Source organism: Agromyces marinus (genome assembly GCF_021442325.1).
Lineage (GTDB): Bacteria > Actinomycetota > Actinomycetes > Actinomycetales > Microbacteriaceae > Agromyces > Agromyces marinus.
Genome location: NZ_CP087879.1, coordinates 2,504,705 through 2,949,047 on the forward strand (window position 1 = coordinate 2,504,705; position 444,343 = coordinate 2,949,047).

General features: G+C 71.5%; 454 protein-coding genes, 4 tRNA genes, 8 pseudogenes and 2 riboswitches (2 of these 468 cut by a window edge). Of the genes and pseudogenes, 182 read left to right on the forward strand and 284 right to left on the reverse strand.

Features of this window, described 5'->3' with window-relative positions; translation table 11 throughout:
* From glmM to rpsJ, 34 genes are all read right to left on the reverse strand, one after another.
* Positions 1–622 carry the 5' portion of a phosphoglucosamine mutase gene (glmM, locus tag DSM26151_RS11605; RefSeq protein ID WP_234659697.1) on the reverse strand. It extends 740 nt beyond the left edge of the window, so 622 of the gene's 1,362 nt are visible here — the first part of the coding sequence; its start codon is at positions 620–622; the stop codon falls past the left edge of the window.
* A 21-nt stretch (positions 623–643) separates the two neighbouring features.
* A complete protein-coding gene (gene rpsI, locus DSM26151_RS11610; RefSeq protein WP_234659698.1) occupies positions 644–1,126 on the reverse strand; it encodes a 30S ribosomal protein S9 in 483 nt (160 codons plus the stop codon).
* Positions 1,127–1,162: 36 nt separating this feature from the next.
* Positions 1,163–1,609, reverse strand: a complete 447-nt coding sequence (rplM, locus tag DSM26151_RS11615; RefSeq protein WP_234659699.1) for a 50S ribosomal protein L13 — start codon at positions 1,607–1,609, stop codon at positions 1,163–1,165.
* Between the two features lie 136 nt (positions 1,610–1,745).
* Positions 1,746–2,639 (reverse strand): tRNA pseudouridine(38-40) synthase TruA, encoded by an 894-nt coding sequence (truA, locus tag DSM26151_RS11620; protein ID WP_234659700.1) that lies wholly within the window; start codon positions 2,637–2,639, stop codon positions 1,746–1,748.
* Between the two features lie 105 nt (positions 2,640–2,744).
* Positions 2,745–3,293 carry a 50S ribosomal protein L17 gene (rplQ, locus tag DSM26151_RS11625; protein ID WP_234659701.1) on the reverse strand — a complete coding sequence of 183 codons (549 nt, stop codon included), beginning with the start codon at positions 3,291–3,293 and terminating at the stop codon, positions 2,745–2,747.
* A 46-nt stretch (positions 3,294–3,339) separates the two neighbouring features.
* The gene (locus DSM26151_RS11630) at positions 3,340–4,326 is read right to left on the reverse strand and encodes a DNA-directed RNA polymerase subunit alpha (protein WP_234659702.1); all 987 of its coding nucleotides are present in this window, start codon (positions 4,324–4,326) and stop codon (positions 3,340–3,342) included.
* 180 nt (positions 4,327–4,506) lie between these two features.
* Positions 4,507–4,905 (reverse strand): 30S ribosomal protein S11, encoded by a 399-nt coding sequence (gene rpsK, locus DSM26151_RS11635; RefSeq protein WP_234659703.1) that lies wholly within the window; start codon positions 4,903–4,905, stop codon positions 4,507–4,509.
* Positions 4,906–4,936: 31 nt separating this feature from the next.
* Positions 4,937–5,317, reverse strand: coding sequence for a 30S ribosomal protein S13 (rpsM, locus tag DSM26151_RS11640; protein WP_234659704.1), 381 nt, complete (start codon positions 5,315–5,317; stop codon positions 4,937–4,939).
* Positions 5,318–5,449: 132 nt separating this feature from the next.
* Complete coding sequence (gene rpmJ / locus DSM26151_RS11645; protein ID WP_056734976.1) at positions 5,450–5,563, reverse strand: 50S ribosomal protein L36; 114 nt, start codon at positions 5,561–5,563, stop codon at positions 5,450–5,452.
* A gap of 67 nt (positions 5,564–5,630) precedes the next feature.
* On the reverse strand, positions 5,631–5,852 hold the full coding sequence (gene infA, locus DSM26151_RS11650; protein ID WP_011186713.1) for a translation initiation factor IF-1: 222 nt from the start codon (positions 5,850–5,852) through the stop codon (positions 5,631–5,633).
* 223 nt (positions 5,853–6,075) lie between these two features.
* A complete protein-coding gene (gene ptsP, locus DSM26151_RS11655; protein WP_234659705.1) occupies positions 6,076–7,734 on the reverse strand; it encodes a phosphoenolpyruvate--protein phosphotransferase in 1,659 nt (552 codons plus the stop codon).
* 100 nt (positions 7,735–7,834) lie between these two features.
* Positions 7,835–8,617, reverse strand: coding sequence for a type I methionyl aminopeptidase (gene map, locus DSM26151_RS11660; RefSeq protein ID WP_234661887.1), 783 nt, complete (start codon positions 8,615–8,617; stop codon positions 7,835–7,837).
* Between the two features lie 55 nt (positions 8,618–8,672).
* A complete protein-coding gene (locus DSM26151_RS11665) occupies positions 8,673–9,302 on the reverse strand; it encodes an adenylate kinase (RefSeq protein WP_234659706.1) in 630 nt (209 codons plus the stop codon).
* Positions 9,299–10,621, reverse strand: a complete 1,323-nt coding sequence (gene secY, locus DSM26151_RS11670; RefSeq protein ID WP_234659707.1) for a preprotein translocase subunit SecY — start codon at positions 10,619–10,621, stop codon at positions 9,299–9,301. The genes DSM26151_RS11665 and secY overlap by 4 nt, the downstream gene beginning before the upstream one ends.
* Positions 10,622–10,738: 117 nt before the next feature.
* A complete protein-coding gene (gene rplO, locus DSM26151_RS11675; protein ID WP_234659708.1) occupies positions 10,739–11,413 on the reverse strand; it encodes a 50S ribosomal protein L15 in 675 nt (224 codons plus the stop codon).
* Positions 11,413–11,595, reverse strand: a complete 183-nt coding sequence (rpmD, locus tag DSM26151_RS11680) for a 50S ribosomal protein L30 (protein WP_234659709.1) — start codon at positions 11,593–11,595, stop codon at positions 11,413–11,415. Before rpmD ends, rplO begins: the two co-directional genes overlap by 1 nt.
* Positions 11,595–12,308 (reverse strand): 30S ribosomal protein S5, encoded by a 714-nt coding sequence (rpsE, locus tag DSM26151_RS11685; RefSeq protein ID WP_407650991.1) that lies wholly within the window; start codon positions 12,306–12,308, stop codon positions 11,595–11,597. The genes rpmD and rpsE overlap by 1 nt, the downstream gene beginning before the upstream one ends.
* Positions 12,305–12,664 (reverse strand): 50S ribosomal protein L18, encoded by a 360-nt coding sequence (gene rplR / locus DSM26151_RS11690; RefSeq protein ID WP_234659710.1) that lies wholly within the window; start codon positions 12,662–12,664, stop codon positions 12,305–12,307. The genes rpsE and rplR overlap by 4 nt, the downstream gene beginning before the upstream one ends.
* Positions 12,665–12,666: 2 nt before the next feature.
* Positions 12,667–13,203 (reverse strand): 50S ribosomal protein L6, encoded by a 537-nt coding sequence (gene rplF, locus DSM26151_RS11695; RefSeq protein ID WP_234659711.1) that lies wholly within the window; start codon positions 13,201–13,203, stop codon positions 12,667–12,669.
* A 4-nt stretch (positions 13,204–13,207) separates the two neighbouring features.
* Positions 13,208–13,606, reverse strand: a complete 399-nt coding sequence (rpsH, locus tag DSM26151_RS11700; RefSeq protein WP_234659712.1) for a 30S ribosomal protein S8 — start codon at positions 13,604–13,606, stop codon at positions 13,208–13,210.
* Positions 13,607–13,766: 160 nt separating this feature from the next.
* Positions 13,767–14,351: a 50S ribosomal protein L5 gene (gene rplE, locus DSM26151_RS11705; protein ID WP_234659713.1), complete on the reverse strand. Its 585-nt coding sequence runs from the start codon at positions 14,349–14,351 to the stop codon at positions 13,767–13,769.
* On the reverse strand, positions 14,351–14,710 hold the full coding sequence (gene rplX / locus DSM26151_RS11710) for a 50S ribosomal protein L24 (protein ID WP_234659714.1): 360 nt from the start codon (positions 14,708–14,710) through the stop codon (positions 14,351–14,353). Before rplX ends, rplE begins: the two co-directional genes overlap by 1 nt.
* 2 nt (positions 14,711–14,712) lie before the next feature.
* Positions 14,713–15,081 (reverse strand): 50S ribosomal protein L14, encoded by a 369-nt coding sequence (gene rplN / locus DSM26151_RS11715; protein WP_129233339.1) that lies wholly within the window; start codon positions 15,079–15,081, stop codon positions 14,713–14,715.
* A 33-nt stretch (positions 15,082–15,114) separates the two neighbouring features.
* Positions 15,115–15,417, reverse strand: coding sequence for a 30S ribosomal protein S17 (rpsQ, locus tag DSM26151_RS11720; RefSeq protein ID WP_286329060.1), 303 nt, complete (start codon positions 15,415–15,417; stop codon positions 15,115–15,117).
* Between the two features lie 2 nt (positions 15,418–15,419).
* Entirely contained in the window at positions 15,420–15,737 is a 318-nt protein-coding gene (gene rpmC / locus DSM26151_RS15165) for a 50S ribosomal protein L29 (RefSeq protein ID WP_286329059.1), read from the reverse strand.
* On the reverse strand, positions 15,737–16,156 hold the full coding sequence (gene rplP, locus DSM26151_RS11730) for a 50S ribosomal protein L16 (RefSeq protein ID WP_129233336.1): 420 nt from the start codon (positions 16,154–16,156) through the stop codon (positions 15,737–15,739). The genes rpmC and rplP overlap by 1 nt, the downstream gene beginning before the upstream one ends.
* Before the next feature lie 2 nt (positions 16,157–16,158).
* Entirely contained in the window at positions 16,159–16,905 is a 747-nt protein-coding gene (gene rpsC / locus DSM26151_RS11735; protein WP_234659715.1) for a 30S ribosomal protein S3, read from the reverse strand.
* Positions 16,905–17,270, reverse strand: a complete 366-nt coding sequence (gene rplV / locus DSM26151_RS11740; RefSeq protein WP_234659716.1) for a 50S ribosomal protein L22 — start codon at positions 17,268–17,270, stop codon at positions 16,905–16,907. Before rplV ends, rpsC begins: the two co-directional genes overlap by 1 nt.
* 25 nt (positions 17,271–17,295) lie before the next feature.
* Positions 17,296–17,577 carry a 30S ribosomal protein S19 gene (rpsS, locus tag DSM26151_RS11745; RefSeq protein ID WP_155052793.1) on the reverse strand — a complete coding sequence of 94 codons (282 nt, stop codon included), beginning with the start codon at positions 17,575–17,577 and terminating at the stop codon, positions 17,296–17,298.
* Between the two features lie 12 nt (positions 17,578–17,589).
* The gene (gene rplB / locus DSM26151_RS11750) at positions 17,590–18,429 is read right to left on the reverse strand and encodes a 50S ribosomal protein L2 (RefSeq protein ID WP_234659717.1); all 840 of its coding nucleotides are present in this window, start codon (positions 18,427–18,429) and stop codon (positions 17,590–17,592) included.
* Between the two features lie 19 nt (positions 18,430–18,448).
* The gene (gene rplW / locus DSM26151_RS11755) at positions 18,449–18,751 is read right to left on the reverse strand and encodes a 50S ribosomal protein L23 (protein ID WP_234659718.1); all 303 of its coding nucleotides are present in this window, start codon (positions 18,749–18,751) and stop codon (positions 18,449–18,451) included.
* Positions 18,748–19,419, reverse strand: a complete 672-nt coding sequence (gene rplD / locus DSM26151_RS11760) for a 50S ribosomal protein L4 (protein WP_234659719.1) — start codon at positions 19,417–19,419, stop codon at positions 18,748–18,750. Before rplD ends, rplW begins: the two co-directional genes overlap by 4 nt.
* Before the next feature lie 3 nt (positions 19,420–19,422).
* A complete protein-coding gene (gene rplC, locus DSM26151_RS11765; protein ID WP_234659720.1) occupies positions 19,423–20,079 on the reverse strand; it encodes a 50S ribosomal protein L3 in 657 nt (218 codons plus the stop codon).
* 8 nt (positions 20,080–20,087) lie between these two features.
* Complete coding sequence (rpsJ, locus tag DSM26151_RS11770) at positions 20,088–20,396, reverse strand: 30S ribosomal protein S10 (protein ID WP_017201594.1); 309 nt, start codon at positions 20,394–20,396, stop codon at positions 20,088–20,090.
* Positions 20,397–20,919: 523 nt separating this feature from the next.
* On the opposite strand from rpsJ, the gene DSM26151_RS11775 reads away from it, so the two are divergent.
* Entirely contained in the window at positions 20,920–21,369 is a 450-nt protein-coding gene (locus DSM26151_RS11775) for an OsmC family protein (protein WP_234659721.1), read from the forward strand.
* A 3-nt stretch (positions 21,370–21,372) separates the two neighbouring features.
* On the opposite strand, the gene DSM26151_RS11780 is transcribed toward DSM26151_RS11775, so the two are convergent.
* The 20 genes from DSM26151_RS11780 to rpoB all read right to left on the reverse strand — a co-directional run bounded on the left by DSM26151_RS11780 (position 21,373) and on the right by rpoB (position 48,545).
* The gene (locus DSM26151_RS11780; protein ID WP_234659722.1) at positions 21,373–22,593 is read right to left on the reverse strand and encodes an acyltransferase family protein; all 1,221 of its coding nucleotides are present in this window, start codon (positions 22,591–22,593) and stop codon (positions 21,373–21,375) included.
* A 110-nt stretch (positions 22,594–22,703) separates the two neighbouring features.
* Positions 22,704–23,897, reverse strand: a complete 1,194-nt coding sequence (gene tuf / locus DSM26151_RS11785) for an elongation factor Tu (protein WP_234659723.1) — start codon at positions 23,895–23,897, stop codon at positions 22,704–22,706.
* Between the two features lie 112 nt (positions 23,898–24,009).
* Entirely contained in the window at positions 24,010–26,124 is a 2,115-nt protein-coding gene (fusA, locus tag DSM26151_RS11790) for an elongation factor G (RefSeq protein WP_326491020.1), read from the reverse strand.
* A gap of 84 nt (positions 26,125–26,208) precedes the next feature.
* A complete protein-coding gene (rpsG, locus tag DSM26151_RS11795) occupies positions 26,209–26,679 on the reverse strand; it encodes a 30S ribosomal protein S7 (RefSeq protein ID WP_234659724.1) in 471 nt (156 codons plus the stop codon).
* On the reverse strand, positions 26,679–27,053 hold the full coding sequence (rpsL, locus tag DSM26151_RS11800) for a 30S ribosomal protein S12 (RefSeq protein WP_022889720.1): 375 nt from the start codon (positions 27,051–27,053) through the stop codon (positions 26,679–26,681). Before rpsL ends, rpsG begins: the two co-directional genes overlap by 1 nt.
* A 225-nt stretch (positions 27,054–27,278) precedes the next feature.
* Positions 27,279–27,926: a spermidine/putrescine ABC transporter substrate-binding protein gene (locus DSM26151_RS11805; protein WP_234659725.1), complete on the reverse strand. Its 648-nt coding sequence runs from the start codon at positions 27,924–27,926 to the stop codon at positions 27,279–27,281.
* A gap of 40 nt (positions 27,927–27,966) precedes the next feature.
* Positions 27,967–28,530 (reverse strand): hypothetical protein, encoded by a 564-nt coding sequence (locus DSM26151_RS11810; protein WP_234659726.1) that lies wholly within the window; start codon positions 28,528–28,530, stop codon positions 27,967–27,969.
* Positions 28,531–28,581: 51 nt separating this feature from the next.
* Positions 28,582–29,058 carry a DUF6121 family protein gene (locus tag DSM26151_RS11815; protein ID WP_234659727.1) on the reverse strand — a complete coding sequence of 159 codons (477 nt, stop codon included), beginning with the start codon at positions 29,056–29,058 and terminating at the stop codon, positions 28,582–28,584.
* 54 nt (positions 29,059–29,112) lie between these two features.
* Positions 29,113–30,021, reverse strand: coding sequence for a hypothetical protein (locus tag DSM26151_RS11820; protein WP_234659728.1), 909 nt, complete (start codon positions 30,019–30,021; stop codon positions 29,113–29,115).
* Positions 30,018–30,563 carry a hypothetical protein gene (locus tag DSM26151_RS11825; RefSeq protein WP_234659729.1) on the reverse strand — a complete coding sequence of 182 codons (546 nt, stop codon included), beginning with the start codon at positions 30,561–30,563 and terminating at the stop codon, positions 30,018–30,020. The genes DSM26151_RS11820 and DSM26151_RS11825 overlap by 4 nt, the downstream gene beginning before the upstream one ends.
* The gene (locus tag DSM26151_RS11830; RefSeq protein ID WP_234659730.1) at positions 30,563–31,177 is read right to left on the reverse strand and encodes a hypothetical protein; all 615 of its coding nucleotides are present in this window, start codon (positions 31,175–31,177) and stop codon (positions 30,563–30,565) included. The genes DSM26151_RS11825 and DSM26151_RS11830 overlap by 1 nt, the downstream gene beginning before the upstream one ends.
* On the reverse strand, positions 31,174–32,445 hold the full coding sequence (locus DSM26151_RS11835) for a hypothetical protein (protein WP_234659731.1): 1,272 nt from the start codon (positions 32,443–32,445) through the stop codon (positions 31,174–31,176). Before DSM26151_RS11835 ends, DSM26151_RS11830 begins: the two co-directional genes overlap by 4 nt.
* A 7-nt stretch (positions 32,446–32,452) precedes the next feature.
* Positions 32,453–32,752: a hypothetical protein gene (locus DSM26151_RS11840; protein ID WP_234659732.1), complete on the reverse strand. Its 300-nt coding sequence runs from the start codon at positions 32,750–32,752 to the stop codon at positions 32,453–32,455.
* A 79-nt stretch (positions 32,753–32,831) separates the two neighbouring features.
* On the reverse strand, positions 32,832–33,122 hold the full coding sequence (locus DSM26151_RS11845; protein WP_234659733.1) for a WXG100 family type VII secretion target: 291 nt from the start codon (positions 33,120–33,122) through the stop codon (positions 32,832–32,834).
* A gap of 115 nt (positions 33,123–33,237) precedes the next feature.
* Positions 33,238–37,716 carry an FtsK/SpoIIIE domain-containing protein gene (locus DSM26151_RS11850; RefSeq protein ID WP_234659734.1) on the reverse strand — a complete coding sequence of 1,493 codons (4,479 nt, stop codon included), beginning with the start codon at positions 37,714–37,716 and terminating at the stop codon, positions 33,238–33,240.
* Positions 37,713–38,963, reverse strand: coding sequence for an RDD family protein (locus DSM26151_RS11855; RefSeq protein ID WP_234659735.1), 1,251 nt, complete (start codon positions 38,961–38,963; stop codon positions 37,713–37,715). Before DSM26151_RS11855 ends, DSM26151_RS11850 begins: the two co-directional genes overlap by 4 nt.
* A gap of 120 nt (positions 38,964–39,083) precedes the next feature.
* On the reverse strand, positions 39,084–40,154 hold the full coding sequence (locus DSM26151_RS11860; protein WP_234659736.1) for a hypothetical protein: 1,071 nt from the start codon (positions 40,152–40,154) through the stop codon (positions 39,084–39,086).
* Positions 40,155–40,254: 100 nt separating this feature from the next.
* Positions 40,255–40,926, reverse strand: a complete 672-nt coding sequence (locus tag DSM26151_RS11865) for a hypothetical protein (RefSeq protein ID WP_234659737.1) — start codon at positions 40,924–40,926, stop codon at positions 40,255–40,257.
* A 180-nt stretch (positions 40,927–41,106) separates the two neighbouring features.
* Positions 41,107–45,009 carry a DNA-directed RNA polymerase subunit beta' gene (gene rpoC / locus DSM26151_RS11870; protein WP_234659738.1) on the reverse strand — a complete coding sequence of 1,301 codons (3,903 nt, stop codon included), beginning with the start codon at positions 45,007–45,009 and terminating at the stop codon, positions 41,107–41,109.
* A 44-nt stretch (positions 45,010–45,053) separates the two neighbouring features.
* Positions 45,054–48,545, reverse strand: coding sequence for a DNA-directed RNA polymerase subunit beta (gene rpoB / locus DSM26151_RS11875; protein ID WP_234659739.1), 3,492 nt, complete (start codon positions 48,543–48,545; stop codon positions 45,054–45,056).
* Positions 48,546–48,887: 342 nt separating this feature from the next.
* On the opposite strand from rpoB, the gene DSM26151_RS11880 reads away from it, so the two are divergent.
* The 7 genes from DSM26151_RS11880 (at position 48,888) to DSM26151_RS11910 (ending at position 54,170) form a co-directional block, all read left to right on the forward strand.
* Positions 48,888–49,184, forward strand: a complete 297-nt coding sequence (locus tag DSM26151_RS11880; RefSeq protein WP_234659740.1) for a hypothetical protein — start codon at positions 48,888–48,890, stop codon at positions 49,182–49,184.
* Positions 49,185–49,249: 65 nt separating this feature from the next.
* Positions 49,250–50,440 carry a hypothetical protein gene (locus tag DSM26151_RS11885; RefSeq protein ID WP_234659741.1) on the forward strand — a complete coding sequence of 397 codons (1,191 nt, stop codon included), beginning with the start codon at positions 49,250–49,252 and terminating at the stop codon, positions 50,438–50,440.
* Positions 50,441–50,449: 9 nt separating this feature from the next.
* Positions 50,450–51,076, forward strand: a complete 627-nt coding sequence (locus tag DSM26151_RS11890; RefSeq protein ID WP_234659742.1) for a hypothetical protein — start codon at positions 50,450–50,452, stop codon at positions 51,074–51,076.
* Positions 51,073–51,729 carry a hypothetical protein gene (locus DSM26151_RS11895; protein ID WP_234659743.1) on the forward strand — a complete coding sequence of 219 codons (657 nt, stop codon included), beginning with the start codon at positions 51,073–51,075 and terminating at the stop codon, positions 51,727–51,729. The genes DSM26151_RS11890 and DSM26151_RS11895 overlap by 4 nt, the downstream gene beginning before the upstream one ends.
* Positions 51,726–52,532, forward strand: a complete 807-nt coding sequence (locus DSM26151_RS11900) for a hypothetical protein (protein WP_234659744.1) — start codon at positions 51,726–51,728, stop codon at positions 52,530–52,532. Before DSM26151_RS11895 ends, DSM26151_RS11900 begins: the two co-directional genes overlap by 4 nt.
* A 20-nt stretch (positions 52,533–52,552) precedes the next feature.
* Positions 52,553–53,305, forward strand: a complete 753-nt coding sequence (locus DSM26151_RS11905) for a spermidine synthase (protein ID WP_234659745.1) — start codon at positions 52,553–52,555, stop codon at positions 53,303–53,305.
* Between the two features lies 1 nt (position 53,306).
* Positions 53,307–54,170, forward strand: a complete 864-nt coding sequence (locus DSM26151_RS11910; protein ID WP_407650992.1) for a spermidine synthase — start codon at positions 53,307–53,309, stop codon at positions 54,168–54,170.
* An 18-nt stretch (positions 54,171–54,188) separates the two neighbouring features.
* Here DSM26151_RS11910 and DSM26151_RS11915 read toward each other — a convergent pair whose 3' ends face one another.
* The 3 genes from DSM26151_RS11915 to DSM26151_RS11925 are packed head-to-tail and all read right to left on the reverse strand — an operon-like array spanning position 54,189 to position 56,478.
* On the reverse strand, positions 54,189–55,049 hold the full coding sequence (locus DSM26151_RS11915) for a 5-oxoprolinase subunit C family protein (protein ID WP_234659747.1): 861 nt from the start codon (positions 55,047–55,049) through the stop codon (positions 54,189–54,191).
* Entirely contained in the window at positions 55,046–55,720 is a 675-nt protein-coding gene (locus DSM26151_RS11920; protein WP_234659748.1) for a 5-oxoprolinase subunit B family protein, read from the reverse strand. Before DSM26151_RS11920 ends, DSM26151_RS11915 begins: the two co-directional genes overlap by 4 nt.
* Positions 55,717–56,478, reverse strand: coding sequence for a LamB/YcsF family protein (locus DSM26151_RS11925; RefSeq protein ID WP_234659749.1), 762 nt, complete (start codon positions 56,476–56,478; stop codon positions 55,717–55,719). Before DSM26151_RS11925 ends, DSM26151_RS11920 begins: the two co-directional genes overlap by 4 nt.
* A gap of 53 nt (positions 56,479–56,531) precedes the next feature.
* On the opposite strand from DSM26151_RS11925, the gene DSM26151_RS11930 reads away from it, so the two are divergent.
* The 3 genes from DSM26151_RS11930 to DSM26151_RS11940 all read left to right on the forward strand — a co-directional run bounded on the left by DSM26151_RS11930 (position 56,532) and on the right by DSM26151_RS11940 (position 58,920).
* Entirely contained in the window at positions 56,532–57,695 is a 1,164-nt protein-coding gene (locus tag DSM26151_RS11930) for a PQQ-dependent sugar dehydrogenase (RefSeq protein WP_234659750.1), read from the forward strand.
* Between the two features lie 77 nt (positions 57,696–57,772).
* Positions 57,773–58,270 carry a SprT-like domain-containing protein gene (locus tag DSM26151_RS11935; protein ID WP_234659751.1) on the forward strand — a complete coding sequence of 166 codons (498 nt, stop codon included), beginning with the start codon at positions 57,773–57,775 and terminating at the stop codon, positions 58,268–58,270.
* A gap of 17 nt (positions 58,271–58,287) precedes the next feature.
* Positions 58,288–58,920, forward strand: coding sequence for a CGNR zinc finger domain-containing protein (locus DSM26151_RS11940; RefSeq protein ID WP_234659752.1), 633 nt, complete (start codon positions 58,288–58,290; stop codon positions 58,918–58,920).
* Here DSM26151_RS11940 and DSM26151_RS11945 read toward each other — a convergent pair.
* Positions 58,907–59,461, reverse strand: coding sequence for a 2-phosphosulfolactate phosphatase (locus DSM26151_RS11945; protein WP_234659753.1), 555 nt, complete (start codon positions 59,459–59,461; stop codon positions 58,907–58,909). The two genes, DSM26151_RS11940 and DSM26151_RS11945, sit on opposite strands and share 14 nt — an antisense overlap.
* Positions 59,462–59,512: 51 nt before the next feature.
* Here DSM26151_RS11945 and DSM26151_RS11950 point away from each other — a divergent pair, with 51 nt between their 5' ends.
* Complete coding sequence (locus DSM26151_RS11950) at positions 59,513–60,277, forward strand: SDR family NAD(P)-dependent oxidoreductase (RefSeq protein ID WP_234659754.1); 765 nt, start codon at positions 59,513–59,515, stop codon at positions 60,275–60,277.
* 24 nt (positions 60,278–60,301) lie between these two features.
* On the opposite strand, the gene DSM26151_RS11955 is transcribed toward DSM26151_RS11950, so the two are convergent.
* Positions 60,302–61,573 carry a hypothetical protein gene (locus DSM26151_RS11955; RefSeq protein WP_234659755.1) on the reverse strand — a complete coding sequence of 424 codons (1,272 nt, stop codon included), beginning with the start codon at positions 61,571–61,573 and terminating at the stop codon, positions 60,302–60,304.
* An 88-nt stretch (positions 61,574–61,661) separates the two neighbouring features.
* On the opposite strand from DSM26151_RS11955, the gene DSM26151_RS11960 reads away from it, so the two are divergent.
* The 4 genes from DSM26151_RS11960 (at position 61,662) to DSM26151_RS11975 (ending at position 65,259) form a co-directional block, all read left to right on the forward strand.
* Positions 61,662–62,204, forward strand: coding sequence for a hypothetical protein (locus DSM26151_RS11960; RefSeq protein WP_234659756.1), 543 nt, complete (start codon positions 61,662–61,664; stop codon positions 62,202–62,204).
* A gap of 44 nt (positions 62,205–62,248) precedes the next feature.
* Positions 62,249–62,827 carry a DUF1684 domain-containing protein gene (locus tag DSM26151_RS11965; RefSeq protein ID WP_407651042.1) on the forward strand — a complete coding sequence of 193 codons (579 nt, stop codon included), beginning with the start codon at positions 62,249–62,251 and terminating at the stop codon, positions 62,825–62,827.
* A 276-nt stretch (positions 62,828–63,103) separates the two neighbouring features.
* On the forward strand, positions 63,104–64,657 hold the full coding sequence (locus DSM26151_RS11970) for a DEAD/DEAH box helicase (protein ID WP_234659758.1): 1,554 nt from the start codon (positions 63,104–63,106) through the stop codon (positions 64,655–64,657).
* A 98-nt stretch (positions 64,658–64,755) separates the two neighbouring features.
* Positions 64,756–65,259 (forward strand): GNAT family N-acetyltransferase, encoded by a 504-nt coding sequence (locus DSM26151_RS11975; RefSeq protein ID WP_234659759.1) that lies wholly within the window; start codon positions 64,756–64,758, stop codon positions 65,257–65,259.
* A gap of 14 nt (positions 65,260–65,273) precedes the next feature.
* Here the strand turns inward: DSM26151_RS11975 and DSM26151_RS11980 are convergent, their stop codons facing one another.
* Positions 65,274–65,855 carry an NUDIX hydrolase family protein gene (locus DSM26151_RS11980; protein ID WP_234659760.1) on the reverse strand — a complete coding sequence of 194 codons (582 nt, stop codon included), beginning with the start codon at positions 65,853–65,855 and terminating at the stop codon, positions 65,274–65,276.
* Between the two features lie 42 nt (positions 65,856–65,897).
* Between DSM26151_RS11980 and DSM26151_RS11985 the strand changes: the two genes are divergently transcribed.
* Positions 65,898–66,530 carry an alpha/beta hydrolase gene (locus tag DSM26151_RS11985; protein ID WP_234659761.1) on the forward strand — a complete coding sequence of 211 codons (633 nt, stop codon included), beginning with the start codon at positions 65,898–65,900 and terminating at the stop codon, positions 66,528–66,530.
* 10 nt (positions 66,531–66,540) lie between these two features.
* On the opposite strand, the gene DSM26151_RS11990 is transcribed toward DSM26151_RS11985, so the two are convergent.
* Positions 66,541–66,936 (reverse strand): DUF5997 family protein, encoded by a 396-nt coding sequence (locus DSM26151_RS11990; protein ID WP_234661889.1) that lies wholly within the window; start codon positions 66,934–66,936, stop codon positions 66,541–66,543.
* A 140-nt stretch (positions 66,937–67,076) separates the two neighbouring features.
* Here DSM26151_RS11990 and DSM26151_RS11995 point away from each other — a divergent pair, with 140 nt between their 5' ends.
* On the forward strand, positions 67,077–67,808 hold the full coding sequence (locus DSM26151_RS11995; RefSeq protein WP_234659762.1) for a LysR family substrate-binding domain-containing protein: 732 nt from the start codon (positions 67,077–67,079) through the stop codon (positions 67,806–67,808).
* A complete protein-coding gene (locus DSM26151_RS12000) occupies positions 67,808–68,551 on the forward strand; it encodes a glutamine amidotransferase (RefSeq protein WP_234659763.1) in 744 nt (247 codons plus the stop codon). Before DSM26151_RS11995 ends, DSM26151_RS12000 begins: the two co-directional genes overlap by 1 nt.
* A gap of 66 nt (positions 68,552–68,617) precedes the next feature.
* Here DSM26151_RS12000 and DSM26151_RS12005 read toward each other — a convergent pair whose 3' ends face one another.
* From DSM26151_RS12005 to DSM26151_RS12015, 3 genes are all read right to left on the reverse strand, one after another.
* Positions 68,618–68,884 carry a GlsB/YeaQ/YmgE family stress response membrane protein gene (locus tag DSM26151_RS12005; protein ID WP_234659764.1) on the reverse strand — a complete coding sequence of 89 codons (267 nt, stop codon included), beginning with the start codon at positions 68,882–68,884 and terminating at the stop codon, positions 68,618–68,620.
* Positions 68,885–69,004: 120 nt separating this feature from the next.
* The gene (locus DSM26151_RS12010) at positions 69,005–69,232 is read right to left on the reverse strand and encodes an RNA-binding S4 domain-containing protein (RefSeq protein WP_234659765.1); all 228 of its coding nucleotides are present in this window, start codon (positions 69,230–69,232) and stop codon (positions 69,005–69,007) included.
* Positions 69,233–69,308: 76 nt separating this feature from the next.
* Positions 69,309–69,399: transfer RNA gene (locus DSM26151_RS12015), tRNA-Ser, on the reverse strand.
* 126 nt (positions 69,400–69,525) lie between these two features.
* Here DSM26151_RS12015 and DSM26151_RS12020 point away from each other — a divergent pair.
* Together DSM26151_RS12020 and radA are read left to right on the forward strand one after the other, a co-directional pair.
* Positions 69,526–70,359 carry an SGNH/GDSL hydrolase family protein gene (locus tag DSM26151_RS12020; protein ID WP_234659766.1) on the forward strand — a complete coding sequence of 278 codons (834 nt, stop codon included), beginning with the start codon at positions 69,526–69,528 and terminating at the stop codon, positions 70,357–70,359.
* Between the two features lie 58 nt (positions 70,360–70,417).
* Entirely contained in the window at positions 70,418–71,785 is a 1,368-nt protein-coding gene (gene radA / locus DSM26151_RS12025; protein ID WP_234659767.1) for a DNA repair protein RadA, read from the forward strand.
* Between the two features lie 52 nt (positions 71,786–71,837).
* Here radA and DSM26151_RS12030 read toward each other — a convergent pair whose 3' ends face one another.
* The 4 genes from DSM26151_RS12030 to DSM26151_RS12045 all read right to left on the reverse strand — a co-directional run bounded on the left by DSM26151_RS12030 (position 71,838) and on the right by DSM26151_RS12045 (position 76,331).
* Positions 71,838–72,245, reverse strand: coding sequence for a dehydrogenase (locus tag DSM26151_RS12030; protein WP_234659768.1), 408 nt, complete (start codon positions 72,243–72,245; stop codon positions 71,838–71,840).
* Between the two features lie 228 nt (positions 72,246–72,473).
* A complete protein-coding gene (locus tag DSM26151_RS12035; RefSeq protein WP_234659769.1) occupies positions 72,474–73,136 on the reverse strand; it encodes a hypothetical protein in 663 nt (220 codons plus the stop codon).
* A 74-nt stretch (positions 73,137–73,210) separates the two neighbouring features.
* Complete coding sequence (locus DSM26151_RS12040) at positions 73,211–73,717, reverse strand: amino-acid N-acetyltransferase (protein WP_234659770.1); 507 nt, start codon at positions 73,715–73,717, stop codon at positions 73,211–73,213.
* A gap of 91 nt (positions 73,718–73,808) precedes the next feature.
* Positions 73,809–76,331, reverse strand: coding sequence for an ATP-dependent Clp protease ATP-binding subunit (locus tag DSM26151_RS12045; RefSeq protein WP_234659771.1), 2,523 nt, complete (start codon positions 76,329–76,331; stop codon positions 73,809–73,811).
* A 166-nt stretch (positions 76,332–76,497) separates the two neighbouring features.
* On the opposite strand from DSM26151_RS12045, the gene DSM26151_RS12050 reads away from it, so the two are divergent.
* Genes DSM26151_RS12050 through DSM26151_RS12060 form a run of 3 tightly spaced genes read left to right on the forward strand, consistent with a single transcriptional unit; the run spans position 76,498 to position 77,937 of the window.
* Positions 76,498–77,115 carry a hypothetical protein gene (locus DSM26151_RS12050; protein ID WP_234659772.1) on the forward strand — a complete coding sequence of 206 codons (618 nt, stop codon included), beginning with the start codon at positions 76,498–76,500 and terminating at the stop codon, positions 77,113–77,115.
* Positions 77,115–77,369 (forward strand): helix-turn-helix domain-containing protein, encoded by a 255-nt coding sequence (locus tag DSM26151_RS12055; RefSeq protein ID WP_234659773.1) that lies wholly within the window; start codon positions 77,115–77,117, stop codon positions 77,367–77,369. The genes DSM26151_RS12050 and DSM26151_RS12055 overlap by 1 nt, the downstream gene beginning before the upstream one ends.
* Before the next feature lie 49 nt (positions 77,370–77,418).
* A complete protein-coding gene (locus DSM26151_RS12060; RefSeq protein WP_234659774.1) occupies positions 77,419–77,937 on the forward strand; it encodes a glycine cleavage system protein R in 519 nt (172 codons plus the stop codon).
* A gap of 42 nt (positions 77,938–77,979) precedes the next feature.
* Here DSM26151_RS12060 and DSM26151_RS12065 read toward each other — a convergent pair whose 3' ends face one another.
* On the reverse strand, positions 77,980–78,504 hold the full coding sequence (locus DSM26151_RS12065; RefSeq protein ID WP_234659775.1) for a hypothetical protein: 525 nt from the start codon (positions 78,502–78,504) through the stop codon (positions 77,980–77,982).
* Between the two features lie 87 nt (positions 78,505–78,591).
* On the opposite strand from DSM26151_RS12065, the gene DSM26151_RS12070 reads away from it, so the two are divergent.
* The gene (locus DSM26151_RS12070; RefSeq protein ID WP_234659776.1) at positions 78,592–79,614 is read left to right on the forward strand and encodes a pirin family protein; all 1,023 of its coding nucleotides are present in this window, start codon (positions 78,592–78,594) and stop codon (positions 79,612–79,614) included.
* A 60-nt stretch (positions 79,615–79,674) separates the two neighbouring features.
* On the opposite strand, the gene DSM26151_RS12075 is transcribed toward DSM26151_RS12070, so the two are convergent.
* From DSM26151_RS12075 to tilS, 17 genes are all read right to left on the reverse strand, one after another.
* A complete protein-coding gene (locus DSM26151_RS12075) occupies positions 79,675–82,257 on the reverse strand; it encodes a M14 family zinc carboxypeptidase (RefSeq protein WP_234659777.1) in 2,583 nt (860 codons plus the stop codon).
* Positions 82,258–82,460: 203 nt separating this feature from the next.
* Complete coding sequence (cls, locus tag DSM26151_RS12080; protein ID WP_234659778.1) at positions 82,461–83,933, reverse strand: cardiolipin synthase; 1,473 nt, start codon at positions 83,931–83,933, stop codon at positions 82,461–82,463.
* A gap of 5 nt (positions 83,934–83,938) precedes the next feature.
* Positions 83,939–84,115 carry a hypothetical protein gene (locus DSM26151_RS12085; RefSeq protein WP_234659779.1) on the reverse strand — a complete coding sequence of 59 codons (177 nt, stop codon included), beginning with the start codon at positions 84,113–84,115 and terminating at the stop codon, positions 83,939–83,941.
* 95 nt (positions 84,116–84,210) lie between these two features.
* Positions 84,211–85,719, reverse strand: coding sequence for a lysine--tRNA ligase (gene lysS / locus DSM26151_RS12090; RefSeq protein ID WP_234659780.1), 1,509 nt, complete (start codon positions 85,717–85,719; stop codon positions 84,211–84,213).
* 142 nt (positions 85,720–85,861) lie between these two features.
* Positions 85,862–86,752 carry a pantoate--beta-alanine ligase gene (panC, locus tag DSM26151_RS12095; protein ID WP_407650993.1) on the reverse strand — a complete coding sequence of 297 codons (891 nt, stop codon included), beginning with the start codon at positions 86,750–86,752 and terminating at the stop codon, positions 85,862–85,864.
* Positions 86,749–87,525, reverse strand: a complete 777-nt coding sequence (locus tag DSM26151_RS12100) for a Rossmann-like and DUF2520 domain-containing protein (protein ID WP_234659781.1) — start codon at positions 87,523–87,525, stop codon at positions 86,749–86,751. The genes panC and DSM26151_RS12100 overlap by 4 nt, the downstream gene beginning before the upstream one ends.
* Positions 87,515–89,191, reverse strand: coding sequence for a PH domain-containing protein (locus DSM26151_RS12105; protein ID WP_234659782.1), 1,677 nt, complete (start codon positions 89,189–89,191; stop codon positions 87,515–87,517). Before DSM26151_RS12105 ends, DSM26151_RS12100 begins: the two co-directional genes overlap by 11 nt.
* Positions 89,188–89,805: a PH domain-containing protein gene (locus tag DSM26151_RS12110; protein ID WP_234659783.1), complete on the reverse strand. Its 618-nt coding sequence runs from the start codon at positions 89,803–89,805 to the stop codon at positions 89,188–89,190. The genes DSM26151_RS12105 and DSM26151_RS12110 overlap by 4 nt, the downstream gene beginning before the upstream one ends.
* Entirely contained in the window at positions 89,798–90,268 is a 471-nt protein-coding gene (locus DSM26151_RS12115) for a DUF3180 domain-containing protein (protein WP_234659784.1), read from the reverse strand. The genes DSM26151_RS12110 and DSM26151_RS12115 overlap by 8 nt, the downstream gene beginning before the upstream one ends.
* Complete coding sequence (gene folK, locus DSM26151_RS12120) at positions 90,265–90,750, reverse strand: 2-amino-4-hydroxy-6-hydroxymethyldihydropteridine diphosphokinase (protein ID WP_234659785.1); 486 nt, start codon at positions 90,748–90,750, stop codon at positions 90,265–90,267. The genes DSM26151_RS12115 and folK overlap by 4 nt, the downstream gene beginning before the upstream one ends.
* Positions 90,747–91,118: a dihydroneopterin aldolase gene (folB, locus tag DSM26151_RS12125; RefSeq protein ID WP_234659786.1), complete on the reverse strand. Its 372-nt coding sequence runs from the start codon at positions 91,116–91,118 to the stop codon at positions 90,747–90,749. Before folB ends, folK begins: the two co-directional genes overlap by 4 nt.
* On the reverse strand, positions 91,102–91,902 hold the full coding sequence (folP, locus tag DSM26151_RS12130) for a dihydropteroate synthase (protein ID WP_234661891.1): 801 nt from the start codon (positions 91,900–91,902) through the stop codon (positions 91,102–91,104). Before folP ends, folB begins: the two co-directional genes overlap by 17 nt.
* A 37-nt stretch (positions 91,903–91,939) precedes the next feature.
* A complete protein-coding gene (gene folE / locus DSM26151_RS12135) occupies positions 91,940–92,536 on the reverse strand; it encodes a GTP cyclohydrolase I (RefSeq protein ID WP_234659787.1) in 597 nt (198 codons plus the stop codon).
* Positions 92,537–92,571: 35 nt separating this feature from the next.
* Positions 92,572–94,587, reverse strand: coding sequence for an ATP-dependent zinc metalloprotease FtsH (gene ftsH, locus DSM26151_RS12140; RefSeq protein WP_234659788.1), 2,016 nt, complete (start codon positions 94,585–94,587; stop codon positions 92,572–92,574).
* 68 nt (positions 94,588–94,655) lie between these two features.
* A complete protein-coding gene (locus DSM26151_RS12145; protein WP_234659789.1) occupies positions 94,656–96,344 on the reverse strand; it encodes an MFS transporter in 1,689 nt (562 codons plus the stop codon).
* Between the two features lie 33 nt (positions 96,345–96,377).
* Positions 96,378–96,929: a hypoxanthine phosphoribosyltransferase gene (gene hpt, locus DSM26151_RS12150; RefSeq protein ID WP_234659790.1), complete on the reverse strand. Its 552-nt coding sequence runs from the start codon at positions 96,927–96,929 to the stop codon at positions 96,378–96,380.
* A gap of 56 nt (positions 96,930–96,985) precedes the next feature.
* A complete protein-coding gene (tilS, locus tag DSM26151_RS12155; RefSeq protein ID WP_234659791.1) occupies positions 96,986–98,017 on the reverse strand; it encodes a tRNA lysidine(34) synthetase TilS in 1,032 nt (343 codons plus the stop codon).
* Positions 98,018–98,078: 61 nt separating this feature from the next.
* On the opposite strand from tilS, the gene ppa reads away from it, so the two are divergent.
* Complete coding sequence (ppa, locus tag DSM26151_RS12160; protein WP_234659792.1) at positions 98,079–98,564, forward strand: inorganic diphosphatase; 486 nt, start codon at positions 98,079–98,081, stop codon at positions 98,562–98,564.
* 73 nt (positions 98,565–98,637) lie between these two features.
* On the opposite strand, the gene DSM26151_RS12165 is transcribed toward ppa, so the two are convergent.
* Complete coding sequence (locus DSM26151_RS12165) at positions 98,638–99,984, reverse strand: peptidoglycan DD-metalloendopeptidase family protein (RefSeq protein ID WP_234659793.1); 1,347 nt, start codon at positions 99,982–99,984, stop codon at positions 98,638–98,640.
* Positions 99,985–100,195: 211 nt separating this feature from the next.
* Between DSM26151_RS12165 and DSM26151_RS12170 the strand changes: the two genes are divergently transcribed.
* The 3 genes from DSM26151_RS12170 (at position 100,196) to DSM26151_RS12180 (ending at position 100,526) form a co-directional block, all read left to right on the forward strand.
* Positions 100,196–100,268, forward strand: a tRNA-Glu gene (locus DSM26151_RS12170).
* Between the two features lie 38 nt (positions 100,269–100,306).
* Positions 100,307–100,380, forward strand: a tRNA-Asp gene (locus DSM26151_RS12175).
* A gap of 73 nt (positions 100,381–100,453) precedes the next feature.
* Positions 100,454–100,526, forward strand: a tRNA-Phe gene (locus DSM26151_RS12180).
* A 46-nt stretch (positions 100,527–100,572) separates the two neighbouring features.
* Here the strand turns inward: DSM26151_RS12180 and DSM26151_RS12185 are convergent.
* Positions 100,573–101,637: a tyrosine-type recombinase/integrase gene (locus tag DSM26151_RS12185; protein ID WP_234659794.1), complete on the reverse strand. Its 1,065-nt coding sequence runs from the start codon at positions 101,635–101,637 to the stop codon at positions 100,573–100,575.
* Positions 101,638–101,792: 155 nt separating this feature from the next.
* The gene (locus DSM26151_RS12190) at positions 101,793–101,990 is read right to left on the reverse strand and encodes a hypothetical protein (protein ID WP_234659795.1); all 198 of its coding nucleotides are present in this window, start codon (positions 101,988–101,990) and stop codon (positions 101,793–101,795) included.
* A gap of 123 nt (positions 101,991–102,113) precedes the next feature.
* Here DSM26151_RS12190 and DSM26151_RS12195 point away from each other — a divergent pair, with 123 nt between their 5' ends.
* The gene (locus tag DSM26151_RS12195) at positions 102,114–102,803 is read left to right on the forward strand and encodes a hypothetical protein (RefSeq protein ID WP_234659796.1); all 690 of its coding nucleotides are present in this window, start codon (positions 102,114–102,116) and stop codon (positions 102,801–102,803) included.
* Positions 102,804–102,923: 120 nt separating this feature from the next.
* Here the strand turns inward: DSM26151_RS12195 and DSM26151_RS12200 are convergent, their stop codons facing one another.
* Positions 102,924–103,841 (reverse strand): hypothetical protein, encoded by a 918-nt coding sequence (locus DSM26151_RS12200; protein WP_234659797.1) that lies wholly within the window; start codon positions 103,839–103,841, stop codon positions 102,924–102,926.
* Positions 103,842–104,229: 388 nt separating this feature from the next.
* Here DSM26151_RS12200 and DSM26151_RS12205 point away from each other — a divergent pair, with 388 nt between their 5' ends.
* Positions 104,230–105,093 carry a hypothetical protein gene (locus DSM26151_RS12205; RefSeq protein WP_234659798.1) on the forward strand — a complete coding sequence of 288 codons (864 nt, stop codon included), beginning with the start codon at positions 104,230–104,232 and terminating at the stop codon, positions 105,091–105,093.
* Between the two features lie 16 nt (positions 105,094–105,109).
* On the opposite strand, the gene DSM26151_RS12210 is transcribed toward DSM26151_RS12205, so the two are convergent.
* Entirely contained in the window at positions 105,110–105,514 is a 405-nt protein-coding gene (locus tag DSM26151_RS12210) for a hypothetical protein (RefSeq protein ID WP_234659799.1), read from the reverse strand.
* Between the two features lie 66 nt (positions 105,515–105,580).
* Positions 105,581–105,871, reverse strand: coding sequence for a hypothetical protein (locus DSM26151_RS12215; protein WP_234659800.1), 291 nt, complete (start codon positions 105,869–105,871; stop codon positions 105,581–105,583).
* 164 nt (positions 105,872–106,035) lie between these two features.
* Here DSM26151_RS12215 and mobF point away from each other — a divergent pair, with 164 nt between their 5' ends.
* The 3 genes from mobF to DSM26151_RS12230 all read left to right on the forward strand — a co-directional run bounded on the left by mobF (position 106,036) and on the right by DSM26151_RS12230 (position 110,634).
* The gene (gene mobF / locus DSM26151_RS12220; RefSeq protein WP_234659801.1) at positions 106,036–108,732 is read left to right on the forward strand and encodes a MobF family relaxase; all 2,697 of its coding nucleotides are present in this window, start codon (positions 106,036–106,038) and stop codon (positions 108,730–108,732) included.
* Between the two features lie 340 nt (positions 108,733–109,072).
* A complete protein-coding gene (locus DSM26151_RS12225; RefSeq protein WP_234659802.1) occupies positions 109,073–109,342 on the forward strand; it encodes a helix-turn-helix domain-containing protein in 270 nt (89 codons plus the stop codon).
* The gene (locus DSM26151_RS12230; protein ID WP_234659803.1) at positions 109,339–110,634 is read left to right on the forward strand and encodes a type II toxin-antitoxin system HipA family toxin; all 1,296 of its coding nucleotides are present in this window, start codon (positions 109,339–109,341) and stop codon (positions 110,632–110,634) included. Before DSM26151_RS12225 ends, DSM26151_RS12230 begins: the two co-directional genes overlap by 4 nt.
* A 138-nt stretch (positions 110,635–110,772) precedes the next feature.
* On the opposite strand, the gene DSM26151_RS12235 is transcribed toward DSM26151_RS12230, so the two are convergent.
* Positions 110,773–111,852, reverse strand: coding sequence for a hypothetical protein (locus tag DSM26151_RS12235; protein ID WP_234659804.1), 1,080 nt, complete (start codon positions 111,850–111,852; stop codon positions 110,773–110,775).
* Between DSM26151_RS12235 and DSM26151_RS12240 the strand changes: the two genes are divergently transcribed.
* From DSM26151_RS12240 to DSM26151_RS12250, 3 genes and pseudogenes are all read left to right on the forward strand, one after another.
* Positions 111,827–112,288 carry a GIY-YIG nuclease family protein gene (locus tag DSM26151_RS12240; RefSeq protein WP_234659805.1) on the forward strand — a complete coding sequence of 154 codons (462 nt, stop codon included), beginning with the start codon at positions 111,827–111,829 and terminating at the stop codon, positions 112,286–112,288. The two genes, DSM26151_RS12235 and DSM26151_RS12240, sit on opposite strands and share 26 nt — an antisense overlap.
* Before the next feature lie 332 nt (positions 112,289–112,620).
* Complete coding sequence (locus DSM26151_RS12245) at positions 112,621–113,889, forward strand: integrase core domain-containing protein (RefSeq protein WP_433997120.1); 1,269 nt, start codon at positions 112,621–112,623, stop codon at positions 113,887–113,889.
* A 251-nt stretch (positions 113,890–114,140) separates the two neighbouring features.
* Positions 114,141–114,494: pseudogene (locus tag DSM26151_RS12250) on the forward strand (integrase core domain-containing protein); the annotation flags it as partial.
* Positions 114,495–115,216: 722 nt separating this feature from the next.
* Here DSM26151_RS12250 and DSM26151_RS12255 read toward each other — a convergent pair.
* Both DSM26151_RS12255 and DSM26151_RS12260 read right to left on the reverse strand, forming a co-directional pair.
* Complete coding sequence (locus DSM26151_RS12255) at positions 115,217–116,365, reverse strand: cation:proton antiporter (protein WP_234661892.1); 1,149 nt, start codon at positions 116,363–116,365, stop codon at positions 115,217–115,219.
* Complete coding sequence (locus DSM26151_RS12260; RefSeq protein ID WP_234661928.1) at positions 116,332–116,478, reverse strand: hypothetical protein; 147 nt, start codon at positions 116,476–116,478, stop codon at positions 116,332–116,334. The genes DSM26151_RS12255 and DSM26151_RS12260 overlap by 34 nt, the downstream gene beginning before the upstream one ends.
* Before the next feature lie 303 nt (positions 116,479–116,781).
* Here DSM26151_RS12260 and DSM26151_RS12265 point away from each other — a divergent pair, with 303 nt between their 5' ends.
* On the forward strand, positions 116,782–117,330 hold the full coding sequence (locus tag DSM26151_RS12265) for a YggT family protein (protein WP_234659806.1): 549 nt from the start codon (positions 116,782–116,784) through the stop codon (positions 117,328–117,330).
* An 18-nt stretch (positions 117,331–117,348) separates the two neighbouring features.
* On the opposite strand, the gene DSM26151_RS12270 is transcribed toward DSM26151_RS12265, so the two are convergent.
* From DSM26151_RS12270 to DSM26151_RS12280, 3 genes are all read right to left on the reverse strand, one after another.
* Positions 117,349–117,636, reverse strand: a complete 288-nt coding sequence (locus DSM26151_RS12270; RefSeq protein ID WP_234659807.1) for an iron-sulfur cluster assembly accessory protein — start codon at positions 117,634–117,636, stop codon at positions 117,349–117,351.
* A gap of 120 nt (positions 117,637–117,756) precedes the next feature.
* Complete coding sequence (locus DSM26151_RS12275) at positions 117,757–118,407, reverse strand: hypothetical protein (protein ID WP_234659808.1); 651 nt, start codon at positions 118,405–118,407, stop codon at positions 117,757–117,759.
* A gap of 113 nt (positions 118,408–118,520) precedes the next feature.
* Complete coding sequence (locus DSM26151_RS12280) at positions 118,521–119,564, reverse strand: alcohol dehydrogenase catalytic domain-containing protein (RefSeq protein WP_234659809.1); 1,044 nt, start codon at positions 119,562–119,564, stop codon at positions 118,521–118,523.
* Positions 119,565–119,764: 200 nt separating this feature from the next.
* Here DSM26151_RS12280 and DSM26151_RS12285 point away from each other — a divergent pair, with 200 nt between their 5' ends.
* Together DSM26151_RS12285 and DSM26151_RS12290 are read left to right on the forward strand one after the other, a co-directional pair.
* Positions 119,765–120,769: a DMT family transporter gene (locus DSM26151_RS12285; RefSeq protein WP_234659810.1), complete on the forward strand. Its 1,005-nt coding sequence runs from the start codon at positions 119,765–119,767 to the stop codon at positions 120,767–120,769.
* Entirely contained in the window at positions 120,733–121,299 is a 567-nt protein-coding gene (locus DSM26151_RS12290) for a dihydrofolate reductase family protein (RefSeq protein ID WP_234659811.1), read from the forward strand. The genes DSM26151_RS12285 and DSM26151_RS12290 overlap by 37 nt, the downstream gene beginning before the upstream one ends.
* A gap of 58 nt (positions 121,300–121,357) precedes the next feature.
* On the opposite strand, the gene ypfJ is transcribed toward DSM26151_RS12290, so the two are convergent.
* Both ypfJ and pip read right to left on the reverse strand, forming a co-directional pair.
* The gene (gene ypfJ, locus DSM26151_RS12295; protein WP_234659812.1) at positions 121,358–122,230 is read right to left on the reverse strand and encodes a KPN_02809 family neutral zinc metallopeptidase; all 873 of its coding nucleotides are present in this window, start codon (positions 122,228–122,230) and stop codon (positions 121,358–121,360) included.
* A gap of 243 nt (positions 122,231–122,473) precedes the next feature.
* A pseudogene (pip, locus tag DSM26151_RS12300) lies at positions 122,474–123,424 on the reverse strand (prolyl aminopeptidase); the annotation flags it as partial.
* Between the two features lie 129 nt (positions 123,425–123,553).
* On the opposite strand from pip, the gene DSM26151_RS12305 reads away from it, so the two are divergent.
* Positions 123,554–124,567 carry a malate dehydrogenase gene (locus DSM26151_RS12305; protein ID WP_234659813.1) on the forward strand — a complete coding sequence of 338 codons (1,014 nt, stop codon included), beginning with the start codon at positions 123,554–123,556 and terminating at the stop codon, positions 124,565–124,567.
* Between the two features lie 28 nt (positions 124,568–124,595).
* Complete coding sequence (locus DSM26151_RS12310) at positions 124,596–124,802, forward strand: HPP family protein (RefSeq protein WP_234659814.1); 207 nt, start codon at positions 124,596–124,598, stop codon at positions 124,800–124,802.
* A 60-nt stretch (positions 124,803–124,862) separates the two neighbouring features.
* On the opposite strand, the gene DSM26151_RS12315 is transcribed toward DSM26151_RS12310, so the two are convergent.
* The 7 genes from DSM26151_RS12315 to DSM26151_RS12345 all read right to left on the reverse strand — a co-directional run bounded on the left by DSM26151_RS12315 (position 124,863) and on the right by DSM26151_RS12345 (position 134,023).
* Positions 124,863–126,959, reverse strand: coding sequence for an acyl-CoA dehydrogenase family protein (locus DSM26151_RS12315; RefSeq protein WP_407651043.1), 2,097 nt, complete (start codon positions 126,957–126,959; stop codon positions 124,863–124,865).
* A 187-nt stretch (positions 126,960–127,146) separates the two neighbouring features.
* Positions 127,147–127,551 carry a DUF7144 family membrane protein gene (locus DSM26151_RS12320; protein WP_234659815.1) on the reverse strand — a complete coding sequence of 135 codons (405 nt, stop codon included), beginning with the start codon at positions 127,549–127,551 and terminating at the stop codon, positions 127,147–127,149.
* A gap of 94 nt (positions 127,552–127,645) precedes the next feature.
* Positions 127,646–129,670, reverse strand: coding sequence for a DNA helicase RecQ (gene recQ / locus DSM26151_RS12325; protein ID WP_234659816.1), 2,025 nt, complete (start codon positions 129,668–129,670; stop codon positions 127,646–127,648).
* Positions 129,671–129,750: 80 nt separating this feature from the next.
* On the reverse strand, positions 129,751–130,449 hold the full coding sequence (locus DSM26151_RS12330) for a copper resistance CopC family protein (protein WP_234659817.1): 699 nt from the start codon (positions 130,447–130,449) through the stop codon (positions 129,751–129,753).
* Between the two features lie 2 nt (positions 130,450–130,451).
* Positions 130,452–131,183, reverse strand: coding sequence for a YcnI family copper-binding membrane protein (locus DSM26151_RS12335; RefSeq protein ID WP_234659818.1), 732 nt, complete (start codon positions 131,181–131,183; stop codon positions 130,452–130,454).
* Positions 131,184–131,280: 97 nt separating this feature from the next.
* Positions 131,281–131,898, reverse strand: a complete 618-nt coding sequence (locus tag DSM26151_RS12340) for a hypothetical protein (protein ID WP_234659819.1) — start codon at positions 131,896–131,898, stop codon at positions 131,281–131,283.
* Positions 131,899–132,007: 109 nt separating this feature from the next.
* Entirely contained in the window at positions 132,008–134,023 is a 2,016-nt protein-coding gene (locus tag DSM26151_RS12345) for a bifunctional metallophosphatase/5'-nucleotidase (protein WP_234659820.1), read from the reverse strand.
* A gap of 239 nt (positions 134,024–134,262) precedes the next feature.
* Between DSM26151_RS12345 and DSM26151_RS12350 the strand changes: the two genes are divergently transcribed.
* On the forward strand, positions 134,263–135,246 hold the full coding sequence (locus tag DSM26151_RS12350; protein WP_234659821.1) for an EamA family transporter: 984 nt from the start codon (positions 134,263–134,265) through the stop codon (positions 135,244–135,246).
* Between the two features lie 18 nt (positions 135,247–135,264).
* Here DSM26151_RS12350 and DSM26151_RS12355 read toward each other — a convergent pair whose 3' ends face one another.
* The 3 genes from DSM26151_RS12355 to DSM26151_RS12365 all read right to left on the reverse strand — a co-directional run bounded on the left by DSM26151_RS12355 (position 135,265) and on the right by DSM26151_RS12365 (position 140,054).
* Positions 135,265–137,937 carry a DEAD/DEAH box helicase gene (locus tag DSM26151_RS12355; protein WP_234661894.1) on the reverse strand — a complete coding sequence of 891 codons (2,673 nt, stop codon included), beginning with the start codon at positions 137,935–137,937 and terminating at the stop codon, positions 135,265–135,267.
* Positions 137,938–138,276: 339 nt separating this feature from the next.
* Positions 138,277–139,020, reverse strand: coding sequence for a DUF1353 domain-containing protein (locus DSM26151_RS12360; protein ID WP_234659822.1), 744 nt, complete (start codon positions 139,018–139,020; stop codon positions 138,277–138,279).
* A gap of 44 nt (positions 139,021–139,064) precedes the next feature.
* Positions 139,065–140,054: an aldo/keto reductase gene (locus DSM26151_RS12365; protein ID WP_234659823.1), complete on the reverse strand. Its 990-nt coding sequence runs from the start codon at positions 140,052–140,054 to the stop codon at positions 139,065–139,067.
* 85 nt (positions 140,055–140,139) lie between these two features.
* Between DSM26151_RS12365 and DSM26151_RS12370 the strand changes: the two genes are divergently transcribed.
* On the forward strand, positions 140,140–142,137 hold the full coding sequence (locus DSM26151_RS12370) for a BCCT family transporter (protein ID WP_234659824.1): 1,998 nt from the start codon (positions 140,140–140,142) through the stop codon (positions 142,135–142,137).
* Between the two features lie 37 nt (positions 142,138–142,174).
* Here the strand turns inward: DSM26151_RS12370 and DSM26151_RS12375 are convergent, their stop codons facing one another.
* Genes DSM26151_RS12375 through DSM26151_RS12385 form a run of 3 tightly spaced genes read right to left on the reverse strand, consistent with a single transcriptional unit; the run spans position 142,175 to position 143,548 of the window.
* On the reverse strand, positions 142,175–142,642 hold the full coding sequence (locus DSM26151_RS12375; RefSeq protein WP_234659825.1) for a VOC family protein: 468 nt from the start codon (positions 142,640–142,642) through the stop codon (positions 142,175–142,177).
* Positions 142,643–142,694: 52 nt separating this feature from the next.
* A complete protein-coding gene (locus DSM26151_RS12380; RefSeq protein WP_234659826.1) occupies positions 142,695–143,180 on the reverse strand; it encodes an SRPBCC family protein in 486 nt (161 codons plus the stop codon).
* Positions 143,177–143,548 carry an ArsR/SmtB family transcription factor gene (locus DSM26151_RS12385; RefSeq protein ID WP_234659827.1) on the reverse strand — a complete coding sequence of 124 codons (372 nt, stop codon included), beginning with the start codon at positions 143,546–143,548 and terminating at the stop codon, positions 143,177–143,179. Before DSM26151_RS12385 ends, DSM26151_RS12380 begins: the two co-directional genes overlap by 4 nt.
* Before the next feature lie 176 nt (positions 143,549–143,724).
* On the opposite strand from DSM26151_RS12385, the gene DSM26151_RS12390 reads away from it, so the two are divergent.
* On the forward strand, positions 143,725–144,150 hold the full coding sequence (locus DSM26151_RS12390; protein WP_234659828.1) for a VOC family protein: 426 nt from the start codon (positions 143,725–143,727) through the stop codon (positions 144,148–144,150).
* 7 nt (positions 144,151–144,157) lie between these two features.
* On the opposite strand, the gene DSM26151_RS12395 is transcribed toward DSM26151_RS12390, so the two are convergent.
* Positions 144,158–144,583, reverse strand: a complete 426-nt coding sequence (locus tag DSM26151_RS12395; RefSeq protein WP_234659829.1) for a TFIIB-type zinc ribbon-containing protein — start codon at positions 144,581–144,583, stop codon at positions 144,158–144,160.
* A gap of 137 nt (positions 144,584–144,720) precedes the next feature.
* Between DSM26151_RS12395 and DSM26151_RS12400 the strand changes: the two genes are divergently transcribed.
* The 5 genes from DSM26151_RS12400 to DSM26151_RS12420 all read left to right on the forward strand — a co-directional run bounded on the left by DSM26151_RS12400 (position 144,721) and on the right by DSM26151_RS12420 (position 151,303).
* Positions 144,721–145,533 (forward strand): sulfite exporter TauE/SafE family protein, encoded by an 813-nt coding sequence (locus DSM26151_RS12400; protein WP_234659830.1) that lies wholly within the window; start codon positions 144,721–144,723, stop codon positions 145,531–145,533.
* A complete protein-coding gene (locus DSM26151_RS12405; RefSeq protein WP_234659831.1) occupies positions 145,530–145,877 on the forward strand; it encodes a DUF2510 domain-containing protein in 348 nt (115 codons plus the stop codon). Before DSM26151_RS12400 ends, DSM26151_RS12405 begins: the two co-directional genes overlap by 4 nt.
* A 147-nt stretch (positions 145,878–146,024) precedes the next feature.
* Positions 146,025–147,758 (forward strand): ABC transporter ATP-binding protein, encoded by a 1,734-nt coding sequence (locus tag DSM26151_RS12410; RefSeq protein ID WP_234659832.1) that lies wholly within the window; start codon positions 146,025–146,027, stop codon positions 147,756–147,758.
* Entirely contained in the window at positions 147,755–149,905 is a 2,151-nt protein-coding gene (locus DSM26151_RS12415; protein WP_234659833.1) for an ABC transporter ATP-binding protein, read from the forward strand. The genes DSM26151_RS12410 and DSM26151_RS12415 overlap by 4 nt, the downstream gene beginning before the upstream one ends.
* 48 nt (positions 149,906–149,953) lie before the next feature.
* Positions 149,954–151,303, forward strand: a complete 1,350-nt coding sequence (locus tag DSM26151_RS12420; protein ID WP_234659834.1) for an MFS transporter — start codon at positions 149,954–149,956, stop codon at positions 151,301–151,303.
* 82 nt (positions 151,304–151,385) lie between these two features.
* On the opposite strand, the gene DSM26151_RS12425 is transcribed toward DSM26151_RS12420, so the two are convergent.
* Complete coding sequence (locus DSM26151_RS12425) at positions 151,386–154,403, reverse strand: DEAD/DEAH box helicase (RefSeq protein ID WP_234659835.1); 3,018 nt, start codon at positions 154,401–154,403, stop codon at positions 151,386–151,388.
* Positions 154,404–154,452: 49 nt separating this feature from the next.
* On the opposite strand from DSM26151_RS12425, the gene DSM26151_RS12430 reads away from it, so the two are divergent.
* Genes DSM26151_RS12430 through DSM26151_RS12440 form a run of 3 tightly spaced genes read left to right on the forward strand, consistent with a single transcriptional unit; the run spans position 154,453 to position 157,978 of the window.
* Positions 154,453–155,271 (forward strand): MOSC domain-containing protein, encoded by an 819-nt coding sequence (locus tag DSM26151_RS12430; protein ID WP_234659836.1) that lies wholly within the window; start codon positions 154,453–154,455, stop codon positions 155,269–155,271.
* A gap of 50 nt (positions 155,272–155,321) precedes the next feature.
* Complete coding sequence (locus DSM26151_RS12435; protein ID WP_234659837.1) at positions 155,322–157,001, forward strand: DHA2 family efflux MFS transporter permease subunit; 1,680 nt, start codon at positions 155,322–155,324, stop codon at positions 156,999–157,001.
* Positions 156,998–157,978 (forward strand): alpha/beta hydrolase, encoded by a 981-nt coding sequence (locus DSM26151_RS12440; RefSeq protein WP_234659838.1) that lies wholly within the window; start codon positions 156,998–157,000, stop codon positions 157,976–157,978. The genes DSM26151_RS12435 and DSM26151_RS12440 overlap by 4 nt, the downstream gene beginning before the upstream one ends.
* A 10-nt stretch (positions 157,979–157,988) precedes the next feature.
* Here the strand turns inward: DSM26151_RS12440 and DSM26151_RS12445 are convergent, their stop codons facing one another.
* From DSM26151_RS12445 to DSM26151_RS12470, 6 genes are all read right to left on the reverse strand, one after another.
* Positions 157,989–159,428 (reverse strand): sulfatase family protein, encoded by a 1,440-nt coding sequence (locus tag DSM26151_RS12445; RefSeq protein ID WP_234659839.1) that lies wholly within the window; start codon positions 159,426–159,428, stop codon positions 157,989–157,991.
* Positions 159,428–160,999 (reverse strand): sulfatase-like hydrolase/transferase, encoded by a 1,572-nt coding sequence (locus DSM26151_RS12450; protein ID WP_234659840.1) that lies wholly within the window; start codon positions 160,997–160,999, stop codon positions 159,428–159,430. Before DSM26151_RS12450 ends, DSM26151_RS12445 begins: the two co-directional genes overlap by 1 nt.
* Positions 161,000–161,006: 7 nt before the next feature.
* A complete protein-coding gene (locus DSM26151_RS12455; protein ID WP_234659841.1) occupies positions 161,007–162,029 on the reverse strand; it encodes an aliphatic sulfonate ABC transporter substrate-binding protein in 1,023 nt (340 codons plus the stop codon).
* A gap of 67 nt (positions 162,030–162,096) precedes the next feature.
* Positions 162,097–162,915, reverse strand: a complete 819-nt coding sequence (locus DSM26151_RS12460) for an ABC transporter ATP-binding protein (protein WP_234659842.1) — start codon at positions 162,913–162,915, stop codon at positions 162,097–162,099.
* A complete protein-coding gene (locus tag DSM26151_RS12465) occupies positions 162,912–163,799 on the reverse strand; it encodes an ABC transporter permease (RefSeq protein ID WP_234659843.1) in 888 nt (295 codons plus the stop codon). The genes DSM26151_RS12460 and DSM26151_RS12465 overlap by 4 nt, the downstream gene beginning before the upstream one ends.
* A gap of 37 nt (positions 163,800–163,836) precedes the next feature.
* Complete coding sequence (locus DSM26151_RS12470; RefSeq protein ID WP_234659844.1) at positions 163,837–165,072, reverse strand: ROK family transcriptional regulator; 1,236 nt, start codon at positions 165,070–165,072, stop codon at positions 163,837–163,839.
* A gap of 225 nt (positions 165,073–165,297) precedes the next feature.
* Between DSM26151_RS12470 and DSM26151_RS12475 the strand changes: the two genes are divergently transcribed.
* Complete coding sequence (locus DSM26151_RS12475; protein WP_234659845.1) at positions 165,298–166,626, forward strand: family 43 glycosylhydrolase; 1,329 nt, start codon at positions 165,298–165,300, stop codon at positions 166,624–166,626.
* 24 nt (positions 166,627–166,650) lie between these two features.
* On the opposite strand, the gene DSM26151_RS12480 is transcribed toward DSM26151_RS12475, so the two are convergent.
* On the reverse strand, positions 166,651–167,562 hold the full coding sequence (locus tag DSM26151_RS12480; protein ID WP_234659846.1) for a saccharopine dehydrogenase family protein: 912 nt from the start codon (positions 167,560–167,562) through the stop codon (positions 166,651–166,653).
* A 145-nt stretch (positions 167,563–167,707) separates the two neighbouring features.
* On the opposite strand from DSM26151_RS12480, the gene DSM26151_RS12485 reads away from it, so the two are divergent.
* Positions 167,708–168,304 (forward strand): TetR/AcrR family transcriptional regulator, encoded by a 597-nt coding sequence (locus DSM26151_RS12485; protein ID WP_234659847.1) that lies wholly within the window; start codon positions 167,708–167,710, stop codon positions 168,302–168,304.
* Between the two features lie 27 nt (positions 168,305–168,331).
* Here DSM26151_RS12485 and DSM26151_RS12490 read toward each other — a convergent pair whose 3' ends face one another.
* Both DSM26151_RS12490 and DSM26151_RS12495 read right to left on the reverse strand, forming a co-directional pair.
* The gene (locus tag DSM26151_RS12490) at positions 168,332–169,555 is read right to left on the reverse strand and encodes a DUF2207 domain-containing protein (RefSeq protein ID WP_234659848.1); all 1,224 of its coding nucleotides are present in this window, start codon (positions 169,553–169,555) and stop codon (positions 168,332–168,334) included.
* 146 nt (positions 169,556–169,701) lie between these two features.
* A complete protein-coding gene (locus DSM26151_RS12495; protein ID WP_234659849.1) occupies positions 169,702–171,072 on the reverse strand; it encodes an NAD(P)/FAD-dependent oxidoreductase in 1,371 nt (456 codons plus the stop codon).
* A gap of 154 nt (positions 171,073–171,226) precedes the next feature.
* On the opposite strand from DSM26151_RS12495, the gene DSM26151_RS12500 reads away from it, so the two are divergent.
* Positions 171,227–171,820, forward strand: coding sequence for a TetR/AcrR family transcriptional regulator (locus DSM26151_RS12500; RefSeq protein WP_234659850.1), 594 nt, complete (start codon positions 171,227–171,229; stop codon positions 171,818–171,820).
* A gap of 219 nt (positions 171,821–172,039) precedes the next feature.
* Here DSM26151_RS12500 and DSM26151_RS12505 read toward each other — a convergent pair whose 3' ends face one another.
* From DSM26151_RS12505 to DSM26151_RS12515, 3 genes are all read right to left on the reverse strand, one after another.
* Positions 172,040–173,584, reverse strand: coding sequence for a hypothetical protein (locus DSM26151_RS12505; RefSeq protein ID WP_234661929.1), 1,545 nt, complete (start codon positions 173,582–173,584; stop codon positions 172,040–172,042).
* A 390-nt stretch (positions 173,585–173,974) separates the two neighbouring features.
* Positions 173,975–175,462 (reverse strand): DUF3482 domain-containing protein, encoded by a 1,488-nt coding sequence (locus DSM26151_RS12510; protein ID WP_234659851.1) that lies wholly within the window; start codon positions 175,460–175,462, stop codon positions 173,975–173,977.
* The gene (locus tag DSM26151_RS12515; protein WP_234659852.1) at positions 175,462–176,919 is read right to left on the reverse strand and encodes a DUF2868 domain-containing protein; all 1,458 of its coding nucleotides are present in this window, start codon (positions 176,917–176,919) and stop codon (positions 175,462–175,464) included. Before DSM26151_RS12515 ends, DSM26151_RS12510 begins: the two co-directional genes overlap by 1 nt.
* 503 nt (positions 176,920–177,422) lie before the next feature.
* Between DSM26151_RS12515 and DSM26151_RS12520 the strand changes: the two genes are divergently transcribed.
* Both DSM26151_RS12520 and DSM26151_RS12525 read left to right on the forward strand, forming a co-directional pair.
* Positions 177,423–178,109 carry an O-methyltransferase gene (locus tag DSM26151_RS12520; RefSeq protein WP_234659853.1) on the forward strand — a complete coding sequence of 229 codons (687 nt, stop codon included), beginning with the start codon at positions 177,423–177,425 and terminating at the stop codon, positions 178,107–178,109.
* Positions 178,110–178,230: 121 nt separating this feature from the next.
* Positions 178,231–178,500, forward strand: coding sequence for a DUF1876 domain-containing protein (locus DSM26151_RS12525; protein WP_234659854.1), 270 nt, complete (start codon positions 178,231–178,233; stop codon positions 178,498–178,500).
* A gap of 133 nt (positions 178,501–178,633) precedes the next feature.
* Here DSM26151_RS12525 and DSM26151_RS12530 read toward each other — a convergent pair whose 3' ends face one another.
* The 5 genes from DSM26151_RS12530 to DSM26151_RS12550 all read right to left on the reverse strand — a co-directional run bounded on the left by DSM26151_RS12530 (position 178,634) and on the right by DSM26151_RS12550 (position 188,124).
* The gene (locus DSM26151_RS12530) at positions 178,634–181,060 is read right to left on the reverse strand and encodes a hypothetical protein (protein ID WP_234659855.1); all 2,427 of its coding nucleotides are present in this window, start codon (positions 181,058–181,060) and stop codon (positions 178,634–178,636) included.
* 287 nt (positions 181,061–181,347) lie between these two features.
* Positions 181,348–182,586 carry a Wadjet anti-phage system protein JetD domain-containing protein gene (locus DSM26151_RS12535; protein ID WP_234659856.1) on the reverse strand — a complete coding sequence of 413 codons (1,239 nt, stop codon included), beginning with the start codon at positions 182,584–182,586 and terminating at the stop codon, positions 181,348–181,350.
* Positions 182,586–185,912, reverse strand: coding sequence for an ATP-binding protein (locus DSM26151_RS12540; RefSeq protein WP_234659857.1), 3,327 nt, complete (start codon positions 185,910–185,912; stop codon positions 182,586–182,588). The genes DSM26151_RS12535 and DSM26151_RS12540 overlap by 1 nt, the downstream gene beginning before the upstream one ends.
* Entirely contained in the window at positions 185,909–186,676 is a 768-nt protein-coding gene (locus DSM26151_RS12545; RefSeq protein ID WP_234659858.1) for a DUF4194 domain-containing protein, read from the reverse strand. The genes DSM26151_RS12540 and DSM26151_RS12545 overlap by 4 nt, the downstream gene beginning before the upstream one ends.
* Positions 186,673–188,124, reverse strand: a complete 1,452-nt coding sequence (locus tag DSM26151_RS12550) for a DUF3375 domain-containing protein (protein WP_234659859.1) — start codon at positions 188,122–188,124, stop codon at positions 186,673–186,675. Before DSM26151_RS12550 ends, DSM26151_RS12545 begins: the two co-directional genes overlap by 4 nt.
* Before the next feature lie 349 nt (positions 188,125–188,473).
* On the opposite strand from DSM26151_RS12550, the gene DSM26151_RS12555 reads away from it, so the two are divergent.
* From DSM26151_RS12555 to DSM26151_RS12580, 6 genes are all read left to right on the forward strand, one after another.
* Positions 188,474–190,528, forward strand: a complete 2,055-nt coding sequence (locus DSM26151_RS12555; RefSeq protein WP_234659860.1) for a hypothetical protein — start codon at positions 188,474–188,476, stop codon at positions 190,526–190,528.
* Positions 190,529–190,645: 117 nt separating this feature from the next.
* Positions 190,646–191,104 carry a DoxX family protein gene (locus DSM26151_RS12560; RefSeq protein WP_407650995.1) on the forward strand — a complete coding sequence of 153 codons (459 nt, stop codon included), beginning with the start codon at positions 190,646–190,648 and terminating at the stop codon, positions 191,102–191,104.
* Between the two features lie 136 nt (positions 191,105–191,240).
* Positions 191,241–191,618, forward strand: coding sequence for a YciI family protein (locus DSM26151_RS12565; protein WP_234659861.1), 378 nt, complete (start codon positions 191,241–191,243; stop codon positions 191,616–191,618).
* A gap of 146 nt (positions 191,619–191,764) precedes the next feature.
* The gene (locus DSM26151_RS12570; protein WP_234659862.1) at positions 191,765–193,012 is read left to right on the forward strand and encodes an IS256 family transposase; all 1,248 of its coding nucleotides are present in this window, start codon (positions 191,765–191,767) and stop codon (positions 193,010–193,012) included.
* A gap of 162 nt (positions 193,013–193,174) precedes the next feature.
* Entirely contained in the window at positions 193,175–193,588 is a 414-nt protein-coding gene (locus DSM26151_RS12575; protein ID WP_234659863.1) for a (deoxy)nucleoside triphosphate pyrophosphohydrolase, read from the forward strand.
* Between the two features lie 13 nt (positions 193,589–193,601).
* On the forward strand, positions 193,602–196,508 hold the full coding sequence (locus DSM26151_RS12580) for a DUF3427 domain-containing protein (RefSeq protein WP_234659864.1): 2,907 nt from the start codon (positions 193,602–193,604) through the stop codon (positions 196,506–196,508).
* On the opposite strand, the gene DSM26151_RS12585 is transcribed toward DSM26151_RS12580, so the two are convergent.
* Both DSM26151_RS12585 and DSM26151_RS12590 read right to left on the reverse strand, forming a co-directional pair.
* On the reverse strand, positions 196,505–198,289 hold the full coding sequence (locus tag DSM26151_RS12585) for a DUF2075 domain-containing protein (protein ID WP_234659865.1): 1,785 nt from the start codon (positions 198,287–198,289) through the stop codon (positions 196,505–196,507). The genes DSM26151_RS12580 and DSM26151_RS12585 overlap by 4 nt on opposite strands.
* Positions 198,276–198,617 carry a nucleotide pyrophosphohydrolase gene (locus tag DSM26151_RS12590; protein ID WP_234659866.1) on the reverse strand — a complete coding sequence of 114 codons (342 nt, stop codon included), beginning with the start codon at positions 198,615–198,617 and terminating at the stop codon, positions 198,276–198,278. The genes DSM26151_RS12585 and DSM26151_RS12590 overlap by 14 nt, the downstream gene beginning before the upstream one ends.
* A gap of 106 nt (positions 198,618–198,723) precedes the next feature.
* Between DSM26151_RS12590 and DSM26151_RS12595 the strand changes: the two are divergent.
* Positions 198,724–200,003 (forward strand): annotated as a pseudogene (locus DSM26151_RS12595) (IS256 family transposase).
* Positions 200,004–200,050: 47 nt separating this feature from the next.
* On the opposite strand, the pseudogene DSM26151_RS12600 reads toward DSM26151_RS12595, so the two are convergent.
* Positions 200,051–200,566: pseudogene (locus DSM26151_RS12600) on the reverse strand (RtcB family protein); the annotation flags it as partial.
* Positions 200,567–200,611: 45 nt separating this feature from the next.
* Between DSM26151_RS12600 and DSM26151_RS12605 the strand changes: the two are divergent.
* On the forward strand, positions 200,612–201,520 hold the full coding sequence (locus DSM26151_RS12605) for a restriction endonuclease (protein WP_234659867.1): 909 nt from the start codon (positions 200,612–200,614) through the stop codon (positions 201,518–201,520).
* Between the two features lie 131 nt (positions 201,521–201,651).
* Here the strand turns inward: DSM26151_RS12605 and DSM26151_RS12610 are convergent, their stop codons facing one another.
* From DSM26151_RS12610 to DSM26151_RS12620, 3 genes are all read right to left on the reverse strand, one after another.
* Complete coding sequence (locus DSM26151_RS12610) at positions 201,652–202,293, reverse strand: hypothetical protein (RefSeq protein ID WP_234659868.1); 642 nt, start codon at positions 202,291–202,293, stop codon at positions 201,652–201,654.
* A gap of 86 nt (positions 202,294–202,379) precedes the next feature.
* Positions 202,380–202,874, reverse strand: coding sequence for a hypothetical protein (locus DSM26151_RS12615; RefSeq protein WP_234659869.1), 495 nt, complete (start codon positions 202,872–202,874; stop codon positions 202,380–202,382).
* Between the two features lie 295 nt (positions 202,875–203,169).
* On the reverse strand, positions 203,170–204,336 hold the full coding sequence (locus DSM26151_RS12620; RefSeq protein WP_234659870.1) for an RtcB family protein: 1,167 nt from the start codon (positions 204,334–204,336) through the stop codon (positions 203,170–203,172).
* A gap of 558 nt (positions 204,337–204,894) precedes the next feature.
* Here DSM26151_RS12620 and DSM26151_RS12625 point away from each other — a divergent pair.
* Both DSM26151_RS12625 and DSM26151_RS12630 read left to right on the forward strand, forming a co-directional pair.
* On the forward strand, positions 204,895–205,395 hold the full coding sequence (locus DSM26151_RS12625; RefSeq protein ID WP_234659871.1) for a nucleotidyltransferase family protein: 501 nt from the start codon (positions 204,895–204,897) through the stop codon (positions 205,393–205,395).
* Positions 205,396–205,549: 154 nt separating this feature from the next.
* Entirely contained in the window at positions 205,550–206,356 is an 807-nt protein-coding gene (locus DSM26151_RS12630) for a nuclease-related domain-containing protein (RefSeq protein WP_234659872.1), read from the forward strand.
* A 19-nt stretch (positions 206,357–206,375) separates the two neighbouring features.
* Here the strand turns inward: DSM26151_RS12630 and DSM26151_RS12635 are convergent, their stop codons facing one another.
* The 3 genes from DSM26151_RS12635 to DSM26151_RS12645 all read right to left on the reverse strand — a co-directional run bounded on the left by DSM26151_RS12635 (position 206,376) and on the right by DSM26151_RS12645 (position 209,496).
* The gene (locus DSM26151_RS12635; protein ID WP_234659873.1) at positions 206,376–207,929 is read right to left on the reverse strand and encodes a thermonuclease family protein; all 1,554 of its coding nucleotides are present in this window, start codon (positions 207,927–207,929) and stop codon (positions 206,376–206,378) included.
* Positions 207,930–208,058: 129 nt separating this feature from the next.
* Positions 208,059–208,670 (reverse strand): hypothetical protein, encoded by a 612-nt coding sequence (locus DSM26151_RS12640; protein ID WP_234659874.1) that lies wholly within the window; start codon positions 208,668–208,670, stop codon positions 208,059–208,061.
* 337 nt (positions 208,671–209,007) lie between these two features.
* The gene (locus DSM26151_RS12645; RefSeq protein ID WP_234659875.1) at positions 209,008–209,496 is read right to left on the reverse strand and encodes a hypothetical protein; all 489 of its coding nucleotides are present in this window, start codon (positions 209,494–209,496) and stop codon (positions 209,008–209,010) included.
* Between the two features lie 36 nt (positions 209,497–209,532).
* A riboswitch (SAM riboswitch) is annotated at positions 209,533–209,645 on the reverse strand.
* A 169-nt stretch (positions 209,646–209,814) separates the two neighbouring features.
* Here DSM26151_RS12645 and DSM26151_RS12650 point away from each other — a divergent pair.
* Positions 209,815–211,209, forward strand: coding sequence for an HNH endonuclease signature motif containing protein (locus tag DSM26151_RS12650; protein WP_234659876.1), 1,395 nt, complete (start codon positions 209,815–209,817; stop codon positions 211,207–211,209).
* A 99-nt stretch (positions 211,210–211,308) separates the two neighbouring features.
* Here DSM26151_RS12650 and DSM26151_RS12655 read toward each other — a convergent pair whose 3' ends face one another.
* From DSM26151_RS12655 to DSM26151_RS12675, 5 genes are all read right to left on the reverse strand, one after another.
* Positions 211,309–211,599: a hypothetical protein gene (locus tag DSM26151_RS12655; RefSeq protein WP_234659877.1), complete on the reverse strand. Its 291-nt coding sequence runs from the start codon at positions 211,597–211,599 to the stop codon at positions 211,309–211,311.
* 98 nt (positions 211,600–211,697) lie between these two features.
* Positions 211,698–212,465, reverse strand: a complete 768-nt coding sequence (locus DSM26151_RS12660; RefSeq protein WP_234659878.1) for a hypothetical protein — start codon at positions 212,463–212,465, stop codon at positions 211,698–211,700.
* A gap of 158 nt (positions 212,466–212,623) precedes the next feature.
* The gene (locus tag DSM26151_RS12665; protein WP_234659879.1) at positions 212,624–214,006 is read right to left on the reverse strand and encodes a hypothetical protein; all 1,383 of its coding nucleotides are present in this window, start codon (positions 214,004–214,006) and stop codon (positions 212,624–212,626) included.
* A 380-nt stretch (positions 214,007–214,386) separates the two neighbouring features.
* Positions 214,387–215,502, reverse strand: coding sequence for a hypothetical protein (locus DSM26151_RS12670; RefSeq protein ID WP_234659880.1), 1,116 nt, complete (start codon positions 215,500–215,502; stop codon positions 214,387–214,389).
* A gap of 93 nt (positions 215,503–215,595) precedes the next feature.
* Positions 215,596–216,027 (reverse strand): DUF1761 domain-containing protein, encoded by a 432-nt coding sequence (locus DSM26151_RS12675; RefSeq protein ID WP_234661896.1) that lies wholly within the window; start codon positions 216,025–216,027, stop codon positions 215,596–215,598.
* Between the two features lie 295 nt (positions 216,028–216,322).
* Here DSM26151_RS12675 and DSM26151_RS12680 point away from each other — a divergent pair, with 295 nt between their 5' ends.
* Positions 216,323–216,514, forward strand: a complete 192-nt coding sequence (locus DSM26151_RS12680; RefSeq protein ID WP_234659881.1) for a hypothetical protein — start codon at positions 216,323–216,325, stop codon at positions 216,512–216,514.
* A gap of 207 nt (positions 216,515–216,721) precedes the next feature.
* On the opposite strand, the gene DSM26151_RS12685 is transcribed toward DSM26151_RS12680, so the two are convergent.
* Positions 216,722–217,351 carry a response regulator transcription factor gene (locus DSM26151_RS12685; protein WP_234659882.1) on the reverse strand — a complete coding sequence of 210 codons (630 nt, stop codon included), beginning with the start codon at positions 217,349–217,351 and terminating at the stop codon, positions 216,722–216,724.
* Positions 217,348–218,619, reverse strand: a complete 1,272-nt coding sequence (locus tag DSM26151_RS12690; protein ID WP_234659883.1) for a sensor histidine kinase — start codon at positions 218,617–218,619, stop codon at positions 217,348–217,350. Before DSM26151_RS12690 ends, DSM26151_RS12685 begins: the two co-directional genes overlap by 4 nt.
* 114 nt (positions 218,620–218,733) lie before the next feature.
* On the opposite strand from DSM26151_RS12690, the gene DSM26151_RS12695 reads away from it, so the two are divergent.
* From DSM26151_RS12695 to DSM26151_RS12715, 5 genes are all read left to right on the forward strand, one after another.
* Positions 218,734–219,207, forward strand: a complete 474-nt coding sequence (locus DSM26151_RS12695) for a hypothetical protein (protein ID WP_234659884.1) — start codon at positions 218,734–218,736, stop codon at positions 219,205–219,207.
* Positions 219,208–219,214: 7 nt separating this feature from the next.
* Positions 219,215–219,315: riboswitch (TPP riboswitch) on the forward strand.
* A complete protein-coding gene (gene thiM, locus DSM26151_RS12700; RefSeq protein WP_234659885.1) occupies positions 219,307–220,194 on the forward strand; it encodes a hydroxyethylthiazole kinase in 888 nt (295 codons plus the stop codon). (Overlaps the previous riboswitch by 9 nt.)
* On the forward strand, positions 220,191–220,880 hold the full coding sequence (thiE, locus tag DSM26151_RS12705; protein ID WP_234659886.1) for a thiamine phosphate synthase: 690 nt from the start codon (positions 220,191–220,193) through the stop codon (positions 220,878–220,880). Before thiM ends, thiE begins: the two co-directional genes overlap by 4 nt.
* Positions 220,877–222,487: a bifunctional hydroxymethylpyrimidine kinase/phosphomethylpyrimidine kinase gene (locus tag DSM26151_RS12710; protein WP_234659887.1), complete on the forward strand. Its 1,611-nt coding sequence runs from the start codon at positions 220,877–220,879 to the stop codon at positions 222,485–222,487. Before thiE ends, DSM26151_RS12710 begins: the two co-directional genes overlap by 4 nt.
* Positions 222,484–223,824, forward strand: a complete 1,341-nt coding sequence (locus tag DSM26151_RS12715) for an MFS transporter (protein WP_234659888.1) — start codon at positions 222,484–222,486, stop codon at positions 223,822–223,824. The genes DSM26151_RS12710 and DSM26151_RS12715 overlap by 4 nt, the downstream gene beginning before the upstream one ends.
* 44 nt (positions 223,825–223,868) lie before the next feature.
* Here the strand turns inward: DSM26151_RS12715 and DSM26151_RS12720 are convergent, their stop codons facing one another.
* The 3 genes from DSM26151_RS12720 to DSM26151_RS12730 form a co-directional block, all read right to left on the reverse strand.
* Positions 223,869–225,695: an aminotransferase class V-fold PLP-dependent enzyme gene (locus DSM26151_RS12720; protein WP_234659889.1), complete on the reverse strand. Its 1,827-nt coding sequence runs from the start codon at positions 225,693–225,695 to the stop codon at positions 223,869–223,871.
* Between the two features lie 40 nt (positions 225,696–225,735).
* Positions 225,736–226,290, reverse strand: coding sequence for a dihydrofolate reductase family protein (locus tag DSM26151_RS12725; RefSeq protein ID WP_234659890.1), 555 nt, complete (start codon positions 226,288–226,290; stop codon positions 225,736–225,738).
* 120 nt (positions 226,291–226,410) lie between these two features.
* Positions 226,411–227,499, reverse strand: a complete 1,089-nt coding sequence (locus DSM26151_RS12730; RefSeq protein WP_234659891.1) for a fatty acid desaturase family protein — start codon at positions 227,497–227,499, stop codon at positions 226,411–226,413.
* Positions 227,500–227,677: 178 nt separating this feature from the next.
* On the opposite strand from DSM26151_RS12730, the gene DSM26151_RS12735 reads away from it, so the two are divergent.
* Entirely contained in the window at positions 227,678–228,361 is a 684-nt protein-coding gene (locus tag DSM26151_RS12735) for a DNA alkylation repair protein (RefSeq protein ID WP_234659892.1), read from the forward strand.
* 113 nt (positions 228,362–228,474) lie between these two features.
* On the opposite strand, the gene gap is transcribed toward DSM26151_RS12735, so the two are convergent.
* Positions 228,475–229,470, reverse strand: a complete 996-nt coding sequence (gap, locus tag DSM26151_RS12740) for a type I glyceraldehyde-3-phosphate dehydrogenase (protein ID WP_234659893.1) — start codon at positions 229,468–229,470, stop codon at positions 228,475–228,477.
* Between the two features lie 161 nt (positions 229,471–229,631).
* Between gap and DSM26151_RS12745 the strand changes: the two are divergent.
* Positions 229,632–229,955 (forward strand): annotated as a pseudogene (locus DSM26151_RS12745) (VanZ family protein); the annotation flags it as partial.
* A 117-nt stretch (positions 229,956–230,072) separates the two neighbouring features.
* On the opposite strand, the gene DSM26151_RS12750 reads toward DSM26151_RS12745, so the two are convergent.
* Positions 230,073–231,017: a GlxA family transcriptional regulator gene (locus tag DSM26151_RS12750; protein ID WP_234659894.1), complete on the reverse strand. Its 945-nt coding sequence runs from the start codon at positions 231,015–231,017 to the stop codon at positions 230,073–230,075.
* 92 nt (positions 231,018–231,109) lie between these two features.
* Here DSM26151_RS12750 and DSM26151_RS12755 point away from each other — a divergent pair, with 92 nt between their 5' ends.
* From DSM26151_RS12755 to DSM26151_RS12765, 3 genes are all read left to right on the forward strand, one after another.
* Entirely contained in the window at positions 231,110–232,141 is a 1,032-nt protein-coding gene (locus tag DSM26151_RS12755; protein ID WP_234659895.1) for an SDR family oxidoreductase, read from the forward strand.
* A 178-nt stretch (positions 232,142–232,319) separates the two neighbouring features.
* Positions 232,320–232,595 carry a hypothetical protein gene (locus DSM26151_RS12760; protein ID WP_234659896.1) on the forward strand — a complete coding sequence of 92 codons (276 nt, stop codon included), beginning with the start codon at positions 232,320–232,322 and terminating at the stop codon, positions 232,593–232,595.
* A 31-nt stretch (positions 232,596–232,626) separates the two neighbouring features.
* On the forward strand, positions 232,627–233,067 hold the full coding sequence (locus DSM26151_RS12765) for a hypothetical protein (protein WP_234659897.1): 441 nt from the start codon (positions 232,627–232,629) through the stop codon (positions 233,065–233,067).
* A gap of 36 nt (positions 233,068–233,103) precedes the next feature.
* On the opposite strand, the gene DSM26151_RS12770 is transcribed toward DSM26151_RS12765, so the two are convergent.
* Both DSM26151_RS12770 and DSM26151_RS12775 read right to left on the reverse strand, forming a co-directional pair.
* Positions 233,104–233,616, reverse strand: a complete 513-nt coding sequence (locus DSM26151_RS12770; RefSeq protein ID WP_234659898.1) for a hypothetical protein — start codon at positions 233,614–233,616, stop codon at positions 233,104–233,106.
* Positions 233,617–233,669: 53 nt separating this feature from the next.
* Positions 233,670–234,635: a 5'-3' exonuclease gene (locus DSM26151_RS12775; protein WP_234659899.1), complete on the reverse strand. Its 966-nt coding sequence runs from the start codon at positions 234,633–234,635 to the stop codon at positions 233,670–233,672.
* A gap of 207 nt (positions 234,636–234,842) precedes the next feature.
* On the opposite strand from DSM26151_RS12775, the gene msrA reads away from it, so the two are divergent.
* From msrA to DSM26151_RS12790, 3 genes are read left to right on the forward strand one after another with little or no spacing between them, the layout of a single operon-like run.
* Positions 234,843–235,412, forward strand: a complete 570-nt coding sequence (gene msrA, locus DSM26151_RS12780) for a peptide-methionine (S)-S-oxide reductase MsrA (protein WP_234659900.1) — start codon at positions 234,843–234,845, stop codon at positions 235,410–235,412.
* A 36-nt stretch (positions 235,413–235,448) separates the two neighbouring features.
* On the forward strand, positions 235,449–236,504 hold the full coding sequence (locus DSM26151_RS12785) for an FUSC family protein (RefSeq protein WP_234659901.1): 1,056 nt from the start codon (positions 235,449–235,451) through the stop codon (positions 236,502–236,504).
* Positions 236,505–236,518: 14 nt separating this feature from the next.
* On the forward strand, positions 236,519–237,151 hold the full coding sequence (locus DSM26151_RS12790) for an N-acyl homoserine lactonase family protein (RefSeq protein WP_234659902.1): 633 nt from the start codon (positions 236,519–236,521) through the stop codon (positions 237,149–237,151).
* A 25-nt stretch (positions 237,152–237,176) separates the two neighbouring features.
* On the opposite strand, the gene DSM26151_RS12795 is transcribed toward DSM26151_RS12790, so the two are convergent.
* Positions 237,177–237,395 (reverse strand): hypothetical protein, encoded by a 219-nt coding sequence (locus DSM26151_RS12795; protein ID WP_234659903.1) that lies wholly within the window; start codon positions 237,393–237,395, stop codon positions 237,177–237,179.
* Between the two features lie 280 nt (positions 237,396–237,675).
* Between DSM26151_RS12795 and DSM26151_RS12800 the strand changes: the two genes are divergently transcribed.
* From DSM26151_RS12800 to DSM26151_RS12810, 3 genes are read left to right on the forward strand one after another with little or no spacing between them, the layout of a single operon-like run.
* Positions 237,676–238,905, forward strand: coding sequence for a carboxylate-amine ligase (locus DSM26151_RS12800; protein ID WP_234659904.1), 1,230 nt, complete (start codon positions 237,676–237,678; stop codon positions 238,903–238,905).
* Positions 238,902–239,747, forward strand: a complete 846-nt coding sequence (locus DSM26151_RS12805; RefSeq protein ID WP_234659905.1) for a tryptophan-rich sensory protein — start codon at positions 238,902–238,904, stop codon at positions 239,745–239,747. The genes DSM26151_RS12800 and DSM26151_RS12805 overlap by 4 nt, the downstream gene beginning before the upstream one ends.
* Entirely contained in the window at positions 239,744–240,439 is a 696-nt protein-coding gene (locus DSM26151_RS12810; protein ID WP_234659906.1) for an alpha/beta hydrolase family protein, read from the forward strand. The genes DSM26151_RS12805 and DSM26151_RS12810 overlap by 4 nt, the downstream gene beginning before the upstream one ends.
* Here DSM26151_RS12810 and DSM26151_RS12815 read toward each other — a convergent pair.
* Positions 240,424–241,179: an SDR family NAD(P)-dependent oxidoreductase gene (locus tag DSM26151_RS12815; RefSeq protein ID WP_234659907.1), complete on the reverse strand. Its 756-nt coding sequence runs from the start codon at positions 241,177–241,179 to the stop codon at positions 240,424–240,426. The genes DSM26151_RS12810 and DSM26151_RS12815 overlap by 16 nt on opposite strands.
* Positions 241,180–241,343: 164 nt before the next feature.
* Here DSM26151_RS12815 and DSM26151_RS12820 point away from each other — a divergent pair, with 164 nt between their 5' ends.
* From DSM26151_RS12820 to DSM26151_RS12830, 3 genes are all read left to right on the forward strand, one after another.
* The gene (locus DSM26151_RS12820; protein WP_234659908.1) at positions 241,344–242,882 is read left to right on the forward strand and encodes a molybdopterin-dependent oxidoreductase; all 1,539 of its coding nucleotides are present in this window, start codon (positions 241,344–241,346) and stop codon (positions 242,880–242,882) included.
* Positions 242,883–243,609: 727 nt separating this feature from the next.
* A complete protein-coding gene (locus DSM26151_RS12825) occupies positions 243,610–243,888 on the forward strand; it encodes a hypothetical protein (RefSeq protein WP_234659909.1) in 279 nt (92 codons plus the stop codon).
* Positions 243,885–244,358 carry a hypothetical protein gene (locus DSM26151_RS12830; RefSeq protein WP_234659910.1) on the forward strand — a complete coding sequence of 158 codons (474 nt, stop codon included), beginning with the start codon at positions 243,885–243,887 and terminating at the stop codon, positions 244,356–244,358. Before DSM26151_RS12825 ends, DSM26151_RS12830 begins: the two co-directional genes overlap by 4 nt.
* Positions 244,359–244,388: 30 nt before the next feature.
* Here the strand turns inward: DSM26151_RS12830 and DSM26151_RS12835 are convergent, their stop codons facing one another.
* Genes DSM26151_RS12835 through DSM26151_RS12845 form a run of 3 tightly spaced genes read right to left on the reverse strand, consistent with a single transcriptional unit; the run spans position 244,389 to position 248,664 of the window.
* Complete coding sequence (locus tag DSM26151_RS12835; protein WP_234659911.1) at positions 244,389–246,122, reverse strand: amidase; 1,734 nt, start codon at positions 246,120–246,122, stop codon at positions 244,389–244,391.
* On the reverse strand, positions 246,119–247,159 hold the full coding sequence (locus tag DSM26151_RS12840; RefSeq protein WP_234659912.1) for an agmatine deiminase family protein: 1,041 nt from the start codon (positions 247,157–247,159) through the stop codon (positions 246,119–246,121). The genes DSM26151_RS12835 and DSM26151_RS12840 overlap by 4 nt, the downstream gene beginning before the upstream one ends.
* A complete protein-coding gene (locus DSM26151_RS12845; protein WP_234659913.1) occupies positions 247,156–248,664 on the reverse strand; it encodes a purine-cytosine permease family protein in 1,509 nt (502 codons plus the stop codon). Before DSM26151_RS12845 ends, DSM26151_RS12840 begins: the two co-directional genes overlap by 4 nt.
* Before the next feature lie 102 nt (positions 248,665–248,766).
* Here DSM26151_RS12845 and DSM26151_RS12850 point away from each other — a divergent pair, with 102 nt between their 5' ends.
* The 3 genes from DSM26151_RS12850 to DSM26151_RS12860 all read left to right on the forward strand — a co-directional run bounded on the left by DSM26151_RS12850 (position 248,767) and on the right by DSM26151_RS12860 (position 253,419).
* Positions 248,767–249,396, forward strand: coding sequence for a TetR/AcrR family transcriptional regulator (locus DSM26151_RS12850; protein WP_234659914.1), 630 nt, complete (start codon positions 248,767–248,769; stop codon positions 249,394–249,396).
* 87 nt (positions 249,397–249,483) lie between these two features.
* A complete protein-coding gene (locus DSM26151_RS12855) occupies positions 249,484–253,134 on the forward strand; it encodes a TM0106 family RecB-like putative nuclease (protein ID WP_234659915.1) in 3,651 nt (1,216 codons plus the stop codon).
* Between the two features lie 9 nt (positions 253,135–253,143).
* On the forward strand, positions 253,144–253,419 hold the full coding sequence (locus DSM26151_RS12860; RefSeq protein ID WP_234659916.1) for a glutaredoxin family protein: 276 nt from the start codon (positions 253,144–253,146) through the stop codon (positions 253,417–253,419).
* A 42-nt stretch (positions 253,420–253,461) separates the two neighbouring features.
* Here the strand turns inward: DSM26151_RS12860 and DSM26151_RS12865 are convergent, their stop codons facing one another.
* The gene (locus tag DSM26151_RS12865; protein ID WP_234659917.1) at positions 253,462–254,463 is read right to left on the reverse strand and encodes an LLM class F420-dependent oxidoreductase; all 1,002 of its coding nucleotides are present in this window, start codon (positions 254,461–254,463) and stop codon (positions 253,462–253,464) included.
* A gap of 75 nt (positions 254,464–254,538) precedes the next feature.
* On the opposite strand from DSM26151_RS12865, the gene DSM26151_RS12870 reads away from it, so the two are divergent.
* Positions 254,539–254,949 (forward strand): hypothetical protein, encoded by a 411-nt coding sequence (locus DSM26151_RS12870; protein ID WP_234659918.1) that lies wholly within the window; start codon positions 254,539–254,541, stop codon positions 254,947–254,949.
* 27 nt (positions 254,950–254,976) lie between these two features.
* Here the strand turns inward: DSM26151_RS12870 and DSM26151_RS12875 are convergent, their stop codons facing one another.
* Entirely contained in the window at positions 254,977–256,161 is a 1,185-nt protein-coding gene (locus tag DSM26151_RS12875) for a hypothetical protein (protein WP_234659919.1), read from the reverse strand.
* Between the two features lie 156 nt (positions 256,162–256,317).
* Entirely contained in the window at positions 256,318–257,838 is a 1,521-nt protein-coding gene (locus DSM26151_RS12880) for an FAD-binding oxidoreductase (RefSeq protein ID WP_234659920.1), read from the reverse strand.
* A gap of 235 nt (positions 257,839–258,073) precedes the next feature.
* On the opposite strand from DSM26151_RS12880, the gene DSM26151_RS12885 reads away from it, so the two are divergent.
* Positions 258,074–259,123 carry an LLM class flavin-dependent oxidoreductase gene (locus DSM26151_RS12885; protein ID WP_234659921.1) on the forward strand — a complete coding sequence of 350 codons (1,050 nt, stop codon included), beginning with the start codon at positions 258,074–258,076 and terminating at the stop codon, positions 259,121–259,123.
* 53 nt (positions 259,124–259,176) lie between these two features.
* On the opposite strand, the gene DSM26151_RS12890 is transcribed toward DSM26151_RS12885, so the two are convergent.
* On the reverse strand, positions 259,177–259,593 hold the full coding sequence (locus DSM26151_RS12890; RefSeq protein ID WP_234659922.1) for a transferase: 417 nt from the start codon (positions 259,591–259,593) through the stop codon (positions 259,177–259,179).
* A 221-nt stretch (positions 259,594–259,814) separates the two neighbouring features.
* Here DSM26151_RS12890 and DSM26151_RS12895 point away from each other — a divergent pair, with 221 nt between their 5' ends.
* Positions 259,815–260,921 carry a cytochrome P450 gene (locus DSM26151_RS12895; RefSeq protein ID WP_234659923.1) on the forward strand — a complete coding sequence of 369 codons (1,107 nt, stop codon included), beginning with the start codon at positions 259,815–259,817 and terminating at the stop codon, positions 260,919–260,921.
* Here DSM26151_RS12895 and DSM26151_RS12900 read toward each other — a convergent pair.
* Positions 260,885–261,838 carry an FKBP-type peptidyl-prolyl cis-trans isomerase gene (locus DSM26151_RS12900; RefSeq protein WP_234659924.1) on the reverse strand — a complete coding sequence of 318 codons (954 nt, stop codon included), beginning with the start codon at positions 261,836–261,838 and terminating at the stop codon, positions 260,885–260,887. The two genes, DSM26151_RS12895 and DSM26151_RS12900, sit on opposite strands and share 37 nt — an antisense overlap.
* Positions 261,839–261,947: 109 nt before the next feature.
* Here DSM26151_RS12900 and DSM26151_RS12905 point away from each other — a divergent pair, with 109 nt between their 5' ends.
* The gene (locus DSM26151_RS12905) at positions 261,948–262,820 is read left to right on the forward strand and encodes a class I SAM-dependent methyltransferase (protein ID WP_234659925.1); all 873 of its coding nucleotides are present in this window, start codon (positions 261,948–261,950) and stop codon (positions 262,818–262,820) included.
* 3 nt (positions 262,821–262,823) lie between these two features.
* Here DSM26151_RS12905 and DSM26151_RS12910 read toward each other — a convergent pair whose 3' ends face one another.
* A complete protein-coding gene (locus DSM26151_RS12910; RefSeq protein WP_234659926.1) occupies positions 262,824–263,702 on the reverse strand; it encodes a sulfurtransferase in 879 nt (292 codons plus the stop codon).
* A 71-nt stretch (positions 263,703–263,773) separates the two neighbouring features.
* On the opposite strand from DSM26151_RS12910, the gene DSM26151_RS12915 reads away from it, so the two are divergent.
* The 6 genes from DSM26151_RS12915 to mnhG are packed head-to-tail and all read left to right on the forward strand — an operon-like array spanning position 263,774 to position 270,070.
* Positions 263,774–266,719: a Na+/H+ antiporter subunit A gene (locus DSM26151_RS12915; protein WP_234659927.1), complete on the forward strand. Its 2,946-nt coding sequence runs from the start codon at positions 263,774–263,776 to the stop codon at positions 266,717–266,719.
* Positions 266,716–267,168 carry an NADH-quinone oxidoreductase subunit K gene (locus DSM26151_RS12920; RefSeq protein ID WP_234659928.1) on the forward strand — a complete coding sequence of 151 codons (453 nt, stop codon included), beginning with the start codon at positions 266,716–266,718 and terminating at the stop codon, positions 267,166–267,168. The genes DSM26151_RS12915 and DSM26151_RS12920 overlap by 4 nt, the downstream gene beginning before the upstream one ends.
* Before the next feature lie 20 nt (positions 267,169–267,188).
* Positions 267,189–268,784 (forward strand): Na+/H+ antiporter subunit D, encoded by a 1,596-nt coding sequence (locus DSM26151_RS12925; protein ID WP_234661897.1) that lies wholly within the window; start codon positions 267,189–267,191, stop codon positions 268,782–268,784.
* Entirely contained in the window at positions 268,781–269,467 is a 687-nt protein-coding gene (locus tag DSM26151_RS12930) for a Na+/H+ antiporter subunit E (RefSeq protein WP_234659929.1), read from the forward strand. The genes DSM26151_RS12925 and DSM26151_RS12930 overlap by 4 nt, the downstream gene beginning before the upstream one ends.
* A complete protein-coding gene (locus DSM26151_RS12935) occupies positions 269,464–269,745 on the forward strand; it encodes a monovalent cation/H+ antiporter complex subunit F (RefSeq protein WP_234659930.1) in 282 nt (93 codons plus the stop codon). The genes DSM26151_RS12930 and DSM26151_RS12935 overlap by 4 nt, the downstream gene beginning before the upstream one ends.
* The gene (gene mnhG / locus DSM26151_RS12940; RefSeq protein ID WP_234659931.1) at positions 269,732–270,070 is read left to right on the forward strand and encodes a monovalent cation/H(+) antiporter subunit G; all 339 of its coding nucleotides are present in this window, start codon (positions 269,732–269,734) and stop codon (positions 270,068–270,070) included. The genes DSM26151_RS12935 and mnhG overlap by 14 nt, the downstream gene beginning before the upstream one ends.
* 10 nt (positions 270,071–270,080) lie before the next feature.
* On the opposite strand, the gene DSM26151_RS12945 is transcribed toward mnhG, so the two are convergent.
* The 6 genes from DSM26151_RS12945 to paaA form a co-directional block, all read right to left on the reverse strand.
* Entirely contained in the window at positions 270,081–270,854 is a 774-nt protein-coding gene (locus tag DSM26151_RS12945; protein ID WP_234659932.1) for an enoyl-CoA hydratase/isomerase family protein, read from the reverse strand.
* Positions 270,855–270,959: 105 nt separating this feature from the next.
* The gene (paaE, locus tag DSM26151_RS12950) at positions 270,960–272,171 is read right to left on the reverse strand and encodes a 1,2-phenylacetyl-CoA epoxidase subunit PaaE (RefSeq protein WP_234659933.1); all 1,212 of its coding nucleotides are present in this window, start codon (positions 272,169–272,171) and stop codon (positions 270,960–270,962) included.
* Positions 272,171–272,671 (reverse strand): 1,2-phenylacetyl-CoA epoxidase subunit PaaD, encoded by a 501-nt coding sequence (gene paaD / locus DSM26151_RS12955; protein ID WP_234659934.1) that lies wholly within the window; start codon positions 272,669–272,671, stop codon positions 272,171–272,173. The genes paaE and paaD overlap by 1 nt, the downstream gene beginning before the upstream one ends.
* 26 nt (positions 272,672–272,697) lie before the next feature.
* The gene (gene paaC / locus DSM26151_RS12960) at positions 272,698–273,558 is read right to left on the reverse strand and encodes a 1,2-phenylacetyl-CoA epoxidase subunit PaaC (protein ID WP_234659935.1); all 861 of its coding nucleotides are present in this window, start codon (positions 273,556–273,558) and stop codon (positions 272,698–272,700) included.
* On the reverse strand, positions 273,555–273,860 hold the full coding sequence (gene paaB / locus DSM26151_RS12965; RefSeq protein ID WP_234659936.1) for a 1,2-phenylacetyl-CoA epoxidase subunit PaaB: 306 nt from the start codon (positions 273,858–273,860) through the stop codon (positions 273,555–273,557). Before paaB ends, paaC begins: the two co-directional genes overlap by 4 nt.
* Before the next feature lie 17 nt (positions 273,861–273,877).
* Positions 273,878–274,861: a 1,2-phenylacetyl-CoA epoxidase subunit PaaA gene (gene paaA / locus DSM26151_RS12970; RefSeq protein ID WP_234659937.1), complete on the reverse strand. Its 984-nt coding sequence runs from the start codon at positions 274,859–274,861 to the stop codon at positions 273,878–273,880.
* A 143-nt stretch (positions 274,862–275,004) separates the two neighbouring features.
* Between paaA and paaI the strand changes: the two genes are divergently transcribed.
* Genes paaI through DSM26151_RS12985 form a run of 3 tightly spaced genes read left to right on the forward strand, consistent with a single transcriptional unit; the run spans position 275,005 to position 277,474 of the window.
* Positions 275,005–275,463, forward strand: a complete 459-nt coding sequence (paaI, locus tag DSM26151_RS12975; protein ID WP_326491023.1) for a hydroxyphenylacetyl-CoA thioesterase PaaI — start codon at positions 275,005–275,007, stop codon at positions 275,461–275,463.
* A gap of 14 nt (positions 275,464–275,477) precedes the next feature.
* Positions 275,478–276,821, forward strand: coding sequence for a phenylacetate--CoA ligase PaaK (paaK, locus tag DSM26151_RS12980; protein WP_407650996.1), 1,344 nt, complete (start codon positions 275,478–275,480; stop codon positions 276,819–276,821).
* Between the two features lie 32 nt (positions 276,822–276,853).
* The gene (locus DSM26151_RS12985; protein ID WP_234659938.1) at positions 276,854–277,474 is read left to right on the forward strand and encodes a TetR/AcrR family transcriptional regulator; all 621 of its coding nucleotides are present in this window, start codon (positions 276,854–276,856) and stop codon (positions 277,472–277,474) included.
* 74 nt (positions 277,475–277,548) lie between these two features.
* Here the strand turns inward: DSM26151_RS12985 and DSM26151_RS12990 are convergent, their stop codons facing one another.
* The 5 genes from DSM26151_RS12990 to DSM26151_RS13010 all read right to left on the reverse strand — a co-directional run bounded on the left by DSM26151_RS12990 (position 277,549) and on the right by DSM26151_RS13010 (position 282,991).
* A complete protein-coding gene (locus DSM26151_RS12990; RefSeq protein WP_234659939.1) occupies positions 277,549–278,238 on the reverse strand; it encodes a hypothetical protein in 690 nt (229 codons plus the stop codon).
* Positions 278,239–278,247: 9 nt separating this feature from the next.
* Entirely contained in the window at positions 278,248–279,030 is a 783-nt protein-coding gene (locus tag DSM26151_RS12995; RefSeq protein WP_234659940.1) for an ABC transporter permease, read from the reverse strand.
* Positions 279,027–279,764 (reverse strand): ABC transporter ATP-binding protein, encoded by a 738-nt coding sequence (locus DSM26151_RS13000; RefSeq protein WP_234659941.1) that lies wholly within the window; start codon positions 279,762–279,764, stop codon positions 279,027–279,029. Before DSM26151_RS13000 ends, DSM26151_RS12995 begins: the two co-directional genes overlap by 4 nt.
* The gene (locus DSM26151_RS13005; RefSeq protein WP_234659942.1) at positions 279,761–280,333 is read right to left on the reverse strand and encodes a TetR/AcrR family transcriptional regulator; all 573 of its coding nucleotides are present in this window, start codon (positions 280,331–280,333) and stop codon (positions 279,761–279,763) included. Before DSM26151_RS13005 ends, DSM26151_RS13000 begins: the two co-directional genes overlap by 4 nt.
* 111 nt (positions 280,334–280,444) lie before the next feature.
* Positions 280,445–282,991 carry an FG-GAP repeat domain-containing protein gene (locus DSM26151_RS13010; RefSeq protein WP_234659943.1) on the reverse strand — a complete coding sequence of 849 codons (2,547 nt, stop codon included), beginning with the start codon at positions 282,989–282,991 and terminating at the stop codon, positions 280,445–280,447.
* A gap of 168 nt (positions 282,992–283,159) precedes the next feature.
* Between DSM26151_RS13010 and DSM26151_RS13015 the strand changes: the two genes are divergently transcribed.
* Positions 283,160–285,256: a RecQ family ATP-dependent DNA helicase gene (locus tag DSM26151_RS13015; protein ID WP_234659944.1), complete on the forward strand. Its 2,097-nt coding sequence runs from the start codon at positions 283,160–283,162 to the stop codon at positions 285,254–285,256.
* 118 nt (positions 285,257–285,374) lie between these two features.
* Here DSM26151_RS13015 and paaZ read toward each other — a convergent pair whose 3' ends face one another.
* From paaZ to DSM26151_RS13040, 5 genes are all read right to left on the reverse strand, one after another.
* Positions 285,375–287,498, reverse strand: coding sequence for a phenylacetic acid degradation bifunctional protein PaaZ (gene paaZ, locus DSM26151_RS13020; protein ID WP_407650997.1), 2,124 nt, complete (start codon positions 287,496–287,498; stop codon positions 285,375–285,377).
* A 132-nt stretch (positions 287,499–287,630) separates the two neighbouring features.
* The gene (locus DSM26151_RS13025) at positions 287,631–288,443 is read right to left on the reverse strand and encodes a 3-hydroxyacyl-CoA dehydrogenase family protein (protein ID WP_234659946.1); all 813 of its coding nucleotides are present in this window, start codon (positions 288,441–288,443) and stop codon (positions 287,631–287,633) included.
* Between the two features lie 68 nt (positions 288,444–288,511).
* Positions 288,512–289,264 carry an enoyl-CoA hydratase/isomerase family protein gene (locus tag DSM26151_RS13030; RefSeq protein ID WP_234659947.1) on the reverse strand — a complete coding sequence of 251 codons (753 nt, stop codon included), beginning with the start codon at positions 289,262–289,264 and terminating at the stop codon, positions 288,512–288,514.
* Entirely contained in the window at positions 289,261–290,463 is a 1,203-nt protein-coding gene (locus tag DSM26151_RS13035; protein ID WP_234659948.1) for a thiolase family protein, read from the reverse strand. Before DSM26151_RS13035 ends, DSM26151_RS13030 begins: the two co-directional genes overlap by 4 nt.
* Positions 290,464–290,779: 316 nt before the next feature.
* Entirely contained in the window at positions 290,780–292,738 is a 1,959-nt protein-coding gene (locus DSM26151_RS13040) for a DEAD/DEAH box helicase (protein WP_234659949.1), read from the reverse strand.
* A gap of 285 nt (positions 292,739–293,023) precedes the next feature.
* Between DSM26151_RS13040 and DSM26151_RS13045 the strand changes: the two genes are divergently transcribed.
* Complete coding sequence (locus DSM26151_RS13045) at positions 293,024–293,551, forward strand: GNAT family N-acetyltransferase (RefSeq protein ID WP_234659950.1); 528 nt, start codon at positions 293,024–293,026, stop codon at positions 293,549–293,551.
* Between the two features lie 127 nt (positions 293,552–293,678).
* Positions 293,679–293,939 carry a hypothetical protein gene (locus DSM26151_RS13050; protein ID WP_234659951.1) on the forward strand — a complete coding sequence of 87 codons (261 nt, stop codon included), beginning with the start codon at positions 293,679–293,681 and terminating at the stop codon, positions 293,937–293,939.
* Between the two features lie 118 nt (positions 293,940–294,057).
* Here the strand turns inward: DSM26151_RS13050 and DSM26151_RS15205 are convergent.
* Positions 294,058–294,783 (reverse strand): annotated as a pseudogene (locus DSM26151_RS15205) (DNA topoisomerase IB); the annotation flags it as partial.
* A gap of 25 nt (positions 294,784–294,808) precedes the next feature.
* Positions 294,809–295,081, reverse strand: a complete 273-nt coding sequence (locus DSM26151_RS13055; protein ID WP_234659952.1) for a DUF7218 family protein — start codon at positions 295,079–295,081, stop codon at positions 294,809–294,811.
* Positions 295,082–295,276: 195 nt separating this feature from the next.
* On the opposite strand from DSM26151_RS13055, the gene DSM26151_RS13060 reads away from it, so the two are divergent.
* Complete coding sequence (locus DSM26151_RS13060; RefSeq protein WP_234659953.1) at positions 295,277–296,281, forward strand: alpha/beta hydrolase; 1,005 nt, start codon at positions 295,277–295,279, stop codon at positions 296,279–296,281.
* Positions 296,282–296,333: 52 nt separating this feature from the next.
* Entirely contained in the window at positions 296,334–296,924 is a 591-nt protein-coding gene (locus tag DSM26151_RS13065; protein WP_234659954.1) for an antibiotic biosynthesis monooxygenase, read from the forward strand.
* 51 nt (positions 296,925–296,975) lie between these two features.
* Here DSM26151_RS13065 and DSM26151_RS13070 read toward each other — a convergent pair whose 3' ends face one another.
* Entirely contained in the window at positions 296,976–297,743 is a 768-nt protein-coding gene (locus tag DSM26151_RS13070) for an IclR family transcriptional regulator (RefSeq protein ID WP_234659955.1), read from the reverse strand.
* Positions 297,744–297,824: 81 nt separating this feature from the next.
* Here DSM26151_RS13070 and hutH point away from each other — a divergent pair, with 81 nt between their 5' ends.
* The 4 genes from hutH (at position 297,825) to hutI (ending at position 304,131) form a co-directional block, all read left to right on the forward strand.
* Positions 297,825–299,408 carry a histidine ammonia-lyase gene (hutH, locus tag DSM26151_RS13075; RefSeq protein WP_234659956.1) on the forward strand — a complete coding sequence of 528 codons (1,584 nt, stop codon included), beginning with the start codon at positions 297,825–297,827 and terminating at the stop codon, positions 299,406–299,408.
* A 619-nt stretch (positions 299,409–300,027) separates the two neighbouring features.
* A complete protein-coding gene (locus DSM26151_RS13080) occupies positions 300,028–301,020 on the forward strand; it encodes a M23 family metallopeptidase (RefSeq protein WP_234659957.1) in 993 nt (330 codons plus the stop codon).
* Between the two features lie 100 nt (positions 301,021–301,120).
* Positions 301,121–302,842, forward strand: coding sequence for a urocanate hydratase (gene hutU, locus DSM26151_RS13085; RefSeq protein WP_234659958.1), 1,722 nt, complete (start codon positions 301,121–301,123; stop codon positions 302,840–302,842).
* Positions 302,839–304,131: an imidazolonepropionase gene (gene hutI, locus DSM26151_RS13090; protein ID WP_234659959.1), complete on the forward strand. Its 1,293-nt coding sequence runs from the start codon at positions 302,839–302,841 to the stop codon at positions 304,129–304,131. Before hutU ends, hutI begins: the two co-directional genes overlap by 4 nt.
* A 30-nt stretch (positions 304,132–304,161) precedes the next feature.
* On the opposite strand, the gene DSM26151_RS13095 is transcribed toward hutI, so the two are convergent.
* The 13 genes from DSM26151_RS13095 to DSM26151_RS13155 all read right to left on the reverse strand — a co-directional run bounded on the left by DSM26151_RS13095 (position 304,162) and on the right by DSM26151_RS13155 (position 313,887).
* The gene (locus DSM26151_RS13095) at positions 304,162–304,458 is read right to left on the reverse strand and encodes a DUF503 domain-containing protein (protein WP_234659960.1); all 297 of its coding nucleotides are present in this window, start codon (positions 304,456–304,458) and stop codon (positions 304,162–304,164) included.
* A gap of 37 nt (positions 304,459–304,495) precedes the next feature.
* Positions 304,496–304,933: an alternative ribosome rescue aminoacyl-tRNA hydrolase ArfB gene (arfB, locus tag DSM26151_RS13100; RefSeq protein WP_234659961.1), complete on the reverse strand. Its 438-nt coding sequence runs from the start codon at positions 304,931–304,933 to the stop codon at positions 304,496–304,498.
* A 414-nt stretch (positions 304,934–305,347) separates the two neighbouring features.
* On the reverse strand, positions 305,348–306,589 hold the full coding sequence (locus DSM26151_RS13105; RefSeq protein ID WP_234659962.1) for an IS256 family transposase: 1,242 nt from the start codon (positions 306,587–306,589) through the stop codon (positions 305,348–305,350).
* A 22-nt stretch (positions 306,590–306,611) separates the two neighbouring features.
* On the reverse strand, positions 306,612–306,962 hold the full coding sequence (locus DSM26151_RS13110) for a peptidase inhibitor family I36 protein (RefSeq protein ID WP_234659963.1): 351 nt from the start codon (positions 306,960–306,962) through the stop codon (positions 306,612–306,614).
* A 125-nt stretch (positions 306,963–307,087) separates the two neighbouring features.
* On the reverse strand, positions 307,088–308,044 hold the full coding sequence (locus tag DSM26151_RS13115) for a hypothetical protein (RefSeq protein WP_234659964.1): 957 nt from the start codon (positions 308,042–308,044) through the stop codon (positions 307,088–307,090).
* Positions 308,026–308,541 (reverse strand): RNA polymerase sigma factor, encoded by a 516-nt coding sequence (locus DSM26151_RS13120; RefSeq protein WP_234659965.1) that lies wholly within the window; start codon positions 308,539–308,541, stop codon positions 308,026–308,028. The genes DSM26151_RS13115 and DSM26151_RS13120 overlap by 19 nt, the downstream gene beginning before the upstream one ends.
* An 88-nt stretch (positions 308,542–308,629) precedes the next feature.
* Entirely contained in the window at positions 308,630–309,694 is a 1,065-nt protein-coding gene (locus tag DSM26151_RS13125) for a hypothetical protein (protein ID WP_234659966.1), read from the reverse strand.
* Positions 309,681–310,334: an ATP-binding cassette domain-containing protein gene (locus DSM26151_RS13130; protein WP_234659967.1), complete on the reverse strand. Its 654-nt coding sequence runs from the start codon at positions 310,332–310,334 to the stop codon at positions 309,681–309,683. The genes DSM26151_RS13125 and DSM26151_RS13130 overlap by 14 nt, the downstream gene beginning before the upstream one ends.
* Entirely contained in the window at positions 310,331–311,224 is an 894-nt protein-coding gene (locus DSM26151_RS13135; RefSeq protein WP_234659968.1) for a peptidoglycan-binding domain-containing protein, read from the reverse strand. The genes DSM26151_RS13130 and DSM26151_RS13135 overlap by 4 nt, the downstream gene beginning before the upstream one ends.
* Before the next feature lie 125 nt (positions 311,225–311,349).
* Positions 311,350–311,982, reverse strand: coding sequence for a hypothetical protein (locus DSM26151_RS13140; protein ID WP_234659969.1), 633 nt, complete (start codon positions 311,980–311,982; stop codon positions 311,350–311,352).
* Positions 311,983–312,014: 32 nt separating this feature from the next.
* Positions 312,015–312,353, reverse strand: coding sequence for a hypothetical protein (locus DSM26151_RS13145; RefSeq protein WP_234659970.1), 339 nt, complete (start codon positions 312,351–312,353; stop codon positions 312,015–312,017).
* A 344-nt stretch (positions 312,354–312,697) separates the two neighbouring features.
* The gene (locus DSM26151_RS13150; protein WP_234659971.1) at positions 312,698–313,117 is read right to left on the reverse strand and encodes a hypothetical protein; all 420 of its coding nucleotides are present in this window, start codon (positions 313,115–313,117) and stop codon (positions 312,698–312,700) included.
* Between the two features lie 53 nt (positions 313,118–313,170).
* Entirely contained in the window at positions 313,171–313,887 is a 717-nt protein-coding gene (locus DSM26151_RS13155; protein ID WP_234659972.1) for a DUF2071 domain-containing protein, read from the reverse strand.
* A gap of 101 nt (positions 313,888–313,988) precedes the next feature.
* Between DSM26151_RS13155 and DSM26151_RS13160 the strand changes: the two genes are divergently transcribed.
* Positions 313,989–314,501, forward strand: a complete 513-nt coding sequence (locus DSM26151_RS13160; protein ID WP_234659973.1) for a barstar family protein — start codon at positions 313,989–313,991, stop codon at positions 314,499–314,501.
* Between the two features lie 126 nt (positions 314,502–314,627).
* Complete coding sequence (locus DSM26151_RS13165; RefSeq protein WP_234659974.1) at positions 314,628–314,858, forward strand: hypothetical protein; 231 nt, start codon at positions 314,628–314,630, stop codon at positions 314,856–314,858.
* Positions 314,859–314,902: 44 nt separating this feature from the next.
* On the opposite strand, the gene DSM26151_RS13170 is transcribed toward DSM26151_RS13165, so the two are convergent.
* Positions 314,903–315,142, reverse strand: a complete 240-nt coding sequence (locus tag DSM26151_RS13170) for a BrnT family toxin (RefSeq protein WP_234659975.1) — start codon at positions 315,140–315,142, stop codon at positions 314,903–314,905.
* Positions 315,139–315,402 (reverse strand): ribbon-helix-helix protein, CopG family, encoded by a 264-nt coding sequence (locus tag DSM26151_RS13175; protein ID WP_234659976.1) that lies wholly within the window; start codon positions 315,400–315,402, stop codon positions 315,139–315,141. Before DSM26151_RS13175 ends, DSM26151_RS13170 begins: the two co-directional genes overlap by 4 nt.
* Before the next feature lie 203 nt (positions 315,403–315,605).
* On the opposite strand from DSM26151_RS13175, the gene DSM26151_RS13180 reads away from it, so the two are divergent.
* From DSM26151_RS13180 to DSM26151_RS13190, 3 genes are all read left to right on the forward strand, one after another.
* The gene (locus DSM26151_RS13180) at positions 315,606–316,175 is read left to right on the forward strand and encodes a hypothetical protein (RefSeq protein WP_234659977.1); all 570 of its coding nucleotides are present in this window, start codon (positions 315,606–315,608) and stop codon (positions 316,173–316,175) included.
* Positions 316,176–316,257: 82 nt separating this feature from the next.
* Positions 316,258–316,800, forward strand: coding sequence for a helix-turn-helix domain-containing protein (locus DSM26151_RS13185; protein ID WP_234659978.1), 543 nt, complete (start codon positions 316,258–316,260; stop codon positions 316,798–316,800).
* A gap of 3 nt (positions 316,801–316,803) precedes the next feature.
* Positions 316,804–317,382 (forward strand): PIN domain-containing protein, encoded by a 579-nt coding sequence (locus DSM26151_RS13190; RefSeq protein ID WP_234659979.1) that lies wholly within the window; start codon positions 316,804–316,806, stop codon positions 317,380–317,382.
* Positions 317,383–317,527: 145 nt separating this feature from the next.
* On the opposite strand, the gene DSM26151_RS13195 is transcribed toward DSM26151_RS13190, so the two are convergent.
* The 3 genes from DSM26151_RS13195 to DSM26151_RS13205 all read right to left on the reverse strand — a co-directional run bounded on the left by DSM26151_RS13195 (position 317,528) and on the right by DSM26151_RS13205 (position 318,550).
* Positions 317,528–317,788 carry a Txe/YoeB family addiction module toxin gene (locus tag DSM26151_RS13195; protein WP_234659980.1) on the reverse strand — a complete coding sequence of 87 codons (261 nt, stop codon included), beginning with the start codon at positions 317,786–317,788 and terminating at the stop codon, positions 317,528–317,530.
* Positions 317,785–318,036, reverse strand: coding sequence for a type II toxin-antitoxin system Phd/YefM family antitoxin (locus DSM26151_RS13200; protein WP_234659981.1), 252 nt, complete (start codon positions 318,034–318,036; stop codon positions 317,785–317,787). Before DSM26151_RS13200 ends, DSM26151_RS13195 begins: the two co-directional genes overlap by 4 nt.
* A gap of 100 nt (positions 318,037–318,136) precedes the next feature.
* Positions 318,137–318,550, reverse strand: coding sequence for a hypothetical protein (locus tag DSM26151_RS13205; protein ID WP_234659982.1), 414 nt, complete (start codon positions 318,548–318,550; stop codon positions 318,137–318,139).
* 87 nt (positions 318,551–318,637) lie between these two features.
* On the opposite strand from DSM26151_RS13205, the gene DSM26151_RS13210 reads away from it, so the two are divergent.
* Positions 318,638–319,132, forward strand: a complete 495-nt coding sequence (locus DSM26151_RS13210; RefSeq protein ID WP_234659983.1) for a hypothetical protein — start codon at positions 318,638–318,640, stop codon at positions 319,130–319,132.
* A 54-nt stretch (positions 319,133–319,186) separates the two neighbouring features.
* Positions 319,187–319,690 (forward strand): hypothetical protein, encoded by a 504-nt coding sequence (locus DSM26151_RS13215; RefSeq protein ID WP_234659984.1) that lies wholly within the window; start codon positions 319,187–319,189, stop codon positions 319,688–319,690.
* A 59-nt stretch (positions 319,691–319,749) separates the two neighbouring features.
* Here DSM26151_RS13215 and DSM26151_RS15145 read toward each other — a convergent pair whose 3' ends face one another.
* Positions 319,750–319,878: a hypothetical protein gene (locus tag DSM26151_RS15145; protein WP_267963239.1), complete on the reverse strand. Its 129-nt coding sequence runs from the start codon at positions 319,876–319,878 to the stop codon at positions 319,750–319,752.
* Between the two features lie 199 nt (positions 319,879–320,077).
* Between DSM26151_RS15145 and DSM26151_RS13220 the strand changes: the two genes are divergently transcribed.
* Positions 320,078–320,314, forward strand: a complete 237-nt coding sequence (locus DSM26151_RS13220; protein ID WP_234659985.1) for a hypothetical protein — start codon at positions 320,078–320,080, stop codon at positions 320,312–320,314.
* 50 nt (positions 320,315–320,364) lie between these two features.
* Here the strand turns inward: DSM26151_RS13220 and DSM26151_RS13225 are convergent, their stop codons facing one another.
* Together DSM26151_RS13225 and DSM26151_RS13230 are read right to left on the reverse strand one after the other, a co-directional pair.
* Positions 320,365–320,769, reverse strand: coding sequence for a PIN domain-containing protein (locus DSM26151_RS13225; protein WP_234659986.1), 405 nt, complete (start codon positions 320,767–320,769; stop codon positions 320,365–320,367).
* Positions 320,766–320,981, reverse strand: coding sequence for a type II toxin-antitoxin system VapB family antitoxin (locus DSM26151_RS13230; protein WP_234659987.1), 216 nt, complete (start codon positions 320,979–320,981; stop codon positions 320,766–320,768). The genes DSM26151_RS13225 and DSM26151_RS13230 overlap by 4 nt, the downstream gene beginning before the upstream one ends.
* A 699-nt stretch (positions 320,982–321,680) precedes the next feature.
* On the opposite strand from DSM26151_RS13230, the gene DSM26151_RS13235 reads away from it, so the two are divergent.
* On the forward strand, positions 321,681–321,926 hold the full coding sequence (locus tag DSM26151_RS13235; RefSeq protein ID WP_234659988.1) for a ribbon-helix-helix domain-containing protein: 246 nt from the start codon (positions 321,681–321,683) through the stop codon (positions 321,924–321,926).
* Positions 321,920–322,267: a type II toxin-antitoxin system PemK/MazF family toxin gene (locus DSM26151_RS13240; RefSeq protein ID WP_234659989.1), complete on the forward strand. Its 348-nt coding sequence runs from the start codon at positions 321,920–321,922 to the stop codon at positions 322,265–322,267. The genes DSM26151_RS13235 and DSM26151_RS13240 overlap by 7 nt, the downstream gene beginning before the upstream one ends.
* 53 nt (positions 322,268–322,320) lie before the next feature.
* Here the strand turns inward: DSM26151_RS13240 and DSM26151_RS13245 are convergent, their stop codons facing one another.
* The 3 genes from DSM26151_RS13245 to DSM26151_RS13255 form a co-directional block, all read right to left on the reverse strand.
* Positions 322,321–322,578 (reverse strand): type II toxin-antitoxin system RelE family toxin, encoded by a 258-nt coding sequence (locus DSM26151_RS13245; RefSeq protein WP_234659990.1) that lies wholly within the window; start codon positions 322,576–322,578, stop codon positions 322,321–322,323.
* Positions 322,575–322,823: a type II toxin-antitoxin system Phd/YefM family antitoxin gene (locus DSM26151_RS13250; RefSeq protein WP_234659991.1), complete on the reverse strand. Its 249-nt coding sequence runs from the start codon at positions 322,821–322,823 to the stop codon at positions 322,575–322,577. Before DSM26151_RS13250 ends, DSM26151_RS13245 begins: the two co-directional genes overlap by 4 nt.
* A gap of 97 nt (positions 322,824–322,920) precedes the next feature.
* Complete coding sequence (locus DSM26151_RS13255; RefSeq protein ID WP_234659992.1) at positions 322,921–323,145, reverse strand: hypothetical protein; 225 nt, start codon at positions 323,143–323,145, stop codon at positions 322,921–322,923.
* A gap of 270 nt (positions 323,146–323,415) precedes the next feature.
* Between DSM26151_RS13255 and DSM26151_RS13260 the strand changes: the two genes are divergently transcribed.
* Entirely contained in the window at positions 323,416–323,652 is a 237-nt protein-coding gene (locus DSM26151_RS13260; protein WP_234659993.1) for a hypothetical protein, read from the forward strand.
* Positions 323,649–323,993, forward strand: coding sequence for a type II toxin-antitoxin system PemK/MazF family toxin (locus DSM26151_RS13265; protein WP_234659994.1), 345 nt, complete (start codon positions 323,649–323,651; stop codon positions 323,991–323,993). Before DSM26151_RS13260 ends, DSM26151_RS13265 begins: the two co-directional genes overlap by 4 nt.
* A 179-nt stretch (positions 323,994–324,172) precedes the next feature.
* On the opposite strand, the gene DSM26151_RS13270 is transcribed toward DSM26151_RS13265, so the two are convergent.
* Complete coding sequence (locus DSM26151_RS13270; protein ID WP_234659995.1) at positions 324,173–324,748, reverse strand: recombinase family protein; 576 nt, start codon at positions 324,746–324,748, stop codon at positions 324,173–324,175.
* A 91-nt stretch (positions 324,749–324,839) separates the two neighbouring features.
* Here DSM26151_RS13270 and DSM26151_RS13275 point away from each other — a divergent pair, with 91 nt between their 5' ends.
* The 3 genes from DSM26151_RS13275 to DSM26151_RS13285 all read left to right on the forward strand — a co-directional run bounded on the left by DSM26151_RS13275 (position 324,840) and on the right by DSM26151_RS13285 (position 326,435).
* The gene (locus tag DSM26151_RS13275) at positions 324,840–325,037 is read left to right on the forward strand and encodes a hypothetical protein (protein WP_234659996.1); all 198 of its coding nucleotides are present in this window, start codon (positions 324,840–324,842) and stop codon (positions 325,035–325,037) included.
* A gap of 74 nt (positions 325,038–325,111) precedes the next feature.
* The gene (gene moaA, locus DSM26151_RS13280) at positions 325,112–326,179 is read left to right on the forward strand and encodes a GTP 3',8-cyclase MoaA (protein ID WP_234659997.1); all 1,068 of its coding nucleotides are present in this window, start codon (positions 325,112–325,114) and stop codon (positions 326,177–326,179) included.
* Positions 326,172–326,435, forward strand: coding sequence for a MoaD/ThiS family protein (locus tag DSM26151_RS13285; protein ID WP_234659998.1), 264 nt, complete (start codon positions 326,172–326,174; stop codon positions 326,433–326,435). Before moaA ends, DSM26151_RS13285 begins: the two co-directional genes overlap by 8 nt.
* Positions 326,436–326,473: 38 nt before the next feature.
* Here DSM26151_RS13285 and DSM26151_RS13290 read toward each other — a convergent pair whose 3' ends face one another.
* From DSM26151_RS13290 to DSM26151_RS13305, 4 genes are read right to left on the reverse strand one after another with little or no spacing between them, the layout of a single operon-like run.
* Complete coding sequence (locus tag DSM26151_RS13290) at positions 326,474–326,911, reverse strand: molybdenum cofactor biosynthesis protein MoaE (RefSeq protein WP_234659999.1); 438 nt, start codon at positions 326,909–326,911, stop codon at positions 326,474–326,476.
* On the reverse strand, positions 326,898–327,881 hold the full coding sequence (gene moaCB / locus DSM26151_RS13295) for a bifunctional molybdenum cofactor biosynthesis protein MoaC/MoaB (protein WP_234660000.1): 984 nt from the start codon (positions 327,879–327,881) through the stop codon (positions 326,898–326,900). Before moaCB ends, DSM26151_RS13290 begins: the two co-directional genes overlap by 14 nt.
* Positions 327,878–329,071 (reverse strand): molybdopterin molybdotransferase MoeA, encoded by a 1,194-nt coding sequence (locus DSM26151_RS13300; protein ID WP_234660001.1) that lies wholly within the window; start codon positions 329,069–329,071, stop codon positions 327,878–327,880. Before DSM26151_RS13300 ends, moaCB begins: the two co-directional genes overlap by 4 nt.
* The gene (locus tag DSM26151_RS13305; protein ID WP_234660002.1) at positions 329,071–330,198 is read right to left on the reverse strand and encodes a HesA/MoeB/ThiF family protein; all 1,128 of its coding nucleotides are present in this window, start codon (positions 330,196–330,198) and stop codon (positions 329,071–329,073) included. The genes DSM26151_RS13300 and DSM26151_RS13305 overlap by 1 nt, the downstream gene beginning before the upstream one ends.
* A gap of 80 nt (positions 330,199–330,278) precedes the next feature.
* On the opposite strand from DSM26151_RS13305, the gene DSM26151_RS13310 reads away from it, so the two are divergent.
* From DSM26151_RS13310 to DSM26151_RS13330, 5 genes are read left to right on the forward strand one after another with little or no spacing between them, the layout of a single operon-like run.
* Entirely contained in the window at positions 330,279–330,947 is a 669-nt protein-coding gene (locus DSM26151_RS13310) for a GNAT family N-acetyltransferase (RefSeq protein WP_234660003.1), read from the forward strand.
* A 59-nt stretch (positions 330,948–331,006) separates the two neighbouring features.
* Positions 331,007–331,417: a TOBE domain-containing protein gene (locus DSM26151_RS13315; RefSeq protein ID WP_234660004.1), complete on the forward strand. Its 411-nt coding sequence runs from the start codon at positions 331,007–331,009 to the stop codon at positions 331,415–331,417.
* Complete coding sequence (gene modA, locus DSM26151_RS13320) at positions 331,414–332,250, forward strand: molybdate ABC transporter substrate-binding protein (protein ID WP_234660005.1); 837 nt, start codon at positions 331,414–331,416, stop codon at positions 332,248–332,250. The genes DSM26151_RS13315 and modA overlap by 4 nt, the downstream gene beginning before the upstream one ends.
* Positions 332,247–333,068, forward strand: coding sequence for an ABC transporter permease (locus DSM26151_RS13325; protein ID WP_234660006.1), 822 nt, complete (start codon positions 332,247–332,249; stop codon positions 333,066–333,068). The genes modA and DSM26151_RS13325 overlap by 4 nt, the downstream gene beginning before the upstream one ends.
* Before the next feature lie 13 nt (positions 333,069–333,081).
* Entirely contained in the window at positions 333,082–333,825 is a 744-nt protein-coding gene (locus DSM26151_RS13330; RefSeq protein ID WP_234660007.1) for an ABC transporter ATP-binding protein, read from the forward strand.
* Positions 333,826–333,840: 15 nt separating this feature from the next.
* Here DSM26151_RS13330 and DSM26151_RS13335 read toward each other — a convergent pair whose 3' ends face one another.
* Together DSM26151_RS13335 and DSM26151_RS13340 are read right to left on the reverse strand one after the other, a co-directional pair.
* Positions 333,841–334,326, reverse strand: coding sequence for a SixA phosphatase family protein (locus tag DSM26151_RS13335; protein ID WP_234660008.1), 486 nt, complete (start codon positions 334,324–334,326; stop codon positions 333,841–333,843).
* A gap of 72 nt (positions 334,327–334,398) precedes the next feature.
* Positions 334,399–335,358: an arginase family protein gene (locus DSM26151_RS13340; protein ID WP_234660009.1), complete on the reverse strand. Its 960-nt coding sequence runs from the start codon at positions 335,356–335,358 to the stop codon at positions 334,399–334,401.
* Between the two features lie 189 nt (positions 335,359–335,547).
* Between DSM26151_RS13340 and DSM26151_RS13345 the strand changes: the two genes are divergently transcribed.
* Positions 335,548–337,740: a copper-translocating P-type ATPase gene (locus tag DSM26151_RS13345; protein ID WP_234660010.1), complete on the forward strand. Its 2,193-nt coding sequence runs from the start codon at positions 335,548–335,550 to the stop codon at positions 337,738–337,740.
* Positions 337,741–337,772: 32 nt separating this feature from the next.
* Entirely contained in the window at positions 337,773–338,144 is a 372-nt protein-coding gene (locus DSM26151_RS13350) for a nuclear transport factor 2 family protein (RefSeq protein ID WP_234660011.1), read from the forward strand.
* 22 nt (positions 338,145–338,166) lie between these two features.
* Here DSM26151_RS13350 and DSM26151_RS13355 read toward each other — a convergent pair whose 3' ends face one another.
* From DSM26151_RS13355 to yczR, 7 genes are all read right to left on the reverse strand, one after another.
* A complete protein-coding gene (locus DSM26151_RS13355) occupies positions 338,167–338,934 on the reverse strand; it encodes a GntR family transcriptional regulator (protein ID WP_234660012.1) in 768 nt (255 codons plus the stop codon).
* A 118-nt stretch (positions 338,935–339,052) separates the two neighbouring features.
* Positions 339,053–339,484 carry a DUF1801 domain-containing protein gene (locus DSM26151_RS13360; RefSeq protein ID WP_234660013.1) on the reverse strand — a complete coding sequence of 144 codons (432 nt, stop codon included), beginning with the start codon at positions 339,482–339,484 and terminating at the stop codon, positions 339,053–339,055.
* Between the two features lie 78 nt (positions 339,485–339,562).
* Positions 339,563–340,756, reverse strand: coding sequence for a molybdopterin molybdotransferase MoeA (locus DSM26151_RS13365; protein ID WP_234660014.1), 1,194 nt, complete (start codon positions 340,754–340,756; stop codon positions 339,563–339,565).
* Positions 340,757–340,770: 14 nt separating this feature from the next.
* Positions 340,771–341,037: a DUF6457 domain-containing protein gene (locus tag DSM26151_RS13370; protein WP_234660015.1), complete on the reverse strand. Its 267-nt coding sequence runs from the start codon at positions 341,035–341,037 to the stop codon at positions 340,771–340,773.
* On the reverse strand, positions 341,034–341,624 hold the full coding sequence (gene mobA / locus DSM26151_RS13375) for a molybdenum cofactor guanylyltransferase (protein ID WP_234660016.1): 591 nt from the start codon (positions 341,622–341,624) through the stop codon (positions 341,034–341,036). Before mobA ends, DSM26151_RS13370 begins: the two co-directional genes overlap by 4 nt.
* 9 nt (positions 341,625–341,633) lie before the next feature.
* Positions 341,634–345,176 (reverse strand): efflux RND transporter permease subunit, encoded by a 3,543-nt coding sequence (locus DSM26151_RS13380; RefSeq protein ID WP_234660017.1) that lies wholly within the window; start codon positions 345,174–345,176, stop codon positions 341,634–341,636.
* Between the two features lie 57 nt (positions 345,177–345,233).
* Positions 345,234–346,676, reverse strand: coding sequence for a MocR-like transcription factor YczR (gene yczR / locus DSM26151_RS13385; protein WP_234660018.1), 1,443 nt, complete (start codon positions 346,674–346,676; stop codon positions 345,234–345,236).
* Positions 346,677–346,741: 65 nt separating this feature from the next.
* On the opposite strand from yczR, the gene yczE reads away from it, so the two are divergent.
* Entirely contained in the window at positions 346,742–347,434 is a 693-nt protein-coding gene (gene yczE, locus DSM26151_RS13390) for a membrane protein YczE (RefSeq protein ID WP_234660019.1), read from the forward strand.
* Positions 347,435–347,463: 29 nt separating this feature from the next.
* On the opposite strand, the gene DSM26151_RS13395 is transcribed toward yczE, so the two are convergent.
* Positions 347,464–348,222: a MerR family transcriptional regulator gene (locus tag DSM26151_RS13395; protein ID WP_234660020.1), complete on the reverse strand. Its 759-nt coding sequence runs from the start codon at positions 348,220–348,222 to the stop codon at positions 347,464–347,466.
* Positions 348,223–348,344: 122 nt separating this feature from the next.
* On the opposite strand from DSM26151_RS13395, the gene DSM26151_RS13400 reads away from it, so the two are divergent.
* From DSM26151_RS13400 to DSM26151_RS13430, 7 genes are all read left to right on the forward strand, one after another.
* Positions 348,345–349,202, forward strand: a complete 858-nt coding sequence (locus tag DSM26151_RS13400) for a DUF4097 family beta strand repeat-containing protein (protein ID WP_234660021.1) — start codon at positions 348,345–348,347, stop codon at positions 349,200–349,202.
* Complete coding sequence (locus DSM26151_RS13405) at positions 349,199–349,810, forward strand: PadR family transcriptional regulator (protein ID WP_234660022.1); 612 nt, start codon at positions 349,199–349,201, stop codon at positions 349,808–349,810. Before DSM26151_RS13400 ends, DSM26151_RS13405 begins: the two co-directional genes overlap by 4 nt.
* A 22-nt stretch (positions 349,811–349,832) precedes the next feature.
* Positions 349,833–350,234, forward strand: a complete 402-nt coding sequence (locus tag DSM26151_RS13410; RefSeq protein ID WP_234660023.1) for a hypothetical protein — start codon at positions 349,833–349,835, stop codon at positions 350,232–350,234.
* Between the two features lie 85 nt (positions 350,235–350,319).
* Positions 350,320–350,835 carry a GNAT family N-acetyltransferase gene (locus DSM26151_RS13415; protein WP_234660024.1) on the forward strand — a complete coding sequence of 172 codons (516 nt, stop codon included), beginning with the start codon at positions 350,320–350,322 and terminating at the stop codon, positions 350,833–350,835.
* A 9-nt stretch (positions 350,836–350,844) separates the two neighbouring features.
* The gene (locus DSM26151_RS13420; RefSeq protein WP_234660025.1) at positions 350,845–351,264 is read left to right on the forward strand and encodes a FluC/FEX family fluoride channel; all 420 of its coding nucleotides are present in this window, start codon (positions 350,845–350,847) and stop codon (positions 351,262–351,264) included.
* Entirely contained in the window at positions 351,261–351,629 is a 369-nt protein-coding gene (gene crcB, locus DSM26151_RS13425; RefSeq protein ID WP_234660026.1) for a fluoride efflux transporter CrcB, read from the forward strand. Before DSM26151_RS13420 ends, crcB begins: the two co-directional genes overlap by 4 nt.
* A 27-nt stretch (positions 351,630–351,656) precedes the next feature.
* Positions 351,657–352,127, forward strand: coding sequence for a nucleotidyltransferase family protein (locus tag DSM26151_RS13430; RefSeq protein ID WP_234660027.1), 471 nt, complete (start codon positions 351,657–351,659; stop codon positions 352,125–352,127).
* Between the two features lie 225 nt (positions 352,128–352,352).
* On the opposite strand, the gene DSM26151_RS13435 is transcribed toward DSM26151_RS13430, so the two are convergent.
* A complete protein-coding gene (locus tag DSM26151_RS13435) occupies positions 352,353–353,522 on the reverse strand; it encodes an FAD-dependent oxidoreductase (RefSeq protein WP_234660028.1) in 1,170 nt (389 codons plus the stop codon).
* A gap of 188 nt (positions 353,523–353,710) precedes the next feature.
* Here DSM26151_RS13435 and DSM26151_RS13440 point away from each other — a divergent pair, with 188 nt between their 5' ends.
* On the forward strand, positions 353,711–353,908 hold the full coding sequence (locus tag DSM26151_RS13440; RefSeq protein WP_234660029.1) for a DUF3073 domain-containing protein: 198 nt from the start codon (positions 353,711–353,713) through the stop codon (positions 353,906–353,908).
* A gap of 38 nt (positions 353,909–353,946) precedes the next feature.
* Here the strand turns inward: DSM26151_RS13440 and DSM26151_RS13445 are convergent, their stop codons facing one another.
* Positions 353,947–354,729: an LLM class flavin-dependent oxidoreductase gene (locus DSM26151_RS13445; protein WP_234660030.1), complete on the reverse strand. Its 783-nt coding sequence runs from the start codon at positions 354,727–354,729 to the stop codon at positions 353,947–353,949.
* A gap of 4 nt (positions 354,730–354,733) precedes the next feature.
* Positions 354,734–355,846, reverse strand: coding sequence for a phosphoribosylformylglycinamidine cyclo-ligase (gene purM, locus DSM26151_RS13450; RefSeq protein ID WP_234660031.1), 1,113 nt, complete (start codon positions 355,844–355,846; stop codon positions 354,734–354,736).
* 80 nt (positions 355,847–355,926) lie between these two features.
* Here purM and DSM26151_RS13455 point away from each other — a divergent pair, with 80 nt between their 5' ends.
* From DSM26151_RS13455 to DSM26151_RS13475, 5 genes are all read left to right on the forward strand, one after another.
* Positions 355,927–356,541, forward strand: coding sequence for a zinc-binding alcohol dehydrogenase (locus DSM26151_RS13455; protein ID WP_234660032.1), 615 nt, complete (start codon positions 355,927–355,929; stop codon positions 356,539–356,541).
* Positions 356,538–357,269 carry a glutamine amidotransferase gene (locus DSM26151_RS13460; protein ID WP_234660033.1) on the forward strand — a complete coding sequence of 244 codons (732 nt, stop codon included), beginning with the start codon at positions 356,538–356,540 and terminating at the stop codon, positions 357,267–357,269. The genes DSM26151_RS13455 and DSM26151_RS13460 overlap by 4 nt, the downstream gene beginning before the upstream one ends.
* Before the next feature lie 54 nt (positions 357,270–357,323).
* Positions 357,324–357,764 carry a hotdog fold thioesterase gene (locus tag DSM26151_RS13465; RefSeq protein ID WP_234660034.1) on the forward strand — a complete coding sequence of 147 codons (441 nt, stop codon included), beginning with the start codon at positions 357,324–357,326 and terminating at the stop codon, positions 357,762–357,764.
* A 144-nt stretch (positions 357,765–357,908) separates the two neighbouring features.
* On the forward strand, positions 357,909–359,366 hold the full coding sequence (purF, locus tag DSM26151_RS13470; RefSeq protein WP_234660035.1) for an amidophosphoribosyltransferase: 1,458 nt from the start codon (positions 357,909–357,911) through the stop codon (positions 359,364–359,366).
* Positions 359,367–359,450: 84 nt separating this feature from the next.
* On the forward strand, positions 359,451–359,678 hold the full coding sequence (locus DSM26151_RS13475) for a hypothetical protein (RefSeq protein WP_234660036.1): 228 nt from the start codon (positions 359,451–359,453) through the stop codon (positions 359,676–359,678).
* On the opposite strand, the gene DSM26151_RS13480 is transcribed toward DSM26151_RS13475, so the two are convergent.
* Both DSM26151_RS13480 and DSM26151_RS13485 read right to left on the reverse strand, forming a co-directional pair.
* Positions 359,654–360,028, reverse strand: coding sequence for a hypothetical protein (locus DSM26151_RS13480; RefSeq protein ID WP_234660037.1), 375 nt, complete (start codon positions 360,026–360,028; stop codon positions 359,654–359,656). The genes DSM26151_RS13475 and DSM26151_RS13480 overlap by 25 nt on opposite strands.
* A 36-nt stretch (positions 360,029–360,064) precedes the next feature.
* Positions 360,065–360,439, reverse strand: a complete 375-nt coding sequence (locus DSM26151_RS13485) for a sterol carrier family protein (protein ID WP_234660038.1) — start codon at positions 360,437–360,439, stop codon at positions 360,065–360,067.
* Positions 360,440–360,473: 34 nt separating this feature from the next.
* On the opposite strand from DSM26151_RS13485, the gene purD reads away from it, so the two are divergent.
* The 3 genes from purD to DSM26151_RS13500 all read left to right on the forward strand — a co-directional run bounded on the left by purD (position 360,474) and on the right by DSM26151_RS13500 (position 363,752).
* Entirely contained in the window at positions 360,474–361,784 is a 1,311-nt protein-coding gene (gene purD, locus DSM26151_RS13490; protein ID WP_234660039.1) for a phosphoribosylamine--glycine ligase, read from the forward strand.
* 11 nt (positions 361,785–361,795) lie between these two features.
* The gene (locus DSM26151_RS13495) at positions 361,796–362,740 is read left to right on the forward strand and encodes a phosphoribosylaminoimidazolesuccinocarboxamide synthase (protein WP_234660040.1); all 945 of its coding nucleotides are present in this window, start codon (positions 361,796–361,798) and stop codon (positions 362,738–362,740) included.
* A 91-nt stretch (positions 362,741–362,831) separates the two neighbouring features.
* Positions 362,832–363,752, forward strand: coding sequence for a VOC family protein (locus tag DSM26151_RS13500; protein WP_234660041.1), 921 nt, complete (start codon positions 362,832–362,834; stop codon positions 363,750–363,752).
* Between the two features lie 9 nt (positions 363,753–363,761).
* Here DSM26151_RS13500 and DSM26151_RS13505 read toward each other — a convergent pair whose 3' ends face one another.
* Both DSM26151_RS13505 and DSM26151_RS13510 read right to left on the reverse strand, forming a co-directional pair.
* Entirely contained in the window at positions 363,762–364,406 is a 645-nt protein-coding gene (locus DSM26151_RS13505) for a TetR/AcrR family transcriptional regulator (RefSeq protein ID WP_234660042.1), read from the reverse strand.
* A gap of 45 nt (positions 364,407–364,451) precedes the next feature.
* Positions 364,452–364,748 carry a DUF1905 domain-containing protein gene (locus tag DSM26151_RS13510; RefSeq protein WP_234660043.1) on the reverse strand — a complete coding sequence of 99 codons (297 nt, stop codon included), beginning with the start codon at positions 364,746–364,748 and terminating at the stop codon, positions 364,452–364,454.
* Positions 364,749–364,928: 180 nt separating this feature from the next.
* Between DSM26151_RS13510 and kynA the strand changes: the two genes are divergently transcribed.
* From kynA to DSM26151_RS13530, 4 genes are all read left to right on the forward strand, one after another.
* Entirely contained in the window at positions 364,929–365,720 is a 792-nt protein-coding gene (kynA, locus tag DSM26151_RS13515; RefSeq protein WP_234661900.1) for a tryptophan 2,3-dioxygenase, read from the forward strand.
* Positions 365,717–366,721, forward strand: coding sequence for an amidohydrolase family protein (locus tag DSM26151_RS13520; protein ID WP_234660044.1), 1,005 nt, complete (start codon positions 365,717–365,719; stop codon positions 366,719–366,721). Before kynA ends, DSM26151_RS13520 begins: the two co-directional genes overlap by 4 nt.
* A gap of 2 nt (positions 366,722–366,723) precedes the next feature.
* Positions 366,724–367,977, forward strand: coding sequence for a kynureninase (locus tag DSM26151_RS13525; protein ID WP_234661901.1), 1,254 nt, complete (start codon positions 366,724–366,726; stop codon positions 367,975–367,977).
* Between the two features lie 137 nt (positions 367,978–368,114).
* Positions 368,115–368,513, forward strand: coding sequence for a hypothetical protein (locus tag DSM26151_RS13530; protein ID WP_234660045.1), 399 nt, complete (start codon positions 368,115–368,117; stop codon positions 368,511–368,513).
* A gap of 220 nt (positions 368,514–368,733) precedes the next feature.
* On the opposite strand, the gene DSM26151_RS13535 is transcribed toward DSM26151_RS13530, so the two are convergent.
* On the reverse strand, positions 368,734–370,245 hold the full coding sequence (locus tag DSM26151_RS13535) for a hypothetical protein (protein ID WP_234660046.1): 1,512 nt from the start codon (positions 370,243–370,245) through the stop codon (positions 368,734–368,736).
* Between the two features lie 383 nt (positions 370,246–370,628).
* Between DSM26151_RS13535 and purS the strand changes: the two genes are divergently transcribed.
* From purS to DSM26151_RS13555, 4 genes and pseudogenes are all read left to right on the forward strand, one after another.
* Entirely contained in the window at positions 370,629–370,949 is a 321-nt protein-coding gene (gene purS / locus DSM26151_RS13540; protein WP_234660047.1) for a phosphoribosylformylglycinamidine synthase subunit PurS, read from the forward strand.
* A gap of 11 nt (positions 370,950–370,960) precedes the next feature.
* Positions 370,961–371,659 carry a phosphoribosylformylglycinamidine synthase subunit PurQ gene (purQ, locus tag DSM26151_RS13545; RefSeq protein ID WP_234660048.1) on the forward strand — a complete coding sequence of 233 codons (699 nt, stop codon included), beginning with the start codon at positions 370,961–370,963 and terminating at the stop codon, positions 371,657–371,659.
* A gap of 349 nt (positions 371,660–372,008) precedes the next feature.
* Positions 372,009–372,194, forward strand: a pseudogene (locus DSM26151_RS13550) (phosphoribosylformylglycinamidine synthase subunit PurQ); the annotation flags it as partial.
* A 115-nt stretch (positions 372,195–372,309) separates the two neighbouring features.
* Positions 372,310–373,623, forward strand: coding sequence for a DUF2254 domain-containing protein (locus DSM26151_RS13555; RefSeq protein WP_234660049.1), 1,314 nt, complete (start codon positions 372,310–372,312; stop codon positions 373,621–373,623).
* 124 nt (positions 373,624–373,747) lie between these two features.
* On the opposite strand, the gene DSM26151_RS13560 is transcribed toward DSM26151_RS13555, so the two are convergent.
* From DSM26151_RS13560 to DSM26151_RS13575, 4 genes are all read right to left on the reverse strand, one after another.
* On the reverse strand, positions 373,748–375,259 hold the full coding sequence (locus tag DSM26151_RS13560) for a catalase (protein WP_234660050.1): 1,512 nt from the start codon (positions 375,257–375,259) through the stop codon (positions 373,748–373,750).
* Between the two features lie 126 nt (positions 375,260–375,385).
* Positions 375,386–375,826 carry a Fur family transcriptional regulator gene (locus DSM26151_RS13565; protein ID WP_234660051.1) on the reverse strand — a complete coding sequence of 147 codons (441 nt, stop codon included), beginning with the start codon at positions 375,824–375,826 and terminating at the stop codon, positions 375,386–375,388.
* A gap of 130 nt (positions 375,827–375,956) precedes the next feature.
* The gene (locus DSM26151_RS13570; protein ID WP_234660052.1) at positions 375,957–377,105 is read right to left on the reverse strand and encodes a M14 family zinc carboxypeptidase; all 1,149 of its coding nucleotides are present in this window, start codon (positions 377,103–377,105) and stop codon (positions 375,957–375,959) included.
* 187 nt (positions 377,106–377,292) lie between these two features.
* Positions 377,293–378,477 carry a mechanosensitive ion channel family protein gene (locus DSM26151_RS13575; RefSeq protein ID WP_234660053.1) on the reverse strand — a complete coding sequence of 395 codons (1,185 nt, stop codon included), beginning with the start codon at positions 378,475–378,477 and terminating at the stop codon, positions 377,293–377,295.
* 279 nt (positions 378,478–378,756) lie between these two features.
* Between DSM26151_RS13575 and DSM26151_RS13580 the strand changes: the two genes are divergently transcribed.
* Complete coding sequence (locus tag DSM26151_RS13580; protein ID WP_234660054.1) at positions 378,757–379,653, forward strand: formylglycine-generating enzyme family protein; 897 nt, start codon at positions 378,757–378,759, stop codon at positions 379,651–379,653.
* A 46-nt stretch (positions 379,654–379,699) separates the two neighbouring features.
* Here DSM26151_RS13580 and DSM26151_RS13585 read toward each other — a convergent pair whose 3' ends face one another.
* Positions 379,700–380,434, reverse strand: coding sequence for a flavodoxin family protein (locus tag DSM26151_RS13585; protein WP_234660055.1), 735 nt, complete (start codon positions 380,432–380,434; stop codon positions 379,700–379,702).
* A gap of 69 nt (positions 380,435–380,503) precedes the next feature.
* Positions 380,504–381,037 carry an adenine phosphoribosyltransferase gene (locus DSM26151_RS13590; RefSeq protein WP_234660056.1) on the reverse strand — a complete coding sequence of 178 codons (534 nt, stop codon included), beginning with the start codon at positions 381,035–381,037 and terminating at the stop codon, positions 380,504–380,506.
* A gap of 80 nt (positions 381,038–381,117) precedes the next feature.
* On the opposite strand from DSM26151_RS13590, the gene DSM26151_RS13595 reads away from it, so the two are divergent.
* Together DSM26151_RS13595 and purL are read left to right on the forward strand one after the other, a co-directional pair.
* Entirely contained in the window at positions 381,118–381,657 is a 540-nt protein-coding gene (locus tag DSM26151_RS13595; protein ID WP_234660057.1) for a DUF3817 domain-containing protein, read from the forward strand.
* Between the two features lie 129 nt (positions 381,658–381,786).
* Complete coding sequence (gene purL, locus DSM26151_RS13600) at positions 381,787–384,138, forward strand: phosphoribosylformylglycinamidine synthase subunit PurL (protein WP_234660058.1); 2,352 nt, start codon at positions 381,787–381,789, stop codon at positions 384,136–384,138.
* Between the two features lie 143 nt (positions 384,139–384,281).
* Here purL and erm read toward each other — a convergent pair whose 3' ends face one another.
* The 4 genes from erm to DSM26151_RS13620 form a co-directional block, all read right to left on the reverse strand.
* On the reverse strand, positions 384,282–385,172 hold the full coding sequence (gene erm / locus DSM26151_RS13605; protein WP_234660059.1) for a 23S ribosomal RNA methyltransferase Erm: 891 nt from the start codon (positions 385,170–385,172) through the stop codon (positions 384,282–384,284).
* A gap of 213 nt (positions 385,173–385,385) precedes the next feature.
* Positions 385,386–385,940: a hypothetical protein gene (locus DSM26151_RS13610; RefSeq protein WP_234660060.1), complete on the reverse strand. Its 555-nt coding sequence runs from the start codon at positions 385,938–385,940 to the stop codon at positions 385,386–385,388.
* Positions 385,937–386,134 carry a hypothetical protein gene (locus DSM26151_RS13615; RefSeq protein WP_234660061.1) on the reverse strand — a complete coding sequence of 66 codons (198 nt, stop codon included), beginning with the start codon at positions 386,132–386,134 and terminating at the stop codon, positions 385,937–385,939. Before DSM26151_RS13615 ends, DSM26151_RS13610 begins: the two co-directional genes overlap by 4 nt.
* 8 nt (positions 386,135–386,142) lie before the next feature.
* Positions 386,143–387,120, reverse strand: coding sequence for an SDR family NAD(P)-dependent oxidoreductase (locus DSM26151_RS13620; RefSeq protein ID WP_234660062.1), 978 nt, complete (start codon positions 387,118–387,120; stop codon positions 386,143–386,145).
* A 146-nt stretch (positions 387,121–387,266) separates the two neighbouring features.
* Here DSM26151_RS13620 and DSM26151_RS13625 point away from each other — a divergent pair, with 146 nt between their 5' ends.
* Positions 387,267–388,010, forward strand: a complete 744-nt coding sequence (locus DSM26151_RS13625; RefSeq protein ID WP_234660063.1) for a DUF4097 family beta strand repeat-containing protein — start codon at positions 387,267–387,269, stop codon at positions 388,008–388,010.
* Between the two features lie 2 nt (positions 388,011–388,012).
* Here the strand turns inward: DSM26151_RS13625 and DSM26151_RS13630 are convergent, their stop codons facing one another.
* The 10 genes from DSM26151_RS13630 to DSM26151_RS13675 form a co-directional block, all read right to left on the reverse strand.
* The gene (locus DSM26151_RS13630) at positions 388,013–388,372 is read right to left on the reverse strand and encodes a chorismate mutase (protein ID WP_286328982.1); all 360 of its coding nucleotides are present in this window, start codon (positions 388,370–388,372) and stop codon (positions 388,013–388,015) included.
* 77 nt (positions 388,373–388,449) lie between these two features.
* Positions 388,450–390,780, reverse strand: a complete 2,331-nt coding sequence (locus DSM26151_RS13635) for a heavy metal translocating P-type ATPase (RefSeq protein WP_234660064.1) — start codon at positions 390,778–390,780, stop codon at positions 388,450–388,452.
* A complete protein-coding gene (locus tag DSM26151_RS13640; RefSeq protein WP_234660065.1) occupies positions 390,777–390,914 on the reverse strand; it encodes a hypothetical protein in 138 nt (45 codons plus the stop codon). Before DSM26151_RS13640 ends, DSM26151_RS13635 begins: the two co-directional genes overlap by 4 nt.
* A gap of 5 nt (positions 390,915–390,919) precedes the next feature.
* Positions 390,920–391,129 carry a heavy-metal-associated domain-containing protein gene (locus DSM26151_RS13645; RefSeq protein ID WP_234660066.1) on the reverse strand — a complete coding sequence of 70 codons (210 nt, stop codon included), beginning with the start codon at positions 391,127–391,129 and terminating at the stop codon, positions 390,920–390,922.
* A gap of 223 nt (positions 391,130–391,352) precedes the next feature.
* On the reverse strand, positions 391,353–392,117 hold the full coding sequence (locus DSM26151_RS13650) for a hypothetical protein (RefSeq protein ID WP_234660067.1): 765 nt from the start codon (positions 392,115–392,117) through the stop codon (positions 391,353–391,355).
* The gene (locus DSM26151_RS13655) at positions 392,114–393,019 is read right to left on the reverse strand and encodes an ABC transporter ATP-binding protein (protein ID WP_234660068.1); all 906 of its coding nucleotides are present in this window, start codon (positions 393,017–393,019) and stop codon (positions 392,114–392,116) included. Before DSM26151_RS13655 ends, DSM26151_RS13650 begins: the two co-directional genes overlap by 4 nt.
* A complete protein-coding gene (locus DSM26151_RS13660) occupies positions 393,016–393,375 on the reverse strand; it encodes a GntR family transcriptional regulator (protein WP_234660069.1) in 360 nt (119 codons plus the stop codon). The genes DSM26151_RS13655 and DSM26151_RS13660 overlap by 4 nt, the downstream gene beginning before the upstream one ends.
* 87 nt (positions 393,376–393,462) lie before the next feature.
* The gene (locus tag DSM26151_RS13665) at positions 393,463–394,449 is read right to left on the reverse strand and encodes a DMT family transporter (protein WP_234660070.1); all 987 of its coding nucleotides are present in this window, start codon (positions 394,447–394,449) and stop codon (positions 393,463–393,465) included.
* 540 nt (positions 394,450–394,989) lie between these two features.
* Complete coding sequence (locus DSM26151_RS13670; protein ID WP_234660071.1) at positions 394,990–396,606, reverse strand: solute symporter family protein; 1,617 nt, start codon at positions 396,604–396,606, stop codon at positions 394,990–394,992.
* The gene (locus tag DSM26151_RS13675; RefSeq protein ID WP_234660072.1) at positions 396,606–396,974 is read right to left on the reverse strand and encodes a DUF485 domain-containing protein; all 369 of its coding nucleotides are present in this window, start codon (positions 396,972–396,974) and stop codon (positions 396,606–396,608) included. Before DSM26151_RS13675 ends, DSM26151_RS13670 begins: the two co-directional genes overlap by 1 nt.
* 179 nt (positions 396,975–397,153) lie before the next feature.
* On the opposite strand from DSM26151_RS13675, the gene DSM26151_RS13680 reads away from it, so the two are divergent.
* From DSM26151_RS13680 to DSM26151_RS13695, 4 genes are read left to right on the forward strand one after another with little or no spacing between them, the layout of a single operon-like run.
* Positions 397,154–398,386, forward strand: a complete 1,233-nt coding sequence (locus DSM26151_RS13680) for a sensor histidine kinase (protein ID WP_234660073.1) — start codon at positions 397,154–397,156, stop codon at positions 398,384–398,386.
* Positions 398,383–399,120, forward strand: coding sequence for a LytR/AlgR family response regulator transcription factor (locus tag DSM26151_RS13685; protein ID WP_234660074.1), 738 nt, complete (start codon positions 398,383–398,385; stop codon positions 399,118–399,120). Before DSM26151_RS13680 ends, DSM26151_RS13685 begins: the two co-directional genes overlap by 4 nt.
* The gene (locus DSM26151_RS13690) at positions 399,117–399,506 is read left to right on the forward strand and encodes a DUF485 domain-containing protein (protein ID WP_234660075.1); all 390 of its coding nucleotides are present in this window, start codon (positions 399,117–399,119) and stop codon (positions 399,504–399,506) included. The genes DSM26151_RS13685 and DSM26151_RS13690 overlap by 4 nt, the downstream gene beginning before the upstream one ends.
* Positions 399,503–400,972, forward strand: coding sequence for a sodium/solute symporter (locus DSM26151_RS13695; protein WP_234660076.1), 1,470 nt, complete (start codon positions 399,503–399,505; stop codon positions 400,970–400,972). Before DSM26151_RS13690 ends, DSM26151_RS13695 begins: the two co-directional genes overlap by 4 nt.
* 16 nt (positions 400,973–400,988) lie before the next feature.
* Here the strand turns inward: DSM26151_RS13695 and DSM26151_RS13700 are convergent.
* Positions 400,989–401,195: pseudogene (locus DSM26151_RS13700) on the reverse strand (hypothetical protein); the annotation flags it as partial.
* 174 nt (positions 401,196–401,369) lie between these two features.
* On the opposite strand from DSM26151_RS13700, the gene DSM26151_RS13705 reads away from it, so the two are divergent.
* On the forward strand, positions 401,370–401,591 hold the full coding sequence (locus tag DSM26151_RS13705) for a hypothetical protein (RefSeq protein ID WP_234660077.1): 222 nt from the start codon (positions 401,370–401,372) through the stop codon (positions 401,589–401,591).
* A 72-nt stretch (positions 401,592–401,663) separates the two neighbouring features.
* On the opposite strand, the gene DSM26151_RS13710 is transcribed toward DSM26151_RS13705, so the two are convergent.
* The 3 genes from DSM26151_RS13710 to DSM26151_RS13720 are packed head-to-tail and all read right to left on the reverse strand — an operon-like array spanning position 401,664 to position 404,354.
* Positions 401,664–402,950, reverse strand: coding sequence for an adenylosuccinate synthase (locus DSM26151_RS13710; protein ID WP_234660078.1), 1,287 nt, complete (start codon positions 402,948–402,950; stop codon positions 401,664–401,666).
* 1 nt (position 402,951) lies between these two features.
* Positions 402,952–403,494 carry a DUF3151 family protein gene (locus DSM26151_RS13715; RefSeq protein WP_234660079.1) on the reverse strand — a complete coding sequence of 181 codons (543 nt, stop codon included), beginning with the start codon at positions 403,492–403,494 and terminating at the stop codon, positions 402,952–402,954.
* 59 nt (positions 403,495–403,553) lie between these two features.
* Positions 403,554–404,354, reverse strand: a complete 801-nt coding sequence (locus tag DSM26151_RS13720; protein WP_234660080.1) for an NAD(P)H-hydrate epimerase — start codon at positions 404,352–404,354, stop codon at positions 403,554–403,556.
* Between the two features lie 116 nt (positions 404,355–404,470).
* Between DSM26151_RS13720 and argG the strand changes: the two genes are divergently transcribed.
* Positions 404,471–405,898, forward strand: coding sequence for an argininosuccinate synthase (gene argG, locus DSM26151_RS13725; RefSeq protein WP_234660081.1), 1,428 nt, complete (start codon positions 404,471–404,473; stop codon positions 405,896–405,898).
* 31 nt (positions 405,899–405,929) lie between these two features.
* Here argG and DSM26151_RS13730 read toward each other — a convergent pair whose 3' ends face one another.
* Positions 405,930–406,334, reverse strand: a complete 405-nt coding sequence (locus tag DSM26151_RS13730) for a VOC family protein (RefSeq protein ID WP_234660082.1) — start codon at positions 406,332–406,334, stop codon at positions 405,930–405,932.
* A gap of 47 nt (positions 406,335–406,381) precedes the next feature.
* Between DSM26151_RS13730 and DSM26151_RS13735 the strand changes: the two genes are divergently transcribed.
* Both DSM26151_RS13735 and cls (DSM26151_RS13740) read left to right on the forward strand, forming a co-directional pair.
* A complete protein-coding gene (locus DSM26151_RS13735; protein WP_234660083.1) occupies positions 406,382–407,140 on the forward strand; it encodes a TetR/AcrR family transcriptional regulator in 759 nt (252 codons plus the stop codon).
* 154 nt (positions 407,141–407,294) lie between these two features.
* Positions 407,295–408,770 carry a cardiolipin synthase gene (gene cls, locus DSM26151_RS13740; RefSeq protein WP_234660084.1) on the forward strand — a complete coding sequence of 492 codons (1,476 nt, stop codon included), beginning with the start codon at positions 407,295–407,297 and terminating at the stop codon, positions 408,768–408,770.
* On the opposite strand, the gene DSM26151_RS13745 is transcribed toward cls (DSM26151_RS13740), so the two are convergent.
* From DSM26151_RS13745 to DSM26151_RS13765, 5 genes are all read right to left on the reverse strand, one after another.
* Complete coding sequence (locus tag DSM26151_RS13745) at positions 408,688–410,691, reverse strand: heavy metal translocating P-type ATPase (protein ID WP_407650998.1); 2,004 nt, start codon at positions 410,689–410,691, stop codon at positions 408,688–408,690. The genes cls (DSM26151_RS13740) and DSM26151_RS13745 overlap by 83 nt on opposite strands.
* Entirely contained in the window at positions 410,688–411,047 is a 360-nt protein-coding gene (cmtR, locus tag DSM26151_RS13750) for a Cd(II)/Pb(II)-sensing metalloregulatory transcriptional regulator CmtR (RefSeq protein ID WP_234661904.1), read from the reverse strand. Before cmtR ends, DSM26151_RS13745 begins: the two co-directional genes overlap by 4 nt.
* A gap of 62 nt (positions 411,048–411,109) precedes the next feature.
* On the reverse strand, positions 411,110–411,478 hold the full coding sequence (locus DSM26151_RS13755; RefSeq protein WP_234660085.1) for a DUF4440 domain-containing protein: 369 nt from the start codon (positions 411,476–411,478) through the stop codon (positions 411,110–411,112).
* Between the two features lie 17 nt (positions 411,479–411,495).
* Positions 411,496–412,128 carry a TetR/AcrR family transcriptional regulator gene (locus tag DSM26151_RS13760; RefSeq protein ID WP_234660086.1) on the reverse strand — a complete coding sequence of 211 codons (633 nt, stop codon included), beginning with the start codon at positions 412,126–412,128 and terminating at the stop codon, positions 411,496–411,498.
* A gap of 50 nt (positions 412,129–412,178) precedes the next feature.
* Entirely contained in the window at positions 412,179–412,862 is a 684-nt protein-coding gene (locus tag DSM26151_RS13765) for a TrmH family RNA methyltransferase (RefSeq protein WP_407650999.1), read from the reverse strand.
* 118 nt (positions 412,863–412,980) lie between these two features.
* On the opposite strand from DSM26151_RS13765, the gene DSM26151_RS13770 reads away from it, so the two are divergent.
* Genes DSM26151_RS13770 through DSM26151_RS13785 form a run of 4 tightly spaced genes read left to right on the forward strand, consistent with a single transcriptional unit; the run spans position 412,981 to position 416,168 of the window.
* Positions 412,981–414,309 (forward strand): Nramp family divalent metal transporter, encoded by a 1,329-nt coding sequence (locus tag DSM26151_RS13770; protein ID WP_234660087.1) that lies wholly within the window; start codon positions 412,981–412,983, stop codon positions 414,307–414,309.
* Positions 414,310–414,343: 34 nt separating this feature from the next.
* Entirely contained in the window at positions 414,344–415,000 is a 657-nt protein-coding gene (locus tag DSM26151_RS13775; RefSeq protein ID WP_234660088.1) for a metal-dependent transcriptional regulator, read from the forward strand.
* Entirely contained in the window at positions 414,997–415,350 is a 354-nt protein-coding gene (locus DSM26151_RS13780; protein ID WP_234660089.1) for a UBP-type zinc finger domain-containing protein, read from the forward strand. The genes DSM26151_RS13775 and DSM26151_RS13780 overlap by 4 nt, the downstream gene beginning before the upstream one ends.
* A 20-nt stretch (positions 415,351–415,370) precedes the next feature.
* The gene (locus DSM26151_RS13785; RefSeq protein WP_234660090.1) at positions 415,371–416,168 is read left to right on the forward strand and encodes an HAD-IIA family hydrolase; all 798 of its coding nucleotides are present in this window, start codon (positions 415,371–415,373) and stop codon (positions 416,166–416,168) included.
* A 28-nt stretch (positions 416,169–416,196) separates the two neighbouring features.
* On the opposite strand, the gene DSM26151_RS13790 is transcribed toward DSM26151_RS13785, so the two are convergent.
* From DSM26151_RS13790 to DSM26151_RS13805, 4 genes are all read right to left on the reverse strand, one after another.
* Entirely contained in the window at positions 416,197–417,009 is an 813-nt protein-coding gene (locus DSM26151_RS13790) for an ABC transporter permease (protein ID WP_234660091.1), read from the reverse strand.
* A gap of 9 nt (positions 417,010–417,018) precedes the next feature.
* A complete protein-coding gene (locus DSM26151_RS13795; RefSeq protein WP_234660092.1) occupies positions 417,019–417,846 on the reverse strand; it encodes an ABC transporter permease in 828 nt (275 codons plus the stop codon).
* A 79-nt stretch (positions 417,847–417,925) separates the two neighbouring features.
* Positions 417,926–419,107 carry an extracellular solute-binding protein gene (locus DSM26151_RS13800; RefSeq protein ID WP_234660093.1) on the reverse strand — a complete coding sequence of 394 codons (1,182 nt, stop codon included), beginning with the start codon at positions 419,105–419,107 and terminating at the stop codon, positions 417,926–417,928.
* A 64-nt stretch (positions 419,108–419,171) separates the two neighbouring features.
* Positions 419,172–420,236, reverse strand: a complete 1,065-nt coding sequence (locus DSM26151_RS13805) for an ABC transporter ATP-binding protein (RefSeq protein ID WP_234660094.1) — start codon at positions 420,234–420,236, stop codon at positions 419,172–419,174.
* Positions 420,237–420,353: 117 nt separating this feature from the next.
* Here DSM26151_RS13805 and DSM26151_RS13810 point away from each other — a divergent pair, with 117 nt between their 5' ends.
* Together DSM26151_RS13810 and DSM26151_RS13815 are read left to right on the forward strand one after the other, a co-directional pair.
* Positions 420,354–421,139 carry a FadR/GntR family transcriptional regulator gene (locus tag DSM26151_RS13810; RefSeq protein WP_234660095.1) on the forward strand — a complete coding sequence of 262 codons (786 nt, stop codon included), beginning with the start codon at positions 420,354–420,356 and terminating at the stop codon, positions 421,137–421,139.
* Positions 421,140–421,213: 74 nt separating this feature from the next.
* Complete coding sequence (locus DSM26151_RS13815) at positions 421,214–421,927, forward strand: cache domain-containing protein (RefSeq protein ID WP_234660096.1); 714 nt, start codon at positions 421,214–421,216, stop codon at positions 421,925–421,927.
* Between the two features lie 12 nt (positions 421,928–421,939).
* Here DSM26151_RS13815 and DSM26151_RS13820 read toward each other — a convergent pair whose 3' ends face one another.
* The 8 genes from DSM26151_RS13820 to DSM26151_RS13855 all read right to left on the reverse strand — a co-directional run bounded on the left by DSM26151_RS13820 (position 421,940) and on the right by DSM26151_RS13855 (position 429,745).
* Entirely contained in the window at positions 421,940–422,650 is a 711-nt protein-coding gene (locus DSM26151_RS13820; protein WP_234660097.1) for an NUDIX hydrolase, read from the reverse strand.
* Positions 422,647–422,841: a hypothetical protein gene (locus DSM26151_RS13825; RefSeq protein ID WP_234660098.1), complete on the reverse strand. Its 195-nt coding sequence runs from the start codon at positions 422,839–422,841 to the stop codon at positions 422,647–422,649. Before DSM26151_RS13825 ends, DSM26151_RS13820 begins: the two co-directional genes overlap by 4 nt.
* Positions 422,842–422,844: 3 nt before the next feature.
* On the reverse strand, positions 422,845–423,807 hold the full coding sequence (locus DSM26151_RS13830; RefSeq protein ID WP_234660099.1) for a nucleoside hydrolase: 963 nt from the start codon (positions 423,805–423,807) through the stop codon (positions 422,845–422,847).
* Positions 423,804–424,745 (reverse strand): ribokinase, encoded by a 942-nt coding sequence (locus DSM26151_RS13835; RefSeq protein ID WP_234660100.1) that lies wholly within the window; start codon positions 424,743–424,745, stop codon positions 423,804–423,806. Before DSM26151_RS13835 ends, DSM26151_RS13830 begins: the two co-directional genes overlap by 4 nt.
* Positions 424,742–427,474: a septum formation family protein gene (locus DSM26151_RS13840; RefSeq protein ID WP_234660101.1), complete on the reverse strand. Its 2,733-nt coding sequence runs from the start codon at positions 427,472–427,474 to the stop codon at positions 424,742–424,744. The genes DSM26151_RS13835 and DSM26151_RS13840 overlap by 4 nt, the downstream gene beginning before the upstream one ends.
* Positions 427,471–428,046 carry an orotate phosphoribosyltransferase gene (gene pyrE / locus DSM26151_RS13845; protein ID WP_407651044.1) on the reverse strand — a complete coding sequence of 192 codons (576 nt, stop codon included), beginning with the start codon at positions 428,044–428,046 and terminating at the stop codon, positions 427,471–427,473. The genes DSM26151_RS13840 and pyrE overlap by 4 nt, the downstream gene beginning before the upstream one ends.
* Before the next feature lie 3 nt (positions 428,047–428,049).
* On the reverse strand, positions 428,050–429,456 hold the full coding sequence (locus DSM26151_RS13850; protein ID WP_234660103.1) for a threonine/serine exporter family protein: 1,407 nt from the start codon (positions 429,454–429,456) through the stop codon (positions 428,050–428,052).
* Between the two features lie 109 nt (positions 429,457–429,565).
* Entirely contained in the window at positions 429,566–429,745 is a 180-nt protein-coding gene (locus tag DSM26151_RS13855; RefSeq protein WP_234660104.1) for a hypothetical protein, read from the reverse strand.
* An 80-nt stretch (positions 429,746–429,825) separates the two neighbouring features.
* Between DSM26151_RS13855 and DSM26151_RS13860 the strand changes: the two genes are divergently transcribed.
* Together DSM26151_RS13860 and DSM26151_RS13865 are read left to right on the forward strand one after the other, a co-directional pair.
* Entirely contained in the window at positions 429,826–430,761 is a 936-nt protein-coding gene (locus DSM26151_RS13860; protein WP_234660105.1) for a LysR family transcriptional regulator, read from the forward strand.
* Between the two features lie 10 nt (positions 430,762–430,771).
* Positions 430,772–431,563, forward strand: coding sequence for an enoyl-CoA hydratase/isomerase family protein (locus tag DSM26151_RS13865; RefSeq protein ID WP_234660106.1), 792 nt, complete (start codon positions 430,772–430,774; stop codon positions 431,561–431,563).
* Positions 431,564–431,644: 81 nt separating this feature from the next.
* On the opposite strand, the gene DSM26151_RS13870 is transcribed toward DSM26151_RS13865, so the two are convergent.
* The 10 genes from DSM26151_RS13870 to DSM26151_RS13915 form a co-directional block, all read right to left on the reverse strand.
* Complete coding sequence (locus tag DSM26151_RS13870) at positions 431,645–433,066, reverse strand: cellulase family glycosylhydrolase (RefSeq protein ID WP_234660107.1); 1,422 nt, start codon at positions 433,064–433,066, stop codon at positions 431,645–431,647.
* A gap of 110 nt (positions 433,067–433,176) precedes the next feature.
* Positions 433,177–434,712 (reverse strand): CoA-acylating methylmalonate-semialdehyde dehydrogenase, encoded by a 1,536-nt coding sequence (locus DSM26151_RS13875; protein WP_234660108.1) that lies wholly within the window; start codon positions 434,710–434,712, stop codon positions 433,177–433,179.
* A 14-nt stretch (positions 434,713–434,726) separates the two neighbouring features.
* Complete coding sequence (locus DSM26151_RS13880) at positions 434,727–436,046, reverse strand: aspartate aminotransferase family protein (protein WP_234660109.1); 1,320 nt, start codon at positions 436,044–436,046, stop codon at positions 434,727–434,729.
* A 73-nt stretch (positions 436,047–436,119) separates the two neighbouring features.
* Positions 436,120–437,271, reverse strand: a complete 1,152-nt coding sequence (locus DSM26151_RS13885; RefSeq protein WP_234660110.1) for an ABC transporter substrate-binding protein — start codon at positions 437,269–437,271, stop codon at positions 436,120–436,122.
* Positions 437,272–437,429: 158 nt separating this feature from the next.
* Positions 437,430–438,242: an ABC transporter permease gene (locus tag DSM26151_RS13890; protein ID WP_234660111.1), complete on the reverse strand. Its 813-nt coding sequence runs from the start codon at positions 438,240–438,242 to the stop codon at positions 437,430–437,432.
* Positions 438,242–439,099 (reverse strand): ABC transporter ATP-binding protein, encoded by an 858-nt coding sequence (locus DSM26151_RS13895; RefSeq protein WP_234660112.1) that lies wholly within the window; start codon positions 439,097–439,099, stop codon positions 438,242–438,244. Before DSM26151_RS13895 ends, DSM26151_RS13890 begins: the two co-directional genes overlap by 1 nt.
* Positions 439,096–440,091 carry an ABC transporter permease gene (locus DSM26151_RS13900; protein WP_234660113.1) on the reverse strand — a complete coding sequence of 332 codons (996 nt, stop codon included), beginning with the start codon at positions 440,089–440,091 and terminating at the stop codon, positions 439,096–439,098. The genes DSM26151_RS13895 and DSM26151_RS13900 overlap by 4 nt, the downstream gene beginning before the upstream one ends.
* On the reverse strand, positions 440,088–441,104 hold the full coding sequence (locus DSM26151_RS13905; protein ID WP_234660114.1) for a TIGR03842 family LLM class F420-dependent oxidoreductase: 1,017 nt from the start codon (positions 441,102–441,104) through the stop codon (positions 440,088–440,090). The genes DSM26151_RS13900 and DSM26151_RS13905 overlap by 4 nt, the downstream gene beginning before the upstream one ends.
* A 9-nt stretch (positions 441,105–441,113) precedes the next feature.
* Positions 441,114–442,550 carry a dihydropyrimidinase gene (hydA, locus tag DSM26151_RS13910; protein ID WP_234660115.1) on the reverse strand — a complete coding sequence of 479 codons (1,437 nt, stop codon included), beginning with the start codon at positions 442,548–442,550 and terminating at the stop codon, positions 441,114–441,116.
* A 28-nt stretch (positions 442,551–442,578) separates the two neighbouring features.
* A complete protein-coding gene (locus DSM26151_RS13915) occupies positions 442,579–443,427 on the reverse strand; it encodes a nitrilase-related carbon-nitrogen hydrolase (RefSeq protein ID WP_234660116.1) in 849 nt (282 codons plus the stop codon).
* Between the two features lie 260 nt (positions 443,428–443,687).
* On the opposite strand from DSM26151_RS13915, the gene DSM26151_RS13920 reads away from it, so the two are divergent.
* Positions 443,688–444,343, forward strand: the 5' end (the start) of a protein-coding gene (locus DSM26151_RS13920; protein WP_234660117.1) for an aminotransferase-like domain-containing protein. 757 nt of this gene lie beyond the right edge of the window; the window shows 656 of its 1,413 coding nt (coding positions 1–656); its start codon is at positions 443,688–443,690; the stop codon falls past the right edge of the window.

The following is a 444,343-nucleotide window of genomic DNA, read 5'->3' on the forward strand; positions in this document are numbered from 1 at the left end:
CGATGACCTCGGCACCGGCGTCGCGGAAGGTCTCGGGCGAGACGCCCGCGGCGGCGCCGTGCGCGCAGTCGAGCACGACCGTGAGCCCCTCGAGGCGCGCGGGGAGGGTGCCGAGCAGGTGGACGACGTAGCGGTCCTCGGCATCGGCGAAGCGGCGGATGCGGCCGACGCCGTCGCCGGTCGGGGCGAGCTTCTGCCTGCCGAGGTAGGACTCGATCCGGTCCTCGACCTCGTCGGGCAGCTTGGTGCCGCCGAACGAGAAGAACTTGATCCCGTTGTCGGGAGCGGGGTTGTGCGACGCCGAGATCATCACGCCGAAGTCGGCGGCGATGCTGTCGATGAGGAACGCCGTCGCCGGAGTGGGGATGACGCCGGCGTCGAGGACGTCCACGCCCGAACTCGCGAGTCCCGCGGAGACCGCTGCGGTGAGGAACTCACCCGAGACGCGGGGGTCGCGTGCGACGATCGCGACGGGCCGGCGACCGGCGGCGCGATTCTCGTCGGCGTGCCGGCCCTGGGTGAGGACCGCGGCAGCAGCCTGGGCGAGGCCCAGGGCCAGGTCAGCCGTGAGTTCACGGTTGGCCAGGCCCCGGACCCCGTCGGTTCCGAAGAGCCGAGGCATCTGGAGTGCCGGTTCTCGCGCTTAGCGCTTCGAGAACTGGGGCGCCTTGCGGGCCTTCTTGAGCCCGGCCTTCTTGCGCTCGATGACGCGGGCGTCGCGCGTGAGGAAGCCGGCCTTCTTCAGGGTCGGACGGTTGTTCTCGCGGTCGATCTCGTTCAGCGCACGGGCGATCGCGAGGCGCAGCGCGCCGGCCTGGCCCGAGGGGCCGCCGCCGGTGATGCGCGCCACGACGTCGTACGAGCCGCTGAGCTCGAGGACCGTGAACGGGTCGGTGATCAGCTGCTGGTGGAGCTTGTTCGGGAAGTAGTCCGCGAACGCACGGCCGTTGACCGTGATGGTGCCCGCGCCCGGCACGACGCGCACGCGCGCGATGGCCTGCTTGCGGCGGCCGACGGCCGCGCCCGAGACGTTCAGCACGGGACGCGCCGCGGGGGCGGCGGCCGGAGCCGACTCGGTGGTGTAGCTCTCAGGAGCCTGGTCGATCTGGTCTGCGATCTTCGCCATGGTGGTGTCTGAGTCCTTTTTCGCTCTGCGCCGGGCTTACTGGGCGACCTGGGTGAGGGTGTACGGCTTCGGCTGCTGGGCCGAGTGCGGGTGCTCCGGGCCGGCGTAGACCTTCAGCTTCTTGATCTGGGCGCGGCCGAGCGAGTTCTTCGGCAGCATGCCGCGGATCGCCTTCTCGACGGCGCGGACGGGGTTCTTCTCGAGGAGCTCGGCGTAGCCGACGGCCTTGAGGCCGCCCGGGTAGCCGGAGTGGCGGTAGGCCTTCTTCTGCTCGAGCTTCTGGCCGGTGAGGGCCACCTTGCCCGCGTTGACGATGATGACGAAGTCACCGGTGTCGACGTGGTTGGCGAAGATCGCCTTGTGCTTGCCGCGGAGGATCGAGGCGGCGTGGCTCGCGAGGCGGCCGAGCACGATGTCGGTGGCGTCGATGACGACCCAGTCGCGCTGGATCTCGTTCGCCTTCGGAGTGTAGGTGCGCGTCACAGTAGTGCTGCTTTCTGATCGAGTGAGGGGTTCGTGAATCCCGCTCCGGTGGGGGTTCTCCCGCGATGCGGGGGAACGCTCCGGTGGAGGGCTCAACTTCGGATGCCGGCGCAGATGGCGGCACCAAAGCGATAGCTTACCCGACGACGCCGTCGACGTGCAATTCGCGCCTCGCGCGGGTCTGCTCGGAGCGGACCGCGAGCTCCGCGTCCGGCGGGTACCCGACCTCGATGAGCGTGAGCCCCTTGGCCGGAAGCACCTTGAACGCGCTCGTGCGCTCGCCCGCCCGCATCAGCTCGGCGGGGCCCTCGGTCGCGAGCCGTCCCTCCCCGACCGCGACGCACGCCCCCACGAGCGCACGCACCATCGAATGGCAGAACGCGTCCGCCTGCAGCGATGCGACGAGCACCCCGTCGGCGCCGCGGCGCCACCGGTAGGACTGCAGCGTCCGGATGGTCGTCGCCCCGTCGCGCGGCTTGCAGAATGCCGCGAAGTCGCCGAGTCCGAGCAGCCGCTGCGCCGCGGCATCCATCGCCTCGACGTCGAGGCCGCGCGGCATCCAGACCGTGCGATGCCGCTGCAGCGGGTCCCGCACGCCGGCCGCATCCGCGATGCGGTACTCGTATCGCCGCCAGACCGCCGAGAACCGGGCGTCGAACCCGTCGGGCGAACGCAGCACGGAACGGATCGCCACGTCGTCGTCGCGCGCGCCCAGGATTCCCGTGATCCGGCGTTCGAGGACCGCGAACGGGTCGGCGGCGGATGCGCCGTCGTGCTCGCCGCGCCGAGGGCGGGTGACCGCAGCGAACGACGCTTCGTCGACGTCGAAGTGCACGACCTGCCCGGTCGCGTGCACCCCCGCATCGGTGCGGCCGGCGACGACCAGCCGCGGCGCGACCTCCGCCCGACGGAACAGCGTCGCCAGTGCCGACTCGAGGACCCCCTGGACGGTGCGCAGACCCGGCTGGCGACTCCACCCCGAGAACCCCGTGCCGTCGTAGGCGACGTCGGCGCGCACCCGAATCGTCATCCGCGCTCTCCCATTCCCCCAGCCTACGGCGGCCCCCAGAGGACGCAGACGCGCGGAGCCCCTGCAGCGCGTGCTGCAGGGGCTCCGGGTGCGTGGTGCGCGGGGCTACTTCGCCTCGGCCGCCTCGGCCTCCTCGGCGGGGGCCTCGGCCGACTCCTCCGACGCCTCGGCGCCGGCGGCCTCGTCGACCGCGGCCTCGGCCTCGGTCACCTCGGCCTCGGGGGTCTCGGCGGGGGCGTCCTCGACGGGAGCCTCGTCGGCAGCGGCGGGCTTGGCGGCGCGCTGCTTCGGCTGGACCGGCTCGAGCACGAGCTCGATCACGGCCATGGGGGCGTTGTCGCCCTTGCGGTTCCCGATCTTCGTGATGCGGGTGTACCCGCCCTCACGATCGGCGACCTGCGGCGCGATGACCGCGAACAGCTCGTGGACGACCGACTTGTCGCCGATCACCCCGAGCACGCGACGACGCGCGTGCAGGTCGCCGCGCTTGGCGAAGGTCACCAGGCGCTCGGCGAACGGACGCAGGCGCTTGGCCTTGGTCTCGGTCGTGGTGATCCGCTTGTGCGTGAACAGCGCAGCGGCGAGGTTCGCGAGCAGCAGGCGCTCGTGCGCGGGTCCGCCTCCGAGGCGGGGGCCCTTCGTGGGCTTCGGCATGGTTCGTTATCTCCAGTGGTGAGGGGTGGGTGCGGCCCGTGGCCTGCTAGTTCTCGTCGTCGAAGCCCGTGTAGAAGTGGGCGCCGTCGAAGCCGGGGACCGAGTCCTTCAGCGCGAGGCCCATCTCGGTGAGCTTGTCCTTGACCTCGTCGACCGACTTCTGACCGAAGTTGCGGATGTTCATCAGCTGCGACTCGGACAGCGCCACGAGCTCGGACACCGTGTTGATGCCCTCGCGCTTGAGGCAGTTGTACGAGCGGACCGACAGGTCGAGGTCCTCGATCGGGATCGACAGCTCGCTCGAGAGCACCGCGTCGACCGGCGCGGGGCCGATCTCGATGCCCTCGGCCGCGCTGTTGAGCTCGCGCGCCAGGCCGAACAGCTCGACGAGCGTGCGGCCGGCCGACGCGATCGCGTCGCGCGGCGAGATCGCGGGCTTGGTCTCGACGTCGACCACGAGGCGGTCGAAGTCGGTGCGCTCGCCGGCACGCGTGGCCTCGACGCGGTAGGTGACCTTCAGGACCGGCGAGTAGATCGAGTCGACCGGGATCTGGCCGGCCTCGGCGTACTCGGCCCGGTTCTGGCTCGCCGAGACGTAGCCGCGGCCTCGCTCGATGGTGAGCTCGAGCTCGAACTTGGCGGCGTCGTTGAGCGTCGCGATGACCAGCTCGGGGTTGTGCACCTCGACGCCCGCCGGAGCGGAGATGTCGGCTGCGGTGACCTCACCGGCGCCCTGCTTGCGCAGGTAGGCGGTGATGGGCTCGTCGTGCTCGCTGGAGACGACCAGGTTCTTGATGTTGAGGATGATCTCGGTGACATCCTCCTTCACGCCGGGCACGGTCGAGAACTCGTGGAGCACGCCGTCGATGCGGATGCTCGTCACGGCTGCGCCGGGGATCGAGGAGAGGAGGGTGCGACGGAGCGAGTTCCCCAGGGTGTAACCGAAGCCCGGCTCGAGGGGCTCGATCACGAAACGCGAACGGAACTCCGAGATGTTCTCTTCGGTGAGCGTCGGACGCTGTGCGATCAGCACGGTGTGATTCCTTTCGGCAGGGTGTCCGCTATATGACACCTGCGAGTTCGAGGATCTTGAGTTGTTGAGAGAACGTGTCGTCGGTCGAGCAGGCCCGTCAGGGCCGCATCGAGGCCGGGCGGATGCCGCGTGGCGTCCCGCTGCGGGCGAAGGCGCCCTGCTCGACCGACGGTGACCGTGCTAGACGCGGCGACGCTTCGGCGGGCGGCAGCCGTTGTGCGCCTGGGGCGTCACGTCGGTGATGCTGCCGACCTCGAGGCCTGCGGCCTGGAGCGACCGGATCGCGGTCTCGCGGCCCGAGCCCGGGCCCTTGACGAAGACGTCGACCTTCTTCATGCCGTGCTCCTGCGCCTGGCGCGCGGCCGACTCGGCGGCGAGCTGCGCGGCGAACGGCGTCGACTTGCGCGAGCCCTTGAAGCCCACGCCGCCGGACGACGCCCAGCTGATCACGGCACCGGTCGTGTCGGTGATCGACACGATGGTGTTGTTGAACGTCGACTTGATGTGGGCCTGGCCCACGGCGATGTTCTTCTTGTCCTTCTTGCGCGGCTTGCGAGTCGCCGCCTTGGGTGCTGCCATGTTCGAAATCTCCTAGATCTGGCGCGAGCGGTTACTTGCGGCCGGGCTTCTTCTTGCCCGCGACGGTGCGCTTCGGGCCCTTGCGGGTACGAGCGTTGGTCTTGGTCCGCTGACCGCGGACGGGCAGGCCGCGGCGGTGGCGCAGGCCCTCGTAGGAGCCGATCTCGACCTTGCGGCGGATGTCGGCGGCGACCTCGCGGCGGAGGTCGCCCTCGACCTTGTAGGTGCCCTCGATGTGGTCGCGGAGCGCGACGAGCTGGTCGTCGCTGAGGTCCTTGACGCGGATGTCACCGCTGATGCCGGTGGCCTTCAGCGTCTCGAGCGCGCGGGTGCGACCGACGCCGAAGATATAGGTCAGTGCGATCTCCACGCGCTTCTCGCGCGGGATGTCGACTCCTGCCAGACGTGCCATGGTGGCTTCTCCTGTTGGATGTGTCGGAGGTGTGGAGCACTTCCGGTGCCTCGGCCTCCGTCCGAGGGTGTCCCCCGCGCCTCTCGGCGCGGGTTCTTGGAAGTGCCGGTATGAAGTTGCGTCGGCGCGGGACTAGCCCTGGCGCTGCTTGTGGCGCGGGTTCTCGCAGATGACCATCACGCGGCCGTGGCGGCGGATGACCTTGCACTTGTCGCAGATGCGCTTGACGCTGGGGTTGACCTTCACAGTCGTTGTTCCTTCTCGCTGTCCTCGTGCCCGCGGGGTGCCGCGGGCCGTTACTTTCCGAGCAGCCCTACTTGTAGCGGTAGACGATCCGGCCGCGGGTCAGGTCGTACGGGCTCAGCTCCACGATCACGCGATCCTCGGGGAGGATGCGGATGTAGTGCTGGCGCATCTTTCCGGAGATGTGGGCGAGCACCTTGTGCCCGTTGGTCAACTCCACCCTGAACATCGCGTTCGGGAGGGCTTCGATGACCGAGCCTTCGATCTCGATGACGCCGTCTTTCTTGGCCATAGACTCACTATCGCTTGGAGTGTGGGTTTTCGGTCGTGCGATGATGATGCACGAGCCCGGCACCACCCATCGGGGCAGGCCGGAACAGGCGTGCAAAACACCAAGGGTCAACTATAGGCGAACACGGTGCGGATCGCCAGTCGAGCCGCGTGTCGGCTTGCGGAGCACGACCCGCCGATGCGTCGGGGAACCCTCGCGGCGAGCGGATGCCGCCGCTCGGCGGTCACCCCGACCCGGGCGCGACGGCCTCCGCGGCGCGCCGCGCCTCATCCGCGCCCTCCGCCGCGACGGCCGCCTCCGCCATCCGCTCGGCGTCCCTCGGGCCGACCCCGGCCAGGCGCGTCCGCACGTCGCCGAGCGCGCTCGGCGACATCGACAGGCTCGTCACCCCCAGGCCGACCAGCACGACCGCGAGCAGCGGGTCTGCGGCGGCCTCGCCGCAGACGCCGACCGGGCGCCCGACGCGGCGCCCGGCCGCGCCGACCTCGCCGATGAGCCGCAGCACCGCCGGCGACCACGGATCCTGCAGCCCGGCGACCGAGGCCAGCAGCCGGTCCGCGGCCATCGTGTACTGGGTCAGGTCGTTCGTGCCGATCGAGGCGAACTCGCACGCCGCGAGCACGCGGTCCGCGATGAGCGCGGCCGACGGCGTCTCGATCATCACGCCCGCACTCTCGAGTCCGTACTCCCGGCACAGCCCGACGAACCAGCGCGTCTCCTCGACGGTCGCGATCATGGGCGCCATGACCTGCAGGTCGGCGCTCGTCGCGGCATCCGCTGCCGCCAGCGCGGCGAGCTGCTCCCGCAGGACGCCCTCGGAGCGCCTGAGGGCGCGGATGCCGCGCAGGCCGAGCGCGGGGTTCGCCTCCTCGTCGTCGTTGACGAAGGCGAGCGGCTTGTCGGCGCCCGCGTCGAGGACGCGCACCACGACCTTCCGACCCGGGAACGCCGCGAGCAGGCGCGTGTACGCCTCCCGCTGCGCGTCCGCATCCGGAGCCGCCTGCGAATCGAGGAAGAGGAACTCGGTCCGGAACAGTCCGACGCCTTCGGCTCCGAGCTCCACGGCGCGGACGGCCTCGTCCGGCGCCCCGAGGTTGGCCAGGAGCGCGACCGGGGTGCCGTCGGCGAGGCGACCGGGGGCGACCGGCGCCGCGGCCCGCTCGGCGCGTTCGGCGATCCGCTGCTCCGCCTCGGCCAGCTGTTCGGGCGTCGGCGCTCCCACCACCCGCCCTCGCGCGGCATCGACGATCACGGATTCGCCGTCGACGAGCGCCTCGGCATCCGCTGCGCCGATGACCGCGGGCAGCCCCTTCTCCCTCGCCAGGATCGCGGTGTGCGACGTCGGGCCGCCCTCGAACGTGACGAGTGCGAGGACCCGCTCGAGGTCGAGGAGCGCGGTGTCGGCCGGCGCGAGGTCTCGCGCGACGAGCACGAAGGGGTGCCCCGGCTCGGGCACACCCGGCGCGGGCGACCCGGTCAGGTGCGCGACCACGCGCTGCGACACGTCGTCGAGGTCGGCGGCACGTTCGGCCAGGTAGCCGCCGAGCGACGCGAGCAGCTCGCGGTAGGCGGCGAACGCCTCGTGCACGGCGCGCTCGGCGGTCCGGCCGCCCGCGATACGCGTGCGCACGTCCGCGAGCACCGACGGATCCCCGGCCATCAGGGCCTGGGCCTCGAGGACCTCCTGCGCCGAACCGCCCGCCCGGTCGCCGCGACTGCGGAGCTCCTCGCCGACGGCGACGAGCGCGCGCGTCGCGCGCTCGACCTCGGCGGGCTCGTCCACGGTCCGGGCGTCCTCGGGAGGGTCCGGGATGCGATCCGCCATGCGGGCGACCCGCCCCACGGCGATCCCCTCGCCGATGCCGATCCCGGTGAACTCCATCGCGCACTCCCCCGTCGGTCGACGCAGTCGCCGGGCCGGCGAACTCCGTCCGGCTCTCACCCTAGCCCGGCGGCTCCGTCGACCGGAGGGCGCGCTCGGATCAGGAGATGGGCACGGGCCGCACGCCGAACGGCTCCAGTCCCCCAACGCCGCCATCGGGGGCGGTGAGCACCCAGATGCCCGCGCCGTGGACCGCGACGCTGTGTTCGACGTGCGCCGCGTCCGAGCCGTCGACCGTCGCGACCGTCCAGCCGTCCTCCCGCACGAAGGTGTCCGGGTGGCCGGCGACGATCATGGGCTCGATCGCGACGACGAGCCCGGGTCGCACGCGCGGACCCCGTCCGCGCACGGAGTGGTTGTGGACCGAGGGCTCCTCGTGCATGCTGCGCCCGATCCCGTGCCCGCCGTAGCCCTCGACGATGCCGAACGGACCCGACGCCTCGACGGACTCCTCGATCGCCTCGCCGACCTCGTTGAGGTGACGCGCGCCGGCCAGCGCGGCGATCCCGGCCCACAGCGCGTCCTCCGCGGCGCGGACCAGCTGCGAACGAGCTGCGACGACGTCGGGGCGCTCCGGGTCGGGCAGCACGGCCGAGAACGCGGCATCGCCGTTCCATCCGTCGATCTCGACGCCGCCGTCGACCGAGACGAGCGCACCGGGCGCGAACAGCCGATCGTCCGGGATGCCGTGGACCACGTCGTCGTCGACCGAGACGCACACGGCATGCCGGTACCCGGGCACGAGGCGGAAGTTCGAGCGGCCCCCGTGCGATCGGATGACCTCGTCGGCGACCGCATCCAGCTCCAGCGGTGTCGCCCCGACCGCGAGCCGCTCGCGGACGCTCGCGAGCAACGCCGCGGTCGCCTCGCCGGCGGGCCGCATCGCGCGGAGTTCGGCCGGGGTCTTCAGCCGGAGCCGGCGGAACACGGACCCGGCGCTACGCGGCGCCCGCGGCCGCGCCGTCGCCGTTGGGCTGCAGGCCGCGTTCCGCGAGTGCGACGAAGATGCGCTCGGTGACCTCGGCGAGCGTGCCGACGCCGTCGATGCGCACGACGAGGCCCTGGGCGCGGTAGACGTCGAGGATCGGTGCGGTCTCGCGCTCGTAGATCGCGAGACGGTTCTCGATGACCTCTTCGGTGTCATCCGTCCGGCCCTGCTCGAGCGCACGCTGGCGAAGGCGCGAGATCGACTCCTCGCGAGGGACCACGAGCTCGATGACGGCGTCGAGCGACGCACCGCGGGTCGAGAGGAACCGCGCGAGATCGTCGACCTGGCCGCGGTTGCGCGGGTAGCCGTCGAGCAGGAATCCGCGCTCGGCATCCGCCTGCTCGAGACGGTCGCTGACCAGTTCGCTGGTCAGCTCGTCGGGGACCAGGTCGCCGGCCTCGATGATCGCCTGGACGCGCTTGCCGAGCTCCGTGCCGCCCTTGACGTTCGCGCGGAAGATGTCGCCGGTGGCGACCTGCGGAACGCCGAAGGCCTCGGCGACGAGCACGCCCTGGGTGCCCTTGCCCGAACCCTGCGGACCGACGATGAGGAAGCGGGCGGAGGCGTTCTGATGCGTCATCGGAGGAGTCCTTCGTAGTGGCGCTGCTGGAGCTGGGCGTCGATCTGCTTCACGGTCTCGAGGCCGACACCCACGATGATGAGGATCGAGGCGCCGCCGAACGGGAAGTTCTGGTTCGCACCGAACCACGCGAACGCGACGAGCGGCAGCAGCGCGACGAGGCCGAGGTAGAGCGATCCGGGAAGCGTGATGCGCGTCAGCACGTAGTCGAGGTACTCCGCGGTCGGCCGGCCGGCCCGGATGCCGGGGATGAAGCCGCCGTACTTCTTCATGTTCTCGGCGACCTCGTCCGGGTTGAACGTGATGGCGACGTAGAAGTACGTGAAGCCGACGATGAGCATGAAGTACAGGAGCATGTAGAGCGGGTGGTCGCCCTGCGTCAGGTAGTTGGTGATCCACACCACCCAGGCCTGAGGCTCCTCGCCCGCTGCGGGCTGGTTGAACTGCGCGATGAGCGCGGGCAGGTAGAGCAGCGACGAGGCGAAGATGACGGGCACGACGCCGGCCATGTTCACCTTGATCGGGATGTAGGTGTTGTTGCCGCCGTACGTGCGTCGCCCGACCATCCGCTTGGCGTACTGCACGGGCACACGGCGCTGGGACTGCTCGACGAAGACGACCGCCACGACCACGAGCAGCCCGATGCCGAGCACGAGGGCGAAGATGTCGAAGCCGCGCGTCATCGCGATCGCCCAGAGGGAGCTGGGGAACGTCGCCGCGATCGACGTGAAGATGAGCAGCGACATGCCGTTGCCGACGCCGCGCTCGGTCACGAGCTCGCCCATCCACATGATGAGGCCGGTGCCGGCGGTCATGGTCACGACCATGAGCAGGATCGCGTACCACGCGTCGTTCGTGATGAGCTGCGCGCACGCGGGGTCGGAGTTGGCCGGGAACAGCGCGCCCGACCGAGCGACGGTGATGAGCGTCGTCGACTGCAGGACGCCCAGGGCGATGGTGAGGTACCGCGTGTACTGCGTGAGTCGGCCCTGGCCGGCCTGGCCCTCCTTGTAGAGGGTCTCGAAGTGCGGGATCACCACGCGCAGCAGCTGCACGATGATCGCCGCGGTGATGTACGGCATGATGCCGAGCGCGAAGATCGACAACTGGAGCAGCGCGCCGCCCGAGAACACGTTGACGAGCTCGTACAGGCCCGACGCGCCCTGGTTCGACGCCAGACACTGCTGGACGTTCCCGAAGTCCACGAACGGCGCCGGGATGAACGAGCCGAGGCGGAACAGGGCGATGATGCCCAGCGTGAACCCGATCTTCCGGCGAAGGTCGGGGGTGCGGAAGATCCGCCCGATGGCGTTGAACACTCGTCCTCCTGTTACTGACGCCGCAGTCAGCGTGAATGCGGCTCGAGCCTGTCGAGACCCCCGTGAATCATACGCGAGGTCCCGACAGGCTCGAATCCCTGTGTGGGTGGATCGGTCCTAGTTGACCGATCCGCCCGCGGCGACGATCTTCTGCTCTGCGGAGCCGGAGACCTTGTCGACCGCGACATTGAGCTTGACCTGCAGGTCGCCGTCGCCGAGCACCTTGACGCGCTCGTTCTTGCGGACGGCGCCCTTGGCCACGAGGTCGGCGACGGTCACGTCGCCGCCCTTCGGGTAGAGCTCGGCGAGCTTGGCCAGGTTGACCACCTGGTACTCGACGCGGAACGGGTTCTTGAACCCGCGCAGCTTCGGCGCACGCATGTGGTACGGAAGCTGGCCACCCTCGAAGCCGGGGCGGATGTTGTTGCGGGCCTTCGAGCCCTTGGTGCCACGGCCCGCCGTCTTGCCCTTCGAGCCCTCACCGCGACCCACGCGGGTCTTGTCCTTCTTGGCACCGGGCGCGGGGCGCAGGTGGTGCACCTTCAGGACCGGCTCGCGAACGACGTCCTCGGACGCCTTCGCGGCGGGGGCCTTCTTCGCCGGGGCCTTCTTCGCGGGGGCCTTCTCGGCCTTCGCGTCGTCGGTCTTGGCGGCGGCCTTGGCCGGAGCCTTCTTCTCGGCGGCGGCCTTGGCCGGAGCCTTCTTCTCGGCTGCCGGCTTCGCGGCGGCCTTCTTCGCGGGAGCCTTCTTCGGGGTCTCCTCGGCGACGGAGTCCTTCTTCTCGTCAGCCATCAGTCGATCTCCTCAACCTTCACGAGGTGGGCGACGGTACGAACGTAGCCGCGCACCTGGGGGGTGTCCTCGCGAACGACGCTCTGGCCGATCTTCTTCAGACCGAGGCTGCGCAGCGTGTCGCGCTGGTTCTGCTTCTCGCTCACCTTGGACTTGATCTGGGTCACCTTCAGCTTGGCCATCAGGCACCTGCCTTCGCTGCTGCGGCAGCCTCGGCTGCCTGGGCCTCTGCACGCAGCAGGCGCGCCGGGGCGACCTCGTCGTAGTCGAGGCCGCGGCGGGCGGCGACGGCGCGCGGCTCTTCGAGCTGCTTGAGCGCCTCCACCGTAGCGTGCACGATGTTGATGGTGTTCGACGAACCGAGCGACTTGCTCAGCACGTCGTGGATGCCCGCGCACTCGAGGACGGCGCGAACCGGTCCACCGGCGATGACACCGGTACCGGGGCCGGCCGGGCGCAGGAGCACGACGCCGGCGGCGGCTTCGCCCTGCACCGGGTGCGGGATCGACGAACCGACGCGAGGCACACGGAAGAAGTTCTTCTTCGCCTCCTCGACGCCCTTCGAGATCGCGGTCGGCACCTCGCGGGCCTTGCCGTATCCGACGCCGACGAGCCCGTTGCCGTCGCCCACGACGACGAGCGCCGTGAAGCTGAAGCGGCGACCGCCCTTGACGACCTTCGACACGCGGTTGATCGTGACGACGCGCTCGAGGAACTGGCTCTTCTCGGCGTCGCGGTCGCGACGGTCGCGGCCCTGGCCGCGGTCGCGGCCGCCACGGCGGCCTTCGCGCTCGTTGCGCGGCGGCTCCGAGGACGCTGCGGTCTCGACGGGTGCCTCTGCGGTCACCTCGGTCTCCTTCGTGTTGCCCTGGTTCTCAGTAGGTGCGGTGCTCACAGGTTCAGCCCAGCCTCTCGCGCTCCGTCGGCGATCGCTGCGACACGACCGGCGTACTTGTTGCCGCCGCGGTCGAACACGACCGACTCGATACCCGCCTGCTTGGCGCGCTCGGCGACGAGTTCGCCGACCTTCTTCGCCTTGGCGGTCTTGTCGCCGTCGAGTGCACGGAGGTCTGCCTCCATGGTCGAAGCGGATGCCACGGTGCGGCCCTTGCTGTCGTCGACGACCTGCACGAAGACGTGTCGTGCCGAACGCGTCACCACGAGACGGGGACGCTGCTCGGTGCCGACGACCTTCTTGCGAAGCCGGGTGTGGCGGCGCGAACGCGCAGCCGACTTGCTCTTGACGGCCATGATTACTTACCAGCCTTTCCGGCCTTGCGACGCACGACCTCGCCTGCGTAGCGGATGCCCTTGCCCTTGTAGGGCTCGGGCTTCTTGATCTTGCGGATGTTGGCGGCGGTCTCGCCGACGGCCTGCTTGGAGATGCCGGCGACCGTGAGCTTGTTGTTGCCCTCGACGGTCAGCGTGATGCCGGCGGGAGGCTCGACGACGACCGGGTGGGAGAAGCCGAGTGCGAACTCGATCGAGGAGCCCTTCTGGGCGACTCGGTAGCCGGTACCGACGATCTCGAGGCCCTTGGAGTAGCCCTGGGTCACGCCGACGATGTCGTTCGCGATGAGCGTGCGGGTCAGCCCGTGGAGCGAGCGCGACTCGCGCTCGTCGTCCGGTCGGGTGACGAGGACCTGGTTGTCCTCGACCTTGACCTCGATGGGGCTCGCGACGGTGAGCGAGAGCTCGCCCTTCGGGCCCTTCACGGTGACGGCGCGGCCGTCGACCTTCACGTCCACCCCGGCGGGGATGTCGATGGGGAGTCGTCCGATTCGTGACATGGAACTACCACACGTAGGCGAGGACTTCCCCACCCACGCCCTTCTTCTCGGCCTGGCGGTCGGTGAGCAGACCGCTGGAAGTGGACAGGATCGCGACGCCGAGGCCGCCGAGCACCTTGGGGATCTCGGTCGACTTCGCGTAGACGCGGAGGCCGGGCTTCGAGACGCGCTTGATGCCGGCGATCGAACGCTCGCGGTTGGGGCCGAACTTGAGGCTCAGCGTGAGCGTCTTCCCGACGCGCGCGTCGGCGATGTCGAAGTCCGCGATGTACCCCTCGGACTTGAGGATCTCGGCGATGTGCCCCTTGAGCTTCGAGTGCGGCATCGACACGGAGTCGTGGTGCGCCGAGTTCGCGTTGCGAAGGCGCGTCAGCATGTCAGCGACCGGGTCGGTCATCGTCATGACGGTTGTTTCCTTACGTTCACCAGGTTTCAGGACCCGTTACACGGGGACTGACCTGTGGTGGTGGCCTCACGCGGTCGCGTGGGGCCGATCGTCCCGCCGGCGGGGCCCCGGATCGCTCCGGAACCCGCGCCGATCGGGCACAAACTCGTAGAGTCTACTACGCGTTGTCGACGGACTTGAACGGGAAGCCGAGCGCCTTGAGCAGCGCGCGACCCTCGTCGTCCGTCTTGGCGGTGGTCACCACGGTGATGTCCATACCGCGGACGCGGTCGATCCGGTCCTGGTCGATCTCGTGGAAGACCGACTGCTCGGTCAGACCGAACGTGTAGTTCCCGGTGCCGTCGAACTGGCGGTCCGAGAGCCCGCGGAAGTCGCGGATTCGCGGGAGCGCCAGCGAGAGCAGGCGGTCCAGGAACTCCCACATGCGGTCGCCGCGCAGCGTCACGTGGGCGCCGATGGGCTGACCCTCGCGGAGCTTGAACTGGGCGATCGACTTGCGGGCCTTGGTGACCTGCGGCTTCTGACCGGTGATCTTGGTGAGGTCGGCCACTGCGCCGTCGATGACCTTGCCATCGCGTGCAGCCTCGCCGACACCCATGTTCACGACGATCTTGACGAGCCCGGGGACCTGGTGCGGGTTGGTGTACCCGTTCGCCTCGGTGAGCGCCGTCGTGATCTCCGTGCGGTACTTGGTCTTCAGACGCGGCTGGATTTTGCCAGCCTGCGCAACCGTGTCGGTCATTACAGGTCCTTACCTGACTTCTTGGCGTAGCGAACGCGGACCGTCTTCTCGACGCCGTCCTTCACCACGGTCTCGGTGCGGAAGCCGACGCGGGTCGGCTTCTTGGTCTCGGGGTCGACGATCGCGACGTTCGACACGTGGATCGAGGCCTCGTGGGTCTCGATGCCGCCGGTCTTCGTGCCGCGCTGCGTCTGGCCGACGCGCACGTGCTTGGTGACGTAGTTCACGCCCTCGACGACGACGCGGTTCCGCTCGGGGATGACCTCGATGACACGACCCTGCTTGCCGCGGTCTCCGCCGCGGGCCTGGGTCTTGCCCGAGATCACCTGGACGAGGTCGCCCTTCTTGATCTTCGCCATGGTTACAGCACCTCCGGCGCCAGCGAGATGATCTTCATGAACTTCTTGTCGCGAAGCTCCCGGCCGACCGGCCCGAAGATGCGGGTGCCACGGGGGTCACCGTCGTTCTTGAGGATCACCGCGGCGTTCTCGTCGAACTTGATGTAGGAGCCGTCGGGACGACGGGTCTCCTTCACGGTGCGGACGATGACGGCCTTGACCACATCGCCCTTCTTCACGTTGCCGCCGGGGATCGCGTCCTTGACGGTGGCGACGATGACGTCGCCCAGGCCCGCGTAGCGACGGCTCGAGCCGCCGAGCACGCGGATGGTGAGCAGCTCCTTGGCGCCCGTGTTGTCGGCGACCTTGAGCCGGGATTCCTGCTGAATCACTTCGTACTCCTTCTGGGAAGCAAGCCCGGGGGCTTACTTGGCCTTCTCGACGATCTCGACCAGGCGCCAGCGCTTGGTGGCGCTGAGCGGGCGGGTCTCGGAGATCACGACGAGGTCGCCGATGCCGGCGGTGTTCTGCTCGTCGTGCGCCTTGACCTTCGACGTACGGCGCATGACCTTGCCGTACAGCGGGTGCTTCACGCGGTCCTCGACCTCGACGACGATGGTCTTGTCCATCTTGTCGCTGACGACGTAGCCGCGGCGGACCTTGCGGTACCCGCGGACGAGTTCGGCCGACTCGGCGACCTCGGCCGCAGCCTTCTTGGTCTCAGCCATGATCAGGCCTCCTTCGTCTCGGCCTCGGTCGCCTCAGCGGCGGCCTTGGCCTTCTTCGTCTTCTTCGCAGGCGCTGCGGGCGCCTCGACCGGCGCGGGCGTGGCACGGATGCCGAGCTCGCGCTCACGGATGACCGTGTAGATGCGGGCGATGTCGCGCTTCACGGCGCGCACGCGGCCGTGGCTCTCGAGCTGACCGGTGGCGGCCTGGAAGCGGAGGTTGAACAGCTCCTCCTTGGCCTTCTTCAGCTCGTCGACGAGACGCTCGTCCTCGAAGGTGTCGAGCTCGACGACAGCGAGCTCCTTGGAACCGACAGCCATTATGCGTCGCCCTCCTCGCGCTTGATGATGCGTGCCTTGAGGGGCAGCTTGTGGATTGCACGGGTCATGGCCTCGCGAGCGAGTTCCTCGGAGACGCCGGAGACCTCGAAGAGGACCCGACCCGGCTTGACGTTGGCGACCCACCACTCGGGCGAACCCTTACCGGAACCCATGCGGGTCTCGGCGGGCTTCTTCGTGAGCGGACGGTCGGGGTAGATGTTGATCCACACCTTGCCGCCACGCTTGATGTGACGCGTCATGGCGATACGAGCGGACTCGATCTGACGGTTGGTCACGTAGGCGGGGCTCAGGGCCTGGATGCCGTACTCGCCGAAGGAGACCTTCGTGCCGCCGGTGGCCTGGCCTGAACGGCCGGGGTGGTGCTGCTTGCGGTACTTGACTCGACGGGGAATCAACATGGTTATGCCTCAACTCCTGCTGCGGCCGGCTCCTGCGCGCGCGGCGCACGACGGCGGTCATTGCGCTCGCGCGACGGCTTCTGGGCCGCCTGCTCGCGGGCGAGCTCCTTGTTGGTGATGTCGCCCTTGTAGATCCAGACCTTCACGCCGATGCGGCCGAAGGTGGTCTTGGCCTCGTAGAAGCCGTAGTCGATGTTCGCGCGGAGCGTGTGCAGCGGCACCCGGCCCTCGCGGTAGAACTCCGAGCGGCTCATCTCGGCGCCGCCGAGACGGCCGGAGACCTGGATCCGGACGCCCTTGGCGCCGGCGCGCTGCGCGCCCTGCAGGCCCTTGCGCATCGCGCGGCGGAAGGCCACGCGGGCGGAGAGCTGCTCGGCGATGCCCTGCGCGACGAGCTGGGCGTCGGCCTCGGGGTTCTTGACCTCGAGGATGTTGAGCTGGATCTGCTTGCCGGTGAGCTTCTCGAGGTCGGCGCGGATGCGCTCGGCCTCGGCGCCGCGGCGGCCGATCACGATACCCGGACGGGCCGTGTGGATGTCCACGCGGACGCGGTCGCGGGTGCGCTCGATCTCGATGCGCGAGACTCCCGCGCGGTCGAGCGACGTCTGGAGCAGGCGACGGATCTTGACGTCCTCGGCGAGGTAGTCGGCGTAGCGCTGTCCGGGCTTGGTCGAGTCGGAGAACCACCGCGACACGTGGTCGGTGGTGATGCCGAGACGGAAGCCGTACGGGTTGACCTTCTGACCCATTACTTCGTACCCTCCTCGGGCGTGGCGAGCACGACGGTGATGTGGCTCGTTCGCTTGTTGATGCGGAAGGCACGACCCTGCGCGCGCGGCTGGAATCGCTTGAGGGTGGTGCCCTCATCGACGAATGCCGTCTTCACGTAGAGGTCCTGCTCGTCCAGGTAGGTGTTCGTGGCATCGGCCTTGACGCGAGCGTTCGCGATTGCCGAGGCGACGAGCTTGTACACCGGCTCGCTCGCACCCTGGGGTGCGAACTTCAGGATGGCCAGGGCCTCCTGTGCCTGCTTGCCGCGGATCAGGTTGACGACGCGACGGGCCTTCATGGGGGTCACGCGGATGTGACGCACGCGGGCGATCGACTCCACCATTTCTCTCCTCCTTCACACCACCGCGTCAGCGGCGGCGGCCCTTCTTGTCGTCCTTCACGTGTCCACGGAAGGTGCGGGTGGGCGCGAACTCGCCGAGCTTGTGGCCCACCATGGTCTCGGTGACGAACACCGGGATGTGCTTGCGGCCGTCGTGCACGGCGATCGTGTGGCCGAGCATGGCCGGGACGATCATCGAGCGACGCGACCACGTCTTGATGACGTTCTTCGAACCCGCTTCGTTCTGCGAGGCGACCTTGCGAAGCAGGTGCTCGTCGACGAAGGGGCCCTTCTTGAGGCTGCGAGGCATCTTCTCTTACTCCTACTTGCGCTTCTTGCCGACGGTGCGACGACGGACGATGAGCTTGTCGCTCTCCTTGTTGGGGCGACGGGTGCGTCCCTCGGCCTGACCCCACGGGCTGACCGGGTGGCGACCACCGGAGGTCTTGCCCTCACCACCACCGTGCGGGTGGTCGATCGGGTTCATCGCGACACCGCGGACGGTCGGGCGGACGCCCTTCCAGCGCATGCGGCCCGCCTTGCCCCAGTTGATGTTCGACTGCTCGGCGTTGCCGACCTCGCCGACGGTCGCGCGGCAGCGCGCGTCGACGTTGCGGATCTCGCCCGAGGGCAGTCGCAGCTGGGCGTAGGGGCCGTCCTTCGCCACGAGTCGCACCGACGCACCGGCCGAGCGGGCCATCTTCGCGCCGCCGCCGGGGCGGAGCTCGATGGCGTGCACGACGGTACCCGTCGGGATGTTGCGCAGCGGCAGGTTGTTGCCCGGCTTGATGTCGGCGCCGGGGCCCGACTCGATCAGGTCGCCCTGCGAGAGCTTCGCGGGCGCGAGGATGTACCGCTTGGTGCCGTCGGCGAAGTGCAGCAGTGCGATGCGCGCCGTGCGGTTCGGGTCGTACTCGATGTGAGCGACCTTGGCGGGCACGCCGTCCTTGTCGTTGCGACGGAAGTCGATGACGCGGTACTGGCGCTTGTGGCCGCCGCCGACGTGGCGGGTGGTGATCCGGCCCTGGTTGTTGCGGCCACCGGTCTTCGAGAGCGGCTTGAGCAGCGACTTCTCGGGCGTCGAGCGGGTGATCTCGGCGAAGTCGGCGACCGAGGAGCCGCGGCGACCCGGGGTCGTGGGCTTGTACTTGCGAATAGCCATGTTGGGGTTCCTCTGCTCCTTAGCCGACAGCCGTGAAGATGTCGATCGAGCCGGACTTGAGGGTGACGATCGCGCGCTTGGTGTCCTTGCGCTTGCCGATGCCGAAGCGCGTGCGACGCGTCTTGCCCTGACGGTTGAGGGTGTTGATGGAGGCGACCTGAACGCCGAAGATCTTCTCGATGGCGAGCTTGATCTCGGTCTTGTTCGCGCGGGGGTCCACGGTGAACGTGTACTTGCCCTCGTCGATCAGGTTGTAGCTCTTCTCCGAGACCACCGGCGCGATGATGATGTCGCGGGGGTCCTTGTTGTGGGCGGCGCTCATGCGGAAACCTCTTCCTTCACGGTGCCCTCGGCCTTGGGCGTCTTCGCTGCGATGAACGCCTCGAGCGCGGCCTTGCTGAAGACGATGTCGTCAGCGACGAGCACGTCGTAGGCGTTCAGCTGGTCGACCGGCAGCACGTGCACGGTCGCGATGTTGCGCACGGCACGCTCCGAGATCTCCTCACCGCGGGCGAGGACGACGAGCTGGTGCTTCGACGCGGCGATGCCCTGGAGGAGCGCGAGCGCGTCCTTCGTCTTGGCGGTCTCGCCGGCGAGCGCCTCGACCGCGTGGATGCGGCCGCCGCGAGCGCGGTCGGAGAGCGCGCCGAGCAGGGCCGCGGCGATCATCTTCTTGGGGGTGCGCTGCGAGTAGTTGCGCGGCTGCGGGCCGTGGACCACGCCACCGCCGGTCATGTGCGGCGCGCGGATCGAGCCCTGGCGGGCGCGGCCCGTGCCCTTCTGCTTGAAGGGCTTGCGGCCGGCACCGGAGACCTCGCCGCGGGTCTTGGTCTTGTGCGTGCCCTGACGCGCTGCGGCGAGCTGGGCGACGACGACCTGGTGGATCAGCGGCACGTTGGTCTGCACGTCGAAGAGCTCGGCGGGCAGCTCGATCGAGCCGGACTTCTTGCCGGTGACGTCGAGGACGTCGATGGAGTTTGCGGTAGCCATGGACTACGCCCCCTTCACAGCGTTGCGGACGAACACGAGACGGCCGCGCGCACCGGGGACGGCGCCCTTGACGAGCAGCAGGCCCTTCTCGGCGTCGACCGCGTGCACGCGGAGGTTCAGGACGGTGACGCGCTCGCCACCCATGCGACCGGCCATGCGCATGCCCTTGAAGACACGGCTGGGCGTCGAGGACGCACCGATCGAGCCGGGCTTGCGGTGGTTGCGGTGCGCACCGTGCGACGCGGAGACGCCCGCGAAGTTGTGGCGCTTCATGACACCGGCGAAGCCCTTGCCCTTCGACGTGCCGACGACGTCGACCAGCTGGCCGGCCTCGAAGGTGCCGTCGACGGTGAGCTCCTGGCCGAGGGCGTAGTCCGCGGCATCCGCGGTGCGCACCTCGGTCACGTGGCGGCGCGGCGTGACGCCGGCGGCCTCGAAGTGACCGGTGAGGGGCTTGGTGACCTTGCGCGGGTCGATGGCGCCCGCGGCGATCTGGATGGCCGTGTAGCCGTCCTTCTCGGGGGTGCGGAGCTGGGTGACCACGTTGGGCGCGATCTCGATGACGGTGACCGGGATGAGCTTGTTGTTCTCGTCCCACACCTGGGTCATGCCGAGCTTGGTGCCGAGCAGGCCCTTCACGTTCTTGGCAGTGGTGGACATGTCGTACCTCAGAGCTTGATCTCGATGTTGACGTCGGCCGGAAGGTCGAGACGCATGAGCGAATCGACGGCCTTGGGCGTCGGGTCCACGATGTCGATCAGGCGCTTGTGGGTGCGCATCTCGAAGTGCTCGCGGCTGTCCTTGTACTTGTGGGGCGAACGGATGACGCACACCACGTTCTTCTCGGTCGGAAGCGGCACGGGGCCGACGACCGTGGCGCCCGCGCGGGTCACCGTGTCGACGATCTTGCGCGCCGAGGTGTCGATGACCTCGTGGTCATACGACTTCAGTCGAATGCGGATCTTCTGTCCCGCCATTGCTGACTCTCTCTCTGTCAAGGCGTCTTACCCCTTCCGAGGGCATCGGACGCCGCGTAGCCACTTCGTGTGAAGCACCACTGTTCTTCTGTCAAAGGCCGGTGATCGAGCCTGTCGAAGCCACCGACGGGCGGTGACCTCGACACGCTCGACCTCGAGCCCCAACCGACCCCCGCGCTCGGGCGTGTCGCACTCACGGAAACGGGCACGGGCCGTCCGCACGCAGGCGGAAACCCATGCTCGTCGGGTGTCGGTTGTGGTGTTCTGCTGCCCGCGGCCTAGCCTGACCCGTGGCGCCCTTGCGGACTTCGGTGGCTATGCACTGCCTGGCAGTGATCCGTCCGGCGCGCAGCAGGGCACGCCGTTCGAAATGTTGAACTCCACGAGTTTGCCATATCCGCACCCCTGCGTGCAACCCGGGCGTGTCGCGCTCGCGCACCTCACCGGATCCTCACAGCGGGGCGGATGCCGCGGGGCCGCTGCGCATGGTGGAATCATGTCATCTCGAACTGGGGAGGACCCGATGACGGAGCACGCGCACGCGGTGGGACGGCGGATCGGACGGGGAAGCGTCTCGGTCTCACGGACCGGGCCGCGCACCTACGAGGGGCTGAACGAGCGCGGCTCGACCGTGCTCATCGGGCCGGCGGACGCGCCGGGGCACTTCACGCCGGGCGAACTGCTCAAGCTCGCCCTCGCGGGCTGCGCAGGGATGAGCGCCGACACGGCGGCGGCCCGGCGGCTCGGCGACGACGTCGCCATCACGGTGTGGGCGCACGGCACGGCGGACGACGAGAACCGATACCGCGACCTCGACGAGGAGATCGTGATCGACCTGACGAGCCTCGAGCCCGAGGAGCGCGAGCAGCTCGTGTCGATCATGTCCCGCGCGATCGGCAGGGCCTGCACCGTCGCCAGGAGCGTCGAGGGCGCCATCAGCCTGCACGCCACCATCGACGACGTCGAGATCTGATCCTCACTCGCTCGAACGCGACGGGCGCTCGCAGGCCTCGGCGCCCGCCGCGTTCGGCCCGACGATCCCCGCAGCGACGACCAGCGCGGCCGCGGTGGCGAGCGAACCCACCAGCAGCGCCGGGCGCGCCCGCCATCCGCTGCGGGCACCGCCGCTGAATCGCGCCGGGTCCTCGATCCACCGCTTCGACGCCGCGGCCACGGCGAACGAGAGCGCCACCAGGAGCACCATGAGCCACGGCGGACTGGCGACGCCCGTGAGGAACGGGACGAACATGAACACCGGCCAGTGCCAGAGGTACAGCGAGTACGAGATGTCGCCGGTCCACTGGACCGGGCGGAGGCCCGTGAGCCGCGCAGGCGACAGGCGCGACTCGGGCATGCCCGCCCAGATCACCGCGAGCGTCCCGGCGACGGGCACGAGCGCGACCAGACCCGGGAACACCTCGGGCGTGCGGAACGTGAGGATCGGCACGGCGATGAGCACGAGTCCGAGCCATCCGAGCACCGCACGCGCTCGTGGCCGCCCGGTTGCGGCGGACGGGGCGACGATCGCGAGGATCCCGCCCAGGCCGAACTCCCACACGCGCGCGAACGTCGAGAAGTACGCGAGGTTGTGGTCCTGCACCGTGAGCACCATGCTCCACGCGAACGAGGCGCCCGTCACCGTGCCGAGCACGACGAGCAGGCTGAGCCGCGGGTCGCCGGCGCGGCGAACGGCGAGGGCGAGCGCCCCGATCACCAGGAGCGGCCAGACGAGGTAGAACTGCTCCTCGACCGAGAGCGACCAGAAGTGCTGCACCGGAGTCGAGGCGAGGTCCCCGCGTGCCGGGTTCTGCGAATCGGCCGCGAGCAACCAGTTCTCGAAGTACAGCGCACTCGCGAGGACCTCGCGGAAGTACGAGCGCCACTCGAACCGCGGCACGACGAGGAAGGTCAGCGCCGTCACCGCGGCGAGGACCGCCACCGCGGCGGGGAGGATGCGCCGCGCCCTGCGCAGGTAGAAGCCCTTGAGCGAGATCCGGCCGGAGCGCGCATGCTCGCGAACCAGCAGCGCCGTGATCAGGAACCCCGAGACGACGAAGAACACGTCCACGCCCATGTACCCGGCCGGCGCCACCGCCGGCCACCCGTGGTGCAGCACCACCGCGCCCACCGCGATGGCGCGAAGCGCCTGGACTTCCGGACGCACCGCGGTTCGTGTTCGGATCGACGGGGGAACCATCCGCTTCAGGCTAACCCGAGCGGTCCTCGCGATGGAAACGGCGCGGCCGGGACACGACGAAGGGGGCCGGGCCCGAAGGCCCGACCCCCTGCGGGTCGCGTTCGCGAAGACTACTTGATGATCTTCGTGACGGTACCGGCGCCGACCGTGCGGCCACCCTCGCGGATGGCGAAGCCGAGGCCCTCCTCCATGGCGATCGGCTGGATGAGCTCGACCGTCATGTCGGTGGTGTCGCCGGGCATGACCATCTCGGTGCCCTCGGGCAGCGTGATGACGCCGGTGACGTCGGTGGTGCGGAAGTAGAACTGCGGACGGTAGTTCGCGTAGAACGGGTTGTGACGGCCGCCCTCGTCCTTGGAGAGGATGTAGGCGGTGCCCTCGAACTCCGTGTGCGGGGTGACCGAGCCGGGGGCCACGACGACCTGGCCGCGCTCGACGTCCTCGCGCTTGGTGCCGCGGAGGAGCAGACCGCAGTTCTCGCCGGCCCAGGCCTCGTCGAGCTGCTTGTGGAACATCTCGATACCCGTGACGGTGGTCTTCTGCGTCGGGCGGATGCCGACGATCTCGACCTCGGAGTTGATCTTCAGCGTGCCGCGCTCGGCGCGACCCGTGACGACCGTGCCACGACCGGTGATGGTGAAGACGTCCTCGACGGGCATGAGGAACGGCTTGTCCTTGTCGCGCACCGGGTCCGGGATCGACTCGTCGACGGCCTCCATGAGCTCGAGGACCGAGTTGACCCACTTGTCGTCGCCCTCGAGCGCCTTGAGGCCCGAGACGCGGATGACGGGAGCGTCGTCGCCGGGGAAGCCCTGCGACGAGAGCAGCTCGCGGACCTCGAGCTCGACGAGCTCCAGGATCTCCTCGTCGTCGACCATGTCGGCCTTGTTCAGCGCGACGAGCAGGTAGGGCACGCCGACCTGCTTGGCGAGCAGCACGTGCTCACGCGTCTGGGCCATCGGGCCGTCGGTCGCCGCGACCACGAGGATCGCGCCGTCCATCTGCGCGGCACCGGTGATCATGTTCTTGATGTAGTCGGCGTGACCCGGGGCGTCGACGTGCGCGTAGTGGCGCTTCGGCGTCTCGTACTCGACGTGCGAGATGTTGATCGTGATGCCGCGCTGGCGCTCCTCGGGAGCGGAGTCGATCGACGCGAAGTCGCGCTGCACGTTGGTGGCCGACGGGTACTTGTCGGCGAGCACCTTGGAGATCGCTGCGGTGAGCGTGGTCTTGCCGTGGTCGACGTGACCGATCGTTCCGATGTTGACGTGCGGCTTGGTCCGCTCGAACTTGGCCTTAGCCACTGTGGGTCCTCCTCAGGATCCGTGTAGCAGCACCGGGCGCCGGATTGCGACCGGTGTGCTACGGGGTTGTGTTGTTATGTTACGCGAACCTGTCGGTCCGTGCGTTCGGGCGCTATTCGCCCTTGTTCTTCTGGACGATCTCCTCGGCCACGGCCTTCGGGACCTCCGCGTAGCTCTCGAACTCCATCGAGTACACGGCGCGGCCCGAGGTCTTCGACCGCAGGTCGCCGATGTAGCCGAACATCTCCGAGAGCGGGACGTGCGCACGCACGACCTTCACGCCTGCGGCCTCCTCCATGGACTGGATCTGGCCGCGGCGCGAGTTCAGGTCGCCGATGACGTCGCCCATGTACTCCTCGGGAGTACGGACCTCGACGCTCATCAGCGGCTCGAGCAGGACGGGGTTCGCCTTCCGAGCGGCTTCCTTGAAGCCCATCGAACCGGCGATCTTGAACGCCATCTCCGAGGAGTCGACGTCGTGCGACGCACCGTCCATGAGGGTGGCCTTGACGCCCACGAGCGGGAAGCCCGCGAGGATGCCGTACTGCATGGCGTCCTGGAAGCCCGCGTCGACCGAGGGGATGTACTCGCGCGGGATGCGGCCGCCCGTGACGGCGTTCTCGAACTCGTAGATCTTGTCGCCCTCGACCTCGAGCGGTTCGAGCTTGAACTGGATCTTCGCGAACTGGCCCGACCCACCGGTCTGCTTCTTGTGGGTGTAGTCGTGACGCTCGACCGTGCGACGGATCGTCTCGCGGTAGGCGACCTGCGGCTTGCCGACGTTCGCCTCGACCTTGAACTCGCGCTTCATGCGGTCAACGAGGATGTCGAGGTGCAGCTCGCCCATGCCCTTGATGACCGTCTGGCCGGTCTCGACGTTCAGCTCGGTGCGGAACGTCGGGTCCTCTTCGGCGAGCTTCTGGATCGCCGTGCCGAGCTTCTCCTGGTCGGCCTTGGTCTTCGGCTCGATGGCGACCTCGATGACCGGGTCCGGGAAGGTCATCGACTCGAGGACGACCTGGTTGTCCGGGTCGCACAGCGTGTCGCCGGTCGTGGTGTCCTTCAGGCCGATCACGGCGTAGATGTTGCCCGCGGTGACCGAGTCGACCGGGTTCTCCTTGTTGGCGTGCATCTGGAAGATCTTCCCGATGCGCTCCTTCTTGCCCTTGGTCGAGTTGATGACCTGGGCGCCGGAGTCGAGCTTGCCCGAGTACACGCGCACGTAGGTCAGGCGACCGAAGAACGGGTGCACCGCGACCTTGAACGCGAGGGCCGAGAACGGCTCGGTCGCGTCGGCGTGGCGCTCGATGACCTTCTCTTCGTCGCGCACGTCGTGACCCTGAACGGCGGGCACGTCGAGCGGCGAGGGCAGGAAGTCGATGACCGCGTCGAGCATGGGCTGGACGCCGCGGTTCTTGAACGCCGAACCGCACAGGACGGGGTAGACCTCGGAGTTCGTCGTGAGCTTGCGGATCGCGCCCTTGATCTCCTCGACCGTGAGCTCCTCGCCGCCGAAGAACTTCTCGAGCAGCTCGTCGCTGGTCTCGGCGACGGTCTCGAGGAGCTGCTGGCGGTACTGCTCCGCCTTCTCCTGCAGGTCGGCCGGGATCTCCTGGACCTCGTACTTGGCACCCATGGTCACGTCGCCCTTGGCGTCGCCGGGCCACACGAGGGCGCGCATCTCGATCAGGTCGATGACGCCGATGAAGTCGTTCTCGGCACCGATCGGGAGCTGCAGCACGAGGGGCTTGGCACCGAGGCGGTTGATGATCGTGTCGACCGTGAAGTAGAAGTCCGCGCCGAGCTTGTCCATCTTGTTGACGAAGCAGATGCGGGGGACGTCGTACTTGTCGGCCTGGCGCCACACGGTCTCGGACTGGGGCTCGACGCCCTCCTTGCCGTCGAAGACCGCGACCGCGCCGTCGAGCACGCGCAGCGAACGCTCGACCTCGACGGTGAAGTCGACGTGGCCGGGCGTGTCGATGATGTTGATCTGGTTCTTGTTCCAGAAGCAGGTCACGGCGGCAGACGTGATCGTGATGCCGCGCTCCTTCTCCTGCTCCATCCAGTCGGTCGTCGAGGCGCCGTCGTGGGTCTCGCCGATCTTGTGGTTGACGCCCGTGTAGAACAGGATGCGCTCGGTGGTGGTGGTCTTGCCGGCATCGATGTGGGCCATGATGCCGATGTTGCGGACCTTGCTCAGGTCGGTGAGCACGTCTTGTGCCACGAGGGTTCCTCCGGAGGATTCAGGAAGGGGAAGGTGAGTGACGAGCGGATGCCGCCGCGCGAGCCGCGGCATCCGCTCTGCCCGTTACCAGCGGTAGTGGGCGAAGGCGCGGTTCGACTCGGCCATCTTGTGGGTGTCCTCGCGGCGCTTGACCGCGGCACCCAGGCTGTTCGACGCGTCGAGGATCTCGTTGGTGAGACGCTCGGTCATGGTCTTCTCGCGGCGGGCCTTGGCGTAGCTGGTGAGCCAGCGCAGCGCCAGGGTGTTCGCACGGTGCGGCTTGACCTCGACGGGGACCTGGTAGGTCGAGCCGCCGACGCGGCGCGACCGGACCTCGAGGGTCGGGCGGACGTTGTCGAGGGCCTTCTTCAGGACCGTCACGGCGTCCTGGCCGGACTTGTTCGCGACGTTCTCGAGCGCCTCGTAGACGATGCGCTGGGCGAGGTCCTTCTTGCCGTCGACGAGGATCTTGTTGACGAGCTGGCTGACGACCGGCGAGCCGTAGACGGGGTCTGCGACGACGGGGCGCTTCGGAGCGGGTCCCTTGCGAGGCATTACTTCTTCTCCATCTTCGCGCCGTAGCGGCTGCGAGCCTGCTTGCGGTTCTTCACGGCCTGCGTGTCGAGCGCACCGCGGATGATCTTGTAGCGGACACCCGGGAGGTCCTTCACACGACCGCCGCGGACGAGCACCATCGAGTGCTCCTGCAGGTTGTGGCCCTCACCGGGGATGTAGGCGGTGACCTCGGTGCCGTTGGAGAGCTTCACGCGGGCGACCTTGCGCAGCGCCGAGTTCGGCTTCTTCGGGGTGGTGGTGTACACACGCGTGCACACGCCGCGCTGCTGGGGGTTGGCCTTCAGGGCGGGAGCCTTGGTCTTGGTGACCTTCGGCGAGCGACCCTTGCGGACCAACTGCTGAATGGTTGGCACTGCTTCTCCTTGTTGTGCTGCACGGTGACAGCGTTTGATGGATTTCACATCACGACCCACCGGCACCGCCGAGCGGCGGCGCCTTCCAGTGGTGGGTATGCCGTGGGGGCGTCCCGGCCGCGGGGGCCGGTGCCCTGGATGCGCGCGGAAGCGCGCACACCCGATCAATGGTAATCGGGCGTCATCATCGAGGTCAAATGGTGCGGAGCCGCGTGCGGCGGACTCTCAGCCGGTCCACCCCGGTGCGTCGAGCTCGCGGTCGAGGTCGGCGAGCAGTTCGGCGACCTGCGGCTCGACGAGCCGCTCGACGGCGTTCGCGATGCGCTGGCGGTGCCGCGCGAGTTCGGCGCACACCCGCCGGCCGAGCTGCTTGGCGAAGTCGTCGGCCAGTCGCACCTCGCCGCGAAGCGCCTCCTTCTCGTCGGGCGTGAACGGCCTGGGAGCCGGTTCGGCGGCTTCGGCCGCGGCATCCGCTTCGAGGCCCTGCAGCGTGAACAGGAACGGCTCTCCCGGCATCGGGTCCGGGTCGAGGTCGAGGCCGCGGTACTCGGGGTCCAGCCCCTCCCCCGCCCGATACGGGCGGCGGGCCTTGCGCTCCTCGGCGAGCCGGATCTCGCGGTGCAGCATGGGGAGGTTGCGTGCGGTGTAGTCGTCGACGCCGTCGTCGATGATCGTCTTCATCCGCATCGAGAAGGCGTGCTGGACGGGGTGCGGCACGTCGACGTCGAGTCCCGCAGCGGCGAGGACGGGCGAGCCGAAGCACCGCGTGCACAGCCGCACGCGACCACGGTGCGTGCCGGGCCGCCAGCGCGGCAGCCAGGCGAGCCAGCGGTCCACCTCGTGGCTCACGCGGGCCTCGACGGATCCCTCCACGCGCTTCACCCTACTGCGCAGCGGCCGTTTCGGCCCGGAGTCACTCGACGAGACGCAGCGAGGCGACGATCTCGGCGAGCGACGCCGCGGCATGCGCGATGAGCTCCTGCTGTGCAGGGCTCGCCATGACGCGCACCGTCGCACGATCGCCCTGCAGCAGGTAGGCGAGCCCCGCGGCGGACGTACGGCCGGGCGCCGCCGCGAACACGCAGCGCACCGAGATGCCCGAGCCGACGCCCGGGACCTCCACGGGCTCGACGTTCGGGCGGCCCACGAGATCGGCGTCGCCGAGGAGCGCACGCACCAGGGAGCCCTCGATCGGCTCCGGCTCGGAGACGCCGATGCTGACCACCAGGCCGATCGGCACGGCCTCCGGCAGGTAGAGCAGTCCGGCCGCCGCCCCGGGCAGCAGGCGCAGCCGCGCCTGCATCGCGAACTCGCGCACGGTGTCGAGACGCTCGGCCTCGGCGTCCGGGCGGCGCCGGCGCAGCCCCGCGACCACCTCGTCGGCCCACGCCCCGACCGCGGCCTCGGCCTGCGGCCCGGTCGGCAGATCGGTCGGCACGTGCACCCAGGTCGCCGGCGCGTCGAGTTCGAGTCTCATGCCTCCAGCATCACACGCGCGCTGGGCCGGAACGGACGGATGGCGCAGCCGTCAGAGGTCGTCGTCGCGCTCCCACGGCCACCTCGGGCGTTCGACTCCGCCGCGCTGGGCCCGCACGGTCGCCGACGCGAGCACCGCGACGAGGGCTGCGGCGACCGGGATGATCGCGCCGAAGCCGACGGTCATGAACGCCAGCGCGAACAGGAACGCGGCGAGGACGGTTCCGGTCGAGGCCGCGTAGGCGATCGTGCCGGCGAGGATGCCACCCGCCCAGGTCGCCAGGAGTGCGAGGCCCGCGAGCGACCACGTCCTGAGCCCCCGGGTGAGCCCGGTGCCCGCGAGGAGGAGGAAGGCGCCGACCGACCCGGCGACCGTCGCCGGACCGACGAGGATGCCGGCCGCAGGATCGCCGACCGGCTCGAGGTCGGCGAGCAGGCTCAGGAACCCGAACGCGGCGACCACGATCGCGACGAGGAGCGCCGTCGCGAACCCGGCGACGGCCCAGGCTGAGGACGAGTTCGAGCCCATCATCCGAGCCTACGCCCGGCCGGCCGGCCGGCGGCCGCGCACAGCGGGTCCGCCTCAGGTCGTGGGCGCCAGCGCGGGAACCAGCCGGCCCTCGTCGGGCATCCCCGTCGAGCGCGCGGCGTTGCCGACCGGCACGTCGACCAGCAGGAGTCCGGGCCGGTGCGGTTTCGCCGCGGCACCGACGCGGCCGCGATCGCGCAGGATCTCGTAGGCGGCCCCGATCTCGGCCGCGGCCGCAGCGACCGCCTCGGGTGGGGCCGCGGCGAGCACCGACTCGATCCGGGCCACGGCGTCGGCGCGGACCCGCGCGACCTCGGCCCCGAACTCGGCCCGGATCGCCGCGACGCGATGCTCCCGGGCCGCCCGTGATGCCACGGGGGCCCGCAACCGGCGGGCGGTCGTGAGCACCGCCATCGCGAGCATCGCGAGGGCGAACGCGAGGGCGATGCCGCCCGCGACGGGCATCCCGCCGGCCGACCCGGCCTGCGCGAGGGCGGCGATCGCCGCGACGACCGCCAGCACGGTGAGGATCCACGCGACGGTCACGTCGCGCGCCGTCACCGCATTCCGCCCGGCCGTGCGGGTCGCGAGCGCGAGCCCTCCCGTCGCGACGCCGAGCGCGACAGCGGATGCCACGACCTCCGTCTGGACGCCGAGCTGGCCGCGGCTGAAGAACAGCGCGTACGCGGTCCCGGCGCCGAGCGTGGCCACGAGGTGCCCGAACGCGGCCCCTCCGCGTGGGCTGATCGCGGCCGCGATCGCGGGCTCGGAGGCCCGCAGTTCGGCCAGGCGCGCGTCCCGCCAGGTGCGCAGCTCCTGCGCCGACCTCGCGCCGAGCTCCTCGAGCGCGTCCCGCGCTCCGGGCAGTCCGGCGAGCGCGCGCCGATCGATCTCATCGGCGCGGAGGTTCTGCGCCACCGTGTCGGCCCGCCGCGCCCAGTCCGCCGCGCTGCCGTCCGTCACGCGACGAGCCTGAGCGAACCGACGATCCGGTCCGCGTGCGCCTGCATGAGCCCCGTGACGTCGGAGTGGGCCTGTTCCGAGATGACGTAGCCTGTCAGGTCGCCGAGCGGGAGCCCGTAGACCAGGCCCGTGAGCGGCGCGCCGTCGGCGCCGTCTCGATCGCTGACGTACGCGATCCGGTGCCCGCTCGCGACGTGGGGCGTCGCGAAGGTGGTGACGGCCGGGTCGATCCGCGGCGTGACCCCGGGCGGAAGCCAGGCGAGCGGCTCGCCGGAATCGGCGACCCGGGTCTCGAGCAGCCCGACGTGCAGGACGCCCGTCACCGGCACGGCGTCGGGGCGGAAGAACAGCGACGTGACCCCGCCCTCACGACGACGTCGCAGCGCCTCGCGCGCGGCGGACTCGAACGCGTCGAGATCGGCCGAGAACGGCCCGCCCGCGAATCGGAGCCGCTGCTCGGCGACCCACAGCCCGTCGGCCTCGGCATCCGGCTCGGGCATGATCGCCCAGACCGTCTCGTCGTAGCTGATCTCGAAGCGCATCACTCGCCGCTCCAGCGGAAGGTCGACAGGATCGCATCCGCGAGCAGCCCGAACTCCTCGACGGTCTCGTCGTCGAGGGTCTCCCCGCCGGCCGAGAACGGCACGACCGTCGTGAACACGACCGCCTCGCGCCTGCCGGTGCCCGGGATCGCGACGAGGTGGTTGAACGACCTGGTGCGCAGCGTGCCGCCGTCGAGGCGTGTCGACGAGGCCGACTCCCACCGCATGACGAACCGGGCGTCGTCGAGCGGCTTCGCCCCCCGGTCGCGGACCAGGGCGCTCACCTGGGCGTCCAGCGATGCCCCGCCGCGGCCGCAGACGCGGGCGGCCGTGATCGAGAGCGGCAGCATCCGCTCGCCCGGCACGTCGCGCTGGTAGACCAGCCGCACCGGGTCGCGACGCAGGAACTCGTCTGCTGCGCGCCGGAGCAGCTGCCGGTACTGGGCGTCGAGATCCGGCCGGTGCTGCGCCCGCATGCGGGCCGACACCGAGGTCGCGAGCTCTTCGAAGGCCTCTCGGGTCGGCTCGACCGAAACCCAGCCGGGGGGAAGCAGGAGCACGAACGGCGGGACCGGCGCACGCACGGTACCGGTCAGTTCATCGCGGAGGCTCATCGCCACGAGTCTACGAGCCGCTCGTCGCTCGCCTCTCCGACCTCGCCCGTGACGAAGTCCGTGATCTGGACGGCCTGCGCCCACGGCGCCTTGCTGCCGAAGACGATGTCGCCGATCCCCGTCGCGGTGCCCGAGGCCCCGGCGACGGAGTCCCCGACACCCCACAGGCGGCCGAGGAACATGTCGGCGCTGTCGGTCACCCTTGCGTTCTGGGCGACGTAGCGCCAGCCCGCCTTGCCCTCCTGGACCATCTGGCTCACGACCGAGATGTTCGCGTAGGGCACGAGGTTGTCGCCGGCGTTCCACGCGGTGCGCGCATCGGCACCGATGCGGCCGATGTGGGTGCGCAGGGCGCTCACGTCGTCGAAGCCGAGGAAGAGCCCGATCGGCTTGCCCATCCGTGCGAGTGCCGTGCCCTCCCCCGCCGCGGCGAAGACGCGCCCGAGCTTGCCGAACGGGATCACCCCGACGATCGCGAGTCCGAGGTCCATGCCGTTCTTGCGCCCCTTGGCGAAGAGCACGATGGTCGCCGCGAGGGTGATCAGCGCCGCCGCGGTGGCGAGCACCGCGACGAGCGGACCCCCGACGATGAGGGCCGCGACCAGCAGCACGACGCCGACCACCTCGAGCACCTCCACGATGAACTCCAGCACCGGGAGCGCGTCGTCCCAGAACCCGTCCTTCACGCCGTCGCGGTTCGCGTCCTCGAGGCCCTCGAGGGCGTCGTCGTAGGCCTCGTCCCACGTGTCGTAGTGGCCGTCGAACCGCTTCGCCGCCTCGAGCCACTCGGCCTCTGCCGCGTCCAGCTTCCGGTTCGCGTCGGCCTCGGCGTTCTGCCTGGCCGAGGTGCCGCCATCCGGGTCTTCGGGCGTGTCGCCGGCGTCGTCGACGCTCGATGCCCGGGTCTGCACGGCCTCCCACGCCTCCACGCAGTCGCGCACGGCCTGGTTCAGCGACCACTTCACGTTCGAGACCGCCTGGCCGTAGGTGCGCAGCGCCGTGCCGCTCGGCTCGTAGCGCAGACCCGCCGTGTAGAGGTCCTCGTGGACCTCGGCCGCCTGGTCGCGCACGGCATCGAGGGACTCGCCCTGCCCGACCTGCCCGTCGGCGAGGAGCTGGAGCGTGGTCGCGGCCTTCTGCATGCGCCGGCCGAGCCGCTCGATCTGCCGGCCGCGGCGGATGATCTCGCCGGCTTCGCCCTCGAGTTCCCGGATCTCGCGGCCCTCGGGCGAGTCGGGCATGAATCGGTAGGAGTACGACGTGCTCATCGCAGCCTCACTTCGTCTCGAGCTGGGCCGCGAGGTCGCCGTCGAGCGCGGCCCAGGCGTCCCTGACGCCCTCGACCTGCTTCTGGAGCTCGACGAGGTGGCCCTTCAGGGTCTCGCGTTTGTCGTCCCACCGGCTCTCGAACGCGTGAGCCTGCTCGCGGAGCTTCGAACGTCCCATCGGCCGGCCGATCGCCTCGACGAGGTCGTCGGTCCTGCCGCCGGCATCCTCGAACTCGACGACGATGTCCCTGAGGGCCTTGTCGAGTCGCTCCATCGAGGACAGCGGGATGCGCACTCCGTCCGCCACGGGGTTCTCCTGTTCGATCGCGGGATGAGCTGGGAACGCGACGGCGGCCGGCGATCACGCCGGCCGCCCTCGCCGCGGGTCAGCGACCGGCGAGCTGCTGGTCGAGGTCCTGGATCGCCTGCATCATGCCGCGCAGGGCCTCGCCCATCTCGCCGATGCCGTCGACGGCGTTCTTGAGCCCGGTGGTGAGCTCCTCGTAGCCCTGGCCGAACTTGCCCGAAGCGTGCTGGGTCTTGAAGTCGTTGCCGAGCAGGTTGTCGACCGAGCTCTTGAGCTGGTCGAGCTGCGACTGGATGTCGTCGCGCGCGTCCGAGAGCTTGCCCGCCATCGCTTCCATCTCACCGTACGAAGCGCCGAAGTCTGCGGCCATCATGAGTCCTTCCGTGTTCGGGAACCGCACCCGTCCGGGCCGGCCGAGTACCACCATACGAGGTGGGTCCCGCCCTGCGAATGGGGAGCACTCCCCACCGGTCGGGCGGGCGGGATCACCCCTGCGGCAACTGCACGAGCGCGACGCGCCCGTTCTGCACGAAGAAGCCCCGCCCCTCGGGGAAGTCGGCGCGCTTGACCTTCGGGAACGGGGTCTTGAACACCGAGTCGCCGTCGTACGCGTCGGGCTTGAGGGCGATGCCCCTGCGCCCGGCCTTGAAGTCGCCGACGAACCCGAATCCGCTCGAGAGGTTCGACACGTCCGCGTCGCCCACGAGGAAGTGGTCGCTGCGGTTGACCGCCTGGAACAGCTCCTTCAACGCGCGCTCGGCGTCCGAGTCGGCGAACTGCGTCACGTTCTCGACGGCGATGAGGTAGCGGCCGGGCACGGTCGCATCCCCGATGACCTCGACGAGCTCGCGCGCGAGCGCCTTGACCTCCTCGACCGTCGTCGCACTCCGCATCCACTCCGTGTGGTCGGTGAGCGCGGCGCGGCGACCGGCGAGGTGGAACAGCCGGACCTCCGGGTCGTGTCGGCGCACCGCGTCGATCACCGCGCGCATCGCCGTGGTCTTGCCGCTCTGCGGCGGACCGGTGATCGCGAACGTCCCCACGGGTTCGAACCCGATCGGCGCGAGCGTGTCGTCGGAGAGCCCGAGCACGGGTTCGCCGAGGAGGGTGCCCGGCAGCTCCGCGGCGGAGAAGGAGGCGGGCAGCGAGCGGACGGGTCCGACCTCGGCTGCGCCCGCCGCGCGCAGGCGCGCGGCCAGGCCGTCGAGCGCCTTGGTCTGCTCCGCGACGTTGGCCGTGCCGCCGAGCACGGCGACCTGCGTCTCGAATCCGTCCACGATCGCGCGGCCCGGCGCGGACCGCTCGTCGAGCACGTCCTTGGGCACCCCGAGGATCTGGTAGCCGCTCTCGTCGGAGAGTCGCAGCACGATGCGCTTGGTGACGTTCGCGCTGACCGCGGTCGGCACGGCGCCGGACCGGTCGGCCGTCGCGACGACGTGCACGCCGAGCGGACGCCCCTCGGCGAGCACCCGCATGACGATGTTGTAGAACGGCATGCGGACGGTGGTGGAGTCCCAGTCGGCCTTGAACTGGGCGAACCCGTCGATGAGCACGAGCACGCGCGGTTCGCGCAGTCCCGTGAGTTCCCGGTACTCGGTCAGGCTCGCGGCGTTCGCGGCGCTGAAGGCGCGGCCGCGGCGGTCCAGCAGCTCGTCGAGCGTGCGCAGCAGGCGCTGGATGCGTTCCGGGTCGTCGCCGGCGATGACCGAGCCGACGTGCGGCAGCGCCTCGAGGGATCGCAGCGCACCCGACCCGAAGTCGAGGCCGTAGACCTCCGACGCGCCCAGCTCGGGACGCATCCCGATCGAGACGGCGAGGGTGCGGAGGATGGTCGACTTGCCCGAGCCGCTCGTGCCGTACACGAGCATCGCGCCGTCGCGGTCCGGCACGAACGCCATCGCGGCCTGCTCCTGGCGCTCCGGGATGTCGGCGAGCCCGAAGACGATCTCGCCGTCGCCGCGCGTCGGCAGGTCCTCGACGGCGACGGTCGCCGCGAGGTCGTCCAGCCACGGTCGCCTCGGGGCCGGGATGCCGGCGGCGCCGGCCGCGCGGATGAACGCGCCGACCATCCGCTTCTGGTCGTTGGGCCCCGGGTCGCCCGCGTGGACGTCGTCGTCGGCGACGCCCTCGCGTTCCCACACGATGGTCGACCCGAACCGGAGCTCGGCCAGCCTCACGTCGGCGACGTCGGGCTCATCGCTCGTCCACCCGCCCGCGTAGGCGGACTGGAACGGCACGAGGCGACCGGGACCGGTCTTGGCGATGCCTCGACCCGGGATGCCGGGATCGAAGCCCGAGGCGACCGCATCGCCGACGACGTCGCGCGAGTCCGACTCGTCGGCCATGCGCAGCGCGACGCGGAGGTTGGTGTTCGCGCGGAGGTTGTCCTTGATGACGCCGGCGGGGCGCTGCGTCGCCATGATCAGGTGGATCCCGAGCGACCGGCCGCGCTGGGCGATGTCGACGACGCCGTCGACGAACTCGGGCACGTCGCCGGCGAGCGCGGCGAACTCGTCGATCACGATGACCAGTGCCGGCGGCGTCTCCGGATCCTGCCGCTTCTCGAGCTCGAGCAGGTCCTTGGCCTTCTTCCGGTTGAACAGGTGCTCTCGGTGGTGCAGTTCGGCGCGCAGGCTCGTGAGCGCCCGACGCACGAGGTGCGGGCTGAGGTCGGTGACCAGTCCCACGCAGTGCGGCAGTTCGACGCAGTCGGCGAAGGCGGAGCCGCCCTTGTAGTCGACGAACAGGAACGTGACCCGATCGGGGCTGTACTCCGCGGCCATGCCGAGCACCCACGCCTGCAGGAACTCGGACTTGCCCGCGCCCGTGGTTCCGCCGACGAGCGCGTGCGGGCCCTGCGTGCGCAGGTCGAGCGTCATGGCGTCGGGACTGCCCTGGCCGACGAAGGCCTTGAGGGTGCCCGCGCGCTTGAGCCGTGGCAGCTTGGCGCCCGAACGGTCGATGATCGAGGCGTTCTGCCGCCAGCGCTCGACGACGCTCTCCGGGTCCGAGGCCATCTCGCCGCCGATGAGCGAGAGCATCGAGACGCTGCGCGGGAGGTCGCTGGCGTCCTCGACGACCGTGCTCGCGTCGACGACGGGCGCGAGCCGCCTCGCGAACACCTCCGCGTAGCGGAGCGAGACGCCCTCCACGACGACGTCGGTGTACTCGACGCCCGAGCGGACGACGCCGACCCGGCCGCGATCGAGGCCGTCCGAGACGTCGACGAAGGTGCGACATGCCGCGGGGAGGGATGCCACGGTCGGCGCGACGAACACGGCGTGGATGCCGACCTCGGCGCCGCGCTCGATGAGCTGCACGAGCCGGGGGCGGTCGACGGGCGCCTCCGCCGACACGATGAGGATGAGGGCCGAGTCCGGGCGGGGTTCCTCGCGGACCCCGCCGGGGGTTCCGATGCGCGATCCGCGCGCCATCGAGCCGTCCTCGTCGGGCAGCGGTCCTCGGCGGACGGGCGCGGAGGCGAGGCGCGCCATGATGAGCTCCTCGAGCGCGTTGAGCAGCGCCGTTCCGGCCGAGGCGCTGTCGGCGAGCGCCGCGCCCGCGACGGGGTTGCGCTCGCTCGAGGCGTGCGGCAGCCACTTGAGCCAGTCGAGTTCGCGACTCCACGCCGGATCGACGATCGCGGCGGCGACCACGTCGTTCGGCGCGTGCAGGCCGAAGAGCTGGACGGCGATGCCGCGCAGCACGTCCGCGGCCAGCGGCGCCGGGCCCGCGATCCCGAGCGCCCCGGAGCTCGGGAGCAGCTCCATGACGGGCACGTCGTCGATGTCGCGGTACCGTTCGCGGAGCCGGTCGACCTGCCTCGCGTAGGTGGGGATGCCGGGCATCGAGCCTTCCGAGTCCCGGATCGAGTTGCGGCTCCGCGCGGTGCCGACGCCGAGCCGGAGCGCGAGGAAGTTCCAGTGCTCGGGCCGCCGGGTCCAGAGCAGGGTGCCCAGGCGCATGGCCTGCTCGTAGACGGTCGCGACGGGCGGCGTCTCGTCGTGCCGTCGCTCGCGCTCGACGTGCCGTTCGTTCTCGAGCGTCTCCTCGAGTTCCTCGAGTTGCACCTCGAAGGTGTCGATCTCGCGCTGCAGCTTCTTGCCGCTGCCCATGCGCTGGCCGAGGTAGTTGCCGGCGAGCATGATCGGCGTGAGCACGACGATCAGCAGGGATGCGGGCCGCTGCGTGATCGCGAAGATGCCGAGGCCCATGAGGATCGGCGAGACGATCATCGGCCACGGGAACAGTCGGGGGCTCTCCTCGCTGGGCACGCGCGGCTCGGGATAGGCGGTGCCGGTGAACCGGCCCTCGACGCGCGGCGAGCGGTTGAACATGAGCGCGCCGCCGCGCTCGAGGACGGGGTCTGCGGCCGCGTCGGTTCCGGCGACCCTGCTGAACGAGACCACCGTGTCGCCGATCGTGACGCGGATGCCGGGCAGCGCGCGGACCCGGGCGACCTGCCCGCCGTCGACGAGCAGCCCGTTGGCGGAGTTGAGGTCGACGACCTCCACCGCCTGGTCGACCTCGACGCGCGCGTGGCGCTTGGACACGAGCGGATCGGCGAGGACGACGTCGGCGTCGGCCGCGCGCCCGATCACGCCGTGTCCGCGGCGCAGCGGGAACTCGCGCCCGGCGTCCGGACCCGAGTGCACGTGCATGATCGCGACCGGCGCGTCCGCGGCGGTGGAGCGCGCCGCGGGCGACACGACCGCGGCGTTGAAGCCCGACCCGATCGGCGCGTCGGCCGCGAGCGTGCCGGGATCGAGCACGACCGGTTCGGACGAGGTCGGCGGCGCGACGGCGAGCGTCAGCGGGCCGGGGTGCGAGGGCAGGTGCGCCGCGGCGGGATCGGTGTCGGCGACGGCGCGTGCGATGTCGCCCACGGTGGCCGTGGCATCCGCGGTCACGACGACGTCGGCGCCCGCGCCCGACTGGCGGCGGAGCCCGAGCTTGAGCCTCACGGGCGCACCCCCTCGATGCGGAACTCGAGCCCGCCCAGGCGCACCGCGGCGCCCGGAGGAACGTCGCTCGCGACACCGGGTTCGAGCACGTGCTCGGAGCCGTCGGCCGCGACCAGCACGGTGCCGTTGCTGGACCAGCGATCGGTGACGCGGATGCCTCGACCGTCGACCTCGACGGCCGCGTGCGTCTTCGACAGGCCCATGGATGCGTCATCGAGCGGAACGAGGGCGACCGCGAGCGGGTCGGCGTCGGCCGGCGCGGGGCTGCGCCCGAGGAGGGTCGTGCCGGATGCCGGGACCCGAAGCCCGTTCGTGAACACCAGTGTCGCCTCGGGAGCGGCCGCGGCGGGCGAGGCTGCGGGCGCGGCCGCGGCGGGCGAGGCTGCGGGCGCGGCAGCGGCGGGCGCCGGCGGAATCGCGGGAAGTGCGGGCACCCCGGGTGCCTGCGACCCCTGCGCCGGCTGGGCCGGGAGCGGCGGCGGCGTCCACCCGCCGGCGGCCTGCTCGGCGCCCGTCGCGGGCGACGCGACGACGCCCGAGCTCGAGCGGGCGGCGGGGATGAACGTGCGGTCGTCGATGCCGCGGTCGCTCGCGAGCGACGGCAACGTCTCCCGAGCGGCGCGCGGCGTCGCGTCGAGCGCGCGGCGCGCGTGACGCAGCGCCTTCGCGTCGAACGGATCGAGCCCGCGGCGCGTGTCGACGACGTAGCATCGGCCGATCCGGTCGAGCCAGCTCCGACCGCGCGCCTCGGGATCCCACAGTCCCGATGCGAAGCACAGGGCGGGCCCCACGAGCGCGAGCACGACGTTCGAGAGCCAGAGCACGAGCGCTCGCAGCACGACCCGCCAGAACCCGGGTCGTTCGAAGGTCGCGACGTTCACCGACCGCAGGCCGAGCGACGCCTTGCCGATCGTGACGCCCTTCCGGCCGTGCAGCGCGAGCTGCACGATCCCGAGCACGGTGAGCAGCACCTGGCCCGCTGCGACGAGGATCAGCGGACCGGTCAGCGCCGTGGCATCCGGAATCGCTCCCGGCTGCGCCCCGGCGAGCGCTCCGACGAGCCCGGCCAAGCCGATCACGGCCGGCGTCGCGACCACGGCCCACACGGCCGCGTCGATCGAGAACGCCGCCGAGCGGCGGCCGGCGGATGCCGGGACGAGCCCGAGCGCTGCGGCGTGGCCGGGGTCGGGGCGGCCGTCAGGTCCGATGCCGGGGACGGGGTCCGCGGGCTGCATCGTGATGCTCAACTGCGCTCCTCGGGTGTGCAGGGTCAGGGAGCCACCCAAGCAGGCCGGGTGCGCCGTGTCGATGGGGAGCGCTCACCAGGGAGCGCGCCCGGCATCGAGCGTACCGGCGGATTCCGCGGGTCAGTGCGTCCGAGTCACCGGCTGCGGCCCCTCCGCGATCATCCGGTCGTACTCCTCGCGTTCGCGGATGTTCCGGTCGGTGACGGTGCGGCCGTGACTGGCGATCCACCCTCCGAACCAGATCGGCATCTCGCGCGCGACGATGAACGCGATGATCGCGTACGGGTCGAGCCAGCGTTCGCGGATGAACTGCGCGGCCTCGGACGGGGTGAAGTTCCACGCCTGGACCGTGAGCAGCGCGCCGCCGATGTAGGCGAAGTAGACGATCACCCCGACCGCGAGCCCGAACACCGCCCAGGTCCACCACGCGGACCGGTTGAGGATGGCGGCCAGCAGGGCGAAGCCGAGGAGGAAGAGGACCACCGGGACCCAGAACACCGCCTGACCGGTGAACTGGACGAAGATGCGCCCCGCGTCGGCCGAGCCGTGCTGGCCGAGGATCACGAGGTACGACGCGCCCGCGTAGAGCGCCGCGAACGCGACCGTCGCGATGAGCCCGACGAGCACGCCGAACCCGCGGTTTCCCCGCTCGCGCGGCGGTGCCGGTGCCTGGACGTAGACGGTCTGCGGCGCGGGCGGCGCGGGCGGGGCTGGTGCGGTCGGCGTCGCCTCCTCGGCCATGGGCGGCACGAACGTCTCCCGCCGCACCTCATCGGCACGGACCGGTTCGGGGTGCTCCTCGGCGTCGGCCTCCGCGGCGGTCTCGGCCGCAACCGCGGTCTCGGCCGGCACCGCGGTCTCGTCCTCGACCGGAGGATGCTCCGTCCGAGCCCGCTCGACCGCGGCATCCAGTTCGGAGGGCTCCCGTGCGGAATCCGCCTCCCACGCGGTGTCGGCCGGGACGTCTCGTCCGGTGTCGTGCGCGTCGGCATCGGCGGGCGAGGCTGCGAGGGGCTCAGTTCCTGCCGGCGCATCCGCCTCGTCGGCGGGCTTGGCCTCGGGCCGCCCGGGCGCGGTGCCCGTCTCGGGCTCCGGCTCGGTGCCCGCGCCGGCATCCGTGGTTGCGTCGTGGCCCGCGTCGCCGTCGACCTGGTCGCGGTCCGGCTCGGATCCGGGAGTCGTGCTGCTCATCGTCCGCTCCTTCCGGGCGGGAGCGACCGCCCGTGGTGCGGCTCACACTAGCAACGCACCCGGACGCCGCCGGGAGGCGCGCGGAACGCCGTGTCGGCGCTCAGCCGCCGAGGACCGCCGTGACGATGTCGAGCGTGTACCCGCTCACGGCCGGTCCGTCCCACCGGGTGGCGATCCAGATGCCGTCGCGCAGGAAGTGCGACTCGCCGGCGAGTCCGAAGTTCCCTTCCCATTCGGCGATGCACCGGGTGCCGCCAAGTTCCTCGTAGCACTCCATGCCCGCGTTCTGGAACGCTGCGACGGTCGACTCGGCCTGCCCACCGTCGAGGCTCGCGATGCTCGTGACGAGCCCGTCGCGACCGTCGCCGCCGTCCGGCGGCAGCCAGGCGCACGTGGCCTGCGACGTCTCCTGGAGGATCGGCAACGCGCCGGCGTCATCCGTGCCGAAGAGCGCCGGGGCGCCGTCGGCGGTCGACCACTCGGGGTTCAGCACGTAGTCGGGGGCGAACTCCGCCGACCAGTCGAACGTGTAGATCGCGGTGCAGTCCTCGGGGATGCGCTCGTCGCGCACGGGCTCGGGGGTCGGCACGACGACCGGCGCGGGCGCGGCATCCGTCGCCGGAGACGGTCGGGACGCCGTCTCGGCGACGGGCGCGGCGGGCGCGGGCGCCATGAGCACGCCGACCAGTGCGACCGCGGCGACGACCAGCACGATCACGGCGGTCGCGAGCCACGTGGACGGGCGGCGGAAGACGGGGACGTCGTCGGGCATGTGAACTCCGGATCGCGGATCGGGGAGGGAGGCGACCGGCGAGATACTAGCGGCCCGACCTGAGTGCCGTCATCAGCCCGTTCGGAGACGGCACCGCCCCGAACGACGAGAACGGGCCCCGGATCGCTCCGGGGCCCGTCGACGGGTGAGGGCGGCGCCGAGGCGCCGCCCTCACGCCGGTCAGCTGTAGTTGCCGGGGGTGAAGTCGTCGCTCGAGAACGAGTCGAAGTCGACGAAGCTGAGGTCGCCCTCCTTGAACGACGCGTCGTCGGAGAAGATGCGGTTCGGGTAGCGCTCCGCCTTCGCCTCCTCCGTCGCCTCGACCGAGACGCTGCGGTACTTGCCGAGGCCGGTACCCGCAGGGATCAGCTTTCCGATGATCACGTTCTCCTTGAGCCCGACGAGCGGGTCGGACTTGCCCTCCATGGCGGCCTGCGTGAGCACGCGGGTCGTCTCCTGGAAGGACGCGGCCGACAGCCACGACTCGGTCGCGAGCGAGGCCTTGGTGATGCCCATGACCTCCTGACGCGCCGACGCCGTCTTCCGGCCCTCGGTGAGCGCGCCCCGGTTGATCTCGTTGTACCGCGAACGGTCGACGAGCTCGCCCGGCAGCAGGTCCGTGTCGCCGTGGTCGACCACGGTGACCTTGCGGAGCATCTGGCGCACGATGACCTCGATGTGCTTGTCGTGGATCGGCACGCCCTGCGAGCGGTACACGTCCTGTACGCCGTTGACGAGGTGCTTCTGCACCTCGCGCACGCCCTTGACCCGGAGGACCTCCTTCGGGTCGACCGTGCCGACGATCAGCTGCTGGCCGAGTTCGACGTGCTGGCCGTCCTCGACGAGCAGCGTCGAACGCTTGAGCACGTTGTACGCGATCGGCTCGTCGCCGTTGTCGGGCGTGAGGATGACCTTGCGCTGCTTCTCGGTCTCGTCGATCGTGATGCGGCCGGGGGCCTCGACGATGGGCGACGCACCCTTGGGGGTGCGGGCCTCGAAGAGCTCCTGCACGCGGGGAAGACCCTGCGTGATGTCGTCGGCCGAGGCCGAACCACCGGTGTGGAAGGTACGCATGGTCAGCTGCGTGCCGGGCTCGCCGATCGACTGGGCCGCGATGATGCCGACGGCCTCGCCGATGTCGACGAGCTTGCCGGTCGCGAGCGAACGGCCGTAGCACTTCGCGCAGACGCCGACGGCCGACTCGCAGGTGAGCACCGAGCGGACCTTGATCGACTCGACGCCGGCGCCGACGAGCTTGTCGATGAGCACGTCGCCCACGTCCTCGCCCGCCTCGGCGACGACCTCGCCCTTGGCGTCCACGGCGTCGGTCGCGAGCGAACGCGCGAACACCGAGTTCTCGACGTTCGGGTCGCGCACGAGCGCACCGGTCGAGTCGACCGCGGCGATCGGCAGCTCGAGGCCCTTCGACGTGCCGCAGTCGTCCTCGCGGATGATGACGTCCTGCGAGACGTCGACCAGACGACGCGTGAGGTAGCCCGAGTCGGCCGTACGGAGCGCCGTGTCGGCCAGGCCCTTGCGGGCACCGTGCGTGGCGATGAAGTACTCGGCCACCGACAGCCCCTCGCGGTACGAGGAGATGATCGGACGCGGGATGATCTCGCCCTTCGGGTTGTTCACGAGGCCTCGCATGCCGGCGATGTTGCGCACCTGCAGCCAGTTACCACGCGCACCCGAGGTCACCATGCGGTTGATGGTGTTGTCCTGGTCTGCGGCGAACTCCTCCTGCATGGCCTTCGCGACCTCGTCGGTCGCCTTGGTCCAGATCTGGATGAGCTCCTGACGACGCTCGAGGTCGGTCGTGAGACCCTTCTCGAACTGCGACTGGACCTTCGCGGCCTGCTTCTCGTACTTCGACACGATCTCGCGCTTCTGCGGGAGCTGGACGATGTCGGAGAGCGCGACGGTCACGCCCGACCGGGTCGCCCAACGGAAGCCGGCGTCCTTGATGCGGTCGAGCGTCGCGGCCACCTCGGTCTTCGGGTAGCGCTCGGCGAGGTCGTTGACGATCTGCGAGATCTGCGACTTGCCGGCCTGCGCGTTGAAGTACGGGTAGTCCGCGGGCAGCGCCTCGTTGAAGATGGCGCGACCCAGGGTCGTCTCCATCAGGAACGGCTTGCCGGCCTCGAAGCCCTCGGGCTCCTGGCCCTCCGCGAAGCGGATGCCCTCGAGGCGAATCTTGACCTGCGCGCCGAGGTCGAGCGCGAGCTCGCCCGGACGGTTCTGGTCGAACGCGAGGATCGCCTCGGCGATCGACGAGAACGCACGGCCCTCACCTGCGGCGCCGGCCTTCTCGGTCGTCAGGTGGTGCAGGCCGATGATCATGTCCTGCGAGGGCAGGGTCACCGGGCGGCCGTCCGACGGCTTGAGGATGTTGTTCGACGCCAGCATGAGGATGCGGGCCTCGGCCTGCGCCTCGACCGACAGGGGCAGGTGGACGGCCATCTGGTCGCCGTCGAAGTCCGCGTTGAACGCGGCGCAGACGAGCGGGTGGAGCTGGATGGCCTTGCCCTCGACGAGCTGCGGCTCGAACGCCTGGATGCCGAGGCGGTGCAGCGTGGGCGCACGGTTCAGCAGCACGGGGCGCTCGCGGATGATCTCCTCGAGCACGTCCCACACCTGCGGGCGCGAACGCTCGACCATGCGCTTGGCGGCCTTGATGTTCTGCGCGTGGCTCAGGTCGATGAGGCGCTTGATGACGAACGGCTTGAACAGCTCGAGTGCCATCTGCTTGGGCAGGCCGCACTGGTGGAGCTTGAGCTGCGGACCCACGACGATGACCGAACGGCCCGAGTAGTCCACGCGCTTGCCGAGCAGGTTCTGGCGGAACCGACCCTGCTTGCCCTTGAGCATGTCGCTCAGGGACTTGAGGGCGCGGTTGCCGGTGCCGGTCACCGGGCGACCACGACGGCCGTTGTCGAACAGCGCGTCGACGGCCTCCTGCAGCATCCGCTTCTCGTTGTTCACGATGATCTCGGGAGCACCGAGGTCGAGGAGGCGACGGAGGCGGTTGTTGCGGTTGATCACGCGACGGTAGAGGTCGTTGAGGTCGGAGGTCGCGAAGCGACCGCCGTCGAGCTGCACCATCGGGCGCAGCTCCGGCGGGATCACCGGAACCACGTCGAGCACCATCGCGGCCGGCGAGCTGCCGGTCGTGAGGAACGAGCTGACGACCCGGAGGCGCTTGATGGCGCGGATCTTCTTCTGGCCCTTGCCCTCGGCGATCTGCAGGCGGAGGTCGTCCGCCTCGGCAGCCAGGTCGAAGGCCTCGAGGCGCTTCTTGATGGCCTCGGCGCCCATGTAGGCCTCGAAGTACATGCCGAAGCGGTCCTGGAGCTCCTGGAAGACCGAGTCCTCGGGCTTCAGGTCGCCGACCTTCAGCGTGCGGAAGTCCTCCCAGACCCGCTCGAGGTGCGCGATCTGCTCGTCGCCCGACTTGCGGACGCCGGCCATCTCCTTGTCGGCGGCGGCCTCGGCGCGCTTGCGCTGGTCGGCCTTGGCGCCCTCGGCCTCGAGTGCCGCGAGCTCCTCCTCCTTGCGGGTCATGAGCTCGGCGATGCGCGCGTCGCGGGCGTCGCCGATGGCCTTGATCTCGAGGCGGAGCTCGTTCTCGAGGCCCGGCATGTCCTGGTGGCGGCCGTCCTCGTCCACGTCGATGACCATGTACGCGGCGAAGTAGATGACCTTCTCGAGGTCCTTCGGCGCCATGTCGAGCAGGTACCCGAGGCGCGAGGGCACGCCCTTGAAGTACCAGATGTGCGTCACCGGGGCGGCGAGCTCGATGTGACCCATCCGCTCGCGGCGGACCGAGGACTTGGTGACCTCGACACCGCACCGCTCGCAGACGATGCCCTTGAAGCGCACGCGCTTGTACTTGCCGCACGCGCACTCCCAGTCGCGGCTGGGTCCGAAGATCTGCTCGCCGAAGAGCCCGTCCTTCTCGGGCTTCAGCGTGCGGTAGTTGATGGTCTCGGGCTTCTTGACCTCGCCGTAGGACCACTTGCGGATGTCCTCGGCGGTCGCCAGGCCGATACGGAGCTCATCGAACGTCGTTGCGTCGAGCAATTTCTCTCCTAGATTCCTGAAGTCGTTCTCGTATGCCTGGCGAATCAGATCTCGTCGATGTTCGACGACTCGAAGCGCGCGGAGATGTTGATGCCGAGCTCCTCCGCTGCGCGGAAGGCCTCGTCATCGGTGTCGCGGAGACTGACCGCGGTGCCGTCGGCCGAGAGCACCTCGACGTTCAGGCACAGGGACTGCATCTCCTTCATGAGCACCTTGAAGGACTCGGGGATGCCGGGCTCCTGGATGTTCTCGCCCTTGACGATGGCCTCGTACACCTTGACGCGGCCGAGGATGTCGTCGGACTTGATCGTGAGGAGCTCCTGGAGCGCGTATGCGGCGCCGTAGGCCTCGAGGGCCCACACCTCCATCTCGCCGAAGCGCTGGCCGCCGAACTGCGCCTTTCCACCGAGCGGCTGCTGGGTGATCATCGAGTACGGGCCCGTCGAACGCGCGTGGATCTTGTCGTCGACGAGGTGGTGCAGCTTCAGGATGTACATGTAGCCGACCGAGACCGGGTACGGGAACGGCTCGCCCGAGCGGCCGTCGAAGAGCTGCGTCTTGCCGGTCGAGTCGATGAGGCGCTCGCCGTCGCGGTTGGGGAGCGTCGAGTCGAGCAGACCCGCGATCTCCTCCTCGAGGGCACCGTCGAACACGGGCGTGGCGACCTTGGTGCCGGGCTCGGCCTCGCGGGCGACCTCGGGCAGGCGGGCGGCCCACGCGGGCGTGCCCTCGACCTTCCAGCCCTGCTTGGCGACCCACCCGAGGTGGGTCTCGAGCACCTGGCCGAAGTTCATCCGGCCCGGGATGCCGAGCGGGTTGAGCACGACGTCGACGGGGGTGCCGTCCGCGAGGAACGGCATGTCCTCGACGGGCAGGATCTTCGAGATGACGCCCTTGTTGCCGTGGCGGCCGGCGAGCTTGTCGCCCTCGGTGATCTTGCGCTTCTGGGCGATGTAGACGACCACGCGCTGGTTGACGCCGGAGCCGAGCTCGTCGTCGCCGTCCTGTGCGTCGAACACCTTGACGCCGATGATCGTGCCCTGCTCGCCGTGGGGGACCTTCAGGGAGGTGTCGCGGACCTCGCGGCTCTTCTCGTTGAAGATCGCGCGGAGCAGGCGCTCCTCGGCCGAGAGCTCGGTCTCGCCCTTGGGCGTGACCTTGCCGACGAGGATGTCGCCGGGGCGGACCTCGGCGCCGATGCGGATGATGCCGCGCTCGTCGAGGTCGGCCAGCAGGTCGGGGCTGACGTTGGGGAGGTCGCGGGTGATCTCCTCCTTGCCGAGCTTGGTGTCGCGGGCGTCGACCTCGTACTCCTCGATGTGGATCGAGGAGAGGACGTCGTCCTTGACCAGGTTCTGGCTGAGGATGATCGCGTCCTCGAAGTTGTGCCCCTCCCACGGCATGAACGCCACGAGGAGGTTCTTGCCGAGTGCGAGCTCGCCGTTGTCGGTCGCGGGGCCGTCGGCGATGATCTCGCCGGCCTCGACGCGGTCTCCGGCCGAGACGACGACGCGGTTGTTGTACGACGTGCCCTGGTTCGAGCGGTCGAACTTGCGCAGGTAGTAGGTCTGCGTGCCGCCCTCGTCGAGCTGCAGCGTCACGGCGTCGGCCGAGACCTCGGCGACGACACCCGCCTTGTCGGCGGTGATGACGTCGCCGGCGTCGATCGCGGCGTAGCCCTCCATGCCGGTTCCGACGAACGGCGAGTCGCTGCGCAGCAGCGGCACCGCCTGACGCTGCATGTTCGCGCCCATGAGGGCGCGGTTGGCGTCGTCGTGCTCGAGGAACGGGATGAGTGAGGTCGCGACCGAGACCATCTGGCGCGGCGAGACGTCCATGTAGCCGATCTCGTCGGCGGGGAACAGGTCGACCTCGCCGCCGGGCTTGCGCGCGAGGACGCGGTCCTCGGTGAAGTGGCCGTCGGCCTTGAGCGGAGCGTTCGCCTGGGCGACGATGTGCTCGTTCTCCTCCATCGCCGTGAGGTAGTCGATGCGGTCGGTGACCTTGCCGTTCTCGACGCGGCGGTACGGCGTCTCGATGAAGCCGAAGGAGTTGATGCGCGCGAACGACGCGAGCGAGCCGATGAGGCCGATGTTCGGGCCTTCCGGCGTCTCGATCGGGCACATGCGGCCGTAGTGCGAGGGGTGCACGTCGCGGACCTCGACGCCCGCGCGGTCGCGCGAGAGGCCGCCGGGGCCGAGCGCCGACAGGCGGCGCTTGTGGGTGAGCCCGGCCAGCGGGTTGTTCTGGTCCATGAACTGCGAGAGCTGCGAGGTTCCGAAGAACTCCTTGATCGCGGCGACGACGGGGCGCACGTTGATCAGGGTCTGCGGCGTGATCGCCTCGATGTCCTGGGTGGTCATGCGCTCGCGGACGACGCGCTCCATGCGCGAGAGACCGGTGCGGACCTGGTTCTGGATCAGTTCGCCGACGGCGCGGATGCGACGGTTGCCGAAGTTGTCGATGTCGTCGACGTCGAGGCGGATCTCGACCGCCTTGCCGCCGCGGCGACCCGGGAGGGTCGCGCGGTCCTCGTGCAGGGCGACGAGGTACTTGATCGTGGCGACGATGTCCTGGACGGTCAGGACCGAGTCGGTGAGCGGGGCCTCGAGGCCGAGCTTGTTGTTGATCTTGTACCGGCCGACCTTGGCGAGGTCGTAGCGCTTGGGGTTGAAGTAGAAGTTGTCCAGGAGCGCGCGCGCGGCCTCGGCGGCGACCTGCTCGCCCGGACGGAGCTTGCGGTAGATGTCCTTGAGGGCTTCTTCCTTCGTGAGGATGTTGTCCTTCTCGAGCGTGAGCGCGATCGACTCGTAGCCGGCGAACTCCTCGAGGATCTCCTCGCTGGTCAGGCCGAGGGCCTTCAGGAAGACGGTGACCGACTGCTTGCGCTTGCGGTCGATGCGCACGCCGACCTGGTCGCGCTTGTCGATCTCGAACTCGAGCCAGGCACCGCGGCTCGGGATGACGCGGGCCGAGTAGATGTCCTTGTCGGAGGTCTTGTCGGGCGTGCGCTCGAAGTAGACGCCGGGGGAACGCACGAGCTGCGAGACGACGACGCGCTCAGTGCCGTTGATGACGAAGGTGCCCTTGGGGGTCATGAGCGGGAAGTCGCCCATGAAGACCGTCTGGGTCTTGATCTCACCCGTGAGGTGGTTCATGAACTCCGCGTTGACGTACAGCGGAGCGGAGTAGGTCTTGCCCTTCTCCTTGCACTCGTCGATCGTGTACTTCTCGGGCTCGAGCTCGGGGTTCGAGAACGAGAGCTGCATGGTCTCGCCGAGGTCCTCGATGGGCGAGATCTCCTCGAAGATCTCCTCCAGGCCGGTGGCCTCGGGCAGGTCCTGCCGGCCGGTCTCGATGGCATCCTCGACGCGTGCCCGCCAGGCCTCGTTGCCGACGAGCCAGTCGAAGCTCTCGGTCTGGAGGGCGAGCAGATCGGGTACGGTGAGGGTGTCGGTGACCTTCGCGAACGAGAGGCGGCTTGCACCGCGTCCGTTCTTGGGGGTGGGCGTCGATGCGTTGCGCGCAGCAGCCAAGGAAATGACCTCCATAGCCCCGTGCGGGGCAGGTTCACTGTCGGTGGTGGTGGAGTTGACCCCTCAGACATGGTGATGTGCCGGAGAATCCGACACATGGAGCCGACCGCAATATGAAGGCAGAGTGGGTCTGGGAGCGCAAAGGTCAAGCATAGAGCGGATGCCGCGCCGTGTCCAGTTCGTTTCTTGATTTGTCGCTCCCTCTCAGGTATAACCCGCGCGTCCGTCGCGGTTCGCCCTTCCGGGCGCCGTCGGCGCCCGGCCCATGGGGATGGCTGCCCATGGATGCCGCCCGCGCGATCCCGCTACCGTGACCTCTCGGATACGAAGAGGGAGGCCCCCATGAGCGACGTCGTGGTCAGCTACAGCCGGTTGTCGAGGCTCGACCGGAAGCTGCGCGCCATCACGGCCGAGCTCGAGGGAGCGGCCACGCGCGCCGACGTGCTCGAGGGCGCGATCGGCGACCCGTTCGGGCGGAACGAGCTGCGCGAGGCCGTGGAGGACTTCGAGGACCGCTGGAACAACCGTCGCAAGAACCTCGCAGCGGATGTCGCGAACGTGCAGGAGCACGTGCACGGCGTCCTCGAGGGCTTCCGCGCCTGGGACCGCGAGACCGCGGCCGGGTTCGAGGCGGACTGACCGCCCGAACCCGAGCGCCCGCCGCCCGCGTCCCACCTGACCCGACCCACCCGGAGGACTCGAACATGCACCCGACCTCACCGCGCGGCCGTGCCATCCGTCACCTGCACGGCGATGCGTCGACGATCGTCTCGCGCGGCGACCAGATCGAGCGACTCGGCGACGACATGATCGAATCCGCCGCGCTGCTGCGCGACATCGCCGACGGCGCGGCGGGCCAGCGGGGGCTCGCGATGGACGAGCTGCGCGAGGTGGTCGGCGAGGTGCACGTCGAGCTCCGCCGCGCCGGCGAGATGTACCGGCCGACGGGTCCGGTCGTGCGCGACTACGGCACCGCCGTCGCAGAGATCAAGCCGCGCCTCGACACCCGCGCCGACGCGTGCGAGGAACTCTGGCAGGACTACCTCCGCGCACCCGGGTATCGCGAGGGCGAGCGCCCGTCGTTCCTCACGGCCGTCGACGCCGACGGCTCGGAGGCCGCCGACCAGCGCGCCCTGGACCGCGGCAAGGAAGCCGCCTACGACGACTGGCTCGCCGAGGCGCAGGCGTTCGACCGCGAGTACGACACGTGGGAGGACGCGTTCGAGCATGCCGCGCGCAACGTCGGCGACGTGCTCGACGGCCGGATCGAGGACGGCTTCTGGGACCGCGTCGACGGGTTCGTCGCCGGAGCGCTCGAAGTGCTCAAGGTCGTCGGCATCGCCCTGTTCATCGCGTCGATCATCGTCGGCGGCCCGCTCGTCGCAGCGCTCTCCGCGATCGTCGCCGTCGCGACCCTCGTGCTCACCGTGTACCAGAAGGCGCGCGGCGACACCGGCTGGAAGGAGGTGATCCTGGCGGGCATCGCGGTGATCCCCTTCGGCAGTCTCGGCAAACTCGGCTCGCGCGGGTTCGCCGACGGCGTGCTCGGCGGGCTGGTCACGAGAGCCGGGCGCAGCGCCATCCGCTCGGAGGTCGGGGCCGTCTTCGGCTCGGGCAGCGCCGCCTTCCGATTCACGGGCTCGGGCGTCGAGGCCCTCCGCAACGGGTTCTCCCACGCGGTCCGCAACCACGGCACCGACGGTCGTCTCGTGGATTCGCTCGCGCGGTTCTTCACGGGCAAGGCCTCGGGCGCGCTCGCGTCGGGCAAGCCGGCCGACATCGTGGTCTCGACGCTCTGGACCCACCTCGGCCGGATCAACACGGGGCTGTCGTGGGGCACCGGTCAGGGCCTCTGGAGCCGGGCGTACGACGGCGTCGTCGGTACCGGTCGATAGGCTCGCCTGATGACCGAGAGCCTGCGCGAGGCCCTGGGCGCAGCCCGCGACCCCGAGTTCACGATGATGCTGCCCGAGGGCTGGTCGCGCCTCGGAGCCGACGAGGAATCGCGCGACCGCCTGCTCGCCGACGTGCGCGCACGGCTGCTCGCCGCGCACCGGCCCGACCTGTGGGCGGCCGCCAGGTCGTCGATCGCGAACGCGTTCGAGTCGCTGCGGCGCGCGGGCGGCATCGCCGTCATGATGCAGACCTCGAGCGGCGACGGCGTGCCGTTCGTCCCGGCGTCGGTGACGGCGTCGATCCAGACCGGGCCCGACGGCACGACGCTCGACGAGTTCGTCTCCGGCCTCATCTCGCGCGGAGCGACGCCGCTCGGCGACGACAAGCGCTTCATCCGGCTCGAGGAGCGCGAGATGCGCGTCGAGGACGGCGTACGTCTCGGCGTGACGACTGTCCGCTACCTGACGCCCGTTCCCGGGAGCCGGCGCCACCGGGCGCTGCTGCTGACGGCGGTGCTCCCCCACGAACCCGACACTCCGGAAGACGACCCGCTGCTGGTCTCGACGCGATTCACGATCGACGCCCACGTCGCGACGCTGCGGTGGCTGCCCCCGGCCGAGGGGCGTCGCGCATGAGCGGCGACCGGCTGTTCGCAGAGGTCGCCGACCGGTGGGTCGAGATCCCGGCGGGACTCGCCGACTCCTCGACGACTCCCGGGGGCGAGACGGACCGCACCGCATGGCTCCGGGCGGCGTCGGAGCAGGTGCGCGCGCTCGGTGCCGCATGGCCGGATGACACGACCGAACTCGTGCCGACGCTCCTCGAGCACGCCCTCGCCGAGCGCGGCGACGAGCACCTGGTGCTGACGTACTGGCCCGAGGCCGTGCCGATGCCCGCGACCGTGCGGGTCGCGGTGCTCGCCTCGCCCGGGCGCTCGGCCGTCGCCGCCGAACTGCGCGCGAACCCGTCGGCGCACATCGAGCACGTCGACGGCGCGCGCCTCGGCCCCGGCGTCGAGTGGGTGCACGGCGGTGCCCTCCCGGAGCAGCCGGGCGAGCAGCTCATCGGCACGCAGACCTGCTTCACCGATGACGACACGATGGTGCTCGTGACCCTCGAACCGACCCTTCCGCCCCTGCTGCCGCACGTGATCGACGCGGTGCGCGAGCTGGCGCGCACCCTCGAACGCGTGCGCGACGATCGGCCCTGGGTCGCGCTCGCGCTCCCGGAGGACGTCGCCACGCGGGCCGACGTCGAAGCGTGGCAGGCGGCGGAGCCCGAGGCGTGACCCGGGTCCCGAGCGCAGCGGACTGGGTCCGGACGCTGCCACGCGGTGCCCGCGTGGATTGGGACGAACTCGAGGCGCACGTGCTGCGCGAGCACCCGGCGGCGCTGCGGGAGCTCGGTCCGGCGGCCGCGGGCGTGCGAACGGCCGGACGCGGCATCCGCTTCGCGCTGGGTGCGGGCATCGTGGCGGCGACGCTCATCGCGGTGCCGCTGCTCGCGGCGCCGCTCGTCGGGCTCGCGGTGCTCGTGGGCGATCCGTGGGGCATCCGCGACGTCGACGGCCGCTTCGCGATCCCGTTCGCGGGCGCGTCGCTCGTGATCGCCGGCGTCGTCGCCTCGGTCCTGCTCGTGCGCGCGGCGCGGGGGCGCCCGGACTCGGGCGGGATCGGCGCGATCACGGCCCTGCTCGGCGTGCTCATCGCGATCGGCACCGCGCTCGTGGGCGCCCGGCAGGACGTTCCCGGCTGGGCGGCGTGGACCGTGCTCGCGCTGGTCGTCGCCGGGCTCGGCGCTGCGGTGACGGTGCGCTCGCGCCGCGCGGTGCCGCCGGCGGACGGGCGCGGCGCGCCCGCGGCCGCGCCCGGACCCGCGCCGGTCGCCGGTCGGTCGGATGCGGGAGACGACCTCGACCGGCGGGCCCGGCTGGATGCCGCGATCTCGTCGATCCCGGCCGATGCGCGCGAGCACCTGCTCGCCGATCGTCGCCGTGCGATCGAATGGCTGCGCCTCCAGGGCACGATCTCGCCGGACGTCGCGGCGCGGGCGCTGCGCGCCCCGCTGGGCAGGTCGTCGACCGCGGTCTGAGCCCGTGGGACGATGAGGGCGTGCCGCCGCGCATCGAGCTCGAACGCGACGTCCTGTCCGCATCGGGGTGGACGCTGCTCGTCGACGGAACCGTGCAGTCCCACGTCGACCCGGCGGATCCGACCCGGCTGTTCTTCGAGTACGTGCGGCGCATCGGCCACGTGGTCGACGCGATGGCCGATCCGGGCGCGCCCATGCGCGTGCTCCACCTCGGCGGCGGCGCGATGACCCTCGCCCGGTACGTCGCCGCGACGCGTCCCGGTTCCCCGCAGACCGTGGTGGACGCCGACGCCCGGCTGGTCGAACTCGTCGCGGAGCGCCTGCCGCTCGCCGGCGACTCCGAGGTCGAGGTCGTCGTCGCCGACGCACGCGACGCCGTGGGCGAGCTCGACGGTTCGCGACGCTTCGACCTCGTGGTCGTCGACCTCTACGCCGGCCTCGAGGCCCCGCCGTTCGTCGACGATCCGGCCTTCCTCGCCGCGTGCCTCGGCCGGCTCGGTCCGGAGGGGCTCCTCGCGGTCAACGTCGTGCATGCCGCGGGCGGCCCGCGCCTCGGGGCCGGGGCCGCCGCGCTCTCCCGCGCCGACGCGTCCGTCGCGATCGCGTTCGCGGGCCCGCCCGGGGTCCTCGCGGGAACCGAGGAGGGCAACGCGGTTATCGTCGCCGGGCGCCGGATCCCGGAGCGCGTGCTCGAACGACTCCGCGGATCCGGGCCGTTCCCGGTGGAGGTCCGCACGCCGGCCGCGGCACCCGCACGACGGCCGGCCGGGTAGCGTGGCATCCGTGCCCGATCTCGAACGACGCCTCGCCGCGAGCGGGCACCTAGCCCGGCTCGAGGAGTCGCGGACCCGTCCCGGCTCCTGGACCCTGACGATCGACGGCACGCCGCAGTCGCACGTCGACCTCGAGCAGCCCGAGTGGCTCGGCTTCGAGTACGTGCGGCGCATCGGCCACGCGATCGACCTCGTCCGAGAGGAGGGGCGGCCGATCACGGCGCTCCACCTCGGCGGCGGCGCCTTCACGCTGCCCCGCTACGTGATCTCGACGCGGCCAGGCTCGCGCCAGCAGGTCGTCGAGCTCGAGTCCGACCTCGTCGACCTGGTCCGTGAGCACCTGCCGTTCCCGCGCGGCGCGCAGGTGCGCGTGCGGCACGGCGACGCGCGCGAGGTGCTCGCGAAGCTGCCCGCGGGGCTCGACGGCGCGGTCGACATCGCGGTCGTCGACATCTTCTCGGGCGCGCGCACGCCCGCGCACGTCACGAGCGCCGAGTTCCACGGGCTCATCTCGCCGCGGCTCGCCCCTGGCGGCATCGTCGCCGTCAACGTCGCCGACGGTGCCGGGCTCGCGTTCGCCCGCTCGCAGGCGGCGACCCTCGCCCACGTGTACGCGCACGTGGCGATCGCCGCCGACACGGGCATGCTCAAGGGCCGCCGGTTCGGCAACGTCGTCATGTACGCCTCGCACGACCCGTTGCCGTTCGGCGGCATGCCGCGCCGCCTCGCGAGCGACCCGGCGCCCGCGAAACTCGTCGAGGGCGACGAACTGGTGCGGTTCATCGCGGGCGCGCCGATCGTGACGGACGCCACGGCCGTGCCCTCGCCGCCGCCCGCGCGCTCGGTGTTCCTCTCCAAGCCCTGACGGCCGCCGGGCGGCACGTCACGCGTGGCGGAACCGGACCTCCTGGCCCGGCCGCACCTGCGCCAGCCGGTCGAGCGACGCCGGGTCGACGATGGCGACGACCGGGTACCCGCCGGTCACGGGCCGATCCGCGAGCAGCACGGTCGGCACACCGGCCCCGGTCACCTGGATCGCCCCGGCGACGGTCGGCTCGCTCACGAGCTCGCGGGTGATGCGTCGCTCCAGGCTCGGCCCCTCGAGCCGCGCGCCGACCCGGTCGGCCGACGCCGAGACGCGCCAGCGCGACTCGTGCAGGCTCGCGAGCGCGGCATCCGTCACCCAGTCCGCACGGGGCCCGGGCAGCAGCCCGAGCGCGACCGGCCCAGCGGGCGGCGGGTACGCCGCGTCGTCGTCGAGCAGGGGGACGGATGCCGCGGGCTCGGCGCCGACGGCCAGCACGCGCCCGGCGACGACCGGCTCAGGGCCGAGCCCGGAGAGGGTGTCGCGACTGCGCGAACCGAGCACGGCGGGCTCGTCGACACCGCCGCGGACCGCGACGAGGTAGCGCAGGCCGCGTTCGGCGGTGCCGATCTCGACCGGCTCGCCCGCACGGGCGCGGACGGCGCGGTAGGCGCCCACCCGGCGTCCGCCGGCGAGCACGGGGCCGAAGGCGCCGGTGACCGCGAACCACAGGTCGGCGTCGGGCGTGAACGCGAGCCCGCCGAGCACGACCTCGAACCCGGCCGCACCGTCGGGGTTGCCGACGAGTCGGTTGGCGAGCGCGAGCGCGCCACGGTCGAGGGCTCCGGAGGTCGCGACGCCGAGGTGGGCGAATCCCGGGCGGCCGAGGTCCTGGACGAGCACAGCGCCGGCAGTCGCGTCCACACGCAGGCGGGTCATCGCGGCGCATCCGGCTCGAACCGCACGCGGCGCCCGGGCACCAGCAGCGCGGGCCGGTCGGCGGTCGCGTCCCAGAGGATCGCCTCGGTGCGGCCGATGAGCTGCCAGCCGCCCGGGCTCTCGCGCGGGTACGCCCCCGAGAACGCGCCGGCGAGGCCGACGGCGCCTGCCGGGACGCGGGTGCGGGCGACGTCGAGTCGCGGCACGTCGAACGGCCAGTCCTCGGCGACGAGGTAGCCGAAGCCGGGCGCGAACCCGATGAACGCGACGCGCCAGCGGGCCGACGTGTGCCGGGCCACCAGGTGCTCGGCGCTCACGTCGAGGGTTGCGGCGAGCGCGTGCAGGTCGTCGCCGCGATAGTCGACGGCGAGCACGACCTCATCTCCGTCGGGCCCCGCATCGGTTCCTGCGGCGTCGAACGCGCGGCCGGCGGCATCCGCCCCGACCTCGCGCGCGACGCGGCGCACCCAGTTCGCCGCGCTCTCGAGCGGCAGCACGTCGGGATCGAGGGCGACGAGCAGCGTGCGCGCGGCCGGGACGAGTTCGACGAGCCCCTCGGGCGCCGTCCGGACGAGTGCGTCGTGCAGTGCGAGCACGGCGGGCAGGTCGTCGCATTCGACGAGGAGCGCCGACCGCCCCGACGGCAGCAGGTGTGGAGGCGAGCCGGTCATGCGAACGACCGGACATCGTGGCCCGCCCGATCGAGTGCCGCGCGGACGGCACGCGCGAGGTCGACCGCGCCCGGGGTGTCCCCGTGCAGGCACAGCGAGTCCGGCCGGAGGTCGACCCGCGTGCCGTCGACGGCGGCGATGCCGCCGGTCTCGACGAGTTCGAGCGCGCGATCGGCTGCCCGCCCGGCGTCGTGCACGAGCGCGTCGGGGTGGTCGCGCGGGACGAGCCGGCCGTCGGCGAGGTACCCCCGGTCGATGAACGCCTCCCTGGCGTAGCGGATGCCGCCGGCCGCCGCTGCACGTTCGAGCTCGCCCGACGGCGGCCCGAGCACGACGAGACCGGAGGCGCCTGCGGTGAGCGCATCGATCACGCTCGCCGCGGCGGCCGCGTCGGCGGCGAGCCGGTGGTAGAGCGCACCGTGCGCCTTGACGTAGCGCACGTGCGTGCCCGCCGCCCGGGCGATCGCCTCGAGTGCACCGACCTGGTAGAGCACCTCGGCCGCGAGCTCGTCGGCGGCGACGTCGAGCGCGCGACGGCCGAAGCCGGCGAGATCGCGGTAGCCGGGGTGGGCGCCGAGCGCGACCCCGTGACGGACCGCGCGGTCGGCGCTCGCCCGCATCGCGCGCGGGTCGCCGGCGTGGAACCCGCACGCGACGTTCGCGCTGGAGACGAGCGCGAACATCGCCGCGTCGTCGCCGAGCCGCCACGCCCCGAAGGACTCGCCGAGGTCGGCGTTCAGGTCGATCCCACGCTGCATCCCCCCATTCTGTCGCGCGCCGGGGTCGGGCAGACTGGTCGGAGGAGGTCGGCATGCGCTCGCGGGCACGGAGGATCAGGGTCGTCGCGGCTGCGGCGGCCGCGATGATCGTGGCGCCGCTCGCGGCCTGCGCCGGCCCGGAAGCGGATGGCCCGGTCGTGAATCCGCCCTCGACCTCGGCGACCCCGCCGCCGTCGCCGGGCGCATCCGTGCCGCCGCCCGCCCTCCGCCCGGCCGGCGGACCCGAGACGCTCGCGACCGGACTCGACGCACCGTGGTCGATCCTTCGCGTGCCGGGCGGCGGCGTGCTCGTGAGCGAACGAGACGCCGGTCGCATCGTCGAGGTGCTGCCCGGCGGCAGCCTTCGGGAGGTGGCCGTGCTGCCGGACGTCGTACCCGGCGGCGAGGGCGGGCTGCTCGGGCTCGCGTTCGTTCCCGGCGACGGCGACGCCGAGGCATCCGTCCTCGCGTACTTCTCGACCCGGGAGGACAACCGCATCGTGCGCATGACGCTCACCGGCGACCCCGGCTCGCTCTCGCTCGGCACGCCTCGCGTGGTCCTCGAGGGCATCCCGCGCGGCGGGCGGCACAACGGGGGGCGGCTGGCAGTCGGCCCCGACGGCTGGGTGTACGCGACCACGGGCGACGCGGGGCAGGTCGCGCTCTCGCAGGATCCGGCCTCGCTCGCGGGGAAGATCCTGCGGATGACGCCGGACGGCGAGCCGGCGCCCGGCAACCCGTTCGGCACGCTCGTGTGGAGTCTCGGGCACCGCAACCCGCAGGGCATCGCGTGGGATGCCGCGGGCGGCATGTGGGCGTCGGAGTTCGGGCAGAGCACGTGGGACGAACTCAACCGGATCGAGCCCGGCGGCAACTACGGCTGGCCCGAGGTCGAGGGCCGCGCCGACGATCCGCGGTTCCTCGACCCGGCCGTGCAGTGGCCGACCTCGGAGGCGAGCCCGAGCGGGCTCGCGGTCGTCGGCGACACGATCGTGCTCGCGGCGCTCCGCGGCGAGCGCCTGTGGTTCGCCTCCCCCGCACTCACGTCGCCGACCGAGGTGGAGGACGCGTTCGCGGGCGAACACGGCCGGTTCCGCGACGTGGTCCCCGGGCCGGACGGCGACCTCTGGGCGATCACGGGCAACACCGACGGGCGCGGGATGCCGCGCGAGGGCGACGACCGGCTCGTGAGCGTGCCGCTGACCACCGGGCGCTGACCCCCGGGCGCTGACCCCCGTTCGGGGCACGAACCGGACTCGGCCGAACCGCTTCGGAGGGGACTATCCTCGGTCCCATGGCGGATCTCGGGAGGGTTCGGGTCTGGGCCGACGCGCTCATCGCCCTGCACCTGGACCCGGCCGTGTGGACGTTCGCGTTCGACAACGCCAAGAAGCGCGCGGGCCTGTGCAACTACACCGCGCACCGCATCTCGGTCTCGCGGTACCTCGCCGCGCGCTACGACGACGACGAGATCCACCAGATCCTGCTGCACGAGGTCGCGCACGCCATGGCGGGCCCGCGTGCGGGCCACGGCCCGAGATGGGCGCGCATCGCGGCCGAGATCGGCTACGTCGGCCGGCGCACGCACGACGGCGCGGTCGCGGACGAGCTCGCCCCGTGGGTCGGACGCTGCCCGGCCGGCCACGAGCACTACCGCTACCGCGAACCCGCGCGGCCGCTCAGCTGCGGCCTCTGCCGACGAGGGTTCGACCGGCGGAACCTGATCGAGTGGCGTCGGAGGGAGATCACCGCGGCGATGCGCCGCGCAGCGGCGAGCGCGGCCGCGGGGTGAGCCGCTAGGTTGGTGCGGTGCCCGTCTCGACCGTCTCGATCCCCGTCGGCCAGTGGTTCACCGACGACAGCGGCCGGTGGTGGTTCGACTCCGGTTCGTTCGCGCTCGACTTCGCCTACACCGGGGGTGTGCCCGTCGCCGCGGCGCCCGAGCGCCTCCACTCGCCCGACGACCTGACCGGGTGGATGCGCGAGCGCTTCCCCATGCCGGTCGTGCCCGCGCGCTCGCGCGACCTCTTCGACGCGACCGCGCTGCGCGACGCGATCGCACGCCTCGCACTTGCGGCGGGCCGGGGCGGGCGGCCCGCCCCGGCCGACATCGACGTCGTGAACCTGTACGCGGCGACGCCCGACATCCCCCCGGCCCTCCCGGGCGGCTCGCGGCAGGCCGGACGCTCGGTGCTCTCGGTGGGCCAGTCGCTCTCGACCATCGCGCGCGACGCGGTCGACTGCTTCGGCGAGGCGAACCACGGCCGGGTGCGCATCTGCGCGGGCGGGTGCGGGATCGTCTACCTCGACACGTCGCGTGCCGCGAGCCGCCGCTGGTGCACCATGCAACGGTGCGGCAACCGCGCGAAGGTCCGCGCGCACCGCGCCCGCAAGGCCGGGAAGGCCGCGAACGCGGTGAAGGCCCCGCTCAGCGCGGCGTGAGCACCCGCGCCGTCGCGGTGGCATCGTGCTGCGCCGCCCGGCGGAGCGCCGCGGGATCGACGCCCGCCGACGCGGCTTCGCGACCCTCGACCGACGCGGTCGCCAGGTGCGCCACGGCACGGCGGAGGCCGGCGAAGGCCGCACACGCGACCGCGGCCTCGGGCGACGTGTCGTCGATGCCGAGTCCGGTCAACGCGTCGACCACGGCGCCGGCCGCGAGCACGTCGTCCGCCGCGAACCCGGCGTCCGCGCGGCCCGCGGCGACGATCGCGACGTACGCGCGCCGACCGAGGCGTTCCTGCTCGTCGAGGATCCACGCCGCGACCGCGGCGGCGTCGGCCAGTCCCGCCTCGACGACCCTCGGAGCGAGCACGAGCACGTCCGCGGGAATTGCCGGGCCGGAGGCATCCGCTCGCGTCTGATCGGCCCACACGAGCACGTCGGCACCCTCGGCGACGCGTCGCGCGCCGTCGACGCCGACATCGAACCGGACCTGGTACCGCTGCTGCGCGGCCGGTGCCGCGGGGCTCTGCTCGCTCACCGCGTCAGGTTACGCGAGACCGCGCGCCCGCCCCACTCGTAGGGTGGATGCATGACCTCGCATGTCGACGCCCGACCCGTCACGATCATCACGGGCGGCGGCCGCGGCATCGGCCGCGCCATCGCCGAACGGCTCGCGGCCGACGGCCACGACCTGCTGCTGACCTACCGCGAGCGGGCAGGCGACGTCGAGGCCGTGGCGAGCGGATGCCGCGACGCGGGCGCCCGCGTCGAGATCCTGCAGTTCGACCTCGCCGACCTCGACGCGGCGGCGGAGGTCGTGCCCGAGGCCGTGCGCCGATTCGGGCGGGTCACCGGGCTCGTGAACAACGCGGGCATCACGGGCCTCATCGGGCCGTTCCTCGACGGGTCGATCGAGGAGTCCGAGCTCGTGTTCCGCATCAACGTGCTCGCGCCCATGGTCCTGTGCCGCTCGGCGATCGCGCACATGGCGACCGACCGCGGCGGGCAGGGCGGGGCGATCGTGAACATCTCCTCGGGCGCGGCCACGCACGGCGCAGCGAACACCTACATCCCCTACGCGGCGAGCAAGGCCGCCCTGAACACGATGTCGATGGGGCTCGCGAAGGAGTTCGGCCCCGTCGGCGTGCGCGTGAACACCGTCTCCCCCGGCACGACCCGCACCGAGATCCACGCCGCCGCCGGCCGCCCGAACGCGCCCGACGAACGCGCCGGGAACATCCCGATGCGCCGCCCCGGCGAGCCGCACGAGATCGCCGGCGCGGTCGCCTACCTGCTCTCGCCCGACGCGTCGTACACCTCGGGGGCCGACATCCTCGTCACGGGCGGCAAGTAGTCGGTTCGGGCCCCTCGCGGCGCATCACCCCCCGCGGTGCAGGGCCGCGAAGTGGGCGAGCGCCTCGGCGTCGGTCGCGCGTGCGGCGGCGCGACGCGCCGCGTCGAGGGCTGCGACCGGGTCGGACTCGCGCCGCGCGATGCCGAGCTGGCGTTCGGCCTCGGCGAGCCGGGTCCGGGCGTCGGCGCCCGCGAAGCTCCGCGCCCGTTCGAGGGCGAGCCCGGCGACGCGGATCTGGCTCTCGGCGATCGCGATCGCACCGGGCAGGGCGCCGCGCGCGCCCGCGAGCCGGTCGTCGGCACGCCGCGCGCCCGCGCGCGCGACCTCGAGCCGGTCGCGTGCGGCGCGAAGGCGGTCGCGGTCGGCGAACGGGTTCACCGAACGCCCGCCGCGTCCCACGAGCACGGGCGAGAGTTCGCCGATCGCCGCGGCGAGCACCGATGCGGCGTCCGGATCGACGGCGGCGTCGCGCTCGCGGCGCGCGTCGACGAGTTCCGCGTCGAGCCGCGCCGCCTCGGCCGACGCGTCGTCGTCGGCGCGCGCGAGGTCGAGTTCGACGTGCTCGACCGAGGCGAGTTCGGCATCGGCACGACCGAGCGCGTGCTCGGCGCGGCCGAGGAGGTCGGCGATCGGAGCGCCCGGCCGCTCCCCGAGCCGCCGTTCCGCCTCCGCGAGCGCCGAGTGCGCACTGTCGAGGTCGTGCACCGCGCGCCGCAGCGCGCCCCCGGCCCCGGCGAGCGCCGACGCGTCGAACCGGGTGGCGAGCCGGTCCAGCATCGACGCGGCATCCGTCGCCCGGGCCCGCAGCCGATCCGCACGTTCGCGCAGTGCCGGGGCGTCCTCCGCTGCACCCCGCTCGGCGGCCCGCCGCGACGACACCGACGCGGACGCCTCCGCGACCGCGCGCTCCGCGGACTCGCACAGCGACGCGATCCGCTCGCTCCACGAGCGCCGCTCGGCCGCGGTGTCGGGTTCGGCATCGTCGAGGCGCTGCTGCAGCAGGAACGCCTCGCGGAGCCACCCGCGTGCCCGATCGACCGACCCGGCGAGCGCGCGCGCCGCCTCCGGCCCGAACTGCGCCTCGGCGAACCGCACCTCGTCCGCGGCGTCGCGCACCGCTTCGTCGGCCCGCACGAGACGGGCCTTGGCGTCCGTCTCGATCGCGACGACGGCGCGCGCATCCCGCGCCTCGCGGCGCGCACCGAGCCGGCGCAGCCCGACGATGCCCGCCGCGAGGGCGATCGCGGTCGCACCGAACACGACGAGGGAGGGCAGCCAGCCGAGGGCGTCGGGCATGCCCGGGAGCCTAGCGCCCGCCGCCGGGCGCGGCGTGAATCCGCGTGGAACGCTTGGCCGTGGCATCCGTCGCCCCTAGGGTCGGGTCATGCGGGTGCTGCTGAAGCTGACCCTCGACTGCGATGCGGATGCCGCGTGGCGGGCGATCCGCAGCCCGGCCGTGCTGCGCGAGGTCGTCGCGCCGTGGCTCGACTTCGAGTCCCTCGAGGCCGAGGGCTTCCCGGCGACCTGGCCCGAGGGGCGGCACCGGATGCGTGCGCTCGCGTTCGGCCTCGCGCCGAGCGGCGAGGAGGCGGTCGACATCTCCTACCCCGGCGGGCTGCCGCCTGGGGTGCGGTTGCTGCGCGATTCCGGGGGCGCGATCACGGGGCCGCTGTCGGCGTTCCGGGCGTGGGATCACCGGATGGCGGTCTCGCCGCTTCCGGACGGGCGCACGCTGTACCGCGACCGGTTGCGCGCGAGCGCCGGTGCGCTCGACCTGCTCGCGTGGTACCCCACGTGGGCGTTCTGGCAGTGGCGCGGCATGCGCCTGCGGCAGCTCGCGCCGACGTGGGCGTACGATCCGCCGGGAACAGCGGATGCCGCGCGCGCCGAGCGCTCGGCGCACGCGCAGACCGGGCCGCGATCGTGACCGCGACGCTCGGCGCCCTCCAGGTCGCCGACTGGCGGCGACGCATGTTCGGGCTCTACGCGGGCGTACGCCACCTCAGCGTGCACGACCCGTCGAAGGGGCACGAGCTCTGGCGGTCCGGGCGCGACGAGCTCTTCGCCGGGCATCCGCAGTCGCCGCTGCTGCCCGACGACCGGGCCCGGTTCACCGGCCTCGACGTGGCGCTGTACGACCCCGACTGGCGGTTCGAGCTCGAGGTGCGCCGGCCGGCCGAGCCGCAGCGGATGGTCGTCGACTCGTCGACCGACGGCCCGATCCCGTTCTCGCTCGCCGGAACGGTGCGCATCCCCTACCTCGGCACGCTCGACGTGTGGCGGCTCACCTCGTACGGAGGCGGGCTGTTCCTCCCCGTGAAGGACGGCCTGGCCGGGGCGCCCGGCGGCGCCTACGGCGGCGGCAGGTACGTGCTCGACACGGCGAAGGGCGCCGACCTGGGTTCGGACGGCGACGACAGCCTCGTGGTCGACTTCAACTTCGCGTACAACCCGTCGTGCGCGTACGACGCGTCGTGGTCGTGCCCGCTGGCTCCCGAGGGGAACACCGTTCGCGCCGAGATCCCCGTCGGCGAGCGGATGCCGCGCTGACGCAGCGCCGCCGCGGGTGCGCAAGCGGTGGCGCGCCCGCGCCGGCGCGCGGAGCCGACGCACAGGGGCATCCGCTATGGTGGTCCACGGCGCACGCGAACGAACGCGGCGCCTCGCGTCGTAGACACGCTTTCCGGGCCATGCCCGTCGACTGACTTCATACGGCGAACGGATTCGCCGACCGGCGTCTTCGCCACTGCTCCCACCGTCGGGCCCGGGCCGCGCTGCGCGCCGCCCCGATCCGCGGAGGAACACCCTCCCGAACGGAACACCTCTTTGTCCGAGACCACTTTCGGCACGCTCGGCGTGCCCGCCCCCCTCGTCGCCGCCCTCGCGGCCGACGGCAAGACCACCCCGACCCCGATCCAGGCCGACTCGCTGCCCGACACGCTCGCCGGGCGCGACGTGCTCGGCCGCGGCAAGACCGGATCGGGCAAGACGATCGCGTTCGCCGTGCCCATGGTCGCGCGCCTCGGCACGTCGCTCGCGGGCGGCAAGCGCCGCGCGGGCCGCCCGCTCGGCCTCATCCTGGCGCCGACCCGCGAACTGGTGACCCAGATCGCTCGCACGTTCGAGCCGCTCGCCGACGCCTACGGCCTGAAGGTCACGACGATCTTCGGCGGCATCAACCAGAAGCGCCAGGTCGACGCGCTCCGCGCCGGCGTCGACATCGTCGTGGCGGCCCCTGGTCGCCTCGAGGACCTCATGAAGCAGGGCTTCGTGCACCTCGACGCGGTCGAGATCACCGTGCTCGACGAGGCAGACCACATGGCCGACCTCGGGTTCCTCCCCGTCGTGACCCGAATCCTCGACAAGACCCCGCGCGGCGGGCAGCGCCTGCTGTTCTCCGCGACCCTCGACAACGGGGTCGACAAGCTCGTCAAGCGCTACCTCGAGAACGAGGTGCTGCACTCGGTCGACGAGGCCAACTCGCCGGTCGCCGCGATGACCCACCACGTCTTCCTCACCGACGACGCCGACACGAAGTTCGAGCTCGTGCGGACCCTCGCGAGCGGAACCGGCCGCCGCATCCTGTTCATGCGCACCAAGCACCACGCGAAGAAGCTCGCGAAGAAGCTGACCGCCGCGGGCATCCCCGCCGTCGACCTGCACGGCAACCTGTCGCAGCCGCAGCGCGACCGGAACCTCGCCGCGTTCGGCGACGGGTCGGTCAAGGTCATGGTCGCGACGGATGTCGCCGCCCGCGGCGTGCACGTCGACGACATCGAGCTCGTGGTCCACGTGGACCCGCCGATGGAGCACAAGGCGTACCTGCACCGGTCGGGTCGCACCGCACGCGCGGGCAGCGAGGGTGACGTCGTCACGATCGCGCTCCCCGGCCAGATGGACGACCTCGGCAAGCTGCTCCGCAGGGCCGAGATCCGGGTCACGCCGCAGCAGGTGACGCCCGCCTCGCCGTCGGTGACCGCGCTCGTCGGGCAGGTCGCCGCGTACGTCAAGCCCGAGGCCATGCCCGTGACCGCGCAGGGCGGCGGTCGCTCGCAGGGCGCGAACGCGCAGCGCAAGCGCGCCGCCCGCGAGGATCGCGCCGCGGCAGGCACCCAGCCCACCGGCCAGGGGCGCCGCGGGCGCGGCCGCAGCGGCCAGTCGGATGTCGCCCCCGCGGCACCGCGCCGGGACCGTTCGGGCCGCCCGACGGAGACGAAGGCGCACGCGCCGAAGCAGGGTTCGGGTCAGTCCCGCGGCACGCAGACGACGGGCGCGCAGCGCGCGTCATCCGCTCGGTCCTCGCAGAAGCAGCCCCTGCGCGTCGGGAGCCTGGTCTCGCCGAACCGCAGCGCACGCACCAACCGGCGCGCGCAGGGCTGAGCCCCGGGCCCCGCGCCGACGACGGCCCCGCACCCTGCCCGGGTGCGGGGCCGTCACCGATTTCGCCCGCGGGCGCACCCGGGGTTAGCCTGAGCCGCATGAGCACCGAAGTCGTTGCCGAAGTCGTCATCCGTCCCGTCCGCGATTCCGATGCCGAGGCCCTGGGCAGGGTCCACGCCCAGTGCTGGCACGAGGACTACGACGAGCTCGTCAGCGCCGCGACGCTCGCGAACCTCTCGCCGCGGCGCATGGCCGAACTCTGGACGCACTGGCTGAGCCAGGGCGACGACCTCACGCATGTCGCGGCACTCGTCGACGGCGAGATCGTCGGGTTCGCCGGCGCCGGTCCGGCTCGCGACGCCGACGCGCCGCGCGAGCGCGAGCTGTACTTCATCCACCTGCTCGACGCGCACCACGGAAAGGGCATCGGCCAGAAGCTGTTCGACGCCGCCGTCGGCGACGCCTCGGTGTACCTCTGGGTGCCCTCGACCAACGACTACGCGATCCACTTCTACGACCGCAACGGCTTCACCGCCGACGGCGTGTCGCACGACGAGCCGTTCCTCGGCGCGACCATCCACGAGGTGCGGATGGTGCGCTGAGGCGCCCGCCGAGCTCAGCCGAGCACGCCGACCGAGGCGAGGGCGCGCCGCAGCAGCACGCCGCGACCGCCCTCCATCTCGTCGCCGAACGCCTCGCTCGCCGCCTCGTCGGGTGCGACCCAGGTGACCTCGAGGGCATCCTGGCGGGGTTCGCAGGTTCCGGTCACGGGCACCACGAACGCGAGCGAGACCGCGTGCTGGCGCTCGTCGGTGAACGGCGAGATGCCCGGCAGCGGGAAGTACTCCGCGATGGTCGCGGGCACCGGGCTCGCGGGCAGCAGCGGGAACGCCATGGGCCCGAGGTCCTTCTCGAGGTGGCGGAACAGCGCGTCGCGGATGGTCTCGCCGTACATCACGCGACCCGAGACCAGCGTGCGCGTCATCTCGCCGACCGCGTTGGCGCGAAGGAGCACGCCCACCTCGACCACCTGCCCCAGGCCGTCCACCCTGACGGGCACCGCCTCGACGTAGAGCAGCGGCAGTCGTCCGCGCATCTCGGCGAGTTCGAGGTCGGAGAGCCAGCCCGGGTTCGCGGGCGGCTGCACGACCGGTTCGTCGCCGGGGTTCCAGTCCGGATCGGGGGTTCGTACGGCCATGGCACGATTCTGCCCCACGAGGCGACCGGGTACGATGCCCGGATGCGGATCGACGACGAGGCGGTGCTCTGGTCGGCGTCGCCGGCCGACCGTGCCGGACGCCCCCTGCTGGTGCTCCTGCACGGCTACAACTCGCACGAGGGCGACCTGTTCGGGCTGACCCCGTACCTGCCGCTCGAACCCGCCGTCGCATCGCTGCGCGCGCCGATCCCGACCGGGTACGGCCACGCCTGGTTCCCGCTGCTCGCGCAGGGCGCGGAGTTCGCGATGGCGGGCGCCGAGGAGGCGACCGCTGCGGTGCTGGACTGGCTCGATCGCGCGGTCCCGGAGGGCACGCCGGTCGGCCTGCTGGGCTTCTCCCAGGGCGGTGCGATCGCGCTCGAACTGCTGCGACACGCTCCCGAGCGGTTCGCGTTCGCGGTGAGCCTGGCCGGGTTCTCGCTTCCGGGCGAACGCCCGGGCGACCGACGCCTGGCCGAGCTCGCCCCACCGGCATTCTGGGGACGCGGCACGCTCGACGAGGTCATCCCCGCGGCATCCGTCGCGCGCACGCAGGAGTGGCTGCCGGCGCACACGACGCTCGACCAGCGCGTGTACGAGGGTCTCGGCCACTCGGTTTCGGACCGGGAACTCGGCGACGTGCGCGCGTTCCTCGCGGGCCGCTACGCGGACTGACGCCGGGCGGTCAGACGCCCGCGCCACCGCCTCCGCCGCCGTGCTCGGCCTTGGCGGCCCGCTCCGCGTCGCGCTCGGCGATGCGGCGCTTCTCGGCGCGCACGCCCGCCTGCCGCGCCCGCTCCTCGACGAGCCACGACGGCGGCGCCTCGAGCAGCGCCTTGATCTCGGCGGTGGTCAGCGGATCGGTGATGCCCGAGCGCGCGAGCCCCGAGTTCGAGACGCCGAGCTTCGCGGCGACGACGCTGCGCGGGTGCGGGCCCTCGCGTCGGAGGGTCGCGAGCCACTCGGGCGGGTCGGCCTGCAGCGCGGCGACCTCGTCGCGGGTCACGACGCCCGTGCGGAACTCCTCCGGGGCGGCCTCGAGGAGGATGCCGAGCTTCTTGGCCGCGGTCTCCGGCTTCATCGACTGGGACGTGCGGGGCTTGTCGGCATTCACCCCTCCACGGTAGTCGCACGCGGGAGGCGTCGCATCCGCCCGCTTCGGTGCGGTGCTCCCGGACGATACCCTGAGGGGGCCGCGCGACGCGGCGGAAAGGGGCGCTCGTGTCGCTGCAGCTGCGCTACGTCGCCGGCGTGAGCCCGGCGAAATGGCTGCGCGCGTGGTCGGATCGGCGCCCCGACCTGCCGATCGAGGCACTGCGCGTCGACGAACCCGACCAGCTCGCCGAACTGGCCTCGGGCGCCGCCGACCTCGCGTTCGTGCGCCTCCCGATCGACGTCGCCGGGTTGCACCTGATCCCGCTGTGGGATGAGGTGGCCGTCGCCGTCCTCCCGAAGGACCACGCGCTCGCCGACGCCGACGCCCTGGAACTCGCGGACCTCGACGAGGTGCCCCGGGCGCCCGCGCACCCCGATCCGGCGATGACGGTCGAACTCGTCGCCGCGGGCTCGGGGGTCGCGATCCTCCCGCACGGAGTCGCGCGCCTGCACCACCGCCGCGACGTCGTCGCGATCCCGGTGACGGATGCCGCGCCGACCCGCATCGCCCTGGTCTGGCGGACCGAGCGCGACGACGACGACATCCAGGAGTTCGTGGGCGTCGTCCGCGGACGGACGGCCAGGAGTTCGCGGGGCGCGGGCGATGCGGAGCCGCCCGCCGGAACCGGCACGGGCGGGCGCGCCGGTGCAGGCGCCGGGGCCGCTGCCGGCGGCGCCGGGGGCGCGTCCCGCGGGTCCGGCGGCACCGCCCGCGGGTCCGGTCGGAGGCCGGCTCGCGGACGCGGGGGCACGCCGGGCCGCAAGGGCGGCTCCGCCCGCCGAGGACGGCGACGCTGATGCGCGACATCCTCTTCCTCTCCGCGCGACCCGAGGTCGAGGCGGTCGGGCCCGAGTACGAATCGGTGCGCCGGGCGACCGGGCTCGACGCGGGGCGCCTGGAGCACCTCAGGCTCGACGTCGAGACGCTGGACACCCTCGACCCGCTCGCGTTCGCCGGGGTCATCGTGGGCGGCAGTCCGTACAACGTGACCACCGCACCCGAGCACAAGCACCCCGTGCAGCGGCGCGTGGAAGACGACCTCGCGCGCCTGGCCGAGCGCGCGCTCGCGGCAGACCACCCGGTGCTGTTCACGTGCTACGGCATCGGGGTGCTGACGCGCGTGCTCGGCGGCACGGTCGGGACCCTGTTCGGCGAGGAGGCCGCGGCGGTCGGCATCGCCCTCACCGACGAGGGTCGTGCCGACCCGCTCGCGGGCGTGCTTCCCGAGCGGTTCGACGCGTTCGTCGGCCACAAGGAGGCGACCTCGCGCCTGCCCGACGACGCGGTGCTGCTCGCGGGCTCCACGGGCTGCCCCGTGCAGATCTACCGGGTCGGCGCGAACGTGTACGCCACGCAGTTCCACCCCGAGGTCACCGCGACGGACTTCATCGCCCGCGCGCGGGTGTACCGCCACCACGGCTACTTCCCCGCGCACGAACTCGACGCCTTCATCGGGCGCGTGCAGGCGGCATCCGTCACCGAACCGCAGCGATTGCTGCACCGTTTCGTCGAACTCGCCGACGCGCGCGACGCCGCCTGACCCCGAAGCGCGCTCAGCCGGGCCGACGTCGGTGTCGGCCCGGCTGATGCGCGCGTTCGTCGCCCGTCAGGCCGCCTTCCGGCGCCCGGCGATGAGCCCGTAGATGAGCAGCACGACGATCGAGCCGCCGATGGCGAGCAGCCAGGTGGTGAGGTTCCAGAACTCGCCGAGTTCGACCCCGAAGAGGACGCTCCCGAGCCACCCGCCGAGCAGGGCGCCGACGACGCCGAGCAGGAGGGTGATGAACCAGCCGCCGCCCTGCTTGCCGGGCAGGATGAGTTTGGCGATGGCCCCGGCGATCAGACCGAGGAGCAGGAATGCGAGGAAACTCATGGTTCTCCTTTCGTTGTCGCCTACTGTCCTCCTGTGTGGTTCCTGAGTGCTCGGATCTCTCGGCGCGTCGCGGAACCGATCCGCCGTGTTTCCGGGGCGTGCGCGCGGCGCCCGGTCGGCTCACCGGCCGACGCGGAGCCTGCGGCCGTCGAAGCCGACGACGTCGCCGGGCACCAGTTGCCGCCCGCGTCGCCGATCGACCTCGCCGTTCACGGTGACGCGGCCGCCGATGACGGCCTCCTTGACGTCTCCGCCGGAGTCGAGGAGGCCTGCGAACTTCAGAAACTGCCCGAGGCGAATGCCCTCGCCGCCGGTCGGCACGTCCTCGATCGGTGCGGGGTTCGGCATCCCCTCACGCTAGCCGACCAGCGCCCCGGGAACGAGAACGCCCCGGATCCCTTGCCGGGATCCGGGGCGTCTCACGTGGCGGTACCGGTGGGATTTGAACCCACGGTAGGGGGTTACCCTACACAACTTTTCGAGAGTTGCACCTTCGGCCGCTCGGACACGGTACCGAGAACGATGATAGCCGCTGCGGCGCGAGGCTCCAAAACGAGCGGATGCCGCCGGCCCGGCCGGCGCACACCCACCGGCCCGCACCCGTTCAGCGCCCGTTCAGGCGGCCGCCCTAGCTTCGCCGCATGGTCGAGCAGCGCGAGCCCGCGGCATCCGTCGCCTCGGTCGTCGTGCCTGCCGCGCTCATCACGGCGCTCGCCCTCGCCGCACGTGCCGCGTGGCGCGCGTTCCGCGCACGTCTGACCGCCAACAGCCTGATCCTGAACGAGACGCTCCCGGTGCACTCGAAGTGGTGGCGCGACCACGCGAAGACGCCCGGCGAGGTGCTCTACGTCGCGCTCGGCGACAGCGCGGCGCAGGGCATCGGGGCCAGCCGCCCCGACCGGAGCTACGTGGGCGTGCTCGCGCGCGACATCCGCCGGACGACCGGGCGCAGCGTGCGCGTGGTCAACCTCAGCGTGTCGGGCGCCACGGTCGACCTCGCGGTCCGCGACCAGCTGCCGAAGCTCGCGAAGCTCAGGCCCGACGTCATGACGGTCGCGATCGGCGCGAACGACATCGCCGAGTGGGACGAGGCCGCGTTCGAGGGCGGCATCCGTTCGGTGTTCGCGGCGCTGCCGCCGCATGCGCTCGTGGCGGACCTGCCGTACTTCTACTTCCCGAGGAACGAGCGCAAGGTCGCCGTGGCGAACCGGATCGTCCGCGCGGTCGCTGCCGAACACGGGCTCACGGTCGTGCCCCTGCACGACGAGACCCGCTATCAGGGCCTGCGGCGCATGTTCACCCACTTCGCGATGGACTGGTTCCACCCCAACGACCACGGCTACAGGGTCTGGGCGGCCGCGTTCCGGCCCTCGCTCGTGGCCGCGCTCGTGGCCCGCTTCCCGGCCGAGCCGACGCTGCCGCCCGAGCCCGAGGTGCCTGCAGCGGATGCCACGACCGCCGTCGCGGCGCACTGACCCGTTCTGCGCGGCGGGCCCGCCCGTCGATGTCGGCGGCGCCACGTACGCTCATCGCATGCCCAAACCCACGACCGCGTTCCGTTGCACCGAATGCGGCTGGTCCGCCGTGAAGTGGGTCGGGCGCTGCGCGGAGTGCCAGCAGTGGGGCACCGTCGTCGAGTCGGGCACCGAGACCGGCATCACGCGCAGCCTGCAGCCGGTCGCGCCGCCGGCCGGGCGTGCCGCGCGACCGATCTCGGCGTTCCTCGAGAGCGAGAACGCCGCACACCGACCGAGCGGCATCGGCGAGTTCGACCGCGTGCTCGGCGGCGGCGTCGTCGCGGGCGCCGCGATCCTGCTCTCGGGCGAACCGGGCGTCGGCAAGTCCACGCTGCTGCTCGAGGTCGCGGCGCGCGTCGCCGCGACCGGCCGCCGGGTGCTCTACGTCAGCGCCGAGGAGTCGACCGCGCAGGTGCGGCTTCGCGCCGGGCGCACGGGTGCACTGCACGACGAGCTCTACCTCGCCGCCGAAACCGACCTGGCGACGATCCTGGGCCAGGTCGACCAGGTCTCCCCCGACCTGCTCATCGTCGACTCGGTGCAGACCGTGTCGAGCGCGCTCTCCGACGGGCTGCCCGGCCAGCCGAGCCAGGTCCGCGAGGTCGCGTCGACCCTCATCCGAGTCGCGAAAGAGCGCCAGTTGCCCGTGCTGCTCGTGGGCCACGTCACGAAAGACGGCACGATCGCGGGCCCGCGACTGCTCGAGCACCTCGTCGACGTCGTGTGCCAGTTCGAGGGCGACCGGCAGACCGCGCTGCGGTTCGTGCGGGCGTTGAAGAACCGGTTCGGCCCGACCGACGAGGTCGGCTGCTTCGAGATGACCGGCGACGGCATCGCCGAGGTGCCCGACCCGTCGGCACTGTTCCTGAGCCGCACCCGCAACCCCGTGAGCGGCACCTGCGTGACCGTCGCGCTCGAGGGGCGGCGTGCACTGCCCGTCGAGGTGCAGGCGCTCGTCGTCGGTACGAAGGCGCCGCAGCCGCGCCGCGTCGTCAACGGCGTCGACCCGTCACGCGTGGCCATGATCATCGCGGTTCTCGAGCGTCGTGCCGGGCTGCGCCAGCTCGGCGAGCACGACGTGTACGTCTCCACGGTCGGCGGGGTGCGTCTCGTCGAGCCCGCGGCCGACCTCGCCATCGCGGTCGCCATCGCGAGCGCGATGCGCGACCGGGCCGTGCCGCACGACCTCGCCGCGGTCGGCGAGATCAGCCTCGCGGGCGAGGTTCGCCCAGTGGCGTCCGCTCGCCAGCGCGCGTCGGAGGCGAATCGGCTCGGCTACCGCGCCGTGCTCGACGACGACCTCGGCAGCGTGCGTGCCGCGGTCGAGCGCGCCATGATGGCCGCGTCGGGCGCGCGCGAGCGCGAACTCGACGCCGCCTTCTGACGCGTGCCCCGACCTCCCGGCGCACCCCGTCCGAGCGGGCGGGCGCCGAGGGTCAGACCTCGAGCGCCTTCAGGAGTTCGGCGGGCGAGGCCTGCATGGGGTGCGGGCCGGCGATGTCGAGGAACACGGTCGTGATCGTCGACTCGTGGCGCGTGAGGAAGACCTTGAGCCACGCGGGGCTCTGCAGCCCCACCGCGGGAGGCAGGTTCTCGGGCTTGTTCGCCGCATCGCTGAAGAGCAGCAGGGCGACCTCGCCCGTGTTCGCGTCGCGATAGGTCCACACCTCGCCGCCGTCGAGCGGCTTGTCGCGCGGGCCCGGCTTGACGAGCGGCACGACGGTGTTGCCGTTGCGCAGGGCGAGCGCGACCGCAGCCATGTCCTGCCGTTCGAGCGCCTCGGCGAGGGCCTGCGAGCGGAACTCGACGGGCTGCTTGGGCTTGGATCGCTTCGCACCGGCCATCCGACCAGCCTACCGAGCGGGTCGGACCTCGTCGCGACGCGTCAGAGCCCGTGGCGCGAGGTGACGCCACGGGCCCCTAGGACAGCAGGGTGGTTAGTCCGGCTCCGATCCTCGCGACCGTCGCGCGCGGCGTCACCTCGAACCGTCACACGCGGTCACATACGTTCGCACGCGCTCGCATACGTTCGCGCGCGCTCGCGCGCGTTCACCCGCGCCCGCGCGCACTCGTCAGTAGAGCAGGAACTGCTTCGTCTCGGCCGACTCGATGCCGTCGACGGTCACCCCGAGGTGATACGACGCCCCACCGGCGGGCACGGCCGTGCGCGCGCCCCCGCAGGTGTCGGCACTCGAGCGGGTCCGATCCCACACGAGCGGCTCGCTCGACGAGACGGGCGTTCCCGGGGTGATCGAGACCTCGGCGTCGACGGCGTCGACCTGGCAGTCCTTCGACGACCAGTACGTCTCGTTCCCGCTGGTCACGGTGAACTCCTGTGCCGCGGTGCCGACGTTCATGACGCACGTGTTCGTGCCGGTGTTCGTGATCGTGATCGACAGTTCGGGCTGCTCCCCCGCCGCATAGACGGCCGCATCGGTGATCGCCTCCACGGTCATCTGGTCGGCCGTGCACGGGTCGCCGTCGACCGGCGCGGGCGCCTCCGGCTCGGGCGCGGCATCCGTGGCGGGAGCGTCGGTCGCCGACGCGTCGGTCGCCGACGGGGCACCGCTCGCGGGCGGCGGCGTCGGTCCGGGCTCGTCGCCCTGGCTGGCCCCGGGTCGGACGATCACCAGCACGATCGCGACGATCACGGCGACGAGTCCGAGCAGCACCATGAGCCGGCGGCGCCGGTACACGGAGGCGGGCAGGCGCCCGGCGGGACGATTGGTCGACATGCGCTCAGGCTACGTCGCACTCCGGCGCGTTGCGGGGTGCCGGCACGGCGCGCCCGCTGCCCGGGGTTGCGGGCTCAGAGGCTCTTCAGCATGCGCGTGTTGCCGAGCGTGTTCTGCTTGACCCGCGCGAGGTCGAGGAATTCGGCGACGCCCTCGTCGTGCGAGCGCACGAGTTCGGCGTACACCGCGGGGTCGACCGTCTCGCCGCCCATGTCGGCGAACCCATGCCTGCTGAAGAAGCCGACTTCGAAGGTCAGGCAGAACAGCCTGCTCAGGCCGAGCTCGCGGGCGTCTGCCTCGAGGGCCGACAGCAGGGCGTGGCCGACGCCGTGCCCGAGCCAGCCGTCGTCGACGGCCAGCGTGCGCACTTCGCCGAGGTCTTCCCACATGACGTGCAGCGCGCCGCAGCCGACGAGTTCGCCGGCGGGCGTCTCGGCGACCCGGAACTCCTGCACGGCCCCGTAGAGATCCACCCGCTCCTTGCCGAGCAGGATGCGTCGTGCGACGAGCGGCTCCACCAGGTCGACGATTCGCGGCACGTCGGGCGTGCGCGCCCGGCGGACGGTGTAGGGCTGGCTCATCCGCCAATCGTATGCGGGCGGGCTTGCGTGCCCGAACACGGGCGAAGGGGCGGATGCCGCGGCATCCGCCCCTTCGAACCGATCTGGTCGGCTACTGGCCCGCGGCGAGGTCCGGCGTCGCCGGCCCGGTGCCGATGGCCGCGCTCGTGTTCACGCCGACGCCGACGGGCAGTTCGCGCTGCGTCGTGGTGAACACGAACTCGCCGTCGCGGAAGTCGACGTGCACGTGGTCGCCCGAGTTGAGCTCCCCGTGCAGGATCTTCTCCGACAGCCGGTCCTCGACCTCGTGCTGCACGGCGCGGCGGAGCGGACGGGCGCCGAGCGCGGGGTCGAACCCGACCTCGATGAGGCGTTCCTTCGCCGCCTGGGTGAGTTCGACCGTCATGTCGCGGTCGAGCATGCGCTCGCTGAGCCGCTTGATGAACAGGTCGACGATCTGCAGCAGCTCCTCCTTGCTGAGCTGCGGGAACACGATGATCTCGTCGACGCGGTTCAGGAACTCGGGCTTGAAGTGCTTCTTGAGCTCCTCGTTGACCTTGGCGCGCATGAGGTCGTAGCCGGTGCGGGTGTCGCCCTCGACCTGGAATCCGACGGGGCCGCCGGAGATGTCCTTCGTGCCGAGGTTGGTCGTCATGATGATGACGGTGTTCTTGAAGTCGACCACGCGGCCCTGGCCGTCGGTGAGGCGGCCCTCTTCGAGGATCTGCAGGAGCGAGTTGAAGATGTCGGGGTGGGCCTTCTCGATCTCGTCGAACAGCACGACCGAGAACGGCTTCCGGCGCACCTTCTCGGTGAGCTGGCCGCCCTCCTCGAAGCCGACGAAGCCGGGAGGCGCGCCGAACAGGCGTGAGACGGTGTGCTTCTCGCCGTACTCGGACATGTCGAGCGAGATCATCGCCGACTCGTCGTCGAACAGGAACTCGGCGAGCGCCTTGGCGAGCTCGGTCTTGCCGACGCCCGTGGGGCCGGCGAAGATGAACGACCCCGAGGGGCGCTTCGGGTCCTTCAGGCCCGCACGCGTGCGGCGGATCGTCTTCGACAGGGCGGAGATCGCCTCCTCCTGGCCGATGACGCGCTCGTGCAGCGCCTTCTCCATGAAGACCAGGCGCGAGCTCTCCTCTTCGGTGAGCTTGAAGACGGGGATGCCGGTGGCCTGCGCGAGCACCTCGGCGATCAGGCCCTCGTCGACGACGGCGGTCGTCTTGACCTCGCCCGACTTCCACTGCTTCTCGAGGCGGAGTCGTTCGCCGAGCAGGTTCTTCTCCTCGTCGCGCAGCGACGCGGCCTTCTCGAAGTCCTGCTCCTCGATCGCGGTCTCCTTGGCGCCGCGGACGGTCGCGATCTTCTCGTCGAACTCGCGAAGCTCGGGCGGGCTCGACAGGATCGACAGGCGCAGGCGTGCGCCGGCCTCGTCGATCAGGTCGATGGCCTTGTCGGGCAGGAACCGGTCGCTGATGTACCGGTCGGCGAGGTTCGCCGCGGCGACGATCGCGCCGTCGGTGATCGAGACCTTGTGGTGCGCCTCGTAGCGGTCGCGCAGCCCCTTGAGGATGTTGATCGCGTGCGGGAGCGACGGCTCGGCGACCTGGATGGGCTGGAAGCGGCGCTCGAGCGCGGCATCCTTCTCGAAGTGCTTGCGGTACTCGTCGAGCGTGGTCGCGCCGATGGTCTGCAGCTCGCCGCGCGCGAGCAGGGGCTTCAGGATCGACGCGGCGTCGATCGCGCCCTCGGCGGCGCCGGCACCCACGAGGGTGTGGATCTCGTCGATGAAGACGATGATGTCGCCGCGCGTGCGGATCTCCTTCGTGACCTTCTTGAGGCGCTCCTCGAAGTCGCCGCGGTACCGGGAGCCGGCGATGAGCGAGCCGAGGTCGAGCGAGTAGAGCTGCTTGTCCTTCAGCGTCTCGGGGACCTCGCCCTTGACGATCGCCTGTGCGAGCCCCTCGACGACGGCGGTCTTGCCGACACCGGGCTCGCCGATGAGGACGGGGTTGTTCTTGGAGCGGCGCGAGAGGATCTGCATGACCCGCTCGATCTCCTTCTCGCGGCCGATGACGGGGTCGAGCTTCGACTCGCGTGCGGCCTGCGTGAGGTTGCGGCCGAACTGGTCGAGGATCTGCGATCCGCCCTGGGCCTGCTGCTGCTCGTTCGCGCCGACCTGGACCTGTTCCTTGCCCTGGTAGCCGGAGAGGAGCTGGATGACCTGCTGGCGCACGCGATTGAGGTCGGCGCCGAGCTTGACGAGCACCTGCGCGGCGACGCCCTCGCCCTCGCGGATGAGGCCGAGCAGGATGTGCTCGGTGCCGATGTAGTTGTGGCCGAGCTGCAGCGCCTCGCGGAGCGAGAGCTCGAGCACCTTCTTGGCGCGCGGCGTGAACGGGATGTGCCCGGTCGGCTGCTGCTGGCCCTGGCCGATGATGTCCTGGACCTGCTCGCGGACGGCATCGAGGGAGATCCCCAGCGACTCGAGCGCCTTCGCGGCCACGCCCTCACCCTCGTGGATGAGGCCGAGCAGGATGTGCTCGGTGCCGATGTAGTTGTGATTCAGCATCTTGGCCTCTTCTTGGGCCAGGACGACGACGCGACGGGCTCGGTCCGTGAATCTCTCGAACATCTCAACTCCTCACCGACGCCGCTGGTCGCGTCGATACAACAACGGTAACGACCGCGGATGCCGGTCGGGACGCTGTTCGCCACGGGCGCACGCTCGCTTGCGCCGCCGTGACCCCCGGGCTACCTTATCGATATTCGTTGTTATCGATCCTCGATATGGAGTTCCCATGGCCGCCGAGACCGCCCCGACCGCCCTCGACCGCAGCGACCGCGTGGGCATGTACCTGACCGTCGCCCTCGCCGTGATCGGCGCGGTCGTCGCCGTATGGGCGGTCGTCGCCCGACTCGTCGAGGTCCTCCCCGGGTCGGACGTCCCGGTGCTGGTCCCGTTCGTCGACGAGACCGCACCGCTGCCGATCGGACCGAACGGCGCACTCGTCGAGGTCGACGTCGCCCAGGCGGTCGTCGTCGTCCCCGACCCCGCTCCCGCGACCTGGTTCGCACTCATCGCCGAACCCATCGTGATCGGCCTCGCCGTGGTCGCGGCGATCGGGCTGCTCGCCGCCTTCGCATGGAACCTCGCCCACGGGCGCGCGTTCAGCCGGGGCAACGTCCGCGTCGTGCTGTGGGCGGCCGCGACGATCGCGGCCGGGTGGTTCCTCGGCAGCATGCTCACGACGATGGGCGTGAACGGCGCGCTCTCCGCCGTCAGCGAGTACACCTACGACGGCGTGCTGTTCGGCACCGACTGGCTCCCCTTCTGGGGAGTGCTCGCGCTCGGCGCGATCGGCGCGGCATTCCAGATCGGCGGCCGCCTGCAGCGCGAGACCGAGGGGCTCGTCTGATGGCGCCGGCCGAACCCGACGAGGCCCACAACATCCACTGCCGGCTCGATGAACTCCTCGCCGAGCGCGGCATGACCCTCACCCGCCTGTCCGAGCTCGTCGGCGTCAGCCTGGTCAACCTGAGCGTCCTGAAGAACGACCGTGCACGCGCCATCCGCTTCTCGACCCTGCAGGCGGTCTGCCGGGCGCTCGGATGCGAGGTCGGCGACCTGCTGGTCCTGCGCCCGGCCGCCCCGGGCGGCGAACCGCGATGACGGATGCCGCGGCTCGACCGCGCGCACGCCGGCGTGATTGGATGCACCCATGCCCAGACTCGTGCTGACCGTCATCGGAGACGACCGCGCCGGACTCGTCGAGGCCCTCGCAGGCGCGATCGACGAACACGGCGGCAACTGGGAGCAGAGCCAGATGGCCGAGCTCGCGGGCCAGTTCGCGGGCATCGTCGTGGTCGAGGTCCCCGCCGAGAACGAGTCCGCGCTCCGCGCGGCCATGCAGGGACTCGACGGCCTGCTCGAGGTCTCGGCGCACCCCGGGGCGGATGCCGCGGCATCCGTCGACGACCGCACGCCGATGCGCATCGACCTGCTCGGCAACGACCACCCCGGGATCGTGCGCGACGTCTCGGCGGTGCTCGCACGGCACGGCCTCAGCATCGAGACGATCACGACCGGCCAGCGCGACGCGCCCATGGCCGGCGGGCGGCTCTTCGAAGCGCACCTGGTCGTGCGCGTGCCCTCGGGCGGCGACCCCGTCGCGGTGCGCGAAGACCTGGAGCGGGTCGCGAGCGAGCTGTTCGTCGACCTCGCCTTCGACGCCGACTGACGCGGGGCGCGGCGCCCCGCGCCCCGCTCGCGGCGGCGGGTCCTACTTGATCGGCACCGTCACGGTCGCATCGCCGACGACGACCTCGAGCGGCTCGGTCGTCGTGATGTCGACCGGAGTCCAGAACACGGTCGTGTGCGGCACGAAGTCGGCCGTGCACGGACCCGTCTCGGGCTCCGGCAGGACGGCCTTCACGGCGTTGCCCTCGCCCGCCTCGGCCGTCACCAGCAGCTCGGTCGCCACGACCGGGCAGGTCGAGGAGCCCCAGATCGTGATCGCGAGCTGGCCGCCGTTCTGCAGGTACTGCACGTACGGCTCGTCGCCGGTCGGCTCGGGCACCTCCTCGGCATCGCCCTCCTCGACCTCATCCTCGGTCGGACCGCCGGCCTCGGTGTCCTCGGCCTCGCCCTCGGCCTCCTGCTGCTCGTCGATCACGGGCAGGCCGGAGAAGTCCTCCACCGCCCCCGACCCGGGATTGCACGCCGTGAGGAGGAACACGGAAGCCAGGGCGGCTCCCGCGAGCAGCGCTCGGCGGGTACCGGTGAGCGTCGTCATGCGCGTCGTCATGCGCGTCATCGTGCCACGCGTCGACCGCAGGCCACGGGACCTCGGACCCGGCGGTCCTGCCGCGACGCCCGAGCGTAGGATGCGGGAATGAGCAACCTCGAACGTGATCCGGTGGAGGTGCTCAGCCCACCGGACGAGGCGACCGGCGCGGGCATCGTCGTCTTCGACGCCCGCGAGGTGCCGCTCGGCGGCCCACGCGCGATGCCGGTCCGGCGCACCCTCCCCCAGCGCGGCCGCACGACCATCGGCGCATGGTGCTTCATCGACCACTACGGTCCCGACGAGGTCGAGACGACCGGCGGCATGGTGGTGCCGCCGCACCCGCACACGGGCCTGCAGACGGTCAGCTGGCTGTTCGCGGGCGAGATCGAGCACCGCGACTCGACCGGCGTCCACGAGCGCGTGCGGCCCGGCGGCGTGAACCTCATGACCGCCGGCCGCGGGATCTCCCACTCGGAGGTCTCCACCCCCGACACGACACGGCTGCACGGCGTCCAGCTCTGGGTCGCGCTGCCCGAAGGCTCACGGCGGGTCGCCCCGTTCTTCGAACGCGCCGACACCGTGGCGGTCGAGCTCGACGACGCGACCGTCCGGGTGTTCGCGGGCGAGCTCGCCGGCCCCGACGGGGCCCCGACGACGGATGCCGCGGCATCGCCGATCACGACGTTCACGCCCCTGCTCGGGGCCCAGGTCGACCTTCCCCCGGGCGGCTCGGTCGAGTTCCCGCTCGACCCGGGGTTCGAGCACGGGGTGCTCGTCGACGCCGGCCCCGTCGGGGTCGGGCTCCCGGACGCCGGGGTCCGCGTCGACGTCGCGTGGTCGCAGCTGGCCGTGCTCGAGCCCGGGCCGACGCGCGTGCGACTCGCGGCGGGCGAGGAACCGGCCCGGGTGATCGTGCTCGGCGGGCGGCCGTTCACCGAGCAGCTCGTCATGTGGTGGAACTTCATCGGGCGCTCGCATGAGGAGATCGTCGAGTTCCGGAGGCGATGGCAGTCCGACGTGATCGACCGCAACGACCCGGACGGCCCGTTCGGCACCGTCACCGGCTACGACGGTGCGCCGCTTCCCGCGCCCGGTCTTCCGTCCGTCCGCCTGAAGCCCCGGCCCTGAGACGACGGACGGCGCCGGCCGGGAACAGGTCCCGGACGGCGCCGCCGTGGCATCCGTCGACTACGGTGCGGGAACCGCCTCTCCTTCGCTCCCCGCCCAGAACAGGCCGCGGGCGATCTGCCCGAACTGACCCACGGGGTGGGTGCGGAAGTTCATCGAGGTGCCGAACATGAGCACGCGGTTGCCCGCCTCGGTCTCGGTCGAGACCGCCGACGCCTGCCCCGCGGCATCCGTCGTCGAACGGCCCGCCGAGTCGCGCCAGTGGCCCGCGATGAACGGGTCGCCGGCCGCGTACGTCTGCTCGACGACCGCGCCTGCACCGAGGTTCGTGTACCAGACGGCCGGGTAGACGAAGGCGGTGTCGGCCGGGTAGGTCCCCAGGAGTCCGCCGGCGACCGGATCGACCGAGACGATGCCGTTCGATCCGCTCGTTCCCGCGGTCGCCGTCGAGCTCAGCAGACCGAACGCGTTCGCGAACGCGGCGATCGCGGTGCCCTCGCCCACGACGCCGCCGCCGTCGGCCAGGTACTCCTCGACCTCGGCACGACCGGCCGCCTGCGACGACGAGAAGTTGAGGTTGGCGCCGATCCAGAGCACGTCGACGTCGTCGAGGTTCGCGGCACCGCTCGTGAGCGACGCGGACGAGACCTGGACGGGGTCGTCGAAGCCGAGCTTCTGGAGCGTCAGCAGCTCCTCGCCGCCGCCCGAGTAGGCGACCGCCAGGTCGCCCAGTCCCGTGCTCTCCTCCGAGGCCAGGCGCGACCCGTCGGATGCCGTGAACGCCACGCCGTAGAGCTCGGCGACCTCCTCGGCCGCCGAGCGGCCCGCGGCATCCGCTTCGATCACGACCGAGCCGTCGGCGAACGCCGAGACGGGCACGCCCGACTCGATCAGCGCGTTCACGGCCTGGTACTCCGCGACGCCCGTCGTGGCGAGCTCGAGGTGGGACCCGCCTGCCGGCACCGACCCGGTCGGCGCCGCCTCGGCCACCGCCTTGAGCTTCGCCGTGAGCGCGGGGTCGCCCGTGGAACCGATCGCGTCGACGTCGGCCCCCCAGAGCAGGGCGAGGCTCCACGCCGAGATGTCGTACATGTCGGGCACGCGCTCCGAGATGTCGGACCCGTCCGCGAGCAGCACGTTCGCCATGCCGCGCAGCGGCTGGTGCATGTCGACGACGTAGGAGCCCGCCGCGTAGGTCGTGCCGTCCGCCGTGAACGCGGAGGATGCGCGTTGCACCTCGACGCCGTTCGCGATGAGCTGGTCGACGAGGTTGGCGGCATCCGTCGCCGAACGCTGCGCCTCACCGGCGGGGATGACGTAGGCCCGGGGGAACTCGGCGGTGTAGACGTCGGTCTCGTCCCAGATCTCGGCCCACTGGTTCGGCGCCGGCACGTCGGCCGGGTCGACGTCGGCGGGGATCTCCACGAGGGGCTCGCCCGCGTCGCCGCGCCGGAAGATCTCGATCTGGTTCTCGAGCAGCGAATCGGCGTTCTCGACGACGTAGTCGACCGAGGTCTCGATGACCACGCCCGCCACCTCGATGTTCACCGCGGAGTTCGCGGCGTTCCTCGGGTCGCTCGGCGGGTTCACCCGTCCGAGCGGAAGCTCGACCGTGTTCGTGACCGCGCCCTGGTAGGCGACGTACTGCGGCGTGAAGATCGGGGGCCAGTCGTCCCACCCTGCCCGGATGTCGCGGTAGGGGATCCGGATGTTGCCCGTGTTCTCGGTCGTGACCCGGTTCGTCTCGAGGTCGAGGTAGGTGTTGCCCGGGATGTCCGCTGCGGTCACGGCCTCCTCGATCTCGAGCGCCGCCGCGTACGCGTGCGGCAGGAAGAGGTCGTACTCGTAGTTCTCACCGTGGGGCGGGCCGCACGGCTCGACCTGCAGCACGCTCGTGTAGCCGTGCAGGTCGATGTAGAACGTCGGCTGGATGACCCCCGACAGGTCGCGGATGATCCGCGCCTCGTTCGTGGCGCCCGTGATCATGTCGCGGTTCGCGTCGAACCCGGTCGCCGTCGCGCGCTGGCCGAGCGCCCGGCCGTCGGGGTTGTTGGTGACGGTGAAGTAGAGCCGGTTGTGCTCGAGCAGGTCCGCCACCTCGTCGTACGGCGCGGTCGCCAGGTGCTCGATGTAGTCGAGGACGGCGTCGGTGCCCTCCCACTCGTTGCCGTGGATGTTGGCGTTGAACCAGATCGGCACCTTGTAGTTCTTCATGAGCGAGGCGTTCTTCGCCGCCGTCTCGGGCTTGTGCTTGATCATGTCGCGGAAGAGCGCCTGACGCCGCGTCTCGCCCGGGTTCTCGGGCGCCGTCAGCGTGACCAGGTGGATGTCGCGCCCGAGCGCCGACTGCCCGACGACCTGCACCGAGATGCGGTCGCTGCCGGCGGTGAGCTCGTTCAGCCGCGGTGCGATCTCGTCGTAGGGGATGACGCCGCGAGCGATCGACGCGTCGGTCGGGTCGTCGGCGACGGTCGCGAGCTCGGGCTGGAACGGGTAACTGGTCGGCGGGGCGACCATCGGCGAGACGGGGGTGACGATCGGAACCGCCGCGTCGCCCTCCAGGGCTGCGGCGGGTGTGGAACCGGCGACGAGTGTCGTGGCCAGGACGGCCGTGACACCCGCGCCAGCGAGGGTGCGTTGCATCGACATGCTGCTCCGTAGGGTCGCTGGATCGGAGGGTCCGGTTCGCCGTGGTCTCGGCGGATCGCGCCGTGGACGACGAACCGCGCACGACTCGCGGTGGAATCGTGCGCTGGAACTCGGTACACGCCAGCCTTGCATGCGCACGCATGCGGTCACCAGACCGTTTCGTTGCGTGCGTGTGAAGATTCTTGCGGGTTCCGCGCCTACTGCAGGGCCGAGGTGAGCCGCGCCAGGTTGTCGAGCACGGTGGAGCGCAGCGGCTGGCGCATCCACTCGTCGAGCGTGAGTTCGCGGCTGTCGCGCCGGTACTCGTCCTCGACGATGCGCATCTCGCGGACGAACGACGCGCCGCGCACGAGCAGCGAGACCTCCATGTTGAGCTCGAATGAGCGGATGTCCATGTTGCTCGAACCGATGACGGCGACATCGTCGTCGACCGTGAAGTGCTTCGAGTGCAGGATGTACGGCGCCTTGTAGAGGTAGATGCGGACCCCCGCACGCAGCAGGGCCTCGTAGTAGGAGCGCTGGGCGTGGTACACGAGCGCCTGGTCTCCGATCTCGGAGACGAACAGCTCGACGTGCACCCCCCGCTGCGTCGCCCCGCTGATCGCGCGGAGCATCGCGTCGTCGGGTACGAAGTACGGGCTCGTGATGATGATCCGCTCGCGCGCCGCGTACAGGAGCGCGAGGAAGAGCTTGAGGTTGTTCTCGTTCGGGTGGCCCGGGCCGCTCGGCACGACCTGGCAGTCCAGGTTCTGCTCCTCGGGCGGCTGGTCGAACGGGATCAGGTCGAGGTCGTCCCGGTAGGGAACCTCACCGGTCTCGAGGTACCAGTCGGTCGCGAAGATGGCGTCGAGGCCGGAGACGATGGGCCCCTCGAGCTCGGCGACGAGCTCCTTCCACTTCAGGCCCCGCCGGATGTTGCCGCGCTTGTTGTAGCTGCGATCGATGATGTTCTGCGAGCCCATGTAGGCGATGTCGCCGTCGACGACGAGGATCTTCCGGTGGTTGCGCAGGTCCGGCCGCTGGTACTTGCCTCGCAGCGGTTGCACGGGCAGCATGAGCCGCCACTGCACCCCCATGCCTTCGAGCCTGCGCAGGGTGCGGCGGTAGCCCTTCGACCGGAACGACGCGACGTGGTCGAGCAGCACCCGGACCTCGACGCCCCGGGCGACCGCGTCGCCGAGCGCATCGAAGAAGGGCGCGGTCGTCCGGTCGTAGGCGAGGATGTAGAACTCGGCGTGCACGAACCGCTCGGCCCGGCCGATCGCCTCGGTCATCGCATCCAGCGACTCTTGGTACCCGCCGAGGAGCCGGGCGCCGTTGCGCCCGATGAGCGGCATCGCGCCGAGGTTGCGGTTCAGGCGCACGACGCCCTCGAACCAGTCGGGCCACGCGCTGCTGTCGCTGACCTGCTCGACGCCGTGGGTGTGCTCCCGGATGAACCGGTCGACCTCGGCCTGCTTCGTGCGGCGCGCCTTCGGGAGCTTCGGGTTCCCGATCAGCAGGAAGAAGAAGACCCCGAGCCACGGGATGAAGAAGATCGCGAGCAGCCACGCCATGCCCGCGGTCGGCCGCCGGTTTCGCGGCACGACGACCACGGCGACGATGCGCACGACGATGTCGGCGATCAGGACGAGCAGGGCGATGACCGCCGTGATCTGAGCCGCCGTCATCGGTGCTAGACGGCGCTGTCTGTCCCGGCGCGCTTCGCGCGCTCTTCAGCCTCGATCTTCGCGTAGGCGTCGCGCTCGGACCGGTCCGCGCGCAGCAGCGATCGCATCACGAACCAGAAGATGAGCCCGATGAGCACGGTCGGCGTGAGCGACCAGATCGCATTCGCCCAGTAATCGTCCATAGCCGTATCAGAATACCCCGGGCTTTCCCGCGCGTTCGCCGTGAGGTTCCCTCAGCCGCCGGTGGCGATGCCCCAGACGCCCGAACACAGCCGCCTCACTTGACCAGCGGGAACAGGATGGTCTCGCGGATGCCGAGCCCGGTGATCGCCATCAGCAGACGGTCGATGCCCATGCCCATGCCGCCGGTCGGCGGCATGCCGAACTCGAGGGCGCGCAGGAACTCCTCGTCCAGGCGCATCGCCTCGGGGTCGCCGCCCGCTGCGAGCTTGGCCTGTTCGACGAAGCGCTCGCGCTGCACGACCGGGTCGACGAGTTCGGAGTAGCCCGTGGCGAGCTCGAAGCCCCGCACGTAGAGGTCCCACTTCTCGACGACGCCCGGGATCGACCGGTGCTCGCGCACGAGCGGCGACGTGTCGAGCGGGAAGTCCATGACGAACGTGGGCCGCACGAGACCGGTCTTGACGTGGTGCTCCCAGAGCTCTTCGACGTACTTGCCGGGCAGCGGGTGGTCGATCTCGATGTCGACGGCGTCGGCGAGTTCCTTCAGGCGAGACATGGGCGTCTGCGCGGTGATCTCCTCGCCGATGGCTTCGGAGAGCGACCCGTACATCGACAGCCGGTCCCACTGGCCGCCGAGGTCGTACTCGGTGCCGTCGGCCCAGGTCACGACGTGCGAGCCCGAGACGGATGCCGCGGCGTCCTGGATGAGCTTCTGGGTGAGGTCGGCGATCGAGTGGTAGTCGCCGTACGCCTGGTAGGCCTCGAGCATCGCGAACTCGGGGCTGTGGGTCGAGTCGGCGCCCTCGTTGCGGAAGTTGCGGTTGATCTCGAACACGCGCTCGATGCCGCCGACCACGGCGCGCTTGAGGTACAGCTCGGGCGCGATGCGCAGGTACAACTCGGTGTCGAACGCGTTCGAGTGCGTGACGAACGGGCGAGCGGATGCCCCGCCGTGCATGACCTGCAGCATCGGGGTCTCGACCTCGACGAAGCCGAGCTCGGTGAACGTGCGGCGCAGGCTCGCGTTGACCTTGGCCCGGTCGATGACGTTGCGGCGGGCCTGCTCGCGCGCGATCAGGTCGAGGTAGCGGCTGCGCACGCGGGTCTCTTCCGAGAGATCGTTGTGCAGGTTCGGCAGCGGGTTGATGGCCTTGGCCGCCATCCGCCACTCGGTCGCCATGATCGAGAGTTCCCCGCGACGGCTCGTGATGACCTCGCCCGCGACGAAGACGTGGTCGCCGAGGTCGACGAGGTCCTTCCACGCCGCGAGCGTCTCCTCGCCGACCTCGGCGAGCGAGACCATGGCCTGGATGCGGCTGCCGTCGCCGGACTGCAGCGCGGCGAAGCAGAGCTTGCCGGTGTTGCGCAGGTGCACGATCCGGCCGGAGACGCCGACCCGTTCGCCGCTCTGCTCGTCGACGCCGAGGCCGACGAAGCGCGCGCGGACCTCGGCGATGCTCGCCGTGATCGGCAGCGACACCGGGTAGGCGCCCTGACCGGCATCGGCCGCCTCGCCGTTCAGGCGTTCGCGCTTGGCCAGGCGCACGGACTTCTGCTCCGAGATCTCCTCGGCGGTCGGCTCGTGCGTGGTCTCGTCGGCCATGGCTTCTCCGGATCGGTGACGTTCGTGGGGTCGGGCATCCGAGCGGATGCCGCCCACCAGCGTATCCCGCCGTGGCTGGACGCTCGGAAGGTGACGGATGCCGCGGGGCGGACGGTGCACGGCTGCGACGGCCGACGCGCCGTCAGCCGAGCACGATGTCGGTGTTGTCGATCAGCCGTGTGCCGCCGACGTGGGCGGCCACGAGCACGGTCGCGGGGCCGGTCGCGCCGTCGTCGACGGGAAGGAAGGTGACCGGGTCGACGACCACGAGGTAGTCGAGTTCGATGCCGTCGTGGTCTCCGAACGCGCCCGCGGCCTCGGCGAGGACCTCGTCGAGGCCGTCGGCGGCTGCGGCGTGCGCCGCGGCGAGCGACTCCGAGAGGGCGAGCGCGGTGCGGCGGCCGTCGACGTCGAGGTACCGGTTGCGGCTGGACATCGCCAGGCCGTCCGCCTCGCGGACCGTGGGGACGATCTCGAGTTCGAGCGGCACGTCGAGGTCGGCGACCATGCGACGCACGAGGAAGACCTGCTGTGCGTCCTTCTGGCCGAACACGGCACGGTCGGGCGCGACGATGTGGAACAGCTTCGCGACGACGGTGAGCATGCCGTCGAAGTGGCCGGGACGCGACGCGCCCTCGTACAGTGTGCCGACGTGCCCGGCCGCGATGCGCGTGCTCGTCTCGCCGTCCGGGTACATCTCGGCGGCACCCGGCGCGAACACGTACGCCACGCCTTCGCGCGCGAGTGCGGCGAGGTCGGCGTCGAGCGTGCGGGGGTAGCGGTCGAGGTCTTCCCCGGCACCGAACTGCAGGGGGTTGACGAAGATCGAGACCACGACGACGTCGGCGAGCTCGCGTGCCCGGCGCACGAGCGCGAAGTGGCCCTCGTGCAGCGCGCCCATGGTGGGCACGAGCGCGACCGAACGGCCGGCCGTGCGCTCGCCGCGCAGCGCCCCGCGGAGGCCGGCGATCCGCTCGTGCACGACCGGGAGGCCGACCTCGCCGTCCACGACGGTCTGCGATTCCTCCGTCACGGTGCACCTCCCGAGCGATCGTCTCCGGCCCCGTCGATGGTAGTCGTCGGGTCGACGGGTGCCGTCGCGTCGATCGTCGGTCCCGGGTCGTGGCGTGCGAGCGCGTTCTCGACCGCGGTGCGGACGAGCGGCGCGAGCACCGCTCCGGCGCGCGGCATCCCGATGCCCTCGAGGATTCCCGTGGCCTGGTCGACGATCGCCGAGGAGAAGGTCGTGGCCGTGTCGATCGCCTCGGCGTAGGCCGCCCGGTCGCGTTCGGCGACGACGAACGGTTCGCCGCCCATCTCGACGACGAGCGCCTGCGCGATCGGGAGGACCGGTGCGGGGGCCGTGACCGCGAACCAGGTTCCGGCGAGCCGCCCCAGGTCGATGCTCGTCCCGGTGAACGCCATGGCCGGGTGGATGGCGAGCGGGATGGCGCCCGCGCGCATCGCCGGTTCGAGCACGGCGACGCCGTGCCTCGCAGAGGTGTGCACGACGAGCTGCCCGGGTCGCCAGACCCCGGCGGCGGCGAGCCCCGCGACGAGCCCCTCGAGTTCGTCGCCGGGCACGGCGAGCAGCACGAGTTCACTGCGTTCGACGATCTCGGGGACGGCGAGCACGGGCAGGTCGGGCAGCATCGCCGCGGCACGCTCGCGGCTCGCTTCGGAGACCGCGGAGATCCCGGTCAGGGCGTGCCCGGCGCCGGCGAGCGCCGAGGCGAGCACGGCCCCGACCCGCCCGGCGCCGATCGTTCCGACGCCGAGTCGTCCGGCTCGCTGCTCAGGGCGCATGCGCGGCCCCCCACCGGTCGCTGCGATCGCGGAGCGCACGCTCGACGGCTTCGGCCGCGATCCGGTCGAACAGCGCGTGGGCGTCGGCACGGTCGAGCGCGGCGACCGACGGGGTGACGGGGCCCGCGACCGTGTGGATGCTCAACGACGCGAGCCCCAGCCCGCGCCGAACGGGCCCAGCCTCGACGGCGACGGACTGCATGCGCGCGAGGGGAACGAGGGCGAGCCTGCGCAGCAGCCACCCGCGCCTGAGGATCGCGCTCCCGCCGACGAGGGCGACGCCGATGCGGCGCCACGAGAACCAGCGGATGACCCGGGCGCGACCGGGCGCGGAGACGAACCCGTCGCTCGGACCCGAGCCGCCGAGGCCGGCGCCCAGGACCGCGGCGATCTCGTCGTCGGCGTCGGGCGCGAGCAGCCCGATGACGCGACGCACGTCCTCTGCCGTCCCGACGGGCAGCACGATGGTGCGTCGAGCGGCCTCGGCGTTGGCCGTCAGCGACTGCCCGGCGACGTTCACGCGGATCGACCACCAGCCGAACGCGCGCCAGAGCAGCCACTGCGACACCTCGATGGCGTGCACGCGACCCGGCGGGATGGTCTGGTTGGCGGTCGACAGCAGGCCGGAGCCGATGCGGACGCCGTCGGGCGTACCCGCGATCGAGTACCGCAGCGACCCGCTGATGCTCGACCACAGGTACCCGACCACACCGATCGCCGCGGGGATGAACGTGAACAGCACCCACATCTCGCCCGTGGACAGGCCGATCACGATCGCGGCGATGACCGCGACGAACCAGATCATCGACCCGCCGAGGAGCGCCGAGGCGATCACGCGCGCGAGCGGAAGGTGCACGACCGACTCGGGCGGGGCGAGGTCGGGGTCGAGTTCGGGCGCGAGGAACTCCTCGACGCGACGGCCGACGAGCGCTTCGGTGCGATCGCGGAGCGTCTCGGCTCCGGCGCCCAACTCGGATCCGGTGGCCGGTTCGGTTCCGGCGGGCCGCTCGGTTCCGCCCGGCAGCTCCGCGGCTGGCGAGGCGGTCGCGACCGCCGCGGCATCCGTCGCCGGGTTCCGCGCACCCGAAGCCAGGCGCAGGATGTCGCCGCGCAAGCGGTCGGCCTGCGCCGACCCGAGGTAGGTCAACGCCACGTTGGCCGACTGCCCGGCCACCGAGACGTCGAGCTTGGCCGCACCGAAGAGCCGGGCGAACATGGGTCGGGCGATGTTGATGCCCTGGATCCGGTCGAGCCGAGCACTCCGGTGCGAGCGGAACAGGATGCCGCTGCGCACCTCGACCGCTTCGTCGGTGACGCGGAAGGTGTGCATCCGCCATGCGAGCCAGAATCCTGCGACGACGAGCACGATGACGACCACGAGACCGAGCAGCGCCCACCCGACGAGCCCGTGCGTGACGATGCCCCCGATCGGATCCTCGCCCCAGTCGCCGTCGAACCCACCGTCGCCGCCCGGCGCGCGGTCCGCGCCGGGTGCGAACAGCAGCACGAACAGTTCGATGCCTCGCTCGCGGAGGTTGGCGATGATGAAGCCGACGACCGCGATGAACACCAGTCCGCCGCGCAGGAGCGGGCTCGCCGGATGCAGCCGGTGCCACTCGCCGTCGGCGAGCGGGCCGACGCTCGTGCGTGCCTCGGGAGCGGTCACAGGCCCGCCCTGCGGGTCTCGGCGAGCGCGACGAGTTCATCGCGCAGCGCCTCGGCGTCTTCGAGCGTGAGGCCCGGCAGGGTCACGGCGGTCGCCGCGGCTGCGGTCACGAACTTCAGGTCTGCCAGGCCCAGCGCGCGGCTGACGGGGCCGCGCGTGATGTCGACGAGCTGCATCCGGCCATAGGGCACGGCGACCTGCCGCTGGAACATGATCCCCCGGCGGAAGACGAGGTCGTCGGCCCGACGGCGGTACCGGATCGAGCGCACCCGGCGGGGCTCGAACGCGATCGCGACGGCCGCGAGGACCGCGACGGCGATGCCCGCCCAGGTCGCCCAGGTCAGTTCGAACCACGCGCCGACCACCAGCAGGACGGCGACCGTGATGCCCGCCGTGATGACGGACCCGACGACCTCGACGACGACGTGCTTCGGCGACACTCGCCGCCAGTCGTCGTCGACGTGCACGGCCCCGTTGTCGGACCCGTCGGCCGGAGCACCCGCCGGCGCAGGCGCGACCCCACCCGCCGGCGCAGGCTCGCCCGCACCCGACGGCGCGGCGAGGTCGATGGGGGCGACGGCGGCCTCGGGTGCGGTGTCCTCGGGGTCAGGCATGCGCCGAGCCCTCCTCTTCTTCTGGGTCGTCGGGCGGAAGGGTGCAGAAGTGCTCGGCGACCAGGGCACCGGTCAGGAGCAGCGCCGAACCGATCGCGGTCGCCAGGGCCATCCAGACGGTGCCGGCGGGCGGGAGCACGCTGCGCGTGACCAGGAACAGGGTGATGCCGATACCCGCGCCCAGCACGAGCGCCCCGGTGATGCTGCTGGCCTTCGCCAGCACGGCGACGCGGGCCGCACGGAACGGATCGATGCGTCGCCGCCCCGAGCCGCGGACCGCCTGCCGGATGGGCCAGGCGACCAGTACGACGATGACGCCGATCCCCACGAGGGTGAATGCGAGCGACACGGGCGGCACGAGCGCCGCCGCACCGCTCGACACGAGCAGGAGTTCGCCGAGGTATGCGACGGCCACTCCGGCGATGGCGAACGCGACGAGGGTCGAGGGGTGGGTGCGCTTCACCGACGCACCACCTCATCGATCGCCCGCGCCCGCAGGTCGGCGACTCGGCCGCGACCTGCGATCTCGGCCTCGGGGTCGACGTCGAGCCACGGCTGGAGCACGAACGCGCGCTCCCAGGCGCGCGGATGCGGCAGTTCGAGCCGATCGGACTCGACCCGGGCGCCGCCGTGGTCGACGAGGTCGAGGTCGAGCGTCCGGTCGCCCCAACGCGTCTCACGGGACCGGCCGTGCTCGGTCTCGACGCGCTGGAGCAGGTCGAGCAGCGCGTGCGGGTCGAGCGAGGTCTCGACCACGAGCACGCCGTTGAGGTAGCGCGGAGCATCGTGGTCGACCCCGCCCGGTCGTACCGCAGCGGTCTCGTACACCGGCGAGGCGGCGAGGAGCTCGACGCCCTCGGCCTCGGCGATGGCCCTGGTCGCCGAGGCGATCGTCCGCTCGCGATCGCCGAGGTTCGCACCGAACGCGATCACCGCGCGGGTCACGACCGGCTCCGCACGATGGTGACCGCGACGTCGTCGAACGGCACCTCGATCGGCGCCTGCGGCTTGTGCACGGTCACCGTCGCCTCCTCGACGCCCGCGAACCCGAGCGCGACCTCGGCCACGCGTTCGGCGACCGTCTCGATGAGGTCGACCGGGTCGCGCTCGACGGCACGGGCGACCGCGACCGCGAGCTCGCCGTAGTGCACGGTGCTGCCGAGGTCGTCGCCCGCCGCCGCGCCCGCGAGATCGACGGCGACCGACACGTCGATCACGAACTCCTGGCCCCGTTCGCGTTCGAAGTCGAAGACGCCGTGGTGTGCGCGGACGCGGATGCCGGTCACGGCGATCCGATCACGAGTGCTGGCCACGTCGTCCACTCTGCCATGCACCGGCGACGGCGAGCGCGACGCGCGTGCCCGCGACGTCGTGGACCCGCAGCCCCCAGGCGCCGGCCCGGGCGGCGAGCACGCTCACGACCGCGGTCGGCAGGTCGCGTTCCTCGACCGCGGCGCCGTCGGGCAGCAGCGCCCCGAGGAACCGCTTGCGCGATGCCCCCACGAGCAGCGGGAAGCCGAGCCCGGCGAGCACGTCGAGGTTCGCGAGCAGCTCCCAATTCTGCTCGGCCCGCTTCGAGAACCCGAGACCCGGGTCGAGGATGAGCCGGCCGGGCGCGATGCCCGCTGCGAGCAGGTCGTCCACGCGACGGCCGAGCTCGTCGCGCACGTCGCGTGCGACGTCGTCGTACTCGGCGAGGTCGTCCATCCGATCGGAGTGGCCGCGCCAGTGCATGGCGACGTAGGTGGCGCCCGACTCGGCCGCGATGCGCGCCATGTCGGGGTCGGCCAGGCCCGCCGAGACGTCGTTCAGGATCTCCGCTCCCGCCTCGACCGCGGCCGCGGCCGTCGCGGCCCGCATCGTGTCGACGCTGACCCGCAGGCCGCGCCCGGCGAGCTCGCGCACCACCGGGATGACGCGGCGCAGCTCTTCGTCCGGGTCCACGCGTGCGGCGCCAGGCCGGGTGGACTCGCCCCCGACGTCGAGCACGTCGGCGCCCTCGGAGACGAGTTCGAGCGCGTGGGCGACCGCCGCCTCGGGGTCGAACCACCGGCCGCCGTCGCTGAACGAGTCGGGCGTGACGTTCACGACGCCCATGAGGATCGGCGCTGGCGGCAGAGCGGATGCCGCGGGCTCAGCCACCACTCCCCGATCCGATGAGCGCCATGACCTCGGCACGCGCCGCGGGCGCGGCGAACTCCCCGCGGCTGGCCACGGTCACGGTCGAGCTGCGCGCCTGCCGCGCGCCGCGGGTCGTGACGCACGTGTGCACCGCGTCGAGCACGACGAGCACGCCGCGCGGCTGCAGGCCGGCCTCGAGGGCGTCGGCGACCTCCTCGGCGATGCGCTCCTGCAACTGCGGCCGGCTCGAGACCGTGTCGAGGACGGCGGGGATCCGCCCGAGCCCGACGATCCGCTCCCCCGGCAGGTAGGCGATGTGCGCCGTCCCGGTGAACGGCACCAGGTGGTGTTCGCAGACCGACCGGAAGGAGAGCTCGCGGAGCACGACCGCGTCCGAGGTCGCCGCTGCGCCGGCATCCGTCTCACCCGCGGGGACCGCGTCTGCCAGCGGCAGCGTCGCGTCGACGCCGATGCCGCTGAAGTACTCGGCATACGCCTCGGCGACCCGCCTGGGCGTGCGCTCGAGCCCCGGACGCTCCGGATCCTCGCCGATCGCGAGCAGCAGTTCGTGCACGGCGCGCTCGATGCGGTCGGTGTCGACCCGCGTCATGGCACCCTCCTCTGCGCCGGCCCCCGCGCCGCGGCTCACGCCGTGGCGGGACGCGGCTTCGTGTTCTGCGTCAGGGACGCCTTCGCCTCCTCGACGGGCGTGCCCGAGTCGACGCCGCCGTCCACGGCGCCCTGGTCGATCGGGGCGCGGCTGGTCGGGAACGGGATCGGCGGGACGTCCGAGACCGGGCGGTTGTCGCTCGAGAGCCACAGCGGCCGCTCGGGGAGCTTGCGCACGTCGTGGAAGATCTCGGCGATCTGGCGGTGGTCGAGGGTCTCGTTCTCGAGGAGCTCGGCGGCCAGCCGGTCGAGGATGTCGCGGTTGTCGTTGAGCACCTGCCACGCCTCGTCGTGCGCCTGCTCGATGAGGGCGCGCACCTCGGTGTCGACGCGTTCGGCGAGCTCCTCCGAGTAGTCGCGCTGGTGGCCCATGTCGCGGCCGAGGAACACCTCGCCCTGGGACTGGCCGAGCTTCACCGCGCCGATGGTGGCCGACATGCCGTACTCGGTGACCATCTTCCGTGCCGTGGCGGTGGCCTTCTCGATGTCGTTCGAGGCACCCGTCGACGGGTCGTGGAACACGATCTCCTCTGCGACCCGGCCGCCCATCGCGTACGTGAGCTGGTCGAGCAGCTCGTTGCGGGTGACGGAGTACTTGTCTTCGAGCGGCAGCACCATCGTGTACCCGAGCGCGCGCCCGCGCGGCAGGATCGTGATCTTCGTCACCGGGTCGGTGTGGTTCATCGCCGCGGCGGCGAGCGCGTGCCCGCCCTCGTGGTACGCGGTGATGAGCTTCTCCTTGTCCTTCATCACGCGCGTGCGACGCTGCGGGCCCGCGATCACGCGGTCGACGGCCTCGTCGAGCGCGCGGTCGTCGATGAGCTGCGCGTTCGAGCGCGCCGTGAGCAGCGCGGCCTCGTTGAGGACGTTCGCGAGGTCGGCGCCCGTGAAGCCCGGCGTCTTGCGCGCGAGCACCTCGAGGTCGACGCCGTTGGCCAGGGGCTTGCCCTTCGAGTGCACCTCGAGGATCTTCTGGCGGCCCTTGAGGTCGGGCGCGTCGACGCCGATCTGGCGGTCGAAGCGGCCCGGGCGCAGCAGCGCCGGGTCGAGGATGTCGGGGCGGTTGGTCGCCGCGATGAGGATGACGTTGGTCTTCGGGTCGAAGCCGTCCATCTCGACGAGCAGCTGGTTCAGCGTCTGCTCGCGCTCGTCGTGCCCGCCGCCGAGGCCCGCACCGCGGTGACGGCCGACGGCGTCGATCTCGTCGACGAAGATGATCGCCGGGGCGTTCTGCTTGGCCTGGTCGAAGAGGTCGCGCACGCGGCTCGCGCCGACGCCGACGAACATCTCCACGAAGTCGGAGCCCGAGATCGAGTAGAACGGCACGCCGGCCTCACCCGCGACGGCGCGGGCGAGCAGGGTCTTGCCGGTGCCGGGAGGGCCGTACAGGAGCACGCCCTTCGGAATGCGCGCGCCGACGGCCTGGAACTTGGCGGGCTCCTTCAGGAACTCCTTGATCTCGTGGAGTTCCTCGATGGCCTCCTCGGCTCCGGCGACGTCGGCGAAGGTGACCTTCGGGCTCTCCTTCGAGACGAGCTTGGCCTTGGACTTGCCGAACTGCATGACGCGGTTGCCGCCGCCCTGCATGCCCGAGAGGATGATCCAGAAGAACAGGCCGATGAGCACGAGCGGCAGCAGGATGCCGAGCATCGAGAGGAACCAGTTCGGCTGCGGGACCTCGTCGTCGTACCCGTCGGCCGGGTTCGCCGCGTCGACGGCCTCGATCACGTCGGGCCCGCGAGGCGTGACGAAGTAGAACTGCACCTGCGTGCCGAGGTCGTCCTCGGCTTCGCTGAGCGTGAGGTCGACGCGGTTCTCGACGTCGACGATCTTCACGGCGGCCGCCTTGCCGTCGTTCAGGAGCTCGAGGCCCTGCTGGGTCGACACCTCGCGGAAGCCGGACTGCGTGATGAGCGTCGATCCGATCCACACCGCGATGATCGCCAGCACGATGTAGAGGACCGGCCCGCGAAGGATCTTCTTCATGTTCATGGTGCTAGCAGGCTACCTGCTGCCCGCTGGAGGTCGGCCGATTGTTCGCTGTGGGCGCGAGGTGCCGGTCACGAGGTCGGCGGGTGCTTCGCCGGGTCCTCCGGTTCGTAGTGCGACATGATGCCGTCGACGGTCGCGGCCGCCTCGAGCGCACTCGGCGTGTAGCCGAGCACCACGGGAAGGAAGCAGTCCGACGCGAGCGCCCGGAGCCTGAGGTCGCCGCGCGCGACGACGCTGGCCAGCCGGCCGGTCGGGCGCAGCAGCGCGATCTCGCCGAAGCCCTCGCCCGGTCCGAGTTCCGCGACGACCCGCCCGTCCCGGACCACGTCGACCTCGCCGGACTCGATGACGTAGTACCGGTCGCCGAGCTCGCCCTGTGCGAACACGGTCGCACCGGATGCCACCGCCACGGGCTGGAGTCCCCGCGCGAGCTGCTCGATGGAGGGCAGCGGGAGCGGCGTGAGCATCGACACCCTGCGCAGCAGCGCGACATCCGAGTCGAGTGTCGCCACCGAGCGGTCGAGCCTGCGCAGCCGCCACCACGACGCCGCGGCGAGCACCGGGCAGAGCAGGCCGATCGCGATGAGGGCGAACTCGATGCCGAACCCGTCGATGAGGGCCGCCGCGACGACTCCGCCGAGCCCGCCGAACACCGCGATGAGGCTCTCGACGACGCCGAAGACGCGCGCGAGCACCGTCTCGGGGGCGAGCCTCGCGATCAGCGTGAACCCGGCGACGTCGACGAGCGCGTTGCCGACGCCGACGAAGGAGAGCAGCACGAGTGCGGCGGCCTGGTCGGGGAAGACGCCGACGAGCGCGATGGGCAGGCCCCAGAGGGCGATCCCGACCGCGAACCACGAGCCGAGCCGGGCCGTGCCCACGAGCAGCGAGGCTCCGAGGGACCCGGCGACGGCGCCCACCCCGACGGCGGTCATGAGCGCACCGACACCGGGTTCACCGGTTGCGAGGAGTTCGATCGCGACCACCACGGAGAGGACCGTGAGCGCGCCGCGGGTCAGCCCCTGCGCCGCGACGAGGGTGAGCATGAGCACGAGGCCCCGGTTGCGCCCGACCGCCCGGAGGCCCTCGACGGCCTCCTTCGCGATGTTCGGGGCGGTCGTCGCTGCCGGTCGCGGCGGCGCCTCGTACCGCAGGCGCATGAGCAGTGCCGCCGCCGCGAAGGATGCCGCGGCGGCAACGCCGAACACGGCGTCGACGCCCGCGAACTGGAGCAGCACGGCGGCCAGCAACGGCCCGAGGACCGTGGCCGCCGAGTCGAGCAGCCCGCGGACCATGTTGGCGCTCGCGAGTTCGGACCCGGTGCGGCACAGCGACGGCAGGAGCGCCGAGTGGGCCGGACGGTAGAGCGTCGCCGCGATGGTCGAGACCACGGCGAGCAGGTAGACCAGGGCGATCGGCCCCGCGAACGCGACCACGACCCCCACGGCCGCGGTCGCGGCACCGCGCACGGTCGACACCAGGATCAGGACGCGTTCGCGGCGACCCCGGTCGGCGATGGGCGAGAGCAGCGGGGCGAGCAGCGCCGACGGGAGCATGCGCAGCAGCCCGACGAACCCGACCGCCGCCGCACCGCCGTCACGGTAGGCGACGATCCCGAGCGCGACGGTGAACGCCCACTCCGCGGTCCATGCGCCGAGGAAGCTGAGCTGGGCGCGACGCAGGTCGGAGTTGCGCCAGTTGCTCGCGAAGGCCTGGCCGGCTCCCCGCAACCGGCCCCCGCGCCCCCGCTCCCCCATGAGACGACCCCCGCGCCTACGACGCGTCGGCGCTCATGAGTACACGTGCGGCGCGAGGATCGCGACGTCCCGCAGGTTGCGGTACCGCTCGGCGAAGTCGAGCCCGTAGCCGACGACGAACTGGTTCGGGATGTCGAAGCCGAGGTACTTCACGTCGATCTCGACCTTCGCGGCATCCGGCTTGCGCAGCAGCGCACAGATCTCGATCGACGCCGCACCGCGGCTGGCGAGGTTGCCGAGCAGCCAGCTCAGCGTGAGCCCGGAGTCGATGATGTCCTCGACGATGAGCACGTGCCGGCCCGACAGGTCGGAGTCGAGGTCCTTCAGGATCTTCACGACGCCCGAGGACTGCGTGCCCGCCCCGTACGACGAGACCGCCATCCAGTCCATGCTCACGTGGGGGCGCAGTTCGCGCGCCAGGTCGGCCATGACCATGACGGCGCCCTTGAGGACGCCGACGAGGAGCAGTTCGCGCCCCTCGTAGTCGGCTTCGATGCGGCGGGCGAGCTCGGCGAGCTTGTCGCGGATCTCCTGCTCCGTCACGAGGACCTCGGTCAGGTCGTTCTCGATCTCGCGCGAATCCATCCCGAGCTCCTCCTGGCTGTCTGGGCGAACGGATGCCATGAGCCTACGCCGCACGCTCAGTGATCGTGCGGCAGGATCTCGGTCGATCCGGTCGTCGAGAGCACGAGGTACGAGTCGGCCCGGGTCGCGCGGATGCCGCGGGGCAGGTCGATCGGCCCCTGCCCGTGCCAGTCGGTCGCGAGCCGGGCCACCTCGAGGGTCTGGGTGCGGCTGAGGGAGACCCCGAACTCGCTGCCGACGACGTGCCGGATGATGCGCTGCCGCAGCGCCGCGGGGTTCGCGGCGAGCACCGCGACCGAGATCGCGATCCCGGCCTCGGCGGGTTCGCACACCTCTTCGATGAACTCGTCGATCTGGTCGGCGAACGCCTGCTCGTCCTCGCGCAACTGCTCGGCCGTGCGCGCGAGCGCATCGGCGATGCCCGGCCCGAGCTCGGCCTCGAGCACGGGCAGCACCCGTTCGCGCACGCGCACGCGCGCGTACGCCGGGTCGGCGTTGTGGGGGTCGTCCCACGGCGCGAGTCCGGCGTCGAGGCAGGCCTGCCTCGTCGTGGCGCGGCGGATGGCGAGCAGGGGCCGCGCGTACCGCCCCGAGCGCGCGGCCATGCCGCCGAGGCTCGCCGAGCCCGATCCGCGTGCGAGACCGAGCAGCACCGTCTCGGCCTGGTCGTCGAGCGTGTGGCCGAGCAGCACCGTCTCCGCTCCGGTCGCGCGCGCGGCGGCGTCGAGCGCCGCGTAGCGTGCGGCGCGCGCCGCGCCTTCCGGTCCCGCGCCGCCAGGCTCCGCCGCGGCGTCGACGCGCCGGACGAGCACCGGGTCGAGCCCGAGGTCGCGTGCGACGGATGCCGCGGCATCCGCCTGCGCCTGCGAACCCGCTTGGAGGCCGTGGTCGACGACGACGGCGCCGGCCCGCCACCCGGCCCGCGGGGCCTCGAACGCGGTCGCAGCGGCGAGCGCGAGGGAATCCGGCCCGCCCGAGAGCGCGACCAGCGCGAGCGGGTCGTCGGCCCGCGCCGGAAGCGCCGACCGGACCGCGCGTCGCACGTCGGCGACGGACGGGGTCAGGCGGGGTCGTCGCTCCGAAGGCATCACGTAACCTTATTCCGGCCATCCGGGCGCGAGGCGCGCCATCCGCAACGAGGAGAACAGCATGGGCGAGTACGCCGCCGTCATCGAGATCCCCAAGGGGAGCCGCAACAAGTACGAGGTCGACCACGAGACCGGCCGGGTGTTCCTCGACCGCGTGCTCTACACGAACTTCGTCTACCCCACCGACTACGGGTTCTTCGAGAACACCCTGGGCGACGACGGCGACCCGCTCGACGTGCTCGTGCTCACGCAGTACCCGCTGTTCCCGGGCGTGGGCGTGAAGGTGCGGCCGGTGGGCGTGTTCCACATGACCGACGACGGCGGCGGCGACGCCAAGGTCATCGCGGTCCCCGCGGGCGACCCGCGCTGGAACGACATCCAGGACATCGAGGACGTGCCCGAGTACACCCGCAAGGAGATCGAGCACTTCTTCGAGCACTACAAGGACCTCGAGCCCGGCAAGTGGGTCAAGACCGAGGGCTGGGCGGATGCCGCGGAGGCCGAGTCGCTCATCGCCAAGGCGATCGAGGCGTACCCGGGTCACTGACCCGGAAGCGGATGCCGCGGCATCCGCTTCACGTCGCGAAGGGCGGGCCTGCGGGCTCGCCCTTCGTCGTCGGTCAGCCGAGCGAGATGCCCCGCGCCGACATGAACGAGAGCGGGTTGATGCGGCTCCACCCGTCGTACACCTCGAAGTGCAGGTGGCATCCGGTCGACGCACCGGTGGTGCCGCTCGAGGCGATCACCTGGCCGGAGTTCACCCACTGGCCGTAGCCGACGAACAACCCGCCCGGGCGGATGTGGGCGTACCCGGTGGAGATGCCCCCGCCGTGGTCGATCTTGATGAAGTTGCCGTAGCTGCCAGACCACCCGGAGTAGACGACGGTTCCCGAGTTCGCCGCGCGGATCGGCGCCGAGCACCCGGTGGCGAGGTCGACCGCGTAGTGGAACGAGTTCGAGCAGTAGCCGCCCTCGCAGATGACCTCGCGGGGACCGTAGTAGCCCGAGATCCAGCCGTATGCGGGCTTCGACCAACCGGATGACGCGGTCGAACCGCCGCCACCGCCGCCGCCTCCGCCGCCACCGCCGCCACCGGCCGCTGCCGCGGCGGCGGCCGCTTCGGCGGCCTTGCGACGGCGCTCCTCCTCGGCCTTGCGGCGGCGCTCCTCCTCCTCCTTGCGCTTGCGCTCGCCCTCCTCGTAGGCGGCGGTGGTCTTCGCCTCCGCGTCCTTGAGGAACGCCAGCTGCTGGTCGAGCTCGATCTTCTTCGCCTCGGACTCGGCGAGCGCCGCCTCCGCAGCGGCCTGCGCGGCCTGCGCGGCGGCCAGCGCCTTCTCGGCGGCGATGCGCAGCTTCTCGCGCTCGGCGCGCGCGACCTCGGCCTGGTCGGCGAGGGACTGCGCGGTGTTGCCCGCCTCCTGCGCCTCCTGGTAGATGTCGGCCGTGCGCTCGACGAGCTTCTCCATCGACCCGAGCTTCGACAGCAACAGGTCGGTGCTCGCGGCGTCGCCCGCGTCGAACAGCAGGTTCACGCCGAGATCCGACCCCCCGGTCCGGTAGAGCTGCGCCGCGAGCTGGCCGGCGTTGCTCTCGGCCTCGTCGGCGGCCGCCTGAGCCTCGTCCGCCTGCGCCTGGATGTCGTCGGCCCGACGCACCGCGTCGTCGTAGGCCTGCTGGGCGACGAAGAGCTCCTCGGTGCGGCGCTCCGCCTCGGCGCGCGCCGCCGCGACGTTCGCCTCGAGCTCGCCGATCAGACCGATGATCTGGTCGACGGCCCGCGCGGCGGCCTTCGTGTCGGCCTTCGCCTGCTGCACCTCGGGCCACGTCGGGTAGTCGGCGGCGTACGCGGGGGCGGGGTTCGCCACGACGCCGCCCGTCGCGCCGATCACCAGGGCGAGCACCGCCGCGAACGCGCGCAGTCGGCCGCCGCGCGTGCGCGGGGATCCGGGCTCTGCGATTCGCGACATCTCTTCCCATCCGCACGGCCGTCCGGCGCGCGCTCATGTTCTCCTGCGTGCGGGCAGTGGCCCTGCCACACTAGGCACGGAAGCGCGGCCCATCGGGCATTTCGCTCGGGCGTGGCGGGAGTGCGTTCCGCCCGCCCGAGCTCGTTTTGGAATCTCGGCGAGGTTCGCATATGCTTTCTTCTCGGCGGTCGAACCTCACGGCGAGACCTCCGGCCCCATCGTTTAGCGGCCTAGGACACCGCCCTTTCACGGCGGCAGCACGGGTTCGAATCCCGTTGGGGTCACCCCGCGATGGGTTTACAATTGAACAGCTTCTTTACGAGGCCCTGTGGCGCAGTTGGTTAGCGTGCCGCCCTGTCACGGCGGAGGTCGCGGGTTCAAGTCCCGTCAGGGTCGCTCAGGCGACAGGCCCTTTCCCTTTCGAGTGAAGGGGCTTTCTCCTTATCATCGAGGTGCTTCGGCACCCCGAGGCTCTGTAGCTCAGTTGGTAGAGCGTTCGACTGAAAATCGAAAGGTCACCGGATCGATGCCGGTCGGAGCCACAGTCAAAACCCCCGGTTTACCGGGGGTTTTCTCGTTGGCGTGGACCTAACGCGAGGGCCTTCGGTGAGCTTGGGCCATTCTTGGGCCATTAACTCTAGACGGCGTCTTCCCCGGGGCCATCTCTGTTGCCGCGTCGTCCGCTGCTCCGAGCATCTGGTCGAGCGCCGCGCCAGCGCGGAGCGCGACGCCTTCTCGGGCGCGTGAATAGCGTTCCGTCACCTGCAGACTCGAATGGCCGAGGGTCGCCTGCACGTCGGGTGCGCTCGCGCCGGCGTCGAACAGGATCGTCGCGAACGTGTGACGCAGATCGTGGACGCGGAGGTCGGGCCGGCCGATCGCCTTGCGCAATTCCTCCCAGTCGACGCCACGGCGGGCGTTGTGGTTCGTGAGCCGTCCGCCGTCTGGTCCGGAGAACAGCAGGTCGCTCGGCTGCTTGCCGCGCGCGGCCTGCTCGGCGTACGGGCGCAGCGCGTCGATCAGCGGGACCTCGCGTGACTTGTGGCTCTTCGGGGACTGCTCGATCAGCTCGCCTCGCTGGCCGGGGCTCAGCGAGCGGCTGACGCGGATGATGCCGCGCTCGAAATCGACGTCGCCGACGCGGAGCGCAGTCGCCTCGCCCGCGCGCATGCCGGTGTAGACGAGCGCGGCGACGTAGCTGCGGTAGGCGCCCTCCGGCACAAGCTCGAGGAGCGTGCGCACCTGGTCGAGTGTGAGCGCCCGCGAGATCGGCGAGACCGACTCGCGCATGCTCGGCCGCTTCACCTCGCGCGCCGGGTTGTAGTCGATGAACCGCGAACGCCGAGCACCGTCGAGCAGGCGCGAGAGCACGGCGAGCGCGTCGTTCTTCGCGGATGCCCCACCCGACCACGCGACCATCGCGGACTCGATCATCGGCGAAGTGATGTCCTGGAGCCGATGCCGGCCGAGACTCGGCTTCACACGCAACCGCCAGGCGACGCCGTAGCCTCGTGCGGTTGCGGGACGTACGGACGACTCGATCGCCGGCCAGTACTTCTCGTGCCACTGCTCGAGGGTCATCGAGCCATTCGGGTTGCGGCCGGCGACCATCTTCGCGAGCTCGCGCTTGGCCTCGGCGAGGGTGAGGAACATCCGCGTGCGCTCAGCCGCTCCCCCGTCGACGCTCGGCCCGACTACACGGATCTGGTACCGCTGTCGATCGGCGCGCCAACGGATGCCCTCGGGCAGAGGTCGCCCGGTGCGCGGATCGACCCGCGTCGGGGAATCTCGGCCCGGCCGACCGGCCATCAGGTCTCAGTGCCACCTCGGGCAAGGAGTTCGTCGATGGTGTCGGCGCTCCAGAGCAGGTGCTTGCCCATGTGGGCGTCGGGCTCGGGGATGAGTCCGTCGCGTCTGAGCTTGTCGAAGCTTGAGACCGGGATGCGACACCGCTCGGCCGCCTCGGCGCGGTTCAGGTACTCGACCCTCACGGCGATATCGACCATGACGAACCCCTTCCGACCAGCCGCTCGCCGCTTGCCTCGCTACGCGGCTATTTGCAGGTACCTGAGATTACCACCGTTTCGCATGTTTCGGCAACTACCTGAGATCATGGCTAGACTCGGATCATGGCCAAGCCCTCTCCCCGACCCGGTGACCAGTCCTTCGACGGCTTGCTGGTGCGGGACGACCTGCCCGACGGCTGGTACCTCCCGAACCGGTTCCCCGGCGAGCGCGACGACGATGCGAGCGCGAATATCGACGCGGTGCTCGGGTACGACGACCATCGTTCGCCGGCCGACTCCGACCAGAACGAGACCACCGACGGCCGCTGGCGCTACCTCGAGCACGAGGCCACGCACACCCGCGTGATGATCCGCCTGCAACGGCAGCTCTTCGCCGTGCCCGAAGAGGTGCGCATCACCGGCGTGATATACCTGCCCTGGCGCCCGGGCGAACCCATCACGAGCCAGCTCCTCCGCGAGTTGCCGACCGCCCGCATCGAGGCCGCGATCAACAAGCGGCTGTTCGCGATGAAGCGAACCGAGACGATCACGGGTGGCAAGATCGTGCTGCCGTCGGGTCGGAAAGTCAGCGAGCGCGAACTTCTCAAGCCGCTTGGCGATCCGAAGAAAGTGGCAGATTTCTACGAGCTCGTCGCACTGCAGCACGGCCGGCTAGCGCAGCGGGGCGACGCGAATCCGAGCGCGACGATGGCACGAATCAACGGTGTCGCCCTCTCCACAGCCCAAGGCTGGATCACCAAGGCCCGCGACCGCAGGCTACTGCCGCCTGGGCGACGCGGCCGCGCCGGGTAGCAACGCCTGCTCGGGACGGTCACCTGCTCGCACACGTCAAGATCCGACAGTCGCCGCGGCAGTTTAGCTCGCTGACGAGACCTACTAGTCCTCTTTGCCGCCTCAAACGGCGCCGAGGTTCTAGCGTCGTGCGTCCGAATCCGGCTGACGGGCGAAGTGTGTAGCCGTACGGCTTGCTCTGGCCTCCGCACGGAGTTCTCGCATTGTGGCCATCGCGCCCTTGAACGTCGACTCCTGGCCAAGCCTCGGCAGCCATTGGAGCTTGATCGCGCGTGCGTACCTGAGGCGGCCGCGAATGCCAAGCACGACAGCGAATCGCACTCTCAGGGGTGGTTTGACGCGGTCGTTGTGCCAAGGGAGCAGTGTGAGAACCGTCTCGAGCGCGGAGATAACGCCAACGACGTAGGCAAACGGCAGGACAGCCATCGGCAGCCAGATCGACATGGCGAGTATGAGGCCGGTTCCGACAACCTCGGCTCCAGTCCACTCCCGATTCAAGACGCCAACGGCCGTCGCCACGATAAGGACGATCCCGATCATCACAAGCACGAAGTTTGCAAAGACGACCGCCGGCTTTCCGTTTTCCTGTCGAGCCGCGAACACTGCGAGGGCAGTTGCGATGACGCCGAATACTTGGAGGACCAGCTCTGCGACGAGCGGCAGCGATTCGAGGTTGACATACGCCGCAGCAAGGGCCGAAATGCCTACCGTGGCCTTCGCCGCATCTCGGATAAGGTGGCCGCCGTCCCCCTTGCCCGTGATGCTTCTGGCGATCAGCGGGAAGCCGACCGCAGCGGCCGTGATGATTGTGTCCTTGAGCATGTATGCATGCCAGAGCCAGGTCGTGGCCGCGCCCCATATGACCAAGGCAACGTAGCCGGCATAAGCGGCATAGAGGACGAGCAGCCTGCCGGCGAACGCTGAACGGAGCACCCCGACTATCGCCGACCAAGTGCCGCGGCGGTCGCGAACGAGCGCGAAGATGACTATCGCGGCCAGAATGATGAGCGAGGCAATCTCGCGATCGGTCAGGAGCATCGGCGCCGAGAATTCCCAGGCCAACAACATGACATCCCCACGTCATCGTCAACGAGATTCAGACGCACCGCACTAGAGGCGTTCAACTCGGACGGCGCGACTCATGCCCTCGACTTGCATCTTTCCGCTGGATACGCTCACAGCGGGCCGGTAGGCGTATCGATATTCGTAGCGGTACTCGACCTGTCGCCACACCGAGCCGTCTGTGAGCTTCACGACAGTGTCCCCGTCCCATCCGTTCCATTCGCCATCAACTCGCAGTGTCAATTGGACCACCTCTCCGCCCTCTGGGTTCCTGGCCACGCTAGGCCCAACCTCAGACATCGGCGGCTGCATCAGACCCTTCTGCGTGTTGCCCGCCGCCAATCCGAAATGGAGAGTCTTGAGCATGCCGCGACGAAATCTATTGCAGGGCTGGTGCGCAGAAGGGGTGACACTAACGGGTGCGCTCGAAGGCGTCCCAGCCTCCTCGCATCAAGCGCGAGAGTCAGAATTTGCCTCGGCTGGCGCCGACGAGTCGCGTGCCGCCCTGTACCTGCACCTGTTCACGGGTAGTTTGCCGCAACTGGAAGACACTGCCGGACGACAGAGTGCGGTCGACCTCACACTTCATTCCAACTATGGCCTAGTCGGCATCGCCGAGGTCACTTCTACGCTCGATAGGCATTTCCAACGTGATTCCGGTCAATTGAGACGCCTCGTCGCGAGCGTGAACGCTGAGTATGCCGGTACTGGCGCCTGGTCACTCGGCTTCGAATACGGCTGGTCGATGCCCACGAACACGCAGTTGCCGGGACTAGCGCAGAGATTATCCGCCGAGTTGGAGCGAGCCGATGCCTCCACTAACGATGACGAGGCCGTGACGCTCGCAGAACACGTCCTCGCATATCGAGTCGAGCAAGGGCTAGGCCCACGCGTGCACCTGGCCAGCTGGAGCGCCAATGTTCCAACATCAGCCGACACCCCCTACCTGGATCGTCTCTCGACGTACCTCGCAGAGTCAGATCTGATCGCAAGGAAGCTCGCGAAGCTCGCGGCCGAAGGCGAGCGACTCGGCACCAACAGTCTGCACCTTTATCTCCTGATGGCTTCGACCGGCGTCGACGGCGGGTTATTGCCAAGCTCGCCGTCGTTCTTCACTTGGGGAAGATTTGCCTGCCCTGCTCCTGCCACCGATCTCTGGCTCGACGGCGGCACCGGTGAGATCTACCACTGGAGTCAAGACACGGGTTGGGTCTTCCACCGGGTCTAGTCCCGCTGAAGGGCCGTCAATCGAAGGAGTTTAGGGGCGCCTTCGCTTTGGCCGACAGACGCTCGAGCGCAGCGACGACATCCCAGAAGTTTGCATCGAGCCACTCTTTCGCATCCGCCGATCCACGGTGTTTTGCCCCTACGCGAGTGCTCTTCAGCGCGTGGAGAGTCTGGCTCGAGCGCTCATCGATCAGTCCCTGGTCGTGAGCTCCATCGATGAGTTCAGCGAAGCTCATCCGTTTGGATCGCGGCAGGCCAAGGGACTTCAGCATGAGCTCAGCGGCGGTGTGAATCTCTTCGATCAACACCTCCGCTGCGACTTCCTGGAAATGCCACGAGGCGAGCAAGTCCATCGTTATGACTAGCCGGTCGGCGAGGTGAGGGGCGTTCGTTGGAAACAGATCATGGATCACCCCGGTCACGGGTATCGACCTGCCGCTAAGCGTCGGTATCCAGTCCTCGGGATACCGCTCGTACATCATGCCTCGTTAGCGATTGAGGATTTCAATCAAGCCATTCGCTGTCTTCCGACGCGCCGAGGCCGTACGACCGGACACCGTCGCCTCTGCGATCGTTGGCAGATCTCGACGAAGCCTTTCAAGCAGGATGTCAAGCGCGTAGGTTTGGCCGTTCAGCGCGATGTAGGCCGTACCCGCGAGGACGGTGGTCGACACCCTCACTCTCAGCTTTCGCGCGCGGCGCCGGATCGCCGCAAAGCAGGCCCGCACGACCGGAAGGTCACCTTCCGATACGTGGAACGTGGCATCGAATCCAGCCATGATCACGACCACTTCCAACGTCGGCTGTTGACGGCGCTCGTTGGCATGTTCGTGATACTAGGAGCTCCCACCGAAGCTACGCCGTTCGCCACGGCAAACCCGTCTGAATGGACGTATGCTACCGTAGGTAGTTGCAAGAACCTGAGCTAGCTCGGAGGCCGGCAATGAAGGGCGGCGTGATCCTGTACCGGGGTTCCGGGGCAGACGCGCGCCGCTACCTCGAGTCGGATCGGTCGCGTGCCGACGAGTACTACCTCGAGGGCGGGACATCCCTCGCCGAGTTCTCAGTCGTGGACGGCAATGGCGCCGTGATCGGCGATGGCGCGCTGACGCCCGACGAGTACGCCCAGTGGGTCGACTGGGTCAATCCGCTCACCGGCGAGTCGATGGGCAAGCCTCGCCTGCCCGGCGACGGGCGCCACGGATCGCCGCGATTCGCGGAGATGGTCGTGAACGCGCCCAAGTCGCTGTCGATCGCGGCCGCGCTGCATCCCGATGTATCGGATGCGCTCGACGCCGCCCAGCGCGACGCGGTCGCCGAGATCCGTGCCTGGCTCGGCCAGCACTCTGTCACCCGCGTTGGTCCGCGCGGGGCGCAGCGGGTCGTACCCATCGAGCAGCTCGAGACCATCGCCGTCTCGCACAAGACGTCGCGGGCCGGCGACCCGCACCGCCACATCCACTTCCAGGTCGGCACGAGAGTGTGGGCCGCTGACGCATGGCGCGGCCTCGACACGGCGGCGCTGTTCCGGCAGCAGGGCGCGATCCGCTCGCTCGGCACGGCCGTCATCGCCGCGCATCCGCAGCTCGCTGACGCGCTCGACGCGCATGGCCTCACCCTCGACCCCGTCACCGGCGAGGTCGCCGAGCTGCAGCCGTTCAACGCGGTCATGAGCAAGCGCGCCGTACAGGTCGCGGGCAATCTCGCGCGGTTCGAGCAGGAATGGCGCAGCTCGCATCCCGGCCAGGAGCCCGGCCCGGCGGCGATGACGCGGCTCACGGCGATGGCGTGGGACCACGAGCGACCGCACAAGAGGCCGACCAAGCTCGGATGCGAGTCGACCTGGCGGTCCGAACTCGAGGATGCTGGCTACCGACCCGACCTCGAGCGGGCGCCGGCCCACCCGCCGGTCACACTCGACGAACTGCGGGTCCAGGATGTCGCTTCCCGCGCCCTCGACCGTTGCGCGGCGGCCGCTTCGGCATGGACCGTGCATGACGTCCAGGACCAGGTCACGCGCATCATCACCGAAGCCGGCGTGCGCGCCGAACCGCGACCGTTGCGTGAGCTCATCATGCCCGCGACTCGGTTGGCGGCCGACGACTGCCTGTCGGTCCTGCCGCCTGATGACCCGCATCCCGAGCACGTCGCCCACCTGACGAGTGTGCACGTCATCGCCTGCGAGACCCGGCTCCGCGATCTGCTCACTGCGCGCGCGACGGTCACCGGACATCGCACGCCAGACCTGCGCCGCATCGCACGCCGGCTCCGTCTAAACCCGGCGCAGGCCCGAGCGGCTGCAGCGATCACGTCCGTCGACCAGCTCGTCGTCGTCGAAGGCGCCGCCGGCGCAGGCAAGACAACGATGCTTGCCGCTGCCATCGCGGCCGCCGCCGAGCACGGTCGCGCAACGCGGGTCGTCACGCCGACGAAGAAGGCCGCGGATGTCGCACACCACGAACTCGGGATCGCCGCCGACAGTGTCGCGAAGCTCCTCTACGAGCACGGATGGCGATGGAATCGCGACGGGGTCTGGAATCGGCTCGCCGTGGGCGAGCGCGACCCTGCGACGGACGCCCGGTACGCCGGCCCCGATGCATCCGCTCGGCTCAGCCGTGGTGAACGGGTCGTCGTCGACGAAGCGGGCATGCTCGACCAGGAGACGGCGCTCGCGCTCCTGACCCTCGCCGACGAGTACGGCGCGACGCTGGCGCTCGTCGGCGATCGAGCGCAGCTCGCCGCGGTGGGCCGCGGTGGCGTGCTCGACATTGCCGCGCAACTCCTCCCCCATGTCCACAGCATGACGACCGCGCACCGCTTCACCGACCCCGGGTACGCCGCGCTCACGGTGCGGATGCGCCGAAGAGAGGATCCAGCGCTGCTGTTCGACGAGCTTCAGGCGCACGGACTAGTCACTCTGCATGACAGTCCGGATTCCGTGCAGGACGCGCTTGCGCGGGAACGGCGTGACGGCGAGGCGATCACTGTTGCGACGAACGATGAAGCGCGCGAGCTGAACGAGCGGATACGCGACGAGCGGGTGCGAACTGGCGAGGTCGACAACGCCCGCACGGCTGTTGGCGCCGACGGGCTGAGCCTAGGGCGTGGTGATGTCATACAGACGCGGCAGAACGACTCGAGAATCCGAGTGGCGAATCGGCAGACGTGGGTCGTTCAACACGTAGGTGACGACGGGGAGGTGTGGGCGAGGGAGGCGGTATGTGGACGTCACAAACGCATTGTGCGGCTACCGACCGCGTACGTCGCCGAGCATATCCACCTCGCGTACGCCTCGACCGCCTACGGAATGCAAGGCGCTACCGTGCCCGATTCGCACACGCTGCTCAGCGACGCCATGGATGCGGCGAGCATCTATGTGGGAATCACGCGCGGCCGAAATGTCAACCGTCTACACGTCGTCGCGGCCGACGCAGACGATGCCCGCCAACAGTTTGAGCTCGCCATGGAGCGTGACCGCGCGGATCGTGGGCTTGGGTACGCAACCGCTGCCGCACGTGAGGCATTGCACGGTCTTGCACCCGTCGGTAGCGAACGGCAAGGCACTCGACGTCCGACTGCGGCCGACTTCGGCCGGAGCGCGAATCGGCGCGGGATACCGGACAGCGGGTTTCGGCGGTAAGACTCGCTGCCCTTCAATTTGCACCGATCAACCGTGCGAGGCTTCATGGCAGCGCCGAAGAAGGGGTCTGCGCGAAGGCAACGGGTCGATGACGCCGTCGAGGCCACTGGGGAGCGGCGAGCCCAAGGCGTCGATCGGCCGCCTCAATGCGGTTCTTCTGTCTCGCAAGGGACAACGACCGGTCGCGTACTCGTCAATGTGACGTCGCGGTTCCGACCGACCCGATGTACGAGTTGACGTACATCTTCCGGCATGTCAGAATCCTCGTACATCTAGCTTTTGTCAGGAAATTCGTACAGTGCACCGTCGACCCAGACCGCCGTAGAGAGGGGAACGAGCGATGTTCGTCAGCACGGCCCGTGATTGGGGCAACATCGTTCGGGACCGGCGTATCGAACTCGGCATGACGCAGGAGGAGCTGGCCGACCGTATCGGAAGGGCGCGCCAGTGGGTCGTCCGCTTCGAGTCGGGTCATGCTGGCAGCGCGAGCATCGGCAACCTGATCAGTCTTCTCGACGCTCTCGATCTCTATGCGGAGGTAAGCGCGAGCGGTGAGGATCCAGACCCGATGTTCATGGACGTCGACATAAGGGACCCGTGGGAGCAATGAGACTCACTGCGTACCTCAATGGCACCCGGGTCGGCTGGTTCGAGCAGCTGGGCGGCGGCACGATCACGCTCGAGTACGACAGGGCCTGGCAGCAGCGAGCCAGCCGGATCGAGCTGTCCCTGTCCGTGCCTAAGAGCCGTCGCGTCCACACGGGCGCGGCTCCGGGAAACTACCTGTGGAACCTACTGCCGGACAACACGGACGTCCTCGAGCGGTGGGGCAGGCAATTCGGCGTCTCAGCTCGGAATCCGATGGCTCTGCTCGCGAACGTCGGTCTGGATGCCGCCGGCGCAGTTCAACTGGTTGCCAGCGGCGATCAGGACGACCCGGAGCTGTCCGGCGAGGGCGGCGTGGAACATATCGACGAGGCCGGCATCGCGGCACATCTGCGCACGCTGCGCAGAGACCCGTCTGCCTGGATAGCGTCGGACTACGACGGCGGATACTTCTCGCTAGCCGGCGCGCAGTCGAAGTTCACGCTCACCCGGACGCCAGATGGATGGGGCGTCCCGACCGGACGCAGCGCGTCGACACATATCGTCAAGCCCGGCGTGAGCGGTCTCGCGCGAAGCGATCTGAACGAGCATTTGACTATGCGCGCTGCACACTTCCTCGGGCTCACTGTGGCGCTGAGCAGAGTGGAGCGGTTCGAGGACGAAACCTCGATCGTGATCACCCGGTTCGACCGTGCTCGGACAGCCGACGGCACGGTAATCCGCCTGCATCAGGAGGACTTCGCGCAAGCCACGGGCACACACCCGTCCGCGAAGTATCAGAACGAGGGCGGCCCCGGCATCGCCGCCATCGGCGAACTGATGCGCGAGAACCTCGGACGCCCGGCGTTCAGTGAGGTCGAGCGGTTCTTCGAGGCCACGCTGTTCAATTGGGCCGTGCTCGGCACCGACGCACACGCGAAGAACTACGCCCTGACATACTCCGGGACGCGAAGCGCGCGGCCGGTCCTCGCGCCGCTCTACGACCTCGGCTCGGCGCTGGCGTACCCAGAGATCAACAATCGCCGCGCCAAGCTGGCCATGTCCTACGGCGGGCACTATCGCGCCAGCGAGATCGAGCCGCGGCATCTCGTCCGGGAAGCGGCGGCTTTGGGACTGACCGAGGAGTGGGTGCTCGATCGCGCGCGGCACCTGGTCCACGGATTGCCCGAGGCGCTCGGACGGGCAATCGATGAAGCAAAGCTGACGGGCGACGACGCTCTGTTCGCCGCCATGCTCAGCGACCGTGCGCGAGAACGGACCAACGAACTTGGGAGACAGTTGGCTCGTCGCTTGTAGGCGGTCCGTCAGCTCCTCGCACTGGCGGGCGGCGCCTGATCTTGTGGCCCTCCCTCATTGGTCGTCCGATCCGGGAAGCCGGGCGGCCGACGCCTTCTCGGGCCGGCAGCCAGACTATGCAGGCTCGGCGTCCGGGTCTTAGGGCTCCGCGGTCATTTTCGTCCAGCTGAGCAGGTCCGGATGCCGGTCGGCCCATTCCTCGAGCGGCGTGGTGTCGAGGTCTAGGTAGTCGAGGATGGTGTGTGCTGCCAGGTAGATCGAGGTGCACGACACCGCGAACTGCCATCGAACGACGTCGGGTTCTGCGTAGTAACTCTTGTAGTCGTATCCGTCGTGCGCGACTGACACCGTCTGCTTCTGGAGGCGGAAGATCGACGGGTGGGTGAAGCCCGACAGCACGTCATAGAGCCCGTGGGTGGATATGAGGTTCCCGAGGAGCCTGACCGCGTGGCCCAGACCGGCATTCGGCTCGCCACCGACCGACCACTCGTCGAGATCCTTCACGTTCTCGAATAACGCGATGTCCGGGAAGGTGCGCCGAGCGTCGCCCAATACCTTCTCCCGCAGCGCCTTCGCCTCGCTCGCGCTCGCCTTGTCTCGCATCGTCTTCGCGGAGAGCCTCATCATCTGCGCGCTGGTGATCAACTCCATGTACCAGCGGGCAAGCCGGCCGGTGGGCGTCGCGTCGGGATCCAGCAGCCAGATGACACGGCTGCAGTGCTCGACGAGAGTTCTCGTCACCGTCCAGCCGACGAGCACGAGATCGGGCCCGACCAGATGCTCGAGCGCGCGAAGCTGCTGCACCGCGGCGGCGACGTAGGCCGCGGAATGGGTGACAACAGAGCGGGCGACCTTCTCGGGCTGGTCGACCGTCTGAGGCAGCTGCGTGGCTTCGTGCGCGCATTTGCTCGTCGGGAGCGTCGGTTTGCCGAGACCGGAAGCAATCGAGTACCAGGTCACGACGAGATCGAGCGCTCCCGCTCGCTCGGCGTCGAAGGTTTCGGCTTCGGGGGACTCAGCGTCCATGGCAGTGCCTTCCTCGTGAAGGTCGTCGGGCAACGTCAGACTACTTATCGCTCCCACATTGGAGCAGGGGCACGGGTGCGGGTGAGGTGTGAGCGCGAGGATGACGATGAACGCGAGCGTGACGATGAGCGCGATGATGAGCACGAAGCCGGGCGTAAGGAAGAGCATGAACAACAGCACGAGCACGAGCACGAGCGGAAACATAGGCCCGCTCTCGGCCGAGTGGCAGGCACTGCTTGCAGCGCAACAACGCGATGTCACCTCGATCTCGATATCCGATGTGCCGATCGAGCCGGGGGTCTACCTCTGGCGCCGCGATGGAGAGGTCAACTACGTCGGCACCGCGACGTCGCTACGAGGGCGGGTCTGGCGCAAGCACCTCGGCCGTGGCGTCAGCCTCGGCGGGTCATCTCTGCGGCGGAACATCTGCGAGCTCATCTATGGGATCCCCACGACCGTCACCGGCAGCAAGGACCGCCAGAAGGTGACGCCCGAGCAGGCCGCCGCGATCCGAGCCTGGCTCGACGGATGCACCATCAGCTGGACCATCTCCGACTCCGCCGCCGACGCCTTGGCGCTCGAGACAGTGCTGCTTGGCGAGTACCGCCCGCCTCTCAACCGGAAGTAGCCGGGGCAGCGGTCCCAACTGTGCCGTTGCGGCGCTGTCGAGTCGCAGTCACAGTAGTGAGGAGCGGTATTCGTAACTGGCGACAACCAACCGGCCCAGGCGGTTGTGCTCTCGGGGACCAAACGATCGACCCCGCGAGTGAAGTCTCGCCCGCCATTCTCGACCCGCGTAATGCGCGGCGAAGTACCCCTGACGCGTGCCAGCCCAGTCGGCCGAGCGATTGTGTGGAACCGATTGTGATGTCTCAGGACTTCGGTGACGTTTCCGTATCAGGACATCGGTGACGGTTCCGGGGGTCTTGGTGGTGACACTTCGGTGGCTCAGATTGGTGGATGCCGCCGTCTGAGCCCGTCGATCCGCGTGTCCGTCTCGCCATCTCCCAGTGGCCCGATCATGCTCCGCGCGGGGCGGTGACGACGTTCTGTCTGGAGCACGCGATCTCGCGCAAGACGTTCTACGCGATCCGGGCGCGGGCGAAGACCGAGGGGCCGGCAGCGGTGTTGGAGCCGAAGTCACGGCGTCCGCGATCGAGCCCGACCGCGATCGGCGACGACGCGAAACGGCAGGCGATCCGGGTCCGGGCCGCGTTGGAGCAGTCGGGCCTGGATCACGGGCCGATCAGCGTGCACGAGAAGATGCGCTCGCTGGGCATCTCGCCGGTGCCGTCGACGGCGTCGTTGGCGCGGATCTTCCGGGAAGCGGGCGTGGCCCGGGTGGAGCCGAAGAAGAAGCCGCGCGCCGCGTACCGGCGGTTCGTGTACCCGGCGCCGAACGCGTGCTGGCAGGTCGACGCGACCGAGACGGTGCTGACCAGGGGACGCAAGTGCGTGATCTTCCAGCTCATCGACGACCACTCCAGGTACGCGGTCGCGTCGCACGTCGCGTGGGGTGAGACCGCGGACGCCGCGATCCGGCTGCTCGATAAGGGCATCGCCGCGCACGGGGTCCCGCAGCGGCTGCTCAGCGACAACGGGTCCGCGCTCAACCCCGGCCGTCGCGGGTACGTCGGCCAGCTCGTCGCGCACGTGTCCCGGCTCGGGGTCGAGGCGATCACCGGCAAGCCGTACAAGCCGACCACGCAGGGCAAGAACGAACGCTTCCACCAGACCCTGTTCAGGTACCTCGACAAGCAGCCGTTGGCGGACTCGCTCGAGCAGCTGCAGGCGCAGGTCGACGCGTTCGACCTGATCTACAACACCGAACGCCCGCACCAGGCGCTGCCCGGCCGAGTGACCCCGGAAACCGCGTGGCTGGCGACCCCGAAGGCCGACCCGCCACGCCCCAAGCCCGACCGGCCCAGATCGCGGACGTTGCCGGCCGAGTCACCCGTCCGCACCGTACCGACCGAGGACAGTCTGCGCGTCATCAAGCTCCGCGAGAACGGCAGCATCCGGCTCCACAAGGTGACCTACATGATCGACGGGCAACGCGCCGGCGACGACGTGATCGTCATCGAAGACGGCGACGCGATCCTCGTCGCCGACATCGACGGGACGATCCTCATCGAGCACACCAGGCCGGCACCCGGCGTGAAGTACGTCGGCAACGGCAGACCCCGCGGCCGACGGCCGAAGAGTGTCCCAGTGTCACCGATGTCCTGACACACGAACCGTCACCGATGTCCTGATGCAGAACCGTCACCGATGTCTTGATACATCACATTGTGTGGAACCGATCTTGGGCCATTAAGTGGAACCGATCTGTGATGTCTCAGGACTTCGGTGACGTTTCCGCATCAGGACATCGGTGACGGTTCCGGGGGTCTTGGTGGTGACACTTCGGTGGCCCAGATTGGTGGATGCCGCCGTCTGCGCCCGTCGATCCTCGTGTCCGTCTCGCCATCCGGCTGCTCGATAAGGGCATCGCCGCGCACGGGGTCCCGCAGCGGCTGCTCAGCGACAACGGGTCCGCGCTCAACCCCGGCCGTCGCGGGTACGTCGGGCAGCTCGTCGCGCATGTGTCCCGGCTCGGGGTCGAGGCGATCACCGGCAAGCCGTACAAGCCGACCACGCAGGGCAAGAACGAACGCTTCCACCAGACCCTGTTCCGGTACCTCGACAAGCAGCCGTTGGCGGACTCGCTCGAGCAGCTGCAGTCGCAGGTCGACGCGTTCGACCTGATCTACAACACCGAACGCCCGCACCAGGGACTGCCCGGCCGAGTGACTCCGGAAGCCGCGTGGCTGGCGACACCGAAGGCCGACCCGCCACGCCCCAAGCCCGACCGGCCCAGATCGCGGACGTTGCCGGCCGAGGCACCCGTCCGCACCGTGCCGACCGAGGACACTCTGCGCGTCATCAAGCTCCGCGAGAACGGCAGCATCCGACTCCACAGGGTGACGTACATGATCGACGGGCAACGCGCCGGCGACGACGTGATCGTCATCGAAGACGGCGACGCGATCATCGTCGCCGATCTCGACGGCACGATCCTCATCGAGCACACCAGGCCGGCGCCCGGCGTCAAGTACGTCGGCAACGGCAGACCCCGCGGCCGACGACCGAAGAGCATCCCAGTGTCACCGATGTCCTGACACACGAACTGTCACCGATGTCCTGACGCAGAACCGTCACCGATGTCTTGATACGTCACAAAGTGGAACCGATCTTGGGCCATTAAAGGGCCATTAATGGTCCAAGAAGCAACTGAAACCAACTACGACGATTTCGCGGAATCCCTGATCAGCGCGATATCGCAACCACAAGAACAGTGCCGAAAACCGCCCAGGCTCACTGAAAATCGAAAGGTCACCGGATCGATGCCGGTCGGAGCCACAGTCAAAACCCCCGGTTTACCGGGGGTTTTTTCGTGTCAGCGGGTCATTCCGCGCGACGCTCGGTGAGACTGTGCCGGTCGTTCGCGCTGCCATCCACGCTCGGGCGGCTCGGGCAAGCTCCGCGGCATCCGTCGCCGAGGCTCATGTGCGTCTCAGCGGTGGATCTGCCTGCGTGATCTTGGTGCGGCGCCGTCGGGCGAGATGCCGTCGCGATGCCCGAGCGCGTAGCGCATGCCGAGGGTACCGGCGGTGACACCGTGGACGACGACACTCAGCAACACGGTGAACGCGACGACCGAGACCGCTTGACCGGCCGCCGCCGAAGGCGCGAGCTCCTCGATCGCGAGGAGCGCGAACACGACGGAGGCGAGACCTCGCGGACCGAACCATCCGATGAAGAGGACGGTGGGCCGGTCCTGCCCGGTGCCGAGCATGCCGAGCGCGACGGGAACGAGCCGGATCGCAGTCAGGCTCAGCATCGCGTAGACGAGGGTCCACACCGAGAAGTACTCGAAGGCGACGGGAACGAGCGCCGCACCGAAGAGGAACCACACCGCGAGCGAGAGCATCTCTCCCAGCAGTTCCGGGAACTCCCCGACCTCGGCCGCGTCGACGACGTCCCGAGGCAGTGCCGCACCGAACGCCATCCCCGCGACGAACGCCGCGATGAACCCATTGCCGCCGAGACCCCCGGCGACCGCGAAGCTGCCCACAGCTGCCGCCAGTGTGGCCAGACGGCGCCCTCCGGAGAGGATCCAGCCCCGGCGCGCCCCCGACGCGATCAGCTTCGCCGCGACGAGTCCGATGGCGAGTCCTGCCAGGATGCCGATGGCCAACTCGAGCAGTGGATGGACGGCGGCGGTGTCGGCGTGGTGCCCGTCGAGTTGGTCGGCGGCGACGGCGAGCATGAAGACGACGATCGGGGTGACGATGCCGTCGTTGAGTCCACTCTCGACGTTGAGGGCGCGACGCACCCGCCTCGGTATCCGCTCGTCGTTGATCACCTGGGCGCTCAGGGCGGCATCGGTGGGCGCGAGAGCGGCACCGACGAAGCCCGCGAGTGCCCACGTGAAGTCCTGGAAGAGCCACGCCGCCGCGAGCGCGCCGAGCAGCACCGTCAGTGGGAGGCCGATCCCGAGCAACCGCGCGGGCAACCCGATGTCGTGCCGGAGCCTCGTCAGGTTCACCCTCGCCGCGTCAGCGAACAGCAGCAGCGCCAGCGTCAGCTCGGCGAGGAGATGGATCGCCGGTGCTTCGACGTCGACGCTCAGGGCCCCCAGGCCTGGTTCGCGAGCACGAATCCGAGAACCGAGAACACGAGGGGACCTGTGATGTTCCAGCGGAGGAGGCGCCCCGAAACGACCGTCCACCCGAGGATCAGGAGCATGAGTACGGCGAACGTGGTCTCCGTCATCACTCGGTCCCCTCCATCTCCTCTGGACGGCCGAGCGAACGACTCGCGACGCCCACCGGGTGCGATCGTTCGGATCGTACGTCGCGCCAGGACGTGCGACAACATGCGGTCTGCGTGAAGCAACCGCAGCGGGCGACGCGTCGTGGGGGTCTCGGCGCGAAGCTGCGTCGTCGACGTCGAGCCCGACCACGGGGGTGATGCCGACGAGCGAAGGACTGGCGACCCTTGCGCTCGCGACGGCCGGTCGGCTTGGGTGGTCGGAGCAGGTGAACCGACGACCGACCACCGATCAGGGGATGCGCGATGACGACGACCGAGAGCGGAACAGCGAGCACGGCACCGGCCGAGTGGAAGCCGCCGTGGTACCTGCGGCTGCTCAAGGGCGCGGCGTGGGTGCTCTACGCGTGGGTGCTCGTCGGGATCGTCGCGCTCGCGCTGCGGGTGTTCCTGCTCGCGTTCTCCGCGAACCCCGATGCGGCGTTCACGGCGTTCGTGTACCGGGTCTCCGAGGATTTCATGCGGCCGTTCCGCGGGATCTTCCCGACCCCCGAGATCGGTGAGACCGGCTACCTCGACGTCTCCGCGATCTTCGCGATCATCATGTACCTGCTGCTGGCCGGCCTCGTCGGCGCGGGGATCGCAGCCCTGGCGCGGCGTATCGAACGGGCCGAGCGTCGGCACCGCGACGAGGTGAATCGGGCGTGGATGGCACGGCACGTGGCATCCGCCGACCCCGCGTACCACGTCAGGATCGAGGCGGAGTCGCCGCCGCCCGGTCCGGCCCAGCCCGGCTCGACGTCGGCCCAGCCGGGCCCGGCGCAGGCCCCGCCCGGCAGCACTCCGCTGCCGTAGGGCCCGCGCCGGCGCGGCTCAGAGCGCCTGGGGCAGGATGTCGAAGGACACGCGCCCGTCCTCCGCGACGCTCGCGTCGAGCGTCTTGTCGTCGAGGGCGATGGTCGCGCGCTCGCCCAGGTACACCCGGGCGCCCGAGTGCTCGACGACGGCGTCGCCGGTCTCGGGTGCGGGCGCGATGGCGACGCCGAACTGCGTCGCGGCCTGGTCCTCGGCCTCGATGCGGAGCCCCGATCCCTCGGGCGCGCCGTTGCCGGCGACGATCTCCTTCACGACGGTGGCCGCGGTGTCGGTCAGTGTGAGCATGTCGTCCTCCTTGCGATCACGAGCGGGCCACGATTCCAGATCGAACGCGCTGCCACCACCCCGGTGCGGCGGTTTCGCTCGTCGCGTACCCTCACGGCCGCGCGCGTCGCGCGCGTGCGGCTACGACGCGTCGGGGCCCGGTTCGGCCGGCTCGCTCGTGCCGCGCAGCAGCACGGGAAGGGTGCGCGCAGCGTAGGGCGAGCCGTCGAAGTCCTCCTCGCGGTGGCCCATGAGCAGCCAGCTCTCGAACGACCGCTCGTAGGTGTCGAGGATGACGCGCACGGCGAGCACGGGCGGCCACGTGAATCGGCGGCCGAGCTTGCGCATGAGGTCTTCGAACACGGGCACGAGCCGTTCCACGAACGATCGTTCGGCCGCCGCCGCGGCATCGCCGCCGCCGTCGGGCGAGGTGAGCGCGCGCAGCCGGCGCTGGGAGCGGATGATGAGCCCGCCGCGGTCGAGCGGCCACGAGTCGGCGAGCATCCGTGCGGCGACGCCGAGCGGGTCGGGCGCTGCCACCTCCGACGCGCCGGCGGCCGTGGCATCCGTCGCCTCGAACGCGTCGACGGCCGACCGCAGCCGGCTCACGCAGTCGAGGACCAACTGCTCGTTGACCGCGTCGAGGAGGTCGTCGTCAGTCGCGAAGAACCTGCGGAACGCCGTCGGGTGCACCCCGTTCTGCTCGCAGATGTCTGCGATGAGCCGGTCGTCGAGCGGCCGGCCGCTGCCGAGCGCGACGCGGGCCGCGCGTGTGAGCCGGTCGATCGTCACCTGTCGGTTCTCCGCGCCTCGGGCCACGCCCACCTCCGGTCCGTCTCGCTCGCTCCGTCGAGGCTACCCCGCTCGGCGGGGATCGCCCGACCGGGGGCCGAGAGCGGATGCCGCTACAGCTCGACGACCGTCATGCGCGAGCCCGCACCGCCGGCGCGTCCCATCGCGGCGAGCGCCTCGGGGACGTCCTGGAGGCCGATGGTCCGGCCCACGAGCTCGATGGGCCGGAACGCCTCGGAGGCGACGGCCCCGAGCATGTCGGGGTACTCGCGTGCGGCCATGCCGTGGCTGCCGAGGATCTCGAGTTCGCCGTCGATGACGGCGTCCATGGGCATCGCGGCGGTGGCGCTCTCGGCGAGCATGAGGCCGATCTGCACGTGGCGTCCGCGCTTCTTCAGGCTGCGGACCGAGGCGAAGGAGGTCGCGGAGCTGCCGAACGCGTCGACGGAGAGATCGACTCCGCCGCCGCTGGCCTCGCGGATGCGTTCGGCGGCGCCCTCGCCGCCGCGGATGGGGGTCGCCCCGAGTTCGGCGGCCGCGGCGAGCGCGGCGTCCGACACGTCGACGCCGAACACCGGCACGCCGGCCGCGACGGCGATCATGATCGCGGACAGGCCGACCCCGCCGCATCCGTGGACGGCGACCTGTTCGCCGGGCTGGAGGCGGCCGCGCGTGATGATGGCGCGGTACGCGGTCGCGAACCGGCAACCGAGTGAGGCTGCCTCGATGAATCCGAGCGTGTCGGGCAGGCGGATGAGGTTGAGTTCGGCCTCGTCGACGACGACGTACTCGGCGAACGAGCCCCAGTGGGTGAAGCCGGGTTGGCGTTGCGCGTCGCAGACCTGTTCGTTGCCGGTCGCGCATTCGCCGCAGCGGCCGCAGGCGCAGATGAAGGGTGCGGTCACCCGGTCGCCGACGGCCCATCCGGCGTCGGTGCCGACGTCGGTGCCGAGTTCGGCGATCTCGCCGGCGAACTCGTGCCCGGGCACGTGCGGCAGGGCGACGGCCGGGTCGTGGCCGCTCCAGGCGTGCCAGTCGCTTCGGCAGAGCCCGGTCGCGCGCACGCGGACGAGCGCTCCGCGCGGGGGGCAGTCGGGGCGGTCGAGCTCGACGATTTCGGGTTCGTCGCCGAATCCGCGGTACATGACGGCGCGCACAGGGTCCTCCTCGGGTGGTGGCCTGCCGCCCATGGGCGGCACCGTGCGCCGGGTCGCGCGCCCCCTCGGCGATGACGTGACGGATGCCGCGGCGAGGCGACCACGGCATCCTATCGGTCGGGTGGTGTCGGCGCGGCCTGCTGTGGGCCGCTCCGATTCGCCCGTTCCGCTCGCGGGTTGATTGTGGAACAATTCAGCCAATGCGCTCCGTCCTGCTCGTGCTCGCGGCCGCCGTGTGCTTCGGCACCACGGGGACCGCGCAGGCGCTCGGACCCGAAGCAGACCCGCTCTCGCTCGGCGCGGCGCGCATCCTGATCGGCGGTGGGGCGCTTGCGGGCGTCGCACTGGCCCTGCACGTCGCCGGACGTCGGCGGGACGCGACCGGGACATCCGTCGCACCGACGTCCGGCGACCGGACCCACCGGGTCCCCGCGTTCGCCCTTGCGGCGCTCGGCGCCGTCGGCGTGCTCGCGTACCAGCCGGCGTTCTTCCTCGGCACCGCGACCAACGGCGTCGCCGTCGGCACGGTCGTCGCGCTCGGGTCGGCGCCCGTGCTCACGGGTGCGCTCGACTGGGCGATCAGGCGGCGGCGACCCGGCCCCGCCTGGTCGGCCGCGACCCTGCTCGCGACGGTCGGCGTGACGCTCCTCGCGTCGGCGACGGGAACCGGTCCGGGCGCGGTCGACCCGCTCGGCATCGCCGCCTCCGTCGGCGCGGGCGGGTCCTATGCGGTCTACACGCTGTCGGGCAAGGCGCTGCTCGACCGCGGCTGGGCGCCAGCGGCGGCCATGGGCTCGATGTTCGGCATCGCGGCCGCGGTGAGCCTCCCGGTCCTGCTCGCCTCCGACGCGTCGTGGCTGGCCGAGCCGGGCGGCGTCGCGATGGCGTTGTGGCTCGGCCTCGTGACGACGACCGCGGCGTACCTCCTGTTCGGGGCGGGCCTGCGCGGCCTCGAGCCGGCGACGGTGTCCACGCTCACGCTCGCCGAGCCGCTGACCGCGACGCTGCTGGGCGTGCTGCTGCTGCAGGAACGACTGCCCGGAACGGCCGTGCTCGGGCTGGCCGTGCTCGCGGCCGGCATCGTCGCGCTCGCCCTCGCGAACGGCAGGCGGATGCCGCGACGGCCGACCTCGACCCGGGTGTCGTCGGTCGCCGATAGCGTCCCAGCATGGGACGCATCCTCTTCGACACCGCCACCGCGCTGAACGGCTTCATCGCCGACGAGCAGAACTCGCTCGCCTGGCTGTTCGCCGTCGACGGCGGCACGACGCCCGATGCCGAGGTCCTCCCCGCGAACGCGGGCGTGCTCGTGGAGGGCTCGACGACGTACGAATGGGTCCTTGCCGAGTCCGACATCCTCGCGCACCCGGAACGATGGCGCGAGTTCCACGGCGACCGACCGACCTTCGTGTTCACGACACGCGACCTGCCCGTGCCCGACGGCGCCGACATCACCTTCCTCCGCGGCGACGTCGCCGACGCGCTCCCGCGCCTGCGCGCCGCGGCCGGCGACACCGACATCTGGGTCGTCGGCGGCGGCGACCTCGCGGGGCAGTTCCTCGACGCCGGCGCGCTCGACGAGATCGCGGTGTCGATCGCACCGGTGCTGCTGACCGGCGGCGCTCCCCTGCTGCCGCGCAGGCTCGAGTCCGATCGCCTCCGGCTGGTCTCGGCGAAAGCGGTCGGCCAGTTCGCGCGACTGGTCTACGCCGTCGAGCCGCCCCGCGGCGCCTGAACGCGGCCCGGGCCGCGCGGCGCAGGCGCAGGCGCAGGCGCAGGCGCAGCGGAGCTTCTCAGAGCTCGGAGTCCGGCACCTGGAGGGTGTTGCAGGCCCCGACGCCCTCGTCGTAGCCCGTGGCGAACCAGCGCACGCGCTGCTCGCTCGTCCCGTGCGAGAAGGTGTGCGGCGTCACCTGCCCCTGGGTCGCGGACTGGATGCGGTCGTCCCCGACGCTCGCCGCGGCATCGATCGCCTGACGGTACTGGTCGGGACTGATCGGCTGCAGGAACGGGGTGCCGTCCGGGTCCTCGGTCGTCGACGCGGCGCCGGCCCACGCCCCGGCGAAGCAATCGGCCTGCAACTCGACGCGGACCGCGTTCGAGGCGGGGCCGGTGAGCCCGTCGCGCGTCGAGTCGAGCACGCCAGCGAGGTTCTGCACGTGGTGCCCCCACTCGTGCGCGACCACGTACATCTCGGCGAGCGGCCCGCCCTCCGCACCGAACTGCTGCTCGAGCTGCGCGTAGAACGAGGTGTCGAGGTAGATCGTCTGGTCCGGCGGGCAGTAGAACGGTCCCGTCGCCGATGACGCGTTGCCGCACCCGGTCGCGACCGCCTGGTCGAACAGCACGAAGCCCTGCGGCGACGCGTAGTCGAGCCCGATGCTCGGAGCGGCCTCGACCCAGTACTCCTCGAGCGACGCGGATGCACCCTGCATGCGGCAGTCGATGCGTTCGTTGGCGTCCTGTCCGGTCTCGCACTGCTCGAGCGCGGCATCCTCGCCGGACGGCGCGCCCGCACCGAGGAAGCCGCTGAGGTCGACGCCGAGGAACGAGCCGATCAGCACGAGCGCGAGCACGCCGATGCCGCCGCCGACGGCGATGCCCGTGGTGCGTCCACGCCGCGACGCCCTGCCGCCGCGGATGTCGGCATCGGGGTTGAAGGTCATGGCCCGACGCTACCGCTCGCGGGGGCCATCCTCGTCGTCATCATCGTCGTCGTCGTCGTCATCGTCATCGTCATCGTCGTCATCATCATCGTCGTCGTCGTCCCGGTCATCGTCGACGTCGCCTTCGCGCTCCTCGTCGGCGGCGTCATCGAGGGCGTCATCGGAAGCATCCTCGGCATCCTCCGCATCCTCGTCGGCGTCGTGCTCCTCCTCCGCATCCCCGGAGAAGTCGAGGTCTCCGCCCGCGAACCGATCGGTCGCGGCGATGAGCGCGTCGAGGATCCCCGGTTCGTCGAACGCGTGCCCGGCGTCGTCGATGATGCGCAGCTCGGCCTCGGGCCACGCCCGGTACAGGTCCCACGCCGTCATCACGGGCGTGCAGACGTCGTACCGACCCTGGACGATCACCGCGGGGATCTCCCGGAGCCGGTGCGCGTCGCGGATGAGCTGCCCCTCGTCCCACCATCCGCCGTGGCGGAAGTAGTGGTTCTCGATGCGGGCGAACGCGATCGCGTACTCGGGCGAGGTGAACTTCGCGATGGTCTCGGCCTGCGGCAGCAGCGTGATCGTCGAGGATTCCCACCGCGACCACGCGATCGCCGCCGGCTGGTGCACCGACGGGTTCGGGTCGGTCAGCAGTCGGTGGTACGCCTCGATGAGGTGCACGCGGTCGCCGAGCGGCACCGGCGCGAGGAAGTCCTCCCACAGATCGGGGAAGATCGCCGACGCCCCGCCCTCGTAGAACCAGTCGAGCTCCTGTCGCCGGAGCGTGAAGATGCCGCGCAGCACCATCTCGGTGACCCGCTCCGGATGGGTCTGCGCGTACGCGAGCGCGAGCGCGCTGCCCCACGACCCCCCGAAGACCTGCCAGCGGTCGATGCCGAGGTGCCCCCGCAGCCGCTCCATGTCGGCGACGAGATGCCAGGTCGTGTTGGCTGAGAGATCGGCCTCCGGCTCCGACGCGTGCGGGATCGAGAGCCCGCACCCGCGCTGGTCGAACAGCACGATCCGGTACCTTGCCGGGTCGAACAGCCGCCGGTGCGAGGGCGAGGTCCCGCCGCCGGGTCCGCCGTGCAGGAACACGACGGGCTTGCCGTCGCGGTTGCCCGAGACCTCCCAGTAGATGTGCTGGCCATCTCCCACGTCGAGCATTCCCGTCTCGAGCGGTTCGATCTCCGGATACAGTTCCCGCATTCGTTCCCCCTTGTCTTCGAAACGCTAGCGAACACCGAGCGGATGCCGCGCGCGCGGCGCGCCGCCGCGGCCGCGGCCGGGTGCTCCCCCTGGCGGCGCCGCGCGGGTCGCCGGAATAGGGTGGATGCCATGAGCCGCAGTCCGGTCACCGTCACGATCACCGGCGCCGGGGGGCAGATCGGCTATGCGCTGCTGTTCCGCATCGCGTCGGGCGCCATGCTCGGCCCCGACACGCCGGTGCGCCTGAACCTGCTCGAGATCCCGCAGGGCCTGCGGGCCGCCGAGGGGGCTGCGCTCGAGCTCCAGGACGCCGCGTTCCCGCTGCTCTCGCACGTCGACGTGACGGCCGACCCGGCGTCCGCGTTCACGGGAGCGAACGTCGCGCTGCTCGTCGGCGCTCGTCCCCGCACCGCGGGCATGGAGCGCGGCGACCTGCTCGAGGCCAACGGCGGCATCTTCGGCCCGCAGGGGCGGGCGATCAACGACCACGCCGCAGACGACGTCCGGGTCGTGGCCGTCGGCAACCCGGCGAACACGAACGCGCTCATCGCGGCCTCGCACGCACCCGACGTCCCGCGCGAACGGTTCACGGCGCTCACCCGGCTCGACCACAACCGCGCGCTCGGGCAGCTCGCCCCGGCGGTCGACACCCCGGTGGGCGGCATCCGCGGGGTGACGATCTGGGGCAACCACTCGGCGACCCAGTACCCGGACGTGGCCCACGCGACCGCCGACGGCGCGCCCGTCCCGGCGCTGCTCGCGGCGCGGCTCGGTGGAGCGGATGCCGCACGCGCGTGGCTCGCGGACGAGTTCGTGCCGCGCGTGGCGCGCCGCGGCGCGGAGGTCATCGAGGTGCGCGGGTCGTCATCCGTGGCGTCGGCGGCGTCGGCGACGATCGACCACGTGCACGACTGGGTGCTCGGCACGGGCGATCGCGGGTGGACGAGCGCGGCGATCTGGTCGCACGGCGAGTACGGCGTCGCCGAGGGCGTGATCTCGTCGTTCCCCGTGGTCTCCGAGGGCGGCGAGTGGCACGTCGTCGAGGGCCTCGAGATCGACGAGTTCGCTCGCACGCGCATCGACGCGTCCGTCGCCGAACTCGTCGACGAGCGCGAGACGGTGCGGGCGCGCGGGCTCGTCTGAGGGCTCGACCGCGCCGTACGCTTGAGGCATGCCCGTCCGCGACGCCTTCACGCCCGCCCGCCGCAAGCAGCTCATCGTCGGCATCATCGTGGGCGCCCTCGTCGGCGTCCTGATCAGCCTCTGGACCGGGTTCTGGCTGTGGATGCTCCCCGGCATCGCGGTGGGCCTGGCCGCCGGCGCGATCATGCGGCCGCCCGGCGACGAAACGGATGCCGCGGGCTCGCGTCGCCGCTGACCTCGCGTTGCACGCACGACGGGCCGGGCGCTTCGCGCCCGGCCCGCCCCGTGTCATCCGCTACCGCTTGGACTTCACCGACTTCTCCGGCTTCGGCAGGGTGCCGGCCGCGCGGTGCGCGGCGTAGTACGCGCGGGCCTCGTCCTGGCGCTCCTGCTCGGCGCCGGACGCGACCGCGGCACGCAGGTGCTCGGGTGCGAAGCCGAACGCGTCGACGAGGTCGAGCGCGTACGGGCGCAGGCGCTCGATGAGGCGGTCGATGTAGGCCGTGACGGCCTGCGCCCGCTGCGGCGAGAGCCGGCCGTGGATGAGGTACCACGACAGGTGCTTCTCGATGAGCCCGAGGCCGAACAGGTCGCGCACCCACGTGAGCACCTGCTTGGTGCCCGGGTCCTCGGTGCGGGCGAGCCCGCGCGTGAACGCCTCCCACTGCAGCAGTTCGGCGTGGGCGCGAGCGGCCTCGATGAGCTCGTTCTGGTTGCGGTTGAACAGCGCCGCGGCATCCGCCTTCGACAGCTTGCGGGACTCGCGCAGGCGGCCGGCGATCTCGGTGACCATGTCCTCGACGCGGTCGGTCAGCAGTTCGCGCTGCGTCTCCTCGTCGCGCAGTTCGTGCACCGAGCGCGCGGTGGAGCCGAAGTCGGCGATCGTCTGCGCGAGGCGGCGCAGCCCGGTGCCGTGGTAGGCGCGGTCGGCGGCCTGCGAGACGACGTAGCGTGCCATGACACCGGCATCCGCCTTCGCGAACTGCTTCGAGAAGTCGGTGAGCAGGCGCTTGGCGACCAGCTGCAGCAGCACGTTGTTGTCGCCCTCGAAGGTGACGTAGACGTCGAGGTCCTGGCGGAGGCCGACGATGCGGTTCGCTGCGAGGAAGCCCGCACCGCCGCACGCCTCGCGCGCCTCCTGGAGGGTGTCGAGCGCGTGCCAGGTCGAGAGCGGCTTCAGGGCGGCCGCGATGGTCTCGAGGTCCTGGCGGTCGTCGTCGGTGTCTGCGGCCCCCGAGAAGACCGCGTCGAACTTCACGAGGAACTCGTCGTGCGCGAAGTACTGCGCGTACGTCGTCGCGAGCCTCGGGAGCAGGCGGCGCTGGTGACGCTGGTAATCGAGGAGCACCTCTTCGTCGGTCTCGCTCGCCGCGTTGAACTGTCGACGCTGGGTGCCGTACGTGATCGCGATCGCGAGGCCCATCGCGCTCGCGATGGTCGCGGCGCCGTCGAGCGACACGCGACCCTGCACGAGCGTGCCGAGCATCGTGAAGAAGCGTCGGCCGGGGCTCGCGATCGGGCTCGAGTAGGTGCCGTCGGCGGCGACGTCGCCGTAGCGGTTGAGCAGGTTCTCGCGCGGGATCCGCACGTCAGTGAAGTGCAAGCGGCCGTTGTCGATGCCGTTGAGGCCGCCCTTCAGGCCGTCGTCCTCGCCGCCGATGCCGGGCAGGAACGCGCCCTGCTCGTCGCGGATCGGCACGTAGAAGGCGTGCACGCCGTGGTTGACGCCCTTCGTGACGAGCTGCGCGAACACGACCGCGGCGATGCCGTGCAGGGCCGCGTTGCCGAGGTAGTCCTTCCACGCGCCGCGGAAGGGCGTGTGGATGACGAACTCCTCGGTGTCGGGATCGTAGGTCGCGGTCGTGCCGATGGATGCCACGTCGGAGCCGTGCCCGGTCTCGGTCATGGCGAACGCGCCCGGCACGTCGAGGTTCATGATGCCGGGCAGCCACTTCTCGTGGTGCGGCGTCGTGCCGAGGTGCAGGACGGCCGCACCGAAGAGGCCCCACTGCACGCCGGACTTGATCTGCAGGCTCGGGTCGGCGAGCACCAGCTCCTCGAATGCGGCGATGTTGCCGCCGTGGTCGTCCTCGCCGCCGAGCGACTTCGGGAAGGCCTTCTGGATCGCCCCGGAGTCGACGAGGAGGTGCAGCTGGCTGAGCACGCGCTCGCGGTGCTCGGCCATGCCCTGGCCCTCGATCCGCTGGAACTCGGGCCTGCCCGCGCGCTCGCGTGCGAGCAGGCGGGTGTCGGCCCAGGTGCCGAGCAGCTGGCGCCCGAGCGCAGCGACGTCGACTACGGGGGCTTCGTTCCCGTCGATCGGTGCGGGTGCGTCGTGCTTCATCGTCGCGGGGGCGGGAGCGGCGCCGCCCCGGGATGCCGTGTCGACCATCGTCGGTTCGTCCTCCATACGCTGGATCAGGATTCTGTCACCGTACGACCGGCCGCGATGGTCGGGAAGTACTGCATCCGCCGCCTACAAAGCGCCCGCGGGGCGCTCCACAGGGCACTGTGGAAGCCTACAAAGCACCGCGCTTGGAAGGTTCGATGATCTCCAAGGACTCACGGGTGCGTGCGCGTCATCGGGTGAAGAACGCGCTCGCCTTCGGCGTCCACAGCAGGATCAGCACGACCGCGGAGACCGCGATGCCGATCCACTCGCCGACGGGGATGCCGAGGTACGCGACCGCGAGGAAGAGCGAGCCGATGACCGAGAGCACCTGGAGGACGGTGACGATGAGGCGCGCACCCTGGCTGCCGCGCAGCAGCCCGCCGGCGAGCACCGCGGTGACCAGTCCGATGACGATCGACACCGTCGCGGCCGTGATCATCGGCCCGGTGCCCCCGAAGCCGTCGACGACCTCCTGCACCGGCAGCAGGAAGAACAGCACGACGCCCGAGACCATGTCGAGCGCACCCGCGATGAACGCGAGCAACCCGATGATCGTCACCGTGACCGGACGACTCCCCTGGACTTCAGACATGCGATCCCCGCTCCCTGCCGTCGCTGCGACGACTCCCTCGCCCGAATGCTAGCGAGCGCGGACCCCCGACCGCGAGGCCCGCAGTCCCGTGTCGTCAGCCGCGGTGCTCGGCGACGACGCCGAGCACCGCCTCGCCGTAGGCCCCGAGCTTCTTCGCGCCGATCCCCGAGATCCCGTCGAGGTCGGCCACCGAACCCGGGCGGCGGACGGCGACCGCGCGGAGCGTGGCGTCGCCGAAGACGATGTACGCGGGCACGCCCTGCTCGCGCGCCTCGCCCGCGCGCCACGCGCGAAGCGCCTCGAACAGCTCCGCGTCACGCGGTTCCAGGTCGGCCGCCGCGGGCGCCGCGGCGCGCGCCGAGCGGGCGCGCGACGGGCGATCCGGCTCGACGCGGAACGACACGCGCCGCTCGCCCGAGAGCACGGCCGCCGAGGCATCCGTCAGCGTCAGCACGCCGTACTCGCCGACCGGCTGCAGCAGGCCCTGCGCGAGCAGCTGGCGAACGGCGCCGCGCCACTGCGCATCCGTCAGGTCGTCGCCGATGGCCCACGTCGCGAGCGCATCGTGCCCGTACTGCTCGACCCGGGCGGTCCGCTTGCCGCGCAGGATGTCGACGAGGTGACCGGCACCGAAGCGCTGCCCGCGCTCGCGCTGCAGCCGGACGATCGTCGACATGAGCTTCTGCGCGGCGACCGTGCCATCCCACGACGCCGGCGGCTCGAGGCACGTGTCGCAGTTCCCGCACGGGTCGCTCGGTTCGCCGAAGTACGCCAGCAGGTTCCGCCTGCGGCACTCGACGGTCTCGCAGAGCGCGAGCATCGCATCGAGGTGGGCCGCCAGCCGCCTGCGGTGCGCGAGGTCGCCCGGGCTCTCGTCGATCATCCGACGCTGCTGCACGACGTCCTGGAGCCCGTAGGCGAGCCACACCGTCGACGGCAGGCCGTCGCGCCCCGCACGCCCCGTCTCCTGGTAGTAGCCCTCGACCGACTTCGGCAGGTCGACGTGCGCGACGAACCGCACGTCGGGCTTGTCGATGCCCATGCCGAACGCGATGGTCGCGACCACCACGACGCCGTCCTCGCGCAGGAACCGCTCCTGGGTCCGCCGACGCGTCTCGGCGTCGAGGCCCGCGTGGTACGGCACCGCATCGATGCCGTTCGCGGCGAGGAACGCCGCGAACTTCTCGGTGCGCGCACGCGAGAGCGCGTACACGATGCCCGCGACCGCGTTGCCGTCGGCATCGCGGCCCTCGGTGCGGACGAAATCCAGCAACTGCTTCCGGACGTCGAGCTTGGGCGCGATCCGGTACTGGATGTTCGGCCGGTCGAAGCTCGAGACGAAGTGCCTGGCTTCGCCGAGCGAGAGCCGGTCGGTGATCTCGCGGTGCGTGGCCTCGGTCGCCGTCGCGGTCAACGCCATGCGCGGCACGTCGGGCCAGCGTTCGGCGAGTTCGGCGAGCGCGAGGTAGTCGGGCCGGAAGTCGTGACCCCACTGGGCGACGCAGTGCGCCTCGTCGATGGCGAACAGCGCGATCGTGCCGCGCTCGAGGAACCGCTTGGTCTGCTCCGACCCGAGCCGTTCGGGCGCGACGTAGAGCAGGTCGAGCTCGCCCGCGAGGTACGCGCGCTCGACCCGCGACCGCTCCGCCGCGGTCTGCGACGAGTTCAGGTAGCCGGCACGCACGCCGTTGCGCACGAGCCCGTCGACCTGGTCGTGCATGAGCGCGATGAGCGGCGAGACCACCACGCCCGTTCCCTCACGGAGCAGTGCGGGGATCTGGTAGCAGAGGCTCTTGCCGCCGCCGGTCGGCATCAGCACGACCGCATCCCCGCCGGATGCGACGTGGTCGATGATCGCGGCCTGCTCGCCACGGAAGGAGTCGTACCCGTACACCGTCCGCAACGCCTCGGCTGCCGAGGAGAACCGTGCGGGAGCGGGCCGGGCGCCCGCGGCGGCCCGCGCCCCCGCGTTCGGCGGTCCCGCGTTCGGCAGCCCCGCGTCGGACGGCGGGGGCGGCGCCCACTCGTCCTCCGGCGGCACGAGCTCATCCGGGTCCCACGGGATGTCGTCGGCCGGGTCGGGCGCACCGAGCGGGTGCGCGTGCTCGCTCCAGGTCACCCGACGACCCTACCCGGCGCAACCGACGAGGCGCGGGCCCGCCGAAGCGGACCCGCGCCTGCCGTGCTGTGGAGGACGGATCAGTCCGTGCGCGCCGACTCGGGACGTTCGTCCGAGGCACCCGTCGCCGTGGCCTGGTCTTCAGGCCCTGCGGAGTCGGGTGAGCCCGCATCGTCCGGCCCGTCGTCATCGTCGCGGCGCCGGATGACCAGGAACGCGACCCCGGCCGCGGCCAGCGCGACCATCACCGCGCCGCCGATCCACAGCAGATCGGACGCGGCGCCGGAGCCGGCGGCATCCGCCTCGCCCTCGGTCTGCGGACCGGGCTCGACTGCGCCCGAACCCGACGACTCGCACGTCGATTCGGCAGCCCCCTCGGCGAGCGGTTCGCCGTCGGCGGGCTCCCAGTCGAAGTCGAACTCACCGGAGATCGGGTGCCCGTCGGCGGAGACGACCCGCCACACGACCGTGTACTCGCCCGCGGGGCCGAGCTCGGCGGGCACGCTCGCGATCGCCCCCGTGATCGCCGGGCACCCGCCCGCGTAGTGGAGCCCGTCCGGCCCGACGACGTCCATCGCTCCGGCACCCTCGACGTCGAGCAGCGCGTCGTTCGTCTGGAGCCAGACGGTCTCGGGCTGGGTCACGACCGTCGAGCCGTCCTTCGGGCCGACGGCGATCACGGTGTTGTGCGCCGCGGCGGGCGACGCCGGGCCCGCGATCACGGCCATCGCCGTGAGTGCGACGACCGCGCCGAAAGCGGAGAGACGCCGTGCGGGCATGCTCAGGCCCGCTTCTTGCGCGTCGCGGCGATCGCGACGACCAGGCCCGCAGCGCCGACCGCGAGTCCGGTGATGCCGAGCACACGTCCGAGGACGTCGACGGAGGAGTCGGTCGACGCGGTGGTCTCGGCCTCGACGTGACCCTCCTCTCCCTCGGCCTCGTCGTCGGAGTGGCCGTGCCCGTCCGCGGCGCTCGCCTCGGTGACCGCGATCGCGGGCGCGGGCAGCTCGGGCTCCGAGCCGTCTGCCGCGGGCGACTCGGCCCAGGCCGTCTCGCCCTCGACGCAGGTCTGCAGCACGGGGAACTCGAGCCGCTCGCCCGCCGCATCCTCGGGCAGCCGGACCTGGATCTGGAAGGCTTCGCGGTAGCCGTCGGGCTGCGGCGTCGCGGCCGTGTACACGACCTGCCCGACGCGTTCGGCGATGACCTCGCCATGGGCGCCCTCGACCGGCTCGTCGAGCTCGACCATGACCTTCTCGACCTCCCAGCCCGCCTTGAGCGTCGGCGTGACCGAGAGGATCGACTCGGGGATCTCGACGGCGTACGACGCGGTCGGCGAGCCCTCGCAGCCGTGGCCCGAGGCGAACTCGAGCACGGAGTAGGAGCCGGCCGCGGTCGTGCTGGGGGTCACGACGACGTGGGCCTGGGCCGCGACGGGCGCGGCCAGGGCGAGGAGGGTTCCGGCGCCGAGTGCGGTGGCGGCGGCCGCGGTGGTACGGGTGATGGATCGCATGTCTCTTCTTCTCTGGTGGGTGCGCGGACGCGCTGCCGGATGTCTGACGGCAGTGGTTCGGCGCGTCGGCGCGAACGGGTTGTGTGCGCGTGACCGCTCAGGCGGTCGCAGCACCCGCCGGCGGTCCGCGATGGCGGAGCGAGGAGAGGATCCGGATGCCGAGGCCGGACGGGCCGTCGGATCGGTCGGTCGTCCGGGCGCGGCCGGGCATGTCCGGGACGGGCAGTCCGACGAGCACGGCCTGCAGCAGGCGGATGCCGCGACCCGCGAGGTCGGCGACCACCGACACCAGGGCTGCCGCGCGCTCGAGGACGGCCAGGAAGGCGACCGTGAGCACGGCCGCGACGACGTGCGCGACCGGCATGCCCGCGTGCCCGTGGTCGAGCGCGATCACCCCGTCGATGCGGATCGCCGCACCCGAGTGCAGGGCGTGCGCACCGACCGGGGTTCCGCTCGCCGAGGCGCCGGGCGAACCGAGCGCGTAGAAGAGATGGAGCGCGGATTGCGCGACGAGCGCCGACACGACGGTGCCGCGCAGCCGCATCCGTCGCCCGACGAGGATCATCGCCACCGGTGTCGCGAACGCCATCGCGAGGACGACCGCGAGCAGGCCCGGCGGGCGCCCGCCGCCGACGGTGTGCGCGAGGGATGCCGCGAACACGGCGAACGCGGCGATCGCCGCGCCGCGCGCCGTGCGTGCACCCCGGGAAGTCACCCCCTCAGCCTACCGGCGGACGAGGACGAGGGCGAGGGCGAGCGGGTGAACGGCGAAACGGCGAACGGCCCCGGGCGTGCCCGGGGCCGTTCGCCGTCGTGGGTCGCGCTCAGCTCACGTCGAGCGTGAACGAGGTCGTCGTCCCGGTCGAGGGGACGGTGACGACGAACGTCGTCGGTCCGCTCGCGCCGGCCGGCACCGTGAAGTTCACGCTCGCCTGGCCGACCTCGTCGAAGTTCGGCGTGTACGCGGTGTCGATCGCAGCGCTGCCCAGTTCGACGCCACCCGAGGAGACGACCGCGGTGTCCGCGTCGACCTCGTCACGCGTGAAGTCGAGCGACGACAGGTTCACCGTGACCGAGGCACCGGCGGAGACCGAGGTCCCTCCGGGAAGGTGCACGCCCACGGCGCGCTGCTTCACGTCGGGCGTCGCCGTGCCGAACGTGTCGAACCAGTCGACCATCGACTCGAGGTCGATCTTGCCGCTGTCGGCCTTGCTCGTGCCGAGGGCGAGGGTCGCGAAGTTGTCGCCGCCCGTCGCGAGGAACGAGTTCACGCCGACCGAGTACGTCGCGGCCGGGTCGATCGGGACCCCGCTCAGCCACATGTCGTCGATCCGGTCGCCGGCGGGGCCCGCCGGGTCGTAGGTGTACGCGAACTCCGCGTTGACGCCGAGCTTGAGGAACGGACGGCTCGCACCGGCGGGCTGCCACTGCTCCTCGAGCACCTGCTTGATCTGCGCTCCGGTCAGGTTCATCGACACGAGCGTGTTGGCGAACGGCTGGACGGCCGCAGCCTCGGCGAAGGTCACCTCGCCCGCGGCCACGTCTGCACGCAGACCACCGGGGTTCATGAAGGTGATCTGGACGTTGCGGGTGCCGTCGACGTTGAGCGACCACTTCTGGACGTCGGCGACGAAGTTGCCGAGCGTCGACTCCCCACCGCGGTTCTCGGGGAACGAGGGCGCCCCGACCGGGTCGGCCCGAACGGCTCGGCCGAAGCCCGCCGCCGCGTCGCCGAGGACGACGCTGCCGAGTTCATCGGCGATCGCCGTCGCCTCGCTGACGAGCGGCACGATCGACGGATCCTGCTCGTAGTTGTAGCCGATGACGTCACCCCGCTCGTTGCGGATGGCCATCGTGTAGATGGTGTTCTCCATCTGCACGATCTCGTCCTTCTTGCGGTCGTAGGTGATCTCCATGTTGGAGAACCGCTCGCCGTACTGGCCGCTCGAGATGACCGGGCGCCCGTCGATGACGTGGTTGTACGCCAGGTGGGTGTGGCCCGAGACGATCGCGTCGACGTTGTCGTTCGCACCGAGGACGATCTTGCCGAAGCGCGAGTCCGGGTCGGTCGCGCTCGCGACGCTCGTATCGGCGGCGCCCTCGTGCACGAGGAGGACGACGATGTCGGCCTCGCCGTTCTTCTTGTCGCCGTCGCTCAGCTGGTCTGCGACTCGGTTCGTCGCCTCGACCGGGTCGCCGACGGTGATGTCCTCGATGCCGCCGGGGCTCACGAGGGAGGGCAGTTCGTCGGTCACCGCGCCGACGAAGCCGATGGTGACGCCCTGGAACTTCGTCGTCCAGTACTCGGGAAGGGCGGCTTCGCCCGTGGCCTTGTCGTAGACGTTGGCGCCGAGGTACTCCCAGTCGACGAGCGGGATGACCCGGTCGGTCAGGTCGTCGAACCCGCGGTCGAACTCGTGGTTGCCGACCGAGCTCACGTCGAGCCCGGCCTTGCTGAGCGTCACCATGGTGGGCTCGTCCTGCTGGATGAAGGAGGTGAACGTCGATGCGCCGATGAGGTCGCCCGCTGCGGCGACGACCGTGTTCCTGTTCTCGGCCTCGAACGCCTTGATCGCTGATGCGAGCGCGGCGACGCCGCCTGCGGAGCCGGACTGCTCGATTCGCCCGTGGAAGTCGTTGAACGTGAGCAGGTTCATGTCCACGAGGTGGCCGAGCGCGTTCGGCCCGGGTGCGCCGGGAGCGGCCTGGGCGGACGCCACGCCGCCGAGGGCCAGGGCGAGTGCGGTCGCGCCGGCGAGCGCGCCTGCGGCGGCGCGCCCACGGGTGCGTGCTGGGGAAGCGGTGCGGCCGGGCGCCGCTCCGGGGGAACGTTGCTGCATTGCGTGATCTCCTCTACCTGACGGATGCGGGGAGTCCGCCATGGCGCACCCCCCGGCGTCGCACGTGCCGCTGGGTACGAGCAGCACTGCTCGGCAGCCTAGGCTCACGCGACGCGCGCTGGGAAGGGTCGGAACCGACTCGTCATCGAGAGTTCGACTGATCCGCGTGATTTTGCTCGGATGAGCAGTGGTCTCTGCTCAGATGAGCACATCCTGGCGGTCAACCGAGCCCGGCGCCCGTGGCCGTGGCCGTGGCCGTGGCCGTGGCCGTGGCCGTGGCCGTGGCCGACGATATGCTCGGCGCGATGCTCACCGCGGTCCTCTCGCTCACCGGTGCGATCGTCTACGGCGCCGCGGACTTCCTCGGCGGACTCGCCGCGCGGCGCATCGGCGCGGTGCTCGCCACGGCCGTCTCGGCGACCGCGGGCCTCGTCGCGATGCTGGCGGCGCTGCCGGTGCTCGGCGGCATCTGGTCCGCCGCCGACGTCGGCTGGGGCGCGCTCTCGGGGCTGATCGGCGCGGTCGCGATCGCGCTGCTCTACGCGTGCCTCGCGATCGGGCCGATGAGCATCCTCTCGCCGCTGACCGCGCTGCTCTCGGCGGTGACCCCGATGCTCTGGGGCACCCTCGTCGGGGCCGAGCGATTCGGCACCCTGGGGCTCTGGGGACTCGGCCTGGCACTCGTCGCGGTGGTGCTCGTCGGGTTCGTGCCCGAGCGGGGCGCGGTCCGACCGAGCCTGCGCGGCATCCTCCTCGCGGTGGGATCGGGCGTCTCGATCGGCCTGTACTACATCACGATCTCGCAGACCGCCGATTCGTCGGGGGTCGTGCCGCTCGTGGCGAACCGGGTCGTCGCGGCGACGGTCATGTTCGCGGCGGTCGGCGTGCTCGCCGTGCGAGCGGGCGTCGCCGCCAGGACTCCGGCCGGCGTCGCCGCAGCGTCGTCGACGACGAGAGCGGATGCCTCGGACTCCCGCCGCACGACGCTGCGCGCCGGCATCGCGCTGGCGGTCGCATGCGGCGTGGTCGATGCGACCGCGAACGTCCTGCTCCTGCTCGGCATCCGCGCGGGCGATCTCGCGGTGGCCGCGGTGCTCGGCGCGATGTACCCGGCCGGGACGATCCTGCTCGCCGCGTTCGTGCTGCGCGAACGCATCGCGCCCGTGCAGTGGGCGGGCCTCGCGCTGGCCCTCGCCGCAGCCGGCATGCTCGCGCTCGCGTAGCGGGCGCGGTGCGCCCGGCTACAGGCGCACGACCTCGGTGACGCGCACGACGGCGGTGCCCTCCTCGGCGGATGCCTCGAGGTCGACCTCGGCGCGGATGCGCCAGTCGTGATGGCCCGCGGGGTCGTCGATCGTCTGCTCGACGCGCCAGATGCCGCCCGCGGCATCCGTTTCGTCGATGGCGACCAGGCGCGGCGAGCGCGCCGGCCCACCGGTGAGGAGGTCGTCGTGCTCGGCGAAGTAGCGGTCGAGCACATCGGGCCAGCCGGCGTCGGGGTCGAGTTCGGCGAGCTCCTCGTCGCGCTCGAGCGCGGCGAGCTGCACGCGGCGGAACAGCTCGTTGCGCACGAGCACCGTGAAGGCGCGGCGGTTCGCAACGACCGACGGCGGTGCGGGCGGCACGACGGGCGCCTCGTCCTCGGGCAGGTGGGCGGTGGGGTCGACGAGCTCGGCCCACTCGTCGACGAGGCTCGAGTCGACCTGGCGCACGAGCTCGCCGAGCCACTCGATGAGGTCGAGCAGTTCCTCGTCCTTGTGCTCGTCGGGCACGGTCTGCCGGATCGCTCGGAAGGCGTCCGAGAGGTAGCGCAGCACGAGGCCCTCGCTGCGCTGCAGCTGGTAGAACGAGACGTATTCCCCGAACGACATGCTGCGTTCGAACATGTCCCGCACGACGGCCTTGGGGCTGAGCTCGAAGTCGCGCACCCACGGCTGGCTCGACGCGAACGTCTCGAACGCGTGGGCGAGCAGCTCGTCGAGCGGCTTCGGCCAGGTGACCTCCTCGAGCAGCGCCATCCGCTCGTCGTATTCGATGCCGTCGCGCTTCATCGCCGCGACCGCCTCGCCGCGCGCCTTGTACTGCTGCTGCGACAGGATCGGGCGCGGGTCGTCGAGCGTCGACTCGATGATCGAGACCACGTCGAGCGAGTAGTGCCCGGTTGGGCCCACGCGCCCAGAGGCTCCGGGCAGCGCGCCAGCGCTGTCTGGAGAGGGCGTGGGGACCTGCTCGCTCGTCTTCGGGTCGAGGATCTCGATCGCGGCGAGCGCGAAGGGCGACAGCGGCTGGTTCAGCGCGAAGTTCGGTTGCAGGTCGACCGTCAGCCGCAGCGCGACCCCCAGCCCCGTGCCACCGCCGCCGCCGCCGCTCGTCTGCGCCGAGTGATACCCGTCGCGCCGAGTGATGCCGGCAGACCGGTATCCCTCGGCGGCACCGGTATCACTCGACGGATGGGGAGAGGCCGGGAGGATCTCGACGACGTCGGCGTCGCGGAGGGTGCGCAGGATGCCGAGCGCGCGGCGCGCGAGCTCGAACCGTCGCGCCCGCGGCTCGTGGTTGTCGAAGACGAGCGAGCGGATGGCGCCGGCCACGTCGCCTCCACGACCGATCACGTTGATCAGCATCGCCGCACTGAGCGTCAGCTGCGGCACGAGCGGCTCGGGCTCAGCGGCGACGAGGCGGTCGAACGACCCCTCGCCCCACGTGACGAACCCGGCCTGCGGCTTCTTGCGGACGATCTTCTTGAGCTTCTTCGGGTCGTCGCCCGCCTTGCGGACCGCGGTCTCGTTCTCGATCTCGTGGTCGGGTGCGAGCACGACGACGGTTCCCGCGGTGTCGTAGCCGGCCCGGCCCGCCCGCCCCGCGATCTGGTGGAACTCGCGCGCGGAGAGCTGCCGCATCCGCTGCCCGTCGTACTTCGACAGCGCGGTGATGAGCACCGAGCGGATCGGCACGTTGATGCCGACGCCGAGCGTGTCGGTGCCGCAGATGACGCGGAGCAGCCCGCGCTGCGCGAGCGTCTCGACGAGCCGCCGGTAGCGGGGCAGCATGCCCGCGTGGTGCACGCCGATGCCGGCGCGGACCAGCCGCGAGAGGATCTTGCCGAACCCGGTCGTGAAGCGGAACCCGCCGATCGCCTCGGCGATCTCGTCGCGCTGCTCGCGCGTGACGACCCGGATCGACGAGAGCGCCTGCGCCCGCTCCATCGCGGCGGCCTGCGAGAAGTGCACGATGTAGACGGGCGCCTGCTTCGTCTCGAGGAGCTCCTCGACGGTCTCCTGCACGGGCGTCTTCGCGTACGAGAAGTGCAGGGGCACGGGCCGCTCGACGCCGGTCACGCGCGCGACGTCGCGCCCGGTGCGCCGCGCGAGGTCGTCGGCGATGTCGGTCACGTCGCCGAGCGTCGCCGACATCAGCACGAACTGCGCGTGCGGCAGCGTGATGAGCGGAACCTGCCAGGCCCAGCCGCGGTCGGGGTCGCCGTAGTAGTGGAACTCGTCCATCACGACCTGGTCGACCGCGGCATCCGCCCCCTGCCGGAGCGCGAGGTTCGCCAGGATCTCGGCCGTGCAGCAGATGATCGGCGCGTCGGCATTGACGGAGCTGTCGCCCGTGACCATGCCGACGTTCGTCGCGCCGAAGATCTCGACGAGCTGGAAGAACTTCTCGCTCACGAGCGCCTTGATGGGCGCGGTGTAGTAGGTGCGGCCCCACGGCCGGCCCGCCTCGCGATCGGCGGCGGTGCGGGCGACGGATGCCGCGTGCGCGGCGACCGCGACGAGCGACTTGCCCGTGCCGGTGGGCGTCGAGAGGATCACGTTCGCGCCCGTGACGAGCTCGATGACCGCCTCGTCCTGGGCGGGGTAGAGCGCCAGGCCGCGCCCGCCCGCCCAGTCGACGAAGGCGTCGTACATCGCGTCGGCGTCGTACGGCTTCGGGGCGGCGTCGAGGAGCGATGCGGTCACCCGGTCGAGTCTGCCCCATCGACGGGCGCGCCGCCGCGCCGGGCATTCCGCCGCGGCGAATGAGGATTCCGCCGCAGGGAAAGGGGGGAGCCGGCCTGCGCGTCCCGCTCGGGTCGGGATCGATCGCGCTGGCCGGCTCTCCGGTCGCCACCGCGGGAACAGTTCCCCCTGCGTGTCCGCGATGCACGACCGGGGACAACGCTACGGATCGCGCGCGAACGCAGGATCAGGGATAGCCCTGAAACGACCCGGATTCCCGACCTGCGGGTCGCCGGCGTGCGGCCCGGGTCATCGATCGGCCGGTGGGCCGACGGTCGGGCGCACGACCGAGCGCACGTCGCCTCCCGCGACCAGCTCGACCACGGCTTCGACCGCTCGGAACACCCCGACCGCGAGCAGTTGCACGAGCAGCACCGGCCCGAGCAGGGCGAGCGGGTACGTCAGCGCGATCACCAGTGGCGCGAGGCCGCCCCACGCGAACGCGGCGAGCGCGGGCACCAGCGCGAGCAGCAGCCAGGCCGGGTGGGCGGTGACTGCGAGCACGATCGCGGCGACCACCGCGGCCACGCCGAGCGCGACCTGCGCGAGCAGCAGCCCGCCGCGCCATCCGTTGTAGGTTCGCTCGCGGTCGGCCGAGACCCACGCCCACATGAGCCGCGCCCGCAGGACCGGGACGCCCTGTTCGCGCAACGCCCGGTGGAAGACCTCGTCGTCCTCTCGGCGCTGCGCGAGCGCCGCCTCGCGGTCCTCGAGGCGGGCGGCGTCGATCGACCGCGCGTCGTGCAGGATCGCGGGCGCCGACTGGCGGCCGTAGCTCGCGATGAGCCCCCAGAGCGGCGTCGGCACCGACGCGAGGTCGGTGATGCCGACCGGCGGCGGCGCCTCGCCGGCAGCCGGGGCACGGTAGGTGCGCCCGGTGGCGGCGTCGAGGTACACGACCGGGGTGCGCAGCGCGAACCGGTACCCGTCGATCGGGCGCTGGTCGAGCGGCAGTTCGCCGAGCGGCGAGCCGTCATCGTGCAGGAAGGGCATTCGAGGCTCCTCGACTCAGGTCGGCTCGTCGGAAACGCTGCCGGTCACCATCGGTGATGCACCGACGAGCGGACGTCGCGGTCGTACAGGTCGCGGACCGCCGCGTCGAACGACTCCGGCAGCTCGAGCGAACCGGCCGCCGCGTTCGCGCGCGCCTGCTCGGGACTGCGCGCGCCCGGGATCACGGTCGAGACGCCGTCCTGCCGGGCGACCCACGCGAGCGCGACCTGGGCGGCCGTGGCATCCGGCGCCGCCTCGCGCGCGAGCGCGGTGAACTCGGATGCCGCGCGCACGCCGGTCGCGTACTCGACGCCCGAGAACGTCTCGCCGACGTCGAACGCCTGGCCGTGCCGGTTGTACGTGCGGTGATCGTTCGCGGGGAACTCGGTCTCGAGCGAGTACCTCCCGGCGAGCAGCCCGCTCGCGAGCGGGACCCGCGCGATGATCCCGACGCCGTACTGCTTCGCGACCGGGAGGACCTCGTCCACGGGCCTGAACCGGAACGCGTTCAGGATGATCTGCACGGTCGCGACGTTGGGACGTGCGATCGCGGTGAGCGCCTCGTCGACCTTCTCGACGCTCACGCCGTAGGCCGCGATCGCCCCCTCGGCGACGAGCGTGTCGAGGGCGTCGTACACGGCGTCGTCCGAGTACACCGAGCTCGGCGGGCAGTGCAGCTGCACGAGGTCGAGCGTCTCGACGCCGAGGTTGCGCCTCGACCGGTCCGTCCAGGCGCGGAAGTGCTCGAGCACGTAGTTCTCGTGGAGCTGCGGCATCCGCCTGCCCATCTTGGTCGCCACGGTGACGCCCGCGCCCGGGTTCGCGGCGAGCCACCGGCCGATGAGCGCCTCGGAGCGGCCGTCGCCGTACACGTCGGCGGTGTCGAAGACGGTGACGCCCGCCCCGGCCGACGCGTCGAGCACGGCGAGCGCGTCGGCCTCGTCGACGTCGCCCCAGTCGGCGCCGAGCTGCCAGGTGCCGAGGCCGATGGCCGAGACCTGCCGGTGGGTCCTGCCGAGTGTTCGGATCTCCATCGATGTCCTTTCGCGAAGCCTGCGACCGACACTAGTCGCGGCGTGGACCTCGACCCGCGGGAACGCCGCGCGTATCGTCGGGACCATGGACGCTGAAGGATCCGCCCCCGCAGGGGCCGCCGACGCGAGCAGCGGACCGACCGGAGCGCCGCCCGGCCGACGCGGATCGAAGACGAGCATCGAACGGTGGGTGTTCTGGCCCGCGGCGGTCGTCGTGATCGCGTTCAGCGGGTTCGCGCTGCTCGCACCGCACCTGGCCGAGGCGTTCTTCGGCGCGATCCAGTCATCGATCGTCAACGCGTTCAACTGGTACTACGTGCTCATCGCGGCCTTCTTCGTCGTGTTCAGCCTGTTCGTCGGGTTCAGTCGCTACGGCGACATCCGCCTCGGACAGGACGACGACAAGCCCGAGTTCTCGCTCGGGGCCTGGTTCTCGCTGCTCTTCGCGGCGGGCATGGGCATCGGCCTGGTGTTCTACGGCGCGAGCGAACCGCTCAGCCACTTCGTCTCGCCGCGCCCCGGCGTGACCGGGACTCCCGAGCAGCTCGCCGGGTTCGCGCTCAGCCAGACCTACCTGCACTGGGGAGTGCACGCCTGGTCGATCTACGTGGTCGTCGGGCTCGGGCTCGCGTACGCGATCCACCGCCGCAAGCGGCCGCTCTCGATCCGGTGGACACTCGAGCCGCTGCTCGGCAGGCGCGTGCGCGGCGGGTGGGGCAACCTGATCGACGTCGTCGCACTCGCCGGCACGCTCTTCGGCGTCGCGACCTCGCTCGGGCTCGGCGTGCTCCAGATCAGTGCGGGACTCGATGCCGCGGGCCTGGTCGAACCCACCGAGACGACGCAGGTCGTGATCATCGCCGTCATCACGGTGTTCGTGCTCGCCTCGGTGCTGTCGGGGGTCACCAAGGGCATGAAGTGGCTCTCGTCGACGAACCTGATGCTCGCGGGCGTGCTCGTGCTGTTCGTCCTGATCTTCGGCGAGACCGCGTCGCTGCTGCGCGAGTTCGTGCAGTCGATCGGCGCATACGTGCAGAACTTCATCGGCCTCTCGTTCAACGTCAGCGCGTTCCAGGGCGCGGCGGGCGAGGCCTGGCAGGCGTCGTGGACGTCGTTCTACTGGGGCTGGTGGATCTCGTGGGCGCCCTTCGTCGGCATCTTCATCGCCCGCATCTCGCGCGGCCGCACGGTGCGCCAGTTCGTCGCCGGGGTCATCATCGTGCCGACGCTCATCGGCATCCTGTGGTTCAGCGTGCTCGGCGGGTCGGCGCTCTTCCAGGAGCTCACCGACCCGGGGAGCATGCTCGACGCCGACGGGGCGGTCGACGTCGAGGGCACCCTGTTCGCACTGCTCGACTTCTTCCCGGCATCGGGCATGCTCACCTTCGGCGTCATCCTGCTCATCACGATCTTCTTCGTGACCTCGTCGGACTCGGGCGCCCTGGTCATGGGCATGATCGCCACGGGCGGCCAGATCAATCCGCGCAAGTGGGTGCGCACGTTCTTCACCCTCGTCACGGCTCTGCTCGCGATCTCGCTGCTGCTCACGGGCGGGCTGCAGGCGCTGCAGACCGCGGCGATCATCATCGCGTTGCCGTTCAGCATCGTGATGCTGCTCATGTGCTGGTCGACCATCATCGCGTTCAGTCGCGAGCGCCGCGCGTACCAGTTGGCCAGGCGCGCCCAGTTCGTCGATCAGATCGGCGAGTACTACGGCCTCGAGGTCGAGGGGCCGCTCGAGGAGGGTGCCATGGGCAGGGGACCTCGATGGATGCGCCAGCTCGGGCGCAGGCTCGGGTTGCGGCACGACCAGCCGACCGTGCCGCTGACCCTGCCCGGCATGGAGCCGCCGGCGCCCGAGGCCGTGAAGGAGGCGTTGCGTCCCGCGCTCACGCACGTGGACGACGAGCGCCCGCCACGCCACGCCGCGCACCAGACGCTCGACGCGCTGAATGCGCAGCCCGGCGGGGTCGCGACCGAGGACGTCGACGAGATCGTCGAGCACGACCCTCGAGCGCGAGGGGATGTCGCGGACGTCCCGGACCGCACGACCGACGACGACGGGCGCGACCCGCTGCACTGAGTGCAGCGGGCCGCGACGGGCGCCGGGCGGCCCCGCGTCATCCGCTCGACCCGTCGCCCTGCTCGGCGCCGCCCTGCTCGGCGCCGAACCGGCGGCGCGAGTCGACCGGGATGAGCGGTCGTTCGCCGCGGTCCCGGATCTGCTGGACCGCCCAGCTGTTGCCGTCGGGGTCGTCGAAGCCGAAGAACGTGCCGCCGTCGCGCGGATCGATGACCTGGATGGGGCTCGCATCGACGCCGCGTGCGACGAGCTCGGCGCGCGCCGCCTCGGCGTCGGCGACGACGAGCTGCACGCCCTTGAGCGAGCCGGGCGCCATCTCGTTCTGGGCCGCGAGCGTGCCGATCACGATCGAGCAGCCCGAGCCGCGCGGGGTGAGTTGGGCGAAGCGCTCTTCGCCCGCGATGGTGTCGTGGTCGAGATCGAATCCGACGCGGTCGCGATAGAAGGCGATCGCACGGTCGATGTCGCTCACTGGGACGATGACGACCTCGAGCGTCCAGTCCACGGTGGTCCTCCTCGGTGATCGGTGCGCGCGTGCGGTGGGCGGATGCCGCGGCTCAGGTCGCGAGCAGGGCGTCGAGCCTGGCGTAGCCCTGGATCACGCCGTCGGCCATGCCGTGCTCGACCATGGCGTCGCGCGATTCGAGGGTCGGGTAGACCGCGTGGGCGCGCAGCCGGGTGCGGCCGTCGCCGAGGTCCTCGAAGGTCATCGCCTCGATGCTGACGACGTCGGGCGCCCCTTCGAACTCGAACGTCTGCACGGCGAACTCGTTCTCGCGGACGGAGTGGAAGGTGCCGTTGAACGCCCAGTCCCCGCCCTGCGGGTCGGTGTGCACGTACCGGTAGCCGCCCTGGGGCCGGAAGTCCCAGCGTTCGATGCGCATCTCGTACCCGTCGGGCCCGAGCCACTGCCGGACCTTGTCGGGGTCGCGGTGCGCGTCGAAGACCGCGTCGACCGGGGCGTCGAAGACACGCTCGATGTCGATGTAGGGCAGCCCCTCGGGGGCGTCGATGGTGACCGGGTTGGTGGTCGTGGTGGTCATGGTCGTTCCTGTCGATCGGATGCCGCGGCGGTCGTGCCGTCGGCGGTGGCCAGCAGCGCGTCGAGTCGTCGGTAGCGCTGCTCTGCGGTGAGGCGGTGGCGATCGATCCACTCGGTGAGCGTCTCGAGGGCCGCCGCGTCGAGGTGCACGGGGCGACGCTGGGCGTCGCGACTGCGCGTGACGAGTCCGGCGGACTCGAGCACGCGGATGTGCTTCGACACCCCCTGCGTGGTGATGTCGAACGGTTCGGCCAGCTCGGTGACCGTGGCCGGGCCCCGGCTGAGCCGGGCGATGATCCGCCGTCGGACCGGGTCGGCCAGCGCCGTGAAGGCGCGGTCGAGGCGGTCGTCGGCGTCGGAGGCATCCATTACTCAACCATTCGCTTTAGCAACTATCTGGTTGATAACGTACGCCGCGACGGCCACGCCGTCAAGACCCCGCCCGGATGCCGGCTGGCGGGATCGCCCTCGCGGATGTCGGCGGGCCGGGGCATGATCGGCGGTGCGGGCGCCTCCGCCCGCCATCCGACCGGGCAGGAGCCACCATGGCCGTTCTACTGAATCCGTACCTCAGCTTCCGCGACCAGGCGAAGGAGGCGATGGAGTTCTACCGATCCGTCTTCGGCGGCGAAGTGACCACGAGCGTGTTCGGCGACTACGGCATGGGCGGCGCCGACGAGGCCGCGAAGATCATGCACGCCCGGCTCGACGCCGACGGCCTCGTGCTGATGGCCGCCGACACCCCGAACGAGGCGCCCTACGAGCAGGGCAACGCGTTCTCCGTGTCGCTCAGCGGCGGCGCGGGCGACGAGCAGCGGCTGCGCAGCAACTGGGAGGGGCTCGCGGCCGGCGCGAAGATCATCGAGCCGTTCGAGACGGCGCCGTGGGGCGACGTGTTCGGCATCCTCGTCGACAAGTTCGGCGTCACGTGGATGGTGAACATCGAGCAGGCGCCCGCCGACGCGGGCTGACGAACGCTCAGTCGAAGAGCTCCGAGAGCCAGTTGTCCTTCTTCTTGCGCCGCGGGTAGCCACGATCGTCGTAGCGGCGGTCGTCACGGTCGTACCGGCGGTCGTCGTCGTAGCGGCGGTCGTCGTAGCCCGCGGCCTGACGGAGCAGGTCGATCGGGCTCGACGACCTCTGCTGCGCCGGTGCGGGCGCCGACGGGTGCGGGGGTGCGGGCGGGGTCGGCGCGGCCGGCGGGGTCGGACCGGCCTGCGGGTGCACCGGCGCGGCGGGCGCGGCCTGCGCGGCCGGCCCGGCGAACTCGCGCGCCGCGCGCTCGATGATCTTGTCGAGTTCACCGCGATCGAGCCACACCCCGCGGCACGTCGGGCAGTAATCGATCTCGATGCCGCTGCGCTCGCTCATCACGAGCACGGCGCCGTCGGTGGGGCACTGCATGCTGGGCTCCTTCGTCGGGTCGGAAGCGAGCGTATCCGGGCTCCGCTGAACGTGGGCCGAACACGCCCCGCCGTGGGCGATCGCATGGGGAGCACTCCCCGTCGGTCGCGACATCCGCCCGGCAGTAGAGTGACCGGATGCCGTCCCCCTCGCCCCAGGCCGACGCCGTCGTTCCCAGCGTGTGGCGACTCGTCCTCGTGGGCGTCCTGGGCGGCCTGCTCTCGGGCATGTTCGGCGTCGGCGGGGGCCTCATCATGGTCCCGCTGCTGATCCTGCTCACCGGGATGGACCAGCGGCGCGCCTCGGCCACCTCGCTGGCCGCGATCGTGCCCACCGCGATCGCCGGCTCGATCACCTACTTCGCCAACGGGCAGGTCGACCTTCTGGCGGCCGCACTCGTCGCGGTCGGCGGCATCGTCGGCGGATGGGTGGGCGCGAGCCTGCTCGCCCGGCTCCCCCTCGCCTGGCTGCGCTGGCTGTTCATCGCGATGCTCGTCGTGGTCGCCGCCCGGCTCATCACCAGTTCACCCGACCGGCTCGCCGACCCCGTGCCCTTCGAGGCCGGCCCCGCACTCGGGCTCGTCGCCCTCGGCCTGGTCGTCGGCGTCGCCTCCGGACTCTTCGGCGTCGGCGGCGGCCTGATCATGGTCCCCGCGTTCATGACCCTCTTCGGCCTCGGCGACCTCATCGCGCGCGGAACCTCGCTCGTCGCCATGATCCCGACCGCGCTCAGCGGCACCGCGAAGAACGCGCGCGGCGGGCTCGTCGACCTCCGCGCGGCGCTCGTGGTCGGCCTGGCCGCGACGGCCGCGGCCTTCCCCGGCGTCGCCCTCGCCTTCCTCGTCCCGCCCGCCGTCGGCGGCTGGCTGTTCGCCGCGCTCCTCGTGTTCGCCGCCGCCCAACTCACGATCCGCGCCGTCAGGGCCCGCCGGAACGGGCCGAGCACGTGACTCGCGACGCCGGCTGGCACGCCGACCCCGGAGAGCCCGGTCGGCTGCGCTACTGGGACGGATCCGGATGGACCCCGCACACCGCTGCGGCGTCGCCCGGCGTGCTCGAGTCGACCTCGGTGCTCGAGCCGGCCTCGGTGCTCGAGCCGACCTCGGTGCTCGAGCCGACCTCGGTGCTCCGGCCCGCGGCATCCGTCGCCGAGCACACGACCGTGCCCGACCGGCCGGCGATGATCCGCGCGACCGAACGGCCCGCGCACGGCCTCGTCGTGGCATCCGCCCTCACAGCCGCGGCCGCACTCACGGTCGCGGTGGCCGCGCTCGGCGTCGCCATCGCCGGCTGAGGGCGATTCCGCCGACAGCGATATCACCCGAGATGGGGATACGCATGTCGGAGGTTCGACGCACACTTGACTGAGGTGCGCTGCGGCCATGGGCGACGACGTCGACCCTGCCCGCCACCCTTCCATTCCGTATCACGTGGAGATCCCATGCTCGGCAGACTGCTCATCCGCTATCTCAGGCCCTACCGGTGGCTCCTGGCCGGCGTGCTCGCGTTCCAGTTCCTCTCCGTTCTGGCCACGCTCTACCTCCCCAGCCTGAACGCCGACATCATCGACGAGGGCGTCTCGAAGGGCGACACGGCCTACATCTGGTCGACCGGCGGGTTCATGCTCGCGATCTCGCTCGGCCAGATCACGTGCGCCATCGTCGCCACGTACTTCGCGGCGAAGGCCGCGATGCGCGTCGGCCGCGACATCCGCAACGACGTCTTCGACCGGGTGAGCGCGTTCAGCGAGCGCGAGGTGACGCAGTTCGGGCCGGGCTCGCTCATCACCCGCAACACCAACGACGTGCAGCAGGTGCAGATGCTCGCGATGACCGGGGCGACGATGCTCGTCAGCGCGCCCCTCATGGCCATCGGCGGCATCATCATGGCCCTCCGCCAGGACGTGGGGCTGAGCTGGCTGATCTGGGTCTCGGTCATCACCATCCTGCTCATCGCGAGCCTCGTGCTCAGCCGGATGGTGCCGCTGTTCCGCAGCTACCAGGGGCGGCTCGACGCCATCAACCGCGTGCTGCGCGAGCAGCTCACGGGCATCCGCGTCATCCGCGCGTTCGTGCGCGAACCGATCGAGCAGCAGCGGTTCGAGGGCGCCAACCACGACATCATGGATGTCGGCCGGCGCGTCGGGACGCTCTTCATCACCCTGTTCCCGCTGTTCATGCTCGTGCTCAACGTGACCGTCGTCGGCGTCATCTGGTTCGGCGCGATGGAGGTCGACGCGGGCGGCGTGCAGGTCGGCACGCTCTTCGCGTTCGTCCAGTACGTCGGCGTGATCCTCGGCGGCGTGCTCATGGCCGCGTTCATGACGATCATGATCCCCCGCGCCGCGGTCTCCGCCGAGCGCATCAGCGCCGTGCTCGACACCGAGACCTCACTGCCGAAGCCCGCAACGCCGACCGCCGAGTTCCGGGCGCCCGGCACGGTCGAGTTCCGCGATGTGACGTTCGCCTACCCCGGCGCGGAGCACGCGGTCGTCGACGGCGCGAACTTCCGGGCCGAGCGCGGCCAGACCCTCGCGATCGTCGGTTCCACCGGTGCGGGCAAGACCACCGTCGTCTCGCTCATCCCGAGGCTCTTCGACGTGACCGGCGGCGCCGTGCTCGTCGGCGGCACCGACGTGCGCGACGCCGACCTCGACGCCCTCTGGAAGACCATCGGCCTCGTGCCGCAGCGGCCATTCCTGTTCGCGGGCACCGTGGCATCCAACCTGCGATTCGGGCGAGAGGAGGCCACCGACGACGAGCTGTGGCACGCGCTCGAGATCGCGCAGGGCCGCGACTTCGTCGCCGCGATGGAGGGCGGGCTCGACGCCCGCATCTCGCAGGGCGGCACCAACGTCTCGGGCGGCCAGCGGCAGCGACTCGCGATCGCCCGCGCCATCGTGCACCGGCCCGAGATCCTCGTCTTCGACGACTCGTTCTCGGCCCTCGACCTCACGACCGACGCGAGACTCAGGCAGGCGCTGTGGCGCGAACTGCCCGAGGTCACCAAGGTCGTCGTCGCCCAGCGCGTCTCGACCATCACCGATGCCGATCGCATCGTCGTCCTCGAGGGCGGCAGGGTCGTCGGCGACGGCCGGCACGACGAACTCGTCGAGACCTGCCAGACCTACCGCGAGATCGTCGAATCCCAGCTCGGAGTGGAGACCCAGGCATGAGCCGCGACAACACCGCCCCCAGGCGCCGCGCCGCGCAAGAGGCCCGAGCCGCCGCAGCCGAGGGCGCCGCGCTGGCCGCCGGCGCCCAGCCGACCGCAGAAGAGCTCGAAGAGCAGCGCCTCGCGGAAGAGGCCCGCATCAACTCCGGGTCGTGGGACTCGGTCGCACCCGGCAAGGCCCAGGACTTCGGTCGCAGCTTCCGGCGCATGATCGGCCTGCTCGCCCCGTGGAAGTGGTCGTTCGCGTTCGTCTCGCTGCTGGGCGCGCTCGGCGTCGTGCTCACCGTCATCGCGCCGCGCGTGCTGGGCGAGGCGACCAACGTCATCTTCGAGGGCTGGATCTCGTTGCAGATCCCCGCCGGCGTCACGCAGGAACAGGCGGTCGAGGGGCTCCGGGCCACCGGACAGGACGACCTCGCCAACGTCGTCGGCGCGGCGAACCTCACCCCCGGCGAGGGCATCGACTTCGCGCGACTCAGCCAGCTCGTCGCGATCGTGCTGCTGATCTACATCGCGGCCGAACTCCTCGTCTGGATCCAGGGCTACGTGATCAACGTCATCATGGTCCGGGCCATGTACCGGCTGCGCGAGCAGGTCGAGGCGAAGGTTCACCGCCTTCCCCTCAGCTACTTCGACCGCACCCAGCGGGGCGAGCTGATCTCGCGCGTCACGAACGACATCGACAACATCACCCAGACGATGCAGCAGTCGCTCTCGAGCGCGGTCACGAGCATCCTCACGGTGATCGGCGTGCTCGTGATGATGTTCTCGATCTCGTGGCAGCTCTCGCTCGTCGCGCTCGTCGCACTGCCGCTCATGGGCGTGATCTTCGGCATCATCGGACCGAAGTCGCAGGCCGCGTTCGGCATCCAGTGGCGCAAGGTCGGGCGCCTGAACGCCCGCGTCGAGGAATCCTTCTCGGGCCACGCGCTCGTGAAGGTCTTCGGCCGCTCGCAGGACTCGAGCGAGAAGTTCCGCGCCGAGAACGAGGAGCTCTACGAGGCATCCTTCAAGGCGCAGTTCCTCGCGGGCATCATCATGCCGGGCATGATGTTCATCGGGAACCTCACGTACGTCGGCATCGCGGTGCTCGGCGGGCTCATGGTCGCCGGCGGCCAGCTCCGGCTCGGCGACGTGCAGGCGTTCATCCAGTACTCGCAGCAGTTCACGCAGCCGCTGTCGCAGCTCGGCGGCATGGCCGCGGTCGTCCAGTCCGGAACGGCGTCGGCCGAGCGCGTCTTCGAACTGCTCGACGCCGACGAGGAGGATCCGGATGCCGCGGACGCCCCCGCGCCCGTCGACGGCCGCGGCGTCATCGAGTTCGACCACGTCTCGTTCGCGTACACGCCCGACCGGCCGCTCATCCGCGACCTGTCGTTCCGAGTCGAACCCGGGCAGACGGTCGCGATCGTCGGCCCGACCGGTGCGGGAAAGACCACGCTCGTGAACCTCGTCATGCGCTTCTACGAGCTCGACGGCGGCCGCATCCTCATCGACGGACAGGACATCGCCGAACTCACCCGCCACGATGTGCGCGCACGCACGGGCATGGTGCTGCAGGACCCGTGGCTGTTCGGCGGGTCCATCCGCGAGAACATCCGATACGGGCGCCAGGATGCGACCGACGACGAGATCATCGCGGCCGCGACGGCGACCTACGTCGACCGCTTCGTGCACGCGCTGCCCGACGGGTACGACACCGTGCTCGACGAGGAGGCGTCCAACGTCTCCTCCGGCGAGAAGCAGCTCATCACCATCGCCCGCGCGTTCGTCGCGCAGCCGAGCGTGCTGATCCTGGACGAGGCGACCAGCTCGGTCGACACCCGCACCGAGCTGCTGCTGCAGAACGCCATGGCCGCCCTGCGGCAGGGGCGCACGTCGTTCGTCATCGCGCACCGCCTCTCGACCATCCGCGACGCCGACCTCATCCTCGTGATGGAGCACGGCGACATCGTCGAGCAGGGCTCGCACGAGCAGCTCATCGCCGCGAAGGGCGCCTACTACCGCCTGTACAACTCGCAGTTCGAGCAGGCGGCCTACGACATCGACGCGGAGCTCGAGATGGAGGCCGAGGCGGCCGTCGGCACGTCGACCGGGTCCGTTGCGGCGCTCGGCGACGGGGCATCCGAGGGCGCGCCGGTGAACTGACGCGGCGGGGGTCGGGATCGACGGGTCGAGGAGTAGCCTCGAAGAGCCGTGACGACCCCGACCCCGCTCCCCATCGCCCCGACGTGGCGCCTCTGGCTGGTGTGGTCGGTGGCGGTCGCCGCCTACATCCTCTCGGTCACCAATCGCTCGTCGCTCTCAGCGGTCGGGGTCGACGCGGCCGTGCGCTTCGACGCCGATGCGTCGACGCTGTCGATGTTCGCCGTCATCCAGCTCGCCGTCTACGGCGGCATGCAGATCCCGGTCGGCCTCCTGCTCGACCGGTTCGGCGCGCGCCCGATGATCACGATCGGCATGGCCGTCATGGCCGCCGGGCAGCTGCTGCTCGCCGTCGCACCCGACGTCGGCTGGGCGATCGTCGCGCGCATGCTGCTCGGCGCCGGCGATGCGGCGGTGTTCCCGAGCGTGCTGCGCGTGATCGCCGTCTGGTTCCCCGAGCGGCAGGCGCCGTTCATGGTGCAGATGACCGGCCTGGTCGGGCAGTCCGGTCAGATCCTCGCCGTGCTCCCGCTCGCGGCGCTCCTGCACGCGACGAGCTGGACCGTCGCCTTCGGCTCGCTCGCCGGCCTCGGCGTGCTGTTCACCGTGCTGACCTTCGCCGTGATCCGCAACCGGCCGCCCGGCCGGGTGGGGGACGTCTCGGTCGACACGGTCACGGGCGCGATCCACGTCGTCCGGTCGTCGGCCGACCTGCGGCAGGGGTTCCGCGAGTCCTGGGCCCACCCCGGGACCCGCCTCGCATTCTGGTCGCACTTCACGACGCCGTTCGCGGGGACCGCGTTCGTGCTGCTCTGGGGGTTCCCGTTCCTGACGGTCGGGGTGGGCGTGTCCACGGCGACCGCGTCGCTGCTGCTGACCATGTACGTCGTGTTCGGCATCCTCGTCGGGCCGGTCATCGGCGCGATCTCGAGTCGGCACCCGACCCGGCGCTCGCGGCTGCTCGTGCTTCCGGTCATCGCCGTCCAGGTCGCCGCCTGGATCGCCGTCATCGCCTGGCCCGAGGTCCCGCCGCTGTGGCTGCTGTTCGTGCTCGTGTTCGCGATGAGCACGGGAGGCCCCGGATCGATGGTCGGCTTCGACCACACCCGCACGTTCAACCCGAGCCACCGGTTGAGCACCGCGACGGGCATCACCAACGTCGGCGGTTTCCTCGCGGCACTGCTCGCGATCCTGCTCATCGGCATCGCGATGGACGCGCAGGGCGCCGGCACGCCCGACACCTACACGCTCGACGCGTTCCGCTTCGCGTTCCTCACGCAGGTGCCGCTGTGGGTGCTCGGTGCGGCGTTCGTGGTGATCGAGCGGCGCAACACGCGCATCCACGTCGGCCTCGACGAGCCGCGCACCCGCCGGCCTCGCCGGCGCGCACGCCCCGACTGACCGGCCGGGGGCGGCCGGAGCAGCGCGCGGCGCCCAGCGCGCGGAGCGCGCGCCGGCGAGGCCGGCGAACGCGCAGCGCGCTTCAGGCGTCGAGGAGCGCGCGGAGCGCCGCGGCGTCGAGCGGCGCCGACGCGAGCGCGTCGCCGGCGTCGAGCACGGATGCCGCGAGCTCGCCCTTGCGGACCTGGAGCTCCATGACCTTCTGCTCGATGGTGTCCGCGGCGACGAACCGGTAGACCATGACCTTCCCCCGCCTGCCGATGCGGTGGGCCCGGTCGACCGCCTGCGTCTCGGCGGCGGGGTTCCACCACGGGTCCATGAGGAAGACGTAGTCCGCCTCGACGAGGTTGAGCCCGAACCCGCCGGCCTTGAGACTGATGCAGAACACCGATGCCTCGCCCGCCCGGAACCGCCGCACCTCCTCGTCGCGGCGGCGCTGCGGCGTCGAACCGTCGAGCCGCGCGAACGGCGTGCCCGTGGCATCCAGGCGATCGGTCACGCGGTCGAGGAACGAGGTGAACTGGCTGAAGACGAGTGCCCGGTGCCCCTCGGCGAGCACGTCGTCGAGATGCTCGAACAGGGTCTCGAGCTTCGCCGAGGAGATCCCGCGGTGGGCCTCGGCATCGACCAGCGCCGGGTCGAGCGCGAGCAGTCGCAGGTAGGTGAGCGAGCGGTACACGATGAACCGCTGCCGATCCAGGTCGTCGACCAGGCCGAGCAGCTTCTGCCGTTCGCGCTGCAGCGCGGCGTCGTACAGGCGGCGGTGCTCTGACCCGAGGTCGATCTCGACCACCTGCTCCTGCTTGGGCGGCAGTTCGGGTTCGACGGCCTCCTTGGTGCGGCGCAGCACGAGGGGGCGGATGCGACGGCGCAGCGTCTCGAGCCGAGCCGTGCTCCCGTCCTCCTCGATGGGACGGCGGTAGCGTTCGTCGAAGGCTCGGCGGGAGGGGAAGAGCCCGGGCGCGACGACCCGCAGGATCGCCCAGAGCTCGCCGAGGTGGTTCTCGAGCGGAGTGCCCGTGACGGCGAGGCGGAAGGGCGCGCGGATGCCGCGGGCCGCGTCGTGCACGCGCGTGGCCGCGTTCTTCACGAACTGCGCCTCGTCGAGGACGAGCCCGGCCCAGGCGAGGTCGGCGAACTGCTCGGCATCGATGCGGAGCACGGCGTACGTGGTCACGACGACGTCGGCCGAGGCTGCGATCTCGGCGAGCGGGCGGCGGCGCTTCGCCGAGGTCGCGGTGACGGATGCCACTCGGAGTCCGGGCGTGAACCGCGCCGCCTCGCGCACCCAGTTCGACGCGACCGAGGTCGGCGCGACGACGAGGAACGGACCCCCGTCCGGAGGCGACGCGCGCCCGCCGTGCTCGACCGCGTGCTGCATGAGCGCGAGGCACTGGACGGTCTTGCCGAGTCCCATGTCGTCGGCGAGGACGCCGCCGAGGCGGTTGGCGTGCAGGAACGCCAGCCACCGGAACCCGCCGAGCTGATAGGGGCGCAGCGGGAGCGCGAGCCCCTCGGGCTGGTCGAGCTCCGGGACCACACCGCTCTCGAGGCCCGCGACCGTGGCACGCCACTCGAGCGCGGGCTCGGCGACATCCGCCAGGTCTTCGAAGTCGGCCCAGAGGCTCGTGCGCGACCTGTGGATGGGCAGCGCACCCGTCTCCCATTCGTCGAGCTCGCCCGCCTCGGCGAGCAGGTCTCGAAGCTCGTCGAACACGGGCTGCGCGAGGTCGAGGTAGGACTTGTCGACGAGGAGCAGCCGCCTGCGCCCCGTGGCCAGGGCGCGGAACACGTCGACGAACGGCACGGTGCGCCCGTCGACGGTGATCATGACGCCGAGGTCGAACCAGTCCCGTCTGCGGCTCTCGACGAGCGAGACCGCCAGGTGCGGGCGCGCGGTCGCCTCGCGGTAGTCGGGCCGGTCGCCGCGCTCGTCGATGCGCAGCGGGCCGCGGTCGGCGAGTGCGGTCAGTCGCGGCATCCGCTCGACGACGAACTCGGCCGCGTCGATGCCGCGCAGCAGCACGGCGTCGAACGGCACCCATCCGAGTTCGTCGGCGACGCGGGCCACGAGGTCGTCGTCGTACTCGGGTTCGGGCGCGGCGCCGGGGTCGACCTCGCTCACGCGGCCGTCGGCGTGCTCCCATCGCCATGAGATGCGGAGCACGTCGTCGGGCTCGTGGCGCAGGTCGAGCACGAGCGTCGCCGGCGGGAGGGCGGGCAGTTCGAAGCTGCCGTCGCGGCTCGTGATCGCGAGGGTGCGCGCGAGCGGGTGCACGTGCGCGGCGAGGAACTCGGAGAGCTCGGCCTCGGGCACGCGGATCGCCTCGGGTGCGTCGATGAGGGCCGATTCGGCCGGGCCGAGCCCGGCGGGAACGGGTGCGAGTTCGACCAGCCCCTCGTCGAGGTCGAATCGGTAGACGCCGTGCGCGGCGATCGGCCGCACGCCGGCACCGCCCGCCCCGCCGAGCGGTCGCGGCTCGCCGTCGAGTGCGAGCGTCGGCGCGAGGACGAGCCCGCCGCCGGCGAGGCTCGCGTCGAGGCCGATCTCGGCCGCCCCGTGCAGCCTGACCTCGGGCGTGACGTCGGAGCCCACGAGCGCGACGCCGAGCCTTCGGCCCTCGGCGAGCAGCGCCCACAGCAGCGGGCTCTCGAACTCGTCGATCGTGATCCACTCGGAGCCGTAGACGTGCACCGACGGGGTCGTGCCCTTGAGCATCGCGAACTGCGCGAACCAGCGGGACTGCGCCGGATCGACCCCCGCAGCGGATGCCTGGTAGCCGATGTTCTGCCAGGTCAGGCCGTTCTTCACCCACGCGCCGCGCGCTCCGCGCGCGACCGGACGCACCGCGAGGCGATCCACCCCGGTCGCCCGGCGAGCGGGTTCGTCGCGCGGCCCGCGCCACTGCCCGCTCCGGCGCTCGACGCGGCGGCGCAGCTCGAACTGGAGCCCGAGCGGCAGCGCGGCGCCCGTGCCGCGCGCGGCCGCGGCATCCGCCCCCGCAGCCGCCGAGCGCGACTCGCGATCGGCCGTGCCCGGCCCCTGCGGTTCGAGGCTCGCGAGCGCGGTTCGCCAGTCTGGCGTGCGGTCGGCGGGCATGTGGTCCATGCTCGCACGAGGGGCCGACGGTGTCGGCTAGCGTGAGCGGATGCAGCTGACCCGACTCCGCGTATACCCGGTCAAGTCGTTCGCGGGGCGCGATGTGGCCTCGGCGCGGGTCCGGCCGTGGGGGCTCGAGGGCGACCGGAGGTGGGGGGTCGTCGACCCGGACGGCACGCCCGTGACCGCGCGCGAGCGCAACGCGCTGCTCGGGCTGACCGCCGAGCCGACGGCCGACGGCGGCCTCCTGCTCGCCGCCCCCGGCGACGCCGAGCCGCTGCGGGTCGAGGTTCCGATCGGCGCGGCACCGATCCCCGTCGGGCACTCCCGCCAGCGCGAGGCGCTGCCCGCCGGCGACGAGGCCGACGCGTGGCTGAGCGAGCGCATGCGGATGCCGCTGCGGCTCGTCTGGCAGCCGGATCCGCTGCGACGGCCCGTGAACCCGGCCCACGGCGGGCTGCCCGGCGAGGGCCTGAGCCTCGCGGACGCCGGCCCGCTGCTCCTCACGAGCGAGGCGTCGCTCGCACAGCTGAACGCCTGGACCCCGGACGACGTGCAGCCGCTCGACATGGTGCGGTTCCGCCCGAACCTCGTCGTCGACGGCGAGGAGCCGTTCGCCGAGGACTCCTGGACGCACGTGCGGATCGGCGGCGTGCGCTTCCGCTTCGGCGAGGTCTGCGACCGGTGCGTCATGACGACGATCGATCCGACGAGCCTCGCGCGGGGCAAGGACCCGATCCGCACGCTCGCGAAGCACCGCAGGTGGGACGGCAAGACGTGGTTCGGCGTCCGGCTCATCCCGGAGCTCGAGGACGGTGCCGCGACGGCTCCCCGCCTCGCGGTCGGCGACGAGGTCGAGGCCTGCTGACCATGCCGGACGCATTGGCTTTGCCGACATGGTGTCGGTAAAGTACGGGCATGTCCACCTCGAAGCTCCGATGGCTCGGCCTGGCCGTCATCGGACTCGCCGTCTCGCTCATCATCGTCGACACGACCATCGTGAACGTCGCGATCCCCTCGATCGTCGACGACCTCGGGCTCGGTTCGACGCAGGTGCAATGGGTGCAGGAGTCGTACACGCTCGTGTTCGCCGCCCTGCTCATCCCGTTCGGCGCGCTCGGCGATCGCATCGGGCGCCGCCGGATCCTGATCCTCGGCGTCACCGTCTTCACCGCGGCATCCGTGCTGGCCGGCATCGCGCCGTCGGGCGAACTGCTCATCGCGGCCCGCGTGCTCCAGGGCGTCGGAGGAGCCATGGTCCTGCCCGGGACGCTGTCGCTCATCAACGCGATGTTCCGCGGACGCGATCGGACGACTGCGTTCGCGGTGTGGGGCTCCATCATCGGCGGGATGGCGGCCGTGGGTCCCCTGCTGGGCGGCTGGCTCATCACCGACTTCTCCTGGCGCTGGGCCTTCGGCATCAACGTTCCATTCGGCATCCTGGTCGTCGTCGGCGCCCTCCTGACCCTCGACGAATCGCGGTCCGAGCGGCCGCCCGCGAGGTTCGACCTGCTCGGCGCCCTCCTCGTCGTCATCGCCTCGGGCACGCTCGTGTTCGCGCTCATCGAGGGGCGCACGCTGGGCTGGTGGGCGGCGGCCGACGTCCCGGCCGTCGCCGGATGGTCCTGGCCGTTCGAGGTCTCGCCGACCCCGTGGCTGCTCGTCGCGGCGGCCGTCTCGGGCGTGGCCTTCATCGCCTGGGAGCGGCGACGGCGACGACACGGCCGGTCCACGCTGCTGCCGCTCGAGCTCTTCTCGATCCGCACGTTCTCGGTCGGCAACCTCGTCTCCGCCATCATCAGCCTCGGTGAGCTCGGCATCCTCTTCGTGCTGCCGCTCTGGGTCCAGAACGTCCTCGGCTACGACGCCCTCCAGGCGGGCCTGCTCCTGATCTCGCTCGCCGTCGGCTCGTTCCTGGCCACGGGTGCGGTCAGCGGCCTCGCCCGGAAGCTGAGCCCGGTCGGCATCCTCCGGCTCGGCATCGCCCTCGAACTCGCGGGCGTCCTCGGCCTGGCCATCACGCTGAGCACGGACTCCTCGTGGGTCCAGCTCAGCGCGCTCCTGTTCGCGTACGGCCTCGGCATCGGCCTCGCGAGCTCGCAGGTGACCAACGTCGTGCTCGCCGACATCCCCGTCGACCAGGGCGGCCAGGCATCGGGAACGCAGAGCACGGCTCGGCAGATCGGCTCGGCCCTCGGCATCGCCATCCTCGGCACGGTGCTGTTCGGCACGCTGCAGGCCGACCTCGACGGGCGCCTCGACGGGCTCGATGCGAGCGCCCGAGACCAGGCGGTGACCGTCGTGACGCAGAGTGCGGGTGCCGCCATCCCGGCCCTTCGCGCCGACCCGGCCACGGCCGCGGTCGGCGATCAGGCGGCCGAGAGCTTCACCGTCGCCGCATCGGCCTCGGCCTACGGCGCTGCCGCGTTCCTCGCGCTCGCGCTGGCCGCCTCGACATCGTTGCGCTCGCGCTCGCGGTCCGGAGGTCGGGGCGCCTCGGGCGCGGGGGACGCCGATGGCACCGGGGTCGCCGGCACCGCCGCCGCCGCACCCCGGCCCCCTGCCGTCGACGCCGTTCCGGACGGCCCGAGCGCATGAGCGGCGAGACGCCGTCGACGACCGGCCGGGATGGGGCGGGACGCACGGGCCGGACCACCTGGCCCGTCCTCGTCACGGCCGTCGCCGCCCTGCTCGTCGTCGGTTGGGTGAGCGTGACGGCATGGGACGCCCTCGTGCACGCGCATCCGGCGTACCCGATCCTGCTCGCGGCGACCGCGGCCGGCGCCGCCGCAACGATCGTGCTCGAGATCCTCCGGCCGACCCCTGCGACCGGGTGGCGACGCGTGGTGCGCATCGCGCTCCTCGTCCTCGCGGTCGCCTGGATCGGCGTGATCGGCTGGCTCCGGCCGCATTCCGCGATCGAGCCGGCGCTCCTGGCGATGACCTCCGACGAGACCGTCGACGTCGTCGAGACCCCGACCTCCATCACGCTCGCGCCCGCCTCCGGCGGCGACCGGACGGGTGTCTTCTTCCAGCCCGGCGCACTCGTGGACGCCCGCGCCTATGCCGCCGTCCTGCGACCCCTCGTCGAAGCGGGGAACACGGTCGTCATCGCCAAGCAGCCGCTCGGCATCGCCTTCCTGGCCCTCCCGGCCTTCGACGCGGCCCGCGCCGCGCACCCCGACCTCGACCGCTGGGTGCTCGGCGGGCACTCCCTCGGCGGCACCGTCGCCGCGATGCAGGCCGATGCGGCCGACGAGGACGCCGACGCCCCCGCGATCGGACTGCTGCTGTTCGCCTCCTACCCGGCGGGCGACGTCTCGCAGAGCCTGACCGTCCCGGTCGACTCGATCTCCGGCACACGCGACGGATTGGCGACGCCCGCGAAGATCGAGGACTCGCGTGCGGACCTCCCGGGCACGGCCCGGTTCACGGTCATCGTCGGCGCCTCGCACGCCCAGTTCGGCGACTACGGGCCGCAGGCGGGCGACGGCATCCCCGAACTGACCGACGACGAGGCCCGCGACCTGATCTCGGAGTCGAGCGTCGACTTCGTCACGGGCCTCAGCGGCTGAGCCGGACCTGTCACCCCACGGGCAGGCCGGCCGGCCGCGGCTGGCTCGGGTGCGGCACATCGCCGAGGCGCGCCTGCTCGAGCCACATGGCCCGCTCGAGTCCTTCGCGCACCTCACGGTAGTCCGGATCGTGCGCGACGTTCCGCAGTTCCTCCCGGTCGAGCTCGAGGTCGTAGAGCTCCCACTCCGGCGGGTACGTGAACGGACCCGTCCCCGGCAACCCGAGGCCGTCGTTGCAGTAGTAGATGAGCTTGTACCGATGAGTTCGGTAGCCGTAGTGGGCGGGCGCCCGGTGGAACACGTCGTCGTGCTCCCAGTACCGGTAGTACATCCCCTCCGCGGGCGGTTCGGCGGGCGACCCGACGAGATCGGGCCAGAAGCTGCGACCCTGCATGCGCGGGTGCGGCGCGACGCCGGCGGCATCCAGGATCGTCTGCGCGAAGTCGACGTTCGTGACGATGCCCTCGAAGCTGCGCCCGCCGTCGAGCGCACGCGGATAGCTCAGCACGAGCGGCATCCGCAGCGATTCCTCGTACATGAAGCGCTTGTCGAACCATCCGTGCTCGCCGAGGAAGAACCCCTGGTCGGAGGCGTACATGAGCAGGGTGTCGTCGAACTCGCCGCGCTCGCGCAGCCGGTCGACGACCCGGCCCACGTTGTCGTCGACGGATGCCACGCAGGCGAGGTAGTCCTCCATGAAGCGCTGGTACTTCCAGAGCGCCAGCTCCTCGTAGCCCAGCCCCGCGGGCGGAGCGAGCTTGAGGTCCTCCTCGTTCAGGTTCTCGGCCAGGCGCATGAGCGCACGCCTGGCCGACGACGAACGCGTGTCGTAGTCGTCCCAGAACGTCGAGGGCACCGGGACCGTGCTGCGGAACCGCTCGAGGTCCTCCGGCTTCGGCTCCCACGGGCGATGGGGGGCCTTGTGGAAGATCAGCAGGCACCACGGCTCGTCCCCCTCGAGCGAATCGAGCCAGTCGAACGCGAGGTCGGTGATGCGATCGGTCGCGTACCCCTCGACGATGCGCTCGCCCTCGGCCGAGAGGAACAGCGGGTCCCAGTACTCCCCCTGGCCGTCGTGGCCGATGAGGATGTCCCAGTAGTCGAACCCCTCGGGCGTCGACCCCTCGTGCTCGCCCATGTGCCACTTGCCGACCATGGCCGTGCGGTAGCCCGCCGCCTTCAACTGCGACGCGAACGTCGGCTGGTTCGCGTCGATCGGCGTGACGAGCGTCGAGACCCCGTTGACGTGGCTGTAGGTGCCCGTGAGGATCGACGCGCGGCTCGGCGAGCAGAGCGCGTTCGTCGCGAAGCAGTTGTCGAAGCGCCATCCGTTCTCGGCGATCTCGTCGATCCGCGGCGTCGCGTTGAGCACCGACCCGTACGCGCCGATGGCCTGCGATCCGTGGTCGTCGGTGAGGACCATGACGACGTTCGGACGGCGGGCGGTCATCAGGCCGAGCGCCGTTCGGGGTCGAGCACGGGCACCGGGGCGACGGCTGCGACGGTCGCCGCGGCATCCGCTCGTTCGCCGGCCTGGTAGGTCGTCTCGTCGAGGCCGCTCTGCGTCGGGTCATAGTCGACCTCGCCGACGTCGTACATCGTGGTCATCCAGTGGTAGAAGTTGTCCCCGCGGTCGCGCAGCAGCCCGTAGAGCCGCCGCATCATGCGGTTCCGGATGTCGCGCTGCTCCGGATGCTCGTAGACGTTCAGCAGTTCATCGGGGTCGACGTGCAGGTCGTAGAGCTCGTTCACCGAGTCCGGGTTCACGACGAGCTTGTGCCGGTCGGCGCGGAGCATCCGCTGCGGGTACGGGAAGTGGTGCCCGTGGAACTCGCAGACGATGTCGTCGGCCCACTCCGGCTGCTCGCCCGCGGCCAGCGGCACGAGGCTCCGCGAGTCGACCGCCGGCGACGGGTCGATGCCGGCGAGCTCGAGGATCGTCGCCGTGCAGTCGAGCAGGCTCACGAACTCGGTGCGCACCTGGCCGGCCGGGCCGCCGGGGATCCGCAGCAGGCCGGGCGTGCGGTAGATGTCCTCGTACATCGCCGGCCCCTTGTCGTGCAGTCGGTGCGCGCCGGTGAACTCGCCGTGGTCGCACGTGAAGAAGACCGCCGTGTCGTCGACCAGGCCGAGCCGCTGCATGGCGTCCATGACGCGCCCGATCTGCTGGTCGATGAGGGCCACGTAGCCCCAGTAGACCGCGATGAGCTTGCGTGTCACCTCGATCGGCATGGTGTCGAAGGTCCAGTGCGCGCTGTAGTTGCGCTGCACGGGAGGTTTGCCCTCGAACGTCTCGGCGATCGACTTCGGCAGCTCGATGTCGGCCGGATCGAACATGTCGAAGTACTCGTTCGGCACGATGTACGGCAGGTGCGGCCCGAAGAAGTTCAGCTCGAGGAAGAACGGGGTGCCGTCGCGGTCGGCATCGGCGGCGTACCGCTCGAGCAGTTCGATCGTGCGGGTTGCGAGGTAGTACTCGAAGGTCGCCTCCACCGGCTGGTGGAGCCGGGCAGCCAGCAGGTTGCCCGGCCCACCGTTCGGCAGGGTGCCGCGGATGCGGTCGCTGATCGCGTAGGGCGGCAGGTCGTGCTCCGCCAGGTAGCCGAGGTAGTCCTCGTTCTCCACGGGGTTGTGCCAACCGGGAAGATCGGGGCCGTCGAAGCCGAAGTCGGCGGCGTTCTTCTCGGTGCCGGCGTGCCACTTGCCGACGAGTCCCGTGTTGTAGCCCTTCTCGCGCAGCGCTTCCACGAAGGTGAAGCTGCCTTCGGCGAGGTCCTCCAGGTAGCCCACGTTGCGCTCGTGGTTGGCGAGCACGCGGTGGCGGAAGGGGGCCTGGCCGGTCAGCAGGCTCGCACGAGCCGGCGTGCAGATCGCGGTCGGCGTGTACCAGCGGTCGAATCGCGTGCCCGTGCGGGCCAGCTCGTCGAGCACCGGCGTCGCCGCGATCGCGTTGCCGTACGCCCCGAGCGTGTCGGCCCGGTGCTGGTCGGTCATGAGGAAGAGGATGTTGCTCGGCTTCATGGCTGGATTACTCGCCTGCCTGGAGGAAGAGGTCGCCGGTGTAGAACGACGACGGCTCCGAGACCTCGGGCAGCTTGCCCGCGGCGACGAAGTAGTCCTGCATGCCGTCGAGCCACGAGTCGACGGTGCCGTCCTCGGTGAGGGTGTCGAGCTCGTCGAGCGAGAGCACCTTGTTGTTCGCGGCGTCCGCGGCGACGGCTTCGGCGTCGAGCGCGTTGTACGCCGCGGTCAGCGCGACGGCCTCGTCGGGGTTCTCGTAGCGGAACGTGATCGCGTCGCGCAGTGCCTTCAGCACGCGGTCGACCTTCTCGGGCTCGTTCTCGACGACGTCGTTGCCGGCCACGAACGCGGTCGGGAAGGCGACGGTGTCCTCGAAGTCGGAGTTCTGCGCGATCTCGACGAGGTCGGGCACCTGCTCCTTCACGGTCGCGAGCGCGGGATACCAGAAGCCGGCACCCTCGACCTGGCCGGATGCCAGCGCGGAGACGATCGCGGAGGGCTCCATGGGCACGAGCTCGACGTCGTCCTTGGTCATGCCCGCGTCCTCGAGGGCGAGGGTCAGGATCATGTCGCCGGAGGTGCCCTCGGGGACCGCGACGGTCTTGCCGCGCAGGTCCTCCATGGAGTCGTTGCCCGGTTGGCCGACGACCCGGTCGGACTGGCCGAGGGTGTTCATCGCGATGATCTTCGCCTCGCCGCTCGCCGGCAGCCAGAACGCGCCCGGCCCGATGTAGCCGAAGTCGAGGTCGCCCGTGCCGAGCGCCTGGATCTGCAGGGGTCCGTTGGTGAAGGACGGGGTCTCGACGTCGAGCCCGTACTTCTCCCAGTAGCCCTGGTCGTCCGCGATGGCGAGCAGGCTCGTGCCGTTGAAGTCGGGGATGTACCCGAAGTTCACCCCGATGACGTCGTCGTACTCGCTCTGCGCGGCGGCCGAGTCGCTCGATTCGCCGTCGGAGGCGCATCCGGTCGCGAGGAGGGCGACGGCGGCGCCGACGGCGGCCGTGCCGAGGAGCTTCCTGGAAATTCGCATGGCTGTGCTTCCCTTCAGTGGGTGTGGGGGTGATTCAGGTGCTGGATGGGTGGGGGCAGGCGCCGCGTCAGTGCGACGTGGCCCCGGCGGCGATGCCGGGTTCCTGGTGGTACACCGCGTGCCAGACGCGGTTGCGCAGCTCCCCGAACTCGGGGCTCAGGCGCACGTCCTCCGTGCGGGGGTACGGGAGGTCCACGTCGATGACGTCGTGGATCCGGCCGGGCCGGGCGGCCATGACGACCACCCGGTTGGCGAGGAACACGGCCTCGTCGACGTCGTGCGTGATGAACATGACCGTTCGCTTCTCGCGGCTCCACGTGTCGAGCAGCTGCTCCTGCAGCTTCACGCGCGTCAGGGCGTCGAGGGCGCCGAACGGTTCGTCCATCAGCAGGATCGAGGGGTTCACGGCGTAGGCGCGGGCGATCGCGCACCGCTGCTTCATGCCGCCGGAGAGCATCTTGGGCAGGGCGTCGGCGAACTGCTGGAGTCCGACCATCTCGATGAAGTGCTCGGCGCGTTCGCGGCGCTCCGACCTCGGCACGCCGTTGATCTTCAGGCCGAACTCGACGTTCCTGCGGACCGAGAGCCACGGGAACAGGGCGTACTGCTGGAAGATGACGCCGCGCTCCGGACCGGGGCCCGAGACGGAGCGGCCATCGACGAGCGCCTCGCCCGAGATGGGCGTCTCGAGCCCGGCGAGCACGTTCATGAGCGTGGACTTGCCGCAGCCCGAGGGCCCGACGACGGTGACGAACTCGTTGTCGGCGATGTCGATCGAGACGCGGTCGAGGGCGACGAACTCCTCGCCCTTGAGCGGGAAGGTCTTCGTGACCTCGCGGACGGAGATCTTGGCGGCGGTGGTCGTCGCGGGGTTCGTGGTGGTCATCGACGTTCCTGCCATCCGGTCAGCTTGGTTTCGGCGAAGAGGAGCAGGCGGTCCATGACGAGGCCGAGGATGCCGATCAGGACGATGCCCACGAAGATGGTCGCCAGGTCGTAGTAGATCTGCGCCTCCTGCATCCGTCGCCCGAGGCCCGCCTGTGCGGCGAGCAGCTCCGCGGCGACGAGCGTGGCCCACGCGGAGCCGAGGCCGACGCGCATGCCGACGAGGATGAACGGCGTCGACGCCGGGACGACGACGCGGGCGAAGATCGTGCCGTCCTTCGCACCCAGCACGCGGGCGGCGTTGATCAGCGTCTTGTCGACGCTCACGACGCCCTGGTACGTCGAGATGACGCACGCGAGGAAGGCGGCGAGGAAGATGACCACGATCTTCGGGATCTCGCCGATGCCGAGCAGCACGAGCACGAGCGGAAGCAGCGCGAGGGGCGGGATGGTGCGGAAGAACTGGATCCACGGTTCGAACAGGCCCCGGGCGACGGTGTACCAGCCCATGAGGAAGCCGACCGGGATGGCGGCGGCCGAACCGAGCAGGAAGCCCGCGAGGACGCGGCCGAGGCTCGCGAGGATGTCCTCCTGGAGGATGCCCGCGTTCCAGAGTTGGACCGCCTTCTCCACGACCTCGGGCGGCGTCGGCAGCTGGAAGCCGTTCAGCGCGAGCAGCCACCAGATCGCGATGCCACCGACGATCGAGACGGCGTTCAGGATCAGGAGCTTGGTGCGCGTGCCGATCCGGCGGCGCGCGTTCCGCGCCGGCTTCTGCGGATGGGGGCCATCCGCAGGGAGGTTCTCGTGGACGGCCGTCGAGGTCATCGTGAAGGGCTGGATGTCAGCGCGCGAGGGCGCGTTCGCCATGCGGACCTCGGTCATGGCCGTCCCCCGGTTCGGAGGCGGGCGGGTTGGGCGTTCACAGTGCGCTCCTTTGCTGCTGTGGTGCGTGCTCGACGGACGACGTGGGGTCGGGGTAGCCGGCGAGGAGAGGGGACTGGTGGAAGATCGCCGCGATCGCACCGAGCGCGCCGTCGCTGTCGCGGAGCTGGGCCGCGCGCACGATGTGCGGCTGGTCCGAGGGGATCGAGTAGAGCTCGTAGCGGAGGGTCGCCGCGGCCTGTTCGACGAGCACGGGCGCCACGTGGACGATCTCGCCGCCGATGACCACCTCGCGAGGGTTCAGGGTCATCGCCGCCGCGCCCAGGACGCGGCCCACGGCGGCGCCGACCGTGCGGAGCACCGCATCGACCACGGGGTCGCCCTTCCGGACGGCCGTCGCGATATCGTCGAGCGTCTCGATGTCCGCGCCCGCTTCCCGGCAGGCGCGGAGCACTGCCGACACCGACGCGATCGTCTCCAGGCACCCCCGCTTCCCGCAGCGGCACGGCGCGCCCGTCGGATCCGCCGTGACGTGGCCGAGTTCGCCGGCGAAGCCACGGGATCCGGCGACGAGGCGGCCATTGACGACGAGCCCGCCCCCGACGCCGTCCGACAGGCGGAGGTAGATGAGGTTCTCGACCGCGTCGGGGCGCTGGATCGCCTCGGCGAGCGCGGCGAGTCGGGTGTTGTTGTCGACGACGACGGGCGCGCCGAACCGCTCGGAGAATGCGGTGTCGACGCCTTCGGGCGAGAGCTGCTTCTTCCAGCTGACGGCGGGGAACCCCTGGCGCGCGCTCGTGTACGGGCCGGGCACGCCGATCCCGACCGACTGCAGCGCGCCGAAGTGCACACCGGTGTCGCGGCTGAGTCGATCGATGAGCTCGAACGCCCTGGTGAGCCGGTCCGTCCACGGGGTGTCGTCGGCGTACCGTTCGAGGCCCTGCGCGATGACCTCGTGCGATGCGTCGGCGACGACGACGTGAACGCGGCGGTGGCCGAAGTCGACCCCGAGGAACTGGCCCGAGGCCGGGTCCAGGGCGAGCCGCTCGGCCGGACGCCCCGACCCCGCGCGGGTCGCGGCATCCGTGTCGGCGACGATGATCGCCCCCCGCCGCAGGAGGTTCGCGGTGATCTCGGAGAGGGTCGTGCGGCTGAGACCGACGCGCTTGGCGAGCTCACCGCGGCTCAGTGCGCCGTGGGCGCGGAGTGCGGCGAGCACACGCTCCTCATGGGTCCTCCTCACGAGGGCGTGTACTCCGGTCGTCGATGACATGCCAGCAAGAATCTCAACCCGGAATTATTCCGTCAATGACTCGACAGAAAAACTTCCCGGATGCGTCAGACCGTCGTCAGAACCGGGCGAGGGATCCGGAACCGATCATTCCGTCGGTGTCTTGACGGAGGAATCCGCTCTCCGTAGCGTCCGTCGGCATGGGTCGACCAGACCCGTCGGCTCGTCGATCCGGCGAACCGGCATCCCGATGAAGGAGCTTCGACGATGAACAGATCCGAAACCGGGGCAGGCCTCGGCCGGCGGGCATTCCTGGCCGGGGTCGGCGGCGCCGTCGCCGCGGCGGCCCTGCCCGCCGCCGCGCACGCCTCGCCCGTCGAGCGCGCGGCAGCTGCGGCCTTCCCTCCGAATTGGCCCGACCCGCAGCCCTACGGCCTCGCCGATACGCGAGAGGACCTCTGGCCACGCGACGACAACTCGTTCATCCTCCCGCTCGAGCGCCGGCCGCGTGACCCGGAGGGTCGTCACGTCTGGATGCGGGATACCTACGTCAATCACTTCGTCGTCGACGGGCGCCCCCTCTACGTCGCGACCGGGACCACTCGTGTACCCGAACTGGATCGGGCCGCCCCGTGGAACGACGGCATCTTCATCTGGACGTCGCCGTCGCTGCGTGGGCCGTGGCGACTGGTCGACACGACCGGGATCCGTCCGGACGCCGAGCGCGGCAAGGTCTGGTCGCCGGAGTTCGTCGACGAGAACACGGCCGGACGAACCGTCGTCGCGCCGTGGCAGGAGTACTGGTACGACCAGAGGTTCGGCAAGCGCGGGCAGGTCTGGGCGCCCGAGGTGCACTACTTCCGCGACACGTGGTACATCGTCGCCTGCATGGGCGACCACTCGCAGAAGGTCGGCTCGTTCATGCTCGTGAGCGAAGGCGGCATCGAGGGCCCCTACCGCGTGGTCGAGGGCAACCTCGAGAAGCCGTTCGGCGACCCGTTCGTCGGCGGACCGGCCTTCATCGCACCCGGCGCCTATCACCACATCGACGGGAGCATGTACACCGAGGGCGACGCCGCCTGGCTCGTGCTGCACAACGACGAGTTCGCGCGGTTCCGAGACGACATGGAGGACATCGTTCCGACGACGGGCCTCCCGACGTTCCGACAGACGCCGTACTCCCCCGAGCCATACCTCGAGGGCGCGTACGTCTACAGGTACGGCGGCAAGTACTTCCTCCTGCACGCGGCCTGGGATCGCACGTCCGTCGCTTCCGACGGCAGCGTGCGCTACGCGTACGACCCGCCCGCGCCGGGACGGACGCAGTATCAGTACGACGCCGTCGTCGCGGTCTCGGACACGTTCGAGGGCCCGTACTCGCCGCGCTGGACCTCGGGTGTCGGCGCCGGGCACAACAACTGCTTCACGGATCACGGCGGCAAGCCCTGGGCGACGTTCTTCCGGAATCCCAACGCAGGGTACTGGTCGGATCCGTCGCGCCTCGACGAGTCCGCCGTTCCCGGCGTGGTGCGGATGGAGTGGACCGGGCCCGAGGGCGAGCGGCTCTACGTGCAGCGCCGGCCGGGGCGCGCCTGAGTCGCGCCCCACGCCGCGGTCGGCTCAGGCCCCCACCGCGGTCCGCGCCTCCTCGGGGGTCGCGAGCCCGGCCATCGAGGTGACCGTGCCGGGCGGGGCGTCGGCGATCCGCGTCGCGGCGAGCGCGGCGAGGCGGCCCGTCGCGAGCGACTGGCCGTCGCCCGATGCAGTGGCGGATGCCGCGGTGCGCCGGTTCACGGCCGTGACGCGCCAACGGCTCGATCCGGTGGGAGGCGCGTGCCGGACGATCCCGGCGCCCGCGCGGCCGAGGCGCGCTGCGAGGGCGAGGGCGGCCGTGGAGGCTCGGCCCGTGACGGCGAAGTAGCTGCGGATCCGGATGCCGCGGTCGCCGCCGATCAGGACGTGGTCCGGGAAGTCCGCGCGCAGGTAGGTGCGCCTGCCGCCGTCCGGTTCGGCGAAGCTCCGGCGTTCGCGCAGGTTCGGGACGCGTGCGCCCTCGACGGGCGCGTGCACGTCGGTTCCGAGCAGGCCGATGGTCCAGTCGACGGCGGCGGCGCCGTGCTCCTCGCCGGATCCGAGGAGCACGGCGACGTCGATCTCGTCGCCCGCCCGGCGCTCGAGCCCGTCGACGAGGATCGTGCTGAGGCCCGGAGCGAGACCCGCGCCGAGGACGATCCGGGAGCGCGCGTCGGCTGCGGCCCGCAGCTGCTCGAGGTATGCGCCGGACGGGGAGATGTCGACGAACGCGGTCGGGCCGACGGCGTCGGCGAATCGCGGGTCCTCGATGCCCGTGGCGTTCACGACGACCTCGTGAGCCGCCGCGGCGCGGGCGAGGTCGCCCCAGCCCGTGTCGGTGGCGAGGTCGATGCGCGCATCCGGGTCGTTCGATGCGCGGGATGCCTCGGTGACCTGGATTCCGGCGGAGCGGAAGGCGTCGGCCGTCGACCGCCCCACGGCGCCGCGGGCCCCGAGCACGAGCGCCCTCATCGTGCGGCCCGCGTCGTGGTGCTGGCGTGCGGCGTGGTGTCCATCGGCGATCTCCAAACGTTCGGTTGGCTCGAGCGTGCCACCGACCGCCGGGAATTGCAAACGAGTGTTTGGGAATTGGTATCCTCGGATCATGGCCTGGGACACCGACGCGACCAAGCGCAAGCTCCTCGAGGCCGGGGCCCGGCAGTTCGCCGCCCACGGCCTCGCGGGCGCGCGCATGGACGCGATCGGCCGTGACGCGGGCGTGAACAAGGAGCGCGTCTACCGGTACTTCGGCGACAAGGCGCGGTTCTTCGACGAGGTCCTCGCGGTCGAGCTCGGCGACCTCGTCGACGGACTCGTGCTGCGCACCACCGGCCCGAGCGGCGTCGGCGAGGTGGCCGGTGCGCTCTACGACCGGTATCGCGCGCGACCCGAACTCCCGCGCCTGCTGGCGTGGGAGAGCCTCGAACTGCCCGCCCCGGTCGGCCTCGAGCGGCGCTGCGACCTGTGCGCCGGCATCACCGAGCAGATCCGCGCGACGCTCGGCATCGACCGGGCCGCCGCAGAAGACCTCGTGATCGCCACGATCTCGCTCGCCACGGCGGCGTGGACCCTCTCGCACGTCGCAGCGACGGTGCGCTCGAGCCCCGCCGAATCGCACGAGGCACGCCGCGCGGCCATCGTCGCCGAGGTCACCACGCTCGCGACGGCGGCAGCGACCGCTCGTCCGGCCGGCGCGGCCTGACCCGGGCGCGAGCGCAGCGGCATCCGCTCAGGGTCCGCCGCCGCCGCCCCCGTCACCACCGCCGCCGCCGTCGAAGCCGCCTCCGAACCCGCCGTCCAGGCCCCCGCCCCCGCCGTCGAACCCCCCGCCGAATCCGCCGTCGAGGCCCCCGTCGCCGGCGTACCATCCGCCCGTCACGCCGCGATGGTCGAAGTAGCCCTGTTCGCCCATGACCTTGTACTCGTCGAGCAGCGGCACGCCGAACCGGCCCGCGGCGTCGCCCGCGCCGATGGTGATCGGCTGCGCGAGCGCGACCGCGGCGACCGCGAGGCAGGTCGCGACGCGGTCCGCGGCCCACCCGTCGGCCGTCGCGTACCACCGCTGCGGATCGGCGCGCGAACCGAGCGCGACCAGGCTGCGGCGGATCAGGTCGGGCTGGTCGAAGAGCACCGCCCACGGCAGCGCCTCGGCTGCGACCCGCGGGTCGCGGACATCCGCTCCGGCGAGTTCGTCGCGCCACAGGGCCGCGCGACGTCGGAGCTCGAGCCCCGCCGCATTGAGCGGGATCCACCGGGGCAGGAACGCGCGCACGGCGAGCGCGAGGAGCCCGATGACGATCGCGATCCACGCGATCGAGTCGGCGCCGGTGTCGCCGAAGATCGCGCCGACCAGGCCCCCGACGACCGCGACGGTCCCACCGACCGTGGCCGCGCGGAACCGCCTGGACGGGCGCGGCTCGCGGTAGGCCGCGGCCGCTTCGAGGAACCGGCGATGCGTCGCCGCGAGGAGCGAGCCGTTGCGCGCCACGACGCGGTCCGCGGCGATGCTCGCGCCGTGCGCGACGACCTCGGTGCCGCCCGTGAGCCCGGGGCTGAACACCGAGATGAGCAGGTCGGCGGTCTCGTCGGTCTCGTCGCGCGCGTGGGCCGCGGGCACGTCCGCGGCGTACACGAGCCGGATGTCGCGCGGCGATCCGTCGCCGGAGCCGTTCCTGCGGTCCTCGATCGTGATCGCCCCGGCGAGCGCGAGCTCCATGATCGTCGCCGCCAGCCACCGGTTCGAGGCGCGCCCCGACACGAACCCGACCGCGAGCAGCCCCGCGGTGCGGGGATCGGTCAGCGACGGCACGGGGTCGCCCGCCGGCCGCTGGAGCCAGGCGACGATGAGCGAGCCGACCGAGGACGCCGCGACGAGCGATGCCGCGAGGGCGACGAGGGGAAGGAAGGCGACCGCGAGTCCGCTTCCACCAGATGAAGCAGCAGCGAGTTCCATGCGTGCATCCCGCCTCGGCGCGACAGGGCGTGCCCCTGGACCGCACGATACTCCCCGCCGCCCGTCTGCGGCAGACCCCAGTGCGCGCGTTCCGGTGCGCGGCGCGGCGCGGCGCGGTGCGCGCCGGCGGTGGCGGATGCCGCGGCTCAGCGCCCGGCGACGAGGTCCGCGATGCGCGCGACGGGCGAGGTCGTCGCCCGCCCCCGCAGTTCGGCGCGGTCGGCGGCGTGGTACGCGGTGTAGATGGCCTGCACGGCGAGCCAGCGGAGGGGCTCGACCTCCCAACGCTTCGCGCGGTGGTTCACCCACGGCAGGCGCGTGAGGTCGGTGTCGCGGCCGAGCACGAGGTCGCGCAGGGTGCGCCCGGCGAGGTTGGTCGCGGTGACGCCCGTTCCGACGTAGCCGCCCGCCCAGCCGAGACCTGTCGCGCGGTCGTGCCCGACGGTCGCGGCCCAGTCGCGCGGCACGCCGAGCACGCCCGCCCAGGCGTGTTCGATCGCGGCATCCGCCGCCACCGGGAAGAACCGACGCAGCAGCGCGGCCAGGCTCTCGATGGTGCGGTCCTGGGTCGCCCCGTCGACGTCGACGCGCGAGCCGTAGCGGTAGGGCACGCCGCGCCCGCCGAACGCGATGCGGTCGTCGGCGGTGCGCTGGGCGTACATGTAGACGTGCGCGAAGTCGCCGAGGGTCTCGCGGCCGGTCCAGCCGATCTGGTCCCAGACGGATGCCGCGAGCGGCTCGGTCACGATCATCGACGAGTTCATGGGCAGCCACGTGCGGTGCTCGCCGGCCAGGTTCGGCGTGAAGCCCTCGGTCGCGCGGAGCACGTGCGCCGCGCGCACGGTGCCGTGCTCGGTGCGCGCCTCGCCGGGCACGATCTCGGTGACCCGCGTGCCCTCGTAGACGGCGACGCCGAGTCGCTCGACGGTCGCCGCGAGCCCGAGGGCGAGCTTCGCGGGGTGCAGCCTGGCGCAGTGCGGATGCCACAGGCCGCCGAGCACGCCGGCGACGTCGATGCGGGCCGCGGTCTCGCGGCCGTCGAGTTCGACGGTGTCGGTCGCGGGCCACTCGCGTTCGGCGGCGGCTGCGGCGCGCAGGCGCGCGAGCTGGGCGGGCGCGGTCGCGATCTCGAGTTCGCCGCCCTTGTGGATGCCGGCGTCGATGCCCTCGGCGTCCGCGACGCGGATGACCTCGTCGACGGTCTCGTTGAGCGCGCGCTGCTGGGCGATCGCGGCGTCGCGCCCGTGGCTCTTCGCATACTGTTCGCGGCCGCCCGTGACCGAGTTGGTGAGCCATCCGCCGTTGCGCCCGGAGGCGCCGAACCCGGCGAAGCGCTGCTCGAGCACGGCGATGCGCAGGTCGGGCTGGTCGCGCTTGAGGTAGTACGCCGCCCAGAGGCCGGTGTAGCCGCCGCCGACGATCGCGACGTCGACGTCGAGGTCGCCCGCGAGCGACGGCCGCTCGGCGGGCACGCCGACCTGCTGCATCCAGAACGAGACCCCGCCGTTGGCGACCATTCGCACTCCTTTGTGAAACACTGTTGTACAACGCCGTTGCGAACCTAGTCCGCGTGGTCGCGGAAGTCAACGAGCGGATGCCGCGGCACCCGTCGCACGTCATCCGCCGTCCGACGCCGGCCGCGAGGCATCCGCTGCGCTCGAAGGAGAGACCATGCCCGTCGAAGTCGACAGCGCCGAACGCCTCGCCGACATCGCTCGCGCGACCGTCGCCGTCGCCCGCGAACGCGGCACGAACGCCGTGACCCTGCGCGCGGTCGCCGAACGCCTCGGCCGCTCGACGGCCTACATCACCCACTTCGTGCCCTCGCGCGCCGAACTCATGGCCACCGCGCTCGAGCATGCCCGCGCGCAGTGGGACGCCGAGCGGCGCAGCGAACTCGGCGACCTCGCCGGCGTCGAGCGCCTCGCGGCGCTCACCCGCTGGATGTGCACCTCGTCACCCGACGAGACCGTGTTCCGCAGCCTCTGGATCGAGGTCATCGCCGACGTCCGGGCCGGGCACCAGCGCGCGTACGACGTGCTGCGCGAGGTGACGGATGCCACCTACGGCATGTTCCTCGACGGAGCCCGTGCCGCCGACCGCGAGGAGGCCGAGCGCATCGCCGACCTCCTCTACCTGACCTGCCGCGGCTACGAGGTCAAGTCCGTCGAGGACCCCGACGGATGGCCCGACGAGCGCGTGCAGCACGCGCTCGAACTCCTGCTCGACACCCTCGTCTTCGCCCGCGCGTCGCCCCGCGCGTGAACGGCGCGACCGCGCTATGCCCGGTGGCGGGTGGGACCAGCCGTGGTCTGCTTGGCGCTGCCGCTCGGACCGCCTGAAACCCGGTTCCCCGCTCTTGTCTCACGGCTCGACCGGACGCTCGTGCGTCGGATGGGAACCCGCCGGCCGTCGCGCCGGCGCGGCTCCGAGCGGCACTGTACTCGCGTCGCCGACCCGCCGACAGGGCCGGGCGGGATGGTGTCAGCCGACGCCGAGCGCGATACGCGCGTTGCGATACTTGCCGATGAGGCGCTGCTGCATCTCGAAATCGAGCTTGCGCAGGCGCCACGGCGCCATGTTGTCGTCGATGTCGGCGAGCTTCACGCGGAACGCGATCGGATGCGAGCAGATGCCCTCGTAGTACGCGTCCAGCGACATGCCCTCGCGCCGGGTCAGGCGCTCGACCACCTCGACCACGTCCGGCAGAACACCGGCCTCGAGCAGCTCGCGCGCGGAGAGCGGCGTGTCCTCGAGGACGTCGTGCAACCACGCCGCCGCGGCCGCGACCGGCTCGTCGACGGGATCGAACCGCTCCGCGATGCGCCCCGGGTGATCGATGTACGGCGCGCCGGCCTTGTCGACCCGGCCGCGGTGGGCGACGAACGCGATCCCCTTCGCGAGCGCGACCTGCTCGACCGCGTCGGTCGTCGCAAGGTCGACGTCCGGGGCGGCGGGTGCGGGCGCGGGCGCGAGCGGTGCGGGGGCGGCCTGGAGCGGGGCGGGGGCGGCCTGGAGCGGGGCGGGGGCGGCCTGGAGCGGGGCGGGGGCGGGCGAAGCGGCGAACGCGTGCATGGGGTCCAATACGGGTGCAGGTACGGGAACGATCGGGGAGACGGCGGGGGCCGGGGCGGGGGCGCGAGCGGGGGCCGGGGTTGGGGCCGGTGCGGAGACCTTGGCTGGGGCCGGGGCGGGCCCCGGCTCCGCGGCGGAATCCGGTTCGAAGTCGAAGCCGGGGTCGGAGTCGGTGTCGAAGTCGGCATCCGCTTCGACCGGCGCGTCCGCAGCGGCATCCGCTTCGGTGGGCGCGTCGGCTGCGGCATCCGCCCCGACCGGTGCTTCGGCGGCGGCATTCGCTTCGGCCATCGGCGCGGCGGTCGACGCATCGTCCGCGGACTCGCCCTCGCCGGCACGCTCGACCTCGCTGTCGGCGTCGACCTCGCGCTTGCTCTCATCGTGATCGGCGATGCGCGCTGCGACGGGCGGCTCGGGTTCGATGTCCCTCGCGGGTGCGGCGCGCCGACCGGAGACCGGGACGACCGCGATCGGGCGGGTCGGCGCGAGCGCCGCCTCGGCTTCGGCGGCCGCCTCGGCGAGCGGGTCGCGCCCGCGCAGCGGGCGGATGAAGCCGAGTTCGTCCTCGAGCCGGCGCAGCTCGCGCTCGTCGATCTCGAGCAGCGACCTGGTGCCGCTCTTGCGGCGCTGCTCGAACGAGAGCTCGTCGACCTCGGCGAGGCGGCCGCCGTCGTTCGAGGTGAAGTAGCGCCGACGACCGGAGTCGGTCACCGCGACGATGACGGACTCGAACGCGCCGCCCGGTTCGAACGAGCTGAGGAAGTAGCGCCGGCGGTCTGCGTGGGGCACGTCCGCTGCGGCCCGCGGCGTACCGAGATCGGCCGGCCCGGAGGCGCGACGCCGCGCGTGCGCACCGGTGTTCGTGCTGTTCACCCGGTCGGTCCACCACGCACGGCCGCGGACCGGCCCGGTGCCGGCATCGACCTCGCGGGCGTCATCGACATCATCGGCCATCGGTTCGTCATCGGCGGGGGCGCTCAACAGTGACTCCAGGGGGCTTCGGGGCGTCGGGTCGGGGTGCGCGGATCGATCGGGGCGGACGGGCGGTGCATTCGTACGCCCGATGCTACGGGGTGCGCGCGCGCCGCGCCGAGTCACCGCGTGGCGTGCCCGAACCCGTGCCGGTCGCGGGATCCCGGGCACCGCTGCACGCCACGCGCCGCGAGTCGCCCGCGAGAGTATGCCGAATGCACCGCTCGCCGCCCGGAGCGGTGCATTCGGCATACTCTCGCCGGGCGGGCCGGGCGGGCCGGGCGCGACGGGCGCGACGGGCGCGACGGGCGGCGCGGCGGCGCGCGCGGGGCGCGGGGCGGGGCGGGGGCGGGGCCGGCGCAGCGCGCGCGATCAGGGCGCGTCGATCGCGCGCGCGAGGACGCCCGGGTACAGGCGGTCCAGCAGCTCGCGCGCGAGCCTGGCGATCGCGGGCTCGAGGCCGCGGAGCACCGCGCCATCCCCGTCGCCGCGCCGCGCCCAGGCCGACGCGAGCTGCGCCTGCGCGCCGACCACGGCCTCGACCACGATCGGCCGCCAGTGCGGCGGGTACTCCCCCTCGCGCCAGTCGCCGCGCCCGCGGCCGTAGTGGGCGACCGCGAGGTAGCGCAGCAGCGCGGAGGTGACGAGCCCGTCGAGGAACGCGTCCTCCCACGCGAGGCTCGACTCGCTGCGGCCGCGCACGACGTTGATGCCGCGTGCGAGCCCGGCCCCGCCGAGCGCGCCCACGATCGCGCCCGCGACCATGCCCGCACCGAACGTGAGCCCGCCGGCGAGCAGGTCGGCGCCGAGCCCGGTGAGCGCGCCCGACACGACCCCGCCGAGCGCGGCGGTGCGGGTCTCGTCGAGCGGTGCGTCCAAGCGGATGTCGCCCGCGACGCGTTCGAGCACCGCGTCGGCAGCGCTGCCCCCGAGCCGGTGGATCGCGATGAGTCGCTGGAGGCCGTCGCGCTGGTCGGCGCGCAGCCGGGCGGCGAGCTGCTCGGCGGCATCCGCCCTGGCTTTCGAGCGCACGGGGTCGGGCAGGCCGAGGGAACCGCCGACGCGTTTCGCGAGCGGCTCGGATTCGAGCACGATGCGGTCGGCGGCGGCTCGCGCGATCGGTTCGGCGAGCGCCGCCATCGAGAGGTCGAAGTCGGCCAGGCGCAGTCGGCGCCACTCGGCGGTCAGTCGTGCGAAGGCGGGCCGCGAGGCATCCGGCACCAGGGGTGCGATCGTGTCGAACAGGGTGAACTCCTGCACCCAGCAGCGCGCGAACGCGTCGAACGCGAGCACGCCGCGCACGTGCCCCGCGCCCGCGAGGGCGGCGCGCCAGCGCGCGACGTCGGCGTCCTCGGCGGTGCGCTCGCGCGGCGGGCCGGTCTGGTTGAGCAGCACGAGCACGGGCTTGCCGATCCAGTCGAGCACCTCGAGCTCGGGCGCGAGGTAGCCGGCGTCGGCCGGCGCCTCGGCGGCGTTGACGAGGTAGAGCACGACGTCGGCCTGCTCGGCGACGTTGCGCACGGCGAGCTGGCTGAGCCACAGGGCACGGTCCTGGTAGCGGTCCCACACCTGCGAGAGGAACCAGCCGATGGGGTTGCGGTCTTGGCGGAGCCGGCGCGCGAGGCGGACGCTGTCGCCGAATCCCGGCGTGTCCCACAGGGTGAGCAGGTCGCCGCCGCCCGTCTGCACGAGCGGGTACGGGGTCGCCTCGGCGGTGACGTGCGGTGCGTCGCGCACTTCGCCGACGTCGCGTCCGAGGAGGGTGCGCGCGAGGGTCGTCTTGCCCGCGTTGGTGTGCGAGATGAGCGAGAGAGACACGGCTCCGGCGGTGTCGAGGCCGGCCGCGGCGTCGGCGCCCATCAGCGCCCCCTCGCGTCGCCTGCGTCGCCGCTGGCCCGAGCGGATGCCGCGTCCGCGAGCTGCGCCCCGGCCGCGGGCAGGTCGGGTTCGGCGAGGTCGACGAACACGGGGGTGCCGCCGTGGGCTTCGACGAGCTCGCGCCACGCGGCGCGCCGAGTCTCGCGGCGTTGCGGGTCGTCGCCCCAGCGGGCGAGGAACGCGGACTCGTCGACCAGCGCGGGGCCGGGTCCGAGCCCGCTCAGGAACGCGCCGTGCGCGTCCTCCTCGGGGGTCGCGGTGAGGCTGAACAGGGCGAGCCGGATGTCGGGCGTGCCGGGCGCGGCATCCGTCATGGGGTTCGACCGTTCGTCGTCGCCCCACCCGACGGGCTCGTCCACGGTCGCGACGGCGTTGCCGAACGCACGCGCGAGGACCTCGTCGAGGCCGGCCCGCGCCGCGGGCGCGAGGGTGTAGCTGTAGGGGATGACGCGCACGCGCGTCGCCTCGCCGACCCATCCGGCGATCAGGCGGCGGAAGTACGGCTCGTCGAGCGGCAACCGCACGCGGCGGGCGCGGCGCCGCTCGAGCAGCGCTGCGGCGAGGGCGAGCACGAGTCGCGGCGCGATGACGACGACCGCGACGGTTCCGGCCATGAGGTGCATCCAGGTCGCGGCGTTCTCGCTGCCGGGCGCGCGGATCGCCTCGATCGCGGCGACGTCGGGCACCGGGATGCCCGTGATCCACGAGCCGGGCGCGAGCGTCACGGCGAGCAGCGCGCGCACCTGCTCGGCGCCGAGGAACGTGCTCTCCCACGACGCGCGGTACTCGAACACGAGGCCGCGCAGGTAGAGCCCGGCGATCACGCCGAGCGCGGTCGCGGCTGCTGCGAGGTGCAGCACGCGCGCAGCGCGCGCGGAGTAGAGAGGTGCGGCGACGCGCGCCCATTCGCGGGGAAGCCCGGCGAGCACGGTGCGGCGGGCGGCGGTCGCGGCATCCGCCGGCCCGCCGTGCAGCGGCGCGCGCACCGATGCGACCCTGATCAGCAGCGACCGCGCCGGGCCGGGGGCGCCGCGGCCGAGGACCAGTGGGCGGGCGAGCAGCCAGAGGTAGACGACCAGGTTCCACGCGACGAGCGCGAACACGGGCGGCGCGAGCAGGTTGATGCTCGATCCGCCGCCGATCCGATCGATGAGCATGCCGAGGGCGAATGCGGCGAGCACCGTGACGACGCCCACCCAGGGGCGCCAGCGGATGCCTCGCACCGTGCGCGTCACGGCCGGCTGCCGGGTTCCGATGCGTTCGAGCACGAGTCCGGCACGCCGGGCGAGGAACTCGTCGGCGCTCGCACGCTCGCCCACGATCGCGGCGGCGGCGCGGTTCGCCCAGTCGCGGTCCGCGTCGGACCACAGCACGCGGTCGCCGTCGGCGGTCTCGACGGCGCGCGCCGCGGTGACGTCGAGGGCGGCCGACTCGTCCATACACGGGGAGTCTATGTCGGGCCGGGCCGGTGCGGGCGGGCCGGTGCGGGCGAGCCGGTTCGCCGGCGGTGCCGCGGCGCGGCCGGGTCCCGGGCGCTGCGGCGCCCCGGTTCTCAGACGGCGCGGCGCCCCGTTCCTCAGGCGGCGGGGCCGCGCCGGTTCGCGCCGGTGCGGCCACGCCGATTCGCACTCGGTCGGGGAGTGCCAACGCCGATCGCGGTGCGAAGCACCCCAGCGCTCCGGCACTCCGGTACCAGTGATTCGGCACCTCGGCACCGGGTCTCCGGTCCCCCCGCCACTTCGGTACTGGCCCTCCGGTCCCCCGCCACTTCGGCACCAGCCCTCCGGTCCCGGCACTTCGGCACCAGCCCTCCGGTCCCGGCACTTCGGCACCGGCCCTCCGGTCCCGGCACTTCGGCACCGGCGCCACGGTACTTCGGTACCGGGTCGACCAGGGGAACGCTCCCGTTGACGCCGCTCCGCACCCCGAGGAGGCTGGGCCCATGGCCGATTCCACTCCTGCGAACTGGACCCGCGTCGACGACTACCTCGCGGCGACGCTCCTCGACGATGACCCCGCCCTGACCGCCGCTCGGCGTGATTCCGCGGCGGCGGGCCTCCCACCGATCGAGGTCACCGCCCTCGGCGGGAAGTTCCTGCACCTGCTCGCCCGCATGACGGGGGCCCGACGCGTGCTCGAGATCGGCACGCTCGGCGGGTTCTCGACGATCTGGCTGGCCCGCGGCATCCGCTCGGACGGGCTCGTCGTGACCCTCGAACTCGAACAGCGGCACGCCGACGTCGCCCGCGCCAACCTCGAGCGAGCTGAGGTCTCGGAGCGCGTCGAGATCCTCGTCGGGCGCGCCGCCGACACCCTGCCGCAGCTCGCCGAGCGACTCGCGGAGCGCGGCGAGGCGCCCTTCGACCTCGTCTTCATCGACGCCGACAAGGAGTCGAACGCGACCTACCTCGACTGGGCGATCCGGCTCGGGCGCCCGGGAACCGTCATCGTCGTCGACAACATCGGTCGTGCGGGCGACGTCGCCGACCCCGGCAGCGACGACCCGATGGTGGTCGGCACGCAGCGCGGGCTCGAGCTGCTGGGCAGCGACCCCCGCGTGGATGCCACGGCGCTGCAGACCGTCGGCGCGAAGGGCTGGGACGGGTTCGCGATCGGGCTCGTGCGGTAGCCGGGGACCGGCCGGACCCTTCTACGAGTTCGAAGTTCCGCTCGTCTCATTCCCCCTCGCCGCTGGCGCCGCGGCTCGGTACCCTGAGCGCGCAACCGATACCCGGAGGGTGGTGGGTTCCATGAATGCGACGCAGCGCTGGAACGTCACCGTCGAGATCGACGAGGAAGAGAACACCACGACGGCTCGGGCAACCGTGCGAACACCGGCCGGTCACGACGTGACCGGCGTCGGCAAGGCGGACCGCAACCCGCTCGACCCGAACGTGCCCGCGATCGGCGACGAGCTCGCGGTCGCGCGCGCGCTGCGCAATCTCGCCGAGCGGCTGCTGCACACGACCGAGAAGGGCATCTCAGGCATCACCGGCGAACCCGCGCACGTGCACCGCTAGCGCCAGACGCTTGTGGCGAGCCGGGACTGGCCCGGCACGCACGGGTTCGGATGGCCGGGCACCGGCTCGATACCAGCCGGGCACAGGCCCGAAACAGCCCGGTCCGACCCACGCCCGGCCCAGGCCGGTCCGGCTACCAGAAGAACCCGCGCTCCATCGTGATGTCGACCGCGTCGCCGTCGACGGTCACCTGTCCGGCTGCCGTAAACTCCTCGGCCGTGGTCCGCTCGGCCTGCGAACCGAACCCGGAACTGGTGTAGGTCGCCGTCGCCTCGCCGCCGCGAGCACGGTACCCGAGCCCGTCCTCGTCGATCTCGATAGTCGGATACTCGACGATCTCCCACGCCACCGGGGTGTCGCTCGGATAGACGAAGACGCTGAACGGGCACCCGTCGGGTCGAGCCTCGGTTCGTGACGCGCACGCGTCGATCTGCGCAGTGAGTTCCTCCTGAACAGCGTCCCGCAGCGCCTCGGTCGGCGCGTACTCGACCTGCACGTACGCGACGTCCACCCCGCTCGGGACGACCGCCAGACGGGCCGGCTCCGCCTCGGAGAACGGGGACGAGGTCGGCGCCACCTCGTAGATTCCGGGATACAGCACCACCGTGCCCTCGGCCGCGCCAAACTGCGCATCGACGAGCGGCACGTCGAGCCCGGCGACCTGCGCGCCGCCCATCCCGTTCACGCCCACGACCGCCTCGGTCGCCAGCGAGGTGGTGATCCGCCACCGGTCGAGCACGAGCCACTCATTGTCGAGCTGCTCGACTCGGAGGGTGGCGCTCTGGTCGACTCCGTCGAGCTTGAACGTCGCCTCCACGAAGCGATCCCCCGCACCCCTATCGGCGCCGTACGCACTCGCACCCCCGTCGGCGCCGTAAGCACCGGCGGCACCGCCCGCTGCGACCAGGCGTGCGTCGACGTCCGAGATCCGATCCGTCGCGCTCATCAGCACGTCGTCGGTGAGGAACTCTCGATCAGCGTTCGGCACGTTCGGATCGACGAGCGCATTCGCCGCCTCCGCCCGGCCCGCGGCGATATGGCCGACGTACTCGGTGACGATCGCCTCGGGGCTCCGAACGGTGGCGTTGACGACCGAAACCGTGATCGCACTCGCAACGCCGATGAGAACGAGTCCGCCGACGCCGGCCGCGGCCACGATGACGCGCTTCTTCGCCTCCGGACTCAGCGGTCGGGGTGCGTCGAGATCGTCGCGGGCTTCCGCGCCGACGGCGTCCGCGGCGTCGCCGCCCACATCGATGGCATCCGCACCCACGGCGTCCGCGCCCTCGACGCCCGCTTCCGCACCGCCCACGTCGATCGGGGACGACCCGTCAGCCCACGTCTTCGCTGCGCGCCGACCCGCGATCACGGAGAGCACGCGGGGAGAGACCCGGAAGATCAGTGCGGGGAGTGTCTGGGCGCCCATCTCGACGGCGGCCGCCCACAGCAGCAGCACCAACGGCGACCACCACGCCATCGAGAGCGCGGCCGCGCCGCGGCCCGAAAGAAGCCACACCGTCCCGTTGGCTGCAGCGGACGCGCCGAAGAGCAGCAGCCCGAACACGATCCAGGCAGCGGTGACCACGGCGGGCAGCCGCCACGCGGATCGCCAGTCGATGACGGGCGCACCGGTCCGGCGCGTCCGACGGGTGCCGATCCACACCGCGGCGACCAGGCTCACGGCCACGGCCACCAGCAGCGAGAGCCAGAGCCAGGCGCTCTCGCTGTTGAACACGCTCGCGGTCTCGGACACGGTCGCGACGTCGTTCACCGACGCGCCGAACGTGAGGCCGCCGAGCTGCGCCAGCACGCCGACAGCGGCGGCGAGGTTGGGCAGGAACACGAACGCGGCGAGCGCCGCCGCGGGCCCGGCCTCCTCACCCGCCTGCACCGCCGTGAGGATCAGGGCGATCGGAGCGAACCCTATGAAGCCGAATGCGGCGTACCCTAGCGCCTCGCGCGGGATGCGCGGGAGGTTCGCCCAACAGTGCCGCACGGCTTCGAACAACGTGCCACCGGACACACCGCGCCCGACTTCCCGCCCGAGCCACGCCGAACCCCCGATGACCAGCATCCCGACGATCACCAGCCGGGCTCCACCGGTCGCCAAGTAGACGTGCGACTCGCCGGTCGTGCCGAATCGGGGCGCGGCGAGCGCCACCGCGATGAGCAGCAGGACGGACGCGACGAGACCGACCGCAACCCCATAGGCGGCTCGGTGCCACCACACGGCGAGCGCGTTGCGCCGTTGCTGGCGGATCCCCCACCAGGCCGACGCCGCGACGACGGCGGCCGTGAGCGTCAGTGGGAAGGCCCACAGCGACGCGCTGCCTGCCGCGGAGACGAACGCCGAGCCCGAGGACCCGATCCCCGCCTGGAGCTCACCGCCGACCAGGAATCCTGCGAGCTTCACGGCCAGACCGATGAACGCCCCCGCGTCGACTCGGAGCATCGAGCCGAGCCCGCCCGGGTCGGCCGCGGCCTCGGAGCCGAGCAGCAGGCCGACCGTCAGCGCGAGCAGGATTCCACCGACGAGCGCGACCGCGAGACCCACACCCACGTGACTCAGCGCACCCAGCAGGAGCCCCCGGGAGTCCGGAATCGCCGGACGCACCGCCGCGCCAGCCTGCACCGCGTCTGTGTTCATCGCGTCGGGCGCAACGGACTCATCGTCGCCTTCGGTCGTGGTGCGTTCATCGGCTCCGTCGCGCGACGTCGATTCGGTCGATGCTCCCCCTCGGAGATCCGCCATGCGGTGATCGGGCGGTCGGTTCCAGCCCGGAACATCATGGACCGGCCCACGGACATAGGATGCGAATCAGCCTGCGCCTGTGGACAACCTCGGCGTCACCGACCGATCGCCGCCGCTTCCAGCACCCCCAGGGCATGAGCCCACGGGATGCGCTCCTGCTCCAGCCGCACGCCGCCATCCGCCCTGAGCCGTTCGCGTGTGCGCCGTTCCGGCTCGGTCAGCAGGTCGACGGCGCCCGGCGCGGAACGCTTCTCGACGACCGCCAGATCGGCGAACGCGTCGAGGGTCGCCTCGTCCATGAGCACGCTCGTGGCGTCGGGCACGACCACCCGCAGGGTGTGCAGCACCCGGAACCCGTCGGAGTCGAGGTCGCCCCAGTAGACGACTCGCGACCGGCGGATCCATGGCACGTCGCCCAGCCGAGGCGCGGCGTACCCCGAGCCGTGCACGACCACCGCGCCCGTCATGGGCGGCATCGCGAGCACCGTCTCGAGATTCTCGAAGACGAAGACGACGCGTGGCGCGATTTCGAGTCGTGCCAGGTGCACGATGGGCGCGGCCAGGTCTTCGATGCCGCCGGGCCGGAGTGCGACGTCGAGGAATCGCACCCGCACCGTCGACTGCGATTCGGCGAGGCCGAGCGTGGTCCCGCCGGTCACGGCGAGCGCGAGCGATTCGACGGCCCGCCGATGCCGCTCGAGCCACTTCGTGTCGATGCCGCGGATGGGCAGCTCCCGCACGCGTCGCCCCGACGACGGGTGCTCCACGAGCCACTCGACGACGTCGAGCAGGGTGGCGAACTCGGCGTCGGCATACTCGATCAGCGCACGCCATTCGGCGCGGACCGCACCGGAAAGCGCATCGGCGATGCCGTCGCGAGCGGATGCCACGGCGAACCGCTCGCGCACCGTGCCGGCCCGCGCGGCGAGACGGCGCCAGTCCCGCCGGGACGACGCGCCGGCGAAGCCCGCGATCGCCTCGGCGCCGTGCAGCACGAGCCGCTCGGGCACGAGTTGCGCGCCGACGCTCGGCCATCGGCGTTCGGTCCAGGTCACGCCTGAGCCGCCTCGCACAGGGGCCCCGCCCGGCGCAGCCGTTCCGCCCGCAACGCCGCGCGCCGCGGCATCCGCTTCACGCCACTGCCCGGCCCACCCGATCGCGTCCGACAGGTTCGCGAGCGCCTGCCGCTCGGTCGGCGGGCGCAGAACGAGCTCGACCGTGGCATCCGGCTGCTCGCCCAGCGCGATGGCGGCGGCCCAGTCCCGTTGGGAGCGCTCGACGGTGCGCGCAGCGCGCGCCCTGGCCTCGGCGACCGAGACCATCGACGCCGCCATCAGGGCTCCACGTCGAACGCGAGGTTGGCGATCTGCGAGAGCCTGCGGGTCGGATTGTCGATCGTGGTGACCGCGCCGACGTAGGGTTCGATGGTCTGCAGCAGCTTCTGGGGCGTCGCGAGCAGCATCTGGAAGCCGAACTCGACGAACACGTCCATGGCCATGCGCGTGTAACGGCTGTCGGCCTTGTCGAACGCCTCGTCGAGGATGATGGTCGCGTACGACGGTAGTGCGTCCTCGTCGGCGGTGAGCTGGTAGCGGAGCGCCGCGGCGAGGCAGAACACGACCAGCTTCTGCCGCTGCCCGCCTGAGAGTCCGGCGCTCGACTCGTGCAGGTTGACCACGCGGCCCGCGCGGTCGATCTCCTTGGCGAGGAACGTGACGTGCTCGCGCGTGTCGAGGCACCGGCGCCGCCACGCGGCATCCGCACTCTCGCTCGAACCGAGCCGGCCCATGACCTGCTTGAGCACGCCGAACCGTCGCTCGGCGGACTCGAGGTCCTCGTTCTCCCAGCTGCCCTGGGTGATGGTCTGCAGGTCGGCGAGGAACGCGGTCACCTCGCTCGAGCGCTGCACGCGCACCTCGATCCGCAGGAACCGGTCGTGGTCGAACGGCGAGGTGCCGAGCGAGGCGTTGACCGGCGCGATGCGCTCGGTCACCTCCTTCGGGGCGTTGCGCAGGTCGGAGGCGAGCAGTCCCATTTGGTCGCGCGAGCGCTCGCGCAGGAGTTTCATGAAGTTGCCCTCGTGCTCGGGCAGCCCGCGCGAGACGATCCCGGCGAGCAGATCGCGGTACCCGCCCCGGTCGCCGATCTGGGCGGTGAGCTCGGATGCCGCGGCCTTCCAGTTCGTCTTGAACACGGTCGCGCCCTCGACGAAGCGGCCCTCGGCTCCGGCCTGCCTGCGGCGTGCCGCGTCGAGTTCGCGGTGCAGGGTCTCGGCCGCCGCGCGCCCCGCCTTGTCGACGGTGTCGCTGGTGAGGCTGCGCTGCCGATCGCGGTAGCGGCGCTCGAGTTCGGCGGCGTCGGTCTCGTCGATCGCGGTGCCCGCGACGCGGTCGGCGAGTTCGGCGATCTGGCGGTCGAGCATGGCGCCCCGGTCGGTCGCGGCCCGCAGGTCTCCGCGCACGTCGGCGAGCGCGGACTGCGCCTCGCGCACCCCGTCGACGGCGGCCGCCCGGGCGGCGACCGCGTCGCGCAGGTCGGCGTTGCCCTCGGTCAGCTCCTCGAGCCGGCGGCGCCGGGCCTCGACGCGAGCGCCGGCGGCGGCGCGGTCGATCTCGCCCCATTCGACGCGGGCGATCGACTCGAACACGGTGCGGCGTCGCGTGAGTTCGGCGGCGCGGCGGGCTGCGGCCTGCAGCTTCGCATCGGATGCCTCGAGCGCGGCCGCGAGCACGCGCCGCCGTTCGAGCAGCAGCTCGACCTTCGCCTCGTTGTCGGCTCCGAGGATCCACCGCCTCCGGTCGTCGATGCGGTAGCGGTCGTTCTTCTCGTAGCGTCTGGAGGACTTCTTGATCTGACCGCTGATCGTGACGCCGCGTTCGACCCCGTCGAACTCGTCGGCGCTCTCGACGCACGCGAGGTCGAACTCGGTCGACAGCCGCGCCTGCAGCCACTCCGCGAACGGCCCGTCGACGACGCGGATGCGGTGCAGCAGCGAGCGAGGGTCGACCGCCTTGCGCACGGGCGGGGCGAGGGCCGGCACGGCCTCGAACACGAGCCGGGCGCCGAGGTGGCGGTGGTCGACGCGGCGGCGCACCTCGGTCAGCAGGTCGTCGCGCACGAGCATGGCGCTCGCGAGCGGGTAGAGCACGCGTTCGATCGCGCCGGTCCAGTCGGCGTGCTCGGGTCGCACCTCGATGAGTTCGCCGGCGAAGGGCAGCGCCTGCTCGGCGAGCCCGAGCTCGTCAGCGAGTCGCTGGCGGGCGACGAGCAGTTCGGGCGGCAGGTTGCTCCTGCGGCGCTTGAGCGCGTCGAGTTCGGCGTCGACCTTCTCGAGGTCGTGCTTCGCGGTGAAGTAGTCGCGGTGGTCGTCGTTGTCGTGCTGCGTCGTCGGCGCTTCGTCCGCGAGTTCGCGCTGCGCCGTCTCGCGCAGTTCGGCGAACTCGGCGGCGTCGGTCGGCGCGTCCGCGATGTCGACCGAACGGAGCGTTTCGGCGAGGCGCTGCCAGCGTTTCGCGGTCTCGTCGGCGTTCTGCCGGGCGATCCGCAGCAGTTCCTGCTCGCGCTCCGCGTCGCCGCCGCCGAGTTCGAGGGCGCGGCGCTCGGCGTCGCCCCGGCGCTCCTCGGCGGATTCGACGACCGCCTCGGCACGCTGGACCCGATCGCGCAGCCGCGCCTCGTCGGCCCGGAGCAGCGCGCGCTCCTCGTCGGCCAGGCGCAGCGTGAGCCGGTCGTGGAACGGGTCGAGCAGTGCGCTCAGGCGTTCGGCGCGAGCCGCGTCATCGGTCGCCGTCTCGTAGTCGAGGATCGCCGCCTCGAGGGCGCGCAGTTCGTCGGCCTGCTTGCGCAGGTCGACGATGTGCGCGTGGGCGCGGTCGAGTTCGCCGAACTGCTCGACCGCGCTCTTCGCTCGCGCGAACGTCTTCGGTTCGTCGAGCATGAACGTGCGGAACAGCTGGTCGAGGCTGCCGAGGTTCTTCGCCGACTGTGTCTTGTGCAGCAGGTGCAGTGCATTCTGGTGCTCGATGCCGAAGATGCGGCGGAACTTCGCGTAGAACGGGCCGTGCGAGAAGTTGGTGGTGACGGATGCCTCGGGGCGGGCGCTCTTCACCCGTCGCGCTTCGATGCCGCCCGCGACGAACTCGCGCAGGTCGTCGAGGCCGAGTTCGGACCGGTCGATCATGCACAGGTCGCGAAGGTCGGACTTGTCGGCCGACACGCCGCGCAGGTGGAAGAGGCGCACGAGCGTGACGGGCGCGTCGCGCAGGTTCTCGTAGCGCAGCAGCACGCCGCTCCAGGTCGCCCCTCGCCGCAGGTAGGCCGAGACGGCGCGGTCGTAGGTCTCGTCGGCCTCGTTGCTCCAGGCGCCGCGGATGTAGCTGACGAGGCTGCGGTCGTCGGCGCGGCTCGCGGCGTCCTGTGCGGCGGCGTTGAACCTCAGCCACTTGTCGGGGGTGAGCACGCACGCGATCGCGTCGAGCAGCGACGACTTGCCCGAGCCGGACGCGCCGGTGAACAGGTGGCCGCGGCGTGCGACGTCGATGCGGTGATGGCCGTCGAACGTGCCCCAGTTCACGAGCTCGATGCGGGCGAGCCGCCACTGGCCCTCTGCGGCCTCGGGCGGGGTCGCGACCCGCTCCGCGGGGAACTCGAGCAGGGTCACGCGCTGGCCTCTTCCGCGTGGTCGGCGGCGTCGGCGGCATCCGCGGCATCCGCTTCGGTCTCGAGGGCGTCGCCCGGGCGGCCTTCGCCCACCGCATCGCCGCCGGCGATGCGGCGGTACTCGCGTTCGATCTGCCGCACCTGGTCGGCGTCGACGATGAGTCGCAGCACGGGCGAGATCTCGGCGCGTTCGCCGTCGTCGGCGGCGCCGGCCTGGTGGATGACGCGGAGCTTGTTCTTCATGTTCATCCAGGAGGAGTTCATGCGCGACGCGAACAACTTCTCGTCGTGGTCGGCAGGGCGGTATGCGGAGAGCTGCTCGAAGACCTCGTCGCGGCCGACGATGACGCGCCCCTCGCCCTCGCGGGCGAGCAGGATCTGGCGCAGCACGAGCAGCATCGCAGTATCGAGGAACGTGAGCGTTTCGGTGCGAACCGTGCGCGGCACCGTGATCTCGCCCGCGTCGACGTTGCGCGCGAACGCGACCTCGCCGACGCGGTCGAGCACGAGTTCGAGGAACAGGTCGTTGAGCCGGCTGCCGATCTCGCGCTCGTCGGCGAGCAGTGCCGCCCACAGCCCGGGGTTGGCGCGAGCCGACAGGTAGGGCCCCTTGACGAGGTCGAGGAGCGCACGGCGGGAATCGAGCCCGAGCGTGCCGGCATCCCCCCGCCAGAGGCCGGCGGAGGTCTCGGGCACGGAGGCCAGGGCCTCGCCGTCGTGCGCCAGCGCGCCGCCCGCGTCGCTCGCGTCTTTGATCTCGTTCACAGCACCCTCCCGGTGAATCGATGCACGGGCACGTTCGCGGCTCGCCCGACCCCGTCGACGCCGTACCAGCGGACCCGTTCGGTCTCGCGCGCGACGACGCCCTGTGCTGCGGCGAGCGCGATGAGCCCGACCACGCTCGCGACGCCCTGCGTTGCCGGGTGCGCGGCGAGCACCTCGGCAACCGTGCACTCGCCCGCACCGTCCAGCACGTCGTTGACCTGGTCGCGCAGTTCGTCGAAGTCGATCTCGGTCTCGCGCGCGAGCGCGCGCAGCGCTTCGAGGTTCGCGACGGCCGTCTCATGCCGGACGACGGGCGCGGTGGCGTCGAGTTCAGACGGGTCGTGCAGGCGAACCTGCCCGACCGAGCCCATGGGCACGCTCGAGAGCGCGAGCGAGATCTCGGTCTGTCGGTACGGCTTGATCTCGGCGGATGCGGGCACGCCCGCGGCGAGCGCCTCGCGGATCGCCGCCTTGAGGAGGCGGTCGCGCTCGAAGTCGTGGGACTGCACGTACCGGCGCAACCCCCGCGCGAACGAGGTGATGACCTCGTGGATCTCGGCGCTGCGGTCCTTGAGCGTCGTGACGTACCTGCGCAGGAACCGCCGCTGCGCCGGCCCGAGCGTCTCGGCGAACTCGCGTTCGAGCACCTGTGCGACGTGGTCGTCGAAGGCGGCCCCGACCTCGGCGTCGAGCACGAGCGCCGAGAAGCCGGCGAAGCTGCGGCCCTCGTCGGATTCGGCGATGAGGTCGACGCCGCGGAAGATCTCGTCGAGCACGTTCCGCTGCGACGCCTCGGACTCGAGGATCCCGGTGCGCAGCGACCGGTTGAGCACCTCGAACTCGGCGCGCACGCGCGCGAAGTCGGCCGGGATCTCCTCGGCCTGCGCGAGGATGTCGCGGACGCGCTCGACGGCCCGCGCGGGGTCGAGCGTGTCGACCTCGCCCGCGGCGACGCGCTCGATCTGCTCCTCGATGCGATCGCGCTCGGCGTGCAGCTGCGCGAGTCGGCGCGTCGTGTCGGGGTCGGTGTCGACGGCGAGGCGCGCGAGCTGGGCGGTGATGCTCGAGAGTCGGGACTCGGTCGCGGTCTGCCTGGGCTCGGCGAGTCGATCGAGGTAGCGGATGCCGCGCAGTGCGCCCTGCGAGAGCTCATAGGTCTCTCCGCGTGCGCCCTCGGCTGCACGCCGCACGAGGTAGCCGGCTTCGCGCCACTCGGCGCAGTAGCCCTGCGCGGTGCGCGGCAGGGCGAACCCGGCTTCGCGGAGCCGGTCGAGGTCGTGGTCGAGCACCTCGAAGAGTTCGTCGGCGGGAATCCTGATCTGCTCGCCGCCGAGGTGCGCCGACAGCAGCGCCGCGATGACGGGCGCGTTGTCGGCGCGGAGCAGCCGCCAGCTCGCGTCGTCCTCGAGCAGGCGCGACAGGGAGAAGGTCGTCGTCGTGACCGACATCCGCTCCTCCTCTTCTGCGCACGGTGGGCGCCCCGATGCGCGATCCATGGTATGTGGGGGCGCCGACACGGAAGAATCCGTTGCGGACCTCGGGCTTCCGGCCGCCCCGGCGGGCGTCGCGGTCGCCCCGCTCTGCACTCGACCGGGGTATGCGATCTCCGAACGCGGTACCGAGGTAGCCCGGCCCTCCGGTACTCCGGTACCGGGTCCACGATCCGACACCCGTCGACGCCGCGGTGGGGTCACCACGCTCGGCGGGAGGTTCCGGCACCCTCCGTGGCGCCGCCACCGCGTGTCACCGGTCCCCACTACCGTGAGGCTCAGGTTCCCCGGCCGGAGGTTTGACCCGATGACGAGCACCACCTCGACCTCGACCCGATCCCGCGAGCCGCGCGCGTCCGAGCGCACGGTCGAACGCGTCGCGACGCCCGACCAGGCCGAGCACCTCGCGGCCCGGATCCTCGACCCGGGGCGCACGCGCCCGTTGGTCGTCGTGTCGACCCCGCACGCCTCGACGGGATCGGATGCCGAGGCATCCCCACCGCTCGACCCAGAGCGCGTGCTCGACGAGGTCGGCGACGTCGCCGACGTGGTCGTGCTCCCCACGGGCGAGCTCAGCCGCCGGGTCGACGACCTGCTGCCCGACATGCTGCAGGTGTACGGCGGCGCCGGGCGCTCGTACCCGGTGGGGCTCGCGGCAGATCCGGACTGGCGACGCTCGCCGCTGCGGTTCCCGCACAACCCGGCCAGGGCGGTCGACCTGCTCGTGTCCGACGCGATCGCGCACGCCCAGGCGGCCGGACTCTTCGAGCGGGCGCCGGCACGGGCGCGCCCGGCGTCGGGCGAGGTGCGCGGGTTCATCGCGGGCGGCTCGCGCGCGCTCGTGATGCTCGACGGCGGCGGCATGGCGACGGTCTGGTCGGAGCTGACCGCCCCGCAGACGCCGCTCGACTGGCTGATCTGCGACGGATGCCGCGTCACCGGCATCGTCGACGAGGACGCCAACCGGCTGACGCTCGACCTCGTCGGGGCGACGGATGCCACGCTCGCCGAGGCGTTCCCGCACGGATCGGTCACGCTCGCGCTCGTGACCTCCGTCTCGGCCGACGCGGCCGAGCTCGCGCTGCATCCGTCGCATCGCATCCGGGTCCTGCGAACGGATGTCTCGCCCAACCCGCTCGACCGCGTCGACCTGCTGCTCAGCGAGGGCGAGGTCGTGCCGGTGCGCGTGGTGCACCTCTCGACGGGGGCGCTGCACCTCCGGCTCAGCGACGTCGACGACGACGAGCCGGTCGTGGCACCGCTCGCGCTCATCGCCGGCGGGACGTCGTGGCTGCGGGAGGGGCGGCCGCTTCCGATCGCTGGGGCCGGGGCGGATGACTCGGGGCGGGCGCATGCCGCGGTGACCGAGGTCGACGGAGCGGATGGCGACGGGGCGCGGCCCGGTGTGGCGGATGCCCGTGTGGTGGACGTCGACGTGGCTGAAGGCTACGTGGCTGAGGGCCTCGTCGCGGTGTCCGGGGCGCCGGCTGCTCCGGTGGTCGACGTGCCCGCGCCCGCGCCGGCCCGACCGGTGCCCGGCCCGGGTGTCCGGTCCGTGGCGCCGGCGCCGGCGCCGGATGCGGGTCCGGCCCCTGCCCCATCCTTCGACGAGGGCGGGGACGGCGGGCGAGTGCACGCGGCATCCGCTCGTTCGGCCCTGCAGTCCACGCAGCTCGAACTCGACGCCGAACGCGCCCGCCGCATCGCCGCCGAGCGGCGCCTCGCCGAGGCGGGGCTCGCCGACTCCCAGCTCGCGCGCCGGCGCACCCAGGCCGACCTCGACCGGCAGCAGGTGCGCGAACTGCTCATCGAGAACGCCGAACTCAAGCACCAGGTCGCCGCGCTGCGCACCGACCGCACGGAATCGGGCAAGCTGTTGCGCGACGCCCGCCGCGAGGCATCCGCTGCCGCTGCCGCGGACGGCACCGCGCGCCCGGTCGCCGACCGCCGCGCCGACTTCCCCGACGCCGAGTCGTGGGTGCGCCACGAGATCGGCTGCGCGTGGGTCGAACGCATCCCGTCGTACGAGAAGGCGGCGCTGCCGCTCGCGCCGTACCGCGTCGGGCCCGAGTTTGCGGACTCGCTCGAACGCCTCGACGCCGAGAAGTTCGCGAAGGCCATGAAGGCCGTCGTCGACGTGCTCACCGGTCGCGCCGAACGCATGGACGGCCGCGAGGTGCACCGCCTCCGCGAGTCCGACGCCGGCGGATCGCCGTACCGGGTGCGCGCCGACGGCGCCCACGCCATGCGCTGCGCGATCGAACGCAACACGCCGTCGGCGCGGCGGCTGCACTACTGGGTGCTGGAGGACGGACTCGTGGAACTGTGCCGGGTGGTGCTGCACGACGAGACGGGCGGGTAGCGGCGTCGCGGTCGGCGCGGCACGGCGCGCCGGCGCGACGGATCGGGCGCCCGCGGCGCGCGGGTGCCCGGCCGGGCCGTCCTGCTCCCGCGAAGCCGCGCCTGCGAGACTGGCCCGATGCCGACCCGCACCCGACGCCCCGCGCGAACCCGCCGCCCCCGCCGACCCGGCCCGCTCACCGTCATCCGCTCGGTCGCGCGCTGGCTGCTCGCGGGCATGCTCGTGTTCGCCGGGCTCTCGCACCTGTTCTGGGCGCGGAAGGGGTTCCGCATCGCCGTGCCCGACTGGGTGGCGACCGAGCCGGCCGACAAGGACGCCGTCGTGATCGCGTCGGGCGCGGCCGAGATCATGCTCGGCACGGCCGCGGTGGCGCTGCCGCGCGAGCGGCGGCGCGTCGGGCTCGCGATCGCGGCGTTCTTCGTGGCGGTGTTCCCGGGCAACGTCCACCACTGGCGCACCGGCCGCTCGGTGCCGCTGATGCGCACCGATCGGGCGCGGTTCCTGCGCCTGTTCCTGCAGCCGGTGCTCGTGGCGTGGGCGCTGTGGAGCACCGCGCCGGGCGGCGCGCGGCGCTGAGGGTGGCCGTGGCGCGGGCGCGCCGAATTCGATCGCGACCCAGCGAACCGGATGTCGGCTGCGATGTCGATCGGGCGGGCCGGCGTTCGACGTCGTGAGTGAGGGCGACATCCGCCCGTCACGAGAGGACAGACCGGTGACCCAGTACTTCCTGACCATGCCGCACGACTCGACCGACGAGCCGACGATGGAGTCCATGCAGGCGATGGACCCGGCCGAGCTCGCCGCCGTGATGGCCGCGGTCGACGAGTTCAACACCGCGCTCGTCGAGTCCGGCGCGTTCCGCTTCGCCGGCGGCCTGCACCCGCCGTCGACGGCGAAGACGGTGGATGCCGCGGGCGCCGAGCCGCGCGTGCTCGACGAGCCGTTCGTCGAGGCTCCGCTCTACGTCGGCGGATTCTGGGTGATCGAGGCGCCCGACGAGACTGCCGCACTCGAGTGGGCGACGCGCGCCTCGCGCGCGCTGCGGACCCCGATCGAGGTGCGCGCGCTGCAGGAGGCGCCGGAGGTGTGAGTCGAACGCATGAGAATCCGGCCGATGAGTTGAGTCCCGCATAGTGGTGTAGCGCGGTGATCGGGCTCGTCGCTACTGACGTGAGCGCGGTCACCGTGTGATCCTTCGAGGAATCTCCTACAACCCACTCGAACGGAATCAACACGATGACCGCACCTCACATTCTCGACCCTGCCGGCGTGCTCGGTGAAGCCCTGGCCGATGCCTCACCGGATCTGATGCGGCAACTGCTGCAGACGATGATCAACGCGCTCCTGTCCGCTGACGCGGATGCCGTGGTCGGCGCTGAGTGGGGCAAACCCAGCCCCACCCGCACGACGCAGCGCAACGGGTACCGGCACCGCGACCTGGACACCCGGGTCGGCACGATCGACGTGCAGATCCCGAAGCTTCGGGCGGGCACGTACTTCCCGGAGTGGTTGCTCGAGCGGCGCAAGCGGGCCGAGTCGGCGATGATCACCGTCGTCGCGGATTGCTACCTCGCCGGTGTGTCCACGCGCCGGATGGACAAGCTGGTCAAGACCCTCGGGATCCACTCGCTGTCCAAGTCGCAGGTGTCCAGGATGGCGGCCGAACTCGACGAGCACGTCGAGCAGTTCCGGCACCGTCCGCTCGATGAGGCGGGCCCGTTCACGTTCGTCGCCGCGGACGCGCTGACGATGAAGGTCCGCGAAGGCGGCCGGGTGATCAACGCCGTCGTGCTCGTCGCGACCGGCGTGAACGCCGACGGGCGGCGTGAGGTCCTCGGGCTCCGCGTCGCGACCAGTGAGACCGGTGCGGCGTGGAACAGCTTCTTCGCCGACCTCGTCGCGCGCGGCCTGACGGGCGTGCGACTGGTCACGTCCGACGCGCACGCCGGCCTGGTCGAAGCGATCGCGGCGAACCTGGCCGGCGCGACCTGGCAGAGGTGTCGCACCCACTACGCCGCGAACCTGATGTCCGCGACCCCGAAGAGCATGTGGCCGGCGGTCAAGGCGATGCTGCACTCGGTCTACGACCAACCCGACGCCGATGCCGTGCACGCCCAGTTCGATCGGCTCCTGGACTACGTCGACGGCAAGCTCCCCGACGCGTTCGAGCACCTCGATGCCGCACGCGCCGACATCCTCGCCTTCACCGGGTTCCCCGAAGGGCTCTGGGCGCAGATCTGGTCAAACAATCCCAACGAGCGGCTCAACCGTGAGATCCGCCGCCGCACCGACAGCGTCGGAATCTTCCCGAACCGCGACGCGATCATCCGCCTCGTCGGAGCCGTCCTCGCCGAGCAGACCGACGAATGGGCCGAAGGCCGCCGCTACCTCGGCTTGGACATCCTCGCCAGAAGCCGCCTCACCCTCGTCCCCGACACCGGAAGCGAGGTGAACCCCGACACCGTCCTCGAACTCAGCGCCTAACCATCCACATCGAAGGAGACCGCGCTACACCACTACCAGGGACTTGACCGGCCGATGTCACCCTGTCGTCGATCATCCGCAGGATCCCCGGGCCTTGCCATTGGACCAGCCGAAGGAGACTCTAAGCTGCATACAAACACCAATCCAGGAGCTGCGCGGAGTATGCCTGTGAAGAAGCAAATCAACGTTGTCGGTGCCGTAGTCGTTAGGGAAGACACTGTCCTGGCAGCTCAACGTAGCGCAGCGATGTCCCTCCCGGGGCTGTGGGAGTTCCCGGGCGGAAAGGTCGAAGCGGACGAGACGCCACAGGAGGCGCTCGCGCGCGAAATGGACGAAGAACTTCTCTGCACAGTGCAGATCGGTGATCACGTCGAGACCACCAGTCATGAGTACCCGTTTGGCGTCGTTACGCTTACGACCTACTATGCGACATTGATCGGCGACGAGCCTCAGTTGACCGAACACTCCGCGATTCGTTGGATTCCCATACCCGTTCTCGACAGCGTGGAGTGGGCGCCCGCGGACGTGCCTGCCGTCCAGAAGGTCATGCAGGACCACGCTGCAGGTGCCGCGTGATGGGCCGCGGTTCGTGAGCTCCGTCTCAGGGCAAGTTCGCCGTGACAACGCGTTCGGCTTTGACAGCTCGGCCCTTGACGCCGATCACCGCTACCACCCTTTGCTGGTCTCGAACCAAGGCACAAACACAATGCTGCGGTCGATCCGCGATGAGCTACGTCGCTCTAGGAGGTTCACATTCTCAGTCGCTTTCGTCACGCCCAGCGCAATCGCGATGCTCAAGCAGGCGCTGCTTGACTTTGAGGGCGAAGGTACGATAGTTACGTCGACCTACCTCGGGTTCAATTCCCCTGCTGCGTTCAGGGAGCTGTTGAACCTCGCTCGAGTCGAGGTCTATATTCACCAAGCTGCAAACGGTGCCTTCCATGCGAAGGGGTACGTCTTCGAGCACGACGAGAGTATGACCGCGATAATCGGTAGCTCAAATCTAACTGAGACAGCGCTGCTGACGAATCATGAGTGGAACCTGCGGTTCTCCGCGCTACCGGACGGCGACATCGTCCATCAAATTCGTGGTGCGCTGACCGCTCAACTCGCGGAGTGCACACCACTATCCCCAGGGTGGATCGATTCGTACGAGGCTTCGTACGTTTCGCCTCCTCGACACACGCCCTTGACGCCGGAAGACGCCGACCCGATTTCTCAGGGGGCCGTCGTTCCAAATGCGATGCAAAAGGAGGCGCTCGCGGAGATCCAGCGTGTACGCGACGCCGGCGAGCAGCGTGCAGTGGTGATCTCCGCGACCGGAACCGGAAAGACGATTCTCTCGGCGCTCGATGTGCGTTCGGTCGATCCCGCTCGGGTACTGTTCATCGCCCACCGCGAGCAGATTCTGGATCGGGCAATCGACGAGTTTCGTCGAGTACTAGATGCGCCCATAGACGACTTCGGCAAGTTCGTCGGAAGTTCCCGCGACGTCGATCGGCGCTATGTGTTCGCGACCGTCCAGTCTCTTTCACGCCCAGAAAATCTGCGCCTCATCCGCCCCGATGCATTCGACTACGTGCTCATCGATGAGGTCCATCGCGCTGGGGCCGGCACCTACCGGCGCATGATCGACTACCTGCAGCCCAAGTTTATTCTGGGAATCACAGCCACACCCGAGCGTACAGACGACTTCAATATCTTCGAGCTCTTCGACTTTAATGTGCCGTACGAGATTCGCCTCCAAAAAGCGCTGGAGGAAGACATGCTCGCTCCGTTCCACTACTACGGGGTGACCGATTTCCAGACGGCGGAGGGCGACATCATCGACGATACCTCTAGGTTGTCTCAGCTAGTAGCACCTGAGCGCGCGGACCACATTGTGCGCGCCGTTGCAACCTATGGACATGCCGGAGTGTCCGTCCGGGGCCTGATCTTCTGCAGCCGCAAGCACGAGGCGATCGAACTTTCGAACCTACTCAACGACCGGCAGGTCCACGGAAGGCGTCTTCGCACCGTCGCGCTCACCGGCGACGACTCAGTCGGAACGCGGGAGTCCGCGATCGAGCAGCTCGAGCGCGGCGAGCTGGACTACATACTGACGGTCGATGTATTCAACGAAGGCATCGATATCCCCACCGTCAATCAGGTTGTGATGGTGAGACAAACACAGTCGAGCATCATCTTCACGCAGCAGCTTGGCCGCGGGCTGCGGAAGGCCGCCGGGAAGGACCACCTAGTTGTGATCGATTTCATTGGGAACTACGCCAACAACTACTTGATCCCCATCGCATTGTTTGGCGACAACAGTCTCAACAAGGACTCGATCCGCAAGCGCTTGATCGACGCCCAGGAAGCGGGTGCAATATCCGGGCTGTCCAGCGTCAACTTCGATGCAATTTCACGCGATCGCGTTTTTGAGTCGCTCGCAAATACCCCGCTCGACAGCATGCAGAACTTGAAGCGGACTCTTGTCGAGCTGGAGAACCGGCTTGGCCACACACCGCGCCTAATGGACTTTGCCCGCTTCGACGCGGCCGATCCAACGGTTGTCGCTGCGAAGCGAGGCAGCTACTGGAGCCTCCTCGTCGCATTGAAGCGCGTCGATAGCGCTCCCACAGAGGCTGAAGACGCGGTCCTGACATTCCTGTCCGCCGAGTTGCTGAACGGCAAGCGTCCCCACGAATTGCTCTTGCTGCAGTCGCTTCTCGCTGACGAGGGTTCTGTCACACACAAAGACTACGTTCGGCTCCTCGAACGTGAACGGTGTGGTTCGGAGTCCTCCACCGTGCGTTCTGTGAGTAGGGTTCTGTCGCTGGAGTTCTTCACGGAGGCTGAGCGCCGCAAGTACGGCGGTCGACCTCTGGTCACGCTCGTCGATGGAGTGTTCAACCTCGATCCTCGCCTTCGCGAACTCATGCGCTCGAGCCAAACTTTCGCCGCCCACGTCTGGGACCTTATTGAGACCGGTTTGTACCTCGCTCGGCACCACTATCGGTGGGTCGGAACTCTCGAGGTCGGTCGACGATACTCACGAAAGGACGCCTGCCGGCTTCTCAACTGGGAGTCGAATGAACAGAGCACGATCTATGGCTACAAGGTCGACTACACCTCAAATACGTGTCCAATCTTCATTACTTATCACAAGGCCGATGGTATCTCCGAAAGCACCAGATATGAAGATGAGTTCATAAGCGAATCGGCGATTACCTGGTTCACTCGAAGTCGCAGGACGCTGCGAAGCAATGAGGTTCGGGCAATCGTTGAGAACCGAGTTCCTCTGCATCTCTTCGCGAAGAAGGATGACGCCGAAGGCTCCGACTTCTACTATCTGGGCCGAGCACATTCGGCGGAAGCCCGCCAGGAGCAAATGCCAGTTGGGAACCGTGAACAATTGGACGTTGTCATGATGAAACTGAACATGGATTCGCCGATCGAAACAAGTCTGTATGACTATCTCGTGGCTCGGTCTTCGCCCGGCGCGCCGCGTTCCTAGAATCGTGGCTGTGCTGCTTCCGAGCGCCCGCGGGAGTGGGTCGCGTGTGGCCGGGCTTGGGTTCCAGTAGCCAGCAATGATTCGAAGTACGACCGAAGTCTCGGATCACACACATAGATGTACGTCCCGCGTATCCCACGGGTGAGTAGTACCGCGTAGATATTCAAGATGAATTCGAGCAGGGCGTCGTCGTCGTAAGTGATGCCTAGGGTCGGGTTGTTCTCCTTGCCCTTTGCGTCGTAATAGGAGGCGCGATGGGCGCGCACCTTGCCTGTCAACGGGTCGAGTCTCAGGTCTTCGCCGATGATCACTCCGGCGTAGTTCAGGTCGTAGCCCTGCACGGTGTGGATCGAGCCAACGTCATCGATTGACCCCTCGGAGTTGATCCAGTCGACCGCCGTACGGTTCCAGTGCAAGGCCACCCCGTCGAGCTCGATGTCGAATTCCGAAGCGTCCTTGCGTGACTTCCACGGCCAAGCGTAGCCAGCCACCAGGCGCGCAAGACCATGCTCTTCGTCCCGAGCACGGATCGCATCGTGCATCTCACCGAGATTCTGGAACAGCCGCAGGTCGTAGCTTGCGAAACCTCCGGCATCGGAAGCCTCACCACGTAGTAGACGCCGAATGAAGTCGATGTAGTCCGCACCGCCGGCGACGCGCATCTGCGACGCCAATGGATAGAAACGATTGGCTTCCTTCGCCTCACGTACGAGCGCACCGAGCACGGGCCGCGGAAGATCCGCCGGCCGGACGGCCTGCCCTTCATCCAGAAGGAAGACCTGATGGCGGCTCTTCGAACGGATCCAGTCGAGTTGGGTCTTGGTCAGGTCATCGTCGCCATACAAGGCGCCGTTGATTGCTCGGAACTTCTTGTTGAGCACACCAGTCGGCTGGTTGGCACGCTGATTCAGCCGATGGGTCTCGTCGACCACGAGCAGATCGAAATCATGATCCGACGCGCCGACCTCGAAGGGAGTGAGCACCATACTCCGGTCGAGACCTGGGGTCTTCGCGAAGACCTTCTGGATCGACCTGCGGAGCGACTGCTGTGGCACCACGATGCCGATCCGGAAGTCGTGCAGCAACTCCGAATGGCCCTCGACGAAGAAGTCGGAGAAGAGCGAATCGGTCTCAGGCCGATCGTTCGGATTCGCGGCTTGGATGTCTCGCAGGAGCTTCATGAGGAACACGCCGACGATCGTCTTGCCGGTACCGGGGTCGCCTTGAACCACCACGGTGCTTCGAGCACCTTGCTCCAGGTCCTCGAAGAGCCCTTCAAGGATGCCCTCCATGGCGACGGCCTGCTCCTGGTTGAGGGATTTGAATGGCGACAGCTTGAACAGGTCGCTGTTCTCGATCTCCGGGATGTCTCGCGTGAACATGCCAGCCGCCCGCAGCTCTTCGAAGATCTCGTCGAAGGTGTTGCGATACCTCACGCGGTCGTAATAGTCAGCGTCCGTAATTCCCTCGTTGCGGTTGATCACCTTGAGTTGTCCGTCGCCTGCGAAGAGCCGGATCAGGTAGGACTCGAGGTCGAGGCAAGCGGACTTGTTGAAGGTCTCGTCGATCACGATGCGAACAGCCTTGAGATGCTGCTTGCCTTCGTTGTCGAGGTGCTGCCGGAGCCGACCCGCCGCGTTCAGCGTCTCACCGACGTAGACCTCGCCGTGGTCGCTGATCGTGTACACGACAGGCCAGTTCGCGTGTCGCCCATCGGGTTCAGCCCAGGTCCGCACCGCCTGCTTAGAGAACGGAAAGTGCTCGACCCTAAAGCTGGTCATACTTCGCGCTCCTGCCACGGGATCGATCGACGGGGTACTTGCTTCGCGTCTGCGCGAGCTTGTCAAGAATGATGCGGCCCGGGTCGACGCCGAGCCGGTCGGCGAGCAGGTAGCAGTAGGTCAGCACATCAGCGAGTTCCTCGACGACACGCTCACGTTCCGCCGCCGCCTCATCCCACTGGAAGCACTCGAGGAGTTCGCCCGCCTCGATGCTGATGCCCTTTGCGAGATTCGCTGGCGTATGGAACTGTCGCCAATCGCGTTCGGCCACGAAATCACGTAGCGCGTTCAGCACATCAGGCTCTTCACTCTCGGATCTGGAGGCCATGAACGGAAGCCTATGAGCCGCAGTTGAGTCCCGCATAGTGGTGTAGCGCGGTGATCGGGCTCGTCGCTACTGACGTGAGCGCGGTCACCGTGTGTTCCTTCGAGGAATCTCCTACAACCCACTCGAACGGAATCAACACGATACCGCACCTCACATTCTCGACCCTGCCGGCCTGCTCGGTGAAGCCTTGGCCGAGCGTCCCCGGATCTGATGCGGCAGCTGCTGCAGACGATGATCAACGCGCTCCTGTCCGCCGACGCGGATGCCGTGGTCGGCGCTGAGTGGGGCAAACCGAGCCCCACCCGCACGACGCAGCGCAACGGGTACCGGCACCGGGACCTGGACACCCGGGTCGGCACGATCGATATCGCCGTCCCGAAGCTGCGGCAGGGCACGTACTTCCCGGACTGGCTGCTCGAGCGCCGCAAACGGGCCGAGTCCGCCCTGATCACGGTCGTCGCGGACTGCTACCTCGCCGGTGTGTCCACGCGCCGGATGGACAAGCTGGTCAAGACCCTCGGGATCCACTCGCTGTCCAAGTCGCAGGTGTCCAGGATGGCGGCCGAACTCGACGAGCACGTCGAGCAGTTCCGGCACCGTCCGCTCGATGAGGCGGGCCCGTTCACGTTCGTCGCCGCGGACGCGCTGACGATGAAGGTCCGCGAAGGCGGCCGGGTGATCAACGCCGTCGTGCTCGTCGCGACCGGCGTGAACGCCGACGGGCGGCGTGAGGTCCTCGGGCTCCGCGTCGCCACATCAGAGCCCGGTGCGGCGTGGAACAGCTTCTTCGCCGACCTCGTCGCGCGCGGCCTGACGGGCGTGCGACTGGTCACCTCCGACGCGCACGCCGGCCTGGTCGAAGCGATCGCGGCGAACCTGCCCGGCGCGACCTGGCAGAGGTGTCGCACCCACTACGCCGCGAACCTGATGTCCGCGACCCCGAAGAGTATGTGGCCGGCGGTCAAGGCGATGCTGCACTCGGTCTACGACCAGCCCGACGCCGAGGCCGTGCACGCCCAGTTCGACCGGCTCCTGGACGACGTCGACGGGAAACTGCCCGCCGCGTTCGAGCACCTCGATGCCGCACGCGCCGACATCCTCGCCTTCACCGGGTTCCCCGAAGGGCTCTGGGCGCAGATCTGGTCCAACAATCCCAACGAGCGGCTCAACCGTGAGATCCGCCGCCGCACCGACAGCGTCGGGATCTTCCCGAACCGCGACGCGATCATCCGCCTCGTCGGAGCCGTCCTCGCCGAGCAGACCGACGAACGGGCCGAAGGCCGCCGCTACCTCGGCCTGGACATCCTCGCCAGAAGCCGCCTCACCCTCGTCCCCGACACCGGAAGCGAGGCGAACCCCAACACCGTCCTCGAACTCCGCACCTAACCATCCACATCGAAGGAGACCGCGCTACACCACCACCAGGGACTTGACCGATCCTGCGTGAAGGTCCGCCGGGCGGCGGAGCGCGAGTACGTCCGGCCCGCACCGTGCGGCGAGGAGTTCAGCGACATCCGATCCCCCAGGCCCTCGACCACGTACGACGCGGTACCCATCGAACCCGGGATCAGGCCCGGCCGGCCGGCATCGGCCCGGATCGCACCCTTCCGCGACACCCACACCCGCTTGCCGAAGTGCTCCTCGCTCTCGGTGAAGTTGTGGTGGCAGTTGATCCGCTCCCGCTCCTCCACCGGCACGCCGACCCACTCCGAGACCTGCCGGATGACCCGGTCCATCATCTCCTCCCGGTTCAGCAGCGCGAAGTGCTGCGCCCACCGCAGCTCCGCGATGTACCGCGAGAACTCCGGCGTGCCCTCGACCAGGTACGCGAGATCCCGGTCGGGCAGGTCGATCCACCACTTCCGGCAGAGCTCCTGCGCGACCCGGATGTGATGCTGCGCGATCTTGTTGCCCACGCCCCGGCTTCCGGAGTGCAGGAACAGCCACACGGAGCAGGGTGACAGGCTGAACGCTCGATCTGCCAGAATTCGTCGATGAGGTCCGTCAATTCGGCAAGGGACGCCGGCACAAGAATTGGTCGCTCTTACCCTGATGTTTGGGTCCCGGATGAGATTTTGATGCAGGTTGTCCGTTCGCATATCCGACCGCAGATCAAGCTTCAGAGAAGCGCGCAAGACCACGCCGCCGAGGGATGGTCGACGACGTTCACGGCGATGCTGGGCTTAGCTTTTCTCACCGGTTCCCTGTTGGTACTTTCTCTGCTGCCCGAGTTGGTGCTCTCCCCGTTCCCAGAATCGATTCAAGGAGTCATTCGTGCTCTGAACCCTTGGAGCCCGTTGCTCACTCTCGTCTCCATCGCACTGGTATTGCTGAGTGTCGGTACTGGTCTCGTTATAAGACGCGCGCGGCAAGCCGCCCGGGACCGCCACAGGGCGTCGGTCAGGGCGCTGATCCAATCTGGATTCGAGGGCGCGAAGGTCGCCCTCGAGAAGCGCAGGGCGAAACAGGGAATGCCGCTTGACCGCGATTTGGCGCTCCACGTGACGAGGAACTCGCTCAGACCGGACCCGGCGCGTCTTGGGGTTACGCCGCGGGGCGCCGAGGAGCTTGTTGCTCAGTGGATGCGACATCTTGGCGAGACCGACGCGGAGGTCACGAGTTACCGAGGTGATGGAGGAGTCGACGTGGGCGGGCGCAAGTACATCGCCCAGGTCAAGCACTATGCGGCTAACGTCGGCGTCGCCCCGATCCGTGAGATCGCCGGAGTTGCGTCCGCTGACGGGCGCAGTCCACTGTTCTTCACGAGCACCGGCTATGCGTCCGGTGCGATCGAGTTCGCGGACCGCTCCGGCATCGCTCTATTCCTGTACAGCGCCGAGCTGGGCGAGCTCCACGGTATGAACGGGCGAGCGAAGACGCTCATGATCCACGGCCTCAACTAGGCGTCGGGGTCAACGCTCATGACTGGATCCACCGCGCGGACTGATCCCACCTCCGGGCACTCCCTCCGACGCCGGGTCGCGGCGTGATCACGCCCTGACCCCGACATCGGGCCCCGCGTTCGCCGCTCCCGCTACTCGATCGCGAGCGCGATTCGCCGCAGGCCCTCGACCGCGCCATCGACGGCGACGACGAGCTCCGGATGCTCCTCGGTCTTCGCGAGCATGATTCGAAGCCGTCGGCGATCCTTGACCGTCAGTCCGCGAAGATCGCGGGCGCCGACGAGCGGCGCGAGATTGCAGAAGTCGCTGATGTGACGCTGCCCGCGAATGCCATCGGGAATGCTCACCGCCGCCGCCTTCGCGACGAGCGCCCCGAGCAGGTCGGGGCGCCGGATCCTGCCCACGCGATCCCCGTGCTGGACGCGGACGAGATTCGAGCGATCGAGCGCCTGCGTGGTTCCCGGTGCCTGCAGGGTGGTGGCGCCACCGACGCCGGTCGCCCGTCCGGCCCGCTCACCGATCCCGTCGGGAAGCAGGACGTCAATCGACGCAGCCCCGCGCATCCATCGGTGCTGGTGCCCGTCGGCGGTGATCCCGTCCGCCGCGAATCCGAGACGTACCAGCGCCCCGGTGAGGTCCCGCAGCATCGTCGGACGCGCGCGGACGTCGACGACTGCATCCCCGTCATCGGTGGGCCGGGTCGACACCACGCCACGCTCGAGGCAGTGCAGCAACACCATGAACCCGCCGATCAGGCACCACCCGTCGGGCACCTCGTCGGCGAGATCGAGGATCCCGGCCCAGGACTCGTCCGCGGCGCCGGCCAGCGGTGGAAGGACGATCAGGGGCGGGTCGTCGCTCACCGGCGCAGCTCCTTCAACAGCTGCTCCGCCTGCCCGCGCTCGCGCGCTCCGCTGTGGTCGAGCAGGTCGGCGATGACGAAGCCGATCGGAACATGGCCCTCATCGTCGAGCGCGATATCGGCCACGTGCACCCAGACGTTCGGGCGGTCGCTCTCGACGAGCAGGTAGTCCTTCACGAGGGGGTCGACATCCGCGTGCGACACGTAGCCTTCGGCGACAGCGGATGCCGCGAGGCCGGCGCGCGGGTCGGCGACCCCCGACCGGACCAGACGTGCGTCGCCGAGCAGGTCGTGCAGGTCCGCCGCGCTCGCGCTGAGCGCCAGGCGGGGCGAGCGCGCCCTGACCCAGCTCCAGAACCGCTGCGCGTCGACGTCGCCCGCCCGCACGAGGCCCACCTTCTCGGCGATCCTCCGCCGGACCACCGGGTCGGAGGCGGCGACGCGACCGCTCGAGATTGCCGCGAGCAGGATCTGGGCATTCGCAGCGGACATCGGCCGCGCCGACGGTCGCGGCGCAGCCAAGGCCTGTTCGGGCACGACCCACTGCGAACCCACCCGATATGCCCCGACGGCGCCGCTCCGGACGCGCTTGTACGCCGCTGCTCGGGACACCCCGAGCTTCGCGGCGTATTCAGCAACCCCATATGGCATGACACAAGGGTAGCAATATCGATACCCATGTGTCGCCTGGCCGATCGCGCGACTGATCGCGACCCGCACCCGCCCGTCTCCGGGCGGGCGCGAGCCGCGGCATCCGTCACCGCTTGAGCAGCTGCGCGCGACCCCCTCAGTCCCCCTTCACGTTCACCACCTGCCGCAGCGTGTGCCGCACCCGCACGAGCGACGCGGCATCCGCCATCACCCGGTCGATCGGCTTGTAGGCCGCCGGGATCTCGTCGATGAACGCGTCGGTGTCGCGGAACTCGATGCCGGCCATCGCCTCCCGCAGCTGATCACGCGTGAAGGTCCGGCGGGCGGCGGAGCGCGAGTACGTCCGGCCTGCGCCGTGCGGCGAGGAGTTCAGCGACATCCGATCACCCAGGCCCTCGACCACGTACGACGCGGTGCCCATCGAACCCGGGATCAGGCCCGGCCGGCCGGCATCGGCCCGGATCGCACCCTTCCGCGACACCCACACCCGCTTGCCGAAGTGCTCCTCGCTCTCGGTGAAGTTGTGGTGGCAGTTGACCCGCTCCCGCTCCTCCACCGGCACGCCGACCCACTCCGAGACCTGCCGGATGACCCGGTCCATCATCTCCTCCCGGTTCAGCAGCGCGAAGTGCTGCGCCCACCGCAGCTCCGCGATGTACCGCGAGAACTCCGGCGTGCCCTCCACGAGGTACGCGAGATCCCGGTCGGGCAGGTCGATCCACCACCTCCGGCAGAGCTCCTGCGCGACCCGGATGTGGTGCTGCGCGATCTTGTTGCCCACGCCCCGGCTTCCGGAGTGCAGGAACAGCCACACGGCATCCGTCTCATCGAGCGAGACCTCGATGAAGTGGTTGCCGCTGCCGAGCGACCCCAGCTGCAGCCGCCAATCGCCCCGGTAGCGAGCCGGGTCGAACCCCTTCGCCTCGGCGAGGGCCTCGAGCTCGGCGATCCGCGGCTCGGCGGTCGCGACGACCTTGCGGTTCGCGTGACCGGCCGACAGCGGGATGGCGCGCTCGATGTGCTCCCGGACCTCCCTCCGGTCGGAGGGCAGGTCGGAAGCCGCGAACTGCGTCTTCACGGCGATCATGCCGCAGCCGATGTCGACTCCGACCGCGGCCGGCATGATCGCGCCGAGCGTCGGGATGACCGACCCCACCGTGGCGCCGAGGCCCAGGTGCGCGTCGGGCATCAGCGCGAGGTGCGGGTAGATGAACGGCATCGTCGACGACGTGCGGGCCTGCTCGACGGTCTTCTCGTCGATCAGGCTCGCCCACGACACGAGCCGTGTGGAGAGCTTCTCCATGGTCCTTTCCTGTCTGCTTGGTGCGCGCGTCGCGGCTGCGGCGTCGCGCGTGCGGTGCGGATCGCGGAGCCCGAGGGCTCCCGTCGCGCGCAGACGGAAGAAGACCCCGGGCCTCGGATGGCACGGGGTGACGCGGTTGCTCGCGGCCATCGGGCCGCGGCGGCGTCAGCGTGCCGGTTCGAGCACCTGCTCGAGTTCGCGAAGGACGCTCGCTTGGCGAGCGTTCGCGGGCTCGATGAAGGACTGGCGATTCGTGCGCTGCAGGTACACGGCTCGTCCTTCCTCGTGCAGGGGTCCGGGATGCGGATGCTGCGCGGGTGCGCAGCCTTGCGACGATAGCGGTGGTGCGGGGGTGGGGTCAATGGCGGGTTTCGTGGCATCCGCCCCGTGCGAATCCGTGACTCTGGAGCCGCGAATCCGTGGGTTCGAGTCCGCGCAGGCCGCCGGTCAGGCAAACGGACGGTTTCCTATCTGACAAACGGACGGGTTCATACCAGACGAATGGACGGGTCTCCTTCGCCTCGGTACCAGATGGTACTCTGGTACCGAGGAGGACAGATGGCGCCGTTCACCCCGATCAAGATCGATCCGGCGACCGACCGGCTGGTCGGCGACGCTGCGCACGTGCTCGGGCGAACGAAGAAGGACATCGTCGCCGCCGCCATCCGCGAGTTCATCGAGACCCACCAGGCGGAACTCACTGCCGGCGTCACCGCGACGGCCGACCGCTTGGCGAGCCCCAGCACGGAACCACTACACGCAGGCCTTCGCCCGCTCCGCGCGCGTCTCAACACCCAGCGCGAAGAACTCGTCTCCGCGCTCGAAGAACTCGGCGCCTCGAACATCCGCGTCTTCGGGAGCGTCGCCCGCGGCGACGAGTCGGCCACCAGCGACATCGACCTGCTCGTCGACCTCGCCGACGACGTCGGGCTGTTCGGCCTCGGCACGATGCGCAGCGCGGCGGAGCGGATCCTCGACGCCCCGGTCGACATCGTGCCGGCGTCGAGCCTGAAGGCGGATGTCGTCGAGACCGTGCTGCGCGAAGCGATCCCAGTGTGAGCCGCTCGTCACGTGCTCGCCTCGGCGACGTCCTCGCCGCATGCGCCGCAATCGAGGACTACGCGGCCAGACCAGACGACGACCCGATCGTGGGGCTCCCCCGCACCCCGACACGGCTGTCAGGATCGAGCGACCCTACCGCCGGGAGGACCCCATGAGCACCGAACACGTCGCGACACCATCCCTCGCGAACCGCCGCCCCGCGGCATCCGTCATCGCCGAATGCCTGCGCGTGCAGGCGACCGTGCCGCCGAACACCGCTGTGCAGCGGTTCTTCGGCGTCTCGCCGCTCGGACGCGACGCCGAGCCCTGGTATGTCGGCGCGCTCGGCGAGCTCGAGGTCGCGCGCCGCCTCGAGGCGCTCGGACCGGGGTGGGTCGTGCTGCACTCGGTACCGATCGGTACCGGGTCGAGCGACCTCGACCATGTCGTGATCGGGCCCGCGGGCGTGTTCACGATCAACACGAAGCACCACCGCGGCCAGCACGTGTGGGTCGGCGCGAAGCGCATCCTCGTGAGCGGCCAGCGCACCGACCACCTGCGCAACGCCACGTACGAGGCGAAGCGCACGGCGAAGCTGCTGTCGGCGACCGCGGGTGTGCCCGTCGAGGTCACGCCGATCGTCGCGATCGTGGGAGCGAAGCGGATGACGGTGCGCGAGCGCCCGTCGGAGGTCGTCGTGCTGCATGACACCGAGCTCATCCGCTGGCTGCGACGGCGGCGCGTGGTGCTGGCGCCGGAGCAGGTGCAGCGCCTCGCCGCAGTCGCGGCGCGGCCGTCGGCCTGGCAGCGGATGCCGGTGACCGCGGTCGTCGATCACGCCGCGTTCGAGCGGCTTCAGGTGGAGGTCGGTCTTGCGAGCCGTCGGCGGGTGCTCTGGCAGCTCGCGGCCAGCGGCGCCACGGCATCGGCGATGTTCGGGATGTGGTGGTCGACTGTGGGACCGCTGCTCGAACGCTGACCTGGCGGCTGCCCAGAGGTCAGAGCGGGAGCTTCGTAGTGCAATCGATTTTGGTGTACCGACGACCCTGCTCGTCGACCGACGTTCCGCCCGGTCCGTATGCCCGGCAGCCCGTGTAGCCGTCGTATCCGCCGGTCGAGCCCGATCCACCACTGGCAGCCCCTGAGTCGGACTGCTGGTCTGCATCTGCTGCTGCGGCCTGACGTTGTTCCTCGGCGAGCCGAGCGGCCTCGGCCTCGGCCGCGATGCGTTCGGCTTCAGCTTGACGGGCTGCGTCCGCCGCAGCCTGCCGATCCGCCTCGGCTTCGCGCGCGGCAGCAACAGGCGCGAATGCCATCGCATCATCGCGGTAGGTCGTCATCTGGGCCTCGATACGCGTGACCTCGAGCAACCACCGATCGCGAACATCCGGCGTTACCCAGGCGATCGCGTTGGCCGCCGCTTTCGCTGCCGGAACCGTCGTCAGCACGGCGATCGCCGCAGCCTCTGCACTCGCAAGCTCGGACGATGGCAGCTGGTCCGTGGGCGATGTCACCTCGGCAGCTCCCGCCGCAAGTGACTCGATCGCCGCGAGCGGCCCGCACTCCACAGACGGCGAGAAGATCCCCGCCCCGACCGCTTCTGCATCGGCCATGGCGCTCGTCGATTCGGCGAAGAAGCGCATGTTGTCCCCGTACTCGGCCGGCGCAGCCAGGCCCTGCGCGATCAGGACGGTCGCCGCTGAGACTCCGTCCTCGGTGGTCACTTTCGCGAGCAGGCGGCCAAAGCGATCGCGGCGAACCTCGTCGTACGCGAGGGTCACGCTCCGCCCCTTCGGGAGAAACTGCTCGAGCGCGGCGGTCGCCTCCTGTCCCAGGCACTCCGACTCGCCCGTGACCGCGTTGTCCTCAGGTGCATTCATATTCAGGATCCGAACGTATTCCTCGTGATCGCCGACCCGGACGACGACGGTGTCTCCATCGACCACACGGACCACACGAGCGTCTTGTGCCCACGTCGGAACGGCCGCGAGGCTCAGGCTTCCCGCTGTCGTGACGAGCACGAGACCCGCTCCAACCGCGGCGAGCGTGGACTTCGGTCGCCGCTCGTACAGGCGCATCAGCGGAAGCTCGCGGAGTCGTTGCGGCTCCCTTCGAGGGACGGTCTGGCCTGGCCAATACAGCCATTCCGGCTTCAGGTGCTGCGACGCGTAGAAGCGGCGATGCTCGTCCTCGGTCATCGTCCGCCGTCTCGACACGATGCGTCGGATGCCGAGGATCGCCATCAGGCCAAGAGCGATGACCAGCACGAAGCCAAGCCAGGACATCGCAGCGGCAATGTACGGATCTTCACCGGCGCCGCGAACGGTTGCCACCGATTCGAGTGCGATTCTCGCGCACCCGGCCATCACAACGACAGCGCCGAGAAGCATGAACAACCCCTTGCGCTGTGGGAGCTCGCGCTGCATTCCGATCTGCGTGATCGCGGTGTAGGCCGCGATCAGGACGACGATCAGAAGGGCGATGGGCCACCACAGCAGGATGACAAGCATCGCGCCGACGGGGCTGCTGGGCAGCGCGAAAAGGGAACTCACGCAAGGAACCTTCGGACAGGTCGAACGGGGAGGGGCATCCAACAATACGTTTCCGCCGAGCAATGAACAGTCACAGGCCCCAGTTCGGGGGCGGCGTTCGCGTGTGCGGCCCGAACGGGACCGCGACCCTCATCCCTCGAGGTTCTTGCGCCAGTCCTGATACGAGCCGCTTTCGAGCACCTCGCCCGTTGCGTCATCGACGAATTCGACGACCACATCGAGCTCGCCTGCCGGGGTGCCCGCGAACTGCTGGTAGAGCGCACCCTGGAGGTAGAAGCCGATCACGAGAAGGCTCTCGAGGGGTGAGAACCGCTCGGCGTCGACCGACACCGTGAATGCGGTCATCGCATCGTCGACCTCCACCTCGGTAATGGAGTTCGAGTCGTCCGCGACGATGCCGTCCACGGCGTCCTGCGCGGACGATCGCAACTCGTCGAGCATCTCGTCGCGCTGCGACTTGGTCATGGTGTAGACAACGGCGTCGCCGTCGACAGCAGCCGTCATGCCGTTCTCCGCAGCGGCGGAAACGATCTCCTCGTCCGACATCGAGTCCTCGGGATCGAGCAGGGACCGCGCGACCCTCACGTCGACGGTCGCCAGATTCTCCTCCACCTCGATGGGACCATCAGTCGAGTCGACCACCCCGACGGACCCGTCGCTGTCCGCCACCGCGCAGCCCCCGAGAACGAAGACGGCGCAGATCATTGCGGAAGCGGCCACGCTCCGGACAGACATCTTCATTCGACTCCCTTGAATGCAAAAAGTGGCTGTGCTCCGAATCGATCCTAGGAGCGCGGGCGAGGGCATTGCGCGACGTCCGCGGACCGGACGGTCTGCAGCGCATTCGTGGTTTCGACCCAAGTCCGCGAAGATCGCGGGCGCCGACGAGCGGCGCGAGGTCGCAGAAGTCGCACATATGACGCTGCCCCCGAACGCCGTCCGGAATGATCACCGCCGCCGCCTTCGCGACGAGCGCCCCGAGCAGGTCGCGGCGCCGGTGGTGGATCGCACAGGATTCCGTGCGATCGCGCACGCAGCTGCTCAGTCGCGTTCCGGCGCTCCCGGGCGCGGCATCCGCTCAGGCAGGCAGCACGGGGTTGCCATCGCCGTCGCCGTCGAGCGCACGCAGCGGCGTGATGCCGGATCTCAGGAGCGGGAGCCAGTCGGTCCAGTCTTCGGCGATCAGCGCGATGGAGGGGTAGCCGACCCGCTGGGTGTCGACTACGAAGCGGCCGCCCGTTCGCGCGAGCAGCGCGTCGCGCCGTTGCTCGATGCAGAGCCGCAGGAGGTACCAGTCGGAGGCCGCGAAGCCGAGCCGGTGGAAGGCGGCCGCCTGCCAGGCCCAGCGATGCACGCCCACCACGCCGCCCGCCCGGATCCGCTGCGCGACGAAGCCCATGATCGCCGGCCCGGGGAACGAGGTCGGAAAGTCCAGGAGCGCGCGGCACCAGGCCAGGCGCTCCGCCTCGGGAACGTCGCCCCACGGGCTCCGATCATTGACCGGGTCGCCGGGCGGCATCGCGATCAGGCGCGCAACGGCGTCCTCGAAATACTCGTCTGCGGGCATGGTGGAAGTCCTCCTGCTGCTCGGAGGCGCTTCAGCTCCGTCGACTTGCCCGAGACGGATGCCGCGGGCCGGCTCTTCCCCTGAGGCACCCGCTCGACGGAAGGGTTGCCGGGCAGCCGGCCAGGTACCGACAGCTGCCACTCGTGAACCTGCGCCGAGCGTAGCGGGAGCCGGTGACATCCGCTCGGCCTTGGGCGCCCTCGTTCGACCTGTCCTCCACAGGGCCGATTCGACAGCATCTTTTCACAGGGGATTTGGCAGGTCAGGCCTGTTTTCCATGGGTGAGCGGATGTCGGTGGGTCACCACAGAATCGAGACATGGAATCGCCCCTCAGCACCCTCGACCGCGACGTCGCGGCGTTGCGCGCGGCGTGGAGCGATGCGATGCCGCAGTTCCCGACGGTGACGGATGCCGCGACCCAGACCGAGATCGCCGAGATGAGCGATGACGGGCTGGTGCGTGTGGCCGACGCGCTCGCGCAGGTCCGGCGAGATGCCGAGATGCTCCTCGCGCGCGTGGCGGGCGAGGTGTCGAAGCGGTCGAGCACCGAACGCGGCGAAGCGAGCCTGGCCAGGGCCCGCGGCTTCCACAACCCGGTGCGGCTTATCGCCGCGTCGACCGGAGCCTCTCGAAGCGACGCGGCGAGGCTCATCGCGGTCGGCACCGCGACCGCCGAACGGCAGGGCTTCGGCGGCGCGCGGCTGCCGTCGCGGCATCCGCACGTCGCCGCAGCGCTCGAGTCGACCGCGATCGGCGTCGATGCGGCGTCGGCGATCACCACGATGCTCGAGCGGGTCCGGTGGCGCGCCGACCCCGAGTGGGCCGACACGGTCGAGGCATCCCTGGTCGAGCTCGCCGCTCGGGTACCGCTCGACCTGCTCATGCGCGGCATCCGCGAAGCCGAGGCGAGGCTCGACCGCGACGGCATCGAGCGTCGTGAAGAGCGATTGCGCGGTGAGCGATCGCTCACGATCCGCGAAGACGCGGCCGGCATGGTGCACCTCCACGCCCGGCTCGACCCCGAGACCGCAGCACCGATCAAGACGGCCGTCGAGGCGCTCGTCCGCGACGCACTGCGCCGCCGCGAGCCAGCCGCATCCGGCACCGGGCCCGTCGTCGACGACCAGCGCTCGATCCCCCAGATCCAGGCCGATGCGCTCGCCGCGATCGCACGACACAGCCTGGGGTGCGAGCAGACCCTCACCCCGCTCGCCAAGGCCACCGTGGTCGTGCGCCTCGACCACGACGCACTCGTCGACGGGCTCGGCGCCGCGCACATCGACGGCATCGATCAGCCCGTCTCCGCAACCACCGCACGCCGCATGGCGGCCGATGCCGAGCTCATCCCCATGGTGCTCGGTGGCGAAGGCCTCCCGCTCGACCTCGGCCGCTCTGCCCGGCTCTTCAGCCGCGCCCAACGGCTCGCGCTCGCCGAACGCGACGGCGGGTGCGCCTCATGCGGCCAGAACATCACCTACGTCGACGCCCACCACATCAGATGGTGGGAACGCGACGCCGGCCCGACCGACCTCGCCAACGGCGCGATGCTCTGCTCGTTCTGCCACCATCGCATCCACCGCGAGGGGTGGGGCATCCGCGCGACCCGATCCGAGGTGTGGTTCATCCCACCTCCGCACGTCGACCCCGACCAGGTGCCACGGCTCGGCGGGCGCGCGCGCTTCACGCCGACCGCGACGAGGTCGGCCGCGTGAGCGGGCAGCGCCGCAGTGCGCGCGGGCGGACGGGCGCTCCGGCGGGCGGGCGGTCGGGCCGGCGCGCGGGCGGGCCCGACCGCGCGTGCGCCCCGACCGTCAGGGCCCTTCGCCGGAGATGGTGACGGCGATGTACCCCTGTACCCGGGTCTCGCGGGCGAGCAGAAACAGGAGGCTCAGCAGGAAGAACCAGATGAACAGGACCACCATCACGATCGCCCATGCGGGCGTGTGGGTCGTCGTCGACGTCTGATCGTTCGTCGAGACGTTCACCTCGGCGATGGGCCAGGTTCCCGCCGGCGTCACGACGTGGTACTGCGTCGCGTGGATGTTGCCGATCGAGACGAGGAACGGTGCGGGCTGCGCGGAGCCGACTCGAGCGAGCGTCACGAAGGACGAGCGTAGCGAGGTGATGACTCGCGCGCGGTCACCCCACGCGAGCGAGTCCGCCGCTCTCACCGAGTCCGCCGCACTCACCTGCGCTGCGATCACTGCGGCATCGGCGCCACACCGACCCAGATCAGTCCGGAGAGCTCGTCCGTGTACACGTCGTCCACTGCGTCGATGGCGGGGCACGCGATGACGATCGACACGGTCTGGCGGATGCCGGTGAACGCGCGCGTCACCACGAGCACCTCCCCGGTCTGTTCGATGAGCGTTCCGCGGAAGCCCACCAGATCGACGAGATCGCCTCCCCCGACGTTCAGCGCAGTGTCTGATGCCCGCCCGGCATCGTCGAACGGGCCGACGATGCGCTCCAGTTCAGCGACGCTCGCGACACGGTCCCCCTGGTCTGCCGGGACCGATTCGGTCATGCCGCCGTTCCAGTACGAGACGGTGCAGCCCGTCGCGGGCTGCTCGAGTCCGGTACCGAACCCGATCGCGTCCGTCGTCGCCTGCCATCCACCGGCTCCCGACAGGTCGGTCATGACCGCGCTCGTCAATCCCTCGGGGAGCGGGACATCCCAGGGCAGGTCGGTCGGCATCGAGGCATCCGCACCGCCCGACGGGGTATTCGACGTCTCCGATGCGCCCTCCGAGGGCGACCCGGACGGCGACACCGCCGACGCCTCGGCGTCTGCCCCGCGTTCCTCCGCGATCGCACGCGTCTGCTCGATGACGGCCAGCGCACGGGGAACCACCAGCGCCAACACGAGTGCGTACAGCAGAACTCCGAGCACCACCGCCCAGGTCAGCCAGCGCCGTATCGGTGCCGTCCTCGAGGACTCCACGCCCTGATCCGCGGTCTCACCCATGCATCCACTCCATCCGCCCGTCGGCGCTCGACCCTCGCGGTCGGCCCCAATTGCGCGTCCACGCTAGGCAGGCTGAGGGCCGGTCGAGCCGGCCTTCGCGACGATGTGGATCACCGGACCCTCGCCGCGCGTGTGGAGGGGTGCTCGGTCGCCGTCGATCAGTCGAAGATGCCGTCCAGGATGCTGCCGATCACGAGCCCGCCGAGGATGCCGCCCATGACGTCGCCGCCGCCACCGCGACGCCCACCACCCCAGCCGGGCCCGCCGGGGCCCGCGGGCCCGCCTGGGCCGCCCCAGCCACCCCACTGCCCCGGCTCCTGCGGCCGCGACGCGTCGATGTCGCGACGGGCCAGGTGCAGCGCGTCACCCGCGAGGGATGCCGCACGCCGGGCGATCGCCATCGCCTGCTCGCGGTGGTCCTCGGCGATCACCGTGACGGTCGAGGCGGGCAGCCCGAGGAAGTGGTCGAGTTCGCGCCGAGTGCGCTCGGCCTCGGCGAGCCGGGTGCGGGCGTCGGCGCCGATCCAGCCGCGGTGGCCGGCGATCACGTCGCCCGCGACGGCGAGTTGCCGGTCGGCATCGTCGATCGCGTGGTGCACGTGGTCGAGGGGCGGCACGGGGCGTGCCGCACGCTCGCGAGCGGCGGCGATCGCGGCGTCCAACCCGGCGTTCGCGGTGCGCAGCCGGTCGAGCTGGGTGAACGGGTCGGTGGTGACGCCGGCGGCCGGAAGGGCCGCGAGCGCGGCCTGCAGTTCGGCGACCGCCGCCGCGACGCCGGCCGACGGCGGCTCCTTCCGCGCGACGACGAGGTCGCCGCGCGAGTCCTCGACGATCGCCGTGAGCGTCGACTCGGCGCGCAGCGCCTCGACCTCGAACGTCTCCACCGCGTCGAGCAGTGTCCTGGCCCGACGCACCGATTCAGCGGATGCCTCGAGTGCGAGGTTCGCCTGCTCGCGCTGCCCCGCTTCGCGCCGCCGCTCGGCGACGCCCGCACCGTGCTCGGCGAACCCGAGCAGCTGGTCGGCCTCGGCCGGGTTGCGGTCGACCTGGGCGAGCGCCTCGCGGGCGTACCGCATCGCCAGGCGGTCGATCGTCTCGCGGGCGTGCGGGATGCGTGCGCGCAGGCGCGCGACATCCGCTCTGATGCCGTCGATGATCTCGGGGGCGCGACGCGCGCGGGCGATGCGGTCGGCGAGCGCGACGGTCTGCTCGTCGAGCACGTCTTCGGCCCATTCGCAGAGCTGCACGATGCGCGCGTTGCGCGTGCGCAACTCGTCGGGGGTGTCCGGGAGGTGGTCGTGGTTGAGCTGGTGCAACCGGAACGCCTCGCCCAGGTGCGTGCGCACCGCGGCGAGCGCGTCGGAGAGCGACGTGGTCGCCTCCGGGCCGAGCTCGGCCTCGGCGAACGCGAGTTCGTCGGTCGTCACGCGGATTCGCTCGTCGGCGGCCACGAGCGCCGATCGGGCTCGCTGTGCGAGGTCGGCGTCGTGCGCCGCGAGCTCCTGCTCGTCGCGTTTGCGTCTGCCCCAGAACCCGGCCATGCCCTCGATCCTAGGGTCGGATGCGCGCCTCGGCGGCGCCGCGCCCGCGCCCCGAGTCCGCGTCCCGCGCCCGCGCCCCGGCTCGCAGCACCGGGTGACGAGCGCACGCCGGATCCGCATAGGGCTCGGATCCGGCGTGCGACGCGTCACGGGCCGACGTCGGGCGAAGGGGGTGCCGCTCGCCGGGGGGAGGTGCGAGCGGGCTCGCTCCGAAGCGTCGGCCCGGGGACCTCCCACTCAGGGATGTGGGTCGAACGTCCCACTACCAAAGGTAGCGCGCGCCACTGGGACGATGCTCCGCGCCGGCCGAGTGCCCGCTGGGAGCGGTGCCGCGCAACGCCACCCGGCGGCGCACTCGAACCGCCGCCGCGCCGCAGGGGTCAGCCCAGACGGGCGGGCATTCGCAGGCGCGATGCTCGTCGTCCGGCAGCTTCGCGTGCGAGCCGCACGGACTCCGCCGCGAGACCGGCGGCACGCTCGGCCAGCTCGATCGCCCGCGCCCGGTACCCCTCGTCGCTGACCGCCGTCTCGGCGGACGCGCTGCCCAGGTAGTGGCCGAGGTCGCTGCGGATGTGCTCGGACTCCGCGAGGCGCACGCGCGCCTCGGCACCGAACCGACCGGGACTGCCGTCGTACACCTCGCGCGCGACGACGATCCGGCGATCGGCGGCCTCGACCGCGTGCCGCACCTGGGCCGCCGTCGGGTGCGCGCCGGCCGCCCGGTCGCGCGGCGCGGTGGTCCCGGTACCGACCGTGCGAGCCGTGGAGCCGGTGCGACCGGCGCCGCCCACCAGCCCGGCCTCGGCCAGCAACGACTCGACCTCGAACGCCTCCACCGCATCGAGCAGCCCTTCGGCGCGGAGCACCGACGCAGCGGATGCCGCGAGCGCCACGTTCGACGGCTCATGCCGCCCCTCGGCATGCAGCCGCTCGCCGACCTGCGCACCCTGCTCGGCGATGGCGAGCAGCCGCTCCGCCTCGGCCGGGTACGCCGAGACCCCGATCGGAGTCTCACGCGGGTACCGCACCGCGAGGCGGTCCACGGCCTCGCGGGCGGCGGGCGCACGCGCGCGCACGCGCCCGATCTCGGCCAGCACGCCCGCGATCAGCTCCGGTCGACGCCGGACCCGCGCGATTCTGGCCGCGAGCGCCGACGTCTGCGCGTCGAGGAGCCGATCGACCCGGGCGCACACGGCGAGCACGAACTCCGAGCGCGCGGGCGCGGCATCCGTCGCCCCCGGCGGCGCCATCCGCTCCGGCCCGTTCACCCGGAAGGCGTGCGCGACCAGCGTGCGGGCGGTGGCGATCGCCTCCCCGAGGCGCACCACCGCCGGGTCGTCGCCCAGCTCCGCCTCGGCGAACGCGAGCTCCTCGACGGCGTTCCGGATGCGCTCGTCGACCGCGAACAGGGCCGACCCGGCCCGCCTCACCGCGTCGGCGCCGCGGGCCTCGAGTTCCCGCGCGCCGCGTCGGCGCACGGCCCTGAACCCGGCCATGGCACGATCCTACGTTCGGTGCGCCGGCGCCGCCATGGCGCCTCATGCCGGGGCGCGCGTCGCCCGCCCGACGCCCGTCGAGCGGACGCCCGCTCAGACGGTGCCGGCCGGCGGCCACACCCCGATGATGAGGCCCATCACGACGAGGGTCACCAGTTCGTGTGCGATGTTCATGACCGTCAGCGACGACGGGCGGCCCTCGAACGCGTCGTGCGTGATGAACCGCGCGGCCGTGAAGCCCGCCCAGAGGATCACCGCCGTCAGCAGCGCCGCAAGCAGGTACCCGCCGCCGTAGAAGTGCCACGCGATCGTCGAGGCCCCGGCGAGCACCCACGCCGTGACGAAGCTCACGATCACCGTCACGATGATCGGCATGGTCGCGCTCATGCCCTCGCGGTCCAGGTCGACCTTCGCGAGTTCGGCCCACCGCCTGCCGAACACGCCACGCGCGTACCAGATCGACCCGACGACCAGGCTCGACACCGTGGCCAGCAGCACCGCCCAGTAGTTGATCTCGGGGATGATCATCTCCGCCTCCTCGCCGCGGCCCGCGCCGCTCATCGGTGAGTTGCACTCGGTGAGCGCGAGCGTACTCCTCTACGGGAGGGGGCGGGCGAAGCGCGGCGGCCCGGCGCATCCGCTTGCCACCGAGCGCAGAAAACGCATGAGAATCCGCCCGATGCCCGGCCTGACAGGGACATCAGGCGGAATCTCATGCACTCCTGTGTGGCCGGGCCGTTCCAGCCCCCACCCGTGCCGGCCGACCGACCTCCGCCGGGCGCGTGGGCCGGCGCCTGGCGCGACGCGCCAGAATGGGCCCGTGGATGACCCGCAGGCGACGCCCCACGACGCGAACGCGCCCGACGCGAACGCGCCCGACGCGCCCGCGCCCGACGACGAGCAGGACGGGATGCCCGACGCCGTCTGCTGGCTCGCCGCGACGTGCGACTCGTGCGGAGCGCTGGTCGAAGGCGGCACCTGCTGGAACTGCGGCGCGCGGCGTTCAGGCTGAGACGCCCGCATCGGCGCCGGGTTCCGCCCGCGATGGCGCGGGGAACCACACCAGGGCCCAATGCCGAACTCGCAACCGCAACCCCGAGTTCCTCGGAACGCATGAGATTCCGGCAGATGCGTCCCGTGGGGCGGGCATCTGCCGGAATCTCATGCGTCTTCGACCGAGCGGATGCCACGAGCATGCCGCGGCACGCGCGCGGCGCGCTCAGATCCAGCCGTGCTGCCAGGCCGTCTCGGCCGCCTCGTGGCGCGAGCCCGCGTCGAGCTTGGTCATCGCCGACGACAGGTAGTTGCGCACGGTGCCGTGCGCGAGATGCAGGCGGTCGGCGATCTGCTGCACGCTGAGGTTCGTGCGCGAGAGCCGGAGCGCGTCGAGTTCGCGTTCGGTGAGCGGGCAGCGTTCGGCGGTGAGCGCGGTCGCGGCGATCTCGGGGTCGATGTAGCGCCGCCCGGCGGCGACGTCGCGGATGACGTGCGCGAGTTCCTCGGCCGGGGTCGACTTCGGCACGAAGCCCGAGACGCGAGCGGCGAGCGCGCGGCGCAGCACGCCGGGGCGGGCGTGGCGGGTCACGATGACCACGCGCGTGGGCACGTCCGCGAGGATGCGCGCGGCGGCCTCGACCCCGTCGACGTTCGGCATCTCGAGGTCGAGCAGGCACACGTCGGGCCGGGTCTCGCGCGCCGCGTCGATCGCCGCGGCACCGTCGTCGACGCTCGCGACGACCTCGATGTCGGCCTCGAGGCCGAGGAGGGCGACGAGTGCGCCGCGGATCAGGTGCTCGTCGTCGGCGATGAGCAAGCGGATGCCGCCGGCATCCGCTGCCCGGGCGGTCACCGTGCGCCGCCCGCTGCGGGCGAGACGGATGCCGCGGATCCGGCCGTCGCATCCGGCCGCCCCGCACGTGCGGGCACGCCCGCCCGCACCTCGAACCGGTCCCCCGACCGGCCCGCGACGCGCGTGTCGAGCCGGCCGCCGACCGCCGCGAGTCGCTCGCGGAGCCCCGCGAGCCCGCTCCCGGGAACCCGGCCCGACCCGGCACCGGCCCCGGCCCCGGCCTCGCGCGCGCCCTCGACGCGCACCCCGTCGTTGACGATCACGAGACTCGCGCCATCCGCTCCCGACTCGACCTCGATCCGCACCTCGCTCGCCTCCGCATGGCGCAGGATGTTCGTCGTCGCCTCGCGGACGACCGCGCCGAGCGCGCCCCGCACCGCGGCGTCCTCGGGCAGCGCGGCGACCCGCAGTTCGCAGCGCGCACCGGCCGCGGCGAGCACCTCGCGGGCGTTCTCGAGTTCGTCGTCGAGGGCGATCTCGCGGTATCCGGCGACGAGGTGGCGCGTCTCCTCGAGGGCCTGCTGCGCGATGAGGCGGGTCTCGTGCAGGTGCTCGCGCGCGGCATCCGGGTCGATCGCGAGGAGCCGTTCGGCGAGTTCGGCCTTGAGCGAGATGACCTGGAGGTGGTGGCCCTGGATGTCGTGCAGGTCGGAGGCGAACCTGAGTCGTTCGCGCGTGACCGCGAGCTCCGCGGAGGCGCGGCGGTGCCGGTCGAGCTCCTGGACGACCCACCAGAACCACAGGCTCGTGAGGATCATGAACGGCAGCATGACCGCGTAGAGCACGAGTGCCCACCCGCCCGGCCCGAGGGCTTCGAGCGCCTCGCGTCCGGGTGCGGCGAGCGCCACGTGGGCGAGCGTGATGGCCGCACCCCCGGCGAGGATGCCCCATCGGGCCGTGCCCGTGAGCAGCGGCGCGATGAGGCAGGCCGCGACCCACAGCAGGATGGCGCCGGAAAGCGCCGCACCCTCGGCGAACAGCCCGACGACCCAGGCGAGGCCGCCGGTCGCGAGCAGCGCCACCGTCCACCGTGCGGCGGGCAGCCCACCGCCGCGGCCGACCCGCAGGAACCAGCAGTAGCGCACCTGGACCACCATCGCGGCGAGCATCGACACGACCAGCACGACGAGCATCCGGTCCCCGGTCGCGGCGACGCGCTCGGCGACGGAGAGCATCGTGATCGCGTCGAGGAACAGCACGAGGAACACGATCGATCCGAGCGTGTACACCCACGTCGCGTGCACGCCGCGGACCTGATCCGGAACCATGCACCCGAGCGTAGGGCAGTGACATCTGTCACGGTCCGCGTGTGCCGACCCGCACGAACAGGTCGTGACCGCGCGACACTGCCGCCTCGCCCGCGCTCCCGGGAGCATCGAAGCATGATCGAAACGCTCCAGGACTTCGTCGCCTCCCTCCCCGCCGCCCTCCAGGGCCTCGGCATCGCGCTCATCGCGGCGATCCCGTTCGTCGAGTCGTACTTCGGTGCGACGATCGGCGTCGTGCTCGGCCTCCCGCCGGCGGTCGCGATCACCGCCGCCGTGCTCGGCAACGTCATCTCGATGCTCGTCGTGGTGCTCGGCGCGCACCGCGCGCGCACCCGCATCGTCGCCGGCCGCGAACCGGTCGAGGCCTCGCCCCGCCGGCAGAAGCTGCGCCGCGCGTTCGACCGCTACGGCGTCGCCGGGGTGAGCCTCGTGGGCCAGACCATCCTGCCGAGCCAGATCACGTCCGCCGCGATGGTGTCCTTCGGCGCCTCGCGCAACGCGGTCATCATGTGGCAGGTGATCTCGATCCTCCTGTGGGGTGTGGTGTGCGGGGTCATCGCGTCGCTCGGCGTCTCGGTCATCGGCTAGGCTCGCCATCGTTGACACGGGGTGCCGTGCGGTCACCGCGCGGCTGAGATCACACCCGTCGAACCTGATCTCGATCATCCGAGCGAAGGGATGTCGCGAATGAGCGAACGTCTGTCCATCGACCCTGCCCACCTGACGGAGGCGAGCGGCGCGCTGCTCGAACACCTCCGCGCCACCTCGCCGCTGGTGCACTGCATCACCAACAGCGTCGTGACCAACTTCACCGCCAACGCGCTGCTGGCGCTCGGCGCCGCGCCCGCGATGGTCGACATCGTCGGCGAGGCGGGCCTGTTCGCGGGGGCCGCGAACGGCATGCTCGTGAACCTCGGCACGCCGAATCCCGAGCAGCGCGACGCGGCGCGCGAGGCCGCGCCGGCGGCCCACGGCGCCGGAACGCCGTGGGTGCTCGACCCCGTCGCGGTCGGGGCGCTGCCGATCCGCACGGCGCTCGCCCGCGAACTGCTCGAGTTCCGGCCGACCGCGATCCGCGGCAACGCCTCGGAGGTGCTCGCGCTCGCCGGGGCCGGTGCGGGCGGGCGCGGCGTCGACGCGTCCGATGAGACGGATGCCGCCGGCGCCGCCGCGGCACGCCTGGCCGACGGGTTCGGCTCGACCGTGGCCGTGTCGGGCCCGGTCGACCTCGTCACCGACGGCGTGCGGTGCGTGCGCATCGCCAACGGCGACGCGCTGCTGACCCGCGTCACCGGGGGCGGGTGCGCGCTCGGAGCGGTGACGGCCGCGTTCCTCGCGGCCGCACGCGCAACGGATGCCGGACTCGACGACCTCGGCGCGACCGCCGCCGCGACGCTCGTGTACACGGTCGCCGCGGAGCTCGCCGCCGCCGGGGCCGACGGGCCCGGCTCGTTCGCGGTGGCGTTCCTCGACGCGCTCGCCTCGGTCGACGCGAACGACCTCGCGGCGCGCGCCCGCGTCGAGGTCGGCACGCTCGCGGTCCAGGCGGCCGGCGCGACCGGGGCCGCCCGGTGAGCGCGCGCCGCGCACCCGACCTGTCCGTCTACCTCGTCACCGACGCCGCGCTGTGCGGCGCGCGGGGCGTGGCATCCGTCGTCGCCGACGCCGTCGCGGGCGGCGCGGGCATCGTGCAGCTCCGCGAGAAGCACGCGCCCGACGCCGACGTGCTGCGCGAACTCGAACGCGTCGCCGCGGCGGTCGACGGGCGCGCGACCCTCGTCGTGAACGACCGGCTCGACGTCGTGCTCGCGGCGCGTGAACGCGGGATCCCCGTCGACGGCGTGCACCTCGGCCAGGGCGATGCCGCCGTGCTGCGCGCCCGCGACCTGCTCGGCCCCGACGCGATCGTGGGGCTCACCGCGAACACCCGGGCGCACGTCGACGCGGTCGCGCGGATGCCTCGCCGCACCGTCGACTACCTCGGCGTCGGCGTCATCCGCCCCACCGCCACCAAGGCCGACCACCCGCCGGCACTCGGCGTCGACGGGTTCGCCCGCATCGCCGCGGCCGCCGAAGCGCCCTGCGTCGCGATCGGCGGGGTCGGCGTCGCCGATGCCGCGCCGCTGCGCGCCGGGGGCGCTGCCGGGATCGCGGTCGTCAGCGCGATCTGCGCCGCCCCCGACCCCCGCGCGGCGACCGCCGCGTTCGTCGCCGCGTGGGCCGCGGCATCCGTCACGACCCTCCGGGAGAGCACCCGATGAGCACCGTGCCCCGCGTCCTCAGCATCGCCGGCAGCGACCCGTCCGGCGGCGCCGGCATCCAGGCCGATCTCAAGTCCATCGCCGCGACCGGCGGCTACGGCATGGCCGCGATCACCGCGCTCACCGCGCAGAACACGCGCGGCGTGCGCGGCGTGCACGTGCCGCCCGCCGCGTTCCTCGCCGACCAGCTCGACGCGATCGCCGACGACATCGAGATCGACGCCGTCAAGATCGGCATGCTCGGCACCGCCGACGTCATCCGCGTCGTCGCCGACTGGCTCGGCCGCACGCGACCCCCCGTCGTCGTGCTCGACCCCGTCATGGTCGCCACGAGCGGCGACCGGCTGCTCGACGCCGACGCCGAGGCCGCGCTCGCAGCGCTCATCCCGCACGCCGACCTGATCACCCCGAACCTCGCCGAACTCGCGGTGCTCGCGGGCGCGCCCGCACCCGCGACGACCTGGGCCGGGGCCATCGGCCAGGCGGAGACCGTCTCCGCGACGTTCGGTGTGCGCGTGCTCGCCAAGGGCGGACACCTCGGCGGCGCGACCGCGCCCGACGCGCTCGTCGACGCGACATCCGCTTCGGTCGTCGAGTTCGCCGGCGAACGCATCGAGACCACCGCGACCCACGGCACCGGATGCTCGCTGTCCTCGGCCATCGCGACCCTGCGCGCCCGCACGGGCGACTGGGAGCCCGCGATCCGCGAAGCGCGGCGGTGGCTGCGCGAGTCCCTGCGTCACGGCGAGGCCCTCGAGGTCGGCGGCGGCCACGGCCCCGTCGACCACTTCGCCGGCCTGCGCACCCGCGGGGGCCTCGAGACCGCGCCCACCGCCGACGAGATCGCGGCCGACTGGTGGGCGCGCATCGAAGACCTGCGGCTCGGCATCGACGAGCTCCCGTTCATCCGCGCCCTCGCCGATGGCACGCTCGAACGCGCACCCTTCCTCGACTACCTCGGGCAGGACGCGCTCTACCTGCACGACTACGCGCGCGTGCTCGCCGCCGCCGCCCAGCTCGCGCCCGACACCGCCGCGCAGGGATTCTGGGCGCAGGGCGCGAACGGCGCGATCGTCGGAGAGCTCGAACTGCACGAGTCCTGGCTCGGCGACACGGCCGTCGCGAACGACGCCATCGAGCCGGGGCCGGCCACCGTCGCCTACCTCGACCACCTGCTGGCGTGCGCCGCACGCGGCGACTACGCCGTGCTCGTCGCCGCGATCCTGCCCTGCTACTGGCTCTACTCCGACCTCGGCGAACGCCTCGCCGCGGGCCGGTTCGGGGAGTGGGCGATCGACCCGGCGCACCCGTACGCGTCGTGGCTGGAGACCTACGGCGACCCGGCCTTCGCCCAGGCGACGCGCACCGCGATCGAGACGGTGACCGAGGTCGCCTCGCGCGCGACGCCCGAGACGCGCGAACGGATGTGGCGGGCGTTCCGCGTCTCATCCGAGCACGAGCTCGCCTTCTTCGCCGCACCGATCGAGCGGGCCGAAGCGGTGGCGCGGGCGGCCGCCGAGCCCGACGGCGCGAGAGCGGATGCCGCCGGCGAACCCGATGCCGCCGAAGCGGATGCCGCCGCAGCGACCGCCGAGGCCCGCGCGTGAGCGCCGCGAACGGGGCGGCCGTCGCGTCCGCCGAGACCGCTGCGCCCGGCACCCCCGACGCCCCCACCCCGAACGACCGGCGCGGCGCGCGCCGCGCCGTGACCGCGGCATCCGTCGGCACGGTGCTCGAGTGGTACGACTTCTTCCTCTACGGAACGGCCGCGGCACTCGTCTTCCCTGCCCTGTTCTTCCCCGGCGAGGACCCGCTCACAGGCGTGCTGCTCTCGTTCGCCGTGTACGCGACCGGGTTCGTCGCGCGCCCGCTCGGCGGGCTCGTCTCGGGGTACTTCGGCGACCGTGTCGGCAGGCGGCGCACCCTGCTCGCGACGCTCGTCGTCATGGGCGTCGCGACGGCGCTCATCGGCCTGCTGCCGACCTACGAGCAGGTCGGCGCGCTCGCGCCCGTGCTCCTCGTCGCACTGCGCTTCGTGCAGGGTGCCGCGACCGGCGGCGAATGGAGCGGGGCCGTGCTGCTCGCGCTCGAGCACGCGGGCACCCGGCGCGGCATCGCGGGCGGGCTCGTCTCGAGCGCGGTCTACCTCGGCCTGATCCTCGGCAACCTCGCGTTCATCGTGCTCGTCGCCGCGCTCGACGAGGAGAGCCTGCTGGCGTGGGGATGGCGGGTGCCGTTCGTCGCGAGCGTCGTGCTCATCGGGGTCGGCCTCTACCTTCGCGCGAAGGTCGACGAGTCGCCCGAGTTCCTCGCGGTCGTCCGCGAGGGCCGCCGAGCACGCCAACCCCTCGCGGCGGCGCTCCGCGAACCGCGGAACGTGATCGCCGTCTTCCTCGTGCGCGTCGGCCAGAACACGAACTTCTACGTCATCTCGGTGTTCTGCCTCGGGTACGCCTCGACCGTGCTCGGCATGGAACGGTGGGTCACGCTCACGGCGCTGCTCGCGGGCGCGAGCGTCGCGGCCGTCCTCTGCCCGATCTGGGGTGCGCTCGGCGACCGGCTGGGCGCCCGCCGCGTCGCGATCGGGTCGCTCGCCGGGCTCGGGCTGCTCGCCGTACCGCTGTTCGCGGTGCTCGACACCGGTGAGGCGATGCTCGTCATCACCGTCGTGACCCTCGCGATCGGGTTCGTCAACGCCGCGGCCGACGGCGTGCAGCCGGCCTGGTTCGCGTCGCTGTTCCCGGCGCCCGTGCGATACTCGGGCATCACGATCGGCCGCGAGGCCGCCGGGATCGTCGGCGGCGGGCTCGCACCGCTCGCCGCGACCGCTCTGCTCGCGTCGACCGGCCACTGGTGGCCGATCGCGGTGCTCATGATCGCGACCGCGGCCCTCGGCATCATCGGTGCCGCGCTCGCGCGCCCGGTCGACACCCGGAACGCATGAGATTCCGCCCGATGCCCCCTCCTGGCGAGGCATCGGGCGGAATCTCATGCAGGAGGACTCGCCGCCAGGCACACCGCGGGTAGCTCGAACCACCGGAGGTGCTCGAAGTCCTCGGAGAGCCCGAGCGCTGCGGCATCCGTCATGGGCTCGCGCCCCCCGACCGCTGCTGGTCTCGCCGCCGCGAAGACGGCCTCCGCGTCGCGGAGATACCCGGCGAGCGCGGCCTCGGGCGCCCGGTCGTCGTGGTGCGGATAGCTCAGCCGCCCCTCGCCGTCGTACGTCACGTGCGAGAGCCGCAGCGGCGGCTCGGCCGGCCCGCGGCGGTGCCGCCAGAGCCCCGACTCCGGCTCGAACGTGTAGTCCGCCAGGAGCCGCCATCCGTCCCGGGCCACCATGCGCACGGCCTCGACGAGGTATTCGAACACCGCGTCGGAGATGAAGTAGTTGAAGTTGATGCGCACCCAGCCGGGCTTGATGCCCTCGCACCCGCGGGAGATCTCGCGCTCGAACTCGTGCGAGCGCTCGATGCCGATGCCGAGCAGGTCGTGGCCGTAGGGGCCCGCGCACGAGCACCCGCCGCGCGACTGGATGCCGAACAGGTCGTTCAGCAGCGCGACCACGAAGTTGTGGTGCAGGTAGCGCCCGCTCGGAGCCCGCACGACGAACGACACGATCGACAGCCGTTCCGCATCGAGGTTGCCGAGCACCTCGATCGCGGGCTCCTCGTGCCATGCCGTGACCGCCCGGTGCAGGAAGTCCTCCTCGAGCGCGCGGATCGTCGGCACGCCCACGGCGCCCTTGAGCCCGAAGACGAGCCCCGCGCGGATCGCCTCGACGATCGCGGGCGTGCCGCCCTCCTCGCGCTGGGCGATGTCGACGAGGTAGTCGTGCTCGGTCGGATTGACGAACGCGACGGTGCCGCCGCCCGGAACGTCCGGCACGCGGTTCACGGCGAGTTCGCGCCGCACGACGAGCACGCCAGGGGTCGAGGGTCCGCCGATGAACTTGTGCGGGCTGAGGAAGATCGCGTCCTTGTACGCACCCGAGGCGAACGCCGCCGACGGCTCGCCGTGGTACATCTCGATGTCGACGTAGGGCGCAGCCGCGGCGAAGTCCCAGAACGACAACGCGCCGTGCGCGTGCAGCATCGCGGAGATCCGGGCGGTGTCGCTGACGATGCCCGTGACGTTGCTGGCGGCCGAGAACGACCCGATCCGCAGCGGCCGGGCCTCGTGCCTGAGCAACTCCGCCTCGAGCACGTCGAGGTCGACGTGCCCGTCGGCGTCCTGCGGGATCGTCACGACGTCGGCGATCGACTCGCGCCACGGGAGCTCATTCGAGTGATGCTCGAACGGTCCGATGAACACGACCGGGCGTTGCTCGGCCGGGATCGCGGCATCCAACCCGTACCGGTCCTCGAGCGCCGACGGGATCCGCAGTCCGAGCATGCCGACGAGCTTGTCGATCGCGCCGGTCGACCCCGACCCGGTGAAGATCACGACCGTGTCGTCGTCGCCGCCGACCTCGTCGCGGATGCGCGCGCGGGCGTCCTCGCGCAGGCGGGTGGTCTGCAGGCCCGTGCCGCTGGACTCGGTGTGCGTGTTGGCGTACCTCGGCAGCACCTCATCGCGGATGAAGTCCTCGATGAAGGTCAGGGCCCGACCGGATGCCGTGTAGTCGGCGTAGGTCACCCGCCGCGGGCCGTACGGCCCCGGCAGGACCTGGTCGTCGCCGATGACCGAGTCGCGGATGCGGCGGACGAGGGGTGCGTCGCGGATCGCATCGATCCGCGCGCGGCCGCGCGGATCGTCGCGGCCGGGCGGATCGTCGCGGCCGGGCGGATCGTCGGTGAGGGTCGTCTGCGCGTCCACGCGCGCAGGCTACCGCCGTCGTGCGCCGGCCACCACCGTCTCAGCGCACCACGTCGAACACGTTCTTGACGACGCCGTTGGCGTAGGCCTCGTGTTCGACGAGCTTCAGCGAGCCCTGCTCGTGTCCGTCGAACAGGCGCTTGCCCTCGCCCAGTACGACCGGGAACACCAGCAGGTGGTAGCGATCGACGAGCCCGGCGGCCGCGAGCCCCTTCGCGAGCGTGGCGCTGGCGTGCACGATGATCGGCGCACCCTCGCCGCGCTTGAGCTCGGCGACCTCGTCGAGCGAGCGCAGCACCGTCGTGTCGTGCCACTCGGGGTCGGTGAGGGTCGAGGAGACCACGTACTTGGGCATCGCGTTGTACCCGGCGAACTCCTCGGTCATGCCCGGCCAGACGGGCGCGAACTCGTCGTAGGTGACCCGGCCCATGAGCATCGCGCCGGCCTCGGCCTGCTCGCGCCCCTTGATCTCGTAGGCCTCCTCGACGAACGGGACTTCCGTGAAGGTCCAGCCGGCACGGGGGTGGTCGCCCCCGCCGGGCGAGTCGACGATGCCGTCGAGGGTCATGAACTCGGTCACGATGAGGGTGCGCATGGGTCGTCCTTCGCTGGTTCCGGCGAGGCGTGAGGTCGCCTCTCATTCTGGACGTCGAACGGGCGCGAGCGCGATCGACACGGAGGAGGGGTCGTTCCAGAGCGGATGCCGCGGCCGCCGTCACACGGTCAGGCTCGCGCGCTGCTCCGCGAGCGGGCAGACGAACGGGTCGCGCTCGCCGAGCCCGACGCGGTTGATGTACCGCAGCACGATGCCGTAGCTCTCCAAGAGGCCGGTCGAGGTGTACCGCACGCCCTGCTCGCGGCAGTACCCGGCGATGACCTCCGCGGCCGCACGCAGGTGGGGGCGGGGCATCGACGGGAACAGGTGGTGCTCGACCTGGTAGTTGAGGCCGCCCATCACGACATCCAGGAACCGGCTGCCGCGGATGTTCCGGCTCATGAGCACCTGGCGGCGCAGGAAGTCCAGCTTCATGCCCTTCGGCACGAGCGGCATCCCCTTGTGGTTGGGTGCGAACGACATGCCCATGTACACGCCGAACACGCCGAGCTCCACGGCGAGGAACGCGGCGGCGACCCCGGGCGAGAGCACCAGGAAGACGAGGGCGGCGAACCCGCCGATGCGCAGCGCGAGGAATGCGATCTCGACCGGGCGTCGGGACACCTTCTGGCGGACGAGGACGCGGCGCACGCTCGAGGCGTGCAGCGACAGGCCCTCGAGGAGCAGGATCGGGAAGAAGAAGACGCCCTGGTGCGCCATGATCCAGCGCATCGGCCGTGTGCGGGTGCGTGCCGCACGATCCGGCGTGACGGCGACGACCGGGAGGTCGATGTCGGGGTCCGCCCCGAGTTGGTTGGGCGCCGCGTGGTGGCGGGTGTGCTTGTGCTGCCACCATCCGTAGCTCATGCCGATGAAGAGGTCGCCGACGATGAGGCTGATCCAGTCGTTCCAGCGACCCGAGCGGAAGATCTGGCGGTGGGCGGCGTCGTGGCCGAGGAACGCGGTCTGGGTGAACAGCACCGCGAATCCGACCGCGGTGAACATCTGCCACCAGGTGTCGCCGATCCAGATGAAGACCGTGATCGCGGCGGCGAACGCCACGGGCACCGAGACGAGCTTCGTCCAGTAGTAGCCGTAGCGGCGCCGCATGAACCCGGCGCTCCTGACGCGGCGGGCGAGTTCGGTGAAGTCGCTGTTGGTGCGGCGTGCGTCGTGGGACGTGGTCGCGACCTGGATGTTCTCGGTCATGACGACCTGCTTCCCCGCACGACATGGTGCGTGGGCGGACCCGAGGTCGGTGTCTCCGGCTCGACCGAGCCTGCCTTCCTTCAGGCTACGACCGAGACGGCGTTCGAAGTCGGATACACGACGTTCTCCCAGCGGGTCGACACGCCACACTCAGGGTGACGGGACGTAGCCTGAGTCCATGGCCACCACCGCAGCCGACCTGCTCACGGAGCTCCGGGAAGCGGGTCGGCGCGACCAGCGCCCCCAGACGCACTACCGCGGGGGCGCGGCGGTCCTCGGCGTGCGGATGGGCTCGCTGTTCGAGATCGCGAAGCGATACTCCGCGCTGCCGCGACCGGAGATCGAGTCCCTGCTCGACGAGGCCGAGTACGAATCCCGCCTGGCGGCGTTCTGCGTCATGGACTTCTCGGTGCGCGGTCGCGTCGGCGACGACCTCCGTCACGAGCGCTTCGAGCTGTACCTGCGTCGGCACGACCGCATCGATTCGTGGGACATGGTCGATCGGGCCGCTCCGCGCGTGGTCGGCGAGTACCTCGCCGCCCGGCCGCGCGACCCGCTGTTCGAGCTCGCCGCGAGCACGGATCCGTTGAGGCGCCGAACGGCGATGACCGCACCGCTGGGGTTCCTCCGCCGCGGCGACGACGACGCCCGGGCAGACCTGTACCGCCTCGCCGCGGCGCTCATGGGCGATCCGGACCCGGTCGTGGGCAAGCCCGTCGGGATCGCCCTGAGACACGTCGGCGCGGTCGACCCCGACGGGCTCGTCGCGTTCCTCGACGCCAACCACGAGCGGATGCCGCGGCCGATGCTGCGCCAGGCGCGCGAGAAGCTCCCTCCCGGGACCCGCTGGTCGCCGAGCTGAGCCGGAACGCACGAATCGCGTCGGCGGGCGCTCCACACACCCGCCGACGCGATGTCGGTTCCGACCGGCCCCAGGGCAGGCGATGCCTGACCGGTCGGCGTTCGTGTTCCCCGCTACGCGGCCAGGAGGCCGAGCGAGTCGATGACGCGGTTCGAGAAGCCCCACTCGTTGTCGTACCAGGCGACGACCTTGACGTGCTTGCCGTCGACGCGCGTGAGTGCGGCGTCGAAGATCGACGAGTGCGGGTTGCCGACGATGTCGCTCGAGACGAGCGGCTCCTCGGAGTACTCGAGGACGCCCTTCAGCGGCCCCTCGGCGGCGGCGCGGTACGCGGCCAGCACCTGATCGAGCGTGACGTCGTTCGAGACGGTCGCGTTGAGCTCGACGATCGAGCCCACCGGCACGGGCACGCGCATGGCGTCGCCGTTGAGCTTGCCGTCGAGGTTCGGCAGCACGAGGCCGATGGCCTTGGCCGCGCCGGTCGAGCTGGGGACGATGTTCTCCGCGGCCGCTCGCGCGCGGCGCGCGTCGGAGTGCGGCGAGTCCTGCAGGTTCTGGTCCTGCGTGTAGGCGTGCACGGTGGTCATGAAGCCGTGCTCGATGCCGGCGAGGTCGTCGAGGACCTTCGCGAGCGGTGCGAGGGCGTTGGTCGTGCAGGACGCGTTGGAGACGATCTCGTGCGAGGCGGCGTCGTAGGCGTCGGTGTTCACGCCGAAGGCGAGGGTGACGTCGGCGCCCTTCGACGGAGCGCTCACGAGCACCTTCTTCGCGCCCGCTGCGAGGTGCGCGCGTGCGGCCTCGGCGTCGGTGAAGCGACCGGTCGCCTCGAGCACGATGTCGACGCCGAGCTCGCCCCAGGGGAGCTTGGCGGGGTCGCGCTCGGCGAGCACCTTGACGGGCGTGCCGTCGATGACCAGGACGTCGCCGTCGACCTGGATGTCGCGACCGAAGCGGCCGCCGACGGTGTCGTACTTGAGCAGGCGTGCCAGCGCTGCGGGCTCGGTGAGGTCGTTGACCGCGACGAGTTCGAGGTCGGCGTCGCGCTCGATGAGGGCGCGGACGACGTTGCGGCCGATGCGGCCGAATCCGTTGACGGCGATGCGAGTCATTCCGGGGTCCTTTCTTGTTGCCGCATCCACCCTGACCGCCGATGCGCCCCTCGACCAGTGGCCGGGGCGTCAGCATCCGAAAGGATCTCGCCAAGCCTCAAGCCTCAAGCCTCAAGCCTCGCCCCCAGCCGACTCATAGCCTCGGCCGGGACGATCGGGGCATGCGCCCGTCCCGCTCCGCCGCCGTACTGCTCATCGCGTACGCCGCAGCGGTGCTGTGGGCGACGCTCGGGCACGCGCCCGGAGCGGTCCTCGGCAACGAGGCTCCGGGCGGGGTGCTCGATCCGCGGACCTGGCTCGCCGCCGACACCTGGCGCACCGGCTCGCCGACCGAGTTCGCCCTCAACGTGCTGCTGTTCGTGCCGTTCGGCGCGTTGCTCGCGTTCGCCCTGCGCGGCATCCCGGCCGCCCTGCCCGCGCTCGTGGCCGGCGGCTTCGCGCTCATGATCGAGGTCGCGCAACTCCCGCTCGACGACCGCATCTCCGACCCGCGCGACCTCGTCGCGAACGGCCTCGGCGCGGTGATCGGCGTCGCGATCGCGCGCACGTCCGACGCGATCGCCGGCATTCCGGCGAGGCTCCGCGCGCACCGGCGCACCGGCTCAGGCGGCGAAGGTGTGCCGGTACTCGCTCGGCGACGTGCCGAGGATGCGCTGGAAGTGCAGCCGCAGGTTCGCACCCGTGCCGAGGCCGACCCGATCGGCGACCTGTTCGACGCCGAGGTCGGTGCGTTCGAGCAGTTCCCGCGCGAGATCGATGCGCGCGCGCAGGATCCACTGCATGGGCGTGTACCCGGTGTCCTCGACGAAGCGCCGCGAGAACGTGCGCGCTGAGACGTTCGCGTTGCGCGCCAGGTCTGCGAGCGTGAGCGGCTCGTGCAGGTGCTCCACGGCCCACTGCCGGGTGGCCGCGAACACCTCTCCGAGCGGTTCGGGCAGCGCCCGGGGCACGTACTGCGCCTGCCCGCCGCTGCGGTAGGGGGCGGCGACGAGGCGCCGCGCCGCGTGGTTCGAGACGGCGACGCCGTGGTCGCGCCGCACGAGATGCAGGCAGAGGTCGATGCCGGATGCCGCCCCGGCCGAGGTGAGCACCTGCCCCTCGTCGACGAACAGCACGTTCTCGTCGACGTGCACGAGCGGATGCCGCGCCCGCAGCGCGCGCGCGTAGTGCCAGTGCGTCGTGGCCCGGCGTCCGTCGAGCAGACCGGTCGCGGCGAGCGCGAACGCCCCGGTGGAGATCGCCGCGAGCCGTGCGCCGCGGCGGTGCGCGGCGCGCAGGGCGTCGACGACCGCGGCGGGCGGGTCGTCGAGGTCGGGCGTGCGATACCCGGGGATGAAGATCGTCTCGGCCCACTCGAACGCCTCGAGTCCGTGCTCGAGGTGGTACGAGAGCCCGTCGCCGCCGGTCACGAGCCCGGGGTGCGCGCCGCACACGCGCACCTCGTAGGGCATGCTCGCGCGGGCGGTGAAGATCTGCGCCGGGATTCCGACGTCGAGCGGCTTGGCGCCGTCGAGCACCAGCACGGCGACGCGGTGCGGTGCCGGCATCCGTTCCTCCCTTGCTCCATGGCAAGGATGCCACGGGGCGCAAGGATCTCGCACACTGGGCGGGTCGGCACGGGACGGGTAGAGTCCGGGCCATGGACGACCAGCCGACCCTCGTCACCGGAGGCACGGGCTTCGTCGGCATCGCGTGCGTCATCGCACTGCTGGCCGACGGCGCGCGCGTCCGGGTGACGGTGCGCGACCTCGGGCGCACCGACGACCTCCGCAGGCTGGTCGGGCTCGGCGGAGGCGATCCGGATGCCGTCGAGGTCGTCGCCGCGGACCTCCTCGACGACGCCGGCTGGGATGCCGCGGTCGACGGCGTCGGCCACGTCCTGCACGTCGCGTCGCCCTTCCCGGTACGCCAACCGCGCCACGACGCCGAGCTGATCGCGCCCGCCCGGGACGGCGCGCTCCGCGTCCTGCGGGCCGCGCGCGACGCCGGCGTCCGGCGGGTCGTGCAGACGTCCTCGTTCGCGGCGATCGGGTACGGGCGGGCGCACCCGGGCCGTCCGTACACCGAGTCCGACTGGACCGACCCGGACGGGCGCGGCGTGAGCGCCTACGTCCGGTCGAAGACGCTCGCGGAGCGGGCCGCGTGGGACTTCGTCGAGCGCGAGGGCGCGGGTCTGGAACTCGCGACGGTCAACCCGGTCGGCGTCTTCGGCCCCGCGATCGGCACCGACCTGTCGTCATCGCTCGAGCTGCTGCGGCAGCTGCTCTCCGGCGGCTACCCGATGGTGCCGCGCGGCACCGTCAGCGCGGTCGACGTCCGCGACGTCGCCGACCTGCACGTGCGAGCCATGCGGCATCCGGATGCCGCGGGCGAACGTTTCCTCGCCGTCTCGGGCGACGCGTTCGAGTACATCGAGCTCGCCCGGCTGCTGCGCGACGAGCTCGGCGAGCGCGCACGGCGCGCGCCGACGCGCGTGATCCCGGACTGGCTCGTGCGCGCCGGTGCGCCGTTCAGCCGCGAGCTGCGGTCGATGGCGACCGAGCTCGGGCGACGGCACGACGCCTCGCACGAGAAGGCGACGCGCATGCTCGGGTGGGTCCCCCGCCCCCGCGAGGAGGCCGTCCTCGCGTCGGCGCGCAGCCTGGTCGACCTCGGCCTGGTCCCGCGCTGACCCTCCTGCGGCCCGTCGTGACCGGATCGAGATCGACGTGACCGGATCGAGACGTCACCGAGCGCCGAAACGCCGCCGCGGCCGCTGATGGCGGGGGAGGATGTCGGTGGGGGACGACACCAGGCGAGCACTTCGGAGGACGAACATGTCGGCGGCCGAATGGCGGGAATCGAGGTCCGTGATCGGACCCGTCGCGCTCGCGGTCGGCATCGCGGCCGTCGTGCTCGCGTTCGCCACGCCGAACCGGGGCATGGGGGCATCTGCCGTCCTCGCCGGGCTCGCGGCATCCGCTTCCGCCCTCGGTCTCGTCGCGCACGCGCGCGCGCGGCGCGGCGATCGCAGGTCGACCTCGGCGATCGCGGCGGTGTGGATCGGCGTCGGCGCGCTCGCGATCGTCGCGATCTCGGTGCTGCCCGCACTGCTCATGTCAACGCCCGCGTCCGGCGCCGGCTGAGCTCGGGGCCGTCCGCCGTACCATCGACGACATGAGCGATCCCGAGCGCGAGCCAGCCGACCCCGACGACCGTCGCGACCCCGTTCCCGCGCCGTGGTTCGGCGACGCGTACGACGTCGGCGGGCTCGGCATGGGGCGGCTGTTCGCCTGGGGCGGCCTGCTGCTCGGCGTCGGCGCGCTCGCCATCGCACTGTTCGCGCCGCTGGCCGGGCAGGCGCTGCGCACCGTGTGGATCGCCGGCTTCGGGGCCGCGGCGATGTGGGTCGCCTGGATGGCCCCGCCTCGCTACCGCCGGTCCGGCGTGCGGGTCTCCAAGGCGGTGCCCGTCGCGATGGGCCTCGGCGCACTCGCGATCATCGTGGCGGCCTACGCGTTCACCGTCATCTTCGCGGCGAGCAGCGGCGTCGAACTGCCGGCTCCGGGCTACTGGCTCGCTCCCGCGCCGAGCCCGAGTCCGGGCGTTCCCACCTGAGCCGTCGGGTCGGCCGGGTGCCGACCCGGGGCCGGATCAGGGCGTCGGCAGCGGCGCGTCGTAGCCGTCGATGACCTCCTGCCCGCGAGTCACGACGCCGAAGAGCTCCCACCGCGGCTCGGCGACCGTGCCGCCGACGATGCAGTTGCTCGCGGCGACGTCGACCAGGTCGGCCGAGCGATTGCCGTCCTCGACCTCGATGTAGACGAACCAGAGGCCGTCGTCGCGGAGCAGCACGCTCGCGTCGGAGTACGGGGCGTACTCCACGAGCGCGAAGTCGCCCGCGTAGAACCCGGTGGTCTGCGCCCGGCACAGGGCGTACGCGTCGAGTGCGTCGAGGGGGCGATCGGCACCGGTCGGGGCCGGTTCGTCGGATGCCGCCGGGGCCTCGCTCGTCGGGGATGCGGGCGCCGGTGTCGTGGTCGCGGGCGCCTCGGACGCCGGCGGGTTCAGCGGGCCGCCGGGCGCGCACCCGGTCAGGAGCGCCGCGATGGCGACCGCGGTCGAGACGAGGGCGACGGATGCCGCGCGGCTGGTGGGTGAGCGCATGGACGCGAGGCTACCCGGCAGGTCGACGGCGCGCCTCGGGGCGCGCCCCGACCTCACGCCGATTCCGGACGATCCAGCGACGCGAGCAGTCGGGCGACGGAACCGCCGAGGTTCCACTCGTCGACGAGGTCTTCCAGCGCCTCGCGGCGCGCACCCGTGACGGGTGCCAGGCGCGCGCCGAGATCCTCCGCCGACGGCAGGTCGAGGTCGCGCGCCACGTTCACGACCGTCGGCGCGACCGCGAGGTAGTCGTGGGCTCCGGTGAGCCGCGCGCGCATCGACGCCGACATCGTCGCGGGTGCGGCCGCCGCGGCATCCGCATCGCCCGACGCGACCGCGAGCATCGCGTCGAGCGAACCGAAGTCGCCGAGCAGGCCGGCCGCGGTCTTCTCGCCGATTCCGGCGACGCCGGGCAGGCCGTCCGACGAGTCGCCGCGGAGCGTCGCGAAGTCGGCGTACTGCGAGGCCTCGACGCCGTACTTGGCCACGACCCACTCGTTCGTGACGAGCTCGAGGCGGTTCATGCCGCGCGCCGTGTAGATCACCCGCACCGCACGGTCGTCGTCGACGAGCTGGAACAGGTCGCGATCACCCGTGACGACGTCGACGGCCATGGTCGCGTGCGTGGCGAGCGTGCCGATGACGTCGTCGGCCTCGTGCTCGGCGACGCCCACGATGGGGATGCCGGCGAGCCCCAGGGTCTCGCGGATCATCGGGATCTGCGCTTCGAGCGGGTCCGGCACCTCCTCGACGTCCGGTCCGGCGGCGACGACCTGCTCGACGCGGTGCGCCTTGTAGCTCGGGATGAGCTCGACCCGCCAGTGCGGGCGCCAGTCGTCATCCCAGCAGGCCACGACATACGACGGCTCGAACTCGCCGACGAGACGCGCGATCATGTCGAGCAGGCCGCGCACCGCGTTGACGGGCGTGCCGTCGGCGCGCTTCAGCGAATCCGGCACGCCGTAGAACGCTCGGAAGTACAGCGAGGCGGTATCCAGCAGCATGAGTCGATCGGCCATGCGCCGATCCTCCCACCACCGGGCGACGTGGCGCACGCGCCATCCGCTCACAGCGACCCCCCAGCCCGCGGGAGCATCCTGCGGAACATCGGCGGCGTCGGCGGCGTTCTCCCCCATGGACGCACAGGCGACCGGTGGAGCCGGCGCCCCGGTCCGAGTCGGCGCAGCCGGCTCCGTCGGAACGAGACCACCAGCGAGGAGATCCGCATGACCACCCCAGGCGCCATCACCACCGTCCCCGGAGCCGAGACCGCCGTCCTCGCGGGCGGCTGCTTCTGGGGCATGGAGGACCTCGTCCGCAAGCTCCCGGGCGTGATCGACACGCGCGTCGGCTACAGCGGCGGCGACGTCGAGAACGCGACCTACCGCAACCACGGCTCGCACGCCGAGGCGCTCGAGGTCGTCTTCGACCCGTCGAAGCTCAGCTATCGCGACCTGCTCGAGTTCTTCTTCCAGGTGCACGACCCGACGACGAGGAACCGCCAGGGCAACGACGTCGGGACGAGCTACCGTTCGGCGATCTTCCCGACGAGCGACGCCCAGTACGACACCGCGATCGACACCATCGCCGACGTGGACGCGTCGGGCATCTGGCCGGGCCCGGTCGTGACCGAGGTCGCGCCCGCAGGCGCGTTCTGGGAGGCCGAGCCCGAGCACCAGGACTACCTGCAGCGCATCCCGTGGGGGTACACCTGCCACTTCGTGCGCCCCGGATGGCGCCTGCCGAAGCGCGACGCCGCCGCCGACTCGGCCACCGACTCGGCCGCCGCCGGCTGACCCCCCCGGCCACCCGGGGCCGCTAACGTGGAGCGCATGCGGTTCGCCCAGCAGTTCCGCTCCACGAAGCGGGCTCCGCTCCTGCAGGTGCTGAAGTCCGCGGTCGCCACGGTGGCCGCGTGGCTGATCGCGGGGTGGCTGATCCCCGGGCCGTTGCCCGTGTTCGCGGCGATCGCGGCGCTGCTGGTCGTGCAGCCGAGCGTGAACCAGTCGCTCGGCAAGGCGCTCGAGCGCAGCATCGGCGTGATCGCGGGCGTCGTGATCGCGTCGGGCCTCGGGCTCGTCTTCGGCCCGACGAGCTGGGTGATCCTCGTCGCGATCCTCATCGCGCTGCTCGCGGCCTGGGCCGCCCGGATGACCGCGCCCACCTCGAACCAGGTCGCGATCAGCGCGATGCTCGTGCTCGCACTCGGCGGCACGTCGGCCGAGTACGCACTCGACCGCATCCTCGAGACGTTGATCGGGGCCGTGATCGGCATCGTCGTGAACGCGCTGATCGTCCCGCCCGTGCTCACCGGCCCGTCGCGCGACCAGCTCGCGCGGCTGGGGCGCGAGCTCGCGGCATCCGTCGACCGCCTCGCCGCGGCCCTGCTGACACCGCAACGCCCCGCCGACCTCACCGAGCTCCTGCTCGAGGGCCGGCTCATGCGACCGATGCGGGATGCCGCCGTCGAGGCGATCACCGACGCCGAGGAGTCGCTCACGCTCAATCCGCGCCGGTCGGCGCACCGCGCCGAACTCGCCGAGCAGCGCCGCCTGCTCGACCGGCTCAGCCCGATCGTGACCCAGGTCGGCGGAATGACGCGCGCCTTCGTCGACCACTACGACGACGGGCTCGCGACCGAGCCCACGGTGCGTGCGATCGCCGAGCAGCTGCACCGGGTCGCGCACGACATCCGCCTGGCGGTGCACCTCGCCGAGGTCGACCCCGAGCCGCTGACCTCGGTGATCCCGGCCCTGACCGCCCCACTGCAGATCGCCCCGCCGAGGTCGGACCACTGGATCCTCATCGGCTCCCTCATGGAGGACCTGCGCCGCATCCGCGAGGAACTGCTCGTCGACGACGCGCCGCCCGCCGCTGCGAGCGCGTGATGGAAGGAAACACTGTGAACGAAACCGAACCGGGACCGCGCACGCCGACGGTCACCCCGTTCCATGTCGCCGACCTCGCGATCGAGGGCGAGTCGATGCCGGTCATGGTGCACGTCATCGACCACCCCGACGGGCGCGTGCTCGTCGACACCGGGATGACCGAGATCCACCCGGACCACGCCGAGTTCGTCGAACGCGTCATGCCGCTCGACGCACAGCTCGACGTCGGCGGCATCGACCTCGTGGTGAACACCCACCTGCATGCCGATCACTGCGGCGGCAACCGGCTCTTCCCCGGCGTACCGATCCACGTCCAGCGCCGGGAGCTCGCCGATGCGCGCACCGAGGACGGGTACACGATCCGCGACTGGGTCGACGGGCCCGGCGTGACGTACGCCCCGCTCGACGGCGAGGTCGAGCTCCTCCCCGGGCTCCGACTCGTGCCCGCACCCGGCCACACGCCAGGCTCCCAGATCGTCGTCGTCGACACCGGCGAGGGCCCGATCGTCCTCGTCGGCGACACCGCGGTGTGGTTCGGCGAACTCGACGACCCCGGCACCGAGGGCCAGCGACTCGTCCGCTCCCTCGAGCCGCGAGAGGTGTGGCTCGCGCACGTGCGCGAGCCGTGGTCGCCCACGACCCGGTGACGACCGCGCGACGCCCGCCTGGATGTCAGGCGAGCAGGTCGCGGATCGCCTCGCCCCACTCGAAGCCGCAGTCGCGGCAGTCGAAGATCGGGGCCTCGCCGGAGAGACCGGCGGCCGCGGCACTCGCCTCGACCTCGAGATCGAGCGGGCCGTACACGATGACCCGCACCGCGGCGGAGCCGCAGCGCAGGCAGGGCTCGTCGAGCACGTCGGGCTCGAGCGTCGGAAGCGGCTGGTTCGTCATGGCCATCACGGTACGAGCGGCCACCGACATCCGCTGCAGCCGGCCCGCGCGTCGCCCGCCCGGCGGACGAACGGCACGGGGATCGACCGCGCCGGCGGGTACTTCTCCTCGTCGGCGGGCGGCAGTCCGGCGTCGAGCGCCGACTTCTTCGTCGCGATGCTCGAAGCACACCTCGGGAGGCCACCGACACCCCCTTGACACTGCCCGGCGAACGACGCACGCTGCGTCCACGAGGCATCCGGAATCCCTCCGGAAGGCCCGCCCCACGGCAGGAGCGACGATGGCGACGTTCGGCATCGAGGAGGAGTTCTTCTTCCTGGACCCCCAGACCATGCTTGCCGTGGGTGTCGCCGCCGACGTCCGCCGTCGCCTCGCCGACGACCCCCGATGGGGCGAGCACGTCCACCCCGAGTTCCTCGCGTCGCAGGTCGAGTTCGCGACGCCGGTCTTCGAGAACATGGCCGTGGCCGCGGAGCAGCTGGCGGCGTTCCGTCGCGAGGTCGACGCCGACGCCGCCCGGCACGCGGTGTGCGTCGCGAGCGTCGGCACGCCGCCCGACGCGCACCCGTTCCCCTCGATCACCGACGCGGATCGCTACCACCGGATCGCGCGCGAGGTGGCCGGCATCATCGCGGACCACCAGATGAGCGGCCTGCACGTCCACGTGGAAGTGCCGAGCCGGGAACACGGGGTCGCGACGCTGAACGCCGTCCGGCCGTGGCTGCCGCTGCTCACCGCGATGACCGGCAATTCGCCGCTCTGGCGGGGCAACGTGACCGGCTACGAGAGCTGGCGCACGGTGCAGATGCGTCGCTGGAGCACCTCGGGCTGCCCGCCCCGGTTCGCGAACGCGGACGACTACGACCGCAGGACGCGGGGGATGCTCGGCGTCGGCGGACTCGGCGACCTCGCTCTCATCGCCTGGAACGTCCGGCTCTCGGAGCACCTGCCGACGATCGAGTTCCGGATGGCGGACGCCCAGCTCACGGTCGACGACACGCTCCTGGTCGCCGCGCTGTGCCGGGCGCTCGTGGACAGGGCCGTCGACGAGCACGACCGGTTCGGCGCCGACCCGACCGCCGTTCGCGGGGTGCGTTCACTGGACGAGCCCGACCCGGACCTCCCGCCCGAGCTGCTGAGCGCCGCCACGCTGCACGCAGCGCACGAGGGCCTCTCGGGCGGGGCGTTCGACCCCGCGAGCGGCCGGCTCGCACCCGCGACGGAGCTGGTCCGGAGGCTCGAACGGCACCTCGCCGAACCGCTCGAGCGCACGGGCGACCGCGACCTCGTCCACCGACTGCTCGAACGGCTCCTGCGCGACGGCACCGGAGCGGCGCGCCAACTCGACGCGTGGAACCGGTCCGGGATCGCAGGCCTGCGACGGCTGTTCGCCGCGACGATCACCGCCCAACCGGGCATCGCCGCACCGCGGGCGCGGATCAATCGAACGGATGACGCCGGCGGCGGCCGGCCCACCTACGCTGGCGGCACGACGGGAGGTGCGGGGTGACATCCACCGACATTCGAAGCGGTGCCCGGAAGGGCGCCGACGGAAGCGCCGCGGACACGGCACGGCAGGTCGTGGTCCTGGCGACCTCGCTCCTCGCGATCGCGGCCGCGTTCATCGGCTCGGGCGTGACGGGGGGCACGCCCGTGCAGGAGGCCGCGGGAGGCTGGCTCGACGCCGACTCGACGCTCATCGCGCCGGCGCGGCCCGCCTTCGGCATCTGGAGCGTCATCTACACGGGCATGCTCGCCTACGCGATCTTCCAGGCCCTGCCCGCACAGCGTGCGAGCGCCCGCCACCGCCGGATCGGATACCCCGTCGCGGCGTCACTCGTGCTGAACGCGGCCTGGATCGGCGTCGTTCAGCTCGACCTGCTGTGGGCGAGCCTGCCGGTCATCGTCGCCCTGGTGGCGGTGCTCGCCTGGCTGTTCGTCCAGCTGCGACGGCTTCCGCCGCGCGGCATCGTGGATGCGATCGTGACGGACGGGTCGATCGGGCTGTACCTCGGCTGGGTCGTCGTCGCGACGGCCGCGAACGCCACCGCCGTGCTGCAGGCCGCGGGCTTCGACGGGTGGGGGCTTCCGGCCGAGGCGTGGGCGATCCTCGTGATCGGCGCGGCCGCGGCGGTGGGCATCGGCCTGGCCTGGTGGGGCCGCGGCCGGATCGCTCCCGCGCTGTCGCTGGCCTGGGGGCTCTCGTGGGTCGCGGTGGGCCGGCTGACCGACGAGCCCGATTCGACGTCGACGGGCATCGCGGCCGCGGTGGCCGCTGTGCTCGTCCTCGTGGTCACGCTCGTCGCGCGGGTCTGGGCGATGCGCTCCACCCGGGGCACGATGGAGGCATGAACGACGAGGAACTGCCCCTGGTGATCGAGGTCGGCGGCGAGCTCGACGCGGTTCCCGCCCTGCTGCTCCGGCCCGACGATCCGACCGCGACGCTCGTCGTCGCGCACGGCGCCGGAGCGGGCAAGGAGCATCCGTTCCTCGCCGGGTTCTGCCGCGCGCTCGCCGGCCACGGCGTCGCCACGCTGCGCTTCGACTTCCCCTACCGCGCCGCCGGTCGGCGCTTCCCGGACCGGCCGCCGGTCGCGATCGCCGTCTGGCGCGCGGTCATGGACGCCGCCCGCGCCGGGGCCGCGGACGGCGAACCGGTGTGGGCGTCGGGCAAGTCGTTCGGGGGGCGGATGGCGTCGATGGCCGTCGCCGAGGGCATGGATGTCGCGGGGCTCGTGTTCCTCGGGTACCCGTTGCATCCGCCCGGCCGCCCTGAGAAGTCGCGCGACGAGCACTTCCCGCAGCTGGCGGGCGTGCCGATGCTCTTCCTGCAGGGTCGGAAGGATCCGTTCGCGATCCCGAACGAGCAGCTCGACCGGCTCGTCGCCGGCCTCGCGCCGTCGGCGGTGCTCGAATGGATCGACGGCGCGAACCACTCGTTCGAGATCGCGGGCGCCAAGCGCCCCGCGGTCGAGATCGGCGCGGGGCTCGCCCCGGGCGTCGCGGACTTCCTCGCGGCGCGGGGAGCTCAGACCGCGGTGTAGCCGCCGTCGACGAGGTGGTAGCTGCCGGTGATGAAGCTCGCTGCGTCGCTGGCCAGGAACGCCACGAGCGCGGCGACCTCGTCGGGCTCGCCGAGGCGGCCGATCGGGTGCTTGCCGACCAGGAACTCCTGAGTCTCGGCGTCGAGGTTGGCATCGATGAGCGGGGTCTTGATGAAGCCCGGGCCGACGGAGTTCACGCGCACGCCCTGGGGCGCGTACTCGATCGCCGCGTTCTTGGTGAGACCGACCACGCCGTGCTTCGCGCTCACGTATGCCGACGAGCTCGCGAACCCGACCGAGCCGAGGATCGACGCGATGTTCACGATCGATCCGCCGCCGTTCGCGACGATCGCCGGCAGTTGGGCGCGCATCCCGAGGAAGATCGAGCTGAGGTTCACGGCGATGACCGCGTCCCAGCTGTCGACGGGGTAGTCGCCGACCTGCGCGGAGGCGCCGCCGATCCCGGCGTTGTTCACCGCGATGCGCAACGGTGCGAGCGCGTTCGCGGCGTCGACGGATGCCTCGACCCAGTCGGAGTCGGTGACGTCGCCGACGGATGCCTCGGCGGTGCCGCCCGCGGCCCGGATCTCATCGACGACCGCCGCGGCGTGGTCGCCGTCGAGGTCGTTCACGATCACGGATGCGCCGTTCGCGGCGAGCAGCATCGCGATCGAGCGACCGATCCCGCTTCCGGCTCCGGTCACGATCGCGGAGCGTTCCGATACGTCGTAGGTGGCCATGGTGCCCTCTCTCCTTCGGTTGCGGTTCCCTCCCCACCGTACGCACACGACGCCGGCCGGCGCAGGCCTTGCGGCGTTTTCCCGGCCTGCCCGGGCCCTTACGAACCGCTTACGACCGATGGGGGCGGCCCGCGCACTCGACGCGGGCGACGTAGCCTGAGGCCATGTCGGCCGATCGCGCGCGCAACCGGCGGCTGCGTCCCGCCGTGGCGGGAGTCGCGGCCGCGACGTTCGGAGCCGGCGCCGGTGAGCTCGCGGCGGCGATCATCGCCCCGACCGCGTCGCCGTTCACGTCGATCGGGGGCCTGCTGATCGACCTCGCGCCGCCATGGGCGAAGGATGCCGCGATCGCCCTGTTCGGCACCGGCGACAAGGTCGCCCTGCTCGTCGGCGTCGCCGTGGTGCTCGTCGCGGTGGGTGCGCTCGCCGGCATCCTCGAGGCGCGGCGTCGACGCTGGGGCCGCGGGCTCTTCGCGCTCCTCGGGGTGTTCGGCTCGGTCGCCGCGGCGACACGCGCGAATGCGTCGCTGCTCGCGATCCTGCCCGCGGCGATCGGCGCGCTCGCGGCGATGGCCGCGCTCTCGATGCTGCTCGCCCGGGTGCCCGCCGAGGCCGACCGGGCTTCGGTCGCCGACGTCGATCGGCGCCGCTTCCTGGCGTGGGCGGGCGGCACCGCGGCGGTCGGCGTCCTCGCCGCGATCGCATCGACCGCGCTGTCGGCCGGTTCGCGCGCGGTCATGACCGTTCGCGAGGCCCTGCGACTGCCTGAGCCTGCGACGACCGCGTCGGTTCCGGCATCCGCCGAGCTCGGCATCGACGGGCTCGCCCCGGTGATCACGCCGAACCGCGAGTTCTACCGGATCGACACGGCGCTCAGCGTGCCGCAGGTCGACCCTGCCGACTGGCGGCTGCGGATCCACGGCATGCTCGACCGCGAGGTCGAGCTCACGTGGGATGATCTGCTCGCGCTGCCGATGGGCGAGAGCGTCACGACGCTCGCCTGCGTGTCGAACGAGGTCGGCGGCTCGCTCATCGGCACGGCCGTGTGGCTGGGGTACCCGATCCGCGAGCTGCTCGCGCGCGCCGCGCCGACGGCGGACGCCGACATGGTGCTCTCGCGCAGCATCGACGGGTTCACGGCGTCGACACCGCTCGAGGCGCTCACCGATCCCGGTCGAGAGGCCGTGCTCGCGGTCGGCATGAACGGCGATCCCCTGCCCGTCGAGCACGGCTTCCCGGTGCGGATGGTGGTGCCGGGCCTGTACGGCTACGTCTCCGCCACCAAGTGGGTGACCGAACTCCTGGTCACGCGCTTCGATCGCGACCGGGCGTACTGGTCGGACCGGGGCTGGAGCGAACGCGGCCCGATCAAGCTGTCGTCGCGGATCGACGTGCCGCGCGCGGGCGCGTCGGTCGAGGCCGGCACGGTCGTCGTCGCGGGCGTCGCCTGGCAGCAGCACACGGGCGTCGAAGCGGTCGAGGTGCAGGTCGACGACGGTGCGTGGGAGCCCGCGACCCTCGCGACGGCGATCTCGGCCGACACCTGGGTGCAGTGGCGCTTCGACTGGGATGCCGCGCCCGGCCGGCACACGGTCAGGGTCCGCGCGATCTCGGCCGACGGCGAGGTGCAGACCGCCGATCGCGCTCCGGTCGCGCCCGACGGTGCGACGGGCCTGCACGAACGCTCGTTCGACGTTCGCTGATCGACCCCGCCGGGCCGGGTCGCGCCGGGCCGGGCCGGGCCGGGCCGCGCCGGACCGGGCCGCGGCGCGCCGGGCCGCGGCGCGCCGGATCGCCGGGTCCCCGGGTCGCGCCGGGTCGCCGGGTCGGCCCGGTTCGCTCGCTCGCTCGCTCGGGCTGACGCCCAATGGTCCGGAAGCGTCCCGTCCTCCACCGGCGAGGCGAACGCCCGGTCTTCGGCGAATCGGCGATGCGGCCGCGCGCCGACGCCTCCGACGGCAGGCTGAACCCGTCCGGAAACCTCCGGGACTTCGGTACCGGCCTTACGGGACTTCGGTACCGGCCTTACGGGACTTCGGTACCGGCCTCCCGTTGGTTCGGTACGGGGTCCCCGGTACTTCGGTACTGGGATTCCAGTGCTTCGGTACCAGGATTCCCGGTACTTCGGTACCGGGGTTCCGGTACTTCGGTATCCGGGACTTCGGTATCGGCCGCCCGTTGGTTCGGTACGGGGTCCCCGGTACTTCGGTACCGGGGATCCGGTACATCGCTCCCGGGATGCCAGTGCTTCGGTACCGGAGTTCCGGTACATCGCTACCGGGATGCCAGTGCTTCGGTACCGGGATTCCCGGTACATCGCTACCGGGATGCCAGTGCTTCGGTACCGGGATTCCCGGTACTTCGGTACCGGGGTTCCGGTTCATCGCTACCGGGTGCCTGGGTCGAACGCACCCTCCGGGCGCGGAGGTGATGGGAGAGCGGCACGAGATCGACGAGAAGGCGGAAATCGACGAGACGACAGAGGCCGACGAGACCGCGGCGATGGACGAGATGACAGGAATCGATGAGATGCCGGAGATGGACGAGAAGGCAGAGACCGATGAGAGAGCGGAGATGGTTGAGATGACAAGGATCGACGAGACGACAGGAACCGACGAGGTGGCGGAGATGGACCAGGGCGCGGTGACCGACGAGACGGAGGCCTCGGAGGCTTCGGAGGCTTCGGCGGCAACGGCGACGGCGCGATGAGCGAGAAGTCGATCAAGGCGGATGCGGCGACGGACCGGACGGTCTCGGAACTCGCGTTCTTCCTGCGGACCACGAAGAAGCACGTCGTCGCGATCGCGGTCGCCGACTACGTCGAGCAGCGTGATCGGTACCTCGATCCGGCGGCCGCGCACGCCGGCACCGGAACGCTGCTCGACCTCGCACCGCTCGAACGGCTCGCACTCCGGCGCAAGGAACTCGCCAGGGCGTTCGCGAAGCACGAGGCAGGTGACATCCGCCTGCTCGACCCCGAGTTCGTCACGCCCGGCTCGGCCGACATCGTGCTGCTCGCCGAGACCGATCTGCTCGAGGGCGGCAGGGCAGCCTACGACCTCTCACGCGTCGCATCGATGCTCCTGGGCGCGCACGTCGAAGTGATCTCGACGACCATGCTCGAACTCTTCGACCGGCCCGGCCTCCGCGGCGCGCTCGACCAGTCGCGCCCGCTCTGACCCGTCGCGCGAGGCCCGGCCGTCGCCCGATCAGAGCAGTCGCGGCGTGCGCGGAGGCGCGACGCGACGGGGCGCGAGCGCCTCGAACGCGGACGCCAGGCGCAGGAGGGCCGAGTCGTCGTAGGCGCGGCCGGCGAACGTGAGGCCCACCGGCATCCCGATGTCGGCCATGAGGCCCATCGGCACCGTCACCGTCGGGATGCCGAGGTGGCGCGGCACGAGGTTGCCGTTGGCGACCCAGACCCCGTTGCGCCAGCCGAGGTCGGCTGAGGCCGGGTCGACATCCATGTCGGCCGGGCCGACGTCGGCGACCGCGGGGAAGGCGACCGCGTCGAGGCCGAGGTCGTCCATCCACTGCTCGAGGTCGACGCGGCGTGTCTCCTCGAGACCGCGCAGGCCCTCCTCGAGCTCGGGCATGTCGTCCCACGTCGCGCGCGGGTGCGCGCGGACCCAGCCGGGGTACTCGGCGATGTCGTCGTCGAAACCCGCGTACCGGTCTGGCAGGGCGCCCTCGGGGCGCGGGAAGATCCGCGCGCCGTCGACCGCGGCGAGCGTCGAGAGCGCGGGGTCGCCGTTGGCCTGCAGGAAGTCCTCCCACGCCCACGCCGAGAGATCCACGATCTCGCGCTTCAGGTACGCGGGGCCGACGAGCCCGCGCGTCGCGATGGTCGGCGCGCCGGGTCGGTCGCCCTCGTAGTTCGTCACGACCGGGAAGTCGACGAGCACGACCTCCGCACCGGCCGCCTCGAGGTCGCGACGCGCGGACTCCCAGAGGTCGATCACCGACGCGCGCGTCTCGATGCGCTGCCCGGTCGCGCCGCCGATGCCGACCGTCTCCCCCGGCGCGGCCGTGCCGGCTTCGGGATCGGCGTTGACGTACATGCACGGCACGCCGACGCGCTTCCCGGCGAGTGCGGCGGCGGCTCCGGCGGCATCCGTCGCCAGGGCCGGGTACGACGCGGGGCGCACGGCGGACGCCGCGGGCACGTCGACCCACGGCTGCGCGCGCCAGAAGTCGCCACGCGTCTCGGCGTCGTCGGCGACGATCACGTCGAGCACCTCGAGCAGGTCGGCCATCGTGCGCGTCTGCGGCACGACCACGTCCATGGTCGGCACGAGCGGCCAGTTGCCGCGCGTCGAGATGACGCCGCGCGAGGGCGTGTACGCGCACAGCGAGTTGTTCGACGCGGGCGCGCGGCCCGACGACCACGTCTCCTCCCCGAGCCCGAACGCCGCGAACGACGCCGCGGTCGCGGTGCCCGACCCGTTCGACGAACCCGAGCCGAACGCCGCCGTCAGGAAATCGGCGTTGTACGGGCTCTCGGCGCGACCGTAGACCCCGCGCTGCATGCCGCCGTTCGCCATGGGCGGCATGTTCGTCAGCCCGAGGCAGATCGCGCCCGAGCCGCGCAGCCGCTCGATCGTGAACGCATCGTGCTGCGCGACGAGGTCGGCGAACGCCGGGCTGCCGGATGCCGCGGTGAGCCCCCGCACGAGGTACGAGTCCTTCGCGGTGTACGGGATGCCGTCGAGCGGCCCGAGCACCTCGCCGCGCTCGCGGCGCGCGTCGGAGGCGCGCGCCTCGGCGAGCGCCTCGGGGTTGCGGACGACGACGGCGTTCAGCGCCGTCTCGGTGCCCGGCACGTCGTACGCGTCGATGCGCGCGAGGTACGCCTCGACGAGCTCGACCGCGGTCGTGCGGCCGGCCTCGAGCGCGGCGCGCAGGTCGGCGATCGAGGCCTCGACGACGTCGAACCCGCTCATCGCGCCACCTCCGGCTGCTGCTGCGTGATGCAGTGGATGCCGCCCCCGCGCGCGAAGATCGGGCGAGCGTCGACGCTCACCACGCGACTCCCGGGGTACGCCTCGGCGAGGATCTCGGCGGCGCGCGCATCGGCCGACGGCTCGCCGAAGCCGCAGGCGACGACGCCGTCGTTCACGACGAGGTGGTTGACGTAGCTCCAGTCGACGAACCCCTCGTCGTCTCGCAACGTCGCGGGTGCCGGAAGGTCGACGATCTCGAGCGGGCGGCCCGCGGCATCCGTCTCGGCCTCGAATTGCGCACGCAGCGCCTGCGTCACCTCGTGGTCCGGGTGCGCCGGGTCGGCCTGGTGGTGCAGCAGCACCCGCCCGGGCGCGGCGAACGTCGCGACGATGTCGACGTGCCCGTTCGTGCCGAAGTCGTCGTAGTCGCGCGTGAGCCCGCGCGGCAGCCAGATCGCCTTCGAGGCGCCGATGGTGCGGGCCATCTCGGCCTCGACGCGGGCACGGTCGGCGTAGGGGTTCCGGCGCGGGTCGAGCTGCACGGTCTCGGTCAGCAGCACGGTGCCCTCGCCGTCGACGTGGATGCCGCCGCCCTCGTTGACGAGCACCGAGCTCACGAGTTCGGCGTCGACGTGCGCGGCCGCGAACCGGCCGATCTCGGCCGACACCCGCCACTCGGCCCACTCCGACGCGCCCCAGCCGTTGAAGACCCAGTCGACCGCGCCGAGCACGCCGGGGCGCTCGTCGTCGACGACGAAGGTGGGGCCGAAGTCGCGCATCCAGAACTCGTCGAGCGGGGCTTCGACGATCTCGATGCCGGAGTCGCTGCCGAGCATGCGCCGCGCACGGGCGAGTTCGGTCGGGTCGACGACCATCGTCACGGGTTCGAACTCGGCGACGGTGTGGGCGACCGCGGTCCAGGCCGCGTAGCCCTCCTCGCGGTGCGCCGTGCCGTCGCCGAGGGTCGTGCCCTCGCGCGGGAACGCCATCCAGGTGCGCTCGTGCCGGTCGGTCTCGGCGGGCATGCGCCAGCTCATGCGGGAACCTCCTCGCGGACGGCGGGTGCGTCCGCCTCCGCCTCGATGATGGCAGCGGATGCCGCGACGGGGCGCTTCGCCCGGTCGCGGTACGGGTCGGTGGTCAGCCAGAGCGCCGCGTAGATGCCCGCGCCGAGCACCGGACCGACGAGCGCCGAGAGGTCGGCACCGCCGAGCGCGGTCGAGATCGGGCCGACGAAGAGGGTGGTGTTCGCCGAGAGCACGGCCACCGTCATCGCGGCGACCATGGCGATCACGCCCGCCGGGAAGACGCCGCGGCGGTACCAGAACGGGCTGCCGGGCCGGGTGTCGTCGAGGGAGGCGCCGTCGTAGCGGTTGCGTCGGAGGACGATGTCGATCGCGTAGATCGAGACGAGCGGGCCGAACACGGTCACGGACAGTTCGAGCGACGCGCTGAGCGTGTCGAGGAAGCTCGGGGTGAGGAAGAGCACCCAGCCGGCGATCGCCGTCGAGGCCACCCCGGTGACGACGGTGGTCGCGGCCCGCGAGACGCGTGCTGCGAGGGCCTGCGCGTAGAAGCCCGTGGAGTAGGCGACCAGGACGTTGTTGGTGATGCTCGAGAGCACGATCATGCCGAGGAAGACCGGCGTGAACCACCCGGGCACGATCTCGCCGATCGTCAGCTGCGGGTCGGTCATGTCGATGGCGGTGCCGGCGATGACGCCGAGGCCGCCGATGAGGACGGCCGGGAGGAATCCGCCGAGTGCGGTGCACCAGGCGACGGCGCGCTTCGAGACGTCCGCGGGGAGGTATCGGGCGTAGTCGGCGCCCGTGCCCCAGCTCAGCGGGCTGGATGCGACGATCGCGAACCCGAGCATGACGAGTGCCCAGTGCTCGGCGACGGGCAGCGGCTCGGGGGCGTGGGCCCAGTCGGCTGCGCCGAACACGAACACCGCCAGGAGCACGAAGACCACGGCGAGCGCGGCCGAGAACCACGGTGCGAGGGCGAGGATCGTCGCGTGGCCGTACACGCCGATCACGAAGCTGAGCACGCCGATGACGGCGAGGGCGACCCATTCACCTCCGGGCGGCAGGGTGATGCCGACATGGCCGAGCAGCGCGATCGCCGCGAGCGTCGCGAAGGCGACGTTGATGATCTCGTAGAAGACCCCGATGAGCACACCCAGCCCGGCGCCGAAGACCTTGTTGCCGCGGATGCCGAACATGGCGCGCATGATCGACACGCTGGGCGATCCCGAGGCGGGCCCGCTCACGGCGAGCCAGCCGACGAGCGCCCACCACAGGTTGCCGACGACGGTGATCACGAGCGCGTCGCGCAGCGGGAGGCCGAGCAGCACCAGGACGCCGCCCACGACGAAGTAGAGGTAGCCGACGTTGGCCGACATCCACACCCAGAACAGGCCGGACGGGCGGCCGTGGCGTTCGGACGCCGGGATGTGCTCGGTGCCGTGGGTCTCGACGCGGCCGACGCGGTCGCGGTCGTCCGCGTGCTGCCGGGCCGGGTTCGGGGCGGTGCTGGTCATGGGAACCTCATCGTTCGCGCTGGTGCCGTATCGATCGTCGGAGCCGATCGTGTATTGATCACACGATCAATAGGAGGCGAGAGTACATAGACTGGCGGCACCATGTCAACACCCGTCCGCACGCGCGCGTCGCGCAAGAGCCCCGCCGAGCGATCCGCCGAGATCGCCGACGCCGCGCGCCGGATCGCGCTCGAGAACGGGCTCGGGGCGGTCACGTTGCGCGCCGTCGCTGCGCGCGCGGGCGTCACGCCCGCACTCGTCGCGCACTACCGCCCCAGCATGGAGGCCCTGGTCGCCGAGACGTTCGAGGCCGTCGTCGCCGCCGAGCTCGCCGAGCTCGCGGACCTGCTCGCCGCGCACCCTGGCCCGGCGGAACGACTCGGTGCGCTCCTGGACACGCTGCTCGACGGCACGCGCGACGACGTCACGGTCATCTGGGTCGAGGCGTACGCGATCGGGCGGGCGAACGAGGTGCTCGCGGCATCCGTCCGCGCTCAGATGGACGCCTGGCAGTCGCTCATCCGCGACGTCATCGACGCCGGCGTCCTCGAGGCCGGGTTCCGGACCGCCGACGCCGCGGCGGCCGCATGGCAGCTGCTCGGCATGATCGACGGGCTCAACGCGCAGGCGCTCGTGCGCTGGGGCGACGCGGGCGCGCGCGGCTCGATGATCCACGGCGCGGTCGAGGGCATGCTCGGCCTCGAACCCGGGGCGCTCGGCACCGGGCGGTGATCCCATCCGGCTCCGCCGGGACTCGCGCGGCCCGCGATGTCGGATGCCGCGACTAGCGTTGCAGCACGACGACGCGGAAGGAGCCCGATGTACCTGTCCGGCGGCACGGTGATCACGAGTGCGAGCGACCTGAAGAAGGCATCCGAGTGCGAGTTCGCGTTCCTGCGCGAACTCGACGTCAAGCTCGGTCGCGAGACCCGGTTCGAACCCGTGGCCGACGCCATGCTCGAACGCGCCGGGCGGATGGGCGATGCGCACGAACTGCGCGTGCTCGAGCGGTACCGGGCCGAGTTCGGCGACGGCGTCGTCGAGATCGAGCGACCCGACCTGCGCGACGCCGCGCAGCTCGAGGCCGCCGTCGCCGCCACGCGCGCCGCGTTCGCGTCGGAGGCCCCGGTCGTGTTCCAGGCGACGTTCGTCGACGACGGCTTCGTGGGCTTCGCCGACTTCATCGTGCGCCAGCCCGACGGCCGGTACCTGGTGCAGGATTCGAAGCTCGCCCGGCGGGCCCGCGTGACGGCCCTGCTGCAGCTCGCCGCCTATGCGGGGCAGTTGCGCCGCATGGGCGTGGCCTGCGCCGACACGGTCGAGCTGCTGCTCGGCGACGGGACGACGAGCTCCCACCCGCTCGCCGACATCGAGCCCGTGTTCCTGCTCCGGCGCGAGCGCCTGCGCCGGATCGTGGCGGAGCGTCTCGCCGACGACGCTCCGGTCGAGTGGGGCGATCCGCGCTACCTGGTCGACGGTCGCTGCCCGACGTGCGACCTCGAGGTGCAGGCCAACCGCGACCTCCTACTCGTCGCCGGGCTCCGCATCACCCAGCGCGCGCACTTCCACGACGCGGGCATCACGACCATCGACGACCTCGCCGCCTCGACGGGTGCCGTCGACGGCGTCATGGAGGCCACGCTCGACGGGCTGCGCGTGCAGGCCCGCCTGCAGCTCGCCGCCGAGGCGGCGGAACGCGAGGCCGAGGCGTCGGGCGCCCGGTCCCCCGACGACCCGCCGCTGCCGCCGCCGGTCGAGGTGCGCGAACCGGGAGCGCTCGCCGCCATCCCCGAGCCGTCGGCCGGCGACCTGTTCTTCGACTTCGAGGGCGATCCGCTCTACACCGAGGGCGCCGCGACCGAGTGGGGGCTCGACTACCTGTTCGGCATGATCGACGTCGATGAGGGCTTCACGCCGATCTGGGCGCACTCGTTCGCCGAAGAGCGCGATGCGCTCCTGGCCTTCCTCGACCTCGTGCGGGAGCGCCGCCGGCGATTCCCCGACCTGCACATCTACCACTACGCCAGCTACGAACGCACCCACCTGACCTCGATCGCCGCCCGACACGGCGTCGGCGAGGCCGAGGTCGACCAACTGCTCGCCGACGGCGTGCTCGTCGACCTCTACCCGATCGTCAAGCGTGCAGTGCGCGTCGGCAGCCGGTCCTACTCGATCAAGAAGCTCGAGCCGCTCTACATGGGCGACGAACTCCGAGAGGCCGACGTGAAGTCGGGCGGCGACTCGATCCTCGAGTACGTCCGGGCCTGCGAGCTGCGCGCGACGGGCGGGATCGACCCGGAGTCCGGCCTCGAGGGCGCCGCCGCGGCGCAGCTCGTGCTCGACGACCTCGCGGAGTACAACCGCTACGACTGCGTCTCCACGCTCCGGCTGCGCGACTGGCTCCTCGCACTCGCGGGCCGTCACGGGGTCGCCCCGGTCCCCGCGCTGCTGCTCGCCGAGCCCACGGGAAAGCAGTACGAATCGAGTCCCCTCGCGGGCGAACTCGCGCGACTGGCCGGCTCCGCCGACGACCGGCGCGGCGATGACGACCGCACGGCGCTCGCCCTCGCCTCTGCCGCGATCGATTACCACGACCGCGAACTCAAGACGTTCTGGTGGGGTCACTTCTTCCGCGTCGAGCAACCGCTCGAGGCGTGGGAGGACCACCGCGACGTGCTCGTCGTCGACCCGCAGCGCACCGTCGTCCTGCATGACTGGTACCGCGAGGGCAGGCAGCAGTTCGATCGTCGCGAGCTGCTCCTGCGCGGGCGAGTGGCGCCGGGCTCGCGATTCGGTCCGGGCGCCGAGCTCTACCTGCTCTACGACTGGCCCGCCCCGTTCCCCTCGTTCACCCGGCGTCCGGGTTCCCGCGCGTGGGCGAAGGCCGTCGTGCTCGAGTCCACGCCCGACGGCGTCCGCATCGAGGAGCGCGCGACCGTCGAGCAGACCTGGCGCGACCTCCCCTTCGCGCTCGTGCCGGGCAACCCGCCGCCGGCCGGCAGGCAGAAGTCGGCGATCGCCGAGTGGGCGAAGCCGCTGGTCGACCTGCATCCGCGCCGGCCGCACGATCCCGCGACCGACCTGTTGCGCAGGCTCCCGCCCCGAACCCGGTCCGGTGCGCTCGCACCCCTCGCCGAGCACGACTACATCGGAGCGCTCGTCAGGTCCCTCGGCGACCTCGACCGCTCCTACCTGGCCGTCCAGGGTCCGCCCGGCACCGGCAAGACCTACGTCGCCTCCCGCGTCATCGCGCGACTGGTCGGCCATCACGGGTGGCGGGTCGGGGTCGTCGCGCAGTCGCACGCCGTCGTCGAGCACCTCCTCGACGCGGTGATCGCGGCAGGGCTCGATCCCGCCCGGGTCGCGAAGGCCCCCAAGGAGCGTGGCGACGGCACCGCGCACGGCTGGACGGCCATCGAGAAGACCGGCGCCGCCGCGTACATCGCCGCGAACCGCGACCGCGGGTTCGTGTTCGGCGGCACCGCCTGGGACTTCGCCAACACCGACCGGGTCGGTCGCCGCGAGCTCGACCTCCTGGTCGTCGACGAGGCCGGCCAGTTCTCGCTCGCCTCGACGATCGCCGCATCGGTCGCCGCCCAGCGGCTGCTGCTGCTCGGCGATCCGCAGCAGCTGCCCCAGGTCAGCCAGGGCACGCACCCGGAACCCGTCGACATGTCCGCCCTCGGATGGATCGCCGACGGCCACGACGTGCTCCCCCGCGAGTACGGCTACTTCCTCGCGGAGAGCCGGCGCATGCACCCGGCGCTGGCGGCATCCGTCTCGGAGCTCTCGTACGAGGGCGAGCTCGCATCGCACCCCGGCGCGGCGCTGCGCTCGGTCGAGGGCGTCGATCCCGGACTCGTCCCGGTGCCGGTCGCGCACGAGGGCAACACGACCGAGTCGGTCGAAGAGGCCGCCGAGGTCGTGCGGCTCGCGACCTCGCTCATGGGGCGTGCGTTCACCGATCTCCACTCCGGGGCGGGCGAACCCGCAGTGGCAGCCCCTCGCCCGATCGACCAACGCGACCTGATCGTCGTCACGCCGTACAACGCGCAGCTGGCCGTCGTGCGCGACGCGCTCGACCGGGCGGGCCTCACCGAGGTGCCCGTCGGCACCGTCGACAAGTTCCAGGGCCAGGAGGCCGCGATCGTGATCGTGTCGCTCGCCGCATCCTCCGCAGCGGTGGCGCCGCGCGGTGTGGAGTTCCTGCTGCTGAAGAACCGGCTGAATGTGGCCGTGTCGCGCGGCCAGGTCGCCGCGTACGTCGTGCATTCGCCCGGACTGCTCGACGCGCTCCCGCGCACCCCGCAGGGCGTCGCGCAGCTCAGCGCCTTCGCACGGTTGGTGAACGCCGAGCTCCCCGACCCGGGCGGGCCCGGCGCGGCGGCACCGCACGAGGACGGGCCCAGCCGCGCGGCGCCCGGCACGGGGGCGCCGCGGCTGGGAGCCTCGCACAGGATACCCGCGTAGGTTATCCGTATGACGACCCCCGCAACCGACCTGAACCCCGCCCGCATCACCATGTACGGCGCCGAGTGGTGCGGCGACTGCCGCCGCTCGAAGGCACTGCTCGACCGACGCGGCGTGGACTACGAGTACGTCGACCTCGCGGTCGTCGCCGACGGCGCCGACCGCGCGAAGGCCATCTCGGGTCGCACGAACATCCCCGTCGTCGTCTTCCCCGACGGCACCCACTTCACCGAGCCCAGCGACGCCGAGCTCAGCGCGAAGCTCGACGAGGCCGCAGCGGCCTGAGCCCGGCGGGGCCCGGATGCGGGCCCCGTCCCTCGTCTGCGGCTACGCGAGCGCCGGCATGACCTCGCGCTCGAACAACTCGAACCCGGACCGGTCGTACGCGAGCTCCGGGAAGTAGTGGATCGCATAGCCGAGGCCGCGCTCGCGCATCTCGAGGAGCCGTTCGACCACCTGCTCCGGCGTGCCGACCGCGATCGCGATGTCAGACCGGAACTCGTGGATGAACTTGGCGGCCGCGGCGCGACCGGCGTACCGGGCGACCCGCTCCTCGATCGCGACGAGACGCCGGTCCACGTCGGCGGCGTCCTCGCCGACCACGGTGTTGAAGTTCGCGCTCCGCACGATCGACCCGAAATCGCGGCCGAGCCGATCGGTGTGCCCGCGCAGCACCTCGCTCTTGCGGCTGAACTCCTCCGGGCCGCCGTAGAAGTTGGTGTACGCCGCGTACTTCGCCGCGATCTTCAGCGTGACCTTCTCACCGCCGCCGGCGACCCACATCGGGATCCCTCCGGCCTGCAACGGCTGCGGCTGCACGATCGCACCCTCGACGCGGAAGAACTCGCCGTCCAGGCTCGCGGTGCCCGTCGTCCACGCCTGGTGCATGATCTCCACGCCTTCGCGGAGCATGCGGAGCCGCTCGGGCGCGTGCGGGAACCCGTACCCGTACGCGCGCCACTCGTGCTCGTACCATCCGGCGCCGATGCCCATCTCGAGGCGTCCCCCCGAGACGACGTCGACGGTGGCCGCGACCTTCGCGAGGTAGACGGGGTTGCGGTACGGCAGGCAGGTGCACATCTGCCCCAGGCGCACGCGCGAGGTCGAGGCGGCGTACGCAGCCATGAGCGACCACGCCTCGTGGGTCGCCTCCGACTCGCTCGGCACGGGCACGGTGTGGAAGTGGTCGTACACCCAGATCGACTCCCACGGGGAGCCGACGCGGTCGACGTACGCCGCCAGGCCGTGCATCGTGGCCCAGTGCTCCGCGGGCTCGATGCCGACCAGGTCGTGACGCCAGCCCTGGGGGATGAAGGTTCCGAAGCGCATGGCGCAAGCCTATTGCCGGTGATTCAGCGCCAGCACTGATGCCACCGGGCAGCGCGGCCCGTAGCGTCGGCGAACATGACCCACACCATCGACCACGCGCACATCCACGTCGGGGATCTCTCCGCGGTCGCCATCTCGACGGGCGGCGTCCGGGTCATCCGCCTGACCGGCACGGCCTCGTGCCCGAGCGAGCTGTGGCGGGTCGACGTCCTCCCGTGCCGACCTCCGGCCGGCGGCGGCCGCGGCGCGCGCCTGGCCCTCGAACTCCGGTCGGCCCCGCCGCGGCGGCGGGGCCGCTTCCGCGCGGTCACCGTCCCGTTCGAGGCCATCATCGAGGACGGCCGGACCGAGGAGCTCGAGGTGCGCCTCGAGTGCCAGCCCGCGATCATCCTGCCCGTCGTCGAGGCCGACAACTCGTTCGGGTCGGGCGCGAAGCAGCGCACGCCGCACCTGGCCCGGCCGATGCGCCCCGCGTTCGCGATCTGAGCCGCGCCCGCGATCCGGTCCGCGCCGCTACGCCAGCGCGAACCGCAGTTCCGCCATCGCGGGCCCGGACCACGAGGCATCCGCCACGTCGTCGCCGCGGACCGTGACGACCTTCCCGCCGCGCGCGATCACGAGCATCGCGAGCTGCGGGAGCAGGTCGCCGGCGTGCGTCCCGTCGGCGAGCGCTCGCCCGCTTCCGTGGTCGACGGCGAACTCGATCGCGCCGGAGTCGTGGTCGAGCGTGCCGTTGACCGAGGTCGTGAAGTCGAACCAGAGCCGCTCGACCGCACCGTCGGCGGCGAGCCTGCCGATCGCGGCGAGGTCGCGCTCGACGCGCCCCGCGCTGCCGTCGGCGAGCCCCGACAGCGTCGTCCTCGCCTCGTCGACGTTCAGCTGGGCGAGATGCTGGCGGAGCTCTCCGTCGATCTCCGCCGGCCCCAGGCGGTCCGGCCCGCCGGGCACGGCGACGACACGACGCCCGTTGTGCGCGCGGTCGAGGAAGGAGCTCAGCAGGGGCTCGGCCGCGAGCACGAACAACGGCACGCGCGAGTCGGGGTCGTGTTCCTGCAGCTCGTGCCAGACGGCATCCGCGACGCGCTTGGCGTAGATGTCGTGGATCTCGGGCCGGCGGTCGCCGTCGTTCGTCGCGCGGTCGCCGTGCCCGCCGCCGCGGCGGCGCACGCCTTCGCCCGGCTCCCGGTTGGCGGCGTCGTCGAGATTGCGAGGCAGGTCCGGGTCGAGCGGCATCTGCTCGGCTCGCGAGGTCGGCAGCGCGTGCCACAGCGCCCACCCGTTCGACGAGAGCGTGACCGCGAACGCCTCCTGGTCCTGGCTCGGCGCCCGGAGCAGCTGCCCGAGCGCGAAGTGCGATCCGACCTGGACGGCGTCGTCGAGCCGGTTCGGCAGCACGTAGACGTCGGAGAAGCCCGGGGCGACGAAGATCGCCAGCGACCGGGAGAGCCCGGCCCAGACGGTGCGGTCCCGGAGCACGCCGTCGCGCTCGGCTTTCAGCGCGTCGAGCTCGCCCGACTCGGCGCCGTCGGCGCGGAGCCGGTCGAGCGCGTCGTCGAACGCGCTCTTGACGGCGACCTCCGCACGCTCGCGCTCGCTGACGACCGGAGACGTCGAGAGGTAGATGCTGACGGCGGGATGGTGCTCGCCCGCCAGCGTCGCGAAATCGGTCGGCGTGGGCAATTCGTGGTGAACGGTCATTCGTCCCTCCCCCAAGGTCGTGCGACATCGTCATCGCATGCACCCCAGCCTAGGAAGGTCGGAGCGGAAGCGACAGACCCCCGCTCGTGAGATGCGTGAGATGCGACCCGATCCGCGTCCGCCGGAGCGCGCGGACGCGGCATCCGCTCACCCGGGTCAGCGACCGACCGGATGATTCGAGCGGATGACTCCCGTGGGGTCGATCGCATGCTTCAGGGCACGAAGCCTCGCCAACCGCCCCTCGTCGGCGAAGAACCGCGAGCCGGGAACGGCGCGCTCGGCGAAGTTGAGGTACTCGACGCCCGCACGCCACGGCTCCACCCGGGCGAACAACCGGCCGAGCGAGGAGGCGACGGTCTCCTGCGTTCCGGGTGCCGCGACCGCGACCGCGTACACGAGGTACTCGGCCTCGAGGCCGGCGGTCGCGCCGGGCAGCGGCAGCCCGCGCTCGGTCGCGAGTTCGACCGCCGCACCGGGTGCGAACGCCCCGCCGAGCTGGCGGATCTCGACCGACATGAGCGCCGTGTCGGCCTCCGGCCCGACCGCGGCGACGAACGCACGGACGGCCTCGGCGGGAAGCTCCTTCAGCAGCATGCCGTCGCCATGTCCCGGAACGGGCCCGGGCGGATCCATGTGCAGCTCGAGCAGCTCGGCCGGGCCCTGCGGGCGGATCGAGTCCATCGCCGGAGCCAGGCGGCGCAGCGGTTCGAGGAGCTCGTCCGCGCGTTCGGGCGCCTCCTGGACGACCGCCTCGACGAGGACGAACGACTGGCCGGACAGGGACTGCGGCAGCTCGGGCAGCGGCGGGAACCGCAGGACGCGCCCGACCGAGGTCACGGTGTCGGGCACGGCCCGGGTCCAGTCCGCCCACGCCTGCAGCACCTCCTCCGTGCGTTCGATCGGGAAGAACAGCGCACCGGCGACGACCTGCGGGAGTTCGAGCAGTCCGAACTCGATCGCGGTGACCACGCCGAAGTCGCCGCCGCCGCCGCGGACCGCCCAGAACAGCTCGGGGTCGTGCGTCGCATCGACCCGGCGGAACTCGCCGTCGGCCGTGACGAGTTCGACCGCGAGCACGTGATTGGCTGCGAGGCCGTGGGCGCGCCCGAGGAAGGACACCCCGCCGCCGAGCGTGTAGCCGACGACGCCGACGTCATGGCTCGAGCCGGCCAGCGCGGCGAGCTCGTACGGGGCGGCGGCCGCGACCACGTCGCTCCAGAGCGCGCCGGCCTCGACGCGGGCCAGCCGTTGCGTGGGGCGCACCTCGACCGCGCGCAGTTCGTGCGTGCGCAGGAGGATGGCGTCGGCGAGGCCGTGCGCCTCGGCGAGCGGGCCGGCGTTGTGCCCGGTCGCCTGCGGGGCGACCGCGAGTCCCAGGCCGCGTGCGGCGCGCACGGTCCGCGCGACGTCCGCCGCGGAGGCCGCGACGACGACGGCTGCGGGCCGCTGGTCGACGGCGAGGTTCCAGGCGAGCCGGTCCCGGTCGTACTCGGCGTCGCCGGGGAGGGTGAGTCGGCCGTCGAGCTGGTCGGCGAGGATCGCGAACGACTCGCGGAGCGAGAGATCGGGCGCGGCGTCGGGCGCAGCGGGCGCTGCAGCGGGCGCTGCGTCCTCCGCGGCCTCCCGTGCTGCGGGGGCGGTCGCGACGGTCGCGGTGACATCGGTGAGCGGGTTCACTGGTGGTTCCTTTCGAAGGTTCGAGCGGTCGTGGGCCGGACGGCGGCGGCAGGGCCCGCTCCGACGGCCGCCCCGGTCCACCGGGTGGCGCGCACGACGACGACGACCATCCAATGCGCGATCGCACTCGCCGGGATCAGGATCCTCCCCCGGTTCGCGTCAGGGATAACCCGCGCCGATCCCCGAACGCGGCCTCGGCGGAATAGCTCCGGTCGAGCACCCGTTGCAGGTGGGGATGTCTCCCACGCCCCGGCTCTCCGTCCTCGACCTCGTCCCCGTGCACAGCGGCCAGTCCTCGGCGCAGGCGCTGGCGGCATCCGTCGCCCTGGCGCAGGCCGCCGACCGCCTCGGGTTCACGAGGTACTGGTTCGCCGAGCACCACAACATGCCCTCGGTCGCGTCGACGACGCCGCCGGTCCTGGTCGCCGCGATCGCGGCGCGCACGCAGGGCATAAGGGTCGGTTCCGGCGGGGTCATGCTGCCGAACCACGCTCCACTGGTCGTCGCCGAGCAATTCGCCGCACTCGAGGCCCTCGCGCCCGGCCGCATCGACCTCGGCATCGGTCGCGCGCCGGGCAGCGACCCGGTGATCACGCAGTTGCTGCGCATGTCGGGGCCGACGGCCGACGTCGACCGGTTCCCCGAGCACGTCGCCGACATCCTGAGCCTGCTCTCGGCCGAGGGGGCGACGCTTCGCCTGACCAGCGGTCGGGAGTACCCGATCCAGGCGACCCCCGTCGCGGCGTCGGTGCCCGAGGTCTGGCTGCTCGGGTCGAGCGACTACTCGGCGCGGCTGGCGGCCGAGCTCGGGCTGCCCTACGTGTTCGCGAACCACTTCTCGGGCGAGGGGCTCGAGCGCGCCCTCGAGCTGTACCGGACGGGATTCCGGGCGAACGAGCGCCACCGGGAACCGCAGACGATCCTGACGCTGAACGCGGTCGTCGCGGAGAGCGCCGACGAGGCATCCGCTCTGGCCCTGCCGAACCTGCGGGCGATGGCTCGGCTGCGGCTGAATCGGCCGATGCGCGTGCTCGAGACGGTCGAGGAGGCCCTCGACGCACCGCGCGACGGCGATGTCGACGAGGTCATCGCGCGCATGCGGGTGGGCTGGGTCGTCGATGAGGCGGATGCCGCGGCCGGCCGAGTGCGCGACCTCGCGTCGCGCCACGGCATCGACGAGGTCATGATCGCGCCCGTCGCCGGGTCGCGAGCGGGTGGGCCGGCGGATGCCGCGCCGGGTCGCGAGCGCACCCTCGAGCTCCTGGCGGGCGCGCTCACCGCCTGACGGCGCGGGATGCTGCGGGGCTGAGGCGGGGCCTCAGGCTGCGAGGCGGGGCCTCAGGCGGCGAGGCCGAGACGGCGCAGGTCGTCGCCCGAGGCGCGGTACTCGGCGCCCTCGGCGACGTTCTCCTCGCGCGGGACGCGCGCCGCGTTCTGCACGCGGGCTCCCGCCCCGACGGCGGCGTACGGCCCGACGACGGCGAACCGTCCGACGACCGCGCCCCGCCCGATGTGCGCGTTGACGCCGATCGTCGCGTTCTCGGCGACGATCGCGCCCTGCTCCACCCAGGCGCCGTGCGCGAGGGTCGCGCCGCGCTGCACCTCGGCTCCGGGGTCGACGTACGCGGTCGGGTCGACGAACGCCGTGGCGTCCACCTTCGCGGTCGTGGCCACGAGGCCGCGGCCGTTGACGTGCTTGCGGTAGCGGCGCAGGATTCCGGCGTCGTCTTCGAACTCGACGTAGCTGATGCCCACTCGTCCTCCATTCGACCGGGGCGGGGGCTCCGCGCCCGGATACAGGTACAACATCCGGGCTGACCGGGGCATTCCCCAGCGTGCGCGCTCCGTCTGAGTGCGACCCGAACGCCGGCTGCGGATTTCTCGAGAACGCCGGCGGAACCGCGGATATCCTGACCCTGCACGTAGCCCGCGCCCCGGGCGCACCCGGGGCCGCCCGATGGTCGGGGGTCGATCGGATGTCGGAGAGCGCAGCACCGGGTCGCATCGTCCGCGACGAGTCGGGGCGGGTCGTCGTGGGCGATCACGCCGCGGTCGTCGCGGTCGCACAGGACCCGACCACCTTCTCGAGCGCGGTGTCGCGGCACCTGCAGGTTCCGAACGGCCTCGACGGCGACGCGCACGCCGAGGCGAGACGCCTCCTCGACCCGTTCTTCGACGACGCCGAGGTCGAGGCGCTGACCCCGAGCCTCGAGCGCATCGCCGCGGAGATCGTCGCCGCGCTCGGCGACCGGCCGTTCGACGCGGTGACCGACCTCGGGGCCCGGTTCGCGGTCCGCGCGCAGTCGGCCTGGCTCGGCTGGCGCCCGGAACTCGAGGAGGAACTGCTCGGCTGGGTCGAGGACAATCGCAGCGCGACGCGCTCCGGCGACCCGGAGCGCACGAGCGAAGTGGCCCGGAGGTTCGACGCGATCATCCGCCGCATCCTCGACCGACGGCGCGCACGCCCGGTCGACGACGTGACCACCCGACTGCTCGGGCTGCACTGGGAGGACGGCGACCCGCTGGAGGACGCCGAGCTCGTCTCGGTGCTGCGCAACTGGACTGCGGGCGACCTCTCGTCGATCGCGCTGTGCACCGGGGTCCTCGTGCACTGGCTCGCCGCGAATCCGCGGCACCGCGCGCACCTGGTCGACGCCGACGGCCCCGCCCTCGACGCCGCGATCGACGAGATCCTGCGTGCGGACGACCCGTTCGTCTCGAATCGCCGGGTGGCGGTGCGGGACACGGTCATCGACGGATGCCCCGTGGCGGCGGGCGACACGGTCGTGCTCGACTGGCGGCTCGCGAACCGCGACCCGGCCGTGTTCGCGGACCCGGACGCGTTCGATCCGGTCGGGAACGCGGCTGCGAACCTCGTCTACGGCACGGGGCCGCACGTGTGCCCGGGCCGCCCGCTGGCGACGCGCGAACTGCGCGTGGTGGTGCGGGCCGTGCTCGCGGGGGGCGCCGTCGAGTTCGTCGAGGGCGCCCCGCCCGAGCGCGAACTGCCGCCGGTGGCCGGCTACCGGACGGTGCCGGTCCGGGTTCAGCCGTCGGCGCGCGTCTCGACGATCTCGACGTAGAAGACGAGCGTCTGGCCGCCGAGCCCGTTGGCGGACTCCTCCTCGCCGTAGCCGAGCGCCGGCGGGATGGTCACCATGAGCTTGGTGCCGACCGGCTGGTCGACGAGCGCCGCACCGAACCCGGGGATGACGCCCGAGATCGCGAACGGAGCCGGGGTGTTGCCGAAGCTCTGGTCGAAGACCTCGCCGGTCTCCCACACGACGCCCTGGTAGTCGACCGTGACCACGTCGTCCTCGGTGACGACCTCGCCGTCGCCCTCCTCGAGCACCGCGACGAGCAGCTCGTCGGACGGTTCGGCGTCCGGGATCGTGACGGTCGGCGTGCCGGCGTCGTCGTACTCGACGGTCGGGATGTCCTCGGTCCACTCGCCCGGGGTGGGCAGTTCGACGAGCTCCTCGACGTCGGTCACGATCACGAGGGTCTCGCCGGGCGCGACGCCGATCCCCTCGTTGCCCTCGTCGCCGTAGATCGACGAGGCCGGGGCGACGGTCACGACGCGCGAGCCGATGGCCACGCAGTCGGCGCCCGCGCGGAAGCCGTCGTACAGCGTGCCCTCCTCGAGTTCGAGGGTCGCGGGCTGCGAGAAGATCTGCTCGCCCGTGCTGCCGGAGAACGCGGTGACCTGGGCGCTGATGGTGTCGCCGGGCGCGGTCGCCTCGCCGTCGCCCTCGATCACGATCGTGCGCTGCAGCTCCTCCGCCTCGAGCGGGGCGTCGAAGGTCGCGGTGGGCTCGGCGCCGAATTCGCCGCCGACCTCGATCGCGTCGCTCTGCTCGCCGGCGCCGACCTCGAGGCACGCGGCGGAGGTCGCCGACTCGGTGGGCTCCGGCTCGTCGCCGCCCGCGCAGCCGACGAGCAGGAGGGCGGAGACGGAGGCGAGCGCGATGGGCGCACCTCGGCGCAGGGCACGGTTCATGGGGAGACTCGATTCGAATCGGGGAAGCAGATCGCGGACCAGTCTGCACGCCGGAGGTATCGATTCCCTGAGTCTTCACGGATCCGCAGGTCGGGGCGACAATGTGCACATGGGGGAATCGAAGGTGGAGTCCGATGCCGGGGCCGTGTTCGGCGCGGCGTCGGCGACGTTCACGGAGCTCGACGAGGTCTTGTGGGATCCGATCTCGCGGGCGACGCTGCTGCGCTCGGCGCCGCAGTTCGGCGAGCGCGTGCTCGACGTGTGCGCCGGCGACGGCGCCTCGGCGGTGCCGAGTGCGTCGCTGGTCGGCCCGGGCGGGCTGGTCGACGCGGTGGACCGTTCCGATGAGATGGCCGCGCTCATTCGTGAGCGGGCAGGCGATCACCTGACCTGGCTGCGGGTGCATGCGGCGGATGCCACGACGTGGCCCTGGACCGGGTACGACCTCGTGCAGTGCGTGCTGGGCGTGTTCTTCTTCGAGGACGTCGCCGGAGGGGTCGGGCATCTCGTGCAGTGCGCACGGCCGGGCGGGCGGATCGCGCTCACGATCTGGCCGCCGGGAGCGCTCGATCCGCTCCCCGAGGTCCTCGCTTCGGCGCTCGCCGACGAGGGGCGACCGCCCACCCGCCCTGAGGACCTCAGCCCGGTGCTTCCCGGCGCGGAGTCGGCGGGTGGCTTCGCCCAGTGGTTGGCCGACCGAGGAGCGGTCGACGTGCGCGCCGAGCTCGTGCCGCGTCGCCTCGACCTCGATCCGGATGTGGCGTGGCGGCTGGTCGCCGGGACCGGACTCCGGGCGCTGCTGGGCGACCTCGACGACGAGCAGGTCGAGCGCGTGCGGACGCGGTTCCTGGCTGCGCTCGAGGAGCGGGATGTGACATCCATCGACATCAGCACCCTGATCGCCGTGGGCCGCAGGCCCGAGGCGGCCACGACCGCACCCGACGCGGAGACCGCCGACGCCAGAGCGGATGCCGACGCCTGAGCGCTACGCCCGCGTGCCGCCCGGCGCCGCGCCGGTGACGACCGGACGTTCGGGCCGGTTCGCCCACTGGCTGAACGAGCCGGGGTAGAGCGCGGCGTCGATGCCCGCGATCGCGAGCGCCGCGACCAGGTGCGCGGCGGTGACCCCCGACCCGCAGTAGGCGGCCACGGGTTCGGCGCCGTCGACGCCGAGTGCGGCGAAGCGCGCGCGAAGTCCGGGCGCGGGAAGGAAGCGCCCGTCGTCGTCGAGGTGCTCCGCGGTCGGCGCGGACACCGCGCCGGGGATGTGGCCCGCGCGCGGGTCGATCGGCTCGACCTCGCCGCGGTAGCGTTCGCCGGCGCGCGCGTCGAGCAGCACGCCGCCCGCGACCGAACCGAGCGCGTCGGCCTCGTCGAGGTCGATGACGGGCATCGCCCCGAAGCGCGCCTCGGCATCTCCCGGTTCCGGAACGACCTCCCCCGTCTCGAGCGGCAGCCCGGCGGCGCGCCAGGCGGCGAGGCCGCCGTCGAGCAGCCGCACGTCGCCGAAGCCCGCGTGGCGCAGCAGCCACCACCCGCGGGCGGCCGACGTCCCCGACGCGTCGTCGACGACGACCGCGGTGTCGCCGGTGCGCAGCCCCCAGCGGCGCATCGCCGCGGTGAAGTCGGCCTCGGCCGGAAGCGGATGCCGCCCCTCGCCGGTCGCCGCATGATCGGCGAGCTCGGTGTCGAGGTCGACGTACACCGCGGTGGGGACATGCCCGGCCCGGTATGCGTCGCGTCCGTCGGGCCGCGCGAGGGTCCAGCGCACGTCGAGCACCACGGTTCGCGGCCGACTCGCGCGCGCGTCGCGCTCGGCCTCGAGCCGTTCGGCCAGTTCGTCTGCCCCGATGAGGATCGCCATCCCCTCATCCTCCCAGTCCCCGACCGCGGCGTCGGTAGACTGGCGCCGGCGACACGGCGAGGGGAGCGCGGATGATCATCTCGCTCGTGGCCTTCGCCGCCGTGGCCCTGGTCACGCCGCTCCTCGTGAGATTCCTCGGTCGGCACGTGTTCCCGGTCATCGCGATCGTGCCGACGGCCGTGTTCGCCTGGCTGCTCACGCTCGTGCCCGCGGTCTCCGGCGGCGAGATCATCACCGAGCGCGTCGAATGGATCCCGACCCTCGGCATCGCCCTGTCGTTCCGGCTCGACGCGCTCTCGCTGCTGCTCGCCCTCATCGTGACGGGCGTCGGCGCGCTCGTGCTGCTGTACTGCACGTGGTACTTCCGCGACGACGAGCCGTCGCTCGACCGCTTCGCAGCCCTGCTCCTCGCGTTCGCGGGCGTCATGCTGGGTCTGGTCGCCTCCGACGACGTGTTCGTGATGTTCACGTTCTGGGAGGCCACGAGCGTGCTCTCCTACCTGCTGATCGGGCACGCAGCCAGCAGGCGCGAGGCCCGCGGCGCGGCGCTGCAGGCCCTCACGGTCACCACGTTCGGCGGGCTCGCGATGCTCGTCGGCCTGGTCGCCCTCACGGTCGCGGGCGGGACGACCTCGCTGAGCGAACTCGTGTCGCGACCGGTGACGGGCACGGTCGCCGAGGTCGCGGTCGCACTCGTGCTGGTCGGCGCGGTGTCCAAGAGCGCGCTCGTGCCCTTCCACTTCTGGCTGCCCGCGGCGATGGCCGCGCCGACGCCGGTCTCGGCGTACCTGCACGCGGCCGCGATGGTCAAGGCCGGCGTGTACCTCGTTGCGCTGCTCGCCCCCGGGTACGCGAGTCTCGCGGTGTGGCATCCGATGGTCATCGGGATCGGCGGCCTGACGATGCTGGTGGGCGGATGGCGCGCGCTCCGCCAGACCGACCTGAAGCTGGTGCTCGCCTACGGCACGGTGAGCCAGCTCGGGTTCCTGATCCTCGTCGTGGGGCAGGGCACGCGCGACGCCGCACTCGCGGGCGTCGCGATGCTGCTCGCGCACGCACTGTTCAAGGCCGCACTCTTCCTCACGGTCGGCATCGTCGACCATGCGGCGGGCACGCGCGACAAGCGCAGGCTCTCGGGACTCTGGCGACGGATGCCGTGGCTCGCCGGGTTCGCGACCCTCGCCGCGGCGTCGATGGCCGGCCTGCCGCCGATGTTCGGCTTCGTCGCGAAGGAGGCGGTGTTCACCGCCCAGCTCGAGGCCGGTGCCGCGGGATCGCCGTGGGCGTGGGTCGGGCTCGGCGCGGCGGCCGTCGGGTCCGTCCTCACCTTCGCGTACAGCGCGAGGTTCGTGCTCGGCGCGTTCGGCACGCGCCGCGGAGCCGAACCGACGCCGGTGCGGCCCCAGCCCGCGCTCATGTCCTTCGCGCCCGGCCTGCTCGCGGTCGCATCGCTCGTGCTCGCGTTCACGACCGTCGCGATCGAGCCCCTGCTCGATGCGTACGCGGCGCTGCTTCCCGGCCCGGCCGACTACCACCTGGCGCTCTGGCACGGGTTCGAGCCCGCGCTCGCGATCTCCGCGGTCGTCGTGGCGCTCGGTGCGCTGCTCGTCTGGCAGCGCGACCCCGTCGCGCGGTTCCAGGCCGCGGTGCCCGACACCGTCGATGCGGGCCGCGGCTACCTGCACATCGTCAGCGCGGTCGATCGCGGCGCCGCGAGGCTCACGACGTTCATCCAGTCGCGCGGGCTGCCCGGGTACCTGGCCGTGATCGTCGCCGTGTTCGTCCTCGGTCTCGGCGGTGCGGCCGCAGTCAACGGCACGTGGCCGGACGGCATCCGACTCGCCGACGACGCGGCGCAGCCGGTCATCGGGCTCGTGATGATCCTCGCGGCCTCGGCCGCGGTCGTGGTCCGTCAGCGCCTGACCGCGGTGCTGCTCGTCGGCGCCACCGGCTACGGCATGATGATGCTCTTCGGCACCGCAGGCGCCCCCGACCTGGCCCTCACGCAGGCACTCGTCGAGACCATCACGATCGTCGTGATCGTGCTCGTGCTGCGCCGGCTGCCCAAGCGGATCACCGAACGTCGCGCGGTCGTGCGCGCGCCGGTGCGCATCGCGATCGGGGCGCTCGCGGGAATCGTGATGGCCGTCGTCGGCGTCGTCGCGCTCGGTGCCCGAACGCAGCCGTCCGTCTCCGAGGGCCTTCCGCCGCTCGCAGAGGAGGCGCACGCGAAGAACCTCGTCAACGCGCTCCTGGTCGACATCCGCGCGTGGGACACGCTGGGCGAGATCTCGGTGCTCGTCGCGGTCGCGACCGGCGTGGCGAGCCTCATCTTCGTGTCGGGGCGCATGGGCGGCGCGCCCAGGCTCGACGCGCCCAGGCGGCGCAGCCGCCTGCGCCCGGTCCCCGAGCAGGCCGACAGCATGCGCGCGCCGCGCCGCCGGCTCGCCGACCGGCCCGATGAGACGGATGCCGCGGCGGAGGCGGCCTCGACCAGGCAGACGTGGCTGCTCGCCGGGCGCACGCTGTCGCCGCGCAACCGGTCGATCCTCGTCGAGGTACTGGTCCGCCTGCTGTTCCACCCGGCGATCGTCGTGTCGGTGTACCTGCTCTTCGTCGGGCACAACGCGCCGGGCGGCGGATTCGCCGGCGGGCTCGTCGCGGGGCTCGCGCTCGTGGCGCGCTACCTCGCGGGCGGCAGGTACGAACTCGGGGAGGCGGCGCCCGTCGACGCGGGGATGCTGCTCGGCACGGGCCTGTTCGTGGCAGCCGGCACCGCGGCATCCGCTCTGGTCTTCGGCCTGGCCGTCTTCGAGTCGACCTGGTTCGAATTCGACGTCCCCGTGCTCGGAACCCTCTCGATCGGCACGTCCACGCTGTTCGACATCGGCGTGTACCTCGTCGTCGTGGGGCTCGTGCTCGACATCCTGCGCACGCTCGGCGCCGAGATCGACCGGCAGATCGACGAGGCCGGACCGGACGCCGTGCCCGCGGACCCCGCGGAGGCGACCCGATGACCGCATCGCTGACCCTCGTCGTCGTCGCAGCCGTGCTGTTCGGCACCGGCCTCACCGTGATGCTCGAACGCAGCCTCACGCGCGTGCTCATCGGGTTCCTGCTCGTGGGCAACGGCGTCAACCTGTTCCTGTTCGCGATGGGCGGCGCACCGGGCCTCGCACCCATCCTCGGCACGGGCGACCCGGCCGAATTCTCCGATCCGCTCCCCCAGGCGTTCGTGCTGACCGCGATCGTGATCAACCTCGGCATCACCGCGTTCATGCTCGCCCTCATCTACCGCAGCTGGTGGCTCGCGCAACTCGGCGAGACCGGCGACCTGATCGGCGACGAGGAGGAGATCGTCGAGGACGCCGAGGAGACCGCGGACCTCTACCGCAGCTCCGAGGCGGACGACCTGGCGGTCCAGGAAGTGCTCGACGCGAGCGACGAGGAGCGTGATCGCCCGTGACCGACGCGCTCGTGCCCCTGATGGTGCTGCTGCCGCTGCTCGGCGCCGCGACCGCGCTCATGCTCGGCCGCCGGACGCGCGCGCAGATGGCAGTGAGCACGCTCGTGCTGGCCGCCGTCGCGGCGATCGCCGCCGTGCTGCTCGCCGAGGTCGACGCGGTGGGTGCGGGCATCGCGGTCTCGGTCGGCGCGTGGCCGCCGCCGTACGGCATCGTGCTCGTCGTCGACCGGCTCGCCGCCATCATGATCATCATCTCGGCGCTCATGCTGCTCGGCGTCCTCGTCTACGCCGTGGGCCAGGGCATCGCCGACCAGCACCGCGAGACGCCGGTGTCGATCTTCCACCCGACCTACCTGATCCTGTCGGCGGGCGTCTTCAACGCCTTCATCGCGGGCGACCTCTTCAACCTGTACGTCGGGTTCGAGATCCTGCTCTCGGCGAGCTACGTGCTGCTCACGCTCGGCGGAACGGGCGAGCGCATCCGGGCCGGCGTGACGTACATCATCGTGAGCCTCGTGTCGTCGCTGTTCTTCCTCAGTGCGATCGCGCTCGTCTACGGCGCGACGGGCACCGCGAACATCGCCCAGCTCTCGGTGCGCATCGCCGAGCTGCCGCAGGACGTGCAGCTCATCCTGCACCTGCTGCTGCTCATCGCGTTCGGCATCAAGGCCGCGGTCTTCCCGCTCTCGTTCTGGCTGCCCGACTCGTACCCGACCGCGCCCGCACCGGTCACGGCGGTGTTCGCCGGCCTGCTCACCAAGGTCGGCGTCTACGCGATCATCCGCACCGAGACGGTGCTCTTCCCCGAGTCCGACCTGTCGACGCTGTTCCTCGTCATCGGCGGGCTCACGCTCGCGGTGGGCATCCTGGGCGCGCTCACGCAGGCCGATATCAAGCGCCTGCTGTCGTTCACGCTCGTGAGCCACATCGGCTACATGATCTTCGGCATCGGGCTCGCGAGCGTCGCGGGACTCGCTTCGACGATCTACTACGTCATCCACCACATCAGCGTGCAGACGACGCTCTTCCTCACGACCGGCCTCATCGAACGCTTCGGCGGTGCGACCTCGATCACGCGCCTCGGCGGCCTGCGCCGTGCGTCGCCGCTGCTCGCGGTGCTGTTCTTCGTGCCGGCGATGAACCTCGGCGGCATCCCGCCGTTCTCCGGGTTCCTCGGCAAGGTGGGCCTGTTCACCTCGGGAGCGGATGCCGCGGGCGGCGGCGCCACGGCGGCCGAGACCCTCGGCACGTCCTCGCCCGGGCCGGCGTGGCTGATCTGGGCCGTGATCGGGATCGGCGCCGCGACCTCGCTCGTGACGCTGTACGCCCTCACGCGGTTCTGGAACCTCGCCTTCTGGCGCCCGAAGTCAGAGCTCGAGGGGTACCGTTCGCGCATGATCGAGTCGGTCCAGGAGGCGCCGGCTGGTGCGACCGTCGTCGCGACGAAGTCGACGCCCGTGCTGATGCTCGCGGCGACGGTCGCGCTGGTCGCGCTGACGCTGGCGCTGACGGTCTTCGCCGGTCCGCTGTTCGAGCTGTCGAGTCGCGCGGCCGAGAACCTGCGCGATGCGAGCGTGTACGTCTCGCTCGTCTTCCCGGGGGGTGGTGCCTCGTGACGGATGCCGCGGACCCTCGCCGCGCCGATGCCTCGCCGCCGCCGGACCCGGCGGACCCGTCGGTCCCCGAGCTCACGCGCTGGCAGGCGGTGTGGCGGCAACTGCCGCTGCTCGCCGGCCTGATCGCGCTGTGGCTGTTCCTGTGGGATCACGTCGACGTGCTCACGATCACGACGGGCGTCATCCTCGCGATCGCCGTGACCCGCACGTTCTACCTGCCGCCGGTGCTCCTGAGCGGGCGATTCGACCCGTGGCGCGGGCTGCTGCTCGGGCTCCGGATGATGTTCGACGTGGCCGTGGCATCCGTTCAGGTCTCGCTTCGCGCCGTGCAGCCGGGCTGGCAGCCGACCAACGCGATCATCGCGGTGCAGCTGCTCACGCGGTCGGACCTCGTGACGACCCTGACGGCCGAGGCGATCACGGTGGTCCCGGGCACGCTCGTCGTCGACATCGACCGCGAGCGCGGACTGCTCTACCTGCACGCGCTGGGCACGCGCACCGAGTCGGACCTCGATCGGGTTCGCCGGGAGGTGCTCGGAACCGAGGAGCGCATCGTGCTCGCCATCGGGACCCGCGAGCAGGCGGCCGCGGTGCGCGAGGCGCGCCGACGGCGGCGGCTCACCCGCACGGATCCGACGACGCCCGAAGCCGTCGAACTCGAGGCCCGCGAGGAGGAACGATGAGCATGCTCCAGGTCCTCGGCCTCGTCGCGGGCGTGATGTTCGGCATCGGCGCGATCGCCGCGATCGTGCGGATCGTGCGAGGCCCGACGATGCTCGACCGCGCACTCGCGACCGACGTGGTGCTGGCGATCGCGATGTGCGCCCTCGCGGCCGAGATGGCGATCAACCGCCACACCGACACGCTCGTGGTGCTGCTCGTGCTCGCGCTGTTCGCGATCGTCGGCTCGATCGCGATCGCGCGGTTCATCGGGAAGGAGGACGAGCATGGACGTCGGTGAGCTCCTGGTCGGCGCGCTGATCCTGCTGAGCGGGTTCTTGTCGATGGCCGCGGGCATCGGCGCGCTGCGCTTCCCCGACGTGCTGAGCCGGCTGCACGCGGCGACCAAGCCGCAGGTGCTCGGCCTCGCGGTCGTGCTGCTGTCGATCGTGCTGCGCGTGCCGAGCTGGGGCGTGGTGTCGACGATCGTGCTCATCATGACGTTCCAGCTGCTGACCCAGCCGATGACCGCGCACATGCTCGGGCGCGCGTCGTACCGCTCGGACTCGCTGCGGCGCGACCTCCTGATCCGCGACGACCTCGGTCGCGACGTCGACGAGCGCTGACTCGCCGCTGCTACGCCCGCCCCGTGAACTCGGGCGCGCGCTTGGCCTGGAACGCGGCGAACCCCTCGCGGTAGTCGTCGGTGTCGCAGAGCGCCGCCTGCGCCCGGTTCTCCTCGGCCATCGAGTCCCACAGCCCGAGGCGTTCATCGCGCAACGACGCCACGAGCCGCTTCGATGCGACGAAGGCCTGCGTCGGGCCGGATGCCGCGGTCCGAGCCGCGGCCCGCGCCGCGTCGAGCACGTCGTCGGCCGGGTGCACCTGCGAGAACAGCCCGGATGCGACGGCTTCGGCGCCGGTCATGAGCCGCCCGGTCACGATGAGGTCCATGGTGCGGTGCGCGCCGAGCCGTTCGACGAACAGCGCGTGCCCGCCCGAGTCGAGCGTCGCACCGAGGTTCTTGAATGGCGAGCCGATCTTCGCGGTGTCGGCGACGTAGACGATGTCGCTCGCGATGAGCAGGCCGAGGCCCACCCCCAGGCACGCACCGTGGGCGACGGCGAACGTGGGAGCGGGCAGCTGCGACATCCGCTTCAGGAGGGGCTCGACGAGGCCGCCGAGGTAGCCCTGCACGTCGTCCTCGAGCGGGTCGACGCCCGCGATGTCGCGGCCGGCGCAGAACGCGCGCCCTTCGCCGCGCAGCACGAGGGCGCGCACGCCCGCCGCCTCGGCCTCGTCGTACGCCGCGCCGAGCTCGGCGAGCGCCGCCGGGTCGAGCGCGTTGAGCTTCTCCGGTGCGTTCAGCACGACCTCGGCCACGCCGTCCGTGATCTCGATCTCGATCATCCGCTTCGCTCCTTCTCTCCCTCTCCGTCGAGTGATGCCGCCCTCGCCGAGTGTCGCCGCTGCAGCACTATCACTCGGCGGGGGCGGTATCACTCGGCGGAATGATCACACGTCGTAGTCGACCACGACACGGTCGGAGGTCGGGTGCGACTGGCAGGTGAGCACGTACCCGCGCTCGAGCTCGTCGGGTTCGAGCGCGTAGTTCTCGGTCATGTTGACGCTGCCCTCGACGACGCGTGCACGGCACGTGCCGCACACGCCGCCCGCGCACGCGAACGGCACGTCGCCGCGCACGCGCAGCGCCGCGTTCAGGATCGACTCGTTCGCGCTCACCGGGGACTCGACCGTGGCCGACAACCCGTCGAGCGTGAACTCGATCGCGACCGTCTGCTCACCGCGCTCGACGGAGACCGGGCGGCCGTGCCGAGGCTCGGTCGCGCGGTCCGCGTCGGTCGTGAACAGCTCGTAGCGAACCCGAGCGGATGCCACGCCGCGCGCCTCGAGCGTGTCACGTGCCAGCTGCACGAGCTCGAAGGGCCCGCACAGGAACCACTCGTCGACCGTGGCGAGCGGGATCAGGCCGTCGAACATGCGCTCGAGCTTGTCGGCGTCGATGCGACCGGAGAGCAACGGCGCGGTGCGCTGCTCGCGCGAGAGCACGTGGTGCAGTGCGAGCCGGGCCGGGTAGCGGTCCTTGAGCTCGGCGAGCTCCTCGAGGAACATCACGTCGCGTGTCGACCGGTTCGTGTAGACGAGCGTGAACCGCGCGTCGTCGGAGCGTGCGAGCACGGTGTGCGCGAGCGCCATGAGCGGGGTGATGCCCGATCCCGCCGCGATGCCGACCACGTGCTTGCCGTCGAGCGAGTCGAGCCCCGAGGTGAACGTGCCCTGCGGGCTCATCACGTCGATCACGTCGCCGGCGGCGAGCTCGCTGTTCGCCCACGTCGAGAAGCGCCCGCCGAGGTCGCGCTTGATCGCGACCGAGACGCTGCCGCGCGCGGGCGGCCGGCAGATCGAGTACGACCGGCGCAGCTCGTGCCCGTCGAACCCGCGGCGAAGCGCGACGTACTGGCCGGGCAGGTACGTGTAGTCGTCGGCGAGCTCGTCGGGCACGGCGAACGTGACCTCGACCGAGTCGTCGGTCAGCGGGCGCACCTCGGCGACCTCGAGCGAGTGGAACCGGGCGCGCCGCCGCTTGGGCGGGGTGTCGCCGCCGACCGCGCTCGCGAGGAACGCGTCGGCGACCGCGGCATCCGTCTCGAGCGAGCCGGCACCGGCGGGCGGGGCTCCCGTGGAGCCCAGGTTGATCGCGGCCATCAGAGCACCTTGAAGGAGTCGAAGGGCTCGAGGCAGTCGCGGCACTCGAAGAGCGCCTTGCACGAGGTCGAGCCGAAGCGGGCGAGTTCGCGTGTGTTCAGCGAGCCGCATCGCGGGCACTTCACCGCGAGCCGCACGCGGATCGGCCCGGCATCGCGGACGGGCGCGCTGCCGGACGGCGGCGCGATGCCGTAGGCGCGGAGCTTGTCGCGGCCGGCGTCGCTCATCCAGTCGGTCGTCCACGCGGGCGCGAGCACCATGCGGACGTCGACCCGGTCGTAGCCGGCGTGCGTGAGCGCGAGCAGCACGTCGTCGCGCATGGCGTCCATCGCGGGGCAGCCGCTGTAGGTCGGGGTGAGTTCGACGTGCACGGCGCCGTCGTCGTCGACCGCGACCGAGCGCAGCACGCCGAGGTCTTCGATGGTCAGCACCGGCACCTCGGGGTCGGTCACGGTCGCCGCGACGTCCCACGCGGCGCGCGATGCAGCGTCGGCCGGCACGGGGCGCGCGACGGTCGCCGCCCGGGTCACCACGACGCCCCCGGGTGCGCACGGGCGAGCACCTGCATCTCGGCCAGCAGCGGCCCGAGGTGCTCGGTGTGCCCGCCGGATCGACCGCGACCGCCGACGACGAACGCGAGCCGGCCCTCGGGCCGGGCCAGGTCGGCTTCGGCGAACACGGCGTCGATCACGTCGTCGAACGCGGGCCGCAGCGACGAGGGCAGCGGCGCGATGCCGTCGTCTGCGAGCCGGGTCGCGAGCTCGTCGTCGACGAACAGCTCCCCGACGTACGGCCAGGTCTGCTCGACGGCCCGGATCATGCGGCGCCGCGACTCCTCGGTGCCCCCCGCGAGCCGGAGCGTCCACTGGATCGCGTGGTCGCGGTGGTAGTCGACCTCCTTCGACGCCTTCGCGGCGATCGCCGCGATCGTGGCATCCGTCGAGGACTCGAGGCCCCGGTGCAGCTCGACGAGGTAGGTCGACGCGAAGAGCTGCCGGGCGATGGTGTGCGCGAAGTCGCCGTTGGGCTGCTCGAAGAGCCAGGCGTTGCGGAAGTCGGGCTCGTCGCGGAAGTAGGCGAGGTCGTCCTCGCTGCGGCCGTCGATGGTGCCCGCGTAGTGCAGCAGCGATCGCGCGTGCCCGAGCAGGTCGAGGGCGATGTTGCCGAGCGCGACGTCCTCCTCGAGCTCGGGGGCGCGGGTGATCCAGTCGCCGAGGCGCTGGCTGAGCACGAGCGCGTCGTCGCCGATGCGGAGGGCGAGTTCGGCGACGTCGGCGGATGCCGCGACCGACGCACCGCCGCCGGCGAGTTCGTCGGCGAGCGCGACCCGGTCGACCGTGACGTCGCCGTGCGGATCGAGGTCGGCTCCCGGGTGCTCGACGCTCACAGGTGCTTCACCCCCTCGGACTTCGTGTAGTACACCGCGTGCCGGTAGTTCTTGCCGGCCGGGCTCTCGAAGAAGGCGCCCTTGGCGTCGGGGTCGCTCGTCGTGATCGCGTCGGCCGGGACGACCCAGATCGACACGCCCTCGTTGCGGCGCGTGTAGAGGTCGCGGGCGTTGCGGACGGCCATGTCGGCGTCGGGCGCGTGCAGCGAGCCGACGTGCACGTGGCTGAGGCCGCGGTTGGCGCGCACGAAGACCTCCCACAGGGGCCAGGTCTCGGTGCCGGTCTCGCCGGGGGTGCTCATCTCGTCTCCTTCGACGTTCATGCCGCGGCCGCGTTCGCGGCCTGCTTGCGGGCGTACTCGGCGGCGGCCTCGCGGACCCAGGCGCCTTCCTCGTGTGCTTCGCGCCGGCGGCGCAGGCGCTCGGCGTTGGCCGGCCCGCGGCCGGCGAGCACCTCGTGGAACTCGGTCCAGTCGATCTCGCTGATGTCGTACGCCTGCCGCTCCTCGTTCCATGCGAGGTTCGGGTCGGGCAGGGTGACGCCGAGCACCTCTGCCTGCGGCACGAGCATGCCGACGAAGCGCTGGCGGAGGTCGTCGTTGGAGAAGCGCTTGATGTTCCACGCCATCGACTGCGCCGAGTTCGGCGACTCGTCGTCGGGCGGCCCGAACATCATGAGGCTCGGCCAGTACCAGCGGTCGACGGCGTCCTGCGCCATCCGCTTCTGGTCGTCGGTTCCCTGCATGAGTTCGAGCAGGATCTCGAAGCCCTGCCGCTGGTGGAAGGACTCCTCCTTGCAGATGCGCACCATCGCACGCCCGTAGGGGCCGTACGAGGCGCGGCACAGCGGCACCTGGTTGCAGATGGCGGCGCCGTCGACGAGCCAGCCGATGGCGCCCATGTCGGCCCAGGTCGGGGTCGTGTAGTTGAAGATCGAGGAGTACTTGGCCTTGCCCTCGATGAGCTGCTGCATCATCTCGTCGCGCCCGATGCCGAGCGTCTGCGCGGCCGAGTAGAGGTAGAGGCCGTGGCCCGCCTCGTCTTGCACCTTGGCCATGAGGATGGCCTTGCGCTTGAGGCTCGGGGCGCGCGAGATCCAGTTCGACTCGGGCTGCATGCCGATGATCTCGGAGTGCGCGTGCTGGCTGATCTGCCGGATCAGCGTCTTGCGGTAGGCCTCGGGCATCCAGTCGCGCGGTTCGACGCGCGAGTCCTGCGCGATGAGCTCTTCGAAGCGGGCCTGTCCGTCGTCGTCGCGGTGCTCGTCGAGCTGCGCGACGCGCGGGTCTGCAGGTGCGGTCATCGTCGACTCCTCCGTGGTCCAGTCGGCCGGGCGGTGCCCTCCGGCACCCGCTTTACCAACCGATCGTTCAGTTAGTATATGCTGATTCCCGACGCCGCGGCAACGAGGGTCCGCGCGCCCACGCACTCGACGAGGAGCAGCGAATGACGGATGCCGCGACCGACCGGACCGCCACCGACCGCGCGCACGAGCAGACGACGGATGCCGCGGCATCCGCTCGCCCGATGATGCAGCGCGACCTGGCGTCCGCCTCGCTCGGCATGGTCGTCGAACGCGACGAACCCGGTCACGCCGTCGTCTCCATGCGCGTGCGCCACGACATGACCAACGGATTCGCCATCACCCACGGCGGACTCGTGTTCACCCTGGCCGACACGGCCTTCGCCATCGCCTGCAACGAGGACGACCGCGTCACCGTGGCCGCGGGCGCCGACATCACCTTCCTGAAGTCCACGACCGCCGGCCAGACGCTCACCGCGACCGCGGTCCGGCGCACGCGCAGCGGCCGCACGGGCCTGTACGACGTGAGCGTCGTCGACGAGACCGGCGACGCCGTCGCCGAGTTCCGCGGCCGCTCGATCTCCACCAACCGCACCATCTGAATCCGGGAGTCCCCGTGTCGACGACGACCACCGCCCACCCGACCGTGTCCGGGCTCGCCCCCGCCGCCCCCGACGAGCTCGACCCCGAGGAGCGCATGCCGCGCGCCGAGATCGAGACCCTCCAGCTCGAGCGGCTGCAGTGGACCGTGCGGCACGCCTACGAGAACGTGCCGCTGTACCGCCGCAAGTTCGACGAGCACGGCGTGCACCCCGATGACATCCGGACGCTGGCGGATGTCGCGAAGCTCCCCTTCACGACCAAGGCCGACCTGCGCGAGACCTACCCGTTCGGCATGTTCGCCGTGCCCATGGAGCAGGTCGCGCGCATCCACGCCTCGTCGGGCACGACCGGCCGCCCGACCGTCGTCGGGTACACGCACGACGACCTCGACCGCTGGGCGACGCTCGTCGCGCGCTGCCTCCGCGCGAGCGGCGTGCGCCCCGGCATGAAGGTGCACAACGCCTACGGCTACGGCCTGTTCACGGGCGGCCTCGGCGCGCACGCCGGCATCGAGAAGCTCGGCGCGACCGTCATCCCCATGTCGGGCGGGCAGACCGCCCGCCAGGTGCAGCTCATCCGCGACTTCGAGCCCGACGCGATCATGTGCACGCCGAGCTACCTCCTCACGATCGCCGACGCGATGGAGGAGGCGGGCATCGACCCGCGCTCGACCTCGCTCAAGGTCGCGATCCTCGGCGCCGAGCCGTGGACCAACGAGATGCGCCGCCGCATCGAGGAGCGCATGGCCATCGACGCGGTCGACATCTTCGGCCTCAGCGAGGTCATGGGCCCCGGCGTCGCCAACGAGTGCGTCGAGACCAAGGACGGCCCGCACGTCTGGGAAGACCACTTCCTGCCCGAGGTCATCGACGGCGAGACCGGCGAGCAGCTGCCCGACGGCGAGCGCGGCGAGCTGGTCTTCACCTCACTGACGAAGGAGGCCTTCCCGGTCATCCGCTACCGCACGCGCGACCTGACCCGGCTGCTGCCGGGCACCGCCCGCCCGGGCATGCGCCGCATCGAGAAGATCACCGGCCGCAACGACGACATGATCATCCTGCGCGGCGTGAACCTCTTCCCGACGCAGATCGAGGAGCTCGTGCTCGGCATCGAGCACCTGACGCCGCACTTCATCCTCGAGCTCACGCGCACCGGGCACATGGACGACCTCACGGTCCGCATCGAGCGCCACCCCGACCTCGACGTCGAGGTCTGCCGGGCCGCGACCGTCGTGCTCGCCGGGCGCATCAAGGAGTTCATCGGCTCGTCGGTGACCGTGCGGCTCGAGGAGCCCGGCACGCTGCCGCGCAGCGAGGGCAAGTACCGGCGCGTCTACGACCTGCGCGAGCCGAGCTGATCCGGCTCCGCGCTGGATGGAAGACTGAGCGGATGCCGGAGAACGTGAACGCATCGCAGCGACGGGGACGACCCGGGTACGACCAGCAGGGCATCCTCCGGGTCGCCGTCGCGGCGTTCATCGAGCATGGGTACGACGCGACGTCGATGGGCGTGCTCGCCGACCGGCTCGGGCTGTCGAAGTCGGCGATCTACCACCACTTCGCGTCGAAGGACGAGATCCTCGACCGGGCGCTCGACGAGGCGCTGGGCTCGCTCGAGGGCGTGCTCGACGAGCCCGAGGCATCCGTCGGCAGCGCGGCCGACCGACTCGACCACGTGCTGCGCGGCGCGGTCCGCGTGCTGGTCGAGCAGTTGCCGTCGGTCACGCTCCTGTTGCGCGTTCGCGGCAACACCGAGGTCGAGCGGCGTGCCCTCGCGCGGCGGCGCGCGTTCGACCGGCGCGTGACCGCGCTCGTGGCCGAGGCGCAGGCCGAGGGGTCGCTGCGCTCCGACATCGACGTGCGCGTCGTCGAGCGGCTGCTGTTCGGCATGATCAACTCGATCGTCGAGTGGTACCGGCCCGGCGGCCGGGAGGATGCGACGCGCCTGGCCGACGACGTCATCGCCGTCGCCCTCGACGGACTCCGCGTGCCGGCCCCCGCCGCGCGCTGACCCGGGCCGCGCGCGGTTCGGCCGCGCGCGAGCGAGTCGGTGCGCGAGCGCGTCGGTGCGCGAGCGACGGTGCGTCAGCGGGCGGGCGAACCCGAAGCGACGTCGGGGTGCTCGGGCGGCAGCCCGTGGCGCTCACCCGCGCGGAGCAGGTCGAGGTTGCGTCGCTCCCAGTCGAGCATCTCCTGGCGCACGCCCTCGAGGATCCGGCTCTCGCCGCACGCGGGCAGCGTCCGGCCGCACGTGCACGACCCGGTCCGCTTCGGATCCGGGTGGTGGAACGCCTGGAGTCGCCACAGCGCGACCATCGCCGTGTCGACCCGCTTCGCGGTGAGCCGCGTCGCGCGCTCGGCGCGCCGGACGCGGTCGTCCCTGAGCCCGTCGCGCAACGCCGCGCCCGCCTCGGTCGCGCCGTCGAGCACCCCCGCGCGCAACTGGTCGCGCTCGGCGGTGAGGCGGGCGACGAGGTCGGCCGACTCCGAAGCGGATGCCGCGGCGGCCGCCGCCGCCCCCCGAGCCCCGTCGTCGTGCGCCTCGAGGATGCCGCGCCAGAGCGCGATGTGGTCGCGATCGCGCTGCTCGGCCCGCTCCGGCCCGAGATGCGACCGGCAGTGCGCGCACACCACCTGGTCGGACGGCGAGGCGAACCGGAAGCGCTGCACGCTCCCGCAGCAGAGGCACGGCACGTCGACATCGGCGTGGAGCGGATGCTGGTGGGGCATGCGCTCCAGCGTGACGGCCCGCCGGTGCCCGGTCAAGTCGGCCACAGCCGTGCCTCACCGGTCGAGTTGCAGCCGCGACCACGCGAACGCGCACAGCGCGCCGAACAGGATCGGCACGGCCGGAACTCCGAGCAGTGCCATCATCGGCACGGTCTCGGGCGCGATCGCCCAGAGCGCCGGGGCGACGAACGGAACCCACGCGCCGACCTCGGCGAGCGCCGCCACCTGGGCGACCACGATGATCCCGACGGTCGCGGCGATGCCGGGCAGCAGGCCGCGACCGATCGTCGCGACCCACGCCGCCGGCACCGCGATGAGCGCCGAGAGCACCACGAGCACGGGGATGCGGGCGAGTTCGCGGAAGCCGGCGGCATCCGTCTCGCCGTAGCCCAGTACGAGGCCGACGAACGCGACGACGCCGGTCAGGGCGATCGCGACCAGCGCCGACCAGGCGAGGAACACGGCGAGTTTGCCGAGCGCGATCGACCGTCGCGGCACCGGCAGCCCGAACAGGGCCGCGACCGTACCGTCGGCGAACTCGCGGCCGAACAGCCAGCTGAGTGCGACGCCGAAGGCGAGCACGCCACCCGCCGAGGTGATCTGCAGCACGATGCCGACGAGGCCCGCCCAGCCGGGCACGCCCGCGAGCGGACCGAGCTTGGCGAGCACCTGGTCGTCGCCGGAGGCCGCCGCGCCGAGCATGCCGAGGGCGAGCACGCCGACCCCGACGACGAGGATCACGGTGGTCGACGCCATCACGCGCGATGCGAGCGCCTTGCGCGTCTCGACGACGATCGCGGCGCGGAGGCCCGCAGCGTGCACCCGGATGCCGCTCATGCCGCCGCGCTCCGTGCCGCGTCGTCGCCGTGGACGAGCGCGAAGAAGGCGCGCTCGAGGTCGACGCCGCCGGGGTCGAGCGAGCCGATGACGCGTCCGGCGTTGACGACCGTGATCCGGTGGGCCACGCGCGCGACCTCGTCGAGGTGGTGGCTCGAGACGAGGATGCCCGCACCGGCCGCCGCGCGCCGCAGCAGTGCCTCGCGCAGGACGATCACCCCGGCCGGGTCGAGCCCGTTGGTCGGCTCGTCGAGCACGATCGCGTCGGGTTCGTGCAGGAGCGCGCCGGCGAGGCCGACCCGCTGGCGGTTGCCGAGCGAGAGCCGGCTCGCGCGCACGCGGGCGTAGCGCCCGAGGTCGAACTCATCGATCGCGCGGTCGACGGCTTCCCTCGCCCGGCCACCCCCGAGTCCGTGCAGGCGCGCCGCGACCTCGAGGTTCGCGCGCCCGGTGAGCTCGGGGTAGGCGAGCGGGTGCTCGATGAGGTGGCCGACGCGCGCCCAGGTCGTGACATCCGCTCGATCGACGTCGACGCCGCGCACGCGCACGGAGCCCGCGTCGGCGCGGAGCATGCCGACGAGCAGCCGCATGAGCGTGGTCTTGCCCGCGCCGTTCAGGCCGACGAGCGCGTGGATCTCGCCGGCGGCGACGTCGAGGTCGACGCCGTGGAGGCCGGCTCCGCCGCGGAATGCGCGCGCGAGGGCGCGGGCCTCGAAGCGGGCCGCGCCGGTCATGCGCGCGTCTCGATCACGTCGAGCGCCCGCTCGATCGCGTCGGCGAGCGTGACCCGCTCGTCGTCGGCCCAGAGGTAGAGGCCGGCGACGAGCGCCGCGAGAACGGATGCCGCGGCCACGCGCGCCACCTCGGGGCTCGCACCGTCGGCCACGAGCTGCCCGGCGAGCGCGCGCTCGGTGTTGCCCGTGGTGCGCCACATGGCGCCGCGGAGGGCCGGGGTCCGCGCGATGATGCGGACGCGCCGCCTGATGATCGGCGTCTCGGGTTCGGGCAGCGCCCGCCAGGCTTCGCGGATGCCTCGTGCGGCCCGCAGGAACGGGGGCAGGTCGCGCGGCTGGTCGGCGACCGCTGCGCTGAGCTGCGGGTCGTACGGGTCGTCGAGGAGGAGGTGCTCCTTCGCCGGGAAGTACCGGAAGAAGGTCATCTCGGTCACCCCCGCGGCGCGCGCGATCTGGGCGACGGTGGTCGCTTCATACCCCTGGCGCTCGAACAGGTCGAGACCGTGCTCGATGAGCGCGGCGAGCGTGCGCTCGCGCTTGGAGGTTCTGCGGTCGGCGGCGGTGGTCACCCCAGAATGTTAGTTACTCACATTTTCGCCGTCAAGACCCGCCCATCGCCGCGCGTCCGTCCGACCCCGGGCGTGGGAGAGGTCACGCCCGACGCATTCGCCACTCGCACCTCAGCCGGCGAGCAACCCGTCGATGGAGCGGGTGCCGTAGGTCGCAGCCTCCGACTCGAGCGCGAGGCACGCTCCGGCCACGAAGTCCACGCACGGGAGGGCCCACCCACCCAGCCCGAGGAAGAAGTCGTCGGGGTCGACGCCGTACCCGCACGTGGTCGGGTCCCAATTCGTCTGGGCGCAGTCGGTGTCGACGTCCCTGAACAGCTGCTTCCATCTCGATTCCAGCGAGTCGCCCGCGGGAAGCACGGACGGCAGGTACGCGAAGTCCCCGATCGTGTACGGATAGCCGGACTTGTCATCGTCGAGGCCGTAGACACCCCAGCCGGTGCACGCTTCCGGGCTCTCGCACCCCACGGTCAGGGTGGGTGTGAGGGCCTGCCAGAGGAAGACCGAGTACGCACGGTCGGCGGCGACCACGGACTGGTGCCATCCAGGCGCGGTGCTGTCGAGGATGACCCATTCCTCATCGGCGTACAGCCCGCCGACCGTTGCGAGCAGCCCGTAGTCGGTGACCACCGTCGTCACGCCGGACACCAGACCGGCCTGGGCCTGCTGCGTCCAGTTCGACACGTAGGTCGGCGTGCCGGCCCCGAACATCTCGTCGTACGTGCCCGACGCATTCGTCGAGGATCCGAGGCTCCCCGCGAAGGACACGGCCACGTCGATCCCGCCGGCGAGGATCTGCCACTCGGGGTCGGCCGCGTTGGCCACCGCCACGACGGTGCCGGCCAGCGCGGAGACGACCGACGAGATGACGTTCGGGGGTGTGTCGTTGGGCTTCTCGTAGTGCAGGTACGCGAACGTGCTGTTCTCGTTCCGCGCCTGCCCGATGTCCCCGACCAGTGCCGACTGCGCGTTCATCGCCTTCTTCACCCAGATCGCCCACCCGAGTTCGGTGACGACCTGGGTCCGGACGGCATCCCAGGTCTTCTTCGAGACTCCCTTCGCCGGCGGGAGCTTCTCGAGGTCCGACATCCAGGGCTCGAGGTAGTCGGAGGCGTCGACGTCGTAGTGCGACCTGATGTCGTCGGTGCAGTAGGCCGAGTCCGCCGCGGGGCAGGTGATCGTCCGGCTCATCGAACTGTACGCCTTGAGCGCGCCGCCGGTGAAGGCCGGGAACTGCACGGACGGCGACACCCACGCACCGGCCTTCGCGTCGAACCGGTACGTCTGGATGCCGGTCGGCCCCCGGCCGATCAATTCGGCCCGTCCCGCCTTCGCGGAACCCGGTGACCCGATCGGCGCGAACCCGTCGACATCCGCCGCCTGGATCGTGCCGTAGTACCGCGCATGGCGCCATCCGAGCGCGTCGGTGAACGCCGGACCGTCGACCCGCTGCTCGGAGGTCCACGTCGTCGAGGCCGACGGCGTCGTGCCCCACACCGTCATCCCGGTCGAGTCCCGGCCGAGGAACTCGTCTCGCCCGTCGCCGTCGACATCGGCTGCGTGGATCGTGGCGTACCGGTAGGCGGCATCCCAGCCCGCAGCATCGGAGAACGCCGAGATCGTGCCGATGTCCGCCCACTCGCCCGCGTCTTCCGCCCCGCCGGGATCGGTGAAGTCGAGCACCCGGATGCCGCCGCTGTCTCGCCCGTACACCTCGACATCACCGTCGCCGTCGATGTCGGCCGTGCCGATGGTCAGGTATCGGGACGGCTCCGACCACTGGTCGCCCGCGAACAGGCCCGCGCGGCCCTGGCGGATCCATCCACCGGATTCGAGCCCCCATACCTCCAGGCCGTTCGCCCCGCGCGCGAACACCTCGTCACGCCCGTCGCGGTCGAGATCGCCCGTGTGGATCGTGAGGTAGTGCTCGGGCTCGCGCCATTCATCGGCCGCGAAGGCGCCCGTCTCGACGACCTGCCACTCATCGCCCTCGAAGGAGGCGGTCACGAGTCCCGTCAGGCCGAATCCGATCAGTTCCGCGCTCCCGTCGCCGTCGACATCCCCGGGCTGGATCACCGGGTAGAACGCCGCAGTGTCGAGCGGGTCGTCGTCCGCGAAGGGCTGGTCGACGGCATCCACGCCGATCCATGATCTGCCGTTCCCGCCCAGCTCGGCGACGACGATGCCGCTCTCGGCCCGGGCGTACACCTCATCGCGCCCGTCGCGATCGAGGTCGGCCGCGCCGATCGTCTCGTAGCGGCGCTTGAGATCCCACCCGTTCTCATCGGTCCAGCCGAGCCCGCCGGCGACCACCATCGGGTGCCACTGACCGGCATCGAGGTCGAAGTCCCATGCCTCGAGCCCGAGGGACGACCTGCCGAGGAGCTCGGCACTCCCGTCTCCGTCGAGGTCCGCGGTCTGGATCGTGCCCCAGTCGGCCGGTTCGGACCACTGCCCGTCTCCCCACCCGGGCAGGGCGTAGGCCGGTGTCGTGAGCCGGCCGGCCGCGGGCGGACTGGGCGGCTTCCCCTTGGTGCCGCCGCGATCCATCCCAGCGGCTCCCTGGGCTGGCGCCGCCTGCGCCGGGACGACCGAGCCGGCCATGCCCAGGGCGGTCAGGAGCGACGAGATCGTCAGAATGGCTATCGTCTTCGACATCGAATCACTGCCTCTCGCGGTTTCGCGGCATAGTGTTGCGCATCGGCCCACGGTCCACAACTGCGATCGTCCTCTCCGTTTTCGAGCGGACTGCGGTCGAGCGCCGCGCTGCGGCGGGGTGTGCGCAGAACGGCACCGGATGTCGGCCGCCTCCGCCAGAGTGGGTGTATGCCCTCCCTCGACACCGCTCCAGAACTGCGCCCCGACGCGCTCCGCGCGCTCCGCGACCTCGTCGGCCGCGACGACGCCGAGTTCCACGACGGCCAGTTCGAGGCGGTCGAGGCGCTCGTCGCCGGGCGCAACCGCGCACTCGTCGTGCAGCGCACCGGCTGGGGCAAATCGGCCGTCTACTTCGTCTCGACCCTGCTGTTGCGTCGACGCGGCGCCGGGCCGACCGTGCTCGTCTCACCCCTGCTCGCGCTCATGCGCGACCAGGTCGCCGCCGCGGCGCGCGCCGGCGTTCGGGCCGTCTCGATCAACTCCGCCAACGCGCACGAGTGGAGCGAGATCATGCAGCGCCTCGACGCCGATGAGGTCGACGTGCTCCTGGTCTCCCCCGAGCGGCTGAACAACCCGGCCTTCCGCGACGAGCAACTGCCCGCACTCGTGCGACGGCTCGGCATGCTCGTGATCGACGAGGCGCACTGCATCAGCGACTGGGGCCACGACTTCCGGCCCGACTACCGACGACTGCGCGACCTCATCGCCGAGATCCCCACCGACGTGCCCGTGCTCGCGACGACCGCGACCGCGAACAGCCGGGTCGTGGCCGACGTCGCCGAGCAGCTCGGCACCGACGTGCTGACGATCCGAGGGCCGCTGGCCCGCTCCTCGCTCCGGCTCGGCGTGCTGCGGCTGCCGGATTCCGAGAGCCGCCTCGCGTGGATCGTCGAGCACCTGGGCGACCTGCCGGGCTCCGGGATCATCTACGCGCTCACCGTGTCTGCGGCGACCGACACCGCACGCGTGCTCCGCGAACGCGGGTACGACGTGCGCGCGTACACGGGCCAGACCGACCCCGACGAGCGCGAGGAGTCGGAGGGCATGCTCAAGCGCAACGAACTCAAGGCGCTCGTGGCGACGAGCGCGCTCGGCATGGGCTTCGACAAGCCCGATCTCGGGTTCGTGCTGCACCTGGGCGCACCGTCCTCCCCGGTCGCGTACTACCAGCAGGTCGGCCGCGCCGGGCGCGCGACCGAGAACGCCGACGTGCTCCTGCTTCCCGGGCGGGAGGACCCGGCGATCTGGCACTACTTCGCGACCGCCTCGATGCCCGATGAAGAGCGTGCACGGCGCGTCATCGGCGAACTCTCGGACGTGCCGCTGTCGACCCCCGCGCTCGAGGCGCGCGTCGACATCCGCCGCACCCCGCTCGAGCTGCTGCTCAAGGTGCTCGACGTCGACGGTGCGGTGCGCCGCGAGCGCGGCGGTTGGGTCACCACGGGCGAACCGTGGTCGTACGACGCCGAGCGCTACCGCCGTATCGCCGAGGAGCGCGAGGCCGAGCAGCGGCACATGCTCGAGTACGAGCAGACCGACGGATGCCGCATGGCGTTCCTGCAGCGCTCCCTCGACGACGACACGGCCGCGCCGTGCGGTCGCTGCGACACGTGCGCGGGGGCGTGGTACCCGGGCGAGATCGGCGCCGAGGCGAGCGCCGCGGCATCCGCTGCCCTCGACCGGGTCGGCGTGCCGATCGAGCCGCGGAAGGCGTGGCCGACCGGGGCCGACCGTCTCGGCCTGCCCGTGAAGGGCCGGATCCCGGGCGACGAGCAGGCGGGCGAGGGGCGCGCGCTCGCGCGCCTCACCGACCTCGGCTGGGGGTCGACGCTGCGCGAGCTCTTCGCGCCGAACGCGCCGGACGCGCCGGTTCCGCCCGGAGTGCTCGACGCGTGCGTGCGCGTGCTCGCCGAGTGGGGGTGGGCCGAGCGGCCCGTCGCCGTGGCATCCGTTCCCTCGCGCTCGCGGCCGCAGCTCGTCGACTCGCTCGCGCGCGGGCTCGCGGGCGTCGGCCGGCTGCACTACCTCGGTGCGCTCGAGCCGGTCGACGGCGGCCCGACCGGTGCGCCGGGCGGCAACAGCGCGTTCCGGCTCGCGGGCGTGTGGAACCGCTTCTCGGCCGCCGGCCTCGACGTGCCCGCCGGCGGCGTGCTCCTCGTCGACGACCAGGCCGACAGCCGGTGGACCCTCACCGTCGCCGCACGCGAGCTGCGTCGAGCCGGCGCGAGCGACGTGCTCCCGTTCGTACTCGCGCTCCGCGGTTGAGCCGGCCTTCGGGCTCCGGTTCGACCTTCGCTTCGACCTCCGCTTCGCGAGGCTCCTGAAACGAAGGACGGGCGCGCGTCGCGGCCCCGCGACCGCGACCGGCCGGGTCCGGCGCGCTCTACGCCGCCTGCTGCTTCGCGACCAGCGTCAGCACGTCGTACGTCGCGACGAGTTCGTCGTCCTGGTTCCTCAGCACGGCATCCCAGCGCACCTCGCCGTACTCGTCGGTCTCGCGCGGAGTGATCTGCTTCGCGGTCAGCTCGACGCGGATCTCGTCGCCCGGCGAGACCGGCGTGATGAAGCGCAGGTTCTCGAGGCCGGAGTTCGCGAGCACCGGGCCGGGCGCGGCATCCACGAACAGCCCAGCGGCCCACGACACGAGCAGGTACCCGTGCGCGACCCGGCCCGGGAAGAACGGGTTCGCGGCGGCCGCCGCCTCGTCCATGTGCGCATAGAAGGTGTCGCCCGTGAAGTTCGCGAACGTCTCGATGTCCTCGAGCGTGACGGTGCGCGACGGCGACGCCACCTGGTCGCCGATGCGCAGCTCCGCGAGCGACTTGCGGAACGGATGCACGTCGCCCGACTCCGCGTACGGCCGGGCCGCAGCGCCCGAGTGCCACACACCCGTGAGCGCGGTCAGCATCGCGGGCGAGCCCTGCACGGCCGTGCGCTGCATGTGGTGCATCACCGAACGCATGCCGCCGAGCTCCTCGCCGCCGCCGGCGCGCCCCGGTCCCCCGTGCACGAGGTGCGGCACGGGCGAGCCGTGACCGGTCGAGGTCTTGGCGTCGTCGCGGTCGAGGAAGAGGAGGCGGCCGTTCATCGCGGCGATCCCGGACGCGAGTGCGACCGCGACGTCCGGATCGTGCGTGGCGACGCTCGTCACGAGCGAGCCGCCTCCGCGTGCGACGAGGTCGACCGCCTGGTCGAGCGAGCCGTAGCCGATGACGGATGCCACGGGGCCGAACGCCTCGACATCGTGCACCGCCTCGGCCGTGGCATCCGTGAACTTCAGCAGCACGGGCGAGACGAACGCGCCGTCGCCCGCATCACCCGTCGATCCGTCGGCGCGAACCACCTCCGGGCGCTCGGTCGAGCCGACGACGACCTCGCCGCCGGCGCCCTGGAGCCGCGCGACCTGCCGGAGCACCTCGTCGCGCTGCGCGAGCGAGGCGAGCGGGCCCATGGTCACGCCCTCGGCACGCGGGTCGCCGAGGACCACCTTCGCGGCGAGGCGGTCGCGGACGGCGTCGATGACGGCGTCGACGGATGCCTCGGGCACGATCGCCCGGCGGATCGCCGTGCACTTCTGGCCGGCCTTCGAGGTCATCTCGAGGACGAGCTGCGCGATGTACGCGTCGAACTCGGGCGTGCCGGGCACGGCGTCGGTGCCGAGCACCGACGCGTTGATCGAGTCGGTCTCGCTCGTGAACCGCACGCCGCCGGTCTGCACGCTCTCGTGCGAGCGCAGGCGCTCGGCGGTCGACGCCGACCCGGTGAAGCCGACGAGGTCGCCGAGCCGCAGGTGGTCGAACAGCCCGGGGATGCCGCCCGACACGAGTTGCAGCGAACCCGCGGGCAGCAGTCCCGACTCGACCAGGATCCGCACGAACGCCTCGGCGAGGTACCCGGTCGGCGTCGCGGGCTTGACCACGGTGGGCATGCCCGCGAGGAAGGCGGGCGCGAACTTCTCGAGCGAGCCCCACACCGGGAAGTTGAACGCGTTGATCTGCACGGCGACACCGGGCAGCCGGGTCGAGACGTGCCGGCCGATGAACGAGCCGTCCTTCGAGAGCGGTTCGACGGGCCCGTCGATGACGACCTTGCCGTTGGGCAGTTCGCGGCGGCCCTTCGAGGAGTAGGTGAACAGCACGCCGATGCCGCCGTCGATGTCGATCCACGAGTCGCGCTTGGTCGCACCGGTGCGGGCCGACAGCTCGTACAGTTCGGCCTTGCGCTCGGTGAGCACGAGCGCCATCTGCTTGAGCAGCACGGCGCGCTGGTGGAAGGTCAGCTCGCCGAGGCTGCGCTGCCCGACGGTGCGTGCGTGTTCGAGCACCGCGGCGAGATCGAGTCCCTCGGTCGAGACCCGCGCGACGACGTCGCCGGTCGACGCGTCGCGGACCTCGGCAGCGGATGCCGCGGCCGACGCATCGGGGGTCCACCAGGCGTCGCGCACGTAGCTGGGCAGGATCTCGGTCATCGGTTCTCTCTCCTTGTTCGGTCGTGCCGTACGCGTCATGCGGTTCGCGTCATGCGGTTCGCGCCGCGCCGCTGCACCACTTCGCGCGGCCCGCGCCAGTACGGTTGGCGCAGTCGCCGCCGAACCGGCGCAGACCGCGGGGTCGGCGCACACCATGGGGCCGCCGCAGCCTCACTGCGCGTCCCAGACGTGGAACCCCTCGCCGGTCTTCCGGCCGAGCTTGCCCTCGGCGACCATGCGGCGCAGCAGGGCGGGCGGTTCGAAGCGCTCGCCGAGCTCGCCCGCCAGGTACTCGGCGATGCCGAGGCGAACGTCGAGCCCGACCAGGTCGGTCAGCCGCAGGGGGCCGATCGGGTGCTTGTAGCCGAGCACCATCGCGGTGTCGATGTCCTCGGCGGATGCCACGCCCTCCTCGAGCATGCGGATCGCCTCGAGCCCGAGCGCGACGCCGAGCCGACTCGACGCGAACCCCGGCGCATCGTGCACGACGATCGGCGTCTTGCCGATCGCGTCGACCCAGCCGCGCGCCTCCTCGACGAGCGTGCCGTCGGTCGCGGTGCCGCGCACGACCTCGACGAGCGTCGACGCCGGGACCGGGTTGAAGAAGTGCATGCCGAGGAACCGCCGGGGTCGTTCGAGACGGTCGGCGAGCACGTCGATCGAGATCGAGGACGTGTTGCTCGCGAGTGCGGCATCCGCCCCGAGCACCGCCTCGACGCGCGTGAGCGCGTCGAGCTTGAGGTCGAGGTCTTCCGGGACGGCCTCGACGACGAGGTCGGCGCCGCCGAAGGCGGCGACCTCGGTGGCGGTGCGCAGGCGTGCGGCGAGCGTGTCGGCGGGTTCGTCGGTCGTGCCACGGGCGACGGATGCCGCCACCGAGTCGAGCACGCGGGCGCGGGCGGCATCGGCGGCCGCGTCGTCGCGTTCGACGACCGTGACCTCCGACCCGGCGAGCAGGAACGCATGCGCGATGCCCGCGCCCATTCGTCCGCCGCCGAGGACCCCGACTCGCGCAGGTGCTGCCGGGCGTGCTCCGCCCCGATCTCGCGTGCTCACTTCGCGCGCCTCTCCAGGAATTCGGTCATGCGTCGGTGCTTCTCCGGGCTCTCGAAGAGCACCGACTGCTCCTCGAGGTCGACCTGCGGGTGCTCGCTGCGCGGTGCGCGCAGCACGCGCTTGGTCGCGATGGTCGCCGCGGGATCGTTCCTCGCGATGCGATCGGCGATCGCGTGCGCGCCGGCGAGCAGGTCTGCGGCCGGGTGCACGCCCGTGACGAGGCCGATCGAGAGCGCCTCGGCGGCGTCGATGATCCGGCCGGTGAGCAGCAGTTCGCTCGCGCGCGCCTCGCCCACGATCTCCTTCAGCCGCCAGGTCGCACCGGCGGCGGGGATGATGCCGAGCCCGGTCTCGGGGTTGCCGAACTTCGCGTCGGGCGTGGCGATGCGGATGTCGGCGGCGTAGGCGAGCTCCGCGCCGCCGCCGAGCGCCCAACCGTCGATCGCGGCGATGACGGGCATCGGTAGCTCGTTGACGCGCACGAACGCGTTGGCGTTGATGCCCGCGAGCGCGTCGGCGGCGCGTCGTTCGCGCAACTGCGCGATGTCGGCCCCGGAGGCGAACACCCGGCCGGCGCCCGTGAGGATGAGCGTGCGCGGTTCGGCCTCGAGCTCCGCGCAGAGCGCGTGGATCGCGTCGATCGTGGCCTGGTCGATGGCGTTGCGCTTCTCCGGGCGATCGAGCACGGCGACCACGCGGTCGGCGCCTCGCTCGACGCGGAGCACCCCCGCGGCATCCGCCTCGCTCATCGCACCCCCTCGACGATCATGGCGCTGCCCTGCCCGACGCCCACGCACATCGTCGCGAGTCCGTAGCGCGAGCCCTCGCGTTCCATGCGGCCGAGGAGGGTCACGACGAGCCTCGCGCCGGAGGAGCCGAGCGGGTGGCCGAGCGCGATCGCGCCGCCGTCGGCGTTGACGCGGTCGGGGTCGAGTCCGAGTCGGCGGATGCTCGCGAGCGACTGCGTCGCGAACGCCTCGTTGAGCTCGACCGAGCCGATCTCGTCGAGCGCGACGCCGGATCGTGCGAGCGCCTTCTCGGTCGCGGGCACGGGCCCGAGGCCCATGATCTCGGGGGCGAGGCCGGCCGAGGCGCCGACGACGACGCGGGCGCGCGGCGTGAGCCCGTAGCGCTCGATCGCGGCTTCGCTCGCGACGACGATCGCGCTCGCGCCGTCGTTGAGCGAGCTCGCGTTGCCCGCGGTGACGACGCTGCCGCCCTTCACGACCGGCCGGAGTCCGGCGAGCACCTCGAGCGTGGTGTCACGCCGGGGCCCCTCGTCGACGAGCACCTCGCCCTTCGGGGTCGGCACGCCGACGATCTCGGCTTCGAAGCGGCCGGCGTCGATCGCGGCGGCGGCCCGCTGCTGGCTGCGCAGGGCGAATGCGTCGGCGTCCTCACGCGTGATGCCGTCGACGCGTGCGACCTCCTCGGCGGTCTCGGGCATCGAGAAGGTCGCCTTGTCGCGCGCCAGGAGTGCGGGGTTGGCGAAGCGCCATCCGATCGACGTGTCGTACGCGTCGCCCGGCTTCGCCCAGGGACGTTCGGGCTTGGCCTGGACCCAGGGCGCGCGGGTCATCGACTCGACGCCGCCGGCGATGATGAGGTCGGCGTCGCCCGCGCGGATCGCCTGTGCGGCCATCGTGATCGCCGACATGCCCGAAGCGCAGAGCCGGTTGACGGTGATGCCGGGGACCGAGTCGGGCAGCCCGGCGAGCAGCACCGACATCCGCGCGACGTTCCGGTTGTCTTCGCCGGCCTGGTTGGCGGCGCCGAGGATGATCTCGTCGATCGCGCCCGCTTCGATCGCGGCCCGGTCGAGCCCGGCGCGTCGGACGGCTTCGCCGACGACGAGGCTCGCGAGATCGTCGGGTCGAACGCTCGCGAGCGCACCCCCGTAGCGCCCGACCGGGGTGCGAACCCCGCCGACGAGGTAGGCCTCCGCCATGCCGCCTCCTGACTGCGTCGTCATGCCTCGGATGGCGGCCCCGACTCGCGGTACCGATTTACCAACCGAACGTTCAGAAAGTAAGTATGGCAAACGGATGGCGCGCCCGCCAGTCGAGTGTCTCCCGGCACGTGCGGAACGTCTTCGCCGATCAGGAGGTCGATGCCGCAAGCAATATGCAGAAAGTGCATATTGCTTCCTCCTCATGCGCATGCTCACCGAGGACGCAGGATGAATCGGTTCGACGAGTCGGGTGGAGCGACCGCCGCGGCGCTTCCGCAGTCGCCGCGGCGGCGCTGACCCCCGAGGTCGGCGATCAGAGGTTCGAGAGCACCTCGTCGCCGAGCCTGACATCCTCGAACTCGACCTCGATCTCGGCGCGACCGAGCAGCTCCGAGAGCCGGCGCTGGCGGTGCCGGGTCGTGAGCGTCACGACACGGCCCTCGCGCCCCGCGCGACCGGTGCGGCCCGAGCGGTGCAGGTAGGTCTTGTACTCGTCGGGCGCGTCGGCCTGGATCACGAGGTCGATGTCGTCGACGTGGATGCCGCGGGCGGCGACGTCCGTCGCGACGAGCACATCGACCCGGCCGCTCGTCAGCTGCTGCAGGTTGCGCGTGCGCTTGGCCTGGTTCAGGTCGCCGTGCAGGGCGACGGCGAAGACGCCGGCGTCCTCGAGGTGCAGGGCGAGCTCCTCGGCGAACGCGCGGGTGCGCGAGAAGATCAGCGTCTTGCCGTTGCGGTCGGCGAGGCTCGCCACGATGTCGCGCTTGTCGCGGTTGTCGATGACGAACACCCGGTGCTCGATCGTGCTCGAGGCCTGGTCTTCGCCCGCGACCTCGTGCACGGCCGGGTCGACCAGGAACTCGTCGACGAGCGCGGCCACGCCCGTGTCGAGGGTCGCGGAGAACAGCAGCTTCTGGCTGCCCTCGGCGGTGCGGCGGAGGATGCGCTGCACCGGCTCGAGGAACCCGAGGTCGCACATGTGGTCGGCCTCGTCGAGCACCGTGATCCTGATCTCGGAGAGGTCGAGGCGACCCTGCTCGATGAGGTCCTCGATGCGGCCCGGGGTGCCGATGACGATGTCGACGCCCCGCTGCAGCGCGCCGACCTGGCGGCCCTGCGGGACGCCGCCGTAGATCTGGGTCGTGAAGAGGCCGACGCTCTGCGCGATGGGCTGGACGGTGCGGTCGATCTGCAGGGCGAGCTCGCGCGTCGGCGCGAGGATCAGGGCGCGGGGCTTCCTGCCCACCTGGCGCTTGCCGCCCGCCTTGCCGGTCGCGGCCCAGTCCTGCATGAGGCGCTCGACGGTCGGCGCACCGAACGCGATGGTCTTGCCGGAACCGGTGCGTCCGCGGCCGAGCACGTCGCGCCCCTCGAGGACGACGGGGATCGTCGCGGCCTGGATCGGGAACGGGGTCGCCGCACCGAGCCCGGCGAGCGCGTCGACGACGTTGCGGCCGAGTCCGAGGTCGGCGAACCCGACCCCGTCGACCGCGTCTGCGGTGATCGCCTCGGCCTGGAGCCGGTCGAGCACGACGTCATCGCCCGGCTCGAAGCGCTGGGTGCGGGGCTGCTCGTGGGTGCGGCGCTGCTCGTTCGCGTGCCGCTGCTCGGGGAAGAACGTCGACGGACGACGGCCGCTGTCGCGGAAGCCGGGGCGATCGAACTCCCGGTCGCGACGCGGCGCACGCTCATCCCGGTCGCGGCGCGGCGCGCGCTCGTCGCGGTCGCGGCGCGGGGCGCGCTCGTCGCGCTCGAACCGGCGCGGGGCACGCTCGTCACGGTCACGACGCGGGGCGCGCTCGTCCCGGCCGTGCCCGCGCTCGCCGCGCGGCGAGCGCTCATCGCGGGAGTACCGGCCTTCGTTCCTGGGCGCGCGCTCGTCGCGATCGAACCGGCGCGGGGCACGCTCGTCACGGTCGTACCGGCCCGCGCGGTCGTCGCGGTTCGCGCGGTCGTCGCGGTTCGGGCGGTCGTACCGGCCCGCGCGGTCGTCGCGGTTCGGGCGCTCGTCGCGGCCGGGGCGGTCAGCGCGGTGCGGCGAACGCCCCTTCGCGACCCGCTCGTCGCGCGACCAGCGCGGCGCCTTGGTGGATTCGGCGTCCTCGGGGCGGTATCCGCGGTGCTTCGGGCTGCGCGAGCCGGCCTTCTGCGACCCCGACTTCTGCGAGCTCGCGCCCGTGCGTCCGGGTCCGCGGCGCCCGCCGCTCCCGCCTCGGGCGGGGTCGAAATCTCTGGCGACGCGCCCGCCTGCGGGCTTCCGGTTCTTTGACATGGGTGTTCTGCTTCCTGGTTGCGAGTACGTGGCAACCGGCTGCGCGTCACGCGCGGCACGACTGGGAACCCGGAGGCATCCGGGGCCGTTCACATACGGTGTGATCTCCTCCGCGCACCTCGCGTGGAGGACCGGCCCACTGGACTACATGAGAACCGCGCACGGCGCGGTGTCCTGAACCGACTCGTCGACGATACCGGAGGCGCCCTGTGAATCCGCCTGACAGCGCGCATTCCCCGCCCGGAACGTAACGGAGCGGTAACGCGGATCGCGTACGATTTCGACGTGACCACAACGCCGTCGATCTCCGTCGAATCGCCTCATGCGGCCGGTATCCCGCAGCTGCTCGAGCGCGGTGCCGCGTACGCGCATTCGCTGTACCCGGCCGGCGAGACGAACGTGCAGCTCGAGCTCAGCGAACTCGACCGGACCGGCGTGAGCATCTACGTCGCCCGCGCCGACGACGGAGCGGCAATCGGCCTGGTGGCCCTCATCGAGGACGTCGAGCACGGTGCGGGCCGTGCCGAACTCGCGCGGCTGTTCGTCGACGAGGCGTTCCGCGGGCGCGGGATCGCGGCGCTGCTGCTCATGCGGGCCGAGACGGATGCCATGGCGCGCGGTGTCCGCGAGCTCGTGCTGCAGACCGGTACGGCGCACCTCGCCGCGCAGGCGTTGTACGCCAAGCACGGCTACCGGCGTGTGGATCCGTTCGGTCGGTACGTCGGGGTCCCCGCGAGCGTGTGCATGGCGAAGTCGCTGCTGGGCTTCGGTGCGGCGCCGCTCACCGACCTCCCCCTCGCCGTCGGCGAGTAGCGCGCCCGCGGAACCTGTCAACCCCCTACCCGTCCGCGGCGAGCGTGCGTACGGTTGGCTCGAGCGCAACCGAAGCGCCTCGAGCGCACGGAGGCGCGCAGTGCGGCGCCGGATCGGAGGTCGAGCGGTGAAGACGTTCCCGGATCCTGTCGACGACCTGCCGTCCGAATCCTCCGAGCTTCCGCCGATCGGCGAGTGGTGGCCGATGCTCGAGCGACCGTTGCAGTCGGAGGTGCTCGAGGACGTCTCGGCTCCGCTGCGTCGGGTCGTCGTGCGGCGGATCTTCGACCTGTGCGAGATCGAGCGGGAGATCCCGTTGCGGCCCGTGCGGCTGACCGAGAACGAGCGCGCGTACCTCGCGGGCTGGACCCATTCGATCCGCTGGTGAGACGGCGTCGCGCGGCGTCGCACCGCCGGGTCAGCCCGTGGCGTCGTCCATCAGCCGCACGAGCCGTCTCCGCGATGCCGATCTCGGCGAGCCGGTCGGCGGCGGCGATCGTGCCGCGGAGGGTCCGGAAGTCCTTCGCGGTGAACTCGCCGCCGGTGCGGGCCCGGATGTCCTCGTTCACGTCGGCCGGCCCGAGCGGCCGCATGCGCCGCCCGTCGGCGAACGCGTAGAGGCGAGCGGCCGGTGAGCGCCCGGCCATGCCGTCCACGAAGGAGGCGAGTGCGGCGTCTTCGAGGACGACGTCCTGCGCGATCCCGCCCTTCGCGCGGAACCGCAGCCGGATCGTGTCGACGCCGTGCAGCCGTGCGTTGCGCACGAGGAGGGTCGTGAGGCCCCGGCTGCGCGCGGATGCGAGCGACTCCTCCGAACCGATGCGGATGGCGCCGAGGTCGAGCGTCCGGAACGCCGCCGCGAGCACGCGGTCGCGAAGCAACTCGTCGAGCACGAGGTCGCGGCGAACGCTGCGACGCGCCCCGGGGAGCACCTCGGCGAGCGCGACCATCCGCTCGAACTTCTCGGCATCCTGGCGCTCCCGCCAGATCGGGTGGTAGAGGTACTGCCTCCGCCCCGCCGCATCGACGCCGACCGCGAGGATGTGGGCGTTCGCGGCCGACGAGATCCACACGTCCGTCCACGCGGGCGGGATCGCGAGATCCTCGATCCGGGCGCGTTCCGTACGCCCGACGACCGTCCCGTCGGCGCGTCGATAGGTGAATCCCCGGCCGCTGCGCCGGCGGATGAGCCCTGGGGACGCGTACGGTTCGACGCGTCGCAGTCGCGGCATCCGTCGCCCTCGGTGCTCGTCGCCCTCAGTGGTTCCTGAGGGCGTCGATCAGCTCGCCCTTGCGCATGCCGCTGTATCCGGTCAGTCCCAGCTCCTTGGCGCGCTTCCTCAGCTCGGGGACGGTCCAGTCGTCGTAGCTGCCGGACTGGCCGCCCGTGCGGCCGACGGCGCTCCGGCCCCGGGCTGCGGCCGCGTTCGAGATGCGAGCGGCCTTCTCCTTCGACGCGCCGTCGTCGCGGAGCTCCTCGTAGAGTTCCGGGTCCTTCAGCGAGTTCCCACCACGTCGATCGCCCGGCATGCGGCCCCCTCTCGTCTCGCGTCGCCGCTCTTCGAGCGACGCGCCCCGATGCGGCTCATGCTACGCGCCGGACGATGGCGCCCGAAGGGGTTGACGCGGAGCTTCCGGGCTGCACCGACACCGTTCCATCCGGTGACGCGGGGCGGGCACCCGTGGGGTAGCATCGCCCTCACCCCCGACCCGGAGCCCCCACCCATGTCCCCTGAACCCGACGGTCGCGGCGTCAGGCGGCGCCGGCCGGTGCGGATCGCGCTCGCCGTGGCCGCCGCCATCGCGGTCGCCGTCGCCGTCTCCGCGTTCCACCAGCCGGTGCGCGAGCTCGACCCGTCCGCACGGAAGGCAGCGAGCGAGGTCGCGGGCACCGAGCGCATCGGCATCCGCACCTTCGAGGCGCCCGCAGGGCTGCGGGTCGACGCCGACCTCGAGTACGGCGTCGCGCCGGACGGGACGCTCCTCGCACTCGACGTGTGCCGCCCGGCGGTCACCCCGATCGGGGCGCAGCCCGCCGTCGTCTCCGTCCACGGGGGAAGCTGGGCTCGCGGCGACAAGGCCAACGACGACTGGCGGAACGTCTGCCTGTGGCTGGCGAGTGAGGGCTTCGTCGCGGCATCCGTCAACTACCGCCTCGTGCCCGACGCACTCCACCCGGCCCAGGTCGACGACGTCGCGGCGGCGATCGGGTGGCTGCGCGAGCCCGAGCAGCTCGAGCGGTTCGGAGTCGACCCGGCACGCATCGGGGTCTTCGGCGGTTCCGCGGGCGGGCACCTCGCCGCGCTCGTGGGGACGCTCGGCGAGGGGCCGCTGGACGCCGGATCGCGCGTGGCCGCGGTCGTCGAGCTGTCCGGACCGGTCGGCCTGGGCCTTCCCGAACTCGACGCCGACGGCGCCTCCGACTGGTTGCGGGGCATCGTCGGCGACTTCCTCGGCTGCGCCCCCGGCACGCCCGACGACGCGTGCCCGCAGGCGATCGAGGCCTCCCCGACCGCCTGGGTCGACCCGACCGACCCGCCGTTCCTCGTCGCCCACGCGGAATCCGAGATCATCCCCCTCGCCCAGTCGGAGCGGCTCGCGGCGACGCTGGCCGCGTCCGCGGTCGATGCCGAACTCGTGGTCGTGCCGGGCGGGCACCACTCGATCGGCATCCTCGACGCGCCGCTTCGGGAGCGGGTCGCCGCGTTCCTCCACGAGCACCTCGGCTGAGGCCCGGCTCCCGCGCAGCCTCCTCGCAGCGGGGATGCGCTTGCATTGAGGCATGGGCAGCGAACCGATCACCGTGTCGATCCGGCGCGAGGTCGACCCCGACCGGATCGCCGAGGCGACCGTGTGGGCGCAGACCGGCGTCAATCTCGCGAACCGCTACCCGGGCTTCCTCGGGTCGGGCTGGGTGCGGGCGGGCGAGGGCTCGGACGTCTGGCACATGCTGTACCGGTTCGCCGACGAGCAGACGCTCGACGCCTGGGAGCGTTCGCCCGAGCGCACGTGGTGGCTCGAGATGGGGCGCGGGTTCGTGCGCGCGGAGCGCGCGAAGCGCCGCACGGGGATCGAGGGCTGGTTCGACGACCCGGCCACGGGTTCGACGCCGACCGTGACGGATGCCTCGGGCTCGGCGCCCGTGCCGGCGGCTCCGCCGCGGTGGAAGCAGGCGGTCGCGATCTGGCTCGGGTTCTTCCCGGTGAACCTCGCGTTCTCGCTGCTCGTCGCGCTCCTGCCGTGGTGGGACGGCGTGCCGCTCGCCGCACGTGTGCTGGCCACGACGCTCGTGCTCACGCCGATCATGACCTACTGGGTGCTCCCCTGGGTCACGCGCATGCTCCGCGGCTGGCTCGCACCGAATCCCGGCTGAGCGCGCCGGGCTGAGCGCGCGGGTCAGAGTGCGCCGGTCAGCGTGCGCCGGTCAGCGCGCGCCGATCCGGCGCGACAGGGTCGACGCCGCATCCCGCACCGCATCGGTCGCCGCCTCGACGAGGTCGCTCGGCGATCCCTCGGCGAACGTCACGGCGATGGCGGCCGCGGGCCATCCGAGGTGGTCGAGCACGGGTGCCCCGACGGACGCGAGCCCGTCGGTGACCTCGCCGTGCTCGCCCGCGACGCCCGACGCCCGCGCTTCGGCGAGCACGGCCTTCAGGCGCGAGTAGCTCCACGCGGCTTCGGACGACGCCCGCTCGGCGAACGCGGCGCGATCGGGGTAGAGCGCGCGCAGTTGCGCGGGCGGCAGCGCCTGGAGCATCGCGCGACCGGACGCCGTGAGGTGGGCGGGCAGCCGCACGCCGACGTCCGAGACGAGCGACGGCCGGCGCGGGGCGCGCTCCTCGACGAGGTAGAGCACGTCGCGGCCGTGCAGCACCGCGAGGTGACCGGACTCGCCGAGCCGGTCGACGAGTGCGGCGACGAGCGGTCGGCCGAGCCGCGTGAGCGGCTGCTGGCGGCTGAACCCGCTCGAGAGCTCGAACGCGGCCACGCCGAGCCCGTACCTGCGCTCCTCCGGCAGGTGCACGACGAACCCGCGCTCCTGGAGCACCGCGAGCAGCTGGTACGTCGTCGAGCGGGGCAGCCCGAGCGCGCTCGCGATCGATGCAGCGGGGACGGGGCCGCGCTGGGACGCGAGGTGCGTGAGGATCCGCAGCGTCTGGTCGGCGGCCGGCACCTTGCTCGCCTCGCTCATGCACGCCCTCCGTCCGGCATCCCGGACGGAAGCGTACTCTCCCGAGTTCCGCCGCGGCCGGATGCGCGGTGGAATCGGAACATGAGCATGATCGCGCCCGCACGCACCGCGGCATCCGTCACCGTCGGCACCGGACCGCTCACGATCGACGATGTCGTCGCCGTCGCCCGCCACGACGCCCGCGTCGACCTGGACCCCGCCGCGCTCGAGGCGGTCGCCGCGAGCCGCGCGATCGTCGACGGGCTCGCCGCCGACCCCGAGCCCCACTACGGCATCTCCACCGGGTTCGGAGCGCTCGCGACGACGTTCATCGCCGAGGATCGCCGCGCGCAGCTCCAGGCGAGCCTGGTGCGTTCGCACGCCGCCGGGTCCGGCCCCGAGGTCGAGCGGGAGGTGGTGCGCGCGCTCATGCTGCTGCGCCTGTCGACGCTCATGACCGGGCGCACGGGCGTGCGCCGCGAAACCGCCGAGACGTACGCCGCGATCCTGAACGCCGGGATCACCCCGGTCGTCCGCGAGTACGGCTCGCTCGGCTGTTCGGGCGACCTCGCTCCGCTCGCGCACTGCGCGCTCGTCGCGATGGGCGAGGGAGAGGTGCGCGTGCGCGGCACCGATTCCGAAGCCGGCCACACCCCGGCGACGGATGCCGCTTCGGCCCTCGCCGCGGCCGGCATCGCGCCCCTCCACCTCGGCGAGAAGGAGGGCCTGGCCCTCATCAACGGCACCGACGGCATGCTCGGCATGCTCGCACTCGCCGTCCACGACCTCCGGATGCTGATGACCACGGCCGACGTCGCCGCGGCGATGAGCGTCGAAGGGCTCCTGGGCACCGACGCCGTCTTCGCAGCAGACCTGCACGCGCTCCGGCCGCAGCGCGGCCAGGCGGTGTCCGCGGCGAACCTGCGGAACCTGCTCTCCGGCTCCCCGATCGTCGCGAGCCACAAGGGGCCCGAGTGCACGCGCGTGCAGGACGCGTACTCGCTGCGCTGCGCGCCCCAGGTGCACGGCGCGGCCCGCGACACGCTCGCGCACGCGGCATCCGTCGCCGACGCCGAGCTGGCGAGCGCGGTCGACAACCCGGTCCTCACGCCCGACGGGCGCGTCGAGTCGAACGGCAACTTCCACGGCGCACCCGTCGCGTACGTCCTCGACTTCCTCGCGATCGCGGTGGCGGATGTCGCCTCGATGAGCGAGCGCCGCACCGACCGGTTCCTCGACCAGGCGCGCAACCACGGCCTGCCGCCGTTCCTGGCGCACGAGGTGGGCGTCGATTCGGGGCTCATGATCGCGCAGTACACCGCCGCCGGGATCGTCTCGGAGCTCAAGCGCCTCGCGGCGCCCGCGTCGGTCGACTCGATCCCGTCGTCGGCCATGCAGGAGGATCACGTGTCGATGGGCTGGGCGGCTGCGCGCAAGCTCCGCCGCGCCCTCGATGGCCTGACGCGCGTCCTCGCGATCGAGGTCATGACGTCCGCGCGGGGCCTGGCCCTCAGGGCCCCGCTGGAAGCCGGCCCGGCCACCGGTGCGGTCGCGCGGCACGTCGCCGATTCCGGCGCGGTCCCGGGCCCGGACCGGTTCCTCTCGCCCGAGATCGAGGCGCTCGTGGAGTCCGTGCGCTCGGGCAGGATCGCCGCGCTCGCTTCGGAGAGCGCGACGCTCTCCTGAGCGGTCGGGCGCGCTGCGCCCCGAACGGGGGGCGGTGAATCCGCGCCGGAGGTTGTGCGCGCGCGCCACGGGCGGGCAGACTTGGGGAGTGCCGGCGCCGCTGCCGGCAACAGGAAGCCCTATGTTCCAAAGTCGAGACGCAGACGAGCGAGACCCGTTCCGAGCGAGACCCGCCCGGAGGTGCTCCTTCGCGCTCGCGATGTTCGCGGGAGCGTTGCTCCTGAGCGTCTCGTCGATCGCTCCGGCGACGGCGTCAGAGGTCGACACGACGACGGTCGCGACCGAAGCGGATGGCACGACCTCCGGGCCCACCGACCCGACATCCACTCCCGATCCTCCGGCGCCGGACCCGACTCCCGAGCCCCCTCCGACGACCGAGCCCAGCCCGGAACCGACGCCGGAACCGACGCCGACGCCCGAGCCGACACCGACGCCGACGCCCACGCCGACACCGACACCGACACCGACACCCACGCCGACCCCCACGCCCACGCCCACGCCCACGCCGACGCCCACGCCGACGCCCACACCGACACCGGCTCCCGCACCCACCCCGGCACCCACGCCAGGTGTCACCGCGCCATTCGTCCTCGTCGGCGACGGACCGGTCGCCCGGATCGTGAGCACCCCGAGCAGTGGCGCCGGCACCGGCTCGTCGGCGATGTCGGGCCTGCGCATCAAGCTCCAGCGTGCGATGGCCGAGCTCCGGACGGCCGAGTCGGCGCTGCAGTCCGCGCGGTCGACGAAGGCCGTCGCTCGCGAGGTCGCCGAGCGCCTCGACGAGCGCGCAGCCGACTCCCGCCGCATCGCGGAGACCGCGGCGAGCGTCTACCTCGATGCCGTCGAGGGCGACGGCGCGGCCTTGAATTCGCTCGGTGCCGCCCTCGGCTCGGGCCACGACCTGCTCGCGGGCCTCGCCGGCATGGACCGCGTCCAGAGGCTCACGGGCGACTCCGAACGGCTCCGCACGATCGCCGAACGCCGTGCCGCCGACGCCGACGCCGCCGATGAGCGCGCCGACGCCGCCTGGGCGGCCGTCGACGCGATCCCGATCGAACGGTTCGAGAACGATGTCGTGAAGGCCAAGGGCGCGGTGACCGCCGCCCGTGCCTCACTCAACGGCGCGCAGACGCGACTCGCGTCCGAAGACCTCATCGCGTTCGAGAACATCCCGACCGACGCCGGTCAGCTGAGCGATCAGGGCTGGGCTGGGCCGGTGTTCGGGTCGGTCACCGACGGATTCGGGCCGCGCCCGGACAAGCCGCTTCCGGGCGTGAACGAGTTCCACCGCGGAACCGACCTCGCGGCCCAGTGCGGCACCGGCGTCTTCGCGGCCACCGACGGCAGGGTCGTGGCGGCCGGACCGAACGGCTCGTACGGCAACTGGATCCTCATCGACCACGGCGACGGCGTCTCGACCGGGTACGCGCACCTGCGCGACGGCGGCGTCCTCGTCGACGTCGGCCAGTCGGTCGCCGCGGGCGAACTCATCGGGGCCATCGGCAGCACGGGCGCGTCGACCGGCTGCCACCTGCACTTCGAGGTCCGCCTCGATGGTGCCGCGACCGACGCGATGCCGTTCATGGCGGCGCGCGGCGTCGACCTCGGGTAGCCGCGGCGACACGAGCACCCTGCGGGGCGCGTCCGGGATCCCGGACGCCGGGCCTGTGGCATCCGTTGTCGCATGCATCGGAAGGGTGTGGGATCGGAGTATGACCACCGCCGCATCCACCCGGGCCGACGCCGTCGCCGGCCCCCGCACCGTCCGCGCCGCGCACGGCACCGAGCTCTCCGCGAAGAGCTGGCAGACCGAGGCGCCGCTGCGCATGCTCATGAACAACCTCGACCCCGAGGTCGCCGAACGTCCGGAGGACCTCATCGTCTACGGCGGCACCGGCAAGGCCGCCCGCAACTGGGAGGCGTTCGACGCGATCACCCGCACCCTCCGCGAGCTCGAACCCGACGAGACCCTGCTCGTGCAGTCCGGCAAGCCGGTCGGCGTGTTCCGCACGCACGAGTGGGCGCCGCGCGTGCTCATCGCGAACTCGAACCTCGTCGGCGACTGGGCCACGTGGCCGGAGTTCCGTCGCCTCGAGCAGCTGGGGCTGACGATGTACGGCCAGATGACCGCCGGGTCGTGGATCTACATCGGCACGCAGGGCATCCTGCAGGGCACGTACGAGACCTTCGGCGCAGTCGCCCGGTCGCTCGCGGCCAAGCGTGGCCTGAGCGAAGCGGATGCCGCGCGCGCGAGCCTCGCCGGAACCCTCACGCTCACCGCGGGCTGCGGCGGCATGGGCGGCGCACAGCCCCTCGCCGTGACGCTGAACGGCGGCGCCGTGCTCATCGTCGATGTCGACGAGACGCGCCTCGCCCGCCGCGTCGAGCACGGCTACCTCGACGAGGTCGCGCCCTCGCTCGACACCGCGGTCGAGCGCGTGCTCGCCGCGAAGGCCGACGGCCGCGCGCTGAGCGTCGGCGTCGTCGGCAACGCGGCATCCGTCTTCCCCGAGCTGCTCGAGCGCGGCGTCGCGATCGACATCGTGACCGACCAGACGAGCGCCCACGACCCGCTGTCGTACCTTCCGGAGGGGGTGTCGGTCGCCGAGTGGCACGCCCTCGCGACATCCGACCCCGACGAGTTCACGGAGCGGTCACGGAGGTCGATGGCCAGGCACGTCGAGGCCATGGTCGGCTTCCAGGCGCGTGGCGCCGAGGTGTTCGACTACGGCAACTCGATCCGCCGCGAGGCCGAGCTCGGCGGCTACGAGCACGCGTTCGACTTCCCCGGCTTCGTGCCCGCCTACATCCGGCCGCTCTTCGCCGAGGGCAAGGGGCCGTTCCGCTGGGCGGCGCTCTCGGGCGACCCGGCCGACATCGCCGCGACCGACCGCGCGATCCTCGAGCTCTTCCCCGACGACGCGCACCTGCGCCGCTGGATCGAGCAGGCCGGCGAGAAGGTGCACTTCGAGGGGCTGCCCGCGCGCATCTGCTGGCTCGGCTATCAGGAGCGCCACCTCGCGGGCCTGAAGTTCAACGAGATGGTCGCCTCCGGCGAGCTCTCCGCGCCCGTCGTCATCGGCCGCGACCACCTCGACTCGGGCTCGGTCGCCTCGCCCTACCGCGAGACCGAGTCGATGGCCGACGGTTCCGACGCGATCGCCGACTGGCCGCTGCTGAACGCGCTGCTGAACACCGCGTCGGGCGCGACCTGGGTGTCGATCCACCACGGCGGCGGCGTCGGCATCGGCCGTTCCATCCACGCCGGCCAGGTCGTGGTCGCCGACGGCACCGACCTCGCGGCCGAGAAGATCGCGCGGGTGCTCGTCAACGACCCCGGCACGGGTGTGATGCGCCACGTCGACGCCGGATACGACCGGGCCGTCGAGGTCGCTCGCGAACGCGGACTGAACGTGCCCATGATGGACGCATGACGGACAACGGTGCGGTGCGGCGGATGCTTCTGACGAACATCGGGGAGCTCGTCACCAACGACCCGGGCGACGACCGGGAGGGCGACGAGCTCGGCATCGTACGCGACGCGGCCGTCCTCATCGAGGACGGCCGCGTCGCGTGGGTCGGCCCGGCGGTCCATGCCCCCTCCGGCGCTGCTGCCACCGCCGGCGACGCCGCGCGACACGAGCGCGAGGACCGCCGCGAGGGCGAGGAGCACCGCGCCGCGTGGGACGCCGATGTCGAGATCGTCGATCTCGGCGGGCGGGCCGTGATCCCCGGCTTCGTCGACAGCCACACGCACCTGGTGTTCGGCGGGGACCGGGCCGACGAGTTCGCGGCACGTATGGCCGGACGCGCATACGAGGCCGGCGGCATCCGCTCGACCGTCTCGGCGACGCGCGGGGCGACCGACGACGAACTGCGCGCCCGGCTCGCGGGCTTCCTCGCCGAGCTGCGCCGGCAGGGCACGACGACCTTCGAGGTCAAGACCGGCTACGGGCTGAGCGTGACCGACGAGGCCAGGCTGGCACGGCTCGCGGCGGAGGTCACCGACGAGGTCACATTCCTCGGCGCGCATGTGGTGCCCTTCGAGTTCCGCGAGCCCGACGGCCCGGGCGCCGACGCGTACGTCGACCTCGTCGTCGGCGAGATGCTGGCGGCGTGCGCGCCGCACTCGCGCTGGGTCGACGCGTTCTGCGAGCGCGGCGCGTTCACCGCCGAGCAGTCGCGCCGGGTGCTCGAGGCGGGCCGCGCCGTGGGACTCGGCGTGCGTGTGCACGGCAACCAGCTCGGCGAGGGGCCGGGAGTCCGGCTGGCCGTCGAGCTCGACGCGGCATCCGTCGACCACTGCACCTACCTGTCCGACGAGGATGTCGCGGCCCTCGCCGGCTCTTCCACCGTCGCGACGCTCCTGCCCGGCGTCGAGTTCTCGACCCGGCAGCCCTACCCCGACGCGCGACGCCTGATCGACGCGGGCGTCACCGTCGCCCTCGCGAGCGACTGCAACCCCGGGTCGAGCTTCACGAGTTCGATGCCGTTCTGCATCGCGGTCGCGGTGCGCGAGATGGGCATGACGCCCGCCGAGGCGGTGTGGGCGTCGACCGCGGGCGGCGCCGCCGCGCTCAGGCGAACGGATGTCGGTGCGCTCCGCGTCGGCGCACGCGCCGACTTCGCGGTGCTCGACGCACCGAGCCATGTGCACGTGGCCTACCGGCCGGGCGTCCCGCTCATCGCGGAGACGTGGAAGGACGGCGTCCGCGTGGCGTGAGCCGCGGCATCCGCTACTCGTCGTCGCTCGTCAGTCGTCGTCGCTCGTGCGAAGCCTCCGCCGGGCGGAGAGCAAGGTGAGCTCGGGCCGCGCCGCGACGAGCCGTTCGGCGCGGTCGAGCACGTCGGTCGCGTGACCGGCATCCGCTGCGACCACGCCCAGGCCGATGACGGCGCGCCGATGCAGGTCGTGCTCGCCGACTTCGGCGACGGATGCCTCGGTGACCCGTCTCAGCTCCGCGAGCACCGGGCGCAGCACACCCCGTTTCTGTTTCAGGGAATGCACGTCGCCGAGGAGCAGGTCGAACTCGATCCACCCGATCCACATGGGGCAAGCCTCGCACGCGGGCGTGCCCCCGGCGAAGTCAGTCGTCGGGCGGGCGGCGCAGGCGCTTGACGTCGGTGCGCCGCTTCTTCGCCTCCAGCCGCCGTTCCCGGGCACCGCGACCCGGCTTCGTCGGGCGTCGCGTCGGCGACGGCGGTTGCAGCGCGTCGGCCACCACGTCGGCGAGCCGCGCACGAGCAGCTTCCCGGTTGCGCAGCTGCGAGCGGTGCTCGTAGGCCGTGATCGTGAGCACCCCGTCGACCAGGCGGGGGCCCAGTCGTGCGAGGAGTCGCTCGCGCTGCACCGGGGAGAGGGCTGCGGAGCCGGCCGCATCCCACACGAGTTCGGCCCGGGAGTCGGCGGTGTTCACGCCCTGCCCGCCGGGCCCGGAGGACCGCGAGAACCGCCAGGTCAGCTCGGACTCGGGAATCGTGAGCGCCGAGCCGACCCGAAGGCCGGGACGATGGACCGCAGGCATGGATCCATCATCCTCGCTCGCGCGCCCCACGAGGCCCGATCGTCGGGCCCTGATCGAAACCGACTCGCGCCCGCGAACACCGGCCGTCACCGCATCGCCGGATGCCTCGTCGACGCGTCGCAGTTGACGCACCCTCATTGCGAATCTCATCGGGCGGGTCATCTGCGAATTCGCCCAACTGTGGTCCCGCGCGGCTTGTTTCGGTGCCTGAGGTCAAGTGCACGGATCTTCCCGAAGTCGCCTGCACTCGTGAGCAGAACGCGATCGCTGGTGCGTCGCCGACCGACCGGCTACCGGGCGGGGAGCGACCGCTCGTGCCGGCCCCTCGCCACGACCGTCGGATTCGGATCGACCGATGTGGTCAACTATCCAGGTGAGGGTCTGTCAGATTAACGGTGGATCTGGTCTGGCGCATTAGTTGATTCGGCCTTCGAATGCGATCGCGAAGGCGTTCAGTGCGGGCTTCCACCTGGTGATCCAGCGTGCCCTGCCCTTGCCCGTCGGGTCAAGCGACCGGGTGACGAGGTAGAGACACTTCAGCGCGGCGGCGTCGTTCGGGAAGTGCCCGCGCGCTCGGACGGCTCGCCGGTAGCGGGCGTTGAGCGACTCGATCGCGTTCGTCGTGCAGATCACCTTGCGGATCTCGAGGTCCCAGTCCAGGAACGGGATGAACTCGGTCCACGCGTTGCGCCAGAGCTTGCCGATCGCGGGGTACCGGTCCCACTTCTGCTCGAACTCCTCGAACCTCGCCCACGCCGCGTCCACTGTCGAGGCGGTGTACACCGGACGCAGGTCGCGGGCGAGCTCCTCCCAGTGCGCCCGCGACGCGTACCGGAACGTGTTGCGGATCAGATGGATCACGCACGTCTGCACGGTCGCTTCGGTCCAGCACGTCGTGATCGATTCCGGCAGGCCCTTCAGCCCGTCGCACACCACGATGCCGACGTCCTCGGCACCCCGGTTCTTGATCTCGGTCAGCACACCGAGCCAGAACTTCGCACCCTCGCCGCCGCCGTCAGCGCCGGCCCAGATCCCGAGGATGTCACGCTCCCCGTTCACACTGACGCCGATCGCGATGTAGAACGGCTTGTTCCGCACCTGCCCGTCCCGGACCTTCACGACCAGCGCATCGATGAAGACCACCGGGTAGAACCGATCCAGCGGCCGGTTGGACCACTCCGTCATCTCCTCGATCACCTTGTCCGTGATCTTCGAGATCGTGTCCTTCGACACCGACGCGCCGTACACGTCGGCGAAGTGCGCGGCGACCTCACCCGTCGTCAGACCGCGTGCGGTCAACGAGAGCACGATCTCATCGATCCCGTCCAGCCGGCGCTGACGCTTACGCACGATCGCCGGCGTGAACGACCCGTCGCGATCCCGGGGTACCTCGATCTGGACCGGACCGACCTCGGTCAGCACCGTCTTCGACCTCGTGCCGTTGCGTGCGTTCTCACCCGAGCCGGACCCGTGCTTCTCGTACCCGAGGTGCTCGGTCATCTCCGCCTCGAGCGCGGTCTCCAGCACTGTCTTCGTCAACCCGGCCAACAGCCCGTCCGGGCCGACCAGGCTCACGCCCTGCTCCCTCGCCTGCGCGAGCAACTGCTCCGCGATTTCCTGCTGATCGATGATCTCTCCCGTCACGGGATCGATCATCTCGCTTGTCTGACTCACTGCCTCACCTTTCGGTCAGGCCAGAACCCAGATCCACCGTTTCTCTGACAGTCCCGGCCACTGAGCCGAGCGCGCCGAGGTCGCTATAGGCGCGGACGGTGACGGAGGACCGTGCGTTTGCGATCGACTTCACCGGCCCGCCCAGAGGAGCGACGGATTGGGTGGTGCATGTGCTGAAGGTGAGCTTCGAACCGGTCAGGTTGCTTCCCGAGTAGACGCAGTGCGTGCCTGTAACGCAGCTGCCGATCGCGCGCGTGGTCGGGGCGTCGGGATCGACGACGGTCAGGATGACTTGTCCGTCTTCCCAGCTCACTTCGTTGGGCGCGGTTTGGACGCCGTCCGGGTAGTCGGCCATGACTTGGTCGATGCGCGCCTGAACATCTGACTCGGAGGCCGTCGCGGACTGAGCGGGTGGGATGGTCAACGCCGCAGCGAAGACCAACGCTGCGACGATTCGGGTTGCGTGCAGGGGAGAGCCTTTCATTCCCAGGCTGTGTAGCTGACGACCGCGGGGGCCTGGATGTCCGTGCGGTCGTTTCCCACATAGGTGGTCTCGGAGGAGAGGATGCCCAGTCCGGTGTCGGAGATGATGATCCGTTCGACGTACTCGCCGGGGGCTCGGCTGTCGGTGGTGAAGGAGATCCCGGTCCGTTCGAGCCGATCGGCCACACGTCCTTCGACCTCGAGGTCGGGCAGGGTGGCGAGGAACTCGAGTACCGCCCGGGTCTGCGCTCCGGTCAGCGCACGCTCACCGAGCAGGTCATGTACGAGGTTCAGGTAGTCCCCGGTGGTCGGATCGGGCACACCCGAGCCGGCCTGGAGGAACTCGGGGTAGGCGGCAGCATCCGTCGGGGGTTCGGCAAACACGTACGGGAACTCCCCGGGCGGGAAGTCCTGCTCCCAAATCAGCTCCCCGACCTGGTACCCATCGACTCGGATCTTGTTGCCGTCCGAGTCGTAGGGTTCGCCGCGGCGCACCTCGATCCGGGAGCCCTCCGGCCGGTGCTCGACGACGCGGACCTCGGGTTCGACGGCAACCGACTCGACCACCCCTTCGTCCCCGATGGTCAGGGCGAGGGCCCAGGACTGGAACCGGATCGACTCGGCCGCCGGGGTGTCGGGCAGTTCCTCGCTGAGCCGCATGAGCAGATCCTTCGACGTTCCCTCAACCGGGGTGACCGTGAGCAGCGGCGGCGTCGCGGTGGCATAGACCGGCGCCGGCCGCGCCGTGAGCATCCCCACCGCGACGGTCAGGAGCACCGCGAGTGCTGCGGCGACGGAGAGGTAGATCGGTGACCGCCGCGGCCGCTGCGGCTGCACACGGCCCGTCATGATCTCCTGCATGGTCGATGCTGCCGCCGGGGTGAGCGGGTCGCCGCGGCGGGGCAGGGCCGGGCGGGCCTGCTCGAGGCGCTTGGTCAGTTCGAACTCGTCCATGACACCTCCTCCGGGTTCGTTGCGTCCTCGCTGAGGGCGTCCTGCAGTTTCTTCCGGGCCCGATGCAACCGAACCCGCAACGTCGCCGGGGTGCAGCCGAGGATCCGGGCGATCTCCTCCCGGGACAGGTCCTCCCAGTACGCCATCCAGATCAACTCCCGATCCGCCGGCCCCAACCGGTTCACCGCCGCCCGCACATCCAACACCGCATCCGTAGCCGCATCCACCGGGGTGGGGTGATGTCGGCCCGCTCGTTCGACGCGCCTGTGGTGTCGGGTGCGGCTCCGGTAGTGGTTGCCCACGACGTTGCGGAGGGTGATGTACAACCATTCGATCGTGAACACGTGGTCGGCCGCGTCCCGCCGCCGCCATGCCTGGGCGAACACCTCCGCGGCCGCGTCCTGGGCGTCGGACAGGTCGTTCAACCGGTTGAACGCCGCCGCCACGATCACCGGATGATACGTACGGAACAGCTCCTGGAACGCGCCGTCAACCATGTCGACCCGACGTCGACACGGCTGCGGAGATCACCCTCACATTCTCAACTGTTTCCGCACGCCCGCCGAACGTTACCGGCCAGCGGGGTCAGCGTTGTTGGAAGTAGCGGACGAGGTGGGTTTCCCGAACGGCGGCCGTGGTGAGGGCGGTGGTGAGCAGCCATGCGGCGGATGCGGCGATGACGATGCGGGCGCCGGCGAGCCATGCCGCTGCCGGTGGGTCTGGGTTGTGCCAGGTCGCGGTGAAGGCCAGTGCGGTGAGCGTGAGCACGCATGCGGGGATCAGCCAGATCGCGACTTCGGCGAGGGCGATGCCGATCAGTGACGCACGCGAGACCCCGACGTGGCGGGCGGATGCGAGTTCGAGGCGGCGCAGCCGCACGCCGACGAAGGCGAGGGCCGCGGCGATGAGCGCTGCGGCGATCGTGAGGGCGGTGTTGGGCAGCGCGGTGAACGTTTCGCGGGGGTCGAGGGTGCGTCCGAGTGTTGGGTTCCATTGCGCGGCTTCCGCTGTTCCGCCGGGAGTCGCGATGACGGTGCCCATGATCTCGAGCGGGTTGTCGTTGGGGGGCCAGAAGCGCACCCAACACGCATCGAATGGTTCGCCGTCGGCGGTGACGCCGATCGCCGCGCCGCTCAGGGTGGAGTCCCGGCCGTCATCGGGGTGGTCGAACGTGGCTGCGATCGCCGTCGATGCCTCCTGCCCGACGAGGAACGAGCTGCTCGGGGCGTCGCCGAGGCCGAGCGATTCAGCGAGTTCGGCATCTACGAACAGACCTGCCGCGCGGTTGCGGAGATCGAGCAGGCGCGCCATCCCCTGCGTGGCGTCGTAGTACGGCGTAGGAAGGTCTGGCAGCAGGGCGAACCTCAGGGGCGAACCCGTGCGGGTGGCTCCGGCAGCGTCGACACCGTCGACCTGTGCGAGCGCGTCGCATGCCTGACCGTCGATGTCGTCGGGCGCGTCGATGCGGAACACCGACGCGCCGGAGTCGCGGAACGCGACGGCATCCGCCGTGACATCCACGACCCCACGGCTGGCCACACTGCCGAGGCAGACCGCGATGGCGAGGAACGCGAACGTGGACACCAGTCCGTGGCTCGCTCCGGACCCGAAGTTGTGGGCGGCTTCCCGCCACACCTCACGCAACCTCACGCCCGCACCTCTTCCTTCCGATCCGGCCGGCTGGGGGCGCGGCGGGCGCTACCGTGAGCAGGTCGACGACGCTCGAGCACACGGTGACGACGCGGGTGTCGTGCGTGGCGACGAAGATGAGCACCCCGTGATGTTGCAGTCCGGCCAGCGCGTCGCACACCTCGGCGGCGGCCGTCGCGTCCAGTTGCGCGGTGGGTTCGTCGACGAGCAGCAGGTCCGGCTTCGAGGCGAGCGCACGAGCGAGCAGCATCCGCTGACGCTCACCGCCGGACAGCATCCGGTACGGCCGGTCCGCGGCGTGCTCCAGCTTCAGCAACCCGAGATACTCACGCGCGATCCGGGTCGCGTCGGATCTCGTCGACCCGCGAGCGACCAGCGGAAGGCTGACGTGATCCACAGCGGTACGGCCCGGCACCCCGTACGGGTTCTGCGGGACGAGCGCGAGCCGCTGCACACCTGTGGTCTCGAGGACGCCGTGGGTCGGTTCCAGCCAGCCGCCGAGGATGGACAGCAGGGTCGACTTGCCGGACCCGGATGGGCCGGTCAGCGCGATCAACTCACCACCGGCCGCCTCGAAACTCAACCCCTCGTACAGGGTCGCGGCACCGGGGTGGGCGAAGGCGAGATCAACAGCCCTCACCCGCACGAAGCTGTCACTTTCGCAGCCGGAACGATGACGCGATCCACCGGGCGCTCGGGCACCGCGAAGACGGTGCCGAGCTCGCTGGCGAGGACCTCGACCGCCACCGTCTGCTCGCCGCCGAGGACCACGCAACCGGTCCTGGCATCGCTGACCACCACCGCCGAAGGCGGTATCCCGATCGCGGCGATCGGCTCAGCCAGACGAACCAGGACAGCCACCCCACCAACCGGATCCTTCACCCACTCGGCGAACGCGGTCGTCGCGGCCACCGCGCTCATCAGCGCCGGATCGGTCACCCGCCGATCCGCCCCGATCGGCACGACGACCTCGCCAGCCACCGCCACATAGGACCGCCCCGGCAGCTCACCCTCCGCGCCCGGAAGCGACAACCCGACCAGCGTCCCGCCGGCGACCAGCACCGGACTGCCAGAGCCGATGGCCAGGCCCACACCCACCTCGCACGATGCGACCGCTCCCACGCCGGCCGGAACCCACTGCACCCGATCCAGAGCGATTCGCCCGGTCGGTTCCACACGTGCCGCGTCCTGCATCGCCTCGACCGCGGCGACGGTATCCCACCCGTACCTGCCTGAAACGCTCAGCTCATTGCCCTGCTCGACCAGCGCCCGCTGCAACCCCTCGACATCCGCGCCTTCCATCCCGAAGCCCAGATCCCGCCAGAGCGGCACATCCGTCACGACCGCGATGCGAACCACACCATCCACGCTGAGCAGATGATCACCGGCCTTCACCACCGCACCCGGCGCGCACGACGAGGCCGTGACCATGCCGCCGGGACCGCTGAGCACCACCGACACCTCACGCGACAACTCCGGCACGGCCGCGACCGTGTGCGCATCATCGAACACCCGCTCGGTCACCGGCACCGCACGGGGCCCCTCCACCCCCTCCGCGGACGGCGGCAGCAGCGGCGGCAGCAACAACGCCCCGACCAGCCCACCGACCGCGAGGGCAAGAACTGTGAGGAGGACCCCCCACCTCAGACCCCTGCTCACAGTGCCAGCGGGTTGCTCGAGCACTGCTGCACGCGGGGGTCATCCATCGCAACCCCTCCCGGAAGCGTCGGCAGATCCGACGGCGGCACCGTCGCCTCCCCAGCCGCCGCACCGTCCGCCGCATTGAACTGGGCTGCGAACGCGTTCACGAAGCGATCCCAATCCTCCTTGGTGAAAGCGTCATCGACCACACCCTGCTGCCGCAGACACTCCACGATCAACGCACTGAAATCCTCATTGTCAGGATTCACCTGAAGCTGGTAGTAGAGCGGCTCGATCACGTACGTGGTCTCATCAGAGCACCGCCGCTCCGCCGCGACCTGCTCCGCGTTGGCCGGTCCGGGCGAGAAGTCGTACTGCCCGTTCGGCTGTGCCACAACATACATCCCCGCGTCCGCGACACAGTCGACATACCGCTGCCGAACCTCACGGAACTCCGCATCCGTGATCTGATCGTCGCTGAGCACCTCACGTTGAAAATCCGTCACCGCGTTCCGGCGCGCCTGCTCGAACTCGGCTGCATACGGTCCGCTTCCGTTACCGGATGTCTCCGGCGAGCATGCTGTTAGCCCGGCGATCAGCAGGAGCGCGCCGACAGCACCAGCAACACGTCCAGCGCGGCCAGCCACACGTACGGCGCGCCTACCCACTGACGCCATGATCAGCGCGACTCGATGACGTTCGATTTGTGGTAACGGCCGCTCGGAAGGTAGACGGTAGAAGTGAGCGCGGTCGTGCCGATCCACGGACCATACGACGCGTCGACCGGCGAGTTGGAGCTATCGGTGTAGTACCAGTTCTTGCGCGCCCGGATCGTCGAACCGTTGGTGCAGTTCGACGACACCTTGGCGGAGGCCTGAGCGGCTGTGTTCACCGAGAGGTATGCCCCAGAGCACACCGCCTGCGCTGGGGCAGCAACTACAACGCTCCCCATCATCGCGAGCGCCACGGCCACGACCGTTCCAAATCCGGCGCGCTTGCGCTTGGTCATCAACGTCATCTCTCACTCCTGTCGTTTCGTGCGATCGATCAGGGCCTCAGCGGTGAGGCCCGTGTCGGAGCCCTTGGCGGCTCACTCTGGTTGTTGCCAGACACCGCCGCGGTGTTACACGAAGCTGGCAGCCGGGACAGGATCGGCTCGCTGGGCCTGAATCGGACCGTCATGCCGGTCCTGAATGAAGTTGACATCGCCAAGAAGCGTCGCGAGCAATCACGCGCCCCAACGCCCGTGCCTGCGGCGCCTCGGTGATCGCAATGAGGGATCCTTCGGCGAGCAGGGCGACCGGTCATCGTACGGTGTCGTGTCGGGCTGACGAGGCGTGAGGCGCGTTCGCTTGGAAGCGGTCAGTACCACAGGCATTCATCCGTGTCTCGCGGCTCGAGATTCGAACGACTCCGGACGAGCTCGAAGCATCGGGGGTCGTCGGTGCCTCCGCCGATGCCGAATGCGATGGTCATCTCACCGTTTCGGCCGGTCGCCAAGAGCTGACCGCCGCGACAGTCACCCGACGTCGCGGTCAGATAGATGCTCTGCGTCTCTGCGTAGAGGGTCCAGCTCCCGGCGCAGCCGGCCGTCTCGGTCGACTTCGACCGAGGCCCATGACCGTCGATGATCCGCTTCGGCATGTCAGCCATCTCGAACGTGCCGTCCGCCTTCAGAACGAGCCGGCCCGATCCGTGCACCCAAGTCCCGACGACATCAGCGGGCTCTTCCGCGTGCGGATACACCGCGAAGAATCCGGTGCATCCGACGGTGCCGAACATCACCGAGAGGCAGAGCAACGTGAGGACGACGTTGCGCCCTCGCGATCTCGACCTCATGCGGCCAGGCGGGTAGCAGGACTGCTCCAGACCACCGGCACATCGCGCATGACGAGTACGTGGTCGAACTCTGCGGCGCCTGGAGGAAGTGCGTCGAAGAAGCTGGACTCGACGCGCGTCGCGTGACCCGGCTGCACGCGCCAGTCGTCCGTGTCGAGTCGAAGGGCTTCGAGTTCGCCGCCACGGGTCGGGGACCAGCCGATGGCGTCCTTTCGGAAGAAGTCGGAAGCCTCGGCCAGGTCGGCGAATAACGAGCTTTCGAACTGTTCGGCCGGAACGACGTCGACGTCGACGTCGACCCGCAGGTCGACCGCGTCGACGGTCACATGCAGGTTGTCGTCGGACTCGACTGACGTGACCCGGGCGTGCTCGTGCACGCCGGGGAAGACCCGGCCGCCGGCGAGCTGGGCGAGCCGTGACGCGCTGTGCCGACGCGGGATGAACACCCCGGTCCGGACACCGTCGGGGCCATCCCATTCGACAGCTACTCGGTGCGCGGCGCTTTCGCTTCGGTGGCCCACCTTGGGGGCGAACCACGCCGGCCGGAAGTCGCCTAGCCGGATCAGGCAGACGCCCGCGACCGCGCTTCCGTCGACGAGTTGAGGGCGAAGCCCGCCGGGCAACGTGGGTGCGATCGCGTCCGGCTCGACCCGGTAGTTCACGAGCAGACGGCGCTCGATCGTGGCTGCCATGCGTGGAATGGTGATGGTCACGACCGGATTCTAGGACCACGCGGGGTTCGCACTAGTGGATCGGCAACCGGGCGGGCCCGTGCCCTCTGAGAGCGCAGCGGCCGTCCAGTTAGGCTCGCCCCATGGCGTCCTTCGATCTGCAGACCGATCTCGGTCAAGACCCCGCATATCGACTGCTGGCCAATTCGCCCGTCACGCTCTTCCATAGGGCCGACCGGATGGCATCGACGCTTGAGGAGCTGAGGAAGCTCCGCTATCAAGTGCTGGAGTTCGACGCCACGACTTGGAGTCAGCTCGCGGCAATGCACGATCAGCTCGCGGCTGGGTTTGAGTTCCCGGACTACTACGGACGGAACTTCGATGCACTCGCCGACTGCCTGAGGGACGTCGTCGAGCACGACTACGGGTGGGACCCGAAGGCGACTGGACTTGTCGTCGTACTCGATCGATACGACGCCTTCGTGGAGGCCGACCCCGGATCGGCACAACTTCTCCTTGAGATCATGGCTGATACGTCGCGAGGCGCCGCATTACTCGGCGGCCGCTTGATTTGCCTCGTGCAGTCCGATGACCGCGAAATCGCGATTGCGCCGGTCGGCGCGACCGTTGTGCCGTGGCACGATGCGGAGCATTGACCTGATCGACGGCGGTCGCAGCGTGGTCAACTCCAGTGCACCCGCACTGCGCAAGCGGATCCGCATCCGGACTTCGCACGACTAGGCGTCACCGGGGCTCTGAGTAGGTGTACGAGAATGGTGCCGATGAACTTCTGGCTGCTCGCGCTTGGCGCTGTGTGGGTTGGCGTCGGCGTCTTCGTTCTCATCGACCGGGAACGAGTGTTGCGCTGGAGTCAGAAGCACCTTCGGCGGAGTGTCGGAGAAGTTGGTGAGTCTGTCGCCGCTGCCGGGAAACCTGACCACATGACGGGGCCCGGCATTGGAGCGATCGTCATCGGCGCGCTCGTAATCCTGCAAGGTCTGAACATTCTCTAACGCCACGCGATCAACTGTCCGTCTATGGATCCCCGGTTGGCGGCCTACGGCAGAAGATCGAGCATCTGCGGTAGTGCCTTCATCGCGTGGATCACGAGTTCGTTCCCGCTGTCGAAGACCAACACGACCGTCTCGAGCAGTCGACCTCGGGCGTCGAATCCGAGTCGGAGCTGCCGGGCGGGCGAGTCGTCGTAGAGGTCTTCGATCCAGGTCGGCCATGAAGCGGCTTGCGTCGCATCCTCGGGGCTGATGCCGTGCTTGAGTGCCGAATCGTGAACCTTCACGCGGCGTACGCGGCCAGCGCGTCCCTGATGAGCTCAGACCGTGTCTTGTGCTCGCGGGCAGCGCGGGCATCCAGCGCTGCGAGTTCGTCACTGGTCAACCGCAGAGCAACCACCTGCGATGGCTCAGCACCACGCCCTGGCCGGCCGCGACCGCGCTTCTTCAGGGCTACTACGTCATAGCCGGCTTCGGCTTCAGCGACCCACTCGGAGATCTGCTCTTCGGTGACGGGCACGCCTTTGATCGTCTCCCGCTTGCTCATGGCAATAGTGTAATACGAAATACCTGCGAGAGTAGTCGCCAGTCCCGCTGAGGGATCGTCCGTGCATCGGATTCGAGAGCCTTGCGGTTTCGCTCCTCGCGGGGCAGCGCGAGATCCGCTGAACTGGTGCAATGCGATCCGTTGAGCCGATCCCGGGCAACCCATGGCCGCACGAGATGACCATCACGGTCGAGGATCGGCCGATGCAGGTCCTCGAGTTGCTGTGGCTGCGCGAGGCCCATGCATTGCATCCGCGGGGTGACGACCTGCCTCCGCCTCTCGTGGCGACTCCCGCGCCTGCGGCGGCCGTTGCGGATGACGTGACCCGGGCGGAGTGGGAGGGTGCGTGGGCGGGAGTCTGGCGGGAGGTCGTCGAGCATGCGGGCCGCGAGCACGATCTTCGTCTCTTCGAACGCATCCGCGCCACAGCCGATGGATCACCAGAGCGGGAGTCGCTCCTTCGCGAATTGGTCGGACCGAGCTGGAGCGATCGGTTCGATGCGAGCGTGTTCCAGGATCCCTCGTACCTCGAGTGGGAGCGAAGCGGGATGGACGCTCTGCGCGCAACGAATCGGGGTGCGCTCGAGGACGATCCCGAGCGGCGAGACCTCGAGGCGCTCGTCCTGGCCTGGCGTAGAGGGCTGACCAAGATCGTGACGATCCCGTGCCGAGGTGAGTGGAACCGAAGGATCGGCCCCAACGCTTTGCTGGTCACAGCCGACACGCGCGCCGACAGCGACGCCTACCGGCTCGCCCTGACGTCGTTCGCGTGACCCTGCGCCGCGGATGGCTCAGTCAGGGATCGCCGCAGAGCGACAGAGGTCGGAACCCAGGAAGTCCAGTATCGTGGGTGATATGGACGTTTTGAACGTTTTGGGCGATAATCGAGACATGAGTACTCCAGTTCCCAGCCCGTCCCGTGAGCCACGCGTGGTCGCTCCGCCGGACGACCTGCAGGAGATGCTCAACCTTGCGCGGCTGCTCGAAAGCCACTCCGCCCCCGCGATGCTGCTCGGGCCTGACGGCGAGCAGATCCCCTTGCCTCTCGAGGTCTACGAGGTACTGCGGCAGGTCGTGAATGCAATGGGTAACGGTGCGTCCGTCAGTGTCGAGCCGATCGACCGTCAATTGACGACCCAGCAGGCGGCGAACTTGCTGGGCGTGAGCCGGAACACCTTGGTCCGGCTGCTCGACGAGCATGAGCTGCCCTTCGAACGCCTCGGGGCCTCCCGGCATCGGCGTCTTCGTCTGCAGGACGTGCTTGCGTACCGTGAGCGGAAGCGGATCGATCGTCGCAGTCGTCTTGATGAGCTGACCCGCCAGGCGAGCGAGGACGGCATGTACGACGTCGACGCCGGGGCGTACCGGAACGCCCTCGCCGAAGCGAGGAAGTCGTAGGCGGTGGCGCTGTTCACGGCGTTTCTCGATGCTTGCGTGCTGGTTCCGATCGCGCCGTGCGACACGATGCTGCGGATGGCCGACTCCGGCGCGTTCCGGCCGTTGTGGTCACGACGGGTCGTTGATGAGGCGCTGCGTGCACTTGAGCGCATCCATCCCGACATTGACCCAAGCAGGTTCCAGAGCCGCTTTCGCTCGATGGATGAGGCCTTCGACGATGCTCTCGTCGAAGGGTGGGAAGCACTCGAGGGAGGGATCGAGCTTCCGGACCCTGACGATCGCCACGTTGTTGCCGCAGCGATTTGGGGTCGTGCTGATGTGATCGTCACCGAGAACGTCAGCGACTTCCCCGAGGCTGCGCTGCGGCACTTCGGCCTGGCCGCCATCCGGCTGGATGACTTCCTGCTGGATCAGTTCGACCTCGGACCGTCCGCCACGTGCCAGGTCATCACTGAGCAAGCAGCGGCGATGACACATCCCCCCGTCGCTGCGGAGGTGCTGTTGGCGAGACTGGCCTGCAGCGGGGCTCCGAAGTTCGCGGAAGCCGTCAGCGAGATGCTGGCTGACAACGACCTGGGGTAGACGACTTACGCCCGCACACCGACTCACGCCGGCCCGGTCTCCGTGGTCGCACGCGGCGCACTCCGCACTAGCCGATCCGCTTGCGGCTGTCCGGTCGACGACCTTCCGTGGGCGCTGCGGTTCCGCGCGGGCGCGGTCGCCCACCTCAATAGTGGTCGCGGGCTTGCAGGATGACGATGTGGTCGTCCGTGACGTAGTAGACGAGCCGATTCGTCTCGTCGATGCGGCGAGACCACGCACCCGAAAGGATGTGCTTGAGCGGCTCCGGCTTCCCGATGCCGGCGAACGGGTCACGGAGCACGTCGGCGATCAGGACGTTGATCCGTCTGAGCGTCTTGCGGTCTTGCGTCTGCCAGTAGACGTAGTCCTCCCAGCCGTTCTGATCGAACGCGAGCGCGCGGGTCACGCTTCGAGGAGGTCGTGCTGCTCGAACTCGCCGCGACGCGCCCGCTCGATCGCGTCGAGGAGCCGCTCGGCGTTGGCAGGGTTGCGCAGCAAGTGAGCGGTCTCCGTGATCGCGTCGTAGTCGTCCTTCGACATGATCACGGCGTTGCCGTGTCGAGAGACGACCTCGACTGCGGTGTGATCGTCGTTGACCTGCTGGATCAGGCCGAACAGGCTCTTGCGCGCCTCGGTCGCGGTGATTGCCGACATGTTCACCTCTTCGAATTTGTGGTACGGAATAGTGTACCACTCGGGATGGCTGTCACCTCGCCGAGGGACCCGGCTTGCGGGCATTAGAGCTACGGACGTCTCACATTCCTTGTTGGGTGCGCGCGAGATTGAGCAAACTGAGTGCCGCATTCGTCGCTGTACCGTCTGGCGCATGAAGCGCCGCGGTCATCGTCATAGGCCTCGTGACGCGACCGCCAGCACTAGTGACGATCTCTTCGAGCACGTCTCGGGCGGAGAAGCTGTCCCAGCGCATCACGACATTGGCGATCGAGATCCTCAGCGACGTGATTGGCGAGTCTCGCAGTAGGGTCTCGAGCGCCAACCTCCCTTCTGGGCGTACTGCGAGTTTGTTGAGCGCCGCCTGGTGCGCATCCATCCGCTTGCTGTGGGCGCGAACGTCGCCCTTCCTCTCATAGGACAGAGTTCGCTCGCCGACGTCAATCGCGTTGCGTGTCTCATGCAGGTCCTGCAGGAGTCTGGCTACATCCTTCACACACGCATTCTGCCGCGCGTGGAACCGTCATCGGGCGAACGCAGCCCATGCCGGTGTTGCGAAGCTCCGTCGGCTAGGTTTGCGGACGTGAACGTCGGTAGCCCTGAGGCACGTGGCGACGGCTGGTGGACTGTGGCGGTCTGGCCCGGCCATTTGAGCTCACTCGCAGCGGCGTTGAACCCCGGGCTCGAGTTCGTGATCCTTGAAGACCATGCTGCCGTCGGCTGGGACTGGCGCAGCGTGCGGGTCCCAGTCAACGAGTCCGAGACGGGCTTCGTGGAAGATGTAGCGGTTCGCTTCGTCCGGATGGACCTGCTCATGACGCCGGACCAGTTCCGACGCCATGCGTTGAAGTTGCAGAGCGGAAGCGATGGTGGAGCGCTGATCTGGCAACTATCGAGGAAGCCACCAGTGAACTTCCGCCTATCGGACAAGGAAGGTGACGCTCGCGCCGCGGCTATACGAGGCCTCGACATACGCCTGATCATCGATTTGCCCCACGATGGCGAGGTCGCCGTGATTTCCGCTGCGGCCGAGGTCGAGGCGCGCGCAGTTGTGACGCGACTTGCCGCTGGAACCTAGTCAAAGCGCGCCGTAAGCGGATTCATCGGTGTGCCGGAGCCATAGTCTGCCTAGATGACGACCCGCCCCGGATGGAGCTCTGTCAAGACCACGAGTGTGCTCGCCGTGAGCGTTGGGCTTCTGGTGATCGGCATTTGGGTTGCCACTCTTCTCATGCCGAGCACGCAGCCGATGACGGTTGATGCGGCAGCTGCAGAGGTGACGGCGCGGCTGGACCGGATCGAAGGAACCCTCCCCGAAGGATCCGTGATCGATCGTTCGGAGACGATTGCAGTAGAAGCGTGTCCTCTCGAAGGGCGAGGGGAACAGGCACGGATTCTGCGAGTGTTCGACGTCGACCCCGTGCTCGATCGAGTGACCTGGGCCAGGACTCTGGCCCAAGAGTTCGCCGAGGCAGACGGGTGGGTGGTTCGCACCAAGGCGCTTGAATCCCGCGACAACCTCGAGATCCGCGTCGTCGGCCGCGACCTGCTCGTGATCGACATCATCGCGCGCGGCGACCCAGCCCAGGCACGCATCACCCTGCGCTCCATCAGCGAATGCAGCAGCGCAAGCTGATCGGTCCTGAGCGCCAGGACCGATCCCTCAACGCCAATCGTGGTCTGCGACCGTGGTCGCTACTTCTTCTTCCGTCGACGTTGGATCTCGGGCACGACGAGCTCGGGAACTGCGCGGAGCATGAACTTGTCGAAGTCCGGCACGGTGAATGCGGCGTAGCCATGTTCGGGCGTGTACAGCAGGCCCATCTCGATGAGCTCGGCACGTGTGGGAGGGACTTGGTTGGACTCGCGGTGGAGCACTCGTGCGACGTCGGCGGCTTTCTGACAAAGCGACCTAACGTCTGCAACCTCGCGGATCAACCCGGCCGCTCGCGCACGTGTTGACGACTCGCGCCCGACCCTCAGCGCGAATGCGCCGCGTCGGGGCCTCGTGCAGGATCGAGCTATGCCTGACTCGCCGAACCTCACTGCCGCCGATCTTCGAGCGCTTGCCCGGCTCTGCGACGCGACCCGCGTGATGACCCTCTCCGGACGGCTCGACCCCGCCGCGGTGAACACCCTGCGGACAAGGCTCATGAGCGTCGAGCCAACAGACGACGGAGGCGCTGACGACCTGGTTGTCGTCGCACGACTGGATCACTTGATCGACGGGCTCCGAGCGGAACTCGGCGCCGACTACTAGGCGCTCCCTGCCGATCCCTGCGACGCCGCCTGATAGCCCTGGGCTATCGATCAGGCGGGGACATACTCCTGTCGTACTCTGCCGTCGGTAGCGAGTTCGATGTACCCGAAGTCTCGGTCGGAGTTCAGGATCACGGCGTCATTGGCGACTGCGTAGGCGGCGATCAGGCAGTCGAATGCCGCTGCGGCGCGGATGAGTCCCTTGTTCCAGAGCGCCTGTTGGATGTCGAGGGCGTCCTGCTCATCCGGGTGCTCCCACGCCGGGAGCAGCTCTTCTATGTCCTCTCGCAGCTCGGCGTACTCGCGGGGGCCTCTTGCGGAGTGGCAGTATTCGAGCACCTGGGGAGGGCAGGTGATGATGAGGTGATTCGGCGACAGTGCTCTGAGCCTGTCGGCGATCGCCGCGCTCGTCCCGGCCCTCTGCCAGATGCTGTTGTCGACGAGGTACGTCGTCACGCTGGCGTCACCGTCGGCGTGATGGTCGGCGCGTCGATCTGGTCGGGCTCGAACCTGCGCCCGATGATGCGCTCGACGGCTGCCGGTTGACGGCGAACGGCGATAAGCGTGCGCAACGCGAGGTCAACGGTCTCGCGATTGGAGGAAGTGCCGGCCAACTCCTTGGCCTGCTTCAGCTCGTCGGGATCGATGTCGATGGATGTGATGGCCATGGCGCCTCCCTCGGTTCTATATATACCACTATATAAGTCGGATGTCGGGTCGGTACAGCTGTTCGCATAGCGGCACCCGACCGACCCTCAGGGTGCGCCGCTCGGCCAAGGGCGGCCGGCGGCGCACCGATGATCCCTCAGTGGCGACGATCCTCTGGTCCTTCCCGATGGCTCGGCGGCGACGTGAGCTATCCGCGAGCGAATACGTTGGTCGCGACTTCGCGGTGCAACTCGGGCGCCGGAGCACCATCGGGCCGGACGATGTACCCACCACTGGGACCGCCGACGCCGAACTCGGCGCCGCCACCACCACAGCCAATCACCCAGTCCGTAGCGTTCGGGTAGACCGCGAGGCAGACAGTCCCGGGCTCCTTGCCCTTGGCTAGGAAGAGCATGTTGCCGTCGTGCTCGCCAACGTACCGGCTGCTCGATGGCTCCAATTCGTCGTCAGCGTACTCGGGAGGTCTGCTGGGAGCGCGTCGGCGGCCACGGCGTCACGCTCCAGGACGGCGAAGCCTGATCCCGAGTCGATGCATCCTGTCGGCACGAGGACAGCGTGGTGCCGGCGAGCGAGGCGATCTTGCAGGGGGATGCCCTGGCCGAATGCTCCCACGTCAGAGCGGCTGCCGCGTCGAACGAGACGCCGACCGCTGCCCCTCCCTCAGCGACACAGCCAGTATGACCGGTTATACTTTGGCCATGAAGACCGCGATCTCCATCCCGGATGGCGACTTCGAGCGCTTCGAACGCGTCGCCGCCCGGCACGGCATGAACCGCTCGGAGTTCTTTCGACGCGCCGGCCGCCGCTTCGTCGAGGAACTCGAGGGCGAGGCAGAGCTGACCGCCCTGGCCGACGCGGTCATTGAACGCGTCGGGCAGCCCTCAGTCGACAGCCCGTTCCTCTCGGAGTCCGAGCGCCGCATGCTCGAGGCGACTGAGTGGTGATCGCCCACGGCGACGTCGTCTGGGTCGACCTCGGGTCACCGCGCGGATCGGAACCGGCGAAGAGGCGTCCTGCCGTCGTGATGCAGGAGGACTGGCTGCTCGCCACGCAGATCGCCACCGTCCTGGTCGTGCCGTTGACATCGAACGTTGCGCTGGAAGCGTTCCCCGGCAACGTACTCATACCCGTCGAGGCTTCCGGCCTCGAGAAGGACTCGGTGGCGGTCGTGTCGCAAGTCGGACCGGTCAGCCGGGAGTTCCTCGACGCGTTCCCGGTCGGGCACCTCCCGAGCTACGTTCAGACCAAGATCGCCAACGGCATTCGCCTCGGTATGGGCATCTGAGCCGCGACCACACTGTCGACTCGCTGACGATCCCCTACCGCGACCGCCGCCGCTCAGCGACCGTAGACGTCGCGGCGATGCCCGAGCGTCACGACGACCACCAGCAAGACGTGGTCTCGGACCGTGTAGATGATTCGGTAGTCGCCGACGCGCACCCTGAGTCCGTCGCGGCCCTGAAGCGCCTTGGCCCCGGGCGGGCGCGGATCTTGTCCGAGCAGCGCGATCGCGCCGCGGATGCGGTCGCGGTCCTGGTGGTCGATGCGTTTGAGCGCTCGGAGGGCGGCTGGTCGGAGTTCGATCCGGTAGCTCACTCCCAGCCCAGGTCCTTCTTGACCTGATCCCAGGGGATGTTCTCGCCTTCTTCGGCCATGGCTTCATCGAAGGCGGCGGCATCCTCGGCGTCTTCGAGCGCGTCGAGCATGCGCTCGTACCGCTCCGGGCTCACCACGACCGCAGCGCGCTGGCCGCGCCGTTCGATGAAGACGGCCTCCTGCCGAGAACGCGCGATCACGTCGGACAGGTGACTGCGGGCGTCTGCGACGCTGACACTGGACATGCCGTAATTGTACATCTCTCGTGTCTTGATGTACATAACGCAGGGATCTACCACGCGCTCTGCGGCGATCCCCGACTGAGCCATCCGCGGCGCAGGGTCACGCGAACGACGTCAGGGCGAGCCGGTAGGCGTCACTGTCGGCGCGCGTGTCGGCTGTGACCAGCAAAGCGTTGGGGCCGATCCTTCGGTTCCACTCACCTCGGCACGGGATCGTCACGATCTTGGTCAGCCCTCTACGCCAGGCCAGGACGAGCGCCTCGAGGTCTCGCCGCTCGGGATCGTCCTCGAGCGCACCCCGATTCGTTGCGCGCAGAGCGTCCATCCCGCTTCGCTCCCACAACCTCGTCGAACTCGGCATTCCGCTCCGCCGCGCATACAGGAAGACGGTGTTCAACCTCGCACCCCGCAATAGGGCGTTCGCCTTCATCGCGCGCGAGTACGAAGGACTTGACACGCTCCGAGCGACTCTGCGGTGATCGCTGCTGGCGAGGCCCCCTTCCCCCCAACTGAACGAACGTGACGGAACGGACACCGGCGATCTCTGAGTCGCTGAGGGATCGGCCGCGTGCCAGCCCGCCGGTATACTTCGAGTATGACCACGACGATCAAGGTGAGCGATGAGCTCCGGGACCGGCTCAAAGAGCAGGCGGCACGCGACGGGCTGACGCTCGGCGCGCACCTCGCGCACCTCGCGGACGCAGAGGACCGCAGGTGGCGACTGAGCACCTTGAAGGCGGCGGTCTCAGCATCGACGGCCACGCAGGCCGACTCGCACGCTCGGGAGTCGGCGGACTGGGAGCGCACCGAGTTGGCTGACGCCCAGTCGTGACCGAGCCGGAACTCGCGCCCGGGGTCATCGCATGGGCATCGCTCGAGCCCGTTCGCGGTCGGGAGCAGGGTGGCCACCGTCCGGTGCTGGTCATCGCCTCCTCCGGATATCTGGACGCGGTCACGACCCTCGCGATCGTGCTGCCGATCACTACCACCGACCGCGGATGGCCCAACCACGTCCCGGTCGACGGGCACAGCGGTCTCGATCGGCCCTCATGGATCATGACCGAACAACCGCGGACCCTCTCGCGTGACCGGCTCACGAGGATCTCGGGTCAGGTGTCGACCGACTGTCTCGGAGCCGTGCGGATGTGGCTGGGCGACTTCCTCGAGCTCTGACCACTTCCAGCACGAGCGATCTCTCCTCCCAGCGGCATCCCATTAGTCGCGCGCGTCGACGCTGTCCCACCCATCTGCGTCGTCGAAGTGTGCTTCCCGGGCATCACGACCTGCGCGCAGGTCGCGCCGCGCCGTCTCGCGCGCAGCGCGATGAGTCAGGAGTGAGGAACGGTACGGGTTCAGGCGTCATGCCGTTGCATCGTGCGGTAGACCGTGGCCCGCGAGACCTTGAAGATCTGACCGAGCTCCGCGATCGTGTGGCTCCCGCTCCGGTACACCTGGACGAGCAGTGCCTGCTGCGCGGCCGACAGCTTGGGGGCGCGACCCCGTAGCCTGCCCTTCGCGCGAGCGATCTGCATCCCCTCGCGCGTCCGGGCGCGGATCAGGTCCGACTCGAACTCGGCCACCATCGCGAGAACATTGAACAGCAGCCGCCCCACGGGATCGTTCGGGTCGTGGATGGATCCGCCGAGGTTGAGCTTCACGTTCTTCGCGGTGAGCTCGTCGACGATGTCCCGCGCGTCGCGCAGCGATCGCGCGAGCCGGTCGAGCTTCGTGACGACGAACGTGTCGCCGTCGCGACATGCCGCCATGGCAAGTCGAAGCCCGGGTCGGTCGCGGTTCGTTCCCGTGAGCCCCCGATCGGTGTAGATCCGCTCGGGCATGACCCCGAGCCGTTCGAGCGCCTCGCGCTGCACCGTGAGGTCCTGGTCGTGCGTGGACACGCGAGCGTATCCGATGAGCATCTCGTTCATCTCTGCAGGTTGCGCGCCGATCGGCACCGCGGCAACCGGTGTCCCGAGTCGCGCCGCCGAGGCGTGCGGTTCCCGGTGTGACGTTCGCCCCGTGACATTGGTCCAGGTGCTCGCGGTCGCGATGCTCGCGGTCCTCGTCGTCGGAGCCGTGATCGCGTCGACGGGACTGCTCGCGGCGACCGGGTCGCCGCTGCAGACCGCGCTGTTCGCCACCGGCGCGGCGGTCGGCGGGCTCGGGTGGGTCGCATTCCCCGTCTGGTGGCTCGTGCTCGCCTCGACCGTGAACTGAACGGACGCGGCATCCGTGCGACCCCGCGCGACGAGACCGGCCCCAGCGGGCCATCGGGTGCGTAGGGTGGGGACATGGCAGCCATCGCGCTCGGGGTCCCGACGATCCGTCGGGCGGATGCCGGTGCGCCCGACCTGCGCGGCCGCCCCGACGTGCCGGGGCTCGTCGACCGGTTCGGCCGGGTCGCGCACGACCTGCGGGTGTCGATCACGTCGGCGTGCTCGCTGCGCTGCACCTACTGCATGCCCGCGGAGGGCCTGCCCGTCATCCCCCGCGACGAACTCCTGACGGCCGAGGAGATCGGCCGACTGGTCGGCATCGCCGTGCGCGACCTCGGCGTGCTCGAGGTCCGGTTCACCGGCGGCGAACCGCTGACGCGGGGCGATCTCGTCGAGATCGTCAGGCGCAGCGCCGAGGCGGCGCCCGGCATCCCGCTCTCGCTCACGACCAACGGCATCGGCCTCGACAAGCGGGCCGAAGCGCTCCGCGATGCCGGGATCACGCGCGTCAACGTCTCGCTCGACACGCTCGATCGCGAGCACTTCACGCGGCTGACGCGACGCGACCGGCTGCCGGCGGTGCTCGCCGGGATCGCCGGTGCGCATCGGGCGGGGATCGGCCCGATCAAGGTCAACGCGGTGCTCATGCGGGAGACCCTGGCCGACGCGCCCGCCCTGCTCGCGTGGGCCATCGAGCACGGGTGCCGGCTGCGGTTCATCGAGCAGATGCCGCTCGACGCCGACGAGGCGTGGCGGCGCGACAACATGGTCGATGCGCGAGAACTGCTCGCCGTGCTGGGCACGAGGTTCTCGCTCGACCCCGTCGGCCGGGAGGATCCGGCCGCGCCGGCCGAGGAGTGGCTCGTCGACGGCGGCCCGGTGACGGTGGGGATCATCGCGTCGGTCACACGACCGTTCTGCGGCGCGTGCGACCGGACGCGCCTGACGGCCGAGGGCTCGGTCAGGTCGTGCCTGTTCGGTGACGACGAGACCGACCTGCGCGGGTTGCTGCGCTCCGGTTCCGGCGACGACGAGATCGCCGACCTGTGGCGGGCCGCGATGTGGGGCAAGAAGGCGGGGCACGGCATCGACGACGTCGACTTCGTGCGCCCGGTGCGGACGATGGGAGGCATCGGTGGCTGACACGGCGACCGTGACGACGGTTCAAGTGCGCTACTTCGCCGCGGCGGCGGAAGCTGCCGCCACCGAGGAGGAGCGCCTCGAGTTCGCGGGCTCCACGCTCGGCGAGCTGCGCGACGCCCTCGTCGAACGGTACGGCACGCCGATGGCGCGCGTCGTCGCGAACGGGTCGTTCCTGCTCGACGGCGTCGTGCGGCGCGACCCGGCGACGCCCGTCGGCGACCGGGTCGACGTGCTCCCGCCCTTCGCCGGCGGCTGACGGCCGCCCTCAGCGGGCCGGCGCGAACCGGCGGAGCGTCAGAGGTTCACCCACTCGCTCGTACCGCCCTCGAGGTGCTGGCGCTTCCAGATCGGCGTGCGCTCCTTGATGCGGTCGACGAGCAGCGCGCACGCGGCGAACGCCTCGGCGCGATGCGGGGCCGCGACGGATGCCACCAGCGCGACGTCTCCGATCGCGAGCGGTCCGACGCGGTGACCGGCGGCGATCGCGAGTCCCGTCTCTCGGGCGACCTCAGCGCAGGTGTCGCGCAGGAACCGTTCGGCGTCGGGGTGCGCGGAGTAGTCGAGGGCCGTGACCGGTTCGCCGTGGTCGTGATCGCGGATGACGCCCTCGAACGTCACCAGCGCGCCGTCGCGTCGCGACAGCACGAACGCCTCGATTGCAGCGCGGTCGATCACCTCGGAGGTCACGACGGCGAACACCTCCGGCGCGGCCTGCTCCTCAGCTCCGGGCATGGTCGCCTCCCGCAACCTGGTCGACGAGGTGCGGAAGGAGGTCGTCGAGCACCGCGAGCCCGTCGGCGACGCCGCCGCGCGACCCCGGCAGGTTGACGATGACGCTTCTCCCCGCGACTCCGGCGAGCGCACGGCTCAGCGCGGCCGTCGGCGTCGCAGCCCGCCCCGCAGCACGGATCGCCTCGGCCACGCCGGGAAGGGCATGATCGATCACCGCGGCCGTCGCCTCGGGTGTGCGGTCGGTCGGGCTCACGCCCGTGCCGCCCGTGGTGAGGACGATCGCGGGGGCCTCGGCCACGGCGGCACGGACCGCGTCGGCGATATCGGCGTCGGCGACGACGCGCGGGTCGTCGACCTCGTAGCCGCGGGCGCGCAGCCAATCGGCGATCACCGGCCCGGTCGTGTCGGTCGCGGTACCGGCGGCGGCACGTGTGGAGGAGACGAGCACGATCGCGGTGCGCTCGGTCGGGTCATCCGTCGGCCGGTGGGGACCGGCGTCGGCATCGGCCCGCCACACGCCGCGCTTGCCGCCGCGCTTCTCGACGAGGCGGATGCCGCCGAGGCTCGCAGCGGGGTCGACCGCCTTGACCATGTCGTGGAGGGTGAGTCCGGCGACCGCGACGGCGGTGAGGGCTTCCATCTCGACGCCCGTGCGGCCGGTCGTGGTCGCGGTGGCCCGGATCGTGACGGCGGCCTCGTCGAAGTCGAAGTCGATGGCCACCGAGTCGAGGGGCACGATGTGGCACAGGGGGATCAGTTCGCTCGTGCGCTTCGCGCCGGAGATGCCGGCGATCCGCGCGGTCGGCAGCACGTCCGCCTTCTTCAGCGAGTCGGAGCGCACGAGCTCGACGACCTCGGCCGTCGTGTCGAGTCGCCCTTCGGCGATCGCGACGCGTCGCGTAATGGGCTTGCCACCCACGTCGACCATGCGGGCGCGACCGTCGGCGTCGAGATGCGTGAGCTCGCTCATAGGAACACGGTATCGACCTGTTCGCCGGCGTCGAGTGCTTCGGCGTCATCCGGGATGACGATGAGCAGTTCCGACGCCGCGAGTGCCGCGACCAGGTGCGACCCGGGACCGCCGACGACCTCCGCGAGCCCCTCCGGCGTCCGTCGCCCTCGGAGGAACTGCCGCTTGCCCGCGACCGAGCGCACGGCGCCGGCGAGCGGCATCCGCTCGGTCCGCGCGGCCGGCAGGGCCGCGATCGCCCGGAGCGACGGGGCGACGAAGAGTGCGAACGACAGCTGCGCGCTGACGGGGTTGCCGGGGAACCCGATGAGCGGCACACCACGGTGGGTGCCGACCGCCTGGGGGCCGCCCGGTTGCATCGCGACCGAGCCGACCCAGGCCCCCAGCGGCTCGATGAGCTCGCGCACGACCTCGTAGGCGCCCTGCGAGACGCCGCCGCTGGTGAGGATGAGTTCGGCGCCCGCGTCGACCGCCGCGTCGAGTTCGGCGCGCAACCGCTCGACGTCGTCGCGCACGCGGGCGGTGTGCACGACCGCGGCCCCGCAGGCGGCGACCGCGGCGCGCAGGGCCGGACCGTTCGCGTCGGGCAGCTCCCCCGGCCCGAGCTCCGCACCGGGCGCGACGAGTTCGCTGCCGGTGCTGACGACCGCGACGCGCACCCGTTCGCGGACCACCAGCCGGGTGATCCCGGCCGCGGCGGCGGCGGCCAGGTGCCGGGGCTCGAGTCGGATGCCGGCGGGAAGCACGTCGGCCCCGGCGACGAGATCGGTTCCCGCCTCCCGGACGTATTCGCCCGGCCGCCGCGATCGGAGCACGCGCACCGACCCGTCGGCGGCGGGTTCGGTGTCTTCGACGGGCACGACCGCGTCGGCCCCGTCGGGCACGGGCGCGCCCGTCATGATGCGCATCGCGGCGCCCTCGGCCAGCGGGGCGGGCGCCCCGGGCGCAGCCGCCGACTCGCCCGCCACCGGGAGGACGACCGGTGCCTCGGCGACATCGGCCGCGCGCACCGCGAAGCCGTCCATCTGCGAGTTCCGGAAGGGCGGCAGGTCGATGGCCGACTCGACGGGCGAGGCGGTGATCCGGCCGAGCGCGTCCTCGAGCGCGATGTGCTCGGTCGGCCGTGCGCCCAGCGGCGCAAGCAGCGACCGCACGAATCCGCGGTGCTCGTCGAACGGGATCCTCGTCATCAGTACCTCATCACGTCGGGGTCCACGGCGAGCGCCCACGCGTCGATGCCGCCCGTCAGGTTGCGGACCCGGTCGAAGCCGGCTGCGGCCAGGCGGTCGGCGGCCAGCCGTGATCGCACCCCCAGATGGCAGATCACGACGACGGATGCCGCGGGGTCGAGTCCCGCGGCGCGCTCCTCGAGCTCGCCCAGCGGGATCAGTGTCGCGCCGGGGATCGCGGCGATCTCCGCCTCCCACGGTTCGCGGACGTCGAGCAGGACGGGCGCGCCGGCCGTCGCGAGTTCGGCGGCGAGGGTCGCGGCGTCGACCTCGCCGGGCTCGCGCGACGGCGCACGCCCGAGTTCGGGGCGCGGGCCGGGCTCGAGCGGCGCACTCGAGTGTTCGGGGCGCGAACTGCGCTCCGCGGCATCCGCCCTGGCGTACGCGATCTCGCGGGTGCGCCCGGTGAGGGCGTCGAACACCGCGACCCGCCCGACCAGCGGTTCGCCGATGCCCGTCAGCAGCTTCAGGGCCTCGCCCGCCATGAGTCCGCCCGTGACGGTGCACACGGTCGGCAGGATCCCGTCGATCGCGCAGCTCAGGCCCGCGTCGTCCGGCGGCTCGGGGAACAGGTCGCGGTACGAGATCCCCCGCGCCTCCCACGAGACGCCGACCTGCCCGGAGTAGCGTGCCGCGCTGCCCCAGACGAGCGGGATGCCGGCCCGTGATGCTGCCGCGTCGGCGACGTAGCACGTCGTGATGTCGTCGGTGCCGTCGATCACCAGGTCGGCGCCGGCGAGCAGGTCGTCGGCGGTGCCCGCGTCGAACCGGACGGGCCTGGGGACGATCACGGCTCCGGGCGCCAGGAGCGCGGCGGCATCCGCTGCGGAGTCGACCTTGGCGCGCCCGATGTCGGCGTCGTGGTGAAGGGTCTGGCGGTGCAGGTTCGTCTCTTCGACGGTGTCGTCGTCGACGAGGGTGAGTCGCCCCACCCCGGCTGCGGCGAGCGCGGGGATCACGGTGCAGCCGAGTCCGCCGGCGCCGAGGACGACGACGTGGGCGTCGGCGAGCCGGCGCTGCCCTGCGGTTCCGAATCCGGGCAGGACCCGTTGACGCGCGTAGCGAGCCGAGCCGGGATCGATGGCCATGCGTCGATTCTCGCAGCACCGGCGCGACGCCGGGCCTTGCGCCGGGCGCGGCGATGCGCGAGCGTTGTCAGGGGGGCCGCATGAGTCCGACGACGGGAGCACCGCCCGGATCGGGGCGTTCGACGGACGTGCTGCGCCTCCTGCGCGACCTGGTTCCGCAGCGGCCCCGCTTCCTGCGGGGTCCGCGCATCGCCACCGGCGTCCGCAGGCCGGTGATCCGGACCGAGCGGCTGCTGCTGCGCACCCATCGGCTCTCCGAGGCCGACCAGTGGTACGCGATCCAGTCCGACCCGACCGTGGTCGAGCATCTCGCGTGGCCGCTCCGCTCGCGCGCGGAGTCGTTCGTGCACCTGCTGAACCGGACCCGGCATTCGCGGCTCGAGCAGAACGACGACTTCCTCGCGCTCGCGGTGCTGCTCGGCGACCGTGTGATCGGCGACGCGTCGCTGCACCTGCGGGCCGGGGATCCGGCCCGCCTGCGGTGCGAGGTCGGTTGGGTCATCGCCCCGCAGTGGCAGGGCCACGGGTATGCGCGCGAGGCGGGGCTCGCGATGGTGGCGCTCGCCTTCGACCGGGTCGGGGCGGCGCGGGTCGAGGCCCACGTGCTGCCGGGCAACGACGGGTCGATCGCACTGGCCGAGCGCCTCGGGTTCACCGAGGTCGACGCGGCGGAGGGTGAGCGCGTCTTCGCGATCGATGCGGCCCGGTACCGCGAGCTGCACTCGGAACCCGGGTCGGGGCCGGGCTAGCGCTTCCTCCGCAGATGCGGGTACGATCGTCGAATGACGGCGATTCTGCGGATCCTTCGATGACGTCGTTCCGCATCAGCGAAGCGGCCGCCCTGCTCGGGGTGAGCGATGACACCGTCCGTCGGTGGGCCGACGCCGGCCGGCTCGAACTCGAACGAGCCCCGAACGGCATGCGCATGGTCACGGGCACCGAACTCGTGCGGCTCCTCGGCGACGAACCCGACGGCGCGCTCGCCGACGCGTTCCCGCTCGCACGGGCATCCGCTCGCAACCGGATGCTCGGCCTCGTGACGGCCGTCGAACGCGACGGCGTCATGGCACGGGTGGAACTGCGCGCCGGACCGTTCCGCATCGTCTCCCTCATGAGCCGCGAGGCCGCCGACGACCTCGGGCTCGAGCCGGGGGTGCTCGCCGCGGCGAGCGCGAAGGCGACCATGATCACCGTCGAGCTTCCGCAGGGGGCCGAGTGACGCGCACGGCCGGGCCGAAGCGGATGCCGCGGCACGCCGCCCCCGCGGCGGTGCTCGCCGTCGCCGCACTCGCCCTCGCCGGGTGCGCGGCCGGGTCGGATTCCCCTGCGGGAGCCGCAGCGTCCGGCGGGACCACGGACCAGGCGGGTGCCGCGCTCGAGCCGGGAACCGTCACGGTGTTCGCCGCCGCGTCGCTCACCGAGCCGTTCGAGGAGCTCGCAACCCGCTTCGAGGCCGAGCACCCGGGGGTCGAGGTCGCCCTCAACTTCGGCGGCAGCGGCGGCCTCGCCGAGCAGATCGTCAGCGGAGCCCCCGCGGACGTGTTCGCCGCGGCTGCCGAGCCGCCCATGGGTGTGGTCGCGGGCGCCGGACTCGCGATCGACCCGACCCTGTTCGCGACCAACACGCTCCAGCTCGTCGTGCCCGCCGGCAATCCCGCCGACGTCACCGGACTCGACGACCTCGCCCGCACCGAACTGCGGGTCGCACTGTGCGATCCGAGCGTTCCGTGCGGCGCCGCATCCGACGCCCTGCTCGACCGGGCCGGCATCGCACCGGCACCCGACACGCTCGAATCGGACGTGAAGGCCGTCCTGACGAAGGTGTCGCTCGACGAGGTCGATGCGGCGCTCGTCTACCGCACCGACGTCGCGTCGGCCGCCGGAGCGGTCGAGGGCATCGAGGTGCCCGAGGCGGCATCCGTCGTCAACCGGTACCCGATCTCGGTGCTCGCGGGCGCGCCGCGGCCAGACGCCGCAGCGGCGTTCGTGGCGTTCGTGACCGGCACCGAGGGCGCCGACGTCCTCGGCGCCCTGGGCTTCGGCGCCCCGTGACCAGGACCCGGACGCCGGTGCGGACCGGCGGGCTCTCGTGGCCCGTCGCGACGCTCGCGGGCGTCGCGCTCGCGTTCCTGGTGCTCCCGCTCGTCGCGCTCGTGCTCCGAGCGCCGTGGGGCGAACTGCCCGAGTTGCTCGCCCGGGAATCGGTCGTCGAGGCGCTCGTACTCTCGATCGCCACCGCGACGCTCGCGACCGCGGTGTGCCTCGTGCTCGGGATCCCGCTCGCCGCACTGCTCGCACGCGCGGGCGATGCGCCCGCCCTCGCACGGCGGCTGCTGCGCGCGGCCGTGACCGTTCCGCTCGTGCTGCCTCCCGTCGTCGGCGGCATCGCCCTGCTTCAACTGCTCGGGCGCCGGGGCGTCATCGGATCGGTCCTCGACGGCCTGTTCGGGATCACGGTCCCGTTCACGACGGGGGCGGTCGTGCTCGCCCAGGTGTTCGTCTCCCTCCCGTTCCTCGTGTTCGCCGTCGAGGGCGCCCTCGGCAGCGCCGACCGGCGCTCCGAACTGGCGGCGGCCACGCTCGGTGCGTCGCGATGGCAGGTGTTCCGCCACGTCACGCTGCCGCTCGTCGCGCCGGGCGTCGCAGCGGGGGCCGTGCTGTGCTTCACCCGGGCGCTCGGGGAGTTCGGCGCGACCATCACGTTCGCGGGTTCGCTGCCGGGCACCACGCGCACCCTGCCGATCGCGAGCTACCTCGCGATGCAGACCGACCCCGACGAGGCGATCGCGCTCGCGCTGCTGCTGCTCGTCGTCTCGGTCGCGGTGCTCCTGATGCTGCGCGACCGGTGGCTGCCGGGGGTGCGGTCGTGAGCGCGGTGCGGTCGTGAGCGCGCCGGACCCCGGAACCCGGGCCGACCGCCCCACCCTCGCGGTCGACGCGACCCTCGCGCGCGGTGCGCAGCGCATCAGCGCCGCCTTCGACGTCGAGCCGGGGCATCCGCTGGCCGTCATCGGACCGAACGGCGCCGGCAAGTCGAGCCTGCTCGCCACGATCGCCGGGCTCGTGCCGCTCGAGGCCGGAAGCGTCCGCGTCGGACGCCGCGACCTCGGCGACCTTCCGCCGGAGCGACGACGAGTCGGCGTCGTCTTCCAGGATTACGTGCTCTTCCCGCACCTGAGCGTGCGCGACAACGTCGCCTTCGCGGCGCGCATGCGCGGACTGCGGCCCGCGGCCGCGCGCGCCCGGGCCGCGCCCTGGCTCGACCGGTACGGTCTCGAGGCGCTCGCCGACCGGCTGCCCGGCGAGCTCTCCGGCGGGCAGGCGCAGCGCGTCGCGCTGGCGCGCGCGCTCGCCGCGGAGCCCGATGTGCTCCTGCTCGACGAACCCATGTCGGCGCTCGACGTCGAGCTCCGCGAGGGGATGCGCGCCGAACTGGCCCAGCACGTGCGCGAGTTCGGCGGGCCGACGGTCGTCGTCACCCACAGCAGGGCGGATGCCGCGGTGCTGGCCGATCACGTCCTCGTCCTCGAGTCGGGCGAGGTCACCCAGCGCGGCACGCTGGCCGAGCTCGCGGCGCGGCCGGCGACCGCCTACGTGCGGCGGATGCTCGCGACATCCGCCGAGTGACGTCGCGTTCGAGGCTCAGCGCGGGGTCTCGCGGTGGACGTCGACGATGACCGCGTTCTCGAGATCGCGCCACGACTCGGCGGCGATGCGCACCCGGACGACGGCGCACGTGGGCATGCGATCGACCGTGCCGTCGGAGAGCCGGTAGGCGAGGTCGGTCATCCCCGGGTCGTGGGCGACGAGCATGACGGTGTCGACATCGTCGGGCGTCTGCCCGGCGATCTCGAGGATGGTCGCGGGGCCCGCGCCGTAGAGCCGCTCGTCGAGTCGGAGCGCCGACGGGTCGAGACCGAGGCCTTCGGCCATCGCCTCGGCGGTCGTGCGGGCCCGCAGCGCCGTGCTCGACACGATCAGGCCGGGCACGGTGCCGAGACGGCCGAGGCGCTCCGCCATCGCTGGGGCGTCGCGCCGGCCGCGGTCGTTCAGCGGCCGGTCGTGGTCGGCCAGCCCCGGGTCGCCCCAGTCCGACTTCGCGTGGCGCACGAGCACGAGCGTCTTCATGGGCCGAGTCTGCCACCGGATCGGGCCCGCGTCACGGGCCCTGCGCCGCGGCAGCGGATCACGCCGGTTCGGTCACGCCGCCGACGGGGCACGCTCGGCGAGCCCGGCGGCGAACTCGAGCACGCACAGCGCCGCGAGGCGGACGGTGCGGCCGTCGACGCTGTCGGCGGTCGCGTCGATCTCGACGAGGTCGGCGCTGCGGACGCGGGCGTCGGTCGCCGCGGCGCGCACGAGGCCGCGCAGTTCCCAGGCCGCGAGCCCGCCGGGAACCGATGCGGGGCATGCCGGCACGACCGACCGGTCGCACGCGTCGACGTCGACGTCGAGGTGGATCGGGCCGCCGGCGGCGCCGGCGATCTCGAGCGCCTCGGCCATCACGTCGGCGGGTCGGCGGCCGTGGAGCTCGTCGCGGTGGATCACGGTGATCCCGAGTTCGTCGGCGCGACGCGCGTACTCGGCGGAGTTCGCGAAATCCTGGATGCCGATCTGCACGATGCGACGCGGGTCGAGCCCGGCTTCGACGAGCCGGCGCACGGGCGAGCCGTTCGAGACGCCGTCGCGGAGATCGTAGTGCGCGTCGATCGTCACGAGTCCCGCGCGCTCGAGGTCGTCGCCGAAGGCCCCCAGGGCGGTGGCGACCGTCACCGAGTTGTCGCCGCCGAGCGCCACGACGGATCCGGCCCGTTCGAGCACGTCGGCCATGCGGGCGCGCGTGCGCGCCTCGCCGTCGTCGCCGTCGGGTTCGCGGATGTCGCCGGCGTCGACGAACCCGAGCTGCGCGAGGTCGACCGGCCCGCGGCCGCGGGACCCGTCTGGCACGAGGGCCGCGCTGTACCTGCGGAGCGCTTCGCGCACCGCGGCGGGGGTCGCGTGCGCGTTCGTCGGCGACAGCGAGGTGCGCCACGCCGGCACGCCGAGGATCGCGAGCGCCGCGCGGCCGTCGCCGGGCAGGTCGTCGAGCATCGGCCAGTCACCGGCTCGCGGCCAGAGCGGATCGTGCGAGAGGGGGGTGGTCGGGGACTGCGCGCTCATGGCCCGAAGATAGCAACGGCGGATGCCGCGGCACACGGGCTCCGGGGCGGCGCGCGTCCGCGATCCCGGACGGCTCGCGGACGATTCGGCTCCCGTCGGGAACATCGCCGGGGGCTTGCGCGTTCCCGCATGACGGAGATACCCTAGGGGGGTATTGCGGGACGAATCGAACCGAGGAGGATCGGCACGATGGGCGACCACATGCGAGCGCACGGCACGGAGACGGACGAGCACCGCCACGACGAGCACCGCCACGACGAGCACCGCCACGACGAGCACGGCAACGACGAGCACGACGAACACGAGCACGCGGGCCACTCCGGCCACGAGCACGCCGGGCACGCCGACCATTCCGGCCACTCCGGCCACTCCGGCCACTCCGGCCACTCCGGCCACGGCGACCACGTCGGGCAGTTCCGCCGCCTGTTCTGGATCATGCTCGTCATCGCGATCCCGACGATCGCGCTCAGCGGCATGTTCGCCGACCTGCTCGGCTACCCGCTGCCCGACGCCGCCTGGGTCGCCTGGGTTCCGCCCGTGCTCGGCACGGTCATGTACTTCTGGGGCGGTTCGCCGTTCCTCACGGGCGCCTGGTCCGAGCTCAGGGCGCGCAAGCCCGGCATGATGCTGCTCATCGGGCTCGCGATCACGGTCGCCTACCTCGCCTCGCTCGGCGCCACCCTCGGACTGCTCCCCCACGACCTCGACTTCTGGTGGGAGCTCGCGCTCCTCATCGTGATCATGCTGCTCGGCCACTGGCTCGAGATGCGCTCGCTCGCGGCGACCTCGTCGGCGCTCGACGCCCTCGCGGCGCTGCTCCCGGACGAGGCGGAGCGCGTGGTGGACGGGGGCACCGAAACGGTCTCGCCCGCCGACCTCGATGTTGGCGATGTCGTCATCGTGCGCCCCGGCGGCCGCGTTCCGGCCGACGGCGAGGTCGTCGACGGCACCGCCGCGATGGACGAGTCGATGATCACGGGCGAGTCGCGCACCGTCGGCCGCGGCCCCGGCGACCAGGTCGTCGCGGGCACCGTCGCGACCGACACGGCGATCCGCGTGCGCGTCGGAGCGGTCGGCGACGACACCGCGCTCGCGGGCATCCAGCGCCTCGTCACCCAGGCCCAGTCCTCGAGCACGCGCGCGCAGCGCCTCGCCGACCGCGCAGCCGGCTGGCTGTTCTGGTTCGCGCTCGGCGCCGCCGCGATCACCGCGATCGCCTGGTCCCTGGCCGGGCGGCCCGACGAGGGGGTCATCCACACGATCACCGTGCTCGTGATCGCCTGCCCGCACGCGCTCGGTCTCGCGATCCCGCTCGTCGTGCAGATCGCGACCGAACGCGCCGCGCGCGGCGGTGTGCTCGTGACCGACCGACTCGCGCTCGAGACCATGCGCACCGTCGACGCCGTCCTCTTCGACAAGACCGGCACGCTCACCAGGGGTGAGCCGGCCGTGACGGATGCCGCGGCGGCCGACGGACGCGATCTCGACGAGGTGCTCGCGCTCGCGGCATCCGCCGAACACGACTCGGAGCACCCGCTCGCGAAGGCCATCGTCGCCGAAGCGGCCGGCCGCGGGCTCGACCTCCGGTCGGCGTCGGAGTTCACCGCGTCGGCCGCGATCGGCGTGACCGCGACCGTCGACGGGCGGACGGTGCACGTCGGCGGCCCCGGGCTGCTGGAACGCGAGGGCCTCGACCCGCTCCCAGCCTCGCGCGAGTGGGCCGAGCGTGGATCGACGGTGCTGCACGTCGTCGTGGACGGCGAGGTCGCGGGCGCGATCGCGCTCGACGATGAGATCCGGGCGGAATCCCGCGAGGCGATCGACAGGCTGCACACCCTGGGCGTGCAGGTCGTCATGATCACCGGCGACGCCGAACCGGTCGCGCGCACGGTCGCCGCCGAGCTCGGCATCGACCGCGTGTTCGCGGGCGTCCGCCCCGAGGACAAGGCCGCGAAGGTGCAGGAACTCCAGCGCGAGGGCCTGTCGGTCGCGATGGTCGGCGACGGCGTGAACGACGCACCGGCCCTCGCGCAGGCCGACGTCGGCATCGCGATCGGGGCGGGCACGGATGTCGCGATCGCCTCCGCCGGCGTCATCCTCGCCTCCAGCGACCCGCGTTCGGTGCTCTCGGTCATCGAGCTCTCTCGCGCCTCCTACCGGAAGATGAAGCAGAACCTGTGGTGGGCGGCCGGTTACAACCTGATCTCGGTCCCGCTCGCCGCCGGCGTGCTCGCCCCGATCGGGTTCGTGCTGCCGATGTCGGTCGGCGCGATCCTGATGTCGCTCTCGACGATCATCGTCGCTGCGAACGCGCAGCTGCTGCGCCGGCTCGACCTGCGACCCGAGGCGTCGGCCGAGGCTGTGCTCGAGCGGGCGCGATGACCGCAGGGGGCTGACCGGCGTAAGGTCGGACCATGGAAGACGAGTCCATCGCCGTGCTCGTGACCGGAGCCGAACGCCGCCTGCTCGAGCCCGAGACCCGACGCGACCCCGCCGCCCTCGAGGATCTGCTCCACGAGTCCTTCCGAGAGATCGGCCGGAGCGGACGCCTCTGGACCCGCGCCGAGCTCATCGACGTGATGACCGGGCCCGACGCCGTCGACGTGCAGTCGGCCGTCGTCACGGGCGAGCACGTCGAGCTCGTGGCATCCGACCTCGCGCTGCTCACCTACACGCTCGACGCCGACGGCATGCGAAGCCGTCGCAGTTCGCTCTGGCGGATCACCGGCGACCGCCCGCGGATGCTGTTCCACCAGGGCACGCCGCTCGGCCCGCGCGTCGGCTGACGACGTGTCGGCCGCGCCCGCCTCAGCGCGCGGTCGGGGCGGGTTCCGGGTGGGAGCGCGTGAGCGGGGTGCGCCGGTCGGCCTCGTTCTCGATGGTGAAGGTCGCCAGGTCGGGCAGGTAGCGCTCGTCGGCGTACTCGAGCGGCCGCCGGCCGGAATCGAACGTGATCCGCCGCTCGCGCAGCAGCGGCGCTCCGGCGTGGACCGCGAGGACCTCGGAGTCGAGCGGGTTCGCAGCGACGGCGTCGATCGTGTGCCTGGCACGACGCAGGTCGACCCCCCTCGAGACCAGGTGCGCGTGCATCGACCCGCGATCATGGTCGAGATCCGTCAGCAGTGAGCCGATCTCGGGCGGGAACGACGTGCGTTCGACCATGGTCGGCACGCCGTCGAGCGTCCGCACGCGTACGACCTGCACGACCGCCGCACCCTCGTCGAGGCCGAGGAATCCGGCGATCACGGAGGGCGCCGGTCTCGGACCGGCCTCGACCATCCGCTGGCCGGGCTCCTTGCCGATCGCGCGCGCCCACTCGGTGAACGACGTGAACGTCGAGAACGGCTGCGTCGGCACGACCCGGCCGACCAACGGCGGCCGGCCGCGACCGCCGACGATGTAGCCCTCCTCTCGCAGGACCGCGAGCGCCCGGCGTACCGGGCCGCGCGACGTCCCGAACTCCCTGCACAGCGCCGCCTCGCTCGGCAGGCGCGTGCCCGCCGCCCAATGGCCGCGTCCGATGCGATCACGGAGTGCGTCATGCACTCGCTCGTGGAGCGGCACCTCGGTGGACATGACACGACCGTACGGATCCGGCGCGTTGCGCGGGTTGGCTGCGCGCGACGGCGCGGTGAAGCTTCGGTGAACCGCGGGCGACCGGACCGACGCGCACGCCGGCTCGGGGCGATGGCACTCAGCGGACGTCGGGGGCGAGCCCGCGCGCCTCGCGGAGCAGGTCGACGAACCCCGCCATGTCGAGTCGGTCCAGCGCCGTGATCGCGATCGCGGCCGAGCCGACGCGCACACGGCCCAGCCGGTCCGCGCGCCGCTGGACGAGGTAGGCGCCGTCGACCGCCGCGTTCACGTAGACACTGACGTGGGCGGCCTGCTCGGCGAGCCCGACGAGGAACCACTCCACCGGATCGCCCTTCGGCCTCGGCTGGGTGATCGCGCCGTACCCGACGATCCGCTGGTCGGTCCCACCCCAGAACACGCCCTCCCAGAGCACGCGCTCGAGACCGGCGAACTCGGCCGAGATCACCCGGTCGAGTTCCCGCATCGCGTCGGCGCGCGGCCCGTCGAGGCTGTCGAGGAAGGCGTCGACGTCATGATCGCTTCGCTCCATGGCCCGATCATGCCACGGCGTCGGGCCGCGTCGACCGCGCACGGGCAGCGGTCGCGGCATCCGCGACATCCGCCCGGATCACCCCGCCCAGGGCAGGCGCAACGTCGTGACCGCGTCGCCCGCCCCGACCCCGTCGGGCGGCACCACGAGCACGACCTCGGCCCCCGCGAGTCCCCTGAGCATGCCCGCCCCGTGGTACCCCGTGGGCACCGCGCTCCCATCCGGCCCGAGCACGGCCGGGACGAGCGCCGTGACGCCGGACCCGCCGTCGAGGGCCGTGCCGGCCCGAACCTGGCCGGCGGCCGCGTCGGCCGGACCTGCGCCCGACCAGGCATGGAGCAACGGCCCGCCGACCGCGAGCAGCCCGAGCATGGCCGCGAGGGGATTGCCGGGCAGGCCGAGCACGAGCCGATCCGCGATCCGCGCGAGCAGCGTCGGCCCGCCGGGCCGGATCGCGACCGACGGCACGAGCAGGTCCGCGCCGAGGTCGGCCAGGGCCGCACGGACGTGGTCCGCGTCCGAACGGCCCGTTCCGCCGGTCGACACGACGAGGTCGGCGTCGGCGCTCGTCATCGCCGCGCGGGTCGCCGCCGCATCGTCGGGCACGCGGGCGACGCCGACGACCTCCGCGCCGAGGGCGCGCAGGGCCGCGGGCAGGGCGACTCGGAAACTGTCGCGCACCCGCCCGGGCCCCGGTACGCCGGACTCGACCACCTCGTCGCCGGTGAGCACGACCGCGACCCGAGGCCGGCGCACCACCTCGATCACGTCGGCGCCCGTGGCCGCCGCCAACGCGATCCGGGGAGGCGTGAGGGGCGTCCCGGCCTCGAGCAGCCGGTCCCCCGCGCGTGCCTCCGACCCGCCGAGGCGGATGTGACGGCCCTCCCGGACGTCACGGAGACCGACCTCCCCGACCGGTTCTAGCGTGCCCCGATCGACCCGCCCCGCCTCGGCGCGCAGCACCGCATCGGCCCCGCGCGGCACGACCCCGCCCGTCACGATGCGCTGCGCCTCGCCGATGCCGATGCCGAGCCCAGGCTCCCCCGCGCCCGGCGCTCCCGCCGGGCCGATCAGTCGCCACGGGGCGGGGCCGCGGACGGCCCACCCGTCCATCGCCGACGAGGCGTAGTGCGGCAGGTCGAGGGCGGTGACCAGGGGTGCCGCGAGCGTCCGGCCCAGCGCATCGGCCAGGCCGACGCGCTCCGCCGCGGGCCGCGGTGCCGCGGCCGCGGCGATCCGGCGCGCGGCCGCCCAGTCGACGGCCTCCGTCACGGTCGGGCGAACCGTCACGATCGGGCGAGGCGTCGCGCCCGATCGAGCGCGTCGGCGGCTGCGGCCTCCGGGGCGGTGCCGCCCGCCGCGGCGAGGCCCGCCGCATACCCGGCGAGCCAGGTCGTCACCGGCGCCGCCGGGCGGACGACCGCGTGCGCGGCGACTCCGGCGACGCCGAGCACGGCGTCGATGTCGAGCGGCGCGTCCGCGACCCCGAGCTCGTCGCCGAGTCGTCGCGCCCACTCCTCCACGGCTCGCCGCGTCTCCTGCTCGTCGCTCATGCGTCTGCTCCTCCCGTCGCGCCGACGCGTCGCGCGTCGGCCCAGGTGTCGACATCCATCGTGGCCCGGACCGGCACCGGAGTGTCGATCATCCGCAGGTCCGCCAGCAGTCCGCGCATCGACGAGCCGGCCAGCGGGCCCCGCGCGGCGATCGCCGCCTCGAGGGCGGGGCGACGGATGACGCCGAGCAGGTGCTGCGCGCGCCCAGAGGCATCCACCGCGCGGGCGCCGTCGGCCGCGGCATCCGTCTCGAGCGCCGCCAGCAGCGGCTCGATCGCCTCGGCCGCGAACGGCAGGTCGCCCGCGAGCAGCAGGACCGCATCGGACCCGGCCGGCAACGAGGCGACACCGGTCGCGACCGCGGCCGCCGGGCCGCCGAACGGCGGCTCCTCGCGGACGATGCGCACCTCGGGCGGGACCCGGGATGCTCCGGCCTCGCCGACGACGATCCGGTGCCTCGCCGCAGCGGATGCCGCGACGACGCGCTCGAGGATCGTGTCGCCGTCGACGCGCAGGTCTCCCTTGACGCGCCCGCCGAGCCGCTCGGCGCGCCCGCCCATCAGGATCACGGCGTCGACCACGAGCATGGCATCACCCTAGTCGTCGTCCTCCTCGGCGGATGCGCGCTCGGCGTCGGGCCCGGCCACGGACCGCTCCGGTGCCGCGGCGGCAGGGCCTGCGGCCGCCGGCGCTGCGGCCGCCGGCGCTGCGGCCGCGGCGCCGGTCGCAGCGAGTGCCGGCTCGGGCGCACGCGGCTCGTCTGCCGCCGCACGCTCGGCCGCACGCCTGGCCCGGCGCCGTTCGCGGCCGCCCTCGACCAGGTCGTAGAGGGCGGGGAGCACCAGCAGCGTGAGCAGCGTGGAGGAGAACAGTCCGCCGATCACGACGAGTGCCAGCGGCTGCGAGATGAACCCGCCGCTGCCCGTGATCCCGAGCGCGAGCGGGAACAGGGCGAAGATCGTCGCGAGCGCCGTCATGAGGATCGGTCGCAGTCGTCGGGAGGCGCCGTGCAACAGGGCGTCGCGCACCTCCATGCCGCGCTCGCGGTACTGGTTCACGAGGTCGACGAGCACGATCGCGTTCGTGACCACGATGCCCACGAGCATGAGCACGCCGACGAGCGACGCGACGCCGAGCGGGATGCCGGTGGCGACCTGCAGCAGGATCGCGCCGGTCGCCGCGAACGGCACCGAGACGAGCAGCAGCAGCGGCTGCAGCAGCGACTTGAACGTCGCGACCATGACCACGTAGACGATGAGGATCGCCGCCAGCAGAGCGAGGCCGAGCTGTGCGAAGGACTCCTGCTGGTCGGCGGTCACGCCCCCGAGCGACGCGGACGTGCCCTCGGGCAGGTCGACCGCGTCGACCGCGGCCTGCACCTCGGCGCTCGCGGTGCCCAGGTCGTCGCCGGCGGGTGTGGCCGCGACGGTCGCGCTCCGCAGGCCCTGCACGGTCGTGACCGAGGTCGGCCCCTCGGCCTGCTCGACCGTCGCGAGCGTGTCGAGCCGGACCGCGCCGGTCGGCGTCGGCACCTCGAGCGCGCGGAGCGCGTCGACCGTCGCCGGCGTCTCCTCTGCGGCGAGGTAGATCGTCAGGGTCTGCTCGTCGATGACGATCGAGCCAGCCGACTGCGGCTGCATCTGGGCCGACACGTACCCGCCGAGCGCGACCTCGGAGTATCCGGCGTCGGCGGCCGCGGTTCGGTCCACCGTGATCGCCACGTACGGCTGCGATGCCTCGAGGTTCGAGGTGACCTGGCTGAGCGAGCCCAGGGACGAGAGCTCCTCGACCACGGCGTCGGTCGCGGCACGCAGGTCCTCCTGGTTCGCGGCCGCGATGTCGACCTCGATGTCGTTCGACGCGCCGAATCCGCTCTGCGCGGCGAGGGTGATCTCGCCCACGCCGTCGAGGTCGTCGAGCTCGGCCCGCACCTCCTCCTGCAGGGCGAGCTGGTCGGCGTCCTCGTCGGTCGTCACGTTGTACGCCACGGTGTCGCCCGCGCCGCCGAACGCGGCGAGCGCGCCGCCGCCGGTCGAACTGCCGATCGAGGTCTGCACGGTCTCGACGCCCTCGACGCCGCGGATGGCCTCCTCGACCGGCTCGGACGCCGCAGCCAGGTACTCGAGGCTCGAGCCCTCGGGCAGCTCCTGGGTGACCCGGAACGTGTTCTGGCCGCTGTCGCCCAGGAAGTTCGTCTTCATGAGCGGCGCGAGGGCGACCGTCCCGCCGAGGACGAGGACCGCGACGATGATCGTGACGGCCGAGTGCCGGAGCGTCCACGCCAGGATCGGCAGGAAGCCCTGCTGCAGTCGCGACGGGTGCTCGAGCTCGTCGACGCCCGCACCGGGTGCGGCGGTCCCGCCGGGTGCGGCGGTTCCGCCGCTCGCGGACGGGCGCGGGGCCCCGGGCGCGTCGCGCAGCTCGGGGGCGAGCCACACCTCGTCGACGAAGGCGGCCGCCGCCGCGGCATCCGCTTCGCTCTGGTCCTTCCGCGGCTTCGCGGGCTTCAGGAACCAGTACGCGAGCACCGGCACGATCGTCAGCGACACGAGCAGCGACGCGAGCAGCGCGATGGTCACGGTGAGCGAGAACGGCCGGAACAGCTCGCCCGTGACGCCCTCGACGAGCGCCAGCGGCAGGAACACGGCGACCGTGGTGATCGTCGACGCCGTGATCGCCCCGGCGACCTCGCGGACGGCGTGCACGATCGTCGCGGCCTTGTCGACCCCGGCGACATAGTGCCGCTTGATGTTCTCGATCACGACGATCGAGTCGTCGACCACGCGCCCGATCGAGATCGTGAGCGCACCGAGCGTGAGGATGTTCAGCGTGTAGTCGGCGGCCTGCAGGCCGATGAAGGTGATCAGCACCGACGTCGGGATCGAGATCGCGGTCACGAGCGTGGCACGCACCGACATCAGGAAGACGAGGATGACGAGGACCGCGAAGACGAGACCGAGCATGCCCTCGACGGCGAGCGACTCGATCGAGTGCTCGATGTAGGGCGCCTGGTCGAAGACGACCGTGAACTCGGCCCCGGGGTTGGTGGTGTCGAGCGCGGCCTGCAGGTCGGGCAGCATCGCGGCGACCGCGTTCGAGACCTCGACGGTGTTCGCCGAGGGGAGCTTGGTGATCGAGATCGCGAGCGCGGATTCGCCGTTCACGCGCGAGATGCTGGTGGCCGGGTTCTCGGTCAGATCGATGGATGCCACGTCGCCGATCGTGAGCGCGACGGGCACCGTGACCGTGGTGGCCGTGGCGCCCGTTCCGAAGTCGGCGCCGCCGACCGGCGCGCCGTCGGTCCCCGAGCCGTCCGGGAGCCCGTCGGTGCCGCCGATCTCGGAACCGTCGACGCCCTCGCCGAGATCCGCCTCGCCGGGTACCGGCTGCTGCTCGGTGCCGCCGAGGACGGGCAGCGCGACGAGCTCGTCGACGCTCGTGAGGCGCGTGCCGGCCTGCACGGCGAACGTCGAATCGCCCTCGGTGATCTGGCCCGCCGGAAGCAGGACGCCGTTCTGCTGGAGCGCGTCGCGGATCGCCTGGGAAGTGAGGCCGTAGCCGGCGAGGGCCTCGACGTCGGGCGTGATGACGACCCGCTGGCCGTTGTCGCCGACGAGTGCGGCGTCGCGCACGCCGTCGATGTCTCGCAGCTCGGGCAGGGTCGTGCGCGCGATCTCGTCCGAGAGCGCCGCGGTGTCCTCTGTTCCGGTGACCGCGACGGCGAGGACCGGGAGGTCGTCGAAGCTGAAGGCCACGACCTGGGGGTCGACGTCGGCGGGCAGCGTCGGCGCGATCCGGTTGACCGCGGAGAGCAGTTTCTGCTCGGCGAACGCGAGGTCGGTGCCGTAGGTGAAACTCGCGACGACCCGCGAGACGCCGGTGGAACTCGACGTCGACGTGGACTCGAGTCCCGTCACTCCCTGGATCGCGGTCTCGATCGGGGTCGAGACGTCGGCGTTCACGACCTCGGGGGACGCTCCCTGGTACGGCGTGATGATCGAGAGCTGGGGCAGTTGGATGGACGGCGCCAACTCCTGCTTGAGCCCGTTGAGCGCGATGCCGCCGAAGATCGCGACGACGACGGTGACGAGCGCGATGAGGGCGCGGTTGCGCATGCTGAGCCTGGCGAGGAGGGACATGCCCTCGATTCTCGCAGCGGACGTCGCCGTCCGGATAACGGGAAGCTGTGAAGGCCGTCAGACGACCGCGGCGAGCACGCTCGGGTCGGGCGCGGGCGCTCCCGAGAGCGAGCGCCATGCGCGTGCGAGCGCTGCGACCGCCGCGTCGGTCTCCTCCGGCGTGTAGCAGATGGGCAGGCGCAGGAACCGCTCGAAGGCTCCGTCGATGCCGAACCGCGGCCCCGCGGCGATGATGAGCCCGTGCGAGCGTGCGGCGAGCGCGAGTTGCGAGCTGACGGGGGCGCCGAGTCCGACCCAGGTCGAGATGCCGCCGTCGACGTGCGGGACGTGCCAGTCGGGGAACGCGTCGGCCAGCAGGTGCTCGAGCCGGTCGCGCCCGGCGCGGAGCTGCTCGCGGCGAAGCGCGAGGATCTCGTCGGTCTGTCGGACGAGTCGGGCGACCATGAGCTGCTCGAGGATCGGGGTGCCGAGGTCGCCGGGCGAGCGGACCGCGAGCAGGCGGCGGATGAGGGGTCGGTCGGCGCGGATCCAGCCGACGCGGACGCCGCCCCACACGGTCTTGCCGACCGAGCCGACCATCACGGCCGGTCCGTACGCGGCGAGCGGCTGCAGTTCCGGAACCCGGTCGATGTCGAGTTCCGCGGTCGTCTCGTCGGCGATCACGACGGCGCCCAGGCGCGCTGCGGCGTCGAGCACCCGCTCGCGCGCGTCGGCGCCGAGGGAGCGCCCGGTCGGGTTCTGGAAGTCCGGCATCAGGTACGCGGCCACGGGGTTGGCGTGCCCGATGGCCCGCACGAGGTCGCTCGCCTCGTCGGCGGCGCCGAACCCGTCGGCGCCGGCGTCGTGCGACGACGTCGCGACGGTGACGAGCCGCGCACCGGCCGCGCGCAGCGCCTCGTAGGCGTGCGGGTAGGTCGGCGCCTCGATCAGGGCGCGGTCGCCGCGACCGACGAGCGCACGCGAGAGCAGTGAGATGGCATGCTGCGCTCCGAGCGTGACCATGATCTGCTCGGGGCTCGTGGGCAGCCCGCGCGCGGTGTAGCGATCGGCGATCGCGGCGCGCAGGTCCGGGAGTCCGATGGGATCGAATCCCGAATCGCCGAGGTGCGCCGGGAGGTCGTCGACCGCGGCACGTGCGACCTCGGGCAGCCACGGCAGTGCGGGGAGCGCGGCCTTGGAGAAGTCGAGGTAGTCAGCTGCGGGCGGGGCCGGGAGGATCGCGGGCGCGCCGGGCAGGCGCGCGACGCTGCCCGAGCCCCGAACGCTGTGGAGGAGCCGGTGCTCGCGCAGCTCGCGGTACGCGGCGGTCACGGTCGTCCGGCTGAGGCCCAGGCGCTCGGCGAGGTCGCGTTCGGCCGGCAGCCGGGTGTCGACGGGGATCCGACCGTCGAGGATCAGCAGCCGGATGCGTTCGGCGAGCGCGCGGTAGGCGCTGCCGCCCCCGCTGCGCCAGTCGCCGATCAGCGTGTCGAGTGCTCGGGCGCTCAGCGTGGCATCCATGATGCGAGCCACTTTAGGCGAATTGGCTTCTTGTCGAAAGGCCAATTCGAAGATTGGATGTCATCATGCCGATCCGCCGACTCCGCACCGCCGACCCCGCTCCCGTGTTCGCGCGGCGGATCGTGCAGCTCATCGTCGGGCTGTACCTGTACGGACTCGGCATCGCGCTCATCGTCCGCGGCGAGCTCGGCGTGGCCCCGTGGGACGTCCTGGCTCAGGGCGTCGCCCAGCAGTCCGGACTCGGCTTCGGCGCCGTCACCGTCATCATCAGCGCCATCGTGCTCCTGCTGTGGATCCCGATCCGGCAGAAGCCGGGTTTCGGCACGCTCATGAACGCCCTGCTCGTCGGACCCTTCGCCGATCTGTCGCTGTGGCTGATCCCGACCGGCCTCGACCTGTGGCTGCGCATCGTCATGCTCTTCGCCGGCATCGTGGTGCTCGCCGCCGCCACCGGCCTCTACATCGGCGCCCACTTCGGCCCAGGGCCGCGCGACGGCCTCATGACCGGCCTGCACCGACGCACCGGCATCAAGATCTGGATCGTCCGCACGGCGCTCGAGCTCACGGTGCTCGTCACCGGGTTCCTCCTCGGCGGCAACGTCGGCATCGGCACGCTCGCGTTCGCGCTGCTCATCGGCCCGCTGTGCGGCATCGCGATCCCGATGTTCGCCGTGCGGCGCCCGCAGACGACCCGTGGCGGGAGGCCGGACCGGGACATCCGGCGCCCCGCCACGGGTGCGACGCCCGTGCAGGCCTGAACTCGCGCAGACGTGAGCCCCGGCATCCGCTACAGGTTCTGTTCGGCGTAGACCCGCAACGCGTCGCGCACGAGTTCCGCTCCCGACTCGCCGCCGTAGTTGGCCGCGAAGCGCGGGTCGGCGACGTACATCTCGCCGAGTCCCGTGACGTAGCCCGCGACATCGCCGCCGGGTTCGGCGGCCGGGGTTCCGGGGATGCCGGTGAGCCACTCGACGTGCCGCTTCGCGAGGGCCTGCGCCTCGGTGCTGTCGGGCGCGATGCCCGATTCGGCGGCCGCAGCCCAGTCCCGGCCGAGTTCGGCGGTGCGCTCCTGCCATGCGGCTCGATCGTCGGCGCCCATGCCGCGCCACCAACGGTCGCCCTCGCGGTACGCCTCGGCGCCCCAGCGCTGCTCGACCTCGTCGCGGTACTGCGCGTGGTCGAAGCCGTCGAACATGTCCTTCGCCATGATCGGTTCCTTTCCTTCCAATGAATCGATGGTCCGTTCGACCGACGCGATCTGGCGCGCCAGCCGGTCCTGCTCCTGGCGGAGCCAGCCGAGGTGGCCGGCGAGCGCGTGCGCCTCGTCGGCCTGACCGGCCAGCACGTCGCCGATCGCCGGGAGCCCGAGCCCGAGTTCGCGGAGCAGCAGGATCCGCTGCAGTCGCACGAGCGACGGGCGGTCGTAGTAGCGGTACCCGTTCGCGCCCACCCTGCTGGGCGGGAGCAGCCCGAGGTCGTCGTAGTGCCGAAGCGTGCGGCTCGTGGTGCCCGCGAGTCGCGCGACCTCCTGAATCGACCAGTCCATACGACAACCGTAGAACTTGACGTTGCGTCAAGGTCAAGCGGATGCCGTTGCGCCCGACCCATTCGCGATATATCGTGTTTTCATACACGCGATATATCGCGATTTCCACGAAGGAGCACCCCATGGCCATCGAGAAGTGGGTCGTCAATCCCGGCGAGACCCGGGTCGTCGACCTTGAACTCGTCCGCAAGCTCAAGGTCGGGATCATCGGCGGCAAGGTCGACGTGATCGCGCACGACGAACCCGGCGCGCGCGTCGAGGTGTCGAACGTCACGGGCAAGGACCTCATGATCCAGATCGACGGCGACGTGCTCGAGATCGACCACGCCCAACTGCGGTGGGACAACTTCCTCGAGGTGTTCAAGGGCTTCCGCGGAAGCGCCAAGGCCGAGGTGACGATCCTCGCCCCGCGCAGCGCGGCCCTCAAGCTCGGCGTCGTCTCGGGCGACGCACTCGTGACCGGGTTCGAGACCGACGGCAGGTTCAGCTCGGTGTCGGGCGATCTCGTGATCGACTCGCACACCGGCGACATCGAGTGCTCGACCGTCTCGGGCGAGGTCGCCGTCGGCGACCACACCGGGCGCGTCACCGCGCACACCGTCTCCGGCGACATCGCCATCACGGGCGAGGTCGCCTCGTTCAACGCCGACACGGTCTCGGGCGACATGATCCTCGACGTCCGCGGCACCCCCTCGCGCATCGACACCAACTCCGTCTCGGGCGACCTCACCGTGCGCTTCGACGCCGGCAGCGGCGCGCGCTACCGGGTCAACACCGTCAGCGGCTCGCTCCTGCTCGACGACACCCAGATCAAGGGCACGCTCGGCAAGGGGTTCGAGCGCGTGACCGGCGACCTCGAGGGCACCTGGCTCGATCTCGGGGCCAACAGCGTCTCCGGAAGCATCTCGGTCATCCGGCGCCAGCCGGCCCCCGCGGAACCCGACGCCGAGCAGTCCGCGACCGCCGAGGCATCCGCATGACCCCGCCCGTCTTCGCCCACGGCAACCTGCGCCTCTACCTGCTGGCGCTGCTCGAGGAGCAGCCACGCCACGGGTACGAGCTCATCCAGGCGCTCTCCGACCGGTTCGGGGGCACCTACTCGCCGAGCGCGGGCACGATCTACCCGCGCCTGGCCAAGCTCGAGGCGGAGGGCCTCGTCGCCAAGACCGCCGACGGCCGCAAGTCGGTGTACGAGATCACCGACGCCGGGCGCGCCGAACTCGACGCCCGCCGGCACGAGCTCGACGCGATCGAGGAGGATGTGACGGACTCGGTCCGCCGCCTCGCCGAGGGCGTCCGCGCCGAGGTCGACTCGGCCATGCGCACCCTCCGCGCCGAGCTCGCGACGGCCGCGCGCGAGGCCAAGCGCACCGCGACGCAGACGAGCTCGACCGCGAACCCGCACGCCGAGTCGAACCGCGCCGTCCACGAGGCCGACCTCGTCCTGAACGAGTTCCGCCAGCACCTGCGCACCGAGCTGCGCCGTCAGGCCGGCCGCGGGCGCGTGTCGGCCGACACCGTCGCCCTGCTGCGCACCAGGCTCGCCGACGTGCGTGCCGAGATCGCGAAGGAGCTCGCGGGGGCGTAGCGCAGGCACCGATACTGTCCTCATGCGCTCGGCATCCGCCCTCCTGCTCATCGTTGTCGCGTCGGGGACGACCGCGTGCGCGGCCGTCCCCGACGCGCCACGCGTGCACCGGGCCGACGGCACGATCCTGCTTGCGGCATCGAACCCTCCCGACGCCGCCATGGACGCGATCGTCGCGGGAACGCTGACGCGGACCGAGAACGGATGCCTCGCGCTCGACGATCTCGATGGCCTGCACGTCCTCGAGTTCCCGTATGGGACGACCCTCGCCGACGACGGCGAGACCGTCGAAGTGCCGGGGCTCGGACCGCTTCGGATCGGGGACGCCGTCGAGGGCGGCGGCGGGTACCTGGACGTCGCGGACGCGCCCGACGAATGCCGTACCGGGAACGACTTCGCGATCTGGCAGACCGTGCTCGAGTGAGCGGCGCGGATGCCGCGACGCCCGGGTCGCAGCAGGACCGCGCACCGTGAGTGCGGATGTCGGCGGCATCCGCTTGCATGGACGCATGACCGAGGTTTCGCTGCGCCCGTGGTCGGAATCCGACCTCGACCTGCTGCGGCGTGCCAACGCGCCCGAACTCATGGAGCATCTCGGCGGACCGGAGACCGACACGCAGGTGCTCGCCCGTCACGAGAAGTACCTGCGCGGATGGCGTGACGGCTCTTCTCACATGTACGCGATCGTGACGCCCGATCACCCGGCCGGGGTCGGCACGATCGGGTTCTGGGCGCGAACCGACGACGGGCGGGTGCTGTTCGAGGTCGGGTGGACCGTGCTCGCCGCGTTCCAGGGCCGCGGGTTCGCTCGGGCTGCGCTCGGGCTGCTCCTCGACGAGGCTCGCACCGTCGACCCGTCGCGCCCGATCGCCGCCTACCCGCGCGTCGGGAACGCCGCGTCGAACGCGCTGTGCCGCGGCGCCGGCTTCGTCCTCGAGGGCGTCGAGGAGTTCGAGTTCCCCAAGGGCACCCGGCTGCCGTCGAACGTGTGGGTGCTTCCGGCTCCCGGGCCCGGCACGGCGTAGCCTCGACGCGTGCCCCCGGTTCTCGCGGTCTTCGTCGGCGGCCTCGCCGGCACCGGCCTGCGCCTCGCGCTCGACGTGCTGCTGCCCCACCCCGACCACGGGTTCCCGTGGTCGACGTTCATCGCGAACCTCGTCGGGACGTTCGTGCTCGGCTGGCTCGCCGGGGGGCTCTGGACGAGGCCCTCGACGCCGACCTGGCTGAAGGCCGGTATCGGGTCCGGCCTCATCGGCTCGTTCACGACGCTCTCGGCCGTGATGGGCTCGGTCGCGATCCTCGATCGAGCGGATGCCACGGGCCTTGCCGCCCTATACCTGTTCGCGTCGCTGGTGGCCGGCCTGGCCCTCGCGGCGGCGGGCCTGAGGCTCGGCTCGACGCTCGCGCACCGCCCGATGCCGACCGAGGTCACCGACGACGGGGCGACGCTATGAGCCCGCTTGTGATCACGGCCGTGCTCGTCGCGGGCGCCGTCGGCGCGGTCATCCGCTACCTGCTCTCGAAGGCCTACCCGGTCCGCCCCGGGCATCTGCCGGGCGGCATCCTCGTCGTCAACGTCGTCGGGTCGGGGATCGCGGGCGCGGTCATCGGGCTCGCCGAACGGGCCGCCCTGTCGGCCGACCTGCGGCTGGTGCTCGTGACCGGCTTCTGCGGAGGGCTGACGACGTTCAGCACGTGGTGCGTCGAGACCGTCGAACTCGCCGACGGCGGCCGGTGGCGCGCCGCGATCCTCAACGTGCTGGTCACGCTCGCGCTCGGCATCGGCGCCGCACTCGGCGCCTACCTGCTGGTGCGGTAGCAGCAGGCATCCTGATAAACTCTCTTTATGAGCCTCGCGCTGGAGTACGAAGCAGCAACGCGGGATGGCGAACTCGCGCGCCTGCGTCGCGTGCTCGCGGCGCGTGCGATGCTCGCAGAGGGCCAGACCCAACGCGAGGTCGCGAGACGGCTCGCCGTCACGCAACCCGCGATCAGCTACCAGGTCGCCAAAGAGCGCACCGATGGCGTGCGACCAAGTGAACTCGTCGCCGCTGGACGTTCCGTGCTTCGCCAGGTCGCCGAGCAGCGAGGATTCACCGATCTCGCAGTGTTCGGGTCCGCCGCCCGCGGAGATGACCGAGAGGACTCCGACGTCGACCTGCTCGTGCAGCCCCCGCCCGGCGCCGATCTCTTCGACATGCTCCACCTGGAGGAAGCACTCGAGGCGATCCTCGACCGTCGCGTCGACCTCGTCAGCTATCGAGGACTCGACCCCCGGCGGGATCGCGACATCCTCCGTGACAGGGTGCCGCTGTGATGGATCATCGCATCGCGAAGGAACTGCTGCACATCCAGCATTGGCTCGAGATAGCGGCATCCATCGTCGCCAGAGGCAAGGACGCCTACTCAGCCGATGAGGTGGCTCAGGAAGCGGGCGCTCGCCCTCGCGCCACTGTTCGCGGAGGCAACGGCCGCCCTCGACGCCGACGACACCACCGGTTGACGGCGCCGATCGCTCCGGAAGGACCGGCCGCGGCGCGCGCTACAGCATCGCCATGATCTGCCGGGCGATCATCCGACCGGCGCGGTTCGCGCCGATGGTCGACGCCTGCGGACCGTACCCGGCGAGGAAGACCCGCGGGTCCTGCCAGGCGGCGCCCTGGCCGACCGTGACGCCGCCCGCCTTCTCGCGCAGTTTCAGCGGCGAGAGGTGACGGAGTTCGGGACGGAAGCCGGTCGCCCAGATGATCGCGTCGGCTCGGACCGACGTGCCGTCCGCCCACACGACGCGATCGGGTTCGATCCGGTCGAACATGGGCTTCGCGACGAGCAGGCCCCGATCGATGCCCGCGACGATCCGGCGGTTCTTCGGAACCCCGGTTCCGCTCACGATCGACGGCAGTGCCCGGCCGGCTCGCGCGGCCTCGTCCTGCTTCGACACGGCCGCCGATGCGCCCTCGAGGTCGAGTTCCTGCCGATCGAGCCAGTCGATCGGCCGTCGCGAGACCCAGGTCAGAGCGGATGCCACGCCCTCGAGTTCGAGCATGAACCCGATCGCCGACGTTCCACCGCCCACGACGACGACGTGCAGGTCGCGGAAGTCCTCGGCCTCGACGAAGTCGGAGGTGTGCAGGTGGCGACCTCGGAAGTCGCCCATGCCCGGGTAGTAGGGCACGAAGGGCGAACCCCAGGTGCCGGTCGCGTTGACGAGGAACGACGCTCGGAGCTCGCCGCGCGGCTCGGGTGGGGGCGGAGCCTCCTCGAACGTCTTGCGCCGCCTGCCGAAGAACCCGCGCGCCTTGAGCTCCTCCGTCGGCTGCGGACTGAGGTCGCGGTAGCCGACCCGGATGTCGACGCCGTCGTTCTCGACGTGCCGGACGTCGATCGGACGATGCACCCGCAGCCCGTAGTGGTCCTCGAAGCGCCCGTAGTAGTCGGCGACCACGTCCCTGGCCGGAAGCGCCCGGTCCGCGGTCTCGAAACTGAGTCCGAGCTCCCCCATGCCCGGCAGGTCGTTCACCTTGTGCGCCGTTCCCAGGCGCAGCGACGACCAGCGATGCTGCCACGCGCCGCCCGGCCCGGGGGCGCGATCGAGCATGACGAAATCCTCGTCGGCGACGAGTTCGAAGCGTCGCAGGTAATAGGCGACGGACAGCCCCGCCTGCCCGGCACCGATCACCGCGACCTTCACACGGTCGGGGATCGCTTCCACCCCTCCATCCCACCATGTCCGGGGCGCCCGATCGGCCAGCGGGCGGGCCTGCTCAGCACCTCCACAGCACCGCCGCGTCGAGCGGCCGGGACCTCGCGCGATGCTAAACTATCGATCGGGATTGTTCATTGATCAGAGCGCCGGGTGACGACCATCCCATCCGGCCAGACGTCGTAAGGGGGTCACGCATGGGGCGCGGCCGTCAGAAAGCCAAGCACACCAAGGTCGCTCGGGAGCTGAAGTACTTCAGCCCTGCCACCGACTACAGCGCGCTCGAGCGCGAGCTCACGGCTACGAACCACGACCATGACGACGAGATGTCGAAGTGGGCAGAGTACGCCGACGACGACACGTACGTGACCGACGACGGGTCGCACCGCTCCTGACCGTCTCCTGAGCACCCCGCTGCGGTCGCGGCGGGGTGTCATTCGGTTGCGGTCACCGCGTCCCGCCACCCGGCGACCTCCTCGACGAACCGCTCGAACTCCCCGAGCGTTCCGTTCGCGGTGATCGCCCGGAGCACGATCTCGTCGACCACGTCGAACGCGCCGAGCGCGGCGCCGTGATCGAGCGTCGCGTCGATGGGCTGCACGCCGAGCCGCTCGAAGTTCGCCGCGTACGCCCGGTACGACCCGTAGCGATCGGCCTCGCGTACCAGTTCGGCTCGGGCGCCCTCGTCGACGATCGTGCGCAGGTACAGCACCCCGCGCACGGCGCGAGCCGTGCCGTCGGGTTCGCGCGCCTCGTGCCGGAGCACGGTCATCGCCTCGGTCGCGGCAGCGGGCGTGAGCCAGTTCAGCACGACGGCATCCGCTCGTTCGGCCGCGAGGCGCCGCATGCCCGGACCGAGCGCGCCCACCGCGATGCGCACCGGGCGACCTTCGCGCAGGGTCTCGATGCCGGAGCGGACCAGTGCCGACGGCTGCTCCGCGCGCCCGGAGCCGATGCCGATCGTCGTGCGCGCGGCGGGCAGCGCCGCCAGGTCGAGGGATGCCGCGGGGCGACGGTCGAGCGGGATCACGCCCGTCGCGAGCCCCAGCCGCTCGGAGGACCCGGCCACGGCGGCCAGTCCGGCCAGCGAGTCCCCGTGCGGGACGTCGTTCAGCCAGAGGGCGTGGAACCCGAGGCGTTCCAGGCGCGGCGCGAGGGCGCGCAGCACGGCATGGTCGGTCGTGCCGGGCAGGCCGAGGGAGAGCGCCGCACGCATCGCGTCAGTCCGCGTAGGTTCCGACCAGGCGCACCGCGCCGCCGTCGACGCCCTTCGCGCCCTGCTCCCAACCGGGTGCCGACGCATCGCGCGCCGCCGTGGAGACGGTGCCGACCTGCCACGCGGGCAGACCGAGCGCCCCGAGTTCGGTGACGACGGATGCCGCGGCATTCGCTTCGACGACCGCGAAGAAGCCGACGCCCAGGTTCCAGGTGCCCTCGGTCGACTCGAGCGTGGTGCCCGCGAGCGCGTTCAGCGCCCGGAACACCGGCTGCGGCGACCACGTCGCCCGGTCGACCTCGACCCACGAACCGCGCGGAAGCACGCGCGCCAGGTTGGCGGCGATGCCGCCGCCGGTGACGTGCGAGAGCGCGTGCATTGCGGCGCCGAGCCGCTCGTGCGCGAGGAGCTTCACGAGCGGGCCCGAGTACAGGCGCGTGGGTTCGAGCAGCGCCTCGCCCCAGGTCGTGCCGAGGTCGGGCGCGGCATCCGAATAGGAGAGCTTCGCGTTCGCGAGGATGTGGCGCACGAGCGAGTAGCCGTTGGAGTGCAGGCCCGACGATTCGATCGCGAGGACGACGTCGCCGCCCTGCACGCGCTCCGCGCCGAGCGCCCGATCGGCCTCGACGACGCCGACCGCCGCGCCCGCGACGTCGTAGTCGTCGACGCCCATGAGACCGGGGTGCTCGGCGGTCTCACCGCCGACCAGGGCGGTGCCGGTCTCGGCGCAGGCGCGCGCGATGCCGGTGACGATCGCCGCGATGCGGTCGGGGACGACCTTGCCGCACGCGATGTAGTCGGTCATGAACAGCGGGGTCGCCCCGACCACCACGATGTCGTCGACGACCATGCCCACGAGGTCCTGCCCGATGGTGTCGTGGATGTCGAGCGCCTGCGCGATCGCGATCTTGGTGCCGACGCCGTCGGTCGAGGTCGCGAGGAGCGGGCGGGTGTAGTCCTTCGCGAACGAGAGGTCGTAGAGGCCGGCGAAGCCGCCGACGCCGCCGAGCACGTTCGGTCCGTGGGTCTTCGCGACCGCCTCCTTCATCAGTTCGACGGCGAGGTCGCCGGCGGCGGTGTCGACTCCGGCAGCGGCATAGGACGAGTTCGCGCTCACCCGTCAAGGGTACCCGCGGCGCGCCGGGGCCGACTGCGCGCCTGCGGGCCGCTGTCGGCCGGCGGACGTATGATCACGATATGCACGCGGGTGCCACGCCGTCGTGGGTGATTCGCGAGAACGCGAGCACCGGGGCACTGCTCGCGCTCTACCTGCGCGAGGTGCTCGGCATCGCCTCGCCCGCCGAACTGCCGAGGCTGCGCGACATCGGGCGCGTCGGGCCGGAGTCGGACGACATGGATGCGCACGACGCACTCGAACGGCAGTGGCGCGAGTGGTGGGCGATGACCGTGGAACCCGAGGAGCATCCCTCAGCGGTGCCCCTCGAACTGATCGACGAGTACGGAACCGCCGTCGCGCTGCCGGTCTCGGGTGCGGAAGCGCTCGCGACCGCCATCCGCCCCCACGCCGAGGCTGCGCTCGCCTGGGCCGAGTGGGCGCACGACCACTACCGCACCGCGACCGCGGCCCGCTCGGGCGACACCTACCGCGCCTACGCCGGTTCCATCGCGGAGCACGAACGTGACGTCGGCCGGCGGGCGCACTCGTTCGAGCTGAACGTCGAGGTGCTCCCGCTCGCGGCATCCGGCGTGTGGTGGATCGGGCGCAAGACGGTCGCGGTCACCGACACGCTCCGATCGGATGCCGCGGCGTTCGACGACGCGATCCACCCGATCATCGCCGAACTCGCGTGAAGCCGTTCGTGCTCCTCGCCACCCGCGCCGAGGAACGGCCGGCCGACGAGGAGTACGCGCTCTTCCTCCGCGGCACCGGGCTCGACGAGCGCGACCTCATCCGCGTCCGGCTCGAGCTCGGGCCGATGCCGCACCTCGACCTCGACGGCCTGTCGGGCATCTTCGTCGGCGGCGGCCCGTTCAACGCCTCCGACCCGGCCGACCGGAAGTCGAGCGTGCAGCACCGCGTCGAAGCCGAGTTCGCGACCCTGCTCGACGAGGTCGTGGCACGCGACTTCCCGTTCCTGGGCGCCTGCTACGGGGTCGGCACGCTGGGAGCGCACCAGGGCGCCTTGATCGACGGGCGCTACGCCGAGAAGATCGGCGTGGTGCCGGTCACGCTCACCGGCGCCGGGGCCGCCGACCCGCTCCTGGCCGGGCTGCCCGCGACGTTCAACGCGTTCGTCGGGCACAAGGAGGCGATCCGCACCCTCCCTGCTTCGGCGACGCTGCTCGCGTCGTCGGCGACCTGCCCCGTCCAGGCGTTCCGCGTCGGGTCGAACGTCTACGCCACGCAGTTCCATCCCGAGCTCGACCTCGACGGCATCCTCGTGCGAATCCGCGCGTACGCGAGCCACGGCTACTTCGCGGCGGACGAACTGGAGACCACGCTCGCCGCCGCGGCGAGGGCGGTCGTGTCCGAGCCCAGCCGGATGCTGCGGACGTTCGTCGAGCGATACGCGCGGTGACGCGGCGCCCACCCGCCGCGGTGCGGCGGCGCGAGCCGTGGCAGACTCGAACGCATGGGCATCTGGTTCGGCGACCGACGGCCGTCGGCCGATGACGTGAACGCACGCTGCGAGAACACCGCGATCCGCGCGCTCGGGATCGAGATCACCGAGTTCGGCGACGACTCGCTCATCGGGCGCATGCCCGTCGACGCGCGCACGCGCCAGCCGGGCGGGGTGCTGCACGGCGGATCTTCGGTGCTGTTCGCGGAGACCCTCGCGAGCCTGGCCGCCTCGTTCACGGTCGACCGGGAGCAGTTCTCCTGCGTCGGCATGGAGATCAACGCGAACCACGTCCGTCCGATCTCCGAGGGCTGGGTGACCGGCGCGGCCACGCCCATCTCGCGCGGCCGCACGACGCAGGTCTGGGACATCCGCATCACCGACGAGCAGGGGCGGCTCGTGTGCGTGTCGCGCTGCACGATGGCCGTGCTCGGGATGCCGTCGCCGTACTGAGCCTTCGCAGGATCGGGCTCGATCGTCGATGCCCGTGCTCAGGTGAGCACCGGCATCCGTTCAGCGGGCGCACACGCGCGCATGTGGGAGGATGGAACGTCCAACTCGGACGCTTCACCCCTTCCCCGAGGAGCCATCGCTCGCATGTGCGGCATCGTCGGCATCGTCTCCACCGAGCCGGTCAACCAGCAGATCTACGACAGCCTCCTCCTCCTGCAGCACCGCGGGCAGGACTCGACCGGCATCGCCACCGCCGACGGCCCGGTCTTCCACATGGCGAAGGCGCGGGGGCAGGTGCGGGAGGCCTTCCGCACGCGCGACATGCGCGCGCTGCTCGGCAGCATGGGCCTCGGCCACGTCCGGTACACGACCAAGGGAGCCGCCGAGCGTGAGGAAGAGGCCCAGCCGTTCTACGTGAACGCGCCGTACGGCATCATCCTCGTCCACAACGGCAACCTCACGAACACGCGCGAGCTCTCCCAGGACCTGTTCCGCATCGACCGTCGCCACGTGAACTCCACGAGCGACACCGAGATGCTCCTGAACGTGCTCGCCACCGAGCTGCAGGGGCAGATCACTGGGCTCGGGCTCGACCCCGACCAGATCTTCGAGGCCGTGACCCAGGTGCACGAACGCGTCGAGGGCTCCTACGCGGTCATCGCGATGATCGCCGGCCACGGCCTGCTCGCCATCCGCGATCCGTTCGGCATCCGCCCGCTCATCCTCGGCAAGCGCACGACGGATGCCGGCAAGGACGAGTGGATCGTGGCATCCGAGTCGCTCGTGCTCGAGAACGGCGACTACGAGATCGTGCGCGACGTCGAGCCCGGCGAAGCCGTCTTCATCACGCTCGACGGGCAGATGATCTCGCGCCAGTGCGCCGCGACCACCCGTCTCGTGCCGTGCTCGTTCGAGTACGTCTACCTCGCGCGCCCCGACTCGGTCATGAACGGCATCTCCGTGTACGAGGCGCGCCTGCGCATGGGCGACCGCCTCGCGAACACCATCGCCACCCACATGGACCGCGGCGACATCGACGTGGTCATGCCGATCCCCGACTCCTCGCGCCCGGCCGCGATGCAGGTCGCGCAGAAGCTCGGCATCGAATACCGCGAGGGGTTCTACAAGAACCGCTACGTCGGCCGCACCTTCATCATGCCCGGGCAGGCGCAGCGCAAGCGCTCCGTCCGGCAGAAGCTGAACGCCATGGGCACCGAGTTCAAGGGCAAGAACGTCCTCATCGTCGACGACTCGATCGTGCGCGGCACGACCTCGAAGGAGATCGTCGAGATGGCGCGCGCCGCGGGCGCCAACAAGGTGACCTTCACCTCGGCCGCGCCGCCCGTGCGCTACCCGCACGTGTACGGCATCAACATGCCGAGCCGCCAGGAGCTCATCGCGCACGACCGCAGGATCCCCGAGATCGCCCGTGAACTCAGCGCCGACCACATGATCTACCAGGAGGTCGCCGACCTCCAGGCCGCGATCACCGAAGGCACCGACATCGCCGAACTCGACCTGTCGTGCTTCACCGGCGACTACGTGACCGGAACCATCACCGAGGAGTACCTCGGCTGGCTGGAGCGCACGCAGCTCAGCTGAGCCGCGACCGGTGCAGCCCGGCCCGCGCTCCGGGCGCTGCGGCCCAGCGGACGCACGGGTGCGGATGCGAGGCTGGAACCATGCATGATCGACCGGCTCGGCGTACCGTTCCTGCTGCTGCATCGCAATGAGGTGACGGATGCCGCGGTGCGCGAGCAGGTCGCCGAGTCCGGGCTGCCCGTGGTGCTGGCACTCGACGCCGACGGCTCGTGGCGCACGGTCCTGGGGCGGGAGGTTCTCCGACGTGCGGACGGGAGCGTGGCGGAGTTCGAGCGCCTGCTCGCGGCTCAGGCCGTGTCTTCGTCCGGATAGTGGGTCGACTCGTGCTCCGCGACGGCGGTGCCGCGTCGGCGCGCGAGCACGCGGTCGAGCACGAGCGCGACGACGCCGCCGAGCAGGAGCCCGCCGGCCGCGCACCACAGCAGCAGGAACCCGAACACCTGCGACCGGTCGAACTCCTCGTTCTGGGGGAAGGCGAACGTGAGCACGAGCGCGACCAGCACGCCGAGCGCCGTGCCGAGGAGCAGGAAGCTCCCGTACCGTGGCGAGCGCCGCACGCTCACCACGTCGTTCGTGACCTCGGTCTCGACCCGGTCGGGGTCGAGGTCCATCCGCTCGACCTTGGGACGGTCGGCGGGCTCAGGTCCGTTCGCATCGCTCACCCTGCCATTCTCCCGCATCAGGCCAGGTCTCCCGCATCAGGCCAGGCGCGCCCCATCGATCACCGGAACCGCTCCAGACAGGTCGGCGCGCTGCCCCGACGCCCGCACGCGGCCCGAGGCGTGCGCGTCGGCCCAGGCGACCCCACCCGTCGCGAGTGCGACCCAGGTCGCGGCATCCGTCTCGACGACGTTCGGCGGGGTCCCGCGCGTGTGCCGGGGACCTTCGATGCACTGCACCGCGCCGAACGGCGGCACGCGGACCTCGACGGTTCCGCCGGGCGCCTGCTCGGCCAGCAGTTGCAGCGTGTACCGCACGGCCGTCGCCAGCGCCGCCCGATCCGGCGCGCCATCCGCGCCCAGCACGGTCGCGACGGCGTCGCGACCGGCGACGTCGGGGATCCTTCGTGGCATGACCCCATCCTCCCGCACCCGGTAGCCTGAGCAGGTGAGAATCCTCGTCCTCGGTTCGGGCGCGCGCGAGCACGCCATCATCCTCGCCCTGCTCGACGAGGAGGCCGGCCACGAGATCGTCGCAGCGCCCGGCAACGCCGGCATCGCGGCATCCCCCACGTCATCGGCACGCGGGAGCGTCGAGACCATCGCGCTCGACCCGACCGACCCCGTCGTCGTCGCGGACTACGCGCTCGAGGGCGGCATCGAGCTCGTCGTCGTCGGGCCCGAGGCGCCGCTGGTCGCCGGAGTCGCCGACGCGTTGCGCACGCGCGGCATCGCCGTGTTCGGCCCGGGCCGGGCCGCCGCGGCACTCGAGGGCTCGAAGACGTTCGCGAAGCGCATCATGGAGTCCGCGGGCGTTCCCACCGGTCGCGCGAGCCTCGTCGACTCGCTGCCGAAGGTCACTGAGGTCCTCGACCAGTTCGGCTCGCCCTACGTCGTCAAGGCCGACGGGCTCGCGGCCGGCAAGGGCGTGCTCGTGACGGAGGACCGCGAGGCGGCCCTCGCGCACGCCGCGCATTACCTGCAGCAGGGCCCGGTCCTCGTCGAGGAGTTCCTCGACGGCCAGGAGGTGTCGCTGTTCCTCCTCTCCGACGGCACGAACGTGCTGCCGCTCTCGCCCGCACAGGACTACAAGCGCCTGCGCGACGGCGACGAGGGACCGAACACGGGCGGCATGGGCGCGTACTCGCCGCTGCCCTGGCTCGACGACCGGTTCGGCAGCGAGCAGGCGTTCGTCGACGAGGTCATCGAGACCATCGCGCTGCCGACCGTGAAGCAGCTCGCCGAGGAGCAGACGCCCTTCATCGGCCTGCTCTACGCCGGGCTCATCCTGACCAGCCGCGGCATCCGCGTCATCGAGTTCAACGCGCGCTTCGGCGACCCCGAGACCCAGGTCGTGCTGCCGCGGCTCGCGACGCCGCTCTCCGGGCTCCTGCACGCCGCCGCGACGGGCGGGCTCGGCGAGCTGCCCCGTCCGGAGTTCCGGAGCGACGCCGCCGTCACGGTCGTGCTCGCGAGCGAGGGCTATCCGGAAGCGCCCGAGACCGGCCGGCGCATCGACGGGCTCGAGGCCGCGGCATCCGTTCCCGGCGTGCACCTGGCGCACGCAGCGACCGCCGTCGGCAGCACCCACGACGACACCGAGCCGCACCTCATCGCGACCGGTGGCCGCGTGCTGAACGTCGTCGCGGTCGGCGACGACTTCGCCGACGCGCGCCGCCGCGCGTACGACGCCATCGGCCGGCTGCGCCTCGACGGCGGGCAGTACCGCACCGACATCGCCGCGCGCGTCGCGGACTGAGGGAGACGAGCATGACCGACACGGGTGGCCTCGACGGCTGGACGCACGTGTACTCCGGCAAGGTGCGCGACCTGTACGTGCCCACGGCCCTGATGACCGACGACGACTCGTGGACCGGCGACCCGCTGCAGCTCTCGCCCGTCGTCCTCGTCGTCGCGAGCGACCGCGTGAGCGCGTTCGACCGCGTGCTCGACCCCGCGATCCTCGGCAAGGGAGCGCTGCTCACCTCGCTCAGCCGCTGGTGGTTCGACCGGCTGCCCGAGGTGCCCAACCACCTCGCCTACGCCGAGGACGACCGCTACCACGACCTCCCCCCGATCCCGCGCGAGGTCGCGGACCGGGCGATGTTCTGCCGCACCCTCGACATGTTCCCGATCGAGTGCGTCGTGCGCGGCTACCTCACCGGCAGCGGCTACCAGGAGTACGCCGCGACGGGCGCGATCGGCGGCATCCCGCTGCCGGAGGGCTTGAGCGACGGCGACCGCCTTCCGGAACCCGTGTACACGCCGGCCTGGAAGGCACCGGTCGGCGAGCACGACGAGAACATCTCGTACGAGCGCACCGTCGAACTCGTGGGCGAGACCGTCGCCGAGCAGTTGCGCGCCATCTCGCTCGACGTGTTCGCGCACGCGTCGCAGGTCGCCGAGGAGCGCGGGCTGATCCTCGCCGACACCAAGTTCGAGTTCGGCGCCGACCGCGAACTCGGCATCGTCACGCTCGCCGACGAGGTCCTCACGAGCGACTCGAGCCGGTTCTGGGACCTCGAGGCGTACCTGACCGGGGCGACCCCCGAGGTCCGGATGGCCAGCTTCGACAAGCAGATCGTGCGCGACTGGCTCGCCGCGAACTGGGACCAGCGCGTGCTCGAGAACCCGCCGACCCTCCCGTCGGAGATCGTCGAGCAGACCGCCGAGCGCTACCGTGCGCTCGTCGAGCGCCTCACGCTCGGGCTGTAGGCCCCGCAGCCGGGCGACCTCCGGCCCGGCGATCCGGCACCGGCTCCCCTCCGCCCGGAATGCCACGCGGCCGGGCTCGGTTGAGTCCGGTATGACGAGCATCCCCGGCAGCGACGACCCGGCGGCGAGCACCCCGGCCGTGCCCGACCGGCTCGCGGCCGACACCGCGATGGGCGCGGTCACCCTCCGCGTCGCGGACCTCGACGCGATGATCCGGTACTACCGCGACGCCGTGACGCTCGACCTGATCAGCCACGACGGCCCGGTCGCCGTGCTCGGGCGCCGCGGCCGGCCCGCAGTGATCCTCCAGCACGCCCCCGAGCTGCGTCACGCGTCGCCGCGCAGCGCCGGCCTGTTCCACACCGCGATCCTCTTCGACACGCGCGAGGCGCTCGCCACGGCGCTGCTGTCGGTCGCCTCGAAGCACCCCGGATCGTTCACGGGCAGTGCCGATCACCTGGTGAGCGAGGCGTTCTACTTCGACGACCCCGAGGGCAACGGGGTCGAGCTCTACTTCGACCGCGAACGATCGGCGTGGAGCTGGACGCACGGCACGATCGAGATGGCGACCGTGTTCCTCGACCCGAACGGGTACCTGCGCGAGCACCTGAGCGAACGCGGGTCGGCGGCCGCCGCGGCCGGGACCGGGCTCGGCGATGCCGGTGTGGGCCACGTGCACCTCTCGGTCGGCGACATCGCGAGCGCGCGCGAGTTCTACGTGCGGCGTCTCGGCTTCGACGAGACCGCGACCTACGGCGACCAGGCACTGTTCGTCTCGGCGGGCGGCTACCACCACCACATGGCGATGAACACCTGGCAGAGCCGCGGAGCGGGCCGACGCCGGCTCGCGCTCGGGCTCGGGAAGGTCGAGATCGTCGTGCCGAGCGGCGACGACCTCGGCGAGCTGGGCGAGCGGATGGCGCACTACGACGTTCCGACGAGGCACGACGGTCGGACGCTCGCCTTCGACGATCCCTGGGCGAACGCGGTCGAGGTGCGCACGGCGCGGTAGCGCGCCGGCTCAGTCTTCGGCGCGCTTGTGGTGCGACATGTCGTGGAACTCGCCGAACGCCTGCGGAACGCCGGGCAGCGCACCCGCCCCCTCGCGCGCCCGGAGGCCGTCGAGCACGATCGCCAGCTGTCGCCTCCAGTGCGCCGCATAGGCGCCGCCGTACTGGCCGAGCGAGCCGAGCATGTCGACGAGCACGGCGATGTCGACGCTCGTCACGCCCGCGCGGAGCGTGCCCTCGGCCTGCGCCCGGGCGACGAGTGCGTCGGCGAACTCCTGGATGTCGGCCAGCGGGCGGTACTCCGGGTCGAGCTCGACGACGCGCCGCATCACCGCCGGAACGTACGGGCGTTCGATCAGCCATCCCGAGAGGACCTCGACCCAGCGCTCGATCGCGCGCCAGGCCGAGTCGGTCTCGTCGAGGTCGTGGATGAGCACGCGCAGTTCGTCGACGCCGGTGTCGTACAGCTCTCGGATGAGCGCATCGCGCGTGGGGAAGTGCCGGTACACCGTTCCCGCGCCGACCTCGGCCCGCGTGGCGAGCTCATCGAGCGGCGCGTTGATGCCGCGTTCGGTGAACAGGCACCTCGCCTCGACGAGCAGCCGTTCGTGGTTGCGTCGGGCGTCCCTGCGCAACGACACCGGGTTGGTGGTCACCGATCCAGCCTACTCCCGGCCCGCCGGGGAGGACCCCGGCGCGCGTCACTCCAGGACGTCGATGCCGACCTCGACGGGAGCGCCCTCCTCGAGCCCCTCGGCATCGCGCACGGCCCGCTTGAGCGGCAACGAGTAGCGCTCGGCACCCGGGAAGATCGAGGTCCGCCAGGTCGTGTCGCCGATCGTCGCCTCCACTCGGACCGAGCCGAAGCCCCGCGGCATCCGCGGTCGATCGCGGATCTCGTCCGAGAGTTCCTCCGGAACGTCGACGAAGAACCACGAATCGCTCGCGCGCTCCTGCCACCGGTACACCGTCGCCGTGAAGCGATACCGCTCGATCATGCATCGAGAGTAGGGGGCGCCGCCGACGCTGGCTAGGCTGGCGAGGTGGCAGGAATCGACGACGACCAGCACCGCGGCGGCGACCCCGGCGGCCCCGAACGGGACGTCGCGGCGGCCGACGGCATCGAAGGCAACACGCGCCGCATCGAGGCATCCGTCGTCACCGACTTCAGCGACCGCATGAGCTATGGCGGCTACCTCGACCTCGACACCCTGCTCGCGGCGCAACGGCCGATCTCGCGGCCCGAGCACCACGATGAGCTGCTGTTCATCATCCAGCACCAGACCACCGAACTGTGGCTGAAGCTCGTGCTGCACGAACTCGCGACCGCGTGCGAGCTCATGCGCGCCGACGACCTCGCGCCCGCGCTGAAGTGCATCGCGCGCGTGAAGCACATCCAGAAGACCCTCACCGAGCAGTGGTCGGTGCTCGCCACGCTCACCCCGAGCGAGTACGCGCAGTTCCGCGGCGTGCTCGGCAACGCGTCCGGCTTCCAGTCGTACCAGTACCGCGCGGTCGAGTTCACGCTGGGCAACAAGAACGCGAAGATGCTCCAGGTCTTCGAGGCGGATGCCACGGCGAGCGCCATCGTGCGCCGCGCGCTCGAGGCGCCGAGCCTCTACGACGAGTTCCTGCGACTGCTCTCGCGGGCCGGCTACGCGATCCCCGCGGAGGTGCTCGATCGCGATGTGACGACGGCGTGGACGTTCCGCGAGGACCTCGTTCCGGTCTTCGCGGCGATCTACGCCGACCCCGAGCACAACTGGGCCGCCTACGAGACCTGCGAGGAGCTCGTCGACCTGGAGGACAACTTCCAGCTCTGGCGCTTCCGGCACCTGAAGACCGTCGAGCGCATCATCGGCTCGAAGACGGGCACGGGCGGGTCGAGCGGGGCGCCGTTCCTCAGGCGCGCGCTCGAGCTGACCTTCTTCCCCGAGCTGTACGCGGTCCGCACCGAGATCCCGGGGTGAGCGCCGTGCGAGGGCTCGGGAAGCCGGTCCGCCGGTCGCTGAACGGCGACCGCCCGGGTGAGACCGGGACGATGCTCCCGCCGCTGGTCGACCACCACGTGCACGTGCAGCTCGACGCGGGGCCGGCGCCGGGGATCGCGGCGGTCGTCGACCTCGGCGCGAATCCCGGTGCGGTCGCCTCGCTCGCGGGTCGCGACGGCTGGCCCCGCATGCGGTTCGCCGGCGCGTTCCTCACCGCGCGCGGAGGCTACCCGGGCGATCGCCCGTGGGCGCCCGCGGGGAGCGTTCGCGAACTCGACGCGATCGGGCCGGATGCCGCGAGCGAGCGCCGACACCACGCCCTCGCCGGCCCCGTGCAGGGCGCCGTCGACGAACAGCTCCGCTTCGGGGCATCCGTCGTCAAGGTGGTGCTGAACTCCGCGGCCGGACCCGTCCTCGACCGGGCGACGCTCGACGCCGTGATCGCGGCCGCCAGGGCGGCCGGCCTGCCGGTCGCGGCGCACGCCGAAGGCGACGGCATGGCCGAGCTCGCGATCCGTGCGGGCGTCGACGTGCTCGTGCACACCCCGTTCACCGAGCTGCTCGACGACACGCTGATCGGCCGCGCCGCATCCGCCGGGCAGGCGTGGATCTCGACGCTCGCGATCCACGTCCGCGACGACCCGCGCGCGGCGGAGCTCGCGATCGACAACCTCGCCCGGTTCCGCACGTCAGGCGGGCGCGTGCTGTACGGCACCGACCGCGGCAACGGAGAGCTCGCGCACGGCATCGTCGGCGCCGAGATCGTCGCACTCATGCGGGCCGGGCTGACGGCGGCCGAGGTCATCGAGTCGATGACCGACCCGTGGCCCGAGCCCACCCCCGCCTGGGTCGACGCCGGCGTGGCGACCTTCGTGCCCGACCCCGCGCCCGGGGCCGACGCCGTCGGCGATCCGGAGGCCGTCGCCGCATGGCTCGGCGCCGCTCGCGTCGTGCCCACCGAAGAACTGGAGCTGCTGTGAGCATGGACCCGCTGCTCGCCTACGCCCGCCGCCAGGACCGCGCCGACGGGCTCGCGCACCTGCGCGCGCGGTTCGTCGGCGCCGACACCGACCTCGTCTACTTCGACGGGAACTCGCTCGGGCGGCCGCCGGCCGGCGCGATCGAACGCGTCGAGCGCTTCCTCCGCGAGGACTGGGGCGGACGCCTCATCCGCGGGTGGGACGAGTCCTGGCTCAACCTCCCGTACGAGATCGGCGACCGCATCGGCCGTGCCGTGATCGAGGCGAAGGCCGGGCAGACCGTCATCGGCGACTCCACGACCGTGCTCCTCTACAAGCTCGCGCGCGCGGCCGTCGACGCACAGGTCGCACGAGACCCGCAGCGCCGCGAGATCGTCATCGACCGCGACAACTTCCCGACCGATCGGTACGTCATCGAGGGCATCGCCGGTGAACGCGGCTGCCGGGTCCGCTGGATCGACGTCGACCTCGAACGCGGGGTGAGTCCGGAACAGCTCGCCGAAGCCGTCGGTCCGCACACCGCGCTCGTCGTGCTCGGCCACGTGTCCTACCGCTCCGCCTTCGTCGCCGACGTGCCCGAACTCACGCGCATCGCCCACGACGCGGGCGCACTCGTGCTGTGGGACCTCTGCCACTCGGCCGGCTCCGTGCCGGTGCACGCCGATCGGTGGGGATTCGACCTCGCCGTCGGATGCACGTACAAGTACCTCAACGGCGGGCCCGGCTCGCCGGCGTTCGCCTACGTGCGCGAAGACCTGCACGGCGTGCTCCAGCAGCCCGTCCAGGGCTGGTTCGGCACCGCCGACCTGTTCGCCATGGGCCCCGACTACGTTCCCGCGCCGGGCATCCGTCGCTTCGTCAGCGGCACCGCGCCCATCACGGCCATGATCGCGATGCAGGAGACCCTGGCGATGATCGAGGACGTCGGGATGGACGCGATCCGGGCGAAGTCGATCGCGCTGACCTCGTACGCGATCGATGTGGCCGACGAGTGGCTCGCACCGCTCGGCGTCACCGTCGCCTCACCCCGAGACCCCGGGGAACGCGGCGGGCACGTGATCCTCCAGCACGATGCGATGCGCGAGGTGACCGCCCGGCTCTGGCAGCGCGACGTGATCCCCGACTATCGCGACGTCGGCGGACTGCGCGTCGGGCTCGCACCGCTCTCGACGAGCTTCGAGGAGGTCCACCGCGGGCTGGACGTCACGCGCGAGGTGCTGCGCGAGGTGCTCGCGGAGCGCGCGGGGCTGGGGTAGCGGACGCGGTGGTCGGCGCGGGAACGGCGCGTAGCACGCGATGCACCCCTCGGCAATCCCTCCGGCGTGATCACGCGACCGGAACACGGCGCGCGTAGCATGGCCGCACACGCGAGACCGATGGAAGGGATGTTTCCATGACGGATGCGACGGACAAGAAGATCGACGACCTCGACGACCGCGTCGAGGAGGCCGTCGAGAACGCGAAGGCCGCAGCGGATGCCGCAGCCGACGAGGCGGGCGACCGGCTCGCGGACCTCGCCGACGCCGCGAGCCACACGATCGGCACGGCGACGGCCGCGGCCTCCGAGGCCGCGAACAAGGCGACCGCCGCGGCATCCGATACCGCGAGCCAAGCGAAGGCGCTCGCCGCCGACGCGATGGACGACGCCGGCGAGTTCATCGACGATGCGGCCGACTGGATCGAGGAGAAGTACCGCGACAACCCCGCGCTCGTGCTCGGCATCGCCGCCGCGGTCGGCGCGGTGCTGCTCGTGGGCATCGGCGCGATCATCCGGGCCATCACGCGCGACTGACGCGACACCGGCGGGGCGATGCCGCCGGCCCGCGCCCGCCGACCCGCGCCCGCCCGCCGGCGCGGGCTCAACCCAGCGCGGGGAGCCGGGCGAACTCGTCGGCGAGCGTGCTCGCCACCACGTCGGTCGGTCGGGTAGCGCCGCAGCGCGGCAGGTCCGGCCACGACGCCGCGGCCGGACCCGTGGGGGCCCGGCCGCGGCATCCGCTCGACCCGACCGATCAGGCCGCGGCCGCCGCGAGACGGCTCCGGTGGTTCACCCGGTGTCCGACCCAGAAGCCGATCGCGATGAGCCCACCGAGCCCGGCGCCGAGCATCCACGGTGCGAGCGAGGGCACCACGCCCGAGGCTCCGGCCTCGAGCTCGGCGGACCCGGCGGCCAGCTCCGCGGTGCCGTCCGCGAGTTCGGCCGAGCCCGCCGAGAGGTCTGCGGTACCGGCCGCGAGGGTCGCCGACCCGTCGGCGAGCTCCGAGGCCCCGGCCGAGAGCGTTCCGAGACCCGATGCGAGCGAGTTCGCCCCGCTCGAGAGCGTCGAGGTTCCGGTCGCGAGGCCGGCCGCTCCGGAGTCGAGTCGCGCCGCACCCGCGTCGAGGTTCGACGCGCCCGCCTCGAGGGATGCCGCACCGCTCGCGAGCGACCGGGTTCCCGACGCGAGCGACCCCGCGCCGTCGGCGAGCGACCTCGTGCTGCCCGCGAGCGCGCCCGCGCCGTCGCGCAGCTTGGCGAGACCGCCGCTGAGTTCGGCGGCTCCCGCGGCGAGCGCGGGTGCGCCGCGCGACGGGTCGGCGATCGCGACCGTGCCGGGCCACTGCTTCGATGCGTCGCCGTGCACGAGCCCCGCGATCCCCGCGGAGACCTGGTCCACGCCGCCCGACGCGGCGATGAGGCCGCCGGCCAGTCGGGGCGCGCTCGCGGCCGGCGCCGCGAGCCCGGTGACCTGGTCGCGAACGCCCGCGGCGAGCGCCGCGAGGCCCTGCAGCGACGCGTCGTCCGGGGAGGCCGCGGCGAGCTGCGCGAGCGCGTCGGCGAGGCGCGAGGCGTTGCCGGGTGCGGTCGCGGCGGTCGACTCGAGAGCCGGGCCGGCCTGGGCCAGCGCTGAGACCTCGGGCGTGATGCCGCCGGCGAGCTGGCCCCGGAACGCCTCGACCCGCGCGAGCACGCCCTTCGCGTAGGCATCCGCTCCCGTGACGCCCGCGGCGAGCGTCGCGCTCTTGTCGGCGAGCGTGGCCGCGCCCTCGGCGGCCGCGGCCGCCTTGTCGTGGAGCGTGCCGGCACCTCCGGCCAGGCGCGAAGCGCCGACCGAGACATCCGTCGCGCCCGACGCGGCCGATGCGGCCCCCGAGCTGAGGTCGGCGGCACCGGATGCCGCGGACGACGCGCCGAGCGCGAGCGACGCTGCTCCGTCGGCCAGGGTGCGGGCCCCGTTCGACGCCGAGCGCGCACCCGCGACGAGGCGTTCCGCACCGGCATCCGCGCTCGCCGCCCCCTCGTCGATGCGAGCGGCGCCGTCGGCGACGCTGCCCGCGCCCTCGGCGACCTCGGATGCGCCGGCCGCGACCGCCTGCGAGCCGTCGTCGACGCGCTCCGTGCCGGCACCGAGCTGCCCTGCACCGTCCGCGATGCGGGACGTCGTGGTGACGTAGAGGAAGACCATCGCGGCCAGCAGGACGCTGAGCACGGTCACGGTGATGCGCATGCCGAGGCCGTGCGCATGGGTGTGGGAACTCGTCATCGAGCACTCCAGTTCGGTCGTGCCTGCGGGCAGGCGTGATGAAGGGACTCACGACCCCGTCGCAACGACCCGGGGCGGAACGGAGGGCGGAACGTCGGGCGGAACCTGGAGCGGACCTGCGGGTGCGTCGTCGTCGACGTGCCCGAGGGGACGGAACGTGAGTGCCGCGAATGTAGCAACGCGCCCGACGCGAGGTGAACGACCCTCGAGAACTTCCGTGGGAACGCGAGGTCATCCCTGCTCGAACTGCGGATCCATTGTCGGAGAGCTACAACGGCGCCCGGGTCCGCTCGTCGCCGGCACCGGTGCGCGAGGACGGCGCGCCGCCACGCGACGGATAGAATCGAGGCATCCACCCCCTCGACACCGAACGGAGAACCGCGGTGCCCACCATCGTCGTCGACGTGATGCCCAAGGCCGAACTGCTCGACCCGCAGGGGAAGGCCGTCGCCGGCGCCCTCTCGCGCAGGGGCCACGGCTCGATCAGCGGAGTCCGTGTGGGCAAGCGCTTCGAACTGACCGTCGACGGACCGGTCGACGACGCGCTCCGCGCCGAAGTGGCCGCGCTCGCCGAGAACGTGCTGTCGAACTCCGTCATCGAGGACGTCGTCGGCATCCACTACGAGCAGTCCAACGCCGAACTCGCGGGCGAGGCCGCCGGCCACCACGACGGCTACGACGCCCCCGCGGGCGAGACCCACTGAGGCGGGCCGCCATGCGCATCGGCGTCATCACCTTCCCCGGCTCGCTCGACGACCGCGACGCGCAGCGCGCGGTGCGGCTCGCGGGCGGCGAGCCCGTCGCGCTCTGGCACGGCTCGCACGACCTCGAGGGCGTCGACGCGCTCGTGCTGCCCGGCGGCTTCAGCTACGGCGACTACCTGCGCTGCGGCGCGATCGCCTCCCTCAGCCCGATCATGACCGAGGTCGTGGACGCGGCGAACTCGGGCCTGCCCGTGCTGGGCATCTGCAACGGCTTCCAGATGCTCACCGAGGCCCACCTCCTCGAGGGCGGCCTCATCCGCAACGACCACGGCTCGTTCGTCTGCCGCGACCAGGTGCTGCGCGTCGAGAACGCGTCGACCGCGTGGACCTCCGACTTCGAGGCCGGCCAGGAGATCACGATCCCGCTGAAGAACGGCGAGGGCGGGTTCATCGCGTCGGAGGAGACCCTCGACCGGCTCGAGGGCGAGGGCCGGGTGGCGTTCCGCTACGTCGGCGTCAACCCGAACGGGTCGCTGCGCGACATCGCAGGCATCACGAACGCCCGCGGCAACGTCGTCGGCCTCATGCCGCACCCCGAGCACGCGGTCGAGCCCGGGTTCGGCCCCGACACCGCGGCGGCCATGCGCTCGGGCGTCGACGGACTCGGCTTCTTCACGAGCGTCATCCGCCGCACCCTCGTCGAGGCGTGACCCGCGACTGAACTGCACGAGAGGGCGACCGGAGACGGTCGCGTCACCGCCGAGTGTCCAGAAACCGTCACTCGCGCCTGGGTCGAGCAGCCGATTGTGGACGCTCGGCACGTCACTCGGTGGGGAGTGCGGGTGAGGGGCGCTGCTGCTCGCGTTGACGCTCGCGGGCGGGTTCGCGGCGGGGCCGGCGAGCGCGATACTCACCGGCGGCTTCGGCGCCCAGCAGCTCGGTTTCTCGGACGGACCCGGAAGTTCCCGGGCGACGGCGAGCGCCCCGAGATGGTCTCGGCGACGATCTCGACCTCGTCGCTCTTGGCGACCTCGCTGTCCTCCGCGAAGCCGGCCTCACAACGGGTCGCTGCGCGACATCGCGGGCATCACGAACGCCCGCGGCAACGTCGTCGGCCTCATGCCGCACCCCGAGCACGCGGTCGAGCCCGGGTTCGGCCCCGACACCGCGGCCGCCATGCGCTCGGGCGTCGACGGACTCGGCTTCTTCACGAGCGTCATCCGCCGCACCCTCGTCGAGGCCTAGCACGCGGGAGCACCTCCCGTAGGCTGACGCCCGGGAGGTGCCGATGCCGACATCCGACGGAACCCGCCGATCGTGGGCGACGTTCTCAGAATCGATCTCATCGCGGATCTGGCCGTTGCCCGTCGCTGCGATCATCGCGGCGGTGGTCCTGGGCATCCTGCTGCCCATCATCGACTCGGCGGTGGACGAGCAGCTCGCCGGCTGGCTCGGCGCGGTCCTCTTCAGCGGCGGCGTCGACGCGGCGCGCGCGGTGCTCACGACGATCGCCGGCTCGCTCATCACCGCGACCTCGCTGACCTTCTCGCTCACCGTCATCGCCCTGCAGCTCGCGAGCAGCCAGGCCTCGCCGCGCCTGCTGCGGACCTTCTCGTCCGACCGCATGGTGCACGCCACCCTCGCGATCTTCCTCGGTACGTTCGCCTACGCCCTGACGGTGCTCCGCACGGTCTCGGACACGGGATCCATGGTGCCGCGCATCGCCGTCACGCTCGCGTTCCTGCTCACGCTCACGAGCGTCGTGATGCTGGTCGTCTTCCTCGCCCACCTCGCGAGCAGCCTGCGCGTCGAGACGATGATGCGCGACGTCCACCGGGACACCGGGCGCACGATCGCGCTCGTCGGCTCCGACGACCGCGCCACCGCGCCCGCACCGGAGCGCCCCGACGGCGCGAGCGCAGTGCTCGCCCGCCGGTCGGGCTTCGTGACCGGGATCGATCGCGACGCCCTCATCGCCGCGGCGCGAGAGCACCGGGCGGTCGTCCGCGAGCTCCGGCAGGTCGGAGCGAGCGTCATCGAGGGCACGCCGGTCGCCGAATGGTGGCCGGACGGGGCCCGAACGGATGCCGCGGCCGGAGCCGGGCCCGGGACCGGGCCCGAACCGGGCACGCGCGCCGATCGCTCGGCGCTCGAGGGCGCCATCGTCGAGGCCTACCGGGTCGGATACGAGCGGACCTCGCCGCAGGACATCGGGTTCGGCCTGCGCCAACTCGTCGACATCGCGACCAAGGCGCTGTCGCCCGGCGTGAACGACCCCACGACGGCGGTGCATGCGCTCAGCCACATCTCGGCCGTGCTCGCCGACATCGCGGACCTCCCGGAGCCGCCGAGTGCGTACGCGGACGAGGACGGCACCGCGCGCGTCGTCCCGGTGCGCCACGATTTCGCCGAACTCGTCGAGGTCGGCATGCAGCAGGTCCGTCGGTACGGCGCCGACGATCCCGTCGTCGTCGCGCGGCTGTTCGAGCTCGTCGAGGATGTGGGGCGCCGCGCGGCGCGCCCCGAACTCCGGCGCGTGCTCGACGGGCAGCTCGACCGCCTGGTCGCGAGCGTGGCTGCCGCGGACTTCGACCCGCACGAGCGCGCCGAGTTCGCGCGGCTGGCCGATCGAGCCCGCGCCGCGCTCGCTCAGCCCGGCTCGATGTCCGCGTAGCGGCCCCGCGCGCTCGCGGGGCTGCTCCTGCCGCCGCCCGGCTCAGCCACGAACGGGCGACGGCGTGCGCCCGGGCCGCGCTGCCACGCGACCCGGACGCACGCCGATGCTCGGTACCGCCGGATCAGGCCGCGGTCTCGTCGACCTCGGGCTGCTGCGGCGCGCCGGCGTTCACGCCCTCGGCGTAGGCGTCGCGGAGCGAGCCGCCGAGACCGGCGTCGACGTTCGTCCAGTACTGGAAGAACCGCTCCCGGATCTCCTCGACCGTGATCGCGTTCGCCTGGCCCGAGAGGGTCTCGAGCAGGCGCGCCTTGGCCTCGGCCGAGTACACGTCGCGGTAGAGCGTGCCGGCCTGGCCGAAGTCGGAGTCATCCGCTCGCAGGGTGTAGGCCGTGCGGACGAGCGAGCCGTCGGCCTCCCAGCCGCCCTCGCCCGCGGCATCCGCCGACGCCACCGGACCGCCGACGGAGTTCGGCGCGTAGACCGGCGCCGTCGGCGCGTTGAAGTGGTAGCGCGCGGCGCCGTCCTGCGAGTAGTTGTGCACGGATGCCGCGTGCGGCGCGTTCACCGGCAGCTGGTTGTAGTTCGTGCCGACGCGGTAGCGCTGCGCGTCGGGGTAGCTGAACACGCGGGCCATGAGCATCTTGTCGGGGCTGATCGCGATGCCCGGAACCGTGTTCGCCGGCGAGAAGGCCGCCTGCTCGATCTCGGCGAAGAAGTTCTGCGGGTTGCGGTCGAGGGTCAGCGTGCCGACCGGGATGAGCGGGTAGTCGGCGTGCGGCCACACCTTGGTGAGGTCGAACGGGTTGAAACGGTAGGTCTTGGCGTCCTCGTAGGGCATGACCTGCACGAAGAGGTCCCACTTCGGGTGGTCGCCCCGCTCGATCGCCTCGTACAGGTCGCGGCGGTAGAAGTCGGCGTCGGCGCCCGCGATCGCCTCGGCGGTCTCGGCGTCGAGGTGCAGGTCGCCCTGCTGCGAGCGGAAGTGGTACTTGACCCAGAACTGCTCGCCCTCGGCGTTGATCCACTGGTAGGTGTGCGAGCCGTAGCCCTGCATCTCGCGCCACGACTTCGGCAGGCCGCGGTCGCCCATGAGGTAGGTCACCTGGTGGGCCGACTCGGGCGAGAGCGTCCAGAAGTCCCACTGCATGTCGGCGTCGCGCAGGCCCGAGCCCGGGAGGCGCTTCTGCGAGTGGATGAAGTCGGGGAACTTCGCGCCGTCGCGGATGAAGAACACCGGGGTGTTGTTGCCGACGATGTCGTAGTTGCCCTCGGTCGTGTAGAACTTCAGCGAGAAGCCGCGCACGTCGCGCCAGGTGTCGGGCGAGCCCTGCTCACCGGCGACCGACGAGAAGCGCAGGAGCGTCTCGGACTCGGTGCCGGGCTGGAACACGGCCGCGCGGGTGTAGGCCGAGACATCCGCCGTCACCTCGAAGCGACCGAACGCGCCGCCGCCCTTGGCGTGGACGATCCGCTCCGGGATCCGCTCCCGGTTGAACTGGGCGAGCTTCTCGACGAGGTACCGGTCGTGCAGCACCGTGGCGCCGTCGGCGCCGACCGTGAGCGAGTGCGCGTCGCTGGCGACGGGCGTGCCCGTCTGGGTGGTCGTCACGGGCGGGGTCGTAGGGTTCGACATGTCGTCCTTCTCTTCTCGGTGGGTGGATGCCGCGGCGCGGCGGTGCACGACGTGCGGGCACGACGAGCACCGCCCCGGCCGGGCGGTCGGCGCGCGAGCGCGCCTGGGCGAGCGGATGCCGCCGGGCTAGCCGGCCGGCTCCCGCCGGCAGTTCGCGCAGAGGCCCCAGAAGGTGACCTCGGCGGTGTGGATGGCGAAGCCGGCCGCATCGGCCGGAACGAGGCACGGCGGCTCGCCGATGACGCAGTCGACGTCGGCGACGGCGCGGCACCTCGTGCACACGACGTGGTGATGGTTGTCGCCGGTTCGGCTCTCGTAGAGCGCGGGCGACTCCGCGGGCTCGATGCGCCGGAGCAGGCCCGCGTCGGTGAGTGCGCCGAGCACGTTGTAGACCGACTGCAGCGACGTGCCGGGCAGCGTCTCGCCGACCCTGGCGCGAACGGCATCGGCGTCGAGGTGGCCCCCGGCTTCGACGATGCCGAGCACCGCCACGCGAGGGGCGGTGACCTTGAGCCCCGCCGCACGGATGCGCGCGACCGCGTCATCGTGCGTGGCGGTGATCTCCATGCTCCGAGCATATCCAGTTGTTTTGAGTGGATCAAATCAACTGAGCGTCCGTCGGACCGTGGTGGACGGACGGAAGAGGGCGGGGCGGCTCCGAGGCCGCCCCGCCCTCCCGGCGGTCATCCCTGCCGGCTCAGTAGCCGATGGGGATGACGCCGTTGTCGGTCTGGTAGCCGGTGACGGGCGCGTGCGGGATCTCGTCCCAACGCGACGCGTCCTCGGCCTGGACCTCGCCGGTGGCCATGCCCACGAGCAGTTCCTGCAGCGCGAGCACGTTCTGCTTGATCGACTTGCCGCGCGCCTTCTGCCCGAGGCTGCCATCGCTGGTGTTGCCGCTGGTCTCGAAGAAGATCGCCGGGTTGGAGTGCCCCTCGGGGTTCAGCCCGTCGTGGTCCAGGCCGAGCATCATCGCCGAGACCACACCACCCTTGATATCGATCTCGAGGCTGCCACCGACCTGGTACCGGTCGATGTTGACGTACCCGTACTTGGACAGCTCGTCGAACACGTGCACCTGCATCTGACGCGTGAGCACGTCGTACGCGCCACCCTCGATGCCCGGCAGCGTCGGACCGCCCGGAGCCAGCGAGATGCCCAGCGAGAACGTCACATCATCACCCGTGCCGTACTCGCGCTTGAGGCCCTGATGGTGGATGTCGATCGCGAACGCCGGATCGACCATCGTCCAGTACTCGTAGAACGCCTCCGACTCGGCCGCGGCGAACTTGCCCACACCCCAGTCCCGGTTCAGGTCGATCCGCTGCGCCGACCCGTCCTGCAGGATCGTGTGCCGGATGTTCAGCTCCGACCCGTCCGGGTTGTACATCGGGATCACGTGGAACGTGTACGTCTCACGCAGCAGCTTCCACTCCGGCGACCCGTTCGTGCCGAGCTCCTTCAGCACCGACAGCAGCGACTCCGTGCCGTACGGCTCGTTGCCGTGGATCCGGCCCTGCAACCACACCGCCTCGGGCCCGTCGCCGACCGTGGCCACGTACAGGTCCCGGCCCTGCTCCGACATCGACACCGCGGTGCCCACCTCGGCGAGGGTCTGCACCTCGACATCGAACCGCGACGTGCGCTCGATCCGATCCAGCTCGGCGACCAGACCATCGAAATCGACGATGCTCGAGATATTCGTCTTGCCCTCGGTCGAGGGGAAGTTCGGATCAGCGAACGCGGGCGTACCCGCCGCGAACGGAACCGCCACCGCCAAAGCGGCGGTGGCAGCGATCGTGGTGGTGCGTCGGCGGGTGAACTTCGGGGTGGTACCAGTGGTCATCCTTGACTCCCAAATGCAGTCGAAATGCCGGTGAAGGCGGCACGAGACCCGGGAACCAACGCCCCACGAGCCTTGACCGCGAGCCTACGGAGACTCCACTCCGCACGACAAGGGACACCCGTCCGCATTGTTCAACGATCTTCGCACCACACGTCCGTGCGTTCGCATGCAATCGCGCGCGACGCGGCTACGACCTGGCGCCCTCCGGCTCGTCGGCCCGCTGGACGGGGATCGCCTGCGTGAACTCCGACGCCCGGTTCTCGCCGTCGGCCGTACCCGAGAACAGCCCGGCACGCGGGGTCGCCCCCGGTGTCGACCGGGGCTCGGATGCCTCCCGGCCCACGATCACCCGCTGCTGCGGGAGCGCCGCGGCATCCTCGTCGCGCAGCCACTCGACGAGCTCCTCGCGCACGAGGCACCGCAGATCCCACAGGGCCGCGGAGTCGTCGGCACTCACTGTCACGCGCACGCGCACGAGACCGCCCGTGGCATCCGTCACCTGGATGACGCTCGTGCGGCCGTCGAAGAGGTCCGTACCCGCCAGGATGCGATCGAGCTCCTCGCGCATGGCGTCGGTCGACACGCGCCAGTCGACGTCGAACTCGACGGCGCCGATGAGGTCGCTGCCGTACTTCGTCCAGTTCTCGAACGGCTTGGTCGTGAAGTAGGTGCACGGCAGCACCAGGGTGCGATCGTCCCACGTCACCACGACGACGTAGCTCAGGGTGATCTCGCGGATCCGCCCCCACTCGCCCTCGACGACGACGACGTCGTCGACCCGGATCGCCTCGCTGAACGCGATCTGGATGCCCGCGAACATGTTCGAGAGCACCGACTGGGCCGCCAGGCCCGCGACGATCGAGGCGATGCCCGCCGAGGCGAGGACGCTCGCACCGACCGCGCGCACGCCCGGGAACGTCAGCAGGATGGCGCCGATGGCGACCACCACGATGACCACGACCACCAGGCGGCGGATGATCTGGAACTGGGTGTGGATTCGGCGTGCCACGCGGTTGTCCGCGACATCCAGCCGGTACCGGCTCACGCCGAGGTCGGCGAGGAACAGGAACGACTGCGCGACCAGCCACGCGCCCGCCGCGATCATCGCGATCAGGTAGGCGTGGTCGACCGCGGGTCGCCACGGGGCTTCCGGGAACGAGATCGCCGTGGCGATCCACGTGCCCGCCAGCAGGAGGACCGTGCGGAACGGCCACCTCGCGCGGCGGATGAGGATGCCGACCCGGTCGCTGCGACGCGCGGCGGCGCGCAGGATGAGCGCCGCGATCGTCGAGACGAGGAACGCGGCGAGCGCCGCGACCCCCAGCGAGATGACGAACAGCAGCAGGTGCTCCCAGTCGGATGCGTCGGGCACGCGGGTCTCCCTCCGGTCGGCCCACCAGCGTAGGCCGGACCCCCTCGGGGGGCGCAAACCGAGCGGCGGACTCGCACCGAGTACTCAGCCCACGGCGGCCTCGACTCCCCCGCTCCCTCCGCCCCCTCAACTCCCTCCGCTCACCTCGACCCCCTCCGCTCACCTCGACCCCCTCCCCCGCGAGAAGGTGCCATATGCACCGCTGGGGGTCCGCAGCGGTGCATATGGCACCTCCTCGCGCAGGCTGGGGCGCGACGTCATGCCCGATAGCCTGAACGGATGGCGCTCACCGACCTCGTCACCCTGCCCGGCGGCACGTTCCGCATGGGCAGCGACCGCCACTACCCCGAGGAGGCCCCCGCGCACGAGCGCGTCGTCGCGCCGTTCGCCATCGAGCGTCACCCCGTCACCAACGACCAGTTCGCCGAGTTCGTCGCCGCGACCGGCTACGTCACGACCGCCGAGCGGCCCCTCGACCCAGCCGAGTTCCCGGATGTCGCCGAGGCCGACCGCGCACCCGGCTCGCTCGTCTTCACGCAGACGCCCGGCCCGGTCGACCTCAGGGACTGGCGGCAATGGTGGCGGTGGGTGCCGGGCGCCCAGTGGCGGCATCCGTTCGGGCCAGAGAGCGATCTCGAGGGCCGCGGCGACCACCCGGTCGTGCACGTGTCGTACGCCGACGTCACGGCGTACGCCGACTGGGCCGGACGTCGCCTGCCGACCGAGGCCGAATGGGAGTTCGCCGCGCGCGGCGGGCTCGACGGCGCGGAGTTCGCCTGGGGCGACGAGCGGATGCCGGACGGCGCGGTCATGGCGAACACGTGGCAGGGCGACTTCCCGTTCCGCAACACCGGCTGGGGCGGAACCTCGCCCGTGGGCTCCTACCCGGCGAACGGCTACGGGCTCGTCGACGTCATCGGCAACGTGTGGGAATGGACCTCCGACGCGTTCACGCCGCGGCATCTGCCCCCGGACGCGGCATCCGTCGATCGCGGCCCGCGACCGGACCTCCTCGCGGGCGCCCCGCCGTCGCAGGCACTGCACGTGACCAAGGGCGGCTCGCACCTGTGCGCGCCCGAGTACTGCCGCAGGTACCGCCCCGCGGCGCGCTCGTCGCAGGCGGAGGACTCCTCGACGACGCACCTCGGGTTCCGGCTCGCGGCCGACCCCGTCTGACTGTCGCGCCGGGCGGGCGACGCCGTCAGCGGCATCCCGCGCGGAGTCAGCGGTACTCGGGGTTCGGGCCCTCAGGCGTCGGCGTGTACCCCCAGCGCTCGCCCGAGTCCCAGGCATCGCGCACGTTGCCGACCGCGGGGATGCCGCCGGCGTCCTTGAGCAGCTTCGCCAGGTGCAACAGGTTGTACGTCATGAACGTCGTGTTGCGGTTGGTGAAGTCGTTCTCCGGGCCGCCGGATCCCTCGTCGAGGTAGCTCGGCCCGGGGCCGGCCTCGCCGACCCACCCGGCGTCCGCCGCGGGCGGGATCGTGTAGCCGACGTGCTGCATGCTGTACAGCAGGTTCATGGCGCAGTGCTTGATGCCGTCCTCGTTGCCGGTGAGGATCGCACCGCCCACCTTCCCGTAGTAGACGTACTGTCCGTGCGCGTTCTTCATCCCGCTCATCGCGTACAGCCGCTCGACGAGTCGCTTGGTGACCGAAGAGTTGTCACCCAGCCAGATCGGCCCGCCGATGACGAGGATGTCGGCCGCCTCGACGAGCGGCCAGATCTCGTCGGGCCAGGCATCGGTCTCCCACCCGTGCTCGCGCATGTCGGGGTAGACGCCGCTCGCGACGTCGTGGTCGACCAAGCGCACGGTCTCGACCTCGACGCCGCGGCTGCGCATGAGCGCGATGCTCGCGTCCATGAGGCCCTGGGTGTGGCTCACCTCGGGTGAGCGCTTGAGCGTGCAGTTGACGAACACCGCACGCAGGCCGCTGAAATCCGGTTCCGCATCCATGTGGCGACGCTACCCCGCTGGTCGTCCGAACACGAGTGCCGGGCGACCCGAGGCAGCGGATGCCACGGCTCAGTAGGTCAGCAGCGAGTGAACCTCGTAGCGCCCGTCGAGGAGCGATCGTGCGCCGAGCGCCTCGAGTTCGATCGCGACCGAGATCCCCGCGACCTGCCATCCCGCCCGCTCGACGAGCCGGGCCGCGGCTGCGACCGTGCCGCCGGTCGCGAGCACGTCGTCGACGATCAGCACGCGCGAGCCCGGCGCGAGTTCGCCCTCGTGCACCTCGAGGGCGGCCGAGCCGTACTCGAGCGCGTACTCCTCGTTGAGCACCGCCCGGGGCAGCTTGCCGGCCTTGCGCACGGGCAGCACGCCCGCCCCGGACAGCACCGAGGCTGCGCCCGCGAGCAGGAACCCGCGCGCCTCGACCCCCGCGAGGTGGTCGAACGCCCCGTCGAACGGCGCGGTGAGCGCGCCGGCGAGGGCGTGGAAGGCCGCGGCGTCGGCGAAGACCGGCGTCAGGTCGCGGAAGACGATCCCGGGTTCGGGGAAGTCGGGGATCGTCACGAGCCGGGACTCGACGAGGTCGCGGACCTGCGCTTCGTTCACCAGAGCAGCCTATGCCGACCGACCGCCGCACGACCGTTCGATGGATGCGAACGCCCAGACTCGCCTGATTGCATGGAGCGGTGACCACCCCCTCCCCCATGCAGTCCGCCGCGCCCGCGGCATCCGCTCTCCCGCGCACGCCCGACCGGCCCGCCGACAGGCTCTCGCCGAAGCGGCTCTTCCGCGTGCTCGCCTTCGCCGAGGCCGTGACGTGGACCATCCTGATCACCGCGCTGATCCTCCGCGCGACGGCGGGGCTCGACCAGACCGTGCTCATCGGCGGATCGATCCACGGCTTCGTCTTCCTCGCCTACGCCTTCACCGCCGCGCTCGTGGGTGTGAACCAACGCTGGCCGTTCGGGCTCATCGTGCTCGGCGTCGTGTTCGCGGTCGTGCCCTACGCGACCGTGCCGTTCGAGATCCGGCTGCTGCGACGCGGCCGGCTCGAGGGCGGATGGCGCCGCGACGCGACCGACCACCCCGCCGACGGCAGCCCGATCAACCGCATGCTGCGGTTCTTCCTCGCGCGTCCGATCCTGCTGACCGTGCTCGCCGTGCTCGGCATCGCCGCGGTCTTCGCGGCCCTCTTCGTCATCGGCCCGCCCGGCGGGCGGCACTGAGCGCCCGAGCGCCGACCCTCCGAGCCGCCTCGCACCCGGCATGCTCAGGTGAGCACGGCGGGTAGACTCGCAGGGACCGGCATCCGCCCGCGGCATCCGTCTCGCCGCCGTTTCCTGGAGCTCGCCACCGTGACCACCGAAACCACCGCCACGACCGCTGCCCACGACCCGGCGCCCGCCGGGCCGGCGCTCGACACCGTCGAGGTCGCCGCCGCGACGCCCGAGAAGGAGCAGCCGTACGCCGCGCTCGGGCTCAAGCCCGACGAGTACGAGCGGATCCGCAACATCCTCGGCCGCCGGCCGACCTCGGCCGAGCTCGCCATGTACTCGGTCATGTGGAGCGAGCACTGCTCGTACAAGTCGAGCAAGGTGCACCTGCGCCAGTTCGGCAAGAAGGTCACGCCCGAGATGAAGCGGCACCTCATGGTCGGCATGGGCGAGAACGCCGGCGTGCTCGACATCGGCGAGGGCTGGGCGGTCACGTTCAAGATCGAGTCGCACAACCACCCGAGCTACATCGAGCCGTTCCAGGGCGCAGCGACCGGCGTCGGCGGCATCGTGCGCGACATCATCTCGATGGGCGCTCGCCCGGTCGCGGTCATGGACGCGCTGCGCTTCGGGGCGATCGACCACCCCGACACCGCGCGCGTCGTGCACGGCGTGGTCTCGGGCATCAGCTTCTACGGCAACTGCCTCGGCCTGCCGAACATCGGCGGCGAGACCTGGTTCGACCCGGTGTACCAGGCGAACCCGCTCGTGAACGCCCTCGCGGTGGGCGTGCTCAAGCATGAGGACCTGCACCTGGCCAACGCCAAGGGCGCGGGCAACAAGGTCGTGCTCTTCGGCGCCCGCACGGGCGGCGACGGCATCGGCGGCGCGTCGATCCTCGCCTCCGACACGTTCGCCGAGGGCGGGCCGACCAAGCGCCCCGCGGTGCAGGTCGGCGACCCGTTCGCCGAGAAGGTGCTCATCGAGTGCTGCCTCGAACTGTTCGCGGGCGACCTCGTCGAGGGCATCCAGGACCTCGGCGCGGCCGGCATCTCGTGCGCGACGAGCGAGCTCGCCTCGAACGGCGACGGCGGCATGTCGATCGTCCTCGACGACGTGCTGCTGCGCGACCCCACGCTCACGCCTGAAGAGATCCTCATGAGCGAGAGCCAGGAGCGCATGATGGCGATCGTGCGCCCCGAGAAGCTCGCCGGGTTCCTCGAGGTCGTGCAGAAGTGGGATGTCGAGACCAGCGTGCTCGGCGAGGTCACCGACACCGGGCGCCTGTCGATCACCTGGCGCGGCCAGGAGATCGTGAACGTCGACCCACGCACGGTCGCCGTCGACGGGCCGGTCTACGAGCGCCCGATGACCTACCCGTCGTACCTCGATGCGCTGCAGGCCGACACGGCCGCGTCGCTCGAGCGCCCCGCCGACGACGCCGGCGACGCGCTGCGCACGCAGTTCCTGCAGCTCGTGGGTTCGGCCAACCAGGCGGATGCCGCGTGGATCACCAACCAGTACGACCACTACGTGCTCGGCAACACGGCCCTCGCGAGCCCCGACGACGCGGGCATGATCCGCGTCGACGAGGAGTCGGGCCTCGGCGTCGCGGTCGCGACCGACGCGAACGGCCGCTACTGCCAGCTCGACCCGCGGCAGGGCGCCAAGCTCGCGCTCGCCGAGGCGTACCGCAACGTGGCCGTGTCGGGCGCGAAGCCCATGGGCGTCTCGGACTGCCTGAACTTCGGCAGCCCCGAGAACCCCGAGGTCATGTGGCAGTTCGCCGAGGCCGTCGAAGGCCTCGCCGACGGATGCCTCGAGCTCGGCATCCCCGTCACCGGCGGCAACGTCAGCTTCTACAACCAGACCGGCGACGTGCCGATCCACCCGACCCCGGTCGTCGCGGTGCTCGGCGTGATCGACGACGTCGCGCGCCGGATCCCGTCGGGCTGGCAGGACGAGGGCCACAACATCTACCTCCTCGGCGACACGCACGCCGAGCTCGACGGCTCGGCGTGGGCCGGCGTCGTGCACGGGCACCTGGGCGGTCGTCCGCCGGCCGTCGACCTCGGTCGCGAGCACGCGCTCGGCGAGCTGCTTCGCGCCGCCGCGCTCGAGGGCCTCATCGACTCGGCGCACGACCTGTCCGACGGCGGTCTCGCGGTCGCACTGGCCGAAGCGGTGGGCCGGTTCGGCGTCGGCGCCCGGGTGTTCCTCGGCGAGGTCACCGCTGACGCGGGCATCGATGTCGCGACGGCGCTGTTCTCGGAGTCGACGGGCCGCGTGATCGTGAGCGTTCCGCGCGAGGACGACGTGAAGTTCCGTGGCCTGTGCGAGGGCCGCGGCTACCCGGTACGCCGCATCGGCGTGACGGATGCCGCATCCGGCTCGCTCGAGGTCCAGGACGCGTTCACGGTTCCGATCGAGGAGCTCCGCACCGTCAACCGCGCCCCGCTGGCCGACGCGTTCGGCCCGGTCGTCGGGTACTGAGGCTCGGGTCGTCGGGATGTCCGACGGCCGGGCTCGCGATCGACCAGCGGCTCGACGCGTTCCTCGTGACACGCGCCTGACGCGGCGTCCCGTCGCTTCGGGAGGACGGGGCGAGCGCTGGCGCGAGGGCCGCCTGCCCGCCGTCACGACGTTCGGCTTCTGAGCCCCGGTCCGGTCGGCCGGTCGCGCGCGAGCCGCCACAGCTCGACCCAGTCCTCCGTGGCCAGCCCGCTCGGGCGGGTCGCGGGGTGGATGTCGCGATCGCGGAGCACCCGCCGCGCCATGCCCTCGGGGATCGGCCGGCCGGTGCGCGCGAGCACCTGCGGGAGTGCACGCCCCCGACCCTGGAAGACGTCGCCCACCCATGCCCGGTAGGCCCCCCGCTCGCGGGCCGGCACGAGCGGTGCGGGCCTCCGGTCGATGCGGAACACGCCGCCGTCGACCGAGGGCACGGGCCTGAACCCGCGCGCCGGGACGCGCCGGTCGAGGGTGAACCGGTACCAGGGCGCCGACTGCACCGTCAGCATGCTCGTTCCGCCCACTCCGCACCGCCGGCGGGCGACCTCCCACTGGGTGAGCAGGATCGCGCTCCCCCACCGGTCGGCGTCGAGCACACGGCGGAGGATGGCGGTGGTGAGGTGGAACGGCACGTTCCCCACGATCGCGTGCGGCTCGCGCGGCAGCGGCCACCGCAGGACGTCCGCCTGCACGACGGTCGCCGCGGTGCCGAGTTCACGCCGGAGCGCCGCCGCGCGGCGCGGGTCGACCTCGACCGCGGTGAGGGGCCGGCCGAGATGGGCGAGCTCGCGCGTGAGCGCGCCGCCGCCCGCCCCGAGCTCGACGATCTGCCCGCTCGTGGTCGCGGCGAGTGCGGTCATCCGCTCGATGACGCCGCGGTCGACGAGGAAGTTCTGCCCGAGTTCGTGGCGGCCGCCGTGCGGCGCTCGCGGTTGCGCCTTCGGCCGCGCGGCCTGGGTCGGGGGGAGGTGATGGGACCGGCGCGCGTCCGGTCGATGGTTTCGTGGTCGTCGCATGAGTGCTCCGTCGGCTGGGAGTCGACAGCCGGGTACGGCGAACCGCACCACGGCCCTGGGTGAGGGCCGAGGCGGAGCAGTGGTCGGATGGTCCGGTCGCTCCGCCTCAGGCGGTGCGGGGCCGGATGATCAGCGCGAACGACATGCATGACATGGTTGGGGAGGCTACCAGAACGGATCGGGGCCTCGCCAGCGCGGCGCCCGGTCCGGCGCTCAGGCGCCCTGCGGCGGGTGGGCGAGCAGGTCGACGCGTTCGGCCAGGTACGGCTCGAGGGGCAGCGCGGCATCGGCTGCGGCCGGGTTCCATCGAACGCCGACCACGGGCCCGCCGTCGCGGTCGGCCATGAGCACGAGCGGGTCGGAGTCGGCCGCGCGCGCGACGGCGGCGAGGTCGAGCGGCACCGCGTCGAAGACGACGCTCGCACCCTCCGGGATGCCGCCGCGGACCGCCGCAGCGCGAAGGGCGCGATGCTCGGCGACGGACTCGGCCGTCACGCCCCGTCTGGCGACGCGCTCGGCGCGGACCACCCGCCCGGTCGAGTACAGCCGGCCGTCGGTGTCGAGCAGCAGCACCCCGAGGCGCCAGACGCGCCCGATCGCGCGCATGCGCGGCGACCGGGGCACCCCCAGGATGCGACGCCCGGGCACGTACTCAGCGAGGGTCTCGGTGCGAGCGGATGCCGCTGCGAGCGTCTCGGCGGCCCGCCGGACGGCCTCGCGTGCCCGCGCGACCGCGACCGCGGCATCCGCTGCGCCCTCGTCGCTCACCGCTCCCGGTCCTTCGCCCGGCGGATCCGGGCCGGCCCGAGGCTCGCCCCCACGCCGATGACCACGATCCCCGCGAACAGGAAGCCGTAGCGCCCGACGAGCACGCCGTACAGGCCGAGCACGATGCCCACGACCACGACGATGCGCGCGACGCGCGTGCGCACCCGCGGGTCGACCCACCAGCGTCCGATCATCCCGCGGATCACGGGCGCGCCCCCATCGCGGCGCCGACGTCGAACGCGCGGCCGGTCGCCTGCTCGGCGAGCATCCACACGCGTTCGCCGATCCGGGGATCGCGGCTCGTCGCGGTCGGCGTGCCGAGCACCGGAGGCCCCTTGACCAACCGGGCGGGCCCCCAGAACTGCCCGCCCTCGACGTCGTCGGCGGTCGCGGCGTGGACCACGACATCGGCGCCGCGGTGCTTGCCCTGCGCACCCGCCGCCTGGAGCGCGTCGAGGAACCGATCGGCCCGGGACGGTTCGTTGACGCCGGGAACGCGCGGGGTGCGCCCCGAGATCGAGTAGCCGGGGTGGGCGACGAGGCTGTGCACGCGGGGCGTGACGGATGCCGCACCGACCGCCTCGGCTGCGTCCGTCGCCGCACGCCGCAGGCGTCGGTCGAGTTCGAACGCGATCGAGGCGGCGGCGATCTTCGACTGGGCGTAGGCGCGCCAGGCGTCGTAGGAGCGTTCCAGTTGCAGGTCATCGACACGGAACGTCGAGAGGCGCATCGAGAGCGATCCCAGCGTCACGACGCGGGCACCGGCGGCCAGGTGCGGGAGCATGCCCTCGAGCAGCGCGAAATGGCCGAGCACGTTCGTGGCCAGCACGAGCTCGTTGCCGTCGACCGATTCCTCTCGGCGGGACGGGGTGTGCACCATGCCCGCGTTGAGCACGACGACGTCGAGCGGTGCACGGTCGAGGAGACGGTCGACGCCCGCTCGGACCGAGGCGAGCGAGGAGGTGTCGACGACGAGCGTGTCGACCGACGCCGTCGGCACCCGCCCGCGGATCGCGGCGACCGCGGCGGCGAGCCGCCCGGGATCGCGTCCGGAGAGCGTGACGTGCGCCCCCGCTGAGGCGAGCCTCGCGGACGTGAAGAAGCCGATCCCGGCGTTCGCACCGGTGACCAGCACCTGGCGCCCGGCCTGTGGCGCGACCGGACTCGGGTACCAGTTCACGCGCGAACCGTCGGGGCTTGGGTTCCGGTCATGCCTCGACCCTACTTCGGCGGGCAGCCGCCGCGCGCTTCGGGGGGCTGCCCCCGGGCGTGCATCCGATCCGGCGGGTAGCGTCGGAGCCGAAACCACTTCACCGGGGGAACTCCATGCGCACACCGATTCGTCCCATCGCCGCGACGGGGATCGTCGCGCTCGCCGCGATCACGCTGTCGGGGTGCGCGTTGATCGGTCCGCCGCGCACGCTCTCGGATGACGCCGCGGTGGGCGAGTCGATCACCGCGATCCGCATCGACGACCCCGTCGGGTCGGTGAGGGTGATCGCGACCGCCGGGACCTCCGGGGCCTCGCTCGAGCGGACCCTCCGATACCGGGGCGCCGACCGCAGGTTCGACGCGACGCACTCGGTCGAGGGCGACACGCTCGTGCTCGGCGGATGCGGGCGCAACTGCTCCGCCTCGTACGTGCTCGAGGTGCCAGAGGGGGTCGACGTGACCGGTCGGACCTCCGACGGCGCGATCGAACTGACCGGCGTCGGCGAGGTCGAGGTCGCCACGTCGAACGGGCGGATCGAGCTCGACGGGGTCTCCGGGGGCGTCGACGTCGAGACCTCGAACGGCCGCATCGCCGGGCGCGGACTCGAGGGCGACGGCATCCGCGCCTCGACCTCCAACGGCGCGATCGAACTGACCCTCGGCGTCGCACAGGACGTCGTCGCGAGCACGTCGAACGGAGCGATCGACGTCACGGTCCCGCGCGGTGCCGGGTTCAGCATCGAGACGGAGACGTCCAACGGACGCGTCGAGATCGACGTCGACGAGGACCGCGACGGCGACCACCACCTGGACCTGCGGACCTCGAACGGATCGATCCGGGTCGTCGAGGGCGGCTGAGCTCAGGGGCGCTCGGTCCCGCTCGCGAGCTCCTCGTGATGCTGGATGACCTCGGCGACGACGAAGTTGAACCACTTCTCGGCGAACGCGGGGTCGAGGTGCGCGTCTTCGGCGAGCGAGCGCAGGCGGGCGATCTGACGCTTCTCGCGATCGGTGTCGCTCGGCGGCAGGCCGTGGCGGGCCTTGAGCCGCCCGACCTGCTGGGTGAACTTGAAGCGCTCGGCGAGCAGGTGGATGAGGGCCGCGTCGATGTTGTCGATGCTCGAACGGATGCCGAGCAGTTCGGTCATCGCGGCGTCGCGCTCGTCGACGGCGGCGTCGGAGCCGGTCGGGGCTGCGGCTGCTGGGGTCTCGGCACTCATGCTTCGACCCTAGGCGACGCCGAGCGGCGGATGCGCCGCCGCTCGGCGCCTCCCGGGTGCGCCGGGTCGTGACCGCGTCATTCCGCCGGGGCGGGCACGGCCGACCGGAACGCGCGCAGCCGCAGGCTGTTGCCGACCACGAAGACGCTCGAGAACGCCATCGCGGCACCCGCGAGCATCGGGTTGAGCAGTCCCAGCGCGGCGAGCGGGATCGCGGCCGTGTTGTAGGCGAACGCCCAGAACAGGTTGCCCTTGATGGTTCCGAGCGTGCGGCGCGAGAGCCGGATCGCGTCGACCGCTGCGAGCAGGTCGCCGCGGACGAGCGTGAGGTCGGCCGCCTCGATCGCGACGTCGCTGCCGGTGCCCATCGCGATGCCGAGGTCGGCCTGCGCGAGCGCGGCGGCGTCGTTGACGCCGTCGCCGACCATCGCGACCGCGCGGCCCTCGCCCTGGAGTCGCGCCACGACGGCCGCCTTGTCGGCAGGCAGCACCTCGGCGACGACCCGGTCGATGCCGACCTCCGCGGCGACCTGTCGCGCCACCGTCTCGTTGTCGCCCGTGAGCAGGATCGGCTCGAGCCCGAGGTCGCGCAGGCGCGCGATCGCGTCGGCGCTCGTCGGCTTGATCGCGTCGGCGACCGTGAGTGCGCCGCGCACGCGGCCGTCCCAGGCGACGACGACCGCGGTGCGGCCCTCGGCTTCGGCTGCGGTGACGGATGCCGCGACGCGCGCGTCGGGGGCGATCGACCATTCGGCGAGCATCGCCGGCCGGCCCACGAGCACGAGGTGCCCGTCGACCACGCCGTGCACGCCGAGCCCGGGGCGGTTCTCGAACGAGTCCGGCGTCGGCAGGTCGCCGATCCTGGCCGCCGCTCCGGTCGCGATCGCCCTCGCGATCGGGTGCTCCGACGCGTGCTCGAGCGCCCCCGCGAGGCGGAGCAGGTCGGCCTCGTCGACGTCATCGGCGGGGTGCACGCCCGCGAGCGACATCCGCCCGCTCGTGACGGTGCCGGTCTTGTCGAGCACGATCGTGTCGACGCGGCGCGTCGACTCGAGCACCTCGGGGCCCTTGATCAGCACGCCCAACTGGGCGCCGCGACCGGTTCCGACGAGCAGCGCGGTCGGGGTCGCGAGCCCGAGCGCGCACGGGCACGCGATGATGAGCACCGCGACGGCCGCGGTGAACGCGGCCTCGACCGGGAACCCGACGCCGATCCAGGCGCCGAGCGTTCCGACGGCGATGAGGATCACGATCGGCACGAAGACGCCCGCGACCCGGTCGGCGAGCCGCTGCACGCGGGCCTTGCCCGACTGGGCGTCCTCGACGAGGCGTGCCATCTGGGCGAGCTGGGTGTCCGCCCCGACCCGGGTCGCACGCACCACGAGCCGGCCGCCCGCGTTGGCGGTCGCGCCGATGACGTCGTCGCCCGCTTCGACCTCGACCGGGACCGACTCTCCCGTCACGAGCGACGCGTCGACCGCGCTGCGCCCGTCGACGACGACGCCGTCGGTCGCGATCTTCTCGCCCGGCCGCACGACGAAGTCGTCGCCGACCGACAGCTCCCCGACCGGGATGCGCGTCTCGACGCCGTCGCGGAGCACCGCGACATCCTTCGCCCCGAGTTCGAGCAGCGCCCGCAGCGCCGCACCCGCGGCGCGCTTGGACCGCTTCTCGAGGTAGCGGCCGAGCAGGACGAACATGGTCACGCCCGCCGCGACCTCGAGGTAGAGGTTCGCGGAGCCGTCGGTCGGTGCGACGGTGAACGCGAAGCCGTGCACCATGCCGGGTTCGCCCGCGGTTCCGAGGAACAGGGCGTACAGCGACCACAGGAACGCCGAGGTCACGCCGAGCGAGACGAGCGTGTCCATCGTGGCGGCGCCGTGCCGCAGGTTGACCAGCGCCGCCCGATGGAACGGCCACGCGCCCCACGTGACGACGGGTGCGGCGAGCGCGAGCGACGCCCACTGCCAGTACGTGAACTGCAGCGCCGGGACCATCGCGAGCACGATGACCGGCACCGAGAGCACGACGGAGGCGATGAGCCGCGTGCGCAGCGAGCGGAGTTCGGCGTCGGCCCTCGACTCGGCCGGGGCGGATGCCGCGGAACCCGCGTCGTTCGCACCGCTCGCGCCGGCGGCATCCGCTCGGGCACCGGTCGGCGCCGGCGGGGCCGGGAGCTCCGCCCGGTAGCCGGCCGCTTCGACCGTTGCGATGAGCTCGGCGGTGCCGACGCCCGCCGGCGCCGAGACGCGGGCCTTCTCGGTCGCGTAGTTGACGGTGGCGCTCACGCCGCCGCCGAGCTTGTTGAGTTTCTTCTCGATGCGCATCGCGCAGGACGCGCAGGTCATGCCGCCGATCTCGAGTTCGACGACTCGCGCGCCTGCGGACTCGGTCGCGAGTTCGGTCATTCGTGTTCCTCCCCGTGCGAGGTCCAGTCGGCCGAGAGCTCGGCCGGGATGACGAGCGGGGCCACGACGAGCGCGGCGGTGAAGACCACCGCCGCGCCCGCCGCGAACAGCCCCAGCCTGGCTGCCGTTCCCATCCGCGTCAGGCGCGGACGGCCGAGTAGCCGGCTTCGCCGACCGCGGCGATCACGCCGGCGTCGTCGAGGTCGTCGGGAGCGGAGATCGTGAGCGTGCCCGCGGCGGCGGACACCGCGATGTCGGTCACTCCCGCGAGCTGCTCGACCTCTTCGCGCACCGACAGTTCGCAGTGACCGCACGTCATCCCGGTCACCTGGTACTCGCGCTGCGTCATCTCGTTCTCCTCGTCTGGTTCCGGATCGTTCGGATGGTACCCCACTGGGGTACCACCCATCTGAACGGTATACCCCTCGGGGGTATTCCGCAACCGGTGCCGCCGCGCGGCCGGCACCACGAGGCCGGCACCCGCGGCCGGCACCCGCGGCCGCCGCGCGCACACGGAAGCGGCGCGACATCCGCCCCCACGGATGCCGCGCCGAACCGGACGCCGCCGACTCCTATCGGGGCGTCGCCCTCCGGATCACGAAGAACCCGAGGATCCCCCAGCCGACCGCGATCGCGAGCAGCAGCGAGAACCCGCCGACCAGCCCGAGGGAACCCAACCACTCCCACAGCGCCATCCACGACTCGGAGAACGTCAGCCAGGCCACCACCGCGAGCGCGATGAGCACGGCGATCGAGAGGAGGGTCATCATGCCGCGCATGCGCCACCGCATGTACACGGTCGTGACGCCGGCACCGACGAAGAGCACCAGCAGCTGGAGGGCGAAGGTCGTGTAGAACGCGGCGCCCCAATCGAGCCCGACGTACCAGAGGGCGTCGAACATCCCCGCGCCGATCCCCCAGCCGCCCGTCGCACGTTCGACGAGCATGAGCGTCGCGATCGCGGTCGCGTACATGATCGACGCGAGCACGAACATCAGGCTCGTGCCGAGCCAGTAGTCGCGCCGGGTCGCGCCGAATCCCAGCGCGAACGGGAACGTGTACGAGACGGCCTGGACGCCGACGACCACCAGGTACCACTGCGGCGACAGCACCGCCCAGCTGTACTCGAAGCCCGTCTGGGCGTCGGAGACCCCCGCGCCACGGAGGATGAGCGCGATGACCATCGTCACCGCCCAGGCGCCGCCGAGGATGAAGGTCGGCACGAGGAAGAAGATCGACGGGTTGACGGTGTGCAGCCGGGTGATGCGGAGGATCTCGTGCGGGCGGGTCCGGCGCTCGCGCTCGGCGACGGGCACGGCTGCGGTGGCGGCGGTCATGCGGCGACCCCCTTCTCGTTCGGACCGGCGAGTTCGGTGCCGGTGAGGTGGACGATGAGCTGCTGGAGTGAGACGGGCGCGAGCTCGAGCCCGAGCTCGGCCGCGCGGATCCGGTCGCCCCGATCGAGCTGGCCGTCGACCGTGACCGAGGCGAGGCCGCCGAGCGAGTCGCGCGCCATCACCGGCCGGGTGCCCACGAACTGCTCGACGGCGGCGCTGGGTCCGGCGACCGTGGTCGCGCTCCCGCGCACCTCCTCGGCGTCGCGGTCGAGGAGGATCCGGCCCTGGTCGATGAGGATGACGTGCTCGAGCAGGTTCGCGACCTCGTCGATCAGGTGCGTCGAGAGGACGACCGTTCGCGGATGCTCCGCGTAGTCCTCGAGCAGCCGGTCGTAGAAGATGTGTCGTGCGACCGCGTCGAGCCCGAGGTACGGCTCGTCGAAGAAGGTCAGCGGCGCCCGCGACGCGAGTCCGACGATGACGCCGACCGCGCTCAACTGCCCGCGCGAGAGCTTCTTGACGCGCCGCTTCACGGGCAGTCGGAAGTCGGCGATGAGCCGCTCGGCGAACTCCCCGTCCCAGTTCTCGAAGAACCACGGGGCGGCGTGGAACACGTTGGCGGGCGTGAAGTCCTCGGGGTAGCGCTGGGCCTCGGCGATGAAGCACATGCGGCGCAGCACGTCGGCGTGCTCGGCCGGGGTCCTGCCGAAGACCTCGAGCTCACCCGCGTTCGCGAAGATCTGCCCCGTGAGCAGCTGCATGATCGTGGTCTTGCCGGCGCCGTTGCGCCCGAGCAGGCCGTAGATCCGGCCTTCCTGGATGTCGAGATCGACGCCGTCGATCGCCGTGAACGAGCCGTAGCGCTTGGTGAGCCCGCGCGCCCGGGCGACGGTGCTGGTCATGAGGTGATCCTTTCCCCGCGGAGCATTCCCGCGAGCTCGTCGACGCCGATGCCGAGCCGTGCGGCTTCGGCGACGAGTGGTCTGAGGTAGTCGGCGGCGAACTCCGCGCGCCTGCGTTCGACGATGCGTTCACGCGCCCCCGGGACGACGAACATCCCCACGCCGCGACGCTTCGCGACGATGCCCTGTTCGACGAGCCGGTTCACGCCCTTGAGCGCCGTCGCCGGGTTGATCCGGTGGAACGCGGCGAGCTCGTTGATCGAGGGGATCGCGGCATCCTCGTCGATCGCGCGGTCGAGGATCTCGTCCTCGAGCCGCTCCGCGATCTGCAGGAAGATCGGCCGCGATTCGTCCATCCGCGTCCCTCGTTTCAGTTGTTCGGTTAGTTGGTTCAGTAACTAACCAAGCATGCGAGCCAGCGGATGTCAAGACCCGCGCCGCAATCAGCCTCGGGCGTTCGCGCGCCGGCGAGCCGACGGCATCCGCACCCGGCCCTGCGCGAGCAGGATCCCCAGCATGACCACCAGCGCACCGACCGGCTCGTTCCACGACAGCGGATCGCCGAGCACGACCACGCCGAGGACCACCCCGACCACGGGCGTCACGTAGGTCACGGTCGACGCATTCGTCGGGCCCCAGTCGCGGATCACGCCGATGTTCCACACGTACGCCAGCCCGGTGCCCAGGATGCCGAGCACCGCCAGGCTCGCCACGATCGGAAGGCTCAACGCCACCGGACCCACCGCGAGCACCGGCGTCAGGAGCAGCATGACCAGCGCCCCCATGCCGACCTGCAGGAACGCGAACGTGGTCTGCGCGATCGGCCGGCCGCTCAGGAACCTCCGCGTGTACCCGAACATCACTCCGTAGCACGCCGTCGCACCGAGGCACGCGAGCTGGCCGACCAGGCTGCCCGCGAGTTCCGAACGCCACGGAGCGATGATCACCACGACACCGGCGATGCCGACCGCGACGCCCAGCCAGCGCGACGCGTCCAGACGCTCGACGCGGAACGCGAGCGTCGCGACGAGCGCCGTCATGATCGGCGTCGTCGCGTTCAGGATCGACGCGAGGCTCGAGGTCACGCTCTGCTGCGCCCACGAGAACAGCAGGAACGGGATCACGCACCCGACGACGCCGATCACCAGGAAGTGCATCCACACCACGGGCTCGCGCGGCAGCACCGACCCGCCCGAGACCCGCGGCCGCACCGCGAGCACCACGAGGCCGAGGGTCAGTCCACCGAGCACGGTCCGCGTCCACGCGACCTGGGTGAACGACACCCCGGCGAGCGCCACCGCCATGAACATGAAGCTCGCGCCCCACACGAGACCCGCGCCGAGGAACTGCGCCCAGGTGCGGATGCCGCCGCGACGCGGTGCGGCGACCGCCTGGGCTGCGGCGCCTGCGGAGGTGGTGCTGATACTCACCCGCACACGGTACGGCCGGCATCCGCTCGCCGCGACGCCCGCCGGATGCGATGTCCGGAACCCGCCGAAGGTTGGCAGCGCAACGGCGACGGATGCCGAGCCCGCCGCCCGTGGCAACGGCGACGGATGCCGGGCCCGCCGCCCATGGCAACGGCGACGGATGTCAGGCCCGCCGCCCGTGGCATCCGCTCGGTCATGCCGGCGACGAACCGCCGGCCGGTCGAAGTGGCGCACTCCGCCCGCTCAGGACGATCGGCTCGACACGCCGCCAGACCCGCTCCGACACGCCGCTGGAGCTGAAAATCCTCCTGAATCGCTGGGGTGGGTGGGGGGTGGGGGTGGGGGTGTGGGTGGGGGTGTGGGTGGGGGTGGGGTGTGGGTGGGTGGGTGGGTGGTGGGGCAGCGCAACGGGGGCGGATGCCGGGCCGTGGCCCGAGGCATCCGCCCCCGTCGTGCCGGCGACGAGGTCAGGGCAGGCGTTCCCACCCCGTCGCAGTCTCGGATGGCGGCCGCCGAACCCCCCGGCGGCCGCCGGCCCCGCTAGTGGCTCACCGCCTTCTCGGCCCCGACGCCGGTCAGCGAGCGCACCTCCATCTCGGCCTGCTTCTCCGGGCTCTCGACCGTCTTGTCGAGGACGCTCACGATCCAGCCCAGGAGGAAGGCCAGCGGGATGGAGACGATGCCCGGGTTCGACAGCGGGAACCAGGCGAAGTCGATCGCCTCGGTCTTCAGCATCGACGTCTCGGAGCCCGAGACGACCGGCGAGAAGGCGATGAGCACGATCGCCGAGATGAGACCCCCGTACATGCTCCAGAGGGCGCCCCTGGTGGTGAAGCGCTTCCAGAACAGCGAGTACACGATCGTCGGCAGGTTCGCCGATGCGGCCACCGCGAACGCGAGCGCCACGAGGAACGCGATGTTCTGGCCGTTGGCGCCGATGCCGCCGATGATGGCCACGATGCCGATGATGACCACGGTGCGACGGGCGACCTTGACCTCGGCGCCCGGCTCGGGCTTGCCCTTCTTCACGACCGACGCGTAGATGTCGTGCGCGAAGCTGGCCGCAGCGGTGATCGTGAGGCCGGCCACCACCGCGAGGATCGTCGCGAACGCGACCGCCGAGATCAGGCCCAGCAGGAGCGGGCCGCCCAGCTCGAACGCCAGCAGCGGGGCCGCCGAGTTCGGGCCGCCGGGGGCCGCCGCGATGACCGACGGGCCGACGAGCGCAGCCGCGCCGTAGCCGAGCACGAGGGTGAACACGTAGAAGATGCCGATGAGCCAGATCGCCCACACGACCGACTTGCGCGCCTCCTTGGCGGTCGGGACCGTGTAGAAGCGCATGAGCACGTGCGGGAGCGCCGCGGTGCCGAGCACCAGCGCGAGGCCGAGCGAGACGAAGTCGATCTTCGTCGCCTCCGTCGCGCCGTACTTCAGGCCGGGGTCGAGGATCGCCGGGTTGCCGGCGACGGCGACGGCCTGGTCGAGCAGCGCCGAGAAGTCGAACCCGTTGATCGCGAGCACCCACACGGTCATCAGCCCCGCGCCCGCGATGAGCATGACGGCCTTGATGATCTGCACCCAGGTCGTGCCCTTCATGCCGCCCACGAGCACGTAGAGGATCATGAGCCCGCCGACGACCGTGATCACGACGGCCTGGCCGAGCTGGTCGCCGATGCCGAGCAGCAGCGAGACGAGCCCGCCCGCACCGGCCATCTGGGCGAGGAGGTAGAAGAAGCAGACGACGAGGGTCGTGGTCGCGGCCGCGATGCGCACCGGGCGCTGCTTGAGGCGGAACGAGAGCACGTCGGCCATCGTGAACTTGCCCGTGTTGCGCAGCAGCTCGGCGACCAGCAGCAGCGCGACGAGCCAGGCCACGAGGAAGCCGATCGAGTAGAGGAACCCGTCGTAGCCGTTGATCGCGATCGCGCCGACGATGCCGAGGAACGACGCCGCCGACAGGTAGTCGCCGGCGATCGCCGACCCGTTCTGGCCGCCCGTGAACGAGCGCCCGGCGGCGTAGTAGTCGGCCGCGGTCTTGTTGTTCCGGCTCGCCCGGAACACGATCACCATCGTGATCGCGACGAACGCACCGAAGATGGCGATGTTGAGCCAGGGGTCGCCCGGCGAGGCGGAGGCGGCGGACTCGAAAGCGAACATCAGCGGACGACCTCTCCGTCTGCGAGGGCGCCGGCCTCGATCTCGTCACGGAGCTGCTCGGAGCGCGGGTCGAGCTGCTTGTTGGCGTAGTGGACGTACCACTGGGTCACGGCGAAGGTCGTGACGACCTGCGCCAGGCCGAGCACCATCGCCACGTTCACGCTGCCGAACACGCGCGTCGACATGAAGTCGTGCGCGTACACCGCGAGGAGCACGTAAGCGAGGTACCAGACCAGGCACGCCGCGAGGACGGGGAACACGAAGCGGCGGTGCGTCGTGCGCAGCTCCGCGAACTCCGGTGATCTCTGGACTGCGCGGTAGTCGACCGTGCTGAGGTCGGTCTCCGCGCGCAGGGCGTCGTTGCCCATGGCGTCTCTCCTTCGAGGGGGTGCGGCGGGTCAGGGCCCGCCGCAGCGGTCGCATCGAGTCCCATGCTGACCAACCTCGGCGAGCGCCGGGGGCCTCGACCGTTCGTCGTCGGTGAACGGCGCCGATGGTGCGACGAACGCGGACTGCGGCACGACGAGCGACGGCTACAGTGACGTGCATGTCCGAGTCGATGCTGCTCGCCGCCGCCGTCGGCGTCGTCGCGGGTGCGCTCGCCGTCGGCGTCGTGGTGCTCCTGCGTCGCCTCGCGACGCAGTCCAAGGAGCTCGGCACCGATGCGGAACGCGCGACGTACGAGACCCTGCACCTGGCGTCGCGCGCGGCCAAGCACCTTCGCGGCGACATGACCGAGACGGATGCCGCGCGGGCGGCGAAGCACCTGCGGGCGCTGCTCGAGGCCGACACGCTGGCGCTCGTCGTCACGGGCGGGCCGGTCGCGGTCGACGGCGACGAGACCCTCGTCCCGGCTGCGGAACGCCTCGCCGAGGGGGCGGTGTCCTCGGGCCGCACCCGGGTCGAGCGCCGGGTTCCGACCCAGTGGGGCGAGACGGATGCCGCGGCGGCGCCGATCCTCGCCGACGGCGTGCCGGTCGGGGCGGTCGTGGCCTTCGCGGGCCGGGCCCGGGCGGGGCTCGTGCGCGCGACGGGCGAGGTCGCCGAGTGGGTGGCCGCGCAGGTCGAGCTCGGCGAACTCGACGCGTCGCGCACGGCGCTGGCCGAACTCGAGGTGCGTGCCCTCCGTGCGCAGATCAGCCCGCACTTCATCTACAACTCGTTGAACGCGATCGCGTCGTTCATCAACACCGACCCGGCGAAGGCGCGCGAGCTGGTGCTCGAGTTCGCCGACTTCACGCGCTACTCGTTCCGTCGCCACGGCGACTTCACGACCGTCGCGGAGGAGCTGCGGTCGATCGACTCGTACCTGAGGCTCGAGCGGGCGCGTTTCGGCGACCGGCTGACGGTCACGCTGCAGGTCGCGCCCGAGGTGCTCTCGACGGTCGTGCCGTTCCTGTCGATCCAACCGCTCGTCGAGAACGCGGTCCGGCACGGGCTCGAGGCGAAGGAGGAGGGCGGGCGGATCACGATCACTGCCGAGGACGTCGGCGGGTTCGCCGAGATCTCGGTCGAGGACGACGGCGTCGGCATCGACCCCGAGGCCGCCGCCGCGGTCCTCGCCGGGGGCACGCCCGGCGAGCACGTCGGGCTGCGCAACGTCGACGCGCGCCTGCGGCAGGTGTACGGCGACGAGCACGGACTCGTCGTCGAGACGAACGTCGGCGCCGGCACGCTCGTGCGCATGCGGGTTCCGAAGTCGCAGCCCGGGCGGTCCGCGGCATCCGTCGACGCCCGCGCGAATCGGCCCGCCGAACCGGATGGGAGACTGGTGCCGTGATCTCGGTCCTCATCGCCGACGACGAGCAGCCCGCCGTGGACGAGCTCGCGTTCCTGCTCGGCCAGGACCCTCGGATCGGCACGATCCACCGCGCGAACTCGGGCGCCGAGGCCATCCGGATCCTCACGCGCGAGCCCGTCGACGCGGCCTTCCTCGACATCCACATGCCGGGACTGTCGGGCTTCGACCTGGCTCGCGCGCTGCAGCGCTTCGAGCACCGGCCCGCGTTCGTCTTCGTCACGGCCGACGAGGAGGGCGCACTCGAGGCGTTCGACCTCGCCGCGGTCGACTACCTGCTGAAGCCGGTTCGCACCGAGCGGTTGCACCGGTCGGTCACGCGCGTGGTCGAGTCGATGGGCCAGGGGCCGTCGACGGATGCCGCGGCCGCGCGCCCCGAGATGATCGCCGTCACGCTGGGCGGCACGACGCGCATGATCCGCCGCGACGACGTGCGATACGTGCAGGCTCAGGGCGACTACGCGCGCCTGCACACCGACGAGGCGAGCTACCTCGTGCGGGTGCCGATGTCGGACCTCGAACGGCAGTGGGCGGATGCCGGGTTCGTGCGCGTGCACCGGTCGTACCTCGTCGCACTGCCCCACGTGACGCGTGCGCGGCTGGGCGGCGAACGGCCGACGGTCGTCGTCGGCCAGGCCGAACTGCCGGTCAGCCGGCGCCTGCTGCCCGGACTCCGCGAGCGGCTCGAGCAGGCGACCCCGCGGGCACGGCCGTGACCGACCCGAACGTTCCCCCACCGCGTGTGCGCGTCACCGCGCCGCGGACCCGCCGCGCCGCGGCATCCGCTCGCCGCCCCCGGGTCGGGCTCGGCACCGACACCGGCCCGACCGACGTGGACGCGGTGTACGTGCGTTCCCTCATCCGGTCGCAGCTTCGGCTCGCGCTCGTGTGCGCGGGCGCGTTCGTCGGCGCGACCGCCGCCTTCGCGATCGCCGTCGCGCTGCTGCCCGGGCTCGACGCGACGTTCGTCGCGGGGGTCCCGATCTCGTGGCTGCTGCTCGGGTTCGGCGTCTACCCGCTGACGATCACGGTCGCGGTGCTCTACGTGCGGTCCGCGGCGCGCAACGAGGCCCGGTACCGCTCCCTCGCGGAGGACGGGTGAATCCGGCCACGGGGTACGCCGCCATCACCGCGGTCGCCCTCGTGTCGGTGCTGATCGGGATCTACGGGCTGCGCATCTCGCGCACCACGAGCGACTTCTACGTCGCGAGCCGCACGGTCAGGCCCTGGTGGAACGCCTCCGCGATCGGCGGCGAGTACCTCTCGGCGGCGTCCTTCCTCGGGATCGCCGGGCTCATCCTGCTCACGGGGTCGAATGCGCTCTGGTTCCCCATCGGGTACACGGCCGGGTACCTGATGCTGCTCCTGTTCGTGGCTGCGCCGCTGCGCCGCTCGGGTGCCTACACGATCCCCGACTTCACCGAGGCGCGACTCGAATCGCTCGCGGTGCGGCGGGTCACGAGCGTGCTCGTCGTCGTGATCGGCTGGCTGTACATCGTGCCCCAGTTGCAGGGCGCGGCACTGACCGTCCGGATCACGACGGGGCTGCCGAGCTGGGTCGGGTCGGTCGCGGTCGCCGCGCTCGTCGCGGCGGTCGTCGCCGCGGGCGGCATGCGTTCGATCACGTTCGTGCAGGCGTTCCAGTTCTGGTTGAAGCTGGCCGCGATCGCGGTGCCCGTCGTCGCGCTGCTCATCGTGACCGGGACGCTCGAGCCGGCGCTGCCGCCGGCGGGCGCGTTCCCCGCGACCGACGGACCCGGCGGACTCGACCTCTACCGCACGGTCTCGCTCATGGTCGCGCTGCTGCTCGGCACGCTCGGGCTGCCGCACGTCCTCGTGCGCTTCTACACGAACCCCGACGGGAAGGCGGCCCGGCGCACGACCGTGATCGTGCTCGCCCTGCTCTCGGTCTTCTACGCGTTCCCGACGCTGTTCGGGTTCCTCGGGCGCGCGTTCGCTCCCGACCTCGCGACCACGGGCGAGGCCGACGCGCTCGTCCTCGTGCTGCCTGACCGCCTGGTTCCGGGCGTCTGGGGCGAACTGCTCACGGCGCTCGTGATCGGCGGGGCGTTCGCGGCGTTCCTGTCGACCTCGTCGGGGCTGGTCGTGTCGGTGGCGGGCGTGATCTCGCAGGACCTCCTCGGCGGAAGCGTGCGCGGCTTCCGCATCGCGGCGCTCGTCTCGACGGCCGTGCCGCTCGTGGTCGCCTTCGCGACCGAGTCCGCGGGGCTCGCCGGGAGCGTCGGACTCGTCTTCGCGTTCACCGCGGCGACGCTCTGCCCGGTGCTGCTGCTCGGCATCTGGTGGCGCGGCCTCACGGCGCGCGGCGCGGTCTCGGGGATGGCGACGGGCGCCGTGCTCTCCGCCGCGGCGATCCTCACGGGCGCGCTCGCTCCTGGCGCGCCGCCGGCCGTGCGGGTGGCCATCGAACAACCCGCCGCGTGGACGGTCCCGATGGCGGTGCTCGTCACGGTGCTCGTCTCGCGTGCCGATCGACGACGGATGCCGCGGGGCGTCGACGCCTTCCTGACCCGGTTGCACGCGCCCGAGCCCGACCGCCGCCCGTGACGGCCGGCGGGGAGGATCACCCGGTGGGATGCCGGCGCGAGCCGAGCACGACCGGGTGGTCGCCGAACGCGGCGACCCGCGCCTCGAGCCCGGCACGCACCGCAGGCCATTCGTCGGCGAGCACCGAGAAGACGGCCGTGTCGCGCCACGACCCGTCCGGGCGGCGCTGGATGCGCCGGTTCACGCCCTCGAACACGGCCCCGAGCTTCGCGATCGCCGCGCGCAGCGCGGAGAGGTCGGACTCGACGAGCGGGGTCAGGGCGAGATGCCGCCCCACGATCGTGTGGACGAGCGGACGACGGGCTGGCACCGTCCCAGTCTCACACGGGCCTTCCGCGGGCGGCGCGCGCTTGCGTACGATGGGCGGATCGCCGTCCGAACCGGGGGAAGGACCGACATGGCATCGATGGATGACCTGGCCAAGAGCGCGCAAGAGTTCGTGGAGCAGAACAAGGACAAGATCGAGGAAGCCCTCAAGAGCGAGCAGGCCGAGGACGTCAGCGACAAGGTCTTCGACGCGATCGCCGACGCCGTCAAGAAGGTCGTGCCCGACGAGCACCACGGCGTCGTCGACGACGTCAAGGGCAACCTCGACAAGTCGGTCGGGACCGACCGCTAGACGGGTCGAGGCCCACCGGCGAGGGGCGGATGCCACGTGGCATCCGCCCCTCGTCGTGTTCGGGGAACGACCCTAGTCGAGCAGGTCGTGCACCTGCACGATCTCGTCGCGACCCGGGCCGACGCCGATCGCCGAGATGCGAGCGCCCGACATCGCCTCGAGCTCGCGCACGTAGCTCTGCGCGTTCGCCGGGAGATCCTCGAACGAGCGCGCGCCCGAGATGTCCTCGGTCCAGCCGGGGAACTCCTCGTAGACGGGCTTGGCGTGGTGGAAGTCGGACTGCGAGACCGGCACCTCTTCCGTGATCACGCCGTCGACGTCGTACGCGACCGCGACCGGGATGCGGTCGATGCCCGTGAGCACGTCGAGCTTGGTGAGCACGAAGTCGGTCACGCCGTTGATGCGGGCCGTGTAGCGGGCGATGGGCGCGTCGTACCATCCGGTGCGGCGACGGCGGCCCGTGGTCGTGCCGTACTCGTGTCCCGTCTCGGCGAGGAACTCGCCCCACTCGTCGAACAGCTCGGTCGGGAACGGGCCCGCGCCGACGCGGGTCGTGTAGGCCTTGACGACGCCGATGACCCGGTCGATGCGATTCGGGGCGATGCCCGAGCCGGTGACCGCGCCGCCGGAGGTCGCGTTCGACGAGGTCACGAACGGGTAGGTGCCGTGGTCGACGTCGAGCATGGTCGCCTGGCCGCCCTCGAAGAGCACGGTCTCGCCGGCCACGAGCGCACGGTGCAGCAGCAGCGACGTGTCGGTGACCATCGGGCGCAGGCGTTCGACGTACCCGAGGAGCTCCTCGACGACCTCGTCGACGCCGATCGCGCGCCGGTTGTAGACCTTCAGCAGCAGGTGGTTCTTCTGGTCGAGCGCACCCTCGACCTTCTGCCGCAGGATGTTCTCGTCGAAGAGGTCCTGCATGCGGATGCCGACGCGGTTGATCTTGTCGGCGTAGGTCGGCCCGATGCCCCGACCCGTGGTGCCGATCTGGCGCTTCCCGAGGAAGCGCTCGGTGACCTTGTCGAGCGTGCGGTGGTACTGCGTGATCACGTGCGCGTTCGCCGAGATCCGGAGCTTCGACGTGTCGACGCCGCGCGACTCGAGGCCCTCGATCTCCTCGAACAGGACCTCGATGTCGACGACGACGCCGTTCGAGATGACCGGGGTGACCCCCGGCGTGAGGATGCCCGAGGGCAGCAGGTGCAGGGCGTACTTCTCGTCGCCGACGACGACCGTGTGGCCGGCGTTGTTGCCGCCGTTGAACTTGACCACGTAGTCGAGGCGCGAGGCGAGCAGGTCGGTCGCCTTGCCCTTGCCCTCGTCGCCCCACTGCGCCCCGATGAGTACGGCTGCGGGCATGTCAGTCCTCTCCTGCCGTGTCGACGGCGGTGGGTTCGGCGAGCGGCTCGCCGGTGTGTGCTTCGGCCTCGGTCAGGCTCGCCAGCAGGTCGGCCGTGACGACCGGCATGACCTGGGTCGGGGTGAACTCCGACGCGATGCGGGCGGGCGCGGTGGCGTCCGCGGCGGCGAGGTCTGCGGCAGCGCGGTCGGATCGCTCCGCGAGCCCGAGCCGGGCGGCGGCGCGACGCTCGGCGTCGAGCGCTCGCAGGTAGGCCCGATTGGGTTCCTCCGACCACCGCACGGCCGTCCCCGGCTCCCAGCCTGTGGCTTCGAGCTGCCCGCGCGCGAGGTCGACGGCGACGACGGCGTACGCGAACGCGTCGAGGGCGCGGCCCTCGGAATCGGCGAGGTCGGCGAGCTCGGCCCAGGCGAGCGGCGAAGACGGATGCTCGGCCACGACCGCCGACACCGATGCACGGTCGGCTTCACTCAGTGCGAGGCGGACTTCGGGTTCGTCGGCGAGCACCGCCTCGGCCTCGGTGGGGGTCTGCTCCTCGGTCACACTCAACCGTAACCCATGGGGTTCGGGCGGCTCGGGAGCGCGACGGGAGCGATGGGCCGTCAGGGCAGGTCGTGCCGCCATCCGCCCGTCGCGACCGGCTGCACCCCGGCGAGCGCCGGGCCGAGTCCGAGGTCGACGAGCACGACGCGGCCGACGAACGCGACCGCGGGGCCGACGAGCAGCCCGGCCTTCACGGCGCCCATCGTCACGGTCACGTCGGCGGGCAGCACCGTGGGGTCGGGCACGACGCCGTCGTCGGGCGAGATCCCGCTCGGCAGGTCGACCGCGACGACGAGCGGATGCCGCGGCTCGCGCCCTGCGCCCGAGACCCACTCCGGCCCGAGCACCGCACGCACGCGCGCCACCGCGTCGCGGGCCGTGCCCCGCAGCGCGGGGCTCGCGGCCGCGCCGATGCCGAGGATGCCGTCGACGATCACGTCCGCCGCACGGATCATCGCGTCGAACGCCCCGGGGTCGGCATCCGTCTCGAGCCGCGTCGCACCGGCCGCGCGCGCTGCATGCGCCCCGCCCGCATGCACCCGCGATCCGACGGCCACGATCCGGACGTCCGCGCCGCGTGCGGCGAGGTGGGCGCCGGCGAAGAGCGCGTCTCCCCCGTTGTCGCCCGATCCGGCGAGCACGACGATGACCGGGCGGGACGCGGCATCCGCCCCCGGCTCGCGAACAGTCCCGGATGCGCTCGTCGCGAGGAGTGCTGAGACCTCGCCGGCGAGCGCCGCGGCGGCTCGCTGCATGAGCGGCTCGCCCGCCTCGAGGAGCGGGCGTTCCGCCGCCCGGACCTGTGCTGCGGTGTATCCGTCGCGCGGCGACGGCGCCGCAGCGCGTGCGTCGGCGTCCATGCGCCCGAGCCTACGCCGCGGCATCCGTCCGCCCCGTCTGCCCGCCGGGCACCGCGCTGCCGGGGCGGGAGACGGCGCGTCGTCGCGCGCGCGGGCGCGCAAGTAGGCTTGAGGGCATGTCGAAAGTCCTCTCGAGCCTTCCCGTCGGCGAGCGCGTCGGCATCGCCTTCTCCGGGGGTCTGGACACCTCCGTCGCCGTCGCGTGGATGCGCGAGAAGGGCGCGGTGCCCTGCACCTATACCGCAGACCTCGGCCAGCCCGACGAGCCCGACGTCGAGGCGGTCCCCGGCCGCGCGCTCGAGTACGGCGCCGAGATCAGCCGCCTGGTCGACGTGAAGACCGCGCTCGTCGAGGAGGGCCTCGTCGCCCTCCAGTGCGGCGCCTTCCACATCCGTTCGGGCGGCAAGACCTACTTCAACACGACGCCGCTCGGCCGAGCGGTCACGGGCACCATGCTCGTGCGCGCCATGATGGAGGACGGCGTCGACATCTGGGGCGACGGCTCGACCTACAAGGGCAACGACATCGAGCGGTTCTACCGCTACGGCCTGCTGGCCAACCCCCGCCTGCGCATCTACAAGCCGTGGCTCGACAGCGAGTTCGTCACCGAACTGGGCGGCCGCACCGAGATGAGCGAGTGGATGCAGGCGCGCGACCTGCCGTATCGCGCGTCGGTCGAGAAGGCGTACTCGACGGATGCCAACATCTGGGGCGCCACGCACGAGGCGAAGAAGCTCGAGGACCTCGACGCGGGCGTCACGATCGTGGAGCCCATCATGGGCGTGCGGTTCTGGGACGAAGACGTCGCGATCGCGGCGGAGGACGTCTCGGTGCGGTTCGACCAGGGCCGCCCGGTCGCGCTGAACGGCGTCGAGTTCGACGACCCGGTCGAGCTCGTGTTCGAGGCGAACCGCATCGGCGGCCGCCACGGGCTCGGCATGAGCGACCAGATCGAGAACCGCATCATCGAGGCGAAGTCGCGCGGCATCTACGAGGCGCCGGGAATGGCGCTGCTGCACATCGCGTACGAGCGCCTGCTCAACGCCGTGCACAACGAGGACACCGTCGCGAGCTATCACAACGAGGGCCGTCGTCTCGGGCGCCTGATGTACGAGGGTCGTTGGCTCGACCCGCAGTCGCTCATGCTGCGCGAGTCGATCGTGAAGTGGGTCGCCTCGGCGGTGACCGGCGAGGTCTCGCTCCGTCTGCGTCGCGGTGACGACTACACGATCCTGAACACCGATGGGCCGGCGCTCAGCTACCACCCCGACAAGCTGTCGATGGAGCGCGTCGGAGACCAGGCCTTCGGTCCGGAGGACCGCATCGGCCAGCTCACGATGCGCAACCTCGACATCGCCGACTCGCGCACCCGCCTCGAGCAGTACGCGCAGCTCGGCATCGTCGGCGGCGCGACGGCGCAGCTCGTGGGCGAGATCGCCGCGGGCGGCGCCGCCGAGATCCTCGAGGGCGAGGTCGAGACCGACCTCGAGGCCGCGACGGATGCCGCGAACGAAGCCGCTGCGTTCGACCTCGGCACCGACTGAGGGGCCGCCCGCGAGGAGTGCGTCGCGGCGGTCAGTCCGAGGTCGCGACGTCTGCCGCAACCTCGACCCACTGCACGAGCTGGATGACGATCCCGTTGGGGTCGAGCACCTGGAAGTACCGCTCGCCCCACGGCTCGGTCTCGATCGACGTCGCGATCGGGACGAGATCGCGCAGGCGCTCCCATTCGGCGTCGATGTCGTCGACGACGAAGACGAGCAGCAGCCCGGGCCCGGCTGCATCGCGATGGGTGTCCGGCTTGAAGGTCGAGAGCCCCGCGCGGAGGAAGATGACGTTCACACCGGCGTCGGGCCTGGTCAGCGAGGCGAAGCCGTCGGCGGACATGGCGACCTCGAATCCGAAGTGCGCTCGGAGGAAGTCGCGCGAGGCGTCGACGTCGGGGACGTTCAGCGAGACTGCGGTGGCGGTGATGTGCATGCGTGCTCCTTTCGCGTACAACGTACGTTAATTCATACAATGCACGTATGAGCCGCGATATTCCCGCGCTGGTCCGACTCCTGTGGCGTCACGAGATCCCGGTCGGGCGAGCACGAGGGCGCCCTGCACGGATCACCGTCGACGACCTCGTCGCGTCGGGCATCGCGATCGCCGACGCCGACGGCATCGCCGCCCTCACGATGCGCGCCGTCGCCTCGAGGCTCGGAACCGGCCCCATGTCGCTGTACGCGCACGTTCCCGACAAGACGACGCTCCTCGCCCTCATGGCCGACCAGGTGCTGTCGGACATGACGCACGCCGTCGACGACGGGGCGGCGGGGTGGCGTGCACGGCTCGAGCGCCTGGCCGCGGAGAACCGCGCCCTCCACCTCGAGCATCCGTGGCTCTCGTCCTCCGGCGCCGACGCCATGCCGATCGGCCCGGGGGCGATCGCGAAGTACGAGCGCGAGCTGCGAGCGCTCGAGCCGCTCGGCCTCCCCCCGCTCGACACCGACGCCTGCCTGACCCTGCTCGTCGAGTTCGCGCGGGCCTCCGCGGCGGCAGAGCTCGCGGCGACGGACGCCGACGCCGACTGGTGGGCGGATGCCGCGCCCGTGCTCGCCGGACTCGCCGGCCCCGAACGCTTCCCCCTCGCCACGCGGATCGGCGCCATCGCCGGCGAGCAGCACGGCGCGCCGCGCGACGCGGCGCACGCCTGGCGATTCGGCCTCGATCGCATCCTCGACGGCATCGCGTCGCTCGCCGGCGACGCGCACGGCGCGAGGGCCGAACGGCGCACCGACTGAGTCGGTGGTGCTGACAGACGCGTCAGCGCGATGCCATACTCGGGCATCGACCGCACGCGTCGATTCCGAGCCGCGAGCGACGCTCAGGCGAGCGACCGAACGGGGAGGGTGCCATGACGGACGACGCGTCGGCGACGCGAACGGGCGTTCGCGCGTGAGCGGCGGGGAGCTGGCCGGCCTGATCGGCCTGATCGTGGTGCTCGCCGACTGGACCGTGCGGATCATCGCGCTGATCGTCATCCCCCGCGATCGGAAGCCGACCGCGGCGATGGCGTGGCTGCTGGCGGTGTTCCTCATCCCGTTCGTCGGGATCGTGCTGTACCTCCTGATCGGCAACTGGAAGCTCTCCAAGCGCCGTCGGGCTCGTCAGCAGGAGATCGACCGCGAGATCGCGGCGCGCGCGGCGAGCCTGCCGCCGGCGGCGGACCGTGCGCAGTGGCCGACGTGGTTCGCGAACGCCGTCGAGCAGAACCGGCACCTGGGCGCGCTGCCCGCGGTGGGCGGAAACCGTCTCGAGCTCATCGACGACTACCAGGGCTCGATCGACCGCATGGCGGCCGACATCGAGACGGCCGAACGGTTCGCGCACGTCGAGTTCTACATCGCCGCGTTCGACGACACGACGCGGGGCTTCTTCGCGGCGATGGAGCGCGCGGTGCAGCGCGGCGTGAGCGTTCGCCTGCTCATGGACCACGTGGCATCCCGGCGGGTGAGCGTGCATGCCGCGACGATCGCCGAACTCGACCGGATCGGGGTCGAGTGGCGCTACCTGGTGCCGGTACGCCTGTCGCCCGGGGCGTACGAGCGCCCCGACCTGCGCAACCACCGCAAGCTCGTCGTGGTCGACGGCCGGGTCGCGTACACGGGGTCGCAGAACCTGATCTCGCGCGACTACGACTCGGAGAAGAACCGCAAGCGCGGGCTCATGTGGCAGGAACTGGTGGTCCGCGCGACGGGGCCGACGGTCGCGGCAATCCACACGGTGTTCCTGTCGGACTGGTTCGCCGAGACGGGCGAGGACCTCTCCGCCACCGAGAACGTTCCGGCGGCGCAGGTCGAGGCGGATGCCTCGCCCGCGGCGGTGACCTGCCAGGTGGTGCCGAGCGGGCCGTCGTACGAGCTCGAGAACAACCTGCGGCTGTTCCTCGCACTCGTCCACGCGGCGCAGGATCGGGTCATCATCACGAGCCCCTACTTCGTGCCCGACGAGGCGATGATGTACGCGATCACCTCGGCTCGCCTGCGCGGGCTCGAGGTACAGCTGTTCGTGTCCGAGATCGGCGACCAGGGCTCGGTCTGGCATGCGCAGCGCTCGTACTACGGCGCGCTGCTGCGCGCGGGCGTGCGGATCTTCCTCTACCCGGGACCGTACATCCTGCACGCCAAGCACCTGTCGATCGACGACGACGTCGCGGTGATCGGGTCGAGCAACATGGACATCCGTTCGTTCGCGCTCAACTTCGAGATCAGCCTGCTCGTGCGCGGCGAGTCGTTCGTGTCGGACATGCGAGCGGTCGAGGCCCGCTACCGCGAGCTGGGGCGCGAGCTCACGCTCGAGGAATGGGAGCGGGAGCCCCGTTCGGCGACGTTCCTCGACGGCATCGCGCGCCTGACCTCGGCGCTGCAGTAGCGCGGACACGGGGGTCGCGGGCGGCGCGGACGCCGTTGAGGATCACGATGACCTCGGCGATCTCGTGGACGAGGACCACGCCGGCGAGCCCGAGCAGCCCGAACAGGGCCAGCGGGAAGAGCACGACGATGATCGCGAGCGAGAGCACGATGTTGCCGGTCATGATCCGTCGGCCGCGGCGGGCGTGCGCGAGCGCCTGCGGAATCAGTCGGAGATCGGTGCCCGTGAACGCGACGTCGGCGGACTCGACCGCCGCCGCGGATCCGTTCGCGCCCATCGCGATGCCCGCGTCGGCGGCGGCGAGAGCCGGCGCGTCGTTGATCCCGTCGCCGATCATCGCCGTCGGCCCGGTGGCTGACAGCTCCTCGATCGCGGCCGCCTTGTCCTGCGGACGCAACTCGGCGCGAACGTCGCCGATGCCGACTCGGGCGCCGAGGGCTCGCGCGGTGCGGGTGTTGTCGCCGGTCAGCATGACCATGTCGATCCCCGCCGCGTGGAGCTGCCGGATCGCGTCGACGGCTTCCGGCTGAAGCTCGTCGCGAATGCCGATCACGCCGACCGCGGTGCCGTCGACCTCGACGACCACGACCGTCATGCCCTCGGCTTCCATCCCGTGCGCGCGTTCGGACAGGGAGCCCGGGTTCAGCCATCGGGTGCTCCCGACCCGCACGGCGGCGCCGTCGACCGTGCCGCCCAGGCCGTGGCCGGCATCCTCGGTGACCTCCGTCGCGGTCGGGTGGTCGGGTGCGGCGGCCAGGATCGCGGATGCGAGAGGGTGGGTGCTCCCGGCCTCGAGCGACGCGGCTGTCCGGAGGACCAGGTCGCGGTCGATCCCTGCGGTTCCGACGTCGACGACGTCGGGCCGGTTGCGGGTCAGCGTGCCGGTCTTGTCGAACGCGACCGTGCGGATCGAGCCGAGCCGCTCGAATGCCGCACCCGACTTGATGACGACGCCGAAGCGGGTGGCCGCGCCGATCGCCGAGATCACGGTGACGGGCACCGCGATCGCCAGGGCGCACGGTGACGCCGCGACCAGCACGACGAGGGCGCGTTCGGTCCACAGGCCCGGGTCGCCGACCAGGAACCCGAAGCCGACGATCAGCGTCGCCGCGATCAGGACCATCGGGACCAGCGGCCGGGCGATGCGGTCGGCCAGCCGGGCCCGGTCGCCCTGCTTCGCCTGGGCCTGCTCGACGAGACGGACGATGGTCGTCAGCGAGTTGTCCCGGCCGTCCGCGGTCGCCTCGATCCGGATCGACCCGGCCCCGTTGATCGAACCGGCCGGAACCGGGTCGCCGGGGGCGACCTCCACCGGAATCGACTCGCCCGTGACCGCGGAGGTGTCGATGCTGCTGCGGCCGGCCACCACGACCCCGTCGGTGGCGACGCGCTCACCCGCACGGACGACGAGGATGTCGAGTTCGCGGATCTGCGCAGCCGGGATCATGACCTCGCCGGAGCGTCGCGAGACCCGCGCCGTCTCGGGGATCAGCGAGAGCAGCGCACGCAGTCCGTGCCGCGCCCGATCCAACGCGCGATCCTCGAGCGCCTCGGCGATCGAGAAGAGGAACGCCAGCGCGGCGGCTTCGCCGACGTGCCCCAGGAGCACCGCACCGACGGCGGCGATCGTCATCAGGAGCCCGACGCCGAGCCCGCCCCGCATCAGGCGCCGAACCGCGCCGGGCACGAACGTCGCCGCACCCGCGAGCAGGCTGCCCGCGTGCGCGACCGTCGCCGGCCACCCGGCGCCCGCCCATTCGAGGCCGAACCCGAGTGCCAGCAGGACGCCCGAGACCATCGGGAGCAGCAGCGCACGATCCCGCCACCACGGAACCATCTCGCGCGTCGGTTCGTCGGACGACATCGGTCGCGTGCCGGGGCCGTGCGGCGCCTCGTCGGGGCCGCAGCACTCCCGGCTCACGCAGTGCCACCGATTCCGCAGCAGAGCGGAACGTCGCAGCCCTCGTCGCCACAGGGCGCGCCCTCATCGACCGCGAGCACGACGTCGAGCAGCGACGTCAACGCACGCGTCAGGTGCGGATCGGAGATCTCGTACCGGGTGGCCCGCCCCTCGGGGATCGCGACCACGATCCCGCATCCGCGCAGGCAGCTCAGGTGATTCGACACGTTGCTCCGCGAGAGTCCGAGGTCACGCGCCAGCCGGGCCGGATACCCCGGCTCCGCCAACAGGCTCAGCAGGATCCTCGAGCGCGTCGGATCGGCCATCGCCCGGCCCAGCCGGTTCATCACGTCGACGCGCGGGGCAATAGTCAGCATCCGATGACTATACAGCGACTGCTGTACTGATTCGCCGCCGCAGCCGAAATGCGCGGATGCCGCTACGCCGGCGTCTGCTGGTGCGCCGCCACGTGCCACGCACCGTCGTCGTAGAGGTAGGTCGTCGACATGCGCAGGTCCGCGACCTCGTCACCACGACGTGCGACCGCACGGTAGGCCAGGATGCCGGCGCGCTCGCCGAGCCGGACGACCGCGGGTTCGTGGATCTCGTACGCGTCCCACGGCGCGGTCCCGCGGAACGCGGTGAGCACGTCGTCGCGGCCGAGCACGTCACCCTCGACGATCATCAGCGCGTCGCGGGTCATCGTGCGGGCGTAGTGCTCGCCGCCGCGGCCGGCGAGGATGGCGCGCCATCCGGTGTGCTCCTCGTGGAGGAGCCTGGCGGGAAGATCGTCGGTGATCTCGGTCATGCCGACACGCTACGCCCTCAGTGGGCGATGGCCCAGCGACTCTGCTCCGGCGTGGGGCGGACCCGGGCGAGCGTTCCGGGGGCGAGACGGAGTCGGGCTTCGGCGACGCCGAGCGCCATCCGATCGGCTTCGGCCTCGTCGATCAGTCCGAGCGCATGATGCTGCACCGCGATGCCGTCGATGACGGCGGTGAGTTCGCGAGCGTCGGCGTCCGGATCGGCGCTCGTGGCGTGGCCGGCGGCGACGAGCCGGCGGATGATGCCTGCGAGCCGTCCGTACGACTCACGCTGGTGCCGGGCGAGCGCGGCGTGCAGGTCCGGGTTGCGCGGCGCCTCGCTCCACGCGTCGACCCAGACGAGGTAGTGGTCGCGCGGGGTCGTCGTCAGCCAGTCGGCGAGTGCTGGGATCGGGTCGAGGCTCGTGGCGAGCTCTTCGTCCTCCTCCTCCTCCGCGATCACGGCCGCCTCGAACGCCTCGGCCACGAGCTGCTCGCGCGTGGAGAAGTAGTGGCGGATGAGGCCGTGCACGACCCCGACCTCGGCCGCGACGTCGCGGAGCGTGACGCGCGCGAACCCGTCGCGGGCGACCAGGCGCATGGTCGCGGCGATGATCTGCTCGCGGCGTTCGGCTGGGTCGAGTCGGGTGGCCATCCGGCAATGCTACGGCCTGGTGTCCGGCTGGACAACGGATGGCCCCGCGCTCACCCGCGGGCGTGCCGTCGGGCCCACTCCTGCATGACGATCGCGGCGGCCGCGGCCGCATTGATCGAACGCGTCGATCCGTACTGCGTGATCTCGACGACACGGTCGGCCGCCTCGAGCGCCTCGGGGCTGAGGCCCGGGCCCTCCTGGCCGAAGAGCAGCACGCAGCGTTCGGGCAGCGCGGCGAGGTCGACCGGCTCGGACCCCTCGACGTTGTCCACGGCGATCACGGGCAGCCCCTCGGCGCGCGCCCAGCCGACGAAGTCCGCGACGTCGGGATGGTGCATGAGGTGCTGGTACCGGTCCGTGACCATCGCGCCGCGCTTGTTCCACCTGCGGCGGCCGACGATGTGGACGGTCTGCGCGGCGAACGCGTTCGCGGTCCGGACGATGGAGCCGATGTTCAGGTCGTGCTGCCAGTTCTCGATCGCGACGTGGAACGGGTGCCGCCGCTCGTCGAGGTCCGCGACGATCGCCTCGAGGCGCCAGTAGCGGTACCGGTCGACGACGTTGCGGCGGTCGCCGTGCGCGAGCAGGTCCGGGTCCAGGCGCGGGTCGTCGGGCCAGGCCGCGCGACCGCCGGGCCAGGGTCCGACGCCGTGCTCGGGCAGGTGCGGCTCGTCGTGCGACTCGTGCCCGGGGCGCGGCGCGTCGGGCGCGGCATCCGCTCGGTCGTCGGTCACGCAGGCCACGCTACCCGGCCGAGCCCGGGAGGCTCGTTCGGGGGCGCCGTGCGAACGCCTGATCCGCGATGCGACCGGGCGGGTTTTCGGTGGCCCGAAAACTCTGTACGATTTCGGCATGCCGAAAAGCCCAGTCGACGCCGAGACCCGCACCGACGACCGCCCCGCCGACGCGCGCCCGGCATCGGTCGCCCGCCTCGCCTGGCTGATCGGCCCCGCCCTCGTGGCCGGCGTCGCCTACCTCGATCCCGGCAACGTCGCCAGCAACATGACCGCCGGGGCGCTGTACGGCTACCTCCTCGTCTGGGTCGTCGTCATCGGCAACGTCATGGCCTGGCTCATCCAGTACCTGTCGGCGAAACTCGGCATCGTCACCGGCGAGAGCCTCCCCGAGGTGCTCGGGCGGCGCATCCGCAACCGGTGGGGGCGCCGAGCCTACTGGCTGCAGGCCGAACTCGTCGCGATGGCCACCGACCTCGCGGAGGTCATCGGCGGCGCCGTCGCCCTGAACCTGCTCTTCGGCATCCCCCTGCTCTGGGGCGGCCTCATCACGGGAACCGTCTCGCTCGGCCTCCTCGTCCTGCAGAGCAGGCGCGGCCCGCGCACCTTCGAGTTCGTCATCATGGGCCTGCTCGTGATCATCGCCGTCGGATTCTCCGTCGGCGTCTTCATCGCCCCACCCGACCCCGGCGGGTTCGCCGCCGGACTCGTCCCCCGCTTCGAGGACGCCAACTCGGTCCTGCTCGCGGCATCCATCCTCGGAGCCACGATCATGCCGCACGCCATCTACGCGCACTCCGCGCTCAGCCGCGACCGCTTCGTCGCCGGGCGCGGGCCCGGCCGGCACGAGCGCGTCCGGGTCGCCCTCGAGCCCGGCACCGCGACCGACCTCCCCACCGACCGGCTCGTCCGGGCGACCCGATGGGACGTCACCATCGCGATGGCCATCGCCGGCACCGTGAACCTCTGCATCCTCCTGCTGGCCGCGGTGAACCTCGCCGGCGTCGACGGCACCGACAGTCTCGAGGGCGCGTACGCCGCGCTCGACTCGGCCCTCGGGCCCGTCATCGCCACGCTCTTCGCCGTGGGGCTGCTCGCCTCGGGCCTCGCCTCAACCTCGGTCGGCGCCTACGCGGGCGCCGAGATCATGCACGGGCTGCTGCACGTGCGCATCCCGATCGTCACGCGCCGGATCATCACCCTCGTCCCGGCCCTCGCGATCCTCGCCCTCGGATTCGATCCGACGCTCTCGCTCGTGCTCAGCCAGGTCGTGCTCTCGTTCGGCATCCCGTTCGCGCTCGTGCCGCTCGTCGCACTCACCGCGCGCGCCGGAGTGCTGGGGCGATGGCGCAACCACTGGGCGACCACGCTCGCGGGCATCGGCGCGTCGATCTTCCTCATCACGCTGAACACCGTACTGCTCTGGCTCGTCTTCACGGGCGCCTGACACGCGACGGGCTCCCGGCGGTATCCTGAGGCCGATGCCCGCCGCACACAGTCCCGCCGTCGAGGACTACCTCAAGACGGTGTACGCCCACACCGAGTGGCAACCGGAGGCGATCACGCCCTCCGCACTCGCCGCCGCGCTCGGCGTCGCGCCGTCCTCGGTCACCGAGATGGTCAAGAAGATGGCCGCGCAGGGGCTCGTTCAGCACGTGCCCTACGGTGCGGTGCGCCTCACCGACGACGGTCGGTCCCGCGCCCTGGCCGTGGTGCGCCGGCACCGGCTCATCGAGACGTGGCTCGTGCGCGAGATGGGCTACGCCTGGGACGAGGTGCACGACGAGGCCGAGATCCTCGAACACGCCCTGTCCGACCGGCTCCTCGAGGCGATCGACCACCGGCTCGGCCGGCCCGACCGCGATCCGCACGGCGACGCCATCCCGCGCGCCGACGGCAGCATCGCGACCGAACCGGCCGTCCGCCTCGACGAGGCGTCCGCGGGGCACGCGGGCCGGGTCATCCGCATCAGCGACCGCGATCCCGCCGTCCTGCGCGACCTCGACGCCGCCGGCGTCGGCCCCGGGAGCGAAGTGCGGGTGACGGATGCCGCGGGCAGCTCCATCCGCGTCACGGTCGCCGGGTCCGCCCGCGCGATCACCCGCGACGCGGCATCCGGGATCTGGGTGAGCGCATGACCTCGACGAACGCACCCGTACCCGCCCCGGCGCCGTCCGGCACCGGGTGCCTGGAGTGCATCGCGCACGACGGCTGGTGGTGGCACCTGCGCCGGTGCGTGACCTGCGGCATGGTCGGATGCTGCGACTCGTCCCCGGCACAGCACGCGAGTCGCCACGCGCGCGAGACGGGCCACGCCGTCGCGGCGTCATTCGAACCCGGCGAGGAATGGTGGTGGGACTACGCGGAGGGGCACAGCGCGAAGCGCGGTCCGCTCGAGCCGCCACGGTGGCGACCCGAGGACCAGGCCTCACCCGGCCCCGAGGGCCGCGTGCCCGAGAACTGGCGGGACCTGCTCAACGAGCCGTGAGCCCGCCATAGGCTGGCTGCATGGCGAAGCGCGATGAGGTCGAGGCCTGGCTGACCGACATGGACGGCGTGCTGGTGCACGAGAACCATCCGCTGCCCGGCGCGGCCGAGCTCCTGCAGCAGTGGGAGGACCAGGGCACGCCCTACCTCGTGCTCACGAACAACTCGATCTTCACCGCACGCGACCTGTCCGCCCGGCTGCGGGCTTCCGGGTTGAACGTGCCCGAGGAACGCATCTGGACCTCGGCGCTCGCGACCGCGGACTTCCTCCAGCAGCAGCTTCCGGGCGGATCGGCCTTCGTGATCGGCGAGGCTGGCATCCTCACCGCACTGCACGACGCGGGCTTCGTGATGACCGAGACCGACCCGGACTTCGTCGTCGTCGGCGAGACGCGCAACTACTCGTTCGAGGCGATCACGAAGGCGATCCGCCTGATCGGCTCGGGCGCGCGCTTCATCGTCACCAACCCCGATGCCACCGGGCCGTCGGCGGAGGGGCCGCTGCCCGCGACCGGGGCGATCGCCGCGCTCATCACGAAGGCGACCGGCAGGGAGCCCTACGTCGTCGGCAAGCCCAACCCGATGATGTTCCGGTCCGCGCTGAACAAGATCGGTGCGCATTCCGAGCACACCGCGATGATCGGCGACCGGATGGACACCGACATCGTCGCCGGCATCGAGGCGGGCCTGCACACCGTGCTCGTGCTCACCGGCATCAGCGACGCAGCCGAGATCGAGAAGTACCCGTTCCGGCCGGACGAGATCCTCGACGGCGTGTCCGAACTCGTCGCGAACGGCCCCCTCGAGACCGAGCTCTGATCGGGGGCCGTCCCCGGCGACGGGGCGATCAGTCGCGGTCGCCGACCTCGCGTGACAGCCGCTGCGACGCCCACACCGGCAGCAGCGAGAAGAGGATCACCACGGTCGCCACGACGTTGACCATGCTGGCCTCGTTCGGGCGTGCCATCTGGTTCATCATCCACAGCGGCAGCGTGTCCACGCCGGGCGGAGCCGTGAAGATGGTCACGACGAGCTCGTCGAAGGAGAGGGCGAAGGCGAGGATGCCGCCGGCGATGAACGCCGACCGGAACTGCGGGAACGTGATGAGCCGGAAGGTCTGCCACGGAGTCGCCCCGAGATCGCGCGAGGCCTCCTCGATGTTGGGGCTCATGCGCCGCAGGCGCGCCAGCACGTTGTTGAACACCATGACGATGCAGAAGGTCGCGTGCGCGATGATCATCCCCGCATAGCCGACGTGGATGCCGACCGGCTCGAGGAGCTGGTTGTAGGTGTTGTTGAGCGCGACACCGGTCACCACTCCTGGCAGTGCGATGGGGAGCACGACCAGGAGGTTGACGCTCTGCTTCCCGAAGAACGAGTACCGCTGCAGCGCGAAGGCCACGAGGGTGCCCAGCAGGAGCGCGATCACGGTCGCTCCGAGGCCGACCAGCACCGAGTTCAGCAGTGCCGCGCGAATGGGCTCGCTGACGAGCGCCTTGCCCCACCACTCGAGTGAGAAGCCCCGGATGGGCCAGCTGGCGATGCGGGCCTCGTTGAACGAGTTGAGCATCACGAGCAGGAGCGGCACGTACATGAAGATCAGCACGGCGACGACGATGACGCCGAGGCCGACCTTCGCACCGCGGGTGAGTCTGAGCACGATGACCTCCTACATCCGCTCGAGCGCGCCGGTGCGCTGCACGCTGAGCAGGTAGATGACGACGAACGCGATCGGCACGACCGAGAAGGCGGCGGCGATCGGCGGGTTCAGGTTGATGTTGGATGCGATGATGCTGCCGATCATCTGGGTCGAGCCGCCCACGAACTTCGCGGCGATGTAGTCGCCCAGGCTCAGCGAGAAGGTGAAGACCGAACCCGCGATGATGGCCGGCTTGATGAGCGGCAGGACGACCGTCCGGATGGTGCGGCCGGCGCCCGACCCGAGGTCGGCGGCGGCGTCGAACAGGTTCGGCGGGAGCTGGCGGATCGCAGCGTACACGGGCACCGCCATGTACGGCAGCCACAGGTAGGTGAGGGTCAGCACGACCGTGGTCTGGCTGAACCCGGGCCCGGTCACCCCGAACGGCTCCATCGCCCAGTTGAAGAAGCCGTTGTCGGTGAACGTGACCCGCATCGCGAGGATCTTCACGAGGTAGCCGGCCCAGAGGGGCAGCGTGATGGCGACGGCGAGCACGGCCCGCAGCCACGGCCGCGCGATCTTGGCCATGAAGATCCCGAGCGGGATCGAGATGAGGATGCTGAGCACCGTCACGGCCAGTGCGATGAGCAGCGTTCGCACCGCGGTGGACAGGTAGGCCGGGTTCGTGAGGATCTGTTCGAAGTTGCGCAGCGTGAACCCGGGTTCGACCTTCGACGTGAACGGGTCGGTCGTCCAGAAGGCCGTGATGAGGAGCATCACGAGCGAGAAGATGTAGATGCCCACGAGCCAGAGCATCGGCAGGGCGAGCAGCGCTGCGACGTGTCCGCGACGATTCATGTGGAGTCCTTCGGGTGGGGAGCCGGTCGGTCCCGGCGTCGGCGGGCGGCGCCGTGCAGCACCGCCCGCCTCTGCGGGATCAGCCCTTGACCTGCAGCCAGGCGTCGGTCCATTCCTGGAAGTTGGTGCACCGGACGTCGGTGCGGCCGTCGATGCACTGCTCGATCGGCGTGGTCCAGAACCAGACCTTCGAGAAGTACTCCTCGTCGGTGGCGTTGTAGTAGTCGCAGTGCGCCTGCGCCGCATCGTCGAGCTCGCAGAACGCGGCGTTCGCCGGGGCCATCCCGAAGTTCATCGCGATCGCGCCGTTGACCTCGGGGGAACTCGTGTAGTCCATCCACGCGTAGGCGCAGTTCGGGCTGTCCGACTCGGCGGAGAGCATCCAGGCGTCCGACCATCCGGTCGAGCCCTCTTCCGGCAGGACGCTCTTGAACGCGTCGTCCTCGGTGAGCTTCCGGAGCACCTCCCACGACGTGCCGAGCACGGTGTTCCCTCCGACGAACGAGGTGATCTGGGCCGCGGGGTCGGCCCAGTACTCGGAGACGATGCCGTTCTGCTGCTTGAGGAGTTCGATCGCGGCGTCCAGCTGCTCCTGGTCGAGCGCGTACGGGTTCTCGATGCCGAGCTCGGGCTCGTGCGCCATGAGGTACACGGCCGCGTCGGCGATGTAGATCGGCGCGTCGTAGGCGATGACCTCGCCCGCGTAGGGGCTGTCGGCCTCCCAGGCGACCGACCAGCTCGTGGGCTCCTCGGTGACGACCTCGCTGTTGTACTGGAGGATGTTGGCGCCGCGCCCGATCGGCACGCCGTACGACTTGCCGTTGATGGTGTCGTACAGCTGTCCCTTCATGCCCTCGACGATGTCGTCGCCGAAGTTCGGGATGAGGTCGAGGTTCAGCGGGGCGACATCGCCGCCCGCGATGAGGCGGAGGCTGGCGTCGCCGGATGCCGAGACCAGGTCGTAGTCGCCCGTGCGCATCAGCTGGACCATCTCGTCGCTGGTGCCCGCCACGCGCCGGTTCACGACGCAGCCGGTGTCCTCGGTGAAGGCGTCGGACCAGGCGGGCTCGACGAAGCCGCTCCAGGCGACGATGTCGACCGAGCCCTCGTAGTCGCCGAGTTCCTCGTGCATCGGGACGTCGGGGACGTCGATGACGAGTTCGCCGCTCGCGCTGCCCTCGTCGCCCGCTGCTGCGCAGCCGGTGAGTGCGAGTACGGCGACGCTGACGGCGGCGGCGCCGACGGTGAGTCTGCTTCTCATGATTCGCTCCTTGTTCTTGGTTGTGCGGGGGGGGGTGCGAGGTGCGGGGTGCGGCACTCGAGTCCTACGGCAGGGCTGCGGCGTGGTCGGCGGTCCAGGCGACGCGGACGCGTTCGCCCGGTTCGAAGCCGAGTTCGGCCGAGGGATGGTGGCTGTTCTGGGTCTCGGCGATCAGCCGCACGCCGTCCACGGTGTCGACGAGGGTCCGAGTGGTCGGCCCGGTGTACACGCGTGCTGCGATCGTGCCGTCGAGCACGACGCCCTGGTCGTGCACGGCCGCGTCTGGGGCGAGGAGGCGCACGCGCTCCGGGCGGATGCTGATGATCCGGTCCAGGCCGGTGAGCCGGTTCGCGACCTCGGCCGGGATGATGTTCGACATGCCGAGGAAGCGCGCCACGAATTCCGTCTCCGGGAACTCGTAGACCTCGCGTGCCGAACCGATCTGCTCGATGCGGCCCTCGTTGAACACCGCGACCCGATCGCTGAGGGTCAGCGCCTCCTCCTGGTCGTGCGTGACGAAGATGAAGGTGATGCCGACTTCGCGCTGGATGGCCTTGAGCTCGATCTGCATCTCCTCGCGCAACTGCTTGTCGAGTGCGCCGAGCGGCTCATCGAGCAGCAGGACGCGCGGGCGGAGGATGAGCGCCCGGGCCAACGCGATCCGCTGACGCTGGCCGCCCGACAGTTGGTGCGGCAGCCGGGAGGCGACGTGGGTCAGGCGGACCTGGGCGAGGGCCGCCGAGACCGCGTCCTCGCGCTCGGCCTTCGACCCTCCCCGCACTCGCAGGCCGTAGGCGACGTTCTCCGCGATCGTCAGGTGCGGGAACAGCGCGTAGTCCTGGAACACCGTGTTGACCGGTCGACGGTGCGGCGGGATCCGGGTGACGTCGGTCTCGCCGATCCGGATCGTTCCGTGCGTGACGTCCTCGAACCCGGCGATCATCCGGAGGACGGTCGTCTTGCCGGATCCGGACGGGCCGAGCATCGACAGGAACTCGCCCTGGCGCACCTCGAGGTCGAGGTCGCGCACGGCGACCATGTCGCCGAAGGACTTGCCGACGCCGCTCAGCGAGACTCCGCCTGCGACCGAGACGGGGTCTTCGGCGTCGGTGACAGCGGTGGGGGCCATGCGATCTCCTCGGGTACGACGTTGTGTTCGAGAATTAAAACATATAAACGCAGAGGTTATAGTTCAAGTCCCGCATCAGAACCCGATGGGTCGCGGACTCGATGAGAGGATGTGGTGGTGACGAGCGAGCACGCGCCGACAGGTGGGAGCCGACCCCACCGCATGCACGGCGCGATGTTCATGCCGATCGGCGACGCCGGGCGCGCGGAGCTGGTCGAGAAGCGCCTCGCCGACGCCATCACCGGCGGCCACCTGCGCGCGGGAGACCGCCTCCCGTCGGAGGCCGAACTCGCACGCACCATGGGCGTGGCGCCCGTGACCGTCCGCGAGGCGCTGATGGCACTCCGCTCCCGCGGACTCGTCATCACCCGCCGCGGCCGCAACGGCGGCAGCTTCGTCTCGGACGAGGCCGATCCGCTCGCCTTCGCGAGGGAGACGCTCGTCCGCTCGTCGAGCCTCGCCATCCGCGACCTCGGCGTGCACTATGCGGCCCTGACCAGTGCGGGGGCCCGACTCGCGGCCCGACGTGCCGCCCCGAGCGAGGTCGCCGCGATCCGCGCTCGGCTGTCCCGGATCGAACCGTCCGGAACGTCGTCGGGCGCCCCGCACGAATCGGGAGCGTGGCGTCAGGCGATGGACGACCTGCACCTCGAACTCGTCGCGCTGAGCCAATCGGCGCGCCTGACACGCGACCAGATGCGCCTCCAGGCCGAACTCTCGCCCCTGCTCCTGCTGATCGACGTCGACCCCGCCGTCCGACACCGTCAGTGGAAGCAGCTCGACCGCCTGCTGGACGCGGTCGAGGCGGGCGACGAGGATGCCGCCGGCGCAACGGTCGAGTCGCTCGTCTCGGAGGCGATCAACGCGATCGACGGACTTCGCCTGAGCCTGCACGGTTCCTGACGGGGCCGATCGCTGTGTACGATGCCGAAGCACAGCACCGCCGCGGCGACGCGGCTCAGACCCCTGGAGGCATCATGGCCGCGACGACGCAGACCATCGCCCGCGCGAACGCGTCCACCCTCGCCGCGGACATCGTCACGGGGTACTTCGACGCCCTGCTGCCGGTGCTCGAGGCCCACGCGTCGCAGCTGGCCGAGGAGATCGGCGGCTTCGAGCCCGACGGCCTCACCGCGTCCCACCTCGACAGCCTGGTCGAACCGCATGCGACCGCGATCCTCGACCATCCGACGGAGCCGGTCTACGGCGCCGGCTTCATCGCGTCGGCGGACCTCCTGCTCGACTCCCCCGCCCACCTGGCCTGGTGGCAGGGAGCCGACCGGCGCAAGCTCGTGTTCGCGCCCCGGTCCGTCAAGAGCGGTATCGACTATCGGGAGCTCGACTGGTTCCGGATCCCCATGCTGACGGGCAGGTCCCACGTCGCCGGGCCCTACGTCGACTACCTGTGCAGCGACGAGTACACCCTGACCGCCGCGGTTCCGGTGACGGACGCCGACCGGTTCCTCGGCGTCGCCGGGCTCGACGTCATGATCGACACGATCGAGCGGCGGCTGACGCCGCCGCTCCGCGAGCTCGGCGAACCGTTGCTGCTCGTCAACGGGGTGAACCGGGTGCTCGTCTCGACCGACGCCAGGTACGTCGCCGGCGACGTCCTGCGGCCCGAACGCATCGACCTCCGGGACGAGCGCGCGTGCGCCGGGCTCGACTTCCGAGTCGTCGCCCTCGCCTGAGCACCCCTCCCGCTACGGCGCGAGCTCGATCTCGCGAGACCCGTCCCAGGCCTCGGTCCAGCCGAGGGCGTCGAACAGGGCGTCCAGGACGAGCGCGGTGAAACCCCAGACGAGCCGGTCCGCACCTGCCGACGCGACGACGAACCCGGGGCCGCGCCACTCCTCCCCGTCGCGACGCAGCACGGTGGTGCGGCGGTTCGCGGGGTCGAGCAGGTCGGCGACGGGGGTACGGAAGACCGCCGACGACTCGGCCGCGTCGACCGCACGCACGGGGCTCGGCGATCGCCACCACCCGAGGACGGGCGTCACGAGGTGCTGCGAGTACGCGAGCGGAACGGGCTCGAGCTCGCCCAGAACCTCGACACCGTCCGGGTCGAGGCCCGTCTCCTCGCGTGCCTCGCGGAGCGCAGCGGCCACGGCATCGACGTCGTCGGGATCGAGCCGGCCGCCGGGGAACGCGATCTGACCGGCGTGCGAGCTGAGCGTGTCGGCTCGCGCGAGCAGCAGCACGTCGAGGTCGCTCGAGACGACGCTCGCCTGCGCCCGATGATCGCTCGGCAGGTCGTCAAGGACGCCGAACAGGATGAGCACGGCCGCCTGCCGGGGCGCGTCGAGTTCGAGCGGGGGTCGAGCCGAACGCCACACGTCGCGGAGCGCGTCGTCTCCGAGGAGCGCCTCGAGCTGCGCCCGGGCCGAGCCGCGTGCGACCTCGCGTGGCGTCATCCGTCGAGCGTATCCCGACGGTCCCGGTCCGGCCCGTCATGACCCCGGTCGTCCGTGCGTCGCTCCTCGCCGGGCTCCCCCACCCACTTGCCCCGTCGCCGGCGCGACCACCGGCTCTCGTGCAGGAAGACCTGCGATGCGATCACGAGGATGAGGATGACGGCACCCCCGACCCAGAACGTCCAGTCCATGCGTCAGGCCAGCCTCTCGATCGCCTCGGCGACACCGGCCCAGAACCGGTCGACGTCGAGCCCGACGGCGACGAACGCGTTGGGTTCCCGGCTCAGCATCCCGTCGAGGTCGACGCTCGTTGCCCCGACGGTCTCGGTGCCCGCGAGCTCCACGTCGAGCCGAGTCCGCACGACCTCGAGCGCGCCCGGATCCGCGAGCACCGCGACCGCGACCGGGTCGTGCAGCGGGCCGTCGGGCATGCCGAACACCTCGTCGTTGGTGCGGCAGAAGAACTCGAGCAGTTCGTCGCCGAACGCCGCGGTGCGCGTCCCGAGCGCGGCGAGCCGAGCCCGCACCGCGGGCGTGACGAGCGCCCGATGCGTGACGTTCAGCCCGACCATGGTGAACCGGATGCCGCTGCCGAGCACGGCGTCGAGCGCCTCGGGGTCGACCAGGGCGTTGAACTCCGCGTAGGGCGTCGCATTGCCCCGGTCGGTCGAGCCGCCCATCCACACGACCTCGCGGATGCGCGGCACGAGGTCGGGCCGTTCGCGCAGCAGGAGGGCGACGTTCGTGAGCGGGCCGGTCGCGACGATCGCGACGGAGGCGGATGCCGCGACGAGCGTGTCCGCCATGAGGTCGGTCGCGCGCCGCGGGTCGAGCGGGACCGGGGTGCGGCCGGTGACGGGGTCGGGCCGGTCCGGGTCCGGCAGCTCGGGCCCGCCGAGGCCGTTCTCGCCGTGGATCCACTCCGCGGTCTGGAGTTCGCGCACGAGCGGCCCGGCTGCGCCCGCCGCGACCGGAACCCCGACCACGCCCGCGACGGAGAGTGCCACTCGCGCGTTCCGGCTCGTGTGCTCGATCGGGACGTTGCCGCCGACGGTCGTGACCGCGAGCAGGTCGATCGCCGGGTGGCCTGCGGCCAGCCACAGCGCGAAGACGTCGTCATGGCCGGGATCGCAGTCCAGGATCACCGGAACGCTCATCGAGGCTCCTCCGAAGCCGCGGCGAGTGCCAGCACGTCGTCGCGGCCCGCGTACGAATCGACGGTGCCGCGGGACTGCACCGCCAGCGCCCCGGCCGCGACCGCGATGCGGACGGCCTCGGGAAGCGCTCGCCCCTCGGCGAGCATCGCGGCGAGCGCGCCGGTCGCGGCATCCCCCGCCCCGGTCGTGTCGACGACCGCGACGCGCGGCGCGGCGACGACCCACGCACCCGCCGCGTCCGCGGCGACCGCGCCGCGCCCGCCGAGCGTCACGACGATCGAGCGCGCGATCCGGCCGACGGCGGATGCCGCGGCATCCCGCCAGCGCTCGGCCGCGACGTCGTCGACCAGTTCGGCGCCGATGCCGAGGGCACGAGCCTCGTGCTCGTTGACCACGAGCGGGTCGGCGATCGCTACGCTCGCGGGCGCGACCGCGACCGGCGGAGCGAGGTTGACGATGAACCGGGTCCCGGTGCGCGCGCACACGCGCGCGACGGCCTCGATGGTCGGCACCGGAAGCTCGCCCTGCGTGAGCACGACGTCCGCTTCCGCGACGCGGGCGGACTCGGCCTCGACGGCGTCCGCGTCCATCGCCGCGTTCGCGCCCGAGGACACGACGATGGTGTTCTCACCCGAGTCGGCGACGGTGATCTGGGCCACACCCGTCGACCGGCTCGGCACGGTCGCGACGGCGTCCGCAGCGAGTCCGAAGCGCGCGATGTCCGAACGCACCAGCTCGGCCGCCGGGTCGTCGCCGACCCGCGCGACGAGGTCGACGCCTGCGCCCGCGAGGCGCGCTGCGATCGCCTGGTTCGCACCCTTGCCGCCGAGCGCGACCCGGTACCCGACGGAGTGGATCGTCTCGCCCGGCTCCGGGAACGCCGCGACGTAGCTCGTCAGGTCGAGGTTCACCGACCCGAACACGACGACCCCGCTCACCCGGCGGCCGGCCCCGCGCCCGCGACGCTCACGGCGAGGGCTTCCCCGCTCGACCGGTCCACGAAGCAGTAGACGTCGCGCACGCCGGCATCCCACTGCTCGGAGGTCACCGGATAGGCGGCGCTCATCTGCAGGTCCGTCACGTCGCCGACGGCCGCGGGATCGATCAGGCCCTCGGCCGCGCACGCCTGCGTCGCGAGCCCGGCGACCGCCTCCTCGCCCGGGAACTCGGCCGTCTCGTCTCCGGCGAGCGCGCCCCGGTGGACGAGTTGCGCCTCGTGCGGCTGCGCGCAGTCGACGACCGTGAACTCCTCGGCCCACGCGGACTCGAACGGCTGGATGCACTCGCTGCCGTAGAGGGTGTCCCAGGCGTGGACGCCCGCGGGCTGGGGTGCCGTCGGTGCCGGTGCCGGTGCTGCGACCTCGGCCGGGGCCGCAACGGGTTCGGCCGGTGCGAGGAATCGCGTCCCGAAGGCCACCGCGGCCACGACCAGCAGCACCGCCGCGACGCCGCCGGCGACCCACGCGAGGACCTTGACCGCTCCGCCGCCCGCACGATCGCCAGTGCTGGGCGCCGACGCTCGCGGTGCCCGCGGCGCCCGCGGCGCCCGCGGTTCACGGTCGGTCGTCGCCGGTCGCGCGGCGTGCGCGTCGGCACCGAACACGGCGAAGGGGTCGTCGGAATCGGGCCGCACCGGCGGCGCCTGCCCGGTGCGAGCCTCGGCTGACGGGGTCGCGCCCTGCGCGACGACCGCCATCGGACCGGTGACACCGAACCCGGCGCCTCCGAAGAGGGCGGAGAGGCCGTCGTCGCCGCGCGACGCATCGGCCCCGTCGCGGCCTCCGGGCTCGGCGACGCGGTCGGCGATCGGCGGATCGGCGGCGAACCGGTCGGCCGGCTCGACCTCGAACTCGTCGTACGCGAAGGGGCCGGCGTCGGCCGCGCCGCCCGCGGGCGTCGGGGATGCGTCGCCGCGAGCCCCGCCGAGGGGGGCGTCGGTCGCGTCGTCGCCGATCCGCGGGTCCCGGCCCTCGGGGTCGGGGGTCAGGTTCCAGAGGAACCCCGCCTCGGCGAACTCGCGGGCGCGCGGCGACTCCGGCTCGTCGTCCCCGGCATCCGCTCGGCCCCGGTCGTCGTCGACCAGGGCGTCGGCGTACCACTGGACGTGATCCTGGCCGGGGGACTCCGGGTCTTCGAGGGCGTCCCGCCAGTCGTCGGAGCCGTCGGACCAGGCCTGGTCGGCCGGGTCATCGGATCCGCCCGCGGGAACGTCGTCGCGCCAGAGCTCGCGCGGGTCGAGCGACCCGTCGTACGCGGCGGGGGCCTCGGCCGTTCCGAATGCGTCGTCGAAGGGTTCGGTGTCGGCGTATGCCTCCGGACCGAATCCGCCCTCGTCGCCCGCGCCCGGAGCGTCGTCGAAGGAACGGTCGAAGCGGCGACGCGGGTCGTCGAGTTGCCCGTCCCCGTAGCCGTCGTGCCCGGCTGCGGTCTCGAACTCGGCGCCGTACCCGGCGTAGCCGTGGGGAGCGACGTAGCCCTCATGGTCGCCGTGCGACGCGACGAACTCGGGCCGAGCGGATGCCGCGTACTCTTCGTGCCGGACGCCCGGGTGGGCCTCCGCGTACTGGTCGTGGTGCGCGGCGGCCGCGTAGTCCTGCTCGGCGTACGGCTGCTCGGCGTATGGCTGCTCGACGTACGGCTGCTCGGCGTACGGCTGCTCGGCGTACGGCTGCTCGGCGTACCCCGAGGGCTCGGCATACCCCTGCTCGACGTACGGCTGTTCGGTGTAGCCGGCTGGCTCGGCGTAGCCGGCGGGCTCGGCGTAGGACTCGGTCGCCCCGTACTCCTCGACCCCTCCCTGGCCCTGGGGGGCGGCGTCCTCGTGCAACGCGGACCACAGCTCCTCGACGTAGTCGGCGTCGGCGCTGCTCGCCCCGGCGGCCTGCACGGGCGTGAACGAACTCCGCGCGACCGGCGGCGGCGCGTACCCGGCGAACGGGGACGTCGGCTCGGCGCCGGCCTGCTCGTCGCCGGCGTGCTCGGCGGGCGCGACGGCCGAGGGCTCGTCGATCCGACGGGGCGGCGCTGCCATGGCGTCGGGCTCCGACAGTCGCCGGAACGCGGCCCGGAGGCCCGCCTCGGTGTCGAGCGGCTGGGAGGTCGGACCCTCGTGGGACTCGCCCCAGGTCAGCGCCATGCTCGAGGGCGGCGTCGCCGGGCCGGGCGGCGAACCGGCCGGGGGCAGGGCCGCGGTCAGGCGCGGATCGACGCCGGGCGGCGCGGGAACCGTGCCCGACTCGGGACCGGGCACGCCCTCCCACGCGGGGCGGTTCCAGTCCGGCTGGTTCCAGGTCGGCTGCCCGACCGGCGGGAGCGGTGCCGCCGGCGGCGCCGAGGGGATCGCCTGCGACGGCGCGATGGGCTCGCCGACGATCGGCAGCGCGCGCGTCGGCGACTCGTCGAGCTGCTGGGGCTCGGCGACGGAGAACCAGTCGAGGGATTCCTCGGAGCGACGGCGCGGGCGCTGCATGGGCTGCTCGGACGCGGCGTCGCCGACCGGCGGCGGCACGATCGGCGCCGGCGGCGCGACGGGCGGCTGCGCGACGGGAGGCTCCGTGCGGTCGCGACCCTCGAGGTCGGGGCGCCGCCCGCTGCCGAGCTGGCTCATCAGCCAGTCGGTGTCGTCGTCGAATCCGCCCGAGCCGAAGCCGCCGTCGCGTGCACTCATTCCAGTCCCAGGTCCTTCAATCCGATGGCCGCGAGGTACGGCACGCCGGCGGCTTCGATGACCTCGCGCGCGCCCGTGTCGCGGTCGACGACGACCGCGACCGCGGCGACCTCCGCACCCGCGGCACGGAGCGCCTCGATGGCCTTGAGGGGCGAACCGCCCGTGGTCGAGGTGTCCTCCAGGACGATGACGCGACGGCCCGCGACATCCGGCCCTTCGACCTGCTTGCCGCGACCGTGGTCCTTCGGCTCCTTGCGCACCACGAAGGCGTCGTACGAGGCTCCGCGCGCAGCGCCCTGGTGCAGGACCGCGGTCGCGATCGGGTCGGCGCCCATGGTCATGCCGCCGACGGCGGCCACATCGGGCACATCCGCGATGAGGTCGAGCATCACCCGGCCGATGAGCGGGGCGACCCGGTGGTCGAGGCTCACCCTGCGGAGGTCGACGTAGTAGGAGGCCTGCTTGCCGCTGGTCAGCGTGAAGTCGCCGTGGAACACCGCGTCGCTCGAGATGTACTCGATGAGCTGGCGACGGTCGTCGGCGGTCTGGGCGTTGCGGGAAGTCACCCGAATACTCTAAGTCTCCGTCGCCTGAGAGGAAGGTCCGGATCCTCCGCCGGCCCGTCGATCGACCGGTCGGTCGGCTTCACGGCTGCGCCGACCGCCCCAGAACGAGCGCGGGGTGCCCGGCACGAGCCGCGCCCACAGCGGCGGATCGTCGCCGCCGGTGAGCGCAGCGGGCATCTCGATGTGGAACTGGGCGATCTCCGCGGCGCCGTGGTGGACGACGCGGTACAGCGCGGTGCCGATGAGCACGCCGAGCGCGATGGACATGACCGCGGTGAGCGAGGTCGCGAAGTCCTCGAGGCCCGACTGCGCGCCGACCGCCTCGGTGATGCCCACGAGGCCGGCCGCTCCCGGCACCAGCAGCCAGAACGCCGGGAGGAAGGTCAGCTGCGACGGCGCGCCGTTGCGCAGGCTCGCGATCCAGAGCACCACCGGGGTCATCGCCAGCGCTCCGATGAACCCGCTCACGGTCGCGCCGACGAACACCGCGCCCGCGGCCTGGCCGGCGTAAGCGGTGGCGATCGCGAGCAGGACCCAGCCGAACGTCGCGGGCGGCGCGGAGAAGTGCAGGTAGTTGCCGACGGCGAACAGGACCACCCCGAGCGGAGCGATCCAGATCGGGAGCCCCGCGGCCTGGTCCAGCGCCCGGTAGTCCGAGTCGGCGACGCCGACGATCGTCCCGGCGGCGAGGATCCCGAACGCGAGCATGCCGAGCTGCACGAGCCCGAGCACGAGGCGCGACGCGCCCGCGAGCATCTGACCTGCGGCGAGCTCCATGGTCCCGGTGGTGAGCGCACCTCCGGGCAGGAACGTCGCGAGCGGGGCGATGAGCAGGCGGACCGGGTCGCCGATGTCGACGTAGGGGGCGATGAGGAACACCGCGAGGGCGCTCGCGAACGCCGCGAACACCGGGAAGACCAGCTGCAGGGTGGGCGAGCGGACGAGCTTGGCGAGGCCGATCAGCGCGCCGAGGACGAAGGCGAGGGCCGCCCCCTCCGCGGTCGGCGCGAGCAGGAGTGCGAGCCCGGTCGTGAGCACGGCATGGCCGAAGGTCCGGACGAGCCATCCGTGCCTGGGGCGCATCCCGCCGATCGCGTTGAGGCGTCGGATGCCGTCGGCGGGATCGACCTCGCCGCGACGGGCGTGCTCGATCAGCCGATACAGGGCTGCGATCTGGTCGAACCTGAAGGAGGCCCGCACGGTGCGGATGGCGACCCTGCCCTCCTCGCCCGAACCGGTCTGGACGATGATCACGGTCGGCAGGACGATGAACTCGGTGTCGTCGCGGTCGTACGCGCGCGCGACGGCCTCCATCGTCTCCTCGATGCGATCCACCGACTCGGCGGCAGCGTTCATCCCCTCCGCGAGGCCGAGGAGGAACCTGCGCAGCACGGCCTGGTCGTCGACGTGAGCCATGCGACCACCTTCGCATGCGACGCGAACGAGGAAGGGCCGTCCTGCGGGGTGTCCCTCCCCCGCACGACGGCCCTGCTGGAGCTCCCCCGAGCTCCGCGTGGCGCGCGACCTAGACGGTGCGCGCGAACGTCTCGCGCGGCATGCGACGGTATCCGTCGCGCGCGACGAGCGCGATCGAGCCGACGACGCCGGCGATCGAGGCGGCAAAGAGGATGGCGTAGAGCGTGAACACGGCGGTTCCCTTCGTGGAATCGTTGGAGAGTCGGGCGACTGGGGTGCGCCCTTGCACGTGTCCGACTCCTCTATTGTGCACCTCGAAACCGTTCAGCACAATCGTACAAAACTTCATGAATCATGTAGCCTTGCTACATGGATGCGACCCGCCTCGACCTGCTGCGCGAACTCTCCGAGCGCGGAAGCGTCACCGCGGTCGCCGAGGCGACCGGCCGGACCCCGTCGGCCGTCTCGCAGCAGCTCAAGGTGCTCGAACGCGAGGCCGGCATGCCGCTGACCGAACGGAGCGGGCGCGGCATCGCCCTCACGAGCGCCGGGCACGCACTCGCGCGCAGCGCGCTCGAGGTCGCGATCGCGCTCGAGCGCGCGACCGCGCTGTGGGACGAGTTCCGCAACCACCCGAGCGGCGAGGTCTCGCTGCTGACCTTCCCCACGATCGGAGCCGCACTGCTCCCCCAGGTGCTGGCCGACCTGCGCTCGGTCGCCGGGCTCGTCGTCCGCGCCACCGACCTCGACCCCCAACTGGCCGAGTTCCCCGACCTCACGAGCGACTACGACATCGTCCTCGCCCACACGATGCCCGGCGAACTGCCCTGGGGCGGCCGCGACCTCCGCGCGCTCCCGCTGCTCACCGAACCGCTCGACATCGGGCTGCCCGTCGATCACCGACTCGCCTCGCGTGCTCACGTGACGCCCGCCGACCTGGTCGACGAGGTCTGGCTGGGCGTCCCCGCCGGATTCCCGTTCGAGCGCATCCTCCACGCGATCGAGCAGATCGGCGGTCGGCGGGTCGAGGTGAGCCAGCGCTTCAGCGACATGCGCATCGTCGAGGCCTTCATCGGCGCCGGGCTCGGGATCGCCTTCGTGCCCCGCTACACCTCGGGCGTCGTCCCCGAGGACGTGGTGCTCAAGCCGCTGCGCGGGGTGGCATCGGTTCGGCAGATCTTCGCCCTCGTGAGACCGGACGTCGCGGAGCGCCTCGCCGTCCGCACCGTCCTCGACGTCCTCGTCGACCGCGCAGCACGGCTCGAGCGCGCCTACGATCACCCGTCGCGGCACGTCCGGGGGTAGCATCCGGAGCATGCCCGACGACGTGATCCGATTCGAGGTGCGCGACGGACTCGCGCACCTGACGCTCGATCGCCCGCACCGGCTCAACGCCGTCGATCCCGCGGCGATCGAGCGCTGGCAGCACCTCGCCCACGAGATCGCCGAACGCGACGACATCGGCGCCGTCCTGTTCGATGCGGCGGGCCGGGCGTTCTGCGCCGGAGGCGACGTCGTCGCGATGGCCGAGCTGGCCGAGGCATCCGCTGCCGGCAGCCGACCGGCCGACATCGTCCGCGGGCTCGCCGACCGCATCCACGACGGCCACCGCACCCTGCGCGAGAGCACCAAGCCCATCGTCGCCGCCGTCCAGGGCCCGGTCGCGGGCGGCGGGCTCGGGTTCATGCTCGTGGCCGACATCGTCATCGCGTCGGAGCGCGCGAGCTTCGCGAGCCGGTACAGCGACGTGGGGCTGACGCCCGACTGCGGGGTCAGCACGCTCCTGCCCGAGGCGATCGGGGCCCGCCGGGCGCTCGAGCTCACCCTCACCTCGCGCACCCTCACGGCTGCGGAGGCGCTCGACTGGGGGCTCGTCGCCGAGGTCGTCGCGCCCGACGCGCTCGATGCCCGGGCCCGCGAGATCGCGGACGGATGGCTCTCCGGGGCGACGCACGCGTTCGGCCAGACGAAGCGCCTCATGCACGCGGGGCTGGGCCGCCCGTTCCAGGAGGCGCTCGACGACGAGGCGGCCACGATCGGGCGATCGATCGAGACCCCCGACGCGCGCGCCGCGATCGCACGCTTCGCCGCGGCATCCGGCCGCTGAGTTCCCGCTCACGCCGGGCGCCGCACGACCGACGCCCCGCGCGATCGGGTTCGCGCGGGGCGTCGGGGATTCTGCGGGGCGTCAGCGCGTGAGCACGACCGACACCGCGGTGCCGGGCTTCGCGGTCACGCGGAGCGTCTGGGCTCGCGCGTCGTAGTGCGCCTTCCCGCCCGTGACCTGCACGACCGGCCGGTCGCCGTAGACGGATGCGGGGACCCGGATCTCGGTCGCACCGGCGCCCGCCGTGTAGGTCATCGTGTACTCGCCGGTGGCGGACTCGAAGTGCTCGGTGCCGGGGATGCCGGCGGTGGCACGCGCGTACGGCCCGAACGCGGGCTCGTTGCCCGGTGCCGCGAGGCCCTGCCCGTCGAGCGCGCAGTAGCCGCCGCGGTCGCTGCGGCACCAGTAGAACATCGCCCAGCCGGTCGCGAAGCGCTCCATCGACTCGACCTGGGCCGCCACGAGTGCGGCGTTGCCCGGAGTCCGCGAGTTGGGCACGCCCCACTCGCCGACGATGAGCGGCATGCCGTGCTCGACGGCGTAGGCCGAGATCGCGGCCTCGTAGTTCTCGACGAAGCCGTCGTCGCCGGGCCAGTCGCCGCCGTCCTCGACGCCGGTGTTGTAGAAGTGCGGAGCGTAGGCGACCTTGGGGTCGTCGAAGCTGCGCAGTTGCGTGGGCACGCCGTAGCCGACGAGCACGGTCGGCTCGACGAAGACCCACGAGTCGTCGTCGACGGTGCGGATGGCAGCGATGACGCGGTCGTACATGTCGCTGAGCTGCGTGGCCTCGATGCGGGCGGATGCCGCGATCAGGTCCTCGCCCTCCCGGAACTCGCCGAACGGCTCGTTGAAGAGGTCGTACCCGAGCAGGCTCCGATGCCCGCCGAAGCGCTCGGCGACCGTGACCCAGAGGCGCTCCTGCGCCTCGCGCAGGTCGGCGTCCTCGTACAGGTGGGTGAAGGCGCGCATCACGCCGGGCTGGAAGTACCCGTTGAACCAGTTGCCCGGTTCGCGCACGAACGGGAGGCCGTCGGTGCGCGTGGCCCATTCGGGGATGCCGTTGTGGCCGAACGCGGGGCCGTACACGTCCTGGTGCATGTCGATCATGACGTGCACGCCCTCGCGGTCGGCGGCGGCGAGCACGGAGTCGACGTAGTCGAAGTAGGCCTCGTCGTACTCCCCTTGCTCGGGTTCGAACTTCTCCCACTGCACGATGAGCCTGAGGAAGTTGAAGCCCTGGTCGGCCATGTCGGCGACATCCGCTGCGGTCAATCGGTCGTCGTTCCACTTGCCGGCGTTGAAGCCGCGCAGCTGCAGTGCGCGACCCTGCCGGTCGGTGATGAACGTGCGGCCGTCTGCGGTCGTGACCGAGTCGGCGTGAGCGGATGCCGCGGCGGCCGTCGGCGCGGGCGCGGCGGTCGCGGCAGCGGTGGGGATGAGTGCGAGCGCGGCGGCCGTCGCGAGAGCGAGGCCGGCGGCGGCACGGTTGGGGAATGAAGGCATCGGCCCTCCAAGGGGACGCGTCGTTGCGGTCGGGGGTGGTCAGAGCCTAGACGAAGTGGGACACTTGTCCAAGTCTTTTCCCCGAACGCGACCGGTCCCGCGCCCCGGCGTCACTCGTGCTGGGGGAAGCCCAGGTTCAGCCCTCCGTGACTCGGGTCGAGCCAGCGACTCGTGACCGCCTTCTCCTGCGTGTAGAAATCGAAGCCGCGCGGCCCGTACGCCTTCGCGTTGCCGAACAGCGAGTCCTTCCACCCGCCGAACGAGTGGTACGCGACCGGGACCGGAATCGGCACGTTGATGCCGACCATGCCGACCGTCACCTCCCGCTGGAAGCGTCGCGCCGCCCCGCCGTCGTTCGTGAAGATCGCCGTGCCGTTGCCGTACCGCGACGCGTTGATCAGGTCGACCCCGTCCTGGTACCCCTCGACGCGCACGACCGAGAGCACCGGCCCGAAGATCTCGTCGCGGTACACCGACGACGAGGTCGGCACCCGATCGATGAGCGTCGGCCCCATCCAGAACCCGTCCGGCTCGCCGTTCACCTCAGGGTCGCGCCCGTCCACCACGACCGAGGCCCCGTCGTCACCGGCCACGTCGACGTACCCGGCGACCTTGTCGCGGTGCTCGCGCGTGATGAGCGGCCCCATGTCGCAGCCGCGCGTGCCGTCGCCGGTCGTGAGCCGCGACATCCGCTCGCTGATCTTGCCGACCAGCTCGTCGGCGATCGAATCGACCGCGACGACCGCCGAGATCGCCATGCAGCGCTCGCCCGCCGAGCCGAACCCCGCGTTCACCGCCGCATCGGCCGCGAGGTCGAGGTCGGCGTCGGGCAGCACGAGCATGTGGTTCTTCGCCCCGCCGAGCGCCTGGACGCGCTTGCCGTGCGACGTCGCCGTCGAGTAGATGTGCTGCGCGATCGGCGTCGAGCCGACGAACGAGATCGCTCGCACCGTCGGATGCACCAGCAGCGCGTCGACCGCGATCCGGTCGCCGTGCACGACGTTCAGCACGCCGTCGGGCAGCCCCGCCTCCTGCAGGAGCCGAGCCAACCAGATCGCCGCCGACGGGTCCTTCTCGGACGGCTTCAGCACGACCGTGTTGCCCGTCGCGATCGCGAGCGGGAAGAACCACAGCGGCACCATCGCCGGGAAGTTGAACGGGCTGATGATGCCGACCACGCCGAGCGGCTGGCGCACCGTGTAGACGTCGACGCCGGTCGAGGCGTTCTCGGAGTACTCGCCCTTCGTGTACCCGGGCATCGCGCACGCGAGCTCGACGACCTCGAGCCCGCGCGCGATCTCGCCGAGCGCATCGCCGGTCACCTTGCCGTGCTCGCTCGTGAGGATCGCCGCGAGCTCGTCGGTCCGCGACGCGAGCAGTTCCCGGAATCGGAACATGATCTGCTGGCGCTTCGCGATCGACGCCTCGCGCCAGGCCGGGAACGCGCGCGCCGCGGCGTGCACCGCGGTGTCCACGTCCTCGCTCGTCGCGAACCGCACGCGACGCTGCACGACGCCGAGCGCGGGGTCGTAGACGGGCCCGGTGCGCTCGGAGTAGCCCGCGACGAGCCGTCCGTCGATCCAATGCTCGATGGTCTCGCCGGTCGCGGCGCCCGCGGCGCCGGAGGCGGTCTGCGTGTCGGTCATCATCTGTTCCTCTCTCAAGCGGCGACGGTGCCGAGCACCTCGTCGTAGATCTCGGTCGCGCGCACGACCTCTTCCGCCGTGACCACGCAGGGCGGCACGACGTGGATGCGGTTCTCCGCGACGAACGGGAGCAGCCCGCGCTCGATGAGCGCACCCTTGATGCGGCCCATCTCGGCGGCGGGGAGCGGTTCGCGCGTGTCGGCGTCGGCGACGAGGTCGAGCGCCCAGAACACGCCCTCGCCGCGCACCTCGCCGATGACGGCGTGCTTCTCGGCGAGCTCGGCGAGCGCGGGCGCGATCGCCTCCGCACCCACGCGACGCGCATGCTCGACGATGCCCTCCGACTCCATGGCGTCGAGCGCAGCGACGATGGACGCCATCGCGAGCGGATGACCGGAGTAGGTCAGTCCGCCCGGGAACACGCGCTCGTCGAAGGTCGCCGCGATCCGGTCGTCGATGACGACCCCGCCGACCGGGACGTAGCCGGAGTTCACGCCCTTCGCGAAGGAGACGAGGTCCGGTCGCACGTCGTGGCCGTCGAACGCGAACCACCGCCCCGTGCGGCCGAACCCGCACATGACCTCGTCGAGGATGAGCAGGATGCCGTGCCGGTCGCACAGCTCTCGCACGCCGGCGAGGTACCCCGGTGGCGGCACGAGCACCCCCGCGGTCCCGGGGACGCTCTCGAGCAGCACGGCCGCGATCGAACTCGGCCCCTCCGACTCGATGACGCGGCGCAGGTGCCGCAGGGCTCGCTCGCACTCCTCCTCGGGCGTGGCGGCCCAGAACTCCGACCGGTACAGGAACGGGCCGAAGAAGTGCACGTGCCCCCGGGCGAACTCGTTCGGCACCCGCCGCCAGTCACCGGTCGAGACGATCGCGGCACCCGTGTTGCCGTGGTACGAGCGGTAGGTCGAGAGCACCTTGTCGCGGCCGGTGTGCAGGCGCGCCATCCGGATCGCGTTCTCGTTCGCGTCGGCGCCGCCGTTGGTGAAGAACACCTTCGACATGCCCTCGGGGGCGCGCGCGACGATCCGCTTCGCGGCTTCGCCGCGGGCGAGATTGACCATCGGCGGGCCGATCGTGGTCAGCAGTTCGGCCTGCTCCCGGATCGCCGAGACGACGGCAGGGTGCTGGTGGCCGATGTTGACGTTGACGAGCTGGCTGGAGAAGTCGAGGTACTCGCGCCCGGAGTGGTCCCAGACGCGCGTGCCGCGCCCCGAGGCGACGACCAGCCCGGGCGGGCTCGCCTGCGCCGACCAGGAGTGGAAGACGTGTGCGGCGTCGAGCTCGCGCGCGAGCGCGTCGAGGTCGGCGGTGAGGTTCTCGGTCATCAGCGTCGTCGCCTTTCTCGGGGCGGATGCCGCGGGGCCGGCCGTGCGGGTCGGCCCCGCGGCATCCGTTCTGCTAGTTGCCGCCCTCCGCGAGGGTGACGTCGATGGGTTCGAAGGACTCGCCGGTCGTGTCGACCTCGTCGCCCAGCTCCTCGATGGCCTGCTCGATGTACTCGTTCGTCCACGCGGAGGCCGGCGGTTCCTGGGTGATCGGGCTCGCGCCCGACTCGTTCACGGCCGACAGCGCTCCCTCGACGGTCTGGTTCCAGGCCGCCTCGTCGATGACGCCGATGCCGTCAGGCGCCGGCCAGATGAGCTTGTTGGTCTCGTTGACCATCCACAGCTCGTGGCTCGGGCCCCAGCCGGAACCGGCCGCGATCGTGATCTCGGACGCCTCCTCGGCGTTGTCGCGGGCGAACGCCCAGCCCTTGATGACGGCCTTGAGGAACGCGACCGTCGTCTCCTGGTACTCCTCGTCGCTCTCGAGGCGCTCCGTGTCGGCCCAGATCGCGTCCTGCAGCATGGCGCCCACGGTGTCCTGGTAGCTGATGACGTTGAAGTCGTCCTCGGTGTAGAGCTCGCCCGTGTCGGGGTCGACCGTCTCGAGCAGCTGCGCGTATTCGTTGTAGGTCATGGCCTGGGCCGCGTCGATGTCGCCCTGCAGGAAGGCGTTCATGTTGAAGTCCTGCGTGATGATCTCGACGGTCGACGAGTCGAGGCCCTCGGCGGCCATGGCCGCGAAGATCTCCCACTCGTTGCCGAAGCCCCACGAGCCGATCTTCTTGCCCTCGAAGTCGGCCACCGACGAGATGTCGGAGTCGGCCCACGACACCTGCAGGGTGCCCGAACGCTGGAAGATCTGCGCGATGTTCGTCAGGTTCGCGCCCTGCTCGATCGAGCCGAGCACCTTCGGGACCCACGCGATCGCGTAGTCGACGTCGCCGTTGGCGAGCGCGTCCTGCGGCACGATGTCGCCGCCGGACGGGATGATCTCGACCTCCAGGCCCTCCTCCTCGAAGAATCCGTTCTCGACGGCCGCGAAGTAGCCGGCGAACTGGCCCTGCGGGAGCCACTGGAGCTGGAGCTTGACGGGCGTGAGGTCGCCGTCGGAACCCGCGTCGCCGCCGTCGCCGGAGTCGCCGCCGGCCGAGCAGGCCGCGAGGAGCATGGCCGCCGAGACGGCGAGCGCTCCGGCCGCGAATCCGCGGCGTGTGCTGTGCTTCATGTCAGTCCTTCCGTGTTCTCGGTGCGTGCGGTGGTGCTGGGTGGTGCTGGTGGTGCCGGATGGTGCGGTGGTGCGATCCCCGGTGCGGGGACGTCGGTGCCCGGCCGCGCCGTGCGCAGGTCGGTCGAGCGGATGCCGCGTGGCCGGCCGGTCGCGCGTCATCGCGCACCTCCGCCGGGTCCGCGGCGCAGCACGAGTCGTTCGAGTCCGAGGGTGACGAGGTAGAAGACGAGTCCGAGCACGATCGATGCGAGCACGTACGCCCACGCCCGCGCGTAGGCGCTCGAGGCGGCCGACGTCGAGATGAGCGAGCCGAGCCCGCCGCGCGGGCCGCCGAAGTACTCGGCGACGAGCGCCGAGATCACCGCGAGCGACGAGGCGATGCGGATGCCCGTGAGCATGAACGGCACGGCGGTCGGGAGCGTGAGCGTGCGCAGCACCTGCTGCGGGCTCGCCGCGTACGCCTTCATCAGGTCGCGGTGCACGGGCGTCGTCTGCCGGAAGCCTCGGAGCGTGTTGATGAAGACGGGGACGAACGATGCGAGCGCGGCGATCGCCTGGCGGCCGAACTGGCTGTCGGCGCCGAACATCGAGTTGAGCACGGGGGCCAGGGCGACGATCGGCACGACGGCGAGCGCCGCGACGATCGGGGCGCTCATGCGGTCGGCGACCCTCCACCGCGCGGCGAGCGCCGCGAGAGTGATGCCGAGCAGCGTGCCGACGACGAGGCCGATGAGCGCGTTGGTCCCGGTGATGAGCGTCGCCGAGACGATCGACGGGAAGAACGCGACGAACTCCTCGATGATCGACGCCGGGCTCGGCAGCAGGTAGTCGGAGACGCCGGCGACCGTGACGAGGAACTGCCAGATGCCGAGCACGAACAGCCCGACCGCGATGGGCGCGACGACGCGCAGCGTCGCCTCGGTGCGCGGGCTCATGCGGCTCGCGCGTCCTGCGGTCGTGGCGCTCATCAGCGGTTCTCCACTCCGCGTGCCCCGGATGCCACGGGGGAGCCGCCGTGCAGCGCCTCGCGGACCGCGGTCACCATGTCGAAGAACGAGCGCTCCTCGCGGAGTTCGTCCGTGCGCGCCGCGCGCCGCGCGTCGGCACCGAGGCGCATGGGCACGATCTCCTGGATGCGTCCGGGGCGCGGCGACATGACGACGACCCGGTCGGAGAGGAACACGGCCTCCGGGATCGAGTGGGTGACGAAGACGACGGCGGCACCCGTCTCGGCGGAGATGCGGACGAGGTCGGACTGCATCTTCTCGCGCGTCATCTCGTCGAGCGCGCCGAAGGGCTCGTCCATGAGCAGCAGCCGCGGCCGCTCGGCGAGCGCGCGGGCGATCGCGACGCGCTGCTGCATGCCGCCGGAGAGCTGGTCGGGGTAGCGGTCGGCGAAGTCCGAGAGCCCGACCATGTCGAGCAGGCGGGCGACGCGGTCGCGCCGGTCGGCGGATGCCGCGCCGTGCAGTTCGAGCGGCAGTGCGACGTTCGCGGCGACCGTCCGCCATGGCAGCAGGCCGGCCTGCTGGAACGCGATGCCGTAGTCCTGGTCGAGGCGGGCCTGACGGGCCGGCTTGCCGAAGACGGAGAGCGTGCCGCCGGTCGGATCGTCGAGGTCGGCGATGAGGCGCATGAGGGTGGACTTGCCGCACCCGCTCGGGCCGATGAGCGACACGAACTCGCCCGGGGCGATCGCGAGGTCGATCCCCTGGAGCGCCTGCACCTGGCCGGTGCGGGTCTCGAAGACCTTGTCGACGCCGCGGACCTCGACGGCCGCGGGGCCGGGAGCGGAGGTCGGGCTGGCGGGGGCGGGATCCGTCATGCGGACTCCTCCGTTCGTCGGTAGTTCTTGAGGATGACGCCGAGCAGGGCGACCGAGCCCGCGGCGACGAGGCCGAGCACGATCGCGCCGAAGATCGGACCCCACGCCTTGGCGGGGTCGCCCGACGCCTGCCCGGCGAACTGGATGAGGATGCGGCCGATGCCGCCCTGCAGGCCCGTCGACACCTCGGCGACGACGGCGCCGATCACGGCGTTCGCCGCGCCGAGGCGCAGCGCGGGCAGCAGGTAGGGCACCGCGGCGGGGAAGCGCAGCTTGGCGAGGGTCTGCCAGTAGCCGGCCGCGTAGGTCTGCATGAGCTCGGTGTGGATGCGGTCGGGCGACTGCAGTCCCTTGAGCGCGCCGACCGCGATCGGGAAGAACGCGAGGTAGCTCGCGATCAGCGCGACCGACATCCAGTCCTGCCACTCGAACGAGCCGATCTCGACGCGCGAGCCCCAGCTCTTCACGACGGGCGCGAAGGCGATGAGCGGCACCGTCTGGCTGAGCACGATCCACGGCAGCAGGCCCCACTCGGCGATCCGCCACCGCTGCATGACGAGGGCGAGGCCGATGCCGACGACGACGCCCACGAGCCATCCGGCCGCCGCGATGCCGAGCGTCGTGAGCGCGGCGAGCAGCACGACGAGCCAGAGGGCCTGCGCCGTCGGCGCGCTCGTGACCGGCTCGGCGAGGCGCGCGAACATGTCCCAGACGTGCGGCATCGCGAGGTCGGTGCTGCGCGGCAGCACGCGCGTGTCGCCGATCACCACGCCGTCGTCGGGTGCGAGCGCCTTGTAGCCCTCCCAGAGCAGTGCGATGGCGACGATGCCCGCGAGTCCCCAGGCCCACGCGGCCGCCGTGCGGCCCGCGCGGCCCGAGCGGCCGGTGCGACCCGCGCGGGCGGCGCGGCCGGGTTGGCGGATGCCGCCGGGAACACCCCCGGGCGCGGCTTCCGCCGCCGGCTCGATCTCGCGCTCGCGCAGGTCGGTCATCGCTTCGCCGTGATGTGCTCGGAGAGCGCCGGGATGACGGTCTCGCCGTAGACCCGAAGCGTCTCCTCCTTGCTGTCGTGCTGGAGGTAGCCCGCGAACTGGTCGACGCCGAGCTCGGCGAGCGCCTTCAGCTTCTGGATGTGCTGGTCGGCCGACCCGAGGATGCAGAATCGCTCGACGATCTCGTCGGGCACGAACGCGGTGTGGGTGTTGCCGGCCCGGCCGTGCTCGTTGTAGTCGTAGTCCTGCCGGCCGCGGATGTAGTCGGTGAGCGCGTCCGGCACGGTGCCGTGCATGCCGTACTTGGCGACGATGTCGGCGACGTGGTTGCCGACCATCCCGCCGAACCAGCGGCACTGGTCGCGCATGTGCGCCCAGTCGTCGCCGACGTACATGGGCGCGGCGACGCAGAACTTCACCGACGCGGGGTCGCGCCCCGCCTTCTCGGCGGCGTTCCGCACCGTCGTGATCATCCACTCCGCGATGTCGAGGTCGGCCAGTTGCAGGATGAAGCCGTCGCCCACCTCGCCCGCGACGCGCAGCGCCATGGGGCCGTACGCCGCGACCCACACCTCGAGCTCGGATCCCCGGCTCCAGGGGAACCGGATCTCCGAGCCGTGGTACTCGACCGACCGCGAGTTGCCGAGCTCGCGGATCACGTGGATCGACTCGCGCAGCTCGGTCATCGTCACGGGCTTGCCGTTGGTCACGCGCACCGCGGAGTCGCCGCGCCCGATGCCGCAGACCGTGCGGTTGCCGAACATCTCGTTGAGCGTCGCGAAGACGGATGCCGTGACCGTCCAGTCGCGAGTGGCGGGGTTGGTCACGAACGGGCCGACCTTGATGCGCTGGGTCTGCGCGAGGATCTGGCTGTAGATGACGTAGGGCTCCTGCCAGAGGATGTGCGAGTCGAACGTCCACACGTGGCTGAAGCCGTGCACCTCGGCGAGCTGCGCGAGCTGGATCGTGCGCGATGCCGGGGGGTTGGTCTGGAGGACCGCTCCGAATTCCATCCGTGCTCCTTAGATGAGGTACTGGCTGAGGCCGCGCTTGAGGTAGCGCCCGTCGCCCTTGGCGCCGACGTACGCGTCGTCCTCGACGACGACCTTGCCGCGGCTCATGACCGTGTCGACCTTCCCGTCGATCTCGTAGCCCTCCCACGCGGAGTAGTCCATGTTCATGTGGTGGGCCTTCTCCAGACCGATCGAGGTGTGCCCGTTCGGGTCGTAGACGACGATGTCGGCGTCGGCGCCGGGCTGGATGACGCCCTTGGTGCCGTACAGGCCGAACATGCGCGCGGGCGTCGTGCTCGTGAGCTCCACCCAGCGCTCGAGCGTGATCTCGCCGGTCACGACGCCCTGGTACATGAGGTCCATGCGGTGCTCGATCGAGCCGATGCCGTTCGGGATCTTCCGGAAGTCGCCGAGGCCGAGCTCCTTCTGGTCCTTCATGCAGAACGGGCAGTGGTCGGTCGAGACCATCTGCAGGTCGTTCGTGCGCAGGGCCTGCCACATCGAGTCCTGATGGCCCTCTGCGCGGGAGCGGAGCGGCGTCGAGCAGACCCACTTCGCGCCCTCGAAGGCGCCCCACTGGTCGCTCTTCGCGCCGAGCTGGTCTTCGAGCGAGAGGTAGAGGTACTGCGGGCACGTCTCGCCGTAGACGTTCTGGCCCTTGTCGCGCGCCCAGGCGAGTTGCTCGACGGCCTGCTTGGCCGAGACGTGCACGACGTAGAGCGGCGCGCCCGTGACCTTCGCGAGCATGATCGCGCGGTGCGTGGCCTCCTCCTCCATCTCCCAGGCCCGGGCGATGCCGTGGTAGTACGGGTCGGTCTTGCCCTGATCGATGAGCTGCTGCGCGAGCACGTCGATCGCGGGGCCGTTCTCGGCGTGCATCATCGTGAGCATGCCGGTGTCGCGTGAGACCTGCATGGCGCGCAGCACCTGTGCGTCGTCGGAGTAGAAGACGCCGGGGTAGGCCATGAAGAGCTTGAAGCTCGACACGCCCTCGTTCGGAAGGCGCTTCATCGCCTCGAGGGACGCCTCGTTGACATCGCCGACGATCTGGTGGAACCCGTAGTCGATCGCACAGTTGCCCGCGGCCTTCTCGTGCCACGCGGCGAGGCCGTCCTCGATGCGCTGGCCGTAGGTCTGCACGGCGAAGTCGATGATCGAGGTCGTGCCGCCGTGCGCTGCGGCACGCGTCCCGGTCTCGAAGGTGTCGGAGGCCTCGGTGCCGCCGAACGGCAGCTGCATGTGGGTGTGGGCGTCGATGCCGCCCGGGATCACGTACTTGCCGGTCGCGTCGACGACGCGATCGACGGATGCCGCGACATCCGTGCCCAGCAGTTCGCTGCCGGGTTGCAGGACGGCGACGATCTTCTCGCCGTCGACGAGCACGTCGGCCGCGGCGCGGCCGGTGGCGCTGACGACGGTGCCGCCGGAGATGAGGGTGGTGGCCATGCGCTTGGCTCCTTCGGGTCTCGTCGGGTTACGGCTTCGCGATCCGGGTGTAGGAGTCGGGCCGGCGATCGCGGTAGAACTGCCAGTCGTCGCGCATCTGCTGCACCATGTCGAGGTCGAGGTCGCGCACGAGCAGTTCCTCGTGCTCGCTCGAGCCCCGCTCGCCGACGAAGTTGCCGCGCGGGTCGATCACCTGGCTCGTGCCGTAGAAGTCGACGGCGAGGTCGCCGTACTCGTTGTCCTCACGGCCGACGCGGTTGGGCTGGAGCACGAAGTAGCCGTTCGCGACGGCGGCGCACGGGCCCTCGACCTCCCACAGGCGGTTGCTGAGGCCGGGCTTCGTCGCGTTCGGGTTGAAGACCATGTGCGCGTCGTTCAGGCCGAGCTCGCGCCATCCCTCGGGGAAGTGGCGGTCATAGCAGATGTACATGCCGACGCGGCCGACGGCGGTGTCGAACACGGGGTAGCCCATGTTGCCCGGGCGGAAGTAGAACTTCTCCCAGAACCGGTCGAGATGCGGCAGGTGGTGCTTGCGGTACTTGCCGAGGATCGTGCCGTCGGCGTCGACGAGCACCGAGGTGTTGTAGTAGACGCCGGTCTGCGCCTCCTCGTAGATCGGCAGCACCATGACGGTGCCGAGCTCCTTCGCGAGGTCGGCGAAGCGCTGCACGATCGGCCCCTCGGACGACTCGGCGAAGCGGTAGTACTTCTGGTCCTGGGTGATGCCGAAGTACGGGCCGTAGAACAGCTCCTGGAAGCAGACCACCTGCGCGCCGGCCGCCTTCGCATCGCGCGCGAACTGCTCGTGCCGGTCGAGCATCGAGTCCTTGTCGCCCGTCCACGTGGTCTGCGTGATGGCCGCTCTGACGATCGTCATGAATGTCTCCTGAGTCGGGCGGCGTCGTTGCCGTTGCCTCGAGGATCGCCTGGCGTGGTGCTCGTGTCAGGTGTTCGTCGGGTGCTGCTGCGACGCCGAAATGTACCGATGGAACTGCCGGTGGAACTGCCGAACGAATAGCCGAAGACGGGGCTTGTGGCCCGTTCTGTTATTGTTCGGCTTGAACATTTCTCTTCTGTTTCACTCTGTGACGCTGTGGTTAAACATCCTGTCCCTTGCACCGTATGGAGGCAATGGTGGTGTCAGGTATTCGTGTGGATGCCACGCGACTGATCGACCTCGCACGGTTCGCCGACGCGTCGCCGCGCAGCATCGCCGCAGAGGTCGCACGCCTCGTGAACAGCGGCGAACTCGCCCCCGGCGAGCGCCTGCCCACCGTGCGCGAACTCGCGTCCGCACTCGGCGTCAGCCCCGCGACCGTCAGCCAGGCCTGGCAGGCGCTCGCCCGCGCCGGCCTCATCGAGAGCCGCGGTCGCGCCGGAAGCTTCGTGCGGAGCGCGGCATCCGCTCGCCTCGCGCCCCGCATGCGCGGCATGGCCGCCCCCGAGGACCCGGTCCGCCTCGACCTCTCGCGCGGAACCCCCGACCCGCTGCTCCTGCCCGCGCTCGGCCCGGCCCTCTCGCGCGTGTCGGCCAGGGCAGAGACCGGAAGCTACCAGGCCGAACCCGTGATCCCGGCGCTCGCGCGCGTGCTGCGCGACTCCTGGCCGAACGACGCCGAGGCGATCATGGTCGTCGACGGCGCCCTCGACGCCGTCTCGCGCACCCTCGAGCAGGTCGTGCGCTTCGGCGACCGCGTCGTCGTCGAGAGCCCCGGGTTCCCGCCGTTCCTCGACCTGCTCGAGGTGCTCGGCGGCGTTGCCGTGCCCGTGCCGCTCGACGAGCACGGCATGCG

Bases quoted from the DNA above. Each gene is read 5' to 3' on its own strand.
- rpsI (WP_234659698.1), bottom strand. From the start codon at position 1,126: ATGGCGAAGATCGCAGACCAGATCGACCAGGCTCCTGAGAGCTACACC.
- truA (WP_234659700.1), bottom strand. From the start codon at position 2,639: ATGACGATTCGGGTGCGCGCCGACGTCGCCTACGACGGCACGGGGTTC.
- rplQ (WP_234659701.1), bottom strand. From the start codon at position 3,293: ATGCCGAAGCCCACGAAGGGCCCCCGCCTCGGAGGCGGACCCGCGCAC.
- rpsK (WP_234659703.1), bottom strand. From the start codon at position 4,905: ATGGCAGCACCCAAGGCGGCGACTCGCAAGCCGCGCAAGAAGGACAAG.
- rpsM (WP_234659704.1), bottom strand. From the start codon at position 5,317: ATGGCACGTCTGGCAGGAGTCGACATCCCGCGCGAGAAGCGCGTGGAG.
- infA (WP_011186713.1), bottom strand. From the start codon at position 5,852: ATGGCCAAGAAAGACGGCGTCATCGAGATCGAAGGCTCGGTCATCGAA.
- ptsP (WP_234659705.1), bottom strand. From the start codon at position 7,734: ATGGAGTTCACCGGGATCGGCATCGGCGAGGGGATCGCCGTGGGGCGG.
- map (WP_234661887.1), bottom strand. From the start codon at position 8,617: ATGCGGCCCGCCGGCGAGGCGACCGCGGCGTTGCTCGCGAGCGTCCGC.
- DSM26151_RS11665 (WP_234659706.1), bottom strand. From the start codon at position 9,302: ATGACGCATCAGAACGCCTCCGCCCGCTTCCTCATCGTCGGTCCGCAG.
- rplO (WP_234659708.1), bottom strand. From the start codon at position 11,413: ATGGCTGACGAGAAGAAGGACTCCGTCGCCGAGGAGACCCCGAAGAAG.
- rpmD (WP_234659709.1), bottom strand. From the start codon at position 11,595: ATGGCCAAGCTGAAGGTGACCCAGATCAAGTCCAAGGTGAGCGAGAAG.
- rplR (WP_234659710.1), bottom strand. From the start codon at position 12,664: ATGGCCGTCAAGAGCAAGTCGGCTGCGCGTTCGCGCCGCCACACCCGG.
- rplF (WP_234659711.1), bottom strand. From the start codon at position 13,203: ATGTCACGAATCGGACGACTCCCCATCGACATCCCCGCCGGGGTGGAC.
- rpsH (WP_234659712.1), bottom strand. From the start codon at position 13,606: ATGACGATGACCGACCCGGTCGCTGACATGCTGACGCGCCTTCGCAAC.
- rplE (WP_234659713.1), bottom strand. From the start codon at position 14,351: ATGACCGACACGGTTGCGCAGGCTGGCAAAATCCAGCCGCGTCTGAAG.
- rplX (WP_234659714.1), bottom strand. From the start codon at position 14,710: ATGGCGAAGATCAAGAAGGGCGACCTCGTCCAGGTGATCTCGGGCAAG.
- rpsQ (WP_286329060.1), bottom strand. From the start codon at position 15,417: ATGGCTGAGACCAAGAAGGCTGCGGCCGAGGTCGCCGAGTCGGCCGAA.
- rpmC (WP_286329059.1), bottom strand. From the start codon at position 15,737: ATGGCTGTCGGTTCCAAGGAGCTCGCTGTCGTCGAGCTCGACACCTTC.
- rplP (WP_129233336.1), bottom strand. From the start codon at position 16,156: ATGTTGATTCCCCGTCGAGTCAAGTACCGCAAGCAGCACCACCCCGGC.
- rpsC (WP_234659715.1), bottom strand. From the start codon at position 16,905: ATGGGTCAGAAGGTCAACCCGTACGGCTTCCGTCTCGGCATCACCACC.
- rplV (WP_234659716.1), bottom strand. From the start codon at position 17,270: ATGGTGGAGTCGATCGCCCGCGTGCGTCACATCCGCGTGACCCCCATG.
- rpsS (WP_155052793.1), bottom strand. From the start codon at position 17,577: ATGCCTCGCAGCCTCAAGAAGGGCCCCTTCGTCGACGAGCACCTGCTT.
- rplB (WP_234659717.1), bottom strand. From the start codon at position 18,429: ATGGCTATTCGCAAGTACAAGCCCACGACCCCGGGTCGCCGCGGCTCC.
- rplW (WP_234659718.1), bottom strand. From the start codon at position 18,751: ATGAGCGCCGCCCACAACAAGGACCCCCGCGACATCATCATCGCGCCG.
- rplD (WP_234659719.1), bottom strand. From the start codon at position 19,419: ATGGCTACCGCAAACTCCATCGACGTCCTCGACGTCACCGGCAAGAAG.
- rplC (WP_234659720.1), bottom strand. From the start codon at position 20,079: ATGTCCACCACTGCCAAGAACGTGAAGGGCCTGCTCGGCACCAAGCTC.
- rpsJ (WP_017201594.1), bottom strand. From the start codon at position 20,396: ATGGCGGGACAGAAGATCCGCATTCGACTGAAGTCGTATGACCACGAG.
- DSM26151_RS11775 (WP_234659721.1), top strand. From the start codon at position 20,920: ATGACGGAGCACGCGCACGCGGTGGGACGGCGGATCGGACGGGGAAGC.
- DSM26151_RS11780 (WP_234659722.1), bottom strand. From the start codon at position 22,593: ATGGTTCCCCCGTCGATCCGAACACGAACCGCGGTGCGTCCGGAAGTC.
- rpsG (WP_234659724.1), bottom strand. From the start codon at position 26,679: ATGCCTCGCAAGGGACCCGCTCCGAAGCGCCCCGTCGTCGCAGACCCC.
- DSM26151_RS11810 (WP_234659726.1), bottom strand. From the start codon at position 28,530: ATGAGACTCGAACTCGACGCGCCGGCGACCTGGGTGCACGTGCCGACC.
- DSM26151_RS11815 (WP_234659727.1), bottom strand. From the start codon at position 29,058: ATGGGCTCGAACTCGTCCTCAGCCTGGGCCGTCGCCGGGTTCGCGACG.
- DSM26151_RS11825 (WP_234659729.1), bottom strand. From the start codon at position 30,563: ATGCGCTTCGAGATCAGCTACGACGAGACGGTCTGGGCGATCATGCCC.
- DSM26151_RS11830 (WP_234659730.1), bottom strand. From the start codon at position 31,177: ATGAGCCTCCGCGATGAACTGACCGGTACCGTGCGTGCGCCGGTCCCG.
- DSM26151_RS11835 (WP_234659731.1), bottom strand. From the start codon at position 32,445: ATGAGCACGTCGTACTCCTACCGATTCATGCCCGACTCGCCCGAGGGC.
- DSM26151_RS11845 (WP_234659733.1), bottom strand. From the start codon at position 33,122: ATGGCCGCAGACTTCGGCGCTTCGTACGGTGAGATGGAAGCGATGGCG.
- DSM26151_RS11860 (WP_234659736.1), bottom strand. From the start codon at position 40,154: ATGAGCAGCACGACTCCCGGATCCGAGCCGGACCGCGACCAGGTCGAC.
- DSM26151_RS11865 (WP_234659737.1), bottom strand. From the start codon at position 40,926: ATGCCCGACGACGTCCCCGTCTTCCGCCGCCCGTCCACGTGGCTCGCG.
- DSM26151_RS11880 (WP_234659740.1), top strand. From the start codon at position 48,888: ATGAGCGACGTCGTGGTCAGCTACAGCCGGTTGTCGAGGCTCGACCGG.
- DSM26151_RS11885 (WP_234659741.1), top strand. From the start codon at position 49,250: ATGCACCCGACCTCACCGCGCGGCCGTGCCATCCGTCACCTGCACGGC.
- DSM26151_RS11890 (WP_234659742.1), top strand. From the start codon at position 50,450: ATGACCGAGAGCCTGCGCGAGGCCCTGGGCGCAGCCCGCGACCCCGAG.
- DSM26151_RS11895 (WP_234659743.1), top strand. From the start codon at position 51,073: ATGAGCGGCGACCGGCTGTTCGCAGAGGTCGCCGACCGGTGGGTCGAG.
- DSM26151_RS11915 (WP_234659747.1), bottom strand. From the start codon at position 55,049: ATGACCCGCCTGCGTGTGGACGCGACTGCCGGCGCTGTGCTCGTCCAG.
- DSM26151_RS11920 (WP_234659748.1), bottom strand. From the start codon at position 55,720: ATGACCGGCTCGCCTCCACACCTGCTGCCGTCGGGGCGGTCGGCGCTC.
- DSM26151_RS11925 (WP_234659749.1), bottom strand. From the start codon at position 56,478: ATGCAGCGTGGGATCGACCTGAACGCCGACCTCGGCGAGTCCTTCGGG.
- DSM26151_RS11930 (WP_234659750.1), top strand. From the start codon at position 56,532: ATGCGCTCGCGGGCACGGAGGATCAGGGTCGTCGCGGCTGCGGCGGCC.
- DSM26151_RS11935 (WP_234659751.1), top strand. From the start codon at position 57,773: ATGGCGGATCTCGGGAGGGTTCGGGTCTGGGCCGACGCGCTCATCGCC.
- DSM26151_RS11950 (WP_234659754.1), top strand. From the start codon at position 59,513: ATGACCTCGCATGTCGACGCCCGACCCGTCACGATCATCACGGGCGGC.
- DSM26151_RS11955 (WP_234659755.1), bottom strand. From the start codon at position 61,573: ATGCCCGACGCCCTCGGCTGGCTGCCCTCCCTCGTCGTGTTCGGTGCG.
- DSM26151_RS11960 (WP_234659756.1), top strand. From the start codon at position 61,662: ATGCGGGTGCTGCTGAAGCTGACCCTCGACTGCGATGCGGATGCCGCG.
- DSM26151_RS11965 (WP_407651042.1), top strand. From the start codon at position 62,249: ATGTTCGGGCTCTACGCGGGCGTACGCCACCTCAGCGTGCACGACCCG.
- DSM26151_RS11975 (WP_234659759.1), top strand. From the start codon at position 64,756: ATGAGCACCGAAGTCGTTGCCGAAGTCGTCATCCGTCCCGTCCGCGAT.
- DSM26151_RS11980 (WP_234659760.1), bottom strand. From the start codon at position 65,855: ATGGCCGTACGAACCCCCGATCCGGACTGGAACCCCGGCGACGAACCG.
- DSM26151_RS11985 (WP_234659761.1), top strand. From the start codon at position 65,898: ATGCGGATCGACGACGAGGCGGTGCTCTGGTCGGCGTCGCCGGCCGAC.
- DSM26151_RS11990 (WP_234661889.1), bottom strand. From the start codon at position 66,936: ATGAAGCCGGAGACCGCGGCCAAGAAGCTCGGCATCCTCCTCGAGGCC.
- DSM26151_RS12000 (WP_234659763.1), top strand. From the start codon at position 67,808: ATGCGCGACATCCTCTTCCTCTCCGCGCGACCCGAGGTCGAGGCGGTC.
- DSM26151_RS12005 (WP_234659764.1), bottom strand. From the start codon at position 68,884: ATGAGTTTCCTCGCATTCCTGCTCCTCGGTCTGATCGCCGGGGCCATC.
- DSM26151_RS12010 (WP_234659765.1), bottom strand. From the start codon at position 69,232: ATGCCGAACCCCGCACCGATCGAGGACGTGCCGACCGGCGGCGAGGGC.
- DSM26151_RS12020 (WP_234659766.1), top strand. From the start codon at position 69,526: ATGGTCGAGCAGCGCGAGCCCGCGGCATCCGTCGCCTCGGTCGTCGTG.
- radA (WP_234659767.1), top strand. From the start codon at position 70,418: ATGCCCAAACCCACGACCGCGTTCCGTTGCACCGAATGCGGCTGGTCC.
- DSM26151_RS12030 (WP_234659768.1), bottom strand. From the start codon at position 72,245: ATGGCCGGTGCGAAGCGATCCAAGCCCAAGCAGCCCGTCGAGTTCCGC.
- DSM26151_RS12035 (WP_234659769.1), bottom strand. From the start codon at position 73,136: ATGTCGACCAATCGTCCCGCCGGGCGCCTGCCCGCCTCCGTGTACCGG.
- DSM26151_RS12040 (WP_234659770.1), bottom strand. From the start codon at position 73,717: ATGAGCCAGCCCTACACCGTCCGCCGGGCGCGCACGCCCGACGTGCCG.
- DSM26151_RS12045 (WP_234659771.1), bottom strand. From the start codon at position 76,331: ATGTTCGAGAGATTCACGGACCGAGCCCGTCGCGTCGTCGTCCTGGCC.
- DSM26151_RS12050 (WP_234659772.1), top strand. From the start codon at position 76,498: ATGGCCGCCGAGACCGCCCCGACCGCCCTCGACCGCAGCGACCGCGTG.
- DSM26151_RS12055 (WP_234659773.1), top strand. From the start codon at position 77,115: ATGGCGCCGGCCGAACCCGACGAGGCCCACAACATCCACTGCCGGCTC.
- DSM26151_RS12060 (WP_234659774.1), top strand. From the start codon at position 77,419: ATGCCCAGACTCGTGCTGACCGTCATCGGAGACGACCGCGCCGGACTC.
- DSM26151_RS12065 (WP_234659775.1), bottom strand. From the start codon at position 78,504: ATGACGACGCGCATGACGACGCTCACCGGTACCCGCCGAGCGCTGCTC.
- DSM26151_RS12070 (WP_234659776.1), top strand. From the start codon at position 78,592: ATGAGCAACCTCGAACGTGATCCGGTGGAGGTGCTCAGCCCACCGGAC.
- DSM26151_RS12075 (WP_234659777.1), bottom strand. From the start codon at position 82,257: ATGCAACGCACCCTCGCTGGCGCGGGTGTCACGGCCGTCCTGGCCACG.
- cls (WP_234659778.1), bottom strand. From the start codon at position 83,933: ATGACGGCGGCTCAGATCACGGCGGTCATCGCCCTGCTCGTCCTGATC.
- DSM26151_RS12085 (WP_234659779.1), bottom strand. From the start codon at position 84,115: ATGGACGATTACTGGGCGAATGCGATCTGGTCGCTCACGCCGACCGTG.
- lysS (WP_234659780.1), bottom strand. From the start codon at position 85,719: ATGGCCGACGAGACCACGCACGAGCCGACCGCCGAGGAGATCTCGGAG.
- DSM26151_RS12100 (WP_234659781.1), bottom strand. From the start codon at position 87,525: ATGCGCCCTGAGCAGCGAGCCGGACGACTCGGCGTCGGAACGATCGGC.
- DSM26151_RS12110 (WP_234659783.1), bottom strand. From the start codon at position 89,805: ATGCCTGACCCCGAGGACACCGCACCCGAGGCCGCCGTCGCCCCCATC.
- folP (WP_234661891.1), bottom strand. From the start codon at position 91,902: ATGGGCGTCGTGAACGTCACGCCCGACTCGTTCAGCGACGGCGGCCGG.
- folE (WP_234659787.1), bottom strand. From the start codon at position 92,536: ATGACGCGGGTCGACACCGACCGCATCGAGCGCGCCGTGCACGAACTG.
- ftsH (WP_234659788.1), bottom strand. From the start codon at position 94,587: ATGAACATGAAGAAGATCCTTCGCGGGCCGGTCCTCTACATCGTGCTG.
- DSM26151_RS12145 (WP_234659789.1), bottom strand. From the start codon at position 96,344: ATGGGGGAGCGGGGGCGCGGGGGCCGGTTGCGGGGAGCCGGCCAGGCC.
- hpt (WP_234659790.1), bottom strand. From the start codon at position 96,929: ATGGATTCGCGCGAGATCGAGAACGACCTGACCGAGGTCCTCGTGACG.
- tilS (WP_234659791.1), bottom strand. From the start codon at position 98,017: ATGCCTTCGGAGCGACGACCCCGCCTGACCCCGTCCGTCGCCGACGTG.
- ppa (WP_234659792.1), top strand. From the start codon at position 98,079: ATGGGCGAGTACGCCGCCGTCATCGAGATCCCCAAGGGGAGCCGCAAC.
- DSM26151_RS12165 (WP_234659793.1), bottom strand. From the start codon at position 99,984: ATGTCGCGAATCGCAGAGCCCGGATCCCCGCGCACGCGCGGCGGCCGA.
- DSM26151_RS12185 (WP_234659794.1), bottom strand. From the start codon at position 101,637: ATGTTCCTCACCCTCGCCGAGGCCAAGCGCGAGCTCGCGAAGATGGTC.
- DSM26151_RS12190 (WP_234659795.1), bottom strand. From the start codon at position 101,990: ATGGTCGATATCGCCGTGAGGGTCGAGTACCTGAACCGCGCCGAGGCG.
- DSM26151_RS12195 (WP_234659796.1), top strand. From the start codon at position 102,114: ATGGCCAAGCCCTCTCCCCGACCCGGTGACCAGTCCTTCGACGGCTTG.
- DSM26151_RS12200 (WP_234659797.1), bottom strand. From the start codon at position 103,841: ATGCTCCTGACCGATCGCGAGATTGCCTCGCTCATCATTCTGGCCGCG.
- DSM26151_RS12205 (WP_234659798.1), top strand. From the start codon at position 104,230: ATGCCGCGACGAAATCTATTGCAGGGCTGGTGCGCAGAAGGGGTGACA.
- DSM26151_RS12215 (WP_234659800.1), bottom strand. From the start codon at position 105,871: ATGGCTGGATTCGATGCCACGTTCCACGTATCGGAAGGTGACCTTCCG.
- mobF (WP_234659801.1), top strand. From the start codon at position 106,036: ATGAAGGGCGGCGTGATCCTGTACCGGGGTTCCGGGGCAGACGCGCGC.
- DSM26151_RS12225 (WP_234659802.1), top strand. From the start codon at position 109,073: ATGTTCGTCAGCACGGCCCGTGATTGGGGCAACATCGTTCGGGACCGG.
- DSM26151_RS12230 (WP_234659803.1), top strand. From the start codon at position 109,339: ATGAGACTCACTGCGTACCTCAATGGCACCCGGGTCGGCTGGTTCGAG.
- DSM26151_RS12240 (WP_234659805.1), top strand. From the start codon at position 111,827: ATGAACAACAGCACGAGCACGAGCACGAGCGGAAACATAGGCCCGCTC.
- DSM26151_RS12245 (WP_433997120.1), top strand. From the start codon at position 112,621: ATGCCGCCGTCTGAGCCCGTCGATCCGCGTGTCCGTCTCGCCATCTCC.
- DSM26151_RS12260 (WP_234661928.1), bottom strand. From the start codon at position 116,478: ATGACGGAGACCACGTTCGCCGTACTCATGCTCCTGATCCTCGGGTGG.
- DSM26151_RS12265 (WP_234659806.1), top strand. From the start codon at position 116,782: ATGACGACGACCGAGAGCGGAACAGCGAGCACGGCACCGGCCGAGTGG.
- DSM26151_RS12270 (WP_234659807.1), bottom strand. From the start codon at position 117,636: ATGCTCACACTGACCGACACCGCGGCCACCGTCGTGAAGGAGATCGTC.
- DSM26151_RS12285 (WP_234659810.1), top strand. From the start codon at position 119,765: ATGCGCTCCGTCCTGCTCGTGCTCGCGGCCGCCGTGTGCTTCGGCACC.
- DSM26151_RS12290 (WP_234659811.1), top strand. From the start codon at position 120,733: ATGGGACGCATCCTCTTCGACACCGCCACCGCGCTGAACGGCTTCATC.
- ypfJ (WP_234659812.1), bottom strand. From the start codon at position 122,230: ATGACCTTCAACCCCGATGCCGACATCCGCGGCGGCAGGGCGTCGCGG.
- DSM26151_RS12305 (WP_234659813.1), top strand. From the start codon at position 123,554: ATGAGCCGCAGTCCGGTCACCGTCACGATCACCGGCGCCGGGGGGCAG.
- DSM26151_RS12310 (WP_234659814.1), top strand. From the start codon at position 124,596: ATGCCCGTCCGCGACGCCTTCACGCCCGCCCGCCGCAAGCAGCTCATC.
- DSM26151_RS12315 (WP_407651043.1), bottom strand. From the start codon at position 126,959: ATGGTCGACACGGCATCCCGGGGCGGCGCCGCTCCCGCCCCCGCGACG.
- DSM26151_RS12320 (WP_234659815.1), bottom strand. From the start codon at position 127,551: ATGTCTGAAGTCCAGGGGAGTCGTCCGGTCACGGTGACGATCATCGGG.
- DSM26151_RS12330 (WP_234659817.1), bottom strand. From the start codon at position 130,449: ATGCCCGCACGGCGTCTCTCCGCTTTCGGCGCGGTCGTCGCACTCACG.
- DSM26151_RS12335 (WP_234659818.1), bottom strand. From the start codon at position 131,183: ATGCGATCCATCACCCGTACCACCGCGGCCGCCGCCACCGCACTCGGC.
- DSM26151_RS12345 (WP_234659820.1), bottom strand. From the start codon at position 134,023: ATGCAGCAACGTTCCCCCGGAGCGGCGCCCGGCCGCACCGCTTCCCCA.
- DSM26151_RS12355 (WP_234661894.1), bottom strand. From the start codon at position 137,937: ATGTACGACGCCTTCGTCGACTGGGCGGGCGGGCGCGGCCTGGCGCTC.
- DSM26151_RS12360 (WP_234659822.1), bottom strand. From the start codon at position 139,020: ATGCCCTTCCTGCACGATGACGGCTCGCCGCTCGGCGAACTGCCGCTC.
- DSM26151_RS12365 (WP_234659823.1), bottom strand. From the start codon at position 140,054: ATGGAGATCCGAACACTCGGCAGGACCCACCGGCAGGTCTCGGCCATC.
- DSM26151_RS12370 (WP_234659824.1), top strand. From the start codon at position 140,140: ATGGACGCTGAAGGATCCGCCCCCGCAGGGGCCGCCGACGCGAGCAGC.
- DSM26151_RS12380 (WP_234659826.1), bottom strand. From the start codon at position 143,180: ATGACCACCACGACCACCAACCCGGTCACCATCGACGCCCCCGAGGGG.
- DSM26151_RS12385 (WP_234659827.1), bottom strand. From the start codon at position 143,548: ATGGATGCCTCCGACGCCGACGACCGCCTCGACCGCGCCTTCACGGCG.
- DSM26151_RS12390 (WP_234659828.1), top strand. From the start codon at position 143,725: ATGGCCGTTCTACTGAATCCGTACCTCAGCTTCCGCGACCAGGCGAAG.
- DSM26151_RS12395 (WP_234659829.1), bottom strand. From the start codon at position 144,583: ATGCAGTGCCCCACCGACGGCGCCGTGCTCGTGATGAGCGAGCGCAGC.
- DSM26151_RS12400 (WP_234659830.1), top strand. From the start codon at position 144,721: ATGCCGTCCCCCTCGCCCCAGGCCGACGCCGTCGTTCCCAGCGTGTGG.
- DSM26151_RS12410 (WP_234659832.1), top strand. From the start codon at position 146,025: ATGCTCGGCAGACTGCTCATCCGCTATCTCAGGCCCTACCGGTGGCTC.
- DSM26151_RS12415 (WP_234659833.1), top strand. From the start codon at position 147,755: ATGAGCCGCGACAACACCGCCCCCAGGCGCCGCGCCGCGCAAGAGGCC.
- DSM26151_RS12425 (WP_234659835.1), bottom strand. From the start codon at position 154,403: ATGCCCGCCGACCGCACGCCAGACTGGCGAACCGCGCTCGCGAGCCTC.
- DSM26151_RS12430 (WP_234659836.1), top strand. From the start codon at position 154,453: ATGCAGCTGACCCGACTCCGCGTATACCCGGTCAAGTCGTTCGCGGGG.
- DSM26151_RS12435 (WP_234659837.1), top strand. From the start codon at position 155,322: ATGTCCACCTCGAAGCTCCGATGGCTCGGCCTGGCCGTCATCGGACTC.
- DSM26151_RS12440 (WP_234659838.1), top strand. From the start codon at position 156,998: ATGAGCGGCGAGACGCCGTCGACGACCGGCCGGGATGGGGCGGGACGC.
- DSM26151_RS12445 (WP_234659839.1), bottom strand. From the start codon at position 159,428: ATGACCGCCCGCCGTCCGAACGTCGTCATGGTCCTCACCGACGACCAC.
- DSM26151_RS12450 (WP_234659840.1), bottom strand. From the start codon at position 160,999: ATGAAGCCGAGCAACATCCTCTTCCTCATGACCGACCAGCACCGGGCC.
- DSM26151_RS12455 (WP_234659841.1), bottom strand. From the start codon at position 162,029: ATGCGAATTTCCAGGAAGCTCCTCGGCACGGCCGCCGTCGGCGCCGCC.
- DSM26151_RS12460 (WP_234659842.1), bottom strand. From the start codon at position 162,915: ATGACCACCACGAACCCCGCGACGACCACCGCCGCCAAGATCTCCGTC.
- DSM26151_RS12465 (WP_234659843.1), bottom strand. From the start codon at position 163,799: ATGACCGAGGTCCGCATGGCGAACGCGCCCTCGCGCGCTGACATCCAG.
- DSM26151_RS12470 (WP_234659844.1), bottom strand. From the start codon at position 165,072: ATGTCATCGACGACCGGAGTACACGCCCTCGTGAGGAGGACCCATGAG.
- DSM26151_RS12475 (WP_234659845.1), top strand. From the start codon at position 165,298: ATGAACAGATCCGAAACCGGGGCAGGCCTCGGCCGGCGGGCATTCCTG.
- DSM26151_RS12485 (WP_234659847.1), top strand. From the start codon at position 167,708: ATGGCCTGGGACACCGACGCGACCAAGCGCAAGCTCCTCGAGGCCGGG.
- DSM26151_RS12490 (WP_234659848.1), bottom strand. From the start codon at position 169,555: ATGGAACTCGCTGCTGCTTCATCTGGTGGAAGCGGACTCGCGGTCGCC.
- DSM26151_RS12495 (WP_234659849.1), bottom strand. From the start codon at position 171,072: ATGGTCGCCAACGGCGGGGTCTCGTTCTGGATGCAGCAGGTCGGCGTG.
- DSM26151_RS12500 (WP_234659850.1), top strand. From the start codon at position 171,227: ATGCCCGTCGAAGTCGACAGCGCCGAACGCCTCGCCGACATCGCTCGC.
- DSM26151_RS12505 (WP_234661929.1), bottom strand. From the start codon at position 173,584: ATGGCCGATGATGTCGATGACGCCCGCGAGGTCGATGCCGGCACCGGG.
- DSM26151_RS12510 (WP_234659851.1), bottom strand. From the start codon at position 175,462: ATGGGCGCCGACGCCGCGGCCGGCCTCGACACCGCCGGAGCCGTGTCT.
- DSM26151_RS12515 (WP_234659852.1), bottom strand. From the start codon at position 176,919: ATGGACGAGTCGGCCGCCCTCGACGTCACCGCGGCGCGCGCCGTCGAG.
- DSM26151_RS12520 (WP_234659853.1), top strand. From the start codon at position 177,423: ATGGCCGATTCCACTCCTGCGAACTGGACCCGCGTCGACGACTACCTC.
- DSM26151_RS12525 (WP_234659854.1), top strand. From the start codon at position 178,231: ATGAATGCGACGCAGCGCTGGAACGTCACCGTCGAGATCGACGAGGAA.
- DSM26151_RS12535 (WP_234659856.1), bottom strand. From the start codon at position 182,586: ATGGCGGCGTCGATGGTCTCGGTCGCCGAGGCCAGGGCGCGCGCTGCG.
- DSM26151_RS12550 (WP_234659859.1), bottom strand. From the start codon at position 188,124: ATGTCGGTCACGACGACGACCTTCTCCCTGTCGCGCCTGCTCGAGGAC.
- DSM26151_RS12555 (WP_234659860.1), top strand. From the start codon at position 188,474: ATGACGAGCACCACCTCGACCTCGACCCGATCCCGCGAGCCGCGCGCG.
- DSM26151_RS12560 (WP_407650995.1), top strand. From the start codon at position 190,646: ATGCCGACCCGCACCCGACGCCCCGCGCGAACCCGCCGCCCCCGCCGA.
- DSM26151_RS12570 (WP_234659862.1), top strand. From the start codon at position 191,765: ATGACCGCACCTCACATTCTCGACCCTGCCGGCGTGCTCGGTGAAGCC.
- DSM26151_RS12575 (WP_234659863.1), top strand. From the start codon at position 193,175: ATGCCTGTGAAGAAGCAAATCAACGTTGTCGGTGCCGTAGTCGTTAGG.
- DSM26151_RS12585 (WP_234659865.1), bottom strand. From the start codon at position 198,289: ATGACCAGCTTTAGGGTCGAGCACTTTCCGTTCTCTAAGCAGGCGGTG.
- DSM26151_RS12590 (WP_234659866.1), bottom strand. From the start codon at position 198,617: ATGGCCTCCAGATCCGAGAGTGAAGAGCCTGATGTGCTGAACGCGCTA.
- DSM26151_RS12605 (WP_234659867.1), top strand. From the start codon at position 200,612: ATGAGGTCCGTCAATTCGGCAAGGGACGCCGGCACAAGAATTGGTCGC.
- DSM26151_RS12615 (WP_234659869.1), bottom strand. From the start codon at position 202,874: ATGTCCGCTGCGAATGCCCAGATCCTGCTCGCGGCAATCTCGAGCGGT.
- DSM26151_RS12620 (WP_234659870.1), bottom strand. From the start codon at position 204,336: ATGGAGAAGCTCTCCACACGGCTCGTGTCGTGGGCGAGCCTGATCGAC.
- DSM26151_RS12625 (WP_234659871.1), top strand. From the start codon at position 204,895: ATGGCGCCGTTCACCCCGATCAAGATCGATCCGGCGACCGACCGGCTG.
- DSM26151_RS12630 (WP_234659872.1), top strand. From the start codon at position 205,550: ATGAGCACCGAACACGTCGCGACACCATCCCTCGCGAACCGCCGCCCC.
- DSM26151_RS12640 (WP_234659874.1), bottom strand. From the start codon at position 208,670: ATGAAGATGTCTGTCCGGAGCGTGGCCGCTTCCGCAATGATCTGCGCC.
- DSM26151_RS12645 (WP_234659875.1), bottom strand. From the start codon at position 209,496: ATGCCCGCAGACGAGTATTTCGAGGACGCCGTTGCGCGCCTGATCGCG.
- DSM26151_RS12650 (WP_234659876.1), top strand. From the start codon at position 209,815: ATGGAATCGCCCCTCAGCACCCTCGACCGCGACGTCGCGGCGTTGCGC.
- DSM26151_RS12660 (WP_234659878.1), bottom strand. From the start codon at position 212,465: ATGGGTGAGACCGCGGATCAGGGCGTGGAGTCCTCGAGGACGGCACCG.
- DSM26151_RS12665 (WP_234659879.1), bottom strand. From the start codon at position 214,006: ATGGCCGGGTTCTGGGGCAGACGCAAACGCGACGAGCAGGAGCTCGCG.
- DSM26151_RS12670 (WP_234659880.1), bottom strand. From the start codon at position 215,502: ATGGCCGGGTTCAGGGCCGTGCGCCGACGCGGCGCGCGGGAACTCGAG.
- DSM26151_RS12690 (WP_234659883.1), bottom strand. From the start codon at position 218,619: ATGGTTCCGGATCAGGTCCGCGGCGTGCACGCGACGTGGGTGTACACG.
- DSM26151_RS12695 (WP_234659884.1), top strand. From the start codon at position 218,734: ATGATCGAAACGCTCCAGGACTTCGTCGCCTCCCTCCCCGCCGCCCTC.
- thiM (WP_234659885.1), top strand. From the start codon at position 219,307: ATGAGCGAACGTCTGTCCATCGACCCTGCCCACCTGACGGAGGCGAGC.
- DSM26151_RS12710 (WP_234659887.1), top strand. From the start codon at position 220,877: ATGAGCACCGTGCCCCGCGTCCTCAGCATCGCCGGCAGCGACCCGTCC.
- DSM26151_RS12725 (WP_234659890.1), bottom strand. From the start codon at position 226,290: ATGCGCACCCTCATCGTGACCGAGTTCATGACCCTCGACGGCATCGTC.
- DSM26151_RS12730 (WP_234659891.1), bottom strand. From the start codon at position 227,499: ATGACCGAGAACATCCAGGTCGCGACCACGTCCCACGACGCACGCCGC.
- DSM26151_RS12735 (WP_234659892.1), top strand. From the start codon at position 227,678: ATGGCCACCACCGCAGCCGACCTGCTCACGGAGCTCCGGGAAGCGGGT.
- gap (WP_234659893.1), bottom strand. From the start codon at position 229,470: ATGACTCGCATCGCCGTCAACGGATTCGGCCGCATCGGCCGCAACGTC.
- DSM26151_RS12750 (WP_234659894.1), bottom strand. From the start codon at position 231,017: ATGCCGGCACCGCACCGCGTCGCCGTGCTGGTGCTCGACGGCGCCAAG.
- DSM26151_RS12755 (WP_234659895.1), top strand. From the start codon at position 231,110: ATGGACGACCAGCCGACCCTCGTCACCGGAGGCACGGGCTTCGTCGGC.
- DSM26151_RS12765 (WP_234659897.1), top strand. From the start codon at position 232,627: ATGAGCGATCCCGAGCGCGAGCCAGCCGACCCCGACGACCGTCGCGAC.
- DSM26151_RS12770 (WP_234659898.1), bottom strand. From the start codon at position 233,616: ATGCGCTCACCCACCAGCCGCGCGGCATCCGTCGCCCTCGTCTCGACC.
- DSM26151_RS12775 (WP_234659899.1), bottom strand. From the start codon at position 234,635: ATGGCCGATCGACTCATGCTGCTGGATACCGCCTCGCTGTACTTCCGA.
- msrA (WP_234659900.1), top strand. From the start codon at position 234,843: ATGACCACCCCAGGCGCCATCACCACCGTCCCCGGAGCCGAGACCGCC.
- DSM26151_RS12785 (WP_234659901.1), top strand. From the start codon at position 235,449: ATGCGGTTCGCCCAGCAGTTCCGCTCCACGAAGCGGGCTCCGCTCCTG.
- DSM26151_RS12795 (WP_234659903.1), bottom strand. From the start codon at position 237,395: ATGACGAACCAGCCGCTTCCGACGCTCGAGCCCGACGTGCTCGACGAG.
- DSM26151_RS12800 (WP_234659904.1), top strand. From the start codon at position 237,676: ATGGCGACGTTCGGCATCGAGGAGGAGTTCTTCTTCCTGGACCCCCAG.
- DSM26151_RS12810 (WP_234659906.1), top strand. From the start codon at position 239,744: ATGAACGACGAGGAACTGCCCCTGGTGATCGAGGTCGGCGGCGAGCTC.
- DSM26151_RS12815 (WP_234659907.1), bottom strand. From the start codon at position 241,179: ATGGCCACCTACGACGTATCGGAACGCTCCGCGATCGTGACCGGAGCC.
- DSM26151_RS12820 (WP_234659908.1), top strand. From the start codon at position 241,344: ATGTCGGCCGATCGCGCGCGCAACCGGCGGCTGCGTCCCGCCGTGGCG.
- DSM26151_RS12825 (WP_234659909.1), top strand. From the start codon at position 243,610: ATGGGAGAGCGGCACGAGATCGACGAGAAGGCGGAAATCGACGAGACG.
- DSM26151_RS12830 (WP_234659910.1), top strand. From the start codon at position 243,885: ATGAGCGAGAAGTCGATCAAGGCGGATGCGGCGACGGACCGGACGGTC.
- DSM26151_RS12835 (WP_234659911.1), bottom strand. From the start codon at position 246,122: ATGAGCGGGTTCGACGTCGTCGAGGCCTCGATCGCCGACCTGCGCGCC.
- DSM26151_RS12840 (WP_234659912.1), bottom strand. From the start codon at position 247,159: ATGAGCTGGCGCATGCCCGCCGAGACCGACCGGCACGAGCGCACCTGG.
- DSM26151_RS12845 (WP_234659913.1), bottom strand. From the start codon at position 248,664: ATGACCAGCACCGCCCCGAACCCGGCCCGGCAGCACGCGGACGACCGC.
- DSM26151_RS12850 (WP_234659914.1), top strand. From the start codon at position 248,767: ATGTCAACACCCGTCCGCACGCGCGCGTCGCGCAAGAGCCCCGCCGAG.
- DSM26151_RS12855 (WP_234659915.1), top strand. From the start codon at position 249,484: ATGTACCTGTCCGGCGGCACGGTGATCACGAGTGCGAGCGACCTGAAG.
- DSM26151_RS12860 (WP_234659916.1), top strand. From the start codon at position 253,144: ATGACGACCCCCGCAACCGACCTGAACCCCGCCCGCATCACCATGTAC.
- DSM26151_RS12865 (WP_234659917.1), bottom strand. From the start codon at position 254,463: ATGCGCTTCGGAACCTTCATCCCCCAGGGCTGGCGTCACGACCTGGTC.
- DSM26151_RS12870 (WP_234659918.1), top strand. From the start codon at position 254,539: ATGACCCACACCATCGACCACGCGCACATCCACGTCGGGGATCTCTCC.
- DSM26151_RS12875 (WP_234659919.1), bottom strand. From the start codon at position 256,161: ATGACCGTTCACCACGAATTGCCCACGCCGACCGATTTCGCGACGCTG.
- DSM26151_RS12885 (WP_234659921.1), top strand. From the start codon at position 258,074: ATGTCTCCCACGCCCCGGCTCTCCGTCCTCGACCTCGTCCCCGTGCAC.
- DSM26151_RS12895 (WP_234659923.1), top strand. From the start codon at position 259,815: ATGTCGGAGAGCGCAGCACCGGGTCGCATCGTCCGCGACGAGTCGGGG.
- DSM26151_RS12900 (WP_234659924.1), bottom strand. From the start codon at position 261,838: ATGAACCGTGCCCTGCGCCGAGGTGCGCCCATCGCGCTCGCCTCCGTC.
- DSM26151_RS12905 (WP_234659925.1), top strand. From the start codon at position 261,948: ATGGGGGAATCGAAGGTGGAGTCCGATGCCGGGGCCGTGTTCGGCGCG.
- DSM26151_RS12910 (WP_234659926.1), bottom strand. From the start codon at position 263,702: ATGGCGATCCTCATCGGGGCAGACGAACTGGCCGAACGGCTCGAGGCC.
- DSM26151_RS12915 (WP_234659927.1), top strand. From the start codon at position 263,774: ATGATCATCTCGCTCGTGGCCTTCGCCGCCGTGGCCCTGGTCACGCCG.
- DSM26151_RS12920 (WP_234659928.1), top strand. From the start codon at position 266,716: ATGACCGCATCGCTGACCCTCGTCGTCGTCGCAGCCGTGCTGTTCGGC.
- DSM26151_RS12925 (WP_234661897.1), top strand. From the start codon at position 267,189: ATGGTGCTGCTGCCGCTGCTCGGCGCCGCGACCGCGCTCATGCTCGGC.
- DSM26151_RS12935 (WP_234659930.1), top strand. From the start codon at position 269,464: ATGAGCATGCTCCAGGTCCTCGGCCTCGTCGCGGGCGTGATGTTCGGC.
- mnhG (WP_234659931.1), top strand. From the start codon at position 269,732: ATGGACGTCGGTGAGCTCCTGGTCGGCGCGCTGATCCTGCTGAGCGGG.
- DSM26151_RS12945 (WP_234659932.1), bottom strand. From the start codon at position 270,854: ATGATCGAGATCGAGATCACGGACGGCGTGGCCGAGGTCGTGCTGAAC.
- paaE (WP_234659933.1), bottom strand. From the start codon at position 272,171: ATGGCCGCGATCAACCTGGGCTCCACGGGAGCCCCGCCCGCCGGTGCC.
- paaB (WP_234659936.1), bottom strand. From the start codon at position 273,860: ATGAGCACCCCCGGCGAGACCGGCACCGAGACCTGGCCCCTGTGGGAG.
- paaA (WP_234659937.1), bottom strand. From the start codon at position 274,861: ATGACCGCACCTGCAGACCCGCGCGTCGCGCAGCTCGACGAGCACCGC.
- paaI (WP_326491023.1), top strand. From the start codon at position 275,005: ATGACGGATGCCGCGACCGACCGGACCGCCACCGACCGCGCGCACGAG.
- DSM26151_RS12985 (WP_234659938.1), top strand. From the start codon at position 276,854: ATGCCGGAGAACGTGAACGCATCGCAGCGACGGGGACGACCCGGGTAC.
- DSM26151_RS12995 (WP_234659940.1), bottom strand. From the start codon at position 279,030: ATGAGCGGCATCCGGGTGCACGCTGCGGGCCTCCGCGCCGCGATCGTC.
- DSM26151_RS13000 (WP_234659941.1), bottom strand. From the start codon at position 279,764: ATGACCGGCGCGGCCCGCTTCGAGGCCCGCGCCCTCGCGCGCGCATTC.
- DSM26151_RS13010 (WP_234659943.1), bottom strand. From the start codon at position 282,991: ATGTCGAAGACGATAGCCATTCTGACGATCTCGTCGCTCCTGACCGCC.
- DSM26151_RS13015 (WP_234659944.1), top strand. From the start codon at position 283,160: ATGCCCTCCCTCGACACCGCTCCAGAACTGCGCCCCGACGCGCTCCGC.
- paaZ (WP_407650997.1), bottom strand. From the start codon at position 287,498: ATGACGCGTACGGCACGACCGAACAAGGAGAGAGAACCGATGACCGAG.
- DSM26151_RS13025 (WP_234659946.1), bottom strand. From the start codon at position 288,443: ATGGGCGCGGGCATCGCGCATGCGTTCCTGCTCGCCGGGTCGGAGGTC.
- DSM26151_RS13030 (WP_234659947.1), bottom strand. From the start codon at position 289,264: ATGAGCGAGGCGGATGCCGCGGGGGTGCTCCGCGTCGAGCGAGGCGCC.
- DSM26151_RS13035 (WP_234659948.1), bottom strand. From the start codon at position 290,463: ATGGCGGAGGCCTACCTCGTCGGCGGGGTTCGCACCCCGGTCGGGCGC.
- DSM26151_RS13040 (WP_234659949.1), bottom strand. From the start codon at position 292,738: ATGTCAAAGAACCGGAAGCCCGCAGGCGGGCGCGTCGCCAGAGATTTC.
- DSM26151_RS13055 (WP_234659952.1), bottom strand. From the start codon at position 295,081: ATGCCGGGCGATCGACGTGGTGGGAACTCGCTGAAGGACCCGGAACTC.
- DSM26151_RS13060 (WP_234659953.1), top strand. From the start codon at position 295,277: ATGTCCCCTGAACCCGACGGTCGCGGCGTCAGGCGGCGCCGGCCGGTG.
- DSM26151_RS13065 (WP_234659954.1), top strand. From the start codon at position 296,334: ATGGGCAGCGAACCGATCACCGTGTCGATCCGGCGCGAGGTCGACCCC.
- DSM26151_RS13070 (WP_234659955.1), bottom strand. From the start codon at position 297,743: ATGAGCGAGGCGAGCAAGGTGCCGGCCGCCGACCAGACGCTGCGGATC.
- hutH (WP_234659956.1), top strand. From the start codon at position 297,825: ATGAGCATGATCGCGCCCGCACGCACCGCGGCATCCGTCACCGTCGGC.
- hutU (WP_234659958.1), top strand. From the start codon at position 301,121: ATGACCACCGCCGCATCCACCCGGGCCGACGCCGTCGCCGGCCCCCGC.
- hutI (WP_234659959.1), top strand. From the start codon at position 302,839: ATGACGGACAACGGTGCGGTGCGGCGGATGCTTCTGACGAACATCGGG.
- DSM26151_RS13095 (WP_234659960.1), bottom strand. From the start codon at position 304,458: ATGTGGATCGGGTGGATCGAGTTCGACCTGCTCCTCGGCGACGTGCAT.
- arfB (WP_234659961.1), bottom strand. From the start codon at position 304,933: ATGCCTGCGGTCCATCGTCCCGGCCTTCGGGTCGGCTCGGCGCTCACG.
- DSM26151_RS13105 (WP_234659962.1), bottom strand. From the start codon at position 306,589: ATGATCGATCCCGTGACGGGAGAGATCATCGATCAGCAGGAAATCGCG.
- DSM26151_RS13110 (WP_234659963.1), bottom strand. From the start codon at position 306,962: ATGGCCGACTACCCGGACGGCGTCCAAACCGCGCCCAACGAAGTGAGC.
- DSM26151_RS13115 (WP_234659964.1), bottom strand. From the start codon at position 308,044: ATGGACGAGTTCGAACTGACCAAGCGCCTCGAGCAGGCCCGCCCGGCC.
- DSM26151_RS13120 (WP_234659965.1), bottom strand. From the start codon at position 308,541: ATGGTTGACGGCGCGTTCCAGGAGCTGTTCCGTACGTATCATCCGGTG.
- DSM26151_RS13145 (WP_234659970.1), bottom strand. From the start codon at position 312,353: ATGACGTTGATGACCAAGCGCAAGCGCGCCGGATTTGGAACGGTCGTG.
- DSM26151_RS13150 (WP_234659971.1), bottom strand. From the start codon at position 313,117: ATGTTCGGCACCGTCGGATGCACCGGATTCTTCGCGGTGTATCCGCAC.
- DSM26151_RS13160 (WP_234659973.1), top strand. From the start codon at position 313,989: ATGGCGTCCTTCGATCTGCAGACCGATCTCGGTCAAGACCCCGCATAT.
- DSM26151_RS13165 (WP_234659974.1), top strand. From the start codon at position 314,628: ATGAACTTCTGGCTGCTCGCGCTTGGCGCTGTGTGGGTTGGCGTCGGC.
- DSM26151_RS13175 (WP_234659976.1), bottom strand. From the start codon at position 315,402: ATGAGCAAGCGGGAGACGATCAAAGGCGTGCCCGTCACCGAAGAGCAG.
- DSM26151_RS13180 (WP_234659977.1), top strand. From the start codon at position 315,606: ATGCAGGTCCTCGAGTTGCTGTGGCTGCGCGAGGCCCATGCATTGCAT.
- DSM26151_RS13185 (WP_234659978.1), top strand. From the start codon at position 316,258: ATGGACGTTTTGAACGTTTTGGGCGATAATCGAGACATGAGTACTCCA.
- DSM26151_RS13200 (WP_234659981.1), bottom strand. From the start codon at position 318,036: ATGTCGGCAATCACCGCGACCGAGGCGCGCAAGAGCCTGTTCGGCCTG.
- DSM26151_RS13215 (WP_234659984.1), top strand. From the start codon at position 319,187: ATGACGACCCGCCCCGGATGGAGCTCTGTCAAGACCACGAGTGTGCTC.
- DSM26151_RS15145 (WP_267963239.1), bottom strand. From the start codon at position 319,878: ATGGGCCTGCTGTACACGCCCGAACATGGCTACGCCGCATTCACCGTG.
- DSM26151_RS13220 (WP_234659985.1), top strand. From the start codon at position 320,078: ATGCCTGACTCGCCGAACCTCACTGCCGCCGATCTTCGAGCGCTTGCC.
- DSM26151_RS13230 (WP_234659987.1), bottom strand. From the start codon at position 320,981: ATGGCCATCACATCCATCGACATCGATCCCGACGAGCTGAAGCAGGCC.
- DSM26151_RS13235 (WP_234659988.1), top strand. From the start codon at position 321,681: ATGAAGACCGCGATCTCCATCCCGGATGGCGACTTCGAGCGCTTCGAA.
- DSM26151_RS13250 (WP_234659991.1), bottom strand. From the start codon at position 322,823: ATGTCCAGTGTCAGCGTCGCAGACGCCCGCAGTCACCTGTCCGACGTG.
- DSM26151_RS13255 (WP_234659992.1), bottom strand. From the start codon at position 323,145: ATGGACGCTCTGCGCGCAACGAATCGGGGTGCGCTCGAGGACGATCCC.
- DSM26151_RS13260 (WP_234659993.1), top strand. From the start codon at position 323,416: ATGACCACGACGATCAAGGTGAGCGATGAGCTCCGGGACCGGCTCAAA.
- DSM26151_RS13270 (WP_234659995.1), bottom strand. From the start codon at position 324,748: ATGAACGAGATGCTCATCGGATACGCTCGCGTGTCCACGCACGACCAG.
- moaA (WP_234659997.1), top strand. From the start codon at position 325,112: ATGGCAGCCATCGCGCTCGGGGTCCCGACGATCCGTCGGGCGGATGCC.
- DSM26151_RS13290 (WP_234659999.1), bottom strand. From the start codon at position 326,911: ATGCCCGGAGCTGAGGAGCAGGCCGCGCCGGAGGTGTTCGCCGTCGTG.
- moaCB (WP_234660000.1), bottom strand. From the start codon at position 327,881: ATGAGCGAGCTCACGCATCTCGACGCCGACGGTCGCGCCCGCATGGTC.
- DSM26151_RS13300 (WP_234660001.1), bottom strand. From the start codon at position 329,071: ATGACGAGGATCCCGTTCGACGAGCACCGCGGATTCGTGCGGTCGCTG.
- DSM26151_RS13305 (WP_234660002.1), bottom strand. From the start codon at position 330,198: ATGGCCATCGATCCCGGCTCGGCTCGCTACGCGCGTCAACGGGTCCTG.
- DSM26151_RS13310 (WP_234660003.1), top strand. From the start codon at position 330,279: ATGAGTCCGACGACGGGAGCACCGCCCGGATCGGGGCGTTCGACGGAC.
- DSM26151_RS13315 (WP_234660004.1), top strand. From the start codon at position 331,007: ATGACGTCGTTCCGCATCAGCGAAGCGGCCGCCCTGCTCGGGGTGAGC.
- DSM26151_RS13335 (WP_234660008.1), bottom strand. From the start codon at position 334,326: ATGAAGACGCTCGTGCTCGTGCGCCACGCGAAGTCGGACTGGGGCGAC.
- DSM26151_RS13340 (WP_234660009.1), bottom strand. From the start codon at position 335,358: ATGAGCGCGCAGTCCCCGACCACCCCCCTCTCGCACGATCCGCTCTGG.
- DSM26151_RS13345 (WP_234660010.1), top strand. From the start codon at position 335,548: ATGGGCGACCACATGCGAGCGCACGGCACGGAGACGGACGAGCACCGC.
- DSM26151_RS13350 (WP_234660011.1), top strand. From the start codon at position 337,773: ATGGAAGACGAGTCCATCGCCGTGCTCGTGACCGGAGCCGAACGCCGC.
- DSM26151_RS13355 (WP_234660012.1), bottom strand. From the start codon at position 338,934: ATGTCCACCGAGGTGCCGCTCCACGAGCGAGTGCATGACGCACTCCGT.
- DSM26151_RS13360 (WP_234660013.1), bottom strand. From the start codon at position 339,484: ATGGAGCGAAGCGATCATGACGTCGACGCCTTCCTCGACAGCCTCGAC.
- DSM26151_RS13370 (WP_234660015.1), bottom strand. From the start codon at position 341,037: ATGAGCGACGAGCAGGAGACGCGGCGAGCCGTGGAGGAGTGGGCGCGA.
- mobA (WP_234660016.1), bottom strand. From the start codon at position 341,624: ATGCTCGTGGTCGACGCCGTGATCCTGATGGGCGGGCGCGCCGAGCGG.
- DSM26151_RS13380 (WP_234660017.1), bottom strand. From the start codon at position 345,176: ATGTCCCTCCTCGCCAGGCTCAGCATGCGCAACCGCGCCCTCATCGCG.
- yczR (WP_234660018.1), bottom strand. From the start codon at position 346,676: ATGGATGCCACGCTGAGCGCCCGAGCACTCGACACGCTGATCGGCGAC.
- yczE (WP_234660019.1), top strand. From the start codon at position 346,742: ATGCCGATCCGCCGACTCCGCACCGCCGACCCCGCTCCCGTGTTCGCG.
- DSM26151_RS13395 (WP_234660020.1), bottom strand. From the start codon at position 348,222: ATGGACTGGTCGATTCAGGAGGTCGCGCGACTCGCGGGCACCACGAGC.
- DSM26151_RS13400 (WP_234660021.1), top strand. From the start codon at position 348,345: ATGGCCATCGAGAAGTGGGTCGTCAATCCCGGCGAGACCCGGGTCGTC.
- DSM26151_RS13405 (WP_234660022.1), top strand. From the start codon at position 349,199: ATGACCCCGCCCGTCTTCGCCCACGGCAACCTGCGCCTCTACCTGCTG.
- DSM26151_RS13410 (WP_234660023.1), top strand. From the start codon at position 349,833: ATGCGCTCGGCATCCGCCCTCCTGCTCATCGTTGTCGCGTCGGGGACG.
- DSM26151_RS13415 (WP_234660024.1), top strand. From the start codon at position 350,320: ATGACCGAGGTTTCGCTGCGCCCGTGGTCGGAATCCGACCTCGACCTG.
- crcB (WP_234660026.1), top strand. From the start codon at position 351,261: ATGAGCCCGCTTGTGATCACGGCCGTGCTCGTCGCGGGCGCCGTCGGC.
- DSM26151_RS13430 (WP_234660027.1), top strand. From the start codon at position 351,657: ATGAGCCTCGCGCTGGAGTACGAAGCAGCAACGCGGGATGGCGAACTC.
- DSM26151_RS13440 (WP_234660029.1), top strand. From the start codon at position 353,711: ATGGGGCGCGGCCGTCAGAAAGCCAAGCACACCAAGGTCGCTCGGGAG.
- DSM26151_RS13445 (WP_234660030.1), bottom strand. From the start codon at position 354,729: ATGCGTGCGGCGCTCTCCCTCGGCCTGCCCGGCACGACCGACCATGCC.
- DSM26151_RS13455 (WP_234660032.1), top strand. From the start codon at position 355,927: ATGCACGCGGGTGCCACGCCGTCGTGGGTGATTCGCGAGAACGCGAGC.
- DSM26151_RS13465 (WP_234660034.1), top strand. From the start codon at position 357,324: ATGGGCATCTGGTTCGGCGACCGACGGCCGTCGGCCGATGACGTGAAC.
- purF (WP_234660035.1), top strand. From the start codon at position 357,909: ATGTGCGGCATCGTCGGCATCGTCTCCACCGAGCCGGTCAACCAGCAG.
- DSM26151_RS13475 (WP_234660036.1), top strand. From the start codon at position 359,451: ATGATCGACCGGCTCGGCGTACCGTTCCTGCTGCTGCATCGCAATGAG.
- DSM26151_RS13485 (WP_234660038.1), bottom strand. From the start codon at position 360,439: ATGCCACGAAGGATCCCCGACGTCGCCGGTCGCGACGCCGTCGCGACC.
- DSM26151_RS13495 (WP_234660040.1), top strand. From the start codon at position 361,796: ATGACCGACACGGGTGGCCTCGACGGCTGGACGCACGTGTACTCCGGC.
- DSM26151_RS13500 (WP_234660041.1), top strand. From the start codon at position 362,832: ATGACGAGCATCCCCGGCAGCGACGACCCGGCGGCGAGCACCCCGGCC.
- DSM26151_RS13510 (WP_234660043.1), bottom strand. From the start codon at position 364,748: ATGATCGAGCGGTATCGCTTCACGGCGACGGTGTACCGGTGGCAGGAG.
- kynA (WP_234661900.1), top strand. From the start codon at position 364,929: ATGAGCTATGGCGGCTACCTCGACCTCGACACCCTGCTCGCGGCGCAA.
- DSM26151_RS13525 (WP_234661901.1), top strand. From the start codon at position 366,724: ATGGACCCGCTGCTCGCCTACGCCCGCCGCCAGGACCGCGCCGACGGG.
- DSM26151_RS13530 (WP_234660045.1), top strand. From the start codon at position 368,115: ATGACGGATGCGACGGACAAGAAGATCGACGACCTCGACGACCGCGTC.
- DSM26151_RS13535 (WP_234660046.1), bottom strand. From the start codon at position 370,245: ATGACGAGTTCCCACACCCATGCGCACGGCCTCGGCATGCGCATCACC.
- purQ (WP_234660048.1), top strand. From the start codon at position 370,961: ATGCGCATCGGCGTCATCACCTTCCCCGGCTCGCTCGACGACCGCGAC.
- DSM26151_RS13560 (WP_234660050.1), bottom strand. From the start codon at position 375,259: ATGTCGAACCCTACGACCCCGCCCGTGACGACCACCCAGACGGGCACG.
- DSM26151_RS13565 (WP_234660051.1), bottom strand. From the start codon at position 375,826: ATGGAGATCACCGCCACGCACGATGACGCGGTCGCGCGCATCCGTGCG.
- DSM26151_RS13570 (WP_234660052.1), bottom strand. From the start codon at position 377,105: ATGACCACTGGTACCACCCCGAAGTTCACCCGCCGACGCACCACCACG.
- DSM26151_RS13580 (WP_234660054.1), top strand. From the start codon at position 378,757: ATGGCGCTCACCGACCTCGTCACCCTGCCCGGCGGCACGTTCCGCATG.
- DSM26151_RS13585 (WP_234660055.1), bottom strand. From the start codon at position 380,434: ATGGATGCGGAACCGGATTTCAGCGGCCTGCGTGCGGTGTTCGTCAAC.
- erm (WP_234660059.1), bottom strand. From the start codon at position 385,172: ATGCGACGACCACGAAACCATCGACCGGACGCGCGCCGGTCCCATCAC.
- DSM26151_RS13615 (WP_234660061.1), bottom strand. From the start codon at position 386,134: ATGATCGGACGCTGGTGGGTCGACCCGCGGGTGCGCACGCGCGTCGCG.
- DSM26151_RS13625 (WP_234660063.1), top strand. From the start codon at position 387,267: ATGCGCACACCGATTCGTCCCATCGCCGCGACGGGGATCGTCGCGCTC.
- DSM26151_RS13630 (WP_286328982.1), bottom strand. From the start codon at position 388,372: ATGAGTGCCGAGACCCCAGCAGCCGCAGCCCCGACCGGCTCCGACGCC.
- DSM26151_RS13635 (WP_234660064.1), bottom strand. From the start codon at position 390,780: ATGACCGAACTCGCGACCGAGTCCGCAGGCGCGCGAGTCGTCGAACTC.
- DSM26151_RS13640 (WP_234660065.1), bottom strand. From the start codon at position 390,914: ATGGGAACGGCAGCCAGGCTGGGGCTGTTCGCGGCGGGCGCGGCGGTG.
- DSM26151_RS13645 (WP_234660066.1), bottom strand. From the start codon at position 391,129: ATGACGCAGCGCGAGTACCAGGTGACCGGGATGACGTGCGGTCACTGC.
- DSM26151_RS13650 (WP_234660067.1), bottom strand. From the start codon at position 392,117: ATGACCGCCGCCACCGCAGCCGTGCCCGTCGCCGAGCGCGAGCGCCGG.
- DSM26151_RS13655 (WP_234660068.1), bottom strand. From the start codon at position 393,019: ATGACCAGCACCGTCGCCCGGGCGCGCGGGCTCACCAAGCGCTACGGC.
- DSM26151_RS13660 (WP_234660069.1), bottom strand. From the start codon at position 393,375: ATGGACGAATCGCGGCCGATCTTCCTGCAGATCGCGGAGCGGCTCGAG.
- DSM26151_RS13670 (WP_234660071.1), bottom strand. From the start codon at position 396,606: ATGTTCGCTTTCGAGTCCGCCGCCTCCGCCTCGCCGGGCGACCCCTGG.
- DSM26151_RS13675 (WP_234660072.1), bottom strand. From the start codon at position 396,974: ATGGGCAACGACGCCCTGCGCGCGGAGACCGACCTCAGCACGGTCGAC.
- DSM26151_RS13680 (WP_234660073.1), top strand. From the start codon at position 397,154: ATGTCCGAGTCGATGCTGCTCGCCGCCGCCGTCGGCGTCGTCGCGGGT.
- DSM26151_RS13705 (WP_234660077.1), top strand. From the start codon at position 401,370: ATGGCATCGATGGATGACCTGGCCAAGAGCGCGCAAGAGTTCGTGGAG.
- DSM26151_RS13710 (WP_234660078.1), bottom strand. From the start codon at position 402,950: ATGCCCGCAGCCGTACTCATCGGGGCGCAGTGGGGCGACGAGGGCAAG.
- DSM26151_RS13720 (WP_234660080.1), bottom strand. From the start codon at position 404,354: ATGGACGCCGACGCACGCGCTGCGGCGCCGTCGCCGCGCGACGGATAC.
- argG (WP_234660081.1), top strand. From the start codon at position 404,471: ATGTCGAAAGTCCTCTCGAGCCTTCCCGTCGGCGAGCGCGTCGGCATC.
- DSM26151_RS13730 (WP_234660082.1), bottom strand. From the start codon at position 406,334: ATGCACATCACCGCCACCGCAGTCTCGCTGAACGTCCCCGACGTCGAC.
- DSM26151_RS13735 (WP_234660083.1), top strand. From the start codon at position 406,382: ATGAGCCGCGATATTCCCGCGCTGGTCCGACTCCTGTGGCGTCACGAG.
- cmtR (WP_234661904.1), bottom strand. From the start codon at position 411,047: ATGCTGACTATTGCCCCGCGCGTCGACGTGATGAACCGGCTGGGCCGG.
- DSM26151_RS13755 (WP_234660085.1), bottom strand. From the start codon at position 411,478: ATGACCGAGATCACCGACGATCTTCCCGCCAGGCTCCTCCACGAGGAG.
- DSM26151_RS13760 (WP_234660086.1), bottom strand. From the start codon at position 412,128: ATGGCCACCCGACTCGACCCAGCCGAACGCCGCGAGCAGATCATCGCC.
- DSM26151_RS13770 (WP_234660087.1), top strand. From the start codon at position 412,981: ATGCCGAAAAGCCCAGTCGACGCCGAGACCCGCACCGACGACCGCCCC.
- DSM26151_RS13775 (WP_234660088.1), top strand. From the start codon at position 414,344: ATGCCCGCCGCACACAGTCCCGCCGTCGAGGACTACCTCAAGACGGTG.
- DSM26151_RS13780 (WP_234660089.1), top strand. From the start codon at position 414,997: ATGACCTCGACGAACGCACCCGTACCCGCCCCGGCGCCGTCCGGCACC.
- DSM26151_RS13785 (WP_234660090.1), top strand. From the start codon at position 415,371: ATGGCGAAGCGCGATGAGGTCGAGGCCTGGCTGACCGACATGGACGGC.
- DSM26151_RS13795 (WP_234660092.1), bottom strand. From the start codon at position 417,846: ATGAATCGTCGCGGACACGTCGCAGCGCTGCTCGCCCTGCCGATGCTC.
- DSM26151_RS13800 (WP_234660093.1), bottom strand. From the start codon at position 419,107: ATGAGAAGCAGACTCACCGTCGGCGCCGCCGCCGTCAGCGTCGCCGTA.
- DSM26151_RS13805 (WP_234660094.1), bottom strand. From the start codon at position 420,236: ATGGCCCCCACCGCTGTCACCGACGCCGAAGACCCCGTCTCGGTCGCA.
- DSM26151_RS13815 (WP_234660096.1), top strand. From the start codon at position 421,214: ATGGCCGCGACGACGCAGACCATCGCCCGCGCGAACGCGTCCACCCTC.
- DSM26151_RS13820 (WP_234660097.1), bottom strand. From the start codon at position 422,650: ATGACGCCACGCGAGGTCGCACGCGGCTCGGCCCGGGCGCAGCTCGAG.
- DSM26151_RS13825 (WP_234660098.1), bottom strand. From the start codon at position 422,841: ATGGACTGGACGTTCTGGGTCGGGGGTGCCGTCATCCTCATCCTCGTG.
- DSM26151_RS13830 (WP_234660099.1), bottom strand. From the start codon at position 423,807: ATGAGCGTTCCGGTGATCCTGGACTGCGATCCCGGCCATGACGACGTC.
- DSM26151_RS13840 (WP_234660101.1), bottom strand. From the start codon at position 427,474: ATGAGTGCACGCGACGGCGGCTTCGGCTCGGGCGGATTCGACGACGAC.
- DSM26151_RS13850 (WP_234660103.1), bottom strand. From the start codon at position 429,456: ATGGCTCACGTCGACGACCAGGCCGTGCTGCGCAGGTTCCTCCTCGGC.
- DSM26151_RS13860 (WP_234660105.1), top strand. From the start codon at position 429,826: ATGGATGCGACCCGCCTCGACCTGCTGCGCGAACTCTCCGAGCGCGGA.
- DSM26151_RS13865 (WP_234660106.1), top strand. From the start codon at position 430,772: ATGCCCGACGACGTGATCCGATTCGAGGTGCGCGACGGACTCGCGCAC.
- DSM26151_RS13870 (WP_234660107.1), bottom strand. From the start codon at position 433,066: ATGCCTTCATTCCCCAACCGTGCCGCCGCCGGCCTCGCTCTCGCGACG.
- DSM26151_RS13875 (WP_234660108.1), bottom strand. From the start codon at position 434,712: ATGACCGACACGCAGACCGCCTCCGGCGCCGCGGGCGCCGCGACCGGC.
- DSM26151_RS13880 (WP_234660109.1), bottom strand. From the start codon at position 436,046: ATGACCGAGAACCTCACCGCCGACCTCGACGCGCTCGCGCGCGAGCTC.
- DSM26151_RS13885 (WP_234660110.1), bottom strand. From the start codon at position 437,271: ATGAAGCACAGCACACGCCGCGGATTCGCGGCCGGAGCGCTCGCCGTC.
- DSM26151_RS13890 (WP_234660111.1), bottom strand. From the start codon at position 438,242: ATGAGCGCCACGACCGCAGGACGCGCGAGCCGCATGAGCCCGCGCACC.
- DSM26151_RS13895 (WP_234660112.1), bottom strand. From the start codon at position 439,099: ATGACGGATCCCGCCCCCGCCAGCCCGACCTCCGCTCCCGGCCCCGCG.
- DSM26151_RS13900 (WP_234660113.1), bottom strand. From the start codon at position 440,091: ATGACCGACCTGCGCGAGCGCGAGATCGAGCCGGCGGCGGAAGCCGCG.
- DSM26151_RS13905 (WP_234660114.1), bottom strand. From the start codon at position 441,104: ATGGAATTCGGAGCGGTCCTCCAGACCAACCCCCCGGCATCGCGCACG.
- hydA (WP_234660115.1), bottom strand. From the start codon at position 442,550: ATGGCCACCACCCTCATCTCCGGCGGCACCGTCGTCAGCGCCACCGGC.
- DSM26151_RS13915 (WP_234660116.1), bottom strand. From the start codon at position 443,427: ATGACGATCGTCAGAGCGGCCATCACGCAGACCACGTGGACGGGCGAC.